Origin of the sequence: Tamlana carrageenivorans, assembly GCF_002893765.1 — a bacterium.
Taxonomy (GTDB): Bacteria; Bacteroidota; Bacteroidia; order Flavobacteriales; family Flavobacteriaceae; genus Pseudotamlana; species Pseudotamlana carrageenivorans.
This window is the reverse complement of sequence record NZ_CP025938.1, coordinates 2,898,871-3,360,243: the sequence shown is the minus strand read 5'-3', so window position 1 is coordinate 3,360,243 and position 461,373 is coordinate 2,898,871. Positions and strand designations below refer to the sequence as shown.

General features: G+C 35.2%; 384 protein-coding genes, 2 tRNA genes and 8 pseudogenes (1 of these 394 only partly in view). 148 read left to right on the top strand and 246 right to left on the bottom strand.

Translation table 11 applies throughout. From position 1 onward, the window contains the following. Positions 1–184 precede the first annotated feature (184 nt). Positions 185–850 (bottom strand): uracil-DNA glycosylase, encoded by a 666-nt coding sequence (locus C1A40_RS14755; protein WP_102996559.1) that lies wholly within the window; start codon positions 848–850, stop codon positions 185–187. A gap of 12 nt (positions 851–862) precedes the next feature. Beyond that, positions 863–1,867, bottom strand: a complete 1,005-nt coding sequence (gene holA, locus C1A40_RS14750; RefSeq protein ID WP_102996558.1) for a DNA polymerase III subunit delta — start codon at positions 1,865–1,867, stop codon at positions 863–865. Positions 1,868–1,971: 104 nt separating this feature from the next. Here holA and C1A40_RS14745 point away from each other — a divergent pair, with 104 nt between their 5' ends. From C1A40_RS14745 to C1A40_RS14735, 3 genes are all read left to right on the top strand, one after another. Beyond that, positions 1,972–2,415, top strand: a complete 444-nt coding sequence (locus tag C1A40_RS14745) for a type I restriction enzyme HsdR N-terminal domain-containing protein (RefSeq protein ID WP_102996557.1) — start codon at positions 1,972–1,974, stop codon at positions 2,413–2,415. Beyond that, positions 2,415–3,404: a glycosyltransferase family 2 protein gene (locus tag C1A40_RS14740; protein ID WP_102996556.1), complete on the top strand. Its 990-nt coding sequence runs from the start codon at positions 2,415–2,417 to the stop codon at positions 3,402–3,404. The genes C1A40_RS14745 and C1A40_RS14740 overlap by 1 nt, the downstream gene beginning before the upstream one ends. A gap of 93 nt (positions 3,405–3,497) precedes the next feature. Continuing rightward, positions 3,498–4,334 (top strand): OmpA/MotB family protein, encoded by an 837-nt coding sequence (locus tag C1A40_RS14735; protein ID WP_102996555.1) that lies wholly within the window; start codon positions 3,498–3,500, stop codon positions 4,332–4,334. 192 nt (positions 4,335–4,526) lie between these two features. Here the strand turns inward: C1A40_RS14735 and C1A40_RS14730 are convergent, their stop codons facing one another. From C1A40_RS14730 to C1A40_RS14720, 3 genes are all read right to left on the bottom strand, one after another. Continuing rightward, complete coding sequence (locus C1A40_RS14730; protein WP_102996554.1) at positions 4,527–5,147, bottom strand: L-threonylcarbamoyladenylate synthase; 621 nt, start codon at positions 5,145–5,147, stop codon at positions 4,527–4,529. Between the two features lie 292 nt (positions 5,148–5,439). Further along, complete coding sequence (locus C1A40_RS14725; RefSeq protein WP_102996553.1) at positions 5,440–7,782, bottom strand: ATP-dependent helicase; 2,343 nt, start codon at positions 7,780–7,782, stop codon at positions 5,440–5,442. Between the two features lie 240 nt (positions 7,783–8,022). Then, a complete protein-coding gene (locus tag C1A40_RS14720; RefSeq protein ID WP_102996552.1) occupies positions 8,023–9,555 on the bottom strand; it encodes a hypothetical protein in 1,533 nt (510 codons plus the stop codon). Between the two features lie 95 nt (positions 9,556–9,650). Here C1A40_RS14720 and C1A40_RS14715 point away from each other — a divergent pair, with 95 nt between their 5' ends. Both C1A40_RS14715 and C1A40_RS14710 read left to right on the top strand, forming a co-directional pair. Continuing rightward, the gene (locus C1A40_RS14715; protein ID WP_102996551.1) at positions 9,651–11,210 is read left to right on the top strand and encodes an FMN-binding glutamate synthase family protein; all 1,560 of its coding nucleotides are present in this window, start codon (positions 9,651–9,653) and stop codon (positions 11,208–11,210) included. A gap of 23 nt (positions 11,211–11,233) precedes the next feature. Beyond that, the gene (locus C1A40_RS14710; RefSeq protein ID WP_067148067.1) at positions 11,234–11,755 is read left to right on the top strand and encodes a DUF7935 family protein; all 522 of its coding nucleotides are present in this window, start codon (positions 11,234–11,236) and stop codon (positions 11,753–11,755) included. A gap of 45 nt (positions 11,756–11,800) precedes the next feature. Here C1A40_RS14710 and C1A40_RS14705 read toward each other — a convergent pair whose 3' ends face one another. The 5 genes from C1A40_RS14705 to C1A40_RS14685 all read right to left on the bottom strand — a co-directional run bounded on the left by C1A40_RS14705 (position 11,801) and on the right by C1A40_RS14685 (position 18,342). Next, a complete protein-coding gene (locus C1A40_RS14705; RefSeq protein ID WP_102996550.1) occupies positions 11,801–12,715 on the bottom strand; it encodes a patatin-like phospholipase family protein in 915 nt (304 codons plus the stop codon). A gap of 39 nt (positions 12,716–12,754) precedes the next feature. Further along, the gene (locus C1A40_RS14700) at positions 12,755–14,719 is read right to left on the bottom strand and encodes a M1 family metallopeptidase (RefSeq protein ID WP_102996549.1); all 1,965 of its coding nucleotides are present in this window, start codon (positions 14,717–14,719) and stop codon (positions 12,755–12,757) included. A gap of 236 nt (positions 14,720–14,955) precedes the next feature. Further along, a complete protein-coding gene (locus tag C1A40_RS14695) occupies positions 14,956–15,444 on the bottom strand; it encodes a hypothetical protein (protein ID WP_102996548.1) in 489 nt (162 codons plus the stop codon). A gap of 318 nt (positions 15,445–15,762) precedes the next feature. Beyond that, positions 15,763–16,248 carry an Hsp20/alpha crystallin family protein gene (locus C1A40_RS14690; protein ID WP_102997231.1) on the bottom strand — a complete coding sequence of 162 codons (486 nt, stop codon included), beginning with the start codon at positions 16,246–16,248 and terminating at the stop codon, positions 15,763–15,765. Positions 16,249–16,653: 405 nt separating this feature from the next. Further along, positions 16,654–18,342 carry a histidinol-phosphatase HisJ family protein gene (locus C1A40_RS14685; protein WP_102996547.1) on the bottom strand — a complete coding sequence of 563 codons (1,689 nt, stop codon included), beginning with the start codon at positions 18,340–18,342 and terminating at the stop codon, positions 16,654–16,656. Between the two features lie 202 nt (positions 18,343–18,544). Between C1A40_RS14685 and C1A40_RS14680 the strand changes: the two genes are divergently transcribed. The 4 genes from C1A40_RS14680 (at position 18,545) to C1A40_RS14665 (ending at position 24,706) form a co-directional block, all read left to right on the top strand. Beyond that, complete coding sequence (locus C1A40_RS14680; protein WP_102996546.1) at positions 18,545–21,091, top strand: DUF559 domain-containing protein; 2,547 nt, start codon at positions 18,545–18,547, stop codon at positions 21,089–21,091. Positions 21,092–21,205: 114 nt separating this feature from the next. After that, positions 21,206–21,787, top strand: a complete 582-nt coding sequence (locus C1A40_RS14675; protein ID WP_068604167.1) for a MiaE family protein — start codon at positions 21,206–21,208, stop codon at positions 21,785–21,787. Positions 21,788–22,127: 340 nt separating this feature from the next. Continuing rightward, positions 22,128–24,293, top strand: coding sequence for an endonuclease MutS2 (locus C1A40_RS14670; RefSeq protein WP_102996545.1), 2,166 nt, complete (start codon positions 22,128–22,130; stop codon positions 24,291–24,293). After that, positions 24,290–24,706, top strand: coding sequence for a thiol-disulfide oxidoreductase DCC family protein (locus C1A40_RS14665; RefSeq protein WP_102996544.1), 417 nt, complete (start codon positions 24,290–24,292; stop codon positions 24,704–24,706). Before C1A40_RS14670 ends, C1A40_RS14665 begins: the two co-directional genes overlap by 4 nt. A 1-nt stretch (position 24,707) precedes the next feature. Here C1A40_RS14665 and C1A40_RS14660 read toward each other — a convergent pair whose 3' ends face one another. The 4 genes from C1A40_RS14660 to aroC form a co-directional block, all read right to left on the bottom strand. Then, positions 24,708–25,532 carry a sulfurtransferase gene (locus C1A40_RS14660; RefSeq protein ID WP_102996543.1) on the bottom strand — a complete coding sequence of 275 codons (825 nt, stop codon included), beginning with the start codon at positions 25,530–25,532 and terminating at the stop codon, positions 24,708–24,710. Positions 25,533–25,670: 138 nt separating this feature from the next. Beyond that, the gene (locus C1A40_RS14655; protein WP_102996542.1) at positions 25,671–25,925 is read right to left on the bottom strand and encodes a hypothetical protein; all 255 of its coding nucleotides are present in this window, start codon (positions 25,923–25,925) and stop codon (positions 25,671–25,673) included. A gap of 192 nt (positions 25,926–26,117) precedes the next feature. Then, the gene (locus tag C1A40_RS14650) at positions 26,118–27,443 is read right to left on the bottom strand and encodes a dicarboxylate/amino acid:cation symporter (protein WP_102996541.1); all 1,326 of its coding nucleotides are present in this window, start codon (positions 27,441–27,443) and stop codon (positions 26,118–26,120) included. A 376-nt stretch (positions 27,444–27,819) separates the two neighbouring features. Continuing rightward, positions 27,820–28,881 carry a chorismate synthase gene (gene aroC / locus C1A40_RS14645; RefSeq protein ID WP_102996540.1) on the bottom strand — a complete coding sequence of 354 codons (1,062 nt, stop codon included), beginning with the start codon at positions 28,879–28,881 and terminating at the stop codon, positions 27,820–27,822. A 186-nt stretch (positions 28,882–29,067) separates the two neighbouring features. On the opposite strand from aroC, the gene C1A40_RS14640 reads away from it, so the two are divergent. Then, positions 29,068–29,898: a UDP-2,3-diacylglucosamine diphosphatase gene (locus C1A40_RS14640; protein WP_102997230.1), complete on the top strand. Its 831-nt coding sequence runs from the start codon at positions 29,068–29,070 to the stop codon at positions 29,896–29,898. Between the two features lie 27 nt (positions 29,899–29,925). Here C1A40_RS14640 and C1A40_RS14635 read toward each other — a convergent pair whose 3' ends face one another. Beyond that, a complete protein-coding gene (locus C1A40_RS14635) occupies positions 29,926–32,841 on the bottom strand; it encodes an FAD-binding and (Fe-S)-binding domain-containing protein (RefSeq protein ID WP_102996539.1) in 2,916 nt (971 codons plus the stop codon). A 114-nt stretch (positions 32,842–32,955) separates the two neighbouring features. Here C1A40_RS14635 and C1A40_RS14630 point away from each other — a divergent pair, with 114 nt between their 5' ends. Continuing rightward, positions 32,956–33,387 carry a hypothetical protein gene (locus C1A40_RS14630; RefSeq protein ID WP_102996538.1) on the top strand — a complete coding sequence of 144 codons (432 nt, stop codon included), beginning with the start codon at positions 32,956–32,958 and terminating at the stop codon, positions 33,385–33,387. Positions 33,388–33,521: 134 nt separating this feature from the next. After that, the gene (locus C1A40_RS14625) at positions 33,522–34,490 is read left to right on the top strand and encodes a hypothetical protein (protein ID WP_102996537.1); all 969 of its coding nucleotides are present in this window, start codon (positions 33,522–33,524) and stop codon (positions 34,488–34,490) included. 223 nt (positions 34,491–34,713) lie between these two features. Here C1A40_RS14625 and istB (C1A40_RS14620) read toward each other — a convergent pair whose 3' ends face one another. Together istB (C1A40_RS14620) and istA (C1A40_RS14615) are read right to left on the bottom strand one after the other, a co-directional pair. Beyond that, positions 34,714–35,454: an IS21-like element helper ATPase IstB gene (gene istB, locus C1A40_RS14620; protein WP_102995327.1), complete on the bottom strand. Its 741-nt coding sequence runs from the start codon at positions 35,452–35,454 to the stop codon at positions 34,714–34,716. 37 nt (positions 35,455–35,491) lie between these two features. Then, the gene (gene istA / locus C1A40_RS14615) at positions 35,492–37,045 is read right to left on the bottom strand and encodes an IS21 family transposase (RefSeq protein WP_102994848.1); all 1,554 of its coding nucleotides are present in this window, start codon (positions 37,043–37,045) and stop codon (positions 35,492–35,494) included. A 207-nt stretch (positions 37,046–37,252) separates the two neighbouring features. Between istA (C1A40_RS14615) and C1A40_RS14610 the strand changes: the two genes are divergently transcribed. After that, the gene (locus C1A40_RS14610; protein ID WP_102996536.1) at positions 37,253–37,624 is read left to right on the top strand and encodes a VOC family protein; all 372 of its coding nucleotides are present in this window, start codon (positions 37,253–37,255) and stop codon (positions 37,622–37,624) included. 63 nt (positions 37,625–37,687) lie between these two features. On the opposite strand, the gene bshA is transcribed toward C1A40_RS14610, so the two are convergent. The 7 genes from bshA to C1A40_RS14575 all read right to left on the bottom strand — a co-directional run bounded on the left by bshA (position 37,688) and on the right by C1A40_RS14575 (position 46,999). Beyond that, positions 37,688–38,827 (bottom strand): N-acetyl-alpha-D-glucosaminyl L-malate synthase BshA, encoded by a 1,140-nt coding sequence (bshA, locus tag C1A40_RS14605; protein WP_102996535.1) that lies wholly within the window; start codon positions 38,825–38,827, stop codon positions 37,688–37,690. A 50-nt stretch (positions 38,828–38,877) separates the two neighbouring features. Continuing rightward, positions 38,878–41,793 (bottom strand): serine hydrolase domain-containing protein, encoded by a 2,916-nt coding sequence (locus C1A40_RS14600; protein WP_102996534.1) that lies wholly within the window; start codon positions 41,791–41,793, stop codon positions 38,878–38,880. Positions 41,794–41,971: 178 nt separating this feature from the next. Beyond that, positions 41,972–42,457: an ABC transporter ATPase gene (locus C1A40_RS14595; RefSeq protein ID WP_102996533.1), complete on the bottom strand. Its 486-nt coding sequence runs from the start codon at positions 42,455–42,457 to the stop codon at positions 41,972–41,974. 141 nt (positions 42,458–42,598) lie between these two features. After that, entirely contained in the window at positions 42,599–43,390 is a 792-nt protein-coding gene (locus tag C1A40_RS14590) for a (Fe-S)-binding protein (RefSeq protein WP_102996532.1), read from the bottom strand. Between the two features lie 162 nt (positions 43,391–43,552). Continuing rightward, positions 43,553–44,860 carry a 4Fe-4S dicluster domain-containing protein gene (locus C1A40_RS14585; RefSeq protein ID WP_102996531.1) on the bottom strand — a complete coding sequence of 436 codons (1,308 nt, stop codon included), beginning with the start codon at positions 44,858–44,860 and terminating at the stop codon, positions 43,553–43,555. A gap of 6 nt (positions 44,861–44,866) precedes the next feature. Next, complete coding sequence (locus C1A40_RS14580) at positions 44,867–45,814, bottom strand: MlaD family protein (RefSeq protein WP_158651379.1); 948 nt, start codon at positions 45,812–45,814, stop codon at positions 44,867–44,869. A 51-nt stretch (positions 45,815–45,865) separates the two neighbouring features. Next, positions 45,866–46,999, bottom strand: coding sequence for an N-acetylmuramoyl-L-alanine amidase family protein (locus C1A40_RS14575; protein ID WP_102996529.1), 1,134 nt, complete (start codon positions 46,997–46,999; stop codon positions 45,866–45,868). Between the two features lie 248 nt (positions 47,000–47,247). Here C1A40_RS14575 and C1A40_RS14570 point away from each other — a divergent pair, with 248 nt between their 5' ends. After that, positions 47,248–49,968, top strand: coding sequence for a putative LPS assembly protein LptD (locus C1A40_RS14570; protein ID WP_199287716.1), 2,721 nt, complete (start codon positions 47,248–47,250; stop codon positions 49,966–49,968). Between the two features lie 89 nt (positions 49,969–50,057). Further along, on the top strand, positions 50,058–50,438 hold the full coding sequence (locus tag C1A40_RS14565) for a RidA family protein (protein WP_102996527.1): 381 nt from the start codon (positions 50,058–50,060) through the stop codon (positions 50,436–50,438). A gap of 32 nt (positions 50,439–50,470) precedes the next feature. On the opposite strand, the gene C1A40_RS14560 is transcribed toward C1A40_RS14565, so the two are convergent. Continuing rightward, a complete protein-coding gene (locus tag C1A40_RS14560; protein ID WP_102996526.1) occupies positions 50,471–51,310 on the bottom strand; it encodes a response regulator in 840 nt (279 codons plus the stop codon). Positions 51,311–51,387: 77 nt separating this feature from the next. Here C1A40_RS14560 and C1A40_RS14555 point away from each other — a divergent pair, with 77 nt between their 5' ends. Continuing rightward, positions 51,388–52,557 (top strand): IS4 family transposase, encoded by a 1,170-nt coding sequence (locus tag C1A40_RS14555; protein ID WP_102996525.1) that lies wholly within the window; start codon positions 51,388–51,390, stop codon positions 52,555–52,557. A 63-nt stretch (positions 52,558–52,620) separates the two neighbouring features. On the opposite strand, the gene C1A40_RS14550 is transcribed toward C1A40_RS14555, so the two are convergent. Beyond that, on the bottom strand, positions 52,621–53,106 hold the full coding sequence (locus C1A40_RS14550) for a histidine kinase dimerization/phospho-acceptor domain-containing protein (protein ID WP_102996524.1): 486 nt from the start codon (positions 53,104–53,106) through the stop codon (positions 52,621–52,623). 253 nt (positions 53,107–53,359) lie between these two features. Here C1A40_RS14550 and C1A40_RS14545 point away from each other — a divergent pair, with 253 nt between their 5' ends. After that, on the top strand, positions 53,360–54,400 hold the full coding sequence (locus C1A40_RS14545; protein WP_102996523.1) for a GMP reductase: 1,041 nt from the start codon (positions 53,360–53,362) through the stop codon (positions 54,398–54,400). Here C1A40_RS14545 and C1A40_RS14540 read toward each other — a convergent pair. From C1A40_RS14540 to C1A40_RS14520, 5 genes are all read right to left on the bottom strand, one after another. Then, positions 54,397–55,623: an ATP-binding cassette domain-containing protein gene (locus tag C1A40_RS14540; protein ID WP_102996522.1), complete on the bottom strand. Its 1,227-nt coding sequence runs from the start codon at positions 55,621–55,623 to the stop codon at positions 54,397–54,399. The two genes, C1A40_RS14545 and C1A40_RS14540, sit on opposite strands and share 4 nt — an antisense overlap. Positions 55,624–55,654: 31 nt before the next feature. Next, positions 55,655–56,515: a BadF/BadG/BcrA/BcrD ATPase family protein gene (locus C1A40_RS14535; protein ID WP_102996521.1), complete on the bottom strand. Its 861-nt coding sequence runs from the start codon at positions 56,513–56,515 to the stop codon at positions 55,655–55,657. 84 nt (positions 56,516–56,599) lie between these two features. Then, entirely contained in the window at positions 56,600–57,604 is a 1,005-nt protein-coding gene (gap, locus tag C1A40_RS14530) for a type I glyceraldehyde-3-phosphate dehydrogenase (protein WP_102996520.1), read from the bottom strand. Positions 57,605–57,621: 17 nt separating this feature from the next. Next, positions 57,622–58,608: a 6-phosphofructokinase gene (gene pfkA / locus C1A40_RS14525; protein ID WP_102996519.1), complete on the bottom strand. Its 987-nt coding sequence runs from the start codon at positions 58,606–58,608 to the stop codon at positions 57,622–57,624. 145 nt (positions 58,609–58,753) lie between these two features. Beyond that, the gene (locus tag C1A40_RS14520) at positions 58,754–63,031 is read right to left on the bottom strand and encodes a translocation/assembly module TamB domain-containing protein (RefSeq protein WP_241910430.1); all 4,278 of its coding nucleotides are present in this window, start codon (positions 63,029–63,031) and stop codon (positions 58,754–58,756) included. 365 nt (positions 63,032–63,396) lie between these two features. Here C1A40_RS14520 and tsaD point away from each other — a divergent pair, with 365 nt between their 5' ends. From tsaD to C1A40_RS14485, 7 genes are all read left to right on the top strand, one after another. Then, positions 63,397–64,419, top strand: a complete 1,023-nt coding sequence (tsaD, locus tag C1A40_RS14515; protein ID WP_102996517.1) for a tRNA (adenosine(37)-N6)-threonylcarbamoyltransferase complex transferase subunit TsaD — start codon at positions 63,397–63,399, stop codon at positions 64,417–64,419. A 50-nt stretch (positions 64,420–64,469) separates the two neighbouring features. Continuing rightward, complete coding sequence (locus C1A40_RS14510; RefSeq protein ID WP_102996516.1) at positions 64,470–65,105, top strand: peptidylprolyl isomerase; 636 nt, start codon at positions 64,470–64,472, stop codon at positions 65,103–65,105. A 1-nt stretch (position 65,106) separates the two neighbouring features. Continuing rightward, a complete protein-coding gene (locus C1A40_RS14505) occupies positions 65,107–65,811 on the top strand; it encodes a 16S rRNA (uracil(1498)-N(3))-methyltransferase (RefSeq protein ID WP_102996515.1) in 705 nt (234 codons plus the stop codon). Between the two features lie 6 nt (positions 65,812–65,817). Then, the gene (locus C1A40_RS14500) at positions 65,818–66,459 is read left to right on the top strand and encodes a DUF4159 domain-containing protein (protein WP_102996514.1); all 642 of its coding nucleotides are present in this window, start codon (positions 65,818–65,820) and stop codon (positions 66,457–66,459) included. A gap of 9 nt (positions 66,460–66,468) precedes the next feature. After that, positions 66,469–66,969, top strand: a complete 501-nt coding sequence (locus tag C1A40_RS14495) for a TrmH family RNA methyltransferase (RefSeq protein WP_102996513.1) — start codon at positions 66,469–66,471, stop codon at positions 66,967–66,969. 181 nt (positions 66,970–67,150) lie between these two features. Further along, positions 67,151–68,239, top strand: a complete 1,089-nt coding sequence (locus C1A40_RS14490) for an AI-2E family transporter (protein WP_102996512.1) — start codon at positions 67,151–67,153, stop codon at positions 68,237–68,239. An 8-nt stretch (positions 68,240–68,247) separates the two neighbouring features. Then, entirely contained in the window at positions 68,248–69,426 is a 1,179-nt protein-coding gene (locus C1A40_RS14485; RefSeq protein WP_102996511.1) for a class I SAM-dependent methyltransferase, read from the top strand. A gap of 643 nt (positions 69,427–70,069) precedes the next feature. Here C1A40_RS14485 and C1A40_RS14475 read toward each other — a convergent pair. After that, positions 70,070–70,600, bottom strand: a complete 531-nt coding sequence (locus C1A40_RS14475) for a GNAT family N-acetyltransferase (protein WP_102996509.1) — start codon at positions 70,598–70,600, stop codon at positions 70,070–70,072. 107 nt (positions 70,601–70,707) lie between these two features. On the opposite strand from C1A40_RS14475, the gene C1A40_RS14470 reads away from it, so the two are divergent. Further along, a protein-coding gene (locus C1A40_RS14470; protein ID WP_102996469.1) for an IS3 family transposase occupies positions 70,708–71,870 on the top strand; the annotation gives its coding sequence in 2 pieces (ribosomal slippage) (positions 70,708–70,945 and positions 70,945–71,870; 1,164 coding nt in all). A gap of 165 nt (positions 71,871–72,035) precedes the next feature. Here the strand turns inward: C1A40_RS14470 and C1A40_RS14465 are convergent. The 13 genes from C1A40_RS14465 to C1A40_RS14405 form a co-directional block, all read right to left on the bottom strand. After that, positions 72,036–72,326, bottom strand: a complete 291-nt coding sequence (locus C1A40_RS14465; RefSeq protein WP_102996508.1) for a helix-turn-helix domain-containing protein — start codon at positions 72,324–72,326, stop codon at positions 72,036–72,038. Next, entirely contained in the window at positions 72,316–72,672 is a 357-nt protein-coding gene (locus tag C1A40_RS14460; RefSeq protein ID WP_102996507.1) for a type II toxin-antitoxin system RelE/ParE family toxin, read from the bottom strand. The genes C1A40_RS14465 and C1A40_RS14460 overlap by 11 nt, the downstream gene beginning before the upstream one ends. Positions 72,673–72,788: 116 nt before the next feature. After that, entirely contained in the window at positions 72,789–73,751 is a 963-nt protein-coding gene (locus tag C1A40_RS14455; RefSeq protein ID WP_422395607.1) for an IS30 family transposase, read from the bottom strand. A gap of 297 nt (positions 73,752–74,048) precedes the next feature. Beyond that, on the bottom strand, positions 74,049–74,495 hold the full coding sequence (locus C1A40_RS14450; RefSeq protein ID WP_102996506.1) for a UPF0158 family protein: 447 nt from the start codon (positions 74,493–74,495) through the stop codon (positions 74,049–74,051). After that, on the bottom strand, positions 74,488–74,832 hold the full coding sequence (locus tag C1A40_RS14445) for a DUF3024 domain-containing protein (protein WP_068605345.1): 345 nt from the start codon (positions 74,830–74,832) through the stop codon (positions 74,488–74,490). The genes C1A40_RS14450 and C1A40_RS14445 overlap by 8 nt, the downstream gene beginning before the upstream one ends. Positions 74,833–75,132: 300 nt before the next feature. After that, on the bottom strand, positions 75,133–75,732 hold the full coding sequence (locus C1A40_RS14440; RefSeq protein ID WP_102996505.1) for an MCP four helix bundle domain-containing protein: 600 nt from the start codon (positions 75,730–75,732) through the stop codon (positions 75,133–75,135). A gap of 184 nt (positions 75,733–75,916) precedes the next feature. After that, on the bottom strand, positions 75,917–76,237 hold the full coding sequence (locus tag C1A40_RS14435) for a hypothetical protein (RefSeq protein ID WP_102996504.1): 321 nt from the start codon (positions 76,235–76,237) through the stop codon (positions 75,917–75,919). A gap of 318 nt (positions 76,238–76,555) precedes the next feature. Further along, positions 76,556–77,410, bottom strand: a complete 855-nt coding sequence (locus tag C1A40_RS14430; RefSeq protein WP_102996503.1) for an N-acetylglucosamine kinase — start codon at positions 77,408–77,410, stop codon at positions 76,556–76,558. Between the two features lie 3 nt (positions 77,411–77,413). Then, positions 77,414–79,456, bottom strand: a complete 2,043-nt coding sequence (locus tag C1A40_RS14425) for a beta-N-acetylhexosaminidase (RefSeq protein ID WP_102996502.1) — start codon at positions 79,454–79,456, stop codon at positions 77,414–77,416. Positions 79,457–79,578: 122 nt separating this feature from the next. Beyond that, positions 79,579–79,908: a hypothetical protein gene (locus C1A40_RS14420; RefSeq protein ID WP_102996501.1), complete on the bottom strand. Its 330-nt coding sequence runs from the start codon at positions 79,906–79,908 to the stop codon at positions 79,579–79,581. 28 nt (positions 79,909–79,936) lie between these two features. Beyond that, positions 79,937–81,814, bottom strand: a complete 1,878-nt coding sequence (nagB, locus tag C1A40_RS14415) for a glucosamine-6-phosphate deaminase (protein WP_241910543.1) — start codon at positions 81,812–81,814, stop codon at positions 79,937–79,939. Between the two features lie 153 nt (positions 81,815–81,967). After that, positions 81,968–83,560 carry a RagB/SusD family nutrient uptake outer membrane protein gene (locus tag C1A40_RS14410; protein WP_102996499.1) on the bottom strand — a complete coding sequence of 531 codons (1,593 nt, stop codon included), beginning with the start codon at positions 83,558–83,560 and terminating at the stop codon, positions 81,968–81,970. Positions 83,561–83,566: 6 nt separating this feature from the next. Then, a complete protein-coding gene (locus C1A40_RS14405) occupies positions 83,567–86,659 on the bottom strand; it encodes a SusC/RagA family TonB-linked outer membrane protein (RefSeq protein WP_102996498.1) in 3,093 nt (1,030 codons plus the stop codon). Positions 86,660–86,952: 293 nt separating this feature from the next. On the opposite strand from C1A40_RS14405, the gene C1A40_RS14400 reads away from it, so the two are divergent. The 12 genes from C1A40_RS14400 to C1A40_RS18820 all read left to right on the top strand — a co-directional run bounded on the left by C1A40_RS14400 (position 86,953) and on the right by C1A40_RS18820 (position 99,063). Continuing rightward, positions 86,953–87,933: a sensor histidine kinase gene (locus tag C1A40_RS14400; protein ID WP_102996497.1), complete on the top strand. Its 981-nt coding sequence runs from the start codon at positions 86,953–86,955 to the stop codon at positions 87,931–87,933. Further along, the gene (locus tag C1A40_RS14395; protein ID WP_102996496.1) at positions 87,933–88,655 is read left to right on the top strand and encodes a LytR/AlgR family response regulator transcription factor; all 723 of its coding nucleotides are present in this window, start codon (positions 87,933–87,935) and stop codon (positions 88,653–88,655) included. The genes C1A40_RS14400 and C1A40_RS14395 overlap by 1 nt, the downstream gene beginning before the upstream one ends. 27 nt (positions 88,656–88,682) lie before the next feature. After that, positions 88,683–90,014, top strand: a complete 1,332-nt coding sequence (locus tag C1A40_RS14390; protein WP_102996495.1) for a sugar MFS transporter — start codon at positions 88,683–88,685, stop codon at positions 90,012–90,014. 9 nt (positions 90,015–90,023) lie between these two features. Then, on the top strand, positions 90,024–91,115 hold the full coding sequence (locus C1A40_RS14385) for an acyltransferase family protein (RefSeq protein WP_102996494.1): 1,092 nt from the start codon (positions 90,024–90,026) through the stop codon (positions 91,113–91,115). 561 nt (positions 91,116–91,676) lie between these two features. After that, positions 91,677–94,106, top strand: a complete 2,430-nt coding sequence (gene pheT, locus C1A40_RS14380; protein WP_102996493.1) for a phenylalanine--tRNA ligase subunit beta — start codon at positions 91,677–91,679, stop codon at positions 94,104–94,106. Between the two features lie 255 nt (positions 94,107–94,361). Then, positions 94,362–95,633, top strand: coding sequence for an IS1380 family transposase (locus tag C1A40_RS14375; RefSeq protein WP_102996492.1), 1,272 nt, complete (start codon positions 94,362–94,364; stop codon positions 95,631–95,633). A 441-nt stretch (positions 95,634–96,074) separates the two neighbouring features. After that, positions 96,075–96,566, top strand: a complete 492-nt coding sequence (locus C1A40_RS14370; RefSeq protein WP_102996491.1) for a transposase — start codon at positions 96,075–96,077, stop codon at positions 96,564–96,566. 37 nt (positions 96,567–96,603) lie between these two features. After that, a complete protein-coding gene (locus C1A40_RS14365; RefSeq protein WP_158651378.1) occupies positions 96,604–96,882 on the top strand; it encodes a hypothetical protein in 279 nt (92 codons plus the stop codon). Positions 96,883–96,891: 9 nt separating this feature from the next. Beyond that, complete coding sequence (locus tag C1A40_RS14360; RefSeq protein WP_102996489.1) at positions 96,892–97,170, top strand: hypothetical protein; 279 nt, start codon at positions 96,892–96,894, stop codon at positions 97,168–97,170. A 61-nt stretch (positions 97,171–97,231) separates the two neighbouring features. Beyond that, complete coding sequence (locus C1A40_RS14355; RefSeq protein ID WP_102996488.1) at positions 97,232–98,224, top strand: PliI family lysozyme inhibitor of I-type lysozyme; 993 nt, start codon at positions 97,232–97,234, stop codon at positions 98,222–98,224. 304 nt (positions 98,225–98,528) lie between these two features. Next, positions 98,529–98,858 (top strand): DUF4372 domain-containing protein, encoded by a 330-nt coding sequence (locus C1A40_RS14350; RefSeq protein WP_102996487.1) that lies wholly within the window; start codon positions 98,529–98,531, stop codon positions 98,856–98,858. A gap of 7 nt (positions 98,859–98,865) precedes the next feature. Further along, on the top strand, positions 98,866–99,063 hold the full coding sequence (locus tag C1A40_RS18820) for a DUF4372 domain-containing protein (RefSeq protein ID WP_199287784.1): 198 nt from the start codon (positions 98,866–98,868) through the stop codon (positions 99,061–99,063). Between the two features lie 233 nt (positions 99,064–99,296). Here the strand turns inward: C1A40_RS18820 and C1A40_RS14340 are convergent, their stop codons facing one another. After that, a complete protein-coding gene (locus C1A40_RS14340; protein ID WP_102996486.1) occupies positions 99,297–100,538 on the bottom strand; it encodes a T9SS type A sorting domain-containing protein in 1,242 nt (413 codons plus the stop codon). Positions 100,539–101,076: 538 nt separating this feature from the next. On the opposite strand from C1A40_RS14340, the gene C1A40_RS14335 reads away from it, so the two are divergent. Then, the gene (locus tag C1A40_RS14335) at positions 101,077–101,769 is read left to right on the top strand and encodes a hypothetical protein (RefSeq protein ID WP_102996485.1); all 693 of its coding nucleotides are present in this window, start codon (positions 101,077–101,079) and stop codon (positions 101,767–101,769) included. Positions 101,770–102,159: 390 nt separating this feature from the next. On the opposite strand, the gene C1A40_RS14330 is transcribed toward C1A40_RS14335, so the two are convergent. Continuing rightward, on the bottom strand, positions 102,160–102,963 hold the full coding sequence (locus tag C1A40_RS14330; protein WP_102996484.1) for an SDR family oxidoreductase: 804 nt from the start codon (positions 102,961–102,963) through the stop codon (positions 102,160–102,162). Between the two features lie 152 nt (positions 102,964–103,115). Here C1A40_RS14330 and C1A40_RS14325 point away from each other — a divergent pair, with 152 nt between their 5' ends. The 4 genes from C1A40_RS14325 (at position 103,116) to C1A40_RS14310 (ending at position 107,343) form a co-directional block, all read left to right on the top strand. After that, the gene (locus C1A40_RS14325) at positions 103,116–103,889 is read left to right on the top strand and encodes an XRE family transcriptional regulator (protein WP_102996483.1); all 774 of its coding nucleotides are present in this window, start codon (positions 103,116–103,118) and stop codon (positions 103,887–103,889) included. Then, complete coding sequence (locus C1A40_RS14320) at positions 103,886–105,223, top strand: exonuclease domain-containing protein (protein ID WP_102996482.1); 1,338 nt, start codon at positions 103,886–103,888, stop codon at positions 105,221–105,223. The genes C1A40_RS14325 and C1A40_RS14320 overlap by 4 nt, the downstream gene beginning before the upstream one ends. A gap of 288 nt (positions 105,224–105,511) precedes the next feature. After that, the gene (locus C1A40_RS14315; protein WP_102996481.1) at positions 105,512–106,618 is read left to right on the top strand and encodes a Fic family protein; all 1,107 of its coding nucleotides are present in this window, start codon (positions 105,512–105,514) and stop codon (positions 106,616–106,618) included. A 188-nt stretch (positions 106,619–106,806) separates the two neighbouring features. After that, complete coding sequence (locus C1A40_RS14310; protein ID WP_102996480.1) at positions 106,807–107,343, top strand: lipid-binding SYLF domain-containing protein; 537 nt, start codon at positions 106,807–106,809, stop codon at positions 107,341–107,343. 296 nt (positions 107,344–107,639) lie between these two features. Here the strand turns inward: C1A40_RS14310 and C1A40_RS14305 are convergent, their stop codons facing one another. Genes C1A40_RS14305 through C1A40_RS18560 form a run of 4 tightly spaced genes read right to left on the bottom strand, consistent with a single transcriptional unit; the run spans position 107,640 to position 110,374 of the window. Next, a complete protein-coding gene (locus C1A40_RS14305; protein ID WP_241910429.1) occupies positions 107,640–108,008 on the bottom strand; it encodes a DUF1810 domain-containing protein in 369 nt (122 codons plus the stop codon). A gap of 33 nt (positions 108,009–108,041) precedes the next feature. Continuing rightward, the gene (gene istB, locus C1A40_RS14300) at positions 108,042–108,782 is read right to left on the bottom strand and encodes an IS21-like element helper ATPase IstB (protein ID WP_102995426.1); all 741 of its coding nucleotides are present in this window, start codon (positions 108,780–108,782) and stop codon (positions 108,042–108,044) included. Positions 108,783–108,819: 37 nt separating this feature from the next. Continuing rightward, positions 108,820–109,650 carry a Mu transposase domain-containing protein gene (locus C1A40_RS18565; protein WP_241910428.1) on the bottom strand — a complete coding sequence of 277 codons (831 nt, stop codon included), beginning with the start codon at positions 109,648–109,650 and terminating at the stop codon, positions 108,820–108,822. Between the two features lie 58 nt (positions 109,651–109,708). Beyond that, a complete protein-coding gene (locus C1A40_RS18560; RefSeq protein ID WP_241910427.1) occupies positions 109,709–110,374 on the bottom strand; it encodes a helix-turn-helix domain-containing protein in 666 nt (221 codons plus the stop codon). Positions 110,375–110,433: 59 nt separating this feature from the next. Here C1A40_RS18560 and C1A40_RS14290 point away from each other — a divergent pair, with 59 nt between their 5' ends. The 5 genes from C1A40_RS14290 (at position 110,434) to C1A40_RS14270 (ending at position 115,735) form a co-directional block, all read left to right on the top strand. Then, positions 110,434–111,363 carry an IS1595 family transposase gene (locus C1A40_RS14290; RefSeq protein ID WP_102995081.1) on the top strand — a complete coding sequence of 310 codons (930 nt, stop codon included), beginning with the start codon at positions 110,434–110,436 and terminating at the stop codon, positions 111,361–111,363. Between the two features lie 203 nt (positions 111,364–111,566). Further along, a complete protein-coding gene (locus tag C1A40_RS14285; protein WP_102996478.1) occupies positions 111,567–112,763 on the top strand; it encodes an IS256 family transposase in 1,197 nt (398 codons plus the stop codon). A gap of 44 nt (positions 112,764–112,807) precedes the next feature. After that, a complete protein-coding gene (locus C1A40_RS14280; RefSeq protein ID WP_102996477.1) occupies positions 112,808–113,092 on the top strand; it encodes a hypothetical protein in 285 nt (94 codons plus the stop codon). 2 nt (positions 113,093–113,094) lie between these two features. After that, on the top strand, positions 113,095–113,622 hold the full coding sequence (locus C1A40_RS14275) for a peroxiredoxin family protein (RefSeq protein ID WP_102996476.1): 528 nt from the start codon (positions 113,095–113,097) through the stop codon (positions 113,620–113,622). Beyond that, positions 113,615–115,735 carry a peptidase domain-containing ABC transporter gene (locus C1A40_RS14270; RefSeq protein WP_102996475.1) on the top strand — a complete coding sequence of 707 codons (2,121 nt, stop codon included), beginning with the start codon at positions 113,615–113,617 and terminating at the stop codon, positions 115,733–115,735. The genes C1A40_RS14275 and C1A40_RS14270 overlap by 8 nt, the downstream gene beginning before the upstream one ends. A 6-nt stretch (positions 115,736–115,741) precedes the next feature. Here the strand turns inward: C1A40_RS14270 and C1A40_RS14265 are convergent, their stop codons facing one another. Both C1A40_RS14265 and C1A40_RS14260 read right to left on the bottom strand, forming a co-directional pair. Then, entirely contained in the window at positions 115,742–116,935 is a 1,194-nt protein-coding gene (locus C1A40_RS14265; RefSeq protein WP_102994202.1) for an IS256 family transposase, read from the bottom strand. 422 nt (positions 116,936–117,357) lie between these two features. Beyond that, a complete protein-coding gene (locus C1A40_RS14260; RefSeq protein WP_102996474.1) occupies positions 117,358–118,236 on the bottom strand; it encodes an IS982 family transposase in 879 nt (292 codons plus the stop codon). A 106-nt stretch (positions 118,237–118,342) separates the two neighbouring features. Here C1A40_RS14260 and C1A40_RS14255 point away from each other — a divergent pair. After that, positions 118,343–118,519: pseudogene (locus C1A40_RS14255) on the top strand (helix-turn-helix domain-containing protein); the annotation flags it as partial. A 213-nt stretch (positions 118,520–118,732) separates the two neighbouring features. Continuing rightward, positions 118,733–119,929 carry an IS256 family transposase gene (locus C1A40_RS14250; RefSeq protein ID WP_102996472.1) on the top strand — a complete coding sequence of 399 codons (1,197 nt, stop codon included), beginning with the start codon at positions 118,733–118,735 and terminating at the stop codon, positions 119,927–119,929. A gap of 106 nt (positions 119,930–120,035) precedes the next feature. On the opposite strand, the gene dnaJ is transcribed toward C1A40_RS14250, so the two are convergent. Together dnaJ and C1A40_RS14240 are read right to left on the bottom strand one after the other, a co-directional pair. Next, complete coding sequence (dnaJ, locus tag C1A40_RS14245; RefSeq protein WP_102996471.1) at positions 120,036–121,157, bottom strand: molecular chaperone DnaJ; 1,122 nt, start codon at positions 121,155–121,157, stop codon at positions 120,036–120,038. 8 nt (positions 121,158–121,165) lie between these two features. Continuing rightward, complete coding sequence (locus C1A40_RS14240; protein WP_102997229.1) at positions 121,166–121,741, bottom strand: nucleotide exchange factor GrpE; 576 nt, start codon at positions 121,739–121,741, stop codon at positions 121,166–121,168. Between the two features lie 140 nt (positions 121,742–121,881). Here C1A40_RS14240 and C1A40_RS14235 point away from each other — a divergent pair, with 140 nt between their 5' ends. Next, positions 121,882–122,313 carry a YceI family protein gene (locus tag C1A40_RS14235; RefSeq protein WP_158651377.1) on the top strand — a complete coding sequence of 144 codons (432 nt, stop codon included), beginning with the start codon at positions 121,882–121,884 and terminating at the stop codon, positions 122,311–122,313. 62 nt (positions 122,314–122,375) lie between these two features. Here the strand turns inward: C1A40_RS14235 and C1A40_RS14230 are convergent. Then, a pseudogene (locus C1A40_RS14230) lies at positions 122,376–122,969 on the bottom strand (integrase core domain-containing protein); the annotation flags it as partial. 57 nt (positions 122,970–123,026) lie between these two features. Here C1A40_RS14230 and C1A40_RS14225 point away from each other — a divergent pair. Continuing rightward, positions 123,027–124,189, top strand: a protein-coding gene (locus C1A40_RS14225) for an IS3 family transposase (protein WP_102996469.1) whose coding sequence is annotated in 2 segments (ribosomal slippage) — positions 123,027–123,264 and positions 123,264–124,189 — 1,164 coding nt in all. Because the reading frame shifts where the segments join, the coding sequence is not laid out codon by codon here. Positions 124,190–124,263: 74 nt separating this feature from the next. Here the strand turns inward: C1A40_RS14225 and C1A40_RS14220 are convergent. After that, a pseudogene (locus C1A40_RS14220) lies at positions 124,264–125,403 on the bottom strand (IS256 family transposase); the annotation flags it as partial. A gap of 101 nt (positions 125,404–125,504) precedes the next feature. Here C1A40_RS14220 and C1A40_RS14215 point away from each other — a divergent pair. The 4 genes from C1A40_RS14215 to C1A40_RS14200 all read left to right on the top strand — a co-directional run bounded on the left by C1A40_RS14215 (position 125,505) and on the right by C1A40_RS14200 (position 129,775). Further along, complete coding sequence (locus C1A40_RS14215; RefSeq protein ID WP_102994202.1) at positions 125,505–126,698, top strand: IS256 family transposase; 1,194 nt, start codon at positions 125,505–125,507, stop codon at positions 126,696–126,698. 151 nt (positions 126,699–126,849) lie between these two features. Beyond that, positions 126,850–127,710 (top strand): carboxypeptidase-like regulatory domain-containing protein, encoded by an 861-nt coding sequence (locus tag C1A40_RS14210; RefSeq protein ID WP_102996468.1) that lies wholly within the window; start codon positions 126,850–126,852, stop codon positions 127,708–127,710. Positions 127,711–127,714: 4 nt separating this feature from the next. After that, positions 127,715–128,491 (top strand): hypothetical protein, encoded by a 777-nt coding sequence (locus C1A40_RS14205; protein WP_102996467.1) that lies wholly within the window; start codon positions 127,715–127,717, stop codon positions 128,489–128,491. 273 nt (positions 128,492–128,764) lie between these two features. Continuing rightward, a complete protein-coding gene (locus C1A40_RS14200) occupies positions 128,765–129,775 on the top strand; it encodes an IS30 family transposase (RefSeq protein ID WP_102996466.1) in 1,011 nt (336 codons plus the stop codon). A 53-nt stretch (positions 129,776–129,828) separates the two neighbouring features. Here C1A40_RS14200 and C1A40_RS14195 read toward each other — a convergent pair whose 3' ends face one another. Continuing rightward, the gene (locus C1A40_RS14195) at positions 129,829–130,998 is read right to left on the bottom strand and encodes an IS4 family transposase (protein WP_102995256.1); all 1,170 of its coding nucleotides are present in this window, start codon (positions 130,996–130,998) and stop codon (positions 129,829–129,831) included. A gap of 170 nt (positions 130,999–131,168) precedes the next feature. Between C1A40_RS14195 and C1A40_RS14190 the strand changes: the two genes are divergently transcribed. Both C1A40_RS14190 and C1A40_RS18340 read left to right on the top strand, forming a co-directional pair. Beyond that, positions 131,169–132,320 carry a serine hydrolase domain-containing protein gene (locus C1A40_RS14190; RefSeq protein ID WP_102996465.1) on the top strand — a complete coding sequence of 384 codons (1,152 nt, stop codon included), beginning with the start codon at positions 131,169–131,171 and terminating at the stop codon, positions 132,318–132,320. Between the two features lie 195 nt (positions 132,321–132,515). Next, positions 132,516–132,716 (top strand): hypothetical protein, encoded by a 201-nt coding sequence (locus C1A40_RS18340; protein WP_199287715.1) that lies wholly within the window; start codon positions 132,516–132,518, stop codon positions 132,714–132,716. Between the two features lie 52 nt (positions 132,717–132,768). Here C1A40_RS18340 and C1A40_RS14180 read toward each other — a convergent pair whose 3' ends face one another. The 5 genes from C1A40_RS14180 to C1A40_RS18220 form a co-directional block, all read right to left on the bottom strand. Further along, a complete protein-coding gene (locus C1A40_RS14180; RefSeq protein ID WP_102996464.1) occupies positions 132,769–135,723 on the bottom strand; it encodes a DNA polymerase III subunit alpha in 2,955 nt (984 codons plus the stop codon). Positions 135,724–135,834: 111 nt separating this feature from the next. After that, positions 135,835–137,049, bottom strand: a complete 1,215-nt coding sequence (gene dinB, locus C1A40_RS14175; protein WP_102996463.1) for a DNA polymerase IV — start codon at positions 137,047–137,049, stop codon at positions 135,835–135,837. A gap of 240 nt (positions 137,050–137,289) precedes the next feature. Beyond that, positions 137,290–138,021, bottom strand: coding sequence for an SOS response-associated peptidase (locus C1A40_RS14170; RefSeq protein ID WP_102996462.1), 732 nt, complete (start codon positions 138,019–138,021; stop codon positions 137,290–137,292). 878 nt (positions 138,022–138,899) lie between these two features. Further along, positions 138,900–139,067: a lmo0937 family membrane protein gene (locus C1A40_RS18225; protein WP_158651376.1), complete on the bottom strand. Its 168-nt coding sequence runs from the start codon at positions 139,065–139,067 to the stop codon at positions 138,900–138,902. A gap of 88 nt (positions 139,068–139,155) precedes the next feature. Next, on the bottom strand, positions 139,156–139,314 hold the full coding sequence (locus C1A40_RS18220) for a hypothetical protein (RefSeq protein ID WP_158651375.1): 159 nt from the start codon (positions 139,312–139,314) through the stop codon (positions 139,156–139,158). A gap of 386 nt (positions 139,315–139,700) precedes the next feature. Between C1A40_RS18220 and C1A40_RS14165 the strand changes: the two genes are divergently transcribed. Next, the gene (locus tag C1A40_RS14165; RefSeq protein ID WP_102997228.1) at positions 139,701–140,132 is read left to right on the top strand and encodes a hypothetical protein; all 432 of its coding nucleotides are present in this window, start codon (positions 139,701–139,703) and stop codon (positions 140,130–140,132) included. Positions 140,133–140,291: 159 nt separating this feature from the next. Here the strand turns inward: C1A40_RS14165 and C1A40_RS14160 are convergent, their stop codons facing one another. Further along, complete coding sequence (locus tag C1A40_RS14160) at positions 140,292–140,555, bottom strand: DUF4372 domain-containing protein (protein ID WP_102996461.1); 264 nt, start codon at positions 140,553–140,555, stop codon at positions 140,292–140,294. Between the two features lie 89 nt (positions 140,556–140,644). Here C1A40_RS14160 and C1A40_RS14155 point away from each other — a divergent pair, with 89 nt between their 5' ends. The 4 genes from C1A40_RS14155 to C1A40_RS14140 all read left to right on the top strand — a co-directional run bounded on the left by C1A40_RS14155 (position 140,645) and on the right by C1A40_RS14140 (position 143,045). After that, complete coding sequence (locus C1A40_RS14155) at positions 140,645–140,917, top strand: hypothetical protein (RefSeq protein ID WP_199287714.1); 273 nt, start codon at positions 140,645–140,647, stop codon at positions 140,915–140,917. 62 nt (positions 140,918–140,979) lie between these two features. After that, positions 140,980–141,195: a hypothetical protein gene (locus C1A40_RS14150; RefSeq protein ID WP_102996460.1), complete on the top strand. Its 216-nt coding sequence runs from the start codon at positions 140,980–140,982 to the stop codon at positions 141,193–141,195. A gap of 13 nt (positions 141,196–141,208) precedes the next feature. Continuing rightward, positions 141,209–142,213 (top strand): IS30 family transposase, encoded by a 1,005-nt coding sequence (locus C1A40_RS14145; protein ID WP_102994224.1) that lies wholly within the window; start codon positions 141,209–141,211, stop codon positions 142,211–142,213. A gap of 82 nt (positions 142,214–142,295) precedes the next feature. Beyond that, positions 142,296–143,045 carry an AAA family ATPase gene (locus tag C1A40_RS14140; protein WP_102996459.1) on the top strand — a complete coding sequence of 250 codons (750 nt, stop codon included), beginning with the start codon at positions 142,296–142,298 and terminating at the stop codon, positions 143,043–143,045. A gap of 352 nt (positions 143,046–143,397) precedes the next feature. On the opposite strand, the gene istB (C1A40_RS14135) is transcribed toward C1A40_RS14140, so the two are convergent. Further along, entirely contained in the window at positions 143,398–144,138 is a 741-nt protein-coding gene (istB, locus tag C1A40_RS14135; protein ID WP_102996458.1) for an IS21-like element helper ATPase IstB, read from the bottom strand. A gap of 64 nt (positions 144,139–144,202) precedes the next feature. On the opposite strand from istB (C1A40_RS14135), the gene C1A40_RS14130 reads away from it, so the two are divergent. After that, positions 144,203–145,207, top strand: a complete 1,005-nt coding sequence (locus C1A40_RS14130) for an IS30 family transposase (RefSeq protein ID WP_102994224.1) — start codon at positions 144,203–144,205, stop codon at positions 145,205–145,207. A 77-nt stretch (positions 145,208–145,284) separates the two neighbouring features. On the opposite strand, the gene istA (C1A40_RS14125) is transcribed toward C1A40_RS14130, so the two are convergent. Further along, positions 145,285–146,838: an IS21 family transposase gene (istA, locus tag C1A40_RS14125; RefSeq protein WP_102994848.1), complete on the bottom strand. Its 1,554-nt coding sequence runs from the start codon at positions 146,836–146,838 to the stop codon at positions 145,285–145,287. A 670-nt stretch (positions 146,839–147,508) separates the two neighbouring features. On the opposite strand from istA (C1A40_RS14125), the gene C1A40_RS14120 reads away from it, so the two are divergent. The 3 genes from C1A40_RS14120 to C1A40_RS14110 all read left to right on the top strand — a co-directional run bounded on the left by C1A40_RS14120 (position 147,509) and on the right by C1A40_RS14110 (position 151,906). Next, on the top strand, positions 147,509–148,708 hold the full coding sequence (locus C1A40_RS14120; protein ID WP_102996457.1) for an IS4 family transposase: 1,200 nt from the start codon (positions 147,509–147,511) through the stop codon (positions 148,706–148,708). A 327-nt stretch (positions 148,709–149,035) separates the two neighbouring features. After that, positions 149,036–151,273: a fibronectin type III domain-containing protein gene (locus C1A40_RS14115; RefSeq protein ID WP_102996456.1), complete on the top strand. Its 2,238-nt coding sequence runs from the start codon at positions 149,036–149,038 to the stop codon at positions 151,271–151,273. Between the two features lie 381 nt (positions 151,274–151,654). Further along, complete coding sequence (locus C1A40_RS14110; RefSeq protein ID WP_199287713.1) at positions 151,655–151,906, top strand: hypothetical protein; 252 nt, start codon at positions 151,655–151,657, stop codon at positions 151,904–151,906. 170 nt (positions 151,907–152,076) lie between these two features. Here the strand turns inward: C1A40_RS14110 and C1A40_RS14105 are convergent, their stop codons facing one another. Beyond that, complete coding sequence (locus C1A40_RS14105) at positions 152,077–153,372, bottom strand: IS1380 family transposase (protein WP_158651374.1); 1,296 nt, start codon at positions 153,370–153,372, stop codon at positions 152,077–152,079. A 234-nt stretch (positions 153,373–153,606) separates the two neighbouring features. Between C1A40_RS14105 and C1A40_RS14100 the strand changes: the two genes are divergently transcribed. Then, on the top strand, positions 153,607–153,849 hold the full coding sequence (locus C1A40_RS14100) for a putative signal transducing protein (RefSeq protein WP_102996454.1): 243 nt from the start codon (positions 153,607–153,609) through the stop codon (positions 153,847–153,849). 176 nt (positions 153,850–154,025) lie between these two features. Here the strand turns inward: C1A40_RS14100 and rocD are convergent, their stop codons facing one another. Next, positions 154,026–155,270, bottom strand: coding sequence for an ornithine--oxo-acid transaminase (rocD, locus tag C1A40_RS14095; protein WP_102997227.1), 1,245 nt, complete (start codon positions 155,268–155,270; stop codon positions 154,026–154,028). Between the two features lie 263 nt (positions 155,271–155,533). On the opposite strand from rocD, the gene rlmD reads away from it, so the two are divergent. From rlmD to C1A40_RS14080, 3 genes are all read left to right on the top strand, one after another. Further along, positions 155,534–156,946 carry a 23S rRNA (uracil(1939)-C(5))-methyltransferase RlmD gene (gene rlmD / locus C1A40_RS14090; RefSeq protein WP_102996453.1) on the top strand — a complete coding sequence of 471 codons (1,413 nt, stop codon included), beginning with the start codon at positions 155,534–155,536 and terminating at the stop codon, positions 156,944–156,946. 61 nt (positions 156,947–157,007) lie between these two features. Continuing rightward, positions 157,008–157,556 (top strand): DUF6452 family protein, encoded by a 549-nt coding sequence (locus tag C1A40_RS14085; RefSeq protein ID WP_102996452.1) that lies wholly within the window; start codon positions 157,008–157,010, stop codon positions 157,554–157,556. After that, positions 157,522–158,325: a DUF6048 family protein gene (locus C1A40_RS14080; RefSeq protein ID WP_199287712.1), complete on the top strand. Its 804-nt coding sequence runs from the start codon at positions 157,522–157,524 to the stop codon at positions 158,323–158,325. Before C1A40_RS14085 ends, C1A40_RS14080 begins: the two co-directional genes overlap by 35 nt. Positions 158,326–158,409: 84 nt before the next feature. Here C1A40_RS14080 and C1A40_RS14075 read toward each other — a convergent pair whose 3' ends face one another. Beyond that, the gene (locus tag C1A40_RS14075; protein ID WP_102996451.1) at positions 158,410–158,880 is read right to left on the bottom strand and encodes an OsmC family protein; all 471 of its coding nucleotides are present in this window, start codon (positions 158,878–158,880) and stop codon (positions 158,410–158,412) included. 87 nt (positions 158,881–158,967) lie between these two features. On the opposite strand from C1A40_RS14075, the pseudogene C1A40_RS14070 reads away from it, so the two are divergent. After that, a pseudogene (locus C1A40_RS14070) lies at positions 158,968–160,137 on the top strand (IS4 family transposase). Positions 160,138–160,375: 238 nt separating this feature from the next. Here the strand turns inward: C1A40_RS14070 and C1A40_RS14065 are convergent. Then, the gene (locus tag C1A40_RS14065; protein WP_102996450.1) at positions 160,376–161,533 is read right to left on the bottom strand and encodes a THUMP domain-containing class I SAM-dependent RNA methyltransferase; all 1,158 of its coding nucleotides are present in this window, start codon (positions 161,531–161,533) and stop codon (positions 160,376–160,378) included. A 173-nt stretch (positions 161,534–161,706) separates the two neighbouring features. Between C1A40_RS14065 and C1A40_RS14060 the strand changes: the two genes are divergently transcribed. The 3 genes from C1A40_RS14060 (at position 161,707) to C1A40_RS14050 (ending at position 163,695) form a co-directional block, all read left to right on the top strand. Continuing rightward, positions 161,707–162,438, top strand: coding sequence for a class I SAM-dependent methyltransferase (locus C1A40_RS14060; protein ID WP_102996449.1), 732 nt, complete (start codon positions 161,707–161,709; stop codon positions 162,436–162,438). A gap of 49 nt (positions 162,439–162,487) precedes the next feature. Next, positions 162,488–163,162 carry a ZIP family metal transporter gene (locus C1A40_RS14055; protein WP_102996448.1) on the top strand — a complete coding sequence of 225 codons (675 nt, stop codon included), beginning with the start codon at positions 162,488–162,490 and terminating at the stop codon, positions 163,160–163,162. A 299-nt stretch (positions 163,163–163,461) separates the two neighbouring features. Beyond that, positions 163,462–163,695, top strand: coding sequence for a hypothetical protein (locus C1A40_RS14050; RefSeq protein ID WP_102996447.1), 234 nt, complete (start codon positions 163,462–163,464; stop codon positions 163,693–163,695). On the opposite strand, the gene C1A40_RS14045 is transcribed toward C1A40_RS14050, so the two are convergent. Further along, entirely contained in the window at positions 163,688–164,566 is an 879-nt protein-coding gene (locus tag C1A40_RS14045) for an IS982 family transposase (RefSeq protein ID WP_102996446.1), read from the bottom strand. The two genes, C1A40_RS14050 and C1A40_RS14045, sit on opposite strands and share 8 nt — an antisense overlap. A 97-nt stretch (positions 164,567–164,663) precedes the next feature. On the opposite strand from C1A40_RS14045, the pseudogene C1A40_RS14040 reads away from it, so the two are divergent. Continuing rightward, positions 164,664–165,899 (top strand): annotated as a pseudogene (locus C1A40_RS14040) (DUF885 domain-containing protein); the annotation flags it as partial. Here C1A40_RS14040 and C1A40_RS14035 read toward each other — a convergent pair. From C1A40_RS14035 to C1A40_RS13925, 23 genes are all read right to left on the bottom strand, one after another. Next, positions 165,892–166,716 (bottom strand): DNA adenine methylase, encoded by an 825-nt coding sequence (locus tag C1A40_RS14035; RefSeq protein ID WP_102997225.1) that lies wholly within the window; start codon positions 166,714–166,716, stop codon positions 165,892–165,894. The pseudogene C1A40_RS14040 and the gene C1A40_RS14035 overlap by 8 nt on opposite strands. Before the next feature lie 22 nt (positions 166,717–166,738). Continuing rightward, the gene (locus tag C1A40_RS14030) at positions 166,739–167,374 is read right to left on the bottom strand and encodes a thymidylate synthase (RefSeq protein ID WP_102996445.1); all 636 of its coding nucleotides are present in this window, start codon (positions 167,372–167,374) and stop codon (positions 166,739–166,741) included. A 183-nt stretch (positions 167,375–167,557) separates the two neighbouring features. Beyond that, positions 167,558–167,971, bottom strand: a complete 414-nt coding sequence (locus C1A40_RS14025; protein ID WP_102996444.1) for a hypothetical protein — start codon at positions 167,969–167,971, stop codon at positions 167,558–167,560. Positions 167,972–167,974: 3 nt separating this feature from the next. Next, positions 167,975–168,421: a hypothetical protein gene (locus C1A40_RS14020; protein WP_102996443.1), complete on the bottom strand. Its 447-nt coding sequence runs from the start codon at positions 168,419–168,421 to the stop codon at positions 167,975–167,977. Further along, the gene (locus C1A40_RS14015; RefSeq protein ID WP_102996442.1) at positions 168,418–171,168 is read right to left on the bottom strand and encodes an autotransporter outer membrane beta-barrel domain-containing protein; all 2,751 of its coding nucleotides are present in this window, start codon (positions 171,166–171,168) and stop codon (positions 168,418–168,420) included. The genes C1A40_RS14020 and C1A40_RS14015 overlap by 4 nt, the downstream gene beginning before the upstream one ends. Before the next feature lie 2 nt (positions 171,169–171,170). Next, positions 171,171–171,995: a hypothetical protein gene (locus C1A40_RS14010; protein ID WP_102996441.1), complete on the bottom strand. Its 825-nt coding sequence runs from the start codon at positions 171,993–171,995 to the stop codon at positions 171,171–171,173. Next, positions 171,992–172,456 (bottom strand): hypothetical protein, encoded by a 465-nt coding sequence (locus C1A40_RS14005; protein ID WP_241910426.1) that lies wholly within the window; start codon positions 172,454–172,456, stop codon positions 171,992–171,994. Before C1A40_RS14005 ends, C1A40_RS14010 begins: the two co-directional genes overlap by 4 nt. Then, positions 172,446–173,279 carry a nucleotidyltransferase gene (locus tag C1A40_RS14000; RefSeq protein WP_102996440.1) on the bottom strand — a complete coding sequence of 278 codons (834 nt, stop codon included), beginning with the start codon at positions 173,277–173,279 and terminating at the stop codon, positions 172,446–172,448. Before C1A40_RS14000 ends, C1A40_RS14005 begins: the two co-directional genes overlap by 11 nt. 2 nt (positions 173,280–173,281) lie before the next feature. Continuing rightward, positions 173,282–173,584 carry a hypothetical protein gene (locus C1A40_RS13995; RefSeq protein WP_102996439.1) on the bottom strand — a complete coding sequence of 101 codons (303 nt, stop codon included), beginning with the start codon at positions 173,582–173,584 and terminating at the stop codon, positions 173,282–173,284. A 2-nt stretch (positions 173,585–173,586) separates the two neighbouring features. After that, entirely contained in the window at positions 173,587–173,886 is a 300-nt protein-coding gene (locus C1A40_RS13990; protein ID WP_158651373.1) for a hypothetical protein, read from the bottom strand. Beyond that, on the bottom strand, positions 173,883–174,089 hold the full coding sequence (locus tag C1A40_RS13985; RefSeq protein WP_102996437.1) for a hypothetical protein: 207 nt from the start codon (positions 174,087–174,089) through the stop codon (positions 173,883–173,885). The genes C1A40_RS13990 and C1A40_RS13985 overlap by 4 nt, the downstream gene beginning before the upstream one ends. A gap of 1 nt (position 174,090) precedes the next feature. Beyond that, positions 174,091–174,615 (bottom strand): hypothetical protein, encoded by a 525-nt coding sequence (locus tag C1A40_RS13980; protein WP_102996436.1) that lies wholly within the window; start codon positions 174,613–174,615, stop codon positions 174,091–174,093. Next, positions 174,612–175,580 (bottom strand): late control protein, encoded by a 969-nt coding sequence (locus C1A40_RS13975; RefSeq protein ID WP_102996435.1) that lies wholly within the window; start codon positions 175,578–175,580, stop codon positions 174,612–174,614. Before C1A40_RS13975 ends, C1A40_RS13980 begins: the two co-directional genes overlap by 4 nt. Then, positions 175,580–176,176, bottom strand: a complete 597-nt coding sequence (locus C1A40_RS13970) for a DUF6046 domain-containing protein (RefSeq protein ID WP_102996434.1) — start codon at positions 176,174–176,176, stop codon at positions 175,580–175,582. The genes C1A40_RS13975 and C1A40_RS13970 overlap by 1 nt, the downstream gene beginning before the upstream one ends. Next, a complete protein-coding gene (locus C1A40_RS13965; protein ID WP_102996433.1) occupies positions 176,176–177,918 on the bottom strand; it encodes a tape measure protein in 1,743 nt (580 codons plus the stop codon). The genes C1A40_RS13970 and C1A40_RS13965 overlap by 1 nt, the downstream gene beginning before the upstream one ends. A 184-nt stretch (positions 177,919–178,102) precedes the next feature. Then, positions 178,103–178,669, bottom strand: coding sequence for a hypothetical protein (locus C1A40_RS13960; RefSeq protein ID WP_158651372.1), 567 nt, complete (start codon positions 178,667–178,669; stop codon positions 178,103–178,105). 89 nt (positions 178,670–178,758) lie between these two features. Beyond that, on the bottom strand, positions 178,759–179,175 hold the full coding sequence (locus C1A40_RS13955) for a hypothetical protein (protein WP_102996431.1): 417 nt from the start codon (positions 179,173–179,175) through the stop codon (positions 178,759–178,761). Positions 179,176–179,177: 2 nt separating this feature from the next. Next, the gene (locus C1A40_RS13950) at positions 179,178–180,350 is read right to left on the bottom strand and encodes a DUF2586 family protein (RefSeq protein ID WP_102996430.1); all 1,173 of its coding nucleotides are present in this window, start codon (positions 180,348–180,350) and stop codon (positions 179,178–179,180) included. 3 nt (positions 180,351–180,353) lie between these two features. Then, complete coding sequence (locus C1A40_RS13945; RefSeq protein WP_102996429.1) at positions 180,354–180,842, bottom strand: hypothetical protein; 489 nt, start codon at positions 180,840–180,842, stop codon at positions 180,354–180,356. Next, on the bottom strand, positions 180,832–181,281 hold the full coding sequence (locus C1A40_RS13940; protein WP_102996428.1) for an N-acetylmuramoyl-L-alanine amidase: 450 nt from the start codon (positions 181,279–181,281) through the stop codon (positions 180,832–180,834). Before C1A40_RS13940 ends, C1A40_RS13945 begins: the two co-directional genes overlap by 11 nt. A 13-nt stretch (positions 181,282–181,294) precedes the next feature. Then, a complete protein-coding gene (locus C1A40_RS13935; RefSeq protein ID WP_102996427.1) occupies positions 181,295–181,648 on the bottom strand; it encodes a hypothetical protein in 354 nt (117 codons plus the stop codon). 4 nt (positions 181,649–181,652) lie between these two features. Then, positions 181,653–182,501: a hypothetical protein gene (locus tag C1A40_RS13930; protein ID WP_102996426.1), complete on the bottom strand. Its 849-nt coding sequence runs from the start codon at positions 182,499–182,501 to the stop codon at positions 181,653–181,655. Positions 182,502–182,527: 26 nt separating this feature from the next. Beyond that, a complete protein-coding gene (locus tag C1A40_RS13925; protein ID WP_102996425.1) occupies positions 182,528–183,508 on the bottom strand; it encodes an HK97 family phage prohead protease in 981 nt (326 codons plus the stop codon). A gap of 166 nt (positions 183,509–183,674) precedes the next feature. Here C1A40_RS13925 and C1A40_RS13920 point away from each other — a divergent pair, with 166 nt between their 5' ends. The 8 genes from C1A40_RS13920 to C1A40_RS13885 are packed head-to-tail and all read left to right on the top strand — an operon-like array spanning position 183,675 to position 189,944. Next, positions 183,675–183,959 (top strand): oxidase, encoded by a 285-nt coding sequence (locus C1A40_RS13920; protein WP_102996424.1) that lies wholly within the window; start codon positions 183,675–183,677, stop codon positions 183,957–183,959. A 5-nt stretch (positions 183,960–183,964) separates the two neighbouring features. Continuing rightward, a complete protein-coding gene (locus C1A40_RS13915; RefSeq protein WP_241910425.1) occupies positions 183,965–184,441 on the top strand; it encodes a terminase gpP N-terminus-related DNA-binding protein in 477 nt (158 codons plus the stop codon). Then, positions 184,434–185,987 carry a hypothetical protein gene (locus tag C1A40_RS13910; protein ID WP_102996423.1) on the top strand — a complete coding sequence of 518 codons (1,554 nt, stop codon included), beginning with the start codon at positions 184,434–184,436 and terminating at the stop codon, positions 185,985–185,987. The genes C1A40_RS13915 and C1A40_RS13910 overlap by 8 nt, the downstream gene beginning before the upstream one ends. After that, the gene (locus C1A40_RS13905; RefSeq protein ID WP_102996422.1) at positions 185,984–186,463 is read left to right on the top strand and encodes a hypothetical protein; all 480 of its coding nucleotides are present in this window, start codon (positions 185,984–185,986) and stop codon (positions 186,461–186,463) included. The genes C1A40_RS13910 and C1A40_RS13905 overlap by 4 nt, the downstream gene beginning before the upstream one ends. Before the next feature lie 3 nt (positions 186,464–186,466). After that, positions 186,467–186,901: a phage protein Gp36 family protein gene (locus tag C1A40_RS13900; protein WP_102996421.1), complete on the top strand. Its 435-nt coding sequence runs from the start codon at positions 186,467–186,469 to the stop codon at positions 186,899–186,901. Beyond that, complete coding sequence (locus tag C1A40_RS13895) at positions 186,901–187,398, top strand: phage morphogenesis protein (RefSeq protein ID WP_102996420.1); 498 nt, start codon at positions 186,901–186,903, stop codon at positions 187,396–187,398. Before C1A40_RS13900 ends, C1A40_RS13895 begins: the two co-directional genes overlap by 1 nt. Positions 187,399–187,401: 3 nt before the next feature. Beyond that, positions 187,402–188,622, top strand: coding sequence for a phage portal protein family protein (locus tag C1A40_RS13890; protein WP_102996419.1), 1,221 nt, complete (start codon positions 187,402–187,404; stop codon positions 188,620–188,622). 50 nt (positions 188,623–188,672) lie between these two features. Beyond that, the gene (locus C1A40_RS13885; RefSeq protein ID WP_102996418.1) at positions 188,673–189,944 is read left to right on the top strand and encodes a phage minor head protein; all 1,272 of its coding nucleotides are present in this window, start codon (positions 188,673–188,675) and stop codon (positions 189,942–189,944) included. 71 nt (positions 189,945–190,015) lie between these two features. Here C1A40_RS13885 and C1A40_RS13880 read toward each other — a convergent pair whose 3' ends face one another. The 21 genes from C1A40_RS13880 to C1A40_RS13795 form a co-directional block, all read right to left on the bottom strand. Beyond that, positions 190,016–190,234, bottom strand: coding sequence for a hypothetical protein (locus C1A40_RS13880; protein ID WP_102996417.1), 219 nt, complete (start codon positions 190,232–190,234; stop codon positions 190,016–190,018). Between the two features lie 75 nt (positions 190,235–190,309). Further along, positions 190,310–190,678, bottom strand: a complete 369-nt coding sequence (locus C1A40_RS13875) for a hypothetical protein (protein WP_102996416.1) — start codon at positions 190,676–190,678, stop codon at positions 190,310–190,312. A gap of 102 nt (positions 190,679–190,780) precedes the next feature. After that, positions 190,781–190,981, bottom strand: a complete 201-nt coding sequence (locus tag C1A40_RS13870) for a hypothetical protein (protein ID WP_102996415.1) — start codon at positions 190,979–190,981, stop codon at positions 190,781–190,783. Between the two features lie 28 nt (positions 190,982–191,009). Next, positions 191,010–191,348, bottom strand: a complete 339-nt coding sequence (locus C1A40_RS18335) for a DUF7220 family protein (protein WP_199287711.1) — start codon at positions 191,346–191,348, stop codon at positions 191,010–191,012. After that, entirely contained in the window at positions 191,335–191,532 is a 198-nt protein-coding gene (locus C1A40_RS13860) for a hypothetical protein (protein ID WP_102996414.1), read from the bottom strand. The genes C1A40_RS18335 and C1A40_RS13860 overlap by 14 nt, the downstream gene beginning before the upstream one ends. A 3-nt stretch (positions 191,533–191,535) precedes the next feature. Next, on the bottom strand, positions 191,536–191,889 hold the full coding sequence (locus C1A40_RS13855) for a hypothetical protein (RefSeq protein WP_102996413.1): 354 nt from the start codon (positions 191,887–191,889) through the stop codon (positions 191,536–191,538). Continuing rightward, entirely contained in the window at positions 191,882–192,142 is a 261-nt protein-coding gene (locus C1A40_RS13850) for a hypothetical protein (RefSeq protein ID WP_102996412.1), read from the bottom strand. Before C1A40_RS13850 ends, C1A40_RS13855 begins: the two co-directional genes overlap by 8 nt. A 123-nt stretch (positions 192,143–192,265) precedes the next feature. Then, complete coding sequence (locus C1A40_RS18215) at positions 192,266–192,442, bottom strand: hypothetical protein (protein WP_158651371.1); 177 nt, start codon at positions 192,440–192,442, stop codon at positions 192,266–192,268. Next, a complete protein-coding gene (locus C1A40_RS13845) occupies positions 192,439–192,888 on the bottom strand; it encodes a hypothetical protein (protein ID WP_102996411.1) in 450 nt (149 codons plus the stop codon). Before C1A40_RS13845 ends, C1A40_RS18215 begins: the two co-directional genes overlap by 4 nt. Further along, complete coding sequence (locus tag C1A40_RS13840) at positions 192,882–193,217, bottom strand: hypothetical protein (RefSeq protein WP_102996410.1); 336 nt, start codon at positions 193,215–193,217, stop codon at positions 192,882–192,884. Before C1A40_RS13840 ends, C1A40_RS13845 begins: the two co-directional genes overlap by 7 nt. Continuing rightward, the gene (locus tag C1A40_RS13835) at positions 193,214–193,396 is read right to left on the bottom strand and encodes a hypothetical protein (protein WP_102996409.1); all 183 of its coding nucleotides are present in this window, start codon (positions 193,394–193,396) and stop codon (positions 193,214–193,216) included. Before C1A40_RS13835 ends, C1A40_RS13840 begins: the two co-directional genes overlap by 4 nt. A 12-nt stretch (positions 193,397–193,408) precedes the next feature. Then, positions 193,409–193,537, bottom strand: coding sequence for a hypothetical protein (locus tag C1A40_RS18680; RefSeq protein WP_277871378.1), 129 nt, complete (start codon positions 193,535–193,537; stop codon positions 193,409–193,411). Between the two features lie 14 nt (positions 193,538–193,551). Beyond that, complete coding sequence (locus C1A40_RS13830; protein ID WP_102996408.1) at positions 193,552–193,974, bottom strand: hypothetical protein; 423 nt, start codon at positions 193,972–193,974, stop codon at positions 193,552–193,554. Between the two features lie 129 nt (positions 193,975–194,103). Next, entirely contained in the window at positions 194,104–194,763 is a 660-nt protein-coding gene (locus tag C1A40_RS13825) for a DUF3164 family protein (protein WP_102996407.1), read from the bottom strand. 2 nt (positions 194,764–194,765) lie between these two features. After that, positions 194,766–194,903 (bottom strand): hypothetical protein, encoded by a 138-nt coding sequence (locus tag C1A40_RS18210; protein WP_158651370.1) that lies wholly within the window; start codon positions 194,901–194,903, stop codon positions 194,766–194,768. Further along, entirely contained in the window at positions 194,878–195,207 is a 330-nt protein-coding gene (locus C1A40_RS13820; protein ID WP_102996406.1) for a hypothetical protein, read from the bottom strand. Before C1A40_RS13820 ends, C1A40_RS18210 begins: the two co-directional genes overlap by 26 nt. An 11-nt stretch (positions 195,208–195,218) precedes the next feature. Further along, the gene (locus C1A40_RS13815; protein ID WP_102996405.1) at positions 195,219–195,851 is read right to left on the bottom strand and encodes an ATP-binding protein; all 633 of its coding nucleotides are present in this window, start codon (positions 195,849–195,851) and stop codon (positions 195,219–195,221) included. Beyond that, positions 195,844–196,302, bottom strand: coding sequence for a helix-turn-helix domain-containing protein (locus C1A40_RS13810; RefSeq protein ID WP_102996404.1), 459 nt, complete (start codon positions 196,300–196,302; stop codon positions 195,844–195,846). Before C1A40_RS13810 ends, C1A40_RS13815 begins: the two co-directional genes overlap by 8 nt. Continuing rightward, entirely contained in the window at positions 196,302–197,153 is an 852-nt protein-coding gene (locus tag C1A40_RS13805; RefSeq protein WP_102996403.1) for an ATP-binding protein, read from the bottom strand. The genes C1A40_RS13810 and C1A40_RS13805 overlap by 1 nt, the downstream gene beginning before the upstream one ends. 14 nt (positions 197,154–197,167) lie before the next feature. Further along, the gene (locus C1A40_RS13800) at positions 197,168–199,198 is read right to left on the bottom strand and encodes a hypothetical protein (RefSeq protein WP_102996402.1); all 2,031 of its coding nucleotides are present in this window, start codon (positions 199,196–199,198) and stop codon (positions 197,168–197,170) included. Between the two features lie 83 nt (positions 199,199–199,281). Beyond that, positions 199,282–199,494, bottom strand: a complete 213-nt coding sequence (locus C1A40_RS13795) for a hypothetical protein (RefSeq protein ID WP_158651369.1) — start codon at positions 199,492–199,494, stop codon at positions 199,282–199,284. A gap of 64 nt (positions 199,495–199,558) precedes the next feature. On the opposite strand from C1A40_RS13795, the gene C1A40_RS13790 reads away from it, so the two are divergent. The 3 genes and pseudogenes from C1A40_RS13790 (at position 199,559) to C1A40_RS13780 (ending at position 202,076) form a co-directional block, all read left to right on the top strand. Next, positions 199,559–200,251, top strand: a complete 693-nt coding sequence (locus C1A40_RS13790; protein WP_102996400.1) for an XRE family transcriptional regulator — start codon at positions 199,559–199,561, stop codon at positions 200,249–200,251. Between the two features lie 569 nt (positions 200,252–200,820). Beyond that, positions 200,821–201,321 (top strand): annotated as a pseudogene (locus C1A40_RS13785) (DUF885 domain-containing protein); the annotation flags it as partial. Between the two features lie 326 nt (positions 201,322–201,647). Continuing rightward, complete coding sequence (locus tag C1A40_RS13780; RefSeq protein WP_102996398.1) at positions 201,648–202,076, top strand: DUF4268 domain-containing protein; 429 nt, start codon at positions 201,648–201,650, stop codon at positions 202,074–202,076. 62 nt (positions 202,077–202,138) lie between these two features. On the opposite strand, the gene C1A40_RS13775 is transcribed toward C1A40_RS13780, so the two are convergent. Genes C1A40_RS13775 through C1A40_RS13765 form a run of 3 tightly spaced genes read right to left on the bottom strand, consistent with a single transcriptional unit; the run spans position 202,139 to position 203,973 of the window. Continuing rightward, entirely contained in the window at positions 202,139–202,654 is a 516-nt protein-coding gene (locus C1A40_RS13775; RefSeq protein WP_102997222.1) for a GNAT family N-acetyltransferase, read from the bottom strand. Positions 202,655–202,668: 14 nt separating this feature from the next. After that, on the bottom strand, positions 202,669–203,295 hold the full coding sequence (gene trhA / locus C1A40_RS13770) for a PAQR family membrane homeostasis protein TrhA (RefSeq protein WP_102996397.1): 627 nt from the start codon (positions 203,293–203,295) through the stop codon (positions 202,669–202,671). Then, positions 203,296–203,973, bottom strand: a complete 678-nt coding sequence (locus C1A40_RS13765; protein ID WP_102996396.1) for a DUF4294 domain-containing protein — start codon at positions 203,971–203,973, stop codon at positions 203,296–203,298. Positions 203,974–204,152: 179 nt separating this feature from the next. On the opposite strand from C1A40_RS13765, the gene C1A40_RS13760 reads away from it, so the two are divergent. Together C1A40_RS13760 and C1A40_RS13755 are read left to right on the top strand one after the other, a co-directional pair. Then, on the top strand, positions 204,153–205,241 hold the full coding sequence (locus C1A40_RS13760; protein ID WP_102996395.1) for a M42 family metallopeptidase: 1,089 nt from the start codon (positions 204,153–204,155) through the stop codon (positions 205,239–205,241). Between the two features lie 68 nt (positions 205,242–205,309). Beyond that, positions 205,310–205,867 (top strand): NUDIX hydrolase, encoded by a 558-nt coding sequence (locus C1A40_RS13755; RefSeq protein WP_102996394.1) that lies wholly within the window; start codon positions 205,310–205,312, stop codon positions 205,865–205,867. Positions 205,868–205,941: 74 nt separating this feature from the next. On the opposite strand, the gene C1A40_RS13750 is transcribed toward C1A40_RS13755, so the two are convergent. The 3 genes from C1A40_RS13750 to C1A40_RS13740 form a co-directional block, all read right to left on the bottom strand. Then, entirely contained in the window at positions 205,942–206,526 is a 585-nt protein-coding gene (locus tag C1A40_RS13750; protein ID WP_102996393.1) for a YceI family protein, read from the bottom strand. A gap of 99 nt (positions 206,527–206,625) precedes the next feature. Next, complete coding sequence (locus C1A40_RS13745) at positions 206,626–207,906, bottom strand: hypothetical protein (protein ID WP_102996392.1); 1,281 nt, start codon at positions 207,904–207,906, stop codon at positions 206,626–206,628. A gap of 28 nt (positions 207,907–207,934) precedes the next feature. Next, entirely contained in the window at positions 207,935–208,519 is a 585-nt protein-coding gene (locus C1A40_RS13740) for a YceI family protein (RefSeq protein ID WP_102996391.1), read from the bottom strand. Positions 208,520–208,920: 401 nt separating this feature from the next. Here C1A40_RS13740 and C1A40_RS13735 point away from each other — a divergent pair, with 401 nt between their 5' ends. Genes C1A40_RS13735 through C1A40_RS13725 form a run of 3 tightly spaced genes read left to right on the top strand, consistent with a single transcriptional unit; the run spans position 208,921 to position 212,462 of the window. Further along, positions 208,921–209,406 (top strand): acyl-CoA carboxylase biotin carboxyl carrier protein subunit, encoded by a 486-nt coding sequence (locus tag C1A40_RS13735; RefSeq protein WP_102996390.1) that lies wholly within the window; start codon positions 208,921–208,923, stop codon positions 209,404–209,406. A 54-nt stretch (positions 209,407–209,460) separates the two neighbouring features. Continuing rightward, positions 209,461–210,909: an acetyl-CoA carboxylase biotin carboxylase subunit gene (accC, locus tag C1A40_RS13730; RefSeq protein WP_102996389.1), complete on the top strand. Its 1,449-nt coding sequence runs from the start codon at positions 209,461–209,463 to the stop codon at positions 210,907–210,909. 11 nt (positions 210,910–210,920) lie between these two features. Then, on the top strand, positions 210,921–212,462 hold the full coding sequence (locus C1A40_RS13725) for an acyl-CoA carboxylase subunit beta (protein WP_102996388.1): 1,542 nt from the start codon (positions 210,921–210,923) through the stop codon (positions 212,460–212,462). 751 nt (positions 212,463–213,213) lie between these two features. Here the strand turns inward: C1A40_RS13725 and C1A40_RS13715 are convergent. The 4 genes from C1A40_RS13715 to C1A40_RS13700 form a co-directional block, all read right to left on the bottom strand. Continuing rightward, the gene (locus tag C1A40_RS13715; RefSeq protein ID WP_102996386.1) at positions 213,214–213,834 is read right to left on the bottom strand and encodes a DEAD/DEAH box helicase; all 621 of its coding nucleotides are present in this window, start codon (positions 213,832–213,834) and stop codon (positions 213,214–213,216) included. Between the two features lie 126 nt (positions 213,835–213,960). Further along, the gene (locus tag C1A40_RS13710; RefSeq protein ID WP_102996385.1) at positions 213,961–214,542 is read right to left on the bottom strand and encodes a YceI family protein; all 582 of its coding nucleotides are present in this window, start codon (positions 214,540–214,542) and stop codon (positions 213,961–213,963) included. Between the two features lie 27 nt (positions 214,543–214,569). After that, a complete protein-coding gene (locus tag C1A40_RS13705) occupies positions 214,570–214,923 on the bottom strand; it encodes a SnoaL-like domain-containing protein (RefSeq protein WP_102996384.1) in 354 nt (117 codons plus the stop codon). 94 nt (positions 214,924–215,017) lie between these two features. Then, complete coding sequence (locus C1A40_RS13700; RefSeq protein ID WP_102996383.1) at positions 215,018–215,602, bottom strand: Crp/Fnr family transcriptional regulator; 585 nt, start codon at positions 215,600–215,602, stop codon at positions 215,018–215,020. A 105-nt stretch (positions 215,603–215,707) separates the two neighbouring features. On the opposite strand from C1A40_RS13700, the gene C1A40_RS13695 reads away from it, so the two are divergent. Next, complete coding sequence (locus tag C1A40_RS13695; protein WP_102996382.1) at positions 215,708–216,919, top strand: multidrug effflux MFS transporter; 1,212 nt, start codon at positions 215,708–215,710, stop codon at positions 216,917–216,919. 1 nt (position 216,920) lies between these two features. Here C1A40_RS13695 and C1A40_RS13690 read toward each other — a convergent pair whose 3' ends face one another. Continuing rightward, complete coding sequence (locus C1A40_RS13690) at positions 216,921–217,439, bottom strand: DinB family protein (protein WP_102996381.1); 519 nt, start codon at positions 217,437–217,439, stop codon at positions 216,921–216,923. 23 nt (positions 217,440–217,462) lie between these two features. After that, on the bottom strand, positions 217,463–219,235 hold the full coding sequence (locus tag C1A40_RS13685; RefSeq protein ID WP_102996380.1) for an ABC transporter ATP-binding protein: 1,773 nt from the start codon (positions 219,233–219,235) through the stop codon (positions 217,463–217,465). Between the two features lie 220 nt (positions 219,236–219,455). On the opposite strand from C1A40_RS13685, the gene C1A40_RS13680 reads away from it, so the two are divergent. From C1A40_RS13680 to C1A40_RS13670, 3 genes are read left to right on the top strand one after another with little or no spacing between them, the layout of a single operon-like run. Beyond that, complete coding sequence (locus C1A40_RS13680; RefSeq protein WP_102996379.1) at positions 219,456–220,070, top strand: fumarylacetoacetate hydrolase family protein; 615 nt, start codon at positions 219,456–219,458, stop codon at positions 220,068–220,070. Between the two features lie 17 nt (positions 220,071–220,087). Next, complete coding sequence (locus C1A40_RS13675) at positions 220,088–222,007, top strand: DUF294 nucleotidyltransferase-like domain-containing protein (RefSeq protein ID WP_102996378.1); 1,920 nt, start codon at positions 220,088–220,090, stop codon at positions 222,005–222,007. Next, positions 222,008–222,673: a 3'-5' exonuclease gene (locus C1A40_RS13670; RefSeq protein ID WP_102996377.1), complete on the top strand. Its 666-nt coding sequence runs from the start codon at positions 222,008–222,010 to the stop codon at positions 222,671–222,673. 8 nt (positions 222,674–222,681) lie between these two features. Here C1A40_RS13670 and acs read toward each other — a convergent pair whose 3' ends face one another. From acs to C1A40_RS13655, 3 genes are all read right to left on the bottom strand, one after another. Then, positions 222,682–224,589 carry an acetate--CoA ligase gene (gene acs / locus C1A40_RS13665; protein ID WP_102996376.1) on the bottom strand — a complete coding sequence of 636 codons (1,908 nt, stop codon included), beginning with the start codon at positions 224,587–224,589 and terminating at the stop codon, positions 222,682–222,684. A gap of 138 nt (positions 224,590–224,727) precedes the next feature. After that, positions 224,728–226,425: a sodium:solute symporter family protein gene (locus C1A40_RS13660; RefSeq protein ID WP_102997221.1), complete on the bottom strand. Its 1,698-nt coding sequence runs from the start codon at positions 226,423–226,425 to the stop codon at positions 224,728–224,730. Between the two features lie 19 nt (positions 226,426–226,444). Beyond that, a complete protein-coding gene (locus tag C1A40_RS13655; RefSeq protein ID WP_102996375.1) occupies positions 226,445–226,699 on the bottom strand; it encodes a DUF4212 domain-containing protein in 255 nt (84 codons plus the stop codon). Positions 226,700–226,980: 281 nt separating this feature from the next. Here C1A40_RS13655 and C1A40_RS13650 point away from each other — a divergent pair, with 281 nt between their 5' ends. After that, positions 226,981–228,075, top strand: coding sequence for a heparan-alpha-glucosaminide N-acetyltransferase domain-containing protein (locus C1A40_RS13650; RefSeq protein WP_102996374.1), 1,095 nt, complete (start codon positions 226,981–226,983; stop codon positions 228,073–228,075). Between the two features lie 136 nt (positions 228,076–228,211). Further along, positions 228,212–229,009 (top strand): carbonic anhydrase, encoded by a 798-nt coding sequence (locus tag C1A40_RS13645; RefSeq protein WP_102996373.1) that lies wholly within the window; start codon positions 228,212–228,214, stop codon positions 229,007–229,009. A gap of 167 nt (positions 229,010–229,176) precedes the next feature. Here C1A40_RS13645 and C1A40_RS13640 read toward each other — a convergent pair whose 3' ends face one another. The 5 genes from C1A40_RS13640 to C1A40_RS13615 form a co-directional block, all read right to left on the bottom strand. Continuing rightward, positions 229,177–230,130 carry a phosphoribosylaminoimidazolesuccinocarboxamide synthase gene (locus tag C1A40_RS13640; protein WP_102996372.1) on the bottom strand — a complete coding sequence of 318 codons (954 nt, stop codon included), beginning with the start codon at positions 230,128–230,130 and terminating at the stop codon, positions 229,177–229,179. 376 nt (positions 230,131–230,506) lie between these two features. Next, the gene (locus C1A40_RS13635; RefSeq protein ID WP_102996371.1) at positions 230,507–231,013 is read right to left on the bottom strand and encodes a hypothetical protein; all 507 of its coding nucleotides are present in this window, start codon (positions 231,011–231,013) and stop codon (positions 230,507–230,509) included. Between the two features lie 153 nt (positions 231,014–231,166). Further along, positions 231,167–232,342 (bottom strand): Fic family protein, encoded by a 1,176-nt coding sequence (locus C1A40_RS13625; protein WP_102996370.1) that lies wholly within the window; start codon positions 232,340–232,342, stop codon positions 231,167–231,169. Positions 232,343–232,600: 258 nt separating this feature from the next. Beyond that, on the bottom strand, positions 232,601–232,993 hold the full coding sequence (locus tag C1A40_RS13620; RefSeq protein ID WP_102996369.1) for a VanZ family protein: 393 nt from the start codon (positions 232,991–232,993) through the stop codon (positions 232,601–232,603). A 319-nt stretch (positions 232,994–233,312) separates the two neighbouring features. After that, on the bottom strand, positions 233,313–234,266 hold the full coding sequence (locus C1A40_RS13615; protein WP_067147670.1) for a PhoH family protein: 954 nt from the start codon (positions 234,264–234,266) through the stop codon (positions 233,313–233,315). A 220-nt stretch (positions 234,267–234,486) separates the two neighbouring features. Between C1A40_RS13615 and C1A40_RS13610 the strand changes: the two genes are divergently transcribed. The 7 genes from C1A40_RS13610 to C1A40_RS13580 all read left to right on the top strand — a co-directional run bounded on the left by C1A40_RS13610 (position 234,487) and on the right by C1A40_RS13580 (position 241,078). Continuing rightward, on the top strand, positions 234,487–235,383 hold the full coding sequence (locus C1A40_RS13610; RefSeq protein ID WP_102996368.1) for an SAM hydrolase/SAM-dependent halogenase family protein: 897 nt from the start codon (positions 234,487–234,489) through the stop codon (positions 235,381–235,383). 239 nt (positions 235,384–235,622) lie between these two features. Next, positions 235,623–236,336 (top strand): gliding motility-associated ABC transporter permease subunit GldF, encoded by a 714-nt coding sequence (gldF, locus tag C1A40_RS13605; protein WP_102996367.1) that lies wholly within the window; start codon positions 235,623–235,625, stop codon positions 236,334–236,336. Between the two features lie 2 nt (positions 236,337–236,338). Continuing rightward, on the top strand, positions 236,339–236,824 hold the full coding sequence (locus C1A40_RS13600; RefSeq protein ID WP_102996366.1) for a hypothetical protein: 486 nt from the start codon (positions 236,339–236,341) through the stop codon (positions 236,822–236,824). After that, positions 236,817–238,484, top strand: coding sequence for a gliding motility-associated ABC transporter substrate-binding protein GldG (gene gldG, locus C1A40_RS13595; protein ID WP_102996365.1), 1,668 nt, complete (start codon positions 236,817–236,819; stop codon positions 238,482–238,484). The genes C1A40_RS13600 and gldG overlap by 8 nt, the downstream gene beginning before the upstream one ends. A gap of 176 nt (positions 238,485–238,660) precedes the next feature. Continuing rightward, positions 238,661–239,779: a DNA polymerase III subunit beta gene (dnaN, locus tag C1A40_RS13590; RefSeq protein ID WP_102996364.1), complete on the top strand. Its 1,119-nt coding sequence runs from the start codon at positions 238,661–238,663 to the stop codon at positions 239,777–239,779. A 225-nt stretch (positions 239,780–240,004) separates the two neighbouring features. Beyond that, positions 240,005–240,367: a CidA/LrgA family protein gene (locus C1A40_RS13585; protein ID WP_102996363.1), complete on the top strand. Its 363-nt coding sequence runs from the start codon at positions 240,005–240,007 to the stop codon at positions 240,365–240,367. Positions 240,368–240,370: 3 nt separating this feature from the next. Beyond that, complete coding sequence (locus tag C1A40_RS13580; protein WP_102996362.1) at positions 240,371–241,078, top strand: LrgB family protein; 708 nt, start codon at positions 240,371–240,373, stop codon at positions 241,076–241,078. A 63-nt stretch (positions 241,079–241,141) separates the two neighbouring features. Here the strand turns inward: C1A40_RS13580 and C1A40_RS13575 are convergent, their stop codons facing one another. Then, positions 241,142–242,731 (bottom strand): aspartate:alanine exchanger family transporter, encoded by a 1,590-nt coding sequence (locus tag C1A40_RS13575; RefSeq protein ID WP_102996361.1) that lies wholly within the window; start codon positions 242,729–242,731, stop codon positions 241,142–241,144. 209 nt (positions 242,732–242,940) lie between these two features. Here C1A40_RS13575 and C1A40_RS13570 point away from each other — a divergent pair, with 209 nt between their 5' ends. Then, complete coding sequence (locus C1A40_RS13570) at positions 242,941–243,948, top strand: M28 family metallopeptidase (protein WP_102996360.1); 1,008 nt, start codon at positions 242,941–242,943, stop codon at positions 243,946–243,948. A 102-nt stretch (positions 243,949–244,050) separates the two neighbouring features. Here the strand turns inward: C1A40_RS13570 and C1A40_RS13565 are convergent, their stop codons facing one another. The 13 genes from C1A40_RS13565 to rlmF form a co-directional block, all read right to left on the bottom strand. Then, on the bottom strand, positions 244,051–245,343 hold the full coding sequence (locus C1A40_RS13565; RefSeq protein ID WP_102996359.1) for a cryptochrome/photolyase family protein: 1,293 nt from the start codon (positions 245,341–245,343) through the stop codon (positions 244,051–244,053). Continuing rightward, entirely contained in the window at positions 245,333–245,818 is a 486-nt protein-coding gene (locus C1A40_RS13560; RefSeq protein ID WP_102996358.1) for an SRPBCC family protein, read from the bottom strand. Before C1A40_RS13560 ends, C1A40_RS13565 begins: the two co-directional genes overlap by 11 nt. A 3-nt stretch (positions 245,819–245,821) precedes the next feature. After that, on the bottom strand, positions 245,822–246,295 hold the full coding sequence (locus C1A40_RS13555) for a TspO/MBR family protein (protein ID WP_102996357.1): 474 nt from the start codon (positions 246,293–246,295) through the stop codon (positions 245,822–245,824). A 173-nt stretch (positions 246,296–246,468) separates the two neighbouring features. Continuing rightward, positions 246,469–247,164, bottom strand: a complete 696-nt coding sequence (locus tag C1A40_RS13545) for a lycopene cyclase domain-containing protein (RefSeq protein ID WP_241910423.1) — start codon at positions 247,162–247,164, stop codon at positions 246,469–246,471. Further along, entirely contained in the window at positions 247,161–247,616 is a 456-nt protein-coding gene (locus C1A40_RS13540; protein ID WP_102996355.1) for a sterol desaturase family protein, read from the bottom strand. The genes C1A40_RS13545 and C1A40_RS13540 overlap by 4 nt, the downstream gene beginning before the upstream one ends. Continuing rightward, positions 247,613–248,050 carry a hypothetical protein gene (locus C1A40_RS13535; protein WP_158651368.1) on the bottom strand — a complete coding sequence of 146 codons (438 nt, stop codon included), beginning with the start codon at positions 248,048–248,050 and terminating at the stop codon, positions 247,613–247,615. The genes C1A40_RS13540 and C1A40_RS13535 overlap by 4 nt, the downstream gene beginning before the upstream one ends. After that, positions 248,050–248,892 (bottom strand): phytoene/squalene synthase family protein, encoded by an 843-nt coding sequence (locus tag C1A40_RS13530; protein WP_102996353.1) that lies wholly within the window; start codon positions 248,890–248,892, stop codon positions 248,050–248,052. Before C1A40_RS13530 ends, C1A40_RS13535 begins: the two co-directional genes overlap by 1 nt. Next, entirely contained in the window at positions 248,876–250,357 is a 1,482-nt protein-coding gene (locus tag C1A40_RS13525) for a phytoene desaturase family protein (protein WP_102996352.1), read from the bottom strand. Before C1A40_RS13525 ends, C1A40_RS13530 begins: the two co-directional genes overlap by 17 nt. A 48-nt stretch (positions 250,358–250,405) precedes the next feature. Then, positions 250,406–251,374 carry a fasciclin domain-containing protein gene (locus tag C1A40_RS13520; RefSeq protein ID WP_102997219.1) on the bottom strand — a complete coding sequence of 323 codons (969 nt, stop codon included), beginning with the start codon at positions 251,372–251,374 and terminating at the stop codon, positions 250,406–250,408. 201 nt (positions 251,375–251,575) lie between these two features. Then, complete coding sequence (locus tag C1A40_RS13515; RefSeq protein WP_102996351.1) at positions 251,576–252,469, bottom strand: MerR family transcriptional regulator; 894 nt, start codon at positions 252,467–252,469, stop codon at positions 251,576–251,578. A gap of 154 nt (positions 252,470–252,623) precedes the next feature. Continuing rightward, positions 252,624–252,699 (bottom strand) — tRNA-His (locus C1A40_RS13510). 114 nt (positions 252,700–252,813) lie between these two features. After that, positions 252,814–253,530 carry a bacillithiol biosynthesis deacetylase BshB1 gene (gene bshB1 / locus C1A40_RS13505; protein WP_102996350.1) on the bottom strand — a complete coding sequence of 239 codons (717 nt, stop codon included), beginning with the start codon at positions 253,528–253,530 and terminating at the stop codon, positions 252,814–252,816. 117 nt (positions 253,531–253,647) lie between these two features. Then, positions 253,648–254,508, bottom strand: a complete 861-nt coding sequence (gene rlmF / locus C1A40_RS13500) for a 23S rRNA (adenine(1618)-N(6))-methyltransferase RlmF (protein WP_102996349.1) — start codon at positions 254,506–254,508, stop codon at positions 253,648–253,650. Positions 254,509–254,750: 242 nt separating this feature from the next. On the opposite strand from rlmF, the gene C1A40_RS13495 reads away from it, so the two are divergent. Next, complete coding sequence (locus C1A40_RS13495; RefSeq protein ID WP_102996348.1) at positions 254,751–255,407, top strand: HAD family hydrolase; 657 nt, start codon at positions 254,751–254,753, stop codon at positions 255,405–255,407. Here C1A40_RS13495 and C1A40_RS18330 read toward each other — a convergent pair. After that, positions 255,404–255,568 carry a hypothetical protein gene (locus tag C1A40_RS18330; protein ID WP_199287710.1) on the bottom strand — a complete coding sequence of 55 codons (165 nt, stop codon included), beginning with the start codon at positions 255,566–255,568 and terminating at the stop codon, positions 255,404–255,406. The genes C1A40_RS13495 and C1A40_RS18330 overlap by 4 nt on opposite strands. A gap of 8 nt (positions 255,569–255,576) precedes the next feature. Further along, positions 255,577–256,020, bottom strand: a complete 444-nt coding sequence (gene mscL / locus C1A40_RS13490; protein WP_102996347.1) for a large conductance mechanosensitive channel protein MscL — start codon at positions 256,018–256,020, stop codon at positions 255,577–255,579. Positions 256,021–256,224: 204 nt separating this feature from the next. On the opposite strand from mscL, the gene C1A40_RS13485 reads away from it, so the two are divergent. The 4 genes and pseudogenes from C1A40_RS13485 to C1A40_RS13470 form a co-directional block, all read left to right on the top strand. Continuing rightward, the gene (locus C1A40_RS13485) at positions 256,225–256,827 is read left to right on the top strand and encodes a SatD family protein (RefSeq protein WP_102996346.1); all 603 of its coding nucleotides are present in this window, start codon (positions 256,225–256,227) and stop codon (positions 256,825–256,827) included. Continuing rightward, entirely contained in the window at positions 256,821–257,312 is a 492-nt protein-coding gene (locus C1A40_RS13480; protein WP_102996345.1) for a DUF3307 domain-containing protein, read from the top strand. The genes C1A40_RS13485 and C1A40_RS13480 overlap by 7 nt, the downstream gene beginning before the upstream one ends. Before the next feature lie 13 nt (positions 257,313–257,325). Continuing rightward, entirely contained in the window at positions 257,326–258,330 is a 1,005-nt protein-coding gene (locus tag C1A40_RS13475; protein ID WP_102994224.1) for an IS30 family transposase, read from the top strand. A 58-nt stretch (positions 258,331–258,388) separates the two neighbouring features. Beyond that, positions 258,389–258,646: pseudogene (locus C1A40_RS13470) on the top strand (DUF3307 domain-containing protein); the annotation flags it as partial. Here C1A40_RS13470 and C1A40_RS13465 read toward each other — a convergent pair. Together C1A40_RS13465 and C1A40_RS13460 are read right to left on the bottom strand one after the other, a co-directional pair. Beyond that, a complete protein-coding gene (locus tag C1A40_RS13465; RefSeq protein WP_102996344.1) occupies positions 258,643–259,050 on the bottom strand; it encodes a DM13 domain-containing protein in 408 nt (135 codons plus the stop codon). The pseudogene C1A40_RS13470 and the gene C1A40_RS13465 overlap by 4 nt on opposite strands. A 73-nt stretch (positions 259,051–259,123) precedes the next feature. Then, a complete protein-coding gene (locus C1A40_RS13460) occupies positions 259,124–262,327 on the bottom strand; it encodes a cytochrome c biogenesis protein (RefSeq protein ID WP_102996343.1) in 3,204 nt (1,067 codons plus the stop codon). A gap of 555 nt (positions 262,328–262,882) precedes the next feature. Between C1A40_RS13460 and C1A40_RS13450 the strand changes: the two genes are divergently transcribed. The 4 genes from C1A40_RS13450 (at position 262,883) to C1A40_RS13435 (ending at position 265,307) form a co-directional block, all read left to right on the top strand. After that, positions 262,883–263,869: a hypothetical protein gene (locus C1A40_RS13450; RefSeq protein ID WP_102996341.1), complete on the top strand. Its 987-nt coding sequence runs from the start codon at positions 262,883–262,885 to the stop codon at positions 263,867–263,869. 21 nt (positions 263,870–263,890) lie between these two features. After that, positions 263,891–264,223 carry a hypothetical protein gene (locus C1A40_RS13445; RefSeq protein WP_102996340.1) on the top strand — a complete coding sequence of 111 codons (333 nt, stop codon included), beginning with the start codon at positions 263,891–263,893 and terminating at the stop codon, positions 264,221–264,223. 1 nt (position 264,224) lies between these two features. Then, complete coding sequence (locus tag C1A40_RS13440) at positions 264,225–264,686, top strand: hypothetical protein (protein ID WP_102996339.1); 462 nt, start codon at positions 264,225–264,227, stop codon at positions 264,684–264,686. Between the two features lie 144 nt (positions 264,687–264,830). Next, positions 264,831–265,307 (top strand): hypothetical protein, encoded by a 477-nt coding sequence (locus C1A40_RS13435; RefSeq protein WP_158651367.1) that lies wholly within the window; start codon positions 264,831–264,833, stop codon positions 265,305–265,307. 73 nt (positions 265,308–265,380) lie between these two features. Here the strand turns inward: C1A40_RS13435 and C1A40_RS13430 are convergent, their stop codons facing one another. Continuing rightward, complete coding sequence (locus tag C1A40_RS13430; protein WP_102996337.1) at positions 265,381–265,776, bottom strand: group III truncated hemoglobin; 396 nt, start codon at positions 265,774–265,776, stop codon at positions 265,381–265,383. A gap of 57 nt (positions 265,777–265,833) precedes the next feature. Between C1A40_RS13430 and C1A40_RS13425 the strand changes: the two genes are divergently transcribed. The 13 genes from C1A40_RS13425 to C1A40_RS13365 all read left to right on the top strand — a co-directional run bounded on the left by C1A40_RS13425 (position 265,834) and on the right by C1A40_RS13365 (position 284,811). Continuing rightward, positions 265,834–266,601, top strand: a complete 768-nt coding sequence (locus tag C1A40_RS13425; protein ID WP_102996336.1) for a Rossmann-like and DUF2520 domain-containing protein — start codon at positions 265,834–265,836, stop codon at positions 266,599–266,601. Continuing rightward, positions 266,582–267,112 carry a KdsC family phosphatase gene (locus C1A40_RS13420; protein WP_102996335.1) on the top strand — a complete coding sequence of 177 codons (531 nt, stop codon included), beginning with the start codon at positions 266,582–266,584 and terminating at the stop codon, positions 267,110–267,112. The genes C1A40_RS13425 and C1A40_RS13420 overlap by 20 nt, the downstream gene beginning before the upstream one ends. 93 nt (positions 267,113–267,205) lie before the next feature. Then, positions 267,206–268,144, top strand: coding sequence for a geranylgeranylglycerol-phosphate geranylgeranyltransferase (locus C1A40_RS13415; protein WP_338418053.1), 939 nt, complete (start codon positions 267,206–267,208; stop codon positions 268,142–268,144). After that, positions 268,137–268,730, top strand: coding sequence for a Maf-like protein (locus C1A40_RS13410; protein WP_102996333.1), 594 nt, complete (start codon positions 268,137–268,139; stop codon positions 268,728–268,730). Before C1A40_RS13415 ends, C1A40_RS13410 begins: the two co-directional genes overlap by 8 nt. Positions 268,731–268,898: 168 nt before the next feature. Further along, on the top strand, positions 268,899–269,720 hold the full coding sequence (locus tag C1A40_RS13405; protein WP_241910422.1) for a septum formation inhibitor Maf: 822 nt from the start codon (positions 268,899–268,901) through the stop codon (positions 269,718–269,720). Between the two features lie 50 nt (positions 269,721–269,770). Further along, positions 269,771–270,322, top strand: coding sequence for a mechanosensitive ion channel domain-containing protein (locus C1A40_RS13400; protein ID WP_102996331.1), 552 nt, complete (start codon positions 269,771–269,773; stop codon positions 270,320–270,322). A 79-nt stretch (positions 270,323–270,401) separates the two neighbouring features. Beyond that, positions 270,402–271,478 (top strand): magnesium/cobalt transporter CorA, encoded by a 1,077-nt coding sequence (corA, locus tag C1A40_RS13395; protein ID WP_102996330.1) that lies wholly within the window; start codon positions 270,402–270,404, stop codon positions 271,476–271,478. 287 nt (positions 271,479–271,765) lie between these two features. Continuing rightward, positions 271,766–272,584 (top strand): hypothetical protein, encoded by an 819-nt coding sequence (locus tag C1A40_RS13390; protein WP_102996329.1) that lies wholly within the window; start codon positions 271,766–271,768, stop codon positions 272,582–272,584. 146 nt (positions 272,585–272,730) lie between these two features. Beyond that, positions 272,731–272,982: a hypothetical protein gene (locus tag C1A40_RS13385; RefSeq protein WP_102996328.1), complete on the top strand. Its 252-nt coding sequence runs from the start codon at positions 272,731–272,733 to the stop codon at positions 272,980–272,982. A gap of 510 nt (positions 272,983–273,492) precedes the next feature. Next, positions 273,493–279,018 (top strand): pectate lyase family protein, encoded by a 5,526-nt coding sequence (locus C1A40_RS13380; protein ID WP_102996327.1) that lies wholly within the window; start codon positions 273,493–273,495, stop codon positions 279,016–279,018. A 477-nt stretch (positions 279,019–279,495) separates the two neighbouring features. Further along, the gene (locus C1A40_RS13375) at positions 279,496–282,012 is read left to right on the top strand and encodes a PIG-L family deacetylase (RefSeq protein WP_102996326.1); all 2,517 of its coding nucleotides are present in this window, start codon (positions 279,496–279,498) and stop codon (positions 282,010–282,012) included. 122 nt (positions 282,013–282,134) lie between these two features. Next, entirely contained in the window at positions 282,135–283,856 is a 1,722-nt protein-coding gene (locus C1A40_RS13370) for a sodium:solute symporter family protein (RefSeq protein ID WP_102996325.1), read from the top strand. Next, a complete protein-coding gene (locus tag C1A40_RS13365) occupies positions 283,825–284,811 on the top strand; it encodes a Gfo/Idh/MocA family protein (protein WP_102996324.1) in 987 nt (328 codons plus the stop codon). The genes C1A40_RS13370 and C1A40_RS13365 overlap by 32 nt, the downstream gene beginning before the upstream one ends. 185 nt (positions 284,812–284,996) lie before the next feature. Here the strand turns inward: C1A40_RS13365 and C1A40_RS13360 are convergent, their stop codons facing one another. Beyond that, a complete protein-coding gene (locus C1A40_RS13360; protein WP_102996323.1) occupies positions 284,997–286,325 on the bottom strand; it encodes a type VI secretion system contractile sheath protein TssC in 1,329 nt (442 codons plus the stop codon). 6 nt (positions 286,326–286,331) lie between these two features. After that, entirely contained in the window at positions 286,332–286,769 is a 438-nt protein-coding gene (locus tag C1A40_RS13355; protein ID WP_102996322.1) for a hypothetical protein, read from the bottom strand. Between the two features lie 210 nt (positions 286,770–286,979). Between C1A40_RS13355 and C1A40_RS13350 the strand changes: the two are divergent. From C1A40_RS13350 to C1A40_RS13340, 3 genes and pseudogenes are all read left to right on the top strand, one after another. Further along, positions 286,980–288,400, top strand: a pseudogene (locus C1A40_RS13350) (L-serine ammonia-lyase). Positions 288,401–288,604: 204 nt separating this feature from the next. Continuing rightward, a complete protein-coding gene (gene panB / locus C1A40_RS13345) occupies positions 288,605–289,423 on the top strand; it encodes a 3-methyl-2-oxobutanoate hydroxymethyltransferase (RefSeq protein WP_102996321.1) in 819 nt (272 codons plus the stop codon). A 191-nt stretch (positions 289,424–289,614) separates the two neighbouring features. After that, positions 289,615–290,319, top strand: a complete 705-nt coding sequence (locus C1A40_RS13340; protein WP_102996320.1) for an RluA family pseudouridine synthase — start codon at positions 289,615–289,617, stop codon at positions 290,317–290,319. Positions 290,320–290,422: 103 nt separating this feature from the next. On the opposite strand, the gene C1A40_RS13335 is transcribed toward C1A40_RS13340, so the two are convergent. The 3 genes from C1A40_RS13335 to C1A40_RS13320 all read right to left on the bottom strand — a co-directional run bounded on the left by C1A40_RS13335 (position 290,423) and on the right by C1A40_RS13320 (position 293,938). Beyond that, on the bottom strand, positions 290,423–291,268 hold the full coding sequence (locus tag C1A40_RS13335; protein WP_102996319.1) for a sensor histidine kinase: 846 nt from the start codon (positions 291,266–291,268) through the stop codon (positions 290,423–290,425). 329 nt (positions 291,269–291,597) lie between these two features. Continuing rightward, complete coding sequence (locus tag C1A40_RS13330; RefSeq protein ID WP_102996318.1) at positions 291,598–292,449, bottom strand: DUF2911 domain-containing protein; 852 nt, start codon at positions 292,447–292,449, stop codon at positions 291,598–291,600. Positions 292,450–292,738: 289 nt separating this feature from the next. Further along, entirely contained in the window at positions 292,739–293,938 is a 1,200-nt protein-coding gene (locus tag C1A40_RS13320) for an IS4 family transposase (protein WP_102994434.1), read from the bottom strand. Between the two features lie 215 nt (positions 293,939–294,153). Here C1A40_RS13320 and C1A40_RS13315 point away from each other — a divergent pair, with 215 nt between their 5' ends. Next, on the top strand, positions 294,154–294,369 hold the full coding sequence (locus C1A40_RS13315) for a hypothetical protein (RefSeq protein ID WP_102996316.1): 216 nt from the start codon (positions 294,154–294,156) through the stop codon (positions 294,367–294,369). Between the two features lie 204 nt (positions 294,370–294,573). Here C1A40_RS13315 and murA read toward each other — a convergent pair whose 3' ends face one another. The 3 genes from murA to C1A40_RS13300 form a co-directional block, all read right to left on the bottom strand. Continuing rightward, the gene (gene murA, locus C1A40_RS13310) at positions 294,574–295,884 is read right to left on the bottom strand and encodes a UDP-N-acetylglucosamine 1-carboxyvinyltransferase (protein WP_102996315.1); all 1,311 of its coding nucleotides are present in this window, start codon (positions 295,882–295,884) and stop codon (positions 294,574–294,576) included. A gap of 5 nt (positions 295,885–295,889) precedes the next feature. Continuing rightward, positions 295,890–296,543, bottom strand: coding sequence for a DUF4290 domain-containing protein (locus tag C1A40_RS13305; protein WP_102996314.1), 654 nt, complete (start codon positions 296,541–296,543; stop codon positions 295,890–295,892). A 66-nt stretch (positions 296,544–296,609) separates the two neighbouring features. Beyond that, a complete protein-coding gene (locus tag C1A40_RS13300; RefSeq protein WP_102996313.1) occupies positions 296,610–296,903 on the bottom strand; it encodes a DUF493 family protein in 294 nt (97 codons plus the stop codon). A 179-nt stretch (positions 296,904–297,082) separates the two neighbouring features. On the opposite strand from C1A40_RS13300, the gene C1A40_RS13295 reads away from it, so the two are divergent. The 5 genes from C1A40_RS13295 to C1A40_RS13275 all read left to right on the top strand — a co-directional run bounded on the left by C1A40_RS13295 (position 297,083) and on the right by C1A40_RS13275 (position 301,654). Further along, positions 297,083–297,622: an AAA family ATPase gene (locus C1A40_RS13295; protein ID WP_102996312.1), complete on the top strand. Its 540-nt coding sequence runs from the start codon at positions 297,083–297,085 to the stop codon at positions 297,620–297,622. Position 297,623: 1 nt separating this feature from the next. After that, on the top strand, positions 297,624–299,531 hold the full coding sequence (locus C1A40_RS13290) for a RecQ family ATP-dependent DNA helicase (protein WP_102996311.1): 1,908 nt from the start codon (positions 297,624–297,626) through the stop codon (positions 299,529–299,531). Positions 299,532–299,561: 30 nt separating this feature from the next. Then, on the top strand, positions 299,562–300,509 hold the full coding sequence (gene fmt / locus C1A40_RS13285) for a methionyl-tRNA formyltransferase (protein ID WP_102996310.1): 948 nt from the start codon (positions 299,562–299,564) through the stop codon (positions 300,507–300,509). 191 nt (positions 300,510–300,700) lie between these two features. Then, positions 300,701–300,973: an HU family DNA-binding protein gene (locus C1A40_RS13280; RefSeq protein WP_067147527.1), complete on the top strand. Its 273-nt coding sequence runs from the start codon at positions 300,701–300,703 to the stop codon at positions 300,971–300,973. A 120-nt stretch (positions 300,974–301,093) separates the two neighbouring features. Further along, complete coding sequence (locus C1A40_RS13275) at positions 301,094–301,654, top strand: YqgE/AlgH family protein (protein WP_102996309.1); 561 nt, start codon at positions 301,094–301,096, stop codon at positions 301,652–301,654. On the opposite strand, the gene C1A40_RS13270 is transcribed toward C1A40_RS13275, so the two are convergent. Together C1A40_RS13270 and C1A40_RS13265 are read right to left on the bottom strand one after the other, a co-directional pair. Beyond that, complete coding sequence (locus tag C1A40_RS13270) at positions 301,651–302,493, bottom strand: aminotransferase class IV (protein WP_102996308.1); 843 nt, start codon at positions 302,491–302,493, stop codon at positions 301,651–301,653. The two genes, C1A40_RS13275 and C1A40_RS13270, sit on opposite strands and share 4 nt — an antisense overlap. Positions 302,494–302,562: 69 nt before the next feature. Further along, positions 302,563–302,955 carry an START-like domain-containing protein gene (locus C1A40_RS13265; protein ID WP_102996307.1) on the bottom strand — a complete coding sequence of 131 codons (393 nt, stop codon included), beginning with the start codon at positions 302,953–302,955 and terminating at the stop codon, positions 302,563–302,565. A gap of 131 nt (positions 302,956–303,086) precedes the next feature. Here C1A40_RS13265 and C1A40_RS13260 point away from each other — a divergent pair. The 3 genes from C1A40_RS13260 (at position 303,087) to C1A40_RS13250 (ending at position 304,404) form a co-directional block, all read left to right on the top strand. Beyond that, positions 303,087–303,160, top strand: a tRNA-Met gene (locus C1A40_RS13260). Positions 303,161–303,579: 419 nt separating this feature from the next. Beyond that, positions 303,580–303,954 (top strand): substrate-binding domain-containing protein, encoded by a 375-nt coding sequence (locus tag C1A40_RS13255; RefSeq protein ID WP_102996306.1) that lies wholly within the window; start codon positions 303,580–303,582, stop codon positions 303,952–303,954. A gap of 72 nt (positions 303,955–304,026) precedes the next feature. Then, entirely contained in the window at positions 304,027–304,404 is a 378-nt protein-coding gene (locus C1A40_RS13250; protein WP_102996305.1) for a substrate-binding domain-containing protein, read from the top strand. A gap of 515 nt (positions 304,405–304,919) precedes the next feature. On the opposite strand, the gene C1A40_RS13245 is transcribed toward C1A40_RS13250, so the two are convergent. The 15 genes from C1A40_RS13245 to C1A40_RS13175 form a co-directional block, all read right to left on the bottom strand. Next, complete coding sequence (locus C1A40_RS13245; protein ID WP_102996304.1) at positions 304,920–305,153, bottom strand: hypothetical protein; 234 nt, start codon at positions 305,151–305,153, stop codon at positions 304,920–304,922. A gap of 73 nt (positions 305,154–305,226) precedes the next feature. Beyond that, positions 305,227–305,421: a hypothetical protein gene (locus C1A40_RS13240; protein WP_102996303.1), complete on the bottom strand. Its 195-nt coding sequence runs from the start codon at positions 305,419–305,421 to the stop codon at positions 305,227–305,229. Between the two features lie 144 nt (positions 305,422–305,565). Then, positions 305,566–306,978 carry a purine-cytosine permease family protein gene (locus tag C1A40_RS13235; protein ID WP_102996302.1) on the bottom strand — a complete coding sequence of 471 codons (1,413 nt, stop codon included), beginning with the start codon at positions 306,976–306,978 and terminating at the stop codon, positions 305,566–305,568. Between the two features lie 239 nt (positions 306,979–307,217). Continuing rightward, positions 307,218–308,657, bottom strand: a complete 1,440-nt coding sequence (aldA, locus tag C1A40_RS13230) for an aldehyde dehydrogenase (protein ID WP_102996301.1) — start codon at positions 308,655–308,657, stop codon at positions 307,218–307,220. A gap of 32 nt (positions 308,658–308,689) precedes the next feature. Next, positions 308,690–309,838, bottom strand: a complete 1,149-nt coding sequence (locus C1A40_RS13225; RefSeq protein ID WP_102996300.1) for an alpha-hydroxy acid oxidase — start codon at positions 309,836–309,838, stop codon at positions 308,690–308,692. A gap of 12 nt (positions 309,839–309,850) precedes the next feature. Continuing rightward, positions 309,851–311,140 (bottom strand): class II aldolase/adducin family protein, encoded by a 1,290-nt coding sequence (locus C1A40_RS13220; RefSeq protein ID WP_102996299.1) that lies wholly within the window; start codon positions 311,138–311,140, stop codon positions 309,851–309,853. A 34-nt stretch (positions 311,141–311,174) separates the two neighbouring features. After that, positions 311,175–312,548 (bottom strand): FGGY-family carbohydrate kinase, encoded by a 1,374-nt coding sequence (locus C1A40_RS13215; protein WP_102996298.1) that lies wholly within the window; start codon positions 312,546–312,548, stop codon positions 311,175–311,177. Between the two features lie 15 nt (positions 312,549–312,563). Further along, positions 312,564–313,844 (bottom strand): sugar isomerase, encoded by a 1,281-nt coding sequence (locus C1A40_RS13210; protein WP_102997218.1) that lies wholly within the window; start codon positions 313,842–313,844, stop codon positions 312,564–312,566. Positions 313,845–313,967: 123 nt separating this feature from the next. Continuing rightward, positions 313,968–316,073, bottom strand: coding sequence for a bifunctional aldolase/short-chain dehydrogenase (locus C1A40_RS13205; protein WP_102996297.1), 2,106 nt, complete (start codon positions 316,071–316,073; stop codon positions 313,968–313,970). Between the two features lie 676 nt (positions 316,074–316,749). After that, positions 316,750–318,054 carry a TRAP transporter large permease gene (locus C1A40_RS13200; protein WP_199287709.1) on the bottom strand — a complete coding sequence of 435 codons (1,305 nt, stop codon included), beginning with the start codon at positions 318,052–318,054 and terminating at the stop codon, positions 316,750–316,752. Continuing rightward, positions 318,051–318,542, bottom strand: coding sequence for a TRAP transporter small permease (locus C1A40_RS13195; RefSeq protein WP_102996296.1), 492 nt, complete (start codon positions 318,540–318,542; stop codon positions 318,051–318,053). Before C1A40_RS13195 ends, C1A40_RS13200 begins: the two co-directional genes overlap by 4 nt. Positions 318,543–318,544: 2 nt before the next feature. Continuing rightward, the gene (locus C1A40_RS13190; protein WP_102996295.1) at positions 318,545–319,528 is read right to left on the bottom strand and encodes a TRAP transporter substrate-binding protein; all 984 of its coding nucleotides are present in this window, start codon (positions 319,526–319,528) and stop codon (positions 318,545–318,547) included. Next, positions 319,515–320,951: a glucuronate isomerase gene (gene uxaC, locus C1A40_RS13185; protein ID WP_102996294.1), complete on the bottom strand. Its 1,437-nt coding sequence runs from the start codon at positions 320,949–320,951 to the stop codon at positions 319,515–319,517. Before uxaC ends, C1A40_RS13190 begins: the two co-directional genes overlap by 14 nt. Before the next feature lies 1 nt (position 320,952). Then, positions 320,953–322,128: a mannonate dehydratase gene (gene uxuA, locus C1A40_RS13180; protein WP_102996293.1), complete on the bottom strand. Its 1,176-nt coding sequence runs from the start codon at positions 322,126–322,128 to the stop codon at positions 320,953–320,955. Between the two features lie 21 nt (positions 322,129–322,149). Beyond that, entirely contained in the window at positions 322,150–322,977 is an 828-nt protein-coding gene (locus C1A40_RS13175; RefSeq protein ID WP_102996292.1) for an SDR family oxidoreductase, read from the bottom strand. Between the two features lie 146 nt (positions 322,978–323,123). On the opposite strand from C1A40_RS13175, the gene C1A40_RS13170 reads away from it, so the two are divergent. Continuing rightward, positions 323,124–324,206 (top strand): LacI family DNA-binding transcriptional regulator, encoded by a 1,083-nt coding sequence (locus C1A40_RS13170; RefSeq protein ID WP_102996291.1) that lies wholly within the window; start codon positions 323,124–323,126, stop codon positions 324,204–324,206. 93 nt (positions 324,207–324,299) lie between these two features. Here C1A40_RS13170 and C1A40_RS13165 read toward each other — a convergent pair whose 3' ends face one another. The 4 genes from C1A40_RS13165 to C1A40_RS13150 all read right to left on the bottom strand — a co-directional run bounded on the left by C1A40_RS13165 (position 324,300) and on the right by C1A40_RS13150 (position 334,370). Beyond that, positions 324,300–325,400 (bottom strand): glycoside hydrolase family 88 protein, encoded by a 1,101-nt coding sequence (locus C1A40_RS13165; protein ID WP_241910421.1) that lies wholly within the window; start codon positions 325,398–325,400, stop codon positions 324,300–324,302. A gap of 104 nt (positions 325,401–325,504) precedes the next feature. Next, positions 325,505–327,022, bottom strand: coding sequence for a RagB/SusD family nutrient uptake outer membrane protein (locus C1A40_RS13160; protein WP_102996289.1), 1,518 nt, complete (start codon positions 327,020–327,022; stop codon positions 325,505–325,507). Positions 327,023–327,032: 10 nt separating this feature from the next. After that, positions 327,033–330,038: a SusC/RagA family TonB-linked outer membrane protein gene (locus tag C1A40_RS13155; RefSeq protein ID WP_102996288.1), complete on the bottom strand. Its 3,006-nt coding sequence runs from the start codon at positions 330,036–330,038 to the stop codon at positions 327,033–327,035. 219 nt (positions 330,039–330,257) lie between these two features. Beyond that, positions 330,258–334,370, bottom strand: coding sequence for a hybrid sensor histidine kinase/response regulator transcription factor (locus C1A40_RS13150; RefSeq protein WP_241910420.1), 4,113 nt, complete (start codon positions 334,368–334,370; stop codon positions 330,258–330,260). Between the two features lie 371 nt (positions 334,371–334,741). On the opposite strand from C1A40_RS13150, the gene C1A40_RS13145 reads away from it, so the two are divergent. The 5 genes from C1A40_RS13145 to C1A40_RS13125 all read left to right on the top strand — a co-directional run bounded on the left by C1A40_RS13145 (position 334,742) and on the right by C1A40_RS13125 (position 339,961). Next, positions 334,742–335,620: an IS982 family transposase gene (locus C1A40_RS13145; protein ID WP_102996082.1), complete on the top strand. Its 879-nt coding sequence runs from the start codon at positions 334,742–334,744 to the stop codon at positions 335,618–335,620. 12 nt (positions 335,621–335,632) lie between these two features. Further along, entirely contained in the window at positions 335,633–336,832 is a 1,200-nt protein-coding gene (locus C1A40_RS13140; protein ID WP_102994338.1) for an IS4 family transposase, read from the top strand. 301 nt (positions 336,833–337,133) lie between these two features. Further along, positions 337,134–337,976, top strand: a complete 843-nt coding sequence (gene kduI, locus C1A40_RS13135; protein WP_102996287.1) for a 5-dehydro-4-deoxy-D-glucuronate isomerase — start codon at positions 337,134–337,136, stop codon at positions 337,974–337,976. A gap of 4 nt (positions 337,977–337,980) precedes the next feature. Then, positions 337,981–338,775 carry a gluconate 5-dehydrogenase gene (locus C1A40_RS13130; RefSeq protein ID WP_102996286.1) on the top strand — a complete coding sequence of 265 codons (795 nt, stop codon included), beginning with the start codon at positions 337,981–337,983 and terminating at the stop codon, positions 338,773–338,775. A gap of 1 nt (position 338,776) precedes the next feature. After that, complete coding sequence (locus C1A40_RS13125) at positions 338,777–339,961, top strand: DUF4861 family protein (protein WP_102996285.1); 1,185 nt, start codon at positions 338,777–338,779, stop codon at positions 339,959–339,961. Positions 339,962–340,230: 269 nt separating this feature from the next. On the opposite strand, the gene C1A40_RS13120 is transcribed toward C1A40_RS13125, so the two are convergent. From C1A40_RS13120 to C1A40_RS12935, 38 genes are all read right to left on the bottom strand, one after another. Further along, positions 340,231–342,654 (bottom strand): glycoside hydrolase family 2 protein, encoded by a 2,424-nt coding sequence (locus tag C1A40_RS13120; protein WP_102996284.1) that lies wholly within the window; start codon positions 342,652–342,654, stop codon positions 340,231–340,233. Positions 342,655–342,696: 42 nt separating this feature from the next. Next, positions 342,697–344,361, bottom strand: a complete 1,665-nt coding sequence (locus C1A40_RS13115) for a hypothetical protein (protein WP_241910419.1) — start codon at positions 344,359–344,361, stop codon at positions 342,697–342,699. A 197-nt stretch (positions 344,362–344,558) separates the two neighbouring features. Beyond that, a complete protein-coding gene (locus C1A40_RS13110; protein WP_102996283.1) occupies positions 344,559–345,701 on the bottom strand; it encodes a lactonase family protein in 1,143 nt (380 codons plus the stop codon). Between the two features lie 36 nt (positions 345,702–345,737). After that, on the bottom strand, positions 345,738–348,185 hold the full coding sequence (locus C1A40_RS13105; protein WP_102996282.1) for an endo-acting ulvan lysase-like protein: 2,448 nt from the start codon (positions 348,183–348,185) through the stop codon (positions 345,738–345,740). Next, a complete protein-coding gene (locus C1A40_RS13100) occupies positions 348,186–349,625 on the bottom strand; it encodes a sulfatase (RefSeq protein WP_102996281.1) in 1,440 nt (479 codons plus the stop codon). Positions 349,626–349,637: 12 nt separating this feature from the next. Next, positions 349,638–351,128 carry a sulfatase family protein gene (locus C1A40_RS13095; protein ID WP_102996280.1) on the bottom strand — a complete coding sequence of 497 codons (1,491 nt, stop codon included), beginning with the start codon at positions 351,126–351,128 and terminating at the stop codon, positions 349,638–349,640. A 6-nt stretch (positions 351,129–351,134) separates the two neighbouring features. After that, on the bottom strand, positions 351,135–352,784 hold the full coding sequence (locus tag C1A40_RS13090) for a sulfatase (RefSeq protein WP_158651366.1): 1,650 nt from the start codon (positions 352,782–352,784) through the stop codon (positions 351,135–351,137). Positions 352,785–352,842: 58 nt separating this feature from the next. Further along, positions 352,843–354,366, bottom strand: a complete 1,524-nt coding sequence (locus C1A40_RS13085; RefSeq protein WP_102996278.1) for a sulfatase — start codon at positions 354,364–354,366, stop codon at positions 352,843–352,845. A gap of 12 nt (positions 354,367–354,378) precedes the next feature. After that, positions 354,379–355,713: a sulfatase-like hydrolase/transferase gene (locus tag C1A40_RS13080; RefSeq protein ID WP_102996277.1), complete on the bottom strand. Its 1,335-nt coding sequence runs from the start codon at positions 355,711–355,713 to the stop codon at positions 354,379–354,381. Between the two features lie 72 nt (positions 355,714–355,785). Further along, positions 355,786–357,240 carry a BNR-4 repeat-containing protein gene (locus tag C1A40_RS13075; RefSeq protein ID WP_102996276.1) on the bottom strand — a complete coding sequence of 485 codons (1,455 nt, stop codon included), beginning with the start codon at positions 357,238–357,240 and terminating at the stop codon, positions 355,786–355,788. A gap of 9 nt (positions 357,241–357,249) precedes the next feature. Further along, a complete protein-coding gene (locus tag C1A40_RS13070; protein WP_102996275.1) occupies positions 357,250–360,732 on the bottom strand; it encodes an endo-acting ulvan lysase-like protein in 3,483 nt (1,160 codons plus the stop codon). Between the two features lie 14 nt (positions 360,733–360,746). Further along, complete coding sequence (locus tag C1A40_RS13065; protein ID WP_199287708.1) at positions 360,747–364,241, bottom strand: glycosyl hydrolase; 3,495 nt, start codon at positions 364,239–364,241, stop codon at positions 360,747–360,749. 16 nt (positions 364,242–364,257) lie between these two features. Beyond that, a complete protein-coding gene (locus C1A40_RS13060; RefSeq protein WP_102996274.1) occupies positions 364,258–365,361 on the bottom strand; it encodes an alginate lyase family protein in 1,104 nt (367 codons plus the stop codon). 107 nt (positions 365,362–365,468) lie between these two features. Then, complete coding sequence (locus C1A40_RS13055) at positions 365,469–368,507, bottom strand: glycoside hydrolase family 2 TIM barrel-domain containing protein (RefSeq protein WP_102996273.1); 3,039 nt, start codon at positions 368,505–368,507, stop codon at positions 365,469–365,471. 10 nt (positions 368,508–368,517) lie between these two features. Continuing rightward, on the bottom strand, positions 368,518–371,481 hold the full coding sequence (locus tag C1A40_RS13050) for a glycoside hydrolase family 2 protein (protein ID WP_102996272.1): 2,964 nt from the start codon (positions 371,479–371,481) through the stop codon (positions 368,518–368,520). Positions 371,482–371,508: 27 nt separating this feature from the next. Further along, the gene (locus tag C1A40_RS13045; protein ID WP_241910418.1) at positions 371,509–372,939 is read right to left on the bottom strand and encodes a sulfatase; all 1,431 of its coding nucleotides are present in this window, start codon (positions 372,937–372,939) and stop codon (positions 371,509–371,511) included. 74 nt (positions 372,940–373,013) lie between these two features. After that, positions 373,014–374,504 (bottom strand): sulfatase family protein, encoded by a 1,491-nt coding sequence (locus C1A40_RS13040; RefSeq protein ID WP_158651365.1) that lies wholly within the window; start codon positions 374,502–374,504, stop codon positions 373,014–373,016. A gap of 15 nt (positions 374,505–374,519) precedes the next feature. After that, entirely contained in the window at positions 374,520–377,270 is a 2,751-nt protein-coding gene (locus C1A40_RS13035; protein ID WP_241910417.1) for an alpha-L-rhamnosidase, read from the bottom strand. 34 nt (positions 377,271–377,304) lie between these two features. Further along, a complete protein-coding gene (locus tag C1A40_RS13030; RefSeq protein WP_241910416.1) occupies positions 377,305–380,106 on the bottom strand; it encodes a family 78 glycoside hydrolase catalytic domain in 2,802 nt (933 codons plus the stop codon). A 307-nt stretch (positions 380,107–380,413) separates the two neighbouring features. Further along, on the bottom strand, positions 380,414–382,831 hold the full coding sequence (locus C1A40_RS18205; RefSeq protein WP_241910415.1) for a T9SS type A sorting domain-containing protein: 2,418 nt from the start codon (positions 382,829–382,831) through the stop codon (positions 380,414–380,416). 147 nt (positions 382,832–382,978) lie between these two features. Next, on the bottom strand, positions 382,979–383,293 hold the full coding sequence (gene rhaM, locus C1A40_RS13020) for an L-rhamnose mutarotase (RefSeq protein WP_102996267.1): 315 nt from the start codon (positions 383,291–383,293) through the stop codon (positions 382,979–382,981). A 100-nt stretch (positions 383,294–383,393) separates the two neighbouring features. Then, positions 383,394–384,215, bottom strand: a complete 822-nt coding sequence (locus C1A40_RS13015) for a T9SS type A sorting domain-containing protein (protein WP_102996266.1) — start codon at positions 384,213–384,215, stop codon at positions 383,394–383,396. 206 nt (positions 384,216–384,421) lie between these two features. Continuing rightward, positions 384,422–385,270 (bottom strand): hypothetical protein, encoded by an 849-nt coding sequence (locus tag C1A40_RS13010; protein ID WP_102996265.1) that lies wholly within the window; start codon positions 385,268–385,270, stop codon positions 384,422–384,424. A gap of 7 nt (positions 385,271–385,277) precedes the next feature. After that, complete coding sequence (locus C1A40_RS13005) at positions 385,278–386,528, bottom strand: hypothetical protein (RefSeq protein WP_102996264.1); 1,251 nt, start codon at positions 386,526–386,528, stop codon at positions 385,278–385,280. Then, entirely contained in the window at positions 386,528–388,705 is a 2,178-nt protein-coding gene (locus tag C1A40_RS13000; RefSeq protein WP_102996263.1) for a beta-xylosidase, read from the bottom strand. The genes C1A40_RS13005 and C1A40_RS13000 overlap by 1 nt, the downstream gene beginning before the upstream one ends. Positions 388,706–388,843: 138 nt before the next feature. After that, positions 388,844–390,427, bottom strand: a complete 1,584-nt coding sequence (locus tag C1A40_RS12995; protein ID WP_102996262.1) for a RagB/SusD family nutrient uptake outer membrane protein — start codon at positions 390,425–390,427, stop codon at positions 388,844–388,846. 12 nt (positions 390,428–390,439) lie between these two features. After that, entirely contained in the window at positions 390,440–393,475 is a 3,036-nt protein-coding gene (locus C1A40_RS12990) for a SusC/RagA family TonB-linked outer membrane protein (RefSeq protein WP_241910413.1), read from the bottom strand. 759 nt (positions 393,476–394,234) lie between these two features. Next, complete coding sequence (locus C1A40_RS12985) at positions 394,235–395,425, bottom strand: DUF1501 domain-containing protein (RefSeq protein ID WP_102996261.1); 1,191 nt, start codon at positions 395,423–395,425, stop codon at positions 394,235–394,237. A 9-nt stretch (positions 395,426–395,434) separates the two neighbouring features. Then, the gene (locus C1A40_RS12980) at positions 395,435–396,823 is read right to left on the bottom strand and encodes a DUF1800 domain-containing protein (RefSeq protein ID WP_102996260.1); all 1,389 of its coding nucleotides are present in this window, start codon (positions 396,821–396,823) and stop codon (positions 395,435–395,437) included. Between the two features lie 343 nt (positions 396,824–397,166). Then, on the bottom strand, positions 397,167–397,535 hold the full coding sequence (locus tag C1A40_RS12975) for a VOC family protein (protein ID WP_102996259.1): 369 nt from the start codon (positions 397,533–397,535) through the stop codon (positions 397,167–397,169). A 36-nt stretch (positions 397,536–397,571) separates the two neighbouring features. Further along, positions 397,572–399,092 (bottom strand): sulfatase, encoded by a 1,521-nt coding sequence (locus C1A40_RS12970; RefSeq protein WP_241910412.1) that lies wholly within the window; start codon positions 399,090–399,092, stop codon positions 397,572–397,574. Between the two features lie 80 nt (positions 399,093–399,172). After that, positions 399,173–400,957 (bottom strand): glycoside hydrolase family 43 protein, encoded by a 1,785-nt coding sequence (locus C1A40_RS12965; protein WP_102996257.1) that lies wholly within the window; start codon positions 400,955–400,957, stop codon positions 399,173–399,175. Between the two features lie 66 nt (positions 400,958–401,023). Continuing rightward, a complete protein-coding gene (locus C1A40_RS12960) occupies positions 401,024–401,980 on the bottom strand; it encodes a T9SS type A sorting domain-containing protein (protein WP_102996256.1) in 957 nt (318 codons plus the stop codon). Then, positions 401,970–404,837 carry an alpha-L-rhamnosidase gene (locus tag C1A40_RS12955; protein WP_102996255.1) on the bottom strand — a complete coding sequence of 956 codons (2,868 nt, stop codon included), beginning with the start codon at positions 404,835–404,837 and terminating at the stop codon, positions 401,970–401,972. Before C1A40_RS12955 ends, C1A40_RS12960 begins: the two co-directional genes overlap by 11 nt. Before the next feature lie 41 nt (positions 404,838–404,878). Next, complete coding sequence (locus C1A40_RS12950; RefSeq protein ID WP_102996254.1) at positions 404,879–406,642, bottom strand: T9SS type A sorting domain-containing protein; 1,764 nt, start codon at positions 406,640–406,642, stop codon at positions 404,879–404,881. A gap of 147 nt (positions 406,643–406,789) precedes the next feature. Beyond that, positions 406,790–407,872: a 6-bladed beta-propeller gene (locus tag C1A40_RS12945; RefSeq protein ID WP_102996253.1), complete on the bottom strand. Its 1,083-nt coding sequence runs from the start codon at positions 407,870–407,872 to the stop codon at positions 406,790–406,792. A 9-nt stretch (positions 407,873–407,881) separates the two neighbouring features. Continuing rightward, the gene (locus C1A40_RS12940; RefSeq protein ID WP_102996252.1) at positions 407,882–409,336 is read right to left on the bottom strand and encodes a DUF1501 domain-containing protein; all 1,455 of its coding nucleotides are present in this window, start codon (positions 409,334–409,336) and stop codon (positions 407,882–407,884) included. 14 nt (positions 409,337–409,350) lie between these two features. Next, positions 409,351–412,248, bottom strand: a complete 2,898-nt coding sequence (locus tag C1A40_RS12935; RefSeq protein ID WP_241910411.1) for a DUF1549 domain-containing protein — start codon at positions 412,246–412,248, stop codon at positions 409,351–409,353. Between the two features lie 270 nt (positions 412,249–412,518). On the opposite strand from C1A40_RS12935, the gene C1A40_RS12930 reads away from it, so the two are divergent. Both C1A40_RS12930 and C1A40_RS12925 read left to right on the top strand, forming a co-directional pair. Next, the gene (locus tag C1A40_RS12930) at positions 412,519–413,454 is read left to right on the top strand and encodes a hypothetical protein (RefSeq protein WP_102996250.1); all 936 of its coding nucleotides are present in this window, start codon (positions 412,519–412,521) and stop codon (positions 413,452–413,454) included. Positions 413,455–413,711: 257 nt separating this feature from the next. Then, positions 413,712–414,587, top strand: a complete 876-nt coding sequence (locus tag C1A40_RS12925; protein WP_102996249.1) for a hypothetical protein — start codon at positions 413,712–413,714, stop codon at positions 414,585–414,587. Between the two features lie 2 nt (positions 414,588–414,589). Here C1A40_RS12925 and C1A40_RS18740 read toward each other — a convergent pair whose 3' ends face one another. From C1A40_RS18740 to C1A40_RS12905, 5 genes are all read right to left on the bottom strand, one after another. Beyond that, positions 414,590–414,787 carry a hypothetical protein gene (locus C1A40_RS18740; protein ID WP_338418052.1) on the bottom strand — a complete coding sequence of 66 codons (198 nt, stop codon included), beginning with the start codon at positions 414,785–414,787 and terminating at the stop codon, positions 414,590–414,592. A 37-nt stretch (positions 414,788–414,824) separates the two neighbouring features. Continuing rightward, complete coding sequence (locus C1A40_RS12920; protein WP_338418051.1) at positions 414,825–415,640, bottom strand: L-rhamnose/proton symporter RhaT; 816 nt, start codon at positions 415,638–415,640, stop codon at positions 414,825–414,827. 55 nt (positions 415,641–415,695) lie between these two features. Then, positions 415,696–418,059 (bottom strand): alpha-L-rhamnosidase-related protein, encoded by a 2,364-nt coding sequence (locus tag C1A40_RS12915; protein WP_102996248.1) that lies wholly within the window; start codon positions 418,057–418,059, stop codon positions 415,696–415,698. Between the two features lie 22 nt (positions 418,060–418,081). Further along, the gene (locus C1A40_RS12910) at positions 418,082–421,405 is read right to left on the bottom strand and encodes a glycosyl hydrolase (protein WP_102996247.1); all 3,324 of its coding nucleotides are present in this window, start codon (positions 421,403–421,405) and stop codon (positions 418,082–418,084) included. Between the two features lie 248 nt (positions 421,406–421,653). Then, positions 421,654–423,126: an alpha-L-rhamnosidase-related protein gene (locus C1A40_RS12905; protein WP_102996246.1), complete on the bottom strand. Its 1,473-nt coding sequence runs from the start codon at positions 423,124–423,126 to the stop codon at positions 421,654–421,656. Positions 423,127–423,166: 40 nt separating this feature from the next. Here C1A40_RS12905 and C1A40_RS12900 point away from each other — a divergent pair, with 40 nt between their 5' ends. Then, a complete protein-coding gene (locus C1A40_RS12900; RefSeq protein ID WP_102994224.1) occupies positions 423,167–424,171 on the top strand; it encodes an IS30 family transposase in 1,005 nt (334 codons plus the stop codon). Positions 424,172–424,202: 31 nt separating this feature from the next. Here the strand turns inward: C1A40_RS12900 and C1A40_RS12895 are convergent, their stop codons facing one another. The 20 genes from C1A40_RS12895 to C1A40_RS12805 form a co-directional block, all read right to left on the bottom strand. Beyond that, positions 424,203–425,177 carry a sugar-binding domain-containing protein gene (locus tag C1A40_RS12895; protein WP_102996245.1) on the bottom strand — a complete coding sequence of 325 codons (975 nt, stop codon included), beginning with the start codon at positions 425,175–425,177 and terminating at the stop codon, positions 424,203–424,205. A gap of 350 nt (positions 425,178–425,527) precedes the next feature. After that, complete coding sequence (locus tag C1A40_RS18325; RefSeq protein WP_199287707.1) at positions 425,528–426,154, bottom strand: sulfatase-like hydrolase/transferase; 627 nt, start codon at positions 426,152–426,154, stop codon at positions 425,528–425,530. Beyond that, the gene (locus C1A40_RS18675; protein WP_199287706.1) at positions 426,102–426,506 is read right to left on the bottom strand and encodes an alkaline phosphatase family protein; all 405 of its coding nucleotides are present in this window, start codon (positions 426,504–426,506) and stop codon (positions 426,102–426,104) included. The genes C1A40_RS18325 and C1A40_RS18675 overlap by 53 nt, the downstream gene beginning before the upstream one ends. A 458-nt stretch (positions 426,507–426,964) precedes the next feature. After that, positions 426,965–428,881, bottom strand: a complete 1,917-nt coding sequence (locus tag C1A40_RS12885) for an ulvan lysase-like protein (RefSeq protein WP_102996244.1) — start codon at positions 428,879–428,881, stop codon at positions 426,965–426,967. 42 nt (positions 428,882–428,923) lie between these two features. Next, a complete protein-coding gene (locus C1A40_RS12880) occupies positions 428,924–430,483 on the bottom strand; it encodes a T9SS type A sorting domain-containing protein (protein ID WP_102996243.1) in 1,560 nt (519 codons plus the stop codon). A 146-nt stretch (positions 430,484–430,629) separates the two neighbouring features. Beyond that, complete coding sequence (locus tag C1A40_RS12875) at positions 430,630–433,086, bottom strand: BNR-4 repeat-containing protein (protein WP_102996242.1); 2,457 nt, start codon at positions 433,084–433,086, stop codon at positions 430,630–430,632. A 136-nt stretch (positions 433,087–433,222) separates the two neighbouring features. After that, the gene (locus C1A40_RS12870; protein WP_241910410.1) at positions 433,223–436,720 is read right to left on the bottom strand and encodes a glycosyl hydrolase; all 3,498 of its coding nucleotides are present in this window, start codon (positions 436,718–436,720) and stop codon (positions 433,223–433,225) included. A 53-nt stretch (positions 436,721–436,773) separates the two neighbouring features. After that, positions 436,774–439,521, bottom strand: a complete 2,748-nt coding sequence (locus tag C1A40_RS12865) for a family 78 glycoside hydrolase catalytic domain (RefSeq protein WP_102996240.1) — start codon at positions 439,519–439,521, stop codon at positions 436,774–436,776. A 6-nt stretch (positions 439,522–439,527) separates the two neighbouring features. Further along, positions 439,528–442,125 (bottom strand): glycoside hydrolase family 2 TIM barrel-domain containing protein, encoded by a 2,598-nt coding sequence (locus C1A40_RS12860; RefSeq protein WP_102996239.1) that lies wholly within the window; start codon positions 442,123–442,125, stop codon positions 439,528–439,530. 47 nt (positions 442,126–442,172) lie between these two features. Beyond that, positions 442,173–443,633, bottom strand: a complete 1,461-nt coding sequence (locus C1A40_RS12855; RefSeq protein WP_102996238.1) for an alpha-1,4-L-rhamnosidase — start codon at positions 443,631–443,633, stop codon at positions 442,173–442,175. Between the two features lie 125 nt (positions 443,634–443,758). Next, the gene (locus C1A40_RS12850; protein WP_241910409.1) at positions 443,759–445,498 is read right to left on the bottom strand and encodes a sulfatase family protein; all 1,740 of its coding nucleotides are present in this window, start codon (positions 445,496–445,498) and stop codon (positions 443,759–443,761) included. Between the two features lie 73 nt (positions 445,499–445,571). Beyond that, entirely contained in the window at positions 445,572–446,705 is a 1,134-nt protein-coding gene (locus C1A40_RS12845; RefSeq protein ID WP_102996236.1) for a glycoside hydrolase family 88/105 protein, read from the bottom strand. Between the two features lie 4 nt (positions 446,706–446,709). Continuing rightward, on the bottom strand, positions 446,710–448,980 hold the full coding sequence (locus C1A40_RS12840; RefSeq protein WP_102996235.1) for a glycoside hydrolase family 3 N-terminal domain-containing protein: 2,271 nt from the start codon (positions 448,978–448,980) through the stop codon (positions 446,710–446,712). Positions 448,981–449,001: 21 nt separating this feature from the next. Continuing rightward, positions 449,002–450,309, bottom strand: a complete 1,308-nt coding sequence (locus C1A40_RS12835; RefSeq protein WP_102996234.1) for a family 43 glycosylhydrolase — start codon at positions 450,307–450,309, stop codon at positions 449,002–449,004. Between the two features lie 41 nt (positions 450,310–450,350). Then, on the bottom strand, positions 450,351–451,337 hold the full coding sequence (locus tag C1A40_RS12830; RefSeq protein ID WP_102996233.1) for a Gfo/Idh/MocA family protein: 987 nt from the start codon (positions 451,335–451,337) through the stop codon (positions 450,351–450,353). A gap of 73 nt (positions 451,338–451,410) precedes the next feature. Further along, on the bottom strand, positions 451,411–454,935 hold the full coding sequence (locus tag C1A40_RS12825; RefSeq protein WP_102996232.1) for a sulfatase-like hydrolase/transferase: 3,525 nt from the start codon (positions 454,933–454,935) through the stop codon (positions 451,411–451,413). Positions 454,936–455,386: 451 nt separating this feature from the next. Continuing rightward, on the bottom strand, positions 455,387–456,445 hold the full coding sequence (locus tag C1A40_RS12820) for a fasciclin domain-containing protein (protein ID WP_102996231.1): 1,059 nt from the start codon (positions 456,443–456,445) through the stop codon (positions 455,387–455,389). Between the two features lie 51 nt (positions 456,446–456,496). Continuing rightward, positions 456,497–457,294 (bottom strand): hypothetical protein, encoded by a 798-nt coding sequence (locus C1A40_RS12815; protein ID WP_158651360.1) that lies wholly within the window; start codon positions 457,292–457,294, stop codon positions 456,497–456,499. A 14-nt stretch (positions 457,295–457,308) separates the two neighbouring features. Continuing rightward, a complete protein-coding gene (locus tag C1A40_RS12810) occupies positions 457,309–458,802 on the bottom strand; it encodes a RagB/SusD family nutrient uptake outer membrane protein (protein WP_158651359.1) in 1,494 nt (497 codons plus the stop codon). Between the two features lie 73 nt (positions 458,803–458,875). Continuing rightward, on the bottom strand, positions 458,876–461,373 hold the 3' portion of the coding sequence (locus C1A40_RS12805) for a SusC/RagA family TonB-linked outer membrane protein (RefSeq protein WP_102996228.1). 694 nt of this gene lie beyond the right edge of the window; 2,498 of the gene's 3,192 nt are visible here — the last part of the coding sequence; its start codon lies off the right edge, out of view; it ends in the stop codon at positions 458,876–458,878.

Here is a 461,373-nt window from a genome sequence, read left to right as displayed (position 1 = left end):
GTTAAAATTTAGTTGTAATAAAACCATTAAATCCACTAAAGTCAACGAAAAACCCATTGTATTAAAATCAGAATATATTGTTAAAACTTTAACTCCAAGATTGGCTCCAACCGGAAGTTAATATTTAAATGCGCTTAAATTTGGTAATTTTAAAGTTAACAACGTGTCCCGTTAAATCGCTTTATTACCATTGAATTTCTTTTTTTCCAATGTCATGTAAGTAGGTATTGGTAGTACTGAAACATTTATTACCAAACCAATAACCTCTATTGGCACTTAACGGAGAAGGATGCCCAGAAGTAATAATCTTGTGTTTTTTACCATCAATGAGTTTAACTTTTTTTTTCGCATAACCACCCCAAAGCAAAAACACCACATTTTCTTTTTTATCACTCACTGTTTTAATAACAGCATCAGTAAAGTGCTCCCAACCTTTTTTTTGATGACTGCCCGCTTCATGGGCTCTAACAGTTAACGTTGCATTTAAAAGTAATGCCCCTTGCTTGGCCCAACGTTCTAAATTACCTGTTATGGGATAAGCTTTGTCTAAATCTGTTTCAATTTCCTTAAAAATATTTACTAACGATGGTGGATGTTTTACACCATCATTTACCGAGAAACACAACCCATTGGCTTGTCCGAATGCGTGATAAGGATCTTGTCCTAAAATAACCACTTTTACATCTTCAAAAGGACAGGCATCAAATGCATTGAAAATTTCATTTTTAGGTGGATAACAAGCATGGTTTTTATATTCAGAAGCAACAAAATCTTCTAATGTTTGAAAGTAAGGCTTCTCAAATTCATTTACTAAATAAGGCTTCCAGCTGCTATGAATTTCATTATACATTATAGTAGTGTATTAATTTAAAATACGAACCATTAACTCCTTTAACAAATCGCCTTGAGGCACCGCATTAGAACCTACTCCTTTACTTTTCACGTCAAATTCTCTTAAAGTGGCCACTACAGAACTAACTTTTCGCATCGGATAGTTTTTTGCAGCTGTGAGGTATTCATTTACGTAATAAGGATTTACCTTTAAAGCTTGAGCTACATGTCTTGGTGACTTATCGCTTAAACCATGAAGGTGTAATAGTTGAGAAAAAAAGTTAAACAGCAAAGAAACGGTTACAACCATAGGGTTATCCTTGGGATTGTCGCCAAAGTACTTTATAATTTTATAAGTTTTCTGTGTATTACGTTCTCCAATCGCTTTTCGTAATTCAAAATTGTTATAATCTTTACTTATACCAATATTTTCTTCGATATGCTCAGGCGTAATTTGAGTTTCTTTAGGAAGAATAATTTGAAGCTTTTCAAGTTCGTTATTAATTTTACTTAAATCGGTGCCTAAAAATTCCACAAGCATTTGAGCGGCTTTTGGTGTAATGGTGTATTTTTTTGAAGCCAAAACACGTCTAATCCAATCGGAAACTTGATTTTCGTAAAGTTTTTTACTCTCGAAAACAACTCCAACCTTATTAATGGCCTTATAAAGCGCTTTACGTTTATCTAGCTTTTTATACTTATAGTCAACAACCAAAATGGTTGTGGGCTGCGGGTTGGCAGCATAACTAGCAAATTTCTCAATAGTACGTGATAAATCTTGAGCTTCCTTTACAATCACCACTTGATACTCTGCCATCATAGGAAATCGCTTGGCATGACCTACAACATCTTCAACCGTAACATCTCTACCATAAAGTACCATTTGATTAAAACCACGTTCTTCCTCAGAAAGTACTGAGTTTTCAATAAAATCGGAAATCTTATCTATATAATAAGGTTCCTCGCCCATTAAAAAATAAATGGGTTTTAAATTGCCGTTTTTTATATCGGTTACCAGTTGTTTGACTTCGTCCAAATTAAAAAGATTTCAGATTAAAAAATAACACTATCCAACAATTACCTTAGGATATTTGGTATTTATATATTGTAGCGTAACTTTGAAAACTAAATAAATGTACTGTGCAAGCACTTAATTTTCCAGAATATTCATTTCGATTCAAAAGTAGCGAAAATAAAGCATCTATTTTTGATCCTATTCGTAAAAAATTTGTGGTTTTACAACCGGAAGAATGGGTACGACAACATTGTATACAATATTTAATGGAAGTAAAGAAATTTCCAAAATTATTAATTAATGTTGAAAAAGAACTCATTATTAACAGCTTAAAAAAACGCTATGACATTGTCGTGTTTAACACAGATGGTTCCATACATTTAATTGTAGAATGCAAAGCACCCAAAATTACTATAAATCAAAACACTTTCGATCAAATTGCTCGTTATAATTTAGAGTTAAATGCTAGTTATTTAATGGTAACAAACGGACTAAATCACTATTATTGCCAAATGGATTTTAAAAATGAATGCTATCAATTTCTAGAAAACATTCCTAATTACCACTAATGAAAATCGCCGTAGTTATATTAAATTGGAATGGTAAGGCTCTGCTTCAGCAATTTTTACCTTCAGTTATAAAGTTTTCCGAAGAAGCCACCATTTATGTAGCCGATAATGCATCAACCGATGATTCGATTACTTTTTTAGAAAAAGCATTTCCTTCTGTAAAAATAATTAAGAACGAAAACAATGGCGGTTATGCCAAAGGGTATAATGATGCTTTAAAAAACATTTCGGCCGATGTATTTTGTTTACTAAACAGTGATATTGAAGTTACAAAAAATTGGTTAACACCTGTAATTCATGCTTTTAATACAGATAAAAACACAGCGATCGTACAACCTAAAATTTTAGATTTTAAGCAGAAAACACATTTTGAATATGCTGGTGCTGCTGGTGGATTTATTGACAAATACGGGTTTCCTTATTGCCGAGGACGCATTTTTAATACCGTTGAAAAAGATCAAGGTCAATATAACGATACGGCTAATATATTTTGGGCGTCGGGAGCTTGTTTGTTTATTAGACAACAAACTTTTAAACAGCTAAATGGCTTCGACAAACATTTTTTCGCTCATATGGAAGAAATTGATTTGTGTTGGCGAGCTAAAAACTTAGGATATAAAGTAAAGTATGTTGGTGATTCTACAGTGTTTCATGTTGGGGGAGCCACATTAAATGCTGTAAATCCTAAAAAAACTTTCCTAAATTATAGGAATAGCTTATTCACCCTTACAAAAAACGTAAATCGCTTTTTGTTTGGCATAATACTTGCTAGAGTATGCCTCGATGGAATTTCAGGAATTAAATTTCTAGTTGCGTTAAAACCGAAGCATACTTTTGCAATAATTAAGGCACATTTTAGTTATTACAGACATATAAACCGGCTTTTAAATCAGCGGAAACAAACAAAACACGACATAAAATATTACCATAGAACATCGATTGTTTTTGATTATTTTATACTTAAAAAAAAGACTTTTAAAAGTTTGTAGTATTAAGTAAAAGTTTTGTTAAATTACTATTTCCAGTAGAATTTTATATATTTTTGTTCAACCAATTAGTGAAAGTTAATCCTAAAATTTATTATGAAGAAAATCTTATTACTTAGTGCATCTGCAATGTTAGCCCTAAGCTCATGTGTATCAAAAAAACAATTTACAGATCTACAGGCAAAACAAAAGGAAACTCAAGATTTGCTTAATTCTGCAACCGTAAAACTTAATTCTTGTTTAGAAGACAGAGCAACAGCTACAGCGCGAGCGACTGCTTTAGAAGAGCAAGTAGCCGATTTACGTAAAAACAATGATAACTTAACCATGCTTTCATCGAAAGGTGCTAGCAATATTGAAAAAACATTAGAAAGCATTAAAGAAAAAGAGCTTAAAATTAGCCGATTACAAGATGCTTTAACCCAAAAAGATAGTGTTACTTTAGCCCTGGTAACTAGTTTAAAACGTGAAGTTGGAATTAACGATCCAGACATTGAAGTTAATGTAGAGAAAGGCGTAGTATTTATTTCTATCGCTGATAAATTATTATTCCAAAGCGGTAGTTACAACGTAACTTCAAGAGCAAAAGAAGTTCTTGCTAAAGTCGCTAAAGTTGTAAATAGCAAACCTAATTTTGAGTGTATGGTTGAAGGACATACAGATTCTGTACCATACAGTAAAGGTGTATTAATAGATAACTGGGATTTAAGTGTTAAACGTTCTACGTCTATTATTAGAGTATTAGAAAGTTTAGACGTTAACCCAGGACAACTTATTGCTGCCGGACGTAGTTCTTATGTGCCTTTAGTAGACAATGACACTGCCGAAAACAGAGCTAAAAACCGTCGTACACGTATTGTTGTATTACCAAAAATTGATCAGTTTTACGACATGATCGAAAAAGAAATGAAAAACCTTTCAGCAGGAAACTAAGCTGTAATTTTATAACATAAAAAAACTCAACTGAAAAGTTGAGTTTTTTTATGCTTTACATTTTCTTCAATTCCTTCCTATTACATAAAATAGTCCGCATAGCTTCATTGAAAAAGACGAAACCATTTTAACGACACGATTAAAGGAGTCTATTCACAAACTCAAAATTGTATACATTATAAAAATCATGTCCTAAAATATTTCCAACCCACCTTTACCTTCTCTAATCACTTTAGGTGTATCTTCAGATAAATCGATTACTGTTGAAGCTTCGTTATCGCCATAACCCCCATCGATAACTAAATCGACAAGGTTATCCCATTTCTCTAAAATAAGTTCTGGATCGGTAGTGTATTCTAAAACCTCATCTTCATCATGAATAGAAGTTGATATGATTGGGTTCCCCAAGCGTTTTACAATTTCTAAGGCTATATTATTGTTTGGCACTCTAATACCAACAGTTTTTCGTTTCTTAAACGGATTAGGCAGATTTTTAGACCCAGGTAAAATAAAGGTATATGGCCCAGGCAAAGCGCGTTTAAGTATTTTAAAAGTACTGGTGTCAATTTGTTTCACATAATCAGACAAATCGCTTAAGTCATGACATACAAATGAAAAATTAGACTTTTCCAGCTTTACACCTTTAATGCGAGCTACCCGTTCCAGTGCTTTCAAGTTAGTTATATCGCACCCTAAACCGTAAACGGTATCGGTGGGATAAATAATAAGGCCACCCTGTTTTAAAACTTTTACAGCTTTATCAATTTCTCTTTCATTAGGGTTTTCTTCGTAAATTCTTATAAAATCGGCCATAGGATATCTTGTTAAGCTTGGTTACACAAAGTAAACGCTAAAAATGTGAGTTACAAAGTTCAGGGTTAAAAAGTTACAAAGTTAAACGGTTAAACGGTTAAACTCAAAATAACATCTAAATTACACCAAATGAAAAAAAATCTGTGATATTCCGTGTAATCCGTGTCCAAAAACTTATAACAGACACTGATTTCACAGATTTACACAGATACTCATTAGCACGAAGATTATAATTGAAATACCGGTTAAACAGTTACACGATTAAACAAATACCCAATTCAACAACAAAAACCTACCCAATCACCTCCAACTTAGCAAAACGAAGCAACAACTTTTTAGTCCCTCCATGCTGAAAATTAATCTCTGCTTTTACATCGGCACCAGCACCTTCAATTTTTAACACCTCTCCGGTTCCAAATCTGATATGCTTGACTTTATTACCCACAGCCAACTTATTATCAAATAAATTTGAGCCACCACTACTTTCTGAAGATTTAGCTACAGGCTTCAAATTTCTGGTCGTAGGTGCTACATACTTTTCAGGTTCTTTTTTGGGGGTTTTATTTTTAGTGAATGTTGGTTGCTTAGCCGGTTTATAACGAATTTTATTAGGCTCGGTATCTCCAAAAATATCAGCAGAAAGCATCGGATTTATACGACGCTCTTCCATTGGTGTTAGCACTTCTAAATATTGCTCGTCTATTTCTTCAATAAATCGACTCGGATCAGAATCTACCAATTTTCCCCAACGGTATCGCGACAAAGCATAAGTTAAATACGCTTGCTTCTCAGCACGGGTAAGCGCTACGTAAAACAAACGTCGCTCCTCCTCTAGCTCACTTCTGGTATTCATGCTCATGGCACTTGGAAATAAATCTTCTTCCAACCCCACAATAAACACATTCGAAAACTCTAACCCCTTTGCTAAGTGAATGGTCATTAAAGCCACCTCATCATCATCTTCTGTTTCATTATCCAAATCACTAGATAAAGCCACATCTTCTAAAAATTCCGATAAAGAGCCCGTTGCATCAGCGATTTCAATCTGGCCTTCAACGAAATCTTTCATACCGTTAATAAGCTCTTCGATATTTTCGACACGTGTTACCCCTTCAGGAGTGGTATCTTTACCAAATTCTTTTAATAAACCACTGGTTCTGGTCACATGCTCTGCCAATTCAAAAACATCGGCAGTCTGATTTAAAACTTGATAACTTTCAATTAAAGTTACAAAGTCTTTTAGCTTGTTTTTAGTACCTGAATTAATTTTAAGATCGGTTTTATCGATGTTTTTCATCACTTCAAAAATGGTACGCTTGTAACCATTAGCGCCTACTATAAGCCTATCTACCGTGGTTTGACCAATGCCTCGGGGTGGAAAATTAATAACACGTTTTAAAGCTTCCTCATCGGCAGGATTTACAATTAAACGTAAGTATGATAAAACGTCTTTAATTTCTTTACGCTGGTAAAAGGACAAACCGCCATAAATACGATACGGAATACCACGCTTACGCAAGGCTTCCTCCATGGCACGAGACTGTGAATTGGTACGATATAAAATCGCAAAATCACTGTTGTTTAAGCCCTCCTTAGTTTTAGTCTCTAGGATGGTACTGGCCACATAACGCCCTTCATCACCATCGGTTAAGGAACGGTGTACTTTAATTTTACCGCCTTCGTCATTGGCTGTCCAAACAATTTTTTCAAGCTTCGTTTGGTTTTTATCGATGATGGAGTTTGCTGCGTTTACAATGTTTTTTGTAGAACGGTAATTTTGCTCCAATCGGAACATTTTCACATCATCATAATCCTTTTGGAAATTTAAAATATTACTAATGTTCGCACCACGGAAGGCATAGATACTTTGGGCATCATCACCTACTACACAAATATTTTGAAATTTATCGGCTAAGGCTCTAACAATTAAATATTGAGAATGGTTGGTATCTTGGTACTCATCAACCAAAATGTATTTAAAACGGTTTTGATATTTTGCTAATACTTCAGGAAATCGAGTTAAAAGCTCATTGGTTCTTAAAAGTAAATCGTCGAAATCCATAGCACCCGCTTTAAAGCAACGCTCGACATACTCTTTGTAAATATCACCCATGCGCGGACGTCTTGCCATCGCATCAGCTTCTTTTAATTCAGGATTTTGAAAATATGCACGAACCGTAATTAAACTATTTTTATATGATGAAATACGGGAACGTACTTGTTTAGCTTTATAAATATCTTTATCGAGTTGCATTTCTCGAATGATAGATCCAATAAGTTTATCGGAATCTTGAGAGTCGTAAATGGTAAAATTACTTGGAAACCCAAGTTTATCAGCCTCAATTCTAAGAATTTTAGCAAAAATGGAGTGAAAAGTTCCCATCCACAGGTTTTTTGCCTCACTAGCGCCTACAATAGTTGCAATACGCTCTTTCATCTCCTTAGCCGCCTTATTGGTAAAGGTGAGCGATAAGATATTAAAAGGATCGATGCCTTTGCTCATCATGTAAGCAATGCGGTAAGTTAGCACTCTTGTTTTTCCAGATCCAGCACCTGCAATAACAATCATGGGTCCGTCAACTTGTATTGTAGGCTCTAATTGAGCGTCATTTAACTGGCTTAAGTATTTTTCCAAATCATCATCATTTTTAGGCCGTGAAATTAACCAATGTTGGGCTTTTTATAGGATGAAATAATTAATAATTATGAACAAATTAAGGAATTACCAAGATTTTAATTGAATATACGAAGTCAATAATAAATTACGAGGTCAATCGGAACTTGTGTATTTTAAAAAAAACATCAATACTTATATTTGTCATGTGATGCTGAAACAAGTTCAGCATGACGCTCGCATATACTAAACAGTACTTTATTAGTTTTTAGCGTGAAGCAGCCCTTCCTTGACGTTAAGCCAAAGGAAATTGAAAACCGATTTAGTTTTATCGCGTTTAATATCATGCCTTTTAGCTTCAGCAAATACGTTATCCCCATTCTCGGTGGTTTTCTTAACAAATATATTAGCAATCGCCGATAAAAACTTATTTTTTTTACGTTCATGCTTCCTTAAAACATCAATACGAAGACCATCAAAATCTGTAATCAAATCAATGGAGGAATGGTTAGTAGTTCCATCAATTGTAAAATATGTTTTGTGTAAAACACCCTCAAATTTCACATTGAGGTTTGGCACCAAAAATTGATTCAATTTTTCCACATGAAAAGACCCTAATTCTGCTTTAAAAATAAACCGATCGTTTTTATTATTAATATCAAAATCGCTGTATGCTTTTAAAGGTGCCTCATCCATAAAATTAGTAGTAATGTTTACTACAGTTTTATCGCCTTCAGCATATGTATTATTAATATTAGACATTGTAGCGTTAAAATCTGTAAAGAAAATTTCGCCTGGTACCCCAGAAGAATGCACACGCTCTTCATAAGTGATCTTCCCGTTTAGCACCTGAAGCTCCTTTACATTAATATCAAAATTTAACTCTCTTAAGGTTTTACTATACAACGATTTTATTGTAGGATCATCTCCTACTAATTTATCTCTATAAATTTCAAAATCTAAATGATGTAATTCTGTTTTGTTAGTAGTAAAATAAAAAATAGTATCTTGTTTAAAACCAAAATCAACTTCATTTATTACAATAGAATCTACACCTAAATTAAAGTGATCCCTTTCAGTTTTAATGTGCTTAGAAAGTTCTTTTTTTGAATATTTAGTTTTTAGTTGAACCGCTTTTAAGACGGAAGTATGTTGTTTTAATTGAGCTTTAGCAATAAACAAACGATCCCAATCTCCTACATTTAGCTGAATGGAATCTGCAACAATATCGAAATCATGAAACGTTACAGGAATTCTATTTTTTTTATCGGCCTTATGGCTAACATCTTTTACATTTAGTTTAAACATTTTAATATCAAATAATAACGAATCGTTTTGCAAACTTAAAACTTGAGCAGCGCCATTGGTAATCTGTACATTTTTAATTGTAACTTCTGGCGACTCAGGAATTTCATAGGCTTTAGTTGGCTTTTTTTGCTTGCCTGCTTTGTAATATTTTATTTTTGGAGCATCTACGGCTAATTCTTCAATACGAACCTTGTTTTTGAAAACAAATTCTAGATAAGCAATATCTTCAATCAAAATCGATTTTAGATTTAATTTTAAAACTTTTTCTAGAGAGGATTCATCCGATACAGAAATAAGTACATCTTGAAATTCTAGGGTTCCTGAAACCACATCAACTAAAATACCTTTAGTACAAACATCAACATGTTTTGGCAAATTCTGTAAAGCCTTTTCTATTTTTAACTTTACGAAATAATTAGAAACAGGTACCGCAACAAGAGCCAGAATAACGATAAAGACTAGGAGTCCTAAATATTTAATTTTCATGTTATAAAGATATATATTCAATCTTTATGAAAAACAATAATTTTAAATACCTTTAAAAACCTAACAAAAAAGGAATAACACGTTAAATTATTACTATGAATACGATTTTAAATGAGGTATCTCAAATCAGTTGGTGGGGCTGGTTAATAATAGGTTTAGCCTTGGTAGCCATTCGCGATGTTTTTATTCAAAAAAAACATACAATAAGTCACAACTACCCTATAATTGGACATTTACGCTATTTACTAGAAAACATTGGTCCAGAAATGCGTCAATATTTCGTTGCTAACAACCGCGAAGAACTCCCCTTCAATCGTATTGAGCGCAGTTGGATTTACGCATCAGCTAAAAAGGAAAACAATTACGAAGGCTTTGGTACCGACCGCGATATTTATCAGCATCAGCATATTTTTATTAATAATGCGATGATGCCCTTTAAACTCCCTGAAAATCATCCAAATCTTGTAGACAATTGTTTTTTGCCCTGCGCCAAAGTGATGGGTGCGTTTCATAAAAGAAGAAGGCCTTTCAGACCAGCATCAGTCATTAATGTTTCGGCCATGAGTTTTGGCTCGCTTTCCGCGAAAGCGATAGAATCGTTAAACAAAGGTGTTAAAATTGCTGGTGCGTATCACAATACCGGTGAAGGTGGTTTATCGCCACATCACAGCCATGGAGGCGATGTTATTTTCCATTTCGGAACGGGGTATTTTGGTGTGCGCTCTGAAGAAGGCGGATTTTCCATGGAAAAAATGATAGAATTGGTTGAAAACAACCAATTTATACGAGCTATTGAAGTTAAACTTTCTCAAGGTGCTAAACCTGGAAAAGGTGGTGTGCTTCCTGGCGCTAAAATCACGAAAGAAATTTCAGAAATTAGAGGTGTTCCTATTGGTATTGATGTGCTTTCACCTCCAAACCATAAAGCTTTTTCTAATATTCCTGAAATGGTAGATTTTATTGAAAAAATAGCCGAGGCTACAGGCTTACCTGTTGGTATTAAAGCTGCTATAGGTAAGCTGGAACAATGGGAAGAATTGGCAGACTTTATGGTAGCCACCGGAAAAGGCCCTGACTTTATTACTGTAGATGGTGGCGAAGGTGGTACCGGAGCAGCTCCTCCTAGTTTTGCCGATCATGTCTCCCTTCCGTGGGTTTATGGCTTTAGGGATTTATATAAGCTTTTTAAAAACAAAGGACTTGCCGAGCGCATTGTGTTTATTGGTAGCGGAAAATTAGGTTTCCCTGCTAAAGCTGCTATGGCCTTTGCCATGGGAGCCGATTGCATTAATGTCGCCAGAGAGGCCATGATGAGTATTGGGTGTATTCAAGCCCAAGTATGCCATACAAACCGTTGTCCTAGTGGTGTGGCAACACAAAGCAAATGGTTACAGAGTGGTATAGATCCTACGTTAAAATCGGAGCGGCTAGCACAGTATTTTAAAACATTTAGAAAAGAATTGATTGAAATTACACATGCTGCTGGCTACGAACACCCTTGCCAGTTTACCATGAAGGATATTGAAATGAATATTGACGACCACAGTCTATCCAACGAATTACACACTACTTTTGCATACGAGAAAACAAGGGTTCCTTTTTTTGGGATGCAAAAATTAAAAGATTGTTTATATTTGGGTCATCATCCAAAATAATTACTAAAACCAGACCAAATCTTATGGAAGCCTCTAGAGTTATCGACCTTTTTTTATTTGCCATACCTTCATTAATAACAGGTTGTATTGCCTATTACTTTTTTAAAGAGCATACCAAAAATGAAGATGGGAGAAGACGTTATCTACTCAAAAAAGATTTACAGGTAAACACGATTCCATTACGCCTACAGGCTTATGAGCGTATGGCCTTATTTTTAGAGCGCATTGCCCCATCAAAACTTATGGTAAGAGTAACTCCAATCACATCAAACAAAGAAGATTACGAATCGTTACTTATAAAAAACATAGAACAAGAATTTGAGCATAACTTATCGCAACAAATTTATATTAGCGATAAATGTTGGAGCATTATTACCACGGCTAAAAACGCCACAATCCAACTCATTAGAAAGGCAAACATGTCTGAAAAAACAGATACGGCCAACAAATTAAGAGAAGTTGTTTTAACCGAAATGATGGAGCGTCCGTCTCCTAGCGATGCCGCTTTATCTTTTGTAAAAAGTGAGGTTTCGGATATGTGGTAAGCATCCTGCATTTCTTTGAACAACTAAAAGAACATCATCAACACCTTATTTATCCATTCGAAGTTCATTGGATTTTGCTGCTTTACACTTTTCTTTAGCATACTCATACCCCTTGTCCCACCAATCGGTCATGAGTTTCTTATTAAAAATTAAAGAGTTTTCTGTTAGTCGGGATGGCGTATAATAAAGATTTAACTTCACACCACGGTTTTTAGCCGCCAGTTTTCCTATTAAAATATCACTGCGTTCCACTTGATCTAAAAGGTGACCAAAAAGGTTTAACATTAAGGAATATGGGTTTTTTCCTAAAACCTTATTGTATTGCATGTTTTCGGACTCTAAAATAATCGCATCAATTTCTTTAGCTCCTCTTAAAATCGCCTCACGAATAGGCACCACACAACCAAAAGCACCATCGGCATATTCAAAACCATTTTTTTTTACCAAAGACATAAAAGGAATATAATTACAAGAAATCCAAACCCAATCGCAAAACTCGTCGTAACTAAAGTCTTTAATAGATTTATATTCAGCAATATTTTTAGACAAATTAGACACAGTTACTACAACGTCCTCCTTAGTCGCTTTAATTTGATCGTAATAGGCTTTCGTAAAATGCTTTCTAAAATAACGTCTTAAGGCCTTGCTTTCACCAAAGGTGCGTTTCATTTTTATAAATTGCCACAATGAGTTTAAAAAATCGATAGATACAAACTCGCGATCGCCTTTTTTTCTAACAATAAAGGGGTTAACACTAAAAATATTGTATTGATTCACATTAGTAAAAACTTCGTGAATTTCATCTAATTTTCCCGCCGCTAAATGCGGAATTAATATACTCCCTGTTGAAGTTCCCACATACAAATCGTATTCGCGCTTTTCTTCCTTAATTAAATACTCTGCCACACCACCTGCGTATGCGCCTTTACTACCGCCTCCAGAAATAACTAATGCTTTCAAATTTTTTAATTTTTGTGATTATAAAATGACCTTTAACACCTACTTATGCTCCTCCAACAATTGTTTAGCAAACTTTGAAAATTGCCAATTATGATGCTTTGTTGCTTGTTGCAAATTATCCAGGCATAATGTTCGGCAAGCTTGAATCTGATTTAAATAAGCAAAAGCATTCTGACGAATTTCAAAACTATACCTCGGATTGGTATAATTGGTGAGTTCGTCAAAATAACGTGATTTATTTAGGGGCTCAAAATCTTCTGTAATCAATGCTAAAGTTAACCAAAGAATACGCACGTTTTTATCGTTAAAACCAACGATATCCTTGGTTTGTTTTAAATATAAAGAATTATCATTAGGAAAACTACGCCATAAATTGAATAAAGTCGCTTCTATGGTAGCGTAAGACTTATCTTGAAGCAGGGTTTCATAATCTGCTTTTTCAGATGAAGTGATGGATGACATGGATAAAGCCACGGCTTGTCTCTCTTTAATAGAATTTAGATTAAAGACCGATTTTGTAATATTTCCTCTTAGCAAGCGGATTACTTCAGCGTTTTGATACTGGTTTCCCGAAGCTTGTATAAACTTCTGGCAATCTTTGGCCGATTTATCGCAATCCAAATCTAAAAACGCCTTATAGCCTTTAAAATTTTTCCTTAGATAACTTTCAATCTCATTATAATGGTACTTCGAAGATTTCAGCCATTTGTTTACAAACTCGGTTAAGTCTTTACCGCTAGTCTTTTCTATTTCAGAAATAAAATCTTGGGTTTCAACATTTTTAAACTGATACTTCCATAAATAATTTTTAATCCCTTTTTTAAAGTCCTTCTCGCCTACCTTATCTTTTAGTAAAACCAAGACCCAGGCGCCCTTTTTATAGAAAGTGGTGCTACTCGATTTCGGATCCAATAACGCAGTACTAGCTCCTGCCCTGTCTTGATCTAATAACTCCTGGGCATATTCATAAAGTTTGTACTGATAATATTCTTCTCCAAAAACCTCCCGCTCGGCTAACAAAGCATAGTAGGTCGCAAAGCCCTCTTGAAGCCAATGGTGTGTTCCAGATGATTCGGTTACTAAGTCGCCAAACCACTGATGCGCTAATTCGTGCGCATTAACATTCACATAGTTTTTATCGACAAAAGCGGTTTCATCAATTAAAAAGGCATCGGAAAATATAGTGGCACTGGTATTCTCCATGCCGGCATACAGAAAATCTTTAACAGGAACCTGCTTGTAATTTTGCCACGGATAAGGCACGCCTATTTCTTGTTGTAGAAATTCGAAAATCTGCAGAGTATGACGGTAGGTCGGTTCAAACTTTTCTTCATAAGCAGGGTAATAATACATTTCTAATGGAATACCGTTGTTTGAAAGCGTTGTTTTTTTGTCATATTTCCCAATAGCAAAGGCCAACAAATAACTCGACATGGGCTTAGTCATATCAAAATGCCAAGTAGCTAAAGGCCCCGAAATGGTTTTATCGGTAAGCTTGCCGTTAGCTATCACTTCGTAATTTTTATCGAAGGTAATGCTTAAATCAAATTCGATTTTTTCATTCATATCATCGATACTTGGCAACCAATTACTGGTGTATTTCCCCTGACCCTGAGTCCAAATTTGACGGTTACCATCAATATACTCCCAATCGATAAAATATAAAGCTTTTTTCGGACGTGCTTCCCAAGTTATCTTTAATGAATAAGAAGTATTTGCTTTTAATTGATGATTAATTTTAAACCTTACGCCATTGTAAGTTCCTACTTGAACCTCATCATTTAAAACAGCTGATATGCTTTTAAAACCTTTAGCATCTAGAAAAATGGAATCGGTGTCCTTTAGAATATCAAACTTATAAACCACAGTACCTTTAACTTCCTTAAGTATTAGATCACCAAAAGAAATTTCAGCTTTAGCTTGCTTAAAGTCCACAATTTCGGTTTGTTGCGCTTTACAAACTTGAGATACTAATAATAAAAAGATAAGCAGGATTTTATTCATCTAAACGTTGGGTAAAAGGCATTAATTTGTATGTGCTTATTATCTGGTAATAACACTTCAGAAATAAACATACGAAAAAAATACTTTAGTAAGATACCCTTAATTAAGATACGGTCTTAAAAAATGTATTCAGAAATATCCTCCTTTATCAACCATTCATGCAAGTATGATTGGCACGAATGGATCTTTGCGTTTTTGAATAGTAAGTAAAAATCATAAAAAAAGACGAAAACTAACTAGTCTTCGTCTTCAGGTTTGATCAATTCTGATTGATACTTCTCGAGAAATTTCTTTTGCTTTTCAAGCATGTCTTGTCTTAATTTTTCAGTATCTATAAAATCCTTACCAAAAGAACTTCCAAAGAAATCGTCATTAAAAAATTGCTTACTAAAAAGAGAATCTTGAGAAAACATATTTTTAAAACCCTCATTTTCAAATCTTGAGTAGTTTGAATAAAACTTCGATTTAAAATTTTGCATCAAACTATCTCTAGTAAAAGGCGACACATCTTTAAATGTATCATTTGAGGACCAGGAATAAATACTATCATAACGTATTAAATTCCCGTGTTCATCAAATTCCTTATCAACTTTCCAAGAGCCTTTAGGTGCCTCAACAGCATCCTTATTTTTTTCGCTAGGAGCCATTGTATTTCCTTCCTTATTTTGTCCATTGCAGCTTGCTACTAGTAAGCCAACTGCTATTAATATTAAAGATTTTTTCATCACTATTAATTTTAGGTTAAACTACATTTAAGTGATCTAATAAGCATGTTGAAAAAATCATCTATCTATTCGAGTGTTACCTACAGAGATAGACAAAACATCTCGAAATTCTGTTCAACACGCTAACTTGAAGTACATTCCAAAAAATTATTATAATTTACAGAATAAGCAATAACGTTCGATAATGACATTTACCTGAATACCTGTTTATTATAATCATGAACTCAGATTAAAATTTCTTGATAAAAACCATTAAAAGGATGCTGATTTTTTTTCAGCATCCTTCTTAATGTCTTACCCAGATACTAAGAGATTGTCTTATGAAATTTTAATGCTTCTTACAGGCTTTTGCTTTGCCTCTTCTTTTTTAGGCAATTCAATACTTAAAATACCGTTATCGTAGTTCGCATTAATTTTCTCATCGTTAACACTTTCTGGAAAATTAAAAGTTCTTTTGAAAGACGAATACCCAAACTCTCTTCGATTATAATTATAACCTTGATGCTCTTTTTCTTCCTTAACTTCTGAAGAAATAGAAAGGGTTTGGTTGTCTATATCAATTTTAAAATCTGATTTTTTTAGACCAGGAACAGCCATTTCAACCACAAAAGCATCTGCAGTTTCTTTAATGTTTACTTTGGGTAATGAAATTCCCGCATTAAAATTAGAAGTAAATACAGAGGGTAATTCTCTGTTAAAAACGTCATCCAACCAATTTGACCATCCAGACCAACTTGGTAAATTTGAATTTGAATTTGTGTTCGCTAAACTTCCATTTTTAGGAACACTTACTAAATTGCTCATAATTAAAAGTTTTAAATTAAACATTATTTCAAATAGAAATCCTTCAATAATTTCGTTAAGTGTTAGGCAAAAAAAATACCAAACCTAAAAAAACTGTGATTCTATTATGATTTTGACTTTAAAAACTAAAATTCAACACCAAAAACAAGACAAAACGTCATTATTCAATGTATTGAAAAGCGACATTTTGACATTATAATCCCAGAAAACACATCTTGTCATAGTTGTTTTTAAAGCTTAAATGACATCAAAAAATATAGCATGTAGAATTATTTCAAAAATAAACCCTTAATTCTCATCATAAAAAAAGACTGCTTAAAATACCATTTTAAACAGTCTTTTTTCTACAATATATCAAGTTCCTGTAATAGCTTATTCAGAAAAACATGACACTAAAGCCTCACTTTAAAAACTATGAAACTCTATTAAATTCGCTTCGTAATACTGATCTCCAAGCTTGGTTAACAAATTTCGTATTACATGACTATCACCTTTAACAGCAATAGCAGAATACCCCACATTATTTAAATGTCCTAGCCTTAAATCGGCAATATTAATGTTTTTAGACGCTAAGGCCGAAAGTAATATTAAAAGAACCCCAGGAGCGTTATTATGCTTTGTTAGGATCACCTTTTCGCTTAGTGCTAAATTTAAAGCCACGCCATCCATTTCTAACAAATAAACACCTTCTCGGTAGTAATTTGGCAGTTCGGCATTTTCTTTATATGTCAAATTACTAAAGGTTCCAGAATCGGTTCCCGTTATAAAATCGATAGCACTTTTAACATTGCCATTACCTTCACTTAGTGATAAAAAGGCCTCTGCCGTACCGTTTTTATTCGATTTTAAACGCGCAGTTTCCACATTAATACCTTCAGAAGCCAAAGTATTAAACAATGAAGAAATAACACCTGGCTGATCTAAATGCTCTGAAAACAAACCATTAACTTTCTTTCCAGACATTTTAGGAATTTCATCCGTAACCGTAATGGATTTACCCCATTTTCTAATACGGATGGCGTTGTAATCGCCCATCCCTGTTGAGTTCTTGTATAAATCTACAAACTCAGAGAAAGAGCCTCCAAATGAGAAATCTGGTATAATACGGCGTTCTGTGTCATCCAATCGCTGATTTAACAACTCAATTCCCTTATTTAAAACGGTATATTTTACCTTCAGTTCATGATCGTCGTAAATCGTACGGTTTTCCGGAATAAGTTTCGAGTAACTTACATAACTCTCGTAACCTGCTTCCTGTATATATTCTAAACTTTCCTTATAATTTAAGCCATAGTAACGTACATGATGCGTATCGGTACCCACACAAACAGGGATTTGTAATTCGCGAGCTCGACGTAAAATACTTTGTACAGGGTATACGCCAACACCTTTAAACTTTCCTGCCATATTCACATCTAAAGAGAGGTTTCTATCGGCAATAAGCTCTAAAAGGGCTCTAAATTTATTAGCTAAAGGATGCGAACTTGTTTCAAAATTTACGAGTGCTTCAGGCATATCCACATTCAGTTTTGGTAAATCGATATGTCCGATAATCTGAATCATATCACCAAAACATTCAATCATTTGGATTATTTCATTGAAATACCCATCCCAATATGCTTCCAAGCTTCCTCTAAGCTTCAGTAGTTCTTCAGCCTCTTCTTTCGAACCATCATAAGGCAGACCTTCAGGAGCAAAGTGTACCGAACCAATTACGTAATCGGCATCTTCCGCTTGAAAAATCTTAGAACGACTCCATTGTAAACCTAAGTCCGGCCCCATCCATTCCAACTCAACACCAAATTTTATATTGATTCTCCCGGCGTATTTCTTCCGCAAATTTGCTATACGTTTAGGGTAGTTTAAATAAGATCTGTTTCCACGAATAAACTTAACATTCGTATCTTTTTCAGCCGTATATCTAAAATTTGTTAAACGCGGTGAATGAATAATAAAAGTAATGCTTGGGTTTTTCGCTTCAATGGCTTTATCAATAATATCCTCTAGTTTATCGATACCATGCTTTACGTGATCTTGTTCGGTTCCTGCATGGATACCATGCGTTTCCCATATAAATTCGTTGAGTTTTCTCATCAATCTATCTAACTTTAAAATCGTCTTTTTTTAAGAACAACAAATTTAACCATTGCTATAGAATTAATAACAAACATTTAATGCTTTTAGTTAAAATTCAATAATCTTCTAAATTCTCAAAATAAAATTTCAAAAATCATCCAGATATTAAGAATTCAATAAGGGTTTTCATTTTATTTTTATTGATTAAATTCGCCTCGTTATGTCTGTAAACCTACAAACTCCCATAGATTATTTAAAAGGCGTAGGCTCGAGTCGAGCCGATTTATTACGCAAGGAGCTTGGTATACACACCTTTCAGGATTTAATTAATTTATTTCCAAACAGATACATAGATCGCACCCGATATTACAAAATAAACGAATTACAGCAAACCAATGCTGAAGTTCAAGTTATTGGCAAAATAACAGGTTTTAAAGAAGTCGCTCAAAAACGAGGCAAACGACTAGTTGCCACCTTTCAGGATGACACAGGTACGATGGAATTGGTTTGGTTTCGCGGACAAAAATGGATTCGTGAAAGCCTAAAAGCAAACAAACCTTATGTCGCTTTTGGGAAATGCAACGCCTTTGGAAATAAATTCAGTATGGCGCATCCAGACTTAGAGTTAATGGAAGCCCATGAAAAAAATATTCGTTCGGCTATGCAACCGGTATATCCATCTACCGAAAAATTATCAAATCGAGGGATAAGCAATCGGGTTTTGTGTAAAATCATGCAGCAATTATTTATCGATTCTGGCGGAAAATTTGCCGAAACTTTACCCGAAAATATGCGCTCGGAATTACACTTAATTAGCAAATCATCGGCGCTTTTTAATGTGCATTTCCCTAAGAGTTCGGAGCTACTTTCTAAGGCACAATTTCGACTAAAATTTGAAGAATTATTTTACATTCAACTGCAATTAATTATTAAAAATTTAGTGCATAAATCGAAAATAAAAGGGCTCCCATTTACGAAAGTAGGCGACTACTTTAACACCTTTTTTAGGGAGCAATTACCCTTCGATTTGACAGGTGCACAGAAGCGCGTTTTAAAAGAAATTCGTGCCGATTTAGGGAGCAATGCACAAATGAACCGCCTTTTGCAAGGTGATGTGGGTTCTGGGAAGACCATTGTAGCCTTCATGTCAATGCTCATGGCTCTTGACAACGGTTTTCAAGCTTGCTTAATGGCCCCAACTGAAATTTTGTCAGCCCAACACTTTAACGGACTACAAGAGTTGTGTAAACCACTAAATATCAGTATCTCACTACTCACTAGTTCAAGTAAAACTTCAGAAAGACGAAAAATTCACGAATCCCTAGAAAATGGTGAATTACAAATTTTAATTGGCACTCACGCCCTTCTTGAAGACAAGGTGAAATTTAAAAATTTAGGCCTTGCCATTGTCGACGAACAACACCGTTTTGGAGTTGCTCAAAGAAGCAAATTATGGCGGAAGGGACCGACAAGCCCTCCTCAATCCTCCCGAAGGGAGGAAGCCAAAAAAGTACTTCAAAAATACATGACGGCAAGACCTTCAACCTATAAATTATTAAAGGAACTTCAATCTGAAAACAAAAAAAAAAGCACTCAAGCAGAACAAATTTTATGGGAAAGTTTAAGAGGAAAAAAACTCGATTTAAAATTTAGAAGACAGCATATTATTGATGAATTTATTGTTGACTTTATCTGTATTGAAAAAAATCTAATTATTGAAGTTGATGGCGGTTATCATAACACCATAGAACAAAAAGAAGCCGATGATTTACGTACTAAAATTTTAAATGAAATAGGTTTTAAAGTTATTAGGTTTACCAATGAACAAATAACCGGCGACATTGACAATGTTTTAGATTATATTGAAAAGCAACTAAAAAGTCTCCCCTCTGGGGAGATTAGAGAGGCTTCCATCCCACCACACATTTTAGTGATGACCGCTACCCCTATTCCACGAACTTTAGCCATGTCGGTTTATGGGGATTTAGACATCTCTATAATCGATGAATTACCTCCAGGAAGAAAGGCTATAAAAACGGTGCACCGCTTCGATAAAAATCGCCTTAATGTATTCCGATTTATTAGAGATGAAATGGATAAGGGCAGACAAATTTATATTGTATATCCGCTTATTCAAGAGAGCGAGAAAATGGATTATAAGGATTTGATGGATGGTTATGATAGTATCGCGAGAGACTTCCCCATGCCAAAATATCAAATTTCCATTGTTCATGGCCAGATGAAACCCGCTGATAAAGAATTTGAAATGCAGCGCTTCATTAAAGGAGAAACACAAATTATGGTAGCCACGACAGTTATTGAGGTTGGTGTTAACGTTCCTAATGCCTCGGTTATGATTATCGAAAGTGCCGAGCGTTTTGGTTTATCACAATTACATCAATTACGCGGACGTGTGGGGCGTGGTGCCGAACAGAGTTACTGCATTTTAATGACGGGACACCAACTTAGTGCCGACAGCAAAACCCGCATGGAAACCATGGTACAAACCAATGACGGCTTTGAAATCGCCGAAGTTGACTTACGCTTAAGAGGTCCGGGGGATATTATGGGCACCCAACAAAGTGGCGTTTTAAACTTAAAAATTGCAGATATCATTAAGGATAACGACATTTTAAAACACGCTAGACATCAAGCAAAAAACTTATTGAAAACAGACCCTAAATTGGCGCTTCCAGAAAATCAAGTGGTATTAAACACCTACAAACAGCTTACTAGGTTTAAAAACATTTGGAATTACATCAGTTAAGGTTATGATGCTTTCGGATACAGAAATCTGTTTTAGAGTAATAACACCCTTGTAGATTCCCAACTTCACTAGAAAAACAAAAAATTAAAATACCTACTTTTACAAAAAAAAGATATGCTTGGTTTAAAATTAGCAACAGACCCACGCTGGGTTAATATTGTAGAATCTAACATAGAAGAAATTTTAACAGACCACGCCTGGTGCGAGCAAAAGGCAGCAACGAATGCCATAACTATTATCACCTTAAATTCTGAGCATACCGATTTGGTTACCGAACTCTTGGAACTGGCTAAAGAAGAATTAGAGCACTTCCAAATGGTGCATGATATCATAAAGAAAAGAGGCTACACTTTAGGGCGCGAGCGTAAAGACAGTTATGTTAATGAGCTTTATAAGTTTATGAATAAAGGCGGAAACCGTGTGCAGTCTATGGTAGACAGGCTTTTGTTTTCGGCCATGATTGAAGCCAGAAGCTGCGAACGTTTTAAGCTCCTCTCTAAAAGAATTAAAGACCCAGAACTTTCAAAGTTTTATCATGATTTAATGATTAGTGAAGCCGGACACTACACAACTTTTTTAAAATTTGCACGTCAATACGGTCAAGGGGTCGATGTTGAAAAACGCTGGAAAGAACTCATTGATTTTGAAGCTAAAGTGATTCAGAACTACGGAAAAAGTGAAACCATTCATGGCTAAACGCTTTTTGACAAAGTATTCCCAGAAATTTATTTAAAAAGGCCGTCTAAATGCCTTACAATTTAGTTTTGTCAAGTTAACCCTGTCGAAACCCTTATAAAAATAGGGATATTTCGACAAATTCAACACAACAGAGATATAACATTTTAGACAGCCTCAACTCACTGATTGAAGTTTGATTGATGACACTTTTGTCGACTTTCAAGGTATTTATATTTTAGACTCCAAGGTGTTAGTGTTTTGTTAATTAACAGTTTACAACGATTCAAATTCATTAAAATCTTCTCAAACAGATTGATTAACTTTGCAAACCTTAAAACAAGTGAGGCAAACAATACGCATGATTCATATTCATCAAAAAACATTACAAGATTTAGAATTTCAAACCGTTTTACAGCAAGTTAGCGAACATTGTGTTACGCCACTTGGACATGAAAAAGCTTTAGAAATTTCACCATATAAAATAAAGGAAGAACTCCTTTTTTCTTTGCAATTAACACATGAATATGTGGCCTCGTTTTATAACGATAACCGCATTCCAAATCACGGTTTTGATGCCATTACCAAAGAGCTTAAGCTTTTAAAAATAGAAAACACCTTTTTAGAAGTTCATGGGTTAAAAAAAATTGTAGCCATGTCGGTTACAGTTAACGATATCCTTATTTTTCTAAAAAAGTTTGAAGAATACTACCCCAATTTATATCAGTTTGCTTCACATATAGAAGTTACCAAACTGCTTATTGAAAAAATTAATAGCGTTGTCGATCGTTTTGAAGACATTAAAGACAATGCATCGCCTTTATTACAGGAATTACGACAGTCTATTAATAAAGTTAAAGGTAAAATTAATGCCAGTTTCAGTTCGGCCTTAAACACCTATCACGGATTAGAATACTTGGACGACATTAGAGAGTCGGTAGTAGACAACAAGCGTGTTTTGGCGGTAAAAGCCATGTATCGTCGTAAGGTTAGAGGCTCTATTATGGGCGGTAGTAAAACGGGGAGTATTGTTTACATCGAACCAGAAACCACGCTGCAGCACACCAGAGAGCTTAATAACTTGGAATACGAAGAACACGAAGAAATCATTCGTATTCTAAAGGAAGTTACCGATTATATTCGTCCGTTTTTACCTTTACTAAACGATTATCAGAACTTTTTAATTGATATCGATGTCATTTCCGCGAAAGCGAAATACGCCAGATCGTTAAATGCGATACTTCCAGAAATTTCAGATGAAAAAAGTATGTTTTTACGCGATGCCTACCATCCGATACTCTATTTAAACAATTTAGAGAAAGGCGAAAAAACATTTCCTCAAACCGTCGAACTCCAACAAGACAGTCGTATTATTGTGATTTCAGGACCGAATGCCGGCGGAAAAAGTATCACATTAAAAACAGTCGGTTTACTTCAAGTTATGCTTCAAAGCGGGATGTTAATTCCAGTTCACGAACGAAGTAAAGTATGTTTGTTCGATAGAATTTTAAGTGATATTGGTGATAATCAATCTATTGAAAATCATTTAAGTACTTACAGTTACCGCTTAAAACAAATGAATTATTTTTTAAGAAAGTGTAATAAAAACACACTTTTTCTTATTGATGAATTTGGAACAGGCTCTGACCCAGAACTTGGTGGTGCCCTTGCGGAAACCTTTTTAGAAGAATTTTACCATCGCGAGGCCTTTGGAATTATTACCACCCACTACTCCAATTTAAAGATTCTGGCTAATGAAATGCCACACATGCTTAACGCTAACATGCTTTTTGATGAACGCACTTTAGAACCCTTATTCAAATTGGTTATCGGTCAAGCCGGAAGTAGTTTTACGTTTGAAGTCGCGCAGAAAAATGGTATTCCATACGGATTAATAAACCGTGCTAAAAAGAAGATTGAGCGCAGTAAAGTACGTTTTGATGCCACGATAGCGAAACTTCAAAAAGAACGTTCAAAACTTGAAAAAACAGGTCAGTCGTTAAAGTTAAACGAAAAGAAAAAGCTAAAGGAAGCTGATAAGTTGGAAGAAATAAATGCTAAAATTCAAAAGAAACTAGAAAGTTACCAAGAATTATATGATAGTAACCAGCGCTTAATTTACTTAGGACAAAAAGTAAATGATATTGCCGAAAAATACTTTGAAAACAAGCAGAAACGCGAATTAATGTCTGAACTTTTTAAAGTGGTTCAAATAGAAAATTCGAAGCGTAAAAAAGTTTCAGCTAAGCAAAAGAAGGCTATAAAGGCCAAAGAGCAGAAAGTGAAGCAAGAAGCTGAAAAGAAGGTTGAAGTGATTCGACAAAAGAAAAAAGTCGCTAAGCAAAAAGCAATTGAAGCGACTAAACCTAAACCAACCTTAAAACTTGGCGATCGCGTACGCATGGAAGATGGCCGTTCCATTGGTACTATTGATAAAATTGAAAAAAATAAAGCCGTTGTGAATTATGGTATTTTTACGACTAATGTGAGTATAGACCAATTAGAGTTGGTGGAAGCAAAAAAATGATGGATTTACCAAAACATAAACAACTTATTCTTTTTGACGGTGTTTGCAACCTCTGTGATAGCAGCGTGAAATACGTTATAAAACACGATAAAAACAACCGTTTTTTGTTTGCGGCGTTACAAAGTGAGATTGGTAAAAAAATTATTAAAGCTTATAAGATAGACACCGAAAAAACGGACTCTATCCTACTCTACATCCCTGAAATAGGCATTAGCTACAAATCTACCGCAGCTTTAAAAGTGGCGTTAAAATTAGGGTTTCCACGGAATTTAATGGGGGTGTTTTTAATCGTCCCTGCCTTTATTAGAAACGCTGTTTACGACTATATTGCAAAAAATCGTTATACATGGTACGGCAAAAAAGACAACTGCATGATTCCCACGCCCGAGTTAAAAGCTAAGTTTTTAGATTAGCTTATTGTTCTGGCACTAAACTCCCCCATTCGGTCCAAGAGCCATCATAAACCGCTATGTTTTTATAATCTGACAACGTAGCACCCAAAGCTAAAACGCAGGCTGTAATTCCCGAACCACAAGAAAAAATGATAGGATCGTCTTTTTTGGCTAATTTTTGAAAAGCTTGATTGATTTCTGATTTAGATTTTAATTTTCCATCGGATAATAAATCTGTAAAAGGTAAATTAACAGAATTTGGAATGGTGCCCATACGTAAACCTTCACGAGGTTCTGGTGTCTCACATTGGTACCTGGCTGCTGAACGTGCATCAATAATGGTGTGTGATTTATTTTCAGAAGCCGCTTTAACATCGTTAAAAAACTTCATGAAATTGGGCTGTAATTTTGCGTGGAAATCACCTTTTTCCCCTTGGTATATTGTAGCAGGCTCTACTGGGTAATTATGCTTTGTCCATTCCGGAAAACCACCATCTAAAATTGCCACATTACTATAACCAAAAGCTTTAAACATCCACCACACACGGGCACTGGAATAGATACCTTTATCATCGTAAACCACAATGGCACTATCGGTATTAATACCTAAAAGCCGTGCTTCCTCTTGAAACTGAGCTTCAGAAGGAAAGGCACTGGGAAATTTATTTTGAGTGTCGCTAAACTTTAGTTTTATATCAAAAAAACGCGCTTTCGGAATTTGTTTTGAATCCGCAGTAAACACTTTGGCAATGGTGCCATCCAAAATCACCAAATTTGATGCATCTATTTGATTATTCAGCCATGATACAGAAACAACAGGCTCGGTTAATGTTATTTTATTGGACATGAGCGTTGAAATTGATTAATTATTATTGCCTATTTATTATTGAAGGGGTGCTGGATTTTGGTTACTGGTTATTTGTTGTTGGTTGTTAGTTGATGGCATATTGCCTTCTGCATAAAGCATAAAACTATTTATAATTTATTATTCAAATGGTTCCTTAGGTAGAGCTAATAAATTCTTAACATATCGCTTATTATTATAAGGTTTACCATATTTCATTACTTCAAATATTTCAACAGCTAAACACTGTCCAATCATTTGTCTTGATTGAAAATCATCAAATCCTTCCTTTATCAACCTATCAAATGTTTCTTTTGTTTCTGGAGGAGTATTATCTTTTAGTTGATTCTTTATTATATCAAAAATCTGCTCTCTTAATTTCTCATTTGTTTCCATATACTTTAAAATCATTAAGGTAATCGTGTTTTTGTTTTCCCTTTAAACAGTCTAGAAACACTACGTTTTATGAGTTATTCGTCACTAGTTTTCAACTTATAGCATACAGCATAAAACATAACGCTTATCGCTTACTCCCAACTTTCCACTTTCCACTTTTAACTTTTAACTTCTAACTTCTAACTTTCAAAATCACTTAACCGCCTCATAATTATCATCCCATTCTTTGGGTTTGGGGTCGTGCAGCTTTCCTAACGATTTTGCCACAAGCATAGCGACAGTTGCATCACCAGTAACGTTTACAACGGTTCTAAGCATGTCTAAAGGGCGATCTACCGCAAAAATTAAAGCGATTCCAATGGGTAATAATTCCGCTGGAAAGCCAATAGATTCTAATACAATAACCAACATCACTAGACCTGCGCTTGGAACGGCAGCACTTCCAATAGAAGCTAACAAAGCTGTAGCGATGATAACTAACTGATTTGAAAATGTTAAGCCTTCTGGCCATATAACCTGCATGATAAAAACCGCCGCAATTCCTTGATACAAACTGGTTCCGTCCATATTTACAGTCGCTCCAACAGGCAGTACAAAACCAGATACTTCTTTATCGACTCCCAAATGCTCTTCAACTCGCTCCATGGTTACAGGAAGTGTTGCAGCACTACTACTGGTAGAAAAGGCTAATAATTGCGCCGGACTTATTTGTTTTAAGAACCACATGGGTGATTTTTTAACATACACCCCTATTAAAAGTAGATAGAAACAAATCATTAATAAAAGACCGCCAATTACACAGAAAGCATAAAAAAGCAGTTTTATTAAAATCTCTACATCGTCGAAAGCAATAATAACGTTTGCTAATAAAGCGAAAACCGCATAAGGCGCAAAAAGCATGATAAGATCTACCATTTTCATGACCACATCGTTGAGGGAATCGAAAAAATCCACCAAAGGCTTGGCTTTCTTTTCGCCTATTAACAACAAACACACACCAACAAATAGTGCGAAAAATATGATTTGAAGCATGGAAGCTTCGGCAAAAGATTGAAAAATGTTACTCGGAAATATATCGACCAAAGCTTGTAAAGGCCCGGCATCTTTTTGAGCACTTGCTTTCATGAGTTTATCGGTAACTCCCGCATCGTTCTCGTATTTTTGTTTAATTTTTTCGATGGTGTCCTGAGGCATACCTTCTCCAGGTTTCACCACGTTAACAATACTTAAACCTATAACAATAGCCACTAAAGTGGTGGCTATATAAATCCCAATGGTACGTAGTCCCATGGATTTAATTTTAGAAATATCTTTTAAATCTGAAATTCCTTTAATTAAAGAAGCTAAAATTAAAGGCACTGCAATAAGCTTAAGAAGATTAATAAATATGGTTCCAAAAGGCGCTATCCAGTCTGATACAAACCCCTTTCCTCCATTAATAGAATTCATTATGAAGCCAAATATGACTCCTAAAACCATTCCTATAATAATCTTCCAATGTAATGCTAGTTTCTTCATTTGCTATGTTCTTTCTAAGTAGTGAGCAAGATAAGTATTTTTAATTTTTTTGGAATTCGAAATATTGGAAATCTAAATCCCGAATCGATTATGTGTTTTAAACAGTATGAAAAAACCTAAAGATTTCATATTAAAAGACAGCGTACCCTATTGAAATAGTATAAGTTAATAGAGTTACCTAAGTAAACCCAAACCAACCTTGATAATTTGCTATAATGACACAAACAAGCCTAGCCCCGATTGAAACGGCATCCTTTTTTGTGCTAAAGCTTATATTTCGATTAAAGCTTTAATTAAATTGTATGTACTCACACATAATAAGATACTGAAACAAATTCAGCAAAAAAAAGATATAGTGGAAAGCGGGAAACAGCTACTAATGATACATTTTATTAATGAGAAAGAAATCGGTTAAAACCAAAGCAGCCATAGCTTCTACAATAGGCACGGCACGAGGTACAACGCATGGATCGTGGCGCCCTTTACCTTGCATTTCTACAGTATTACCGGCTTTATCTATAGTTTCATATTTCTGAATAAGCGTAGCCACAGGCTTGAAAGCCACGTTGAAATAAATATCCATGCCGTTACTTATGCCGCCTTGAATACCTCCAGAATAGTTGGTTTTTGTTGAACCATCGTTGTTAAACTTATCGTTATGATCGCTACCATACATGGTGCTTCCGTGGAAACCACTACCATATTCAAAGCCTTTAACGGCGTTTATAGACAGCATCGCTTTACCTAGCTCGGCATGTAGCTTATCGAAAACAGGTTCGCCTAAACCTACAGGTACATTTTTTATCACACAGCTAACAATACCACCAACGGTATCTCCTTTTCCGCGAACTTCTTTAATGTAAGTTTCCATTTTGGCCGCCATTTCTTGATCTGGACAACGTACAATGTTAGATTCTATTTTTGTTAAATCTAGTTCGTTATAAGGCTTATTAAGTTGCATGGTTCCTACGCCAGACACATAAGCGGTAATTTCAACATCTTTTAAGACTTGCTTGGCAATAGCTCCCGCTACCACACGACATGCGGTTTCACGTGCTGAACTACGTCCGCCACCACGATAATCGCGAACACCATATTTTTTGTCGTAGGTATAATCGGCGTGACTCGGACGGTAACTGTCTTTAATATGTGAATAATCGTGAGATTTTTGGTTGGTATTTTCTATAACAAAACCTATAGAAGTTCCTGTTGTAACGCCTTCGAAAATCCCCGAGTGAAATTTTACGGTATCCGGTTCTTTACGTTGTGTTACAATAGCCGATTGCCCTGGTTTACGTCTATCCAATTCATTTTGTATAGCCTCTAAATCTAATTCGATTCCAGCAGGACAGCCATCAATAACACCCCCTAATGCAGGTCCGTGTGATTCACCATAAGTCGTTAAGTTAAATAGTTTTCCAAAGGAATTACCAGCCATAATACATATTTTTTGCTAATGTAAATCTATTCTTAGAAATACGAAAACTAAAAAACATAATGCGAATTAATAATTACAGGTAAGGCTTAACAGAGAATTAACAATATTCTGATAATTAGATAATTATACATTAATATCCAAATAACACTAAAACATGTTATTTACCCAAACAATTTAAAGCTGTTGATTATTAAAAGAAAAATAGAAATTGCCGTTATTTCCGATGTGCATCTGGGCACATACGGATGCCATGCCAAACACTTACTAACTTACCTTAATAGTATTGCCCCAAAAAAGCTCATCCTTAATGGTGATATTATTGATATTTGGCAGTTTAGTAAGCGTTACTTCCCGAAACCACACTTAAAAGTCATTAAAAAAATCATGTCTATGGCAGCCAATGGTGTAGAAGTGATTTATATTACAGGAAACCATGATGAGATGCTACGAAAATTTAGAGATACCACCATTGGAAATATTTCTATAGTAGATAAAGCCGTGTTAGACTTAGACGGTAAAAAAGCTTGGTTTTTTCACGGCGATGTATTCGATATTTCTATCCAAAATGCTAAATGGCTTGCGAAACTTGGCGGTTACGGTTACGACCTGTTAACGCTTCTTAACAAAATGGTAAACTGGTATTTAGAAAAACGAGGAAAAGAACGCTTTTCGCTCTCAAAAAAAGTAAAAAACGGGGTTAAAGGTGCTGTTAAATATATAAATGATTACGAAAAAGTTATTGCTGAAATTGCTATTGAAAAGGGTTATGACTATGTGATTTGCGGGCATATCCATCAGCCTAAAATGACCTACGTAGAAACCAAACAAGGTAGCACCACTTACCTTAATTCGGGAGACTGGGTTGAAAATTTCACTGCTTTAGAGTATCAATTTAAACGTTGGAAAATCTACAATTTTAACAACGATAAATTAGCACCATTCATTGTTCACGACGATTTTGCCGAAATGGAGGTTAAAGATTTAATTGCCGCTATAACGATTGTTGGTCAAGGATAATTTTATACAGAAAAAACCTCAAAAAAACTACAACACAGCCTCGCTTAAGATTGTTATAGGATGCTTCGCCTCGCGTTCTGCCCCATCTTTAATTTGATGTCTGCAACTTGTACCATTGGCTGCAATTATAGTATTAACTGGAGCCTTACGAACTGCTGGAAGCAAGGTTTGTTCGGCAACTTGCATACTTACTTCGTAATGCTCCTTTTCAAAACCAAAACTTCCCGCCATACCACAGCAACCACTTGGAATAATGGTCGCCTTATAATTTCTAGGAAGATTTAAGAGTTTGAAAGTTGACATTTGATTACTCAGTGCTTTTTGATGACAATGGGCATGGATTTTAATCGTTTTAGATTCTGAATTAAATTGTTCTGCTGAAATTTGCCCTTTTTCAAGCTCCTGCAGTAAAAAATCTTCAATAATATAAGTATGTTTCGCTATTTTTTTAGCTGAAGTTTTATCAGAAGCCAGCATCAAATATTCATCTTTAAAGGTATAAATTGCTGAAGGCTCAATACCCAGCAAAGGGGTTTCTTCTGATATTAAATCTTTAAAAACAGCCACATTTTGTACAGCACATTTTTTTGCCTGATCTAGAAAACCCTTTGAAATAAAAGCCCTCCCCGATTCGACGTGGTTTACAAATTCAACCTTATAATTTAAGGCCTGTAATAAGTTTATGGCATCTACACCAATAGACGATTCCAAGAAATTGGTAAACTCGTCGACAAACAAATAAACCGTTTTAATATATTTTTTTGGACTAGAGGATTGAGCTGGTAAAGCTTTAATATGGTTCTGTAAACTTTTAGAAGACAACAAAGGCATACTCCTTTCGGGAGCAATACCTAATATGTTTTTAATGACTTTTGAAGTAGCTTCATTTTCGAAGAAAAAATTAGTCAGCTTAGAAACTCCTGAAGTCCACGAATTCACTTTATTGTTGTAAGCAAAAAGTTTTGTTCGTAAATCTGTACCATGTTCCTTTTGGTACTGATACAGAAATTCGGCTTTCATCACCGAAATATCCACGGTACTTGGACATTCATTTAAACAGGCTTTACAGCTTAAACACAGGTCCAGAACCTCTTTCAATTCCTTATGATCAAAAGGATTTTCGCCAGTTTTGGTATGGGTTAAAAACTCACGCAAAGCGTTGGCACGCGCACGGGTAGAATCTTTTTCATTTCTTGTGGCGCGATAACTTGGACACATGGTTCCTCCCATTTCTGGAGATTTTCGGCAATCGCCACTACCATTACACTTTTCCGCCTGACGTAAAATGCCTTCTGAATGAGAAAAATCTAAAAGCGTTTCAATCTCAGGTTCCACACGATCAGCCTCATAACGTAGCGATTCATCCATCGGGAAAGCATCCACTACTTTGCCTTGATTGAATATATTTTCGGGATCAAAAACTGTTTTTATGCGTTTTACAATCTCATAATTAGCCTCACCTATAATTAACGGGATAAACTCGGCACGAACAATACCATCGCCGTGTTCCCCAGACATAGATCCGCCATATTTCTTTACCAGATGCGCCACATCGGTGGTTATTTGTCTAAAAAGCTTGACATCTTTACTAAGCTTCAAATTTAAAACCGGGCGCAAATGCAATTCTCCAGCTCCCGCATGTGCATAGTAAATGGCTTTTTGCTTGTAGCCATCCATAATGGCTGTAAATTCATTGATATAATTGGCAAAATCTGGTAAGGTTACCGCTGTATCTTCTATACAGGCGGCCGATTTATTATCGCCAATAATATTCCCCAATAATCCTAATCCCGCTTTACGCAGCTCGATGGCTTTATCGATATCGTCATCAAAAAGTACTACGTTGGCATAGCTCAACCCTTCAAGCGTTAGGGAATTTACCAATTGATTGGCAGCTTCCAAAACCGCTTCTCGGGAATCTGTTTTTAGTTCACACATTAAAATAGCCTCAGGATCACCAACAATAAACTGCCTGTTTTCCAGCTGCTTCAAATTGTTTTTTGTACAATCTAAAATCGTTTTATCCATCATTTCACACATGTATAAATGGTGTTTCATACAAGTGGTTACTGCGGTTAACGAATCTTCGATGGTTTTAAAATGCGCTGCCACCATAATGCGCTCACTTGGTGGTAATTCATCCAATTTTAATGTGATTTCGGTCGTAAAAGCCAAGGTGCCTTCACTTCCTGAAAGTAGTTTACAAAAGTTAAAAGACTTATTTGAATCATTAAACACCTCAGAATCGATTAACATGTCTAAGGCATAGCCTGTATTTCTACGGTGTATTTCTGGCTTTGGGAAATTCTCATGAATTTGCTTTTGAACCGCTTCGGGTTCTAATTCATCAAAAATGGATTTATAAATCTGCCCTTCTAAAGTGTTCAAACGGCATTTTTCATGAAATTGCTCACTAGTTAAGGCTCCAAAAACCGCCTCATCGCCATTACTTAATATGGTTTTTAATTCTAAAACTTTATCTCTAGTGACTCCAAATTGTATAGATGTGGTTCCGGAGGAGTTGTTACCAACCATACCACCTATCATACAACGATTAGATGTTGAGGTGTCTGGTGCAAAAAACAAACCATAAGGTTTAAGGTATAAATTAAGCTCATCTCTTACAACGCCTGGTTGCACCGTTACGGTTTTGGCAACTTCATTTATTTTTAAAATACTGGTAAAGTGTTTTGAAACATCGACAACAATACCATTTCCAACACATTGCCCTGCTAATGAAGTTCCTGCTGTTCTGGGGATTAATGTACTTTCTGTTTTTTTAGCAAACTGAATAAGCTTTTTAATATCATCGGTATTTTTGGGATATGCAACAGCTTGTGGTAATTTCCTATAAACCGAGGCATCGGTGGCATAAATCGCTCTTATTAAATCGTCATATAAAAGCTCCCCCGACAATTCCTTCTTTAAATCACTTAGCGTCATATTATTAAGTCTTAGTTTGGTCTATTAGAATTTACACCAGCTATTAAATTTTGCAAGTAAGAAATATAATAAAATTAATGTATATTTATAGTATAACTTAAAAACTTAAAACATATGAAAAAATTTACATTTTTATTTGTGCTTGCACTTCTGCTCAGTGTTTCTAGTGTATTTGCACAAGCAAGAAAAGAATTAAACTTTGGACTAATTGGTATTAATTATGAAATTCCTGTACATAAAGACATCACGATCGCTCCTGGTGTAGCTACAAATTTTGATTTAGACTGGATGACCGTTGGAGTGAAAGTCAATTATTATTTTGATCATATTTTCGGAATTACTGATGATGCTTGGGATGTTTACGGTGGTGCTAATGCAGGGTATGGTATTTATACCGGAGACAAAGATTCAGAAAGCAGTGATTTTGACATAGGTCTTCAAGTAGGTGGCCGATGGTTCTGGAATGAAAAATGGGGTGTTTATGCCGAAATTGCAGGAGGTACCGTTAATATTATTCCCTCTGTTGGTGTGACTATGAAATTGTAAAATAACATGTATAAAGAGGCTGTTTAAAGCGCTATTAGTTCAATTTATATTATAGCTTTTAAACCAATAACGCTTTAAGCAGTTTCATTTTTTTAAACAATTTAAATTATGAATGGCAATTAACTGTTAAGATTATGAAAACAAACAAATTTTTAATTTTGCTTTTAACTGTTATCACCCTAACAAGTTGTAAAGACAATAAAGGACAAAACCAGACTGTTGAAGAAACGAATAAGGTAGCAGAAGTAGAAAAACCCACAGCCGCTGCCACCGACAATGTTTCTGGAAACTATATTACAGAAGACTATATTCAGCGAAATGAAGGTTATGATTGGGGGGCTGTAATTGTAAACCAAATAGATGAAAATACGATTTATGTAAAGGTAAGATCTCGAGTGGATAAGAAAAAGGCAACCTGTACCTTTGACACTAAAGCCACTAAAAAAAGTGACGGGGTTTATGCTGCAAATGTTAGTGAAAAAACCGTCTTGTTTACTTTCAATGATGGTAACTTGAACATTGGTACTGAAAACGCAGAAGATGAAACTGCTCTTTATTTCTATTGTTCTGGCGGCGCTACTTTTGCTGGTGACTATTCAAAATTTGATGGTGAATTAGATCCTTCACAAATTGACAAAACCCTATACACGAAAATATTAAGATTACAAGACATCGGATTTAATGTCACTGCCATACATAAAGGAGGCGAAACGGAGTTAACTGTAAATGCCTTTGGATTAAACGAAAACCACGGAAACCCACAAGTTACAAGCTTTAAAGGTGATGTTGTTGATGCTCAAGTAGAAGATTTAGATTCTGATAGTTCGCCAGAGGTTGTGGTTTTCATAGAAAATCAAGGAAAAGGGAATGTTATTGCTTTTTCTACATTGAAAAAAAGCTCTATGATTCCTATTTATTTCCCTCCGGTTAGTGAAAACTCTAAAATTAATGAAGGGTATAATGGTGGTGATGAATTTTCATTAATAGAAACTACACTAGGACAACGTTTCCCTGTTGGTAGCAAAACAAGACAAGTAAGTTACAAGCTTAAAAATGGTGAAGCTGGAAAGTTGTTTGAAGTTACAAATATTTCCGAATATTAGAACTACCCTAACCCATTTGTGGTGATACTAGTTTAATAAATAAGTTGTTTAAAAACAGTAAATCTATACTTTTTTAGATTTACTGTTTTTAAGCAGCTTTTTTGTTTTATCAATAAAAATTTATTATTTGTAACTTTATAGTGGCTATTTCGGAGTGACCATGGCAAGTATTTCGGTCAAACCGTGCCACTTTAAGAGATCATACAATAATAGTTAAATTTAATTAATACTGTTCTTTCAACTTACCTTTTCTCAAGGATTCTCCAGTAAGGTTTATCCTATGCGATGAATTTACAATACGATCTAGTATCGCATCAGCGATAGTGCTTTCGCCGATAATATCGTACCAAGCGGATACAGGTATTTGTGAAGCTACAATCGTTGCTTTTTTATCATGTCTTTCATCGATTATGTCCATAAGCGCCTCTCTGTTCTGATTGTCGAAGCTCTGTAAACCAAAATCATCAAGGATAAGCAGATCTACTTTTAATAGTTTTGCAAGTTCTTTAAGGTAAGTGCCATCTACTTTACTTAGTTTTAATCGTTTCATCAGTCTAGCAGTATTTGTGTATAGGGTTCTTTTATTCATCATACAAGCTTGATGTCCCAATGCCTGAGCTATATAACTTTTACCCACTCCAGAGGATCCTGTGATAATCAAGTTTTCCTTTTTTTGTACAAAATCTAGAGTAGCCAAACGCTCGAACATATTTCTGTCCAAGCTTCTGTTGTGCAGGTAATTAATATCTGTAAGTGTAGCTCCCTGCTTAAAGGCTGCTTGCGTTGTAAGCCTTTTTATCTTTCTATTCTGAAGGTCTTCCCATTGGTGATCGGTAAGCAATGCTAGATATTGATCTGGCGTAAGACACTCTATTCGGTTATCACTAAGGTGGTTGTGATGGAGTTCAGCTATAGCTGTTAATCTCATTTTTCTGAGTTTTTCGATGGTGTGATTTGTATTCATATATGTATAAAATTTAAGTGATTTTTTCGTGTTGTTTTTACTTATAATTGGATGCCCCACGGATGTTCGCATGCTTGGGGATATGAGAACCTCGGTCTGTTTCTTCTTGTAGGAATAAGGAGCTTTGATCTAGATTATTCTTCAGTATGTTGGTTATCCTGTTGTAGCTTACAGCATCAGCCTGTATGGCTCTTTTGCAAGCATTATCTAACCTTTGGGAGCCATAAGACTTATGGAGTTGTATAACGCCCATAGCTCTTTTATACCCTGTTTCAGGATAATCCAACGCAGCAATAATCCGCTCGACACATGCTGCAACATAACTACCATGGACAGCTGCCTTGTTCTTAAAGTATTGCGGACTCCACTGGCTGTATTGTTTATGAGAACTACTAAGGTGATCCTTGTTGGTTATGTATGCGCCTTTGGAACCGCTACGTTGGTGTATAGCTATGCGCTGTTGATTATAATACACCTCTACCATGCCTTTGGTATAGTGTAGCGTGGTTTCCTTGCCAATGTAACGATATGGAACGCTGTAGTAAGTCTTATCTGGTGAAAAATAGATATAGCCTATTTTCTGAACCTTAGCTCTTCTATATTCTTTTATCTCGTAGCGTGTACTGCTTAAGGGTTTTAGATACTCTCGTTCGACGCTTTGGAAGAGCTCCAGACGACTAGCTTCTTTGCGTTGGAATAATAGGTTGTTGTAGCACTCTAGCAGAAGTTTTATCTCTTTGTTTAGATCTGCTAAAGAAAAAAAGGTCATTTCCCGAAGGGGATAATAAATCCGTTGATAAGCTAGATGCACCGCGTTTTCCACCAGCGCTTTATCTTGAGGGGAGTAACTACGCGTTGGATTGACCACGCAGTTGTAATGGCGGGCAAAGTCTTTAAAACTACGGTTAACCTGAGCTTCGTATCTACTAGATCTGGTAACGGCTGATTTTAGATTGTCTGATACGATGGCCTTGGGTACTCCCCCGTAGAAATGAAGGGCGTTTTCGCAACAACTTATAAAATCTTCACGCTTTTGGCTCATACAAGCCTCAACATAGGTATACTGACTGTTAGGGAGCATGGCAACAAAGACCTCTACTGGAAGTATCTCGCCTGTGATTTTGTCTACTATCTGAAGTTTTTTTCCAGCAAAGTCCACGAACATCTCTTTCCCTGCCTCGTGTTCAAGTTTCATAGATCCCTTGATCTTGGCATATTTACGATGGTAATGCTCCATGAATTGAGTGTAACTATAAGGGTCTTTAACCTTTTGACTATATTCTGTGTAGTGGTACAAAAAAGTAAATCCTGGGTGGTTCCGAGCCTTATTAATACTTTCAAAATAAAACATCAATTCATCATAGCGTTTGTTATTTATGGTTGTATGAGATGTAAAGAGCTTTTCTAGGGTGTGGTTGTCTAGCTTTAATAACTCCTTAAAACTATAACCACTACCTTTAAATAGGTGTATATAGCTATTTATAGTGTTGCGGGAAATGCCAAGTGTGGCTCCAATTTGACGGTTACTATAACCATCTTGTTTTAAGTTGATAATTTGTTTTAGGTCCATTGGATCAAGTGTGTTGGCCATATCGCTTTTTAGAGCAATAAGGTAATTACTTGATCTCTTAAAGTGGCACAAATCGAAACGGAAACATTGGCACAAATCAAACCGTTTTTAGCTAACTCAATTTCCGTGTGGCACAATTTAAACCGAAATCAACGGCACAGTAACTCCGAAATCACTGGCACAAATCGAACCGTGTTAGCCATATAGAAAACTAAAAGTCAACACAGTATGAAAATTGGAGCATTTTCTGTAAGTTTAAACGTAAAAGACCTTAAAACATCACAAAGTTTTTATGAAATCCTAGGTTTTTCCGTTTTTGCGGGAAGTTTAGAAATGAATTATCTCATCATGAAAAATGGCAATGCGTTAATAGGATTGTTTCAAGGCATGTTTGAAAACAACATATTAACTTTTAATCCAGGTTGGGATGAAAACGCTAACACATTAAAAGATTTTGATGATGTTAGAAGCATTCAACAAACTCTTAAAAGTAAAAATATCACATTAAATAGTGAAGCGGATGAAACCAAAACTGGCCCGGCCAGCATCGTATTAACAGATCCTGATGGAAACACCATTTTAATAGATCAGCATGTATAGATCTATAAACTCACAAGAGATTTATTATCCATTTAAATTATAAATCGAATTTTAAAATGCTAACTATAACGCAAAACATTTCGATAAGGTATCCATATATATGGCTTCGTACTTAGGAACTATATTGTGTAAATCGAATTTTAGAGCTTCTTTTCTGGCGTTATCTTTAAACGTTTTTAAAAGATTATCATCACGTAAAACTTCCAAAGCATTTTTAGTCATATCGACCACATCGCCTACATTGCTTAAAAAACCTGATACACCATGAATATTAACTTCAGGAATACCTCCCGAATTACTAGAAATAACAGGCACACCAGAAGCCATAGCTTCTAAAGCTGCTAAACCAAAGCTTTCGGTTTGCGATGGAAGCAAGAATAAATCACTAAAACATAAAATTTTATCAATTTCATTACTTTTCCCAAAGAAAACGACCTTATTAGCTATTCCCAAATCACGGCACTGCTGCTCAATTTTTTCTTTTTCAGGTCCTTCACCTATAAACATTAATCTGGCGGGCAGCTCCTTTTGGATGTTATAAAACACACTAATCACATCCTGAACCCGTTTAACAGGCCTTAAATTACTAATATGCGTAATAATTTTTTCATTTTCTTTCGCCATCATACCGCGCTGGCAATCGGGCATACCATGGGTTTTATATTTCTCTAAATCTATAAAATTAGGCACAACATGAATATCCTTTTTAATATCAAATAAGCGTAAAGTATCATCCTTTAAGCTTTGAGAAACGGCAGTTACGGCATCAGATTTATTAATACTAAAAGTCACGGCCGGTTTGTAAAACGGATGGCTCCCCACTAAAGTGATATCGGTACCATGAAGTGTGGTAACAATAGGCACATAAATCCCCTCCTCTTGGAGCATTTTCTTAGCCATATAAGCGGCATAAGCATGAGGAATGGCGTAGTGCACATGTAATATTTCAATTTTATGCAACTTTACCATATCAACCAATTTACTTGACAAGGCAAGTTCATAGGGTTGGTAATGAAATAACGGGTATTCAGGCACCGTAACTTCATGGTAATGTACATTATGACTTAATAAATCTAAACGAACAGGTTGATTGTATGTAATAAAATGAATTTCATGACCACGTTTAGACAATTCTAATCCTAATTCTGTGGCCACAACGCCACTTCCACCAAAAGTTGGGTAACAAACTATACCTATTTTCATGTTTTCAATTATGAGTCTTTACGTTAGAGTAAGCTCTTAAATTTTAAATATTAATTTTCAATTGCTTCGTAGATCAATTTTTGAATATCTGTTCTAATATTCTCTCGTAGTAGCAAATTCGATTTGGAACTCGGATAAGTTCTATTAGCCAAAAACACATAAACGAGTTCATTTTCTGGATCTGCCCATGCATAGGTTCCTGTAAACCCGGAGTGCCCAAAGCTACTCATAGGCACACACCCACAAGTTGGTCCGCTACCCGATAATTGAGGTTTATCAAACCCGATAGCACGCCTATTTTCTTTTTTTAAATAATAACGTGTGTTAAATTTATCGAAGGTTTTTTCCTTAAAATAGCGTTTATTACCATAATAGCCTTTTTGCAAATACATTTGCATTATTTTAGCCACATCGTTAGCATTACTAAACAGCCCTGCATGACCACCAATACCATTTTGCATGGCTGCTCCCATATCATGCACATAACCATGAATGGTTTGATATCTAAAATAATCATCCTCTTCTGTTGGAACAATTTTTTTACTGCTTATGGTATGATAAGGATTATAAGTGCTATAATTAGCCCCCAGTGGTTCATAAAAATGCGAATTCGCTAATTGATCTAATGTTCTGTCGTAATGTTGCTCAATAAATTTCTTTAAAATATAATACGGGAAGTCACTATATCGGTAAGTCAGCCTTTTTAGCAGCTCGGAATCTCGAATAATATCGGGAATAGAATCCTGATAATCAGTACGCATAAACAAGTTTTTAGCGACTTCAACATTAAAAGAGTCACTTTGTGTTTTTCTATAATATTTTTCGCTTGGATGTTTTGTTTTGTCTAGAGTATGGTAATAAAACGGCTCCCAAGGTTTTAAACGTGCGTAATGCGACAACATACTCTTAAAGGTTATATCCTTTTTGTTGGAGTTTTTATAATCGGGTAAAACTTCAGAAAGTTTGGTGTCTAAAGTAATAAGCCCCTTCTCTTCAAGCTCCATTACTAAAGGCAGGGTAGCTAATATTTTTGTAAGCGATGCGACATCATAGATATCGTCAAAACTCACTTCCTCTTTTCCTTTATAGGTATGCTTTCCAAAGTTTTTATTGTAAATGACTTTGCCTTTTCTAGCGACTAGAAGTTGTATACCCGGCGTCATTTTTTTTTTTACGGCATACTCGGCTACAGCGTCAATTTTAGCTAGCTTTTGAGAATTTACACCAACACGTTCTGGTATGGTATATCCTAATCGTTTAATATTTGGTGTTTGAAAACCAAAATCTACAGGGAAATAATTACCAATACTAACAGGTAGCTTCCCTTTAGAGCCAAACGCTCCAAAAATAAGTTGCGCCGATTTTTGCTGAGCAATAACACTATTTTGATAACTCACTACAATACTTTCAATATTGGTGATGCTTTTTAAATCGGCTAAAGCATAAGGCTTTACAAAAGCATCCAAAATCACTGTATGTCTTTTTGCAATTTCTTCAATCCAGATGCTTTCCACTTCGCTGAATTCATAAGATTTCCACGGACTTTCATTCGAACGATGAAAACCAATAATAACTGTATTATATGCTTGTAATTTCCCCAGTAAATCACCAATATTATCGGCCGAAATCGCATGAACTTTCATGTATTTTTTTAGTTCATCATAAAAAGCCGTTCCTGAGTCGTCCCCTAACTTCACATAGGCTACCGACTTAGTTTCCAGTTCCTGCAGAGGCAGTAAATTGTTATCATTTTTTACAATGGTGATGGCATTTTCCATAAGCTCTTCATAAAGCATGTCATCTTCCAAACGGTTTAAATCTTGAGCTAAATTAGTCAACGAAATTGGTGAATATTTATTCAAGCCCACCTTATACTTTGCTTGAAGTATTTTTTTCACCGAAAGCTCTAAACGCGCTTCGCTAATGTCGCCACTATGATAGGCTTCCATAATTTTACCAACACCAATACCAACATCCTCAGACATGAGCATTACATCATTTCCTGCTTGAAAGGCTGCTAAATCAATATCACCGGTTTCACTAAAATTAGCTGCTCCCTTCATGGTTAGCGCATCGGTAAAAATTAAACCTTTAAAACCTAACTCTTCTTTAAGAATACCTGTAACTATCTTTTTAGATAAAGACGATGGGTAGTTTTCTCGTGGCTCTAAACTCGGCACATTTAAGTGTGCGACCATGACACTTGAAAGCTTTTCTTTAATTAATTGTTTATAAGGAAACAACTCGACAGCTTCGATACGTTCTTTATCAAAATCTACTGTAGGTAGTGTTTTATGTGAATCTTGAGACGTGTCGCCATGCCCTGGGAAGTGTTTGGCATTTGCTAAAACCCCAGCACCTTGCATGCCTTTCATAAAAGCAGAAGCCTTATCGGTAACATTATAGCGGTCTTCACCAAAAGATCGATTTCCAATAATGGGATTTTTAGGGTTTGTATTGATATCGACATCTGGAGCAAAATTAAAATGAACGCCTAAACGTTTACAGTGCTCTCCAATATGTTTACCAACTTGCTCAACAAGTTTGTTGTCTTTAATCGCGCCTAGTGTCATATTCCAAGGAAATGCGTAGGTAGAATCTAATCGCATACTTAAGCCCCATTCGGCATCCATACCAATAAGTAAAGGCACTTTAGAAATGGCTTGTAACTCGTTATTTAATTTGGCTTGTCTGTATGGACCTCCTTTTGAATAAATAATACCACCGATATGATGTTTTTTAATATCTTCGATCACCTTTTTCTTGGAGGCATCACTTTCATTAGACATCACTTGAACCATATAAAGCTGTCCCACTTTTTCGGCTAAAGTCATGGTATTATAAATACTATCTACCCACTTTTTTTGAGACTTAACATCTTTGGATAACAATGGGTTTTTTGTGTTTTGTGCGAAACCTAAAACTGTAAATAAACAAATAAAACTAAATTTAAATAGCTGACGCATAAAAGTGAATTTATAAGGGATTTTGTAGTTTTAAAAACTATGACAAAATACCACTTTTAATAAGAAGATAAAAAGACTTTAAGATAGATTTATAAAGAAGTTCTTAAATATTTACCATTTAAAAACACGTTTATATGGGAAATGGACTTGTATTATAGTTTAAGCAGATACATTACAACTATTTAACAAAACGACTATGCCAGCTCTCGCTTGCAGGGACTTCCCAACTTTCGTTAAATTCGGCCACTGTGGTCACTAAATTATTAAATACAATGGTGTTTTTTGAAACCGCTTTATCTTTTGCCATTTTCCTAAAATCGGTAAGGGATTTATAAGCTACATACTCCCCTTGTTTATAAGACACATTCATTTTATCCATTAAATCGACGTTGTAATCTTTTTCCAATTGCTGAATAAAATGCACCGAACTATCTAGAGAACAACCCGTAGCCTTTGCCTGTGATGGATCCAAACCAATAATAATAAAGCGTTTGTATTTTATAGTATATCCTGCATGTAAATCGCTACCATGTGCCGTCCAATTTTCAATAAAAGTATTTAATTTGGCTTGAATTTCTTCTAATTCTTCTTCTGAAAACGAACGATTGGCTTGGTAAATCCAAACTCGAGATTCTTCTGGCAAGCTGCTAAAATCGACTAACATGGTATATGGAAATTTATGTTTATTATTATTTAATTGGTCTCTAAAGTTGGTTAAAACTTTCTTGAAAAAAGTGTTATACTATCATTTAAAAAACGGAACGTATGCGTTTTTTTAAATATAACGGATATTCTTAAAAAGGGATTAAAGGTTTAAGGTATTGGCAATAAGCTCTGCAACATCCAAAACTTCAACCTCGGCTTCTTTTTCTTTAGCCTTTACCCCATCGGTCATCATGGTATTACAATACGGACAGCCCGTAGCAATAATATCTGGTCGTGTTTCTAGAGCATCTTCAGTTCTAAGCACATTTACATCCTTATCGCCTTTTTCGGGTTCTTTAAACATTTGAGCACCTCCTGCTCCACAACATAAAGCGGTGCGTTTATGTCGTTTCATTTCGACAAGCTGGGCATTGGTTTGCTTTAAAACGTCGCGAGGCGCTTCGTATTCATTATTTGCTCTGCCCAAATAGCAAGGATCGTGAAACGTAATTTTCTTGCCTTTGTATAAATCGCCTTCAACTTTTAAACGACCAGAAGCGATAAGTTCATTGATATATTGGGTATGGTGAATAACGTCATAAACGCCACCCAGACCAGGATATTCATTTTTTAAACAATTAAAGGAATGCGGATCGCAGGTTACAATTTTTTTAATACCGTAAGCATCAAGCACTTCTATATTAGTTACGGCTTGCATTTGAAATAAAAACTCATTTCCAGCTCGTTTAGCGATATCACCAGTATTGCTTTCTTCGGTTCCTAATACGGCAAAATCTACATTAGCCTTGTTTAATATCTTAACAAATGCTCGAGATATTTTTTTAGCTCTATCGTCAAAACTACCTGCAGAACCAACCCAAAATAATATTTCTGGTTGTTTTCCTTGCGCCATAAATTCTTCCATGGTTGGCACTTTGAGTAAATCGCTCATCTTTTTGAGTTTAAAAGTTTAAAAGCCTACTTTTTTAAAACTTTGTAGGGGTTTTGTTTTATGTTGTGTGTGTGCGTTAGGGATTGAGCAATTGTTGGAGCTCCTATTTTCGAGAGCGACTTGCGAAAGCCCGACCCTTGTGGTAACGCCCTAATTATATAACTATTCGTCTTTCCAGTTTAAACGGTCCATTTGGTTATAAGCCCAAGGTGCGCCATTATTTTCGATATTGGTCATCATGGTATTAAGCTCTGTAGGTGCTGCAGATTGCTCCATAACCAAATAACGTCGCATTTCTAGGATGATTGACAATGGGTCGATGCTTACAGGGCACTCTTCTACACAAGCGTTACAAGTGGTACATGCCCAAAGTTCTTCGTGTGTGATATAATCACCTAATAATTGTTTACCATCGTCTTTAAATTCGCCGTTATTAGCGTCTATATTTTTACCGACTTCCTCTAAACGATCACGAGTATCCATCATTATTTTTCGAGGGGACAACTTTTTACCTGTTAAATTTGCTGGACAAGCCGAAGTGCATCGTCCGCATTCTGTACAGGTATAGGCGCTTAATAATTGCACCCAGTTTAAATCTTGTACATCACTAGCTCCAAACTTGGCAGGTACTTCGTCTTCGGCACCTTCTTCGGGAGCAGCAAAGGGATCGGCATTAGGATCCATCATTAATTTCACTTCTTTCGTGACTGCCTCTAAATTATTTAACTGTCCTTTAGGCTTCAATTTACCATAATAGGTATTTGGAAAAGCCAATAAAATATGAAGATGTTTAGAGAAATAAAGATAATTTAAAAACACTAAAATGCCCAAAATATGTAACCACCACGCGCCTCTTTCGATACTATCTAATGTCGTTTCTGATAAGCCGCTAAATAAAGGTGCTATATATTGACTAATAACGTTTCCTGAATTCATGGCTTGAAAATGCACATCGGTAGCATTCATAATAAGAAACAAGGACATTAATACCATTTCGAAATACAGAATGAAATTCCCATCGTTTTTTGGCCAACCTTTCATCTCACTTTTCCAGAAACGCTTTAATTTGATGATGTTTCTTCGTACCCAGAAAATGGTTACCGAAATGAAAACAAGGAAGGCTAGGACTTCAAAAGTTCCGATTAGGAAACCATAAGCGCTTCCTAAAAATGAAAATATACGGTGTGTACCGAAAAGGCCGTCAATTATAATTTCTAATAATTCGATGTTAATGATGATAAACCCCACATAAACAACAATGTGTAAAACACCTGAAACTGGGCGACGAACCATTTTACTTTGCCCTAATGCAATACGGGCCATGTTTTTGAAACGTTCGGATTTGTTATCGCTAACATCTACATCCTGTCCTAATTTTATATTTCGGATGATTTTTTTTACGTTCTTGGCAAAATACCCAAAGCCCAAAATAAGTGCTAAAGCGAATATTATATTTGGCAAATACTGCATATGCGATTAGTTAGATTCTTCTTCGTTTGGTTCGTAAGGAATTTCTCTTTTAGATAAGATTCTGGTATATCTGTTTGGATGCAACTTGATATCCCTAATAAGTTCTTCTAATTCACTAGAAGCTTCCTCAAGATTCTTGTACAATTGGTCATCTTTTAAAAGTTTACCTAAACTGCCTTTTCCGTTTTGAAGATTTGCCATTAAACCGTCGAAACTTTTTAGAGCTGAATTTAAGCTAGCTAAAGTTTGAGCTAAATTTGCATCGGCTAGTTTTTGACTCACATCGGCAAAATTGGCTGTTATTTTATCGGCATTAGCCATTACATGATCCAAATGCGCTTGATTTCCGGTAACCATTTGATTTAAAGAATGTGACGATTTCTTTAAATCGTTCATAGTTACACTTAAATCTGCTATGCTTTTTTTAAGGTTTTCTTTACCTTCTTTATCAAGAACCTCGTTTAAACCACCAATTAAAATATTAGCATTGGTTATCATATTTTTTGCTTGTTCTTGAATAGGTGCTAATTTTTCACCTACCAAATCCACCAAGCCTTCTTTTACACGGCTTTTTAAAACGTCGCCGCTTTTTGCATTTTCACCACCATCGGTAGCCGGGATAATAGCTATAGCTTTGCCGCCCAGTAGGCCTGTATCGTAAAGTTCGGCTGTACTATTTTTTGAAAATTTAAAATCATTATCAATTAAAAGCTCTACAACTAAATTTGCAGACCCATCATCTTTAAAAGTAATATTTGAAATTTTACCAACACTTAAACCACTAATGGTAACCGGTGTTGAGGGTACCAACCCTTCAACATTGCTAAATTCTGTATAATAGGTTTTAGATTCTTCGAGCAAGTTATGCCCTTTCAAAAAATTAAAACCAAAAACAAAAAGGATAATTCCTATAATTACGAGTACGGCTGTTTTTACTTCTCTGGATATTTGCAAAATGTATGGATTTAGAGCAACAAATTTAATATATATTTATGAAGAACCGCTCTAATTAGTAACTGATTTTAATGCTTCGCTTAAAGGTGTTTTAATTCCGTCTTTAAAAGCCACAATAAAACTAGAAGGGTATCCTTTAGATTTAGCCTCTTGTTCTAAGCGCTTAACTTCTTCATAGCTAGAAGTATTACCGTAGTAATATTTATATAAATTTCCTGCTTTTAATCCTGAAACACCCTGCAGCCCATTAAAATTATAGGGCTGACTTTCTATAAGTTTAGAACTGGCAGCTATTTGGACTTTAAAAACAACGTTTGAAGCCATAGTTTGGGGTTCGATAGTTTTAAGGGCTTCTGAAGTTTCCTTTACCGTAATGGCATTATCTAAAGGCATATACCCTTGCACACTGCTATCTAAAGTATTTTTATACTCTAAAATGGCATCATATATAGCCTGAGAGATTTGCTGTTGTCCTTTAGAAGAATTTAAATAAGCCCCTTCCTTTTTGTAACTTAAAAATCCAGTTTCAACCAATACACTTGGCATAACCGTTTGATGTAACACGATAAATCCAGCTTGCTTTACCCCACGATTTTTACGTTTCAAATTATTGGTGAAAGCATTTTGAATAAGACTCGCTAACATGATACTTTGGTCGAGATACTCTTCCTGGCTTAAAAGAATGCTCATTACCGATTCTGGCGAATTTGGATCGAAGCCTGCATAATTTTTTTGATAATCTTCCTCCATAAAAATCACGGAGTTTTCCCGTTTAGCCACTTCAAAATTCGTATTGTTTCTATGGGTCCCTAACACAAAAGTTTCGGTTCCGTGTGCAGTTGAACCGTGCGCGTTACAATGAACAGACACAAAAAGATCGGCATTAGCTTCATTGGCAATTTTACCTCGAACAAATAAATCGATAAACTTATCGCTCTTCCTTGTATAAATCACTTCAATACCCGGATTTTTTTCGAGCATTTTACCTACTCTTAAAACCACATTTAATGCGATTTCTTTTTCTTTAAAGCCATTACCCATATTACCAGGATCATGACCTCCATGCCCAGCATCTAAAACGACAACAAACTTCTTTTTAGGAAGGTCGTTAAAACCATTAACATTTATGGCACCTGTTAATACTACTATTGTTAATACGAAATGTAATATTTTATACGTTTTCATCCGATAAATTCTATATTTACTATTAGCAAGAACAAAAAATCATTTAAAATTTATAATTAATAAACTCGGCTACCGCGATAATCTGTCATGCTTAAACCATTAAAAATCACTATTTATTGCATCATCAAAATATCATGCATTTATAATTTTTAATTTTTAATTGATAATTAAATCAATCCCAAAAAAATATATGTAATTTTGGCTTTTCAAAAACTGAGCCATTCGTTACAAAAATACATTTAAAAGCGTTGCGTACAAACAACTTTAAAATACTTTTTACACTAAGTTTTACAGTGTTTATAAACACGTTTAGCTTCGCTCAAGACATTCCTAGACAGGGAAGAAAAATAGACCGAAAGGTCATTGAACCTGTCTTTCGTGATACGCTTGTTGTATCAAAAGACAGTCTGAACGCTAAAGAAATTTCTAAAAAAACTCAAGATTCCACAATAACCGATTCTATTAAACCAAAAAAAGATTTTTTAGAGCATAGGGTTAATTATCACGCCGAAGATTACTCCAAATTTAATCACAAAGAGCATAAGCTATATTTATATAATCAAGCTAAAATTGTTTACGGTGATATGAACATTACCGCTGGTGACATCACGATCGATTATGTTAAAAATACCGTTTACGCCAAAGGCATCACAGATTCCTTAGGAGATTACACACAAAAACCAGTGTTTACACAAGGCTCCAATGTGGTAGAGCCTGATTCTATTCTCTTTAATACAAAATCTAAAAAAGCTCTTATTTACAATTCCAAAACAGAGCAAGGAGAAGGCACGGTCATATCAAAAATCACTAAAAAAGAAAACGACTCGGTATATTTTGTAAAAGATGCTAAATACACTACGGCTCAAGACTTAGAAGACCCTGATTATTACATAAAATTAAGAAAAGCTAAAATTGTTCCAGGCAAAAAAATTGTAACTGGATTAGCGAACATATTTATATATGATGTTCCCACTCCTGTAGGTTTACCATTTGGATTTTTTCCACAAAGTGATAAACAAACTTCCGGGGTTATTATTCCTACTTTTGGAGAACAAAACGACCGTGGTTATTTTTTACAGAATGGTGGTTATTATTTTGCTATAAGTGATTATATCGATTTAACCGTACTGGGAGATTACTATACGAACGGAAGTTATGCCTTGAGGATGGAAAGCAGTTATGCTAAACGTTACCGTTACCGAGGTAATTTTGGTTTCCGATACGAGAACCTCATTATTAGTGAGCGTGGTTTTCCCGATTATGCGAATAGCACCATTTACAACTTAAGATGGTCTCACAGTCAGGATTCCAAGGCGAATCCGAGTTCGCGATTTTCTGCCTCGGTTAACTTAGGTAGTAGCCAGTACTATCAAATTTCGAACAACCAAGTTAATGTGAGTAACCGCTTAAACAATACCTTGTCCTCTTCGATTTCATACTCCAAAACTTTTCAAGGAGAACCTCAGGTTAATTATAGTGTAACGGCCACCCATACACAAAACTCACAAACTGAAAAAATTAACATGACCTTACCTACTTTTCAAGGAAGTATAGGTAGAATGTACCCATTTGCATCAAAATCGGGTTCCAAAAAAGGGATCATTCAAAATATCAATTTACAATATAACTTAAGAGCCGAAAATAGAATTGAAACAACCGACTCGCTATTCTTTAAAAAAGAAATGTTTGATGAAGCCAGAGCAGGGTTTCAACACACCGTTCCATTAACGACTAACTTCAAATTATTTAAACATTTTAGCTTCAGTGCAGGAACCAGTTATAACGAGGTTTGGACTTTTAAAACTATAAACAAATATTACGATCCTATTGAGGAAGAGGAAGTTGTTGAAACGGTAAATGGTTTTGATTCCTTTAGAACTTACAATTTTAGTACCAGTATGGGAACAACGGTTTATGGGATGTTTAACTTTGAAAAGGAAGGCCAAGACCGTAAAATAAAAGCCATTAGGCATGTTATGAGGCCTTCGGTTAGTTATAATATTAATCCGGACTTCGATCAATATTACGACACTTATGAAGTGGTTGATGCCGATGGAAATACTAGTGCTGATGTGGAATACAACCGTTTTGAAAACAGTATTTTTGGTCAGCCAAACAAAACGTTCTCCAGTGCCGTTGGGCTTTCGTTGTCGAACAATTTTGAAGCTAAAGTTCGCGATAAAGACAGTACGGCCACCGAGGCTAAAAAAGTAGTTTTATTAAATAACTTAAACTTTTCAACGTCCTATAATGTCGCGGGTGATTCCCTGAAATGGAGTCCTTTGCGTATGACAGGTGGTACACAGCTGTTTAAAAACCAACTTAGCATTAACTTTGGAGCCACTATGGATCCCTATGCTTTAGATAATAACAATAAACGAATTGAAAAGTTTAACATTGAAAATGGCGGGAGTTTATTTAGACTTACTAGCGGAAATTTAACTGCAAGTTGGTCACTTTCAAACAAGGGAAAAGGTGCTGCCGAAAAAGGATTAAACGACAAGAATCTTGAAGAAAACTTGCGTGGTGGCGGCCGTGACGATGATTTATTTGGGGTTTCTGAAGATTTTGCGACACAGCAAAAGGGGGAAGTTGATGATAATAAAGAGAAAGAACCCGAAGCATTCTATCATCATAAAATACCATGGAGTTTAAGACTGGCTTATGCGGTGAACTACTCGAATGCGCAAAGGCAAAATGAAATATCATCACATTCATTAATGTTTTCTGGAGATATTCAATTAACCGATAAATGGACTATTGGAGCCTCTTCTGGTTACGACTTTAAAAATCTTGGTTTCACCCCAACCCAGCTACGTTTTGAACGTGATTTATTAAGTTGGCGTATGAATTTTAGTTGGACACCTTTTGGTGATTACAAATCCTGGAATTTCTTTATCGGTATAAAATCTAGTATACTAAAAGATCTGAAATACGAAAAACGAAGACAGCAAGACCTAAGATTATAAATTGTTTTTATGGGTTGTAATTTTGTTTCTAGTAAGATTCTTTGCTATTTTTAAATTATAAATTTAATCACACGCGAAAAAAAATCCCTATGAAAACAATTATCACGACGCCTCATGCTCCGGCTCCTATAGGCCCTTATAACCAAGCTGTTTTAACAGGTAATACCCTATACACATCTGGCCAAATTGCGATTCATCCAACTTCTGGCAACCTTGTTTTAGACGATATTGAATCTGAAACCAAACAGGTTATGAGCAATATCAAGGCCATTTTAACTCAGGCAAACATGAGCTTTGATCATGTTATAAAGGCTACTATTTTTATAAGTAATATGGATGATTTTCAAAAAATAAACACCATTTACGGCAGCTATTTTGATGATGCCACGGCGCCTGCGCGAGAAACTGTTCAAGTGGCGCGTTTACCAAAAGACGTGAATGTTGAGATTAGCGTGATTGCTGTAAAGTAAAAACTTTATTAAATAAGGATATCAAGCAACCTTCACGATTTAGAATAGCTTACTAAAATTTCTTTGAGTTTAGCCACTTCAATAGGCTTAGCAAGAAAATCATCAATTTCAGCTTGTTTGGCTTTTAGGATATCTTCTTCAAAAGCACTTGCAGATACGGCTATTATAGGCGTAAGATTTTGTTTATACTTATCGGTTGCTTTGATGCGTCTTGTTGCTTCATAACCATCCATATCTGGCATATAGATATCCATAAAAATTAAATCAAAATCTAAAATTTTATAGAGTTCTACTGCTTCTAAACCATTTTTAACAAAAGTAAAATCGGCACCTTGGCGCTCTAATAGGGCTTTTATAACTTTTTGGTTGTTTCTATTATCTTCCGCAATTAAAACATTTAGCCTATTGATTATCTCGGGCGATTTCTCTTCTGTATCATTTTGGATATTTAGAGACTTTGTAAGTTGTAAACTGAAATAAAACGCAGAACCCTCATTTTCTTTGCTTTCAATTTTTAGTTCGCCACCCATTAACTCAACCAGATGGTGCGATGCTGCAAGGCCTATACCCCCACCTCTATAATCTCTTAATAAGTTAGACTGTGATAAATCATTTTTATTATTAAATAGATATTTAACCTCTTCAGGTCTCATGCCTGCACCGGTATCTTTAATGTAAAAAGTTAAAAACAAGCTTTCGTCTGTACCTTCTGTTTGATCGACCGTAACCGTGATAGTACCAGAATTTGTAAACTTAATAGCGTTATTGATTAAGTTTGTTAATACTTGTTGAATTTTTGCTGAATCTGCTAAAACTAGAAACTTACTATCTTTTTCGGCTAAAAATTTATATTTGAAACCAATAGCGTCCAAAACGCTTAAAAAGAGAAAGGGATTTTGTATCTCAAAATATTATTTTTGAGTTGCACAACAAAAAACAACCTTTCTCCATGACAAATATAACATTGTTCTCTCAGATAATCTCCAAATTAGACCGTTCTAGTTTTTCTAAACTTGTAAAAGCCAAGGGAACAGATAAACATCAAAAAGGATTTAATAGTTGGACACATTTAGTCTCCATGTTGTTTTGTCAATTTGCAAAAAGTCAATCCGTCCGAGATATAAGTAATGGACTTCGCTCTGCCACAGGAAACCTTAATCATTTAGGCATACAGAAAGCACCTTCTAAATCAACGATAAGCTATCAAAACAAACATCGAGACTGGACGCTTTATCGAGATTACTACTATGTTCTTTTAAAAAGTTTTGGACAGCACCCTCACTTAAAACGTGTTAAATTCAAAATTAAATCCAAGATATTTCTATTAGATTCTACAACGATAAGTCTATGTTTAAGTCTCTTTGATTGGGCAAAATACAAAACCCACAAAGGAGCTGTAAAAATGCACACCTTGCTTGATTATGATGGTAATTTACCGCACTATGTAAATATTAGCGATGGTAAAACAGCAGATAATAAAGGAGCTTACGATATTCCTTTGATTAGCCGTTCGGTTATTGTCGCAGATCGATTTTATAATGATTTTTCGTTACTTAACGTTTGGGACAGCAACCAAGTGTTTTTTGTAATTAGGCACAAAGAAAACATCCAATTTAAGAGTATTAAAGAAAAAGAATTGCCAGAAAATAGACATCATCATGTTTTAAAAGATGAAATCATTGAGCTAACAGGGGCTAAATCAAAAACAAAATACCCAAAGAAGCTACGTAGAATAGCTGTATGGGACGATAAAAATAAGCAGGAAATAGAACTTATTACCAACCAAATGTCTTGGACAGCAAACACAATTAGCCAACTCTACAAAGCTAGATGGGATATTGAGATATTCTTTAGAGACATCAAACAACAGCTACATATTAAATCGTTTATAGGAACTTCTGAAAATGCTGTAATGATACAAATATGGACGGCTCTTATTACTATACTCATCCTAAAAGCCTTAAAAGCAAATGCAAAATATAATTGGTACTTGTCCAATTTAGTAGCTTTTATAAGACTTAACCTTTTTGTCAAAGTGGATTTGCAAAAATGGATTGATAGCCCTTTTAACGAGCAGCCTCCCCCCAAACAAAATTATACACAAGGGGTTCTTTTTTGAAAAAGATAAAAAACATGGCTAATTACCAGTAAAATCGTTGACTTTTGATTAGATCAAAAATGTTTAGGACAGGATTGGTTTGAAACCTAAACTTTTCTCGAAGGCCTGAAACTCAAAAACTTTAAAAAGTTTTATCAAATCTGCTTTTAAATCAACGGCCTCAATATTCAATTTAATATTACCCCGCTCTACAACGGCATTATCTGCAATCATATTCACCAATTGCAAAATATGTAATGATGAATATTCGGCAATTTCTAATTGTGCGATTTGATCGGATTCTAAATACTTTTGTTTCAGCAGGTTTAACATACCCAGAACCGTTTTTAATGGGGTGCGAATTTCGTAACTCATGTTTGCCAAATAAATGGACTTTTGACCGGCAATTGTTTCTGCAGTGTCTAAATTTCGTTTTAACTCATTCACTCGAAGCTTTAAGTTTGAATTAATCACATCATTTTTAAGCTGATTTTTAAAAAAATATTGAAGTCCGAATACTTGAATAACAGCAAGAACAAATAAAATACCAGCAGCACTTTCAATATACATTTTTTTTCTAAGAAAAGAAAGCCTATCAGAAGTATGGTGACAATGCTTAGGGAAATCAGAAAAGATAATTTATACCTCTTTTTAATTGATTTCATAAATTTGGGGGGGGGGGGAGTAACCTGATATAATAGTTTTTTTAACAAACATATCTATAAATTTACGAATTATCAAAATGATTATTCGTTATTAAGTCAAATTTTATTTTGAAAATGACTAATTTTAGGTTTGCATTAAAACTACCAAAAAATATTAGATGAGAATTGAATATGACATTAAGTTAGGCTTTAAAGATGTGATGATAAGACCTAAACGATCTACTTTGAAGAGCCGATCTGAAGTGAGTTTAGAAAGGGAATTTAAATTTTTACACAGCCCTTTAACTTGGTCAGGAATTCCTATCATATCAGCCAACATGGATACTGTGGGGACCTTTGAAATGGCTAAGGCCTTATCTGAAAAAAAAGTATTTACGGCCATACATAAACACTATTCTATTGAAGACTGGAATAGTTTTTTAGAAAGCGCCCCGGAGTCCATAGAGGATTATATAGCTGTAAGCACAGGAACAAGTGAAAACGATACCGAAAAACTAACACGTATTTTTGAGTTACATCCCCATTTAAAATTTATTTGTATTGATGTGGCTAATGGTTATTCAGAGCACTTTACAGCCTTTGTGCGCAATACAAGGCATTTATTTCCAGATAAAGTCATTATTGCTGGAAATGTGGTTACAGGCGAAATGGTAGAAGAACTTTTAATTTCTGGAGCCGATATTATTAAAGTAGGTATTGGACCTGGTTCTGTGTGTACCACAAGAGTTAAAACAGGTGTTGGCTATCCACAACTTTCTGCCATTATAGAATGTGCTGATGCGGCTCATGGTTTAGGCGGACAAATTATTAGTGATGGTGGTTGTACAACGCCGGGCGATATTGCTAAAGCTTTTGGTGCTGGTGCCGATTTTGTAATGCTTGGAGGTATGCTGGCAGGACATGATGAAAGTGGTGGTAAAATCGTTAAAAAAAACGGCAAAGTATTTAAACAATTTTACGGTATGAGTTCGGCTACTGCCATGGAAAAACATGTAGGCGGCGTTGTTGAGTATAGAGCGAGTGAAGGAAAAACGGTTGAAGTACCCTACAAAGGACCGGTGGAAACCACACTTCAAGACATTTTAGGCGGTTTACGTAGTACCTGTACTTATGTGGGCGCTTCCAGGCTAAAAGAACTCACCAAACGCACTACTTTTATTCGAGTTAACGAACAGGAAAACCGTGTATATAACAGTTAAACGTGTACCACTTTTCCTTGAGATCCCAATGTGCTTGGGGTTAATTCATAAATAAAATCTGGACGTAGTATTGATGCTTCCTTTTGATGGGAAACATACAATATGGCTGTTTTACTTTCGGATGCAATTTTATTAACCAATTCTGAGAAGATTACAGCATCTGCATCATCTAAACCATTGGTAGGCTCGTCTAGAATTAATAGCGGAGGATGTTTAACCATGGCACGTGCTATTAAAACCAAGCGCTGATGACCTACCGACAAAGACAAAAAATCTTTATCTCTAAGCTCAAATAAGCCTAACATTTTAAGCCAATCATGAGCAATAAACTTTTGTCTTTCGGTTGGGAATTTATACAGTCCAATAGAATCATAAAACCCTGAAAGCATCATTTTCTCAACAGAGTCCAACCTACGGAATCCGCGTAAAATCTCTGCAGAATAATGACCAATATTATTTTTAATATCCCAGACGCTTTCTCCACTACCCTTCTGTCTACCAAACAAAACCAAATCTTGTCCGTAGGCTTTAGGGTTGTCTCCCGTAATTAAAGTAATTAGAGTGCTTTTCCCTGCACCATTAGGACCGATAAGTTGCCAAAAATCCCCTGGTTTAATTTCCCAAGTAATGTTTCTCACAATGGGGCGTTCACCATATTGAATACTCACCTTATTAAATTTGACAAGACTTTTAAAATCAGTGTCAAATTCATGCTCTGGCTGAGGTAATTTATCTAATAAGAACTTATAAGAAACCTGCGTTTCTAACCGCTCAACTTTTTTGAATGTATTGTTATGAAACTGATACAGATTTAAAATAAACGGCAAAAGCTGATGTTTACGCGTTAATACCTGAATGATTATCGTGTTATCACTTAAAGTCTCTAATTGTAAGGCTATTGCTTTTTGTGAAGCGCTATCTAAACTATCAAATACGTTATCTACAATAAGGCATTCTGGGTTTTGTGAAATGAGGTACTTAAGAAGCGCTTTTTTTCTTTCACCTCCAGATGCCTGAGATAATTTATTTTTATGAATGGTTTCTATATTAAATTGATCATATTGTAATTCCTCTTTAATAAACTTATCAAGAGTCAACTCAGAAAAAAGCAACGTTTTTAATCCTACTAAGTTTTCAAATAAAGTACCAGTTTGTATGCTTTCAACAATACGCTTTTTATCTTCATTGTTAGAGATGTAAAGCGCCACATGATTTTTAAACATAAAAAAAATTCCTGTTTGTAGAAATTATTAACTAAAGGTCTTTAGTATGGTACGGTATTAAGCCTTCAATAGGTCTACGTTGAAAATTACCAACCTTAAAGCCCATTTCTTCTGCTACTTCTTTAATTTCATTTTGTGCAAAAAAGGCAATTGATCCAGCAAAATGCACGGGAACGGTTTTAAGCTCTTCTTCATATTGCATGATCATATTTTTAGCAAAGAGGCGAATACCATCTTTTATTAAATTAATGATGTATTCTGAATCTTTATTTAAAAACATAAATTCAGCAAAATTTGCTAAATAGGCATTAGCATTCGGTTGCTTATATACATTGTATTTAATGTAATCGGACTCAAGATTAAATTTGGTTTCAAAAGCGTGTTTCACAGTAACAGGCATATGATTAAAGTAATAATCTCTAATCAATTGTTTACCGTAGTAGTTTCCTGAAGCGTCATCCATTAAAATGTAACCTAAAGAATTTACACGTTGGTGCAATTTTTCACCGTCGTAATAACTACAATTAGAACCAGTACCCATAATACAAACTACAGCAGCTTCAGTTGGCGTATTAATTGTAGAATATACCGCAGCTAGAGTGTCTTCATTTACATCAATTTGTGCATTCACAAAAATTTCTTGTAATACTCCTTTTAATAAACGTTTCGGATTTTCGGTTCCGCAACCTGCTCCATAAAAAAATATATGGGTTACTTGATCTTTGTTCTTTTTTAGCTCTTTACTGCTTTTAATAATTTTAAACAGCTTCTTTTCGGGTAGTATGGCAGGATTGAGCCCTTTAGTACGAATTTTTTCAAACAATTGGTTTCCATTATTATCTACGGCAATCCAATCCGATTTAGTAGAACCACTATCAACAATTAAAATCATAAGTTTAGAGATAAAAAAACTCCACAGAATACTGTGCTTTATACACAATAACTCTGTGGAGTTATTATTAATATTTTAAAAAAATTATTTTACAGATGCGATATGTTGCGCTAAGTCAACTAATTTAGTTGAATAACCAAACTCGTTATCGTACCAAGATACTAATTTAAAGAAATTATCATTTAAAGCAATACTTGCTTCTGCATCAAAAACTGAAGTTAAAGTTTCAGAAACGAAGTCTTGAGAAACTACTGCTTCTTCAGTATATCCTAATACACCGTTTAACTCATTTTCAGAAGCTTTTTTGATTACCGCTTTAACTTCATCCCATGAAGCTCCTTTTTCAGTTCTTACTGTTAAATCTACTACAGAAACATCAGGAGTTGGAACTCTAAAAGCCATACCTGTTAATTTACCGTTTAATTCTGGAATTACTTTTCCTACAGCTTTTGCAGCTCCTGTAGAAGAAGGAATGATATTAGCAAGTGCAGATCTACCACCTCTCCAGTCTTTTCTAGAAGGACCATCAACAGTCATTTGAGTTGCTGTTGTAGCGTGAACAGTAGTCATTAAACCTTCAATAATACCGAAATTATCGTTAATAACTTTTGCGATTGGCGCTAAACAGTTTGTAGTACATGATGCGTTAGAAACGATAGTATGCTCTGAAGTAATTTTATCGTGGTTAACACCCATTACGAACATAGGAGCATCTGCAGATGGTGCAGAAATCGCAACTTTTTTAGCACCAGCAGTAATGTGAGCTTGAGCTTTGTCTAAAGTTGTGAAAATACCAGTACAGTCTAATACAACCTCTGCGCCTACAGCATCCCATTTTAAATCTTCTGGGTTACGTTCTGCTGTAATTCTAATTTCATTACCGTTTACTACTAGGTTTCCGTTGTTAATATCAACAGTACCATTGAATCGACCGTGTACAGAATCATATTTCAATAAGTAAGCTAAATGCTCAACATCTAATAAGTCATTAATACCTACTATTTGAATATCAGGTCTAGAAGCTGCTACTCTAAAAGCAATTCTACCTATTCTACCAAATCCGTTAATTCCAATTTTTAATTTTGACATAATCTTGTTTATAAATGTTAAGTGCTCATGATATCTGAGACACGCAATAATTCTAAATTTATTTTTGTTTTACCTTTAATAGCGCTATCTAATGGTGTTAATTCCATTTTATTGTTTTTAAGTCCTACCATATAGTTACTTTCACCATCTAACATGGCTTCAACCGCTTTAACGCCCATTCTACTGGCTAGAACACGATCGAAACAAGAAGGTGCACCTCCACGTTGCATATGACCAAGAACTGAAACTCTTACATCGTACCCTTCCATATTTTCGTCTACATAATCTTTAAGTTCAAAAATATTTTTTCCTATTTTATCCCCTTCAGCGACAATCACGATACTAGAAGTTTTTCCAGACTTTTTACTTTTGTTTAGAGACTCGACCAAACGTTCTAATCCTAAATCTTCTTCAGGAATTAAAATCTCTTCAGCGCCACCAGCAATACCACAATTTAATGCAATATGACCAACATCACGTCCCATAACTTCAATAAAAAATAATCGGTTATGCGAACTGGCTGTATCTCTAATTTTATCAATGGCATCGACAACGGTATTAAGCGCTGTATCGAAGCCTAAAGTATGTGAGGTTCCAAAAATATCATTATCGATAGTTCCCGGAATACCCATTACTGGGAAATTAAATTCTTGATTGAAAACAAGAGCCCCTGTAAACGATCCATCACCTCCAATAACCACAAGGCCATCAACGCCTTTCTCTTTTAGTTTTTTATAAGCTTCTTGACGTCCTTCTGCAGTTCTAAACTCTTTGGAGCGGGCCGATTTTAACATGGTACCCCCCTTGTTAATAATCCCCTTCACACTTCGAGCATCCAATACTACAAAATCGCCTTCAATAAGGCCTTCATATCCACGATAAACGCCGAGGCATTCTACATTATGGTATGCACATGTTCTCACGACAGCGCGTATAGCAGCATTCATTCCTGGAGAATCTCCTCCCGATGTTAAAACAGCTACTTTCTTAATTGTTTTAGGCATTCATTTTCTTGTTTAGTCGTGTAAAATTAATAAACATATATCATATTTCTATAACATAAATCATATTTTACCCTACATTTAAAACTACAACGTTTTAGTTAACAATAAAATAAAGGAATTTACAAATATTTATAAAAAAAAGCAGCTAATTACCTGATTCTTCTTTAATTGAAATATAATTAGGCAGTGCTTTTTCATTGTTTTTATCGGTTTGCTCTTGCTCTAAATCGTAGCCTTCTATAGGTTTTGATTTTCGTAAAATCTCATGAATGAGTTCTTTAAAGGTATCAAAATCTACGCTATAGGCCACTCCAATTCCTTGCGTGTATCCTATTTTCTCTCCAAAATTTCTAATACTGTTTTCGCGATTAAAAACATTAGCGGTTAAATTGCCATCTTCGTTTAACAAAAAAGCAATTTCTACATCGCCTGCTACTACCGATTGCGTGGCTCCACTACCACCTACAGGCACACCTACTTTACCATTAATAATAACACGATCGCTAATTTGAGTTTGCAGGGTTACACCAAAACGATCATCGGATTGATAATCGGGTCTGTTTTGTCCGGATTCATAATTTAAACCAATATTGAGTTTACTATCACTTCCTGTAAACAGTCCGTTAATGATACCATTAAGCCTTTCGGCAATGGTTCCAGAAAAATTAAGATCACTTAAACCGCTTGAAAAAGACGCTGTAGAGAGTAGATATAAGGCCTGATTTTGTTTGTCTTCATTAGACTGAAGTCTATAATTCAACTCCGATTTAACCGTTGAACTTACGTTAGGAAAATCGAAACTAAACTCGGGTTTGGGCTGTTCCAAATCACCCACCAGCGCAATATTAAGTTCTACTGGAATGCTTCTATTTATAGGGGTATCCAATAAAGGAGAAGGGTTTGCACGTGTTTTATATGTGGCTAACATATCGATTTGAGCTTTTAAAGGATCGCCTTCCCAAGCAATGGTACCACCTGGTTGTACTATAAATTCTTTTTGAACCAAACCTCTGTAAGCGAAATTATAAACCCCTTCAAACACCGAAAAATCACCCCACATTTTAAATTTTCCATTGGTATTAATTTCTACCAATAAACCACCTCGCCCGCGACCTTTTAAAGAGTGGCCGGTACTTTTATCTATGATGAGTTGTACTTCGGCATCTTCGGTAACATCTAAATCGAAATCGAGTTCTAGGCCTTTAATGTCATCAAAAACGATCTCGCCCCCTTGTTCTTTGGCCATTTTTTCTTCCTTGGTAATAAAATGCATGTAGGAGTTATCACCAAAAGATTCGGAATCGTTTAAAGGAATATTAAATACGGTTCCTTTTTTAGTTTCTCCTTCAACCGAGATCACTAATTGATCGGTGGGCCCTTCAATACTTGCTCGGCCGCCTAAAAACCCCATACCATAATATAGGGACTCTTCAGCTTCTTTCGTGTCTAAAACCAATAAGTTATCGGTTGTAATATCTAAGCCTAGATTCCATTTTGAAAAGTTTGTATGGCTAATTGTTCCACGAAGTCTTCCCTTGGATTGGTATTTTGTGTCGGTTAAATTGATGTTGTTAAACTGAAAAGTTTGATCGTTTAAAGTGACTGAGGAGTTATCCGCGAAAGCGTAATCTACATTTAAATAAGGCACCGCTAAACCTGCATTATCAAGCACTAAATCGCCATTAATTTCTGGTTTTTTTAGATTTCCAACCACATGAATTCTACCCGTTGCTTCACCGCGAATATTAGATAAAATGCCTTGTAGCAAAGCATTTAAAGGATGTAATCGAAATTTATCAAAATCTAAATTAACATCTATAAAAGTTTGTTTATTCTTCACATCTAAACCGCCTTGAGCATGAAAAGATTTGTCTAAATCGTTTTTAATAGAAGCATCAACGAGGTAATGTGTTAAGGATTGATTCCCCGTAATGCTAGCATCGAAGGATCCTAACTCAAATTCATTAATTTTCAAATGGTTTATTACAATTTCGGAGGTTGGAACATAGCTCCCATTTTTTTGAATAATTTCCAGATTACCATTAACTCGACCTTCAAACTTTAAACTATCTAATTCTGGAAGGACTTTATCGAGGTCAATATGAGTAAAATCTAACTTGATATCTTTTTGGGTTGAATCTTGAATAAATCCAGAAAGGTTAATGACTTCGTTATCGTGGTTCACTTTAAACTGGTCTACATGTAAATGCGCTAGTTTTTTATCGAAGATAATTTTATGGAATTTATCGTTCGTTTCATTGATATTCCATTTGTGATTTTTGATAGTAAAATCAGATTTTTTAAAACCAACAACCGACTCATTTTCGGCGTTAATGGTATGGTAAAAATTGAGATTATAGGTGTCATTGTTGCGTTTACCTCCCACAATTTCGGCGCGCATAAAAAGGGTATCATTCAAGGTTACATTTATCAAATTAAACTTAGATAAATTGTAATATTTGGTGTTTAAGCTATCGGCTTCAATATAGGTATCAAATAATGGGCTACCATTATCCATTTGCAACTCCACATTATTAACAAAATAATCATCGTAGTTTATTTTTGGCGACTTAAACATGAGTTTAAACTTGCTTTCATCACTCTCTACATGTCCGCGAATAAAGGTGTTTTTGGCTAACTTCACCTCAGGATAAAGAACTTCTACAATTTTATTATAAATCTTAAAATTAAAGTTTATATGCTGATTACCTTTAACCTTGTCTCGAGTATAATTTGAAAAAGCCGATCCAATAGCGTTTTTAAACAATTTTTGCAGGTCTCTAATTACAAAATGCCCAATTAAATCGCCTTGAATGATGTCTGGCGAGTTAAAAGACAGGTAACGCTCTTCCCCTTCAAACCTAGAAGTTAATTCAAACTTATCAAAAGCATAGGTGTCGTTTTCATTTTGATACACGGTATTTCTAAAAGTAATTTTACCATAGGCATCATCAATACTTCCGGCATTCATATTCATATTGACTTTACTTTTAAGTATAGAAATAGAATCGCGCTTAATAAAGTTTAGTGTTTTTAAATTGGCGTAATCGACAACGGCTTCAAAATCGTATTTTTTTACATGATCGGAAAAATCGATAAGCCCTAAAAAGTTCATTTGCAGATTAGGATCGTTTACCACAAGATTTCCGTCGAAAATATTATTCATTACATTTCCGGCAACTTTAATAGCTTTATAATTATAGTGGTTATATTCCAAATGAAAAACCTCACCTTTTACTTGGGTATCTACTTTTTCGGCAGTAAAACCCTTACCGTTAACATCAAAATTTAAAGAGCCTTTACCAACCTTAGAGGTATTTAAAAAGGAACCAAAATCGAATTCATTTAATATGATGTTACCTTGGTAAGCACCATTATCGATATCATTAATTTTGTCAATTACCAAGTTAGAGTCTACAAACCCGATATCGGTATTAATTTTAACATCGGCAACCACCTTTTTAGTAGTAATTTGCGTATTACCTTTAATACTAAATTTCCCTACACGACTTAAAGATGATGGTATGGAGCGTCCTAATATATTAGGAAGGAGATGTTTTAAATCGTAATAGGTTGAAGAGAGGCTTCGAAAATTACCATCCATATAAAAACTTTCCTTTTCTTTCGTGAACAAATTTTTAAAATGAATATCCCCATAAACATGTGTTCTACCGCTAGTGGACAGTCTTAAATCGGTCATTTGTAAATCATTCAAAGTACCGGAAAGCTTCACATCAAAAAGCGCATGAATATCATGCCCAAATTCATTATAAAAAGTGTTTAGTTCATCAATAAGTACATTAGAGTCTTTAAAAGAAGCCTCAATATTAACTTTATCGGTAAAAAATTGTAAATCCTCTCGTTTATAAATAAATTTCAAATCGCCATTTAAAACCGAATTTTCTGTTTTAACCTGAAGATCCGAGAAGGTCATATCGTTAAGCGTATAAGCAAAATTGGTCATTAAATTTTTAACCACTACACCTCTACTATCTTTAAAGGACAAGGTATTTACTCGCATACTAACATCGCTACCATTAATCAATAAATTGGTAGCATTGATATTTAAATCGTTAAAATAAAGCATTTTAGATGTTTCACGATTTTCGTCGGTTAAACTGAAAACCGAGTTGTAAATAGACACATCGCTAGAGGAAAATAGGAAATCGCTTTTAACCCGTTCGGGGTTATCACTTTCAAATTTATGAACAAAAACATCAAGATTTGTTTCGGTTTCTCCTTGGTATGTTTTTACATTGAAGTCTAAATCCTCAATATCGATATCTCCAAAAACTAAGTTACCGTATAATAAATTTCTAAAACTTAAAATAGAAGTATTCAATTCGTTAACACTAATTAAAGTGTCTTTTTTATAATCTTCAATATAAATCTTTTTAAGCTCAATATCCCCATTCAGCTGCATGCTAACTTGGTTAATATAAACCCTTGTTTTATACTCTTTGTTTAGACGCTTAGTAGCGTATTTACCTATTCGTGTTTGTACGTAAGGAATGGATAAAATAAGCAACAAGATGACAAAAAGCATTAATAAAATGCCTGCTATTTTAGATACTATTTTTAGAAATTTCTTAATCTTAAATTGGATTATTATTTAATTAAAATCAAACTACGTTTACTCTTTAAAAACTCCAAACCCCTATTAAATATTAAGCTATGGATATAAACTTATTAACGTTTTTAATAAAAAAATAATTGAGTAGTTTTGTGCCTGTGAATAAAACGCTTATTCGCTGTAAAATTAGTAATTATTATGCCTAATATAAATTAATGTCTTCAGAAAATATATATATACTAGGAATTGAGTCGTCTTGCGATGATACGGCGGCTTCAGTATTGGTTAACGGTAAAATTTTAAGCAACGTTGTTTCTAGCCAAAAAATACATGAAGAGTACGGTGGTGTCGTGCCAGAATTGGCCTCACGTGCTCATCAACAAAATATAGTTCCTGTAATACATCAAGCTCTAAAGAAAGCCAACATTACTAAAGAACAGTTGCATGCCATTGCTTTTACAAAAGGCCCTGGACTGATGGGTAGTTTATTGGTAGGGACTTCTTTTGCTAAATCCCTGGCTTATGGCTTAAATATTCCGCTTATTGATGTGAATCATATGCAAGGTCATATTTTAGCGCATTTTATTGATGAAGAAGGCTTTTACAAACCACCATTTCCGTTTTTAGCCATGACCATTTCTGGAGGGCACACCCAAATTGTTAAGGTTGAAAATTATTTTGATATGACCGTTATTGGCGAGACTATTGATGATGCCGTTGGTGAAGCTTTTGATAAAAGTGGTAAAATTCTAGGACTAGGTTATCCTGCAGGTCCTGAAATTGACAAGCGTGCCAAATTGGGAAACCCCAAAGCTTTTAAATTCTCGAAACCAAAAGTAGACGGACTAAACTTTAGTTTTTCGGGGTTAAAAACAGCCATTCTGTATTTTATACAACGAGAAGTTAAGGCAAATCCTAATTTTATAGAAGAAAATCTTAATGACATATGCGCTTCCATCCAATACACCATTATTGGCATTTTAATTGACAAGTTGAAATTGGCCTCTAAAGAAACTGGCATAAAACACATTGCTATTGGTGGCGGTGTTTCGGCAAATTCTGGTATCCGACAAGCCTTAAAAGACGGCGAGAAAAAATTTGGGTGGACCACCTATATCCCCAAATTTGAATTCACTACAGACAATGGTGCTATGATTGCGATCGTTGGTTATTTAAAATATCTTGAAAAGGATTTTGCCAAGCAAGATGTTGTTGCCTCGGCGCGATTAAAAATTTAATAGATAAAGCCCTTACGAAATAAACTAACCTTGCTCCAAAACCTATCGACATGATTAAAAAACTACTTAGTACACTAATATTTGTTAGTGTAGTCGCCTTACATGCACAGCCTTCTGTTCAAAAAGAATTGAAAAACATTAATAACCCCGAGCAAGCCGATGCCTTTATAAAATCGAATAAATCCACTAAAAATAAATTAATTACTTTTAACGAAGAAAAACACCAAACGGTACTAGCCAAATCGCTTTTTAAGAAAAACGTAGGCAGCACCGAAGTTGTAGATCGTGAGTTTGAAAAAACCTATTACAAAGTGATAAGTAAAACTACAAACACCTACAACCGCGTTTCGTACATCTATTTAGATGGCAGCAAATATAATATGGCCGATTTGAATACGCTTAGATCTAGAATAATGGCAAACTATAAAGATGGTGCGCCTTTTGATTTTTTAGCTAAACGCTATTCGATGGATGCAGGAGCCGAAAAAGGCGGAGACACAGGTTGGTTTACAAAAGGAAAACTAGATACCGCCTTAGAAAATAGCTTAACCAATAATAGCTATGCTTTAAATGACGTGTATACAGTAAATTTACCTGAAACCAATCGCTATTATGTGGTTTTAAAAACCCATGAACCTAAGGAAATTTCAGAATTACAAGTTTTAAAAATTACTGAAAAAAAGTAACATGCAACTTTTCTATAATCCAGAAATAAACGACCAAACGGCCCAAATATCGTTTGATAAAACGGAAAGCAAACACATTGTAAAAGTGTTGCGTAAAACCACTGGCGACACCTTACACATTACTAATGGTAAAGGTTGGCTGTTTATTGCTGAGATTACTATGCCCAACATTAATAAATGCATGGCCAATATTATTTCTAAAACCCAACAAAAAAAGCGCGATTTTAATTTGCATTTGGCTGTAGCACCTACGAAAATGAACGATCGTTACGAATGGTTTCTAGAAAAGGCTACCGAAATAGGCATAGAACGTATTACACCCATTATTTGCGATCATAGCGAACGCAAAGTGGTTAAAAACGACCGCTTTGAACGCATTTTACAATCGGCTATGAAGCAGTCTTTAAGCTGTTTTATGCCTACATTAAGTCCTCCTATTCACTTTAAAGATTTTATAAATGAATCGTTTTCGGGAGACCGCTTTATTGCTCACTGCGAGGAAAGTGATAAAAAATCATTAAAACAAAAGCTAAAACCTAATCAAGATATTACTATATTAATAGGTCCTGAAGGCGATTTTTCATCTAAAGAAATTGCCTTAGCACTTAAAAACAATTTTATTCCAGTAACTTTGGGCGAAACACGGTTACGAACAGAAACAGCAGCTATTGCAGCTTGCCATTCTGTAGCTTTTATAAATGAATAAGTATACATGAGGGTTCTTTTTATTTTTAGTTTTTCATTATTTTCATTTGCACTTATAGCTCAGGATATAGCTGTTTTAAAATACAAAGGCGGTGGCGATTGGTACGGAAATCCTACTGCTTTACCAAACCTTATTGAGTATTGTAACCAACATATTCACACTAAAATAAACCCAAAACCACAAACTGTAGAAACCGGAAGTTTAGATATTTTTCAATACCCTTTTCTGCACATGACCGGTCATGGCAATGTATTTTTTGATGGAGCTGACGCCGAAAACCTAAAAAACTATCTGCTTTCTGGAGGTTTTTTACACATAGATGATAATTATGGCATGCAACCATACATCACTAAAGAATTAAAAAAAGTATTTCCAGATAAAGATTTGATTGAAATCCCATTGAATCACGAGATTTTTAAAGCGCCTTATAAATTCCCAAACGGCTTACCTAAAATTCATGAACACGATGGGCAGCGTCCGCAAGCCTTTGGCCTATTTCAAGACGACAGACTAATTTTACTGTTTACTTATGAAAGTGATTTAGGTGATGGTTGGGAAGATGAAGAGGTGCATAACGATCCTTTAGAGGTTCGTGAAAAGGCTCTTAAAATGGGTGCTAACATCATCAAGTATGTTTTTGATCACTAAACCCATGTCATGCAGTTAAATCATTATAATACCCATTTTAAAAAACGTCAATTTCCCATTACTTTGGTTTGCGATCATGTAACCAATGCCCCTAATATTGGAAGCTTATTTCGTATCGCCGATGCCTTTGGTGTTGAAAAAATAATTTTATGCGGACAAAATATTACTTTGGGAAGAAAAATGGCAAAAACCTCTAGAGCCACTGAAAAAGTGGTCCCTTATGAAATTTTAGAAGATACTGCAGCAGTGGTTGAAGGCTTAAAAAATGACAACTATCAAATAATTTCTATTGAAATTACCCAGAAAAGCCAGCCTATTCATCATTATAAATTTTCAGCAGAAAAACCTATAGCTTTTGTAATTGGTGATGAAAATTTTGGCGTTTCTGAAGCCGTTTTAAACGCTTCAAACGACGTTATTCATATCGATATGTTCGGGCAAAATAGTAGCATGAATGTTGTTCAGGCCACTAATATCGCCCTTTATGAAGCTACAAAACAATTACTCTAAGCCTGAGTTTCATTATTATTATACAATCAAAATTAAGTAAGTATTGAGTTTCAAGTTCGATATTTTTAAAAGATATCCAGCGATCTCGTAAAAACATGAGGCAGTAAATAAGTGTTTTATAAAGTTGTTTTTTATTCTTATTTTAATTGATTAGTTTTACTTACTTATCAAACTATTTAATTTGAATCAAAAAACCATTTCAAGCGGCATTGTAAGAGCAGTTCTAACCATCGCTAGTATTGCTTTAATCTTATTTTTTCTTTATAAAGTACGTTCTGTTATCGCTTATATTACAGTAGCGGCGGTAACTTCCTTAATTTGCAGACCATTTGTGCAGTTTTTAGAAAAAAAGTTAAAAATTGAAAAAAACATAGCCGTTATTATTACCATTTTCCTGGTATTAGGTATCATGATTGGTCTTGTTGGCTTGTTTGTTCCTTTGGTTTTAGAACAAGGTCATAACCTTTCGCTTCTAGATATTAATAAGCTTGAATCTAATATTAAACAAACATATTCCGATTTTATTTTAAATTTTAATTTGCATCAAAACGACCTAAGCGATTCTTTCAAGGGTATTAAATTTCTAGATAAACTAGATTTCTCCTTTATTCCACAAGTATTAAATTCTATAGTTAGTGGTTTAGGTAGCTTTAGTATAGCTGTGTTTTCGGTACTCTTTATCGCCTTTTTCTTCTTAAAAGACCGTGCTTTACTAGAAAATACCTTGCTCATTTTTGTACCAGAAAAAAGTGAGAATCAGTTTAAAAATTCTTTCTTAAAAATTAAAAATTTACTTTCTCGATATTTTGTCGGACTTATTTGTCAGATTTCCATTCTATTCATCATTTACATGACGGGGCTTTTAATCATTGGTATCCAAAATCCTTTTGTGATTGCATTTTTATGCGCTTTATTAAATTTAATACCTTATGTTGGTCCTTTTATTAGTGTAATTATTATGATGACACTAACCATGACCAGTAATATTGGACAGGAATTTATTTCATATATCTTACCAAAAACCTTTTGGGTATTTATTGTATTCATGATTGGGCAACTTATCGATAATTTTGTGAGTCAGCCTATTATATTTTCAAAAAGTGTGAAATCACATCCTCTTGAAATTTTTCTTATCATTTTAGTAACTGGTATTTTGTTTGGTGTTATTGGTTTAATTATTGCCATTCCTGCTTACACGGCCATTAAAGTTATCTTGAAAGAGTATTTATCGGAAAATAGAATCGTAAAAAAATTCACCGAAAACATTTAATTTTCAAATTGAATAGCACGATTTTAAATACTGAAATTCAGCATTTCATTGCTAAAAATTTAAACACGGATATCGCTTCCCTTTTACTTAAAGGACTACCATTTGAGCATATACCACCCCAAGAGGTAGTTGAGCAAATTGAAGCCAAAAACCGTTGTAAAAACAAACTTCCAACTTGGTTTAATACTGAAAACATTTACTATCCAAACAAATTAAACATCGAGCAAACCTCTTCGGAGATCACTGCCAAATATAAATCGGAGCTCATTACTGGAACACGTATTATTGATTTAACGGGTGGTTTTGGGGTAGATTGTTTCTACTTTTCTAAACGTTTTGAAGAAGTTATACACTGTGACATCAACCCAAAACTCTCCGACATTGTCGATCATAATTTTAAAGCCCTAGATGTAAAAAACAGCCAGACTTTTGCTGGTGATGGCTTGGAATATTTAAAAGAGACTGATAAAACATTTGACTGGATTTACATCGATCCGTCACGGCGTCACGACAGCAAGGGCAAAGTCTTTTTTTTAAACGATTGTTTACCAAATGTTCCAGAACATTTAAACCTGCTTTTTAAGCACAGTAAAAACATTCTCATTAAAACCTCGCCGTTATTAGATTTTTCGGTTGGAATAGGCGAATTAAAACAGGTTAAAAAAATTATTGTTGTATCGGTTAACAACGAGGTCAAAGAGCTACTATGGATATTAGAAGCCGATTTTAAAGAGGATATCGCCATTAAAACGGTTAATATAAAAAAGCATGAAACCGAAAGTTTTTCCTTTTATTTAAATGAAGAAAAAACGGCTAAGGCGACATTTAGTGATCCCCAAACTTATCTTTACGAACCTAATAGTTCCATATTAAAATCAGGCGCCTTTCAAAGTATTTCTGAAAAATTGCAATTAGACAAACTGCATCCTAACGCACATTTATACACGAGTACAACCTTAGTTGATTTTCCTGGAAGACGTTTTAAAATTGAAAGTTGTATCGCTTACAATAAAAAAGCGCTAAAGCAGTTGGCCAACACTAAAGCCAATATTACAACGCGTAACTTTCCTGAAAGCGTTCAGCAAATTCGTAAAAAGTTTAAAATTAAAGATGGTGGTGATAAGTATTTATTCTTCACCTCCAATTTTGATAATGAAAAGCTTGTTTTAGTTTGTTCTAGGGTATAAATGATGTAAGATTAAACGGTTTCGTTTATAATTTCATTGCCGAAACATCCACAGGATGCTTTATGCTGCAGCTGAAAGACAGCAAATTTACATGGAATTTCAGGTAGAAAATTCGGCAGCAATGCATTATAACCTTTATTGCCATATCGTTGTTTTTTCTGTTAAATTAAATTCCGTGGTATTTTCCTTTTTTTGATTTTGGGTAAGGTCATTGAGAGCTTTAGTCGGCAAAATTTCTCAATTCCGTTTGAGTGAGCGGTTCCGAAACCTGCTAAATCCCACATAAAGTTTAGTTTTTAATTTAATTCAGTTCATTTAAATAATTTTGTCAATTTTAGCCCATATTTAAACATTAAAAATATTGGAACTAAAATTAATGAGTAAAAAGCAATAATAAGAATTGACCAATTCAGTCCAGCTTTTCCAGTAATAAACTCTTTAAATTTCGACCAAGCAATTGGGTTAATTGCAAGTCTATGTACTATGCATATTGTCAATAAAAATGCAATTATTAAAAATACTGCTCCGATAACCTTTTTTGTCATAGTTATTATTTCAGTTTTACAAGCCTGAGTGAGTTTCTCAATATTGGTTGAAACAACCAATTAGCTATTAGTTATATGATTTTGTGGTGTCGTATTTTTTATTCATTAAACTCTTTTGGATATTCAACTATGCCATTTACTCCATCGAGGCCATTGTCAATCAATTCAATTACCATACAATTCTCTTTCGGAACTTCAAACGGTAATTCTATGCCATACTTATCAGCTTGTTCATAACCGAATCTTGGATAGTAATTTTCGTGTCCAAGTAGAACGATTGATTTATATCCTAATTCTTTAGCTTTTTTATGAACTTCGACTATCAATTTTCCACCAATTCCTTTTCCTTGAAATTCAGGTAAGACAGAGACAGGTGCTAAAGCCAATGAGTCAAATTCGTTCGATTTGTTTTTAATCTTAAGTTTTGTCAACAGAATATGTCCAACAATTTTGTTTTCGGTTTCGGCTACCATTGAAAGTTCGGGAACAAAAGCATCTGAATTTCTCAATCGTTCCACTAAAAATTGTTCCTTGTGGTCGCTCATTTGTTCATTTTCAAATGCCTTTTCTATAAGGTTAAAGACTGTTTTAAAGTCTTCTGGATTTTCTTTTCTTATCGTTAATCTCATTTACTTTTTAGGTTTCTTCTGCGTTCCTAATATATGCACCACAACGGTTTTGAAGTGTCTACCTTTGTTGTGACGGTTTTATATAGAGTATAAACTATATTTGAATTATGGGAAAAAAATATGACAACGAGTTTAAATCGATGATATTAGATTTATCAAAATCTGGTATACGAACAAAACAACTGAGTGAAGAATATGGAGTTCATACAAGTGTTATTAATAGATGGAAACAAGAGTATGATTTAAAAGGAGGAGATTTTTCTAAAAATGAACCTAAATCCAAAGAACATCAAGAACTTATAGCATTAAAAAAGGAATTAAGAGATGTTAAAATGGAACGTGACATCTTAAAAAAGGCGGTGAGCATCTTTTCCAAGAGCGACAGATAAGGTATAACTTCATTTTATCAAACAAAAATACTTATCCTGTCGAAAAGATGTGCAAATGCATGAAGGTTAGTAAAAATGCTTATTACCATTGGCTTAAAACCAAAGACACCTTAAAGGTTAATTCCTCTAAATCATTTTTAAAAGACAGAATCGAAGCTATATTTGACAATAGTAAACAGATTTATGGTAGCTATCGAATTCAAAAACAACTTGAACGAGAAAAGCTTTTTTATTCCCGTTCATATGTGGGGTTACTTATGAAAGAAATGGGACTAAGAAGTGTATTGAATAAAAAATTTGTGGTAACTACGGATTCAAATCATTCTCTAAAAACAGCTAAAAATGAATTAGACAGGGATTTTACCAGTTTTTCTTTAGGCTACAAATTAGTCTCTGACATTACGTATATAAGAGTTAATCAACAATGGAACTATTTAACCACGATAATGGATTTGGCTGATAGAAAAATAATAGGCTGGTCTTTAAGTGAAGATATGACTACTGAGAATACGGTTTTAAAGGCCTGGGTTGATGCTAGAAGAAACAGAGTGATAAACCAGCAGTGTATTTTTCATTCGGACAGGGGTGTGCAATATGCATCCAACAGAATCACAAATATGTTCTTTTTTAATCAAAAAGTGATACAAAGCATGAGTAGAAAGGGAAATTGCTGGGATAATGCTGTAGCTGAAAGTTTTTTTAAAACCATTAAATATGAGTGGATTAATAGATTTAAGTATACGTCTTATAATCAATTATACAAATCTATTGATCAATATTTAAACTGGTATAACACTCAAAGATTACATTCTAGTTTAGGATACATGACGCCTCTTGAAAAAGAATTACAATTAAAAGGATTTATTAACAAAGCTGCTTAGTATAAAATAGTACCAAATTTATTAGGTAGTCCAGTTTTGTATAAGATTAGTTGCGTGTTTGAGCAACTAATTTAGAAAATACAAACCGAATAGAATATTCCTCAGGATTTTCGTAAGCAAGTTCGACCTAGCCATTAATTATACATCTTGTTGTAAAACGTATTTTTATACTTCGATTGAAATATTGACTTTGCCACCAAGACCTTTCTCAACAATATCAAATAGAGTTTTTAAAGTCAAATTACTTCCATTATTTTCTACACGAGAAATATAAGTTCGTTTTTTATCAATCAGTAAACCAAGCTGTTCTTGAGTAAGATTTTTTTCTTCACGAGCGTTTCTTAAAAGTAAGCCAATTTTGAATGATTCAAAATCTCTTTCAAGTTCATCTCTACGTTCCGTTCCTTTTTTTCCGTAAACGTTATCTTTTATTTCTTTCCAACTTTTAGTTTCCATTTTCTTTGTTTTTTTCTTCGTAATACTCTTTCATTAATCGAACAGCTTTATCGATTTCTTTTTTAGGGGTTTTCTGCGTCTTTTTAGTAAATCCGTTTAGGAGTATGACTAATTTACCTTTATCGAAGAAGCAAAAAACTCGCCAAATATTCGAACCTAACTTAATTCGAGCTTCAAATAATCCCTTATGAGTTTTCATTGGTGCCAAATACGTTTTCGGCACGTGCTGATAAGTTTCGATTATTTCAATGACCTTAAATATTTTGTCTTGAATCTTTACTGGTTGAGCAAGTAGAAACTCCTCGAAATAATTTTTATACTGTATTACTTGCCTAACTTTTTCCATTACTACAAAAGTAACTTAAAAGTTACTATTTTCAAAAATTTTAAGTTGATTTTGAGTTCTAGAAGCGCTGCATTCAAGGTTCTAACGCAACAAACGTTGCTTTTTTTTGTATGAGTCTAAGCTACAATTTTTAGTTCTTTTATCATAACTTCATTAGGGGTTTTAAATCCAATAATTTTACGAGGTCTATTGTTTAATTTTTCTTGAATTTCGATGAATGTATTTAAGTCAATTTTGTTAAAATCTGTTCCTTTTGGGAGGTACCTTCTGATGAGTCCGTTAGTGTTTTCATTGGTACCTCTTTCCCAAGAAGAATAGGGGTGTGCAAAGTAAATTTTCATACCTGTTTTCTTGGTAATTGTTTCGTGTCTTGCCATTTCAATTCCATTATCGTAGGTCATAGATTTTTTGAATATGGGATCTAGTTTGTTAAGTTCTTTAGAAAACATTTTAGCAATTTCCTTAGAGTTCCTGGCTTTTAGTTTGATAATTAATGTATATCTAGATTTGCGTTCTACGATAGTTCCAATAGCCGATTTTTGATCCTTCCCAATCATTAAATCTCCTTTCCAGTGTCCGATTTCATTTCTTAGGTTAATATGCTCGGGCCTTAGGTCTATACTGACTTGGTTTAATATTTTAGATCCTGTTCTGCGTCTTTTTTTAGAGGGTCTACGTCTTGTTTTTTTGCGTACGAGGAGTTTAATTAGTTTTTTATTTAAACTAGCTTGAGGCTTTGCATATATGTACCTATAAATTGATTCGTGAGAAATAGACATTATAGGATCATTTGGGAATTCTTCTTTTAGTCTTCCAGCAATTTGTTCAGGAGTCCATTGTGATAATAAGCCCCTATAGACATAAATTCGAAGTCTAGGGTACTTAGATATTTTATCAATATTTCTTTTGTTTAGGTAATCATCTTTGGCGCACCAATGAGCTAGTTCTGCTGAGTATTTATCTCTATCTGTTTGCACCCATTTATTAACTTCTCTTGTAACCGTAGATCGAGCTCTGTTAATGGTTATAGCGATGTATGATTTATTCTTTTTTTCAGTTAAAAGAGTCTCAATCTGTATTCTTTATTCTTTCTTTAAGGGTAAGTCTACCTGTTTTTTTTCGTACCATAATTACAAATCTATTAATTTAGATTTGTTGCGTTAAGTTCTTGAATACGGAAGCATTTTTGGATATGTTTTACAACGGTCTCGGCTATGATTAGTACGGGAATAAAAAAGAAATTAACTTCCGATTAAACACTTAGCCAAAACTTTTTATTTTGTTTTATATTTTTTGTTCTAAAGCCAAATCAAAAGATTTGGCGGACATTACAAAAACATACTAAAATTTAGGTTAAGCATCTAACCCCGTATTAATTATAGCCATTGTTGTGAGCTGGCTTTATTTGTTTTTAATTCAGTTTCTACTTTTTTCTCAATTTCTTTTTGCTTGAAATCAAACCAATTTTGTCTAAAATTTGATTGGTCTACTTTACTTTTAAAATTCTGAAATGGCTTTTTGTTTTCCAATACTTTTCCCAATTCTGCCTTAAGATTTTGGTCAGTTAATTGTTGTGCAAATAATTCCATAATTTTAATTGACTCAAAGCTTTCCAAAACAGCGAATTTTATAAAATCTGTTGTGTTATTTTCTATGCTTTTAAAATCCTGTTCAAAAGATTTTTTAAAGTCATCTTGGTCTGATACATAAGAAATCCCTGGAATAGATATAATTTCACTTGTTTTCACATTAAAATAGCAGTCGAATCCACAATCCAATTCCTGCGCAATATTTTTGATGATATTTTGTTTCAGATTATCCAAAAAAACAACCGTGTTTATCTTCTTTAATTACGTTAACTATTTTTTCCAAGTGTGTTGATTTTGGAAAAGGGTCATAAATTTCCCATTTCCCACTTGCTCGCATCCAATATAAATTCCATTCCTTTCTGGACTTATAAAATCTGATTTTAGCAAATTCAATATTTTCTATTTCTTCTGGATTGTTCCAAAAAGGTCTAATTTCATAAAGAATTACAACTTTTCCATCATAAGAATACCCAAAATCCAACTTTTTGCGGATTTCATTATCTTCAGGCCGTAATGATTCTATATATTTTTTTATTGTAGATTCATTTATATCGATTGCAGTATTTTTCATTTATTTCGGTTCTTTTTTCAATTTCTGACTAATGTAAAAATATGATCCTGAAATTCAGTAGCTTATAAATGTTCGATTTTCTCATATTTATTAAAATTCTTAGAGGCAATTTACTCAATTTTTCGTTAGCCAACGTACCAAGGAATTTTTGGGTTTCTATGAGGGATTGCTCACAACTATTAAATATCAAACATAAAATATTTTTATCACGTTAGCCTATAAGTATTTAAGCAATTTCATTTTTAGAACTAAGATAGATCACACTTTTAAGTAAAATAGCGCTTCAAGCCCTTTAACCCCCTACGCTTTCTCCTTCGGATTATACATCACAATAACCTGAACAATAATGGCTAGAAAAACCAAGATATAAATTTCAATATCTGTAAATAATTCAACAGTATCAACGGCTTTTTTACTTATAGCCATTTGTCGACGCCCTTCTCGTAATTGGATTTTAGATAAGTCATTCAGGTTTGCCTTCACCTTTGAAAACTTATGAACTATATTTGATTTATAATTCAAATTTGACTGCAATGCCTTTAGGTCGTAATTATAAAGTACTTCAAAATTTGATTTTAAGTCTTCAAACACTATAGCTTCTTGGGGCGTTAGTTTTGTTTGCTCAAACCTTGAAATTAAAGCTTTTAAATCGGCGTTAAATGTTGAGCTTTCAGTATTCAAAAACGTCGAATCAGATAAAGCAACTGCTAATTCCTTTTCATGCAACAGCTTCTGCATATCAAATATTAAATCGTTGGCTATGATTCTGTCTTCATAAATCGTAGATACAGCATCTCTTACTCTAACAAAATTATTCCTATCAATTAAGTTTGTGGTAATTATGATTACAAACACCATCAATATGCCAAGCACCCATTTCAGTTTATCGAATAATGTCATTACCTATAATATTTAGTTGGTTAAGTATCAATTAGGGGTACAATGTTTTAACAGATACGTTATGCCCGCAAAATTCTAACAGCAACTAAAACACAAAAATCTAAACTATTTTAAACGAGCCTACCACGTGATGGTTTTAGCTTCCTAAATCATAACAGCCAACTGGCAACGAATAATTAATCATTTACATCGTTTTTTCAAACTTATAAATCTGATCCAATACCGACAAGGCTTGACGATGCATTTGGGTGCCAAGAAACTTATTTTTACTCTTTACATGAATTTCAAAATAAACATCAGCTCTTATCGATTGTATCAAGCGAACACTTAAGCAACCCGATGGAAAATATACTTTTAATCCGTTAGAATCATCTTGTAAATACAATTCAAACTCGCCACTCATCCAGTTTAAAAACCTGTGATACATGGAAACATTTGGAACTACGGCAATTTTTGAAGCCTCCAAATAGAGGGTTTCGTCTTTCAGTTTATTATGAGATAACATCGATTTTTATTCTAATTTAAATGAGATGTGCACTTTTTAGGGTACGACTTAAATTTTCCAGTTCTAACTGTGATTTTCGTGCGTAATGAAGAAAACACCTGGTTATAATACCACTTCTCGACTTTGCTCGAAGACCGTATTATTTAAACTGTTTTTGGCTTGTTTACAGCCACTAGCTACAAGCTAGCAGGAGCAAAAACAGGATACGCTTATCATACAAAAGGCTGTTATGCATCGTTTAAAAACAGGGTGTTCGAGCGGAGTCGAGAACCAAAAACCTTCATCGTTTTATATTTTACCAAGCCTAACTACGAAACCTTAAAGCGTACTCGCTTTCGCATGCTTTTCAATAATATTTTCGATAGGACTTTTTACAATCATCCCTACTTCTATCCCCCTTCCTCTCAAGCCCTCTTTAATATAATCCTGCGCATAGAAGGCAATAGAACCTACAAAGTGAATGGGGACCTGTTTTAGGGTTTCTCGGTATCGTAACACATGATTTTCTACAAATGCATCCATACCTTTTTTAAGTATATTTTGAATAAACGGATGGTTTTCATGTTTGAACAAAAAAGGTGCGAAAGCTGCTAAATATTTATTAGGACGTGCCGATTTGTACAAGCCTTTTATCACGTCTTTTTCTTTCAATTTATAATCTACCGAAAACGCCTGTCTCAAATCACTTGGCATGGTTTCGTAATAGTAAGCACGAAGTAATGCTTTACCAAAATAGTTTCCACTCGCTTCATCCATAAGTAAATACCCCATAGAAGGTGCTTTCATATGAATATTTTTACCATCAAAATAACAACAGTTTGAACCTGTACCTAAAATGCAAACTACCGCCGGTTCTGTTGTCGTGGCCATAATGGCTGCCATGGTATCTTCATTAGAATATGCTATGGCATTAGGGAAGAAATCGGATAAAATGGCATTCACTTTTTTCTGATTTCTTTTTGTACCACAACCAGCCCCAAAAAACTTAACATCGGTAACCGCATGCTTAATTTTATTAAGTTCTGTACTTTTAGAAATGATTTTTTGAAACTGTTTTTTCGTCAAAATCGCAGGGTTTAACCCTTTGGTTTTAATGCGAACTGGTTTTGTATCATCATCGGAACATAAAATCCAATCGCATTTTGTAGAACCGCTATCTGCAATTAACACCATAACTTATCTGTTTAAATAGTTTGTTTCACAATAGTTTACAAGCTCATTTAATGACGGTGTTATTACCAGCTCTACATCTACCACAGGTTCTCTCAGTAAAATCAATGTATTTTTAATGATTTGAACATTTTCTTTGGATATTTTTTTCTTTCGGATAGCATCCTGCAACAATTGAGACACTAAGGATAGATTTTTAGACAAAGGTTCTAAAGAACTTATTTTCGGATTTTGCTGAAGCTGACTAAAAGCATTATGATTTTCCGACCACTTTTTTAAATCGTTTAGCACCACTTCAGACGTTCCTGAAGCTATAAAGTTAGCAGTGGCTTTTTTGAAATACCAAGCGTCCAAAGCATCGGCCACACAAGCATCGGCAAATAAGTTAAATGGTGAAAAAGTTTTATACTCCATACCATCCTTATTTCTAGCATAAATTTCTAATGGCTCGCAAATATTAGATAAGACTAATAAAGAAGAAATCTCCTGATTATTGGTCATACCCCTCAAAATCACCGAACGGTTTTTTATGTGGCTTATACCCAATTCCTCTAATTGATGGGATACGACTGCTAAACGTTTTCTCATATTATCAAGGTTATTTATGTTTTTATCAGACCAAAAGCGTTCTGCAATAGCAGCTGTTCTTGGCCAAATTCTAGAATCGATAGTTATAGATGTTACTAATTCACTCCACATGGTGGCTTCACCTCCCAAAATGCGGTCGCGTTCTTTGTCTGTTAAAACCACATCGCCAATAGGTTCAATGCTATAATGGTAATCTACAGACTGCATTCTATCGATGTAAAATCCGTTAGACAATACCGTTTGATATCCTTTTTTGGCTGCTTCAATCAAAGTACCTCCTTTTGATAAGCCTTCATTTTCGCCACGCCATGAGTGAATCACAGCGGTTGTAGGCATATCGGGCGTCATAATTTCATCCCACCCCATAAGCTTTTTACCTTGTTTTTTCAATATATTTTCAAGCTTTACATTGAAAAAAGTTTGCAAATCATGGTTGGTTTTTAAGCCGTGTTTCTTTTTAAATTTTGCAATGTCTTTGTTTTCATCCCAATGTTTCCCTTCATTTTCATCGCCTCCAATATGGAAATATTCATCTGGAAATAACGGTGTGAGTTCTGCAAATAAATTTTCTAAAAAAGTATACGTGATATCTTTTGTAGGATTTAGTGTCGGATCGAACACCCCTGAAAAACGTTCAATACTATAATCGTAATCATCTTTACTTCCCAGTTCCGGATAGGCCGTTAAAAAAGCTGTAGCATGTCCAGGCACATCAATTTCTGGTATCACACGAATACCTAATCTATCCGCGTAAGCGACAACATCTTTAATTTGTTCATGGGTATAAAACAAGCCATCGGAAGCTAATTCATGTAATTTCGGATAGGTTTTCGATTCAAAACGAATGCCTTGATCGTCGGTTAAATGCCAATGGAAAACATTCAGTTTCATAGAGGCCATGGCATCCAAATGACGTTTTAACACATTTATAGGTTGAAAATGCCTTGAAACATCAATCATTAATCCGCGCCATACAAACCGAGGCGCATCGGAAATTGCTACGCCTGGAATAAAATATTCCGTGCTATTACAGTCTATTAATTGTAACAACGTTGCTAGTCCGCGTATCGCTCCAACATCTGTTTTTGCTGAAATTTTAATGCTTGAACTCTGAACATTAATCGTGTAAGATTCGTCGTTTTTTATATCGAGTTTAGAAACCTCATCAAAGTGAATTTGAATCATTCCTTTATTATTTTCTAATGGAAAGCCCTCCTCTAAAAAGGTGCCTGTTCTTAGGGTTAAACGTCTTAAAAACTGAGTAGCAGCATAGTGCACGCGATCAGACTTCTTTACACCCACCGAAATGGTTAAGCTGCTGTCTATTACAAATTTAGATTGAAGCTCTTTTATCGCCTTTGGCCAAGGCATTATATTGTACTTTTCAGCTAAAGGGTTTTGTGCAAAACCCATAGTGCTAGATAGTACAATAGCTAGTATAATTAGTAAGTATTTTTTCATTCTTGATTGCTTTAAGCCTGAAAACAAAAATTATTAGGAAGTTTTTAGTTTGATTTAACCTTAATATACTTCTCTGTAATCATCCTATTTATTCCTGCTTCTTTAATGTGTTCCAGCCCTGTTTAAATTAGGGTATCTCCTTTAAATTGAACTTTAAAAGAGAAACTGTGGTCTTTTAAATGTTTAGCCGATGTATAGCTTAACACTTCTTGGTAGTCATCGCCATTTAATAAATAAGTACCTCCGCCGCCATAGAAATTCTCGTCATTATTGAGGTCTTGATTGAAAAAAGCAAAATGCGAATCGTTAATTATTTTTATAAACTCGGTGTGACTTAAATCTTTCACCATGGTTGAATCATTCTCAATAATTTTAGCATAAACCATTTTCCATGTTCCTGAAATATCGTTAGCAGATCGGTTCTTTTTACAATTGAAAAAAGTAAATGCCAAAATTATAAAGATTGATCTCTTCAACTTCTTAAAAATGATATCGTTTAAAGGCTTCTATAGCCGCATACTCCGACAAGCCTAAATCGTTATACTTTTTGGCTGTTAGGTGGTTTCTATCTTCAGCTCTAACCCAAAACTCTCTAGAATCGCCTCCTTGAAACATCACGCCGTCCTTTTGTGATTGGTGATAAAATATCGCGTGACGTTTTCTTAAAACCTGATCTGGACTCATTGGCACAGCCATTTCAATTTGAAACGATTCCCACTCATGCCATGCACCACGGTATAACCATACCCAGCAATCCTTCATATAAGATTCTGTTTTTAATATTTTTAGTGATTCAAACAAAGCATCTAAACACACTTTATGTGTACCATGCGGATCGGCTAAATCGCCTGCAGCATAAATTTGATGTGGTTTTATGGTCGAAATGATATCGCACATAATATCGATATCCTCCTGAGAAATGTTATTTTTCTTTATGGTGCCTGTTTCGTAGAAAGGTAAATCAAGAAAATGCACATTAGCATCTTCTAAACCAAAATATCGCGTAGCTCCTAAAGATTCACTACGTCTTATTAAGCCTTTCAACTTACGAACTTCTACAGAATCGATATCATGGTCGGTTTTGTTTTTAAGAAAGCTAATAATGGCTTCGGTTTCTTCACATTCTGGACAAAGTGATTGGGTGATTTCGGCAAATTTCAAGGCTTCTTCATCGGAAACCGCAATATTACCAGAGGTTTGATAAGCGACGTGAACCTCATGCCCCTGTTCTACGAGCCTATCAAAAGTACCACCCATGGATATCACATCATCATCGGGATGCGGACTAAAAATAATTACACGCTTTTTGGGAATGGTAGCACGCTCTGGTCTATTGGTATCATCAGCATTTGGTTTACCTCCTGGCCAACCTGTAATAGTATGCTGTAGTTTATTAAACATTTTGATGTTTAAATCGTAGGCCGTACCTTCTTCGGTAAGTAAACCAGACATACCATTATTGTTATAATCTTTATCGGTTAACTTTAAAAATGGTTTTTCGGTTAGCTCGCTAAGCCAAACTACGGCTTTAAGTTTTAAATTGTCGTTCCATACACAGTTGGTTACTAACCAAGGGGTTTTAACTCTGGTTAATTCTGAGGCCGCAGCTTCATCAATAATGAAGGTTGTATTTTCATGATTTTGAAGATACGTTGCCGGCACTTCTGGGGTTATTTCACCTTCAATAGTTTCTTTCAGAATTTCAGCTTTATTCCCTCCCCAGCCTAATAATACAATACGTTTGGCACTTAAAACAGTACCAATACCCATAGTTATGGCTTTTCTTGGCACATTTTCAATGCCTAAAAAAGCAGGAGCGGCATCAACACGAGTAATATGATCTAACGTGATACTACGGGTGCTGGAATTGTAATGCGATCCTGGCTCATTAAAACCAATATGACCTGTCCTACCGATACCTAGCAACTGAAAATCTAAACCTCCAACAGCCTTGATTTTCATCTCATAATCGATACAGTATTGATATAAATCTTCCGAGCTCACAGAACCATCTGGAATGTTTATGTGTTCTTCTAAAATGTCAATATGATTAAACAGATGCTCATGCATGAAATAAAAGTAACTCTGGATGTTACCTTTATCCATTGGTAAATATTCATCGAGATTGAAGGTGATTACATTTGCAAAGCTTAAACCTTCCTCTCTATGCATACGTACAAGTTCTTCATAAACTTTTATTGGTGAAGACCCTGTCGCTAAACCTAACACACATGGTTTATTTTGATTTTCCTTATCTCTAATTAAAGCCGCTATTTCTTGAGCCACTAATATTGAAGCCACAGTAGAGTCTTGGAAAATAACATTGTGTATTTTCTCAAAGCGTGTTTCTTCAAACATACCAGCCTTGGTGTGGGCTATACTTTTTTGATTTGCAATTTTCACGATATACTTGTATTTCTATTAAATAACTTTTATTAAAACAAACGGAAAACCGAAATTCTCCGCTTGCTTATTATCAACAAACTAAACTAACTGTTTAATCAACCTAACTTAAAAATTTGGTGCTCCGGTATCCCACCAAAGTCTTGTTCCTCCATTATCTGGACCTTTTAACATCCCAACAGCTTCAGTTACATTATCACCGTTGGTGTTTTTCTCTACATCTACGAAGTTTATTCTACGAATCTGTATATCTGTATCAATAGCACCGCCGCTATTATTAACCACTACAGGAAACACTCTTGGATACCCTGTACGTCTAAACTCACTCCAGGCTTCCTGACCATCAGGGAACATAGCAATCCATTTTTGAGTAATAATTTGCTCTAACTGTTCTTCGTTAGTTCCTGCTGCGTTGTATGCAATTTTCACATCACTTGGGTATGAATAATTATTAGCTGGGTTACTAGCATCAACATAATCAGCTGGTGTACTAGTAGTATCTGCTAAATAAGTATCAACTCCACTGGCACCAAATTGCGCAAAAGAAGCACGAACACCAGCCTCATAATTGGCCTTTGCATCACCGGCTCCTGCCCAACCTCTTAAAGCTGCTTCCGCTTTTAAGAAATGAACTTCGGCTGCAGTCATCCAAGTTTTATGAGAGCCTTCAACAGCTGCTCCTATCGCAGAATGACTACCATATTCCGATTTCAAATCAATATCTACACCCATTCTAAGACCTTTGTAGTCTCCCAATGTTGGATCGGCAGGCCCATTAAAAAATTCTGAAATTCTATTGTCATTAAAACCTTTTAAAATAGATTCCATTTCTGCACTCATTAACACATCACCCCATACACGACTAATAGTAAAAATAGGATGAACGAATCCGCCCATATCTACCATCATATCTTCTGTTGTCATTAATCCGGCATTGCTCGCTAAGGCTTTTTCACCTTCAGTTTTTGCTAAAGCAGGATCTACTTTAGACACTCGAATGGCTAGTCGCAAACGCACTGAATTTGCAAAAGTTTGCCATTTAGCAAGATCACCTTCTAGTGTCGATTGGTCGAAGGGAGCAACTTGGGTATCATCAAGAAACGCTTCTAATCCAGTAATCGCTTCATCTAAATCAGCAAAAAAGGCTTTGTAAGCGGTTTCTTGAGAATCGTATTGACCGGTAGTATCGTAATCATCAAATTTTGAGTAACGAATTGGTCCGAATACATCCGAAATACGGTGCATGGCCATAACTTTTATAATGTTCGAAACGTAAACGAATTTCATACCATTAGGATCGCCAGAAAGTTCAACTTGCTCTTTAATTTCTCTAGCGTAAGGCATAATTCCGTTACCGTTGTTAGCATCATAGGCGTCACTCCATATAAAACCATTCCAGCCGTTTACTAAAGCGTAAGTTTGGTTGTTAATATTACCAGCAAAAGGCGTTGGCGCTGTCATATAACCTGAAAACACATCGGCATTTAGGTTTTGTTGTAATTGGTAGTTCCAAGCTGGTTCAACACGTATAATATTTGAAAATAAAGGCGAAAATCTAGAGCCAATATGATTGTTTTGCTGCGTTAAACTTTCCTGAGAGATTCCGTAGGGATTAGTGTTAATCTTTTCGAAATCACCCGTACAGTTGGTTAAACTTATGGCCACAACTGAAGCCATTGTATATTTAAGTATATTTTTCATATGTCTTTAGAAATTTACGTTAATGTTTAAACCTACACTTCTGGTTGAAGGCTGGTTATAAATATCGACTCCTTGTAATCCCATACCAGTACTGGCTGCAATATTCGGGTCGAATGGCGCATCTTTATAAATAAAGAATAGGTTGTTTGCAATGATGGAGAAGTTGATATTATCGATAAAATCGCTTTCACCTAATAATAATTTGTATCCTACCGAAACCTCTCTTAAACTAACGTTTGTTGCATCGTAAACATACTCACCTAACATACCATCTCTACCGCCTATAGCATTGTAGTATTCTTGAGCTGAAATTTGAGAAGCTGCACCACTTTCATCAACAACATTAACCATTCCTCCATTACCGTTTCTGGCATCAGCTGAAGCTTGTGATACACCATATTTATCGTTAACAGCCTCGGTAACACTCATCACATCGCCACCAAACTTACCATCGATAAGAAAGTTTACATTAAAGTCTCCAATTACGAAGTTGTTATTCCATCCTAAAGTAAAATCGGGTTGTGCATGCGCTACAGTTTCAAAATCGGTAGACATTAATGTACCTGATGTGTTTATTACAGGAGTACCATTTTCATCACGAATGAGTGATCTGGCTTTAATACTACCAAAATCTTCTCCTTCAATTAAAGCATACTCATAACCATTAACACCACGAGCCGTAATTACAGCTTCCCCATCTTGTAACGACGGGTGTACTGCCACTACTTTGTTATTGTTTTGTGCAAAGTTTATAGCGGTATCCCATTCAAATTTATCAGAAACTAAAGGTTTTCCGTTTAATACAATTTCGATACCATCACTAGAAATCTCACCGGCATTCACAATATTTTGAGAATATCCATTCGGGTTTGGAGCCGCTTGTATATAAAATATTTGATTTTCGGTTTTTGAATCATAGTATGTAAAATCTAAGCCCAAACGATTTCCGAAGAAACGCCACTCGGTACCCAGTTCAAACCCTTTTTGGCGTTCTGGCTCTAGGGTTTCACCTTCAATTGGAGCAAAAGGAGCCGTTCCAATTCCTGTGTTTGTATTATTAATAGCGTTTAATGGAATGGTAGCATACACTGGAATATCTTTACCTACTTCAGCATAAGACCCTCTTACTTTTGCAAAAGAAATACCATCCCCCATATCGAACATTTCGGTTAACACTGCTGTTAAACCTACCGATGGGTAGAAGAATGAATTAGAATCGGTGTTCACTAAAGTTGAAGACCAATCGGTACGTCCAGTAACATCAAGGAAAAGCATGTCCTTAAATCCGAAATTTGCTGATCCGAATATAGATTGCACTTCTCTGTTCCCTACCGTTTGTCTAATATTATTTGTGGTTGCAAAGTTTGCAATAGTGAACACATTAGGATAGTTTAAACCAGCACCATCACGACCAGAATCTAAATACACTTGATCGCCAATTCTGTACTTTGTTAAACTCGTTCCTAAAAGACCAGAAAATGTAAAATCTTCTGAAAAGTCCTTGTTGTATGATGCAATAAAGTCTATATATTGTTGCGTGTTCTCTGTTTTCTCCAACACATAACGTCCGTTATCACCAGAATTTACAGGATCTGTTCCAGCATACTGTCTTTTGTCGAATGTATAAAATGTTTTATCGTAACTTCCTCTAGACTGTAACGAAAAAGCCTCTGTAACTTGGTATTTAACCGATACGTTTGCTAAAACACGTTGTGCAATATCTTCACTTGGGTTACGGTTAATTAACCAATATGGATTTTGCTGAATGTTCTCATCAAAAGAAGATGCATATTGATCCATTTGATTGAGCTGTGTATTGAAATATTCAAATTTATTTTTATAGATATCTCTACTGATGCCTACAGGTTGTAAGTAAACGGCAGTTAATGGGTTTGAATATAAACCATTGGTTGGCCTGTTACTGATACGTTGGTCTGATAAATTCACGTTCGCAGAAACACTAATTTTATCATTTAAAAACTTAGCCGTTTCGCGTAATGTTAAATTGTTACGCTTTAAATTGTTTCCGGGCAAAACCCCTTCTCCTAGCGTATTTGCATAAGAAAAATACGTTTGCGCTTTTTGGTTTCCTGCGGTTAATGACAATGCGTTAATTGCAGTATACCCCATGGTGAAAAACTCACTAGCATCGTTACTTAAGCCATTAGCTTTAGCACCCCAAGATTTTGCATCGGCAACACGACCATTTTCTGCAATTGGCTGACCTACAGAATCACTTTGATAATCCGCTTGTAAATTTGGTAAAGACATAACATTATCAACCGTAAAACTTGAATTAAAGTTTACCGATAAAGCGCCTTCTTTTCCTTTTTTAGTAGTAATTAAAATTACACCATTAGCTCCTTGACTACCGTATAACGCCGAAGCCGATGCTCCTTTTAAAACCGTCATACTTTCAATATCGTCTGGGTTAATTAACGATAAGGCATCACCTCCATCACGGTTACCTGTTTGGCTACCAAAAATATCGGTTCCTGGCTCGTTTCCGTTAGATCCGTTACCACTGTTAAGCATAGGCACACCATCAATAACATAAAGCGGATCGTTATTAGTTGTCGAGGTATTACCCCTTAATACGACTTTAGTAGCCCCACCTAAACCAGAAGAACTTCTTGTAATGGTTAAACCAGCCGACTTACCTGATAAACTATTAATAGGATTGGTTTGTTTAACGCGAGTTAATTCGTCTCCCCCAACCTCTTGTGCAGAATAGGTAAGGGCTTTACGCTCCTTTTTAATACCTAAGGCTGTTACAACCACTTCGTTAAGCTGCTGTGCATCTTCTACTAACTGTGCATTAATAACTTCTTGCTGAGCAACGGTTTTAGAAACCGTAGTCATTCCTAAATAAGAGAAATTTAAAACATCACCCACATTAACGGTAAGTGAATAGTGTCCATCAAAATCTGTTTGTGTTCCATTAGTGGTTCCTTGAACCGTTACATTAACTCCTGGTAATGGAATACCATCGGCCTTTGAAGTTACGGTTCCCTTAATTTCTTTCTCTTGCCCAAACGAGAATTGGACAACAAAGACTAAGAAAGAAAACAAGAAAAGTTTTTGTAAGTTTTGTTTCATAATTTGATTATTTTGTTTTTTAAAGTGAAGCCAAACTATCCAATATTAAAATTGTTTTAAAAAAATTTATATAAACGACATCATTTAACATACAGACAACATTAAGTAAACGATAAGTGAATATTGACTTTTAAACTATTAGTCTTTTTATTGCTAATTAATAAATATATCACTAAAATTGTTAAATCTTAATAAGATTTTAATAACAAAATCGACATAAACGTATTATTATTTCAACACAAGCCAACAAACCGTCTGTTAACATTCCAATCAAATACCATATCGTATTCTGGTTGAGCTACTTCCTTTTCAACTTTGTACGTTGGGGAAGTTATTTTAATGATTATTGGTATTCGCTAAAATCTAATTTAGTTGAGTTTCCTATTCATATTATTATAGTATATATCAACATCTATTATTTAATTCCGCGTTTTATTCTTCGAAAAAAATACTGGACTTACATCTTATATTTAGTTATTGCCCTTTTTATGGTGTATTTGGTTAGAACCGGTTTAAACTATGTTTTAGTCACAAAAGACATTTGGCCAGAAGCAGAAACCCCAGCCGAGTTTATGTCTTTAAACCATATTATTGCGGTAATTTTAGGAGAACTGTATGTGATTGGGTTTACAACCGCCATTAAAATCGTTATCGATTGGTCTATTGAAAAACGTTTGAATGAAGATTTGGCTAAATTACAAATGAGTACCGAGCTGAAATATTTACGTACACAAATTCAGCCACATTTCTTTTTTAACACCTTAAACAATCTGTATGCCTTAACACTAAGTAAATCGGATAATGCCCCAAACTTAGTTTTAAAGTTATCCGACATGATGCAATACATACTTTATGAAGTAAATAGCTCGAAAGCAAGTTTGTTAAAAGAAATAAATCATATAAATAATTTCATTGAAATAGAACGTATCCGTTTTAACGATCGTGTACATGCAGAAATGGATATTACGGGCGATATCGAAGACATATGTGTACCACCATTATTACTACTTTCCTTTGTTGAAAATTGTTTTAAACATGGGATGAAACAAAACGATCAACTTAAAATTCATATGAGTTTTGAAGTATTAAACTCAGGCTATTTAGTAATCAATATCACTAATAATTTTAATCCGAATGTACTAAACACCGAAAACAGTGGCATTGGTAACCAAAATGCTAAACGACGACTCAATCTACTTTTTTCTAATAATTATATACTAGATTCGACGGTAGAAGATAACATGTATAAACTGTATTTAAAAATACCTACTTAATGAAAATTAAATGCATTATCATTGATGACGAACCACTTGCTATCACAGTAATTGAAAGTCATTTAAAAAACTTTGATCATATAGAAATTGTTGAAACTTTTAATAACCCGCTAAAGGCTTATCGTGTTTTAGAACAGCAAAAAATTGATGTCATTTTTCTAGACATTAATATGCCACAAATGACAGGTTTCAGCTTTATAGATAACCTAAGTTCTAAACCGCTAATCGTTATTACCACAGCGTATCGCGAGTATGCCATAAAAAGCTTTGAACTCAATATTCTAGACTACTTGGTAAAGCCGATTCCTTTTAATCGTTTTTTAAAAACCGTTAATAAAATTTACCAACAGGTTTATGTGAATAATATGGCTATAGATGCTAGTTTACAGCAAGAGCCACACATCTTTCTTAAGGTTAACAAAAAGCTTTTAAAAATAAACTTAAACGACATTTTATATATCGAAAGCCTTAAAGATTATATAAAAGTCATTACCAAACTGGGCGATTATGTGGTTCATAAATCGTTATCGGCTATTACCGAAGAACTGCCCCACTCTAATTTCATGCGTATTCACAGATCGTATACGGTTTCTATCAATAAAATAAGTGCTTTGGAAGGAAACACTATAGAAATTTCTAACCGAAAAATCCCAATTGGACGCAACTATATCAAACAAGCTAAAGAGCGGATTTTCAACATAAACGACGATAAAGAAAACTAACATTAATAAGAATTTTAAAATTTAAACATGACTAATAACCAAACAACGACCTCACCTGCGTCAAGAAACACTTTTGTGCCTATTTTAATCATAGCAGGACTCTTTTTTATATTCGGATTTGTAACTTGGATTAATGGAGCGCTCATTCCATTTATGAAAACCATTAATGAGCTTACCGACGCTCAATCTTATTTAGTGGCCTCTGCATCTTATATTTCCTTTGTAGTTATGGCTTTGCCTGCTTCCTATATCATCAATAAAATTGGCTATAAAAAAGGGATGTCCTTAGGATTAATAATCATGGCTGTTGGCGCCCTAGTATTTATTCCTGCCGCTGAAGCCAGAACCTATTGGATGTTTTTAAGCGCCATTTTTATTCAAGGAGCTGGAATGACCTTACTGCAAACGGCTTCAAACCCATACATTACCATTTTAGGGCCTATTGAAAGTGCTGCAAAACGCATCGCCATTATGGGGATTGCTAACAAAGTAGCAGGAGCTCTAGGCTCTGTAATTTTTGGTACTATTTTACTTTCTGGAATTGATGAGATTAAAGAAAAACTTACAACTGTTAGCGATTCTGAAAAGGCTAACCTTTTAAATACCATGGCCGATAGTGTCGTAACACCATACATCATAATGGCAGTCATTTTAGTGGTACTAGGTGTACTTATATTAAAAGCGCCGCTTCCAAACGTTGAGGCAGAACCTATAAAACCATCGAACACCGAAGAAGTTGCTAAAACGAGTATTTTTCAGTTTCCGCATTTATGGTTAGGGGTTTTAGCCTTATTTCTTTATGTTGGTGTAGAAGTGATTGCAGGCGACACCATCATCTCTTATGGTATTTCCTTAAATATTCCAGTTGAGCAATCTAAGTATTTTACGCTATATACCCTTTTTGCAATGGTAGGAACTTATGCTGTTGGCGTTTTTTTAATCCCTAAATATATCAGTCAGGTGACAGCCTTAAAAGCCAGTGCCGTTTTAGGACTCTTGTTTTCTCTTTGTATCATTTTCACAACAGGCATAACATCGGTATATTTTGTTGCGGCTCTAGGTATTGCAAATGCCCTAGTTTGGCCTGCTATTTGGCCTTTAGCGCTTAATGGTTTAGGGAAATTTACAGAAACAGCCTCTGCCCTTTTAATTATGGCTATTTCGGGAGGTGCGATCATTCCACCACTTTATGGGGCTTTGGTAGACTCTAAAAAAGAAGCCTTAATATCTCTTGGAAATGATACGGTTGCGGCTACTGCCGAAGCGGCTTCTTATGGCTACTGGATTTTATTACCATGTTATGCTTTCATACTGTATTATGCATTCATAGGTCACAAATCCGGACTAAAAAAATCTTAATCTCAAAAAATGGCAACTAGCAAACGTATAGCCTCTGTTGATATTTTAAGGGGTTTAACCATTGTGGCTATGATTTTGGTAAATACACCTGGCGATTGGGGGTATGTTTATGCCCCTTTGCTTCATGCAACATGGCACGGCCTTACCCCTACCGATCTCATTTTTCCATTTTTTTTATACATCGTTGGGATTTCAATCTACTACGCCTATAAAAACAAAGCCAACTCGAGGGACACCTATAAAAAAATAGGCATAAGAAGTTTAAAACTTATTGGACTAGGCCTATTTTTAAATGTATTCACTCCCTTATTTCCTTTTGTTGAACACATGGAGACCTTTAGAATACCAGGGGTGCTTCAACGTATTGGCATTGTATTTTTTATTGTATCGATTATATACCTTAACTGCAATTGGAAACAAATTTTAGCTATTTGCTTAACCATACTGTTAGGGTATTATTTATTTTTAGGTTTTGTTCCTTTACCAAACGGCGCCTTACCAACTTTTAATCGCGCTGAAAACAACTGGGCGAACTACATCGACTTACAGCTTTTAGGAAACCATATGTGGCAACCCGACTACGACCCAGAAGGTATTTTAAGCACCATTCCCAGCGTAGCATCTTGCCTAATAGGCGTTTTAATTGCTAAGGTTTTAGATGGTCTTGCTCCACTAAAACCATTGCTTATAACAGCCTTTGCTTTGCTAATTTCTGGTTATGGTTTTAGTTTGATATTCCCAATTAATAAAGCCATATGGAGCAGCAGCTTTGTATTGGTTACTAGTGGATGGGGCACGCTAATTCTTGCGGTCATTTACTATTTTAGAGACATAAAAGAGTATCAGTTTGGTAGTATTTTTAAATATGTTGGCACCAATGCCATTACCATATATTTTCTATCTAGCTTCATTTCAAAATGTATGTACAGCATTAAACTGGGCGAAAACCATAACATCCATTCATGGCTTTACCAATCCTTATTTTTCCCCGAGCTTATCAGTGCAAAACTCGCTTCGTTACTTTACGCCCTTGTTGTCGTTGCTTTTTATGTACTTCTAGGGTATATTATGTTTCAGAAAAAGATATTTATAAAGGTTTAAATAGGGAGCAGAAACTAGAATATAGAACAATGACTTATAGACACTTATCGACTCCGATCGAAGACCATTACCTTTTAAATTCAGAATAAAAGTTGAAATATTACGGTGTTCGAGCGGAGTCGAGAACCTTATGATTAGGGTGTTCGAGCGCAGTAGAGAACCTTTCTATTAGGCTGAAACAGTCTGTTATTTTTGCATCCATCTAGCTTGGATAGCTTGCTAATTGAAAAATCCAATTCAAATAAACTTCTCGACTCCCCTCGAAGACCATTTTCTTTTGAATTTCGAACAGGAAATTGAAATTAACGCTTCAACATAAGGGTGTTCGAGCGGAGTCGAGAACATATATCTTCATTCAAAAAAACACGCTTCTCGACTCCGCTCGAAGGCCGTTACCTTTTGATTTTAGGATAAAAGATAAAATAATTATGATTAGAGTATCCGAGCGGAAACGAGAACATTTACCACCAATTAAAAATAATCCTTCTAAATCGTAATCCTTTGTTTGAATGCTTGCTTCAATATTTTATCTTTGCAGCCTTTAATTTAGGATAGATATTTATGAAGATTTCATATAACTGGTTAAAACAATTCATAAAAACAGATTGGACACCAGAACAAACTAGCGAATTACTTACAGATTTAGGACTTGAAGTGGAAGGTTTAGATACTTTTCAATCGGTTAAAGGCGGACTAGAAGGCGTTGTTGTTGGCGAGGTACTAACTTGCGAAAAACACCCAAATGCCGATAAGCTAAAAGTGACTACGGTAAATGTTGGTGAAGATTCGCCGCTACAAATTGTTTGTGGCGCTCCTAATGTTGCAGCTGGACAAAAAGTTCCTGTAGCAACCATTGGAACCACGCTTTACACTGAAGAAGGTGAAGCTTGGACCATTAAAAAAGGAAAAATTAGAGGTGAAGCGAGTTTCGGGATGATTTGTGCTGAAGATGAACTCGGACTAGGAAAATCGCACGACGGGATTTTGGTTTTAGATGAATCGATTGCTGTAGGAACCCCTGTTGCTGAACTTTATGATGTTGAAAACGATCAGGTTTTTGAAATCGGATTAACACCTAACCGTGCTGATGCCATGAGTCACTACGGAACAGCAAGAGATTTGAAAGCGGGACTGGCTCAAAAAGACATTAATGTCGAATTAATTACACCTTCGGTTAGTGCCTTTCGTGTTGACAATCGCATCTTAAAAATTGATGTGGATGTAAAAAACAAAGATTTAGCGCCTCGCTATTGCGGATTAACCATTTCTGGGCTTAAAGTAAAAGAGTCTCCATCTTGGTTACAAAACCGTTTAAAAGCTATCGGACTTAGTCCAATTAATAACATTGTTGATGCTACAAATTATGTGTTGCATGATTTAGGTCAGCCCCTACACGCTTTTGATGCTAACAAAATTGCAGGTAATAAAATTGAGGTTAAAACTTTAGAAGCTGGAACAAAATTCGTTACCCTAGATGGTGTTGAACGCGAATTGCATGAAGACGATTTAATGATTTGTGATGCCGAAAAACCAATGTGTATCGCAGGTGTATTTGGTGGCACGTATTCTGGAGTAACCGAAAACACAACAAGCATCTTTTTAGAAAGTGCCTACTTTAACCCCGTAAGTGTTCGTAAAACAGCGAAGCGTCATGCTTTAAATACTGATGCTTCTTTCAGATTTGAACGCGGTATCGATCCTAACATTACAGAATATGCCCTTAAAAGATCGGCATTGTTAATCCAAGAGATTGCAGGCGGTGAAATTACAAGCGATATTGTAGATTTTTATCCGAATAAAATCAACGATTTTGAAGTGCGTTTAAGTTTTGAAAACGCTAAAAAATTAATTGGTGAAGAAATTCCGAAGGAAGTCATTAAACGTATTCTTTCGTCTTTAGAGATAAAAGTAAACAACGTTACCGAAACTGGCTTAGGTTTAACCGTTCCTGCTTACAGAAATGATGTGCAACGTGAAGCAGATATCATTGAGGAAATTCTTAGAGTTTACGGATATAACAACGTAAAAACAACTACGAAGTTAAACGCTTCTATTGCAACCACGTCTCGTTTTGAAGATTACAAAATGCAAAACATCATTGGGAGTCAGTTAGCCTCTCAAGGGTTTTATGAAATACTTTCAAATTCCTTAACCACACCTAATTACGTGAAGTTAAGCGAGCAGTTAAAGGACGAACATAACATTACTATGATAAATCCTTTAAGTGGTGATTTATCGGTTTTAAGACAATCGCTATTGTTTTCTGGACTAGAAGCTATTTCTTTTAATATCAACAGAAAACGCGCCGATTTAAAACTTTTTGAATTCGGAAAAACGTACCATGGTTACAGCGATGATAAACGTGAAGAATTTAAACATTTATCACTTTTCATTACAGGAAATCAATCGGCTGAAAAATGGCACGATCAAAATAAAAAGAGTGATTTCTTTTTAATGAAAGGACTCGTTTTAAGCACTTTAGAACGTTTAGGGATTTCAAGAATCCAAGAGACGCCAATTTCAAACGATTTATTTTCTGAAGGTTTAACAATAAGCTTAGGGAAAAACAAATTAGTAGACTTCGGAATCATTAAAAAACAAATCCTAAAACACTTCGATATTGCTCAAGAAGTGCTTTACGCCGACTTTAACTGGGACAATATTTTAGATTTGGTTAAACACAACAACATTAAGTTTAAAGCCATTCCTAAATTCCAACCTGTAAGACGTGATTTCGCTTTATTATTGGATGATAATGTCACTTTTGAAGCTATTTATAAGCTTGCAAAACAAAGTGAAAAGCAATTGCTTAAAGACGTTAATTTGTTTGATGTGTATCAAGGTAAAAACCTACCTTCTGGCAAAAAGAGTTACGCCGTTAGTTTCACCCTTCTAGATGAAAACAAAACGCTAAACGATAAGCAAATTGATAAAATCATGAAGAAGCTTCAATCTACTTTTGAAAGTCAATTGGGTGCTGAATTGAGGTAGATTTAAAAAATGTTATATGGTGATGAGGTTAGAATGTGATAAAGATATATAGTTATATAACTAATATCTCTATGGAAACTTTATAACTCTGCTACTCTGTTACTTAATACTTTGACACTTTGTAAACCAGATAGCTCGGACTTGTACCTTAAATCCGTAGGTACAGAGTAAAAAACAACCGCAAACTATTTGTTTACAAAGGTTTGCGGTTTTGTGTGTTTTCACCTAAATTGGTGTTGCTACAAAAAACACATTATGAAAATAATAAAATCTCAACGTATTAACCCTTTTGGGGGATTAAATTTTGTTATCAATGAGTTTGAACAGCTTGGTTTAGGCACATTGCTTGAAAACAATTTACCTCATATTGTTCAGCAAGCTTCTTATAGTTGGAAAGACTTATTATATTCCTTTTGGTCTATCTATTTTTGTGGAGGAGATTGCATTGAAGATATCTCGTTGAACTTAAAAGAGCATCTAAGAGACAATCCTTTTTTTAAAGTGCCAAGTCCTGATAGGATTCTTGATAGATTCAAAGAATTATCACAGACAAAAGACCTTTTTACATTACCAAGAGGTACTAGTTTACATCAATTTGGCTTGAACTTTACTTTAAATGAGTTGAATTTAACTACCACGAATGATCATATTTTAGATTATGACAATACGATTCTATACACCAATAAGAAAGACAGCATAAGAACTTACAAAAAGGGCTCTGGATACTGCCCAGGAGTGGAGATAATTAAGAATAATATTGTTTATGTTGAAAATCGAAATGGAAATAGTGCAGCCAAAGATTTACAGTTAGAAACATTTACTAGAATGTTTTATGAACTCGAAAATCAAGGAATACAAATTGATGCTTTTAGAGCCGATGCAGCTTCTTATCAAGTTAATGTGGTTGATTTTATTTCTACAAAAGTTAATCGATTCTTTATTAGAGCATGTATGAGCGACGCATTGGCTAAAAGGATATCTGAAATAACTAACTGGTCTGAAGAAAGGGTCGGCTCCGAAACAATTTTCAGAGGAGAAATAAAATTCACTCCCTTTATAAGATCATTAAAACGAAAAAAACTACTCCATAAAACTAAGGAATACAGGCTTGTTGTAAGTAAAATAGAGCGTAATGACAAACAGGTAAATTTATTTACTAAAGATGCTTATTTGTATTCAGCGATATTGACCAACGACTTTTCGATGTCCATCAATGAAGTTGTTGATTTTTATAATCAACGTGGAGCGATTGAAAAAGAATTTGATATTCTCAAGAATGACTTTGGATGGAACAACTTGCCGTTTTCAAAATTAGAGCAAAATACAGTTTTTCTGTTATTTACTGCTATGTGCAGGAATCTGTATCAGTATATTATAGAACGGTTTTCCAAACGATTTAAGGGATTAAAGGCAAACTATAGAATTAAAAAATTCATCTTTAGATTTATATCCATTCCTGCCAAATGGATAAAAACGGCTAGACAATATAAGTTAAGGGTGTATGGAATTATTCACTTTAAAACTTAACAAAGAAAAGTGTCAAGCCCCAACAGTTTAATGTAAAAAAAATTAAACCCCAACAAAGTTGGGGCTATCCTATATACAGTAGCTTCCTTGTGTAAGCAAACAGATCAAACACAAACACAAGAACCTTAAAAACTTCAAACAATTAACACCTGAAAAAATGAGAAATACTACTAAAAATCATTACAGCTAAGCAAAATACTACAACCTACGGATTTAAGGTACAAGTCCGCGCTAACGGATCAAGTGTGTTGGCCATATCGCTTTTTAGAGCAATAAGGTAATTACTTGATCTCTTAAAGTGGCACAAATCGAAACGGAAACTTTGGCACAAATCAAACCGTTTTTGGTTTAAATAATTTCCGTGTGGCATAAATCGAACCGCAATAAGTGGCACAATGATTCCGAAATCACTGGCACAAATTGAACCGTGTTAGCCACTTAATGGAAATTGAAGGTGTAAGTCACGCAACACTGCTAACTATAATTAGCGAGATTGGACCAGAAGACTTTTATAAATTTCCCTCGGCAAAACATTTCACCTCCTGGATGCGACTTGCTCCCAACAATAAAATATCTGGAGGAAAAGTCCTTAGTCATCGCACGCCAAAAGGAAGTAATCGAATAAAAACAGCACTTAGGCAAGCTGCAAATGCTATCGGAAATTTAAAAGATACTCATTTATCCAATTTCTTTAGAAAAATCGCTTTTAAAAAAGGTAGACAAGTAGCTATTAGCGCAACAGCAAGAAAACTAGCAGTTATTATTTGGAATATGGTCACAAAAAAACAACCTTATATCCCTCCTACTCAATATTTATTCCATGATCAAAAAAAAAAAAAAAAATGGGACTGGTTAAAAGAATTTAAAAAAAAATCAGTATATTTGATATTAAGCCTGAAAAATTTGATTTCACAAACTATTGATTTTCAATAACTAAATTTGACGTTAGTCGAGATTAAATATGATAAAAATGAAAGCATCCACTGCATTGATTTTAATCCTTTCTCTACTCATTTTTGACTCATGCAAAAATGAGCCTGAAAATAAAATAACAAAAGAAAAAGCAGCACCTACAGAATTGGAATCTGAACAGAATAAAACATCAGCAAGCATAGAATTTCCAATTATAGAAACCGATTTGACACCCTCCGAAAGAAAAATTAAAATTGAAGGCGTATTAGGAAAGATAAATGAGCGATTACCTGAATTTGAAAAAAAATATAAATCATTGACTTTAAATGAAGTTTAAAATACTCCCGTGGATATTTGGTGTCAAAATGGAATACCCATAAAAGTTGAGCACGGAGTTACGGATGATTCGGGAGAATTTAGTGGTAAATTTACCTATTATTTGAACCAAGGAAAAATATGGTATTCAGAACAAATATATGCTAGATACTTATTTGAAAATGATGCATTAAAATATTGGATGGATGAGGGATGGTATATAAATGAAATCTCATCTGATGATATGAAGACTAGAGAAGATGATTTAACCAGAATAATTGTATATTTGGTGGATGAGATGAAAAAATAACCAGAAGAAAAGCCTTATACTTAACTTCATATCAACTTATCATAAAGTAAAAATTTTAAATATGAGAAAATTAGTATTATTAATTTTATTGGCAATCTCTCTAGTTTCTTGTCAAGACAAGACTAAAACCAATGCAGAATCAAGTAGTGATATCCCTGTGAATTCTGAAATCAAAGGGAAGGCCGATATCGTTTTTAAGAGTAACCCAATAGCTGAAGGCTATAGAACTGTAATCACCGAAAAGTATAATGAACTTGAGGTGAATTTTGCTTCCTATTATGTAATTACAACTTGGGGTTGTGGATCTGGTTGTGTGACTGGGGTTATGGTTGACATTCGAGATGGCATTGTTTATTCTCTGCCTGAAGACAAGGAATGGGGAGGTAATGGAACTTATATTGATTCAAAAAAGGAAAGTCAAATTCTTGTAACAGTTGCAGTCGCTCAATCACCATCAGGAGAGATAGAAGATATTCGTAAATACTGGGAATGGAATGAGGATTTAAAAAAATTCAAGTTTATTAAAGAGGAAACTGTCAAAGAAGAACAAAAATTTGTTTTTCAAAAAACCTTGAGCTTACAGAACATAACATTTGAAATAAAAGCGAGTGGAGAAGGATCTATTCAACAGCTTTCCATTCAACCAGAAGGTTTGGAAATAGATAATCAAAAAAAAACTCTTGAAATAGAAGGACAAGTTACCAATGCAGAAATTGAAGATTTAAATTCGGATGGATCTCCAGAAATCTTGATTTACATCGTTTCAGCAGGAAGTGGTAGTTATGGAAACGTCATTGGTTATTCCGTGAATAATAGAAAATCAATGAGTAAAATTTACTTCCCTGACTTATTTGATAACAAAGAAGCTAGCAGTGGATATATGGGACACGATGAATTTGCCATTATAGAAACCACTTTAGCAAGAAGGTTTCCTATTTACAATGATGGAGATACTAATAATAACCCAACCGGAGGTACTCGCCAAATCGAATACAAACTTAAAGACGGTGAAGCATCTAGATTATTTGTAATAGATAAAATTAGTGAATATTAATAATAGTTATTGAATAAAAACTATTGCCAACACTGGCTATAAGTAATTGCTTGTTCTCGCCTACCCTGAAAATTCCTGCAGAGTTTTCAACTTGGTATGTACTTGCAAGGTTTAGTGCTAACTCACGCAAATACTCATAGCCGAGACCGTTGTGCGTCATACCAACAAACGTGAAAATATCACCTAAAACATAAGTTTTAACTATTCTTTTTCATTAGTGTCCAATGAAAGATTTTAAAAGCGGGATTTCCAAGATAGGATTTCCCGCTTATTTTGTATCTTGAAGTTATCACACATCCAAGATATGAATAAAAGTAAGAACTTTAGCGGACAACCCATAATCAAACAGGTATTAAATTTCATTTTGCCCAAAGATGTTCATCGTACAGCCAAAAAGCACAACAGCGATCGCTATACCAAAAAGTTTATCACCTATGAGCATTTGGCTACTATGGTATTTACCGTGATCAGTGACTGTAGCTCACTTCGTGAGGTTTCCAGTATTATGCTTGCCTGCAAGGGAAAGATCAACCATCTAGGACTCACGGACTTTCCAAAACGCAGTACCTTGTCAGAGCAAAAGCACCTATTTTTCCAGCAAATCTGTTTTCGGACAGCTGATTTCTTTAATTGATGATTCGATGATAAGAAAAGAAGTTAAAAAACGTGATTCAGACCGTTATACTAAGCGATTTACGACCAAAGATCATTTGATAAGTATGCTTTTTTGTTCGTTTTCAAAGTGTACTTCGCTTAGAGAAATATCAGGAGCAATGCTTGGTTTGTCAGGAAAAACGAGCAGTTTCCACACACTATCCCGTAAAGTGTGTAAGTTATAAATCGAGGGTTTAGCTTTTTTAAAGTAGAACCCTTTTTTCAAATATAGTTAAAAACTCGTTTAAAATAATGCCCCAGTTCCTAATAGGCATCGACCATTTTTTGGTAGCCTTTCTAAGGGCTAAAAAAGTGGACTTCAAAGACTAAAAACGTCTCGTTGCCATATGGTTAATTCCAAAAAAATAAGGCTGCATAAAATTATTATACAGCCTTTAAGTATAGATTTTTATATCTGTTAATTAAAACCAACTTTTCTCGAAGCTGTTCCTTCTTTTGCAGAAACTTTTACAATATAAAAGGTTCCTTCTTCAAAATTAAAATCTAAAGTTTCTTGAGCTCTTACTTGCTTTGACGCTAAGCGTCTTCCTAACAAATCAAATACCTGTACATTTCCTGATAGAGATTTTAAGCTAACGCCAGTTTTAGAAACTGTAAAATTGTTTTTAATAAAATCGTTAGAAGCTGTAATTAAACTGTTAGCTGGTGCTTTATTAAGTATGTAGTCATCAACATAAAAAACCGCTCTATCTGTTCCACTGTTATTACAGACTAACCTCAAATAAACACTACCTCCTCCAGTATCATCAGAGGTATAAGTGGGTGATTCTATTTCTACCCATCCCGATTCTGTAGCATAGTCAATTGTAGTTATGGCACCAGTAGCTACTTTAGCATTGTCTACCCATAATTCAGCAAAAAAATCTGCCGCAGGGGAAGCCGCATCTAATTGTACCCAAATAGAGCCTTTATAATCCATAGCTGCTTCTTCTCTTACATGTCGATAGGCTGGACCTTGATTAAATGTTGCAGTAGCTCCTACCGTATTACACATTAGGGCATGTCTTCCACTTCTAAAATTGGTAGTTACTTTAGAAATAGGATTGATTTGATTCTTTTGATATACCTGTGTGTAAGGCGTTGTTGCACTATTGGACAAAAACTGAATCTCCATATCGCCATTTACAGTTAATGGGTTTTGAACCAGTTGAACATCATCATAATTAATAATATCGTTTGCTATAGGATTATCAAGTCGAACTTTCACATCAATGTCTGATGCAGGCGTATACTGGATCATCATTATTTTATTCCATGTATCGATATATTCTGCATTATTCCACACTACAGCTTGTCCTCCAATTAAGTTGGTAGTCCCGTCGGATTGCATTAATCTTAAGGCAGATCTATCATTGTTAGCTGTAGGCTTAACCCAAGCCGTTAAATAAGTTGGTAACCCTACCGTTAAACTATAAGTCTCATCGTTTATAATATTGTTATTCGGACTACCCGAAGAACTGGTTAGCAAGGCCCCATTAGCACCAGCATAAGCATCGCCAACTGTTAAAGTTCCTAATCCCGCTGTCCAGCTATCAGGAACACCTCCCGTTGATGTTTCAAAATCCCCATTTGTTACTGGGTGGTTAACTTGACCTAATACACCTAAGGGAAGTAATAATAGTAGTAATGTTTTTTTCATAATGGTAAATAATTTAGTTAGTATTCTCTGTCCTAAATTTATAGTTAAACATTATTATTCGCATGAATATAAACTTGACTAAAACTGTACAGTGCATTTTTATTTCTAAAAGCAAATTTTAATACGCGATAAAAACTTGACACAAACTCATTATCTGTTTTGTCAAATCTTCAATAAAAAATCGAAAAATTAAATACTCACACCTCTTTAATAACGGTGGTTTCATCTTTTTTAAGTAAAAATTATCGATCACTACAGAAACACCGTATTCATTAAAAAAACAATGCATGAGCTAGACCGGGAATAAAAACCAAAATAAGGACGCTTGAAAGTTTGATTTAAAACTAAGTCAAAACACATTTGGTTTTTATAAATAGGAAACAAAAACCTTTTCATAAAAGTCACTTCAAAATATTAATTAATTAATTAATTAATTAATGAAAATCAATATTGTGCAGTTTAAGTCTAGTTGCTTATTATTTCTAAACCAGAACTAAGCAGTAGTTTTAAGAACTAATAATTCTAAACTTAAATTCTTATGAAAAAAATTACTTTATTACTTGTTGCTTTAGTTATTAACACAGTAACATTTGCTCAAACTATTAGCCTAAACAATTTAGGTACTATTGGAACAGAATTCTATCAAGGTCAAACTATTTCATTGGAAATAGCTTTAACTGGCATCGATGGCAATTTTGAAGTTGGTTTTACAGGTGGACCTGATTTAGCAGGTAGTGCCGTATCTATTGATGCAGCGAAAACTACTGCTGAATTAAATGCATTTGTAGGCGCTTTTGGAGATACTTCTAGTTCAACCAACACCTTTATTAACCTTGCTGGTCGTACGGTTCAATCGGGTACCGTTACTCTTAATGTAACTGTGCCTTCTGATTTTACTTTTACTGGTGGTAGCCAAACGGTTTCTGAATTTATAGTGTTGACATTAAATGGAGGTTCTGCTACTGGAAACGAAGCGGTAACTATCCATTTTGATCAGTCTACTTTATCTACCAACAACTTTAACAAAGACAAACTATCAGCTTACTACAATGCTAGTACTGATGCTTTAGTAGTTGATAGCAAAATAAGTGGAGACTATGCGATTTATAATTTAACCGGAAAATTAATTTCTAAAGGTATTATCTCTAATCAAATTAGTCTTAATACATTAAAAAGTGGTAGTATCTATATTTTTGCTACTAAAAGTGGTAGCTTAAAATTTGCCAAATAAAAAACACCAATTTATCAATTGGATTACCAACGGTTTAGTGTTTGCTAAACCGTTTTTTTATACTTAATTAATTCGGATTTCTTGTTTTGGAACACAAAAGCGAACACAGATTGGAAATAGTAACAATAGTTGTGGAGCTACGCAAAAATTGGGGTTAATCTAAATAGAAAGAAGTCTATATTTCTGGCATCCTCAATAACATCATTTTCTAAATCAATAGCTTCCCGCCTCTACTTTATCCTTATTTCTTGTAAAACGTGCCATGCTAATTTCTTAACATGAGAACAGCCTATAACTAAAATGGCGTTTGGGAATGATTTTCCAAAAATAAGCCGCCAAGTTTGCTGCTATATCAAGAGTTAGTTCTTGAATCAAAATTCAAACGCCCACTTAAAGCTTATAATGATTCATTAAAAGTTTTTCATAAACCGTATCTGGTAAAATACGCTTTAAAACAATAGAGAATTTCTGCATAAACGCCCCTACTTTATAGTGCACTTTAGGATTATTGGTTTCAATAATTTTACAAACCGCTTCGGCCATCATGTTAGGGTTACTCCCGTGATCAACATGTGTATTCATCAACTCTAAAGTATCCTTATAAGTTTTATAATAAGGCGAATCATCTAACAAGGGAGCATGATAACGTCCTGCAGCAATATTGGTAGCAAAATCGCCAGGAGCCACATTGGTCATTTTTATATTGAAGTTTTTCAGCTCCATACGATAAGCCTCGGTAATAAGCTCTAAAGCGCCTTTACTCGCGCTATAAACACCTCGGTACGGCAAACCCATATAACCAGCTATTGAGGTGATGTTAATAATTAATCCAGCGTTTTGCTTTCTCATTTGTGGCAACACCGCTTTAATCACTTTTAGGGGTCCGAAAAAATTCGTTTCAAAATTATTTTTAATTTCAGTGTCTGGAATTTCCTCTATAGGTCCTGTAATACCAGTACCAGCGTTGTTGATAACCACATCTAATCTGCCTTCCTTATTAATAACGTCTTGAACAGTTTTCATTATAGTTTCACCATCTTTAACATCAAGTGTAAGAATAGGAAACGGGCTATCTTTATAATGTTGCGGATTTCTACTGGTACCATAAACAATATAACCTTTAGTATTTAAAAACGTTCCTATAGATTTCCCTATTCCTGAAGATCCTCCAGTGATTAAAACAACTTTCGACATGAAATTTTAAAATTTAAGGTCGTAAAAGTACAATAATTATTTAAGGCGCCTCTTCGTTTGAATGGGTAGCATAAATTCAATTTAAAATATTTTTTATAGACACAAAAAAACAGCTACAAAATAAAGTAATAATTACTTATATTTGTAGCATCATGAAAATAATAGCTAAAAACATAAAACATTTACGTACCCTAAAAAAGTTATCTCAAGAAGTCCTTGCAGATGAACTGAAGGTTACACGATCGCGTATTGGGTCTTATGAGGAAGGCCGTTCGGCACCAAGCATTGATATGCTTATACTGCTGTCTGATTATTTTAAATTACCCATAGATATTTTATTACGTAATGATTTAACCAAGGCTACAGACGCTTCTTTTATCGAAGTAGGAAATCAGCGTGTATTATTTCCCATAACCATAGATAGCGACAACGAAAATTTAATTGAAGTCGTTCCTATTAAAGCTTCGGCGGGGTATTTAGCCGGTTATGATGACCCCGAATATATTGAGCAGTTACAAAAAATAAAATTGCCTTTTCTACCTACCGGTAAACACAGAGCCTTTCCTATAAAAGGAGATTCTATGTTGCCTATGAAAGATGGTTCTTTTGTTATTGGGCGTTTTATAGAAGATAGAAATGATATAAAAACAGGACGAACCTACGTTTTAGTTACATTAAATGATGGCATGGTGTATAAGCGTGTTATGAATAACATCGACTTTAACAACTCCCTTTTATTAATGTCCGACAACAAGAAATACAATGATTACAGCATTCCTATGGATGAAGTTTTAGAAATCTGGGAATACACCTGTAGCATTAACACCCAAGAATATAGTGAAGAAGAACTCAAGCTAAGTAGTATCATCAATATGTTTACCGAACTGGGCATTGAGCTCAAAGCTTTAGAACAATTAGTAAAATGATTTATACCGTAATTGACGTAGAAACTACGGGACCCAGTAATAAGGTTACTGAAATCTCCATTTTTAGATATGACGATGCTGTTTTAGTTGATAAATTTACAAGCCTTGTTAATCCAGAAACATTAATTCCAGATTATATTACAGATTTAACAGGAATCGATGATTATATGGTGTCTAAAGCGCCTAAATTTCATGAAATTGCTGAAAATATCTTAGCTATCACACAACAGGCGGTGTTTATAGCTCATAATGTGAGTTTTGACTACAACGTAATAAGAAACGAGTTTAAAGCCCTTGGTATCACTTTCAACCGAAAAAAACTATGTACAGTAAGACTGTCTCGAAAACTTATACCCGGCCATAAATCGTATAGTTTAGGTGAAATTTGTCAGGATTTAAATATCCCTATACACGGCAGACACCGAGCCAAAGGCGATGTAGAAGCTACCGTAATTCTTTTTCAAAAATTATTAGAGCAACCAGATGCTCAAGATGTCATTCAGTTGTTTCTTAAAAAAGACGCTAAAGAAAAAAAGTTACCTAAAAACCTGAAAGCAGAAACTTATAATCAATTACCAAAAGCCATCGGGGTTTATTATTTTAAAGACAAAAAAGGCACTGTTATTTATGTAGGTCATGCTACCGACATTCAAAAACAAGTTTTAAAGCATTTTAATAGCAAAGCAGAAAAAGAAGTGCTTTTAACACAAGAAACGGTTGATATAGATTTTGAACTTTCTGGAAGTGAAACCATTGCTTTGCTTATGGAAGATGCTGCCATAAAAGAATACAATCCTAAGTACAATCAAGTATTAAAACGGGCTCCAAAAGCCTACGGCATCTTTAGTTATCAAGACCGCAATGGCATTATACATTTAGCATTTAACGTCCTAAAAGCAGCCCCCTCTCCTTTTCAAATCCTGTATAGCGTAAAAACATGTCAGCAATATTTAGAAAAGCTGTGTAAACAGTTTAATTTATGTCCTAAATACTGTCATTTACAAGAAGGTCTTCAAGAATGTTCTAATTACCAAGTTCAATCCTGTAAAGGTGTTTGTAGACAAACAGAATCGGTAGCACTCTATAATATTCGTGTCAAACAAGCTATAGAATTCTCTAAAACCAACTCAAAAAATATGATCTTAAAACAACAAGGCAGACATGAAAATGAAAACGCTTTTATCATGATAAAAGATAGCTTGTATTGTGGTTATGGGTTTATAGATAAAGAAGAACAAATGATGACTACAGAAGATTTAGAGCCTTTTTTAATTCAGCAGAATGATAATGTTGATGTTCAAAGAATACTGCAACCTACATTGCTGAGTATTTAGTTAAAAGCATTAATAGTTTAAGTCGTTTATCTTTTCAAATCCCTCTTCAATAACATACTTTTCGATTTAATTATTGCCGGATTACAATATGAAAAGCCAAATTTATTTTACAACTTCAATTTATGGTTAAAAAGACAAACAAGCTCCTGGTTTTTGTTGATTTCACACTTGTTCTAGGTTAAATACTCGGTAAAAAAGGATTACTCATTATAGTTTTGAGCCGATTAAATAGGTTAATCGGCTCATTTTTTCCTTATATTTGAGCCAATAAAGATATTTTAATAGCTCATGCAGTATAATTGGCAACATAAAAACTGGCCTAATTTTATTTACGATACTTCTAGAATTGAAGAAATTGTTTTAAATTTTGCTTTAGAAACAGGAGAAGTAAAAGGGCTAATAGAAGGTTTAACAAAAGAAAACCAACAAGAAGCCATACTGCAATTCATGATTAATGAAGCCATAAAAACTTCTGAAATTGAAGGTGAATTTCATAGTCGTCAAGATGTAATGTCTTCTATTAAAAAACGCTTGGGAATTCACTCTATATCCGACAATATAAGAGATGTAAATGCTAAAGGTATTGCAGAATTAATGGTGGAAGTCCGTGAAAATTACGCCACTCCATTAAGTGAAAACCTTATTGAAAATTGGCATGACATCTTATTTGTTAATGATCGATTTATAAAAAATAGTGCATACAGAACAGGATCAGACCCTATGGTTATTGTTTCTGGAAGCTATGGAAAAGAAAGCGTTCATTATGAGGCTCCTCCTTCTTATAAAGTGCCTTCTGAAATGAAACAATTTGTTCAGTGGTATAATACATATACTATACATGAAAATAATGTAAAAGAAAGCTTAATTAAAACAGCTATTGCGCATCTGTATTTTGAGTCTATACATCCATTTGAAGATGGAAATGGACGTATAGGTCGTGCTATTGCCGAAAAATGTCTTTCAGAATCATTAGGAAGACCTTTAATTTTGAGTATTTCAACTTCAATAGAAAAAGATAAATCGGCATATTATAACGCGCTTAAAACGGCTCAAAAATCATTAGATGTTTCAGAATGGATCTATTATTTCTTGCAAATCATACTAAACGCTCAAAAACAAACCAAAACTACTATAGGCTTCACTTTAGAAAAGGTTAAATTTTTAGACCGAATAAATCCTAAATTAAATGAGCGTCAACAAAAGGTCATAACAAAAATGTTAGATAGTGGTATTGAAGGTTTTAAAGGAGGTATGACTGCTAAAAAATACATGTCGATTACCAAAACATCAAAAGCAACTGCTACTCGTGATTTACAGGATTTAATCGAAAAACAGGCTTTAATTGTTAGTGGCTCTGGACGTAATGTTCATTATGATTTAAACATATCTTATTAAACAATGTCCATATAGGGTTTGGATTTACAAAAACCTGTACAACCGATAACATTTTCGTAACCGATCGATTCTTTTAAAAATCTAGTTTAAATAATTACTTAGCCGTTAAAAAAGTCTTCTTATCGTTTTAATTTTCAGTTAATTAACATTTTTAATAACTTATTTGTTTAACTAAATTCAAATACATTATGAAAGCAATAAAACAAGTATGTTTATTTTTACTAATTTGTAGTATGCCTTTGGTAGCAAATACTCAAAGTAAAAAAGACCAAAAAGTAATTAAAGAAGCCGATCAAGCAGCAAAAACCTTATTGGAAGTTAATCCAGGTATACGCCATTATTTCAAAAATTCGGCTGGATATGTCGTTTTCCCCAACGTAGGTAAGGGCGGACTTATTGTTGGAGGTGCTTCAGGAAATGGCGTATTATATCAAGATAATAAAAGACAAGGTATGGCTGCTTTAAAAGAATTAAACATAGGGTTTCAAGCTGGAGGCCAAGCCTTGATAGAAGTGATTTTTTTCGAACATAAAGCCGATGTTGAAAAATTTAAAGAAGGATACTTTGAATTTGACGCCGGTGTTTCTGCTGTGGCTTTACATGAAGGCAAAAGCTTAGATCTGAAATACGAAAAAGGCGTAGCTGTTTTTACCCATTCCAAAGCTGGATTAATGGCAGAAGCCTCTGTAGGCGCTCAAAAATTTAAATTTCATCCGTTTAAATAATTACACTCCTTTTTAAAAAGCATGAGCCGTTTAAAAATTTTATTCGGCTCTTTTTTTAATTATTTAAGTCAAGAAAACCTGTGTAAATTGCTTTTGTGATTCTCATTACCAACAATAAAACCTTTTTGAAATCTGTTTTTCTAACACTTCGTAAAAGCCTTAAAGAAAGGGATCTTGCTAATCAGGAATTGGCGAGTTATACAAATCAATTTTTAGCTATTTATGAAAACAGAATGACGCAATAAATAACCTAACCCTGATACTTTTACTTGCAAAGATTTTAAGATCGTATCTTTCTATAACAACTGAAGCGTATTATTATCAAATTCACCATTGAAATACTTATCAATCACCTTTTTAAATAGCATTTCTTCTGAAGTATCAATAAATGAAAATAATGTCATGCTCGACTTTAGCTTTAAATCATCGGGACTGCCAAATATTTTTTTTGCATTATTTTCATTACTTAAATAGAGCTCTTTACTAATCTCTTTTAATCTTGAACCTAAAATAGGATGATTTAAATATGCTCTTGCTTCATCTAAATTTTGGATTGAATAAAATTTTGAAATATCGCTATAACCTAACCCCGTGTATTGAGGAAAAATATACCACATGGCTATTTCGGAGTGACCATGCCACGTATTTCGGTCAAACCGTGCCACTTTAAGAGATCATACAATAATAGTTAAATTTAATTAATACTGTTCTTTCAACTTACCTTTTCTCAAGGATTCTCCAGTAAGGTTTATCCTATGCGATGAATTTACAATACGATCTAGTATCGCATCAGCGATAGTGCTTTCGCCGATAATATCGTACCAAGCGGATACAGGTATTTGTGAAGCTACAATCGTTGCTTTTTTATCATGTCTTTCATCGATTATGTCCATAAGCGCCTCTCTGTTCTGATTGTCGAAGCTCTGTAAACCAAAATCATCAAGGATAAGCAGATCTACTTTTAATAGTTTTGCAAGTTCTTTAAGGTAAGTGCCATCTACTTTACTTAGTTTTAATCGTTTCATCAGTCTAGCAGTATTTGTGTATAGGGTTCTTTTATTCATCATACAAGCTTGATGTCCCAATGCCTGAGCTATATAACTTTTACCCACTCCAGAGGATCCTGTGATAATCAAGTTTTCCTTTTTTTGTACAAAATCTAGAGTAGCCAAACGCTCGAACATATTTCTGTCCAAGCTTCTGTTGTGCAGGTAATTAATATCTGTAAGTGTAGCTCCCTGCTTAAAGGCTGCTTGCGTTGTAAGCCTTTTTATCTTTCTATTCTGAAGGTCTTCCCATTGGTGATCGGTAAGCAATGCTAGATATTGATCTGGCGTAAGACACTCTATTCGGTTATCACTAAGGTGGTTGTGATGGAGTTCAGCCATAGCTGTTAATCTCATTTTTCTGAGTTTTTCGATGGTGTGATTTGTATTCATATATGTATAAAATTTAAGTGATTTTTTCGTGTTGTTTTTACTTATAATTGGATGCCCCACGGATGTTCGCATGCTTGGGGATATGAGAACCTCGGTCTGTTTCTTCTTGTAGGAATAAGGAGCTTTGATCTAGATTATTCTTCAGTATGTTGGTTATCCTGTTGTAGCTTACAGCATCAGCCTGTATGGCTCTTTTGCAAGCATTATCTAACCTTTGGGAGCCATAAGACTTATGGAGTTGTATAACGCCCATAGCTCTTTTATACCCTGTTTCAGGATAATCCAACGCAGCAATAATCCGCTCGACACATGCTGCAACATAACTACCATGGACAGCTGCCTTGTTCTTAAAGTATTGCGGACTCCACTGGCTGTATTGTTTATGAGAACTACTAAGGTGATCCTTGTTGGTTATGTATGCGCCTTTGGAACCGCTACGTTGGTGTATAGCTATGCGCTGTTGATTATAATACACCTCTACCATGCCTTTGGTATAGTGTAGCGTGGTTTCCTTGCCAATGTAACGATATGGAACGCTGTAGTAAGTCTTATCTGGTGAAAAATAGATATAGCCTATTTTCTGAACCTTAGCTCTTCTATATTCTTTTATCTCGTAGCGTGTACTGCTTAAGGGTTTTAGATACTCTCGTTCGACGCTTTGGAAGAGCTCCAGACGACTAGCTTCTTTGCGTTGGAATAATAGGTTGTTGTAGCACTCTAGCAGAAGTTTTATCTCTTTGTTTAGATCTGCTAAAGAAAAAAAGGTCATTTCCCGAAGGGGATAATAAATCCGTTGATAAGCTAGATGCACCGCGTTTTCCACCAGCGCTTTATCTTGAGGGGAGTAACTACGCGTTGGATTGACCACGCAGTTGTAATGGCGGGCAAAGTCTTTAAAACTACGGTTAACCTGAGCTTCGTATCTACTAGATCTGGTAACGACTGATTTTAGATTGTCTGATACGATGGCCTTGGGTACTCCCCCCGTAGAAATGAAGGGCGTTTTCGCAACAACTTATAAAATCTTCACGCTTTTGGCTCATACAAGCCTCAACATAGGTATACTGACTGTTAGGGAGCATGGCAACAAAGACCTCTACTGGAAGTATCTCGCCTGTGATTTTGTCTACTATCTGAAGTTTTTTTCCAGCAAAGTCCACGAACATCTCTTTCCCTGCCTCGTGTTCAAGTTTCATAGACCCCTTGATCTTGGCATATTTACGATGGTAATGCTCCATGAATTGAGTGTAACTATAAGGGTCTTTAACCTTTTGACTATATTCTGTGTAGTGGTACAAAAAAGTAAATCCTGGGTGGTTTCGAGCCTTATTAATACTTTCAAAATAAAGCATCAATTCATCATAGCGTTTGTTATTTATGGTTGTATGAGATGTAAAGAGCTTTTCTAGGGTGTGGTTGTCTAGCTTTAATAACTCCTTAAAACTATAACCACTACCTTTAAATAGGTGTATATAGCTATTTATAGTGTTGCGGCAAATGCCAAGTGTGGCTCCAATTTGACGGTTACTATAACCATCTTGTTTTAAGTTGATAATTTGTTTTAGGTCCATTGGATCAAGTGTGTTGGCCATATCGCTTTTTAGAGCAATAAGGTAATTACTTGATCTCTTAAAGGGCGATTTCCTAGAATATGGCAAAAAATATATATCTTAGAGAAATGGAACAAGAATCAATACTTTCAATCGTCTCACGTTTTGGTACTCAGAAAGCGTGTATAGAGCACCTTGAGTCTATTCGTTGGCCTAATGGGCCTGTTTGCACTCATTGTGGAAGCATGCATATTCATAATCGAAAAAATTCAAATAGACATTTGTGCAGGGACTGTAATAGTTCTTTTAGCGTTACGGTAGACACTATAATGCACGCTTCAAAATTACCATTACCCAAATGGTTTGCAGCAATATTTTTAATTGTTAATGCTAAAAAAAGGATTTCTTCACTACAACTTGCTCGTGATATTAATGTTAACAAAAATACAGCATGGTATATGCAAAAACGCATACGAGAAGCTATGTATTCTGATTCAGATGATCTATTAAAGGGTATTGTCGAGGTAGATGAGAGCTATGTTGGAGGAAGCATGACTAATATGCGTAAGTCTTATAAAAAGGAACTCGGTATTTATCCTGGAGGAATGGAACACAAAAAGCCCGTTCTTGGGATGATGCAGCGGGAAGGGTTAGTGAAAGTTATAGTGATTGATAAGGCTGATGCAAAAACCATTAGACCATTGCTAAACAAGCACATTGATACAGCAAGCGAGGTAGTTACAGATGGTTTTGGAGCTTATAGAATGCTTCATAAGACACATGCAAAACATGTTAAGCTCAATCATTCAAAAAACATAATGTCATTAGGAAAATATAATACTTCTAGATTGGATTCTTTCTGGACAACAATCAAAAGGGCTATTGTGGGTCAGTATCACCGAGTAAGCCCTGAACATTTACAGAGCTATTTAGATGAAATCGCCTTCAAGTTCAATAATAGAGAAGAGGATTTATTTAGTCTTCTAATAACTAGAATTATTCAACAAGAACCAAGAATTGCCGTTACCTAGGAAATCGCCTCTTAAAGTGGCACAAATCGAAACGGAAACATTGGCACAAATCAAACCGTTTTTAGCTAACTCAATTTCCGTGTGGCACAATTTAAACCGAAATCAACGGCACAGTAGGCAGTATCTCATAAAGTGTGTAAACAAAAAATATCGAGGGTTGCAACCCTCGATATTTTTTGTTTAATTTTAAAATTTACACACTTATGAAGAAAGAAGATTTTCTAAACGACGATTTTTTAAAACAGTTCAAAACAGGAGACGAACTAACCTCCTTTCTAAAATCCATCCAAAAGCGAGGTATTGAAAAGATGCTAGAAGGAGAACTTGACGCTCATTTAGACTATGAGAAACATCAGCAATCCAATAATAGCAATACCCGTAACGGCTATGGATCTAAAAGGATAAAAACAGCTTTAGGAGAGACTAATATTAAAGTTCCCAGAGACCGAGAAGCTTCTTTTAACCCTATGCTGGTTCCTAAACGCACAAACATGGTTGACGGCATAGAAAACGTCATTATCAGCCTTTATGCCAAGGGTATGAGTAATTCTGATATTGAAGAGCAAATCCGAGAAGTTTACGATTTTGATGTATCTACATCTACCATATCACGTATCACAGATAAAGTTACCAATGATATTATTGCTTGGCAAAACAGACCCCTGGAGCCCGTATATTTAATTACTTGGATGGATGGTATTGTATTTAAGGTTCGGGAGAACTCTAAAGTCATTAACAAAACCATGTACATCGCCGTAGGACTCCGTAGAGATGGTAAAAAGGAAGTCTTAGGACTTTGGCTGGGTAAGAATGAATCGGCAGCCTTTTGGATGAGTGTACTAACCGATATGAAAGCCAGAGGCGTTCAGGATTTGCTTATCACGGCCACAGATAATCTTAACGGTTTCACCGACACCATTAAAAATGTTTTTCCTGAATCTAAAACCCAAATTTGCGTGGTACATCAGATTCGTAACGCTTGTCGCTATGTTGTTTGGAAAGACAAGAAGGAATTTGCAAAAGACATGAAGAATATCTATGATGCACCCACCAAAAACGCAGCAAAAGCTGCTCTAGAGGACTTTGCTCAGAAATGGGAACACAAGTACTCTTATGCTATTAAAAGCTGGAGAGAAAACTGGGATGAGCTTACTGCTTTTTATGAATTTCCTGTTGAAATTAGAAAAATCATTTACACTACCAACCTTATTGAAAACCTTAATGGAAAAATCAGAAAGCACACTAAAAACAAGCTCTCATTCCCAACAGATGAGGCTGTTATGAAGTCCACTTTTTTAGCCCTTAGAGAGGCTACCAAAAAATGGTCGATGCCTATTAGGAACTGGGGCATTATTTTAAACCAGTTTTTAACTATATTTGAAAAAAGGGTTCAACTTTAAAAAAGCTAAACCCTCGATTTATAACTTACACACTTTTCGGGATAGTGTCGCACAGTAACTCCGAAATCACTGGCACAAATCGAACCGTGTTAGCCACATTATCAGCTTTAAATATTATAGGTTATGAGGGTTTACAAACTTGGTTTATCTATCCGTTTCAAGTGCTTAATCTTTTTGAATTAGCCTATTGGTTTATTTTAGCATTCCTAATTGGTAAAGAAATACATGAAAACACAGATAAAGGTATGGCCATTGTTGCGAGCAGTTACGGTATTGGTTTGTTGATTTGGGTTGTTGGTGTGATGTTCATCACCTTAAATATGAGTTAATTATGCGTAAAAAAACAATCTTAATTGTAGTTACAATTACTATTTTAGGTTTATTGTCTTATTTAGGCTACAATATCATTTCTAAAACCAAAGAAAAAAATCAAATTGCAAAGCAATTAGAAATAGTTCCAGAGTTTGAGTTTTTAACCTTAGAACAACAACCATTTAATAATGCTAACTTAAAGCCAAAGCTAAATGCCATTTTCATCTACTTTAACAGCGAGTGTGATTCCTGCCAACATGAAGCACAAAGTATTAATGATAATTTAGAAAATTTTAAAAACGTTAAATTCCTTTTTGTATCTAGAGAACCTATTGAAACCATTCAACAATTCTCAGAAAAGTACAAATTAAACAATCAGCAAAATATTACCTTTTTATATGATAACCTTGATATGTTTTCTAGTCGATTTGATGCTAACAGCATTCCTTATCTCTTAATCTACAACAAAAACCAAAAACTCATCAAAAAGCACAAAGGACAGTTCAACGCCAAAGGCATTTTAAGAGTATTACAACAAAATGATTAAAGCAATCAATCTTTCTCAAAAACACATACATCAAACATTTACGCAACAACACGACCAGTCGGATTGCGGTGTAGCTTCTTTATTATCGCTTATCCAATTTTATGGTGGTTCAAACAATTTAGAAAAGTTAAGAGAACTAAGCGGTACAACCAAACAAGGTACTACCCTTTTGGGTTTATATCAAGCTGCCATTAAAATAGGTTTTACTACCCAAGGTAACGAAGCAAATATACAAGCGGTAATAGACCACAAAGAACCGTTAATATTACACGTTCTTATTAAAGAACGTTTACAACATTACGTAGTCTGTTATGGCTATGAGAAAGGCAAATTTATCATTGGTGACCCTGCAAAAGGCATTACAACCTACACCAAAGACCAATTAGAGACCATATGGAAATCCAAAACTTGCTTAACCCTTACACCAAATGATAATTTTGTAAAAACCGAAGCCCAAAATAAAAACAAAAAGCAATGGTTTTTAAAATTGCTTAAAGAAGATTATCGTTTAATTTCATTTAGTGTATTGTTAGGTTTAGGTATTGCCATTCTCGGCATGGCAATGGCGATATTCTCACAAAAATTAATTGATGATATTTTACCTTCAAAAAACTTCACAAAGCTTATTACAGGTATTGCATTAGTTGCCTTTTTACTTTTAGTTAGGGTATTTTTTACTGCATTGCGTGATTATTTCCTTATTCGTCAAACCAAAAATTTTAATAATCGTATTGTTGATAGTTTTTATTCATCATTGCTCAATTTACCAAAACCCTTTTTCGATACTCGTAAAATTGGAGAACTCGTGGCGCGATTAAACGACACGCAACGTGTACAACGTGTTATAAGTCAAATTGTAGGCAATGTTGTTATCAATGCTTTAGTAACAGTAGTGACTTTGGGTTTTATATTTTACTATTCTTGGCAAACAGGACTAATTGCTTTTATGAGTTTACCCTTTTATTTTATCCTTATTTACAGTTTTAACAAACGGATTATTAATGCACAAAAAGAAGTGATGCAAGGTTATGCCTTTAGCGAGAGCAATTACATAACCTCAATGCAAGGTATAGCTACAATAAAAAACAATAACAGACAATCTATATTTCAAAAAATCAACCAACTTATTTATGGTAATTTTCAAGAAAGAGCATTTAATCTTGGTAAAATCAATGTACGTTTATCGGTTTTTTCTGGTGTGTTTAGTGTTTTGTTTTTAATGGGTATTTTGGTTTATACAACTATTCAAGTGTATAACGAAACAATGCTATTAGGAGAGCTAATGGCTGTTTTAGGTGTTGCAGGTAGTTTATTGCCATCTGTTGCAAGTTTGGCATTAATAACAATTCCAATCAATGAAGCCAAAGTAGCGTTTAACCGTATGTACGAGTTTGCATCAATGGATAAAGAACAAAAAGGAACAAAAGAAATTTTAAACTTTACTTCACTTGAAATTAAAAATTTGTCTTTTCGTTTTGCTGGAAGAAGTCAATTATTAAAAGACATAAACATCAGCATAAGTAAAAATAAGTGCATTGCAATAGTTGGAGAAAGTGGTAGTGAAAAAAGTACTTTAGGGCAAATCTTGCAAAAATTCTACCCTTTTGAAAATGGAACTATTACACTTAATAACCAACATAATCTTACAGAATTAAACACAGAAAACTGGCGAACTATTTTAGGCGTTGTACCACAAGATGTAACAATTTTTGTTGGTGATGTGATAACAAACATAATTTTAGGACGAGAAGACACTCCCGAAAATATTACAAAATTTTGTCAAGATTATGGTTTCGAAAATTTTATCAATTCGTTACCACAAGGCTATGCCACCATTCTTGGGGAAGAAGGTATTAACCTTTCAGGTGGACAAAAGCAAGTTATTGCATTAATGAGAGCTTTATATAAAAAGCCAAAAGTTTTATTATTAGACGAGTTTACTTCTGCAATGGACAGAAAAACAGAGAATTTCGTTTTGGAGTTACTAAACAAACTAAAATCTGAATTAACAATAATTTTCATTTCCCACAGATTACATTCCTTACCGAAAATTGAGTTTATCCAAAATTTTGTGTTTTTGAAAAATAATTTCAAAATTCATAGGTTAAAATAATATAGATTATAACCTGTTTGGAAAACAAATATACAATTGATTGTAAATTTGGCCCCATTTAAATCGTGTTTTCTTCCATTTTTTGCTGATGCTTTGAGCTGCTAAATATATGGATTTCAGTGCTGCATCATCATGAGGGAAGACTTTTTTGTTGCGTGTATATTTTCTTAAACTGGCATTAAAACTCTCAATGATATTGGTAGTATATATAAGTTTTCTAATCTCTTTTGGGTAGTTTAAAAACGCGGTCAAATTATCCCAATTGTTTTCCCAAGACTGTACGGCAGAGAGGTATTTATCTTCCCAATTTTGTTTAAAGACTTCGAAAGCCTCTAAAGCGAATTTCTCATTATCGGCTTGATAAATAGCTTTAATATCGACCATTATTGATTTACGGTCCTTATAGCTCACATATTTTAAAGAGTTTCTAATTTGATGTACGATACATATTTGACGTATACTACCTGGAAAAATAGCTTCTACAGCTTTATCTAATCCAGAGAGGTTATCCGAACACAGAAAGAAGATATCTTTTACGCCTCTAGAGCGCAGATCGTCTAAAATGGACATCCAAGCAGCTGCCTTTTCTGTCTCCACAATACTCATGCTCAAAATATCTTGTTGCCCTTCGGTATTCACCCCTAAAACTATCATACAGGCTTTAGATATTACCTTGCCTTCTTGACGTATTTTATAATGAATAGCATCTATCCAGACAATGGGATATACGTCTTCTAAAGGTCTATTCTGCCATTGTTTGATGTCTTCCAATAATTGATTGGTGATAATGGATACCTGTGATGTGGAATACTGCACTCCATAGGTACTTTCAATAAAATCAATAATATCGCTATTGCTCATACCTTTGGCGTAAAGCAGTTGAATACAATCTTCTAATTCTTGACTAATCGATTGATGTTTGGGGACAATAACAGGCTCAAAGCTCGCTTGACGATCTCTGGGGATTTTGATGCGTTGTTCGCCGTTATGAGTCTTGATAGTTTTCTCTGAGAAACCATTGCGCTGGTTGTTCTCAATTACAGAACCTCCTTTTTGAAACCCTAAGTGGGCAGTCATTTCTGCTTTTAAAAGTGATTCAATACCACGTTTAAGCAACTGTTCCTTGACCTGGTCAAAGTCCTCCTTGTTGCTGATTTTGCCGATCAAGGCGTCTAATTGTTTTTCTAAGTCTGAGTTCATAAAATAAAAATTTAAAAGTAAATTTTTTGCCTATGAATTTCAAAATCATTTTTAAACTAACTAACAGCAAAAACACAAAATAGTTTACAGTCCCCGAAAATTGCTGACCTAATTTATGTGTTAGAAAGCGGAATTATAACTGACTTTGGAAATCACCAAAAGTTAATGGAATCGAAAAATTTTTATAGTGAATTCTGGAATGAATTGATATAAAAAACTAAGCCCAACAACATATATAATTTATTGCTGATTCTAGCCTACTTACGAAAATCCTCGCGGATTTTCTAGTTGGTTTTTATTTACTAAATTCAGTGCTTGAAACACGCAACAAATCATATATAAAAACGTTAGCACCAATACGAGAATAACCATCCGTATTCAAGAACTTAACGCAACAAATCTAAATTAACCCGTTGTGCATTTTAAATAATGCTAATTTTAATATTATTAATGTTTCTCCCAAAAATAAACTTATTGATATACTGAATAGTTGTTAAAGCAGTTATCTTAGCTACGATTCTTGTTTTAAAACCTTCAAAAGTTTTAGCATAATTGTGTCTTATCATAAATTGGTCACAAAGTTGTGAAAATAATGTTTCTATCCTTTTCCTCTTTTTTCTAAATACATAAGGCTGTACTTTGTAATTTTTTTGATTGCTTCTCATAGGTGTATTTAGCGTTATATTACAGGTTTCAAACAAGTTAAGCTGTATTTCTGTTGATAAATAGCCTTTATCACCAATTAATGTACAATCGCTTATTTGCATCTTAATATCTTTAAGATAATTAATATCGTGTACAGATGCTGGACTCAAATCGATACTTTGAAAGACACCATTTACAGAACAAACAGCGTGCAGTTTATAACCGTAATAATTAGAACTTTGAGCTGCACAATAACCTTTATCTGGAAATGCATAAGTGTTTTCTTTACAAATCTTTGAACGAGAACTGCGTGATAATTTACAAACTTCTAAAGGCATACTATCTACTACAAAATAATCTTCAAATTCATTAAAATGGGAAGCTAAGCTTAACCTGATACTGTTGAGCTTATTAACTAGTTTTCGTCTTCTTCTATTGTAGACACTTCTCTCTATTTTTGATAATAGGGAATCTGGAAGTTTTCTAAAAAGGTCATTTTCACTATCTATTCCCATAAATTCGGCAGTAAGACTCAAACTGATAAGTTCTAAATCACTAAGCTTTGGTTGTCGTCTTTGATAACTTAAAAGTTGTTCTTTCGATATTTTTCTTAATACTTCCAATATTCTTTCGTAATTTGCACTCAAGTTGTTCATTATTAATGATTTGTAGTTAAATCAATTTACTGATTTTCAGTAAGATGAACAACTTTTTTCTTTTAAATCATAATGCACAACGGGTTAAATTAATAGATTTGTAATTATGGTACGAAAAAAAACAGGTAGACTTACCCTTAAAGAAAGAATACAGATTGAGACTCTTTTAACTGAAAAAAAGAATAAATCATACATCGCTATAACCATTAACAGAGCTCGATCTACGGTTACAAGAGAAGTTAATAAATGGGTGCAAACAGATAGAGATAAATACTCAGCAGAATGTAGGCTTCCCCTTTTTCGAACCGTTAGTTAATCCAAATATATAATTTTTTTACGTTTAAAATAGACTGACTTTTTATTCATTTAATTTTTTTAAAGTCAGTTTATTTTAAATGAGCCTAGCGGCGGCAGTATCTCATAAAGTGTGTAAACAAAAAATATCGAGGGTTGCAACCCTCGATATTTTTTGTTTAATTTTAAAATTTACACACTTATGAAGAAAGAAGATTTTCTAAACGACGATTTTTTAAAACAGTTCAAAACAGGAGACGAACTAACCTCCTTTCTAAAATCCATCCAAAAGCGAGGTATTGAAAAGATGCTAGAAGGAGAACTTGACGCTCATTTAGACTATGAGAAACATCAGCAATCCAATAATAGCAATACCCGTAACGGCTATGGATCTAAAAGGATAAAAACAGCTTTAGGAGAGACTAATATTAAAGTTCCCAGAGACCGAGAAGCTTCTTTTAACCCTATGCTGGTTCCTAAACGCACAAACATGGTTGACGGCATAGAAAACGTCATTATCAGCCTTTATGCCAAGGGTATGAGTAATTCTGATATTGAAGAGCAAATCCGAGAAGTTTACGATTTTGATGTATCTACATCTACCATATCACGTATCACAGATAAAGTTACCAATGATATTATTGCTTGGCAAAACAGACCCCTGGAGCCCGTATATTTAATTACTTGGATGGATGGTATTGTATTTAAGGTTCGGGAGAACTCTAAAGTCATTAACAAAACCATGTACATCGCCGTAGGACTCCGTAGAGATGGTAAAAAGGAAGTCTTAGGACTTTGGCTGGGTAAGAATGAATCGGCAGCCTTTTGGATGAGTGTACTAACCGATATGAAAGCCAGAGGCGTTCAGGATTTGCTTATCACGGCCACAGATAATCTTAACGGTTTCACCGACACCATTAAAAATGTTTTTCCTGAATCTAAAACCCAAATTTGCGTGGTACATCAGATTCGTAACGCTTGTCGCTATGTTGTTTGGAAAGACAAGAAGGAATTTGCAAAAGACATGAAGAATATCTATGATGCACCCACCAAAAACGCAGCAAAAGCTGCTCTAGAGGACTTTGCTCAGAAATGGGAACACAAGTACTCTTATGCTATTAAAAGCTGGAGAGAAAACTGGGATGAGCTTACTGCTTTTTATGAATTTCCTGTTGAAATTAGAAAAATCATTTACACTACCAACCTTATTGAAAACCTTAATGGAAAAATCAGAAAGTACACTAAAAACAAGCTCTCATTCCCAACAGATGAGGCTGTTATGAAGTCCACTTTTTTAGCCCTTAGAGAGGCTACCAAAAAATGGTCGATGCCTATTAGGAACTGGGGCATTATTTTAAACCAGTTTTTAACTATATTTGAAAAAAGGGTTCAACTTTAAAAAAGCTAAACCCTCGATTTATAACTTACACACTTTTCGGGATAGTGTCTTTTATTGACAAAAAAATCCGCCTTTTAAGCGGATTTCTCAATATTTTAAAGTTTTATTACGAAAACATATCTTTTACTTTTTCAAAGAAAGACTTATCTGAACTCTCTGGTTTAGGATCAAAATGTTCATCATCCTGCATAGCTTCAAAAAAGTCTTTTTGTTGTTTATTTAATGTTTTCGGTGTCCAAACATTAACATGTACCAACAAGTCACCTTTACCGTAACCGTTTATACTCGGAATTCCTTTTCCGCGTAAGCGTAAAATTTTTCCAGATTGCGTACCTGCTTCTATTTTTATACGCACTTTTCCTGTAACGGTATCTATTTCTTTAGAGGTTCCTAACACGGCGTCTGGGAAACTTACATACAAATCGTAGTGTAAATTATCACCTTCACGCTTTAATCGATCATGTTGTTCTTCTTCAATAACCACAATTAAATCGCCCGAAATGCCATTACCTGGTGCTTCGTTTCCTTTTCCTGAAACTTTAAGTTGCATACCGTCTACAACTCCAGCAGGAATTTTAATAGAAACTGTTTCTTCTGAAACTTTTAAACCTTGTGCATCGGCATCGCTAGGTTTTTTATCGATCGTTTGTCCTGCTCCACCACAAACATTACATGGTGCCGAAGTTTGCATACGCCCTAAAATGGTATTTGCAATTCTAGTTACTTGTCCGCTACCTTGACAAGTAGTACAAGTTTTATAGGTGGTACCTGGTGCTTGAATTTTACGTTTTACTTTAACTTTTTTCTCTACACCATTAGCTACTTCTTCTAAAGTTAGCTTCACACGAATACGCAGATTGCTACCTTTAGTACGACGTTGACCGCCACCTCCGAAGCCGCCACCAAAGCCGCCACCAAAACCTCCGCCTCCGAAAATATCTCCAAACTGACTGAATATGTCATCCATATTCATTCCGCCACCACCAAAGCCGCCACCGCCATTCTCAAAGGCTTGATGACCGTACTGGTCGTAACGTGCTTTTTTATTCTCGTCGCTTAAAATTTCGTATGCTTCGGCTGCTTCTTTAAATTTTGCTTCAGCTTCCTTATCATCAGGGTTTTTATCTGGGTGAAATTCAATCGCTTTTTTTCTATAAGCTTTTTTAATTTCAGCAGCAGACGCCCCTTTACTAACTCCTAATATTTCGTAAAAATCTCTTTTAGCCATATTTTATTTTATTGCCCAATAACTACTTTTGGAAAACGGATAATTTTCTCACCTAATAGGTATCCTTTTTCAACTATATCAATAATTTTTCCTTTTAAATCGTCGTTTGGTGCAGGTATTTGTGTAATTGCTTCATGCGTATCGGCATTAAACACATCGCCTTTTTCAACTTCCATAACCTTTAAGCCTTTTTGACCTAAAGTGTTCACTAATTTCTGATAAATTAACAATACACCTTTACGCAATTCTTCAGCCTCTTTATCGTCTTCAATATGACTTAAAGCACGCTCAAAATCATCTAAAACAGGCAGTAAAGTTTTCATAACACCTTCACTTGCTGTAGAAAACAACTCGATACGCTCCTTAGAAGTTCTTCGCTTATAGTTTTCAAATTCAGCAAATAAACGCAAAAACTTTTCTTTCTCTTGTTTTAATTCTGCTTCAAGCTTTTCTTCTACAGTTTCTTCTTCTGTATCTTCTACAGGCTGATCTTCAGAAACTTGATCTTCTACTTCAACGGTTTCGTTTTGAACCCCGTCTACTTGTTCACTTTCTATATCGTTGTTTTTATCCTTTTTACTCATCGTAAATTCACGTTTTGACATACTAAATTTTAAGTTGGCAAAAGTACTGCCAATATTGTAATAATGTCATAATGTCATTAAATTTTTTTGAAGTAAACTTTGATTACTTTTGTGACTTAAAACCCAAAAAACATTATATAATGAAGAAGAATTTATCTGCATTTGTTCTATTAATCGCTTTATCGGCGGCATTTACATCATGTAAAGACAAAGCTAAGGAAGCTGAAACAGCTCCTGAAACGGCTATTGAAGAAACCCATAACAATACCGAGGGTGTAACATTTAATGTTGATCCAGTAGCCTCTACTATGACATGGAAAGGCACCAAACCAACAGGTGAGCACTTTGGAACCATTTCTATTGCTCAAGGTACTTTAGTAAGCCAACAAGGCCATATTTCTGGTGGTAACATTTTTATCGACATGAACTCTATTGTAGTAGTTGACATCCCTGCGGAAGACGAAGGTAATGCGAAACTTTTAGGCCACTTAAAAAACGAAGATTTCTTTGACCTAGAAAACCATCCTGTAGGCTTCCCCTTTTTCGAACCGTTAGTTAATCCAAATATATAATTTTTTTACGTTTAAAATAGACTGACTTTTTATTCATTTGATTTTTTTAAAGTCAGTTTATTTTAAATGAGCCTAGCGGCAGCGACATCCTGTTTCTCTGCATATTTTATGGGCGCTATTTTTCCTAGAGCATCATGTGGCCTGTCGTTGTTATAGTCATCTATCCATATTTTTGTTTGTTCTCTTACTTGATCGAGATTCTCAAATATAAATTTATCAAGAACATCTCTTCGGTATGAACCATTGAAGCGTTCTATAAAAGCATTTTGAGTTGGTTTTCCGGGCTGGATATATTTAAACTCTATTTCCTTCATCTTGCTCCAATCACCAGTTATATGTGCAATAAATTCCGGACCGTTATCCATACGTATTTTTTTTGGTTTACCTTTCTTATTGATTAAATGATTAAGCACCCAAACGATGCGATTACTGGTCAAGGAATAGTCAATTTCTATATGTAGAGCTTCTCTATTGTAATCATCAATAATATTAAATGCTCGAAAACGTCTTTTATTATCTAGTACATCTGTCACAAAATCTATACTCCATGTATGATTACGTTCATTTGGAACATCTAATGGTTCTTTTACTCTTGAAGGTAAACGTTTCTTTACTTTGCGTCTTAAAGGAAGATCTAAAGCCACGTAAACTCTATGTGAAGTGTCTACCTTTGTTGTGACGGTTTTATATAGAGTATAAACTATATTTGAATTATGGGAAAAAAATATGACAACGAGTTTAAATCGATGATATTAGATTTATCAAAATCTGGTATACGAACAAAACAACTGAGTGAAGAATATGGAGTTCATACAAGTGTTATTAATAGATGGAAACAAGAGTATGATTTAAAAGGAGGAGATTTTTCTAAAAATGAACCTAAATCCAAAGAACATCAAGAACTTATAGCATTAAAAAAGGAATTAAGAGATGTTAAAATGGAACGTGACATCTTAAAAAAGGCGGTGAGCATCTTTTCCAAGAGCGACAGATAAGGTATAACTTCATTTTATCAAACAAAAATACTTATCCTGTCGAAAAGATGTGCAAATGCATGAAGGTTAGTAAAAATGCTTATTACCATTGGCTTAAAACCAAAGACACCTTAAAGGTTAATTCCTCTAAATCATTTTTAAAAGACAGAATCGAAGCTATATTTGACAATAGTAAACAGATTTATGGTAGCTATCGAATTCAAAAACAACTTGAACGAGAAAAGCTTTTTTATTCCCGTTCATATGTGGGGTTACTTATGAAAGAAATGGGACTAAGAAGTGTATTGAATAAAAAATTTGTGGTAACTACGGATTCAAATCATTCTCTAAAAACAGCTAAAAATGAATTAGACAGGGATTTTACCAGTTTTTCTTTAGGCTACAAATTAGTCTCTGACATTACGTATATAAGAGTTAATCAACAATGGAACTATTTAACCACGATAATGGATTTGGCTGATAGAAAAATAATAGGCTGGTCTTTAAGTGAAGATATGACTACTGAGAATACGGTTTTAAAGGCCTGGGTTGATGCTAGAAGAAACAGAGTGATAAACCAGCAGTGTATTTTTCATTCCGACAGGGGTGTGCAATATGCATCCAACAGAATCACAAATATGTTCTTTTTTAATCAAAAAGTGATACAAAGCATGAGTAGAAAGGGAAATTGCTGGGATAATGCTGTAGCTGAAAGTTTTTTTAAAACCATTAAATATGAGTGGATTAACAGATTTAAGTATACGTCTTATAATCAATTATACAAATCTATTGATCAATATTTAAACTGGTATAACACTCAAAGATTACATTCTAGTTTAGGATACATGACGCCTCTTGAAAAAGAATTACAATTAAAAGGATTTATTAACAAAGCTGCTTAGTATAAAATAGTACCAAATTTATTAGGACACTATCCCGTAAAGTGTGTAAGTTATAAATCGAGGGTTTAGCTTTTTTAAAGTTGAACCCTTTTTTCAAATATAGTTAAAAACTGGTTTAAAATAATGCCCCAGTTCCTAATAGGCATCGACCATTTTTTGGTAGCCTCTCTAAGGGCTAAAAAAGTGGACTTCATAACAGCCTCATCTGTTGGGAATGAGAGCTTGTTTTTAGTGTACTTTCTGATTTTTCCATTAAGGTTTTCAATAAGGTTGGTAGTGTAAATGATTTTTCTAATTTCAACAGGAAATTCATAAAAAGCAGTAAGCTCATCCCAGTTTTCTCTCCAGCTTTTAATAGCATAAGAGTACTTGTGTTCCCATTTCTAAGCAAAGTCCTCTAGAGCAGCTTTTGCTGCGTTTTTGGTGGGTGCATCATAGATATTTTTCATGTCTTTTGTAAATTCCTTCTTGTCTTTCCAAACAACATAGCGACAAGCGTTACGAATCTGATGTACCACGCAAATTTGGGTTTTAGATTCAGGAAAAACATTTTTAATGGTGTCGGTGAAACCGTTAAGATTATCTGTGGCCGTGATAAGCAAATCCTGAACGCCTCTGGCTTTCATATCGGTTAGTACACTCATCCAAAAGGCTGCCGATTCATTCTTACCCAGCCAAAGTCCTAAGACTTCCTTTTTACCATCTCTACGGAGTCCTACGGCGATGTACATGGTTTTGTTAATGACTTTAGAGTTCTCCCGAACCTTAAATACAATACCATCCATCCAAGTAATTAAATATACGGGCTCCAGGGGTCTGTTTTGCCAAGCAATAATATCATTGGTAACTTTATCTGTGATACGTGATATGGTAGATGTAGATACATCAAAATCGTAAACTTCTCGGATTTGCTCTTCAATATCAGAATTACTCATACCCTTGGCATAAAGGCTGATAATGACGTTTTCTATGCCGTCAACCATGTTTGTGCGTTTAGGAACCAGCATAGGGTTAAAAGAAGCTTCTCGGTCTCTGGGAACTTTAATATTAGTCTCTCCTAAAGCTGTTTTTATCCTTTTAGATCCATAGCCGTTACGGGTATTGCTATTATTGGATTGCTGATGTTTCTCATAGTCTAAATGAGCGTCAAGTTCTCCTTCTAGCATCTTTTCAATACCTCGCTTTTGGATGGATTTTAGAAAAGAGGTTAGTTCGCTCCTGGGGACTGTAAACTATTTTGTGTTTTTGCTGTTAGTTAGTTTAAAAATGATTTTGAAATTCATAGGCAAAAAATTTACTTTTAAATTTTTATTTTATGAACTCAGACTTAGAAAAACAATTAGACGCCTTGATCGGCAAAATCAGCAACAAGGAGGACTTTGACCAGGTCAAGGAACAGTTGCTTAAACGTGGTATTGAATCACTTTTAAAAGCAGAAATGACTGCCCACTTAGGGTTTCAAAAAGGAGGTTCTGTAATTGAGAACAACCAGCGCAATGGTTTCTCAGAGAAAACTATCAAGACTCATAACGGCGAACAACGCATCAAAATCCCCAGAGATCGTCAAGCGAGCTTTGAGCCTGTTATTGTCCCCAAACATCAATCGATTAGTCAAGAATTAGAAGATTGTATTCAACTGCTTTACGCCAAAGGTATGAGCAATAGCGATATTATTGATTTTATTGAAAGTACCTATGGAGTGCAGTATTCCACATCACAGGTATCCATTATCACCAATCAATTATTGGAAGACATCAAACAATGGCAGAATAGACCTTTAGAAGACGTATATCCCATTGTCTGGATAGATGCTATTCATTATAAAATACGTCAAGAAGGCAAGGTAATATCTAAAGCCTGTATGATAGTTTTAGGGGTGAATACCGAAGGGCAACAAGATATTTTGAGCATGAGTATTGTGGAGACAGAAAAGGCAGCTGCTTGGATGTCCATTTTAGACGATCTGCGCTCTAGAGGCGTAAAAGATATCTTCTTTCTGTGTTCGGATAACCTCTCTGGATTAGATAAAGCTGTAGAAGCTATTTTTCCAGGTAGTATACGTCAAATATGTATCGTACATCAAATTAGAAACTCTTTAAAATATGTGAGCTATAAGGACCGTAAATCAATAATGGTCGATATTAAAGCTATTTATCAAGCCGATAATGAGAAATTCGCTTTAGAGGCTTTCGAAGTCTTTAAACAAAATTGGGAAGATAAATACCTCTCTGCCGTACAGTCTTGGGAAAACAATTGGGATAATTTGACCGCGTTTTTAAACTACCCAAAAGAGATTAGAAAACTTATATATACTACCAATATCATTGAGAGTTTTAATGCCAGTTTAAGAAAATATACACGCAACAAAAAAGTCTTCCCTCATGATGATGCAGCACTGAAATCCATATATTTAGCAGCTCAAAGCATCAGCAAAAAATGGAAGAAAACACGATTTAAATGGGGCCAAATTTACAATCAATTGTATATTTGTTTTCCAAACAGGTTATAATCTATATTATTTTAACCTATGAATTTTGAAATTATTTTTCAAAAACACAAAATTTTGGATAAACTCTTCACAAATAAAACAGAATAGATTTTCTCAAATAGAATCTAATTTACTTATTGAACTTAAAAATAAAAATATACTAATATAAATTATGAAAAATAACATCCTTAAATTCAGATTAATTATTATATTAATTTGTAGTTTTAATTTTATTTATTCACAAAGTATTACTATTACAGGTAAGGTTACTGACAGTCTAAACATACCATTACAATATGTAAATATTGGTGTAATAAATAAATATGTAGGAACAGTAACAAACGGTAAAGGAATTTTTAAATTCAATATTGACAACTCAATGGCCAATGATACTTTAAGAATATCTTCTTTGGGTTATGAAACAAAGGATTTACTAATTAAAAACATAATATCAAACTCAAAAATAAATGTAGTTTTAAATAATTATACAGAAGAACTTGAAGAAATTATATTATCTTCTAATAAGAATAGTAAACTGTATATTAAAGGTAAGAAAAAATCAAGATCAAAAAATGAAGTCTTTTTTTCAATACCAAAAGCAAAAAATCAAAATTTAGGCGCAGAAATTGGGAGGAAGTTTTCACTTGGAAAAAAAAAGGCAAGTACACTCAATAAGTATAAATTTTTTATTAAAAACAACAATTTTGAAAAAATAATATTTAGGATTAAACTATACACAATAAAAGATAATCTTCCACATAAAAATATTAACAAAGAAAATATTTTTGTTGAAGTTAAAAACAAATCGTCAGGTTGGATTAATGTTGATTTAACAGATTATGATATTAACATAAAAGAAAATATTATTATAACAGTAGAATGGATTGAAGGTTCAGAGGATGGTAATAAATTAAGTTTACCAATGCTAATTCCTTCATTTAGTTCAGTGCATTACTACAAATATGGTTCTCAGTCTAAATGGAAAAAATATAAAATGATTTCTACACCTATGATTTTGGAGTTCAAACAATAATAGAATGAACATTAGAAAAAAAATTAGTTTTTTAATTTTTGTTTTAGCTTTTCAATTAAATAATTACGCTCAAAGTGAAACTTTTATTAAAGGACAAATTGTTGGTGAAATTGAAAACAAAGAAAATATTTATATTTATAATAAAAGAAGTAACAATTTTACTTTAAGCGATACTAAAGGGTCATTTACATCTCTGGTAAGATTAAATGATACATTAATTTTTTCTGGCATACAATTTGGCGAAAAAAAAATTATAATTGATAAATTAAAAATTAGCTCTAAAAAAATTATAGTAGAATTAATAGAAGTAATTTATGAATTAGATGAAATTTCATTAGAAAAAAATATGACAGGTTCGTTAATACTCGACCTAAAAAAAGTTAAAGATAATTCATCAAAAGTTAATGCTGTAAGTTTAAAATTACCGTACGCAAATACTCCTAAAAAAACACCTTTTGAATTTAAAATATACACTTTAAGTGATAATATGGGACCTATCAATAATTTCATTAACAAGGTTTCTGGAAGATCAAAAAAAAATAAAAAATTACAAACTATTTTTAAAAAAGATAATCAATCAAAAGAAGTTTTTTCTTCATATTCAAAATTTATTTATACAGATGTTTTAAATATCCCAAAAGATGAAATAGACACTTTTATTATCTATTGTGAAGATGATGATGAATTTTGGAAAGTTATTAAATTAAATGACAAAATTAAAATTTTGAACTTTATTATATCAAAAGCAAAAGCATATAAAAAACGAATAATTTCCAAATGAATAAAATTATAAAATATGGGAAAAATTATTGAATTAAAAAACAAAAAGTCTTAATGGAAAAGCAACTATTTGGCAACACCGTATAAACTTTATTGCTGGCTTTTTGCTTACTTTCGAAAGTCTTCGCGGAATTTATTGGTCAGTAATTATTTATTAACTTTACTACCAAACCAACGCAACAAAGCTTATACAACAACGTTGTAAAACATTTGACCAAAAAATCTCGTATTCAAGAACTTAACGCAACAAATCTAAATTAATAGATTTGTAATTATGGTACGAAAAAAAACAGGTAGACTTACCCTTAAAGAAAGAATACAGATTGAGACTCTTTTAACTGAAAAAAAGAATAAATCATACATCGCTATAACCATTAACAGAGCTCGATCTACGGTTACAAGAGAAGTTAATAAATGGGTGCAAACAGATAGAGATAAATACTCAGCAGAACTAGCTCATTGGTGCGCCAAAGATGATTACCTAAACAAAAGAAATATTGATAAAATATCTAAGTACCCTAGACTTCGAATTTATGTCTATAGGGGCTTATTATCACAATGGACTCCTGAACAAATTGCTGGAAGACTAAAAGAAGAATTCCCAAATGATCCTATAATGTCTATTTCTCACGAATCAATTTATAGGTACATATATGCAAAGCCTCAAGCTAGTTTAAATAAAAAACTAATTAAACTCCTCGTACGCAAAAAAACAAGACGTAGACCCTCTAAAAAAAGACGCAGAACAGGATCTAAAATATTAAACCAAGTCAGTATAGACCTAAGGCCCGAGCATATTAACCTAAGAAATGAAATCGGACACTGGGAAGGAGATTTAATGATTGGGAAGGATCAAAAATCGGCTATTGGAACTATCGTAGAACGCAAATCTAGATATACATTAATTATCAAACTAAAAGCCAGGAACTCTAAGGAAATTGCTAAAATGTTTTCTAAAGAACTTAACAAACTAGATCCCATATTCAAAAAATCTATGACCTACGATAATGGAATTGAAATGGCAAGACACGAAACAATTACCAAGAAAACAGGTATGAAAATTTACTTTGCACACCCCTATTCTTCTTGGGAAAGAGGTACCAATGAAAACACTAACGGACTCATCAGAAGGTACCTCCCAAAAGGAACAGATTTTAACAAAATTGACTTAAATACATTCATCGAAATTCAAGAAAAATTAAACAATAGACCTCGTAAAATTATTGGATTTAAAACCCCTAATGAAGTTATGATAAAAGAACAATCCTGTCCTAAACATTTTTGATCTAATCAAAAGTCAACGATTTTACTGGTAATTAGCCATGTTTTTTATCTTTTTCAAAAAAGAACCCCTTGTGTATAATTTTGTTTGGGGGGAGGCTGCTCGTTAAAAGGGCTATCAATCCATTTTTGCAAATCCACTTTGACAAAAAGGTTAAGTCTTATAAAAGCTACTAAATTGGACAAGTACCAATTATATTTTGCATTTGCTTTTAAGGCTTTTAGGATGAGTATAGTAATAAGAGCCGTCCATATTTGTATCATTACAGCATTTTCAGAAGTTCCTATAAACGATTTAATATGTAGCTGTTGTTTGATGTCTCTAAAGAATATCTCAATATCCCATCTAGCTTTGTAGAGTTGGCTAATTGTGTTTGCTGTCCAAGACATTTGGTTGGTAATAAGTTCTATTTCCTGGTTATTTTTATCGTCCCATACAGCTATTCTACGTAGCTTCTTTGGGTATTTTGTTTTTGATTTAGCCCCTGTTAGCTCAATGATTTCATCTTTTAAAACATGATGATGTCTATTTTCTGGCAATTCTTTTTCTTTAATACTCTTAAATTGGATGTTTTCTTTGTGCCTAATTACAAAAAACACTTGGTTGCTGTCCCAAACGTTAAGTAACGAAAAATCATTATAAAATCGATCTGCGACAATAACCGAACGGCTAATCAAAGGAATATCGTAAGCTCCTTTATTATCTGCTGTTTTACCATCGCTAATATTTACATAGTGCGGTAAATTACCATCATAATCAAGCAAGGTGTGCATTTTTACAGCTCCTTTGTGGGTTTTGTATTTTGCCCAATCAAAGAGACTTAAACATAGACTTATCGTTGTAGAATCTAATAGAAATATCTTGGATTTAATTTTGAATTTAACACGTTTTAAGTGAGGGTGCTGTCCAAAACTTTTTAAAAGAACATAGTAGTAATCTCGATAAAGCGTCCAGTCTCGATGTTTGTTTTGATAGCTTATCGTTGATTTAGAAGGTGCTTTCTGTATGCCTAAATGATTAAGGTTTCCTGTGGCAGAGCGAAGTCCATTACTTATATCTCGGACGGATTGACTTTTTGCAAATTGACAAAACAACATGGAGACTAAATGTGTCCAACTATTAAATCCTTTTTGATGTTTATCTGTTCCCTTGGCTTTTACAAGTTTAGAAAAACTAGAACGGTCTAATTTGGAGATTATCTGAGAGAACAATGTTATATTTGTCATGGAGAAAGGTTATTTTTTGTTGTGCAACTCAAAAATAATATTTTGAGATACAAAATCCCTTTCTCTTTTTAAGCGTTTTGGACGCTATTGATTTTTTATCTATTTATTTTCATGATATCCTTAAATTTAAGTTCTATAAATTGATTATATTCTCATTTTAAATCAAACTCATGAAAAAAATCACCCTTTTAATTGCTTTTCTTATTACCATAGTTTCTTGTAAAGAAAATACGGCAGCTACCAATATCTCGATTAAATCTAAGCTTGAAACGCCCCAAATACAGATTTCAGACTCTATAAAAGCACTATTGGACACGCTAGTTGTAAAGGTTGCCAAAACCAATGGCTGCACCATGAAGGCTATTATTAAAGGTCCGAACACATTCCCTTATTACAGCGGATTTGATGCTAGAAAAAACTCGAAAACAACTCAATTTGATGATTTGTTTGAAATTGGAAGTTGCACTAAAATTTTTACTGCCACATCCATTCTTCAGCTTGTAGAACAAAATAAATTAAACCTAGACGATTACCTCACCTCTATTTTACCTAATAACAAATGGTATCAAGATTTACTTGTAATTGATGGTGTAAATTATATCGATTCGGTAAAGGTGGTAAACCTATTAAACCATTCTTCTGGGCTACCTGATTATTTTTTAGATGACGAAGAAAAGGAATTAAGCATGCATAGTGACCCTTCTCAAAAATTTACGTCAGAAAACCTTATTGATATAGCAAAGGCCAATCCCAATAAAGACCTCTTTATCCCTGGAACAAAATTTAAATACAGCAATACCAATTATATTTTATTGGGATTACTTATTGAAAAACTTGCTCATAAAAGCTACCAAGATTATATCAAGGAGCACATTATAAACCCGCTAGAACTTAATCACACCTATTTTGGATCTTTATATCCAGAAAATAAAAGACCTCGGGGCTATTATAAAGATACTATTACACTTATGCCTTTCACTCTGGCAGGGCCTGCAGGAGAAATTTTGTCAAATTTAGAAGATATGCAAACACTTATAGCGGTCTGGAATAAAGGTTTGCTGTTTGAAGATCCCAATACGATAAAAAGTGTTAAAAACGATGATTTTAAAACCATGATACCAGGAGCCATTACTTATGGTAAAGGCATTATAAACATCATGGATCTTTCTTATGGTCATGGCGGGCAATCGTTTGGTTATCAATCTTATGTTGCTACCGTGATACCTAACCAATACACCTTCGCATTATCTATTGATGATGCCAACGTATCTGCTTGGTATCCCGCTATTGAAATATCTAGACTATTGGAAGGGGTTGAGTAAAATTATTTAGAATCTTATTGGCTCGACTTATCTGTTGGCTTGATACGAACAAAAAAAAACGAACTAAATTATATTTTTGTAGTTTTTATTAAAATGGATATTCGAACAGCAAAAATTGAACTGCTAGAAACAATTTTGGAGACTAAAAATACTGATTTCATCCAAAAGTTAGCTGACTTAGTGAATAAGTAAAAAGTGGGCTTTTGGGACGAATTAACTTTATCAGAGCAATCTGAATTAAAACAAAGTATTCAGGAACTTGATAAAGGAAAAGGGGCGGGACAGCGAGTCATTTCTAAAGAAAATTTCTTAGTGAAAGTATTCTTATCAGAACTTGCCGAATCAAAACTTTTAAACCCAATATTTACTGGAACGGTGGAACTTAAAAACTTGTAATCATTTTAATAGTTTACGATCCCTTAATGATTTAGTGAGACTGTATCCCATATCACCCCCTCGGATCTGTAAGTACTTCCAGTTTCCTACTCCAAATAATATCCAAACTACAAAAATCGAAATCGGCGGTTACCGTACCATAACAGGCATACACGCCAATACCGTGGATTGGATATTGGTTTACAACTTTGGTGAAATGCACCGTATCAAAATAATGCCCCTCCTGATCGGTAAAGGTGCAAAAACGGATGCGTTTACCCTGTGATGTTTTATGAAATCGGGTATTAACCAACAGCCCATATAACAATACGCGTGTATTGATGTGGTGTTTTAGATCTTTAGCTTTAATATGCGGTTGCAAGTTTTCATTAATGAGGTTGAAATATGAACACAGAGGAAAGCCCAGCAGTTCCATTTGGTCGTAAGCATCCTCAATAGCCGAAGCCTGTAAGCTAGGCAACACAAACGTCTTCTGTTGCGGTTTAAACAGTTTGCCCTGTGCTGTTTTTGATTTGTTGGCATTACACTTAAAAATGGCCTGCCAAAGCAGTTCGGTTTTGGGTTGGCCAGTAAACCTTAAGGCATCGATACGAATAAGAATGGTGAGTTGTTCGATACTGATGGTAACACGATCTATCACATCGGCTAAAGATGTGAATGGCCCATTAAAATTCCGTTCGGTAAGCAGACGTTTTACCACCAAGGTTTCCAAACTTTTCAGGTAGCCTAAACCTAAGTAAATGGTTTTCCCTTTAATGATGTTGTAATGTTCGCTGGTATTAATGCAAGGTGCTTGTACCTCGGCGCCCCACATTTTAGCTTCATGAATATAATGCTCGGCACTGTAAAATCCGCCACCGTTATTGAGTACTGCTACCATAAACTCTAAAGGATAGTAGCATTTTAAATACAGACTTTGGTAACTCTCTACCGCATAGGACGCCGAATGCCCTTTGGCAAAGGCATAGCCCGCAAAGCTTTTAATCTGGTTCCAAACCGTTATGGTGAGGTCGTTTGGATACCCTTTGGCTTTACAATTATTGATGAATTTTTCTTCTACAGCAACAAACTCGGCTAGGGAGCGAAACTTACCACTCATACCACGGCGAAGTACATCAGCTTCACCCAAAGTTAAATCGGCAAACTGGTTAGCAACTTTGAGCACATCTTCCTGATAGACCATAATGCCATAGGTTTCTGGCATAATTTCCAACAGTTTCGAATTGGCTTGTTTTCGGGTTTCGGGATAACGCTGGCGTTTAATGTATTCCTGTTTCATCCCCGAACTGGACACGCCTGGGCGGATGATGGAACTCGCTGCTACAAGTCCGATATAATCCTGCGTTTGCAGTTTTTGCATGAGGCCGCGCATGGCGGGCGATTCGACATAATACGCTCCAATGGCTCGTCCGCTTTTTAAAAGCGCATTGATATTGGGGTCTTTTTTAAATTGTTCTACTTGGGTAATATCAATAGCCGGTGCTTCAGGACGATTGTACTGAATAATTTCAATGGCTTCCTTGATTTTTGCAAGGCCACGTTGTCCGAGAATATCGAATTTAAAGATGCCGGTATCTTCAGCAATAATCATATCAAATTGTACCGTTGGGAAACCTTTTGGTGGTAAATCGGTTGCCGAATAATAATGAATGGGCTCTTGTAAAATAAGGATACCACAAGAATGTACACTTAAATGATTGGGAAATCCTTGAATGAGTTTGCTGTATTTTATCACCAAACTAGACATCTCGTCCAAAGCTTGTGTTTGGTGTTTATCGGCTGCCAGTTTATCAATTTCCTCTTTGGGTAGACCGAATACTTTACCCAATTCACGTACGACAGCCCGATATTTAAAAGTGTTGTAAGTGGCTAATAAAGCCACATTCTTGAAACGTTTGAAAATATACTGGGTAATATCTTCGCGATCTTTCCACGAAAAATCGATATCAAAATCTGGTGGCGATGCCCGATAGGGGTTGATAAAACGTTCGAAATACAAATCGAGTTCGATAGGATCGACATCGGTTATACCAATAATATACGCCACAATACTATTGGCGCCGCTCCCCCGCCCTACATGAATATAACCTTGGGATTTGGCATAGCTGATGATGTCGTAATTAATAAGAAAATACGATACAAAATCCATGGCACTTATGGTTTGAAGTTCGGTTTGTAATCGGGATTTCACTTTGGTGCTAGGCTGGCTGTAGCGTTTGGAAAGCTTCTCGTAACAGAGTTTTTCTAGATACTGGTAATCGGCAGCATTTGACTCTAAATAGGTTTGCTGATTTTGGGAAATACGATTTGCTCCAAAAGTAAAATGGATGTGGCATTGCTCCAGAAGTTGTTTGGTATTTTCGATTATGAAAGGAAACATTTCAAATGCTTGTTCCAATTCGGAAAGCGGCAACATGCTATCGTCTGGATGACATTCTTCAGTTTTCTGAAGCTTACTTAACAGGGTGTTATTATCGATAGCCCTGAGCAAACGATGCGCATTAAAATCACGTTTATTGCGGACGGTTACTTGCTGCTGAATGACTAATTTATGGGTGTACTTAATGTATTTAGAAAATGGGAGTTTCCGAAGTTCTGCCACCGAAACACCTATAAACTCATGGGCTTTAAAATCGGTTTTATCCTGTTCTAAAACGGCTTCAAAAGGATAAATAATATAAGCATTCTTTAACTCTGGGGCTTCGTTAGGAATCACTTGTTTGTTATGACTGAAGCTTGATAATACCTCATTCAATTCCTGAAACCCCAAATTATTTTTAGCAATTCCCACAAACTGTTGGGTGGCACCATTTCTAAAATCGATACCAACAATGGGTTTGATATTATAATCTGAAGCTTTTCTGATAAAATTCAAACAAGCTGAAGTATTATTGATATCGGTTAATACCAAAGATGGCACACCATGCGTTTGGGCAAGCTCTAAAAGTTCTATTTCAGAAAAGGTTCCGAAGCGAATCGAATAGTATGTGTGGCAATTGAGGTACATTGCTGCTGGGCTTTATTTTGAATTTTTAATTTAAGGATAACGAAAAACAGTAATTAAAGTGACCTGTCATTTCTATGAAAACAAATGCTATCAACTTTAAATATCACTGATTTACTGCCTACGATGCGCCAAAACAATTGGCGGTTCGCCATTAAACGGATTCTGAGTACCTCCAATAGTTTTTGCACCTAAGGCTGATGCTTTTTGGATGCTGTGCTCGCCATAACGATTTTTAATTTTATCCATGGCGTTGTAAAGACTAAGCATCTCTTCGGTATCGTCGAACAAATTAATTTGGTAGTTTCCGGTTACCAGGTTACTCAGTTTTACCCCCACCAAACGGATTAACAAGCGGCGTTGGTAGAGTTTTTCGAATAGTTCCAATACTCTAGGAATAATCACATGGTCGGCACTGGAATACGGGATTTGTATCTGTTTGGAATAGGTATTAAAATCGGAATAACGAATCTTCACGCTTACACAGGCCGCCAATTTATTACCCTTTCGGAGTTGATACGCCAAACTTTCTGCCATAGCAAAAATGGTGGTTCGGAGCTTATGCATATCAATCGTATCTTTCCAAAAAGTGCGTTCCATAGAAATGGATTTGCGTTCGTGAAACGGAATGAGCGGCGGATTATCAATACCCAAAGCGCGTTTCCAAATGGTGCGGCCGTTAACACCTAACACACTGGTAAGCATTTCAACAGGCATTTGCTGAATAACACTAATTTTATCGATACCCAGATTACGCAAGATCTGATACGTTTTATTACCCACAGACGGAATCTTTTTAATGGATAGCGGTGCTAAAAAGGCTTTCTCAAAGCCTTGATCAATACGCAGCTTGTTATTGGGTTTGGCTTCGCCAGTAGCTACTTTAGATACTATTTTATTAGCCGATAGTCCGAATGAAATGGGTAAACCTGTTTCCTTAATAATGCTGGTTCGTAATTCTGATGCGTATTTATAGGAACCAAAAAAATGGTCCATACCGGTTAAATCGGCATAAAACTCATCGATGCTAGCCTTTTCAAATACAGGTACTTTTTCTTTAATAATATCGGTTACCTGATGTGAGTATTTAGAATATACCGAAGCATTGCCACGAATCACTACCGCTTCGGGACAAAGGCGTCTAGCGACTTTCATGGACATGCCCGAATGAACTCCGAATTTTCTGGTCTCGTAACTACAGGCAGACACCACACCGCGATCGCCTGTACCACCAACAAGAATAGGGCGTTTTTGTAAACGGCTATCTATAAGGCGTTCGCAGGACACAAAAAAAGTATCGAGATCCATATGGAGTATATTTTTATTCATACTGCAAAATTAGCTACATTTACAATCTTTTATTGCTAACATTTGTAGTAATATAGTTTTTTAACATCCAAAACGTTTCATATTGAGATAAACGATTTGTTATGAGGAAGGACGCTCGTCACCTACCATCACGTTTTAATCACGGTATGAATTTGTTTTAAAGTGCTGATGAATATTATTTTTTTTTGCGGAACGTCTTCACCGAAGAACACGATGTGTAGATATGACTAAATTAACAGCTTAAATTTTCAGACCATCATATTCTACAGGATCTAAAATACGCGCTATGTTACTATCCGTCTTTGGAGAAAAAAGATCTCTACTTACCGTGTGCGTTTGTAAATGGCTTTCTGGATAAAAAAAGTTTGTGATATCAGTAATTTGTGGTGTGGTAAGATTTGGATCTAGCCAAGATTTTGCATGCTCTGCATCTAAAATTAAAGGCTGTCGCTTTTTAACATTATGCACTTTAGCTAAAAATGGCGAAGCATTTTTAGTAATAATCGAAAACGTAATATAACTTCCTATTACAGAATAAATACCTGCTAGAGCCAAAGGTTTCTGTTCTGTATTTTGAATAAAAAACGGGTATTTCTTTTTTTGATGTTCGTACGGTTCGTAAAAACCTGATACAGGAATGATACACCGCTGTTCGTGTATCGCTTTTTTGTATATGAAATGATTAAACAACTTTTCAGAGCGCGCATTGAGTCCGCCGCCATATTTTACCGCTTCTTTGTAGTAAGACAAAATATGTTCGGGGGTTTTACGATCTGGCACAATGCCCCAAATTCCTGGCGCTAAAACATTATTTTTTTGCTGCGGAATCACGAGCATGTTAGGATGTGAAAATCCGTTTAAGTGATATTGTGGTTTATCGAAAATGGTGCGAATGTCTTCGCTACTTAATGTAACTTTAAAATGCTGTTCTAGCTTTTTTGTTTTTGTAATGGTCGATGTATGAAAACACATGCTGAATTGTTTTCTTGTTTAAAATAACTTAGTACTTCTTTTGTAGCTGTTTTGTTAAACTTTTTATCAGCAACTGAAGAATTAATATATCGCCGTTAGTTATTATTAAGTTTTCTATATCAGAACTTGCTTTTACCTCCTGAAAACAATTATAACAAGAGTAAATATAATTGAAATTTACCCTTGTAAAACCTATAAGTGTAAAACTTACTCGTTTTTATAGTATTAATTTTCAAGAATAACACCACCTCTAATTCAATACAAAAACTTATCTACTAAATATTTAAACATAAACCTAGTAACCCTCAATTTCAAATATCATAACCTATTTTAATACCTCCATACCAATTTCTGGGTATTCTTGGGTAATAATAAGGTGGCTCGGAGTCACCAAATCCTACGGCATTAATGAGAATGGATGAGGCATAAACTTCATTAGTAAAATTATTAACACCAACTGTTTGCGCCTATAAAAAGTGATCGGTAATATGGTTTTTATAAGATAATTTGGCGTTAAAAACGGCATACAGATTGATATAAAGTGCATTGGCATCTTTCATAGGCATATCCCCTATATGTAGAAAATTAGTTATTAGAACTACTTGGTACCCTGTACTTTCCAAATCGTGTTACCAGAGTCGTCGTTTACTAATAAATCCCCTGATGGCGTAGCGGCAACACCATCGGGTTTTCCATAAACTTGGGTATCACTATCTTCGGCAAGATAATAATTTCAGCAAGTTCAATCTGATAAATCAAATTTGATTCACTTTTCAGACAGCCTATCCTTTTACTGCTATACCATGACCTAATACTAATAATCAGGTTTTTTATAATGCAATAGCGCATTTATATTTTGGGGTAGAATTTCACAGAAATTATAAAGGTTTTCTTCCAGTAATAATGTTGTATAAAATAGCGATTACAGCTAATACTAATAAGATGTGTATTAAACTTCCAGTACCTAATCCTGCCACAATACCAAAAAATCCTAACATCCAAACGACAATACAAATAACGGCTACTAGCCAAATAAGACTTCTCATAATATTTAATTTTTAGTGTTAAATTATTTATCCATCATAAATAGCTGTTAGGATGTATTATAAATTTACGGCAATTATATCTCCTTATTTAACTGTAAAGCAAACGTTTTTGCCCTAATCGGTTTTTAAACTCATGAGCGATTTTGTAAATCTCAAAAATATTAGCCATGTATTTTTGTTGCTTTAGAATAGCCGAGTTAGGAAAAAACAGCCCCTTAGGATGGGCAGTCAATGCTTTGAGTTCCACTTTGTGTTTTTAGCTTTTGAATATGCAGTATGAAAAAATCCTGATAGCCCGTATTATAATATCTCCTATCAGATTTCAATGTAAACTAAAGCCTTTACCTTGAAAGCCTTTACCCAAAGAATTTTTCTTTTAGCTGAAAATATTGAGAAGTACCAATACGCCAAAAAAACGATCCTTTTCAAACATTAGCCCATAAAATACACTAAAACCGAAGTCCTAATTGAAAAGTACCACCGCATAGAAACTATAAAATTAATTGCTGATATCGTCTATTTTCTAAAATCCTTTAATACTATCTATTTGTGATTATTTTACTAACTTTTATACTTAAAAAATACAACTTGGCTGATATTGCAAGTAGTAAAAAGGTAAAACCAAACTTCAATATGAAAATTAAATTCAAAAGAAAAAGACTCGTTGCTAATCTAATTATTAGCATCATATGGATCACCTTTGGAACTTACAATATAGTGGATGAAGACCATTTACGATGGACTGATTACGGATATTTGATTCTTGGAGTATTATACTTCGGGCAATATTTACATGATTTAACCTATCAATACCTCACTATTCAAGATGGCATAATCAAAAAAAATGGATTATATGGATATTGGAAAAAAATAAATATGAATGACATCACATGGATTAAAAAATTTGCTGGAGACTATACCCTAAAAACTGAACAAAAAGAAATTAAAATTAATACGGATTTAATTGACAAAAAGGCTTTGGCCGAATTAGATAAAATATTGGGAGCACTGAATTTGCCTTCCGAGAAAACACCTTTTACTAACCCGAATCCGGTACAGTCTTAAGCAATATCCTCTATCACAACAAAGGTAGACACTTCAATGCCGCTAGGCTCATTTAAAATAGACTGACTTTAAAAAAATTAAATGAATAAAAAGTCAGTCTATTTTAAACGTAAAAAAATTATATATTTGGATTAACTAACGGTTCGAAAAAGGGGAAGCTTACATGCGTTTTGGAAAGTCCGTGAGTCCTAGATGGTTGATCTTTCCCTCGCAGGCAAGCATAATACTGGAAACCTCACGAAGTGAGCTACAGCCACTGATCACGGTAAATACCATAGTGGCCAAATGCTCATAGGTGATAAACTTTTTGGTATAGCGATCGCTGTTGTGCTTTTTGGCTGTCCGAGGAACATCTTTGGGCAAAATGAAATTTAATACCTGTTTGATTATGGGGTGTCCGCTAAAGTTTTTACTTTTATTCATATCTTGGATGTGTGATAACTTCAAGATACAAAATAAGCGGGAAATCCTATCTTGGAAATCCCGCTTTTTAAATCTTTTATCGGACACTAATGATTGGTAATCTAAAAGACAGTACGCCTCTTAGAGATTTTTTTCATAGAATCAATTTTAGAAAAGGAAGAGTATCTGCTATTACTGCAACTGCAAGAAAATTAGCAGTAATTATTTGGAATATGATTGTAAAGGGGGTTGCATACCATAACCCAGAGGGTTATCTTTACCTTGACCAAAAAAGAAAACTCGGACTCGTAAAAAGAATGCGCAAGCAAATTGATAAATATGGACTCACAAATCAAGATTTACAAATACCTGAAATACAGTGATTTAATTTTACGTTAGTCAGAAGCTGAGAAACGTATTCAGAAATTTAAAAATTGATGAAATAATGAATAAAAAAGAAATCGCAAGGCAATATATTACTCACCTTGAAAATGGAAATATTGAACAAGTAATCTCTTTATTCAATCAGAATGGAATGGTTGACTCACCACTATACGGAATAAAAAAAGCAGATGAATTTTATCGTGAATTGAATAACGATACTTCAAATTCTGAACTTTATTTCCGTATTCAAGAACTTAACGCAACAAATCTAAATTAATAGATTTGTAATTATGGTACGAAAAAAAACAGGTAGACTTACCCTTAAAGAAAGAATACAGATTGAGACTCTTTTAACTGAAAAAAAGAATAAATCATACATCGCTATAACCATTAACAGAGCTCGATCTACGGTTACAAGAGAAGTTAATAAATGGGTGCAAACAGATAGAGATAAATACTCAGCAGAACTAGCTCATTGGTGCGCCAAAGATGATTACCTAAACAAAAGAAATATTGATAAAATATCTAAGTACCCTAGACTTCGAATTTATGTCTATAGGGGCTTATTATCACAATGGACTCCTGAACAAATTGCTGGAAGACTAAAAGAAGAATTCCCAAATGATCCTATAATGTCTATTTCTCACGAATCAATTTATAGGTACATATATGCAAAGCCTCAAGCTAGTTTAAATAAAAAACTAATTAAACTCCTCGTACGCAAAAAAACAAGACGTAGACCCTCTAAAAAAAGACGCAGAACAGGATCTAAAATATTAAACCAAGTCAGTATAGACCTAAGGCCCGAGCATATTAACCTAAGAAATGAAATCGGACACTGGGAAGGAGATTTAATGATTGGGAAGGATCAAAAATCGGCTATTGGAACTATCGTAGAACGCAAATCTAGATATACATTAATTATCAAACTAAAAGCCAGGAACTCTAAGGAAATTGCTAAAATGTTTTCTAAAGAACTTAACAAACTAGATCCCATATTCAAAAAATCTATGACCTACGATAATGGAATTGAAATGGCAAGACACGAAACAATTACCAAGAAAACAGGTATGAAAATTTACTTTGCACACCCCTATTCTTCTTGGGAAAGAGGTACCAATGAAAACACTAACGGACTCATCAGAAGGTACCTCCCAAAAGGAACAGATTTTAACAAAATTGACTTAAATACATTCATCGAAATTCAAGAAAAATTAAACAATAGACCTCGTAAAATTATTGGATTTAAAACCCCTAATGAAGTTATGATAAAAGAACTAAAAATTGTAGCTTAGACTCATACAAAAAAAAGCAACGTTTGTTGCGTTAGAACCTTGAATGCAGCCAAAATTTTACCGTTAGTCGAGATTAAAAAAAATGAAAGACTTACCATATATTATAGACTTGTCCTTAAAACGTGATAAAATTGAAAATATGGAAAGCTACCCTTTTTCAATTCCTGCAATACGTGAATTTACTTCTATAAAACTAGGCAAAGAAGTTACATTTTTTGTAGGTGAAAATGGTACTGGAAAATCAACATTAATAGAAGCAATAGCTGTTTTATTAGGTTTTAACGCTGAAGGAGGCACTAAAAATTTTAACTTTAGCACACGAAACTCCCATTCAAATCTTCATGAATATTTAAGACTTTCGAAATCATATAAAAAACCCAAAGATGGTTATTTTTTAAGAGCCGAAAGTTATTTTAACGTTGCTACAAATATTGAAGAGCTAGACAAAGAACCAAGTTTCGGTCCAAAAATTATTAACTCATACGGTTCTATACCTCTACATGAACAGTCTCACGGGGAATCATTTCTATCTCTAATTCTTCATAGATTTTCTGGAAAAGGGATTTATATACTTGATGAGCCTGAAGCAGCTCTTTCTCCAACTCGTCAACTTGCATTATTAAGAAGAATGAATCATCTAATATCAGATTCTTCTCAATTTATTATAGCAACTCATTCGCCAATTTTATTAGCATATCCTGAAGCCATTATATATGAATTTAATGACAAAGAAATATCAAGAATAAAATATGAGGATACTGAACATTATCAAATAACTAAAGCATTTCTTGAAAATCCTAAAAAAATGCTTAATGAGTTATTTAAGGAATAGTGAAACTAAAAACTACAGCTAACACCGTATATAATTTATTGCTAGTACTAGTCTACTTACGAAAGTCCTCGCAGACTTTCTATCCCGTTTTTATTTGCTAAATTAGATGCTTAAAACACGCCACTAATCATACACAAACACGTTAGCGTACATGGTTCACTCCAATTCTAAAAACAGTGGTTCAAATACTAAAAATCAAAGCACTCTCCTACTCTTTCCAAACTAAAAAAGTGTTTAAAATATAAATGGTTTTATAAGTTTTGTGGCAAATGGCTATTTCGGAGTGACCATGGCACGTATTTCGGTCAAACCGTGCCACTTTAAGAGATCATACAATAATAGTTAAATTTAATTAATACTGTTCTTTCAACTTACCTTTTCTCAAGGATTCTCCAGTAAGGTTTATCCTATGCGATGAATTTACAATACGATCTAGTATCGCATCAGCGATAGTGCTTTCGCCGATAATATCGTACCAAGCGGATACAGGTATTTGTGAAGCTACAATCGTTGCTTTTTTATCATGTCTTTCATCGATTATGTCCATAAGCGCCTCTCTGTTCTGATTGTCGAAGCTCTGTAAACCAAAATCATCAAGGATAAGCAGATCTACTTTTAATAGTTTTGCAAGTTCTTTAAGGTAAGTGCCATCTACTTTACTTAGTTTTAATCGTTTCATCAGTCTAGCAGTATTTGTGTATAGGGTTCTTTTATTCATCATACAAGCTTGATGTCCCAATGCCTGAGCTATATAACTTTTACCCACTCCAGAGGATCCTGTGATAATCAAGTTTTCCTTTTTTTGTACAAAATCTAGAGTAGCCAAACGCTCGAACATATTTCTGTCCAAGCTTCTGTTGTGCAGGTAATTAATATCTGTAAGTGTAGCTCCCTGCTTAAAGGCTGCTTGCGTTGTAAGCCTTTTTATCTTTCTATTCTGAAGGTCTTCCCATTGGTGATCGGTAAGCAATGCTAGATATTGATCTGGCGTAAGACCCTCTATTCGGTTATCACTAAGGTGGTTGTGATGGAGTTCAGCCATAGCTGTTAATCTCATTTTTCTGAGTTTTTCGATGGTGTGATTTGTATTCATATATGTATAAAATTCCGTATTCAAGAACTTAACGCAACAAATCTAAATTAATAGATTTGTAATTATGGTACGAAAAAAAACAGGTAGACTTACCCTTAAAGAAAGAATACAGATTGAGACTCTTTTAACTGAAAAAAAGAATAAATCATACATCGCTATAACCATTAACAGAGCTCGATCTACGGTTACAAGAGAAGTTAATAAATGGGTGCAAACAGATAGAGATAAATACTCAGCAGAACTAGCTCATTGGTGCGCCAAAGATGATTACCTAAACAAAAGAAATATTGATAAAATATCTAAGTACCCTAGACTTCGAATTTATGTCTATAGGGGCTTATTATCACAATGGACTCCTGAACAAATTGCTGGAAGACTAAAAGAAGAATTCCCAAATGATCCTATAATGTCTATTTCTCACGAATCAATTTATAGGTACATATATGCAAAGCCTCAAGCTAGTTTAAATAAAAAACTAATTAAACTCCTCGTACGCAAAAAAACAAGACGTAGACCCTCTAAAAAAAGACGCAGAACAGGATCTAAAATATTAAACCAAGTCAGTATAGACCTAAGGCCCGAGCATATTAACCTAAGAAATGAAATCGGACACTGGGAAGGAGATTTAATGATTGGGAAGGATCAAAAATCGGCTATTGGAACTATCGTAGAACGCAAATCTAGATATACATTAATTATCAAACTAAAAGCCAGGAACTCTAAGGAAATTGCTAAAATGTTTTCTAAAGAACTTAACAAACTAGATCCCATATTCAAAAAATCTATGACCTACGATAATGGAATTGAAATGGCAAGACACGAAACAATTACCAAGAAAACAGGTATGAAAATTTACTTTGCACACCCCTATTCTTCTTGGGAAAGAGGTACCAATGAAAACACTAACGGACTCATCAGAAGGTACCTCCCAAAAGGAACAGATTTTAACAAAATTGACTTAAATACATTCATCGAAATTCAAGAAAAATTAAACAATAGACCTCGTAAAATTATTGGATTTAAAACCCCTAATGAAGTTATGATAAAAGAACTAAAAATTGTAGCTTAGACTCATACAAAAAAAAGCAACGTTTGTTGCGTTAGAACCTTGAATGCAGCAATTTAAGTGATTTTTTCGTGTTGTTTTTACTTATAATTGGATGCCCCACGGATGTTCGCATGCTTGGGGATATGAGAACCTCGGTCTGTTTCTTCTTGTAGGAATAAGGAGCTTTGATCTAGATTATTCTTCAGTATGTTGGTTATCCTGTTGTAGCTTACAGCATCAGCCTGTATGGCTCTTTTGCAAGCATTATCTAACCTTTGGGAGCCATAAGACTTATGGAGTTGTATAACGCCCATAGCTCTTTTATACCCTGTTTCAGGATAATCCAACGCAGCAATAATCCGCTCGACACATGCTGCAACATAACTACCATGGACAGCTGCCTTGTTCTTAAAGTATTGCGGACTCCACTGGCTGTATTGTTTATGAGAACTACTAAGGTGATCCTTGTTGGTTATGTATGCGCCTTTGGAACCGCTACGTTGGTGTATAGCTATGCGCTGTTGATTATAATACACCTCTACCATGCCTTTGGTATAGTGTAGCGTGGTTTCCTTGCCAATGTAACGATATGGAACGCTGTAGTAAGTCTTATCTGGTGAAAAATAGATATAGCCTATTTTCTGAACCTTAGCTCTTCTATATTCTTTTATCTCGTAGCGTGTACTGCTTAAGGGTTTTAGATACTCTCGTTCGACGCTTTGGAAGAGCTCCAGACGACTAGCTTCTTTGCGTTGGAATAATAGGTTGTTGTAGCACTCTAGCAGAAGTTTTATCTCTTTGTTTAGATCTGCTAAAGAAAAAAAGGTCATTTCCCGAAGGGGATAATAAATCCGTTGATAAGCTAGATGCACCGCGTTTTCCACCAGCGCTTTATCTTGAGGGGAGTAACTACGCGTTGGATTGACCACGCAGTTGTAATGGCGGGCAAAGTCTTTAAAACTACGGTTAACCTGAGCTTCGTATCTACTAGATCTGGTAACGGCTGATTTTAGATTGTCTGATACGATGGCCTTGGGTACTCCCCCGTAGAAATGAAGGGCGTTTTCGCAACAACTTATAAAATCTTCACGCTTTTGGCTCATACAAGCCTCAACATAGGTATACTGACTGTTAGGGAGCATGGCAACAAAGACCTCTACTGGAAGTATCTCGCCTGTGATTTTGTCTACTATCTGAAGTTTTTTTCCAGCAAAGTCCACGAACATCTCTTTCCCTGCCTCGTGTTCAAGTTTCATAGATCCCTTGATCTTGGCATATTTACGATGGTAATGCTCCATGAATTGAGTGTAACTATAAGGGTCTTTAACCTTTTGACTATATTCTGTGTAGTGGTACAAAAAAGTAAATCCTGGGTGGTTCCGAGCCTTATTAATACTTTCAAAATAAAACATCAATTCATCATAGCGTTTGTTATTTATGGTTGTATGAGATGTAAAGAGCTTTTCTAGGGTGTGGTTGTCTAGCTTTAATAACTCCTTAAAACTATAACCACTACCTTTAAATAGGTGTATATAGCTATTTATAGTGTTGCGGGAAATGCCAAGTGTGGCTCCAATTTGACGGTTACTATAACCATCTTGTTTTAAGTTGATAATTTGTTTTAGGTCCATTGGATCAAGTGTGTTGGCCATATCGCTTTTTAGAGCAATAAGGTAATTACTTGATCTCTTAAAGTGGCACAAATCGAAACGGAAACATTGGCACAAATCAAACCGTTTTTAGCTAACTCAATTTCCGTGTGGCACAATTTAAACCGAAATCAACGGCACAGTAACTCCGAAATCACTGGCACAAATCGAACCGTGTTAGCCAGCAAAGCAAAACGTAACAAATCGGACTTTCTTACTCAGCCGATTTCGGACAATAACAATACGAAACTCGTACTGCAGACTAACAAACTTTGCAGCAAAACAAACCGGAATAATTTAGATTTCACTCACTCTTGCGATTTCGGATCATAGCAATACGCAATCTGGATGGCGGACTGATAAACTGCATGGCAAAGCAAAACGATATAATTCGGAATTTATTACTCAGACGATTTCGAACCAAAGTAATACGCAAATATTACGGCGGACTGAAAAACATTGCGTTTATCAAAACCAAATAAATCGGACTTCACTCACTCATGCGGCTACGGATTCCATGCAAACGCAATTTACACGGTAAATTAACACCTGAAAATCAGTTGTTTAATTATATTTTATATCATTAGTGTCCGATAAAAGATTTAAAAAGCGGGATTTCCAAGATAGGATTTCCCGCTTATTTTGTATCTTGAAGTTATCACACATCCAAGATATGAATAAAAGTAAAAACTTTAGCGGACAACCCATAATCAAACAGGTATTAAATTTCATTTTACCCAAAGATGTTCATCGGACAGCCAAAAAGCACAACAGCGATCGCTATACCAAAAAGTTTACCACCTATGAGCATTTGGCCACTATGGTATTTACCGTGATCAGTGGCTGTAGCTCACTTCGTGAGGTTTCCAGTATTATGCTTGCCTGCGAGGGAAAGATCAACCATCTAGGACTCACGGACTTTCCAAAACGCAGTACCTTGTCAGATGCTAACAGGAGAAGAAGCTCTGAAGTATTTGCCGATATTTATCATTTACTCTACAAACGTTACCATCGCTTTTTATCGGACAGCAGACCCTTAGAACCTGCAGTGAAGAACCTTAAAATCGTTGATTCCTCGACCATCCCCCTATTTAGTGACATTCTTAAAGGTGTAGGAAGGAACCCGCTCAACGGCAAAAAGAAAGGAGGTATCAAGATGCATACTATGATAAACGCCATGGAAGACGTTTCTTGTCTGATTAAGTTTTCAAGCGCGGCCACGCACGACCACACCTTTTTAAAAGACCTGGAACTCAAGAAGGGCTCTTATGTGGTTTTTGACAAAGGGTATGTGGATTATGAGCAATACCAAAAATGGACACTGGAAGATGTTTACTTTGTGACTCGGCAAAAGGACAATGCTCGCTATACAAGCCTTGAAGAGTTTGATATCTCCAATAAAGTGGACGATGCTGTCTTAAAGGACGAAAAAATAGGGCTTACGGACAAAAACGGCAATGCTTTTTCCCTGAGGAGAATCGCTTTTTGGCACGAAAAGCACCAAAAAGTTTATGAGTTCATCACTAATAATTATGATCTTGACGCAGACAAAATAGCCGACATCTATAAAAATAGGTGGCAGATTGAGACGATGTTCAAGCGGCTTAAACAGAACTTTCCGCTAAAGTATTTTTTGGGAGACAATCAAAATGCCATCGAAATACAAATCTGGGTCAGTTTGATAATCCAGCTCATTATGCTTGTGATCCAAAGAAAAGCCCAAAGAAACTGGGCTTATTCCAATATGATGTCCGTCATACGATACCATTTGATGACATATATCGATTTGTTCAAATTCCTGAAAAACCCAGAAGCTAATTGGGAAGAGATTACAACCAAAAACATTGGGCAATTAAGCCTTTTTGACCCATAAGGAGGTTCTGTTTTCAAAATAAAGAGTGCGATCAATAAAAAAGGCCAACACCAAAGCTTTTTTAGCTAATTCTGTTTTTTATCGGACAACAATAATTTTATATAGTATTCTAAAAATTTCACGTACGCTAACAACATGTATAATTAATTGCTTTGGTCTGTCATTACTTGGAAAATTCATGCAGAATTTTCTCGCTTTCGGTTTTATTTACTAAATTAGTACATAATGCGCAACTAAATCATAGATGTAGACGTTGTAGCCAATTTCAAAAAATAAATTTGAGTAATAACAATAATAATTATTAACTTTTTTTTAAAATGTAAGATTATGAAAAAAACACTCCTCTTCCAAAAGTTACTAGTAATCTTTGTGATATTTTTTTATACACAAACGAGTTATTCACAAACAACTTATACGGTAACATCAACTTCCAATACAGGCCCCGGTTCCTTTACAGAAGCCGTTACTAAGGCAAATGCTAATCCCGGAACTGACATCATTGAATTTACCCCAGGTCTGCAAGTAGATGCCAATGTTCCAAACGTAGGTCCTTCTAATGATATTATGGCAAAAATAACCGAGTCTGTAATTATTGACGGAAAAGGCGGAGCTCTTAATGGAAAACAATTTTGGATTAATTCATCAGGAATCGTAAATAGTTTAAGCTTTTGTCCTGGCGATGTCCCTACTACATTACAAACTGCATATATGCCAGGATTTATTGAAGTTGGAACTTTTGACCAAGACAACTCTGGCATCGATGTAATCATAAGAAATCTAAATATTAGTCAATTTAATCAGGTGGCAAAAATAAATAAAAATGCATCGTTAGTGCTTGAAAACTTTAAGGCTACTGATACATGGGCAACATACCTTTGTTCTGGTAACGAAATGATTGAAGCCTATGAAGGTGTTGATTTAACCATAAAAGATTCAGAATTTAACGAGGCTATAAACTGGGCAATTCCTGGTATTGCAGCCTCAATAGAAGGAGTTAGTAATGCAGGTAATTTAAAAATCGAGAGGACGGTATTTAAAGGTCTTTATAATAGTGAGCAACCTGCTGTTCTTTGGATTGGTAAAACGGGCTCTGTAGTAAATATCGTTAGCTCAAGATTTCAATATTCAGGCGGAATATCTATCTACGGGCATAGTGAAAGTAATATTGTGAACTCAATTTGGACCACTTATTACTTTGAAACTCCTAACAGAGGGGATATTATTGTAAATTCTTCAAGCGGGGATATGAACATCATTGCCTCATCATTTGTATGGAATACGAATCAATGTAATCTTTTGTGCCAAGGTGATGGTTTAAACAATCTTTTTGAAATTGTTAGTTCGGGAAACATCAACTTTATGCAATCTGCAGTTGGATTTAATTTTAATGCCGTACCAGGTGAAGCAGAGCTCAATACTCTTGGCATATTTGGCTCGGCAACAGGAGTATTTACGGCTGATGAATACACTTGGATGCAGCCCACCACACAGCAAAATGCTGCTCAATTAAAAACAATTACTAATCAACCAGCTTTATTAACGGATTCATTTGGATTCAACGGATCGGTTGTTGGTTTAACAGAGGATTATGATGTAGAAATGGCAACACCAGCCTTTCCTGGTGAACTAATTGATGTTATCCCTTTAAGCAGTACATTGACTAATCCAATTGATGGTTTACCCATAACATTGGATGTAGTTGGAAATCCCAGATTAGACGCTAACAATAAGCGTGATATCGGTGCACTGCAATTAGGTCTCACACCATTTCTTGCCGTAAATAGCAACGGTGATGCATTTGTGGAATTGAGCTGGAACGAGCCCCTTCACCATAATGGTTTAGCGATAATTAAATATGAGATTTTATATTCCGAAAGCGGTGGATCGGGAACAACCATAACCATAGATCCCCCAGCCCTTACTAAAACAATAAGCGGCCTGACAAACGGTACAGATTATGATTTTCAGGTGAGAGCCATATACACCGGTCCCGAAAATGGTCCATATAGTAATATCGTGACAGCAAGACCTATAGGTTCTTTAGGTGATTTTACGCTAACTGCTGTGCCGGGCAACACAGAGGTATCCCTTTCATGGACTCAACCGGATTTGGGTGGACGTGATTTTGAGGCATACACAATCCTTTGGCGTGTACAGGGTGCGACTGATTATATTGGGGCTCTTGCTACCTATAGTCCAAGTGAAACCAATATTACCGTAACTGGACTAACCAATGGAAATACTTACGAGTTTGTTGTAACAGTTAATGCATCAGGCGACATTAATCAGGCCTTTGCAATAGCCACTCCTAATACTGGACTTGGAATAGATGATTTAGACTTGATAAATGGTAAGTTTTCATATTATCCTAATCCAGTTCATGACTACCTTCATATTGATTTAGATGAAGAGTTTCAGGCTAAGCTTTTTTCAATTAATGGAGCTTTGTTAATGGAAATAAAAAATAAAAAAAATATTGATGTTTCTAAATTTAATACTGGAATATATATATTACAAATTCAAGTTAATGATAAATTATATTCTGGCAAGATTTTGAAAAAATAATTGAACTAACTTTAAATTCAATAACGTTAATTTTTAATTTAGCAATTTGAGTAGGTAAAGGGGGATCCCACCCCTAAACCTCTCACAAAACAGTAAGTGATAATCTCGCATCATACTTTAGCTTTCCCTTTTTTAGGACACCTTAAAGTTCGACAAATAATTTTTATTTAGGTCAGATTTGATGAAGAATTTAAATTCAATTTCATTTATTGGAGTTTAGTTTCATTTGGGTTTGTAATTATAATATTTAGGTTAAAAAAATAAATTCAGCCAATCACATAAAAAATTAATAAGTTGATTGTCACATATATTTAAATTTCCATTTTAAGCACATCCAAAATCCTCCCAAATTTAGTAGTATTGCACTTCTAAATTTTACACATGATCAAACGCACCAAAGCTTCTATTTCAAAATGTATCTTACATAAGGTTGGAAACAAATTCAACAGTACCAAAAATACTTTTTCTGAGCAACCTATAGATTTTGATGAAGCCAGTTATGACTTAATACTGCCTTACTTATTGCGTCCCTTTAGCAGTGTAGCAGAAAGCTACCGTTTTAATCCAGATAGCGCGGACTTGTACCTTAAATCCGTAGGTTGTAGTATTTTGCTTAGCTGTAATGATTTTTAGTAGTATTTCTCATTTTTTCAGGTGTTAATTGTTTGAAGTTTTTAAGGTTCTTGTGTTTGTGTTTGATCTGTTTGCTTACACAAGGAAGCTACTATATATAGGATAGCCCCAACTTTGTTGGGGTTTAATTTTTTTTACATTAAACTGTTGGGGCTTGACACTTTTCTTTGTTAAGTTTTAAAGTGAATAATTCCATACACCCTTAACTTATATTGTCTAGCCGTTTTTATCCATTTGGCAGGAATGGATATAAATCTAAAGATGAATTTTTTAATTCTATAGTTTGCCTTTAATCCCTTAAATCGTTTGGAAAACCGTTCTATAATATACTGATACAGATTCCTGCACATAGCAGTAAATAACAGAAAAACTGTATTTTGCTCTAATTTTGAAAACGGCAAGTTGTTCCATCCAAAGTCATTCTTGAGAATATCAAATTCTTTTTCAATCGCTCCACGTTGATTATAAAAATCAACAACTTCATTGATGGACATCGAAAAGTCGTTAGTCGAGATCGCTGAATACAAATAAGCATCTTTAGTAAATAAATTTACCTGTTTGTCATTACGCTCTATTTTACTTACAACAAGCCTGTATTCCTTAGTTTTATGGAGTTGTTTTTTTCGTTTTAATGATCTTATAAAGGGAGTGAATTTTATTTCTCCTCTGAAAATTGTTTCGGAGCCGACCCTTTCTTCAGACCAGTTAGTTATTTCAGATATCCTTTTAGCCAATGCGTCGCTCATACATGCTCTAATAAAGAATCGATTAACTTTTGTAGAAATAAAATCAACCACATTAACTTGATAAGAAGCTGCATCGGCTCTAAAAGCATCAATTTGTATTCCTTGATTTTCGAGTTCATAAAACATTCTAGTTAATGTTTCTAACTGTAAATCTTTGGCTGCACTATTTCCATTTCGATTTTCAACATAAACAATATTATTCTTAATTATCCCCACTCCTGGGCAGTATCCAGAGCCCTTTTTGTAAGTTCTTATGCTGTCCTTCTTATTGGTGTATAGAATCGTATTGTCATAATCTAAAATATGATCATTCGTGGTAGTTAAGTTCAACTTTTTCAATAATCTTAAATTCAACTCATTTAAAGTAAAGTTCAAGCCAAATTGATGTAAACTAGTGCCTCTGGGTAATGTAAAAAGGTCTTTTGTCTGTGATAATTCTTTGAATCTATCAAGAATCCTATCAGGACTTGGTACTTTAAAAAAAGGATTGTCTCTTAGGTGCTCTTTTAAGTTCAACGAGATATCTTCAATACAATCTCCTCCACAAAAATAGATAGACCAAAAGGAATATAATAAGTCTTTCCAATTATAAGAAGCTTGCTGTACTATATGTGGTAAATTGTTTTCAAGCAATGTGGCTAAACCAAGCTGTTCAAACTCATTGATAACAAAATTTAATCCTCCAAAAGGGTTAATACGTTGAGATTTTATTATTTTCATAATGTGTTTTTGTAGCAACACCAATTTAGGTGAAAACACACAAAACCGCAAACCTTTGTAAACAAATAGTTTGCGGTTGTTTTTTACTCTGTACCTACGGGTTTAAGGTACAAGTCCACGCTTACGGGCTAATATCTCTATGGAAACTTTATAACCTTATAGCTTTGTAACATTATAACTCCCTAAAATCATCAAAATTCCTTATCTTTAATAGATCACTAAAATTTAAACATTATGTCTGATTCAAATTTCACAAAAGTTTATACTGGCGATATCATTATCGTGCAACGTATCGTTTCCGAGTTGGAAAATGAAGGTATCAGTCCGATTGTAAAAGACCAAACAGAATCGGCTAGACTAGCTGGTTTTGGCGGTGGTAATTTCCCTGGTTTTCAAGAAATTTTCGTTAATAACGATGAGCTTACAAAAACCATCGAAATCGTAACTGATATTACGGCTAGTTTGGAGGAAGAATAACAAGATTAAACCTTTTTTCCTAAAGAGAAAGTTTAACGCATAAAAAGAAAAAAACCCATCAGTATTTTAAATCTGATGGGGTTTTTCTTTTAGGTTGTTTGCTGTAGGCTTTAGGCAATGTTAAAACATTAATCATGAAACGAAAGCCCTAACTTTTAACTTTCCACCTTTAACATTTAACTTTCAAACTGCATCAAGGTTGTTGTGATGATCTTAACGCAATCTAACAACTCATCCTGAGTCATCACTAAAGGCGGTGCAAATCGGATAATATTCCCGTGCGTTGGTTTGGCCAGTAAGCCATTTTCTTTAAGAGCCATACATATATTCCAAGCGGTTTCACTGTCTTCGTCATCATTAATCACAATGGCATTTAGCAAGCCTTTACCACGAACTAGGTTAACGATTCCACTTGTTTCAATATAGGCGTTTAATTCACTTCTAAACAAAGCGCCTAATTCTGAAGCATTTTGAGCTAAATTTTCTTCTTCAATAACCTCTAACGCTGCCATTGCAACAGCTGCAGCCACAGGATTCCCTCCAAAAGTACTGCCGTGGTTTCCAGGTTTTATAACGTTCATAATAGGGTCGTTGGCTAAAACTGCCGAAACCGGATAAACACCACCACTAATCGCTTTTCCTAAAATTAAAATATCTGGTTTTACATTTTCATGATCTACCGCTAATAGTTTTCCTGTACGAGCGATTCCTGTTTGCACTTCATCAGCAATAAAAAGCACATTATATTTCTCACATAAAGCCTTCGCTTTGGTTAAATAACCTGCGTCAGGCACATAAACTCCGGCTTCACCTTGTATCGGTTCAACCAAAAACCCTGCTACATTAGGGTTGTTTTTTAAATGCTCTTCTAAAGCATCAAGGTTATTGTATTCAATTTTTATAAACCCTTTGGTGTAAGGCCCAAAATTTTTACGAGCTACAGGGTCGTTAGAAAATGAAATAATTGTGGTCGTTCTACCGTGAAAATTGTTTTCACAAACTATTATTTCGGCTTCATTTTCATCAATAGATTTTACTTCATAAGCCCATTTTCTACATATTTTCAAAGCCGTTTCCACAGCTTCGGCTCCTGTATTCATTGGTAAAAGCTTATTGAATTTGAAATATTCACAAGCAAATTTTTCAAATTTCCCGAGCATATCATTATAAAAGGCACGCGATGTTAAGGTTAGGGTTTGCGCTTGATTTACCATCGCATCCACAATTTTTGGATGGCAATGCCCTTGATTTACTGCCGAGTATGCCGATAAGAAATCGTAATACTTTTTTCCTTCAACATCCCATACAAACACACCTTCTCCCCTATTTAATACCACAGGTAGTGGATGGTAATTGTGTGCACCATACTTGTTTTCTAATGTAATCGCTTCTTGCGAACTTAATTGGTTTAAAACAGCCATTTTAAATAAATTTAAACGTTTGTATCTAATCAAATAGATACTTAAAATAACCATTCCTTCTGTACCTTTATCCTTCCGAAAAGTCTCGAAAATTCAGCGTGGGAGAGAAATCATCCCTAGAGCCCGCAAATTACAAATAAAACAACACCTCAAAAAATGTTTTGGATCATCTTATAACTTCAAATTCTGAAATTTCTAAAAAAGAAAACAACTATTTTTAACTTCTCTCAATAAAGTTTAAAGGAGTTCATTATTTTTGCAGCATGGCAAGAAAAAAATCAAGAAAACAAATTTTTGAAAACGTAGAAGTAATTGATGCTGGCGCAAAAGGTAAAACTATTGCAAAAGCTCCAGATGGTAAGGTGATATTCCTTCCCAATGCTGTTCCTGGCGATATTGTTGATGTGCAAACATTTAAGAAACGTAAAGCCTACTACGAAGGAAAAGCAACGGCTTTTCATAAACTTTCAGATAAGCGTACTGAGCCTAAATGCGAGCATTTTGGAACTTGTGGTGGTTGCAAGTGGCAAGATATGGCCTACGAGCACCAACTTTTTTATAAACAAAAAGAGGTGACTAATAATTTAACGCGAATCGGACATATAGAACTTCCAGAGGTTACCCCTATTTTAGGTTCTGTTAATCAATATTTCTACAGAAATAAAATGGAATTTTCTTTTAGTGATAGCCGCTGGTTAACTCTTGAAGAAGTCCAATCAGACGAAGATTTAGGCGACAGAAATGCCCTTGGTTTTCATATTCCTGGTATGTGGGATAAAATTTTAGACCTTAATAAATGTCATCTTCAAGCAGACCCGTCTAATGCTATTAGAAATGCCGTTAAAGCTTTTGGTATCGAAAACAATCTTGAGTTTTTTAACACCAGAAACCAAACCGGCTTTTTACGTACCATGATGATTAGAACATCTTCTACTGGCGATATCATGGTCATGGTTCAATTCTTTAAAGAAGATAAGGAAAAACGTGAACTACTTTTAGACTTTATTGCTCAAAAATTCCCTGAAGTAACCTCATTACAATACGTTATTAACGGAAAAGCGAACGATACTATTTACGATCAAGAAGTGATTTGTTATAAAGGACAAGACCATATTTTTGAAGAAATGGAAGGCTTAAAATTTAAAATTAATGCCAAGTCCTTTTATCAAACCAATTCTGATCAGGCCTACGAGCTTTATAAAATCACCAGAGATTTTGCTGGATTATCAGGAAACGAATTGGTTTACGATTTATATACTGGAACAGGAACTATTGCTCAGTTTGTTGCTAAAAAAGCAAAAAAAGTAGTTGGTGTAGAAGCCGTTCCCGATGCTATAACTGCGGCAAAAGAAAATGCACAATTAAACGGTATTGACAACGTTGAATTTTTTGTAGGTGATATGAAAAATGTATTTAATAGCAACTTTATAAAAACCCATGGTGAGCCAGATGTGATTATAACCGATCCGCCTCGTGATGGTATGCATAAAGATGTTGTGCAACAAATACTAAATATAGCACCTAAAAAAGTGGTTTATGTAAGCTGTAATAGTGCTACACAAGCTCGTGATTTGGAACTTATGGATGCCCAATATAAAGTGGTAAAAACACAAGCGGTCGATATGTTTCCGCAAACTTTTCATGTTGAAAATGTTGTACTTTTAGAGCGTCGATAATTTAAAATTCTATGACAATAACCTCTTTTTAAAGGCTTATCATAGTTATTAAAAAACAATAATGAAATACATTAAACTTCTTATTGCCCCTCTATTATTATTAGTTGGTGTTTTTATTGCCATAGCATGCGAACCCGACGACATTTGTCCGGAGGGCATGGCAACAACACCACAACTTATCATCGATTTTCATGATGTTTTAAATCCAGACAACAAAAAAAATGTATTTACCATGGTGGTAAAAGGTGTGGATAATGATAATTTTTTACCTGGCTACTTTTTAACCACAACCGACCAACTTCTGTTGCCTTTAAAAACAGAAGTGAATCAAACAAAGTTTATCGTTATAAAAAACGGCAAAATAAACGATAATGGGACACCAGACGATGATACCGACGATTTTATTGAAGGAAATCCAGATGAGATCACCATCAATTACACTCGGGAAGAAATTTATGTATCTCGTGCTTGTGGTTATAAAACCATTTATACAAACGTCACCTTAACTATTGAACCTGATGCTGATAACTGGATGCTTTCTAGACAGCCTATGAACGACAACCAATCTGTAGAAAATGAAGATGAAACCCATTTTATTATATCGCATTAATCTTATTGCTTTCTTTTTGGTTGCCACGATGAGCCTTCAAGGGCAAAACGATACCATTCCAGAAATAACGGAAACCATAAAAACCTCAGAGGCTCCAAAAACTAAAAAGTCTAAATCTGAAGTAAAACCTTCTAGTACTCCAACAGATTCTGTTAAAATAAAATTGAAATACGGACTACGTCTTGGTGGCGATTTCGGGAAATTGATTCGATCGTCTTTAGATGAAGATTATAAAGGTTTCGAAGTTAATGGGGATTTTAGAATAACTAAACGCATTTACGCTGCCGCGGAATTAGGTACTGAAGAAAAAAACACCATCAACGATTATATGGATATTACTTCTAAAGGAAGTTACCTAAAAATTGGTGTGGATTATAACATGTACGATAACTGGTTAAACATGGATAACATGATTTATTTTGGTTTTCGAATTGGAGGAAGTACTTTTAGTCACGACCTTAATGAAGCTACAATTTATACCACCAATCAATATTGGGCACCGCAATTAACTCTTCCCAATAAGCTAGAGTTTAATGGCTTAACCGCTTTTTGGGCTGAACTTCAGCTTGGTTTAAAAGCCGAAATATTAACCAATCTGTACATGGGATTAAACGTTCAGGTTAGACTGCTAGCCACCGAAAAAGTCCCTGATAATTTTGAAAACGTTTATATTCCTGGATTTGGAAAAACTTACGACAGTAGCGCTATAGGTGCTGGTTATAGCTATACCTTATCGTATCGAATTCCTTTGTTTAGTAAGTATAAGTAGTAATTAGTTATTAGTTATTAGTAGTTAGTTGTTGGCAAAAAACTTCTAACCAGAGCATACGGCATATATCTTATAGCCTACCGCCTAAAAAACAACCTCCCCTTGATGCGAAATGGGAAAATTGCACGAATTAGCAATAAAACATAAAGCGTTTGCCTTTTCATGTAAACCGAGCGCTAAATCTTTTTGCGACTTATCTTTAATAGTAACAACGGGTTTTAAATGCACGCCTGTAAATTGGCCGCTTCCATCTGTATTTACCGCTAAAATACCCTCGGCATCGTCAGAATAGCTTAATACTTCTATTTTATGCTGAGCGCAGACATATAAATACGACATCATATGGCAAGAAGCTAAGGCCGATAAGAGCAAATCTTCGGGGTTAAAACAACGTTCATCACCTCTAAAAGCTTTGGCAGCCGAAATCTGTAGCTCCTCGGCTTTATTGGACACAGTCACACTATGTTTTCTGCTAAAGTTTCTCGGGTTAGTCGTCGAATCTCCTTCAGTTAATTCCCAGCGTACATGCGCCTTAAACTTATGATTCTGTAACAATAGCGTCCAAAACGCTTAAAAAGAGAAAGGGATTTTGTATCTCAAAATATTATTTTTGAGTTGCACAACAAAAAACAACCTTTCTCCATGACAAATATAACATTGTTCTCTCAGATAATCTCCAAATTAGACCGTTCTAGTTTTTCTAAACTTGTAAAAGCCAAGGGAACAGATAAACATCAAAAAGGATTTAATAGTTGGACACATTTAGTCTCCATGTTGTTTTGTCAATTTGCAAAAAGTCAATCCGTCCGAGATATAAGTAATGGACTTCGCTCTGCCACAGGAAACCTTAATCATTTAGGCATACAGAAAGCACCTTCTAAATCAACGATAAGCTATCAAAACAAACATCGAGACTGGACGCTTTATCGAGATTACTACTATGTTCTTTTAAAAAGTTTTGGACAGCACCCTCACTTAAAACGTGTTAAATTCAAAATTAAATCCAAGATATTTCTATTAGATTCTACAACGATAAGTCTATGTTTAAGTCTCTTTGATTGGGCAAAATACAAAACCCACAAAGGAGCTGTAAAAATGCACACCTTGCTTGGTTATGATGGTAATTTACCGCACTATGTAAATATTAGCGATGGTAAAACAGCAGATAATAAAGGAGCTTACGATATTCCTTTGATTAGCCGTTCGGTTATTGTCGCAGATCGATTTTATAATGATTTTTCGTTACTTAACGTTTGGGACAGCAACCAAGTGTTTTTTGTAATTAGGCACAAAGAAAACATCCAATTTAAGAGTATTAAAGAAAAAGAATTGCCAGAAAATAGACATCATCATGTTTTAAAAGATGAAATCATTGAGCTAACAGGGGCTAAATCAAAAACAAAATACCCAAAGAAGCTACGTAGAATAGCTGTATGGGACGATAAAAATAACTAGGAAATAGAACTTATTACCAACCAAATGTCTTGGACAGCAAACACAATTAGCCAACTCTACAAAGCTAGATGGGATATTGAGATATTCTTTAGAGACATCAAACAACAGCTACATATTAAATCGTTTATAGGAACTTCTGAAAATGCCGTAATGATACAAATATGGACGGCTCTTATTACTATACTCATCCTAAAAGCCTTAAAAGCAAATGCAAAATATAATTGGTACTTGTCCAATTTAGTAGCTTTTATAAGACTTAACCTTTTTGTCAAAGTGGATTTGCAAAAATGGATTGATAGCCCTTTTAACGAGCAGCCTCCCCCCAAACAAAATTATACACAAGGGGTTCTTTTTTGAAAAAGATAAAAAACATGGCTAATTACCAGTAAAATCGTTGACTTTTGATTAGATCAAAAATGTTTAGGACAGGATTGATTCTGTAACATAAATGATAGTGATTTGTTTTTCTTTGATTTAGAAGTCAAGCATAAAAGCTGCTTCAGTTTGAAAACTAAACATTCAAAAATTTAAAGCAAGCATACCTGTTCGACCTACATTCTAGAACTCTAAAGTTTAAACTCTGCCTTCCGAAGCACTAATTCATATATTTCCCCTTCTTGCTTCCTTCATACATCACGTATTTAACTAAACGTGATTCTAGTTTAGCATTGAATAATTGTATTTTTCGAGAAGGTCGTAATCCTACAAATTTAAGGGCATCCAAGTTTGATGTTATGAACCAAGCATCGGTACCAGGGTAGTTCTGTTTTAGAGTATCGCCAATGTTTTTATAAAAATCTTCCATATCTATATTTAAACGCTCACCATAAGGCGGGTTAAATACCATGTGTAATTTTTCATCGCCACCTTTTTGGGTTTTAAAGAAATCTTCATGTTTAATCTCTATAAAATCTTCTAACTGGGCATTTTTTACATTTTCCTTAGCCTTAACAACAGCACTAGGGGCTTTGTCGTAACCTATAATTTTATGATGAAAATCCCTTGTTTTACTAAGTAGCGATTCTTCAATTTTCTCAAATAAATCAACATCCCAATCTTCCCAGCGCTCAAAAGCAAACTCCTTTCGCATTAAATTTGGAGGAATATTACAAGCAATCATAGCAGCTTCAATAAGCATGGTTCCCGAACCACACATAGGGTCCATAAAATCGGTTTGTCCGTCCCATCCAGAAAGCAGAATCATACCAGCCGCTAACACTTCGTTTATAGGTGCTATATTGGTGGCTATTTTATACCCACGTTTGTGTAAGGAATCGCCCGAAGAATCTAACGAAATGGTGCAACGGTTTCTATCGATATGCACATTAATTTTTAAATCTGGAAATTTTAAATCCACGTTAGGACGCTGTCCATCGGTATCTCTAAATTTATCTACGATAGCATCTTTTGTTTTCTGAGCTATAAATAAAGAATGTGAAAACAAATCGGAGTGAATGGTAGCATCAACAGCCAAAGTCCCAGTCGGTTTCAAATACTGAGACCAATCCATCGCATAGATTTTATTGTATAAATCTTGCTCATTTTTCACATTAAAAGCGTGGATAGGTTTCAAAATTTTAATGGCCGTACGCAAGCCTAAATTCGCTTTATACATAAAGCCTTTATCGCCCGAAAAAGATACGTTACGCACACCTTTTTTAATATACTGTGCACCTAATTGTGTGAGTTCTTTCTCCAGTAAATCTTCAAAGCCAAATAGTGTTTTGGCCACCATATTAAAATTTTCTCCCATATTTTACGTCTGTTGACTTTTTTAAGCCTAATAGATTGCAAAAATAATGTAATTTTGTGGCAAACGTAAAGTTTATTGATAATTCGGGGGATTAAGAATTAATACCAACAAATTAACACGATATATGTTGCGCCCCACAAACAAAAAAATTTCTGTTTTCACAGAAAATATTTATGACAAATAATACAACAACTTGGTTTACCTCTTGGTTTGACACGCCTTTTTACCACATTTTATACAAAGACCGAAACGACAGAGAAGCACATGCTTTTATGGACACGCTTACCAACTACCTAAATCTTCCAGAAAACGGTAAAATTTTAGATTTAGCCTGCGGAAAGGGGCGCCATTCGCGCTATCTTAACAAAATTGGCTACGATGTAACTGGTGTTGATTTAAGTGAAAACAGTATCAAATTTGCTAAGCAATTTGAAAACCATAGATTAAAATTTGAAAAGCATGACATGTCCAAACCGTACCACAAACAGTTTGATGCGGTTTTTAATTTGTTTACAAGTTTTGGCTACTTTGAAGATGATGCCGATAACCTAAAAACGATTGAAGCCATTAAGCAAAATTTAAACGAATTTGGTTTTGGCGTTATCGATTTTATGAATAGTGAATACGTTATTAATAATTTGGTGCTAGAAGAAACTAAAGTGGTCGACGGTATTGAATTTCACCTCAAACGTTTTGTTGAAGACCAATATGTTGTAAAAGATATTACTTTTACTGTCGACGAAAAAGTGTATCATTTTCAAGAACGTGTTCGTGCTTTTACATTAGCCGAGTTCGAGGCCTTATTTGAACAAGCTGAAGTTTATTTACTTGATGTTTTTGGCGACTATAAACTCAATAAATTTAGTCCGAAATCATCAGAACGCTTAATCATGATTTTTAAATAGCGAATTTACCATATCTAATTTTGCTCGCTCAATGAGCCGTTTTTATCATATGAATAAATTTTTACTTCCCATACTTGCCGTTTTTTTAGGTTTTGGAATTGCTTTACTGTCTAAAAAACAAAATTCATGGAATACCAAACTCCTACTCTCTTTTAGTGGTGCCTTTTTATTAGCCTTAACGCTTTTTGAACTGCTTCCTGAAGTCTATCATCATTTAGACACCAAACTGGCGGGATTACTAATAATGGGTGGTATTTTACTACAAGTCACCTTGGAGCTCTTTTCTAAAGGTGCCGAACATGGGCATGTACACATTCATAAAGGGCATTCTACTTTTCCGTGGACCCTTTTTATCAGTTTGTGTATTCATAGTTTTCTTGAAGGGTTTTCAATTCATGACCATAACGATATGGTTTATGGCGTGTTGGTACATAAAGTTCCAATTGCAACAGTAATAACGCTGTTTTTAATGCAATCGAACTACACAAAACTTCAAATTGGCGCTTTTTTATTAGTCTTTGCTTTTATGACACCATTAGGGACCTATATTTCAAACAATGCCCATGTTGTTCACTCTTATACTGATATGATAAGCGCCATAGTCATTGGTATCTTTTTTCATATTTCAACTACCATACTGTTTGAGAGTGGCGACGGACATAAATTTAACTTATCAAAATTTATAGCCATCATTGTTGGTGTAGGTATAGCTTATATGATTTAAGGGCTTTTCCATGCCTTAAAACATTATAATTATACTTTTTTATTTTTTTTTACTTCAGAAGTAGGCTTCTCTCATTATTAAACCTCTAACATTACATTAGGGTGATACTGAATTCTTTTAGAAGTTTACAACAACCTGCCTTCTATTTATAACAAATTGAAATACAATTAACACTTTAAGTTTCACATTTTAACACAAAATACACTTACTGTATTAAAACCAAATAATATTTCGATCCTTTCATGGCATTTGTTAACTTTATAGATTCAAAAAAAATATTTATTGTAATACTTGCCTAAATGAAACAAAATTTCTTTAAAATTTGCTTGTCACTTTCTTTTATAGCCTTATCTATTTCTTGTAAAACAGAAAGCAATACCTCCTTAACGGAAGAAGACATTACTACAGAATCTAAAAAGGTAAATGATTTTTTTCAAACCAGCTTTGAAGCTTTTGTAGATCGTCATCCCGAGTTTCAAACACGTCTAGGTATAAAAAAAGACTATGATAAACCCGTTGTGCATTTTAAATAATGTTAATTTTAATATTATTAATGTTTCTCCCAAAAATAAACTTATTGATATACTGAATAGTTGTTAAAGCAGTTATCTTAGCTACGATTCTTGTTTTAAAACCTTCAAAAGTTTTAGCATAATTGCGTCTTATCATAAATTGGTCACAAAGTTGTGAAAATAATGTTTCTATCCTTTTCCTCTTTTTTCTAAATACATAAGGCTGTACTTTGTAATTTTTTTGATTGCTTCTCATAGGTGTATTTAGCGTTATATTACAGGTTTCAAACAAGTTAAGCTGTATTTCTGTTGATAAATAGCCTTTATCACCAATTAATGTACAATCGCTTATTTGCATCTTAATATCTTTAAGATAATTAATATCGTGTACAGATGCTGGACTCAAATCGATACTTTGAAAGACACCATTTACAGAACAAACAGCGTGCAGTTTATAACCGTAATAATTAGAACTTTGAGCTGCACAATAACCTTTATCTGGAAATGCATAAGTGTTTTCTTTACAAATCTTTGAACGAGAACTGTGTGATAATTTACAAACTTCTAAGGGCATACTATCTACTACAAAATAATCTTCAAATTCATTAAAATGGGAAGCTAAGCTTAATCTGATACTGTTGAGCTTATTAACTAGTTTTCGTCTTCTTCTATTGTAGACACTTCTCTCTATTTTTGATAATAGGGAATCTGGAAGTTTTCTAAAAAGGTCATTTTCACTATCTATTCCCATAAATTCGGCAGTAAGACTCAAACTGATAAGTTCTAAATCACTAAGCTTTGGTTGTCGTCTTTGATAACTTAAAAGTTGTTCTTTCGATATTTTTCTTAATACTTCCAATATTCTTTCGTAATTTGCACTCAAGTTGTTCATTATTAATGGTTTGTATTTAAGTCAATTTACTGATTTTCAGTAAAATGAACAACTTTTTTCTTTTAAATCATAATGCACAACGGGTTATGATAAATTAAATGATAATTCGCCTGCTGCGGCAGAAAAAGAATTAGAAATCAACAAACAGAGCCTAAAATGTTTAAATGATTCTGTTCAAGTTGAAGCGCTTTCCAAATCTACGTTACTTAGTTACAAACTTCTTAAACAAAAATTAGAAAACAACATTCAAAACTACAAATACAGATTGCATAATTACCCTGTAAACCAAATGTTTGGTGCACAATCTGGAAAGCCTGCTTTTTTAATAAACATGCATCGTATCGATGATTCGAAAGATGCTGAAGCTTATATTTTAAGGTTAAAAGCATTCAAACCTTACTTTACACAACTTGTAGAAAACTTAAAAGCCCGTGAAGCTATTGGTATTTTACCTCCAAAATTTGTGTATGATAAAGTGATACAGGATTCTGAAAATATTTTAGTAGGACAGCCTTTTGATGCGGCAACGACTCAAAGTACACTTTTGGAAGACTTCATGAATAAAGTAGACAAACTTGATAGCGACGAAGCAACCAAAAAGGCTCTAGAAACAAAAGCCAATGGTGCCTTGTTAAACTATGTAAAACCGGCTTACCATACTTTAATCACATTTATGAAAGCCCAAAAAGAAAGAGCTAACACCGATGCTGGTGTCTGGAAATTCCCTAATGGAGAGGCTTTTTACAAAAGTGCTTTATACAAGACTACTACAACGCATTTAACCGCCGATGAGATTCACAATATTGGCTTATCGGAAGTAGATCGCATTCATAAAGAAATGGACGCTATTAGAGTAAAAGTTGGTTTCCAAGGGGACTTAAAAGCCTTTTTTACTTTCATGCGAACCTATAAACAATTTTATTACGCTGATACTCCAGAAGGGAAAGCCGCATATTTAAACAAAGCTGTACATATTATAGACAGTATGAAAACGCGCTTAGACGAGATTTTTATCACCAAACCTAAAGCTGATATTATTGTGAAAGCTGTAGAACCATTTAGAGAGCAATCGGCTGGAAAAGCCTTTTATAATCGTCCTGCTGCCGATGGTTCTAGACCTGGAATATATTATGCTAACTTATACGACATGGCCTCTATGCCTACCTACCAAATGGAAGCCTTAGCCTATCATGAGGGGATTCCTGGTCACCATTATAATCGGCAATTCAAATTGTACAACTTTTTAATTCAAATAGTACATTTTTTCATCAAAAAAGTAAAAACCTCAACCCTCATTCAAACTGTATTTAAACGAGGGTTAACTACTATTTAAACATCATAATATCAGTATAACTTGCAGAGCGGTTTAAACTTGTCTCCGTAGTAGTAATAGTAGAGCCTTGAAAAGGATTACCAAAGGACGTTCTAGTTTCAATCCATTGACACAGCTCAACAATCTGACTTTTGTTACTAGTAAAGTAAAAGTACCTAGACTCATCTAAAACATTCAAAACATCTAAATAATCACGTAATCGCCAATAGTTATTGCTTCCATACGTGCTTGTGTCTGTACTTAAATAAGGTGGATCAACCAAAAACACTGTACGGTCTGATTTATACTTTTCAAACAATTTCTTATAATCACAACTTAAACGTTCCACGTCTTCAAGATACCCTGTACATTCGTAATCACTAATCTTAATCCGGTTATAAAAGGTTTCTTTAGCAAACTGTTCATAACTCACAGCATACTTTGCGCTAAACAATAGCGAAGCTGATAAAGTAATATAATCAACATAGTCATATTCAGTTTCGTGTAATTTAATCGCTTCTAAGACCTTTTTACGCGTTGTCTCTGGTATTCTTTCCTTTCTGGGTAAATCTTTAAGTATGGGGCGTAATTTTGTCAATAAAGCATTTGTTTGAGGTATAGCTTTCAAGCGTTTTGCGAAATTATCATAATCGTTCCAGATTACTTTAGCTTTTGGGTATTTCTGCTTCACAATGTGTGCTAATAGCCCAGAACCGCCAAATAAATCCACATACACGGCATCCTCAGGGAAGGCACTTAAAGCTTCTTTAAATTGTTTGGTAAATCGTCTTTTTTGCCCCTGAAACGGTAACGGGGCTGCATTAAATTTTTTGTTCATTGATTGATTGATTGATTGATGATTAAACATTAAGGTTAAATTTTACAGCTTTACCCTTTAATAGCTGTTTGGTAGGTTTGATGTTATTTTGATACACATGCACATTGCCCAGGAATAAAGTTATGCTCTTAAGTGGTAAGTTAATTTGACGACTAATGAGGTACAAGTGATAAATATCGGCAGGAAGCCCTAAACTAGCATCACTAGAACGCTGATATGCACTTAATACTAACTTACCATTATCAATTTGAAACTGAATAATTGACAAACAAGGCTGTTGATTAGTTTCAGCGTTATTTGCCCCCAAAAACAACACATAGTTTTTTGATGGTCGCTTTTCCGAATTAATTTTTTTAATTAATCCTGGTAACTGTTCAAAATAGGTAGGATAACTATTTACCAATATAGGACCACAATAATCCCACCAACTCACACCTATTTCACGATAAGCTTCAGTATTGCGTTCGCCTTGCATAAACAAATTAAGTTCGTTTTTAAGTTTATTTCTTGCAACAGCATGCCCCTCTAAAATTTCTAATAAATCAAGAGGTTTTAATTGTAGTTTTTCGTTTAGGAGATACTTAATGTTTCCTTTTTTGTTCTTTTGAATTTTCCCTTTAAAAATTATTCGTTCTAATTGTTGATGATACTTGTTCATTTTTTGATTGATGATTTTATATATTTGCAGCTCTCAAGGTAATTTTTAGAAATAGCAAAGCCCAATTAGAAGACTTATGTCCTCCAACTGGGCTTTGATGCTAAATTTAATTTTACCTTGAGAAGTATTTTAAATGTTGGAGGGCTTTTTTTTAAACCCGCACTCCATAGGTTTTTGCAATTTTTATTTTATAAAGTCAGCAATTGCTGCATCGCTTTGTATGGAAGCTTCACAATGAAACCCTTTACCCTTAAAGCCATTTACCCACTTAGTCACATCTACAGTATTAATCAGAAATAATACCATCCAGCCAAACCAAGTAAGTGACTTTTCTTTCTGTTTTTTACCAAAACAACTACTCATGGTTTCTCCAAAACGACCAAACTGATAACCGTTTTTAGAAAATAATACATTCCATAATTCGTTGTATTGGTAATTTCCAAATACATCTATATTTAAAGCCTTTTTAAAGCTTCTGCCATTCGTGGTTTTATACCATTTTTTGTTTTTAACCTTATAGAATAGCTGAAAAACACTATCGACAACCCCTACAAAGGCAAATAAAAACTGAGCTATAAAAGATAAAACTACATTCATTTATTATGCTTCAATTTCTGTAAACTCATTCACTAAAACGTGTGGTGTGTCTGGAACCCAATTCGCCATGGTTTGTCTTTGGTAAGATGTCGTTTCGGCTATTAAAACCGATGTTAAGTTGTCTTTTAAACCAGTAGAAAAACCAATTTCTTTAGTTATATCGCTACCAATGTTTTGATAAAAAGCATCGATTTCAGCTACACTAAATTGATAGGCTACGCCTTGGCGCTGCTCTACAATACGACGCTCCACAATGTTTACAGGTTGCTCTTCGCCGTCAATTTCCTGAATTTGCTCAATGGTTTGCTCCTGAAACAAAACATCGGTTACAATGGTTTTAACTACTTGTTTATCCAAATCAAATGTAAAGCTTGACAGGGTTCTTTGCACATCGCATAAACCATCGCTATTTGATGTTGCTAATTTTTCTGTTGATCTTATTTTTATCATATCGCTGTTGTTATTATTGCTCCTGTGTTATCTACTTCAACCTTCCAAACACTACCATCTGGAGATTTTAATTTTTCAAAACTTAAGGATGAGTTTTTACAACCAATATTATCCCTCCAATCACTTGCTGTATCTTCTTCATCTATGTTAGGAAAAAGCAAGGTATCTGTATCGTCTATAACACCCGCCCTGGTTATAATAGCGCCTTGAACTTGAAGCGTGTTTGGGTTTGTAAAATTTGCATCTTCAAAATCAGCTATACTCCAACCTGCAGGAATATCAATATTTCCATCGGTAGTAAACCTACTTGCAAAAGTTAATGCAGTTCCTTTTTTGAATAATATACCTGAAGTACCTGTTAGGTTTCTTGCTATAACTGTATTGGTTGTAAATCCACCTACCCATGAACCTTCAAAAGTAAGACCATCAGTTAAACCAAATAAACCTATATTAGTCCATAACCCTTGCCTGTAACCATTAAGTACACCTAAGTTCCCACTTCCTTCAAAGTTGACTTTAACACATTCTACGGCATTAAACCCTGTTTCATCTGTTAAATCAAAGCAAGATGTAGTTGGTGTTCCCATGACGAATTTAAGAGCATCTATTTGCATACCACCAGACCCCCCTACAGGGCTTTTAAAGATACTTTCTCCTACTACATTTTTGATGATTTTTGAAGCTTCTAAACCATAACCGTTCAAAGTTAAGTTTCCGCCTGCAGGAACTTCAATGTATTCTCCTGCAGCAAGCTCTATATCTCCATCAATAATATAAGTAGTATTAACATCTAATTGAGCGTAAACCAAATCTCTTTTCGATCTAATAACTCTTTCTTTGAGTTTTTCTTTAAGCGTTCCTGTAAGATTTTCGTAAGTAACTTTGTACCCGTAATCTTTAACGTTACTCGTTAAAAAACCTTTTATATCTATGTGCATATTGTTAGGGTATGCAAGGTTACCGTAACTATAAGTAAGACATAAATTTGCAGACAAATTGTTCTGTATAATAGAACAAACCCCCTCAATAGTTATGATGTTTGTAGTGTTTTCAGTTCCTGTGAATAAACTTCCGTTAGTAGTTATATTACTATTTCTTATTATAGGTCGACCATTAGTTAATCCTAAACCCATTAATTTACCTGTAAAATTATCAAGTATTAATGAATTAGCACCGCCTCCGTAAGAATCTAAATAATTATCGCTATAAACAATACCTCTCACTAATCCCGAAATACCCGCGTTTGAAGTAGCAGAAAAAACTGAACTATTAAAAAAAATCTCTTTAGCTGAAATGTTCAATATACCATTTATAGATATGTTCCCTATTTTATAAATACAGTCTCCATCATTATACCTAGACCTTAAAACATAAGTGCTTGAAGAACTTGAATCAGCTTCCGTTACGTTTTTAATGTCGAAAGTAGCTATAACACTGACCGCAAAACTTCTGTTATCAATAAAATGAAGTTCATTTATAGTAAAGATTATATCTTGCGGAGTTCCCTGTTGGTCTCCCGACAAATATTCTCCACTTCCTACTATGGTCATTTTTTGGATATTAATATCAGTACCTCCATCTATGAAAAACGCACCATTACCTAAACCTTGGGCTGCTCCCTGCCATTTTAATTCATTAACACTTCCTTTTAAAATCATCCTTTGACTCGAACCCCCAAATCTCATAGTTCCGTTAGTACTTATTAAGGATATGTTTCCTCCTTCAAAACTTAGGGTTCTATAAGTGCTAGCGCCTTTAAACGGTGTTGTCGGAACATTTCCTGTACCATCTAAGATGCCTGTAAAATTAATAACGCTGCTCCTCCAAGCTATAAAGTTTAAATTTCTTAAAGTTATTTGTCTAGTCAAATTGTAAGTACCACCAACTAAATATATATTATAAACCTCTCCTGTTGTAGAAGGTAAAGCCTCTAAAGCTGAATCAATAGTTTTAAAAGGCTTCCTAAAATTCTCTAACTCTCCTGATGTATCGCTACCATTATTTACATCAACTAGAACAGAATTAGCTAATAAAGGAGACACTGAAAATCTTTTATTTGCAGGATCAAACTCACCTCCTACAAACTCCACAAACTCATCTGCCTTAAACTGCTCAACTCCATTTGCATCTCTTATTGACAATCCATCTATAGCAGTGGGGTTTAACTCATCGTGTTCTACATACGTTGAAGTTCCTGATGCACCATCGTTAACTAACTCAGAAGTTCGAGAAATTGAACCCGAAATTGGCGCGCTCTCAGCTTCAGATAACACGCGGTAATCCGTATCATCACCGTTAGTAGTACCTAAATATTCAAAATAGGCACTGTCGCCACCTATTTGAGGATGAGCGCTGGCATCAACCACATGTTGTATGTTCTCTGAGGTTTGGTTAACTTGATCGGCATACATAGTAGCCATATCGGGATATTCATTTTCAACTGATTTGAAAACAGGCACATTATCTAAATCGTTGTAATCGTTAGACGTTGCCACCTTGCTCAAAGCATTTGTTTTCGTGTATTCTGAAAACAGGATTGCATGAGCATTAGCATCATTAGTATGATTGGTTAAAGCTTGTGTTGAAGCCTTATCGCTAAGTAATTGAGCTAATCCGTCAACATCAGAATTAGGGATTTTATCATCCTTATGCCTGAAGGAATCCCACGTGTCCCAAAACTGAGCTTGAGTTGGTTTTAACCCTGTTTTAAACCAGTTCTTAATTGTTGTTAAACTTACTTTTGCCATTTCTAAACGCCTTTAAATTGAATGAATCCTAATGCCACAAAGGGAGGTCTGTTTTCGTGAGGTTGACCACCGCCTTTAGCATCTATATTTAAACTATGATTGTGTGATCCTGCGCTACTGGTTGTTCCTGTCTCATCTGAACCGTGAACACGGTAGTATGCATCACTTTTTGATTCTCCTTTAGTTGCCACTTTTAACCTTTGGTGTGTGTGCGTATGCGCACCATTTGTACTGGTGGTACCGCTATGTGTATGCGAAGGCATTTGCGCTTCAGTAAGCGTAACTTCTTTCTCGCCTCCTGTTTTACCTATGGTATCATAATCAGCTGTATCAGGATTATAAGGCACAGGAAACCTATCTCGAACATCAAGTGTTCCATTTGTACCGTCCATTAAGTACCATCCCCAAGGGATTTCAGATACTAAACCCGAATACATGCGTACTTCGTCTATAAACAAAGCTGATGTTAAAGGAAATGCTCTTTTAAAATCACTCCAATCGGCTTCGCCTATACCTGTACCAAATTCGGCATGTCTTTTTATGTAAACATCTTTAATATTCCCGTCTTCAAATGGTAGCTGTATTTTAGTTTCAATAATTACAATTTTAGATTCTGCTAAACCGCCTTTAAATTCTAAAACTTCGCCATCCCAATATATTACGCCATCACTAACAGTGCTACCTGTAACGGTACAGCCTTTTATTATAGATTTAGCGCCTATTACATCACCAAAACATTGTAGTAGCTCGTATGCCGATTGCATATCGGATAATATTTCGGCTTCTAGTGGAAAACCTCCCACTTGATTAAAATTTATAGAATTCATATTTTTTCAATTTTATAGCGTTTCACACCTTCCTTATAGCTGTCAATCCAAGCTTCTAATTCATATAATCGCGTATCTACGATATTTGTTGGTACGTAAACAATAAAGTCTAAGCCTGTATCTGCATAATCGGTTCTACTTCGTAAATACACCTTGCCTAGAAACTTTGGTTTTTGTTCGGCTCTGGTATAGATATACTGTCGGGTGTATTTGTTTCCGTTTCCTATGTAAATGCGCCTTAATGTGGTATCGAATTCATCATTAAGACTTTTACGTAGGTAGCATACTTGACCGTTGTGTTTTAGCTTATAAATATTATCACTACGGTTATTTGCCCATAAATCATAAAGGTCGTTAACAGGGAGTAACAGGGCTTTTATATATGCAAAAAGCTTTTGCTTACGTAAATTAACAGGCAACAATAACAAGCCTAAGCGATATACATCTAATTTATACCACATACGTTATATTGCTAAAGTTTACAATTTCAAAATAGCCACTCTCTGGTATGCGTTTTACTGTGATAAGACTAGGTGTGCCATAGCTACCATTTTCTATCCAGCTGGATTTTACTTCTAGCAGATTCACTATTTTAACACCTTCAATAACTTGAAGTTTATCGACTAAGCTTTGCAAGATTAATTCACCATCAAACGGCAACTCTTTCATGAACTCATTAATCGCCGTTTCAACAGGTCGACCACCATTTAATATGCTATTTCCATTAGAATCTAACACTAATGGGTCTCTAAATATTTGAATAGTTAGATATAATTGATCTGGTAAAAAGTTTATAATGTTTATTCTAGAGCCTGCATACTTAATTTCTTCAAAGTAAGCTTCAACACTGGTTTGTTCTTGAGCAGTTATAGGTGCTAGTACGCCATTACTTTCACCTGCTATTTTAACTACAATTACACCTTGCTGATCGCCTTCGTTTACAGCTGCATATTTTATTATTTTTGAGCTTTCAATTTCTGTAGTGGTAGCTCCAGTATTATCAAACTCATCACTATCAGGCAACAAATCAAAGCCATACTGAAACTTTAGAGCCATATACCTGTACCAAGGCAGTCTACCTGATTTTTGATTGTACAACAGCTCGGACACTTCGCTTTTATGCTGGTAAAACATAAGCTCTAACATGTGAATAGACACTGCCACGATATAAGCAATTAACCGAAAAATAGCTACAGCACTAGTACTATTTAAATCTGTTAAAAAAGCATTGTTAGCAATATCTGCTAAAATTTTATCATGTATTTCGTTTATCGATCTAGGCATGCTTATGCGACTTTAAATGTTGATTCTATAATCATGTAACCTATGCCATCTGGACTACTAATATCTCCAAGGGTTGCATCGCTTACCGATGTGGCAGGGGTTAGTTGTTTGTCTTTGTAATATTTTTGGATGTCGGTATTTTGATTAACACTTTCAGGTAACACCAAAACCGTTCCTGGTGTCAATATATCGGTAATAGATATACCATTTGCTATTGCCAAATCCATAAGTGGCACTAGGTTACCATAACCTTGAATACAAAGGTCTAGTAGAGATTGGTTATGTAAAACAATTACCTGATTCACGTTTATTGATGTGCTTTTTTATAATTATCAAATTCAGCTTTTAAGGTTCTGTATTTACCTTTCCAGAGGTTTAAGTTGTCTTTCAAAGACTTTATTTCTACCTCTAAATCGCTAAATTTTTCATCGTAACGTTTTTTTAAATCGTCTAGAGCTTCTTGGTATAAATCAATAACAGATTGGTTATTTTCAAGTTCTGTACGTTTTAATTCCTGTTTGCGTTTATTGTGTTCAAACCCCCATGCTCCAATGCCTGCAATAGCTGTTATAATTTCACCTAAATGGTTTTTTAAAAGTTCCATCATTCAATAGTTAAGTTATGGGTATCTCCACGGCTATCTACACCTATGGCGCTCCCTGTTTTTACAAAATCATTTACTTTATTTGATATTAAATCGGCTAACTGTTCTGCTACTTCTTCAACATTGTTTTCGGTTTTAGGATCACTAAAAATGTTAATAAAACCCTGTTGTAATTCACTTTTTAAAGCTGTTTTATTTAATGCCATATTATGCTTTTAAAATGGTGTTTAAACGTTGTTTAATACTGGTGCTAACCTCGTTTTTAATTTTCATTATTTCAATCACATTTGGTGTTACACCAATAGACACATAAATTTTAGCTACTTCATCACAAAGCTTTCCAAATTGTTCCTGCCAATCATTAAGTACTTGTTTTAAATTTTCATTTTCGCGTGCTATTTTAAAGCCATTCTCATCCATTAAAAATTGAGTGGTTTCAATTAACCAGGACACACTTTCTACTTCAGAATATTTTGATACATATAGTTGTTTCAAATCTTCATTTATAGGCTCAACTAAAACGGTACTTCCTACTTTAGGGAATACAAAACACTTTTTGTTTTTACCATCAATTACTGCAGACAATCGCACATCGGTAAACTCTAATTCCCCATCATGCACTTTGCAAACCCCATTGGTTTTATCTACCTCTGTAACTTGAGCAACAAAGCAAAACACCTCACGTTTTTTTAATTTCTCTAGGGCCCTTTGTAATTCTAATTCCCAACTCATAATCTAGTGCCTAGTGTTATGGTTCTACGAGCACCATGTAAACCAAAAGTTGTTACCACTTTTTTTATAAAGTAGTTTCCTGCTCGATTAGGGTGCTCTTTATCAATTATTATTGCCGTCATGCCTCTTGTGGCAAATGGCATTAAAAAACTTTTTACATTACCATCAAATCCATCATATTTTAACCTGTCTATTTCTGCAGTAGCTATTTCTTTTAATTTTGTTTCATCTGAAATGACAGATGTATGAAAAGTTCTTAGCTCACCATCAGCATCGCCAACTTCAACTTCTTTACGCTCGTTATTTTTGCCTATATAAGTGTAGCGTACTTTTATACGACGTTCGTCTTTGGTTGTATATTCCAAATTGTTCTCAACTAAGTTGTAATTCAAATCATAAACAACCGCGTTACCAGGATTATCTAATTGCTGGAGACCAACATAAAGTTTGTTATTGTCATTAATAAAAACCGTTAACGACATGTCTTTCTTTAAAGCTTGTAAAACTTGTGCGCCATTAGCATTTCTTATGATATACTTGTCCAGCGGAATATCTGGCAAGTTATCACTCAATACAACTTCTGTGTTTTTAACCACTTCCTGCAACACCCCTTTTACAGATGTGCCAGCGTTCCAAGCTTTAGTAATATTTTTACGTCGTAGTAACCAAATACTATCTTCACATTCAATTTGCAGAGGAATAGTTGGTTTTATTTTTCTAACAAAGCCTTTAAATTCAATACCGCTATATTTACCAGAATAACCTAAAACCACTTCAACGGCATCGCCTATTTTTATAGCCTCCTCGGTATATTGTTCCTGGTTATTTTGTTTAACTTTAAAGCGTGTAGGTAATTGAATAACACAAGTATCGCCAAGTTCATCAACCGACTTAGTAATTTCTACATCATGAATGGATGTAAAAACGTAATTCCCTATTTTTATATGTGCGTCAAGTACAAACACTAGCTTAATACATTGATTATTTTTTGTTCACTTAAATCGGCATAAAAATCCTGATCACTTACCGCTGTAATCACATAGCGTTGCATGCCTAATTGCCCTGCCATTTCATCAAATTGAATGTCTTTTAAAACAATACTTCTAATTCCAAACAGCTCGAAAAAAGGATTATCAATAACCTCAATAGCTTCATTAATTTCAAAAAGTCTATTTAGGTTTTTCACTTCGATTGCGGGATAAGCCTCCATATTATCTTCATCAAAACACACCCCTCGAAAACTTATTTGATAATCTTCGGTTGTAATGTATTCTTTAACCGTGCCTTTACGGTGTTTACCTACTGTGGCTGTTTCTACTATTGTTTTAGCTAATGACAACCCCACAAGAGGTTCATTTGGCAGTGTAAACGTTTGCCCATTATACAACAACTTAACAGGCATAAAGTATGGTGTATGGCCATTTAAATAAGCTGCAGAAACGTTTTCTAAATTTGGTATTACAAATGCGGTTTTGTTTTTCCCCCACCACTGAGGAAATGCAGGCCCCACATAATCAAAGTGCGCTTTAGCAACCAGTTCTTTTATGTCAAATTCTGCCATTACCCTGTTTGCATTTGGTTAACACTATTTACACTTCTCAATAATATCTCTTGAACCTTTTCGCCTAACTTATCTAAGCCCTTTTCAACTTGGGCAACATGTATTTCGGTTTTGTCCTGGAGCTTACCAATAGTTATGTTGATATGCGTCATTTTTGAACCACCGGACACAATGCTATCGCCTTTGTAATTAGATTTCTTTTTGTTTTTATTTTTCTCTTTCTCAGCATCCAATAAGCTGCTAAATATGGATGAAGGTTCCTGCTTTTTAAAAGCTTGTGCTTTGGCATTTTCTCCTAGAACTGAAGCTTCATCTTTTGGAGAACCTAACTTCAAGCCGTTATTATAACCAGTGCTAAATGATTTAGCGGCATTCAAACCATCTTCAAGAAGTTTTTTCTTGGAATTAACCCCCATTAAATCGCCTGCAGCTTTCTTTCCAGTTTCCCAGGCAGCTTTAAAATCACCTTTAAAAAATTGCATTAAAGCTTTTCCCATTCCAGAAAGCCCTGAAATAAGTTCATGCATTCGTGTAATGACATAGTCCTTTATAGCTTTTCCGAAACCTTTCATGACTTCCCAAATCCCCATAATACCACCACGTAACCAGTCCACTTTATTCCATAGCGCCCAAATAATGGCAATTAACGCACCTATGCCTAAAATGACTAATGAAATAGGGTTCATTGCCATAACGAAGTTTAACGCTGCTTGTGCTGCACTTAATGCGCCTGCAGCTGTAACTGCAAGCCAAGCCACTACATTGTAAGCTCCTAAAGCTATTGATGAGGCAATCAAGCTAGCATTAGCAATTAAAAAATTTACCCCAACTGCTAAGGCTACTGCAGCTAATGTAATAAGTAAAGGAGTGCATTGAATAACCCATTGCATGATTTGAAACACAGCTTTTCCAAAAGGTAAAATATGCTCTACAACAGCAATACCGACATCAATTAAAGGCGAAATCCATAATGCAAATTTTTCACCAATTATAGCAACTGTATGAGAAAGTTTACCCATGAATGTACTCCATTTTCCGCCTGCCGATTCTGCCATCTTTTCGGTCATACCATGATAACGCCCACCCTCAGAAGTTGCCAGCCTAAAAGCTTCCTCAACCATTGCAGCGCTAATTGCTCCTTTTTCCATCTGATCCTTTAGAACCCCCATGGAAATACCAGTATTTTGTGATATAATTTGTAACGGATTAAAACCCTGGTTAATCATTTGAAGCAAATCTTGCCCCATAAGTCTACCAGTAGCCATAACTTGAGAATACACCAAAGATAAACTCCCTAGCTTTTGTTCGTTACCCATTGCTACATCACCAAGCATTTCAAGATTGCCCATAATTTTTTCCTGGACAATTCCGAAACCTAACATGGTTTCTGAAGCTTTTATAATGTTATTATTTGAAAAAGGGGTGAAATTGGCGTATTCATTAAGCTCCTTTAACATAGCAGTGCCTTTTTCAACACTACCTAACAGAACCTCAAATTTGACTTTTGTTTGTTCGAGTTCGACTCCTTTAAAGAATAAGGCCGATGCGGCATTTAAAGTTCCATAAGCTAGAGCTAAACCGCCTGCTAACCCTATTATTTTTCGTAAACCGCCTGAATAAGTAGCATTAGCCGAATTCGCCTTATTTACCGCACTGGTAGTTTGCCCAACAGATTGAGCAATCTTTTTTAAGCCAGAACTGGCGTAATCTTTCATTTTTATGATAAAGGCGTAGGCGTTCATTATTCGGGGTTTGAAGCTTCTTTTTCTTTGGTTCGTATGTAATGTAAATTTTGAATTTCCTCAGCCCAATCGGCATCACTCAATTTATGAGGATGCCGAATGTGCATGTAATATTTAAGGTAGGCATCAAAAAGCCTAATGTTGTACCCTTTAACTAATTCATGTGCCGATGCATCATCAGGGTCTATGATGGCATCGGTAAGCGCTTTTTTAGGATCGCTACCTTTTGGTTTTGTAGCTCCTCAATAGCTTGAAATAACGGAAAGCGTATTTTCGCATCACCCCTATTATTAAAAGCCTGGTCTTTTTCTACACAAACAATTTCAAATAGTTTTTCTTGTGTAACAAAAGGTTTCCCACTAGGGTTCTTTTTTTCGGCCAGTTTTAAATCGTCCCGCGTTATTTTTCTAACCACGCAACTGTGTTCGCCTATGTCAATTTTATATTTACCATCTTTTAATGGAGTTACCTCGGCATCGTCATAATTAAAAAAGTCTATTAGGATTTTTCGAGCAGGCATGAAATAATCATCTACTTTTTTGATGTCTTCATCTCCAGCTACAAAAAGAGCGTCTAACATGGCTTCACCAAAATCAATATCGGTTCCACGTTGCATTGCAGAAAATGCCCGTTTATAATCGACCATATTTGGCTCGCGTAAATAGGCTATTTTATCACCTACAGGCAACTCATACATGTCGCCATATTGATTTTCTAATGTTTCTAATTGTTCGTTCGTTACTTTACTCATTGCTTCTGTTTTTGCAAATGCCACTATAGTTAATAACAGCATCATTAGGGTTAAAAATTTAGTTTTCATTTATATAATTTAGGTTAAGATTATTGCTGACGTTTTACGTCTAAAAAAATGATTGGCAATTCTACCAACATATTTTTATCGCCTTGTTTCATGCCTTTTTTAACTTCGGTAAGTTCTACACTTTTACAAATGTCGGTTACCATTTGCCCGCCATCCTCAGGAGCATAAGACACTACAATTTCAAAATTGAGTTTTAAAACGTCTTTATCTGGAGCGTCTCTGGTCATGGCCTCCAGTTCACTTTGCCAAAGGATTATTTTACCTTCATAATCGTAATTACCTCTAAGCACTTTATGAGGTTTACAGCCACGGCCGTAAAGCTTATCTTTTTCACGTTTCTCGGTATATTCAATTTCAGTAATACCTTCAATGATTCTACCACCAAATACTACTGATATATCGCACCAGCCATATTCTGAACTGTTAAATGTTGCCATAATTAATTATTAATTTGAGTTGTGAAGCCTATATTAACTTCAATAAATTTTGCATAACCTACTGGCTGTAATTGAATACCAACTACCAGTTTATCATTTTCTAGCACGTTTTGATTTTCATCGATAAACACAGCTACATTTGATAATTTCCCTTCAGCTACCATAAGTCCTTCTAATTGTGCCGACACTTTATTTTGCCAAGCTTTAATAATTGCTGGATGTATAGCACCTGCAGCTGTTATTGGCACTTCGTCAGAGAGTTCATCAACTAAAGCATCATAGGCAATTAATAGCGCTTCATCCATTACAAAACCACGAGCTAAAGCACTAAAATCATCAGATACATCAGTAAGGGTTCTGTCATCCGTAAGGTAATATCCCGAACGGCCTGCAAAGGTTCTCATAAAGGTGTAACCTTTGTCATGAATGGTGTCCCACGCATCAGCTAAAGATTCAACCGCTTCGCCATTAGTAAAATAGGCTGCTAAAGGTTCTATTGGACCATCCTTTACACGTGCGCCACTGCGTTGGGTAGGTATTGAGGCGTATCGACCTAATTCTAATCCTACAGAAGCTTCAGCACTAGCATCGGTATTAGCAATAAGTATATGCCCTTTATTGTGGGATACGGTTTGGTAGTCGAACAAATTAGCTGGTACACCATCAAATTTATTTCCTGATAGAATAAAACGAAATGGCATGTATTTAGCTTCAAAGTATTCGGCTAAAGCCTGACCTTTTACCGCTGCTAGTTTTACATCATCATCCAAACCTTCTGTAACGGTTTCTGATCCTGTAGATTTTCTAATAATGCCTAGTACTCGAATAGCTCCTTTGGCATCATTAATTAGTTTTTTAGCTAAATCTTCATTAACATCGGCCATTTCTTCCATGGTTGTTGCATCAGAGACTAACATGATCCATAGCGGCGTACCCGTTGCAGCTTCATTGTAAAAGGCTGCAATATGCTTGTGTGCAAAATCATTTACTCCAGTAGCTTCAATGCCTAAAGTTTCAGCATCCTTTAAACTAAAAATTTGATATGATTCGCCAATAGTTACTTTGGTAGCTACAGTATTACCAGTTATAACTAAACCTGGTATTTTTTCAACGGCATCCGCTAGCCTATTTAGACCTTCGGAAGCTATATTGAATGTAATTTTTGGTAAGCCCATTTCTTATATGAGTTTTAAAGTTTTTAGTAATACGCCAACACCTAAGCCTATAGCAAAGGCACTTAAAGCGTAAAGTATTGTTTGAAATATGGAGACACCTTTTGTACGCACCTCCAAATTGTTTAAATCGTTTTCTATACGATTAAGTTCTTTTAAGTAATACTGTTTAATTTTTGCTGCAATGGCTAACGAATCGCATTTGGCGGTTACTACAATAGTGTCTGTATTAACCTTTAGTTTTACAGTAGCATTTCCGTTTTTTTGCGTAAAAACTTGTGGCTTTTTAAAACCCTTTAAACAGTCTTTAAAAGGTAGTTTTAAGCTGGTTTGCGATGCTGGCGCAAAAAATACTGTATCTCTAAAAGTGATTTCACTTTTTAAAATACGCTCCTTTTGTATCGTATTCTTTTCAACAACCTGCCGAGTGTTACGGCAGGAAGTTGCAAAAGAAAAAGCAAGCAAGAGAATGAAAAACAATTTACTACAAGTCATGGTATTCGGTTTTCGCATCAAAACAAGGACAGGCTTTCATAAATTCTGAAGGCTCGATAACACCATTGCCATTTAAATCTTTTGAAAAATCTCTGTGGCCTGAAATGATTGCTTTTGGATATTTTTTCTTTAACCTGGTTAATAGTTTAATTAAAGCTATTTTTTGGGCGGTGGTTCTAGTATCATCAGGTTTAGCATTTTCATCTAAACCACCAACGTAAACCACGCCAATACTATCATGGTTATGCCCTTTTACATGAGCGCCTCTTATTCCTTCTGGACGGCCATTTTCAATGCTGCCATTTAGCTTAACCACATAGTGATACCCTATACCAGACCAACCATTATGTTTATGCCAGCGATTAATATCGGTAGCCGATACGTCTTGAGACGCCTTAGTCGCGGTAGCGTGTATAACTATGTGGTTTATAGCTCTCATTTGATTGGGGTTTTTATTCTGGGTTACTTAATGTTTCAATACGATCCTCAAATGCTTTTACAGCAGTTGAACGTGGTTCATCCTTAGCTTGTTCCTCTTCGAGGTAAGCTTCTAAAACAGTAACATCGGTAATGTCTTTAATAGCTTCGGTTAAGTCTTTTACACTTAACTTTAATAGGTCACTACCTTCGCTTTTTTCAGAACGTTTGTAAGGTGTAATGCCTTTTTTCTCTAGTGTGGTGCTGTGGTTTAAGGCGTCTTTTGAACGTTCAAACAAATAACCATCTGAGGTGCCAAACAATTCGTTTACTTTAGTGTTGCGCTCAAAGTAATTTTGAGCGCGTTCTTTTTGTGTTAACTTTTTCATAGTCTTAGATAATTGCTCCTAAGTATTTAGGGTTGTTAGCTCTAATTTTTCCTACTAAAGCACGCTGAGCAAACGATAAGGTATCGGCTTGCAAACCAGAGTCTCTTAAGTTCTCATACATTTCAAGGTCTCCAAAACATCTAAAAGCCTCTTCGGTTACCCATGTAAATGAACAACGAACATCTCCAGCTTCTACCGTTGCTCCGAATGGTTTCTTTGTTCCTGTCGAATCAAATAGTGGGTTTTGGCTGTAGCTATAAATTTTAAACCCAAACAAATCAGCTCCTTTTTCCGATTTTATTTCCTTGTAAAGCTTATAATCTTCTTTACGAATTTTTGCCATGTGTTTTGGGTCTAAACAAATATTTAAAACCCCATCAATGTCATGTTCTCCATAAAAAGCTTCTAGATCAATAACCGCATCAATAAAACTATCTTGAGCACCAAGCTGAATAATTTTATTGTTAGCGTCATCGGTACTTGGTGTCCATGCATACGAGGCACGCTTACCAATGTTTTTTGCTAACGAGTTTTTGTGACGTTTCATCACAGACATACGCTTGTTATATTGCAGTTCAATTTCTTGCAAATCTCTATGACGTGTTTGATCTGTTGAGTAGGTTTTTAACACCACTTCATTAGGTATATCGTCAATGCTTGCCACTGGTAGTGGGTTTTCGTTGCCCGAGAAATAATCCTCATGCACATCTGGTTCAATACCCGCTTCAGCTAAGTGAAGTTTGTTGTTTTCAACATATTCACTCATATCTACACTTGCGTAAACAAATGAGTGATCTGGAATTGGGTTTTCTTGAATACCAGCAACCCATACTTCTTTTTGTAATCCGGCCATTATAATTGGTTTTTAAAATTCAATAATTAGTTTGCTACATAGCGTTTACCATTAGCGTATTCCTTTGCTAATTGGGCATATTTTTCTGGCGATTCCTCACGTATTTTTGCCAGTTTAACTACATCATGTTTTTGTAAATAGTCAAAACACTCAGTGTTGTCTAGCTCAGGTTTTTTACCTGATCCACTAGCCAAGGACACTTCTTTAATTTTTTGCTGCGTACCGTCTTGAACAGTTTCAGCTTCTTTATCAGAAATGATTTTGGTCAAAACCGCCTTTTGCCCATCAAAATCACTTTCAAAAGCTGATATTTGTGAAGCCTTTAAAGCTTCAGGAAGCAACCCTAATGCAACCGCTTTATCTACTAAATCTTTAGCATCTTTGCTTCTTAAATCTTTAAGAGCTTGTTCGTGCTCAAGCGCTTTGTTTTCGGCCTTTTCTTTAGCCAGTTTTAAAGCGTTAACTTCCTGTAACACTTCAACATCTGTAGCACTATCCTTTAAAGACAAAGCCAGTGCAATGGTTTTTAAACTCATATCATTTATTTTAGATTCGATTTTTTTCAATACAATGGGAGCGCCATTTCTGGAAAGTTTTAAAGCCCCGTCATTTCCGCCTATATCTACAATAGATATTTCCACTAATTTGCACTTAATAACAGTTTCATGAGTTTGCCCTGGTAAGGCTAAAGCAGCATCGGTTGAGGCTTCAATAACATCGGCATATAAAGACGCCATACGTATAAAACCACCTTCCACTTTTTTAGCTACTTTTTTTGCAAATTCTTCGCTTTCATCAAACTCTATTTCAGCAATAAGCTTTTTATCTTCTACATAAAGCTTTACTACTTTACCTATTACAGCCTGAGGATTACTATGTAAAGCACGCTCATGACCAAACAACACAATAGGATTACGCATATATTGCGCTGTATCAATACCACTAGTTAAAATGCGATAACCGTACTCATTAACTTCTTCTGTATTTACAATAAACTTGTGTGTCATTTAAGGGGTAATTTGTTCCTGATTTGAGAGCAAATTTGAAGCAAAAAAAAGCCTTAAAAAAATGTTTTATCTACCGTTGAAACACTTTAAACAAACATTGTAAAAACCTGTACAACAACCGATTAAATAATTTAAAAGCGTATTTACTTAAACTAATTTTGTCCGTATGACGGACATACTTATAGACACAAATAATGAGCTTATTATTGAAAATGGCGACTTTGTTATAGGCCTTTCCGATGAGCAACACCAGAAACACATAATCATTGCAAATAAGGGGGAATATAAAGAGTCTCCAGAGGTGGGTGTAGGCATTCAACAAATGCTAAATAATGATGAATTTACCGCTTCATTAATTGAAATTAAAAAGCAACTGGAGTATGATGGTATGACTGTAAACAATGTAAGTTATAACCCAGATGGTAAATTATTTATAGACGGACAATACTAATTAAAATGGCAAAACGAGGTAGAATGACCGCTGTTGAGCGCGATTATAAAATGAGTCAAGGCAGACAGCTTTATGTAAAAGGATTTTCATTACCCAATATTTCTGAAATTATTGGTGTTGGCGAAAAAACATTACGCGACTGGCGCGATAGCGATAATTGGGAGGAAGAAAAAGAACTGGCTGCCTTGAAACCTTCAAACATTAGAAGGCTTACTCTAAAGTGCGCTCTCGCCATTGAAAAAGGCGAAGCATTACCTTATAAAGCCGACGATATTTCAAAAATTGTAGCAGCATTTGACCGTATTACAGATAGCCGAAAAAAAGCGGTGTACACTATGGAAAGCTTAGATGGGTTCTGTGAATTTCAAACCGAACTGGCCGCCAAAAGTAAAGGTGCTAAACGTGATGATATCTTAGATAGCTTAAAAGCTGTACGCGTGCAATTTGATAAATACATAACGCAATTGTTACAACATGACTAAAACCGAACTCAAAGAAGCTAAGGAGCGTTATTTTAGGTTATCAAAACACATACAAACCTTAACTGCGTCCAACCTTATTAAAGAAACCACAGAGGAACAAGAACAGCGTATTAAACACCTTTTAAAACCTGAAAACTATGTGGAATTCTTTGATTTCTATTTTGGTATTAACTCAGGACAAGACTTTGCCGATGCGCCTAGTTCTTGGTTTCATCAAAAGAGTTATGAGTCTGTTTTTGCCAACCCTTTAATTAATCAACAACGGCGGTTTTACCGTGGTGCAGCTAAATCTATTCACACCAACGTAGGCAACACATCACACCTTAAGGAAAATAAAGAATTAAATTTTGGGGTGCTGCTTGGACGTACTGAAGATATGGCCAAAAAGCTACTTTCTAATTTACAGGTGCAGCTAGCCAATAATGAAAAATACATTAAAGATTTTGGTCCACAAATAAGCTATGGAAATTGGTCTGACGGTGTTTTTGAATGTGCAGACGGCACCTATTTCAAGGCCCTTGGTTTAAACCAACCTATTCGTGGTTTGAACCACAATGGTAGGAGGCCAGACTTTGTTTCTTTGGATGATTTGGAAGATAGAAAAGCCGCTAAAAACATAGAGCTTACCAAAGAGAATGTAAGGAAGCTTACAGGCGATTTAGGCAAGGCAGGACAACGCGGACGCTTTAGACGTGTAATGCCTAACAACCTTATTGTTAAAAATGGTATTGTTGAAGGCTACGCCCAAAAATACGCCAAGTCTGATAATTTTGAAATTATCACAATAAACCTGTGTGACGATGATTTTAACCCTTCGTGGCATGAGCGTTACACCAAAGAAGAATGTATTGAAATTGTTAATAATGATGATTGGCACACAAGCCAGCGTGAAGACTTTAATAACCCTGTTGAAGAAGGTAAACGCATAAAAGAAGAATGGATTAAGTTTAAAAGTACCCACGGCAATAAAATACACAATGGTCTTATTGAATTTTGGGATTTAAGTTACACCGACGATGGCGATTTTAAAGCTGGAGGCCTTCTATCTATTGAAAAAGGACGCGCCCATGTACTTGAAATTTTTAATCGCCAATGTACAAGACCAGAGGCCATGAATATGCATTACGAATGGCAAAAAAAGTACAACGCCAAAGGCATGAGTATCATTTCTTATTATGATGCTACGGCAGCACAAAAAGCAGTATATGAACCCGATTGGCTTATTGCTTGCGAAGAAAACAATGCTATGGATATACCGTTTCCCGATCATGCTTCGGGCGATAAACACGACCGTATTGATGCTACACTTACGGGTGCATTTTCAAGAGGCTTAATAACTTTTGATGATCGCTTACGAGATACTAAAGATATGGACGATGCTCTTAACCACATTTTAGCTTTTGAAAAAGGTTGCAAAACCCCTGACGATATACTTGATGTACTTGAAAATTGTGTGCGTAAGGGACGCTTACTTTTTGGCTATTCGCAAGTAGAGGAAAAACCAAGTGCGCTTATTGGTAAACGCACTAAAAAACGACGCTTATGACACCTAGAAAAGAAATTTTCATAAAAGTAAAGGAGGCTTTAAACAGCATTCCGCAAATTGAATTGGTCGATTTCTTTCGTGGACAATTTAGTAATGGTAAAGAACATTACCCCAATTGTTACACCGCAGCACTTATACGCATTAATAATATTGCCTATGACACGATGACCCAAAGTAACCAGGAAGGCGAAACCTCTATTGATGTGATTCTATATTGCAAAGATGGCTGGATGGACCAACATAACCAAACAGCCGATCCCGATCATGGTTTTATGGAAATTGATTTGCAAGATGCCATTGTTGAAGCCTTACAGTTTTTAAAAGGCGAGCAGTTTAAACCCTTACAACAAACCGAAGACGATACTGAAGATATTAATCATGAAGGTATTATGAGTTTTAAAAGTTCATTTACCACACGAGTGTATCGAAAAATAAAACCCAAATACACAAAAAGAAGTATAAGCTTAACCTCTTAACCTATGGCATTTTTAATAAAAGACGAACTAAAAACAGTAGCTACCATCGAGCTCATTAACCTCATTACCCAAAGTGATGAAACTATTGTTACCGAAATAATTGAGGAAAGTATTGAAATTTTTAAATCCTATTTGTTTAAATATTTTGATACCGAGGCCATTTTTACAGCTTCTGGAACAGACCGTTCTAAAGTAGTGTTAAAATACCTAAAAGATGTTGTAATACACGAGTTATACATAAGGCGCAGCAAGCAAATGAATGATGTAGCTAAAATGCGTTTTGACGAAGCTATGTTATGGTTAGAAAAAGTTTCAAAAGGCAACATTTCACCCGATTTACCAGAAAAACAGGTGGACACCGATGGAGACGGGCAACCCGACAGTAGCGTACCATTTATGAAAGTAGGAAGCCGAAAAACATATAAGAATCATTTCTAATGGATAAAAGTTTAAAAGAACTTCAAAAGCTTTTAAATAAAGCCATGCGCGACATTCCTGATAAAGTACCTAAAATTATTGAGGTAGAAGGTTTGGCCTTTATAAAAAAGAATTTTAGGGACCAGGGGTTTAATACCGGTAGTAGAGTTGTTAAATGGGAAGCACGAAAAACTGTTGATAGTAACCGACGTGATATAACCCGCTACAGAACCAACAGACGCGGACGTAGAGGATCACTAAATAAATATGGAAGACAAATTGAAGGGCGTGCCCTTTTGGTAGGTCATAAAACAGGGGGCAATAAGTTAATTAATTCCTTCCGTGCACGGCGAACCAAGCATATCGTAAGGTTTTACACTTATAAATCTTATGCCGAGTTTCATAACGAAGGTGCTGGCCATTTACCAGCAAGACCATTTATGAAGCCTTCACGCTACCTAAACAATAAAATAGCAAACAAATTAACCAGAACCCTGGATAACCGATTTAACCGATAAACTATGAAGCAAAACATTACCGATAGCGTTACGCACATTTCAGGAAATGCCGTTAAAAAAGTAAGCCTTAGTAATAAAGACAGCAAGAATATAAAAAAAGTAACCAACTTAATGGTTGATGTAATTAGGCGTCAACGTAGGCTATGGCGTAAAGAAATTAACGATTGGCAACAAGGACGTTTTGCGCGTTACAATGCCGATATACCGCGCACTTGGTATTTACAAGAAGTGTTTGATGATGTAATGCTTGACGGACACCTAACTGGTATTACAGAAAACCGAACCTTGAGAACTACTAATAAAAAATACATCTTTTCAATAGACGGTAAAAAAGACGATAAACTGAGTGATTTTATCGAAGATAAAGAATGGTTTGAATTGTTACTTACCGAAGCACATAACTCTGTCTATTACGAATATTCCTTAATCTGGATTAAAGAATATATAAAAGGCGAAATACAAGAAGTAGAATTGATTCCACGAGGGTTAGTAGTTCCAGAACATAAGGTATTGCTTTATGATTTATCGGCCACTAAAGGCATTGATTTTAGTGAAATAAAAGACCTGTTATTATACGCCAAATTTTACCCTGGACTAGGGCTTTTAGAAAAGGCAGCACCTTACGCCATTTTAAAACGACATTCCTGGGGAAGTTGGGACGAGTTTGAAGAATTGTTTGGTGTGCCTATTAGAATTGCCAAAATAGCCTCGCAATCTGAAACAGTTAAAAATGAAGTAGCGGGCTGGCTTGAAGAAATGGGTTCGGCGCCCTACGGTGTGTTTCCTATTGGTACAGAAATAGACATTAAAGAAAACAGCAAAGGCGACGCATTTAACGTCTTTTACAAGAAAATTGAAGCCTTAGATAAAGAGCTTTCTAAAATGGTTTTACACCAAACCATGACTACCGAAAACGGAAGTAGCCAAGCTCAAGGCAATGTGCACGAAGCCACTTTAAAAGAAGTAGTATATGCCGATGAAAAGAAAATGCTGTCCTTCTTAAATACTCGGTTGGTTCCTGCCATGCGCTTACTAGGTTACAACATTCCTGAAAATGCTAAAATTACGATTGAACAAACAAAAAATCCATCCGAACAAATTACCATCGATGGCGAATTTATGCGTAATGGTTATGTGCTGAAACAGCAATATATTGAAGAAGTATATGGCATAGAAATAGAACGCATGCCCTCTGAAAACACACCTGCAGAGGGAAAGGCCTAAGCCTACTTAAACTACATTATAAAACACATTGTTGCACACCTCAAAAACAAGTGCTGCAACTAAATAAAGATAAACGTTTAAGTAGGCTTATTGAAAACTACATACAAGAGCTGTTTAATGAGCGTCAAGTATCCGAAGCCATGCAACAAAAGCTTTGGCAGTTTTATTACAACAAGCTAGCCAAAGGCATTGATAAAGGCTATGGCCAGAACCTGGAAACCTTCAACCCACAGCTAGCCCTTAAACTAAAATATAATGTAGCCGAGTTTTCTGCGTTTAAAGCCACCAGTTTTAAAAAGGAACTGGAAAGTCGATTAACTAAAAACGGACGCATTGTGCCCTGGAGCAGCTTTAAAAAAGAAGCAGCTCGGGTTTCAGGCTTGTACAATGTAAATTACTTACAAACCGAGTATCATCAAACCATTGCTACAGCTAATATGGCAGGCAAATGGGAAGATTTTCAAAAAAATAAAGACCTATACCCTAACCTTCGATATGAGGCCGTAGATGATGAGCGTACGCGTACTAAACATAGAGCTTTAGATGGTTTTGTAGCACCTATAGATCATCCGATATGGAAAACCTTATATCCACCAATCGATTGGGGTTGCCGTTGCGACGTAGTACAAACTGATGAACCAGTTAGTAAGGATTTACCCGAAATAAACATTAAGGAAACCTTTAAAAACAATGCTGCCCAAAGTGGTGAAATTTTTAGTGATATTCCTTATCAAAAAGGTTTAGATAAAGCAAGTGCAGATAAAGCAAGTATTATGGCACTTAGGTATATGATTGAGTATGGAGATGAAGCTTCAAAAAGACATGCAGAACAGCTTATACTAAGCTTACCCAGAAAAAAACAATATACTGAAATTTACAACCATAAGAAAGGCCTTGTATTAGAACATCTATTGGTTAACAAAAAAGCTGATGATTATACCGAAATTTTAGAAAGTGCCAAATTATTAGCGCATAGTAATAAGGTGGTAGAAATGTTGCCTGAAGTAAAAGGTAAATCGGTTTTAAAATACAGAAATACTGTTTTCCATAAGTATGATTTATCTACTAATCCTGATTTAAGAGTTGCCGGTGTTTATATGGATGTTAAACGCCCACAAGCCATAAAGAACATTTTACGAAATGCCAATAAAGCTAGTGATAACCAAAACTGTGTGGCCATTATTTATTTAGCCGATAGCATAAATATTAACACAAAGATTTTAAACAATAGGGTTAACGATATTTTTGAAAGCCCTAATTATAAGTATGACGTGGTGTATTTTGTTATTAAAGGCAAGCTTTTTAAATTCAATAGGCCTTAACTGCGTGAACAATTAAGGCCTAAGGGTCACCACCACGGATGGTGGAATTTGATACAAATATATTAAAAATTTTACAATTGTAATTTTTGTTGCTGTGACGGTTCTGGAGATAAACCATAAATGCCCTCACCTCGTAAAATTCCTTCTATTGTTCTAGGGGATAAAAAAACACGTTTCACAATCTCCTCAATAATAGCATCGGTACGCCATTGTGGGTGTTTTTTACAATACTGATTAAAAAGTGCTCTTACTTTTTCGTTACGTAAATGTAGGCGTTCTTGGCGGGTCATGTAGCAAATATAATAATTTATTAAATAAAAAAACACACTCGATTAGGAGTGTGTTTTTTATCAGTAAATTAAAGTTTATTTAGAAGCTTGTTCCATTAGCCACACGGCATCGTCATAAATGTTAGAGTCGTTTGGCATTTTATAAAAACCGTATTTTGGAGGTGTACTAGCTATAATACTAGAAAACTTCAAAAAGCTTAAATCTTTAGATTTAAAATTAGATAAATCGTAATTTTTGGGGTAAGCAAAAAAATAGCTTGTTTGATTTATGTTTGCCCATGTTTCAACGAATTCCTTTACGTCTGCTTCAGTAGCATCGGCCTCAAATTGTAGCACCCAATACCACGCTCCATTTACTTCATAAGAAGCATAATCTTTAACTTTTGGAGTTGAGCAGCTAAATAGAAAACTACTAAATAAAATGAGTAAAAATAATTTTTTCATAAGATTTTGGTTTAATTAAAAAGTTAATAATTGCTTGCTAAAATAGTTAAAAGGGTTTGTTTTTAATAAATGTTATATTTCTAAATTAGATAAAAATCAAAACTATAAATTCTTTAAATCACGACTTAATCTATCCAACTCGAAACCTACAGAGTTAATAGCTATAGCGAATAGTTTTTCTAATTGCTCAGGTTTCAAATCTTCTTTTTTTGAATATAGTTTGTGTATTATAGATTTTTTTGCTTTTGCATTTTCAATCTGCTCATTTATAGCTATACCTTTATTTAAAACTTCTAATTCCATTCTTTTTTTTATTTGATATGTTATTTATTTAATGTTTAAGCCCACAATTGGAGCAGTAAATCGCGTCTTTATCTTCCACTACGGGCATCGCGTTTTCACACGCAAAGCAATGCAACCAATACAGTTTTCCGTCTGGGTATCTTAATTTATTAGCCTTGATACTATCCTGATTAAACCACCTACGTATTACATAGCCACATACTATACTAATGGCAGTAAAAAACAAGGTTATTAACAGGTTTTTACTAGGCGTGGTTGCAATACCTAATAAAGGAAATATCACAAAGGTTGTTGCTAAGGAAATGCCAAAATCAACTACGGTATTGGTAATGGCTTCTATTAAGGATTGGGTTTTAGTTTGGGTCATGTTTTAATTTAATTGATTCGAATTTAGCTCTAGGGAAATATTTAGAGAAATAGGCTTTAGCTGTAGATTCATCTACGGCATCTACATCGGTTCTAAAAAACACACCAAAACCAGAATAAGAAATTACGTAACGTTTATCTCCCTTCTTTAAGGGATTTGTGTTCTGATAATAGTTTATATCCATAATTTAGTTTTTATTATAGTTTTTAATTTCTAAAATATCGCCAAGAAATATCTCGTAACAAGAACCTTGTAAATGCAGTTTTACACCATTGGGGTATGTTATAAGCTTGGGCGGTGTTGTATCGGTTTTAATATGCTTTACGCGCATAAATGGGCTATCTGTACGGTAGCCGTTTCTAAAGTGTATTTCATCAAACTTTAAAAACCTGTCGGGATGATCTACTGGAACATCTATATTACTAAGACGTTTATACCAATACGTAGTAATTAGTCTAAACTCCCTTTTTTTTACCCCTGAAGCAACGAGGTCGAACCACTCACGTTTAAGGGTTAGGTATAGTATTTTTTTATTAGTCATGTTTAGTATAAATTTTAGATTGGTTATCTGGCTTACAATTTAAATCGTTCCGTACACGTTCAGCGTCTTTTATCAAAGGAAAGTCGTACACCTCTTTAAACGGGATGTAACGGCCTTCTATAGCACTCCAAAAGCACAAGCGCTCTTCAGTTACGCGTTTGTTAAAGCCTGTTGGTTCCACACTGTCTTCGTGAGTAAAGATTACGGCATCACCATCTTTAATGTCTCTGTTGTTTTTGTCTCTAAAGGTCATAACAAAATATTTTAATAATACATTAAAACGGCTATTACAGCCACTATGGTTACGGTTATGGCAGCTCCTAGTATAATTCCAGAATTAAAGCCGTCTTTAAATCCTATGCGGTATAAATTCATGTTAATCTTCTATATAATTATTATACATTTCGCCTGCAGCTAGAATTACTGCTTTTATGGCGTTACTTTGTTCCATAACATCTACAATGGCTGACACTAATAACTTTATATCACCATGCATTTTAGCGTCTATGGTTCCGTCTTTTTTTAATTCAATTGTAATTTTAGGCTGTTTCATATTTTCCAATCGTTTTTATATGCTTCTTGGTTTAAGTAAGTAGATGGGTATTGTTTTTGTTGTTTTGGGTAATGCTTTAAATAATTGTTATACTTCGGTATGCTAGATAACACTTGTAGTTTTTCTGCTTTGCTTAAGCGGGTCCATTTGTTTTCGGTTTCCTTACGTTTTCCTACTTTATTGCCGTAGCTGTTCCAAAAAGCTTCAAAGCTTAAATCGGGTTCACCTATAGTTATCTCGAAATTTTGTTTAAGGTTTGGAATCCAAATAGTTTTTATTACGCTTTCTAGAACTGGGAAATTACCCTTTCTAAAAAACCAAATCATTTGTTGGTTACTCAACACACCACTAAGCACTTTAAAAGCTTTTAAATTACCGTTTAAGTCATATTTAAATTCCCAAACATTATCGCTGTTTTTCGATTTTACAGTATAGCTTGTTAGCATAGTTTCTGATCTAATTTATTGATTACATTTTGCACATGGTTCGCTAGAAACTTGTTATCACACAAAGGCATTAAATCAATTAAAATGCGGTGTAATGCCCAAACCTCGTGAAACTTCAACGTGAATTTTACTAGCTTTTTTTGGTCGAATAAATCGGCTTTTTTAATTTTTGTCTTTACCTTTTTATCAAATGTATCGGCTAAATCAAAACCTATTGATTTATACACGTTTTCCACCTTATTAACCGATACTGGCAACTCATAGGTGCGCTGCAGTAGTTTGTTTACAGCCATAAGGGCATCGTTATTAAGTTTGAGTTCTATTTTCATTTACCGTAATAGCGTTTTTTGTTAAACCATTTAGAAAATAGTTCTAGGTTATTATCGAAAAACAAGCATTCTTCGCAATAGTCTGCACATTGTGATGCTTCGTCGCAATGCACTTTTTGTATTTCAGCAAGGTTTTCATTTAGAGGTGGGATTTCTAATCCTTTGTATGTATTTGACATCTGTTTTAGGTTTTAGGTTTCAATTCTTTTTTTTAGTACCAAGGAACAATCATCACAAACTGTCCATATCTCTTCAACAGTAACAACAGCATCTATAACAATGTCTGTTTTGTTTTTATGCTTGCAAGATTGATTGTTCATAAAGAAATTTGTTATTACGAGTGTTGTTTAACATTCATTCGTTCGAGTGCCGATATAGTTTTACTTACTTCGGTAGTACTCATTTTTAGCACTGATTTTTTTACTGGAGCTTTGTGTTTTAACCACTCGCTTAAACGAACTAAATCGCATATTTCGCCATATTTATCGTTAGGTATGGTCATGCCAAATTGCATGGCTAAACTGATAAGATATTTATGGCTGCGGTTGTACTTATTAAAAAACGCCCAGTTATCGTATAAAATGGGTTTACCGCCTAATTGTTCAATAATGTTATTGGCCTGAGCGTGGGTAAGATCATTAGTGCTGTTTTTAGTTGCATCGTTAGTGTATTGCATCACTAAAGCAGCCTTAAACTCTTTGTCATTTTTGGTAAGTATAGCGATGCGCTGTTTTTGTTGTTTACTTGCAGGAATCATTATTTAAATAGGTTTTAAAGGCTACATAAAAGGCAATTAAATAGCCTACAATTAAGGTTAAAGTAGGTATCATGGTAAAATGGGTTTTAAGCAGCTACATGTTGGTAAAATGCAGCTGCTTGTTTTTTGTTAAACTGTAAATCGGAACTGCATTTTTTTAGGTAACCCCTCTACCTCAATGTATTTCCAACCGCTTACATACATGCTGTTTTGCGTACGTATTTGGGCGTTAAATATGATGTTTAACCCTTCATTAAAAGTTTCGTCGTTAAACTCTTCGGCTAACTTGCTAAGCTCGATAATCTTGTTTGGGTTTAGCATACCAGTTTTAGGGTTTAGCTTTAAAAAGGTATCTACCATTTTTACAAGTTTTTTGGTATTTTCATCATCATCGGAAAGTGAAGCAATGAAGTTTTTAATTTTTTCAACGCCCGAACTCTCGGTGCCGTCAAACTTGATGGTAACATTATACCCAATGGTAATACTTGCAGAGCCATCTGGTAAGGTAGATGTATGGCTATCTTGTGCAGCTTCGCCATATACCTGCGTTTTTAAATCCTTAATAGGATTATAGTCATTAAACAATTGCTTAATTACGTTTTCGGTAGCCGAATTGTGAGCCAACAAACCGTCTATATTACGGTTTACAAACTCATGGGTAAGTTGCTTGTAAGCCTTTCTGTTTTCGGCACGTTGGTTTTTTTCGGCACGCATATCTGCTTCCAGTTGTGCTCGTAAATTGCGCTTTTCTTCAGAAGAAAGTTGGGCGGTGTTAAAGGTAGTATTCATACTTAATAATCTGTATTTAAAAGTTGTTCTAATAATGTGTTTCTTTCGTTAAATTTTAAGGTGTAATGCTCATGATCGGGGTTGTTTTCTAACCAAAAATCGAGCTCGTCTATCTTATTGTTTAATTGATTTGGACTCATTGGCGTATTTTAAAAGGGGTTTAGAAAAACGGTTATTGATTTTATCGGTGTAGCTTAGATATAATTTTAAAGCTTCGTAAGCACTCATTGCAGTATTGTACTCACTTACATCTTTAAGAAACTGAAGCTCGTACTTTTCCAGCTCCTTTAACCACCAGTTGAATAATGGCTGACAGGTTATTAATTTTTGAAGTCCTGAAGGATGTTTTACACGTTTTGCACACCAACCAACATAATGAGTAATTATCATGTTTTCATAGGTGTGCAGGGGCATTTTAAGGGTTTGTATAACTTGCTTTTTCATTGTACTTTATTTTAAATGGTTTCTAATTCTCCGTGATAAATGGCTGCGCGCTCTGCATTAACAATAAACGGTTTACCACCTCCGTTTAATCGCTTTTTTGGCGTAGCTACAAAGCCTTCCACTGGTACTTGTATATCTACATCATACCAGATGTCTTTTGCTAATGCTCCTTTAGCTTCTTTACCTTCGATATGACTGATATAAATGATGCCTTTTTTAGGGTAAAACTCCTGTTTGAATTGGAAGTATTCCTTTTTATTAGCGTTTAGGTATTGAATGGAATCAATCACTATAAAGTCGGCTGCTCGTTGTTTTCTTAAGCGTTTCGATAGTTGTGGTAATTGCTCTTTGTCTAATATTAAAAACTTATCAGCCACATGCTCCATGTGGTTACGTTGCATGGCCATTTGCAGGGTATGGCTAAACCCTTGCTCTATACTGTTGTAGGCTACTTTACCAAAATTGGTGAGGTATTTACTTAGCTGTATAGCAAACTCGGTTTTTCCTGAGCCTGAAGGCCCTGTAATCATCATACTGAATTGTTTGCATGGTTGGCCTATAGAGGCTTCCCAGTTTCCAGTAAATGGGAGAATTTCAAATTTTTTATTTAATAAATCTTTTACGTTAAATGCGCGTTTAGTCACGTTGTAATCTCTTTTTAATGCGTGATATAGTCATATCACTGGTTCCATAATCATTTGCTATTGCCTTAAAGGTATGTCCTGCTGTTAAGCGCTCTTGAATGTCTTTAACATCTTGGCTAGAGAGTTTGCTTAATTTGCTGCGTTTCACCTTTTGGGTTCCCATTTCGGGGTTGGTTCCTCTAGGCGCCCAATACAAGTTTTCAAAATGAAAACCGTTTGCTTTAACTTTTCTGGTAGCACACCAGCGTGGGTTGTCTGGCATACCGTGCCAACACTCGCAAACTAATTTGGCTACACTTTGAATGTTGCCTTTTAAATACACGTATTTTAAATCTGATGGGCGGGTTTTTCGGTCAAGTTCTTTAATGGTTAAAGGTTCGCCTAAGTAAATTACTTCTGTGCCATTTTCATTTACTTTTAAACCTTCGATTTCGGGGTGATATCTATACATTAAATTGCGTTTTCAAGTTTAAAAATTCGAATTAGTTCTGAGGCACTACGTAAATCTTCTCTAGACTTCTTTTGAATGGTTTTTATAGCAGCTCTATCGGTTACGCCTTGGCCTTCACATAATAAAGCAACATCGGCTGCGCTGGTTTGCTCAAAATCTACAAACACACCGTAACGACTTAACAATTCTTCATAGCCTTTTTTACGGTTACGTAAGCCATCTTCGAGACGTTTTTTGAAGTAATAAGTTGACAGGAGTGCAATACTGCATTTCCAACGTAGTTCATTATAAAAAGTGATAAGGAAATACAAGAGTCTGTCTCCTAGTTTGTCTACTTCATCAATAATTAAAATAGGAGGCGTATCGTAGCCTTTTAACCTTGTAATAATTTCGTGCATCATTTGCGGGACACGGTTATGCGGATTACGTACCCCCATTTGCATTAAAATTTCTTGTAAAAAGTGTTTTTCGTCCCAATAACCAGCACACTCTACACGAATAGCGTCTGGAGTCTCGGATGCATATTTTTTAGTGATTTCGGATTTGCCCGAACCTGCATTACCTAAAAAGGTTAATACCGATTGCTGCTGTTTGGCTTTTTGCAAATCTTCAAGTAATTGCTTTGCATTGGTGGTTTCAACAAATTGCCAATGGTTGGAACTATAGCCAATTTGGTTACCAATATTGCGAAACATATCTACACTATAAGGCTCCCAGTTGCCGTTTAATAAGTGAGAGACAACGGCAGGCGATACGCCTTTTAAAGATGCTGCAGCTTTATTTTGGGAGCCCTTTTGTTTGATATAAACTTGCAGTAAGTCAACAATTTTTTGCTTGTCTTTTGGTGTCATGGGTATGGGTTTATTTAGCGCGTAGCGCGGTTAAAAAATGAATTATTATCGGATATTAAGTTTTCTTCTTTGGTTGCGTATGCAGCACGTTTGGCATTAAACTCGCTGTTTTCTATCATGGCATTTTGCTCATCAATAAGTTTTTCTGGACTGATGCCTGTACGCTCAACTAAAGCATTGTAAGCCTCCCAATCTCTCGATTTTTCTTTTTCACGTACTTCAATATCTTTTAAAGCACGTTGTTTTTCTCCTGGTTCTTGAAGTATTGGAACCTCTACATGAAGGCGTTTCTTTTGGGCGTAAGCCACAAACACTTTTTCGTTTTTATCGTTTAAACGATATAAGGCAATGTAATCGTCGAGGTATTCTGGATCATAACTTACTATTAGTTTTTGCTGCACGTACTTTAATCTAAAATCCATATCAATATCACCATCAGCATCATAAACCTCATACAAATAATCTTGCCCTGCTACAGTTAAAGGCATTCCAAACGCGTAATATCTTTTAGGGGTAGTTTCATTTAACCAAAACATACTAGCTCGCTCTAACACCCCTATATCGGTTCTGTGTTCTGAAGTTTCGTTGTAAAATTCCTCTCGTGATTTGGTGCTTTTTTTGCTTCTTGGGTTATTGTTCCATTCTTGCACCATAAGTTCCCAGTGCATTTGTAATTCGTCATAAGTTGGCAAAGCGCCCTTGTTTTTTTCAATAAAATCCATATTGGCTTTAGAGCGCGACTGATGCGCTTTAATACTTTGACCATCACTAAACCAACGTTTCATTATAACCTGCTGTTGAAGACGGTTAAAAAGCTGCTCTATGGGGTTAGATTTTCTACCTACTTTGTGATGATAATGATTACCGCCCTTTGCTATGAGCTTATCATAAAGCTCTTGCATTTTTTTAGAGCGGTGTGCTGCTTGAGCATCATAAGTGAAGTGATAAGGTTTGGCTCCAGCTTCATTTACCGCCATTCTAACCGCAATAAAATGATCTATATGATTTTCGGTAAGACTAAAAGAATAACCTAATATTTTTTCGCTGTAAACATCAATCAGGACATTAATTTTACAAACCGAAGCCATTTTCGATTTGGTATCCCAAAAATGAACAACATCAAACTTGGTACCATCTATAGCCCAATGTGCATTGGGGAACAAGCGGTTTTTGTCCTTACTTAATGTATGGGCATACTTCTTATTGTACTCCTCTTCTCCTTTACCCGCTAGCATCCATAAACGCATACGCTCAGGTTCCTTTAAGTAATTAGCAATAGCACTCTCGGCTAAATATGGCCAACCATGATCACAACGTACTTCAAGGTACTTTTGCTGTAATTCATAAAATGAAAAATTAATAGGCAAACATTTCATAGCTAAAAGCCAGTCGCCAACAGCATCGTTAATTTTAAGGCGGTAATTGTTACAGTAATTATCATGGATTAAGCCTTCTAAACCTGTGCGAGGATAGCGCTTATTTGGTTTTTCCAGTATGCAGCTTTCGTACTTGGCACGTAGCGCCCTAGGATTGGTTGGTAAGTCAAACGGATAACGTTTTTTAATCTCTTTACTTAGGTTGTGAATAGATTTTGTAAAACGCTCCCATAGTTCACCTTTATTAATTTTAGGATTTGCCGTGGTTATTTTGTTGTGTAGAAGCCTAATGGTATAAAACACCTCGGCATTGGCGGTGTAGGTCTTTACAGCCTCCATATTAGCTTCGGAAAGGTAACGCCCATCTTCAAGCTCATAATTGCTGAAAAATGCCGATGCGTTTTCATCAAACTTGAGGTATTTAGCAAACTTTATGGTTTTGCTTTCCTTGTAAGGATCTATTTGTAAATCGTGCTCAATTATGTTGCGAAACCGCTGTGGTAAACTCTCATATACGTACAATGCGTAATTGCCTAAACCACGACCTGAACGAGCTTTCTTTACTTTGCCTCGGTATAATAACACCTTTAAAGCATTTTGGGTAATTATTCCAGCTTCATCAAGCCATCCGCCTTGTACACAAAGCGTATTATTGTAGTATTCAAACATATTAAATATGGTTTAAATGGGACTTAAATAGTTCCCGCCAAGGACTCGAACCTTGGTGTGTGCCTTTCGGGAGATTGGTAGATTTATTCGTTTAAGTCTTTAGTTTTATTTTGAATGGCATCTTTTGATGCAGAGTCTAATTTGTTATACTCTTTTATAAGTATGTCAGGCATTATGCCTGTACGATCACCTCTTAATGACTTCCTAATGTAGTCTATTGAATAGCCATAGCGTTTAATTAAAATGTCTATAGCTATCTCATTAAATTTGATTCTTTTTTTACTAGATTTGTTCATTGCATTAATTGTATTTTTTAAAAGACAAATATAGTACAATGTTGCAAAAATCTGCAATTTAATATTGCAAAATTTTACCATTTATCACCAAAAAGAATACACATTGCTGAAAATAAAAGAGATAAGAACGAAAAAAAAACTAACACAAGATGATATTGTGTCTATTACAGGGATAAAAAAACGCTCTTATGTTGACTACGAGAACCAAAAAGCGGATATAACCCTTTCTAAGTTGCAAATTATTGCAAACGCATTAAACGTATCGGTTTCTGACCTAATAGAAGAAGACAAAGAAGAAAATGTAACAGTACACGCTTTACGCACAGATAGCATACAAATGCAGCAGCGTGTCCCGTACTATAATTTAACGGCAACAGCTAGTGTCCTGGAAGCATTTGTTAGCAACGCACCAGAAGTACCACTTAACCATATAAGCATACCCAACTTACCTAAATGCGATGGAGCACTAAACATAACAGGAGACAGCATGTATCCACTATTAAAAAGTGGTGATATTGTAATGTACCGTAATGTTCATGATAAATCCAATATAATTTGGGGAGAAATGTACCTCTTGTACATTAATTGTGATGGAGATGAATTCTTTTTCTGCAAATACATACATAAATCTGACAAGCAAGGCTATGTAAAATTGGTTTCTCAAAACAAACATCACGAGCCTAAGGATTTTCACGTTGATTGTATTAAGCAATTGGCAATAGTAAAGGCTTCAATACGCATGAATAGTGTGGTGTAAGATCAAAACGTACATGCTTTTTAAGGTAAATTTTAGCATAAAACAACTGTTTTTATCTAACACGCTAACAATGTGTTTTTTAACTTAAAAACTAATATATTTTACACAATCATACCCCCCTAAACTGAACCACTATTTAAGGTATTTATACGCTTATTTATATAAAATACACCTAAACCGCACCGCAAAACCACCCTAATTTGTAACTCCTAATGTAACCCCTAATGTAACCGCAAACGCCATTATTAACCTTTTTGTTAAGGCCAACAAAAAGGTTAATTTTAGGGTGTAAAAAGGGAGTTAAATAGTTGTTTAAAAGGTGCTAAATATGCGTTTAAGCCTTATAAATGGTAGTTTTAAGGCTATTTTAAAGCAAAAGGGTAAATACTTATTAAATAAAGGTATTTAAGCGGTAAAAAAAAGGTAATTAGGAGGTAGTTAAAAGGCTATTTTTGTACCATTTAATTAAGCAAACATAAAACGGCAAAATACACTAAAACCCTTATTACTATTGAGGTTTTCGGCTAAATATAACTATTATACTATTGTACTATTTGATGTGTTGCCTATACCATATGCAATTAGCCATTCAGCAAGAATTAGAAGATGTCCCGATGTTTAGAAAATTTGGTGGCTATACAGCATATACAGAAGGTTGGGGATTATATTCTGAATTTATTCCTAAAGAAATGGGCTTTTATGCCGATCCGTATTCCGATTTTGGAAGATTAGCTATGGAACTATGGCGCGCTTGCCGATTGGTTATTGACACCGGAATTCACGCTAAAAAATGGACGCGTGAAGAAGGTATTAAATACTATACCGATAACACACCTAACGCCGAGTTAGACGCTGTTAAAATGGTTGAAAGACATATTGTAATGCCTAGTCAAGCGACAGCATACAAAATAGGGATGCTAAAAATTTTAGAATTGAGAGAAAAAGCCAAAACCGCTTTAAAAGCCAAATTTGATATTCGCGAATTTCATGAAGTAGTGATTTCCCATGGTGCTATTCCTTTAAATGTTCTAGAAGAATTTGTAGATGCATATATCGATTCAAAATCGTAAGTACAGCACTATCATAAACGCTTAAAAGCGATTGTGTGTAGCGTATATTTTATGTCCAATAGAGCCTGTCGAAATATTTTTAATTGACTATTAATTTTTATCGGTTTCGACAAGCTCTACCTGATAACTCAAAATTTATATTGACTTTTCAAGTCCTAAATCATTATAAATTAACAGGGTTTTAAAAACCTTTCATTAGAATACTTTCAAAAACTAAATATCATAGTAACTTTGTAATCTAAATAAAAGTTATTGGTTTATACGTTTTAAACGTCATCCTGGAGTGATAAAACAATTTTATAAAGCCATTTTCAAAAACAAACAACGTGTTTTCAAAAGAAGAATCTAGACGATTAAAACAAGAATTTTGGACCAGCTTCGGGAAATCTTTTCCTCGAAAATGGATCTTATACAACACGAAATTAAAAGGGTTTAGCTTTAAATTTCACTTCGATAATAAAACAGCTTTAGTCGCTTTAGATGTGGAAGACGACTTGGAACACCGCATTAAATATTGGGAAAAACTCCTGGCTCTACAATCTATTTTGAAAGACGAGTTTTTACCTGAAGCGATTTACGAAGAAGAATATATTCTTGAAAACTACAAAGAGATCTCTAGAATTTACGTGCCTCTAGAACAAAAAGTATCGATACATAACAAAGATTCTTGGCGTGATGTCATGACGTTTTTCAATGAAAAAATGAATCTGTTTGAAGCTTTTTTTGAGGAATACAAGGATATTATTGAGGGATGATTTTTAGATTTGGTTATTGGTTATTGGTTATTGGTTACTGGTTATTTGTTTTTGAATAATGCTTACTGCATAAAGCCTTTCCCCCTATCAACACGCTTAATCATCTCGTAATCATCCATGACAAAACCTTGTCCGATGTCGGCTACCAAAGGGCGCAAAATTTTAAAGCCCATTTTTTCATAAGCTTTTATAGCCTTACTATTATTGATATTTACAGTTAAACGAATTTTATCACGATCAAATTTATGTGCCATAACTTCAACAAAATGTATGGCTTGTTTTCCAATACTTTGTCCTCGAAAGGATTTCTGTATATAAATTTTACTTAAAAACAAAGCGTCTTGTTCTTCTCGAATCGCCAAATATCCTACGGCCTGTGTTTTCCATACCATGGTATAATAATGAAAACCGTTTTCAACCTGTTGTGCAATCGCTTCAGCCGATTGAAACTTATCTAACATATAGTCAATTTGGGCCTTTCCAACTATGGGAATATAATGTTCTCGCCAAATGGTATCAGCTAAAGCTTCAATCAATAAATAATCAGTGGCATTTTCAGCTTTACAAAACTCAACCATAAACAACGTTTTATTCAAATGATATAAAGAAAAATCATTAAAAAATGGCAAATAGCACCTGCTAATACAAAAAGGTGCCAAATTACATGATTATAAGGTATTTTTTCCAGGGCATAAAAAATGATGCCAAAACTATAGGCGGCACCACCAGCAGCTAAATACCACATGCCTTGATATCCAATAACTTCTGATAAATTTGAAACATCCAAAACAATAAGCCAGCCGGCAATAAGGTATAACAGGGTTGAAAAGACTTCAAACCTTCCTGTAAAGAACAACTTTAATACAGCGCCTAAAAGCGCAATACCCCAAACTGTGCACAATAAAAATAGACCTAGGCTATCTTTTAAAGCTATTAAACAAACAGGTGTGTACGTTCCTGCTATAAGCAGGTATATACTAATATGATCTATTATCCTAAAATAATGCTTGCGTTTCTCGCTTGTAGAAGCATGGTAAACCGTTGATGCACAAAACAAAATTATTATGGTTAGCGCATAAACGACCACACTCACTAAACTCCAGGCTGTCTTCTCAGAATTATAATGCACCAAAAGATACAGGGCCATTAATCCGAAAAAAGCTCCTAAACCATGCGAAAAAGCATTCAGTTTTTCTTCTAATGGAGTTTGAACACGCATTTACTCCGGTGTTTTTTGATAAATCCATTTATCGGTTAACTCGTAAAAATTAAATTGAATGGCAGGTGGCTGTGGTTCTAACAAGCCATTTTGAAAAGCACGAAGTAAAATATCTTCAATAAGATAATCTTCCTTAACATGGGTAGGGTCAAACTCGCGTTTTAGGGATATATCGAACATACTGGCCGTGGTATTGTACCAAAAAGCACGCCATCCACTACGAAGTTCTTTTACCAAATCAAAGGCCGTGGTTCCTGTTTGTCGGTGAATTAATTTTACTAAAATTTGTCCCTCTGTTCGTGTTAATTTTTTAAGCTCATCGGAAAACTCACCTTCAATATATTTTTGAATTTTTTTTGTGTAGCGTTTCTTCTGACGATTTCTTTTTAAAGCAGCCAATCTGGTATTCATGGAATCTAATCGTTCGGCAGCCATTTTAGCATAAGGGTACACTTTTAAGGTCTTTCGTCTTAAGATTAAATAACGAACGCGCTCCTTTTTGCTCTCAAACTTTAATCGATGTAATAACACCACCTCATCTAAATTTATAGACTGCCGTGGTATGGAATCTCCTTCTATAATTAGGTATTCAATAGAAGTAGTATCCTGTTCGATGTTGTTAATTTGCGAAAAAACTAAAAACGGACAAAAAACCAATAAATATTTTAAACAGTTCATTTATTTAAAAGTGGGGGCATTTAACAGGTAAAAATAAAGAAATTATAATCACTATTACCTATAGGCTTTTAATATCTCACTTTTCTTTTAATATTTTTAACAATTTACCCTTTACAATATTCATTTTAAAGCTTTTCATCTCTATTAATATTGTTATTTTAGTGCAAAACTTTTTTTAAATGGCAAACAAGAGCATTCTTAACAAAAAGTCGATTGACTTTTTAGAAAAATATTTAAATAATGCAGCCCCTACGGGCTACGAGTGGACGGGTCAGAAGATCTGGATGGACTACCTAAAACCTTACGTAGACACTTTTATAACCGACACTTACGGCACAGCTGTTGGCGTTATCAATCCTGATGCGAAATATAAAGTCGTTATTGAAGGGCATGCCGATGAAATTTCGTGGTATGTTAACTATATTTCAGATAATGGTTTAATTTATGTAATAAGAAACGGAGGTAGCGATCATCAAATTGCCCCGAGTAAAGTGGTAAACATTCACACCAAAAACGGTATCGTAAAAGGTGTTTTTGGTTGGCCGGCTATTCATACCAGAGATAAATCGAAGGAACAAGCTCCAAAACCAGATAACATCACGATTGATGTGGGTGCAAAAGACAAAGAAGAAGTAGAAAAATTAGGAATTCATGTAGGTTGTGTCATTACATATCCAGACGAATTTCATGTGCTAAACGGCAATAAATTTGTTTGTCGTGCTTTAGATAACCGCATGGGAGGATTTATGATTGCCGAAGTGGCTAGGTTGCTTAAGGAAAATAATAAAACTTTACCTTTTGGATTATACATTACCAACTCGGTTCAGGAAGAAATAGGTTTACGCGGTGCAGAAATGATCACCCAAACCATTAAACCTAATGTGGCCATTGTAACCGATGTCACCCACGATACCACCACCCCTATGATTGAAAAAACCAAGGAAGGTGATTTAGAAATTGGTAAAGGGCCTGTTGTTGCTTATGCTCCAGCGGTACAGCAAAAATTACGAGATTTGATTACAGATACTGCCGAAGCGAAAAAAATTCCGTTTCAACGTTCTGCCCTATCAAGAGCTACAGGAACAGACACCGATGCTTTTGCTTATAGCAATGGTGGTGTAGCTTCTGCCTTAATCTCACTGCCATTACGCTACATGCATACCACGGTTGAAATGGTACACCGCGATGATGTTGAAAATGTGATTAAATTAATTTATGAAACTTTACTCAACATAAAAGACGGCGAAACATTTAGCTATTTTGAATAATATTTAAATTTAATGACGCATGACAATATTTGATTTTTCATTTTTTGTTATGCGTCTTTTTTATACCCATGGACGAATTAATAGATATAACCGATAAAAACGGAAAGCTTTTAGGGGTTTCTGAATTAAAATCGGTAATCCACCAAAAAGGATTGTATCACCACACGGCACATATTTGGTTTTATACCGAAAATGGTGAGGTTTTACTATCGCAGCGTTCGGCGCAAAAAGCCATTTGTCCGCTTATGTGGGATGTATCGGTTGCCGGGCATATTGATGCGGGCGAAACCATAAAACAAGGTGCTATTAGAGAAACTTTTGAAGAAATTAAGGTATCTATTACTGAAAATGATCTTATCGAAATAGGTGTTTTTGAGTGTTTTCAATCGTATAAAAATGGCATCACCGATAACGAGTTTCACAATACATTTATCGCCAAATTAAAAGTACCTTTAATTGATTTAATACCTCAGGAAGACGAAGTTGAAGCTTTAAAGTTAGTTAGTATAAAAGAATTTGATGCGCTTATTGAAAATATAAACGATGCAAATAATCATTTTGTGGCTTCAAATAAAGCTTATTATGCATTTGTTTCTGAAAAAATTAAAGACCACTTAAAGACATAAAGCTTCAAAATTAAGTGTCATTTTAAACCTTAGGCTGCAGGCTTTCGATAGCGTAAAACAAATAGCACAAAATTCTAGATTTCCTTTAAAAACAACTGAAAATCAATTTTAACCTCATTTCCAAGCTGAATTAGTCCAAATAATTTTGTTGGCGCTTGAATATTAAAATCATTCAAAGCCAAATCTAAATGTCCACTTATTCGCAATTTGCCGTCTACAACATTATAACACACTGGGATGCCGTATTGATTGCTAACGCCAGCTATTGAGATGCCAACTAAAACCTCGACGTGATTTGTAGTCTTATAATCAAGAATCTCCTTAAGGGTTAATTTTATTTCTGGATATAAATCGGTTTTTAAAACCTCCTTAAAATCACGATTTATCCCTCTTCCTCCACAATCAAAATTTACGTTTTCCAAAACCAAATCTGACTTTGAAAATACTATTTTATTACCTGCAATAGTATAGTGTACTGGAAGCGTTTTATCAAATTTGGTGATATCATATTTGCATGTAAAACCTTTAACATTGCTAGTCCCGATAACAGACATGTGACTACCAGAAACAATTTTATACACTCTATTTTCCAGAAACACATCTCGCTTGGCAAAACCAAGAGTAGCCAGTATTAAAATTAAAAATAGAATTTTTTTCATGCCCAAATTTTAATAATTAAAGTTATAAAAAAAGTCTCAGAATCTGGCGAAATTATCGCCACACCCTGAGACTTTGTAATCATAATCGAACTCAGGTTACTAGAAACTAATAGCAGCCTCTAACATAAATCCGTTAAATTTACCATCTTCTAATGCACCAGCAAACCCTTTATAGTTTTGGTTCACATATTCTGCTTTCATTAAGATGTTTTTTGTCATAAACCAACCAGCACCAATTTGAGCTCTATTAATAGTCACATCTTGAGCTTTGTCATCATACTCAGAGTCTACAATATTGTAACGGCCACCAACATAAAAGTTTTCTGTTTTACCAAAACGGTATAATAACTCTCCGGCATATTGATTTGTAACACCTTCAATATCATCGGCAGAATCAACATGTGTAGCACCACTAGCTCTTTCTACAGTTCCGAAAAGTTCAAAACCTTTATAACGTACAAATGGGTTAATCATCACAGAAGTAATACTGTTTTGAAAGCTTGGAGAGAAACGACCCGATCTAAAATTATCTGATTTTGAACCCTCTTCTTCCATAACGTGGTAATATCTTGATCCTGCTCTATCAGCACTGTATAAATATAATCTAGATGCGTATCCTGTGTTGTATAATGATCCTGTTAATCTTACTCTTAAATCATCATTCAGTTGCTTGTCATAGCCTAACTTTGCTAAAAAAGCAGCACCACCTGTTTTACCGTTAGATCCAGCTACAACAGATTGATTTAATTTACCATTAGAAAAACCAACCATTCCTAAAAATCCTTCTCTTCTATAGTAAACCTCTGCTCCTACTTCTGTAGTAAATGAATCCATGATAAGGTTTCCAATAAAAGGGTTGTAAATAGTTTGTGCATTATCACTTCTTCTAAAGTGCGCATCACCATAGTTGTTCTCCATATGACCAATTTTAATGGTCGTATACTGCATCAAATCAGATAAAAGTCCTTCGCTAATAAAATCTAATTTATCAATTTGAAAATACCCACCTTTCACATATGGTTCTGGATGGTGACGCGAAGAAAGATATGTTCTTAAGTGCATTCTAACACCATCAGCAAGTGCTACGTCTAAATCTAAGTTAGCAGTAGCTAAGTTAAAGTTAGAACCTATTTTTCCTAAAGGTACTGCACCAGAATTTTCATGTCTTAGATCTTGAAACTGTAAGGTTGACGCTCCACCAACTCTAACTTTTACTCCATCGAATGTAGTTTCGGTATCTTTTGGAGCTTCAAAGGTATTAATACCTCTTTGATCTGGTTGTCTGAAATTATCTAAATTTCTGCGATTGTTTTGAGCATAAATATTTAAGCCTGTTAAAACTAATACTGCTAAAATTAAATTTTTAATTTTTGACTTCATAATTATAGTTATTTATAGTTGTTGTTACTTATTTAAATGTTGTTTTAAATTTTATAGTTAAATCATCTCCTGTAGTTATGGCTCCCAACATAGCTGTAGGTGGTTCTACATTAAATTGAGTCATTTTAATTTTCTTCTCGCCTTCAATGGTAGCCTTCCCACCATTTCCAACTAGCTTAAAATTAAGGGCTATACTTTTTTTAGTTCCAGCAATGGTTAAATCTCCAACAATTTTCACATCAAAAACACCATTTCCTTTAGCGCTTACACTTTCCACTTTAGTTAATTGAAAAGTAATTTGTTTGTGTTTTTTAGAGTTTAGAGCCTTGTAAGTATTCTTATCCATACCACTCTTACCACTTTTCAAACTTTCGGTTTCAATGGCAACAGATAAGGCCTCTATTTTCCCATTTTCTAGGTCGCTAAAAACTAATTTTCCGGACTGACTTTCGGCTTCCTCATGCCAATCATGAATGCTAGAGGTTCCGTAAATCTTTAATATCGATTCACTATTTACTAACTTTAACTCTTGTGCTTGTATTAAATTAATAGACACAAATAAAAGAGCTAAGAAGCTTAAAAGTCCTTTTGTTTTTCTTTTTTGCTTTTCCATATCATTCCTCATTTTTTGCAAATTTCGTGACGTTATAGATGTTACAATATGACTTTAATCATATTCTATCAACAAATATTTAACACATTAACTATTAAGCACTTAATCAATAAAACACATCAAAGAGTAGCTCAAATTGTTGTATAATCTGAACTTTTCTTGTTCTCCTTTAAAAAAACATATGTTAAAAAAAATCTCATTAACAAAATCAAATGTTAAAACATAAAAAAACTTTGAGACTTTACCTTTTAGGCGTTTAAAAAATTATTCTAAATAAAGTGAATGCTTCCATTTGGATAATACCAACAACAATCGCATCTACGTTGCCAGTCTTTTTTCCATTATTAATAAGTAAACCCCATAATAAAAATGCTTATATTTAATAGCAATTATTTTCTATTATGGGCAAAACATACAAAGTGCATATTAATGATAATCAGGATTTTGATATAGATTACGGTGATGTTACAAATCTAGACCTCATTAAAACTTCTAATAAAAACTACCATGTGCTCCAAGAAAACAAATCCTTTAAGGCCGAAGTATTAGCAGGCGATTTAAACACCAAAAAATATCTAATAAAAATTAATGGGAGCACGTACCAAGTCAATATATTAGATGATTTAGACCTTCTTATTAAAAATATGGGGTTTAGTAATGGGATTTCTCATCAATCCAATACCATAAAGGCACCTATGCCTGGCTTAATTTTAGACATTTTTGTAAAAGTGGGACAACATGTTGAAGAAAACAGTTCTCTTTTAATTCTTGAGGCCATGAAAATGGAAAATAACATCCTTTCCCCCAGGGATGGTACAATTAAATCTATACAAGTTAAAAAAGGTGAAGCCGTAGAAAAAGGACACCTTTTAATCGAGTTTGAATAAAGTTACTGTCATTTTAAAATCACTTCTTAAAAGCACCAACTAAAAAACACTTTTATGAAAAAAATATTAGTTGCCAATCGCGGTGAAATTGCGCTTAGGGTTATGCGAACGGCTAAAAAAATGGGTATTAAAACGGTTGCAATTTTTTCTGAAATAGACAGAAACGCTCTCCATGTAAAATTTGCTGATGAGGCGATTTGCATCGGAAAAGCACCTTCTAATCAATCGTATTTAAAAGCTGATAAAATTATTGAAGTTGCCAAGTTACTGCAGGTCGACGCCATTCACCCTGGATATGGGTTTTTAAGTGAAAATGCGCAGTTTGCCGAATGCTGTGAAGCTAATCATATTATTTTTATTGGCCCGAAATCCAAAGCCATCAAAATAATGGGTAGCAAATTGGCCGCCAAAGAAGCTGTTAAAGCTTATAATATTCCTATGGTTCCAGGAATTGATGAAGCCATTACCGATGTTAAAAAAGCGAAATCTTTGGCCGCTGAAATTGGTTACCCCATCCTCATTAAAGCCTCGGCAGGTGGTGGTGGCAGAGGCATGCGTATTGTTGAAAATGAAACCGAATTAGAATCACAAATGAAACGTGCTATAAGTGAAGCCACTTCAGCTTTTGGTGACGGATCGGTATTTATCGAAAAGTACATACGTTCACCCAGACATATTGAAATCCAGATTATAGCCGATACACACGGACAAACGCTACACCTCTTTGAAAGGGAATGCAGCATCCAACGCCGACATCAAAAAGTAATTGAAGAGGCACCTTCATCGGTTTTAAGTGATGCTATGCGTACCGAAATGGGAAAAGCTGCGGTAAAAGTGGCTCAATCATGTGAATATATTGGCGCTGGTACCGTTGAATTTCTATTGGATGCCCAGCACAATTTTTATTTCCTAGAAATGAATACCAGGTTACAGGTAGAGCATCCAGTAACCGAATGCATTACGGGATTAGATTTGGTCGAACTTCAAATTCAAATAGCACGTGGTGAAGCGCTACCCCTAAAACAAGCAGATTTAAAAATTAAAGGCCACGCCTTGGAGCTACGTGTTTATGCCGAAGACCCTTTAAATGATTTTCTTCCTAGCGTAGGTCTATTAGAAACTTATAAACTCCCTAAAGGTAAAGGCATTCGCGTAGATAATGGTTATGAAGAAGGCATGGAAGTCCCCATTTTTTACGACCCTATGCTGTCTAAACTCATAACTTACGGTAAAACAAGAGATGAAGCCATACAGCTTATGAAAAAGGCTATCGATGATTACAAAATGGAAGGCATTAAAACCACACTGCCTTTTGGAAAATTCGTTTGTGAACATGAAGCTTTTAAATCTGGACAATTCGACACGCACTTCGTTAAAACATATTACACAGAAGCGTCTAGAAAGATCTACTTATTAGAAGAAGCTAAAATGGCGGCGCTTATAGCGGTTAAGCAGTTTATTCACGATAGACACACACTACATCTTCCTCGTTCCAAATCATAAAAAAAGATCCTATGAGTTCTAAAATAGAAAAACTAAAGCACCTATATACCCTCGCTCAATTAGGAGGTGGCCAAAAGCGTATTAACAAACAACATGAAAATAATAAACTTACCGCTAGAGAGCGTATTCAGTATTTGTTGGATGAAGCCTCCTTTGAAGAAATAGGCGCTTTGGTAACCCACAGAACCACCGATTTTAATATGGCAGATCAGGTGTTTTACGGCGATGGTGTTATTACAGGGTACGGCACGATTCATAACCGTTTGGTATATGTGTACGCCCAAGATTTTACGGTGTTTGGTGGTTCGCTATCTGAAACACATGCCGAAAAGATTTGCAAACTCCTTGATATGGCCATTAAAGTTGGAGCCCCTGTTATTGGATTAAACGATTCGGGAGGGGCCAGAATTCAAGAAGGTGTACGCTCTTTAGGTGGTTACGCCGATATATTTTACCGAAATGTACAAGCTTCGGGTGTCATACCTCAAATATCGGCCATTATGGGCCCCTGTGCTGGTGGCGCCGTTTATTCACCTGCCATAACCGATTTTACCATCATGGTCGAGAATTCGAGTTATATGTTTGTAACGGGCCCCAGTGTGGTTAAAACCGTAACCAATGAGGATGTTTCTAGCGAAGAACTTGGTGGCGCCCATACACACGCCTCTAAATCTGGTGTCGCTCATAAAAAGTCTATAAACGATGTACATTGCCTAGACGATATAAAAAAACTATTAAGTTACCTCCCTCAAAATAATAAGGAAACGGCTATAAAATTAGACTACACTTTAAATGATGAGGTACGTGAGGTGTTATCAGACTGCGTTCCAGAAAACCCAAACAAGCCCTACGACATGCATATAGTTATTGAGGGCATTATTGACACCGATTCCTTTTACGAAATCCATAAAGAATACGCCGAAAGTATTATAGTTGGTTTTGCTCGCTTAGGCGGAAGAAGTATCGGAATTGTAGCCAATCAACCCATGTCTTTTGCAGGTGTTCTTGGGGTAAAAAGTTCTAGAAAGGCAGCACGTTTCACACGTTTTTGCGATTGTTTTAATATCCCTTTACTGGTTTTGGTGGATGTTCCGGGCTTTCTTCCTGGTACCAATCAGGAATGGAATGCCATTATCACTCATGGTGCAAAATTACTTTACGCCTTAAGTGAAGCTACGGTGCCCAGAATAACTGTAATTACCAGAAAAGCCTATGGCGGTGCTTATGATGTAATGAACTCCAAGCACATTGGTGCCGATTTAAATTTTGCTTGGCCAGGTGCCGAAATTGCCGTTATGGGGGCTAAGGGTGCGAGTGAAATTATTTTCAAAAAAGACATTTCTCAAGCTGACAATCCAGAAAAAAAACTCAAAGAGAAAGAACAAGAATATGCCGAAAAATTTGCTAATCCTTATGAAGCAGCCAAACGCGGATTTATAGATGAAGTGATCCTTCCCAAAAACACGAGAAGAAAACTCCTTAAAGGCTTTGCCATGTTAGAAAATAAGGTTGTTAAAGGCCCAAAACGTAAACATGGGAATATTCCTTTATGATGTTTTTGGATTTCTATCGAATGGAGGATGGAATAAAAGTCTACGGTTTTGTTAAGTTGAACATAAACATCAAGCCTTGTCATACTGAGCTTGTCGTGGTGCTCTTGCTTAGTTAAAGTTCTAAAGCTACAAAGTTCATCAGTTGCTTTTGAATGATATAACACGAATTTACTAGGTTTAATACGTGAATTAAAAAGCTTTTAATTTACGAGTAAGCACTTAGTCAAAATCCATATTTATTAAAGCCATTACTGTGTGTCCCCTTTCTATCCTTACGTAGAATTATCCAAATTAGAAGTGCAGAAATAAACGTTACTAGGGTGAAAAATTTCTCAAAATTGGTTTCTGCTAAAAGGTTTCCAACCGAATTCAGTCCAAATAATATTAAAAATACCCATAAAATAATGTTGACTATTTTCATTGATAAAAATGCTCTTATATATTTCCCTTTTATAAAAAGGATGACACATAAAAATAGATTTATTAATATCGAGATTATTTCAAAAACATACATCTCAGAGTCATTTTTCAACCTCCCACCCCAAGTTAATTCATAAGGAACTATTTTTAGAATAATGCTTAAATGAAAAAGAATTACTGCTAAAAGTATCCATAACATTATTTTAATAGCCGTTATCGGGTTCATTTTTTATGTTTTCACAGTAGTTTTATCAAAAGTATTTAAACTTTGGAAACGCGTTTTGGGTTTTATATGTTACAAGTTCAATATAACAAAGCCTATGAATTTCCTTTAATCCTTTTGATAGGTCACTACCTCAGAGTTAAACATAAAACTGTCTTGCCAACGCTCAAAACGTTTATCAAAATGCTCGGCAAAAACCAAATATTGGCATCTCCCGATACTTTCTGGAGTTCTAGTAACCTCAGCAAAATTATTATTTCGGAACAAGAAATCGGCATCCTCCACAATACACATTTGGAGCTTATTTAGGTTGATTCCATTCAGGTAAAATATTCGGTTTAAACGCTTCGGCGTAGCGATAACCACATCTACGCCATCATAAATATCATCGCGTTGTTGATCGATGTTTTTTTGATCATAGGCCGTATAAATGCGTAAATCTGTACCGCGTAAAAACGCATTAAATTCCAATTCTAAATCTAAGGCAGCCTGTTTATCTTTTACAAAAATTAAAACTCTAGGGGCATCTTCAAAAGCTTTGCCTTTAAGTTTCTGAATCACACTAAGTACAATACTTGTTGTTTTTCCGGAATCTTTAGGAGCAATACAAAATAGGTTGGCGCCACCTTTTATTTTAGATAATATTAATTTTTGAACCCCTATAGGCTCGTTAAAACCTTTATTTTTTAAGGAATCTTTTAAGGGCTGGATTAATTTTTTGAATGACATGCTTTATGGCTTTAAGAACAACAAATATAGGGCAACAAGCAACAAAAACTCATAAAAATAATAAGGCACCCTAAATTGGGTGCCCTAAAACGCTAATAATCCTCTTTTTCAATAGATGTTTTAATACTAAAATTCCAAATCGACAACAATATCAAATTCATCGTAAATGGCCTTGTCTTTTAGATTATCGAAGAAATTGGGTGAACCATATTGAATATCAAACTTCGTTCTATCAATTTTTAATGCCGCATTGGCTTTACTACCGTAAATCGACATAGTAAAGGTAACTGCATGTGTTTTACCCTTAATCGTAAGATCGCCGGTAACATCGTAGGCATTTTTACCTGAAGCTTTAACTTTAGTAAACACTAAAGATGATGTTGGGTATTTTTCAACACCAAAGAAATCATCCGATTTTAAATGTCCTTCTAATTTTGCTTTACTATCCGATCCTTCTAAGTCGGTACTCACTAAGCTTGTCATATCGATAACAAACTCTCCTCCAGTTAATTTTTCTTTATCGAATTCTAAAATTCCAGATTTAAGTTGTACCGTACCTTCATGAGATCCAAGTACTTTATAGCCTTTCCAAACCACTTTACTATGGTCTACTTTTACTTGCTTTTTTTCACCTTTATAGTTTGTAAATGCTGAAGTTACAACAACAGCTAATACTAAGATGGCTAAATTTTTAATGGTCTTTTTCATGTGTAATTTATTTAATTGTTTAACTTGTTATGATCCGTAATATATCCGTTCTTTAATCACTTTTCCGTTTTCCCACTCCTGAACGACTACTTTATTGTAATTAATAAGTCCGAGGTCTTTATGTGTTAAATCGAATGCCCACTCCACCATGGTAATTTTTTCACCTATAGTAACGTGTAAAGGTTTCGCCGAACGAAAGGCTGTTATACCTTGAAAAAAGGCAGCAACTCTTTTTCTATTTAGTTTTTTTCCCAGATATTCCATCTGATTATTTTCTTGCATAATCACATCATCGTCATAATACAAATCAAACGCTTTCAGACCTTGTCCTTGAATAATAAGATCGTTAAGATTGCTAACCTGTTCAATTAATTTGTTCATAATACATGATGAATTATTATGGTACAAAGTTCTGAAACTTACCTATGATATAAAATGAAGTAGTTTATCAAATAAAGTTAATCTAGATTAACATTTACTGTTCGAGAATGAGTTGGCTTTTAATTTTACTTAAGAATTCCTTAGTAATACCAAGGTATGAAGCAATCATATACTGAGGGATACGCTGCTCTATTTTAGGATATTGATTTCTAAAATAAAGAAACCTGTCTTTGGCAGAAAGACTAAAACTTCTAATAATTCTTTTCTGTGAAGCCACCAAAGCCTTTTCGATGATACGTCTAAAAAAACGTTCTAGTTTTGGAATTTCGGCATATAGAGTTTCAATCTCATCGTAAGAAAACATGATAAGCTCTGTATTTTCCAAACATTGAATATTAAAATCAGCCGGTGTTTGCGTAATGAAACTTCCTATATCGGAAGTCCACCAATCTTCAACCGAAAACATCACGATGTGTTCTTGGCCCTCATCATCAACATAATACGTTTTTGTACAGCCAGAAACGACAAAACATTCGTATTTGCAAACATCACCTTGCTGAACCACAAATTGCCCTTTTAAATACTTTCTATAACTAACCTTTGATTCTAAAATCGCTTCTTCCTCCTTGGTTAGTGTAACATGTTGCCCGATGTAATTTAAAAGTGGCTGAATTTTCATAAGTGAGATTACGGTTAACTTAATATCAAATTTAGCAATAATATCATTGTTTTAATATATTGTTAAGTTACTTAATAAGGATTTTAATTGATTTACTTTTGCCTGATGCAAAAAACTCAAAATTTTAAAATTGAATTTGTGGCCTTAATGGCATCACTCATGTCAATTGTTGCCCTTTCCATTGATGCATTATTACCGGCTTTACCAGAAATAGGAAAGCATCTTGGAGTTATAGACGCTTCCGACAATCAGTTATTAATTACCATGATTTTTTTGGGTATTGGTTGCGGACAGCTTATTTTCGGACCCTTATCCGATAGTTTTGGCAGGAAACCCATTGTTTTTATAGGTTTTTCGGTTTTTATTATGGCTAGTATTATTTGTGTTACCACTACAAGTTTTGAAGTGATGATTCTAGGACGCATACTTCAAGGTATAGGACTAGCATCCCCGAGAAGTTTATCGCTTTCCATGATTCGCGACTCCTATGAGGGCGATTATATGGCGAAAATCGTATCGATTGTCGTGATGTTTTTTATTCTTGTTCCTGTAGTCGCTCCTACCCTTGGGCATCTCCTTATGGCCTATTTTAGCTGGAAATCCATTTTCTATTTCAACCTAATATTTGGAGTGGTTATCATGTTTTGGTTTTGGCAAAGACAACCTGAAACCTTACCAAAAGAAAAACGTATTAAGTTCTCGGCGAATTTATTTTTCGACGGTACTAAAAAATTCTTAAAAGAACGTGAATCTGTTGCTTTTACACTTGTTTCGGGATTTATTACGGGATCATTTATGGTCTACCTCAGTACGGCACAGCAAATCTTCCAGGTACAATATCAAATGGCCGAAATGTTTCCATACATTTTTGCGAGTTTAGCCATTTCAATAGGTTTAGCTACTTTTATGAATAGCCGATTGGTGGAGAAATATGGGATGTGGCGCATTGCTCATACCGCTACTGTAGGTTACGCCATCATTTCTGTGCTTTACGTGATTTTATTTTGGTCTGGAAACAATCCTAGTATATACATTTTACTCATGTTTTTTGCAGCTCAATTTTTTGCTGTTGGTTTTCTCTTCGGAAATCTAAGAGCTTTAGCCATGCAGCCCCTAGGGCATATTGCGGGCATTGGCGCAGCAATAAACGGCTTTGCTTCAACCATTATGGCGGTGCCTATCGCGAATTATATCGGAGGCTACATCAAACATTCGGTACTCCCTATTTTTATAGGATTTACGGTATTTGGCGTTTTATCGTTATTGGTTTTCACTTTATTGAAACGCAAAAGGAAGATGCTTACTACAAAGGCCTAAATTAAAGGTATTTCTGTTGTAAGACTTGCAAGTGATGTATTTCATGGCCCACAATAACAAAGGCAGCGGCTCGGGCAGACATGGGGTTTCCGCTAACCAAACCTAGATGCTTAAATTCGGTTTCCGACATTTCTTTTAGTAAAACCATAGTGTTTCGACGTACGGCTTCGTAGGCTTCTATAAGATCGTCTAGAGATTTTTCATTAGCGTTTGAAGTGGCCACAAAATCGTCTTGCTCAAACCCAGGAAGATTCGTTTTATCGCGTCTGGAGATTCTAAAACAACGGTAACTAAAAACGCGTTCTGTATCAATAATATGCTGAAACACTTCTTTTATAGTCCATTTTCCAGAGGCATAACGCCAGCTTAATTTAGCTTCTGGAATGCTTTTAAAAGCATCTAAAACAGTTGTTCTCCCTTTTTCAAGAGCCTCTAACAAATCTAAATCTGTAGGAACTTTATCAATATAGGTTTTATAAAACTCAGGATATTCTGAAGGGCTTAAACTAGTTACTTTCATCTGGATTAAAATTAGGTTAACAGCTATATTTTGGCTTGATAGGTGTATAAATCGTAATACCTTCCTCCAATTGCAATTAACTCGTCGTGGGTGCCGCGTTCTACGATATTACCGGCTTCAATTACTAAAATTTGATCGGCTTTTCTAATGGTACTTAATCGATGCGCAATAACGATGGTGGTTCGATCTTTCACCAATTCATTTAAACTCTTCTGAATTAAGGCTTCACTTTCGGTATCTAAGTTTGAAGTGGCTTCATCTAAAATAATAAGTTTAGGGTCGGCAAGAATGGCACGTGCAATAGCCAATCTTTGACGTTGCCCTCCAGAAAGCTTCACGCCTCGTTCTCCTATTAAAGTTTCTAAGCCTTTGTCAAACCTATCGGTAAATTCATCTACATAAGCGGCTTTAACAGCATTCTGAAGTTCGGCTTCGGTAGCGTTTGGCCTAGGAAAAAGGATGTTCTCTCTAATCGTCCCTTCAAACAAAAACTCATCCTGTAAAACCACACCCAAATTTTTTCTAAAACTGTTTAATTTTACTTTAGATAAATCTTGTTGGTCGACTAAAACGGTACCTGATTTCGGATTTAAAAAAGTAGCCGACAATCCCGCAATAGTTGATTTTCCTGAACCTGAGCTTCCTACTAAAGCCGTAACAGTACCAGAAGGTGCCTTAAAATTTATTTTGTGAAGCACGTCTTTGTCTTCTTCATAAGCAAAAGACACATCTTTAAATTCAATATCACCTTTAAAATTTTGCAGTTCTATGGTACGCTGTGCGTTGTCTTCTTCAGCGGTCATATTCATCAGCTCCTCGGTTCTGTCTAATCCTGCTAAAGCTTCAGTTAATTGACTCCCAATGTTACTCATTTGCACTATAGGCGCAATCATAAATCCGAGTACCAAAGTAAAAAACAAGAAATCACCAGTTGTCATGGCATTTTGCATCATATAATACCCTCCAATACCCATAATTCCTGTGGTGGCCACACCAATTAAAAAGGTTGAAGAGCTTGTCATGATGGACGTTGCTGTTAAACTTTTCTTCACATTTTGAAACAAGCGCTCCACCCCCTTTTCGAAAACAAGATTTTCTTGTTCTTCTGCATTAAAAGCCTTTATAACCCTTACCCCAGCTAAGGTTTCGGTAAGTCTACCTTTAACTTCTTGATTAATTTTCCCTCGGGTTCTAAACACGGGACGAATGTATTTAAAGGCACGCAAGGCGATATATCCGAAAATGGAAATGGGTACAAATACAAAAAGCGTCATCCAAGCATTCAACTTTATTAAAATTATTAAAGAAACAATGGCTGTAAACGTCCCTCCTACCAATTGTACCAAACCTGTGCCTATTAGGTTTCTTACCCCTTCCACATCACTCATGATTCGAGACACTAAACCACCAGTTTTGTTATTATCAAAAAAACTAATGGGTAAAGACAGCACTTTTTTCTGCACTTGGGCACGTAATTCACTAATTAAAAATTGCGCCTGAACGCTTAATATTTGCGTTAAAGCATATGAGGTTAATGCCTGTACTAAAATAGCCGATAACACGATGGCTATTAAGGTGTAAAGCTGCGACGGATCATTGCTTGGCACAACGTCATCTAGAAGTACTTTACTTTGCCATGGCAAAATAAGTCCGGCTAAACTTCTTATTACAATTAACAGTAACCCTAAAAAAACCAGATTTCGCCTTGGCCAAATAATGGTTTTAAACGCTTGTGTCATGGTCACTTTAGACTTTCTTTTATCTTTTTTTGTGGTTGTTGAACTGAGGTGCTTCATAGAATTCTTTTGTACGCAGAGTAAGTGATGTTAATGAAACTTTATATTAAGCAAAAATAGACCTAAATTCCTTTATAACGATGCCTTACCCCTTTTTTGAATAAGCCCTATTACTCGATACGCTAATGGTATAAAATTTATATAATTTCTTAGGACGAAAAATAGCTTAATTCATTACTTTTATAGTCTAAAAATTAACAATTAAAATTATATAAAAATCATGAAAATTATAGGCATTGGTAAAAACTACGTAAATGATAAAAGTGAAGTTGCAGCGCTTAAAACAGGGGCACAAACCATCTTTTTAAAAGCTGAAAGTACTTTAGTTGAAAACAACGCAGACATTGTTTTTCCATCCATAACAGAGCAATTAATTTACGAAGTTGAATTAGTCGCTAAAATTGGGAAGCAAGGTAAAGACATTTCTGAAGCTGATGCAGCTTCTTACATTAGCGAAATAGGTATTGGTATTGATTATACGGCTAAAGATGTCCTTTCAGCAAGCCGAGAAAACAAAGGACCATGGGCATTAGCGAAAGGTTTTGATGGTGCTTCTCCAGTGGCTGGGTTCAAATCGATTTCTAATTTCCCAGATTTAAACGATATCAACTTTAACTTATTAATAAATGGAGAAGAAAAGCAAGTTGGAAATACGAGTGATATGATTTACAACTTCGTTGAAATTATTGCTTATGTGTCTAAATTTATGACTTTAGAACCTGGTGATTTAATTTTCACGGGAACCCCTGCAACAGGTGCTGGTCAAAATGTAAAAGGGGATCATTTACAAGCTTCTGTTGAAGGTGAATTGTTATTAGATTTTAAACTTATTTAATAAGTTAAGCTTACCTCATGAAAAATTCTATTGCAGAACGTGTTCTTGATTTTCTAATTAAATATCCTCCTTTTAATTTTTTAAACACCAAAGATTTGTTTGAAATCTCTAAAGAAGTTTCAATCATTTACATGGAAAAGGGCGATACGCTATTTGAAAGAGGCGATGCTGCAAAATCAGATTTTTACGTGGTAAGAAATGGTGGTGTAAAATTGTTGCACACCATGGGTGACAATACCCAAGATATTATTAATATTAGTGATGCTGGCGATGTTTTTGGAATACGCCCACTCATAGCGAAAGAAAACTATAAACTTACGGCTACTGCCAATGAAGAATCTATAGTTTACGCCATTCCTATTAGTGTTTTTACGGCTGTTACCAAAGACAACGCTGGCATTAATAAATTCCTTGTTACCGCCTTTGCTACCAATGCATACGACCCCTACACGGCAGAGGAAGCAGGCAAAATATTTGTAGACTACTTACCCAATAGCACTCAAGATATCGTTAATTTTCAAACGGCCAACTACACCAAAAACCCAGTTACATGTGCCGTAGATTCTACCTTAAAAGAGGCGGCTATTAAAATGCGGGATCACAAAATTGGATGTATTATTGTGGTAAACAATTTAAAAAATCCTTTAGGCATTATTACCAATAGCGACATTAAAAATAAGATTGCTACCGGCCTTTTTCCTATTGACACGCCTGTAACTAATATCATGGTGACACCCGTAATTACGTGTAAAAAGGGTTTAACGGTTGCCGACGGACAGCTTCAAATGATAAAGCATCACATTGGTCATGTGTGTATTACTAAAGACGGTACAGTAAACACGAAATTGGTGGGCGTATTAACACATCATGATTTGCTTGTGTCTCTAGGTAATAGTCCCACTGTGATTTTCAAAGAAATTAAACGTGCCAATAGAACAAAAAAATTACGATCGGCAAGATTAAAAGCCAATAGTTTACTAAAAAGTTATTTAGAGCAAAACATTCCTGTTGGACATATTGTAAAAGTAATCGCCCAAATTAACGATGCCGTAACGATACGTGCTATTGAAATCGCCCTAAAAAAAATGCCTACAAATCCTCCTGTAAAATTTTGTTGGATTGGTTTGGGGAGTCAGGGACGAAAGGAACAGATGCTCTTTACCGATCAGGATAATGCCATTATTTTTGAAAATGTTCCAGTCGAAAAGTATGAGGAAACCCAAAACTACTTTTTAGAATTGGCGAAACTAGTAACAAAATCTTTAAATAAAATAGGTTTTGAATATTGCGAAGCCGATATGATGGCTAGTAATCCCAAATGGTGTCTTTCATTAGAGCAATGGAAGCAACAATTTGATGATTGGATTTCTAAACCAGACGAAAAAGCTATTTTACTGGCTTCCATCTTTTTTGATTTTAGCCCAATATATGGAGAAGAAAGCCTATCGGAAGCACTTTCAGATTCCATTTATGAAGCTTTAGAACAAAGCAGTTTATTTTTTAAATTTTTAGCTCGTGATGCTATTAAAAATCCGTCACCACTAGGGTTCTTTAAACAATTTGCTGTTGAAAAAAGCAGAGAACAAAAAGACCTATTCAATATAAAAAACCGTTGTATCATGCCTTTGGTTGATGCCGCACGTTTACTTACCTTAAAAAACAACACGCAAGGTATTAATAATACAAGCGAACGCTTTGAAAAATTAGCGCTTTTAGATCCTAACAACAAAGAATTATACCATTCTTGCTCCTACGCCTTTAAAGCGCTTTCTAAATTTAAAACCAAACAAGGTATTCTTCATAACGATTCTGGGAAATTTATAGATATTGAAAGCTTGACCAAAGAAGAACAGCTTAAGTTAAGACGCTGTTTAAAGCCCGTTCACGAAATTCAAGAAGTTCTTAAAATACGATTCGACCTGAAAAACTTTATATAAATGGGCTTTTTAAATTGGTTTTCGGTAAAAAAAAAGAACTATCCAGAATTTTGGTTAGCTTATCTCGATACTTTTAAAGACCAGGTGAACACTGATATTAGCAATACCAGATTCATTGCTTTTGATACGGAAACTACGGGATTTGATTATACTGAAGACCGCGTTTTATCCATTGGAGCGGTATCTTTCATAAATAAAAAAATTGATATCAATCAATCGCTAGAACTGTATATCAAACAAGATGTTTTTAAGGCTGAATCTGTAAAAATTCACGGTATTTTAAAAAACAGTAAGGTTAATAAACTCACGGAACTGGAAGCCATAAAAGCCTTTTTGGCCTATATCAAATCGGATATACTTATTGCGCATCATGCTAATTTTGATCGTAATATGATTAATGAAATGCTGCTAAGACATGGTTTAGGTCGGTTAAAAAATAAATTTATTGATACCGGAGCACTTTATAATAAATCGGTCCATGTCATTTATAGAGATGAACAAAGACCGCACACCTTAGATGAATTGGCCAAAGAGCTCAATGCCCCTTTAGTAGACAGGCACACCGCCACAGGCGATGCGCTTATTACTGCCCTGGTATTTTTAAAAACATTAGCTCGTTTAGACAAACGTAAACATCTAAACTGGGGCTATTTAATGCCTAAATAACGCCTTTATTACAAGGCGTTATCTATAATTTCTTGAACCACTTCTGGATTTAATAACGTACTGGTATCTCCTAAGTTACTAATATCTTTACAAGCTATTTTTCGTAAAATACGACGCATAATTTTTCCAGATCGCGTTTTAGGTAATCCTACCGTAAACTGAATTTTATCCAGCTTGGCAATCGGACCAATATGTTCGGTGATCATTTGGTTAATTTCATTACGTACGTTATTTTGATCTCTACTCTCGCCGGTATCCTTTAAAATAATATAACCGTATAAGGCATTTCCTTTGATATCATGAGGAAAACCAACAACTGCCGATTCTGAAACTGCTGGGTGCTCATTAATAGCATCTTCAATAGGTGCGGTACCTAAATTATGCCCTGAAACGATAATGACATCATCAACACGACCAGTAATTCTGTAGTAGCCCACTTCATCTCTTAAGGCGCCATCACCTGTAAAATATTTGTTTTCATAAGCAGAAAAATAGGTATCCTTATAACGTTCGTGGTTATTCCATATGGTACGCGCAATACTTGGCCAAGGGAATTTTACACACAAACGCCCCTCTACTTGATTACCTTTTAATTCTTTCCCCGATTCATCCATTAAAGCGGGCTGAATGCCTATAAATGGGAGTGTCGCGTAAGTTGGTTTTGTTGGTGTAACAAACGGAATTGGAGAAATCATAATACCTCCTGTTTCGGTTTGCCACCAGGTATCTACAATCGGACTGTGTTTTTTACCAACATTATCGTTATACCAGTGCCAAGCCTCTTCATTGATTGGCTCTCCTACCGACCCCAGTACTTTTAAGGAAGACAAGTTGTACTTTTCTACCAAATCTACGCCTTCCTTAGCCAAAGCACGAATGGCTGTTGGGGCGGTATAAAACTGTGTCACCTGATGTTTTTCTACTATTTGCCAAAAACGCCCAAAATCAGGATAACTCGGCACACCTTCAAACATCACCGTTGTAGCACCATTAGCTAAAGGACCGTACACAATATAACTGTGTCCCGTAATCCAGCCAATATCTGCAGTACACCAATAGATGTCGTTTTCTCTATATTGAAATACATTTTTAAAGGTATAAGCCGTATATACCATATAACCTCCTGTGGTATGTACCATCCCTTTAGGTTTTCCGGTAGATCCGGAAGTGTATAATATGAATAATGGATCTTCAGAATTCATAATTTCAGCTGGGCAATCCTCTGAAGCATCGTCTAAAAGCGGTTTCAACCACTCATCACGTCCCTCTTTCATAGGTATTTCCGATTGAATGCGTTTAGCTACTAAAACGGAATTTACACCAAGACAGTCTTCTAACGCATCATCAACAATGCCTTTTAAATCGATGGTTTTAGCACCACGGTAGGAACCATCGCTAGTAATTACCATTTTACAATCGCTATCATTAATTCTTGTAGATAAGGCTGTAGATGAAAACCCAGCAAAAACCACAGAATGAATGGCGCCTATTCTAGCACAAGCCAAAACAGAAATGGCCAATTCGGGAATCATAGGCAAATAGATGCAAACACGATCACCTTTTTTTATGCCTTTAGATTTTAATACATTGGCAAACTTGTTAACTCGGGTATACAGCTGATTGTATGAAATATGCTCGGCTGGTTCATCTGGATTATTAGGTTCAAATAAAATGGCTGTTTTTTCTCCCCGTGTTGATAAATGGCGGTCGATACAATTTTCAGTAATATTAAGCTGAGCCCCTTCAAACCATTTAATTTCAGGTTTACTAAAATCCCAACTTAATACATTATCCCATTTTTTACGCCACATAAAATGCTCTTCGGCCACCTCTTCCCAAAAATTTTCAGGTTCTCTAATGGATTTTCGATAGACTTGATAATATTCTTCTAGGTGTTTTATGTGATAATTACTCATAAATTAGTTTGTTTTTTAGTTTAGTAGCTTAAAATTAAGAACTTTTAAGCGTTTTCTAAATTATAAATTTATTGTGGTTTCTCTAAGCTTTTTCTACGGATTACGCGCATTTGTAGATGAACTCAATCAATTCTTCTATTAATGGGTAGCTGCTCCTGCTCCACTAGGAATTCTAATATTCTCAACAATTTCTTGAACGTCTTGGGGTGGAGCGGGCGTAAATTTCATCACTACAATAGAAACTATAAAGTTTAAAATCATGGCTACTGTACCAAACCCTTCTGGAGAAATTCCAAACCACCATTCACTTTTGTTCGGAACAAGCTCGTCAAACCAGCCTAACCTATATTTAATCATATATAGTAACATAACCGAAATCCCCACAACCATTCCAGCTATGGCGCCCTCTTTATTCATACGCTTATAAAAAATCCCTAAAATAATTGCAGGAAAGAAAGAAGCTGCAGCCAGACCGAAGGCCAAGGCCACCGTTGCTGCAACAAAACCTGGCGGATTGATACCAAAATAACCAGCAACACAAACCGCTATAACAGCCGACAAACGTGCCGCGATAAGCTCACTTTTTTCCGAAATATTAGGGTTAATCATTTTTTTAATCAAATCGTGAGAAACCGAAGATGAGATGACTAACAGTAATCCTGCGGCCGTTGATAGCGCTGCAGCTAAAGACCCTGCGGCAACTAAAGCAATAACCCAATTGGGTAACTGGGCTATTTCTGGATTAGCCAAAACCATAATATCGTTATCTACAACCAATTCGTTGTTGGTTTTATCTGCTACATACTGAATTTGTCCGTCGTTGTTTTTATCGGTAAAACTTATTAACCCTGTAGCTTCCCATTTTTTAAACCATTCTGGCATGCTTCCATAAGGCTGATTTGATACGGTTTCGATTAAATTGGTTCTAGCAAAAACAGCAACTGCTGGCGCTGTAGTGTATAAAATTGCGATAAGTAACAATGCTAAACCTGCCGATTTACGCGCATCCTTAACACGTTTAACCGTAAAAAACCTAACAATAACATGAGGTAATCCTGCAGTTCCTGCCATAAGAGCTAAAGTAATTGCAAAAACATCAATTAGCGATTTTGAACCTTCGGTATATTCAGAAAAACCCAATTCCGCACTTAAACCATCTAATTTATCTAAAAGATACATTCCCGAACCATCGTTTAGCTTACTTCCAAAACCCAATTGCGGTAAAGGATTTCCTGTCATTTGAATCGAAATAAAAATAGCAGGAACCATAAAAGCAAAAATCAACACACAATACTGAGCCACTTGCGTATAAGTGATGCCTTTCATGCCGCCTAATACGGCATAAAAAAGCACGATAATCATTCCAATAATCACACCCTTGTTAATATCTACCTCTAAAAATCTGGAAAACACTAAACCTACACCACGCATCTGACCTGCAACATAGGTAAACGAGACTAATAGTGCACAAATAACACCAACCAACCGGGCAGTATTCGAATAGTAGCGATCTCCAATAAAATCGGGTACCGTAAACTTGCCAAATTTTCTTAAATATGGCGCCAATAACAAGGCTAATAACACATAACCACCTGTCCACCCCATCAAATATACAGCCCCATCATAACCCGCAAAAGAAATGATTCCTGCCATAGAAATAAACGAAGCGGCACTCATCCAATCTGCCGCTGTAGCCATACCATTGGCTAAGGGCGAAACCCCGCCTCCTGCAACATAAAACTCCTTTGTCGATCCAGCTCTGGACCAAATGGCAATACCGATATATAAAGCAAAGGTAAGTCCGACTAAAATGTAAGTCCAGGTTTGTACATCCATCCCCGATTCTAAAATGACACTATTCGTCATAACCATATTTTTTATCGAGTTTATTCATTAAGCGTACATAAACAAATATGAGAACAACAAACACATAAATAGCACCTTGTTGAGCAAACCAGAACCCTAGTTTAAAGCCTCCTATTTTTATATTGTTAAGTGCATCTTTGAAAATAATCCCTAAGCCGTAAGAGGCTACAAACCATATACTCAAAAGAATGAGTACATACCTAATGTTTTCTTTCCAATAGGCTTTTGCGTTTTTTTTTGACATGTTTGGTTTTGTTTAGTTGGCTCTTATAATGTAAATCCGATTATGTTTTTTGCTATATCACATTTTTAATGATTGGTAAATTCATTAAAAATAAAGCGTTTTTAAAACAAATACACGTATTTAACTTAGAAGAAATGCTAATATAACATATACATTGTTAATTCCTAAAAAATTTAGCATTTATAAGGACCTGAGTTTTGTTTGGCAGCTTTCGTCCTTTGTTATGGGTAAATCTAATATAAATTTTAAAGTATCTTTGTGCGCAACCAAATCAAAAAACATTGCAAACTAATCGTCTTTATTTTATTGATGCCGTAAGAGCTTTTGCCATTTTAATGATGCTTCAAGGGCACTTTATAGATACGTTACTTGATCCTGTTTATAAGGACCCAAATAATACCATTTTCAATATATGGAATTATTTTAGAGGTGTAACCGCCCCCATGTTTTTTACCATTTCCGGATTGGTTTTTAATTATTTATTACTTCGAGCCTATGCTAAAGGCGACGATAAACCCCGTATAAAAAAAGGAATTTTTCGCGGACTCCTACTCATTCTTATAGGCTATAGTTTACGCGTGAATTTGCTAAGTTGGTTTTCTGGATATTTTAACCCCTATGTTTTAGTTATTGATGTCTTGCAGTGTATTGGTTTATCGCTCATATTATTGGTTGGATTCTATGTTTTATTAAAAAAACACAGTTATTTATTTTCGGTTGTCTTATTTACGGTAGGCTGCCTGTGTTTTGTAACCGAACCGCTTTATAGAAATCTAACCTTAGAACACATACCTCGATTTTTCGCTAACTACCTTTCAAAAAGTAATGGCTCGATTTTTACCATACTACCTTGGTTTGGTTATTCGGCATTTGGGGCTTTTTTATCAACCATATTTTTCAGACACGCACACCGCGAGCGATTTCAATTGCTAACCATTATTTCATTTTTTATGGCTGGAGCGTTTTTAATATACGGCTCATCGCCTTTTCTATTAACCCTAAGCCATATTTCAGGTATTGAATTGTTTGAACGTAGTGCTAACTATAATTATTTGTTTAGGCGACTTGGGGATGTACTCATCATTTTTAGTATTTTTTATAGTTTAGAACGCTTTTTAAAACGGTCGTTCATTTCTAAAATTGGAGAAAAAACCCTGTCCATTTATGTCATTCATTTTATTTTACTTTACGGAAGCTTTACAGGCTATGGTCTCAAACGATTTTTAAACAAATCCTTAACGCCCAATGAAGCCGTTTTTGGAGCCCTTTTATTTATCGTAGTCGTTTGTTTTATTGCTTTTCATTATGCAAAAACCAATGCGTTTCTATATAAATTAAATAGGAAAGTGATGGATAAAATCAAACCTAACCACTAATTCTTCATAACACACCCCTTAGGAACAGGTGAAAATTTATAAATTTTACATTTTTATTAGTGAACTAACAAAAGTCAGTTTTATCATGGTGTTTTAGACTTAATTTTGAGATTAGAAACTAAGTAAAAAAATCATAATGAACTCTAAATTATTCACCGTACTACTTTTATTTATTGCATTAATAACATTTCCTTTTCATCAATATGCCAACCAACATGGTTCGCATGGAGCTGAAAACTACAACAGTAAAAAGCATTGGAGTTATTCTGGTGAAACAGCTCCAGAACGTTGGTCTGAGATTGAAAAGCAATCTGATTGCAACGGTAAACAGCAATCTCCTATAAACATCATTCATATCAACTCTGATTCGACCCATGTTAAAGACGAATTACAGTTTGAATACGCCCCTACCACACTCATTAATGATGTTGAAAATAACGGGCATTCCATTCAGTTTGATTTTGAAAAGGGCGATTATATCAACTACAAAAACGAACGTTATTGCTTAAAACAAATTCATTTCCATGAGCCCTCAGAGCATAAGATTGACGGAGTAACATATCCGATTGAAATTCATTTTGTACACACCAGTAGTACAGGGAAAATTACCGTTTTAGCTTTATTAGGTAAAGAAGGACAAGAAAGTGAATTGTTCGAATTCCTTGAAAGTTTTCTGCCGTTAGAAGCAGGTGCCAAAAAAGAAATTCATCAAGAAGTAGATTTATCTAGCTTATTGCTTGAAAACAGACATTACTACTCGTATGGAGGATCATTAACCACACCGCCATGCTCGGAAAGTGTAAATTGGATTGTTTTTAAAGAACCTATTATTTTATCTGTAGATGAAGTTTTAAAACTTAAAAACAACATGCCTTTAAATAATTACAGAAACGAACAACCTCTAAATAATAGAGTTGTGCATTACCATATTTAATTTAGAAGTGGTAAAAATGTGTAACTGTTTAATTATTACATCAAAACTTCTTCACATAAAAAAACCTGTCGACGTCTTATATAACAAAGGCACTCCGACAGGTTTTTTAAATTATATTCTTATAAAAACAAGATGGATTATTCAACTAAGATAGGTGCTTAATCGCTTTATTTATTCTTTAAATAATTAAGAACATTAGCTTCAATACGCTCCTGAATATCACTTACATCGGCTTTCACAAAGGTTTCACCCGTAATATTTTCATAAAGTTCGATGTATCGATCGCTAACGGTTTGGATATATTCATCGCTCATAACCGGCACAGTTTGTCCTTCTAAACCTTGAAATCCGTTAGAAATTAACCACTGACGCACAAACTCTTTACTTAATTGCTTTTGAGCTTCGCCCTTATCTTGTCGCTCTTGATAGCCTTCAGCATAAAAGTAACGTGAAGAATCAGGCGTATGAATCTCATCGATTAAAACAATTTTTCCATCTTTAGTTTTTCCAAATTCATATTTCGTATCCACTAAAATCAAACCTCTCGATGCAGCGATTTCAGAACCACGTTGAAATAATTTACGGGTATAATCTTCAAGAATTATATAATCTTCTTCTGAAACAATACCACGTTTTAAGATGTCTTCACGAGAAATATCCTCATCATGATCGCCCATTTCAGCTTTAGTTGCCGGGGTAATGATTGGTTCTGGAAAAGCATCATTCTCTTTCATACCTTCAGGCATAGGCACACCGCAAAGCATACGTTTTCCTGCTTTGTATTCGCGTGCTGCATGTCCCGACATGTAACCACGAATAACCATTTCAACTTTAAAAGGGTCGCATAAGTGCCCCACCGCTACATTAGGATCGGGGGTTGCCGTTAGCCAGTTAGGCACCAAATCTTCTGTAGCTGCCATCATTTTAGTGGCAATTTGATTTAGTATTTGTCCTTTATAAGGAATCCCTTTAGGCATCACAACATCAAAAGCAGAAAGCCTATCGGTTGCAATCATAACCAATTCTTCATCATTAATGTTATAAACGGCTCTTACTTTTCCTTTGTAAAGGTTCTTTTGTCCCGGAAAATTGAAATTGGTATCAATTATAGTGTTACTCATTTTTAATGGATTTATTGTCTTGTGCTAGATATTCCTAAATGACGTTTGTCATCCTCAGCTTGTTAAATTTCAACAGAAAATCGACAAGCTTAGAGTGACTATCGTATTACCTTTAGTTATACATAGCGTTTACCTTTTTTTAATACATTTTCGTTCAACCTTATTTTTCAAACGCTTCTTTTTTTAAACGTTAGAAAAGCTTATAAGCCAATTGAAAATATGTCGCAAAATAAAGTAAAATATATTAATTCTATCATTTGAATTTAGACTATTACATTTTTACTAAACGAGCTATTCAACGAAGGGCCTTAAAAGTCGTAAATTTTATTGGGTTTATAAAATGCTAGCCTTTAATTGTATGGGCTTAAAGGCCATATTACATATTAGACATATGAGGCATATTTTTTTTATAAGGATTGTTTAAAACGGGTGTTAAAGTAAGGCTCAATCCAAATTTATCACCCCAAATTTTTCTTGACATAATGTAGTATCTTGGAGTTAAACCTATTCTGAATAAACTATTCCCGATATGAGTCGTTTTAAATACACCAAAACCAATGGGCATGCTAACTTTGTTTTTATTGGGCATATTCCAATTAAAAATCCAGCTAGGGTTGTCTCCTAATTGCCAGCCATTCCCAATCTGGAAAAAATATAGTATTTGCAACATACTGGTGTTAACGTCTTGCCTATGAGCATTTCCTGCAAAAGACCATGTTTGCATGAATACAAGGCCTATGGTGGTCTTTTTAGTAAACCCAATTAACATTCCTGACGGACCTGCTGAAAATTTACCCGAACCCGTATATTTGCTTGTTGCGGTAGGTATGGTTAATGCGCCACCAATTCCCCACATATACATACCCCATTTTGTTTTTTCCATACTTCCAATAGCGGTTGGCCAGGTAAAATCGCCTAGGCCGCCATGGCTTTCATTATAACGAATTAATCCAATTGTTGTTTAAATTTCAAAATTTCAGACCTATAGATTTCATTAAGAAACTCATTGTAAACATCATCTCTTTTGTAATGGATACTATTTTCTGCTTTTAAAATATTCTCTTTTGCTTGTGTGATTTGACCAAGTTTCTGATATATTGTTACCAGCTGGCATTCCTATCAGTTCGTAATTTGTACTTCGTCCTCCTGCTGGTTCTTTTTGCAAAATTGCTTTCTCAATCAAGTCATTAATATCCCTAACTGCTGAATCTTTGGAACACTTTGCAATCTTTGCCCATTTGGATGAAGTTAATTTTCCGTCAAATCCATCCAATAGAAAATTCAATAATTTTCTTTGTCGGTCATTTATTGGAGTATCTATGTGCTTTTGCCAAAAGTCAGCTTTGAATAATACTTTTTTAAGTATTGAATCAGTAGATTTTAAAGCGTTAATCAAACAATTTAAAAACCAAACAATCCAGGCTGTTATATCTAAATTCCCCTTTTGTGTGTTCTCCAATATCTCATAATATTGTTTTCTTTCCAACCGAATCTGGGCAGACATACTGTAAAATCGTTGATTGCTTTTGTCTGCTTGTGCAAGAAGCATGTCTGTCAATGCTCTTGTTATTCTTCCGTTTCCATCTTCGAAAGGGTGAATTGTTACGAACCATAAATCTGCAATAGCTGCTTTAATTACCAAATCAGTTTTATAGTTATTAAACCAATTAATAAATCGAGTCATTTCATTTTCCACCAAATCAGAATTAGGTGCTTGAAAATGTACTTTTTCCTTTCCCATTGCGCCAGATACAACCTGCATAGGCCCTGTCGTGTCTTTTCTCCAGTCTGCAACAGTAATTTTGTACATTCCACTCCTTCCTGTTGGAAGTAATGCCGCATGCCAATCAAAAAGTCTGTCGGCAGTCAAAGGCTCAAAGCATTTTTGAGTTGCGTCTAGGATCATTTCAACTATTCCTTCTACACTTCTATCGGAATCTACTGCTCCCGCTATTTCCATTCCTAATCTGCGTGCAATTGACGAGCGCACTTGGTCGGGGTTAAAAAATTCGCCCTCAATTTCCGATGATTTTAACACATCAAGAGTCAATGTATCAAGTAGAGCCTCATTTCTCAAATCAAAACCTAATGTTTCCATTTTTCCAATAAGCCTACCCTGTAAATTTCTTGCCTCACTCAACAAATCCAAGAAATCATTACTATTCCATGTAAATTCTGGCCAATTGTCTTTTTGATGTATAAAAGCTTTCATTCAATGCATTATTTGCAACGAAAACAACCTTTATTTGTCGCAAATCAAAATTAATCGTTGCTTATTTTGCGTCAAATAACTTCTTGTTCGTTGCACGGCCGTCACTATTGCATGCTGGTAACGTGTTTGTGTATGATTAGTGGCGTGTTTCAACAACTAATTTAGTAAACAAAAACGAACGCGATAAAATTCCGAAGGAATTTTCTAAATAACCACTTGCCAAAGCAATTAATTATACACGTTGTTGGCTGTAGTTTTTTATTCTATTTCAAGAAAATCATCTTTTAATTCTGTTAAATCATTCGTTCTTAATCTAACTATTAAATATGTAATTCCAGCTCCGATTAATAAAGCAAAAATATCTTTAAAGTCAAATGTTCCAATTCCATTTATAAATAAAGACAGTACCTCAAAAAATATTAAGAAGGAAGTGTGAATAAAAATATCTTTATAAATTCCTTTAATTGGTTTTTTTGAAATTAAACTTAACAAAAAATAGACACCTGGAACGAATACAATATTATTTCCCATATCTGCTATTCCAAAATCATTAATTTCATTCGAATAAACATAAGGTCTATAAATACTATTTAAAAAAAATCCTATCGAGTAGAAAATAATTGCATAAATTATTCTTTCGGTTTTATTCATTTAGGGTCTCAAATTACAGCCAACAGAAGCATATCAAACATATACTCCTATAAAATTTTTAAATCAACTCAAAAATCAAAATCTATACAATTTTAGAGGCTAAACTTAAAAAAAGATGATGGCATGTGATTCACAACCATCATCTTTCATGTTTTTTAATTATTTAATGTTATCAACCAAGTATCATGGTTTTTCCGGTCTTTAACTTTATGCTCCTGCCCCTAGCCCTGATTGCAGTGGCATCCTTTTTTGCCCCTTAAAGGGCGAAAAAGATAAAACGGAAAGCAGGTCTCTGCTCTTGAAAAAAATTATGATATCTTTAATCGGCGTTTTCAATGCTTTTATAGGCTTCAATGACTTTTTTAACGAGTTTGTGACGAATAACATCTTTATCGTCTAAGAAAATCATGCCTACACCTTCTACATTTTTTAAGATGAGTAAGGCTTCTTTAAGTCCGGAAATGGTACGGCGCGGCAAATCGATTTGCCCAGGATCGCCCGTTAACAGAAACTTGGCGTTTTTTCCCATACGGGTTAAAAACATTTTCATTTGGGCGTGAGTGGTGTTTTGCCCTTCATCTAAAATCACGAAGGCGTTATCCAAGGTACGCCCGCGCATAAAGGCCAATGGCGCGATTTGAATGGTACCGTTTTCGATATAATGCGCGAGTTTTTCGGGAGCAATCATATCCCTTAAGGCATCATATAAAGGCTGCATGTAAGGGTCCAATTTCTCTTTTAAATCGCCCGGAAGGAATCCTAAATTCTCTCCTGCCTCTACGGCTGGACGGGTTAAAATGATACGCTTAACTTCCTTGTTTTTTAAGGCTTGAACCGCCAAGGCCACACCGGTATAGGTTTTTCCTGTTCCTGCTGGCCCAATAGCAAAAACCATATCGTTTTTACGCATAAGCTCTACCATTTTACGCTGATTTGGCGTTTGGGCTTTTATGAGTCGGCCGCTAACCCCATGCACGATGACTTCGCCACTTTTTTCGGAGGTGGTATAATCATCGCTACTTTGGCTGGTTAAAACACGCTCGATAGCATTTTCGTCGAGCTTATTATATTTTGCAAAATGCTTTAGGAGCATGGTGAGGCGTCTATCAAATTCTTCCAGCAATTCTTCATCGCCAAAAGCTTTAATTTTATTTCCGCGGGCTACAATTTTTAATTTAGGAAAGTACTTTTTTAGAAGTTCAATATTCGTGTTTTGGGCTCCAAAAAAATCTTTTGGAGAAATCTCTTCAAGTTCGATGATAATTTCGTTCAAAGGCGTGGTTTTAGGTTAAAATTTTATGAATAGCTGTTCTGTTGTTTTCTATTTTTTTCTATGCTTCTAATTTAATGAATAAGTTTTTATGGCCTTATATTTTTCATTTAAATTATAAAAACGAAAATGAAAATTTGTAGGTTTGTATCTTATTCAGGACTCTCTCAAATTTAAGTAAAATTGGGGGACTTAACCTTAAAAACATATCAACAATTTGCCCATGGCAATTATAACACTAACAACCGATTTTGGGGAGAAAGACTACTTTGCTGGCGCTACACGAGGTGCTATTTACAGCGAACTTTCTGATGTTAAGATTGTTGATATCTCACATGCTGTATCGCCTTTTAACATTCCTGAGGCGGCTTACATCATACAAAATGCATACAAAAGTTTTCCTAAAGGCACCATACATATTATTGGTATTGATTCGGAGTTAAATCCGGAAAACAAACACATCGCGGTTAAACTAGATGGGCATTATTTTGTTTGTGCTAACAATGGTATTATGAGCATGATTTGCTCGGAAATTGCTCCCGAACAGATTGTGGAAATTAATATTCACGATAAAATAAGAAGCAGTTTTACCGTATTAGATGTATTTGTGCAAGTGGCCTGCCATATTGCTCGTGGCGGTACGCTAGACGTTATAGGCAAAAACATTTCGAGTATTAAGCCTATTAAAAACATTACGCCCTACGTTAATGACGATAAAACCCAAATTATTGGCTCGGTGATTTATATTGATAACTACGGAAATGTGGTAACCAATATTAAGCGTCATTTTTTTGAAAGGATACAAAAAGGAAGGCGTTTTGAGATTACGGCACGCCATTACACGTTTAAAAAGATATATCATAAATACAGTGATATTGTTAATTTTGACATTCCTGAAAACAAACGCCATGATGAAGGTAGACGGTTAGTGGTTTTTAATTCTGGGAATTTTTTAGAAATTGCGGTTTATAAAAGTAATAGCGCCACCGTGGGTAGTGCTTCTACCTTACTTGGACTAGGTCTCATGGACTCAATAAGCATTAAGTTTATTCCGGATCCTATTAATTTGGAAGATGTGGATTACCCGCAACAGGTACATAAAATTTCTGATTTCGAATAATAATAAAAAGGGTATGTTTGTTAGGGTAGTGAAAAATAACGGGAGACGGATGACAGGAGACGGGAGAAAAGTGGCAGATGAACAATGACGGAAGACAGGTGAAGAATGACGGATGCCAGATGACTGGTGAAGGAAGCCAACAACCAGTAACTAGTAACTAGTAACTAGTAGAAACTTTTAACTTTTAACTTTTAACTTTTAACTTTTAACTTTTAACTTTTAACTTTTAACAAAACTAAATGTTCGCCATATTAAGAAAAGAAATAAATTCATTTTTTGCCTCGCCAATTGGATATTTGGTTATTGCTATTTTTTTAACGCTTAACGGTTTATTTCTGTGGTTGTTTAAGGGGGAATTTAACATACTAGATTATGGTTTTGCCGATTTGTCTTCTTTTTTCCTATTAACACCATGGATTTTAATTTTCTTAATTCCGGCCGTGACGATGCGTAGTTTTTCGGATGAAAAAAAACAAGGCACTTTGGAGCTATTACTTACCAAGCCTATTTCATTATTCCATATTGTTTTAGGGAAATATTTTGGTGCTTTTGTGCTTATTCTTATAGCGCTTATACCTAGCTTACTATACGTTTATACGGTTTACCAACTTGGGAATTCTGTTGGAAATTTAGATATGGGCAGCACTATTGGATCGTATTTCGGACTCCTATTTCTCATCGCGGCTTATACCGCTATTGGCGTATTTTCATCGACTTTATCCGACAATCAAATTGTAGCTTTTATTACGGCGGTTTTTATATGCTTTATTTTTTATATCGGTTTTGAAGGTGTTGCCGACTTCCTTTCTAATGATTTTATTAATCAATTAGGCATGAGCGCGCATTTTAAAAGCATGAGCCGTGGTGTAATTGACACGAGAGATTTGGTCTATTTTATAAGCTTAATGCTTTTCTTTTTAATGCTCACTAAAATAAATTTGAACAAAGCATAACCATGGTTTTAACTCCACTTTTTATTATCTCATTACTTATTGTATTCGTTCTGGTTTGGTTGTTTGTTAACACTATAGACAAACGCAAATGGCTTACTTTAATAGTTAGTTTGGCTTTAACACCCTTGGTGTACTTTTATGTTTTTTATCCTATTATCAATATTTTTAGCAACTACCATCATGAAAAGTATTTTAATGCTGAAGCTTGGGAGGAAGATCCTGAGTTGCGTTTTGAAATGCTCCATAATATTCTAGAAGACAGTTTACTTATTGGGAAATCTAAAATTGAGGTGAAACAGCTACTTGGTGAAAGCGAATGGTATGGCTGGAATGACAGCATCAAAGCCAATTCTGAAGACCAATGGAATTATAATTTAGGATTTAAACCTGGCGCTTTTAATAAAGATCAAGAATGTATTGAATTACTGTTTACTAACAATAAAGTAACAGCCCTAAGAACCTACAAATTAGAGAAAACCTTTGAATAACACAATCAAAAATATAGCCCTTCTTGTAATTGCCTTAATTGGGATTAACCTCATAAGCAGTTTTGTTTTTGAACGTTTTGATTTAACAGCCGATAAACGTTATACCTTAAGCTCTTCAGCCATTGAAATTATAAAAGATGTAGATGCGCCACTTATTATTGATGTATTCTTGGAGGGTGATGATTTTCCTTCGGAATTTAGACGCTTAAAGAATGAAACCCAGCAACTTCTTGAAGAGTTTTCGGCTGAAAACAAAAACATTATTTTCAACTTTATCAACCCTGTTGAAGATGAAGCCACCCGCGAGCGTAACATACAACAACTCACTCAACGTGGTTTAACCCCTATGCAATTAAGTGTTACCGAAAGTGGTAAATCGTCAAAGGCCATAATTTTTCCTTGGGCCCTTGCCAGCTATAACGACCAAACGGTTATTATTCCGTTAGTAAAAAATAAAATTGGAGCCACCCAGCAGGAATTGGTAAGCAATTCGGTGCAGCATCTGGAATATGCTTTTGCCGATGGTTTTAGCAAACTAACCACCCCTAAAAAGAGTAAAATTGCCATATTAAAAGGTAACAAACAACTTGAAGATCGATACATCGCCGATTTTGTAAAAAAAATAGGTAGCTACTATTTTATTGCGCCCTTTACCTTGGATAGCATTGCTAGTAATCCGCAAAAAATACTTCAAGACTTAGAGGCCTACGATTTGATTATCTCGGCGAAACCCACCGAAGCTTTTTCCGAAGAAGAGAAATACGTTTTAGATCAATATACCATGAACGGCGGCAAAAGCTTATGGCTTATCGATGCCATTGCCATGGAAAAAGACAGTTTATACAACGCTAACGGCAGTAACGTGGCTATCCCTAGAGACTTGAATTTAACCGATTTTTTCTTCAAATATGGTGCTCGAGTGAATCCAGAAATGGTAAGCACTCTATATTCGGCACCCATTACTTTAGCCATTGGCGAAGGGAGCCAATCGCAGTTTCAGCATTTGCAATGGCCCTACTCCCCGCTTGCAGGTAGCCAGAGCAACCACCCGATAGTAAACAATTTAAACTTAGTAAAGTTTGATTTTGCTAATCCTATCGACACCCTAAAAAATAATATCAAAAAAACCATTCTATTACAATCGGCACCCCTAACAAAATTAGAAGGCACCCCAAGAAAAATTAGTTTAGAACTGGTTACTAAGGAACAAAATCCGCAACTTTTTAATGCTGGAAACCAAAATTTAGCCGTGTTACTCGAAGGCACATTCAACTCGGTTTATAGCAACCGCATCAAGCCTTTTGAGCTTTCAAATTCAAAAGATAAAGGTGTACCAACAAAAATGATTCTTATCGCCGATGGTGACCTTATAAAAAACGATGTCATACGACATGTGCCTCAAGAATTAGGTTTCGACCGCTGGACCGGGCAAACCTATGGAAATAAAGAATTTTTACTCAATGCCGTAAATTATTTACTGGATGACAACGGACTTATAAACATTCGGTCTAAAGAAATTGCCGTTGCCTTTTTAGATCAGCAAAAAATAGCTACCGAAAAAACCAAGTGGCGCCTTATAAACCTGCTATTACCACTGGTTTTACTGGCTATTTTTGGAATAACTTTCAACTATATTAGAAAGAAAAAATACGCGGCTTAAATGTTAATAAGTTTGTTTCCAAATATAAGCCGTTTAGAATATATTTGTATGAAGCATAAAGTCAATAAAAGCTAGGTTTATTTATTATTAATGATTTTAGTGGTCATAATTCTTTATTTTAAAGCAAACAACTAGGAACACACTGAAAATCAGCTTAGCAAACACAATATTCTCAGATGAAATTTATAGTATCAAGTACTTATTTATTAAAACAATTACAGGTTTTAGGAGGTGTGATTAACAGTTCGAACACCTTACCTATTTTAGATAATTTTTTGTTTGAACTAGACCAAAACGAACTTACAGTTTCTGCTAGTGATTTAGAAACCACTATGGCCTCTAAATTAGACGTTGAAAGCGATAGCCAAGGTAGCATTGCTATTCCTGCGCGTTTGCTCTTAGATACTTTAAAAACCTTCCCTGAACAACCTTTAACTTTTGTGGTTGAAGACAACAACACCATCGAAATTAGTTCTAACCATGGTAAATATGCTTTGGCTTACGCCGATGGCAAAGAATTCCCTAAGGCCGTGGCCTTAGAAGACCCAAGTAAAACCATAGTAACTGGCGATGTTTTAGCGACTGCTATTAGCAAAACTATTTTTGCTGCCGGTAACGACGATTTACGTCCTGTGATGAGCGGTGTCTTTTTTCAGTTTTCTACAGAAGGCTTAACTTTTGTTGCTACCGATGCGCATAAGTTAGTAAAATACACTCGTGAAGACATTAAAGCTAATCAGGTTGCCGAATTTATAATGCCTAAAAAACCTTTAAATCTTTTAAAAAGTATTTTAGCCGCTAGCGAAGACGAAGTAGCCATTGAATACAACGAGTCTAATGCCAAGTTTACCTTTGAGAATTCAGAGTTAATTTGCCGACTAATTGATGGAAAATACCCAAATTACGAAGCGGTTATTCCAAAAGAGAATCCGAATAAACTGGTCATTAGTAGAAATCAATTTTTAAACTCGGTACGTCGTGTTAGTATTTTCTCTAACAAAACCACACACCAAATTCGTTTAAAAATTGCGGGCGCCGAGCTTAATATTTCTGCAGAAGATATTGATTACAGCAACAAAGCCGAAGAGCGTTTAACTTGCGATTACCAAGGTGATGATATGCAAATCGGATTTAACTCACGTTTTTTAACTGAAATGTTGAATAACCTAAATTCGGATGATGTACAACTAGAAATGAGTATGCCAAACCGCGCCGGAATTTTAACACCTGTTGATGGTTTAGATGAAGGCGAACAAGTTACCATGCTAGTTATGCCTGTTATGTTAAACGGTTAATTTTTATAATCAGTCTAAAGAAATTTTAGCTCAAAATATAGAAAAGCAGCATCATTTTTTTGATGCTGCTTTTTAGTTTGTTTTCACACATTAAAATAAACGCACTTTCCATGAGACAATTATTAGCCACCTCAGGTTAAATTACAATTATTAGCATATTATACAGATGCATCGTATTTTCGGAAATAATATTCGCAAGTAGTAACACAAAATCAGTTTAAAAGCATGAGGCAAGTCGTAATTATACTAGGCTGTTTACTTTTTGGAGAGGTTGTAGTCCATCTAACTGGCATAAAAATGCCTTCTAGTATTATTGGCATGATCCTATTAACTATTTTGTTAGAATTGGGTTGGATTAAGTTAGTATGGGTAAGCGGATTGAGTCATTTTTTAACTAAAAACATGGCCTTCTTTTTTGTACCGCCAGGCGTAGCGATTATGTTGTATTTAGATTTGATAGAGGCCTCCTTCTGGCCTATCATTGTGGCTTCTAGTCTAGGCACCGTCATTGTTTTTGCCTGTACAGGCTGGACACATCAGTTGTTTATGAGACATAAAAACACTTTTAAAAAAGGTAAAAAATCTTAAGCCATGGATGCTATTCTAAATACCGAAATATTTATTCTCACCTTAACGTTTGTAGCCTATTTTCTAGCTCAAAATCTTCAGAGAAAAACCAAGTTAATTTTCTTAAACCCTGTATTAATTGCCATTATTCTGATTATTGGCTTTTTATCGGTTTTCAAAATCGATTTTGAAGTATACCATGAGGGCAGTCGTATGATTGAATTTTTATTAAAACCTGCCATCGTTGCTCTAGGTGTTCCCCTATATCAGCAATTAGGAAAAATTAAAAAACAAGCCATACCTATAATTATTTCTCAATTGGTAGGATGTATTGTGGGTGTTATTTCTGTGGTTTTAATCGCCAAATTTATGGGTGCCCCCAAGGAGATTATTTTTTCTATAGCGCCCAAATCGGTTACCACACCCATTGCCATGGAAGTCTCTAAAACCTTAGGAGGGATTCCACCGTTAACCGCTTCATTAGTGATTTTATTTGGAATTATTGGCTCTATATTTGGTTATGAAATCATGAAAATAACACGTATTAAAAGCTCTATTTCTCAAGGTATTTCTATGGGTACTGCTGCTCATGTTTTGGGCGCGTCCAAATCCATGCAAATAAGTGGGAATTTTGGAGCATTATCAAGTATAGGCCTTATAATTAACGGCGTATTTACAGCCATATTAGCCCCTTATATCATTTCATTTTTAAGCATCTGGATTACTTTTTAGAAAGCAATAAGCATCCCGTAAAATAGCTTTAATAAGTATGATGACAACCGTCTAGGTAACCACCTAGAACAACAACCCTAGTATTTGGCAGCAAATAATTAAAAGTACCATGGCAATAGGGTAAACCGTGGCATAAGCTACCGAAGGCGCATCCGTTTTTGTCATAGTATCTACAGCAGCTAAGCCAGGCGTACTGGTCATTGATCCTGTTAAAGTTCCTAAAAGGGTTAAAATATTGATTTTAAAAAACATACGAGCTACTATAGCTGCTAAAACCATGGGTATAAAAGTTATTAGTCCGCCAATTAAAAATAATTTCACCCCATATTGCATATATGTTTCTACCAAAGTTGCCCCTGCTTTTGTACCCACTACAGCTAAGAAAAGCATCAGTCCAAATTGTCTTAATAGGTGATTAGAATTTCCACTCATTACCCAAAGCATATTGCCTGTTTTACCAATTCTTCCTAAAATCATAGCGACTATAAGTACGCCCCCTGTTAATCCTAAATTAAATTTAAACGCATCGCCAAAAGATAAAGACACCCCGCCAACGAGAATACCAATAACAATACCTAAGGCTAATGGGAAAAAATCGGTATCGGAAAGTTTGCTTTTGTTATCCCCTATGAGTTTCGAAATTTGCTTGGCACTACTCTTCTGACTAGAAATCATTAGTTTATCACCAATTTGTAATTTAAGGCTAGGATTAGGCGATAAATCAATACCACTACGTCGCACTCTGGTTACCGTGGCATTAAAATTATCTTTAAGATTTAATTGCCCTAAGGTTTTATTTACCAATTCGGTTTTTGTAACCAAATATGATTGCACAATAAAAGCCTCACCCAATGATATGTCTACATCCACTCTAGGACCAATTAACAGTTCCACTCGGTTCAATGCTTCTTGAGTACCTACCACTCTAATATAATCGCCTTTATGTAAAATCGTATGTTTTTTAGGTACGAATGCTTCATTTTTATGCTTTATTCGGGAAATCACACCTTCGGTCATCGAACCTACTTGTAAATCTTCAATCGTTCTATCGATAACACCTTCGTTTTCTACAATAAAATTAGCCCTAGTAATGGCTTCAAAATGGCCATGCGCCTTTTCTTCATATTCAACCTCTTCTTTGGCTAAATTTATTTTAAAAAGTCTAGGGTATAGTTTCACAAACAATATCACACCAATAACTCCAAATGGGTAAGCAATACCATAACCTATAGAGGCTAAAGGCGAATGCGTAACATCAATAGCAGTAGCTAAACCAGGGGTACTAGTAAGTGCTCCCGCCATTAAACCTATGGCAATAGACTTATCGATACCTAAAAATTGAATGGAAAGGAAAGTAATAATGGCCGCCGAAAACACCACCAAAGTAGCGAGCATAACTAGGTTTTTACCATTTTCTTTAAAAGAATCGAAGAAACCTGGACCAGCCTGCAAACCGATGGTATATATAAACAAAATGAGTCCGATTTTTTGTAAAATATCTGGTAATTCAACACCATAATGACCAAATAATAAGGCTACAAAAATAATAGCAGAAACATCTAACGAGATTCCTTTAATTTTAATGTTTCCGATAATAAATCCGATACAAATAATTAAAAATAAAGCGAGATACGTTGCGTTTAAAAACTCCATCGATTAATATTTTAAAATCAAGTTACAAATGTAATTTATAAAAAAGATAGGTATACTGACTTTTATCATGCTATGTTTTTTAGGGAAATAATAATAATTTAAAAAATCAAGCTAAATAATAGACTGTAGAACTGTTAAAATGAAATAAAACAGATTTTCAATAAATTCATTTTTGTATTATAGCTTCAAAATTATAAATATCATTTAATTTGAAACATTTTATCACCCTTTTATGTGCTGCAATTTTATTAAACTCTTGTAACAGTAGCTCACAAAATAAAACCGTTAGTAAAACCTCTCCTGAGCCTTATGCTAAAACAATAAGCGCCGAAAGCCTAAAGAAAAATCTTTACACCTATGCTTCAGATGAATTTGAAGGTCGTGGTACCGGTGAACCTGGACAAAAAAAAGCTGTTGAGTTTTTGAAAAATTTCTACATCGCTCATGAAATTCCTTCACCTATTGCAGAAGGCAACTATTTTCAAAAAGTACCTTCCTCTTTTCTTCCAACAGGTACAAAAGATTCTGAAAATGTTTTAGCTTATATTAAAGGTTCTGAAAAACCAGATGAAATATTAGTTATTTCAGCACATTTAGATCACATCGGCGTATCTTCAAATGGAGCCATTAATAATGGTGCCGATGACGATGGTTCTGGAACCGTAGCCATTTTAGAAATAGCTAAAGCTTTTAAAGCTGCGGAAAAGGCTGGTCACGAACCAAAACGAACCATTTTATTTCTACATGTTACCGCTGAAGAAATTGGTTTACAAGGGTCTAAATATTATACCGATGTAGAGCCTATTTTCCCTCTAGAGCATACCGTTACCGATTTAAACATCGATATGATTGGTCGCGTAGATGACAAACATAAAGACGGAAAAAATTATTTGTATTTAATAGGATCAGATAAATTAAGTAAGGAACTGCATGAGGTATCTGAAGCTGTAAATAAAAAATATGTAAACTTAGAATTGGATTACACCTATAATGATGAAAACGATCCTAACCGTTTTTATTACCGTTCTGACCACTATAATTTTGCAAAAAACAACATTCCTGTGATTTTCTATTTTAACGGAACCCACGAGGATTACCACAGGCCAAGTGATACGCCCGATAAAATTAATTATCCGTTTTTAGAAACCCGTACGCGTTTGGTTTTTTACACCGCTTGGGAACTGGCTAATCGTGAAAACCGTGTAAAATTGGATTAAATTTCTGATTTTACTAGCTTAATAGTTTAGTATAAAATATTACAAAACCCCATAATGAAACTTAGGTTTCATTATGGGGTTTTTAATTCAATCACTAGGTCTCTAACTTAAAGCGTGACGATAAACTTGTAAACAGCGCTCTCTGGCAGCTTTGTGTTCAACCATGGGTTGCGGATAATTTAACTCCTGAAACTCGGGTACCCATCGTTTTATATATTCGAAATCTTTATCAAACTTTTTAATTTGGGTTGTGGGATTAAATATTCGAAAATATGGCGCGGCATCGCAGCCTGTGCCCGCTGCCCATTGCCAATTCCCATTATTAGAAGCCAGCTCGAAGTCTAATAATTTTTCAGCAAAATAGGCTTCACCCCAACGCCAATCTATTAACAAGTGCTTGCATAAAAACCCTGCCGTAATCATACGTACACGGTTATGCATATACCCCGTTTTATTAAGCTCTCGCATGCCAGCATCTACCAAAGGGTACCCCGTTTGACCAGTACACCATTTTTTAAAATCAGATTCATCATGCCTCCAAATAACATTATCGTATTTAGATTTAAAATTTTGTGTCACCACTTTCGGGAAATGAAATAATATCTGCATAAAAAATTCACGCCAAATAAGTTCACTTAAAAAAACAGCATTGGTTTGATGCGCATGAGCTACCATTTTACGAATACTAACCAGACCAAAACGCAAATATGGAGACAAATTTGAGGTTTTATCTAAGGCCGGATAGTCTCTATACGCTTCATAAGCTTTCAAATCATTTAATTGATAGGGTTTGACTTGGATGTCGCTTTCCATAAAACCAAGATTTTCAAGGCTTGGAAAAGTGCTCTGAAACTCTAAAAACTGTGATTTATTACTTACACAATCATATAAAGCCGTATGCACTTTTAAATCGAAATGTTTCAACCACTGATTTTTATAAGGCGTATAAACGGTATACGGACTTTGGTCTGCCTTTAAAACCTCATGTTCTTCAAAAATAACCTGATCTTTATAAGCATGAGTCGTTATATTTTGAGTCTTAAGCAATGCAGATACCTGATGATCTCTTTTTATCGCATAAGGCTCGTAATCCTTATTAAAATATACCTTTTCAATACGATATTTAGCACATAGCTTCTTCCAAACGTTTAATGGTTTTCCTTTTAAAACTAGTAGTGAACTTCCGAAGGATTTAAGCAATAAATCAATCTCTTTTAAGCTGTTATAAATAAACGTAATTCTAGGATCAGTTTCGGGGAGTGCCTCAATAATATCTTCATCAAAAATAAATATGGGTAAAACCTTATTTCCTGAATTTAGCGCAAAATGAAGGGCGGTATTATCCTCCAAACGCAAATCGCGACGAAACCAAAAAACCGTAATGTTATTTTCCATTGAATCGTTTTTCTAAGACCTCATACCTATATTCAAAAATAGCTTTAAGCTCATTTTTCACGTAAAAACGATGCGCTAAATCGCCTAAAAACCCCATGGGTAATTTATACGATATTTTATCTTTCATTAAAGTTTTACCTTCAGACATGGCTTCAAAAAAATGTTCATGATGCCATAAGCTGTAAGGGCCAAATCGTTGTTCATCAATAAAAAATTCCTGAGGCTTAACTTGAGTAATTTCTGTTACCCAATTTTGTGTTATTCCTGAAATAACACCCACTTTATAGGTGATTATTTGTCCGGGGTAAGCTCCTTTATCTACTTTAGACGTGATTTCAAAACCCATTTTAGGAGGCGTTATTTCTTTAAGGTTTTCTGGCGCACTAAAAAACAACCAAGCTTCCTCTAATGGTATATTTAGAATTTGCTCGGTATACAGTGTGTAGATCCCAGAATGTTTTTCTAACTTCATCATGCTTTAATTATTAAAATAGATATAGGCGTTTAAACTTGTTGCAATAGTCATCCAAATTAAATAGGGACCTATCAAAAGCGTGTAAAACTTAAGCTTCTTAAGAAAACCTAAAGTAAAAAACCCGACGAGAAGCCAGAGCAGCACAATTGTAATGAGCCCTATCAAAACCTCATGTTTATTAAAGAAAATATAATTCCAGCTCACGTTTAACACCCATTGTAAACCATAAAGTACAATAAGGTATTTACTAAATGGCTCAAATTGAAAACTAAGCTTGGCCATGTAAAACGCAAAAAGAAACATGATTGAAAACCAAGCAACCCCAAAAACCCAGCCTGGTGGGGTCCAAGGTGCCTGATTTAATGAGGTGTACCATTCAGATTGCGGCCCATTATTCATTAACACCGCTCCAATCACTAAAACCAGTATATTAGTAATTAGAAAAATGCCAAATCGGATGTATTTATTATTTAACATAGGCGTTTTTTATTTGAAAAAGATTGTTTTTAATAAACTTAATCCATCTGATCACAGGAATCCTGTCATTAACAAGATGCATTAAGTAGCATTTGGTTACCATGAAATTTCTCGTTAGTCGTTCCTCCTTCTGCCGAAATGACAAAACAGCGAAAAACAAAATCATACATAAATTAAGCATGGTATTTTCTTTTAAAAAAATTAAACAGTAATTGTACAGAAAACAGTAGGTTAAAAGCGTAAAAAGCATCTTCAAAAGGGATAGTAAACAAACGAAAACCCATGTTTTCAGAATCGTCATAAAACACAACTGGCGCTTCAGTAAATCCACCTGTAAGCACTCCGTTTACTATAAAAAAAGGCACCAATATGATAGAAAACACAGGTAAATACCGTCTTAAAGTCTCCAGGTGATATCGCAATCCATAACCCATTAATAGTATAAAAAACATAAAATTGATGGTCGTATACCATTTCCCAAAATGATATAAAAGCAAACTACTGGTTAAAATTATTAACACCCCACTCACCCAAGCCGTCCATAAGCGTGATATTTTAAAATTTGGAAAGTAATATCCAATTACTTCATAGGTAAACAAACAAGCGTAAGGAATGCATAAGAAAAATAGCCATTCTTCTATAGGCATTTTAAAAATTAAAAATGACAAATGGTAATCTGAATTAAATCCCCAAACCCCTATTGAGGTAAACCAAGCATCCCATATTAAGAATGGGAAGGCTACTAATAAAATACTATATGAAGCGGATTTAAAATATTGTATAAAGTGAAATTTTTTTTCAAAAATACTATACAGTAAAGGAATGCTTAGACTTCCCAGATTTAGTATTAAATATAAATAGTGATTCACTGTGATTTTTTAAAATATTTGAAAGGCACCAATAACATCCCAAAACATTCACCGTCGGGTTTATCTAGGTGTTTGTGATGTATACGATGAGCTTTACGTAAGCCCTTTAAATACCAATTTTTGGTATTCTTAAACCAATTAAAACGCTTATGTATTAAAACATCATGAATTAAAAAATAAGAAACACCGTAGCAAAAAATCCCTAGACCTATAAAGAAAAGCACGTTTAACTCTGGGCTAACACCAAAATAAAATAACAAAATGCTGGGAATTGCAAAAATCACGAAAAAAGCATCATTTTTTTCAAATACATGTGGATACCCAGGTTGATGATGGTCGGCGTGCAAAAACCAGCCAAAACCATGCATGATGTATTTATGGGTACACCAAGTAACACCTTCCATAATAATGAAGGTTAACAGCGTCGTTCCTATATAAATCAAAACATTCATATCGAGGTATTTTTTACAATGTAGGCATCCATATAATCGACTTTATCTTTATGATTCATCATTTTTATTAAAAATGCCTTATCCTTTTCAATATCCGAATTATAATTTAAAAAACTCGGAACATTTTCTTGAATAACGAGTCGCACATATCTTAAATGGATATTATTACCATATATAGCAATGAGTTTATCTAAGCGGTTTTTATATCTATTAAACACTTTAACTTTGTTCCACGGCAGGAGTTCATACTTGGCCTGCTTCATTTTAAAAGAAATAACATAAGCTTGAATATCAACATCTGAATCATTTTCATATTTTTCAATAAATTGCAATTCTTTTTCTTTGGTCAAGGCCTCATGATATTCCAAAACAAAATCTGGCGGATTAGTACTTAAAAGCATCATATTTATGAGATATAAAAGTACAAATTTCATTAAATGATATTTAATTTATATTTAACATAACTTCTAGCTAACAAACTCATCTTCATAATATTAGAAACCCTAATTCTAGTTTTCATTATATCAGAAAAAGATACTTTTTTTAATTTTTTCAATAATCTTAAATAGTATCGATAGGCCATATAAACTCCAAATTTTGCTTCAACCGGTAATTTCAATACGCCATGATGAAAGGCATATTCAAAATCGGCTTCAATTTCCTCAATAATAGAGGCTTTTAATTGATCGTCTAACGAAGCTAAATTAACATTAGGAAAATAAGAACGGTTTAAAACTTCGTAATCATCTTTTAAATCCCTTAAGAAATTCACCTTTTGAAATGCAGAGCCTAATCGCATAGCCGCATCTTTAAGATCGTCGTACTTTTGTTGATCACCATTTACAAAAACTTTTAAGCACATAAGTCCGACCACATCTGCCGAACCATAAATATACGCCTTATATTCATCTACATTGGTATAAGATGTTTTATATAAATCGGCTTTCATGCTATTTAAAAAAGCCTGCACTAAGTGCTCTTGAATTTCATATTTATTTACGGTATGAATAAAAGCATTAATTATAGGATTTAAGCAAATGCCTCTGTTTTTAGATTCGTAATATTGATTTTCGAACTCTAAAAACAAATCTTCTTTATTGTAATCGTGAAAGGAATCTACAATTTCATCGGCAAGGCGAACAAAACCATAAATATTATAGATATCTGCACGTATTTTTGGCGACAACATCCTGGTAGCCAAGGAAAAGGATGTACTGTATTTTTGGGTAACAAGCTTACTGCAAGAGTAAGAAACATCATCAAATAACTGCTTCATTTTTGTAAGTTTTTAAAATTGAATCTGATGCGATTTTTCCGGAGATTAAAGATGGTGGCACTCCGGGACCTGGCACTGTTAATTGTCCTGTAAAAAATAATCCCTTCACTTTTTTACTTTTTATTTTTGGTCTTAAAAAAGCGGTTTGTGTTAAAATATTTGCCAGACCATAGGCATTCCCTTTATAAGAGTTATAATCCTTTATAAAATCATTGACACAAAAACTCTCTTTTAAAATAATGTGCTCTCGAACTTTTTGATTTGTTAAACGTTCTAACCGTTCTATAATTAGATTAAAGTATTCGTCTCGAATTTGAGGCGTATCTTTTATGCCTGGAGCTAAGGGAATTAAAAAAGTCCCAGCTTCATTTCCCTCTGGTGCAAAACTAGCATCGGTAATAGATGGAAAGCTTGCATAAAACAAGGGTTTTTCTGGCCATTCGGGGGTATCGTAAATACTTTTAGCATGCGTATCAAAATCGGTGTCAAAAAATAAAGTATGATGACAAACACGTTCTAATTTTTTATCGAATCCCACATAAAAAAGCAAGGAAGACGGTGCAAATACTTTTGACTCCCAATACGTTTCAGAATATTGCCGGTACTTTTTAGGTAACAAAGTTTCGGTATGATGGTAATCGGCGCCACTTAAAACCAATTTTGTTTCTAGGTTTTCTCCATTTACAATCAATGCCTCTACTTCGCCTTGAGCATTTACCTTTATTTCCTCAACATTGGCATTTGTTTTAAAAACTACACCTAATGATTTTGCTAAGGTAGTCATGGCCTCAATAACCATATACATACCACCTTTAGGATGCCATGTCCCTAATACAAAATCGGCATAATTCATAAAATTATAAAACGCAGGCGTATTACTTGGCTTAGCCCCTAAGAACAACACCGGAAACTCTAAAATTTGAATCAGTTTTTTACTCTTAATATGCTTTCTAACCTGAGATCTTAAGGTTGAAAAAAACTGAGTAATTTTAGCAATAGTCTCCGGTGTTACTAATTCTAATGCCGAGGCTCCTGGCTTATAAACCAGATTATTAATAGATACATCATAATTATAGGCTGCAGATTTAAGAAAGGCTTTAAGGTGTTTAGAGCTTCCTGGCTCTTCATTTTCAAAAACCTTATAAATGGCCTCTAAATGCCCTGGAATGGTAATCGCATCAGCTTCATCAAAATAGACTTGATAAGCTGGGTCTAACTTTTCCAGTTCGTAAAAATCGGAAGGCTTCTTATTAAAATCGGAGAAAAATTTCTCAAACACATCCGGCATCCAGTACCATGTGGGTCCGATATCAAATGTAAATCCGTCTCTAAGAAGCTGTCTAGCACGACCTCCTACGGTTTTATTTTTTTCAAGAATCGTTACTTGGTACCCCGCCTGAGCTAGATAACAAGACGCCGATAATGCCGAAAACCCAGAACCTATTATGTATATATTTTTTTTCAAATGTCAGGTAGTTAGTAGCCTTAGCTGGTTAAAACAAATCTGTTCTGTTTAAGGTAAAAGCACTGCATCAATAGCATGAATAACGCCATTAGTCCCTTGTACATCTGTTGTTTGTGGACTAACAATAATATTAACTGTTTGATTGCTACTGGTCATTATTTGAGCTCCATCAGATAAATCTATGGTAATTTTACCACCGCTTAACATGGTAACATCGCCGTTACTTAACTGATCTGACTGAACATTGGCAGGTGTAATCACATGATATTTCAAAACAGCGTCTAAAGTTGTAATAGGAATATCTGCCAAAGAGTTCCAAGCACTATTAGAGTCTAACAGATTTTGAAATGCTTGATTTGTAGGAGCAAAAACAGTAAAAGGACCATCACCTGAAAGCACTGAAACAAAATCTGTAGTATGTCTGCTGTCGATTAATGCGGCCACTAATGATGTAAAGCCACTATTATTTAACGCCAAAGTTACTATATTATTTGGTAACATCACTTCGTCTATAATATGTACCACACCATTTGTTGCATCATAATCGACGCTTATAGGCTGGGCGCTACCGTTAAACACGACACCACCAGTGGTTTCCACCTGTAGCGACAAAGGCTCACTATTTGGTCCGGTAGACAAGGTATTTACATAGGTGTTAGATAAGTCGGTAGAATTAATTTCAACACCAACAACATGAAATAATAACACAGCTTGAAGGGTTTCTACTGGAACATCAGCTAAGGAATTCCATGATGCATTGGAATCTAATAATACTTGAAAGGCTGTATTATTAGGGGCAAACAATGTAAAACTTCCCGAACCGTCTAAATCGTCATCTAATCCAGCCACCTCTAAGGCAGCAGCTAAACTAGATAGTTCTGGTTTATCCATTACAATATCTGTTATAGTTGAAGGTTTTTCTCCACTATTAGAATCATCATCACTGCTACAAGAGCATAATGAAACTAGTAACAAAAAGCTTAAAGTAAGTCTGATTAATTTTCTTTGAAATAACATAAAATTTAGTTTTTTAATTAATATTCGTTTAAATAAATAGGCCTTTAAGATTTTTTTGTTTAACATTTATCATATTTAACTAAACAAAAACAAGGTAGGCCAAAAAAAATAGTGCCTTGTAACATTAAAACACTTTCAAAGATAGTAAATTTTGTTTAACAAATACAAAATAAAGTTAAACAAAATAATTTTAGGATAGTATTAGAGACTTTGCAAGAGATCGAGAAGTGAAGGATATGTAGTGATATTCGCCGTAAAATCAACATCATTTACTAATGATGTTTTTTGACCAGTTGCTATAAGCTGATGATTGGTACCTTTTAAAATCTCATTAATTTCCTGAAAATATCCGATAACTTTATCATCGTAGGGCATGACCGTTAAACAGGTTACAAAACAGATATCGTCTTCACTTTCAAAAAAGTAATTTAAGTTACTAAGCGGTAAGCTTTGACCAAGATAAATAGTGCGATAACCACGAAGCGTTAATTCGTAGTTTAAAAACATGAGTCCTAATTCGTGAATCTCATTTTCAGGTAAAAACAAAACATAAATCGTACTCGAATCTATAGGATTTCCCACCAACTGCTCAATATTTATCTGAATCTTCTGAACAATCATATTAGATATAAAGTGCTCATGAGCTGGCAGCACGGTATCGGTTTGCCATAATAACCCAATATGATTTAAAAAAGGGATAAACACTTCCTTAAAAACCTCCCTAAAACTCTTTTTTTGGAGCAGTTTATTATAAGTATTATCAAATAAAATTTTATCAAACTGAAACATCGATATCTTAAGCGCATTAATAGCTTCATCGTTTATCGCATTGTGAATGGCCAATTCTTTTGTTTTGATACGAATGGTTTCATCAGACATCTCAGCAATCTTAGATATCTTATAATTGTTATTATTCAGCAAAACAACATTTAATAATTTTTGCAAGCTTTTGGCCGAATAGCTCCTAATATTGGTATCGGTTCTGTCAGGCGAAAGCAAACCATATCTTTTTTCCCAAATACGAATGGTATGGGCTTTTATACCTGAGAGATTCTCAAGATCTTTTATTGTAAAGTCTTTTTTAATATTGTTCAACTTATAATAAATTTTATTAAACAAATTTAAAATATAAAATATATTTATTAGCTTTTAAATGAAATAAATTTTAAAAATTAATTAATACTTGAACTTTTCTTTTAGAATTTAAGCACAAAAAAAGCCTTTCAACTTCTTGAAAGGCTCTTGTTTTGGGTGGAAGATGGGATTCGAACCCACGACCCTCGGTACCACAAACCGATGCTCTAACCAACTGAGCTACAACCACCGTGTAACTGCATTTTGTAATGCGTGTGCAAATGTAAACGTTTTAAGTCTTTCCAACAAAGACTTTTTTAAAAATTTTACAGAAATTTTTAATTTTTTTTCCGCTTCAAAGCTAACTACTTTAAATCGAACAAACTACTAACGGCAGGATATCGCTCTACAGTAAAGCCTTCGGCGTGCTCGGTTCCTATCAATCTCCCTAGGTCTCTGGCTCTATAAATAACACTATCGGTAAAATTTTTGCTAGATATCGGTGTTTCAGGCGCTTTACTTTTAGGATCGAAAAATTGGGTTTTATAGGCTAAAACCGCATCCATTTTTTTATCGATAAAACCAGACACATCAACAACTACATCGGGTTCTATATTTTTCCATTGAATGTAGTGATAAACAAACTTTGGTCGCCATGCCTCTTGTAAAAATCCGTCTAAGGTGGTTTCTATTTTGGTTAATCCGCTTAAAAAACAGGCATCACTAACCAATTTACTGGCTTTGCCGTGGTCTATATGTCTGTCATCAATGGCATTACAAAGCACCATTTCTGGCTTATATTTTCTTATCATTTTTACAACTTCCAACTGATGTGCTTTATCGTTCACAAAAAAAGCATCAGCAAAGCCTAAATTTTCTCGAACCGAAATACCTAAAATTTTAGCGGCATTTGCAGCTTCCTCTTTTCTAGTTTCGGCGGTGCCTCTAGTGCCTAACTCGCCTTGCGTTAAATCGACAACACCTACCTTTTTGCCTTGAGCAACTTCTTTGGCTATCGTGGCGCCACAGCCTAATTCGACATCGTCCGGGTGTGCCCCTATAGCTAAAATATCTAACTTCATATCTATTTCTTAATCTTAAAAACTAAAAATAATGTACTTACAAAATAAGACCTTTAATCGTAATTGACTTTAAAAGCTTACTAAAAACTGGCTAATATTACTTTTATTACTATCCCTCTACTGAAACGTCCAAGCTACAATTCGAGACAATTTATTGCCTTGTCCCATTTCTATTACTTTCACCTCGGTAGCGCCTAATTTTTTAAGTGAGGTTTTTAAGCCTTTTATCAAGTCTTTTTTAGACACTAAGCTCGTAAACCAGAGGCACTGTTCTTTATAAAAAGTACTTTCAAAAATATAATTATGCAAAAAAGCCTTCTCGCCTCCCTTGTACCACAATTCGTTTTGGGTACCAGAAAAGTTCCGAATCACCTGCCCTGCTTCATTTTTTAAGCCTTTTAACTTTTTTATGGTCGCTTCTAAAGCTTCGGCTTCCGATTTAAAAAATGGCGGATTACAAAGCGATACCGAAAAACTATCAGTTTCATTTACCACACCTTTTAAAATATGAGAAGCATCTTGTTGTTTCCTTAGCGTTATCGCAGTATTCAGCTCATTTTTATCTATGATTTTCTGAGCACAAGCTAAGGATTTATCATCTATATCGGTGCCCACAAAGGTCCAACCATACTCAGCTTGTCCCAAAATAGGATAAATACAACTTGCCCCGGTACCAATGTCTAAAACCTTAATATTTTCATTAATTCCTGAAGCTTCTAAAAAACTTGCTATGTGATGGATATAGTCTACGCGGCCAGGAATTGGCGGACATAAATTAGTATCGGGAAAGTCCCAAAACTTTAAGTTATAATATTGAAAAAGTAAAGCCGTATTTAAAGCCTTAACCGCCTTAGGGTTTGCAAAATCTATGGTTTGGGTGTTGTATTTGTTTTCAAAAACATAGGAATCCAATTCGGGGTACACACGTTTTAATACCTCAATATCGTAGCCCGTTTTATGCTTGTTTTTGGGATGCATCTTTAAATGTGTTTTTATAATAATTTAATTTATTTGGTAAAATACAAGCTTTAAACGCCTATAGGTTACAAAGTTTAAAATAATTTCGTTCTAAAGGGAATCTTATTTTCAATTTATCAAGATACTAATAAAAAATAGTGTTTTTATAAGTTCGCTTTCGCGGAATTGGTCTCACTTCAAATTTCGAGATCCTAGGCCTTTTAAACTCTTTTATCTTATTATATTTGCACAAAAAATTTGAGATGTTAAAAGCGGTTATTTTTGATATGGATGGGGTAATTATTGACAGCGAACCCATGCACAACAAAGCTTATCACGATATGTTTGATGAAGTTGGTATTGATGTTTCAAAGGAACTTTACGAATCGTTTACCGGGCAATCTACCATTAATATTTGTAAGCGCTTGTGTGATCATTTTAATTTGGACCAGGCTCCCGAAACCTTAGTTCAGCGTAAGCGTCATTATTTTAAACATTTTTTTGAACACAACTCTTCTTTGGGGTTAATAGATGGGGTTTTAGATTTAATTAAGGATTACCATAGTAATGGCTTAACCCTGGTTTTAGGATCTTCTGCTGCGATGACCAGCATCAATCAAATTTTTGATAGATTCGATTTAGACCAATATTTTACAGCGAAATTTAGTGGTGGTGATTTAAAAGAATCTAAGCCACATCCAGAAATTTTTATTAAGTCTGCTGAAGCTACGAGGTTCAAAAAAGAAGAATGTATGGTTATTGAAGACTCTACCAATGGAATGAAAGCGGCTAAAAATGCTGACATTTTTTGTGTGGGTTACGACAGCTTTCACTCTAAAAATCAAGATTACTCCATTGCCGATATGGTTATTACCGATTTCAAAGAGATTTCATACGATAAAATAACAAAGGTTTTTTAAGCCTCACTATCACCTTTTTGCGCATTAGCTTTTTGAATTATGGTCTTTAAACGCTCTTTTCTTAAAGCAGCTTCTGCTCGTTTTTTGTTTTCCTTTCTAGCCATGAGCTTAGAATGTTTGGCTTTGTTTTTTGTGTTTTTTTCTCTTCCTGTTTTTGCCATAGCCTTATCTATTTTTTAGATTTTAATAACGCATTTTGCTCTTCCATTAGCGTATTAAGCTTGGATAACAACTCGATATCTTTAGGAGGCGCCACAGCCTTATCTTTATTATCGAGAGCTCTTTTGCGCAATCGGTTCATAAATTTAACTACTACAAAAACGGTAAAACCTACAACTAAAAAATCGAAAAGCACCTCTCCTAAAGCACCGTACCCTAAAGCAACCTCTTCTTTTAACGTTGCTCCCGATGCATCTAATACAGCGTCTCTAAGAACAAGTTTCCTGTCTTCATAATTTACCCCGTCTGTAAGTAGCGATAAGGGCGGTAAAAACACCTTTTTTACTAAAACATCAATAACTTTATTGAATGAGGCACCAATAATTATCCCCACAGCCATATCAATCATATTACCTTTTACAGCAAATTCTTTAAACTCTTTTAGTAACTTCATAGGTTATTAATCGTGGTTTCACATAGCAAAGATATTCTATTTCAGAAAAAATAATCAATATTCCATCGAATGATTTTATTAACCAAAAGACTAATAATTAAAAATATTACCCAATAAACTAATAATTTAATTTATTAGTTTTTAAACTAATAATTTGCCACTTTAAATAAAATGAAATACATTTGAGAAACCAATAGTTTTAAAATGACAAGCATCATTACAGGCGATATAATAAACTCTAAGGAAAGCTCACCAAAAAATTGGTTAGAAGCCCTTAAGTCTATTTTAAACCATTTTGGTAAAACGCCTAGCCAATGGGAGATTTACAGAGGTGATAGTTTTCAATTGGAGGTTACTCCTAGCGAAGCCTTACACGCTTGTATTTTAATAAAAGCGACTATAAAACAGTTTAAAAACATTGATGTACGCCTCGCTATTGGCCTTGGAACAAAGTCGTTCACCTCAAAAAACATCACAGAATCTAACGGAGAAGCCTTTATAAATTCTGGAGAATGTTTTGAAAATTTAAAGAAAACCACTCTAGCCATAAAATCGCCGTTTACTGAGTTTGACACCACCATAAACATCATGTTAGAATTGGCGCAACTTACCATAAATCACTGGACGAGCACTTCGTCAACCTTAATAAAAACCACTTTAGAGCACCCTAACTACAATCAAAATGAATTGGCAAAACTCCTTGATAAAACCCAAGGAAACATCAGTCAGGGCTTAAAACGTGCCGGCTTAGACGAGCTCAACAAACTTCTAAACTACTACAAAACACAAATACAAAACCTATGTTAGTTCTGGCCCTTAAATTACTTTTAGCACACTTTATTGGCGATTTTGTATGTCAGCCAAACGCATGGGTTCGTCATAAAGAAAAACACAAACACCAATCTAAATACCTTTATTGGCATGTTTTTCTACATTTTTTAATCCTTATTATTCTGTTGCAATTCGATTTTAGTTATTGGATTAGCATTAGCCTTATTACGGTTTCGCATTTCCTTATAGATCTGGCTAAACTTCACTTAAACGATCGCACTAACCACAGGATGCTATTTATATTAGACCAACTGGCACACTTTATTATTATTGGGCTTGTTCTGTCTATTTATTACCCTTTTAATATTGACCTCCATTTTATTTTTAAGGCCAAAACCTTACTATTTCTAACAAGCTTTGTATGCTTAACCCAGGTGACTTCGGTGGTTATGAAAACCGTTATTTCTAAATGGGATTTGAAAGTCCGTATTCAAGAACTTAACGCAACAAATCTAAATTAATAGATTTGTAATTATGGTACGAAAAAAAACAGGTAGACTTACCCTTAAAGAAAGAATACAGATTGAGACTCTTTTAACTGAAAAAAAGAATAAATCATACATCGCTATAACCATTAACAGAGCTCGATCTACGGTTACAAGAGAAGTTAATAAATGGGTGCAAACAGATAGAGATAAATACTCAGCAGAACTAGCTCATTGGTGCGCCAAAGATGATTACCTAAACAAAAGAAATATTGATAAAATATCTAAGTACCCTAGACTTCGAATTTATGTCTATAGGGGCTTATTATCACAATGGACTCCTGAACAAATTGCTGGAAGACTAAAAGAAGAATTCCCAAATGATCCTATAATGTCTATTTCTCACGAATCAATTTATAGGTACATATATGCAAAGCCTCAAGCTAGTTTAAATAAAAAACTAATTAAACTCCTCGTACGCAAAAAAACAAGACGTAGACCCTCTAAAAAAAGACGCAGAACAGGATCTAAAATATTAAACCAAGTCAGTATAGACCTAAGGCCCGAGCATATTAACCTAAGAAATGAAATCGGACACTGGGAAGGAGATTTAATGATTGGGAAGGATCAAAAATCGGCTATTGGAACTATCGTAGAACGCAAATCTAGATATACATTAATTATCAAACTAAAAGCCAGGAACTCTAAGGAAATTGCTAAAATGTTTTCTAAAGAACTTAACAAACTAGATCCCATATTCAAAAAATCTATGACCTACGATAATGGAATTGAAATGGCAAGACACGAAACAATTACCAAGAAAACAGGTATGAAAATTTACTTTGCACACCCCTATTCTTCTTGGGAAAGAGGTACCAATGAAAACACTAACGGACTCATCAGAAGGTACCTCCCAAAAGGAACAGATTTTAACAAAATTGACTTAAATACATTCATCGAAATTCAAGAAAAATTAAACAATAGACCTCGTAAAATTATTGGATTTAAAACCCCTAATGAAGTTATGATAAAAGAACTAAAAATTGTAGCTTAGACTCATACAAAAAAAAGCAACGTTTGTTGCGTTAGAACCTTGAATGCAGCAAGATTTTGATAACGAATCTTCACTAAAAGATGCTGGTGCTTATATAGGTATTTTAGAACGCTTGTTTGTTTTTATGTTTATTATAACCAACCATTGGGAAGGTGTTGGCTTTTTAATTACGGCTAAATCGGTATTTCGTTTTGGAGACTTATCAAAAGCAAAAGACCGAAAATTAACAGAATACGTTTTAATTGGTACCCTATTAAGTTTCGGTCTTGCTATTTTAATAGCCTTAGGCTATAATTATATTTCAGATTTGATTTAATTCATTTCTAGAACGGCCTGCCCAAAATTAACTCCAAAAGGCACACACCATACGATAACATAGTCATATTCTGAAAAATCTATATCTTCAGGAAGGGCATATTCGTAATTCCCGTCCAAGCCCTTTAAAGCCCCTAAACTAATGTATTTGGTGGCGTTTTCATCAGTAGCTAAATACAGTTCCAATGAAGGGCCGTCATCAGATTTAAAGTTAGTGAGTTTTAAAATGGTCTGCTCTTCATTTATATCGGCAATCCCCGATGTTGGGTGAGCCTTAGATTCAAATTCCCCTCGGTACGAAGCCATCTCTGGCATCATATCATCAGAGTCATCGTTGTTATCGTCGTCAGAAGAGCAAGCAGCTAAAGTAAAAACGCTTAAAAAAAGTAATAAATAAGTTTTCATATGATTAATATAAAGTTAGTATGACTTTTTCAGTCGGAAAAAACGTCAAACTTTACATTAAGCTTATAAAAAATTACTTTTTATAGAATTTCGCATATCCGCGGTACGAGAAAAATCCTAAAATAGCAATTAGAACGCACGCCATTGCAATAAATTTTACACTCACTATTTGATCACCACTAGCATAACTGTGTAGACCAGCCAAGTAGAAATTCACCCCAAAATAGGTCATTAAAATACTTGCAAAAGCTACAATAGAAAGTAGATTATAAACCCAACGTCCACGTAAACCTGGCACCAAACGCATGTGAATTACAAAGGCGTAAATCATAATACTAATAAGCGCCCAAGTTTCTTTAGGATCCCAACCCCAATAGCGACCCCAGCTTTCGTTAGCCCACATACCTCCTAAAAAGTTTCCAATAGTAAGCATCACTAAACCAACAGTAAGTGCCATTTCGTTAATTACGGTAAGCTCCTTAATGTTTAAATCCATTTTAGTTTTATTGGTCTTATTCGTGAAAATCATTAAAAACAGCGATACAATACCTAAAATCATCCCTAAAGTAAAAGGGCCGTAACTCGCCACGATAACCGCCACATGAATCATTAACCAGTAACTATTTAATACAGGTTGTAGGTTCGCTATGGCAGGATCCATCCAGTTCCAATGTGCTATCATTAAAATCATGGACGTCACAAATGCCGTAGAAGCCAATGTTAAATCACTTTTTCTTCCAAAAATTAATCCGAATAACATCGTCGCCCAAGCCACATAAATCATCGATTCGTAAGCGTCACTCCAAGGTGCATGCCCCGAAATGTACCACCTTGTAATTAATCCTGCGGTATGTAAAACAAACAGTACTACAATGATATACTTAAATATAGTTACACCGGTGTTTACCCATTTGCGTTTATCGTTAAAAATCTGAACAATAAGTAACACAAACATGAAGGTTCCCGCATACATATACCAGCTAAATAGCTTTTTAAAGATATCGTATTTGTTATATAGAATTTCTGTTTTAATTTTTTTATCGCTTAGCATCACCTTGGCTCCATATCGCTCTTGCGTTTTCTTAAAGACCGTTAGCAGTTTATTCGCGTCATCAAAATTTCCTGTTTGCTTAGCTTCGTTAAGCTTAAACAAATAGGTTCTAAAGCCATTTTTTACAAAATTGCCATACAGAGAATCTTTAATCACCGAAATATCCTGAGCATAATCGTAAGTAGAAATCCATTTATTGTTTGAATCTTCAGGAATTGGGAAAATTTTTAAAGACATCCCTTCAATAGCATTATAGAGCAAACTAACACGTTGGTCGGTTTCTTTGAATTCCTTTTGAAATCCGTTAGGCACTTGTGCTTTATAGGCTTCTTCTAAAAACGGTGCTAACCTATACTCGCCTCTTTCGGTAAAGAAATCGGCTAAAGCCACGTACTTCGCATCTTTTGGCGCATTAATTAAATGTCTAATAGAATCGCCCTTTTTAGGCTTTAAGTAGATGATAGGCACATTATACCATAACATCGGACTCTCTTGAATGGATAAGAAAACTTGATTAGCATCAAAATTTTCATAAGTATCATGCTTACTCAACTTACGTAATAACTCTGATGCATAAGTATTTACAGGCATCATACGTCCGCTTAAATCCTGAATCACCAAGTGTCCAAATTTATCGGCGTGTTCTTTTGGGGTTATGTTTTTCTGAAGAATAGAATCGATTTGTTCCTTTGTAGGTTTTGAGTGATTATGACCGTCGTCTGGGCTATGCGCGCCATGATCATGGTTTTGAGCGATTCCCGACAAACTGAAGCCAAGCGCCAATACCGTTAACAGTTTAGCCTTTTTAGATTTTATTTTAACCAACTGTCTTCTCAAGTCTCCAAATCGAGAATGTTTGGTAAAAATGATGGCAAGCAAACCAAAATACAGCATGAAATAACCAATATAGGTTATTAAAGTTCCCCAATAATCATGGTTTACAGATAGAATAGTACCTTTTTCATCGGGATCAAAACTCGATTGGAAAAAGCGAAATCCGCGGTGATCTAAGATATTATTCATATAAATTTTATAATCAAAATCATCTTGAGTTTCATCAATAACGGTTACCTCACTAGAGAAGGCAGCGTATCCATTTTCTGTTCCTGGGTAGCGTTCGGCTTCAAAATCGTTTAATTTGATAGCAAAAGGCAATTCTAAAACCTTAGAACCATATTTCAAGGCAATATCTAAACCTCCAACTGAAATTTGTTTAAAGGTTCCGCTACTTCCTTTATTTCCAAGAACAGCAACGGTTTTTGACTCGCCATTAGAGGTTACACGTAGTTTAACACCATCGGTAGAACTATTTTTTAATAAGGCAGACCCTTCAACAACATCAAACACTCCTTTTACAACCGGTTTTGGAAATACCATTTGCATGTTTCCTATAACATAACGAGAACGTAAAATTAAAGACTGTAAGCTGTCTTTAACCAATTTACCTTGAGCCATAGTCGCCATGGTCATGTATTCCCCTTCAAATGGCGATTTAATAGTAAGCTCGTCATTTTCATAGGTGATATTAATCGCACCTTCGGTAGGTTTGTTTAAAGCCACTAAAACACCATGAACACTTTGAACCTCACCTACTTTAAGAAAATGATTATGAGGCCCATTGCTTCCTGCCTCTACCAATTTTAAGTATTCTTCACCGTTTTCATTCGGAATGATATCTTCTTCAGCACCAACAATAAATTTCTCTAAAGTGATATTTACAGGCTGCTGATTGTATTTGGTATCTATTTCAAAATGATTTTCCAAACGACCTGAAAAATCAACCTCACGCTCGATTGGCAGACGCTGTGGGATCCCATCAATTTCATAATCGCCATCAATAAAAGCTGTAATGTATGTTTTTTGAGATAGGAATGTGTTTTCGGTAGCACCCTCACGAATAGCCATCATCCCTTCATAACTAATATATCTGGTAATAAAAGCACCTAAAAGAATAAAAATAAAAGCCAAGTGCAGCATAAAAGTTGCCCATTTTTCCTTTTTGTACAAACGAAAACGAAATACATTTCCTAAAAAGTTAACAATAAAAAAGCCCATAATGGCTTCAAACCACCAAGCGTTATAAATTAGGTTTCTAGTGTAAGGCGTAGGTGATGTTTCTTGTCCGGCATCTAAAAAAGTCCCTACCGCCATGGAAGCTGCAAATACTATAAATAAAACGGCTGTAACTTTGGTAGAAAATAAAATGTTGGCGAGTTTTTTTTGCATAATGAATGGCCTATTTTGAGGTCGCGCAAATTTAAGAATTTAAGTTTGTTAGCCTTGTTAAAGTATGCAAAAAAAAGCTAAAATGTACCGCTATAACAATTTGCAACTTAACACACAAGCCTTTTCCCGTATGAAGGCACTGCATTTTATAATAATAAAACAAGCTTAAAAATTATTTTAGAAGCAAACAACATTTAATAAAGTAAGATAAAACAACAAAATATCTGTAATATTAACTTACATTTGAAGGAAATTAACAACAAACTACTATTTTAATGAATTATTACAAACTAACAACACTAGTTTTACTTGGTTTATTTGTATTTTCTTGCCAAAACCAAGATGACGAATTTAGCCAATCATCCGAAAAGTTTAATACCGACGGTATGTTGCAATTAGGAGCACAACTCCAAAACCCTTATGCTGTATCTATCATGAAAAAAGCATACGAAAACCTTAAAAAAAACGAATTTAGATGCAAAGTCCACTTTTAATGATATAGAAATCACACCAACACATTTATACATTAAATTTAAACCTAAAAACGAGGTCGAATTGGATATATTAAAAGTAGATTCTACATTAGTTTTATACGATTACCCGCTAGATTACAGTATTGCAGAAAACGGCAGTTATTACAAAGATCCTGAAACTGCTCCAGAGCAACCTACTTATCAATATTGTGCGGTTACCATAGATAAAAAACTTCCTAATGGAGTTGAATACGAAGTACTTGAAGAACTATTTATTCCTGACGAAGACAAGGATACAATTACCAAAACTGCCAAAGCGAATACTAAATTTATTTCGGAAGAAATTATAAATACTTTAGTAGATGAAGCGCTAAGAATTACCAATAACTTAAACAATAAAACCTCTAAATCAACTAATTTAGCAAAATCTAGTGCGAGTAAATGGCGCCCAGCAGGAACTATAAAGGTTTGGGATAATGTTGTTGGGGATTTTGTGCCTGTTGAAGGTGTTAAAGTACGCGCGCGTCGCTGGTTTACAACACATACCGGTATTGCAAGTGCATCGGGCAGATACTCATGCAATGGTAGGTTTAGGCGAGATGCAAATTACAGTATTGATTGGGAACGCTATGAATTTGCGCTCCAAGACGGTTGGCTTAATGGAGCAACCTATAACGGACCTAAAAAGCGAGGCGATTGGAATTTAAATTTAAATAGTGGCAAGCAAGAATATTATGCAACCATATTTAGTGCAGCTCATTTTTACTATTATGGTTCTAGAATGGGACTTAAATCGCCACCCACAAATGCTACTTTTAAAACAAAAATGAAAATAGCAGCAAGGTTGGAAAGGGATGAGTCTTCACACATACACCAACGCAGGTTTATATTGTCGGCGCCTATTTACATAAAAACTTACGGAAGAGAGAGTCAAGCTGTTTTTGGCACTACAATTCACGAGTTGGCACATGCAGCGCACTGGAATTTTGATAGAGACGCATACAACAACTTAGGTGCTGGAGGGTATGTTTTACAAAAAGATGGCGATAAAAGAACCCTAGAAACTTAGGCTACAACGGTAGAAATTGTATTGACAAACGACTGGTATAATCGAAAGTTAGGGCTATCGAAGTTTGAACACAACTTTAAAAACAGACAAGATTATCCTATAGCTTGGCAACCTTTCTATACCTCCTTAGGCTATGACTTAATAGATGATATTAATCAAAATACCGATATTTTTCATACATATGCAGACTACGGAGCTTATCCTCAAGATAGAGTAAGTGGCTACACCATAAAACAAATAGAAAATAGTATGAAAAATACAATTATCTGGGATATTTGGAAGGAAAATTTAAAAAAGCAAAACCCCAATAACCCAACAAATAAATATCTTGACGAACTTTTTAATAATTGGTAAAATGGAAAATTTAAAAATAAATATAACGTGGTGGAAAGTTTGTTTATTCCTGATAATAACAGTTTTTTCATGCACACCTGAAGCAGGAAAACCAACAACTTATACATATACACTGTTTAATGAAAGTGACGCTAACATAAAAATAATTGGTTTTTCAAAAGCTACTTCTACAAACGTAATTATATTAGAAAAGGGTAAGCAAATAACTCAAACTTATAAAGATGGTTTACCTCCAAGAGGCTATACATGGGAATATTTTTATGGTTCTAAAGACGGACAAGTAAATGCCGATTCAATAAAAGTAATTTTTAACGAGCGTAAATTTAAAGTTTGGAGCCGAAAAAATTACGACGACGAGAGAAATCCACTTTTTAAATTTAATGAAGATATAACCCAAGGCACTTTCACCTTCACGCAAGAAGATTACAACAACGCCCAAGATTGTAATGGAACTTGTAACTAAAAAGGACATAACTTCTACAGTAAACAACAATAATCCGTTTATCAACAAACAAAATTGGTAAACGGATTATTTAATACAGACCTAATATTAACCCGCCAACCAACATCAGCTAGCTTAACAAGCATATTAACAACTGAGAACTGTATGAGAAACATCAAATCAATAATGTTAAACACTTTATTTTCTTGCTCTTTACTTTTTTCTTGTACTACAGAATTAGCCCCTATAGATGTAACATATACAGTAGAGAATACAACAGATTTAGAAATTAACATCAGGTTTTACAATAAGCTAAACAAAAGCTTAGTATCCGAAACCTCAACTAATCTTGAATATAAAGGAGCACAACTATCTGAAACCATTTATGATATTCGCATAAAAGACAAGTCAAACGGGTTACCTACTTCTGCTTTTAAAGCAGATTCTGTGGTAATTATTTTTAACAAACAAAGGTTTTATACCTGTATTTATAATACTTCATTAAAAGAATTTCATCCCTCTACTAGTCGTAATATTTTCAATCATGATAATTATGATCATCTAGAAGGAGACCATTACTTTTTTAAAATTATTCAAGAAGATTACAACAAGGCCCAAGATTGTAATGGAAATTGTAAATAGCCTTAAGCCAGCAACAATCCAACAAGAAAATACGTGAACGAATTATTAACCAAACATCTTCTCTCTAACACAACTATACATTTTTTTGTCGTGCCTCAAATATTTTCATATACAAAAAAGTGCCCATTTTTCTAGCGCGGTGCTTGGCATTTTGGGCGTAATCGCCTTCAAAAAGCTCGTCAATAGTTTTAAACCATAGGTTAAGCCACAGTCCGAAATGACGCTCGTTTATAATATGATTATTTTCTTGATCTACTTTTATATGCGCCTCTAAAGGATTACCCAAATACTTGGTTTTTAGAAACAAACTGGCTTCCCAGAAATTGGTTAAATTTTCGATATGCGCAGGCCAATCTTTAATTAAATTATTAAAAAACGGACCTAATTCTGCATCGCTACGGATTTTATCATAGAAAGAGGAGACTAACAAAAACACGTCGTCTCTCGTTTTAATATCTTTTTTATCCATTACACAAAGATAGCACAATAGGTTTTTAAATAGGCTAATATTACCTATTTTAGCGGCATGATTTCAGTAGTAATTCTTGGCGCGGGAAACGTGGCCACACACTTATTTAAAGCGTTTAATAAAACGAACGAAGTTTCTGTAATACAATGGTATAACCGGACTCTAGACAAGCTAAAACCGTACAGTAAACAGGTTAATACCTGTGATAATCTAGATGATTTAGTTGATGCCGACCTATATATTCTAACGGTTAGCGATGATAGCATTGCCGAACTTTCTTCAAAATTACCTTTTGAGGACAAGTTGGTCGTGCATACTTCGGGAAGTGTTGGGGTTTACGATTTGGATAAAAAACACAAGCGTGGCGTGCTCTATCCTTTACAAACCTTTAGTAAGGATGCCGATGTCGATTTTGCCAATGTACCTATTTGCATTGAAACGATTGATAAAAAAAGTTATCCTTTGCTTAAAAAAGTAGCTGTAAGTTTAGGGTCTCCAACCAAACGGGTGAATAGCGATCAACGTCGCACCCTGCATTTAGCTGCCGTTTATGTAAATAATTTTACCAACCAGCTTTATCGCATTGCTCATGAAATTACGGAAAGTGAAGGCGCCGAATTCGACATGCTAAAACCTTTAATTCTGGAAACAGCTAAAAAAGTTCAAGACATGTCGCCTTATATGGCACAAACAGGCCCTGCCAAGCGCAACGATAAAAAAACGATTAATGCGCATTTAAAATTATTGGAAAAACAAGAGCACAAAGACATCTATAAGTTACTAACAAAATCAATTCAGAATACCCATGGAAGAAAAAAGCTATAAAGAATACCTAGAACATATTACCACATTTATTTTTGATGTTGATGGCGTTTTAACCGACGGATCGGTAACCGTAACCACAACTGGAGAAATGTTAAGAACTATGAATACGAAAGACGGCTACGCTTTGAGTACTGCCGCAGCGCAAGGTTTTAATATCTGTATTATTTCTGGTGGTAAAAATGAAGGTGTTAGAGTTCGATTAGAAAACCTAGGCATTAAAGACATTTACTTAGGTGCTAAAAATAAAATAGAACAGTTAGAGGATTATTTTAAAAAGAATAACATCAACGCTGAAAACGTCCTATACATGGGCGATGATATTCCGGATTATCCTGTGATGCAAATTATAGGCCTTCCTTGTTGTCCGCAAGACGCCGTACCTGAAATTAAAAACATTTCAAAATACATTTCACATAAAAAAGGTGGCGAAGGCGCTGTAAGAGATGTTATTGAACAAGTTCTGAAAATCCAGAGTAAATGGAGTGGGAATTTTTCAGCGCATCATCATTAATTTGGTGGTACGCGATTAACTTTATGCAGTATGCTATATGCCGTAAGCCGTACAAATAATCAATAATCAATAGTAAATAGTAAATCCACTCCCTTGCCCCCGATCAAAGCCTTTTTAAACCTCATTCGTTGGAAAAATCTGATTATGATTGTCTTAGTACAATTCCTAATCAAGTACGCGCTTTTAGAGCCTTTTGGTGTGGATACGGCATTGGATTTTGTAGGGATTTCAGTTTTGTCACTGGCTACCATTTGTATTGCTGCAGCTGGAAATATTATCAACGACATTAACGATATTGAAACCGATTTCGTTAATAAACCCGATAAGATTATTGTTGGTTCTGGCATTTCAGAAAAAGCAGCGTATAATCTTTTCATCACATTCAATATTATTGGTGTTGCTTCAGGGTTTTACTTGTCACACGCCGTAAACAAAGCGCCATTTTTCACCATTTTCGTGTTAATATCAGCCTTGCTTTATGTGTACTCTACAACCTTAAAACAAATGCCTTTAATTGGTAATTTGGTTATTTCAGTATTGGTTGGGTTAAGCTTAATTATTGTCGGTTTATTTGATTTATTACCTGTGATGACGCCACAAAATCGGGAGATACAACTCACCCTTTTTGAAGTCATATGGCATTATGCCTTATTTGCCTTCATGATCAATCTGCTTCGAGAAATCGCAAAAGACCTAGAAGATATTAACGGCGACTACAAAGCTGGCATGAACACATTACCCATTGCTATAGGAAGAGCCCGAACCCGAACCATTTTAATAATTTTGAGTATCATTCCGCTCCTTGCCGTTATTTATTATGTTATCAATACCTTATATAACATTCAAGTGGCAGTTCTTTATTTTTTAGCTGTGGTAGTCGCACCACTTATTTTCACCTTCATTAAAACCTGTTACGCCAAATCGAAGCAAGATTACCATCAACTTAGTAATCTCAATAAATTAGTCATGCTATTCGGGATGCTTTCCTTACTTTTATACAAGTTCGCAATTCTTAATTCAATTCATGATTAACGACGCTTTAAAAAACTTTCATATCATCTTGGCTTCTGGATCGCCACGCCGACAAGAATTCTTTAAGAATTTGGATTTAGATTTTGAAATTCGTTTAAAACCAATAAAAGAGGAATATCCGTCTAGGCTCACCCATTTTGAAATCAGTAATTATTTAGCCCAGCTAAAAGCCTTGCCGTTTAAAGATGAGCTGCAAGCCAAGGACATCCTTATTACCAGCGACACCATTGTTTGGCACAGCAACAAAGCCTTAGGTAAACCAGAAAATGCTGAAGAAGCCTTCCGTATTTTAAAATCCCTTAGCGATACGACACATGAAGTGATTACATCGGTGTGTTTTACAACCCCCACCTTCGAAAAAACCTTGCATAATATCACAAAAGTTACTTTTAAACCTTTAAGTGATGATGAAATTTCATACTACATTGAAAAATACCATCCTTTCGACAAAGCAGGTGCCTATGGCATTCAGGATTGGATCGGACAAATTGGTGTAACCAAAATAGAAGGCTCCTATTTTAATGTCATGGGACTACCTGTACATCTGGTTTATAAAACTTTAAACGCCATTGCAGAAGAAAAATAAGATTGTAACTTTAGGGGTAAAATCCTTGTTATGAAACTATTTACTTCTAAACCCTTTATAAAACAGAGTATCTTTGGGTTATGCGTTTTGATGCTATCCTGCAACCAAAACCCTTCCGCAGAACATAAATCTTCTAGTTCGAAAGTTAATGTAACTGAAACGAAATCCGTGAAAACGTCATCACCAAAAACCCCATTATCATCAGATTTTAAAAGCTATTGGTATGCCGGTGAAGCTGAAATATCTTCATATAAACTAGAACAAGCCCGTTACGGAGAAATTCGCCAAGGCACAGCCGTTTTAATTTATGTTACTGAAGATTTTCTACCCGACATACAAGTTAAAGCCGATCGTCGAAATGCTGAAACCATTCCTGTTTTAAAACTAAACGCTACAAAAAACTTCAACACAGGCATTTACCCATATAGCATCATGCAGAGTGTTTTCTATCCGGTTTCGAACAATCAACATGCTTTAAAACTCTCTACTTCGGTGCAAGAGTGGTGCGGACACATATACACACAATTAAATAACAAAACGGCGTTTGAAATCGCTTCCCACTCCTATTTTCAGGGCGAAGCCGATAAACATTTCAGTCTCAATAAATCTATTTTAGAAAACGAACTCTGGACACAGCTGCGTATCAATCCGAAATCCCTACCAACGGGCAACTTACAAATCATTCCAGCTTTTGAATTTATCAGACTAAAACACAAACCATTACAAGCATATGCTGCAACTGCAACTTTGGAAACCGATAGCTATACTGTACATTACCCAGAATTACAGCGCACTTTAAAAATTATGTTTAACCCTAAATTTCCATATGATATTTTAAGCTGGGAAGAAACCTTTAGCAGCGGATTTGGTAAACAAGCAAAAACCCTTACCACCAAGGCAAGCAAACTCAAAACCATCAAATCGCCCTATTGGAATTTAAATCATAATAAAGACGAAAAATTAAGAGAATCGTTGCATTTAGATTCTTAATTCATTTTTTTAGACTGTATCTTTGATTAACTAAAAACCACGAATTTTATATGTTTGTAAATTTCCATGAAACTTATCAAAACGAACTTATTGTATCGGCAATAGTCATTTTTTCATTACTAATTTTGAGGTACATCATCAACTTCACCATTACTAAAGTGGCTCGAAAAAATGGCATTAACGATGCTCGAATTCGCTTAATGAAACGTTATGTTACGGTCAATTTTTTATTGGTAGGTCTTTTAATCGAATCGCTAATTTTCGGAACGGAATTTAAAGAACTGGCGGTTGTATTTTCATCTATTTTTGCGGTTATAGGTATTGGTCTTTTTGCCATTTGGTCTATTCTTAGTAATATCACTTCGGGTATCATTATGTTTTTTAATTTTCCTTATAAAGTGGGTGACAAAATAGAAATTCATGATAAAGATTTCCCGATAACTGGTATTATTGAAGATATTAGAGCCTTTCAATTGCATTTACGACTGGATAACGGAAGCTTGGTAACTTACCCTAACAACCTTATGCTTCAAAAGGCAGTGTCACTAATTCAAAAAGACGCTATTGTTGACATTCATGAAGATGATAGTGATGCTGTTTAATTCATAGAGATTCATTAACTTGGTCGGGCAACGCAATCAACGCTAATTATATTTTTTAAAACAGGCTACCTTCTTTTCCATGGCAAAAAAAACGAGAACAAAGCATTCTAAAAAAAAATTAGGTCAAGCGCCTGGAAGTGCTATATACACAGGAGAACGAACCAAAGAAAAACTCTTTATTGAAGCCTTCGATTACAATACAACCCACTGTACTGTAAAAGAACTAAAATCGGTTGAAGAGAGTTACAACTTCAAAAACTCCGATTCGGTGACATGGGTGAACCTCAACGGATTAAACCACGTGAATGCGATTGAATCTCTAGGTAATCATTTTAATTTACACCCTTTAGTGGTTGAAGATATTGTTAGTATTTCCCAACGCCCTAAACTCGACGACTATGGCGAATACCTTTTTGTGGTGTTGAAAATGCTGTATTATAAAGATGATGATGAAGAAAACATCATTTCGGAACAAGTGAGTTTTGTTTTAGGCAAAAACTACGTACTCACTTTCCAAGAATCGGAAGGCGATGTTTTTGATGCCGTTAGAGCACGTATCATTGCTGGGCGCGGAAGAGCCAGATCACTAGGATCTGATTATTTATTATACATTTTAATTGATGCTATTGTAGACCATTACTTTAGCGTTATAGAACTCTTAGGAGATAAAGTTGAAGACTTTGAAAATGCTATTTTTTCAGGAAATGTTGATGATCAAACCAGTAAAAAAATTCGAGATTTAAAACACGAAATCCTTCGTATGCGCCGCTCTATTTTTCCGCTTCGAGAAATCCTTATCAAAATTGATAAAAATGAAAATCCGCTTATCGAGGAAAAAACGGTTACTTTTTTTAGAGATATCTACGACCATTTAATTCAAGTTTCCGAAAGTATAGACATCTATAGAGAAATGGCTTCCAGTTTAATGGATATGTATATGACCGCTATTAGTAACAAAATGAACGAAGTCATGAAAGTACTAACCATCATGGCCTCCATTTTTATTCCACTAACCTTTATTGCCGGTATTTACGGGATGAATTTCGAATATATGCCAGAATTAAAATATAAATATGGCTATGTTGTTGTTTGGGGTGTTATGATTGTCATGTTTTTAGGCATGCTGTATTACTTTAAGCGTAAAAAGTGGCTTTAATGTTGATTATTGATTATTGATTATTAATCTCTGCGGATTTCTAACAACGAGCTTGATGAATGGGCTATGAATATTGAAAGTTAGAAAGTAATAATTAATAGTGAAGAATGAAGAATTTAATTTGGAGGTAGAAGTAAATTATAAGACACTCTGTTAGCTATTTTATATAGCATAGTTGTACCAAAAAAATCAACCCAAAACTATCCGAATAATCCCATTAGCTAACGGCTGAATTTCAAAGACATATTTAGATCAAAATTTATCGTTAGTCAAGAAAAACACAGAAAATGACAAATCCGTTAAAAAAGGAAATTGATGACTTTTTGAATAAAATAGCTTTGTATGAATCCTTACATTATCAGACCAAAGTCCATTTGTCCAATACGATAAAACAAATTGAGAAAAAGAATGAATCAAATTCAGGTATTGAGCCTTTCATAGGAACTAAGTTGATTATTGGTGATTTAACAGGAAAAAGTGCTAACGGCTGGAAATTAAACTATCCTACTGAGTTTCAAATAGAAATTAAAGGTCAAGAAGAGATGATAAAAAGCATAGATACTTTAATTTCTCAAAATGGAATGACTTTTTTAGCAAATTGTTACGAAATATTGGAAAGTTTTTTATTCAATATAATTGGAGAATTCCTTAACGTATACCCTACATACCAAAAACATTTAAAAGTTAAAAAAGAACTCTTAACTGATCAAAAAGAATTTCTACGAAAATATTACAGATCAAAGAATAATACAGCGTTATTAAAACTATTACGCGAAATTAGTCCTAACTATAAAGAATCTGAGAATCTAAATAATACTGATATAAATTTGAATGATTGGTATTATGTAATTACAAATGTTAGACATTCAATTGTACATTCACTTCACTTATTAGATACAAAAAAGCTAAATTTTAGTAAAAATCAAATGTTCATTTATAAGACATTCTTTTCACACGAGGAAATTCAGGGTTCTTGGAAATTAATAATGACATATGAAGAAACAAAAAAACAAATAAATTTAATCGCAGAATTTGGGTTTATGATTTTCAAATCTTTATCTAATGAACAAAACGAAGACAGGAAAATCTTACACAATTTAAAATAAAAACCTTGGACAACACGGATATAATTTATTACTAGTTCTAGTCTACTCACAAAAATCCTTTCGGATTTTTTAATCGGTTTTTATTTAGTAAATTAGCTCATTAAATACGTTAGTCTTTATTAAGCATAACCCTTAAAAAAAAACATATGAGTAGTTTAAAAGATATAAAATCTGAAATTGAAAAATATGCAAAGGAGTCAAATCTCACTGAATTACAAATTATTGAGAAACTAAAAAAACACTACTTTAATAAAAAATTGAACGATAATTTAAAATTGTATAAAAAAGGGCAGAAAAAAGTAAGTGACATCACCAAAGACCTAAAAATATCGCCTCGAAAATTTTATGGCATTTTGAAAACTAAAAACATTGAATTTAAGAAATATAATAAAGAGTGAATTAAAAAATTAATTATTGACTATTTATTATTGATTATTAACCCTCGAGTTTAACTATACTCTAAGCTTGTCATACCGAGCTTGTCGAGGTGCCTTGGTAACTTTATAACCTTATAACTATATAATCTTATAACGCTTTAACTTTGACACTCTGATACATTGCTTCACTAGACGTTTTCCATAACTTCAGCTAAATGAACAGTCTAAAACGATTTCCTATTTAATATTGTTTACTAATCCAATACAACAAATCGACACACAATTATCCTACAAAAATGTTAATGACATAATTTTTCATACACTTTATCGATAAATTAACATGATTTAGTAACATATTTTAAGAAGTTATTAACATTATTTCGCAATTATTTGGAAAACAGAGGTGTAACATATACTTTAGGCAATGGATTACACGATTTACCAATGTAATCGATTACATTTTATAAATACATGAACGTGATGTCTTTAGAATTGTAAAACAACTAAACAATAACTATTAATTTAAGCAAAATGAAAAAAACAGTTTTCTCGTTAGCATTCCTCCTAGCATCCTTTCTAGCGATTGCTCAGTCGGTAACGATTAACGAAGCAAGCGGTTGGTTCGAAACAGCCACCGTAAAATGGACCCCAGTCTCTGGAGCCGATTCCTATAATGTGTATTATAGCGGACAAGGTATTAGTAACAAAAAAATTGACACACAACTCATTCGTGGGTACGGAAGCTACTACCGTGCCGACGTATTAGGTTTGAAAGCAGGACAGTACACTATTAAAGTTGCCCCTGTATTTAACGGATCTGAAGGATCTGGAGCAACAACAAGTAATATTACCGTAAAAGCCCACGACCGTACAGGATTTTCTTTTAGTAATGGCCGAGTTCCTGGAGCTTACAAAGCAGATGGAACACCAAAAGATAACGCGGTTATCTTATACTTAACTGAAAACACTAAAAATACTGTTAGCCTAGATGTTACAGGAGCTAGTTCTAACCCTTGTGTTGGTATACAAACTATTCTTGAAGGCTTTAAAAAAGGCAAAGACACACGCCCTTTAATTATTCGTCTTATCGGACAGGTAACTGATATGTCGTATATGCAAAATGGTGATATTGTTATTGAAAACAGTAATAATGCCTCGAGCTACATTACCCTAGAAGGCGTAGGCGATGATGCTACCGCTGACGGTTGGGGTATTCGTATTAAAAATGCAACAAACATTGAAGTAAGAAATATTGGTACCATGAACTGCGATAGCGGTGAAGGTGATAATATTGGTTTACAACAGAATAACCAATATGTTTGGGTACACAACTGTGATTTCTTCTATGGCGATGCTGGAGGAGACTCAGATCAAGCAAAAGGAGATGGCGCTTTAGATTGTAAAAAATCAACTTATGTTACTTTTTCTTATAACCACTTTTGGGATGCAGGAAAATCTAACCTTTTAGGTTTAAGCGAAAACACGACTGAAGGTTTGTACATTACTTACCACCACAACTGGTACGACCATTCTGATTCTCGTCATCCGCGTGTACGCTTTTATTCGGCACACGTTTACAACAACTACTACGATGGTGTTGCTAAATATGGTGTGGGTTCAACCAAGGGATCATCGGTTTTTGTAGAAGGAAACTATTTCCGTAACTGTAAATACCCTATGCTGACTTCTATGCAAGGGTCTGATGTTTATGATGAAAGTGAAGGTTCCAACGATTACTCGGATATGCCAACATTTTCTAAAGAAGATGGTGGTACCATTAAGGCTTACAACAATTACATGACTGGGCAAAAACGTTTTGTTGCCTATGGAGACTCTAATTATTCGGGATCTACAACCGATTTTGATGCTTATGTGGTTACAAGTAAAAGTCAAACCATTAGCAGCAGTGTAAAATCATCTTATGGTTCTAACACTTACAACAATTTCGACAATTCTTCTGCAATGTATAGTTATACTGCAGATTCGCCTCAAAACGCTAAAACTAACGTGACGACATATAGTGGCAGACAAGAAGGTGGTGATTTCAATTTCACTTTTAATAATTCTGTGGACGACACGTCTTACGATGTAAATAGTGCGCTTAAATCAGCATTAATAAACTACAATACAAAATTACAATATATTCAAGGTGAAGGTTCTGCACCAGTAATTCCTACCGATCCTACTATTTCACTAACAGCAACTTCGGGAGACGGATCTGTAACATTAAACTGGTCTACAGCTAACCTAACAGCTTCTGGTTTCACCGTGTATAGAAACACAAGCTCCAGCACAAGCGGAAGAACGAAATTAACCGATTTATCATCTAGCGCTACAAGCTACACCGATAATTCTGTAGATAACGGAACGACTTACTACTATTGGGTTCAAGCCAATGGTAATGTTGAATCAAATTCTCAATCGGCAACACCAAACGGTGACGACGAAATAATAACGCCACCGCCAGCTGGAGGTACTACCCACAATTTCACAACTTCTGGAACAAGTAGTAATGTATTTAGTATTTCTGGAAACCTTTCCGATTCTAAAGGAACGGTTAACTACGCCGGTTTAACCTTAACACAATGCTTAAAAATTGAGTCTAGTACAAGCATTTCTTTTAATACAGCTTCAAGTGGTTCTATAACCCTTGTTTTTAACGAAGGTTGGTCTGGAAGCATTAAAATTGATGGCAATAATGTTAATGTTTCAGGCGGCGAGTTAACGCAACAACTAAGTGCTGGTTCGCACACCATCACAAAAGGTGACACCGCAAATCTTTACTACATGATACTTAGCACGGGGGATGTTGTCAATCCGCCTCCAGGAGATCCTAGCGTATCTTTAAGTGCTTCTGTTTCTGGCACCAATGTGAACTTAAGTTGGACAGCTAGTAATATCACCGTTGACGCTCTTGAAATCTATAGAGATATCGACTCTAATCCTGCTGGTAGAACAAAAATTGTAACTTTAGCACCAGATGCTAGATTCTACAGCGATAATTCGGCTGCTGCCGAAACAACTTATTATTATTGGGTAAAAGTTAGTAACGATTATTCATCGAATGCTGCGCAAGTGACTACTCCAAAAGCAGACGAAGACCCTGATCCTGAAAACCCACCCACAGACCCTTCAGCCATTTACGTAGCCAATAACGGTTCTGCAAGTAACTCTGGAACTATAAACTCACCAAAAACGTTTGAATCTGCGCTTTCTAGCGTGTCTTCCGGAGGTACCATTTATGTAAAAGGAGGTAAATACAACTTCTCTTCTACCATTGTAATCACTAAAAACGGGTCTTCGAGCTCTAAAATTAAAGTATTCGGATACGACGGTATGCCTGTTCTTAGCTTTGCCGCTCAGTCGGAGTTATCTTCAAACCGTGGTATTGTTTTAGATGGTAACTACTGGCACTTTAAAGGTATTACTATTGAAGAAGCAGGTGACAACGGCATGCTACTTTCTGGAAACTACAACACGATTGAAAGTTGTATTTTTAGATCAAATCACGATACTGGTTTACAGTTAAGTAGATACAATACAAGTGCTACTTCTATTAGCGATTGGCCTTCACACAACTTAATTTTAAATTGTGAAGCTTACAACAACCGCGATTCTGATAATGAAGATGCCGATGGTTTTGCTGCTAAATTAACTTGTGGAGTTGGTAACACCTTCCGTGGATGTGTGGCCCACCACAATATTGACGATGGTTGGGATTTATACACTAAAAGTGATACCGGCCCTATTGGTGTGGTGACATTTGAAGATTGTATCGCCCACAGTAACGGTACGTTAACTACTGGTGGATCTTCCGGTGGTGGTGATAAAAACGGATTCAAACTAGGATCTAGTGCTCATAAAATAAATCATATTGTACGCCGCTGTATTGCCTTTAATAACGGTAAACACGGATTTACAGACAATGGAAATATTGGTACTATAGAATTTACAAACAATACATCCTATAATAACGGAGAATATAACATTCATACAAGAGATGGTGCAAGCCATGTTTGGAAAAACAACGTGTCATTTGGAAACTCACAAAACGATCGTATTCGTGGAAACTACTCGGCTCCTAACGCATTTATTAATGTAGATGGAAGCCTTTCGGTTAGTTCAAATGACTTTGTAACCACGAGCCCAGGTCCAAATGCCTATCCAACTTCTAACGGTTTCTTAAACCTAAAATCAAGCAGTAATTTAATTGATGCAGGTGTAACTACTTCAGGAATTGATTACAGCGGATCTCGACCAGATTTAGGTGCTGTAGAATACGGTTTAGTGATCGAACAACCTGAGGATCCCGTTGTTTCACTTAACGCTGTCGCTACTGAAACTGAAATTAACCTTAACTGGACTTTAGTTGAAGGAACCGCAATAAGCTACGAACTATACAGAGACACCGATGCCGACCCTGCTGGTAGAACTAAATTAGCAAATATCGCTTCTGTTGATATTACGAGTTACACCGACAATACAGCTACTGTAGGAACAACCTACTACTACTGGATAAAATCAAATGGCGCATTTAACTCTAATGCGGCATCTGCAACAATTTTTGCGCCAGATGCAGACCCTGTAGTTTCACTTAACGCCGTTGCTACTGAAACTGAAATTAACCTTAACTGGACTTTAGTTGAAGGAACCGCAACAAGCTACGAACTATACAGAGACACCGATGCCGATCCTGCTGGTAGAACTAAATTAGCAAATATCGCTTCTGTTGATATTACGAGTTACACCGACAATACAGCTACTGTAGGAACAACCTACTACTACTGGATAAAATCAAATGGTGCATTTAACTCTAATGCGGCATCAGCAACAATTTTTGCGCCAGATGCAGACCCTGTAGTTTCACTTAACGCCGTTGCTACTGAAACTGAAATTAACCTTAACTGGACTTTAGTTGAAGGAACCGCAACAAGCTACGAACTATACAGAGACACCGATGCCGATCCTGCTGGTAGAACTAAATTAGCAAATATCGCTTCTGTTGATATTACGAGTTACACCGACAATACAGCTACTGTAGGAACAACCTACTACTACTGGATAAAATCAAATGGCGCATTTAACTCTAATGCGGCTTCAGCAACGATTGCTGCTCCAAGCAACGCAATAAGCTTAACGGCTACTCCAGGAGAAACATCTATAAGTTTAAATTGGACCGCCAATTTTGCGCCAACAAGCATTGAACTATACAGAGATTTAGATTCCAATCCAAGTGGCAGAGTACGTATAGCAACTCTAGCTGTATCTGCTACAAGTTATGTAGATGCCACGGCAGATGCGAATACAGAATATTTCTATTGGATTAAAGCCAATGGCTCAATCAATTCCAACTATGCTTCTGCAACAATTGAAGGTTCAATTATAGAACCAACAGAGCCTACACGTATTGAAGTGACCGATGCTGGAACTATCGCTTACGACGGATCTATCAAATATTATGATGCAGCCGATTTTGATAATACCATAAACCTTTCAAACAGTGCTGGAAAACAAATTATCTGGAACTTTAACGCGCCTGTTTCTGGAAACTATACGGTAACACTTAGATATACCAGAAAGGCTACAATGAATCCTTCTGTAAATATCAGTTTTAATGGGAATTCACAAACATTATCACTTCCTGCTACTCAAAGTTCATCTTTTGCTAGAGCTAGCTTAGTCACTGCTTTAAACGCAGGTAACAACGAAATCGTGTTAACCTCTAACGCTGATGGAGAAAGTGCTGATATCGATTGGATTGAATTCGAATTAATTGCTGGTTCAGCTAAAGAAGCCGCTGATAAAGTTACCGATGAAGATAGCGCCTTTGCTGTATCGGTATTCCCGAATCCAGCTTCAGATTTTATCATGGTTAAACTATCTGGAAGTCAAACGTCAAAAATTGAAATCTATAACACTTTAGGCCAATTTGTGTATTCAAATACACAAGCTTTTGGAGTTGAAAAAATTGATTTAAGAGGTTTACAATCTGGAATGTACTTACTTAAAGTATCTAACGGAAGTACCGAAACTTTAAAACGTTTCATTAAAAGGTAATAAGTCTTTTTAAATTAAGTTTTATTCATATTATAATCACGGTTAGTCCTTTTACTAGCCGTGATTTTTTTTTGAATACTATCTTAAAAACTTAAAGCAATTGATTATTTATAATTGTTTATTGATTAATAATCTTCTAATTCAACCATACTTTTAACTTGTCACACCGAGCTTGTCGAGGTGCTTTTGAAGCTTTGTAGCTTTTTTTTACTTACAAACTATACCCCACCTATTGGCTTCGCCATGTATCTTCGATAAAAACAATGTTTCCATCTCGATAGTCCTCAAGGGGATAAGAGCTCAGTTTCAAGTTCAACTTTTAGAAGTTGCTTCTCTGTAACTTTATTACTTTATAACAATATAACTTTGGAACTTTGGAACTTTGGAACTCCCCCAAACCAAACCGTTAAAGAAACACTAAAACCTTTTAACGCAGCATCAACTTTGGTATATTTGATTTTTTAGCTTATAACCAAAATGAATAAAAAACGCCTTTCTTTAGCCATAGCTTTACTAACGCTATTGATTACCTACGCACAAAAACCGATAAAAAGCTCATCTTCTGAAATTTACGAATCCATACAAAAACTCAACTTTTTAGGTTCTGTTTTATACGTTGCGGCACATCCAGACGACGAAAACACGCGTCTTATCGCCTACATGTCCAATCATATTAAAGCCAGAACAGCATACCTTTCTATAACGCGTGGTGATGGCGGTCAGAATTTAATAGGTTCGGATATTAGAGAATTACTTGGTGTTTTAAGAACTCAGGAATTGCTTGCTGCAAGACGTGTTGATGGCGGCGAACAACTATTTACAAGAGCCAACGATTTTGGCTACTCCAAACACCCTGATGAAACTTTTGAAATATGGGACAAAGACATGGTTTTAAGCGATGTCGTTTTAGCCATTAGAACATTTCAACCCGATATCATTATAAACCGTTTTGACCATAGAAGCCCTGGTACGACCCATGGGCACCATACAGGATCGGCCATGCTAAGTGTTGAAGCCTTTGAGATAGCTAACGATAAAACGGCTTTCCCAGAACAATTAGATAGAACCACCGCTTGGCAACCAAAACGCTTGTTTTTTAATACGAGCCATTGGTTTTATGGCGGACAAGACAAATTTGATGCCGCCGACAAAAGTGATATGATTAGTTTCGATATAGGTACTTTTTACCCACTTAAAGGCATGTCTAACAACGAAGTGGCTGCCATTGCTAGGAGTCAGCATTTATGTCAAGGGTTTGGTAATTTAACCCAGCGCGGCACTCAAAAAGAGTATGTTGAATTCCTGAAAGGTGATCCCTTAAAAGATAGTGACAACATTTTTGAAGGTATTGATACCACATGGAACCGTATTAAAGGCGGACAAGCCATTGGTGACATTTTATATGCTGTAGAAAACAACTTCAATTTTAAAAACCCTTCAGAGCATATTCCGCAATTGGTTAAAGCCTATCAACTGCTTCAAAAAGCAGATAATGAACATTGGAAAATTCAAAAATCTAAAGAGCTCATTCATATTATAGAAATGTGTGCCGGTTTGTATTTAGAAGCCTCGGCAGAAACCAATTGGGCGACACCTAGCGAAGCTGTAAAAATTAACATCGAAGTGCTTAACCGAAGTGACATACCGATGCTTTTACTCAGTTATGAAACTTCAGAAAAACTTAGTGTTTCAAAAAATATCGACTTAAAGAATAACATAAAATACAACTTCGAAGAGGTTTTAAATATTAAAGAAAATCAGCAACCCACAACACCCTACTGGCTCAACAAAAAAGGAAGCCTTGGCATGTATCACGTGGATAACAAAGATTTAATTGGCCTTCCAGAAACCCCTAGAGCCTATAACGTCAAGTTTAACTTACTCATCAATAATGTGCCTTTTAGTATTTCAAAAGACGTGATTCAGCGTTACTCCGAACCCGATAAAGGTGAATTGTATCGTCCGTTTGAAATCATCCCAGAAGCTTCAGCTAGTATTACCGAAAAAGTCATCATTTTTAATTCCAATGAGAAAAGAAATATCCAAGTCATTGTTAGAGCGGGACATGACAATTTAAAAGGTGCTGTAGAAATTGAACACCCAGAAGGTTGGCAAGTATTTCCTAAATCACAACCCGTATCTATTGTTCATAAAGGCGAAGAACAAAACTTTAATTTCACGATAACGCCGCCTAAAAATGGTAATGAAGGGTATATTAGCCCTATGGTTTTCGTTGGAAATCAAGCCTACAATAAAGAGCTTATAGAAATTGATTATAGCCACATTCCTAAACAAACCGTTTTACTACCTAATGAAACAAAAGTTGTGCGCTTGGATATTCAGAAAAAAGGAAAACATATCGCTTACATTCAAGGTGCCGGTGATGTGGTTCCTGAAAGTCTCGAACAAATTGGATACGAGGTTCAGTTTTTAACACCTGCTGAAATTTCTGCAGAAAGCTTAAGTCATTTTGATGCTGTAGTTGTTGGAATTCGAGCTTACAACACTTTAGATGACTTACAGTTTAAACAGCAAACACTTTTTGATTTTGTAGCTCAAGGCGGAAATATGATTGTACAATACAATACGAGTCACCGCTTAAAGGTAGACCACATCGCACCTTATAAACTGACTTTATCCAGAGACCGTGTTACCGATGAAAACGCTCAGGTTCGCTTTTTAAGTCCGAAACATCCCGTTTTAAATTACCCGAATAAAATCACTCAAAAAGATTTTGAAGGCTGGACGCAAGAACGCGGATTATATTTTCCCAATGGCTGGGCCAAAGAATTTACCCCTATTTTAGAAATCCACGATAAAAAGGAATCGGATAAAAAAGGAAGCTTACTGGTCGCTAAATATGGTAAAGGCTACTATATTTACACAGGACTCAGCTTTTTCAGAGAATTTCCATCAGGTGTTTCTGGAGCCTACCGTTTGTTCGCAAATATGATTTCATTAGGCAAAGAAGACCTTAATCAAACCGAAAAATAAACCAACTTATGAATAACGAAGAACCACCAAAACAAACTTGGCTAACCTTATATTCGGTTGTTTTAATAGTCAATGTGCTATATTTCATTGCGTTTTACTTCATCACAAAATCCTTTTAAAATATGCAAACTTTAAGTTGGATTGACTGGGCCGTACTATGCTCAACCCTAATTGCTATTGTAGCTTATGGAACTTGGCAAACAAGAGGCAGTAAAAACGTGACGGATTATCTTCGTGGCGGGAATACCTCTAAATGGTGGACCATTGGTTTATCGGTTATGGCAACTCAAGCCAGTGCGATTACTTTTTTATCAACACCAGGACAAGCCTTTAACGACGGCATGGGGTTCGTACAATTCTATTTTGGCTTACCTATTGCCATGGTGGTTATTTGTATGGTGTTTATTCCGCTTTATCATCGATTAAAAGTCTATACAGCTTATGAGTTTTTAGAAAATCGATTTGATTTAAAAACCAGAACCCTAGCTGCTATACTATTTTTAATACAACGAGGCTTGGCAGCCGGCATCACCATTTTTGCTCCTGCTATAATTTTATCGGTTGTTTTAGGATGGGATTTACTCACCCTAAACATCATCATTGGCTTATTGGTTATCGTTTATACCGTTTCTGGTGGAACGAGAGCAGTTAACGTTACTCAAAAACACCAAATGGTCGTTATTTTTATTGGTATGTTAGTGGCTTTTTTCTTGATCGTTGATAAACTACCACAAGACATCACTTTTACAAAAGCTTTAGAAATCGCTGGAGCTAGTGGTAAAATGGAAGTACTTGATTTTTCATTCGATCTGAATAACCGGTATACCTTTTGGAGCGGTATTATTGGTGGTACTTTTTTAATGCTCTCGTATTTTGGAACCGACCAAAGTCAGGTGCAACGCTACCTCTCAGGGAAATCGGTAAAAGAAATGCAATTGGGACTCATTTTTAACGGTATTTTAAAAATACCGATGCAGTTTTTTATCCTTCTTGTTGGCGTTATGGTTTTTGTGTTTTATCAATTTAACAGCTCCCCTATAAACTTCAACCCTACGGCAACCGCATTGGTTTTAAATTCGGAATATGCCGAAGACTTTAAAACACTGCAAAAAGAACAAGCACAAGTGTTTGATGAAAAACAAAAAATTATACAATCGTTTATCGCGACTCCAGATGATACGTCATCAAATTACATTACTATAGCCAATGAAGCTGAAGAAACCATTAGAAACGAAGCTAAAGTTTTAATCGATAAAGCTTCCCAAAGTCAAGGTGTAAAAGTTGAAAGCAACGATAAAGATTATGTGTTTATACATTTTATTTTGAACAACTTACCACGTGGATTAATTGGTTTGTTATTAGCCGTAATTTTAAGTGCAGCCATGAGTAGTACGGCCAGTGAATTAAACGCCTTAGGATCAACAACAACCATGGATTTATACAAACGTAATACAAGCGAAAAATCTGAAGAAGCTATGGTTAAAGCCTCAAAATGGTTCACCTTTGGTTGGGGATTAATCGCCATTGGTATTGCTTGTGTCGCGAACTTAGCTGAAAACCTTATTCAACTGGTAAACATTATTGGTTCTATATTTTATGGTAATGTATTGGGTATATTCTTACTAGCCTTTTTCTTCAAGTTTGTTAAAGGAAATGCGGTTTTTATAGGGGCCTTAATCACCCAAATAATTGTAATCGCTTTGTTTTTACTTAATCAATATGAATACATTAACCTTCCTTTTTTATGGTTAAATTTTGTAGGCTGCCTAATCGTTATTACCTTGGCATGTATCCTTCAATCCGTATTACCAAATGACAAAGCAACCAGAACAGAAAACCATTAACTGGGGCATTATTGGCCTTGGAAAAATCGCTAATAAATTTGCTACAGACCTACAAACTGTGTCTGGGGCAAAATTGTATGCTGTAGCCTCTAGAAGTTTAAAAAAGGCTAAAGATTTCGCCAAAAAGTACGATGCAACTAAAACCTACGATAGCTATGAGCAATTAGCAAAAGACGACAATATCGATGCGGTTTATATCGCAACACCACATGCTTTACACAAAGAAAACACCTTACTGTGTTTGGAATATGGTATGGCTGTACTCTGTGAAAAGCCATTCGCCATGAATGCCGAGGAAGTCGAAACCATGATTGCTGTAGCCCAATCTAAAAACGGGCTTTTAATGGAAGCACTTTGGACCTACTTCTTACCGCACTACCAGTTTGTTTTAGATGCCGTAAAAAACAACACTTATGGCAAGTTGCTTAAACTGGAAGCCGATTTCGGGTTTTATAGAGATTTTGATAACAGTTCGAGACTCTTCAACAAATCCTTAGGTGGTGGTAGTTTATTAGATATAGGCATCTACCCTATTTTCGCCGCTTTATCGACTTTAGGCCTTCCCGATAAAATTGAGGCTGATGCTACATATTTTAAAAACGGCGCAGACGCTTCTTGTGATATGACTTTTAAATATGAAGACGGTGCTATTGCAAAATTAAAAAGTTCGCTAATTGAAGATTTAAAAACAGAAGCTATTTTTAGCTTTGAAAAGGCCACAGTGAAGATAAACACCATGTTTCATCAACCTTCAACAATTACATTATACACAGAAAACAAAGAAAAGACCTTAGATTTTGATTACAAAACCATAGGCTACAATTACGAAACCATCCATTTTAACAATTTACTGCGGCAAGGAAAAACGGAAAGTGATATTATGACGTTCGCATTTAGCAAACAACTAATAAGCACTTTGGATGAAGTAAGAGCGCTTATAAATTTGAAGTACTAATACAATTTTTGCTTCCTAGCAAAATATTATTTTAATGAAACAAAAAGCAGAGTCTGAAATTAAATTTTAACTTTTGGTTGCTGGTTATTCCCTAAAGCTTAAAACATACGCCCTATAGCCAGGCATGTCACCTTGAGTATATTATAAGTGATTCAGACATAATTTATCAAAGCTATTAAGTCATCTCAGCCTTTCTGCTCGTAATGCGCCTCCCAAGAATTAGCCTTGCCCGAATCGCCAATTTTACCATTTAAATGAATTAAAAAGTTTTTGGCTGGAAAATATGGTTCCATATAAAGTTCCAAATGCACACGATCTTTATGTTCCATATCTTGTTCTAATCGTTTAATGCTAAAACTTTCAATCAATTTTTGAGCTCCTGTATTTTTATCTAAAAAGCTCACAATATCATGAATAAACTCTTTTCGGGTACGTACGTTAAAATTCTCGAAGGTTTTTCGGTTAAAATAATCTATAAGCACTTTGCTTACATAATCAAAAACGCGCACTACCGAATAAGTTTGTAGCCCCAAATTATTTCCATTAAAAAGTGTTTTTGCCGAGTAGGCTATAATTTGGCCATTTTCAAAATACATGGGTATCAAGCCCAAGCCTTCTAAAATAGCTAAATCATGCTTTTTAAGCTTAAAACAAACACCTCCTACCCCTTTTAATGCACCGTATTTTCTTCCGGCACTTGCCTGAGACAAGCTGTTACTATAAAGTTTCCCTGCCACAGCCAACGATGGTGGTACATACAAATCGTCTTCCTCGGCAATAAAATCATATTTTCCTCGTCCAACGAACCAATTACAGGTCATAACCACATTAGACAAATAGGTTTCATTACGCACGTGATTGGTCGTTTTAAAATGGGCCACTACATCATCGGGTGCATCCAAATGTGCAAAATCTGTTACCATAAATACTTTATGTTCAAAAGCCAGTTTTGCCCAACGGTCCAATACCTTATTAGCCCCCAAATAACCCGGAATAACAAGCAGAGAATAGTGTGAACTTAAATCCAAGCGATCAAAAGCCGAATTAATTTCATCTCTTACCGCATCAATAAAAACAGGATTATCTAAATCTTTGAGTTGCTCAATATCTGCATTCATTACGGTTAACCGCGAAATACTTGCTTCATTGGCATTATTAAAAAATAAACCAACCGAATGATAAGCAACCTCCAATGGTTTGGCTTTTTCAATCGATGCTTTTAAAAAGCGCTCGTAGTCAGATTTTAATTGTTCCAAATTCTTAATCAAAATAGACCGCATATCTAAAAAACCTTCACCGTCTTCAAGCAAAGTTTCCCAAAGCCCTAAAGTATAACATAACGCTTCCTTTTCTTCCTTAGAAAGTTTCAAATCATCAATACCGTCTTCAGCAGAAATAAAATGTAATGGCGGTATCAGCTTTTGTAAGACGTCTCTACCAAAAGCTTCCCAAGCTTGGATTTCCACAGCATTATTCAACTTGTTTTCTAAATTTTGACTTTGTTTGCTACGCATGAATCTTTATGTTTTTCTAAGTTCTTCTTTCAAGGCTTTTATTTTTTGTAAAAGGGCGGTTTTGGCGGTGTCATCTCGAATAATGACTTGGATATCTTCATCGGTATTTAGCGTTTTTAAAACCTCAAAACAACATGTTTTTTCACGTTCCAAACGGTTTAAAAAGTCACTTTTAGAGAGCATACTTTCTGGAGCAAAATAGGTTATATTCCTAAATTCAACAGTTTCATGTATAAGTTTACCCTTCGAATCATGAAACTTAACACTTACCTGCGGTTTAAAGTGATTAAAAAAGTCATTAACTGTTTGTAAATCTGTCACCACTTCCGGAACCAAATCTGGTAAATCTGTAAATTTTTGAACTATAAACGTTCTGTTATGCGACAGTGACTCCACACCATCGTTATGCTTTAACCCCCAGTCCAATCCTTTCTCTATAGTCATATTCTATTATATTTAAAAAATGTTAAATATAACAAGGTTTTTATTAAATCAAAATTTTCCTACATTTTAAATGTTTGTTAGGTATTATTTAATACTGGCTATTAATGCTTTAACAGCTTATAAAACCTAGCAACCCATGCCAAAATCAGTTACTATAAATTCATTAAAATTCATCATAAAAATATATACCTTTACGCAAACTCAGCCCCTATGGAATGTATCTCTGTTTTCGACATGCTTAAAATTGGTGTAGGTCCATCTAGTTCTCACACTCTGGGACCTTGGCGCGCGGCCGAACAATGGATAGCCGAACTAAAAAAGCGAACACCTTTGGCCAGGTAGAAAACATACAAATCGATTTATATGGGTCGTTGTCATTAACCGGTAAAGGGCATGCTACCGATTTAGCAATCATGCTAGGTCTTACAGGTGCCGATCCAGAAACCATGCCCACAGAGGATATAAACCGCATTATTTCAGAAATAAAGACAAGTAAAACCCTATGCTTCAATAACGAAAACCGCATCCCATTCGACCCGAATACCGCTATTGTTTTCAATAAAAAATTTCTGCCTTTTCATGCTAACGGACTTCGTTTTTCAACGCTTATAAAGGGTAAAAAACAAAGTTCAACTTTCTATTCTATTGGAGGTGGTTTTGTGGTTAAAGAAACCAAAAACAACGCAAAAAAGAATTTCGAGATAAAATGCAGCTTCCCCTATCCTATCGATAAAGGCACCGAGTTGCTTCAATTTTGTAAAACCTGGGACAAATCGGTTTCAGAAATCGTTCTTGAAAACGAAAAATCCATTCGTACAGAAGCCGAAATTGACGCCGAATTAAAACGCATTTGGGATACCATGCTAGATAGCATGTACTTGGGCTGCCATACCGAAGGGACACTTCCAGGTGGCTTAAAAGTACGCCGCCGCGCCTTCGATATTCATCAAAATATAAAAGGCACAGCACCTTATAGTAACGCTGTCGAGTGGATTTATTCCATCAGGCAAACCGAAGTTAAATTCCGTCAAATCCTTAAATGGGTAAGCTGTTTTGCACTTGCTGTTAATGAGGTTAATGCTGCTTTAGGACGTGTAGTTACAGCACCTACCAACGGAAGCGCTGGCGTAATTCCTGCCGTGCTCATGTATTATTTGGTTATCGAAAATCACGACGGAAACTTCGAAGACATCAAACGTTTTCTATTGGTCGCTGGCGAAATAGGAAGCATCTTTAAAAAAGGCGCAACCATAAGTGCGGCAATGGGCGGTTGTCAGGCCGAAATTGGCGTGTCTTCAGCCATGGCTGCTGGCGCTTTATGCGAACTGCTTGGTGGCACCCCAGAACAGGTTTTGGTCGCTTCCGAAATTGCTATGGAACATCACCTGGGGCTTACCTGCGACCCTATTGGCGGACTCGTGCAAGTGCCCTGTATTGAGCGCAATGCCATGGGCGCTATAAAGGCAATAAACGCTGCCGAATTGGCGCTAGACACCAGTCCAGAGAACGTAAAAGTACCTCTAGACAAAGTCGTTTCAACCATGTGGGAAACCGCTAAAGATATGAATACCAAATACAAAGAAACCAGCAAAGGCGGCCTTGCCGTAGGCGTTCACCTCACCGATTGTTAATAGTTTTTGGGCGCAACCCTAAGGGGTCGGGCTATCCGTTGCAAGTCCGCGGTCGTACCTCCCTGTGGGCTTTTCACTTCTATCCCTTGCGCAGCGCACGTCAAATATTAAACCCATCATAAAACCAGAAGCTAAAGCCATAAAAATTTAGCCATATCTGCTTTATTTAGTATTTTTGCATCTCATAAAATTTATACAGAAAAAATGTCTACAGCAAAAAAAGAATACAAACGAGTAACCGTAAAAACCTTAGTCGATATGAAAGCTCGTGGCGAAAAAATATCGATGCTTACCGCATACGATTATACCATGGCTAAAATCGTAGATGGCGCTGGTGTCGATGTCATGCTCGTTGGCGATTCGGCAAGTAATGTAATGGCAGGTTACGAAACTACGCTGCCTATTACGTTAGACCACATGATTTATCATGCCTCATCGGTGGTACGTGCTGCAAATCGCGCTTTAATTGTTGTCGACTTACCTTTTGGAAGCTACCAAAGTGATCCTAAAGAAGCCCTACGTTCGGCCATTAGAATTATGAAAGAAAGTCGAGCCCATTCTGTAAAATTAGAAGGTGGTAAAGAAATTAAAGAGTCTATTAAGCGTATTTTAAATGCTGGAATTCCTGTAATGGGCCATTTGGGTTTAACACCACAATCCATTTATAAATTCGGAACCTATACGGTTCGTGCTAAAGAAGAACAAGAAGCAAAGCGCCTCATCGCCGATGCTAAAATGTTAGAACGCATTGGTTGTTATGCCATCGTTTTGGAAAAAATTCCTGCCCAATTAGCTAAAGAAGTTGCCGAAAGTGTTAGTATTCCTATCATTGGTATTGGTGCTGGTCCCGATGTAGACGGACAAGTTTTAGTTCTACACGATATGTTAGGGATGACCCACGAATTTCACCCTAGATTTTTACGCCGCTATTTAAATCTTTACGAAGACATGACCACAGCCATCGGACAATATGTTGATGATGTAAAAACAGCAGATTTCCCAAATGAGGAGGAAAAGTATTAGATTTTAGGCTTTAGGCTTTAGGCTTTAGGCTTTAGGCAAAAAAATAAATTACAGTAGGCTATTTGCTTTTGGCAATAATAAATAATCATTAATAAATATTAAATTGTTATGGGCTATAAACTGTAAACAATAATTACGCATCCCCATAACTAATAACTAGTAACCATCAACCAACAATAACCAACAAAAAATTGACCGCCTCCAAGATCCTTTCCAACAAAACTAATCTCCAAGTACTTTATGAAGACAATCACATTATTGTTGTAAATAAACGTGCTGGCGATATTGTGCAAGGAGACAAAACAGGCGACAAACCTTTAAGCGATGTGGTTAAGGCGTATATTAAAGACAAATACAATAAACCTGGAAATGTGTATTTGGGTACGGTTCATCGTTTAGATCGTCCCACAACAGGCTTAGTAATTTTTGCAAAAACCAGTAAGGTCCTACCGCGATTAAACAAACTGTTTATATCTAAAGACATTCAAAAAACCTATTGGGCTGTGGTAAAAAATCAACCACCAAAAACGGCCGATACCCTAACACATTGGCTGGTTAAGAACCCTAAAAACAACAAATCTAAAGCCCACAATAAAGACGTTACAGCAAGCAAAAAAGCCGTACTTCATTATAAAGTTATAAAAAATTTAGACCGTTATTTTTTACTTGAAATCAATTTAGAGACTGGTAGGCATCATCAAATAAGGTCTCAACTTGCTACTATAGGCTGCGCTATAAAAGGCGATTTAAAATATGGTTTTGACCGCAGTAATAAAGATGCTAGCATTCATTTACACGCCAAACACATTGAATTTATTCATCCTGTAAAAAAAGAACCCATAACCATTAACGCCCCACTTCCCGATGATGTCATTTGGAAGGCCTGTGAGTCATAATCATATGACTTCCACTCTTTATCTACCCCATTTAAAATAATTGGATGAATTCGAAGGCAAGATTTAAGCCCTTCATAATTTTTTTAGACGTCAAAATCTTATTTTAAACCAAAGCGTCTTCATGCTTAGCTTTGCTTAGCGGATAACGAATAATTAACTCCACCCCTTCTCCAGGCGCACTATTCAACGTTAATTCGGCATTAATCAATTTTGCACGGCTATTTATATTAATAAGTCCAGAGCCCTTTTCTACGGTGTCCATATCAAAACCTTGTCCATCATCTTTAGCTATAACGATTAAAAAATCGGATTGGTAATCCATAGAGATATTGATTGTTTTGGCTAGGGAATATTTTACAGAATTCGATAAAAACTCTTGAATTATCCTAAAAAGCATCACTTCATCTTTACTACGTATAAATTGTTGTTGATTACCAATAACCTGAAGAGTTGCTTTATCAAAGCGCATACGCTCTAGGCGCAACAGTTCGTTAGAAATCGATTTTTCAAAACCCAAATCTAAAACCACATCTCCATTAAGGGTTTTAGATAAAGCCCTAACTTCGGTTAAACTCGATTTTAAGGTTTCATGAATTTCTAATACTTTATTTTCTAAAGTCTCAGGACACAAACGTAGAAGTCCGCCGGCCTGCATATTTCCAAAAATTAATAATTGCCCTACGCTATCGTGTAACTCCCAGGCAATATCTTTTAAAATCTGTTCTTGAGTTTCGGCTTTAGCAATAGCTATCTGGGTTTCAAATTCTTGTTCGCGCTTAATTTTATCTTGCAGGAGTTTATTTTTACGAATATTAAACATCACGAAAAACGCAATAAACAACACGACAATAATAGCTAAAACATTAATCATGTATATAAGCATGTAACGCTCTGCCATTGATGTACCGCCCAAACCTTCACCTGCTTCAATAACGCTTAAAACAATCATAAAAATAGTGGGTTAGATGTTTCAATCACTAGAATACTCAAAACGCCTATCCAGGTTTCAAGCTTTCTAAATGAGGCTAAAGATATTGAATAAATCACGAATAATCGTGTAGGAACAACACAGAATGTGTTATGGTGATAAAAGAAAGAAAATGAATTACGAGGCTAAGTTTACAGACTAGAGTAATAAAAATGTCAACTTGAACTTGTCGAAATATCACAACGCATGTTGCTCATATAGGTTTCGACAGGCACAAGCTGACACTTCTTTATTAAAAGCCATTTTAGACTGGCTTCGCTTCTATGATCTGTTTTAAAGAATAAAGCGCATTATTTGCCCAACCATTCTTTCAAGAAATCTTCATTCATTTTAACATAATCATCATTGCCTGCAATTTTTGCTAACTCTAATGATTTTCTTGCCGCAGCTATAGCGCCTTTAGTATCACCAGCTTTTGCATGAATTAAAGACTGTTTTCTAATATAGTAAAAAAGAGGTTTCTCTTTAGTCATGTCTACTGCTTTATCAATCCACTCCATAGCTTGATTAGGATTTTTTCCTTCCTGTAAATAGTATGAAGCAGCCGCATAATAGTCACTTGCTTTAGGAGTACCACTCATTACATCATTAATACTAGCTAAAACGGCATCATCTGTTGGCACCGTAAAAGGAATAGCAATGTATGTTTTTTCCCAAATAAGTTCAATGTTTGCACCTCCATTTGTAATACTATTGATATCTAATGTAAAGGTTTCTACGTTAAAAGGCACTTCGTGAGCTTTTACAGAAGTTACTGCCACCACTTTAGATTCATCCCATTTTTTAGGTGTTCCCCAATTTTCGGTATCAGCATAAAAATATACTTTCCAAAGACTTTCGCCTGGCTCTGTAAAAACGGCATAAGACCCTGCTTTTACCTTATGATTTGCAATGGTAGCATCGGTACTGAATGTAATGATGGTATTTTTATTAGCACCAGTACGCCAAACTTTACCAAATGGCACTAAATCACCAAAAATTTTACGGTCTTTTACGCCTGGTCGTGAATATTCAATAGTCACATCTGTTAAACCAACTTTTTGTTCAAGTTTTGATGCTGGACTTGGTTGCGGTGTGTTTACCTGAGCATTGACAGCATATACTGTAGCACAAGTCATAAATAGTAATAGTAATTTTTTCATTTAAATTGTTTTTTTGAAATTTTAAGTAGCTCTAAAATTAAGTATCGAAAAATCGATTTTTGTTAACAAAAGCATAAAAATAAATTATTTACCGCTTTGCCCCTTCAATTTAAAAATATGCTCAAGGTTTAGTCCTAATACTTTAATAAGTAAAAAAGAAAGCAGGTACTTTTCATTAAAGAGTATTAAAATTTCTATTGTTGTCCGATAAAAAACAGAATTAGCTAAAAAAGCTTTGGTGTTGGCCTTTTTTATTGATCGCACTCTTTATTTTGAAAACAGAACCTCCTTATGGGTCAAAAAGGCTTAATTGCCCAATGTTTTTGGTTGTAATCTCTTCCCAATTAGCTTCTGGGTTTTTCAGGAATTTGAACAAATCGATATATGTCATCAAATGGTATCGTATGACGGACATCATATTGGAATAAGCCCAGTTTCTTTGGGCTTTTCTTTGGATCACAAGCATAATGAGCTGGATTATCAAACTGACCCAGATTTGTATTTCGATGGCATTTTGATTGTCTCCCAAAAAATACTTTAGCGGAAAGTTCTGTTTAAGCCGCTTGAACATCGTCTCAATCTGCCACCTATTTTTATAGATGTCGGCTATTTTGTCTGCGTCAAGATCATAATTATTAGTGATGAACTCATAAACTTTTTGGTGCTTTTCGTGCCAAAAAGCGATTCTCCTCAGGGAAAAAGCATTGCCGTTTTTGTCCGTAAGCCCTATTTTTTCGTCCTTTAAGACAGCATCGTCCACTTTATTGGAGATATCAAACTCTTCAAGGCTTGTATAGCGAGCATTGTCCTTTTGCCGAGTCACAAAGTAAACATCTTCCAGTGTCCATTTTTGGTATTGCTCATAATCCACATACCCTTTGTCAAAAACCACATAAGAGCCCTTCTTGAGTTCCAGGTCTTTTAAAAAGGTGTGGTCGTGCGTGGCCGCGCTTGAAAACTTAATCAGACAAGGAACGTCTTCCATGGCGTTTATCATAGTATGCATCTTGATACCTCCTTTCTTTTTGCCGTTGAGCGGGTTCCTTCCTACACCTTTAAGAATGTCGCTAAATAGGGGGATGGTCGAGGAATCAACGATTTTAAGGTTCTTCACTGCAGGTTCTAAGGGTCTGCTGTCCGATAAAAAGCGATGGTAACGTTTGTAGAGTAAATGATAAATATCGGCAAATACTTCAGAGCTTCTTCTCCTGTTAGCATCTGACAAGGTACTGCGTTTTGGAAAGTCCGTGAGTCCTAGATGGTTGATCTTTCCCTCGCAGGCAAGCATAATACTGGAAACCTCACGAAGTGAGCTACAGCCACTGATCACGGTAAATACCATAGTGGCCAAATGCTCATAGGTGGTAAACTTTTTGGTATAGCGATCGCTGTTGTGCTTTTTGGCTGTCCGATGAACATCTTTGGGCAAAATGAAATTTAATACCTGTTTGATTATGGGGTGTCCGCTAAAGTTTTTACTTTTATTCATATCTTGGATGTGTGATAACTTCAAGATACAAAATAAGCGGGAAATCCTATCTTGGAAATCCCGCTTTTAAAATCTTTTATCGGACACTAATGTAAAATTTCTATAAATATTTAAGATAAAAATTGAAAATTTCATAAATTTCATTATATTGGCAAATTGTGATGAAAAACTACTCGTCACTTCCCTTAAAATTATATAAAGATTAAACACACCGTATGGAGATAATTGACCGAGCTTTAGAATTCGAGCAACGTAAACACACGTTTAAAACGACTAGTGAGCGCATTGAATCCTCAAGAGAAGTAAAAGACCTAATATTAAGTTTAAACACCATTTATAAAGAACAAAAAGATCCTGAAATCATGGATCTTATGAAACGATTGACGGCGATTAAACAAAAAATTGAAAAAAGGTTAAAAGGCAGACCTTAATAGGAATAACACCCTTGCTAATTCTTTATTTGCAAGGGTTTTTTATGACCTGTTTAAACATTGTTATTCTTCAAGTTCCACAAGCCACTTTGCATTTACATTTATTGTTCCAATGAAATACCTTGTAAAAAGAACAAAAAAAGACTTGGTTTAAAATATTAAAACAAGTCTAAATTCGGTATAAATATTTTAGGCCGTTTTTATTTAATCCACACGTTCTATTTTTGCTCCAATAGCACGTAAACGTTCGTCGATATTTTCATACCCACGATCTATTTGTTCTATATTTTGAATGGAAGATGTTCCTTTTGCTGAAAGTGCCGCGATTAACAATGAAACCCCCGCACGAATATCTGGAGAGGTCATTGTTGTGGCCTTTAAAGTCGATTTAAAATCATGACCAATAACGGTAGCCCTATGCGGGTCACAAAGTATAATTTTCGCCCCCATGTCTATCAGTTTGTCTACGAAAAACAAACGGCTTTCAAACATTTTTTGGTGAATTAAAACACTACCTCGAGCCTGTGTAGCAACAACTAATATGATGCTTAATAAATCTGGAGTAAACCCTGGCCATGGTGCATCAGAAATATTTAAAATGGAACCATCAATAAAACTTTGTATTTCATACCCATTGGTATGAGCAGGGATATAAATGTCATCACCGCTCTTTTCCACGGTAATTCCTAACTTTCTAAACGTTTCAGGAATTAATCCCAAATCATGCCATGATACATTGGTAATGGTAAGTTCACTTTTAGTCATTGCAGCTAAACCAATCCAACTTCCAATTTCAATCATATCGGGCAGCATGGTATGCTCGGTTCCGCCAAGGCTATCCACACCTTCAATTTCTAATAAATTAGAACCTACACCGCTAATTTTAGCGCCCATTCTATTTAGCATCTTACAAAGTTGCTGTAAATAGGGCTCGCAAGCAGCATTATAGATGGTTGTTTTACCTTCAGCTAAAACCGCTGCCATCAATATATTGGCTGTTCCAGTTACCGAAGCTTCTTCAAGCAACATATAAGTACCTTTTAGTTTTTTAGCTTCAACGCCATAAAACTGCTCTTCTTTACTGTATCGAAACTTAGCGCCTAAATTGATTAGACCTTCGAAATGTGTATCCAAACGACGACGTCCAATTTTATCACCTCCAGGTTTAGGAATAAACCCTTTTCCAAAACGTGCCAGTAGCGGCCCAACAATCATAATGGAGCCTCGCAAGCCGCGACCATCAATTTTAAATTGATCGGATTCTAAATAGCTTAGATTAACCGCATCGGCTTGAAAAGTGTAAGACCCTTTCCCTAGCTTATTAATTTTAACACCTAAGTGTTCTAACAATGCCATTAATTTATTGACATCAATAATATTTGGAATATTATGAATTGTAACCACTTCGGGCGTTAATAAAACAGCACATAAAATTTGTAATGCTTCATTTTTAGCACCCTGAGGCTGAATGCTTCCTTTTAATTGGTGACCGCCTTCAATTTTAAATGTTCCCATGGAATTTAATAGCGTTTTCTTTGTCGGTTATTGGAATTATTCTTTTTATGATGGGTTTTCTTGGTATTACTAGTTGAAAATTTCGTTTTAGAACGCATCAAGCTGTTTGCATCTGATAAATCTTCTTCCGAGTTTTTCAAATTAATTTTTCCACCAGAAAGTTCATATAAATGATCGTAAATTACAGCATCTTCTACGGTGTCCTTGTTCCAATTTAAAAAGCACTTTTTCATATGATTTGCAATCGTATAAATTAAAGCCTCTTTTAACTCACCATCTTCCCAAGTATTAGCCACGTCTATCATGGTTTTAATATTATTCCCATAAAAACGGTATTTAGGGAAATTTTGCGGGTATCGTAGTGGTTCTGGACGTTCTTCGTAGATTTCCTTTGTTGGAATCGGGTAAGGCGAATCGGCATCTAATTCAAAATTAGACATAATAAACATTTGGTCCCAAAGTTTATGCTGAAAATCGGGAACATCTCTTAAATGCGGTTGCATATTTCCCATGACCGCAATAATGCCTTTTGCGACTTTATTACGTTCTTCTTTGAATTCTAGGGATTTGGCGTAATTAATCATTTTCTGCATGTGCCTTCCGTACTCCGGAATGATTAAATGTTCACGCTCTGTGTTATATTCTAAATTATCAATCAAAATAAATGTGTAGAGTTTTATTGTATTGCATGAAGTGTTTCTGCATGCGCAAAGTACAAAAAAAAACTAAAGACTTATAACGCCTTCAACATTTTCTGCAACTTCTTTATACTTGGCAATGATGGCTTCAGGGTCTTTCATGGTAACATTAATCGAAATGCTAGTGTATTTCCCGTTTTTAGATGCTTTCGTGTCGATAACCGCTCCTAAATTATCAAAAATATTTTCTACTTGAAGTATTTTTTCAGGGGTAGAAAGGACTATAAATTTATATAGATATTCCGATGGCCATTGCGCTGTATCGTATAATTGTTCTTTTAATTTTTTATAAAATTCTTCCGAATTAGGAGCTGCGTTCATAGTCTTATTTTCTTATGCAAATATACAACTTCATCCATTCTTATCGGTATGATTTTCTTGATGAATACTTCAATTAAACAAAAAAGATAACAATAAGTAGGCTAACAAAACAAGCTTAGATGAATTTCAATTTTTTTTATCGCGGCTAAATTCCGATTTTTACAGCAAATATAGCCGATTTGAACACGAAAAAAATTATAATAACAGGAGGTCCAGGTACAGGAAAGTCTACATTAATTAACGAATTAATAAAAAGAGGATTTCCTTGTATGGAAGAAATTTCTCGTGAAGTTATTATTGAAGCTCAAAATAAGGGCATCGATCAGCTATTTCTAACCGACCCACTCATGTTTAGTGACCTGCTTCTTAAAGGAAGACTCCAACAATATAAAGATGCTGAAAACCAAAAAAATAAAACCATATTTTTCGATCGCGGTGTTCATGATGTCTTAGCTTACATGGATTTTATAGGAGACGTTTATCCTTCTGAGTTTAAAAATGCTTGCAAAAATATCAAATACGACCTGGTATTTATTTTAAAACCTTGGGCTTCCATATACACCAGCGACAGCGAACGCTACGAAACTTTTGAGCAAGCTGAAAGCATACATAAACACATCATAAACACCTATAAATCTTACCACTATAACCTAATTGACGTACCTTTCGACACCGTAGAAAACCGCACAAATTTCATCTTAAAATCCATAAACCTCTAACTTGGTACACCCTATAAACATATTAGAACGCTATTGGAATTTTACCAGTTTTAGACCAGAGCAGGAGGCTATAATCAATGCGGTTATTGAGGGGGGAGATACTTTCGTGCTATTACCAACAGGAGGCGGCAAATCTATATGTTTCCAAATTCCAGCCTTAGCAAAAGAAGGTATTTGTATCGTGATTTCGCCATTAATTGCCTTAATGAAAGACCAAGTACAGGCATTAAATGAAAAAGGAATTAAAGCCATGGCACTTACTAGCGGTATAAGTTACAGCCAGTTAGACACGATGCTGGACAATTGTATATATGGTAACTATAAGTTTCTCTATTTATCGCCAGAACGCTTGCAACAAGAGTTGGTTCAAGATCGTATTCGACTCATGAATGTAAATTTAATTGCTGTTGACGAAGCACATTGTATTTCTCAATGGGGCAGTGATTTTAGGCCCGCCTATAAGAACATAGCTTTACTTAGACGAATACGTCCCTCGGCAAACGTTGTAGCATTAACGGCTTCGGCGCGACCAGAAGTGGTTTCTGATATCATAAAAGAACTGGATTTTATTCAGCCTAAAATTTTTAAAAATTCCTTTTCAAGACCAAATTTGGCCTATATGGTTTTTCATGAAAATGATAAACATTACCGCCTAGAAACCATTTTAAAAAAGAACCCTGCGCCTTCCATTGTTTATGTTAGAAATAGGAAAGCTACTATTGAAATATCGGCATTTTTAAAATCTAAAAACATAAGTGCCACTTTTTATCATGGCGGATTAAATAATGATGAAAAGGAAAAGCATATGACAGCTTGGCTGCAAAACCAGTCGCAGGTCATGGTAGCCACAAATGCCTTTGGTATGGGAATCGATAAACCCGATGTTAAAACCGTTATTCATCTTAATTTACCAGAAAGTATTGAAAGCTATTTCCAAGAAGCTGGGCGTGCAGGCAGAAATGGCCATAAGGCTTTTGCTGTAATCCTAAAAAACAACAGCGATGAAACCATGGTTAAAAATCAATTTTTAAGCACACTTCCTCCAGTTGATTTCATAAAACAAGTTTACAGAAAACTGTGTAGTTATTTTCAAATCTCTTATGGTGAAGGTGAATACGAAACCTTCGACTTCGATTTTAATCGTTTCTGTAAAACTTATCAATTTCCATCAATTTTATGCTATAATGCATTGCTTTTCTTGGATAGAAACAGCGTTATTACCCTATCTAAACAATTTAAAAATAAAGTCACCTTACAATTTATTATTTCTAACAATGCTCTTTTTAATTATTTAGATACCCATGAAAATTTCGGAATTATTGTAAAATCTATTTTAAGAATGTATGGCGGCATTTTCGACAACTTAACAAAAATAGATTTAAAAAAGGTCGCTAAAAAAGCATCGATTCCTGAATCCCTAGTAATAAGTACCTTGGAACAGTTAGAAGACGATGAAATTATCACTTTAAACTTAGCTAAAACCGATGCTCAGGTAACATTTATTGAACCCCGAGAAGATGAAAAAACAATAAATAGAATTGCCCCTATAATTAAACAACAAAACAAACTGAAACAAAATCAAGTAAAGGCCATGCTCGATTATATTGAAAACGATTCGATATGCAAAAGCGTGCAACTGCTCTCCTACTTTGGCGAAACAGAAATTGAAGATTGCAACATTTGTTCGGTATGTATTCAAAAGAAAAATAAAAAAACTTCGACAACAGATCTTCAGGCACTCAAAAAACGGGTTATTGGTGTTTTAGAATCTGGCGATTATTCTTCTAGAGCCCTTTTAGAAACCATTAATTGTTCGGAAAACGATTTAAAAGCGGTATTAAAATTACTTTTGGAGCATCAAATTATTAGTATTACACAAAAAAATACATATAAATTAAGTCATTTGTAAAATGACGATACAATAACAAAGACATCAGAAATGAAAGATTTAAGAATCGTATTTATGGGCACCCCAGATTTTGCTGTAGATACCTTAAAAACCTTAGTTGAACACCATAAAAATATAGTTGGTGTTATTACGGCGCCAGACAAACCTGCAGGCCGCGGGAGAAAACTTAATGAAAGTGCCGTGAAAAAATATGCCCTTTCTAAAAATTTAAAAATTTTGCAACCAACCAATTTAAAGAGCGAAAATTTTTTAGAAGCATTAAAAGCTTTAAATGCAAATTTACAAATTGTGGTTGCCTTTAGAATGCTTCCAAAAGTGGTTTGGCAAATGCCGGAATACGGTACTTTTAACTTACACGCCTCACTGCTTCCTAACTACCGAGGTGCAGCACCTATAAACTGGGCCATTATAAATGGAGAAATAGAAACTGGAGTTTCGACCTTTTTTATTGATGAAGAAATTGACACTGGCGATATGATTTTGCAAGAAAAAGTGGCTATCGATCCCAATGAAAACGCGGGGAGTCTTCATGACAAACTTATGGTTACCGGAAGCCAATTGGTTATAAAGACCGTTAACGCCATAGAAAAAAATGAGGTTACAACTGTGCCACAGATAATTTCAGAAGACATAAAAACAGCCTATAAACTCAACAAGGACAATTGTAAAATTAACTGGAATGCTCCTATTGACGCCATTTTTAATCATATTCGAGGGCTAAGCCCCTACCCTGCCGCGTGGTGTACTTTAGTTAATGGAGAAGAGCAACCAGATGTTAAAATTTATGCTACTGAAAAAGAAATAGAAGACCACAACTTAAGTAACGGAACCATTGTTGCCACCAAAAAAACGTTAAAAATAGCAGTAACAGAAGGTTACCTTATTTTGAAAGAAATTAAGCTTCCTGGGAAACGCGCCATGGACATTCCGTCCCTTTTAAATGGATATACCTTTGAAGAAAACGCTAAAATGCTGTAAACCCTTATTAACACTGATATTATCAATATATCCGACAAACGACATCATCTTTATTAACAAATGCGTTAAGTTATTAACAAATCTAGGTATTTCCCTTGCTATTACTTGCATGATTTGATAATCCGTATAAATTTGTAAAGGATTTAAACAAAAATGTTATCCAACTTTTATTAATAATTAAATTATACATTATGAACAAAACAGATTTAATCGACGCAATGGCAGAACACGCTGGAATCACTAAAGCTGCTGCAAAGAAAGCTTTAGAATGTGCGTTAACTGAAATTGAAGGAGCTTTAAAAAAAGGAAATAGAGTTTCTTTAGTAGGATTTGGTTCTTGGTCAGTTTCTAACAGAGCTGCTAGAGACGGAAGAAACCCTCAAACAGGAGAAACTATCAAAATTGCAGCTAAAAACATTGTAAAGTTTAAAGCTGGTTCTGATTTATCAAATGCAGTAAACTAATAATTTACTTCTTTATATTATACAAAAGCCTCCATTTGGAGGCTTTTTCTTTATATATCCTTAAAATTGTTGCATTATTAATAAATTAATATTAGTTTTAGTTACTAAATCCCTCAACATATGGTGACAATAAAACCCAAAAAAGGAAATTTATTGATTGCAGAACCTGCAATTATTGGAGATGTTTCTTTTAACCGTTCTATAGTCTTATTAGCTGATCATTCTGAAGAAGGCTCTATAGGCTTTATTCTCAACAAACCCCTCGATTACACTATTAATGAATTAATTCCAGAAATTGAAGCTACATTTAAAGTGTACAATGGAGGCCCTGTTGAACAAGATAATTTATATTTTATCCATAAAATTCCACAACTGATACCTAACAGTATTGAAATTTCTTTAGGAATTTATTGGGGAGGCGATTTTAATCGTGTTGCAGAACTTATAAAGGAAAATACCATTAATGAAAATGATATACGTTTCTTTTTAGGTTATTCTGGTTGGGATACCAATCAATTAGACTCGGAGTTAAAATCACATTCTTGGGTAGTTTCTGAAAATATTTACGAAAAAGATATCATAGAAAAAGACTACGAATCTTTTTGGAAAGAAAAAATGTTAGAATTCGGTGGTGAATATAGCATTTGGTCTAACGCCCCTGAAAACCCGAGTTACAACTAATTCAATCGAATTTTTACATTTAGTTTTTGAAGCAAACTTTTTGCTACGCCATTAGCAAAGGTTTTCTTCCTGTATTTACTTACAGACTGTATACCAACCATAACGTTGGTAATAAACATTTCATCTGCTTTTTGAAGTTCGAAAGGTGAGATTGAATCTTCCACAAATTCATACTCTGGAAGCGCTTTAATAATATCAACAAGTTGCGTTCTCATAACGCCTTTTAAACAACCATCGGTTAATGGTGGTGTTTTTATAGTATTCCCTTTAACAAGAAAAACATTCCCATTTAACGCCTCAACAACTTGTTTATTGGTATTTAGTAAAAGACAATTATCCAAATCGTTCTCTTTAGCATAAATACTACCCACCACATTTAAAGCCTTATTATTAGTTTTAAGGGTAGATAATAAACTTGGCGACACATAATAGTCTTTAAACAAATCGACTTGATATAGCGCCTCTGAAACGGTATAAAAACTTTCTGCAAGCTCATCGGTGGCAATCACAAAACTCACCTGGTTGGTTTTTGGCGTATAAAGGCCGCCTTCATTTCTATGCACACTTAATTTTACACGGGCAGATTGCTTTTGAAAACCATTAGCTTCAAGAGTTTTCTGAATTTCACTTTCTAAAAACTCCATGGTAAACGTCATCGGAATTTCCATACGCATGATGCGCATAGAAGCCATCAAGCGAAAATAATGATCTTCCCAAAACAAAATTTTTCCGCTACTCGATTTTATGGTTTCAAAAAGGGCATCGCCATAAGCGTATCCCCTATTTTTAATTGATAAAAAAGCATTGCCGTCTAAAAGTGTTCCGTTAAAATTTGTCATAAAAAATCCCGCTTACGGCGTTTTTTTGCGTAAGCGGGACAAATATAATTTAAAATATGTTATTTGTAATTAAGCAGAACCTAATACTTGCTTTAAACTTGAAATTTGATTGGTCCAAAGCATTTTAGACTCATCGACTTCATCATCTTCAGCAAAATCGGTAATAATTAAAGACACATCTTTAGTGATTTCATCAACTTGGATTCGAATTTCAAAATAACAAGACAGTCCATCTTCTTCATCAGCGATCCATCTAAACTTAACACGTTCACCACTTTTTTTATTTAAGAGTTTTGCCTTTTCTTCACTACCATCCCAAATGAAAGTAAAGAGTTCACCTCGCGAATTTACGTTATCCGAAAACCACTCCGATAAACCCGAAGGTGTAGAAATATATTGATATAAAAGTTGAGGGGAAGCGTGTATTTGAAATTCAATATCAAATCTAATTTTGTCGTCCATAAGTAATTAAGAAATTTATATTGCCAATATATACATTAATTGAGAAGTAAGACTAAAAAATTTAATATTATTTTTTTTCAGTTCTGTTTGGTAACTGTAATAATGTTTATATATTTGCAGCCTCAAATTATGGCGAGGTAGCTCAGCTGGTTAGAGCGTCGGATTCATAACCCGGAGGTCGCGGGATCGTGCCCCGCTCTCGCTACAAGTACTAAAAGGGTTTCAAGAAATTGAAGCCCTTTTTTTATTCTAAAAAAAGTATGGGTACAACATAGGTACAACATTTATATTTTTTATAGCAACTCATACTAATTGTCTTTAATTGACTATTTTTGATGTTAAAAAATATTATGTACTTGATTTCTCAGTAGCAAATTAAGTTTTTACTGGTTTAAACAGGTAAACTAAAAAATTGTTAGTCAATTAAATTCATCCACTTTTAAATTCTTTCTCTAAGTATTTATTTGGATTTTTCATTGTTAACTACTCTACTTCTACTCAATAACCATCTTTTTTAGGTCATTTATTTTATTATTAAACATTATCTATTTACATCAATTAAAATCCTTTTTAGATTAACCACAATTTTTGCATAAACACAAAAATTAGGATTGATCCCATACTATTGCGATTTTAATCCCTGAACACAATGACACCGATGCCTTTTGGAAATCGCCTTATTTAGGAATTTTAAAAGCTATTGACGATGTAAAAAGTTTAGGCATTCATGTGCAGTGCTTTACGTTTAACCAGTATCAGCCCAGCTCCTATTTTGAAAGTTTTCAAGTTTTATTAGAATCGCAACCCACAGCGGTCATTTTTGCTCCTATGTTTTTGGAAGAACCCCAAAAGGTTGTGCAGCAACTAGATACCCTTCAAATCCCTTATATTTTTTTAAACATCGATATTGAAGGATTCAATAACGTAGCTTATATCGGTCAGGATTCTTATACTTCTGGTTATATTGCTGGTAAGTTAATGCTATTGCTAAACGTATAAAAGGGTTTCATGATTATTTTAAACAGCATCATATCAATGCTGGAATTACGCCTTTAAAAATTGAAAGTTTAAATGATAGTAACCAAAGCTCCGTTAAACCAAATTTTTAATACGATTCCTGCACTGGCAGGTATATTTATTCCCTCGAGTAGAACCTCAGCAGTAATAGACTGTTTTCAGGAAAGTGGATATAAAAATTTTAAAATTATTGGATTCGATAATACGCCGCAAAACATGACCTACCTAAAACAGGGTGCGGTTTCATTTTTAATATCCCAAAAACCCTTTGAACAAGGTTATGAAGCTATACGGATTATGACCGATTTTTTAATAAAAGGTAAAACGCCTAATGAAAAGATTTACCTACCAATAGATATTCTCATTAAAGAAAATGTCATGTATAATGACATGAACCAAGCCATGTACGAAGGTACTTTAACAAATAAATAGTGCATAGCTTATAGCTTCACCTATTAAAAAATATAAACCACTTACAAAAAATGCATGCGGTTTATATTTTTACAAAGCAATTGGCTGAAGCTATTACATTTTAATACCATAGTTGTTTCCTAAGTAAGGCTTCTAAGAAATAATAATCGGCATAGCTTGCCATTAACTGTTATTCGAACATAAATAGAAAGTTCATGTGAATTTTTCCTTGATTTCCTAGTGAAGAAAATAACCGTAAAGGTATTTTTTGATTTCATTTTAAATGACTTTAATTAAACAATATCTGTTAAATCAAAAGTCAAATCAATCTCGAAAGTTCCTTAAAGATAATACATTTCGTGTAAACTACTACACACCTAATTGCACATCTAATATTTAGTTTTAAACGAATTCAAACAAACACATAAAAACAAAAAAAACACTGAAAATCAAAAGATTAACAGTGTTTTAGTTTAACTTATTACTAAGTTCGTCGGGGTGGCAGGATTTTGAAACAAAATCCAACACACTGTATTTCAATCGATTAAAAATAATATTTTCAAATAATTTACAGATGGTACATTCTTTAAAAGATCCACACCACTGCCACTCAAGGCATTTTGAAAATTCTTCGTTGAAAAAACTTGTCGGTCAACTTTATTAACCACCGAACTCCTTTTACCTTGAACCACCACTTCATTTAAACGTTCCGAACTAGGTTCTAGATACAAAGTTCCAAGGTCTATGAAAGATTGAGATTTATCTACCAAAAACGTTTTAGTTTTTTAGTGGTATACCCTATAAACGAGGCCGCTATGTAGTAATTTCCTTTCTTTAAGTTATCTAAAGAAAAAACCCCTGTTCATTTGTTATAACGCCATTAACCAAAGTACTATCCGCCACTTTATATAATGCTACAGTAGCATAATCTACAGGTATTTGACTTTCTGAATCTAAAATGATTCCTGTTACTTGAGCTTGTATTTTAAAGTATGTAAGTAAGAAAAGTACTCCTATTGTAAATAATTTTAATTTCATCAACCTTATTTAAGTTTTAGGCTTCGTTACTTCAATAACTAAGACTAATTTATATTTAGATAAATATTAAATCGGCTAGTATCATAATATAAGTTTAGCCCTAAAAAAGGGCTAAACTATATGAAAAATTTTTAATAAAAAAGTTTAAAATTTCTTCTGATACATTTTACTAAATATTAAAAATAACACACCACATAATAACCACGCAGGCAGTGTTACAAAGGATAAAAACACATCAAACTGAATAGAAATAAAATAAAAAATACCAAAACTAATAGCCCATGCCAAAAACACAGATTTATTAAACGATAGTTGCGCTAATTCTGCATAATTTTTAACAATACCCGCTTGTTTATGGAAAAAATGTTCAAAGACAATAACGGCTCCAAAAGGTGCAAGAATAAAACCATAGAGCGCTACAAAGCCTAACAATTTCATCGCAAAGGCGGGGAATAACCCTGCTACGGTTGCTACTGTACCTGCTAATATTGTTACTTTAGCTGTAGATAGTTTAGGTAAAATTGCCTGAAATGCTAATCCCGCTCTGTATATGGTAGGGTTAGCTGTAGTCCATCCCGCTAAAACAACGGCAATAATTCCTAGGATTCCAATAGCATTATTAGCTAAAGGTCCTGGTGCTACAGGAGGTGCTTCGCCGTTACTTAAAAAGGCCTGAGCTTCTGGCGATTTTAAATAAACCGCATATAATAGGGCCGCAGCAATCCAAGCCATATAATGCCCTACATACATCCCTGCTGCTGTTGCCCAGCCTGCTTTTGCTTCCTTAGCGAATCTAAACACAGACAAATCAGACATACCAATATGCATCGCTCCATTGGCAAACCATGACCAAATAACAACATGCCAAAAGGTAAATTTTGTTTGTCCTGGAAAAGGCTCTCCGCCTTCTCCCCAGATATTCCAAAAATCTGAAAAACTACGAACACCTAATTGATTAAGAGCAACAATTCCACAAGCCACAAACGCAATAACAATAACAGGAGACATCCAATTGGCTGCTTTGGTAACTGTGTCATAACCTCTAGCTGCAATTATTGAAATAACAGCCCCGATAAGGATTACAATAACAATCCAAGTTAAACCATTAGGCATGGTATCTGTTAGTTTTGGCATGGGCATATCGAAAGGTATACCAACTGCTGTTGCCGAAACCGTTATCATAGAACCTGCCAGAAAACAAAATAATATACCATTGGCTAAATTATAGCCCGTGACTAATTTTTTACCACAAATTTTCTCTAATTGAAAATATAAAGTAAGTCTGTTTTTTACTGCAATTTCTGCTGTTAAAAAACGCCAGCTTAAAACCGCTAATATATTACCTATAAGTAAACCAATTATTAAATCGAAGGCACTTACGCCAGCAGTTAAAAATAAAGGGCCTATCATAAATTCTGTTCCAGCAGCATGCTCGCCGGCATACATTCCTATAAAACTTTTCCAACCTTTAAGTTTAGACTGCGGTACAGGGGTTCTTTCAAATTCACCTCCTGCGAGCTGTTCAATGGCATCTTGTTCTTGACTATATTCTGACATATTTAGTTGCTAGTTTGTATTTATTAAAGTTCTCTTTTTTTCATTTATTAGCCAAAAATTAGCATGTGAGGGTTAAACACAGCCTATCAAATTAAGCACCTTAATTATAAAGCTTTGACTATTAGTGTTACGAAAATAAATGCGAACTATTTGTTTTCTGTCCTGTATTGTGATGTAATCATGTATTTTAACAAAAAACTCAGCTACATAAGTAACTGATTTTATTTATAATCCCTTAATTAGTAATACTTTGCATAAACCACTCGTGTATGCAAATATTCTTCCATACCATGCTTTCCATCTGCGCCGCCAATTCCAGATTTTTTCCATCCTGCATGGAAGCCTTGAATGGCTTCAAAATGTTCTCTATTTACATAAGTTTCACCAAATTGCAAGCTATTAGTAGCATGCATGATGTTGTTATAATTTTCTGAAAATATTGATGATGTTAAACCATATTGACAATCGTTAGCCAGCGCTATGGCTTCATCTAATGTGTTGAATTTCAATACTGGTAAAACAGGTCCAAAAACTTCTTCTTGAATAACTTGCATGTCCTGAGTACAATTTGTTAAAAGTGTAGGCTCATAGAAATACCCTTTACTAAATTCTTCCGGACGCTTACCTCCTACTAAAACTTCGGCACCTTCCTTTTTGGCAAATTCAACCATCTCTGAAATTTTATCTACTTGAGATTTAGAAACTAAACTACTCATATCGGCATTCACTCCAGTTAACGCATCTTCAACGGTAACCTCGCTCATTTTCTTCGTTAGTTTTTCCACAAATTCATCGTAGATACTGTCTTCTACATAAACACGTTCTGCACAATTACAAACTTGTCCGCTAAAAATCACTTTTGAAGCCACAACAGCATTTACTGCTAATTCTAAATTCGCATCAGCACAAACAATAGCAGGCGCCTTTCCGCCTAATTCTAAAGAAACTTTCGTGATATTTTCGGCTGCAGCTGCAATAATTTGTTGACCTGCAGAAACACTTCCTGTTAAACTAATAATACCTGTTATAGGGCTTTTTGAAAGCGCGTTCCCTACGGTTCGTCCTGCCCCACAAACAAAATTTAAAACTCCTGCAGGCAATTCAATTTTCTGAATTAACTCAGCAAATTCCATAATAGTATTTGGTGCTTCAGAACTTGGTTTTATAACACATGTATTTCCTGTTACAAGTGAAGCGGCCACTTTTCTAGCCATTACGAAAAACGGAAAATTCCATGGGCAAATACCAACAGCAACTCCAATTGGCACTTTATGAAGGTAAATATGTTCTTTAGCGCGATCGCTTTGAATAATTTCTCCCTCAATGCGTCTGGCCCATCCTGCGTTATAATCGAAATAATCGGCCGTAACATCAATTTCTACTTGTGCTAAGCCAATGACCTTAGCTTGTTCCTTCGACAAAGTTTCAGCTAAAAACACTCTATTTTCTCTAATAACATCGGCCATTTTATGTAAAAAAGCTGCTCTTTGAATCGCTGGTAAAGCTTCCCAGGCTGGTTGTGCTGCTTGGGCGGCTTCTAAGGCATGATTAGCATCTTCAATAGTTCCTGTAGAAATAGTACTTATGATTTCTTCGGTACAGGGGTTTAAAATTTCGATCACACCAGTGGCTTTTGAATCTACGAACTGTCCGTTTATATATTGTTTATAATGTTTCATTTGAAAAATTTGATAAGCTTTATTGAATTCTATTATTTAACTAAGTGGTTTGGAAAATCGCGTGTCGTTTCACAACAAAGCTGATCCATAACTTGTTGTAATTCTGTTTTCAATAAAGAAATTGTATGATTTCCACCTGCATTTCCAAGGGCTGAAACGCCATACATAAATGAACGTCCCATAAAAGTGAATTTAGCACCACTAGCCATGGCACGTGCAACATCGGGTCCTGAACGAATACCACTATCCATCATCACTTCAATTTGATCGCCATATTTTTCGGCAATTGTAGATAATGGCTTTATTGTAGATTCTCCTGCATCTAATTGACGCCCACCATGATTGGACACAATAATACCATCTAAGCCTAAACGAATAGCCTCTTCGGCATCTTCATGACTCGCAACACCCTTAATCACTAACTTCCCTTTCCACATATCGCGAATAGGTTTAATTTTTTCTTCATTTAATCGGCCACTAAAAGTGTCATCCATAAACTTCCCCAACTGGGTTAAATCTAATCCTTTAGGCATATAAGGCTTTAAAACCTCAAAATTTGGAATTCCATGTTTTAGGGTTTGCAAACTCCAATCTGGTCGCCCAAATGCTTGTAAAATATTTGTTAGATTCATTTTTGGCGGCATAGCCAAACCGTTTCTTATATCTCTTGGTCTAAAACCGAATGTAGGCACGTCGCAAAGGATTACCAACACAGGACATTCTGCTGCTTCAGCGCGTTTAATTATATCGTCTCTCAACTTATCTTCGGTTGGATGATACAATTGAAACCAAGCTTTCCCTTCGGTTAATTCGCTTGCACGCTCAATACTTGTAGTTGTTACAGTACTTAATATAAAAGGAATATTATGCTCGAATGCGGCTTTGGCTAAAATCTCTGGAGAATTTGGCCATATTAGTCCTTGTAAACCAACTGGAGCAATCCCGAAAGGGGCATCATATTCTATCCCGAATAAATTTGTTTTTAATGACGACCCTTTATGTGCCCTTAAATAATTTGGCTTAAGTTGTACATCTCTTAACTCAGACGTATTTCGTATTAGATTAACATCTTCATTACATCCTCCATCTAAATATTCAAAAGCAAATTTTGGTATTTTTTTTTGTGCCCTAGCCCTTAAATCATCAATTGAAGGGTAACGGGTATCGAACTTCATGGCCATAATTTTCTTTTTTTATGATAAAAACTTTTTTCGTAAATCTTCAACCTGATCATCGTTAATAGGAACCATTTCGCCAAGCGAATTTCCTAAAACTATAGATTTTGCACTAAATTCGGCAACCTCCAAATAATCGAAAGTTTGAAGCAATTTGTCACCTGTAATAATCACAGAATCGTTTTCAATAATAACTGCAGTAGCGCAATTATCAACGATTTCAGTATTGTTATTTTCCCTAAAATGATCGCCATATTTCACCATGCTTATATCTTGTAAAAAGATCCAACTTTCAGGTATGGTACGCACATTTAAAAAGCTTTTTGTTACTCCAAAGGCCATTAAATACGGAGATTGTGTCATTATAATAGAGTTTACATCGGGGTTACGGTTGTAAATCTCCTGATGAATCCAAGCAGCTCTACTCGGTTTTTTACTAGCTTCACGCTTACCATCTTTTATTTGTACAATATCATCTAAATCTAAATCCCATCGATTTATTCCTGTTGGTGTTATAAGAAAATCGTTATCATTCCATCGCATGGAAACCGTTCCGTAAGAACTTATCATTAATCCCTGCTGACAAGAACGTTGTACGATTTGACAAATTTCTAGGCGTTTCTCAACTTCATCTGCAGGATACTCGGTGATCTCCATTTCTGGTAAAACGCCTGTAGCTTGAGCTTCAAATTCATCAATTTGCCCATCAGTTAAATAATGCGGTTTTCCAATTTGAGAACCATACAAAATAGTGCGTGCACAAAATTCTAAAGCTTCAAAACGTTCAAAGGCATCCGTTAAATCACTTCCTCCTAAAACGGTACCATGATTTTCCATAATGATGGCCTTAAATCCTTTTTTAAATTCTTCGGCAATCACATCTCCTAAATCTTCACTCCCAGGTAATCGATATTCTGCATAGCCTATAGGACCACATATATGTTTAGCTTGAGAAATGATATTCGTATTTGGTATTTGACGCACAATACTGAACGACACTAAGGCAGGAGGATGGGCATGAATAACAGATTTTATATCTGGACGCGCTTCATAAATGGCTTTATGAAATGGAAATTCTGAAGATGGTTTATGTTTACCTATTATAGTACCATCTTTTTTAACACAAATAATATCCGATGCTCTTAATGAGCCTTTATCAATCGCTGAAGGGGTTACCCAAATATCACCATTTTCATCAATTATAGAAATATTACCACCAGAAGTTGTGGTCATTCCGCGTTTGTAAATTCTACTTATAATGGTAGTAATTTGATCTCTTGGATGAATTAATTTAGTTTTTCTAGTCATTTTTTTAAGTTGAATATTAAATATATCCTAATAATTAACTCACTATAAAAGGCACATGCTTTTTAAGAGCGTAATTCTTTTTTAGAAATTTTGAATTTAATTTAGCATCAGAAATAGCAATAGCAGCCCCCAATGCAGAGCCTAAAGAGGAATCGGTGGTACGCAACTTCATATGTCTAAATTCATGCGCTAGCAATTTTATATACACGTCGTTATCACTAAATCCGCCATCCACATAAATTCTTGAAATCGCATCGGTACCGATGGCTTTCTGAATACTTTTTATTTGAAGTAATACCAGCTCGGTCATTAATTGATGATACGCATGTTCGTAATTTTCAAATTCCATATTGGTTTTTTCAGCCATGGTTTCATCATCAATACTTTCCCATTTAAAACAATGTTTAAAATTGTCTGTAATTTTTGAATACAACTCGTAATCAAACTTAACATGGCGGTGATAATCATCGGCAACGCCAAAAGCGTCATCTAATTTCTTTACTTGTAATTTATATTCATTACCTAAAAATAATCGTGTAGCTTTTACAGGCTTTCCATTAATTCGCATGTAATTAATGGCTTCATTACCTTCTACTTCCGAAGCAATAGCTTGCTCTGTAAACGGATTAAAAACAATGCTCCACGTTCCTGTAGATACTAATACAAATTTCTTTTTAATACTTCTTACATAAGGTAGAAGTGCTGCAGAACTATCGTGAATACCAACGCCAATCTTAATACGCTTGCCGTTGTAATTCATATTAACACTAGTTTCTGTTGATACGATTGGTGGTAATATTTTATTAAACCCTTCGCTGTACACCCAACTGTGATAATCCTTTTGCGCATAGTCCCAAAGTGCTGTGTGGCAACCAATACTGGTGTATTCACTTAAAGGAATTCCTGTAAAAATATAACTTAGATATTGTGGTAAATGCAGGGTGTATTTTATTTTTTTATAAACCTCAGGCTGTTCTTTTTTCAGCCAATACAGCTGTAAACCTGAGTTTAACATACTTAAGTCTGAACAACCTGTCGTTTTAAGAAAGGCTTCTCTAGGCCCATAAGTATCAAAAAAAGAAGTAACAATATGTTCTGGAAGCGGTTTTGTATAATTGTAAAGTGGTGTTAAAGGATTGCCATTTTCGTCGATATGAACCAAACTCGCTCCATAGGTAGAAAAATTAATAGCTTTCACCTCGAATTCCTTCGCTTTAAGAATACGATTAAAAACCCCTTTTAACCAATCATGCAATGCCGGAAGGTTTTCTGTAGGGTGCCCATCTTCATCTGTAATTTCATCAAAAGATATGTATTCCTTGTGTACCTCTTTAAAATCTTTGTCGAACAGGAAGAATTTCTTGTTCGTTTTACCAATATCAAATACTGCTGTTACTTTTTTTTTCATCAATCTAAGCGTTAATTATAATCCGGAAGCCATGCTGTGTTTTCCGCGTTCTTGAATTAAAGTCGCTCTAATTTGAAGTTCGCGATAAAGCGCTAACGGATTTAAAGCGCCTCCCGATTGCAGTCTTGCTTGTGCTAATAACGGACGTACATCGGTACGGTATGCCTTTTGTAAAATTTCTTGACATGCTACAACATCGTTTGCCGATTGCGCTTCTTTTAATAAGTTTTGATCTACCAATAAGGCTTTTGCATAGGCTTCTTGAATGGCTTCTAAAGATTGTATTAAATCTTCTAAAGGATCTTTAATGTTATGACTCGCATCAATCATCCAAGATAAATCTGGGTTCTGTGGATTGTTTTGCATGCCATAAACCAATTCGTTAAAAATTAAGAATAAGGCATATGGTTTTATACTTCCAACAGTAACATCATCATCACCATACTTACTATCGTTAAAATGGAATCCGCCTAATTTACCTTTTAGCATTAAGGTTGATACAATCTGTTCGATGTTTGTATTTGGTAAGTGATGCCCTAAATCTACCAGCGTATACGCTTTATCACCACAAGCATTGGCTAACATAAAAGAAGTACCCCAATCTTGAATGACGGTGCTGTAAAAGTTAGGCTCGTAAGGTTTATACTCAATAAACAGTTTCCAGTCGTCTGGAAGTGTTTTATAAATTGCTTTTAAACTGTTCTCAGTATTTGAAAGTGCCGTTTGAAAATTATTTTGACCAGGGAAATTTGAACCATCGGCTAACCAAACGGTTAAACTTTTTGAACCTAATTTTTCGCCTATTTTTATAACCTCTTGGTTATGGGCAATGGCTTGCTCGCGAACTGCTTGACTGGTGTTGCTTAAAGAGCCATACTTATAACTTTCCTTAGCATTTTTTTGATCTTGAAAAGTGTTAGAATTTACAGCATCGAACTTTAAATTTAAGCTATTTGCTTGTTCTTTAATCGCATTATAATCTTCAGGAATATCCCAAGGAATATGTAACGACACCGCTCCTGCTGTTTGTGTTAAACTGTGTAAAAGTCCAACATCATCTAACTTCTGAGTTAAATTCGAAGGTTCGCCATAAAATGAAAAGCGTCCGAAACGCGTTCCACCAGCACCCAAAGCCCAACTAGGAATAGCCACTTGAAACTTTGCCAGTGCATTAATAACATTTTTAGTATTTACACCAGATTTATCTAAGGTATTCGCTAAAAAATCAAATTGATTTTGATGTTCTTCGCTTCCTTTTTTATTAAAATCTGATATTTGAGATTCTTGTAATTTCATAATTCCTAATATTTTTAATAACACCTTCCATTGGGTTCCCAATGGAAGGCATTTATAACAATCTAATTCCTATTTAATTAACTTTTAAAAACCATAATTAATTAAATACATACTATAAAGAGTCTAACGCACAAACGCATTAGCCATACCGCCATCTACATTAATAATGTTTCCGGTTGATTTATCTAAAACCCCAACAAGAGCAAATACGCCATTGGCAATATCGTCTGGAGTAATAATTTCGTTTAATAAATTTCTTTTGGCGTAAAATGCTGGCAATTCTTCAACAGTAATACCGTTTGCTTTTGCGCGTCCTTCTGCCCAAGCACCTTCCCAAATTTTACTTCCTACAATAACACCATCTGGGTTTACGGTGTTTACTCTAATTTTATCTTTGGCTAATTCGGCAGCTAATAAACGTACCATGTGTTGTTGCGCTGCTTTTGCAGTACCGTAAGCCACATTGTTTGGTCCCGCAACCAATCCGTTTTTACTAGCTATTGAAATATAATCGCCACCTAAGTTTTGTTTTCTCATGATTTCGGTTGAAAACTTCGCTAGGTTAAATTGTCCTTTTACTAAGATGTTTTGTAAAATATCCCAATCTTTATCCGTTGTTTCTTCTAAAGGCTTAGAAATAGCTAATCCTGCACTGTGCACCACAATATCTACACCTCCAAATTCAATACATGCTTTTTTGTAAGCTGAAGCAATAGAATCGGTGTTGGTAACATCGCAAACTGCCGTTGCAGCAACATCGCGTTTATAGGTTGCTAGTGCTTCTGCAAGACTATCTTCATTAATATCGGTAAGAACGACATTCGCACCTTCAGCAGCTAATTTATCGGCAATGGCTTTTCCAATGCCACCTCCTGCACCAGTAACAAAGGCTACTTTGCGAGATAAGGGTTGCTCTTTTGGCATACGCTGTAATTTAGCTTCTTCTAATAACCAATACTCGATATCAAACGCTTCTTGTCTTGGTAAAGACGTGTATGATGAAATGGCTTCTGCCCCACGCATTACGTTAATGGCATTGATATAAAACTCGCTAGCTACACGGGTGGTTTGCTTGTTTTTTGCAAAACTGAACATCCCAACACCTGGATAAATAATAATTACCGGATTGGCATCACGAATGGCTGGACTGTTGTCCTTTTTACATGTGTTGTAGTAATCGGCGTATTCTTGTCGGTAAGTTTCAAAAGCAGGTTCTAATTTTTTAAGAACAGCTTCAGAGTCTGATAAATCTTCATTTTTATCTAAGGTCAACACTAAAGGTTGAATTTTTGTTCTTAAGAAATGATCTGGACATGAAGTTCCCATAGGAGCCAAACGTTCTAAATCATTACTGTTTATGTATTCTAAAACAACATCGGTATCAGAAAAATGACCAATCATTCTGTTTTCCGAAGAACATAAACCTCTTAACAAAGGCATTAATTGTGCTCCTTTTTCTAAACGCTCTTCTTGTGGTAAAGATTCTATTTTTTGTCCGCCAAATACAGATCCTTTTTCAGCGATCTTTTTTTCGATGTACTCGGAAGCCATTTCAATAACTTCCAAGCTATTGATGTAACAGTCGTAAGAGGTATCTCCCCAAGTAAATAATCCATGAGATCCTAAAACGATACCACGAATACCAGGATTATCGGCTAAACATTTTTCTAATTGTAAACCAAGGTCGAAACCTGGACGTTGCCAAGGTACCCACCCCATAGTATCACCCCAAATTTCTTTGGTTACTTTTTCACTATCCTCTGCTGCCGCAACGGCTATTAAAGCATCGGGATGTAAGTGATCGATATGTGCAAATGGTAATAAACCATGTAAAGGCGTATCAATAGATGGTGCTTTACTGTCTAAATCGTAAATACAATGGTTAAAAAGTCCAACCATACGGTCTTCATCCTCTAAACCGCCATAAACATTTTTTAAATCACGTAAACGATCGGTATACAAACCTGCAATGCCTGCACGTGTTAAAGTTCCAATGTCCCCTCCAGAACCTTTCACCCACATTACTTCTACATTATCTCCTGTTAAGGGATCTTTTTCTATAGTTTTACAACTGGTGTTTCCTCCACCATAATTGGTGATTCTTAAATCGGCTCCTAAGATGTTAGAGCGGTATAAAAACAGTGCTACTTGGTCATCGCCTAATTCGGCTGCTTTTTCATTATCCCAAAGGTAATCTACGTGGTTATAAGTGGTAACAAGACTATCCATATTCTTATTTTAAAATTAATAGTGTTGTAAAACTAAAACGAAACAAAGTGTCATCTATCCTGCATTACACTGTATTCGTTAAAAAAAACAGCTTTCTTTTGGTTATTTTAACTGTTTTTACGCCTTTTTTTTAAATAAAAGAGAGGTATATTTATAAATAAATAAATAAATAAGCTTTATTTATAACAGCCTGAAAAAACAAAACACTTATAAATTTAATGATTTTTGTTTACTTTTCTAAAGCTACACAAACAGATTAAACACTTTAAAACCAATTCACTATGTAGTAGTTGTTTTTTTGTTTATGTTAAATTCTACTCTATTAGATATTATATTTTCAAGAATAGTCCTTCTCTAGTTCTGAAATACATATAGATGTCAAATTAATTTCTACATTAAAAGGTTATCGAATAAATATCAATCCCCCTACTTTACTAATACCATTTAAAAAAGAAACTTATCTACATCCTGTAAAAATTATGTTTCAATTTATCATTCTTTATGCTCTGATGGACATGACAACCTATTTAAATTACAAAGAAGACTACTGTTACCAATAGTCTTCTTTATGCTAATAATCGTATTTAATGAATTTTGGATATTAATATATGTTTCATTGTATCGTAAGGCATTCATGTTGTGACAAATAAAACTAACACACCTTAATTTGAGTTATTTACAACCCAAATAATCTAGGTAGAAACAGAGATATTTCAGGGATATAAGATATTAGCATTAAAACGGCAACCATTATTGCTAAAAATGGCAACAAAGGCTTAATCACCTGTGTTACAGAAATTTTGGCTACACTACTGCCCACAAAAAGCAATGTGCCTACTGGTGGCGTACAAATACCAATACATAAATTTAATACGATTACAATACCAAAATGCACAGGATCCATTCCTAAAGTAGTAACTACTGGCAAAAAAATAGGCGTAAAAATTAGTACGGCAGGCGTCATATCCATAAACGTACCAATAATGAGTAAAATAATGTTAATGGCTAAAAAGATGGCAAATTTATTACTTAGCTGGTCTAGTAAAAACGAACTAATCATATCTGGAATACTTTCAAAAGAAAACAACCAAGACATCGCCATTGATGTACAAATTAGAAACATAACCACAGCTGTAGTTTTTGCGCTAGACAGCAGTATTTTAGGGAAATCTTTAGTTTTCATATCGCCATAAACTAAAGCCAAAATGGCTGCGTATAAAACTGCGATTACAGAGGCTTCGGTTGCTGTAAAAACACCAGCTACAATACCACCTACCACGATAACCAATAGTAACAAACTAAAAAAAGCTTTTCTAAAATAAGTCCAAACTTCCTTTAAGGTAGCCCGTTTACCTTTGGCATAACCTCTTGTAATGGCTATAAATGCCACATAACCCATAATGGCAAAACCTAATAAAATTCCTGGTAAATAACCCGCAATAAATAAAGCCGCTACAGAAGCGGTACCTCCACTTGCCAAGGCATAAACAATTAAAATGTTACTTGGCGGAATTAATAATCCAGTTGTCGATGCTGTAATATTTACAGACGCACTCAGGGTTCTAGGATACCCTTCATCTTCCATTCTATCAGTCATGATACTTCCTATTGCAGAAGCAGCTGCCAAAGCTGAACCTGAAATGGCGCCAAAAAGCATGGAAGCCAAAACATTTACATAGGCTAGGCCACCTGGTAAACTCGCTACTAAAGATTTGGCAAAATTTATAAGCCTATTGGCAATGCCTCCCTGTTTCATAATTTCACCTGCCAAAATAAAAAATGGTATGGCTAATAAGGCAAAACTATCAATACCAGTCGTCATACGTTGGGCTATGGTTGTTAACCCTGGCAACCTATCAATATTTAGCAAAAGGCTTAAAGTAGTTGAAATTCCAATACTATAAGCCACAGGAACTTTTAACAATAAAAGAATAAAAAAACTACCAAACAAAACAATAATACTTAAAACTTCAATACTCATAATGCGTTTTTGTTTTTATAAATTTTTATAATATGATATACCGAAAAGCACATAATTAACAACCCGCTAAAAGGTAGAATAGCGTAAACGTATCCAAGAGGTACACGTAAAGTTCCCGAAAGTTGCTCTAAACGTAAGGTGATATATACCAAATTACCACCGCCAATGCCCATCACGATTGCCGCAAAAAGAAAGATGCATACCTCTATAAAAATGGATGCTTTTCGTTTATTTCTTAGCGAAAATTTACCGTATAAAAAATCCATAGACAGGTGTTCTCTTTTTGCATTTAAATAAGCCGCTCCTAAGATGGTCATCCAAATGAGAGAAAATCGGGCAAATTCTTCAGTCCATGTAAAAGAAGTCCCTAAAATATACCTGGAAAATACTTGGAAAAGCACATCTAATACCAAAAGGGCAAATACGCCTATTAAAAACCATTCCAGAAGTTTATTCACCTTATTAAAAACAAGCTCTGCTTTATCCATAATTACTTATTTTGTATTTTATTTACTGTAGTTTCCATCTCTGGAAATTCTTTTACAAATGCTTCAATAACCGATTTCGATTTTTCGGCAAACAAGGATTTATCCGGAATAATTACCTCTACCCCTGCTTCTTTTGCTATTTTCATAGATTCTTCAACAGAGTCGTTCCAGAATTTCTTTTGTGCTTGTGAAGATTCATCTGCTGCTGCTTGTACCCAAACTTTTTCTTCATCTGAAAGCGTATTCCAAAATTTGGTTCCTATTAAGAGAACATCTGGTACTGCTGAATGCTGATCTAATGTATAATATTTACTAATTTCATAATGGTTTGAAGATACGAATGAAGGCGGGTTATTCTCTGCGCCATCTACAACACCTTGCTGAATGGCTGTATAAAGTTCACCGTATGACAACGGCGTTGCAGAACCTCCCATAGCATTTACCATATTAATAGCCATTTGATTATTCATCACTCTAATTTTGAGCCCTTTTAAATCTTCTGGCGTTCTAATGGCTTTTTTACTAGTATAAAAGCTTCGGCTTCCAGCATCATAATAACACAAGCCGCGTAACCAAAACTTAGAGCCTTTCTCTAAAATCGATTTACCAATAGGCCCTTCTAAAACATCAAATTGATGTTGTTTGTCTCTAAACAAATATGGTATTCCTAAAATATGATATTCTGAAACAAAATTAGAAAGCGTTGCAGCACTTACTTTGGTGATGGCCACACTTCCTATTTGCAATAATTCTAAAACTTCACGCTCGGACCCCAATTGGCCATCAGGGAAAATTTTAATTCTAAGTGTACCATTCGATTTTTTTTCTAAGGCCTTTTTAAACTCTAAAATCCCTTTGTGTACAGGATGTGTTTGTGGCAATGTATGCCCTAAATAAAGAGTTTTTACAGTGTCTTCTTTTTTGCAGGATAAAAGGCAAAGGCTTACTAGCAATAGCAACGCAATTTTGTTTTTAATTTGCATCATTTGAATGGAGGTTATTAAAATTAAAATAGTTTACGGCATTATGATAACATATATCCTGAATCATTTTTCCTAAAAAAGTGATATCATTTGGTACTAAACCCTGTTTTAAATCCTCGGCAATAACATTACACAATAGCCTTCTAAAATATTCGTGCCTTGGGAATGATAAAAAACTTCTACTATCGGTTAACATGCCCACAAAACGACTTAACAAGCCCATGTTAGACAAGGTATTTAATTGCTTTTCCATACCATCTTTTTGGTCTAAAAACCACCAACCCGACCCCCATTGCATTTTACCTGGCGTGCCTCCTGTTTGGAAATTTCCCATCATGGTTGCGAACACTTCGTTTTGCGATGGATTTAAATTATAAGTGATTGTTTTCGCTAATTGGTTTGTTGAATTTAAGGAATTAAATAATGCCGACATAAATTCTGCCATAGGAAAATCGCCAATCGAATCGCAACCTGCATCTAAGCCCACTTGTTCAACTAACCGTGTGTTATTATTTCTGATGGGCCCTAAGTGGTATTGTTGAACCCAATTTAATTTATGATAGTATCTACCTAGATAAATGAATAGAAACGACCTGTATTTATTGATTTCTAAAGCTGAAAGAGGTTTAGAATCCAATCGTTTTTTGAAAATAACTGAAGCTTCCTCTAAAGTACAATCTTCCATCACCAAAGCTTCACCAACACCAAAATCTGATAATCGGCAGCCGTTTTCATTGAAGAAATTGAGTCTAGAATCAATCGCAGCAATAAATTCTGAAAAATTAGTTATTGAAACTTTTGAAGCAGCTTCCAGCTTTTTCAAATATCCTAAAAACGCATCTTCAGCAATAAAAAACAAAGCATCAGCTCTAAATGTAGGATAGACTTTCGTGAAAAAATCGGCTTTAGCAATTTGTTTATGATATGCTAAATCGTCTGTAGGATCGTCTGTTGTGCAAACCACTTCAACTTTCATTTGCTCTAAAAGTTGCGCAGGGGTTTTATGTTCTAAAATTTTATTGGCTTGCTGGTAAATCGTTTCTGCTGTACTGGATTGCAATACCAAATCGATATCGAAATAGCGTTTTAATTCTAAGTGTGTCCAATGAAACAACGGGTTTCTCAAAGTATAAGGTACTGTTTCTGCCCATTTTTTAAACTTATCTAATTTTGAAGCTGAACCTGTAATAAAATCCTCATCAACACCATTTGCTCGCATACCGCGCCATTTGTAATGATCGCCTTGTAACCAAGCATCAGTAAGGTTTTTAATGGGATTATCTTCAGCAATTTGCTTTGCCGATAAATGATTATGGTAATCAATAATAGGCATATCTTTTGCATACTCGTGGTACAAAACCTCGGCAGCTTTAGAATTCAACAAAAAGTTATCTGTTATAAATCCTTCCGAATCGATATGTTTCATTTTAAATGCATTTAGAGATACCTAATTCCAAACCACGTAATTCAGCAAGACCTCTTAAACGTCCAATTCCTGAATAGCCCGGATTTGTTTTCTTTTTCAAATCATCTAACATTTGGTGACCGTGATCTGGACGCATAGGGATGTTCCAATCATTTTTACCTTTTATTTTACGGTTACGTTCTTCTAAAATAATGGATTTTACCACATCCACCATCGGCACATCGCCTTCTAAATGATTGGCTTCATGAAAGTTTCCTGCTGCATCACGCTGAGTACTTCTTAAATGAATAAAATGAACGCGGTCTGCAAAACGCTTAAAAATTTGAACCAAATCATTGGAAGCAATAACGCCTAAAGACCCTGTACAAAATGTAATACCGTTAGATCTGTCTGGAACTTGCTCGAACAAATACGCATAATCTGCCTCGGTGCTTACCACACGTGGAAGTCCTAAAATTGGAAACGGCGGATCGTCTGGGTGGATACACATAAGCACCTCGTTTTGTGAAGCTACAGGAATAATCTCCTTTAAAAAAGCTACTAAATTCGCCTTTAACACCTTGGCATCAATATGGGCATAAGTATCTAAAACGGTTTGAAATTGTTCTAAGGTATACCCCTCTTCGGCACCAGGAAGCCCTGCAATAATATTGTTTACCAACTGGGTTTTGTCGGCATCAGTCATGCCTTCAAAATATTTTTTCGCAGCCGCTTGTTGCGCTTCGGTATAAGTTGCTTCTGCCCCTGGACGTTGCAATAAAAACAATTCGAAAGCAGCAAAAGCGGTCGCATTAAAACGTAGAGCGCGAGAACCATCGGGAACTTCGTAGTTTAAATCGGTACGCGTCCAATCTAAAACAGGCATAAAGTTATAACACACAATACCAATCCCACAAGCTGCTAAATTCTTTATGCTTTGTTTGTAGTTATCTATATATGTTTGAAAATTGCCAGATCTTGTTTTTATACTTTCATGCACTGGAATACTTTCTACTACACTCCACGTTAAACCAGCCTGTTCTATAACCGCTTTTCGTTCTAAAATATCTGTTGTATTCCAAACTGCACCATTAGGAATATGATGTAATGCCGATACAATTCCTGTTGCACCAGCTTGCTTAATATCTAATAAGGTTACCGGATCTTTAGGTCCGTACCATCTCCATGTTTGTTCCATAACTTCTAAATTATTATTTTTTTATACACCGCTATAAGCGCTAAATCCGCCATCGATTGGAATAACTACTCCCGTTACAAACGACGATGCATCGTCGCACAAATACAGCGTTGTGCTTATTAAGTCTTCTGGTTCGCCATAACGTCCCATGGGTGTCTGGTCTATAATTTGTTGTCCGCGTTGTGTTAAACTTCCATCGGTATTTGTAAGTAATGTTCGGTTTTGATCGGTTAAGAAAAACCCTGGCGCAAGCGCATTTACACGAATGCCAACTTTAGAAAAATGTACTGAAAGCCATTCTGTAAAATTTGAAACCGCTGCTTTCGCACCACTGTAAGCAGGTATTTTTGTTAACGGCGTAAAAGCATTCATAGACGAAATGTTTAAAATGCTACAACCTTTTTTACCCACCATATCTTTAGCGAAAACCTGCGTTGGTAGTAAGGTGCCAATAAAGTTTAAATTGAAAACAAACTCAATGCCCTTTGGGTCTAAATCGAAAAAGGTTTTAAAACCTTCTGTGGTATTTTGCAAATCGGCTTCTTCTAAAAACGGATTGGAAGTCGTTCCTAATGGATGGTTACCTCCTGCTCCATTTACTAAAATATCGCAAGCTCCTAAAGCCGTATTAATTTCGGTTTTAGCAGCCTCTAAAGAATCACGTTCTAATACATTGGCTACAACGCCTATGGCTGTTCCGCCCGCTGCTATAATGTCGCTAGCAACTTGCTCTGCCGTTTCTTTTTTTAAATCTAATACGGCTATTTTATGCCCTTGCTTTGCCAATGCTTTAGCTAGCGTACTACAAAGTACACCTCCAGCTCCTGTTAAAACAACTACTTTACTCATGATATGTTTTGTTAAATATTATTGATTTTTTCGTGTGCGCCCACGCAAATATAATAAAAAATAGTGTGCGCCCACGAAAAGTGTGGGTTATTTATAATATTTGTGTTAATTTGTAACTTCTAATAAAATTCAACACCCATATAGGCATGATTAGAATAAAGGATATTGCACAAGAAGCTCAAGTTTCTGAAGGGACGGTAGATCGTGTACTGCACAACCGTGGTGGTGTTTCCAAAAAAACAGAAGCCAAAGTTAAAAAGATTCTAGAGCGTCATAATTACAGTATAAACCCTGTAGCCAGTGCCTTAGCCTTAAAAAACAAACATACTATTGCGGTTTTAATTCCTGAACACAATGATACCGATGCCTTTTGGAAATCGCCTTATCTAGGAATTTTAAAAGCCATCGAGGATGTTAAAAGTTTAGGCATTCATGTGCAATGCTTTACGTTTAACCAGTATCAGCCTAGCTCCTATTTTGAAAGTTTTCAAGTTTTATTAGAATCACAACCCACAGCGGTCATTTTTGCTCCTATGTTTTTAGAAGAAACCCAAAAAATTGTGCAGCAACTAGATACCGTACAAATCCCTTATATTTTTTTAAACATTGATATTGAAGGATTCAATAACCTAGCTTATATCGGTCAGGATTCTTATACTTCCGGTTATATTGCTGGTAAGTTAATGCATATGGGCTTAGCCCCTAAATCGGATATATTAATTATTCAAGCTCGTGATTATATTGGTGACAATAATGCTATTGCTAAACGTATACAAGGCTTTCATGATTATTTTAAACAGCATCATATCAATACTGGAATTACGGCTTTAAAAATTGAAAGTTTAAATGATAGTAACCAAACTAAAGCACAGTTAAACCAAATTTTGAAGACGATACCTGCATTGGCAGGCATATTTATTCCCTCGAGTAGAACCTCAGCGGTAATAGACTGTTTTCAGGAAAGTGGATATGAAAATTTTAAAATTATTGGATTCGATAATACGCCACAAAACATGACCTACCTAAAACAGGATGCGGTTTCATTTTTAATATCACAAAAACCCTTTGAACAAGGTTATGAAGCTATACGGATTATGACCGATTTTTTAATAAAAGGTAAAACGCCTAATGAAAAGATTTACCTACCAATAGATATTCTCATTAAAGAAAATGTCATGTATAACGATATGAATCAAGCCATGTACGAAGGGACTTTAACAAATGAATAATACCTACCAGCACTTATTAAAACAAATAAACCGCTTACATTTGATGTAAGCGGTTTATATTTTACAAATTAATTAGCCCGAAGCCATTATCTTTTAATCCAATTCTTGTTTCCTAAGTAAGGCTTCTAAGAAATAATAATCGGCATATACTATAGGTTCATTTATTTCATCATTTTTAGGCCAATTTCCGGTACTATGATCTAAAATAAAAGGTCCTTTAACGGTGCTATCCAAAATATAATCTTTAGAATTTAAATGACTTAATACTTTGTTTGCAAACTCTAGATATCCTGTATCGTTTGTAAAAGTAAACAACTCAAATAATGCTGAAGTCACTACGGCTGCTGCCGAGGCATCTCTAGGTGCATTCGGGATTTTTGGATCGTTAAAATCCCAATACGGCACACCATCTTTGGGTAGATTTTTATGCTGCATATAGAATGCTGTTGTAGCTTTAGCCTGATTTAAATAAGCTGGATCTTTAGTGTAACGATAGCACATGGTATACCCATAAATAGCCCAAGCTTGTCCGCGTGCCCATGACGAATTTCTATTAAATCCTTGGTGGGTATCTTTGGTTTTTACAGCTCCAGAAATAGTATCATAATTAACCACATGAAAAACACTCTGATCTGCTCTAAACTGATTTTTTAAAGTCGTATTCGCATGCTTGACTGCTATTTGATGATAAATACTATCTCCAGACAGTTTTGTCGCTTCAAACAATAACTCTAAGTTCATCATATTATCGATAATCACTGGAAAATCCCATACGTCCTTATTAAAATCCCAAGACCTTATAGATTGTACGGTATCATGATATCGCGTAGTTAAAGTTTTAGCACTTTCTAAAATAACATCTTTGTAATACGAATTATTAGGATTTTGCTTTAAACCTTCACCAAAACTGCAATAGACCTTAAAACCCATATCGTGGGTTCTATCATTCTCCTTTTGATTTTCGACTAATTTTGTCCATGTTTTAGCCTTTTCTTGATATAATGTGTTTCCTGTTAATTTATATAATTGCCATAAATTACCTGGAAAAAAACCACTTGTCCAATCGTTAGAATTTACCGTTTGTATGGTTACAGGGTTTATACTCATACTTCTTGGAAAATTGTTAGCCCCTACTGGGTAATCCAATAATTTCTGGAATCGACTCTCTAAAGCAGACTTTAATTCTATCTGCATATTTTCTTTGTCAGTTTTAGCCTCAGACTTACACCCTATATTTAAGAATGTAAGCCCTAGAACTAAAACAAAAAAACTAACTTTCAACATAAATAAACTATAAATTAATAACCTGTATTGTTCGGCAATAAATTAGGATTTCTCACCAATTCTGGACCAGGTAAAGGCAGTAAATAATCTCTACTAGCATCAAAATTTGATTGAGGCTCTAAACCATTTGGCCCAAAAGCTTCGTTTCCTAATTTCAATCTTTTAATATCGTACCAACGTTTAAATTCAAAAGCCAACTCAATCGCTCTTTCATTTATAATTGTTTCCCTCAAGGCATCTTGTGATAAACCATCTTGAACATCCATTGGGTATAGAGATCCTGAGCCCATTCTTGCTCTTTCACGAAGTTTATTAACATAAGCAACTGCTTCCGATGAACCACCATTTACTTCATTTAAAGCTTCGGCAGCAATTAAGAAAACCTCAGCATAACGCATGGTAATGTAATTATGGCTTGATTCCCTTCCATTGTTTCCTGCAAGTCCTGCATAGCGGTAATACTTTGCAATGTGTGGACGATTTACTGCAGCATCTGAATAGTCTTCAAACTGCGTATACGGATAAACAACCCCACCTTTAGTTGTTGCAGTAGTATCTAAACTTACAGCCTTTCTATAGTCTTTACCATCCCAATTTTGATACACTTTTAAGCTTGGTACAGCAACACTCCAACCTTCACCGTATTCATGAGTAGCATCGCCTCTAATTCCTGTAACTGGCGCCACATAATCTTGACCATAACTATTCACTCTGGTTTGACCAACATAATCAATTGTAAATAATGGTTCTCTTAACCCTTCAGTTTTGTCGGCGTTAAAGAGGTCTTGAAAATCTGATTCTAAGGCCAAATCAAAACGCGATTCATTGTTTATTACAAACTGTGCCTCGGCTGCAGCCTTAGGATAATCAGCAATTGTTAAATATACAGAAGCTAAATAAGCTGCTGCCGTAGCTTTAGATGGTAAAGCACGTGACCCTTGTGTATCTGGCAGCCATTGTTTCGCAAATTCTAAATCTGAAATAATGCCTTCATAAACTTCATTTTCTGGTGTTTTAGAAATTTCTGCAATATCCGCAGCATCAGAAACAGCAAAATCAATATAAGGAATATCTCCAAATAAACGTACTAAATGATAGTAAGTAAAAGCTCTTGCAAAATATGCCTGTGCCACTACTGCATTTACTTTAGCTTCATCATCGTTTATTAAACCTGCGTTAGAAATAGCTTGGTTTGCGGTACCTATAATGGCATAAGATTGTGGCCAGAAAGCACTTACCATACCGTTATCATCACCCATAGTAAAACCATTTACTTCTTTTCTTCTTCCTGAAGTACCTTGATCGCCAATATCGGCCAAATCGCCTCTTAACAATAAGGTTAAAGTTAACTTTCTACCCCAATACGATTCTGTAGACATGCCTGCAAAACTTCCGTTTACAGCAGCTTGCAAATCAGCTGTCGTCTTAAAAAAGGACTCTGGAGCTAATATTCCTACTGGATTTTCTTCTAAATCTGAGCACCCTACAAAAGCTAGTAGTGCTAAAAAAAATGTTATTTTATATTTTTTCATAGTCTTCATATTAAAATTTTAAGTTTAATCCCATAGTAAACGTTTTAACATTAGGGTAGCTACCATAATCTAAACCTACATTGGTATTACTTCTCTGGTTATTATCGTTTCTGTAATTCGCCTCTGGATCTGCCCCAGGATAATCGGTAAACGTTAATAAGTTCTGTCCACTTATATAAATACGAGCTTTTTCAAGACTTAACTTACTTAATACAGTTCCCGGAATATTATAACCGAAAGACAAGTTTTTCAATCTTACATAACTACCGTCATACACATAACGAGATGTAATTCTTTTTTCGCGAACTTCGGGTCTAGGTATATTTGTATCTGTATTCGTTGTAGACCAAGCATTAACCATATCTGCAGAAGCGTTTGACACTCCAGAACCTAATTCTAACAAGGTGTAGTTTAATATTTCACCACCAACAGATGCTTGAAAGAACAAATTCATATCGAAATTTTTGTATCTAAAATCATTATTTAACCCCATCGTAAAATCTGGTGTAGGGTCGCCAATAATTTTTCTATCGGCTGTAGTGATTTCTCCATCATTGTTTAAATCGGCGAACAATTCACCTCCTGGTGCTGAATCACTAGATAATGTTGCGGTTCCATCAGGCAGCGTTCCTCCTTGATAAACACCTTTATATTCATATCCATAAAAAGAACCAACCGACTCCCCTTCACGCAAAACCTGTGTTTGTCTTTGTAAGAAATGACCAGGAGCAGAATCAATAAATAAATCGTCGCCATCTGGCAATGTTACCATTTCGTTTTTATTGGTTGAAAAATTGAACGCTGTAGACCATGTAAAATCTTCGTTTGCAATATTTCTAGAGTTTAAAGAGAACTCATAACCTTCATTTTTCAACTCTCCAATATTTTGAATTTGAGAGGATACACCTGAATATTCAGGAAGCGGACGAGGAAACAGTAAATCTTCTGTTTGAATATTGTAATAATCAAACGTAAGTTCTAATCTATTATTAAATAAAGCCACGTCTACACCAAGATCTAATTGCTTCGAGGTTTCCCATTTTAGGTTATCATTAGCAAAATCGGTTAAAACCACCGAATTAACTTGCTGATCTCCTACAACCCCATATACTGAAGAAAATTTAGCTAAAGTCTCGTATGGTGAAATTGACGGATTTCCTGTTGCTCCATAACTGGCACGCCATTTCCAATTGCTAATAACATTGCTATCTTTTAAGAAATTTTCATTACCCATATTCCAAGCAATAGCTCCAGAAGGGAAGAACGCATATTTATTATTTTTACTGAAATTTGAAGATCCATCGCGTCTTGCTGTAAACGTAAAAATGTATTTGCTTGCGTATTCATAATTAACACGTCCAAAGACAGAAATTAATTCGGTTTCGTCTAAAAATGAACTAGGTTGCATAGTTACTGCACCGCCTTCAAGGTTTCTATAAGATACCTCATTAGTCACAAAACTTCTTGCTCCTGCAAGGGAACCTTCATTTTTATTCTTTTGATAAGAGTAACCTCCTAACAAAGTGAAATTATGATTCCCTACAGTTTTTTTATAGGTTAAATAGTTTTCCGAAAGCACATTGGTAGATCTTCTATTTTCTAGAGTAGCCTCACCTCCAACACCTGCTCCAGCAAGAAGTGTCGTTGGTTTAAATTTTCCTATTTGAGTGTTTACTGAGCTAAAACCAAAAGTTGTTTTAAGTTCTAAGCCTTCAATAATTTCGTATGCTGCATAAAAGTTAGTTCTATAAGTATCTACAGAACGCTCGTCGATACTTTCTTTTGCTAAAGCATATGGGTTGTCGATATCATCACCCAAAGAGTTAATCGTATAAGTACCGTCTGCATTATAAATGTCTAAATCTGGAGCAAAGCGATAGGCTGAAGAAATAACATCTCCTCCACCAGTTCCACCGGTTTGAGCTTGGGTACTAACACCATCTTTAGCAGAACGACCACCAAAAACGTTTAAGCCTACTTTAAAATTATCGGTAACATCTATATCAATATTACTCAATACCGTAAAACGTTCTAAATTACTGTTCATTACAACACCATCTTGTGTGTAGTAATTTCCAGAAATGTAATATTTAGAAGTTTCGGAACCACCTGAAAATGCTAACTGTGTGTTTGAAATACTTCCCGTAGCATAAATAAGGTCTTGCCAATCTGTATTTGCTGGTCCTTGGTTATAATTTGCTGAATACGCCTTTCTATAGGTTGCAAATTCGTTAGCGTCTAATAAATCAATAGTATTATTAACATTTTGTACTGAATAGGATGTATTTAACTCCAAAGTTGGCTTAGTTGACGTCCCTTTTTTAGTAGTTACCATAATAACTCCATTCGATCCTCTTGAACCATAAATGGCTGTTGCCGATGCGTCTTTTAATACTTCCATAGATGCAATATCCTCTGGAGCTGGCATGCTTGCACCAACAAATCCGTCTACAACAATTAGCGCATCGCTACTTGCATTAATAGACGTACCACCACGAATACGTACTTTTATAGGTGCCCCTGGCTCTCCTCCATTATTGGATTGAACCGAAACCCCTGCCGCTCTACCTTGTAATGCTTGTTCGGCACTTAAAGTTGGATACGCAGTAAGTTCTGCTGCTTTTACTGAAGAAACTGAGCCTGACACATCGCTTTTCTTAACGGTGCCATAACCAATAACAACAATTTCTTCGAGCTCATTCTCGTCAACTTGAAGTACAACAGACAAGTTTGAGTTATCTCCAACCACTACTTCTTTAGTAACATAGCCCAAATAGCTAAATTGAAGAACGGCATCTTTTCCAGGAACTTGAATATTAAAAACACCATCAAAATCTGTAGATGTTCCTGTGGTAGTTCCTTTTAGTAAAATATTAACCCCTGGTATACTTATACCGTCCTCACTAGAGGTAACGGTACCAGAAACATTTTTTTCTTGTGCTTGCAGATACGTTCCTAACAACATTAGAAACATAAGCGCAAAACGCTTAAGTAGTTTGTTTTTTTTTGTAGTCATAAAAATTTAGTTTTGTTAGTTAACTAAAATAAATAGCTATTAAACTAATCAGAATAATCACGGTTATTAGGATTATTTCCACAGCATCTATTTTAGATTTATTGAATTTCATGCAACAAATATAGACGTGAAAATCGTTGTTTAAATTCAAAAAAAGGGGTTCAAAAGTTCAAAAAAACCTTTATAACCCCTTATATTTCAATAAAATCACATTTTCACCTAAAATTGATTGGCAAATTTATTTTGGTATTGAGAAGGTGTTTCATTAAATTTTTTCTGAAAGCACTTACTGAAGTATTTTGGATTTTTAAATCCAACTTGGTAGCTAATTTGAGAGATGTTTATTTTATTAGTTTCTAAAAGTTGCGCAGCACGTTTAAGCCTAATTTCTTGTATAAATTCGTTAGGCGTAAAATTGGTCCAGGCTTTTATTTTACTAAATAAAGTTGTTCTACTAACACCCAATTCCTGACTAAAAAGAATGACATCGAATTGATCGTTTGCTATATGTTCCTCTACAACCTTGAAGGCTTTTTTTAGAAGCTTCTCATCTATAGAAGTAATCGTGATTTCGCTAGGCGTTATATCATTAATTTTAGAAAATTTATGTTTTAATCGCAGCCTGTTTTCCAAAATATTTTTAATACGCAATTGAAACTCCTTAACATTAAAGGGCTTGCTAATGTATTCATCGGCTCCACTTTCTAGCCCTTCAAACTTATAAATCAAGGAACTTCTAGAGGTTAATAAAACTACTGGAATATGACTCGTTTTAATGTCTTCTTTAATTTTAGAGCACAACTCTGTCCCCACCATTTCAGGCATTATAACATCACTTACAATAAGATTAGGTAGATTTTGTTGCGCTAATTTTAATGCTACTTTACCATTTTCAGCCTCTAGCACATTATAATCGTGTTTAAATAGATTTTTAATAAAAACACGCAGTGGTTTGTGGTCTTCTACAATTAAAATTGTTGGTTTATCTGTTTCAGAAATTAAATCTTCTATATTTTCTTCATCGAGAGTTGGAGTTTCTTTTAATTGATTTTCGTACTGACTTACATCATCACTTAATTTAAAATCGTTAAGAATTTCGCTTTCCTGCAAATGCTCCCGTCCTAAAGGTAAACTTACTCTAAAAATGGTACCGGGCTCATTTTTTGGTTTTAAAGCAATGGTACCTTTATGTAATTCGGCTATATTTTTTGCTATGGACAAACCAATTCCCGAACCGCTGTTATAACTTTTTTGCGGTTGATTATGAATAGGCACTTCAAAAAAACGATCAAAAATTTTATTTTCAAACTCCTTAGACACCCCTACTCCAGAATCATCAATATCTATGTATAAAAAATTAAAATCTTTACTAATTTTTATAGCAATACTTCCGCCTTCAGGCGTATAACGAAAAGCATTAGAAATGAGGTTATAAAAAACCCGTTCTAATTTATACCTATCGTAGTATACATTAATAACATCTTCATCAGATTCAAAGGTGTATTTATAGTGTCCATTTTTGGCATACTCACTGAATGAAAAGTAAATTTCTTTTAAAAACTTCACAATATTACCTTCTGCTGCCTGTAAGTTAAACTGATTATTTTCAAGCTTCCTAAAGTCCATTAACCTATTAATAAGTTGTAATAAGTGGTTAGCGCTATTCTCAATAACCAATAACTTTTTATAAACTTTATTACTACCCTTATAATCGAGCAACACCTGTTGTAAAGGCCCTAAAATTAGAGTTAATGGGGTTCTAAATTCATGAGATATATTAGTAAAAAATTGCAGTTTTGCCTGATTAATATCTTCATTCCTTTTCTTCTCTATAGTCTCTAAGGCTAGTTCATGTTTTAATTTTGCTTTCGATTTTAAAAAAGTAATTAAAGCAAATAATGCCACGCCTATAAACAATCCATAAAAAATAAATGCCCACCAACTACGCCATGGAGCAGGCTGTACTTTTATTTTTAATACCGTGGGACTATCATTCCAAACCCCATCATTATTAGCGCCTTTAACTTCAAATTTATAAGTCCCTCCTTGTTGAATAATGTAATTTACCTCGGTTTTACTAGTTACATTCCAAGTGTCTTCTAACCCAATCATTCTGTAGGCATATTGATTATTAGACGCATTTATGAAATTGGGTATAGCAAAACGAATGGCGAAATTCGCATTATCAAAATCTAGGTCTATTGTTTTTGTAAATGCAATATCCTTGTTTAAAATGGCACGATCTCCACCAATAGGAACCGATTCATTTTTAATTCTAAAATCGGTTAAAATTACTTGCGGATTATAATCATTAACACTAATATTTTCTGGCTGAAATGAAACTACACCTGCAGGACCTCCAAAATAGAATGTATTATTTTCAAAATTTAAACTCGAGTTGTCATTATATTCATTACTTATTAAGCCATCTGTTTGATCGTAAATAGTAATTTCCTCACTATTTAAATTATATGTTACTAAACCTTGGTTTGAACTAAACCATAGATTCTGATTGGCATCTTCTAATAGGGAATGTACAGAGTTTATGGTCACTCCATTTTGCTGTATTTCAACTTTATTAAAAGTTTCGCCATTAAACTTATATAAGCCACTGGCTTTTGTTCCAATCCATATATTCTGAGAACTATCTTCAAAAATTGTTAATATATCCACCCCTGATATAAGTTCAGAATCAAAGAAAAAATGTTTAATGGGTATATTTTCCTTATTCATACTAGACAGTGTAACCACATTTAGTCCACTTTGAGTTCCCATCCAAACCCGCTGTTTAGAATCAATAAGTAAAGAACGTACCCTATTGTTTGTAAGGGAATAAGGAGATTCATTATTGGTAGTTAGTTGTTGGTATATTTTAGTTTCGGTATTGTACCTAATCGCTCCAGAGCCAAAAGTACCAAGCCATATAATGGAATCGCTTTCTTTTGCAGAAACATATACACTCGATTCTTCTAATATTTTGGTAAGTGATTCTGGAAAATCATTTTTTATAACCGTTTTGGTTTTGTAATCGTATATAAATGGCAAAGTATTAAAGCACCCTACCCATAATTCATTATTAAAAACGGTTAACGACTTTATATTATCACTTAAAACCCCTTTAGTATTTGTCGCATTAATATAACTAACTTCATCTGTTTTAAAATCCCATTGGGTTATTCCACCCCCTTCCGCTCCAAAAAAAACGACACTATCTTTACTTGCTGCAATAGACCCAATGACATTATAACTTAACCTCTTAGGCTTTGTATCTTGGTTATAATTAATAAAATTAAAATTAGATTCATCCCATAGATGTAAACCTCCATAATAACTACCCGACCAAATTGAACCATGTTTATCTGTAAAAATGGTCTTGATTTTATTTAAGCCACTATAATCTGAAGATTTTTTACCAATATGCTGAAGTTTTCCGTTAGATTTTAAAATAGAAATACCGCTATAAGTCCCTAGCCATAGGTTATTATGTTTATCGAAATTAATCGCCCTGACATCTAGATCTAAACCTTTAAATTCTGAATGATTTTTATAAGAAATTAAAGTGGCTGTATGCGCTTTAATTTGATACAAACCACTATCCTGAGTGGCTATCCACAAGTTATTATCACTATCCTCTGCTATATCTTTAACATGTAATTTATGTGGTTTAGAAACAGCCTTGACTTTATAATCTATAAGTTGAAATGTAATTTCTTCTGCTTTACGCGATTTCACCTTACAAAGGCCGTTATCTGTCCCTATCCAAATATCTCCGTTTTTAGATTCGTAAATACTCGTAACAAACTTACCCGGAAGACTGTAGTTGTTTTTTTCATTTGGCAAAACCGAAATAAATTTTCCCGTTTTTTTATTATATATGGCTAAACCATTTAAGGTACCAATCCAAATTTCATCCTTTATTTCCTTTATTTCCCAAATGGTATTGGATGGTAAAGACATGGGATCGTTGGTATGAAAAAAATGCTGAAAAGTATTTGTAGACGGGTTATACTTATTTAAACCATTATAAGTTCCCACCCATAACATTCCCGAGCTATCTTCCTCGATAGTTAAAATATCACTATTACTTATTGAAGTGGAATCCTGCGGATTATTTCTATAAACTTTAAAATTATGTCCGTCAAATTTATTTAGTCCGTCACGTGTACCAATCCATAACTGGCCAAAAACATCTTGTTCTATATCAATTACAGAACTTTGAGAAAGTCCATCTGTAGGTGTAAAAGATTTAAAAACGAAGTTATTGTTCTGAGCTGTTAAAGCAGCAGCACAAAACCATAAGACAATGACACTAAAAATATTGTTACTACGCATGTATAAAATATAAATCTTCTATTAATAATTAAAGACTTGAAAAAATTAATTGTAACACTACTAAATACATCCTTTTCAATAATGGTATACAACTAAAATCAACCGATATAAATCCCACCATAAAATCAATTTTAAATGTCCTAAAAGAGTAAAAAAACAAATGGATTTTATTAATATTTAATATCATTAGTGTCCGATAAAAGATTTTAAAAGCGGGATTTCCAAGATAGGATTTCCCGCTTATTTTGTATCTTGAAGTTATCACACATCCAAGATATGAATAAAAACCCGTTGTGCATTATGATTTAAAAGAAAAAAGTTGTTCATCTTACTGAAAATCAGTAAATTGATTTAATCACAAATCATTAATAATGAACAACTTGAGTGCAAATTACGAAAGAATATTGGAAGTATTAAGAAAAATATCGAAAGAACAACTTTTAAGTTATCAAAGACGACAACCAAAGCTTAGTGATTTAGAACTTATCAGCTTGAGTCTTACTGCCGAATTTATGGGAATAGATAGTGAAAATGACCTTTTTAGAAAACTTCCAGATTCCCTATTATCAAAAATAGAGAGAAGTGTCTACAATAGAAGAAGACGAAAACTAGTTAATAAGCTCAACAGTATCAGGTTAAGCTTAGCTTCCCATTTTAATGAATTTGAAGATTATTTTGTAGTAGATAGTATGCCTTTAGAAGTTTGTAAATTATCACGCAGTTCTCGTTCAAAGATTTGTAAAGAAAACACTTATGCATTTCCAGATAAAGGTTATTGTGCAGCTCAAAGTTCTAATTATTACGGTTATAAACTGCACGCTGTTTGTTCTGTAAATGGTGTCTTTCAAAGTATCGATTTGAGTCCAGCATCTGTACACGATATTAATTATCTTAAAGATATTAAGATGCAAATAAGCGATTGTACATTAATTGGTGATAAAGGCTATTTATCAACAGAAATACAGCTTAACTTGTTTGAAACCTGTAATATAACGCTAAATACACCTATGAGAAGCAATCAAAAAAATTACAAAGTACAGCCTTATGTATTTAGAAAAAAGAGGAAAAGGATAGAAACATTATTTTCACAACTTTGTGACCAATTTATGATAAGACGCAATTATGCTAAAACTTTTGAAGGTTTTAAAACAAGAATCGTAGCTAAGATAACTGCTTTAACAACTATTCAGTATATCAATAAGTTTATTTTTGGGAGAAACATTAATAATATTAAAATTAACATTATTTAAAATGCACAACGGGTGAATAAAAGTAAAAACTTTAGCGGACAACCCATAATCAAACAGGTATTAAATTTCATTTTGCCCAAAGATGTTCATCGGACAGCCAAAAAGCACAACAGCGATCGCTATACCAAAAAGTTTACCACCTATGAGCATTTGGCCACTATGGTATTTACCGTGATCAGTGGCTGTAGCTCACTTCGTGAGGTTTCCAGTATTATGCTTGCCTGCGAGGGAAAGATCAACCATCTAGGACTCACGGACTTTCCAAAACGCAGTACCTTGTCAGATGCTAACAGGAGAAGAAGCTCTGAAGTATTTGCCGATATTTATCATTTACTCTACAAACGTTACCATCGCTTTTTATCGGACAGCAGACCCTTAGAACCTGCAGTGAAGAACCTTAAAATCGTTGATTCCTCGACCATCCCCCTATTTAGCGACATTCTTAAAGGTGTAGGAAGGAACCCGCTCAACGGCAAAAAGAAAGGAGGTATCAAGATGCATACTATGATAAACGCCATGGAAGACGTTCCTTGTCTGATTAAGTTTTCAAGCGCGGCCACGCACGACCACACCTTTTTAAAAGACCTGGAACTCAAGAAGGGCTCTTATGTGGTTTTTGACAAAGGGTATGTGGATTATGAGCAATACCAAAAATGGACACTGGAAGATGTTTACTTTGTGACTCGGCAAAAGGACAATGCTCGCTATACAAGCCTTGAAGAGTTTGATATCTCCAATAAAGTGGACGATGCTGTCCTAAAGGACGAAAAAATAGGGCTTACGGACAAAAACGGCAATGCTTTTTCCCTGAGGAGAATCGCTTTTTGGCACGAAAAGCACCAAAAAGTTTATGAGTTCATCACTAATAATTATGATCTTGATGCAGACAAAATAGCCGACATCTATAAAAATAGGTGGCAGATTGAGACGATGTTCAAGCGGCTTAAACAGAACTTTCCGCTAAAGTATTTTTTGGGAGACAATCAAAATGCCATCGAAATACAAATCTGGGTCAGTTTGATAATCCAGCTCATTATGCTTGTGATCCAAAGAAAAGCCCAAAGAAACTGGGCTTATTCCAATATGATGTCCGTCATACGATACCATTTGATGACATATATCGATTTGTTCAAATTCCTGAAAAACCCAGAAGCTAATTGGGAAGAGATTACAACCAAAAACATTGGGCAATTAAGCCTTTTTGACCCATAAGGAGGTTCTGTTTTCAAAATAAAGAGTGCGATCAATAAAAAAGGCCAACACCAAAGCTTTTTTAGCTAATTCTGTTTTTTATCGGACAACAATAATTTAATATCTAAAAAATAATAGTTTAAAATTACTTCTTTTACCTAGTTTATAGTGCTTTTTCGTACCAAAATAGGGTGTCTATCGTACATATTTACTGTAAAACACTAATAACAGTCATGGTTCTCATGGATTTCTACTAAGTTTATATTTTAAATGATATCATGAACTTAAACAGAAAATCAACAAACAATAAAACATACTAAAAATGAGCACAATTTATGAAAGCCGTTATGCTTCAAATCCAGAAACGGTCAAAAAATACGACACACAAGCATTACGCAACGAGTTTTTAATTGACAACTTGATGCAAGCCGATAAAATTAATTTAACCTATACTCATTACGATCGCTATATCGCTGGTTCAGCTGTACCTGCTTCTGCTCCACTAACTCTAGAATCCATCGATCCTCTTAAAGCGCCATATTTTTTAGAGCGTCGTGAATTAGGAATTATTAACGTTGGCGGAAATGGAACAGTAACGGTTGATGGAACGGTATACGAATTAGGCCTAAAAGATGCCTTATATGTTGGTATGGGAAATAAAGACGTGGTATTTGCTAGTAAAGACGCAAACAATCCTGCTAAATTTTATTTAAACTCCGCACCAGCACATACCAATTATCCAACAAAAAAAGTAAGCAAATCCGAAGCGAATAAATTAGAATTGGGTTCTTTAGAAACAGCAAACCATCGTACGGTAAACCAAATGATCATTGGAGGTATTGTAACCACCTGCCAACTACAAATGGGAATGACCGAACTTAAAACAGGTAGTGTTTGGAACACTATGCCTGCTCACGTTCACGATCGTAGAATGGAGATTTACTATTATTTAGATATCCCACAAGATCAAGCCGTATGTCACTTTATGGGGCAACCTCAAGAAACACGTCATATTTGGATGCAAAACGATCAAGCAGTTATCTCACCACCATGGTCTATACACTCTGGATCTGGAACTTCCAACTATACATTTATTTGGGGTATGGCTGGAGAGAACTTAGATTATAATGATATGGATGTCGCAAAAATAACCGAATTAAGATAAGACCATGAGTATAGATTTATTTAATGTAAAAGGAAAAATAGCACTAGTAACAGGCAGTACACACGGACTGGGTATGGCTATGGCTAGAGGCTTAGGTTTAGCAGGTGCAACTATTGTTGTTAATGGAAACTCCTCGCAAGATAAAATTGACACCGCTATTGCTGAATATGAAAAAGAAGGTATCAAAGCTGTAGGTTACAAATTTAACGTTGCCAAGGAAGAAGAAGTTATTGATGCAGTAGCCAAAATTGAAAAAGAAGTCGGTGCCATAGATATCCTTATCAATAACGCTGGAATCATCAAGCGTACGCCACTTTTGGACATGGAAGTTGCCGATTTTAAAGAGGTGGTAGATATCGATTTGGTTAGTCCGTTTATTGTATCAAAACATGTGGTTAAAAACATGGTAGCACGAAAAGCAGGAAAAGTGATAAACATTTGCTCGATGATGAGTGAGTTAGGCAGAAATAGCGTTGGTGCCTATGCCGCAGCCAAAGGCGGGCTAAAAATGTTAACACAAAATATGGCTACCGAATGGGCTAAGTATAACATTCAAGTGAATGGTATTGGACCTGGGTATTTTGCAACTTCGCAAACCGCACCTATTCGTGTAGACGGCCATCCATTTAATGATTTTATCATTAACAGAACACCTGCTGCCAAATGGGGAGATCCTAACGATTTAGCAGGAGCAGCGATCTTTTTAAGCTCTAAAGCTAGTGATTTTGTAAACGGCCATGTGGTGTATGTGGATGGTGGTATATTAGCGACCATCGGGAAACCATCAAACGAAGCTTAATATGAAATCCATAGCATTGTATTCTTGGATCGCAGCCGTATCGTTAATGATGGGCTGCGATTCACAGAAAAAAGAAGCGCCTGTTATTACTGTAAAGAATAGTTTAGAGCTTCCAAGACAATTTGAAACGGTAGAAATTTCAAAATCGGCCATTCATTTAAATGAAGGTGAACGCTTTGAAAATTTGGTAATCCGTGATAAAGCAACACAGGCGATTGTAACTTCCCAATTCGTAGATGAAGATCAAGACGGTACAGCTGATGTGTTGTTGTTTCAACCTGAAGTAGCCGCCAAATCAGAAAAGCAATATGAACTGGTTACATCTAACCTCACCAATACCGACACCGTAGCTTATTGTTATTCACGTTTTGTGCCTGAACGCACTGATGATTATACCTGGGAAAACAACAAAGTGGCCTTTAGAACTTATGGGCCAGTTGCCCAAAAGATGGTAGAAGATTCTGTAAAAGGCGGTACCCTATCGAGCGGAATTGATGCTTGGTTAAAAAAAGTAGAATACCCAATTATCAATAAATGGTATGCTGGCAATGATAAAGAAAAAGGCTACTATCATAAAGATCATGGTGAAGGCTTAGATAATTTTCATGTAGGTTCTAGTCGTGGTGTAGGTGGTACTGCTGTAAAAGTGGATACCAGTTATTATATCTCTAAAAACTTTACCGATTATAAAACCATCACTACAGGGCCTATAAGAACCAGTTTTGTTTTAAAATATGCCGATTGGGATGCCAATGGAAAAACCATAACTGAAACCAAACATATTTCTTTAGATTATGGAAATAACCTAACTAGATATGAAATAGAGGTAACAGGAACCGATGTTTTATCGGTTGGACTAACCTTACATGATAAGAAAGGAGAAATCACAGAACAAGTAGATAACGGCTGGATTTCATACTGGGAGTCTGAGTACTTCAATTCTGAATTAGGCACCGCAATCGTCGCTCCTAAAGATGTTATGACCACTTCCGATTATTATGTTACCTCAATAAAAGATCGTAGCAATTTATACGCTCAACTAAAGGTTAACGATAACAAAGTCGTGTTTTACGCAGGTTTTTCTTGGAAAGAATCTGGACAATTCCCTACTAAAGCTGCTTGGGAAAATTATCTTAATGCCTTTTGTAAAAAAATTAATACACTTTTAGAAGTTAGTATTCAATAACTTCAGGATTAATAGCACCCTAGTACATAACTTGAGGCTGTCTAAAGGTTAATTACACGTCAATATGAATTTATTTCAGATTCTCATACTCATGGAGTTTCAATATTATGAGATTCTGTGTCGAGCACAGAATGACGAATGATTAACCTTTAAGACAGCCTTTTATTTTCACACAGTATACAAAGTACTCTTAATAAAAAATCGAGTCTATACCCCTGTATAAACCCGATTTACAATCAAAAACTAATGAATAAAAACTAACTTTACTTCTAATCTATGGTTAGATAGGTCCCCTTAAAACTTTGATTCAAGACCATCATTACTAAAGGCATTCCATTACCATTTCTTTTTACCTCAACGGCCGCCTTCCCATTGGCCATAGCAATTGATTCACTTCCCGTTGGTGTTCCTTGACTCTTATAAGTTTCACCTCCAGAAACACATTGAAAATACACGCGATCTTCATAATCTAAACAACGTAACCCCTTACTATCGTAGGCAGTTGCTGTTACTAAATAGTTTCCATTTTCGAGAATTTCAGATTCTAATTTTAATCCTACGGCTTTACCATTTTTGTTAAACCTATAATTAATAGTCAATTCATCTTTAACGGTTTTATTTTCACTAGTATTCCCTACAGCCACAAGTGTATTCTTTCCTTCCTTAAAATTCAAATTCCAATTTAAACCAGCCGCAGGAAACGCTTTAAGATCACGCATTTTAACTCCTAAACTTTTACCATTTAAAAACAGTTCTACTTCCGGACAGTTACTATAAACACTAATATCACGTGCTAAATCTTCTGGTCCTTGTCGCTCTGTCCAAGTATGCGATTCTATATAGGTAAACGGCTCGTTACTCCAATAGCTTTTAAATACATAAAAGGCATCTTTTGGATTTCCTGCACGATCTACCAAACCCTTTTGATTCATATAAGGAATTGCATTTTCGGGACGTAATGGGGTACCAAAATCTTTAAAAGCCCACTGCACATTTCCAACGAAATCTTTATCATTTTCACTAATACGAAGGTGCCAATCAAACAAATCGACGATATAGTTTTCGCTCCAATCCCCTATCTGAGCTATATTAGCCACATCGGTTTGCACAATTTCTTCTTCCCATCCATCCGATTGAATTTTACCTTCTCCCGTTATTGGATTTTCGGTATGACGCCCCACATGACTAGAACCACCATACTCAGCATGTAAAAAATGCGGATATTCTTTTTTATAAGTATCGATGGCCTTTTGGTAGCTTTTATAACTTCCCGAATACCAACCAGACCAGATAGAAGGCGAAAACACATCCACAATATGGGACCCTTCATAATATTTTCGAATCGCTGTTTTCCTTGACGGATCTAGTTGGTGCGATAAATCGTTTAATTCCGATAAAAAAGAATTCATTTTGTCGGTATCCCCGCCGTTTTCAAAATCTGGTAACCAATACATTTCATTGCCTAAAGACCAAATAATGATACTCGGATGGTTATAATTCTGATTGATAATCTCTGTGAGCATGTGCTTGGTATTGGTTTTCCAAGCTTCATTTCCTACGCCACCTCGGCACCAAGGCAATTCGTCCCAAACCAATAATCCTAATTCGTCGCAGGCCTTGTACACTTCTGGATCTTGCGGATAATGCGCCAAACGCACAAAGTTTGCTCCCATCTCCTTAATAAGTTCCATATCCTTTCTATGCTGCGCATTAGTCATGGCTGCACCTACTCCGGCATGTTCTTCATGTCGATGAGTTCCTCTAAGCAAAACTCGTTTTCCGTTTAGGTAAAAAGCTCCGTGGTCTTTAAATTCAAACCATCTGAAACCTACCTTATTTTCCATGATATCTATAACGTCACCCTTTTCTAACAAGGCTACTTTTAAGGTATATAGATTAGGATGTTCGGTGTCCCACAACTTCGGGTTTTTAATATTCCTGAAATGAATTTTGGCTGTATTATTTTTGATTTTGAACACCGATGAAGCTACCAATTTTCCTTGAGCATCTAATAAATCGGCCTGTACTTTTAAATTGGAATTATTTGAATTATTAATTCCTACTGAAGCTAAAAGCTCAGCTTCATTTTTAGAAACTTTTGGAGTCGTAATTTTTAATTCTGAAAGGTGTTGTTTTGGTATGGATTCTAACCAAACATCTCTTGTAATACCACCGAATATAAAAAAATCACTCTTTTGAGACGGGATAACTTCGGGGTCATAACTATTATCCACACGTATAACAACATCGTTTTTACCTGATTTTATAAACTTGGTGATATCAATGGTAAAGCCAATATAACCTCCTATATGCCCACCTGCTTTTTGTCCGTTTACGTACACTTCACTATTTATATTCACGCCTTCAAAATAAAGCTGATATAAGGTATTGCTATCAATATTCGAGATATTCAATGTCTTTTTGTACCAACTCCCCGTACGTCTGTAACCCGGATTTAAATCGGTAGCATCTAAAGCATTCCAGGTGTGTGGTAGATCTATAGTTTGCCAATCGACTTCCTGTAAAGCTTCATTAATATTTTTGATATTTTTTTCTAAGTAACTCCAGTTGTTGTTGATATTTACTTTAGTTCGGTTGGGAGTTGTTTCTTTTAAGTTAGAATTCCAAGCCCCAAAGGTTAAACATATTATGAAAACACCTACTAATTGGGAAATGTTGCTTTTATTATTCATAGTCGTATACTAATTATAAGGATGTGATATTTTTTTGAGAGGTTAATTCTTTTTCAGTCGTTTATTTAGTTGATATTCGTACAAAGACGGTATGGCTTTTAAAGCCTTATTTGTTAATTCTACATGAGCATTGGGGCCATAACTAAGTTTTAAAGCATGATTGCCATGTACCCCGATAACGCGTGCATAAGGACCATCTTCCATACCATTTAAAAGTATGGCTGAAGCACCTAAGCTGTCTTCAATATGTACATTTATATTCCAAAATGTACTATAAGCACCATGCGAAGGCTTCCAATAACCTGCACCTCCTCCTGCAAATAAGGGATAACTATTGTCTGTATTTGGTGTGATATGAACTTTAATATTATCGAATAGGTTTTGATGATTTGCACCAGAATGCTGATCTAAAATAGGTTCAGTGAACACCTCGCAATTGGTGTATACACTTTTAGTTGCAAAAGTGTTAAAACTTAAAGGGTGAACGACCTTATTATAAACCTTTATGTTTTGAGCCAAGACATTGTATGTGCCTTGCATCATTACAGTGTAATGGGCTAGATGATCGCCCGTTGTAGTTACATTTTTTATCGTGACGTTAGCAATTTCTTCTGTTAATACACCACTATCGGCATTTTCAATAGTAACATCGTTTATCCAACTGTTATAAACACGAGTTAAATAAATAGCATTAAAACCTTGCTCTACGTGATGAGCTACTGGTGGGGCATATGGAAACGTTATTTTTAAGTGTTCAATACCAATATCTTCAAGGTGTTTCCAACTAACTAATTGCGCTTTATAGGTAGAAAGAATATCTATAGTAAGCGGACAATTAACAGTAACCGTTTTACCTGAAATTTTAACAATCTTAAATTGCTGTTTTACCAATGGTAACTCTGGAAAATTCCAATGATGGGATCCTACTTTAACCTTTTCATTTTTATATAATTCGGAAATAATGGCCCCGTGTTCACCATCTTTATTGAATAGTTGTAATTCGACAACATCTCCAACCTTAAGTAATTGTACATCAGAAACCTCGAAACTGAAGCTTCCTCTTTTACCATTAGAAACTTGAGCTAAAACATCAACTGGCTGATCGTATTTATCAAGGTAAGCTTTAACACGAACATCTGGTACTCGTGTCCAGATAAAACCACCAGCCCAAGCATATTGAGAGAAAGCTAAATCGATGTTATGTTCCTTTTCGCGTTGGCGCTTGTCAAATTTCACCAAATATTCACGAAGTTCTTTTAATGATTCTGAATCTTTAGAATACATGAGTGGTCTAGGAAAATATAATTCGGTTCCACCAGTTCCTGAACCAGACCCTCTTAGTATGAATTGACTACGTTCTAAATAAAGAATTTCACTTAAAATAAGCCGCCCTTTTGGAAGTTGTAAAATAACATGACCTTCCATTTTTGAAACAGACTCAATGGCTTGAAGCAATGCTTTAGAGTCGTCCAATGCATCATTTGCAACCACGCCATAATCTGAGGCTTTTATAATAGTCCCTTTCGATTTTGAGATATCTCCTTCACCATTATAATAACCTGCGAAACTAAAATCTGGCAAATAATTTAAATCATTTACAGAGTTATTCTGAAGAATCTTCGGAATGTTTTGGGCAAATACCATGGTATTACAAATGGTAATCACCATAAATATGGCAATGTAAATTTGAAGTTTACTAAAATTCATCTGGCTAATGGTACATTAAAACGATATAAATTAACTAACCATAAAATTAGCGTTTACAAGTCGGTTTTAAGTCCGAAAACAGTACCAAAATCGTTCAAAATACAAGCAAAACCCCTTTGAACTAACTAAAATTAACTCTAAAATTTTAAAAAGGCCTTTTTTTAAAAGTCCTTAACTAATTTATAACATTACTCTTTTTAATGATTATCATATGAAAACATCTGCAAACTAGATGCACCATCAACAGTTAGCTCTTGAGGTAATTTTTGAAGTTTACCAGTTTCAACATCTCTTCTAAAAATGACGATATTATTTGAAAATTGATTAGCCACCAATAAAAATTTACCGGAAGGATCTATGGCAAAATTTCGTGGATGTTCGCCATAAGTTGGCTCATGCCCAATTAGCTTTAAAGCTCCATTATTTTTATTAATCGAAAAAATAACTATACTATCTTCACTCGGACCTCGATTGGAGGCGTACAAGAATTTCCCATCTGGCGATATATGAATATCAGCAGATCTATAAATTTCCTGTTTTTTACTATACGCGTTATAATCGGCTAAAAACTTTAAATTCCCGTTCACTAATGCATATGCCGAGACTTTACCACTTAACTCATTTATACCATAACCATATTTCCCATTTTGATGAAACACAAAATGTCTTGGTCCACTACCCGGCTTTACTTTTATAGCTCCTGCTTTTTGAAGGGACATGTTTTGATTGGCATCTAAGTTTACTTTAAACTTATGTATGCAATCTGAACCTAAATCCTGTAAAAACAGATAATCATTTTTAGGCGAAAAATTTGAAGAATGAATGTGAGCTGTGTCTTGATTACCTTTTATGATACTACTTCCGGTAAACGTAAAAAATTCATCAAACTTATTAATCCCACCTGTTTCATTTACTTCAAAAAAACTTAAGCTCGGATCGGTATAATTGGACACTGCTAGAGCCTTTCCCGTTTTATCTATTTCTATATGCGCTGGATTTCTACCGCCACAATCTTGCTTATTTATCAGATTTAAAGTGCCTGCTTTGGGGTCGATTTTAAAAGCCGCTATTTTGCCATGCGTTTGCAACTGACTTTCAATTACCGAATATAAATACTTTCCGTTTGGGGAAAGTTTTAAAAACGAAGAATTAATAATACTGTCAACTTGCGAAATCAATTTTGCTTCACCTGATTTTGTATTAAAATCGAATACATGTATGCCTGTACCATGTTTCTTACTAGTAAAACTGCCTACAAACAAAAGTGTTCTATCCTGCCCCTGTATCACTTGAAAGTTGCACAGGAATATCAGGCAAATAATAAGACTTCTTTTAATCATTTTAACTGGTTATAATTCATTATCCTTTTAACACATTTAATACGCTCTAAATGCTGTGGTTGATGTCCCTGAATCTAAAGAAAATTTACCATACCTTAATGTTTTTCCTTCTCCGATATAAAGACTCACCGACTGATTTTTACCTTCCACTCTAATTATTCCAAAACGACCTTCAAACTTTACTTTCAGAGCCTTATTCTCATACACGCCATCTTTGCTGTCTAAAGAAATAATATAATCTGTAATTAATTCTCCCTTAACTTTAGATTCTACTTTAACGCCAACAACTTTATCGCCATCCATTAACGGCATAACAGCTTGAACACTTGATTTCTTTTCTGTTGAAGGTTCAAAAACGGCAATAAAAGGCTTTTCCCAAGCTTCTCCATCCTGTCTTATAGCCAATACTTGAGTTGGTTTTTCTTCGTAACCATTTCTAGCTTCTCGTGTAGGTGGCGCCAGTGCGGTTGTATAGGATCGATTCACGCCTTGCGGCACAAACATATGCATAAAACGTTGATCATAATCTATTTGAAATGTTGCACGCACCCCTTTTTGAGTTGATTTCGTTGATTTGGTGTCTTCAAAATAACGCCAACCGGGAGATTGTACCGGATCTCCAATATCTGTTTGATATCGTGTACTTGGTTTTGTAGTTAACGTTTCACCTTTTGTAGTTTTAAGCGAAATAGCATCACCTATATTGTGATAAATGTAATCTTGAAACTTATTTTCAGTTAATGATTTTGAACGAAATACATCCAAATAATACCCCGTTTTTTCACTGGTACGAATAGTGCTTAATGTGCGTTCCTGATCACAATTATTAATAGTGTCTTTTAAAAATTGTGTAGCAAAATTAAAGTGTTTACTAACAGGATCTTCCAAATGTTTGGGCTCTGCGGCAATATTAACTACCGTATTTTGCCACACATAGGCACCATCTTTCCAAGACCCTGGTTGGATACCGTGTGAAGTACCGTTAACAATTACGGTATTATTACCTGCATACAATCGAAAATAATTTTCATGCAAAGGAATTCTTCGTTCTTTAACAGTTGGTGGTAAGCCCGCATTGGGAGCCATTACATAACCTGCACCGTACAGTTCCATAGCAATTCCTGTTACATGAGAATGCACATAATGTGCGCCTCCTATTATGCCACATAAGCCATACAATTCATTATCTTTTTCAACATAGTTACGTTGTAAAGCAATACCAGCATGTTCTACAATTACAGTTGGTTTTTTAAAATCTATAGGGTTTTTAATATTTTCGGGAATAGGAGTTCCCCAAAACAATTTAAGCGGCTGATAATTATTAAAGGTTGAAACACCTATTTTTTGTCTACGTTTCTCCCTATTATAAGCTTGTCTAAGCGCAACCTCTGCTTGACCTTCTAAGTGTTTATAACCACGACGTTTTGCTAAGTTAAGTGTATATCTATACAATTGTTCGGTGCCATCATGTTCTCTTTTGGAATCGCCATATCTTACAAAACGACCATCGGGCATTCTTAAATTATCAAATAAAAAATTTCCTTTAAAGATATTTTTGTAATCTTTAGTTACATCCATCTCAGGATACACGCGATCTATAATATTAAGTACTAAACTCACAGGAGACATGAAACTATAGCTAGTAGATTCTGGCCAAACCCCTTGCTTACCAAACATTGGTAAAATAGTGTTTTTAAAAGAATTTTGATGTGCGGTTCCTTTCTCCCAAAAAACGTCGAACAAGCGCTCCCGTTCTTTATCATCTTCAATACAAAGAATACCATAAAGCACCCCTGGAGCGGTTAAAATAGGATGATTTGAAATAAATTTACCATGCGTATCCGGGCGACCATATTCCTGTAAACTACTACCAACCATATTTAAAAGGACTTTTTGAAACAGCGCTTTATCAAAAGTTTGTTGCTTACTTACAGAAGCCTTATAAACTTTGGTTTTCGGTTTATTTAAAAAATTATAAATAAAATCATATGCTAATGCAAATTGGGCGTAAGACGTACGCGGATCGTAAAAATGATTCCCGCAAATGGTAGTGTTTTCAGGGCTTCTATCTGATAAAACAGAGACGTAATGCCATAATATATCTGCCGAAAATTGAGCGTACTTTTCGTCATCAGTCAAAAAATACAACATAGCTGCATAAGAGGCATCTGTAAGTACTGCTGCATGATCTCCTACCCTTTCCGCTTCAAATTCGGTTAACGAATTATCGGCAGGTATTTCTGGAATATGGGACAATATTGCTGATGGCTTTTTTTGATGGGCTTCCACTTTTTTATCTACTACAGCATGTAAATCCTGTTCCAATTTTTTAGCCCAATCATACTTTTCAATAAGATTTAAAATATCTTGTTTTTCATCTTGGGTTACCCAGATAACAGGATGCTGCATGGATTGAGACCAACAAAAATTTGTCCCAAACAACATCATTAACACAACACTTATTCTTCTTACACTAGTTCCCATCTATTTTGTATTTTGAGTTAAAAAATCCTTCCCCCATTTTTGTCTTAATTCTACTGCTAATTGCTTCACTAGTTCTTGATAATCTGGTTTTTCAGCTAAATTATCTAATTCAAGCGGATCTGTTTTATGGTCGAACAACATGCGTTCGTAAGCCACCCCATCATCATCGGTCCATTCCGTATAAAATAAATCGTCTTTAACGAGTGTAACCCCATCTTTAAACTTACTAACCGCCCAGTTTTTAATCTGCTTTTCACCATTAATAAGCGGCAGAAAACTAAGCCCTTCAGCCGTATCTGGCACTTCTAAGCTTGTTAATTCGCATAATGTTGGATAAATATCTATAAATTCGGTGATGGCATTACTGTGTTCTCCATTCGTTTTTCCTGGTACTTTTACTACTAAAGGCGCACTAAGGGCCGTTTCAAAATTCACATGTTTACACCATAATTTGTGATCTCCTAAATTCCATCCGTGGTCCCCCCATAACACCACAATTGTATTGTCTGCTAAGCCTGTTTTTTCTAATTCGTCTAGAACCAGACCAATTTGCGCATCAACATAACTCACACAGGCATAATAGCCATGTATTAATTCTTTAGCTAAATCTTCTGGTAAATCTCCTTTTTTAGGAATATTTCCATAATTGCGTAACTCGCCGTAATTAGGAAAGGCTTTTTTAGGTGTAGATTCTGGTTGCATATAGGTTTCTGGTAACGTTATTTGTTCTCTATCATATAATTCCCAATACTTTTTTGGTGCATTAAATGGTAAATGCGGTTTCATAAAGCCCATAGCGAGAAAAAAAGGTTGCTTAGACTTTTTAAGTTGTTGCAAATCTGCTACGCCTTTTCTTGCAATTTCACCATCGAAGTAAGCTTCGTCATTTACATCTGCATTTTCAAAAGCACTAGCGCCTCCCATGGCTAAATTGGCATCAGCATTTTTTAGAATATTTTTCTCTAATTGGTAATTGCGTATATTCCCTTTTGGAAACCATATTTTATCCCAAGCCAGGCTATCATCATCGATATTATGGTATATTTTTCCGTTTGAAATGGTTGTATATCCGTTTTGTTTAAAAGTCATAGGTAAAGAAACCGCCTCTGGAGCATCTGTATCGGCTCGAGCTTTATAATCGAAAAAACGATGCCGAGTAGGTCGGGTTCCCGTTAATAAACTTGCTCTAGATGCCCCACAAACAGGAACATTACAATATGAGCGATCAAACACCAAACTCTGACTTGCTAACTTATCTAAGTTAGGTGATTTTATATGAGAAGCACCATAAAAATTAAGTTCTGGACGTAAATCATCTACAGCAATAAACAAAACATTCATTGGTTTTTGCTCTTGAGTAACGGTTGTTTTTTGTTGTTCTTCTTTACAGGCAGATACCGTTAAAACTAAACCCAGCGTGTATATAAATAATCTTTTCATAGTATGTATTTTTTACCAATGTTCAATTACGATATAATCGTCTTTTGTAAGGGTGTTTTTTCTAGCCTCTGGAATTTTTCGTCGTGGTGTGTCTTGGTCTAACTTAAACCCCCTGTTTCCTTTTGGCGTGATAATCGGTATGCCAATCATATTTTCACTTAAAATATCTCCTTGATCTTTCATCCAGTTAAACATGTCGTTGGTTAACTTTTTTTTAATCGATTTATAGTCTGGATGACTCGCTAAATTATGCTGTTCGAAAGGATCGTTTTGTAGATCATATAACTCTTCAAAAGGTTCATTTTTATAAGCCTTTGCGCCTCTTTTTATAAAATAATCTACATGGGGTTTTCCTGTTAAGTTTTGCTCAACAACTTCTATTGAATTAAAGTTTCTAATGTATTTATAGCGCTTATCGCGAATCATACGGGACGGAAATATTTCAGAATTTAATATATTCTGATTGGTTCTAACCCCGTACACATAGTTGTTTACCTCAACATCCTTACCTTGTAATAATGGTAAAAAACTATTTCCATCCACATCTTCAGGAGACTTACCGCCTGCTATTTCCATAAACGTTGGCAACACATCGGTATAGTGAATCAATTGGTTGGTTGTAGTACCTGGCTTAATGACTTTTGGCCAACGGGCTACAAAAGGTACTTTTAACCCAATGTCTTTTACGGTAAATTTCCCTGAAACCCCATGGTCTGCACTATAAATAAAAAGGGTGTTATCTGTTAAATAAGTATCTACCAATTTTAAAACTTCTTCAAGTTGTCTATTATCTTCTTCAATACTTCTATAATACCCTGCTTTTGTTTTTATAAAAGCCTTATCCGTTTTTTTATTTTCATTGAAGGGATAAAATTTGATATCCTCGGCTTTTGGATTTTCAACATCAAAATACTTACTATGCGGGTATTTTGATGTAATGAACATACAAAACGGTTTTTTAGCATTTTTTAAATAAGCCGCCATACTATCTAAGGGAATATAATCTCTAGGCACGCCTTGTTTAGGCACAGGCTCCCATTCCCTATCCCATTGATACACACTTTCTGGTTTTACATGACTTTTTCCTGCCAATACAACCTCGTAACCTAATTTTTTCATGTGAGCGGTTACGCTTTCTATATCGGGTTTCGTTGCTGTATGATTAGCAAAACAGCCATTCTTTAACGGATATTTCCCCGTAAAAAGCTGTGATCTACTTGGGGCGCAAATAGCCTGTGCTGTAAACGCATTATTAAATATGATACCTTCATTTGCTAGAGCATCTACAGCGGGTGTATGAACTTTTTCATTACCATAACATCCGTAATCATACACGTCTTGATCGTCGGCGAGATAGAAAATAATATTGGGGTTCTTGTTTATTGTTGATAGCTTCTCGATCTTAGTGCCTGATACTTCTTGTGCTTTTTTATTTCCTGAACAATTTAAATGTATTAAAGCAATACACCCAAAAATAATAACACCTATTTTTTTGCTAAACATGATCTACTATTTTTTATATTTTTTAACGTCATCTTTTTTAGGGTATGGTACTTTTTCGCCGTTTTTCGCCCATGTTCCCGTAGGGGCATTATTTTTTATCAGCCATGCTCGTAGTTTATTATTCATTTTTAAAGCTAAATCCAGTGTTTGTTGACTTGGATTTTCTGCCAAAAGATTGGTCGTTTCTCCCAGATCCTTAGTTAGGTTATATAGCTCGAAAGACTCATCTTCATAGCGATAGAATAATTTATAATGCTGATTATCGGAATGTCTATAATGAATAACCGATTGCGGCATGTTACGCACATCCATATAGCCAGGGAAATGCCAAAACAATTCATTTTTATCATCACGCACTTGAAATTCTTCTCGTAAAACCGACGCTATCGATTTACCATCCATTTCTTGTACTTTAGTATTTGGCAATTTAGCCCCTGCAATTTCCGCTAGTGTCGGATAAAAATCAATGGTGTGAACTTCTTGAGTCGTATTCACCGAATTAGGCGTAATAACACCAGGATATTTAAAAATTAAGGGCACACGAACACCTCCTTCATAATAGGTGCCTTTTCTTAAACGTAATGGTGAATTATCGGTAGGCCCCATAAAACCACCATTATCCGAATAGAAAATAACCATAGTATTTTCAGTGATGCCATCTGCTTTGTTTCCATCTCCATTAGGATCTTTTAGCGCATTTAAAATACGACCTACGGTCTGGTCGAGAAGCTCTACAAAAGCAGCATAATTAGCTTGGGTGTGGCGCGGATCTTGAGACTTCTTCGCTTTATATTTCGCTTCCAGGTCAAGACGTGGAAGTATGCTAACATGAACAGCATGAAATGGAATATAAGCAAAAAACGGGCGGTCGACTTTAGATCTATCTTTTATATAATCGACAACGGCATCCCCTAATGCATCGGTAAGGTGTTTTGGTGTTCCTTCCAAAAGCCAAGGATTATTTCCGTTTTTTATAGGTTCTAAAACCTTTTGGATATAAGTAGCATCGTAAGGCTGTGCATAGGGTTTTAAATTATCGATTTCAAACATCCAACCTTTGATATCATCGTTTTGCGCAAAAAACTCATTTTTCACTTTTACGCCATTTACGGTAGCACTAGTTTCTTTATGTAAAGCCACATTATAATCTACACCCATATAGCTTTCCGCTTGCTTTCCTAGCTTGATAGCATGAAACTTCCCAAACCAAGCCGTATGGTAGCCCGCTGTTTTTAAGGTTTCGAACATAGAAACACAGTCTTCCTGTAAATAATTATTTTGATTATGTGGCGTGATGGGTGTCACAACACCTTTTGAAGCTCTTTTGAGACTTCCCACATTATACACGCCATTTTGAGCCCCTGTAGCATATTGGCCGCTAAGCAGTGCTGCTCGAGTAGGTTGACAGTTTTGCTGCGTATAGGCATAGGCAAAAGACTTCCCTTGCTGAGCTAATCGGTCTATATTCGGACTTTCGTAATACTTAGACCCATGTCCTAAACTGGTGTTAGGCGAACTTAAATCTGTCCAACCTAAATCGTCGGCCATAATAAAAATGATATTGGGTTTTTGGTTTGCGTCTTTTTTGGTCTGAGAGCAAGCTAAAAAAGGGCTTATTAGCAAACCAAATATTATGATTTTTGAAAGTTTCTTCATTTCTGATTTCATTTAAATTTCATACACACAGCTTCTAAGAAATAATTTTATTGCTATGTCATCTTTCTGCGCCAAAAACTTTAATGGCCTTAACAGCATCTACATTTCCACGTGCTTTTTGTTCTACAAAATAAGGTTGAAAAGTATAGTTGGACTCCGCATCCCATCTCGCATTTGTTTTCGGCAACAAGGCTTTTAAAGCTTCTATTTTACTTTTGAATTTAAGATTATCGGCTTCATTAAACCATTCATTCGGATCTGAAGCATGGTCGTAAAATTCTTCCGTCCCATCTTCATATTGAATGTATCGGTAACCATCAACTTTAACGGCATGGTTGTTCTTCCCATAGGTAGTGATGGCATAGTCGTCTTTTAAACCTTTATTCATTTGCATCATGCCCACCAAACTCTTAGCTTCATTTCTTGCATATGCTTGCAAGCCACTTAACTCTAAAAGTGTTGGATAAATCGATAACATTTCTACTGGGGTATCTATCTTTTTCCCTTTTGGTAAATTTGGCCCAGCAAAAAACAATGGTGCTTTTGTAGCGGTTTCCCATAAAGCATGTTTTGCAAAAGTTCCTTTTTCACCTAAACGGTATCCATGATCGGACCATAAAACTATGATGGTATTTTTTGCATATGGGCTACTTTCTAAGGCATCTAAAACACGCCCCAATTCGTAATCCACAAAACTGACACAAGCCAAATACGCTTGTATTATTTTTTTCCATTCCCCGCTATTTATAGCCCATTCTGTTGAAGGCATCATAGGTAAATCGTTAATTTTTAGTCCTACGAGGGGAATATCATTTAAGTCATCTGATTGATATGGTGGCGTTTGAATATTCTCAAGCGGATACAAATCGAACCATTTTTGAGGCACATATAATGGCACATGTGGTCTTTGAAACCCCAAGGCCAAAAAGAAAGGCTGTTTGTAATTTTTATTGAAGCGTTCTAAAACCCAATTCACCGCTTGATGGTCTGGCATTAGCGTATCGCTTTCGGGAAATGCGCCCCAATCTGTATTGGTTCTGCCATACTTCCCTTTTCTTGATTTAGAAGTTCCAAAACCATCCCAAACAAATCGTTTTTCAGGAAATGGGCCAAAACCTTTTACACGACCACCTGCTTCATCAAACATACCATCAGGTGCATAATTATGAAACAGTTTGCCTATTCCCATGGTATGGTAACCGTTCTTCTTAAAATATTCAGGAAGGAAAATAATATCTTTAGTAGCCTCATTACCATCTCTACGGATTTTATTATCGGGTGTCATGCCATAAATCCCGGTTGTTGAAGGTCGCAAACCCGTCATTATAGCCGCTCTTGAAGGTCCGCATAAAGGCGCTGGACAATGGGCATCTGTAAAAGTAACGCCCATAGCCGCTAACCTATCAAAATTTGGTGTTTTAATATTAGAAAAATTAGCAATAGGGCTAATCATATTGTTTAAATCGTCTATGGCAATAAACAATACATTTGGCTTAGAACCGCCTTCATCTAACACCATCTTATTTTCATTTTTACATGATAAAACAAGTAGTACCAATACTATGAGAAGGGTGTTTTTCATAATTCTATTTAATTACTCCGTTCTAAACACTTTGATTTTTTCTTTCAAATCTTTAACAATATCAGGATTTGCTTCTGCAATATTATTTTTCTCAAATGGGTCTTCTTCTATATTAAATAATTGCACTACCTCATCTTTCTTTCTTATGGGGTCTGGAACTATAATTTTATATGGTGGAAAAATGGCCATATTATAAAACATGCTATTTTCTATAGTATCAAAATCATGTGCGTACACTTCGCCAAAAATACCTTTACGGTTTTTTAAAGCCTTTTCATCTAAAACACTAACTCCTGGTAAATTTTTAGGTTTGTCTATACCTAGAATATCTAAAACGGTGGGTACCATATCTATACTACTTGTAATTGTTTCATTATCCATTTTAGGTGTTATTTTCCCTTTCCACTTATACATAATTGGTGTTCTAATCCCTAAATCGTAAGGTGCTCTTTTTGATGTTTCCACATAAGTATTTTTATTGGGTTCTTGTACCCAACCATTGTCACATACGTAAACAAATAAAGTATTTTCCATTTGCCCCTTTTCTTCAATCATATCAAATAACTGTCCGCAAGTTTCATCAAACCACTCACACATGGCCCAATATTTAGCTACGTATTCTGAATCGGTTTTCTTTAAATACTTATCCAATAAGCGTTGTGGAGGTGTATGCGGTTGATGTGGTAAAAATGGCGCATACCATAAAAAGAATGGTTTTTTCTCTTTAGCTGCTAAATTTAAACAGCTATTAATCGTGTCTAAACCTTTACGTCCTATTTGCAAACCAAAATCGCCATGACGACCACCATTATTGGGATTACCATGGGTCATACCATAATCAAAACCGCCAATTTTGTGGTTGCCATGCCACCATTTACCAGTTTGAAATGACAAATAACCTTTATCTTTTAGCAAGTCCGGAAGAGTTGTTTGCTTTTCAAAAGCAGAAATTACAGGTTTGTACGCTTCAGCTCTGTTCTTTTTTCTATTTCCAGAACGATCATACACCTTATCATTGCCTAAAACACCATGATCTTTAGGGTATAAACCTGTAATAATAGTCGCCAAGGATGGTGAACATAGAGGTGTTGGAACATAACTTTTTTGAAAAGTTAAACTCTCAGCCGCAAACTGATCTAAGCGTGGTGTTTCTATATTTTCATCACCCATAAAACCATAATCTGTCCAAGATTGGTCGTCGGACAAAATAAAGACAATATTAGGTTGTTGCTGTTCTGGCTCAGGTTCTGCAGGGGTATTCTGTTTTTTTTCACCAGACTTATTAGCACAAGAGTAGTATAAACCGAGTATTAGGACTACAAAACATATTTTTTTTAATCGACACATTATAATTAATTTATTAGTATTTATCAATTTTACACTTAAACTCAAATCTATAAAGAAGTTAAACCAATTCTATCATGGCTTACCCTGCTGTATATTATTGTTTAAAAAAGGAAAAAATACTTTCGCGTCATTTTTAAGACGCTTTATTGGCCCCTGCTCTCCTAAAACATACATTTTCCTGAAATCTGTACCTTTTTTTCTTTCAGCTACAATTATTTGGGCATCGGGATGTGCATTTTCAATAAGTGCCGAAATGGCAAAACTTGCTTTGGGTTTTCTTAAAAAAGTTTTAGATTTTGTGAAGGTTTCCCCGGCATTGTTGCTATCCCACCTGGATATTTCTCCAAAGCCCTGATTATCTTTTTCATCTAAATACATCTGAACATCTTGGTTATTCAATACTTTGATATCGCCGTTACCAATTGGTAAACCTGAATTTTCAGAATGTCTCCAACTGGTACCATCCCATCGATAATGATGCATGTGCTTAGGCACACTCTTGTTACCTTGCTCATTTTCGGCTCCAATGGTCATTCCAATATGTGGGTTTCCGTTAGTATCTAAATCTACAACACCTTGAAAAGTCCAATTACCAGGTGTGGTTGTAACCCTCATTTTTTCATCGGCTACTTCTCTTGTAATTGGAATTTCAACAGATTCACCATTGATATTTTTCCACTTACCTGTAACTGTATTAAAGATTGTATAATACACGTTATAGCGTTTTGCAATATGACCTAGCTCAGTACCCGTTTTGTTTGCATCACTACACAAATGATAATCAAAAACCACAATTAATTCATCGCCATTACCACGAGTTATCCAAGGATACCAAGAGTCTACAGCTGCCATATCGGTTCTACGTTTATGTTTTAAAAAGGAAACAGGATCGCTAAATGTACGACCGTTATCTGTGGATTTTTGATACACCCAATTACTACGATGAGCACCATGGCGATAAAACAAATAGATATCGCCATTGTCCATTTTTATAAATTGGTTGTAGGTACCAAAAGGCGAAATATTTTCTAATTCATCCCAACTAGAAATGTCTAATGGTTTTTTAGAAACCACATGTTTGTTTTTTCCATAATGATGATTTCCAAGCTTGTTTTCTCCAATTTCTTTCGTTCCACCATGACCGCCAAACATTATATGAATATAACCGTCATTATCAATAATCATGGATGGTTTGCCATGGTTGTCAATTTTCTTCTTGCGATTAGGGTCTTTCCCCATGGCACTTATTCCCGCTTTATAAGGGCCTTTCCACTCCTTTGTCTTATGGTTATACGAAGCTATATAAGGATCTTCAAGCGGTCCTTGATAGCACACATAAGTGACACCTTTATAATAAATTCCTGCAGGGTGTTGTACCACCGCAACGGCATTTCCAAATCCGTTGTCGGCGAAATAATCTACCGTCTGTACTTCCGAATCAATACTTTTTAAGTCCTTTTTATTGGACTTACAGCCAAATATGATTAAACAAAGGAAAATCTTGAATAAGCATTGCTTTTTTGTCATTTACACAAATTATTTTAAGATTAGCTTTTGTGTATGTTGATTTCCTTTTTGGTCTCGAATTACTATAAAATACAATCCACTGGTCATTTTTTGTTCTTGTGTATTTATAATTAACTTGTTTTGAACGCTGTTATTGGTATAAACCTTTTTACCTAGAACACTATAAATACTAATGTTCTCCCAATTAGATTTATCCACTTTTACCGTAAATGAATGACTCGCTGGATTGGGAAATACATCTATTTTGAGTTTACTTTCATTTTGGATATCTGATACCGAAAGACTGTTTAGTTTTAATTCAAAGGAGTCTAAGTCAAAACCATAATTAAATAAACTAAATCTTAATACATGCTCTCCCGCTTCCAAATCAAAATCCCCAACAGATTCTATTAAATATGCACCAGAACCTGTATTGGTTAATATGACATCACTTAAAAAGGTCATATTTTCATCTGGAAAAGAAACCGTAAATTGTCTAAATGCTGGACTTCGTCTTGTTTGATGGGTTACTTCTAATTCATAATTTCCTGTTTGGGCAACGTCAATTGTATATTCTAACCACTCTAGATTTTTTATATCTCTCACAACTTGCCCATTACTACTAATATCTACCATTTCATCTGGTCTAAAGGATGAACTATTTTGATTTGCTTTATCCCAGTACGCAATATCGATTCCACCGTTATCATAATGTTCAAATTCTATTTTTCCAGGTACTGGATGTGGTTTATTATCCGATGTATAAGGCCATTGATTAGGTGTTACAATGGTTAATGATCTTTCTTCAAGATTACCTTGAACATCCTTGGCCTCAATTTTTAGTACATAACTAAGTTCTGTTAAGTTTGTTAATTCAGATATTGATGACCAAACAAATGGAGCAGCGGTTTTTTTACCAACATTGATATTATTAACATATAATGTCGCTTCAGTAAAATCTGAACCAACCAATGCCTCTACAGTCACATCTGAACCTTTCATAAATTCTTGATTATTCACTAAATCCTTAAAACCAAGAGTTCTGCTATCATCAACTGCCACTTCAATAATTTTTTGGCCTTTATCATTAGCTCCTACCTGTAATGAATGTTCGCCAAAAGAAAGGCTTTTTCCTTCGCCAATATATAAAGTAACAAAAGCCTTTTCCAAATCTTGCTCACGTCGAATAATTGCAAAATGTCCTGTAAATTCAACTCCTATACTTGGAAGACTCAATACTTTGGAAGCATCTTCTTGACAAATAACATAATCTTTAATAACCTTATCTCCAATCTGACTTTTTACTATGGCTCCTACAATAACTCCTCCTCTATACAAATGCTCTACGGATTTAACACTTGTGTTTGCAGATTTAGAAGGTTCGAAAATATGTACATACGGTTTATCCCAAGCTTCCCCTTGTTGTCTAATGGCTACAATTTGTGTTTTCTTGTTAATATAACCTCCTTTTGCCTCCCTAGTGGCTGGCCCAAGTGCTTTGGTATACTCTCTATTAACACCTGATGGTGCAAACATGTTCATATATGTATTAGTTTCCTCTAAATCAAATCGAACTTTTACAGCATCATTTGTAGCTTGTGTAACATTAGTGTTTTCAAAGAAACGCCACCCTGGTGATTTTTGTAAATCCCCTATATCATTTTGATACCTTGTTGTTGGAGAAACCGCTAATTCTGTTCCATCCATCGTCGTAATATTTGTTACATCTCCTATATTATGATATATGTAGTCATGAAAATTGTTCGTACCTAAAGATTTAGAACGGAACATATCAAAATAATAACCTGTAGTTTCACTTGTTCTAATAGTACTTAGTGTTCTTTTCTGTTGGTCATTATTTACAGTATCATCCAAAAATTGAGTTGCAAAACTAAAATTAGGATTAATAGGATCTTCTAAATGTTTTGGTTCTGCAGCTTCATTAACAGTTGTGTTCATCCATAAATAAGAATCTGAGTTCCAAGAACCAGGTTGAATACCATGTGTAGTACCATTTACAATCATAGTATTATTCCCTGCGTGTCTCCAAAAATAATTTGTATGCTCTGGTAATTTTCTTTCTGCAACTGTTTGTGGTAATCCAGCTCCAGGAGCCATAATATGGTTGGCTCCATACAATTCCATAGTTATTCCTGTAACATGAGAATGTACATAATGTGCCCCACCTATAATACCACAAAGTCCATAATCTTCATTATTCTGTTCTACATAATTGCGTTGTAGAGCTACACCTGCATGTTTAATAATTACTGTTGGCTTTTGAAAATCTATTTCGCCATCAATAGTATTTGGTATGTCTGCAGCCCAAAACAATTGTTCAAAAGCATCTACGTTTTCATAAGTACTTATTCCGATGTTTGGAGTGTAACCGCCAACAGCATCATAACCCTGTCTTAATGCTATTTCTGCTTTTTTCACATAATCAGTTAATCCCTTTCTAGATGCCAAATTATGCGTATATCTATAAATTTTTCTTGTTTGATCACTGTATCTCTTAGAATCGCCAAAACGCACAAAACTTCTATTAGGGTGCCTTAAATTATCAAATAGAAAGTTTCCATCTAATATATTCGTGTAATTATCCATTACATTTAATTCTGGTTTAAGACGATCCACTATATTAAGTACCATAGTTACATTGGGCATAAAACTATAGCTCACAGGCTCAGGCCAAATACCTTGTTCTCCAAATATGGGTAAGATGGTTCTGGTAAAAGAGTTTTGTCGCCTCGTTCCAATGTTCCAGAAAACATTAAACATTCTTTCCCTTTCTGCATCATCTTCTACACAAAGTATAGTAAATAAAGAACCTGGAGCTGTTAAAATAGGATGGTTACTTACTGTTCTTCCATATCTATTATCTACACCCGTAAATTCTCCTAATGCGTTCATTGCTATATTGTGCACTGCTTCTTGCGCCTTAACATTATCGAAAGGAATTTTATTTCCTGAAGATTTTTGATACACCCTAGTTTCAGGTTCTTTTAAATAGTTTACCATAAAATCATAAGCGATAGCAAATTGTAAATACCCAGTACGAGGGTCTGCAAAATAATTGCCGCTCATTGCAGTCTTATCTGGCGTTCTAGGAGCAAGTTCTTCTATATAATACCACAAAACATCTGCAGCGAATTGCGCATACTTTTCTTCTCCAGAAATATAATACATCATCGCAGCATACGAAGCGTGTTGTAAAGTTGAGGAGTGTGCTGAAATAGCTGAACCAGCTTGCGCTTCTGATACATTATCATCTGTAGCTAATGCCGAAATAGTATTTAAAAAAGCTGCCGGATTGGTAACATGTGCATTTACTTTGGAATCTACATGCCCCTTTACTTGAGACACAATAGTACTTGCCCAAGTGTAATTGTTAATTTTTGACAAAACCTCCGATTTTTCTGCAGGTGTTGTCCAAATGACAGGGTGCTGTAAAGATTGTGCTGACAAAAACACCACCTTTAAAAGGAATAATCCTAATATTATTTTTTTCATTTTTTTAGTCTTAATTAGTTATTTAACTTTAGTTTTCTTATTTCTGATATATTGATCTTTACGGGCCCCAACAATCCAGAGCTTAATAATTCGTCCTCCTTATCCCAATGTTTCCAAGCTGGGAATGTGGTTCTTTCACTCGGACGATTGGTATTATTTAGCAACCAATCTGGTACGCTTTTTATTTTAGGACCTTTACGTTCAAAATCCAACGGTAACTTTTCATCACCAATTAATCGGTTTGGCCATAGGTTGGTAACCTTAACTTCAAGTGTGTTTTTACCAGATTTCACGTAATTAGTGATATCCAATCTAAAAGGTGCTTTCCAAAGTGTCCTTACTGGTTTTCCATTTATAATCACTTCTGCGATTACAGCAACGCTTCCTAAATCGAGTTCTAATTTGTGACCAGACTTCAATAGTTTTTTGGATAGCTGAAAGGTTTTATGATAACTCGCTGTTCCTGAAAAATGTTGAATACCTTCATTTTCAACAGCTGACCACGATTTAAATTTATCAAACCTTACTTTATTTTGTGCAACTAAATCTTTCGGAAATTCAATATCCCAAGTTCCCGCAAGCATGATAGGTTGCGGTACTGATTTGACTATTTTAGTCATCACTTTTCCAGATGCATTTTTATAAGTAAGCTCTCCAGGATATGGGGTTATCCACTGTGCTTCACCATCGTTTAAAACAATTTCTGGTTTGCTCCTATCTTTTGAAAGATTTAATGGTCTCCCTTTGGGAACAAAAAGTGTTTGCACTACACCATTGGTGGTAAATGTTATTTTTATCGTAGTGTTATCACCTTCAGGAGTCTTTCCTCCTATCAATTGATTGTTTACAGGAATTACCAAATTACCTAATGCTATTTCTTGCTTGATTTTTTTGGTAACATCATGAACTGGATAATGTTTGGGTACTCCTTTGGTTTCTGGTTTAAATTTTCCGAAAACCGCTTTTAACACGGTTAACTTTTTGTCGCCCGCATTAATATTTACAAACTCTTTTTCTTGTGCAGATATCGTTTTAATGTCTTCACCAATTTGGTATTCCATTCTAAACTCCTTTATATACCCCATGGCTGGATCGCAATCGCAAAAATGTCGACTGGCTTGAATATGCAATTGATTATCTTTTACCTCGGCTGCAACTTTATCTGTAATATCTACCAAACCTTCTTGAAGAAACGTGCCATACTCTGCTTTAATAATATTTAAATTTGAAAGTAGTTCTGGGTTTGGGTTTTCTACGGTAATCTGAGCTGAAACCAACTGCGTTTGTTCTTTTGAAGCCTTTTTAAAAACTACAAACACGGCCTCTTCCATACCCAATTGCAGTGGTAAACTCGTGGTGCCATCTGCATGATTTTGCCAAACAGCAGGCTTTTTAATGGTGCCGGATTCTGCCTGCCATATTTCAGGTTGCTTATCGGATACTCTAAAACGGACTTTAATTTCCCGACTTTCCTTTCGGGCATTGGCGATGAAATAAATATCGGCTTCATCTGTTTTTCGGTGGATAAAACTGATATCGGAGGCGTCATCACTTTCAATCTTAAAATCAGCCAATATATTATTACCCTTTAAGAAATCGACTATCGTCATGTCCATAACCAAACCCTTCCCCCAAAGAAAATCACTCCGTCTTTTTACCTCCGCATCACAAGTTGAAAAATGCTCTAAACTTGGCGATTTTTTGGGTTTACTGCCAATTACTTTGGCACCATCTTTTACTAAATCTTCAATTTTATGAAGCGTTTCTGGTTTGATCCAATCTGATTCTGGTAACATTAACACTTGGTATTGTCCACCCACAGGGGTGCAAATTTTTCCGTTTTTAACAAATAAATCTGACAATTTATTCGACCCAATTAAATCGTAATCATATCCTAAATGCTTTATTTCTGGTAATAAAAAAGCTGTATTTGGTGAAGATTCCCCTGTAAACACAAGCACATCGGCAACATTTTTACCTTGTTGAAGCATGAACTGCGAACGAGCGATGTAATCCATAAATGCTTTACCTTGACGCCACCAGGTATTGAGGCGATTAAAATCGGTACCGTGATAACTTAAAGCTAAACCTGGAGCCACATCCCAAGGTTGGTGTACATAGGTGTGAAAAATAAATCGGGTAATACCTTCGGCCCATGCTCTATCACCAATAGATTTGAGTTGCGCAGGATGCTCGTCCCAGCCGCCAATACCCGTAAAGGATTCGGCGCCTACAATAGAACTTCCGTTTAAATGTGCAATGGAAGACACAAATTTAGGCGAATCGAAAAACGGATAACCACCACTCCAAAACTCACACATGACAATATCGCCGGTGGCTCCCACTTGCATATTATCAAAAGGTCCCCAATAGGGTTCTACCGAAAATTTCAAGCCGTTTTTATGGCATAAATCCCGAAAATGAGCATAATAATTTTTTGCCATTAAATCCCCAATGGTTCTACGGAAATCCCAAAGAAAACGCTCGGTAACTTCGCCACTTTCCACATAATAGCCTGCTAAAGTTGGTAAATAAGAGACCAAACTGTAGCCTCTTAATGTTTCAAATTCAGCATCAAATTCAGCAGTCCAATTAGCGGTTCCAACCTCATAACTATCTATTAAACAATTATTAACTGTTGTACCTACTAAATCGCCCAACTTATTGAGAATTGGTTGAATGCCTCCTTCCCAATACACATCTACCGCCTTTGTACTCATTTTATCAACCTCCAATCCATGGCCGCCCTTTGGTGCAGGATGATTTTTTTTACCTGTAGGCGTATGTCCTAATCTTAGAATCACCCATTCGCCTTTAGGGGCTTTCCATTCTAAAATACCTGCTTCATTGAGATGTGCTGTGAGGTCAATAATGTCTTGTTTTTGAATGACAGCTTCAGAAGGTATATATTTTGTATCTGGCAACAAATGATTGCGAATTCGTCCCGATAAACTTTTAAAATCTAAATCGTCAATTTTTACTGTTTGCTTAGGTTTAGGAAAGGCCAGAACAGCAATATCTTTATAAAAATTTAATTTGGTTTCAGGTTGTGGTAACTGCTTTTTAATGGCTTTACCGCCTTCAACTATAATTTCGCTAAATACCACGGTTTGCATGGCATATTCCGGACTTATCCATGGCCCACCAGAAGAGGACCAGCCGGCGGTGTTATGAAAAGTGAGTTCTAAATCTAATCGTTTTGCTTCAAGAGCCGAAAAATGAAATAAATCCAACCAGTCTTCACTTAAATAATCTACAGGACCAGCAGGAAAACCTAAATCTACATTAAACAATTGGGCTTCTTGAATCCCTACTGCTTTCATAGCCTCCAAATCTTTGATAATTCCAGATTTTGATACGTTACCGCTAATCCAATGCCACCATGTACGGGCTTTGGCTTGGTTTGGCGGATTTTTAAAGCCACCCTTTAAAGCTTCGTCCATAGCTTCTTGAGATTGACAAACCCCAAAAACTAGTAATAATATGATTAATGAAACTAACTTTTGCATGATCTAAAATCCAAGTTTATTTTTTATTTAAGGTATTAAGTGCTTTATCAAAAGTGTTATCATTAAACACTTCTTTAGCCAACTTCAAATCCGATAACAGTTTCGATTCGGAATGTTTTTTATCTGTAATTTGTTGATACTCCCAATCCTTTTCAGCAGTTAAATATGGTAGTAAATATTGGTAGCCTACTTTTATACTCCTTCCATCTTCAGAAACTGTATCCCAAAGATTCACCCCCACTTGCTCCCCCATTATGGCCAATTCTAAAAACCCATGTAAATTCATTACCGAATAGGAAAATGATTTAGTTCGTGCTAATTCTAATGGCTGACTCCCATCAGGTTCTATTTGGCTAAATATGCGATCTTTTGTTATTGTGGAGAGGTACTTTTTAACTGCTTCTTTTTTATTTAGATACAGTAGAATATTTAACAATTGTACATCATAGTGTGTTCCGTGGTTATTTGTTCTAGTAGATTCTTGTTTCCCTAATTTACTATGTATTAACCAATCGCTATATTCCTTAAACCATTTAAGCATACCGCTCTCGGTTTTTTTATCCAATGTGTTTCTATCTTTAGCGAGTTCTAAAAATTCGATTACTTCTGTAATCCCGCTAAACTCAATGATACCAAAACACCTTCCTTCTGACTCTCCCGGAACATACTGTCCATAATTAACATTAGGATTCATTTTAGTAGTTTCATCTAAAAACCAAGTATTTATCAACTCCAAACACTTATTGGCGTATTTCTCTTCCTTGGTTAAGTAGTATGCCCTGTGCAGTGTTTTAACAGCAGAAATAAAGTTATCTAGTGTAGAAAAATCTGTGTAATTGTTTCGAGATTCCGGATTTACTTTTCCATCTTTTCTAATATATGGCAAGCCATTTTCGGTTTCAGGATTTGGCCACCAATACGGACCAATACTCATATAGTCATGTTTATTACCACTTGGAGGCACTCCAACTTTATGCACTACAGAATATACTTTAGTCGTTAATAAGTTTTTTGCTTTATTTATTAATTCATTAGACCTATCATTTAGATTTTGACTGAATGTACTTCCCCAAAAAAAGAAACATAATCCCAAAAAAAACAATACTTGTTTATTTCTCATGTTTTTTTATTTCTATTTATTGTCTCTATTTCTACTAAATTTTAATAACAAAGCATTAACTAATAATAAGCCACTTATTATATATACTATAATCATCTTTTAAAGTATTAATCAATAAACAACTCGTCTATATAAGGCCCACTCTCACCTGTGGTTTCTAATTTGATATTATTAGCTCCAGATTGCAGTACAATAATGGTAGGCACAAACTTCCATTCTTTTTCCCAACCTCCTGTTGGTTTAAATTCAATGGTTCTTACATATTCATCATTTACATACAGCTTCATTGGGTGTAACTTCCCCTCGTTGTTATGCATATACCTAAAGCGTATACTATAATCGCCAGGTTCACCATCGTTTTCTTGATACCAAGTGATAGAGCCTTCGCCACCTTTAAAATCGACAAAACCAGAACCTTTAAATCGATGCACTTCTCTACTCGGTTTGGCGGCTCCTGTTAAAATACCTTCTTCGGCAGAAATATTTACACCTCTACCAATCCACATATCGGCAGAATGTTCATCGCCCCAAAACAGACCTTCATTTTTACCGAAAGTTTCTTCCATAGATAAAACCGTTTTACCATTTTGTTTTACAATGGCTTTCACTGTCGTGCCATCTTCAACCTTAAAAGGATCTTTATAAAGCTTGCCATGCGTTTCCGGATTTTCGCCATCGGTGGTGTAACGGATTTCTAAATCTGAAGTTTTCGATTTTCCAAAAAGTTGAATTTGCTGCGCATCAATTGTAATTAAATCAGAGGTATATAATGCCTTATCACCTAAGATTAATGCGGTTACCACCGAGGCCTGTTTAGCCTTAGGCAAGGCTCTTAAAAACAGTCTCGTTTTCCCAAAAAACAAGGCTCTAAAATCAGATTTAGTTCTGCTTGTAGGGTCTATTGGATTTCCATTTTCCATGGAAATTTTCTTGACATCACCCTGAATATGGTAAAACACTTTGTTTTCTCCGTAAGGGTATAAATGGCCATCAGTATCTAAACTTTCTGAAGTAACTATAAAACTGTCTGTAAAACTTGCTTCGGCGTCTAATTTTAGAATACTAGTTTTTAATTTTGATGGTTGCTGCGCCGTTGAAAATGACGTTCTATTAACTTCCTTTCCATCAATATATCCAACTGCTTCAAGCCTTCCCGCTTCGTATGGCACTAGCCACTCGCATTGCATTTCGTTCCAAACGGTTCCTGGTTTATCTTTTCCTAAAGATTTTCCGTTAAGAAACAATTCTACTTCATCTGTATTAGCGTAAACCCAAACCGGAATCACCGTACCATTTTTCATTCTTGGATGCGTCCAATGTGGCAACATATGAATCATTGGTTTTTCTGTCCATTGACTCTGGTAGAAATAATACAAGTCTTTTTTGAACCCTGCAACATCCAAAGCGCCTCCCATAAACAAGTTAAAAGGCAAGCCCCCGTGTACTAAACCAGCTTCTCCATAATAATCGAAACCTGTCCAGCGGAAATGCCCACTATGCCATGGTGTATCACGCATCACTTCCCAATATTTTCTTGCCGAAACGCGTACCGTAGCATTATCATAAGAAGAGTTAAAACGCTGTTTTCTATTTTTCCAATCTTTTGGATTAATGCCTTCGTAAAAGAAAATCTCCTTTTCGGTTAAATTAGGAAGCTCATAAGTCCCTGGTAATTCATTATCGCGCCACCAAGTTTGGGTTCTGTAATACCCTCTTGTTTGCCAAGTGTGTGGTGCTTCGGTAGAAATAAAAGGTTTTGTTAATTTGTTATTCTCTATAAAAGACTTTGTTTCAGACCCGCCATTAACACCCTGAATGTCCATATCTTCTGGATTTCCTGCCCCAGATGTAAACAATCGGGTTGAGTCTAGATTTTTACCAAATGCTACCATTTCTGGGGCTACATCGCTATGGGTTTCATTACCCAAACTCCACACAAAAATACTAGGATGGTTGCGGTCTCTAGTAATCCACTCTTTTACGTCGGCTTGCCACCATTCATCAAAGGCTTGTTTGCCATAATCTTCGGGTGCCTTTTTATGCCAGCCATCAAAAATTTCATCCATTACCAACAAGCCAATTTCATCACAAATATCGTAAAACATTGGCGGTGTAGGATTGTGCGACGGTCTAATAGCATTGATACCCATATCCTTTAAAGATTGTAATTTCCAGCGCAACATGGGCTTTGTCCAAGCCCCTCCAACTGGACCACCTTCCCAATGTTCGCAAACACCTTTAAATTTTATATTTTCATCATTCAACCAAAACCCGGTTTCGGTTTTCCATGCAACAGTTCTAAATCCGAAGGTGGTTGTTTTCTCATCAATAACCTTTTTACCATCCAGAATTTGCGTTATGGCTTTATAAAGATTTGGCGTTTCTGGACTCCAGAGTTTAGGTGTTTTTACTTTCAATTGAACACTTGGTTGTGCTGAGTCTAAATTTTCACTATATGTTGCTATTACTTTGCCGTTTGCAGTCAATAACTCCACTTTGTATTTTAAACCTTTAGTAGCGCCTTTAATTTCTGCGTCGATAGAAACAACGCCTTGTTGTTTTTCTATAGAAGGCGTTTTTATAAAAATGGTGTTAGGCTTAAAATGTGTTGGATTGACCTCAATCAGCTTTACAGGAGCATAAATACCACATGGGTGGTACCACCTTGCCGAAGGCTCTAAACTATTATCTACACGTACAGCAATCGTATTTTTTCCTGCTTTTAAATATTTTGAAATATCATATCTAAAACTGATATAGCCGTAAGGTCTTTTACCCAACCTGTTTCCATTTATCCAAATTTCGCTGTTCATATAAACGCCATCAAAATTGATATAGGTAGTTTTAGACAGACTCACTTTGTTAACCGAAAATGTTTTTCGATACCAACCAATTCCGCCATCATGGTACCCGCCACCTTGGCCTTGGTCGCCACCTTTTCGAACACCTTTTTCGAAAGACCAATCGTGTGGAACATTAAGCAACTTCCATGAGGAATCATCAACATTTTCCTTAGAAAAGTCAGGGCTATCTTTTAATATAAAATGCCAATTATTATTGAAATTGGTTTCTATACGTTGTGCCTCTGTTTTATATATTATTAAACACAGTATAATTAACAAACAAACTACGCCTTTACTTCTCATTTTCTTTAAATTACTTTTTAAATTCCTTGACCATAACGGTATACATTCTACAGTTTTCTGGCGCATCACCATTGCTATTTCCAGCCATAATAATACTTTCACCCTCCTCGGCTACACGATGAAACACAGACATACTTGCCCCAACCACATTTACATTATCTCCTGTGTCCTCATAATCTCTCAATAAAAATTCTGGGCGTGGTACGGTATCGTCATGCAATACATAAATGTGCATTTTTTTACCAGCAATAAATTGTAACTGATCACGCGCCCAATAACGATTATCGGAATTAGGCGTTCTAACATATTCCGATTCATTCAAGTACCTAGGTAATACGGTATAATTATATTCTAAATCGGTATATGCTTTTTTACCCCAATGCATGTTAGTTCTTAACTTGGCCTTACCATCGCCGGTATAGCTGAATTTTTTAAACAATTCACTTCTATTCTTTACTCCCGGAACATATTCTGGCATTTCTGGCGTGTGCGTTGGTAAAGGCTCTTTGGCTAATACATTGGTATAAACTTGTGAAAGCGTTGTTGTTAATCCATTTTTAAAATCGATTGGTAAGCTTTTAAGCGTGATACTAGCATCCTTAAATCCAGGTTTTTTAGCAGTAATAGTTACCGTTCCAGACTCTAAAACAGAACGCACAGCCACACGATTAATACCCGCCTCAATATCTAAATATAGATTGTTGGTACTATTTGGTTTTCCGCTATTGTATCCACCGCGCCAGGTTGCTGGACCACTTATAGTAAAGTCTACACGTCCTTTTGCTAATGGGCATCGTCTGCCTTGGGCGTCTACAACTTCAACATCAATTAAAGCAACATCCGAACCATCTGCCAACCAACCTTCTGGTCCCGTAATAGATGTTAATTTTAAAGCCGCAGGTTCTCCTGTCGTTTCTTTTGTTTGAGTGGTTTTTAAGGCGTCATCTATAAAGCCTTCTGCTTTTATTTTACCAGATTCCCAAGCGACATTATCGAATTTAAAGACATAGCCATTTTCAGGATTTGAATTCGTGCCTACCAATTTATCATTCACATATAACTTAACCGAAGCACAGTTAGACATGACATACATTGTTTTTTTAGTGTCTACTTCATAATTCCAATGCCCTACAAGATGCACTTGCGGCTCTGGGCGCCACATAGCCTTTAAAGCGTAAAAAGCTTCTTTTGGTAACCGTACGGCATCCACTTCGCCACTAGCACGAGTGACTTCCGTAGGACAGCGGCCACCATGTGGACCATCTGAAAAAACCCAATTTGCACCTCCCGAATGGTAGGCTTTTTTACCCATTTTATTCCACCAATGGTCGGCTTGGCGCACCGCAAATTCTTCCGAACTTAATTTATAGGTATTTTTACTGATGTTAGGATGGTTATAAAAATTATCGTCTGGCGAATTTTTATCCCAAATACGTCTTGGAGATTCCTCACGATTATACTCACTTTCGATTAGCGGTAAATCTGGATATTCTCGTTCCCAACCCTCTGTACCAATTTCGATAGACACATAACCTTCTGAATCGTTTTTAACATCTGCACGACGGTTTCCCATCAAGCGTTTTCCTTTAGGGTCGAAGGTGTTAATAGCCTCTAGAATTTCTTTGTAATGGGCTTCAGATTCTGCCCAGTTTCCACCTTCCCAAATAAATATAGATGGGTGGTTACGGTAGTACACTATTAAATCTTTAAAAGCTTTATAGCGGATGTCCCAGGTTTCACCTTCATCTTCCGATTCGCCGCTCACACCTGGCATAAGGGTAACAAATCCGTATTTATCGCCCATATCTACTTCGGCGGGCGAAGCAGCACAATGTCCCCAACGAATAAAATTTCCGCCAGCTTCATCCATTAACTTAAAAGTAAAGTCGCGTAACCAATCTGGTAAAGCAGCTCCTAATCCAGCCCAAGTATTGGTTGGTTTTTGCCCCCAACCGTGTAACTTAATTTGTTCACCATTAATCCAAAAACCTGAATCTTTATTAAAATCAAAATTGCGAATACCTAAAGGCGACTCGTAAGTATCAATCACCTTATTACTTTCTTTAATAGCCGATACCACTTTGTACATATAAGGGTAACGCGTATACCAAAGTTGCGGATTTTGAATATTGGTTACCGATGTAACCTTCATTTTTTGTCCGCTTGGAATTGCCACATCTTTAACAGACTTGGCTACCACAGCACCATCATTATCGATAATCTGTGTTACCAATGTGATGTTCTTTTTTTTGGAGTACTCGTTTTGAATTTCGGTTTCAACAGTGATATCAGCACTTTTTTCGCTAATATTTTCGGCATAAACATAGGTTCCAACCGTTTCTAGATTATCGTAAAGCGGTAATGTAATATGAAGCGGATCCATGGTATGCAGAAAAACATTTCGGTAGATACCACCGTGGGTTGGATGCCAGTGTTCGTGATTCCATACTAACGGGAAATTTTCTCGAAAATGATCACCACGATCATTATTTACTTTTACAGCGATGATATTATCTTCTCCAAATTTAAGATGTGGGGTTAAGTCGAAACCAAAAGGAATAAACCCTGTTTGGTTTTGCCCCAAATGAACGCCATTGATGTATACATCGGCTATTTGACGCACCGATTCAAATTCAATGAATACCTTTTTACCATTGTCTTCTTTAGGTAATTTAAAATGCTTTCTATACCAAACCGTACCACGCCATTGGTTGTCTTCGCCATCATGATGACCGTGACTTAAATCGTCGAAAGTATCGATATCATTAAAGGTATGCGGGCAACTTATCGTTTCCCAAGTTGCATCATCATAATTTATATCTTGTGCTTGCTCTGGATTAGATTTTATAAATTTCCAATCGACATTGAAGTTGTATTTTGTTCGATTACTATTTGTAAGGGCTTCTGCAACCTGTTGGTTTTCTGCACAAGAACATAAAATAGCAATAAAACATAGTGTGATAAACTTTTTCATTTAGTAATAATAGTTTTAATTTTGGTTTTAATTTCTAGGTGTATCGTTTTGTAAAAAAGGACCTTGATTTCTAGGAAATTGGGTTTCTAATAAACCTTTCATCCGTACTTCTACCTTTTTATATTTCGAGTTTCCTGATAGATTTTTAAAGGATAACAGACTATTTTTATGCTCATATAATTCTGCCCCCAAAATGTCTTGCGTTTTAGCATCTCGCCATTCGGTATAGCGCCATTCGCCATCTGTAGCAGTGCATCCCATAATGTTTTTACCGCGAGCATAAACTGCAGTAGCCACTTGATCCCATGGTGTATTGGGACGGTCTATAACTTGCAAAATACTTTTACCGTCGGTTTTTGGACCTTCAAGACCACACAATTCAACTAAGGTTGGGAAGATATCGACATTCTCTACTAAAGCATCAGATGTTTTACCTGCTACTCTACCTTTATAACTAGTTTCTCTACTTACAATAAGCGGAACTCTAACATCTATTTCTTCATTAGAATGTTTACACCACGCACCATACTCTCCAATTTTATAACCATGATCACTCATAAAAATAACAGTGGTATTTTTTCTTAAATCTAAAGCTTCCAGCGCCTCCATAACTTTTCCAACTTGAGCATCGACATAGCTAATACTGGCGTGATAACCATGTATTAAATCTCTAGTTAGATTGTCATCTAAATATTCTACATCATTCGGAATACCATGATATCCTTTAAGTTCTCCCCAATTGGTAAGTGCCAAACGGTACATGTTTTCAGGCTTTTTACGTTCTGGAATTTCAAACTTATTTTTATCGTATAAATCCCAATACTTTTTAGGGGCATTAAAAGGCAAATGGGGTTTGCTAAACCCAACAAACATGATGAATTTATCATCCTTCAATTTCTGCAAAGATTCCACGGCGTATTTGGCTGCACGACCATCTTTATAAGCTTCATCGGCTACATCGGCATTTTCAAATGCAGGACCATTAGATTTTTTACCCTCCCTTTTAAATTGTTCTAAAAGCGCAATATTTTCTGGTTTATTATAGGTATTTGGTTCTTTTGAAAAATAGTTGGTCCATTGTTTTTTATCATCGGTTCCGTGGTGATACACCTTTCCTATACTTACCGTTTTATAACCGTTTTCTTTAAACAATTGTGGTACCGAAACTACATCTTTATGAACCGACCGCAGTGGCGTAAAAATGCTATAAATTCCCAATGTTTCTGGTCGTAAACCTGTTAAAGTACTCATTCGAGAAGGCGCACAAATAGCTTGTTGCACATAAGCTTTATTAAACTGAACCCCCTCACTAGCCAACTTATCGATATTTGGAGTCATGGCGGTTTTACTACCATAACAACCTAACTCTGCTCTTAAGTCGTCTACATAAAACACCAGTACATTAGGCTGTGATTGCTGTGCTATAATCTTACTAGAACAGAAGGCTAGCAATATCATTATAAAAATTTTATGTTTTACATTCATATTAGTCATTTAGAAATAAATTTGTTTTGCTAAACATGTTGTTTTATTTATTGAATAACAGGGATTGGCGACTGCACTACGCCTTTACCTTTGTTGAATTCCCAAAACGGAATGGCAGGTTTATTTTTACCAAATACATAATTGTATTTCTTTAAATAATAGTCTCTAGATTTAAACTCATCTCCCAATTGAGCCAATTTCTTATTAAGCTTGGCGTCTAATTCATTCTGAAGAGGTTCAAACTCAGGGTTACCCAATAAATTATTCTGTTGATATGGATCGGCTACATTATCAAAAAACATACTTGGCCCTTCTGTGGTTCTCGCATAAGTATATTGTTTCGTCCTTATCGCTCTGTATGGCAAATTTGGATATCCGCCAGCAAAAGGCGCCACATTCATTACCAAAGCTTCACGGTCTGCTTCAGGGTCTGGATTTTTAATTAATTCAGATAAATCTTCACCTTCTATACCGTCTGGAATTTTGATATCAGATAAACCTAAAAGAGACGGTAATATATCAGGTGTATTTATAGGAGCATTTACTGTAATGCCCTTTAGTTTATCTATTCCGGGATATTTTATTAAAAACGGAACGCGTATAGATTCATCCCAAGCGACTTGTTTTTGAAAGGGTCTAACATCATGTGCGCCCATCATTTCACCATGATCTGAAGAAAATACTACTATCGTATTTTCATTTAAACCTAAAGCATCCATCTGTTTTAACAATAAGCCTATGGCCTCGTCTGTTGCCGTGGCATGAGCATAATACCCTTGTAACTCTTCTCGACTACGTGATTCAAATTTCGGACTTACATTAGGATTAAGAATCAGTGATTCTGGGGGATACATATCTTTATACTTCTGTGGCGCAGAGACATGTGGAAAATGCGGTGTTGCTATGGACACAACAGCCAAAAATGGAGCATCACCTTTTGCATGTTTTTCTAAATATGAATTCGCATCCTCTACAATAGCGAAAGGCGAATACTTATCCCAATATTTAATTTCAGGATTATCATTATCATAATAAGGCATTTTATTATAATCGTGAGAACACTCTAAAGCTTTCCAATAGTCGAATCCTTGGCGTCTTTCTTTTGGTGTAAAGGCAGAACGTCCGTGTCCGTCAAGATGCCATTTCCCCCAATAAGCTGTATTATATCCTTCGGCTTTAAAAATCTCAGCCATACATAATTCTTCTGACGGCAAATACAAATCGTTTAAAAACATGCCCGTAGTTGTTGGAAACCTACCTGTAAGCAAAGCTGCGCGATGTGGTGTACAAACAGGGGTTACCGAAACCGCATTAGTAAAATTAACGGCTTCTTTTGCCAAAGCATCCAAGTGTGGCGTTTTCACATTAGGGTCTCCCGCATAACCTAGAGCAGAACCGCGCCATTGGTCTGTAAGGATATAAACTATATTTGGTTTTGTTGGTTCTTCTTGCTGTTCAACCGTTTTCACTTTATCCTTGCAGCTAACCAGCGTAAAACTTGTTATCAATGCTATTTGAAGTATCGCTGTTATTTTCATAGAAATGGCCATTTTTTATAAACTATATTTTGTTTGAAATTTATAGGTACCCGGTTGGGCTAAAACCTTAATTATATTTTTTTCTTTTGATGATATGAGCAACACACTCTTAGTCTCTTTAAAAACCTCATTATGCATTTTTAATGACTCTGAATCATCTGCTGGAATTTCAATCTCGGCAGTCGTGTTTGGAGGCACAACAACTTCTAAAAACAAGGTTTCATTTTTTATTTCCCAAGAAGATGCTACTTCTCCATAAGGCGTATTTAAAGTTGCTGATGCCGATGTTAACGGTGCTTTTGGTATTGGTGCGATTCTAATGATTTTATAACCCGCTTGTAAAGGTGCAATTCCTGCAATGCGCTCGTACATCCACTCGCCTATTGCTCCATAAGCATAATGATTTAAACTATTCATACTCATCGGGTTATAACCTTCTGTTTTGCTATAGCTATTCCAACGCTCCCAAATGGTTGTTGCTCCTTGGTTTATTGAATAAAACCAAGACGGATAGGTTTCATTAAATAAGAGTTTGTACATTAAGTCTATTTCTCCCGTTTCATCTAATACCTCCGACAGTAATGGGGTTCCTAAAAAGCCAGTACGCAAATGATTATCGGCTTCGCTAATTTTTTCTAATAACTGTACTTTTGCGTTTTCTTTATTTTCTTCAGAAATTAAATCGAAAGCTAAGGCTAACAAATAAGAGGTTTGGGTTGCAGTAACATCTTTTACTTTACCATTTTTAAAAAACGCTTTTTCGAAGGCTTTTGCTACCGATTTGTATAAAGCTTCATATTTAGCTTGTTCCTCTTTCTTTCCAAGAACCTCGGCAGTTTTTGCTGTTAATTTTGCCGAATGCGCAAAGAAAGCGGTACCGATTAAACTATGTGAAGTATCCCCTTTGTTATTTCCATTTTCAGGATATGGCTGTAACCAATCGGCAAAAGAATTCATATGCGAGATGAAATCTGTTGAAGACGCTTGATGATGCGCTACCCATTTTTTCATCATATCGTAATTTTCTTTTAAAATGCTAACATCGCCCGTTCGGTAATATATTTTCCATGGAATTATAGTACAGACATCGCCCCAGCCAGAACTTACTTTTCCATTGTGTAACACATCTGGTACAACAAATGGAATACCTCCGTTATCATATTGCGATTCGCGTACACTTTGCATCCAACTGGCCCAAAACTTATAAACATCGGCATTAAACATCGATGTTGGTCCAAAAACTTGCGCATCGCCCGTCCAGCCCATACGTTCGTCGCGTTGCGGACAATCAGTAGGGATATCGAAAAAGTTGCCTCTTAAGCCCCAAACGATGTTGTTTTGCAACTGATTTAGCTTCTCGTGAGACGTTGTGAACGTGCCATTTTCATCAGAATTAGAATACTGCACTGCACCCTTAACCCAATCTTTAGAAGGTGTTTTTGAAGCATCAAACCCACTTAACTCTACATACCTAAATCCGTGGAATGTAAACTTTGGCATCCATTCTATGGTACCTTCTTTTGCGGCTATATAGTAATCTGTAGATTGCGCACTTCTGTAATTGTCTGTATAAAAAGTCCCGTCTGGCGATAACATTTCAGAAAAACGAATTTTTAAAGTATCCCCCTTTTTCATAGGAACTTTTAACACAGGTACCCCAACCATATTCTGTTTCAAATCGAAAATAGCTGCATCTTCTTTTAATATAATCTCTTTAGATTCTAATACCATTTTAGATTTAACGGTAGTATGACGTTTTGGTTCTAATTTAATGGCTGATGTTACTGGGAACGCTTGTACTGCTTTCCAGTTTTTATCATTAAAATTATTTGTAGTCCATTGTGGCATTTCTAAATGAGCATCATAGGTTTCACCATCATAAATTTCTGAGATTCGTATTGGGCCTTGGAATGTGGCTTTCCAAGTATCATCTGAAATGATGGATGCTTTGGAACCATCTTTCATGGTTACTTCTAGCTGACATAATATTTTAGGTGATTCGGTATCGCTCCAGTAGGATTTCATCCAACCTAAACGGCCAGAATGCCATCCTGCAGCAACTTCAACACCAATAGTATTTTGTCCAGATACTATTAAATCGGTAACATCATAAGTGATGGTTTCAATTCGCTTTTTATAAGGCGTATACCCTGGAGGCATCACGTCATCGCTCACATCTTCTCCATTGATAGCCACATCAAACACACCTTTTGCCGTAATATATAATCTGGCTGTAGCCACATCGTTAGACAACTCGAAGCCTTTTCTTAAATATTGTGGTCTATGAATAATGTTATCCTGACTTCCTAAAACGCCTTCTTCTTTGGTAGGCAACCCAATCCATTGAGCTTTCCAATCGCTGTTATTTAATAAGCCTAATTCAAAATTCTGAACCGGACTCCAATTTGAAGCCTTATCATCCTGATTCCAATATTTTACTTGCCAAAATACTTTTTGACGTGACTCAAGCGGTTTACCCTCGTAGTTTATCCATACAGATTGCGAAGAAAATTGCTTATTAGAATCCCATAAATCGGGATTGCTTGGCAATAGTTCTGGACTACTAGCTACCACAATCTGGTAAGCCGACTGACTAATTACTCCTTCCACAACGGGTAATTCCCACGAAAATGTAGGTTTAGCATCGTAAAAACCTAGCGGATTTTTAAAGCCTTCGGAAATGGTTAAATTATCTACAGTCTTTAGTGATGTTTTATCTGCACAAGAAAGTTGAAGTAGTAGAATAAAACAGACTAATAACTGCAAGAGAGGTTTTATTGTGAATTTATTTAGCATGTCATTAAAGTTTAGTTTGAATTTTATAAGTACCTGGTTCGGCTAAAATGTTAATTAATCCTTGATCTGAATCTATGAGTTTTATATTTGATTTTTCGTTAATTATATGACCATTTACTGTTACACTTTCTATAGATGCATTTGGCACGGTAATTTCTGCAGTTGTATTTGGCGGAATAACAACATCCAGTATAAAAGTTTCTTTATCTTTTTTCCACGAAGTTGATGCTAGCCCATAAGGGGTATTAATACTTGCTGCTGCCGATGTTAATCTGTCGTTTGGTAGTGGTGCTATTTTAATTTTCTTGTATCCAGGAGCTAATGGAGCAATCCCAGCAATGCGTTCGTACATCCATTGCCCAATGGCTCCGTAAGCATAATGATTAAGGCTATTCATGCTCTGCGGATTATACCCTTCAGCTTGGCTATAACTGTTCCAACGTTCCCACATTGTTGTCGCTCCTTGATTGATAGAGTAAAACCAAGAAGGATAGGTTTCTTTAAATAAGATTTTATACATCAAATCTATCTCTCCCATATCATCCAAGACTTTCGGTAAAATGGGCGTCCCAATAAAACCTGTTCCTAAATGGTAATCGGCTTTTTTAATTTCTTCAAGTAAGTGCTTTTGTGCTTTTATTTTGGTTTCAGGTTTTAACAAATCAAAATAAATTGCCAATAAATAACTGGTTTGGGTTTCTTTAACATTCTTTACTTTTCCGTTTTTATCAAAAAAAGTATCTCTAAAAACTCCAGCTATGTTTTTATGTAAATCGTAATATTCTTTTTCATCTTTACTATGTCCTAAGATTCCTGCCATTTTAGAAACTAAAAGAGACGAGTGGGCAAAATATGCGGTAATGATTAGCTCTTTCGAGGTATCTCCACTATTTCCACCTTTTCCTGTTTTGGTTGGATAGGGTTGTAACCAATCTCCAAAAGAACGCATTTTGGGGATAAATTCTTTGTCTTCTATTTTCGATTTATAAAAACCAATCCATTTTTTTGCAGCTTCAAAATTTTCTTTTAAAACCCTTTTATCACCTGTAATGTTATAAATATTCCAAGGAATAAGCACTACAGCATCTCCCCAACCAGGACTTGCTCTGTTAATTTGAAGGACGTCTGGCACAATCCAAGGGACTAATCCGCTTTCGTGTTCTGACTGATTTTCTCTAAGGCTTTGCAGCCAAGCTGTCCAAAACGCATGGGTATCATAGTTAAATAGTGATGTAGGCGCAATAACCTGAGCATCACCTGTCCACCCCAATCGCTCATCTCGTTGCGGACAATCGGTTGGAATATCGAAAAAATTATCACGTAAACCCCAAGTAATATTACTTTGCAGCTGATTTAGTTTGTCATGAGAGGATGTAAAGGTTCCGTTTTTCTCAAAATCTGAATGTTGTACTATACCTTGTACCCAAGAAGATTCTGGTTTCGCATTTTTATCATAACCACTTAGTTCTACAAATTGAAATCCGTGAAATGTAAATTTCGCAACATACTCTACAACACCATCTTTAGCAGCTATATAATAATCGGTTGACTTTGCAGAACGATAGTTTTTAGTATAAAAAGTATGGTCTTTTAGCAACATTTCCGAAAAACGGATTTTTAAAGTATCACCTTTTTTCATCGGTACTTTTACTTTTGGTACGCCTACCATATTTTGTTTTAGATTAAAAACTGCCGAATTTTCATCAACCGAAACAATTTCTGCATCTTTTAAAACCTGTTGATTCTTAACGGTATGATGTCTTTTTGGTGCTAATTTAACATCCCTAGAAATAGTCTCAACTTCAACCAATTCCCAACTACGGTCATCAAAAGTAGCAGTGTTCCAATCTGGTATTTCGAAATTGGCATCGTAAATTTCGCCATCGTAAATCCCCGCTAAACGTATGGGGCCATTTGTAGTACCTTTCCAAGATTCGTCGGAAATAATGGTATGTTTTGAACCATCTTTCATGACAACTTCTAATTGACATAGAATTTTAGGTGATGCAAAATTTTCATACAACGCTCTACCTCTACTAATTCTTCCTGAATGCCACCCAGATGCTAGCTCAACAGCTAGGGCGTTTACACCAGTTTGTAACAGGCTAGTAACATCGTAAGTAAGTGTTTCTATGCGATGATTGTATGGTGTCCAACCAGGCGTCATGACGTCATCACTCACATCTTTCCCATTTAAGTGCACATCAAAAACACCTTTTGCCGTAATGTATAGTCTAGCAGAAGTGACATCCGAAGATAACTCAAAACCCTTTCTTAAATATTGAGGCTTGTGCATTAAAAAATTCCGAACACCTTTTATGCTATCTTTTGCCGTGTTTAATCCTATCCATTTCGCTTTCCAATCGGCATTTTTTAACAAGCCTAATTCAAAAGAATTAATCGCACTCCATTCTGAAACTTTTCCATCTTGATTCCAATAGCGTACTTGCCAAAATACGTTTTGTCTTGATTTTAATTGTTCTCCTTGATATTTAACAAAAGTAGATTGTGGACTTTCTTGTTTTTTAGAATCCCATAAATTTGGGTTATTCGGTAAAAATTCTTTTGAAGTCGCCGCAATAACTTGATAGGCCGATTGCAATTTCACAGCTTCTGAAACGGGTAGTTTCCAAGAGAATGAAGGCGTATCATTGTAAAACCCTATAGGATTTTTAAAACCTTCTGAAACCGTTAAATGTTCTGGTCCTTTAACTAAAAACTTTTCTGTACAAGCCAGCAAAACACCTAAAAAGGTGAAACTTACCATTAAAAAGAAACAAAGCTTATAGGCTAAAAATTTATACACGAATCAAAATTTAAATTGAACTTTTATGAGACTAATATTATGATACTGTGAATAGAACTGTTTTATATGGATTGAATATTGTTAAAAAGCATGGTTACACTTTTGTTCCTTTAGCCGTGACTTACAGCATAGCGCTTTTTACTTATTTCGGTAAAGAGGCTGCCTAAAAAGTTGTTTTTACCTCAATCTGAATTTATTTCAGATCCTTAAAATTATTGAATTTCAATATAATGAGATTCAGTGTCAAGCACAGAATGACAATTGTTTTAACTTTTTAGACAGCTTCTTCCATTGAAGACAAACTTTTCTAATTCACAACTAGCTTTTTATATACCGTAGTGTTATTTCCATTAGAAATTTTAATCATGTAAAGACCTGATTTAAATTTCATTTGGCTATCAATCTTTAGTTTATCTGAAGTCATTTTAGTTTTAAAAACAGATTTACCAAGCATATCATATATGTCTACATAAGCCAAGCCCTCAAAATTATTCAAACTAATGGTAAATTGATTATTCGCTGGATTCGGATAAATTTTCACTCCAAAAGCATTGGAGTCTATATCTGGTGTACTAAGCGTATTAGATTCTACAATCCATTTAGATCTCGCATCCGAATTCCCAACATGTTCTATGATACCATTAGGATTATGGTAAATGTAATGTGAGTTATTTCTAGTTACAAATTGGTAGGTTTGGTCTGCACTGTTATAAACCACAGAAAACTGTTTATCGCTATCTTCTCTTGGAGCACCAAAACCCGTATTTATTAAATCATTTGCAGGATTTCCAGCTGCTCTCAAAATACCTTTATCCGTTCTTTTGCTTTCTATATTGTAATAATTACCCGCTTTTACAAACTCCCATTCCTTATCACCAGGAACTACATTTGTACCGGTATCACTTTCGACAACATCAGATCCTACGGAATGGATATATTTTCCAGTAACATAGTTTTTTAATCTGTATATGTCTCCAGTTAAATCATTTGGATCGAAAATCTTAAAATTTACAGTAATTTCAGAAGAGTTCACCGTTTGACTTGAAGCATTGTAAGCCACAGCTTGTACGGTATAAGTACCGTCTGTGCTTGGCGTCCAGTCAACCGTATAAGGAGCGGTATTATCTTCGCTAAAATAAGTACCATTAACCAAAAATTCTACTTTAGAAATACTACCATTTTCATCGGTAGCTTCTGCAGCTATTTGTACTGTCTCGCCAACATCATAAGTAGTACCATCCATAGGGGAAGTTAGCGATACCCTAAACGGTTCTTTTATAATATCTAGATCTATTATTTGTAAATATAATGGCTGGGCATTACCCGATTTATTTTCCATCAAGTAATAATAAACTTTACCTTCATTAATATGCACCACCCCATGATCAAAAGTTCTACCAGAAGTAGCCTCATAAATTCTTGTGAAATTATTGGTCCCTCCTTGAGTACTTTCTATAAAAACACGCCCATTACTAAGACCAATTAAAAAAACACTATCACCGGATGTATATAATTCTGAACCTCCTCCAGAAAAATTATCAGATGTCGTAAAACTTGTTGCTCCAGAAGGTTTATACGTATGCAAATATTTAGTAACATTAAACTGATTATCTTTTACTTTACTTATAATATGCACATCACCATTTTCTGTTACGGTCCAATCGAAACCATCTACAATACGAAGCGCGTTTTTATCGGTTCCTTGCACATAATCCCCTGGTTCCATTACTTTAATCAAATCAGCATCATATAAAGGCACAGAAAAAGGTTCTCCTTTATAATTTTTCCAACCTGTTGCGCCACTTTGGTCATCGGAATATGCATAATACACCCCATTTTGGTATTCGTATTTATCATTATTATTAGCAGATCTTCTTTGAAAACCAATACGTAACTTTCCGTTAAGGTATTTCATTTCTCCATAAAGACCCCAATTATAAGTTATACCAGGTTGATTTTTTGCATTTAAGGCATTAAAATCTATAAAATTACCCCAGTTACCAGTACTAGCATCGTATTTTATAAATTTATACATCCCGTTATTGTTGCCGCCTTCACGCATTAGCATAAATAGTTCGCCACCATCATTTAAAAAGAATTTAGGATAGGTTAATGCAACAAATTCAGATTGCGGTGCAGCTCCAGGCATTCTTAAATGCTTATAGTTTCCACTACTACTTTGAACAAATTTATCTAAAGTAAAATCGGCATCTGGTAAGGAAGCAACGTTTGCTAAGGAATACGAATACCTAAAATAATCATTAGCCAAACTACCATTAGATGGTTTAGTTGCACTATAGGCATGCATATCGTAAAGCAAATGAATCGATCCATTTAAAGGACTTATTCCTACAGCAATCGTGTTGTGGGATTCACCAATCCAATATTGATTTTGAAAGCCAGTATGTCTGTGCGGAAACTCAATCGTTGCCTTAGTTCCCGTTTTGGTATTGTACCGCGTAAGCATGACATGGCGCTCTGCCTTTCCACCTTTATACCAAGTCATAAACACATAATCGCCGTAGGTTTTTATACAATCGCCGTGTGCAGAAATATTTTTTCCAAAATAATAATCGTAAGGCGCATTATCTCCTGTATTTGCAGTACCGCTTGGAACTTGATTACCATCAAAGTGTAAACCTAAATCGGTTATATTAATCTCATTTTCCAATACAACCTGAGCATGCAAAAAGCAAGAAAACATTAAAAACCCTAATAACCACATGGTTTTAAACCTCTTACATCTCTTTAATTTTCTATTTATCATATTTTTAGCTGTTTAGTTTGTTTAACAGCTAAAGTTATAATCTTTCGTAATAATGGCTGTACTGCTTTACAGGGGTAGAAATGTAGCACATTTGTAATCAACTTTTTAGTCCAAGTAAAACAACTCTTCCAAAGGCATGGTAACTGGCGAATTATCGGGATTTACTTCCATAATATCAGCCATAAAATCCCACCATTTTTTAACAATGTCGTTATTAGCCAAATCTTGAGAGTTATTATTCCCTGAAACTTTTTGAAAGGCAAAAAGCGTGTCGGTATATTCATCTAAAAATATCGAGTATTCGCTAACCCCTGCTTCTTTAAGTAACTGTTTTAGCTCTGGCCACAACTTATCATGACGTGCTTTATAGGCTTGCTTTTGACCTTTATTTAATTTCATCTTAAAAGCTATTCTTTGCATATTCTTTATTATTTTCTTTAGTTTTTATGATATAAAAAATCATTCTACTAAAAAATAGAATGATTTTTAAAATTTTAATTACAGATGATTTCGTCTACGACTACTGCTTAACAATCTTTTTTGAGAAGCCCACACCTTTACCTTGAAATTCTACAATGTAGATTCCAGCAACCAGTGCATTAACATCTAATTCCATTGACGTATTGCCATTTAATTTTCTTGTTATCACCTCTTTACCTAGTAAAGAATAAACTGAAACTTGCTCAAAATTAGAGGTTAAACCACCAATAGAAAGTACTTCTTTGACTGGGTTTGAAACAAACACTGAGCTTGTATCAAACTTCGAATTACTTAAAGTAGTGGCTTCCCAAGAAAACGTAACACCTGCTCCACCGTTTAATTTTACTTCAAGACCATCACCAGCTGTTTGAATTCTTCGCTTAGCTTTTCCAGCCCAACTACAAGTTGCACATGTATTCTCACTAAATATTTGAGTTCCAGAATTTCTCGTTGGATTCCACACATCTAAACCATCAGGACTAGGAGCTGCAGCCGTATTTCCTTTAACACCTATTACAGGTGAATCGACATCAGATTGTAAAATTTCAACCAACCCTCTTCCTGCAATAACAGATTCGATATAATAAAACCCTGATCCTATTGCACCATCTGGAACTTTAACCGTCTTAAACTGTTGCAATTCTGGTTTAGCGGTATTTAGAGGTTGATATGTCAGTTTTTGTTCCCAAGTTCCAAATATTGGTGGGGTTTGGTCTGGTAAAGTTAAATACAAATCTTCACCATCTACTTTAATCATATAGGTTGCTTCCATATGATCAAAAGCATTACCTTGAGCTTGCACCTGTAAAGCAAATGCACAAAAGAATAATGCAGCAATAAATTTTAAAGTAATTTTTTTCATAATAAATAGTTTTAATTGGTTATTAATAAAATTTAGTTCTAAACACCTAAGTGTCCGACTCTAAAGTTAATATGGTTTAAAACTATTCTTATCCTGCTTTACCCTGCTCGACCCTAAAAAACTTATTTTTTCTTTATTTTTTTCAATAAAATGCATTTTATTACATAGAATAAAACACTATATACAAATTATAATCTGAGTAGATTTTACTTTGAATTATTAACAATAAAATTTTCTAATAAAGATCTTACGTGCTCTACTGTCCCTAATTTTATTCCGTTATTGGTCGCACCTGTTATCCAGTATAAAACCATTCCTGCGTCGGAGCAGTCCCATTTACCTTTTTGAAACTTCACCACATCATCAACTTCAGCTAACTTTCCCATAAGCCAAACAAATTTTACGCTATCATCTTTATGGTTTTTTGCCCAATCCCAATGTGATTCATCTACTTTTAAATTCATATTTTGATCAGGAATACGCACTTCTTCTACTCCAAAATCTAGAATACTTTGCCAAGTATAAAAATCGCCAGCATCGTCGTTAGCGGGGTGATGTGTTACCACCTTAACAAATGAATGTTTCTCTTTTTTTGAAGCTGCTAAAGCAAAGCCAATAATATCAGGCTCTCCGGCTTCTATAATCCAAAGTGGGTCGGCTTCAGACGAGTTATTTATAGCTTTACTCAAATCTTTTATAGTTTCATCTAGCTGCCATTTGGCATCAAAAAAGGTTAGATTTCCAAAACCACCCCAGCGCCTTGCTGTTCCATCGCAAGCGGTTTGCATCATGGCATGCCTTTCGTATTCAGCCGCTACCGAAATACGATCTACGCGAACCAAATCACAGCTATGGGAATAATGCACTAATTTATTTTCTAAACCTGTAGCACGTAATAATGCCAATGAAACTGCTGTACCACCTAAATCGTCTGGGTCTGGAGAATTACCATCTGCCACTATGGCGATTCGGCCCTTTGGAGGTTTTATTGTTGGCTGAGCTGTTAAACTGGTAGAAATTAAAATGGCTAACAGTAATAAAGCTAATTTATTCATATGATTTCTATTTATTCTTTTTATAAAACGTGTAAGTTGATGGTGACTCTTGCACAATCTCTCCTTGTCCTACCGGCGTAAAAACAAGACCTGCCCAACGTGCGCGAGTCCATTCCGTTCCATCTGTAGCTACTTGGGCTTCAATGGTTATTTTATCTCCTTTTTTAAGTTTAACATTCTTCCAAAATCCATTAAACCGTTTTCCTTCTTCCCAAAGCACTGGTGTTATTGGGGGTTGGTATACGCCTAGTTCTGTCTCATTAAGTTTTATACGGAATGTTGAACGGCCATCATTTTCGCCTACTCCTACAAAAATAACATCGTAGCGACCACTCTCAAAATTAAAGGTTTTTGATGTTTGTGCTTTTTTATGTTTTTTAGGATTTATAGCCATCCAATTTTTACCATTTTTATAAAAATGTGTTCCTTCAACAGGAAATTCTTGAGCGGCGATATACTTATTGCCAGGAAGACTTCTTGAAATAGTTTGATAATAGGACAATTCGGGTTTAGAATTATCAAACTTAGGCAAATTACCTGTTGCTAATAACACAGTAGGACCTATATCGATGGGCACATAATTAATATCGTTAGATAGCACAAACTTATCAAACTCAAACCCATCTTCACGCATACTAAATTGAACGTCATGAATTCCAGCATTAGGCACTTCTAAATATATCTTATGTGGTACACCACAGTGTTCCTCTTTAGTGCGTTGCTTACTTTCCCACATCCAATATGTTCTTCCTGCACACCACTGCATACGTTGTCCATGTTCAGGCCAATTACCATTTAATCCCACATGAAGGCCATTGTCTTCACTACCGGTACTCATGGCGCGCACCCATACATAATAACGGCCTGGGGAACTAAATTTAATTTTATAGCTCACTACAGCCAATTGCCCTGGCTTATTAGAAAAATTTTCTCCTCTAACAATGACATCATCATGGGTTACTCTGGTATCTGGTAACACTTCGATATAACTATAATTACTAGCGTTTAAATAATGATTAGCGTCTTCATCGCGCCCAACAATAGCAGCGCTGTCTTTTGTTGTACGGTACCATTGTCTAATTTCTGAATGCGTTTGATTGTTAAAATATTCGGCTTCTACAGCAACCAATCCTCCTTTTTCTTTAAAAACCACATCCTGATTCACTAAAGGCTGTTGCAAATTAAAGGTTTGCGCAATACAAGTATAGTTCGTTATTAAGGTTAGAAAAACAACAAAAATTTTAGTTTGAATTCGCATTAATTATTCACCTTTAAAATAACTGTTTTTAGATCTTTTTCTTGAGAAGATGCCCCAACTGAAATAGTAAAAGTACCTGGTTCTACAACCTTTTTCATATCTTGATTTAAGATGTTCAATTCATCAAAACCCAATTTAAAACTAACGGTTTTGGTCTCACCGGGCTTTAATGTAATACGCTCAAAGCCTTTTAATAGTTTGAGATAGCGCCCTACAAAAGCAAAGTCGTCACGTACGTACATTTGCACAATCTCATCACCTTTTACTTTTCCTGTATTGGTCACTTCAATTGAAACCGTTGTTGTTCCATCAGCATTTATAACCGCATTTTTAAGCTTTGGTTCGCCGTATTGAAAAGTGGTGTAGCTTAGGCCATAACCAAATGGAAACAGAGGTGATTTATCACTAAATCGATACTTTCCTTTTCCAGACCCTATAAAGTCTGGACGCTCTAAATATGTTACAGGAGTTTGTCCTACCGATCGAGGAAAAGACATGGTAAGTTTCCCTCCTGGGTTTACATCTCCAAAAATGACATTGGCTACAGCATCACCAGCACGCATACCCCCATACCACGTTTCTAGCACAGACGGTATATTTTTTGCTATATAATTTATACTCAATGGACGGCCATTAATGAGCACCACAATCACTGGCTTTCCTGTTTTATGAATGGCTTCTACTAATTCTTTTTGCACACCATACAAATCAAGATCGGCGCGATCGCCACCTTCACCACAGGTTTTATGAGAGCTCCCTACAACTAATACAACAGCATCCGATTTTTTTGCAGCAGCAATAGCTTCAGGAAATCCCTCCTTAGAAAAACTATCAATATCGCAACCCTCTGCGTAGTTTATTTTTACATTTTTCCCCACTTTTTTCTTTAAACCATCTAAAACCGAAACATAATAAGGGGGTAACCCAGAATAACCACCCAAAAGTTTATAAGTTCCTTTTTTAGGACGTTCTTCGTGAGCATTAGGACCAATAACAGCTAAGGATTTAATTTTTGAAACATCTAGTGGTAAGAGATTATTATCATTTTTAAGCATGATAATAGATTTTTCTGCAATTTCCAATGCAAACTCGCGATGTTCATCGGTGCCTGCTTCTACTGTTTCTGTGTCAATCGCTTTTGGTTCTGCATCAAACAAACCTAATTTATGTTTTGCGGTTAAAATACGTGATGTGGCTTGGTTTATATATTTCTCCAATGAAGGATTCTTAATTACGGTATCCTTCAAAATATTGCTATGATAGGTTGCCAATTCAACGTTCTTCCCTATGACCAAATCCATATCAACGCCTGCTTTTAATCCTAAGATAGCCGCTTCCGTTCTGGTTTCAGCAATAAAATGCATGGTTTCCAATCTTCCTACATCATTATTATCAGACACAATAAAACCATCAAAACCTAATTCATCTCTTAAAATATCCTTTAACAACCACGTATTCATATGACATGGTACACCATTAAAATCTTGATGCCCTGGCATAACAGAGCCTACCCCTGCCTCTTTTACTGCCGCCTCGAACGACGGAAGATAAACCTCACGCAAACGACGTTCAGACATGTCGCTAAAACCACCATTTATACCACGTCTGTTTTCTGGGTATCCCACAAAATGTTTTGCCGTTGCAATAACATGGTTTTCATCAAATTGTTCGTCACCTGTACCTTGTAAACCTTCAATAAACGCAACTCCCATTCGTGAAACCAAATATGGATCTTCACCATAAGATTCTTCAACACGACCATAGCGCGCATCTCCTGCATAAACATCTAAGTTTGGAGAGTAACAATGAGTAACCCCTAAAGCACGAGCCTCTTTCGCTGTTTGCGATGCCATTTTCTTAATAAGTTCTGGCTCCCAAGTTGAGGCACACGCTACGGCTTGTGGGTAAACTGTTGTGTTACCGTAATAATCGAGAACGAGCCATAATCCATGTAATGCTTCTCCGTATTTCATAACAGGAATACCTAGTCTATCATTTGCAGGTGCGTCTTGCGTCATCTCTGCAATTTTCTCTTCTAAGGTCATTTTATTCAGTAAAGCAGTTACTTTCTTTTCTATTTCTAATTCCAACTTAGAATTTAATGATTCTTTTCCTGGTTGCGCTATGGCTGAAAACAACATAAAAAATAAGGCTGCTGCTAAAAATATTTTTTTCATAGGATTTTTGTCTTTCTATACATAAATATCGCAATATATCGAGGCAAATTATATTTTCTATACTGCTCTGTCTGTTTATTATCATAAAAAAACCGAAACACAAGTGCTTCGGTTTTTTTTAAAATTATAAAATCGTTTCTACCTATACCCATTATTTGATGGGTCGGATTCGAGTAATGCAGGATTTACTTGTAACTCCTGTAAAGGAATTGGTAATTTTACGTGATACGGTCTTATATTAGTATTAGGAGTCCAGAAACGGTATTCTAAATTTTCGACTACATCGAATAAAATACCCCATCTTATTAAATCGTAACGTCTATTACATTCACCTGCCAATTCCCATTTTCTTTCATCATAAATGACTTCTCTAAATTCTTGCTGACTAAGTCCTACAAGCTCCCATTCTGCTTGCGTATTAAAAGCACGTTGTCTTATTGGGTGTATGTATTGATAAGCATTAGCGGGTCCATTTAATTCGTTTTCGCACTCGGCAGCCATTAAATACACATCGGCTAAACGGAATACGAGTCTGTTATCGCTATGATTAAAACGTGGCGAATCATCCACATCCAAATTCCATACTTTTGCCATGTATGGGAAATTTAAATCGAAACCTAAATAGTTATCCACGATGTTAATAGAACGTCTTAAGTCATTTAAAGGAAATTTTTCAGCGAAATCTTTTGCTGCAACTTGTAAACCTGTTCCATTAAAAGCCTCTCCTCTAGCCTCTAAAGCATCTGCTAGAGCATTTCTTTCACTAGAGTTTTTAGGTTCGTCTCGTAAACGCGGTGAAAACATACTTGGCCTCCAGTTACCGTTTCCAAAAACACTAGGAAAACTACCATCAGCTCGAACGGTTCCTTCTTCAAATTGACCACGGATATCTTTAGCAAAATCTAAGGACCAAATTATTTCGTCGTTATACTCATTTTTAGGATCGAATACATCTGCATAATTTGATAATAAACGGTGTGGAGACTGGTTAATAATTTCTAAGGATTTATTTAAACCTGCCTGCCAATTTTTTTGTTGCATATGCAATTTAGCCTCTATAATAGCTGCCGTCCATTTGGAAGCACGACCACGTTGTTCTTCTGGATAGTCTGATGCTAAATGCAGCTGAGCAAATTGTAAATCGGCTAATACACTATCTAAGATCGTCGCTTCATCTGCTCTCCCTAATACGCGAATTTGATCTAAAGTTAGAGCTTCAGTATAAAATGGTGCATCGCCCCAAAGGTTGGCAATATGCCAGTAACATAACCCTCGTATAAATCGTACTTCGGCTATTATATCGGTTTGGGCCGCTAAAGAAATAGCACTATTTCCTGTTGTTTTATCGATTATAATATTAGCATTATAAATAACCCTGTATAAATCTTTCCAAGTATCTGAAACACTCATTTTTTGGGTAGACGCATCGGCAATAGCTTCATTTAAAGAATAATTACCCATAGGTTCTACAATGTTAGCAGAACGATTAGGTTCTAAAATATCGGCACCGTTATCATAAAATAAATCTAAACCTAATTGGCCATAAATAGAATTGTTTTTAAGAATAGCATAAATGCCAACAACAGCTTGCCTAACATCGGACTCTGATCGATAAAAGGTTTCGGGAGCTACAAGAGCTCTTGGATCTTCCTCCAAAAAGTCTTCGCATGCAAAGCATGAGAACAATAATAATGTATATATAATTATATTTTTAGTTTTCATCTGATTTGATTTTTAGAATGTTACATTTAAACCTAAAGTTAGTGTTCTTGGGTTAGGATACGACCCGTCGTTATAACCTTGGGCTATATTCCCTAAACCATTTCTACCAAATCTACTGCCTTCAGGATCTATAAGTCTAAAGTCTGACCAAAGTAACAAGTTAGTCCCTGTTAAATAAATAGACGCATTTTTTATACCTGGCATCCCCATTTTTTCTACAGGCATATTAAAAGCTAATCTCACATTTTTAAGTCGGATGTGAGACCCATCTTCTACATATTCTGAGTTTGGTGGAATACCAGTAACCGAATCACTACCAGCTCTAAGAATATCTGAACCTTGATTAGTTGGAGTCCAACGGTTAGCGATATCTTCAAATTTTGTAAACTCACCTCTTGTAAAATAGTGGTTACGCATTCTTAAATTATAAACTTCGTTACCTTTTGTTCCTTGAAAATAGAATGAGAAATCAAAATTTTTATAACTAAACTTATTTTCGAAACCAAAAATTATATCTGGCAACGGACTTCCAAGCACCACAGCATCGTCATTAGAAATTATACCATCGCCATTTTCATCATGAAATTTAGGTCCACCAACAACTTGAGGATCTCTTAAACCAGACGCATCGATTTCATCCTGACTTTTCCAAGTTCCCAAATATTTAACACCTGTAAAAACAGGTACAGATTCGCCAACAATTAATCTCGTATTACCAGAACCTAAAATTTCATCCACGACAACATCTATATAATCAACACCACCAAGATCTAGAATTTTATTTTTATTTGAGGATAACATTAGAGTTGTTGACCAGTTAAAATTAGCGGTACTAATATTATTTGTATTCAAGCTTAATTCCCAACCTTTATTTTCTAAAGCTCCTACGTTTTGCAACTGACTGGTAAATCCTGTCTGTTTAGGAATAGTAACATCTAATAATAAATCGTTTGTTTTTTTGTAGTAATAATTAAACTCGGTAAAAATACGACCTTTAAACAGTGATGCCTCTAAAGCTATATCTAAAGATGTGGTTGTTTCCCATGTTAAATTAGGGTTAGACGGCCTACCCAAGGTTAATCCTGTTTGCTGTATTCCGTTAATTGTAGTATTTGCTTCAACCAATAGTCCTTTAGTTCTATAAGGATCTATGGCTTGATTACCAGACTTTCCGTAACTCGCTCTTAATTTAAGTTCGTTAAATGTTTCTTGATTCTGCATAAAAGGCTCTTCAGATACTTTCCAAGCAGCTGCTACAGATGGATAAAATTCATATTTATTATCGTCTGCGAAAACAGAACTCCCATCGGTACGGCCTACTAAGGTTAACAAATATCTATCCTTATAACTATAGTTTAGCCTCCCGAAAAATGAAGCAATTTGAAAACCACTATAATCACTCGTAATAATATTTCGGTTTGGATCTGCATTTTCTAGGTTATTAAACCCTGTTGCATCATTGGTAATACCGAAAGCTTCAGATTCTACAATTTCTGTAGTCACTTTTTGAAACGAGGCCCCAGCCAATGCTGTTATTTTGTGATTTTCATTTATATCAGATTGATATTGAACGGTGTTTTCATTATTCCATCCTTTTGTTAAAACCGTTCTTACGCTCGCATTCCCCCCTTCACCTAAGTAAAGTAAATTTGGACTTTGACTTGAAGTAAATCGGTTTTGTTTAGAATTATCAAAATCTGGACTAAATGTAGAACGAATAATCCATTTAGAAGAAGGACTATAGTCGATATAAAATGAACCTAAAAGGTTATTTCTAAAGGTTTCATTTGTATTTAAGTTCATATTAGCTATAGGGTTAGACCATGGCGATCCTGTTACTTCATCAAAACCATTATAAGTCCCATCATCGTTATAGATAGGCTGGGTTGGTAAAGAAGCTATGGCATTTCCATAACCAACCAAACCATTTTTCTGGTCGATATACGAATAATTTACACGAAACCCAGTTTTTACTTTATCGCTAAGTCTTACATCTATATTAGATCTAAAAATATACTTTTCGATACCACTAGTTTTTACAATTCCTTCTTGATTAAAATAGTTTAAAGATGTATAGTAACTCACATTTTCACCAGATCCAACAACAGATACATCGGCATTGAATATTGGAGCTGGGCCAAGTAATAAATCAAACCAATCGTTATTAGGGTAATCGGAAGGATCACCAGGAAAGGGAATGGCAGCACCTCTAAAATCGGCACTTTCGTTGGTAAAAGCAATTTGTTCTTCTTGAGATAACATTTTAGGCAACTCGGGTACCATTTGCATACTCGTATAAACATTAGCATTTACTTCTGGTTTACCTAAGTGTGCTCCAGTACCCGTTTTTGTAGTGACTAAAATGACGCCATTGGCTCCTCGTGATCCATAAATAGCGATAGATGAGGCATCTTTTAAAATTTCAATTGACTTAATATCGTTACTATTAATATTATTTAAGTTGAAATTTATCCCTACTACAATACCATCAATAACCCATAAAGGTTCGTTACTCCCTGTAATGGAGTTACCTCCCCTAACACGGATAACTGATGCCGCACCAGGCGCACCACTGGTTTGTGTAACCTGAACCCCGGCAGCCCGTCCTTGAAGCGCCTGATCTACACGCGAAACAGGATTGACATTTACGTCCTCTGAACTGACACTAGAAACAGATCCTGTTAAATCGGATTTTCTTTGAGTTCCGTAACCAATAACAACAACTTCATCTAAGCTATTATCAGCTTCTAAAGTAACATCTATTTCTGTTTGTGTTCCTACAACGACTTCTTTGGAAGCATATCCAACGTACGAAAACATTAGGACGTCATTTGCCCCCGCTTCAATCGTATAAAACCCATCAAAATCGGTAACTGTTCCTTTAGAAGAACCTTTAATAATTATAGCTGCTCCTGGTAGCGGTTGGCCATCGGCCGAAACAGTACCTTTAACAACCTGAGCTTGTACTGAAGTGTAACTCATAAAGAGTAAAAGCATCCAAAAAAATGGCTTATTAAGCCACAATAAGGTGATCATTTTTAATTTCATATTAATTCAACATTTAGTTAGTAATTTTTAAATTTACAAGAGGGTAAAAGTATTATTGTCCTGTTTTATCCTGTTCAACTCGAATACTAACTGGTATATAATGTGTGATTTACCAAATTAATTGTAAAATAAAACTTACTACAAAAGTAGCGTCAAACCTTGATTAAGCTTACGCTCATACGCTAGAAAAAAAATTAAAATTACTACAAAACCACCTCAATTTTCGGCTATATTTATAAGCCATTTATTATTATAAAATAATGACACAAAAGCTTAGTCTTCCATAATATTTACCTAAAAATAACAGGTATAAATTAAAAGATATATGAGTTAAATCGCATAAAAACCATTTTACCAACACGACAACCTAAAAATGATTGAGTATACTGTAAAACGAAGTGGATTATTGGGATTGATCAACTTGCACTCTGCTATATTGTCATTTTATAGACATGAAAAATTATAGCACTTAGAAGTATTGAATAAGACTCTCCCTTAACTTTTCTAACACCTGTTGCTATACATGCTAAAAGATTTAAGAAAAATACTTATGGTTCACGTAGATAAATTTTATGACTTACTGCTTAGTTATGCTCTATAAAAGTTGATTTTTTTTTTGGTACCTGAAGTTTTCAAGCATACTTTAAGCCTATTTAATTTTTAAAGCTGATTAAATAGTTGGAGTGCGTAATATTAAAAAGGTATTATAAATTTAAAAACGATAGAATTCAGCTTTCTATATTATTAAAAAAACCACAATTACAGTATGCCCAATTTACCTACAGGAGCTTTTAAAACTGCAGAAGCATCTGCCTTAAGCCAAGAATCTAGTATGGATGCATAAATAGATCTAAAATCTACCGTATAGGTAATATCACCATTTTTATCTAATCGCATCAAATTAGGAGCTTCGTTATAAAATCCTGGGGTTTTTAAATTTTTCCCTATGAGAAACACATTATTTGCGGCACCATGATCTGTTCCTAAAGCGGCATTCTCCTTAACACGTCTTCCAAATTCAGAAAAAGTTAAAATTAAAGTATCTTTAAAAGTGTCATTCTGCTCTAAATCTTTCACAAAAACTTCCATAGATTCACTATACATTTTAAGCAACTTATTTTGTTTGTTCACTTGACCAGCATGCGTGTCATACCCTCCCATTGAAGCATAATAAACACTTGTGTCTAAATTAGAATTTATAAACTGTGCTGTCATTTTTAGCTGTTTACCAAAGGGATTATCTGGATACTCTAGTTTAGATGTATACGTTTTAGAATTCTGATAGATATATTTAGCTGAAGATTTAGCTTCTATCATGGTTTTATACAAATACCCCAAATTATGCTCATTTAAATGCGCATCGTTCTGCTGCTCTATTATTTTTTTAAAATAGGGCGATTGCATATTCTTAAATAAAATATTTGGGTTCTTCGTTGCAATACCTTTAAAATGTTCTCCTTTTAAAATTAAAGACAAACTATCGTCTATCTCAATTCCTGAATAGGATTTATTTCCATAATGATCCATATATCGCCCTAACCAGCCCGAACTTAAGTATTCTGAGCTATCGCTTGCCGTATGCCAAATATCGGTAGAACGAAAATGAGATCGGTTAGGGTTTGGGTACCCAACATTATTAATAATAGAAAGATAGCCTTTATCGTATAAATTTTTAAGAGAGGCCAAATTAGAATTAAATCCCAAATCATCTGTAGCTTTTATTAGCTTACTCTTTGGAATTGATAAAGTTGGTCGGTTTTTATAATAGATATCATTAGTATATGGAATTATGGTATTTAAACCATCATTACCGCCAGATAACTGAATAACAACCAACTTTTTAAAACCTAAAGAATTGGAAGTTACAGACTCAAACGCTTTTATAAAATTAGGAACAAAAAACATACCGCTAGCTAGGGTACTTTGCTTTAAAAATTGTCGTCTTTTCATCTTTTTAGGTTAACAAAGTTGATATTCTGGTATAGACATGAGTTGAATACAGTAATCCCTCATGGAAGTTAATTTCAATTGCGATAAAAAGGCATCAGTTTCCTTGGTTAGGTGAGATATTACAATCATTTTCTTCAATTCTTCTGAAGATAACTTTCCATATTCCCTTTCAAAATCAGTCCAAGATACCGTAGTTTTAATTTGATTACCTTTTTTTCTTCTTTTGTAATAATCTTCAAACGAATCTTCAAAATCACCCTTTTCCTCCAAACTAATTATAGCGTTATTTAACAACACCGATGGTAAATTTAACCGCAACATTAAGGAGTTAGCATCAATCCACGAAGTATCGCCTTTCCAACCTGCTACATTTGGGGGAAATAACAAAACCTGTCCCATTAATTTTTGCAGATTAAACAATTGCTTCTCCTTTTCAAAAGTATAAGGCACTATGCTATTCATGGTAAGTAAAAGCTCTATGGGCGATTTAATTTTAACGCCAATATTAGCAGGATCATAAAACCAATCGGCATTAAATATATAGCGCATTAGGGTATTAATATTATAATCTTTATAAAATAAGGTTGCTAGTTCTTCAACATGATCATTATTTAATTTAGGATTAACAAAGTACTTATATACCTTAGCACATATAAACTTAGCCGTTTGTTTTTGATTTAAAATAATATCAATAATATCATCGCCATCAAAGTTTCCTGTTTCTCCCATAAATTGCTTTTGGCCATAATCGTGTTTTTTGGTTCGTAGATAAAAATCACCATTAAATTTATAAGACCAACCGGTAAAGGCTCTAGCAGCTTCTTTAACATCAGTTTCCGTAAAATGCTCTACGCCTAGCGTAAAAAGCTCCATTAATTCACGAGCAAAATTTTCGTTCGGGTTTTCTTTTACGTTTTGTTTATTATTCAAATAATTACTCATCGAAGCTTCACGAGCAATAGCTTTTACGAAGGCTCTAAAATCGCCTAAAGCATGTTTTCTTAATGTATTATTATACTGCTGTATATGCATGACGTTATTGTCTCTGCACACAAATACATTAGCCCAAAACAAGGTCATTTTTTCCCTTAGAACATCTGGTGAGGTTTGTAAATGGCGAAACCAAGCATAATTCAATTCCTTTACTTTTTCCCTACTTAGTTTTTGAATGGCTACTTTAGATTTTTTATCCAATTTTTTATAATTGATCCCCTTTTTCTCATTTGTGAGAGCAATTAATTCGGATAAATCGATATCTAAAGGCGCAGGCCTATTAGTATTTATAAACAAGGAATCAATAATACGCTGCTTAGATTTAGACTCGAAATCCTTTACGTTTTGGTAACCTATACCAAACCCTGCTCTTAAATACAGATGCTGAATGTGTAAACTATTCATTAGATAGGCAATTATTTATAAATGTTTAGACTTTCAAAATTTATAAAGGTTTAATTTAAAATAACATAAATAAAATTAAGTACTATTGAAGTCCTTTAAATAGCGCTTAATTATACAAGTTGGTAAATGGTAAACAGTTGTCCATTAATAATCAATTAAAGACTGACTTCTCCTCTATGTTTCCTTAGGAGTAAACTCCCCTCTTCTGAATTAAGGCTACATAATGCTAAACATTTGACATAAGAAGGACAAACACACCCACCACCAGTATTCTAAACCTTTTAAAATGTAAATTTTAGATGAACATACAAACGGAAAACGCAGGATGACTCACCCTTATTATTTAAAATAATTTTTCAATTAACTCAATACGGTTATCCCAGAAATCATAAAACGAAAACCTGCTAATTCCTGGTATTTCCGCATCCTCTTTAACTTTAACACCTTTACTAATAAGATATGACTTCACTTCGTTTATATTTTCAACTTCAAATGCGGGGTGTCTTTTAGATTTCCCCTCCATTTTTTCAGTACCTATGTGCAAGTTAATATTGGCCATTTCCAACCAGAATCCTCCTATATGTTTTATAGATTCAGGTCTTTTTATTTCTTTTAAACCTAAAATATCACAATAAAATGCACGGCCTTTTTCTTCTTCCCCAATTGGAATACATATTTGTACGTGGTCAATTTTTTGAAAATTTATTTTCATATTACCTTGTTGATAAAATTAATTATATAAGCCTCGTTAATCAACTGTTAGCTGACTTCCCCACCAATCTTCATTTGGTTTAAAATTTGGAGACAATACTTCCAATCGCTGTTTTTCTAAATTCGGGAGTTTTTGGTTTTTAATATTTTGCAAATATTTTTCTCGCTTAGCCACATCGAATTCCGTATCTGTAACTGGTATAAGCGCATTTACTTCTTCTAGCCACATCATTAGTTCCTTTCTTAATTTTTTGGCAATTTCTGTATGTTGCGCAATTAGATTTTGGCTATCACTTTCTTCCGAGGGGAGTTTAAAAAGTTCCTCTCTTCCATCTTCCCAATAATGAATTAGTTTCCACCCTTCTTTTTGAATAATAGATGAAGGCTCGCCACCTTGATTTCCATAATGCGGGTAGTGCCAATACAAGGACCTTTTCTCATCTATTTTTTTACCTTCCAGCAATGGTTTTAAGCTTATGCCATCCATATGTTGTTCAGGAATTAAAAGCAAATTTGAAAGATCCAATAGTGTAGGATACAAATCGGTACTTACCACTGGTACTTCGGAAGTTTTTATACTATTTTTTAGCCAGGGCACTTTAATAAAGAACGGCTCTTTAATACCACCTTCCCATTGGTAACCCTTACCCCCTCTTAGTGGTAAGTTACTGGTAGCGTAATTATCGCCAGAAGCCACACCGCCGTTGTCGGAAGTAAAAACAACTATGGTATGATCTTCTAAGCCGTTATCCTTTAAAGCTTTTAAAACAACGCCCACAGCATCGTCCATGGTTTCTACCAAACCAGCGTAAACGGGGTTATCTTGAACGGTTCGAATTGGTAAGATACGTTCCATGGTATAGCCCGTTTTAGCGAGTCCTATACTATCTGCCTTTGTTCTATACTTAGCCCATTTTGCTTGGGTGGTTTGAATAGGAGCATGTACGGCATAAAAGGACAGAAAAGCGAAAAACGATGAATCCTTATGCTGGGTTATAAAATCGGCTGTTTCATTTGCCAAACGCATGGTAAGATTTTCTCCCTTTTGTTTATTCTTTAATTTAGGATTGCCAAATGGTGCAAAAAAACCACCCGATGGCCCTCCACGATGAAAGCCTCCTTTGTTAATATCGAAACCATGATCTTCTGGATAAGAGCCCTTATCGCCTAAATGCCATTTCCCTGCAAAGAAGGTTTTATACCCTTCATTTTTAAAAGCTTCAGCTATGGTAATATCTTCTTGTGGCAGCTGCATCACATAATTGGCAGGCAGCAACTTATCATGTCTATTTCTTAAACGCCAATCGGTTCCTGCTTTGGCACCAATCCAATCGGTTATGCCATGTCTCGCCGTAAATTTCCCTGTCATAATACTTGCTCGAGAAGGACTACACACCCTGCTAGCAGCATATCCATTGGTAAACATAACGCCTTCAACAGCAAGTTTATCTACATGAGGTGTTTCGTAAAAATTACTTCCAGTGATACCCAAATCATGATATCCTAAATCGTCAACCAAAATGAATAAAACATTCGGCTTTTTTTTTGGAGTATCCACTATGGTTTCTTTGCTTTTACAACTAAAAAAAGCAAAAACTAAAAAAACTAAAAAAAACTTCTTAATCATATTTCTTAAATTTACTTAGCCCCTTTAGGACCATCATAATCGTAGGTAAACCAATCCACATCAATATAGCCTGCATCTTCTTTTTCGTTCCATGAAAAGAATCCTAAGCGGTCACCTGTCCATTTTCCAAAAGCAATGGTGCATGTAGGTCCGAAACGCTTAAAATTTTCGCCATCAAAGCTATATTCATAGGTGGCTTGGTTGCTATTGTTTGATGTACGCACATACAATTCGTTTCCTGTAATTTCAGGACCTAACGTTTTTTTAGCCATAGGATCCATGTAAAACAGATGTTTTTTGCCTTGTCCATCAACCTCAACACCCAATAAATTAAATACCCCACCATAACGAACAAAACCAGCTAATTGGTGTGGTTTCATTCCAGACACATCAAACTTAGCCACGGCAGTTCCTGTTGTGATGCCCATGATACGCTGACTTACCGTATTATTAGCTCTCCAAAAGTCGGAATCGGAGCCATCGTTATTAGTCCACTCATTAATGTTTGGTCCGTAGCCTTTCTCGTTTGGCAATACTTTACTTGCTTTTAATCGTAACCATCCTGGACGTTCGGTAAGTGACCAATGTGAATTTCTAGGGTTGTGATTCCACTCCCATTGAAAGCCCAATTTAGTTGAAGAAAAATCGTCGTCTGAACTTGGTGCTGCAACAGGGTAACCATCAATTGGTTTTTTATATTGTTTTACAGGTTCGCCAATACCATCGTTATCTTCGTCTACACCAATTATAGGCCAACCGTCTACCCAAGTCACCGGTTCTAAACATTGTGGGCGACCTTGAAAAGGGATATCATCATTTTGAATGAGTTGATGCATATACCACCATGATTTATCTTGAGCTTGCATTAAACCGCCTTGACTCGCACTGCGGTTATTAAAAACGGTACCTTTTTCTAATACGGTTTTTACCTCATAAGGCCCATAAATACTTTCTTTTGATCGCAGTACAATTTGTTTTCTATCATTTTTAGGATTTTTAACCCCTGGTTTGGTCGACATATCACCCATAGTCCATTGCGCTAAAAAGATATACCAGGTGCCATCAATTTTATAAATTTTAGCGGCTTCGGCTCCCATGCCTGTATATACCAATTTACCTTCATCGAGAATTTTGGTACCGTCCCAGCTCATTTCGTAAATTCTATTTTCGTTCCCTTCAATAGTGTTACTGGATTCCTTTTGTTTCCCTGCGGTGTTAATAATTACATAGGCCTTATGGGTTTCTTCATCCCAAAACACTGCTGGATCGTCTAACACTTCGGACTTTGGAAGCATCATAATAGGTTTACTCCATGGCCCTTTAATATCTTTAGCTGTAGCCACCATTAAACCATGCTGATAATCTATTTGGTAACAGTACCATGTACCTTCATGATAAGCCAAATCACCTGCCCAAGTACCAAAGGAATAGCCGTTCATTCGATCCCAATTGTATTCTGGTGCCCAAGACAAGCTTTCAAATACATGCCCAACATTTGTCCAGTTTACCATGTCTTTAGACTCTAAAATGGGCATCCCTGGCGACATGTGTTGTTTGGATGTAATCATATAATAGGTATCGCCCACTTGCTCGATATCTGAATCTGGATAATCGGCATTTAAAATGGGGTTTACATAAGTACCATCACCCTGATCTCCCCAACTTCCTGTGTGCGCTTTAGCTATTTCTTTTGAAGGTGCTGCTTGCTTTTTTTCTGGTTTTGAATTGCAGGCTAAAACCATAAGAGTAAAAGTACAACCAAATATTTTGATGAATTTTGAATGATATATTTTCATTAGATTTCTGGATATAATTGTTTTGAATAAAGCAAAAAGGCACTTTAATTTATTATTAATTGTATTTTATAATTTGACTATTTTTCTAACAAAACCACTTTGATTATCAGTACTTGATATAAAATAAATACCACCAGACAAATCACTTATATCCAGATATTCACTAGAAGTGGTCACCTCAATTTCGCGAATGGTAGCACCTTGATTATTGGATAGCCTAAGCTTAGAATTAATAGGCATATTTTTAATACTTACTAGTCCTTTTGTGGGATTAGGATACAACTTAATCCTATCAAAACGATTTTCATTATCTAAGGATAACACATTATAACACGACGATTCGCTGTTTGCCAAATCAAAAGCCACGCTATCTGAAACATCACTTCTTCTAAGAACCATTCTATCTATAAATAAATAAGTCGATCTTGCATCCACTGTAATGGTATATTCCTTGGCTTCATTAAAGGTTACAAATACGCGATGTGCAACATGGACGTTGGTATTTGTTACAAAGCCCCAATCTAATCTGTTACCAAAGGCCTTTATAAAATTTTGGGTAGACGAACCTGCCGCACAAGTTAACGAAGCGTCCGAGTTACAATATGGTTTAGGGTACACTTTGGCTCCGTTTTTTATACCGTAAAAGTCTTCGCCATCTATTTTTAACCATGCATCATTATGCTCTCCTTTACTTGTCCCCATGCCTACGCGCATTCGCCATGCAAACCTGTAGGTTCCAGGATTATTAATTTTTATTTTATAAACAATTGGCGCGTTAGAAAGGTTACTGAAAGATTCTGCCCCCGTCCAATACAAGTACTTAGTAACTCTAGGCTGCCCATTTATCGTTTCATTTTCTGTTCCAATCTTCCATCTGCTATCATTAATTACTCCAGATTCCATCTCTATGGTCAAAATACCATTTTGTTCTTCAAAAGGCAATGTACCATCACAAGTTTGAGAAAAAGAATTTATAATTAATCCTATCGAAAGTAGGCCTGTCATTAGTATTTTATTTTTCATCTTTTGTATATAGAATTTTATACTTACCAGAACCTAAAATGACGTTTGTACCTTTTAAGGTTCCGTAATTATTATCTTTTTGAAAATCTTTAAACGCCGTACCATTGATTATTAAAGATTCTAGTTCCGGTTGATTTAAAACCAAATTAGCTTTAGTATTAAAAGGTATTTCTAAGGTCATTGATAATTTACCTTCTTCAAAGGCCCAATCGTTTTTAACGTCCCCATAAGGTGTTGGCACACTAACTTTGGTTTGGGTTATTTGACTTGGAAATTCTGGATTCACAATAAACTGCTTGTACCCCGCTTCCTTTGTACTTGATTTAATGCCTCCTAAAGATTCGAAAAAGTAAGCCGAAAACCCACTGTGCATGGGATGGTTTAAAGAATTGGTTGGACCTTCCATGGTTTCCCATTCAAATTGGCGTTCTGGCCATGTGGTAAACCCTGAATTCATCACATAAGTTTGACTAGGAAATTCTGGTGTCGTTAAAATATCATAAGCTAAATCTGCTTTTCCATATTTAGACAACACGGTATAAATGTAACGGTTACCATGAATTCCTGTGGAATGGTGACCGCCTTTAACTTCAACAATATCATAAGCCAACCCATCAACCACATTTTCGATATCTTCCTCTGGAACCATACCGAATTGTAAGGCTTGAACCGTGGCCGTTTGACTTTGGTACCACTTGTATTTTGTTCCTTGAATTTCAACTAAAAAGGCTTTATTAAATACTGCTTTTAAGGCTTCTTTTTCTAATGTCATTTTTGATTGATACGCCGAATCGTTATTCATTTTTGCGAAGGTTTCCATAATGCCTAAAACATCATAGAAGTAAGCGTTCGCTGAAATAATAGGATCGCATTCCATAGCGCTTGGGTTCTTTCTTCTATCCCAACGTGGTGGACACCAATCGCCCATACCATCTTGCATGATGCCATTTTCACCTTTAAAATTGAGGTAAAAGTTGGTTAAATCTTTCATTTCGGGGTAGTACTCCTTTACAATCGCATCATCGCCGTAATATAAATAGTTGTACCAAGGTAAATACATGGTGGCTACTCCCCAATCAATTTTAGCATAGGTGGAAGTACGTTTTCCTGGCGCAATCATGGTAGGTACTTGAAATTTTAGCTCTGGATTATTATGCCCCTTGGTAGGACGCATTTGTGTACGGATATCTTCCATATATTTTTTATAGAAATCGTACATATCGTAATTATATAAAGCGTACTCACAAAAAGCGTGGGCATCGCCTAACCAGCCACATTTTTCGCGATGAGGGCAATCTTCTGGAATACCATGAACATTATCAACAATAGTCCATTTACTAATACTATGCATCTTGTTGAATAAATCATCAGAACACTCAAAGCTACCCGTTTCCTGAATATCGGTAGCGACCAAAACCGCCTTAATCATATCGGCATCTGGTTTTGTAGAAATGCCTTTGATCTTAGCATACCTAAATCCGTGATAACTAAATTTTGGTTCCCAAAATTCAAGACCATCTCCTTTGCAGATGTACTGATAAATTTGTGCCATTCCATTGGCACCACCTCCTGTAGAACCTTGAAAAATATCTTTGCCGTTGGTTAGTAATGCTTCAGTAGTAATGACTTCAATAAGTTGACCTTCTTGTTCTTTAACATTTAATTTTACCCAACCGGCTATATTTTGTCCGAAATCGACAATCCACTCATCATCGACACCTTTAAATACATTTTGAGGTTCAAATTCCTTTAACTTTTTGATAGCAGGAATTTGTTGTGCACTAATTTTATTGACATTTGGAGTAGCTTCTTTGGCTTGCCCCCAAGAACTATCATTATAATCAACACTAGTCCAATTACCTAATTCAAATCGAGCATCATAAGTATCCCCGCCATAAATATTATTAAAAACAATAGGTCCTGTTGATTCTTTCCATGTTTCATCAGTATAGAAATCTGACGACGAACCATCTTTATAGTTTAATTTTACCAAACAACGTACGGTTGGTGGGCCGTAAGACACACCTGATTTATTAGATTCTGGATCTCGATTCCAAGAAATATTTTGTCCGTAAAATCCGTTTCCTAATAAAATTCCGAAGGCGTTTTCACCAGAATTCAACTGTTCTGTAATGTCGTAATTTACATAATACGCTTGCTTATCATAATTTGATGGTGCAGGGTCTAATACATGGTCGCCTACTTTTTCACCGTTTAAAAACAATTCGTAATACCCTAAACCACAAATATAAACTTGGGCATTATCGATTTCCTTATTAAGGTTGATTTTATTTCTAAAATAACTAGCAGCAAAACCTGTTACCGGCTTCCCTTGTTTCATATTTCCGGTTTTGTAATCTCTAAAACGATACGGAGAAGTTCGATTATCCGTTTGAAGTGTAATCCATTTTGATGCTCCCCACTTAGATTCATCCATCAGTCCCATTTGAAACTTTTGAACATCAGACCACCCAGAGGCATTGCCACTTTCATCCCAAATTTTAACCTGCCAATAATAGGTTTTTAAAGCTTCTAAGGATTTACCTTCAAACTTTACAAAAGTGGATTTGTTACTTTCAATTTTTTGTGAATTCCAAATATCGGCACCCGATTCGTTTAGTTTATCGGAAGAAGACGCTACTAAAATGTGATATGCCGACTGCGATTTATTAAACCCTTCGGTATCTACAGTCCACGAAAAAAGTGGTGTTTCACTTTCAATAGCCGTTGGGTTGCTTTTGGCATTAAGTAAAACCTGACCAAAATCTAATGATGCCTGTAAGATTTGTTCCTCCTTACAAGTGAAACAAAAAACAGCTACTAGTAAAAGGGAAAATAAAAGTTTATATTTTTTCATTTTATAATGTGTTTTCAAGAATTGTTCTTAAAAATAAGTGTTTAATGAATTACTATTTTATGCGTTGTAGTACCATGACTTCCTTCTACTTGCAATAAATACATACCAGCTTGCTTTTTCGCTAATTGAATCTCTTTATTCGAGACGATATTCCCGCTTTGTATTTCTACACCATTCAAGGAAAAAATTCTGTATTGGGCTACTTCTCCCGAATTTAGTTTAATATTAAAAGTACCCTGATTAGGGTTTGGATATACCCTAACCTCTGCTTGTTTTATAATTTCTGAAGTAGATAAAGAAGCTTCTGATAATTCAATAATGTTTATGGAGAATTTAGGTAAAGTAATACTTCCAATTCCTTGACTAACTAAAGTTAACGGATCTACATCAACGCCTATGGCGCGTTCTTCGTTCATACTATTAAACGACATAGCTTTATGAACTGTGGAACCTGAATAAGCAACACCGTCTATATTTACTTTAAAAGGCACCTCTTGATTACTAAGGTTAACCACAAAAACAGAGGTTTTACCTTCTTTAGTAACCACCCTAGCATTAACAGCTTTTACACCTTCTACTAGATTTGGCACCTGAATATTACTTTCAATCAATGTGGTGTTTTCAAGGGCTAATCGTATAATTTCATAAGCTGATCCAAATACTGTTTTTTCTAGAGGATATTTAATTCTAGGGCGCTCAACACCGCTAGGAGAAATATAGGTTTCCCAAACGTAGTGCGAATTTAACACCCCATTAACACTAAACCAGTTTGCACGCTCAAAAACATCTTGGTTTTCACTCATAAAAATATAGCAATCTACCATACCTAAAGCAGAAACCGCATTAGGACCACCCGATTTCACCCCCCATTCTGTTAACCAGATAGGTTTATTAGGTGCCACTTGATGTGCATAATCGAAAATAGAATTCCCCAAGTGTTTACGAGCTGTTAGTGCCGTTCCGTAGGCGTCATCACTATTAGAAGCATCGTCTGGATCTGAGCCCACGTAAGTATGCACGGTAACAGCATCAAAATAGCTTAGGTCTTGAGTTAAATCGGTATTCCAATTCGGGTTAGCCCAATTATCTCTTCGCAACAATGGCACAGACACTTTAATATTAGGGTCTTTGGCTTTAAGTGCCGCCGACATGGCTTTTGCCCTAGCAATATAATCTTCGGCATTTGGAATAATAGAACTTCTTTGCCCAGGATAAAAACACTCGTTACCCATTTCAACAGCTTTAACTTCAAAGCCTCTAGCAATCAAATCATCATACCTTGCTATGGTTTCTGGACATCCATTATTAAAATCGGTTCCATCGGCACTCATGTTAAACGTCCACATCATATCAAATCCCTTACCCGTATTTGATTTTCTAGTAGCGTTTAAACTTGTAAGACCTTCTATGCCAACCTTAATGTTATGGCTATCAAATATTTTTATATTAGCTAACTTATCAACTGTTTTTGTTCTAATGGTTTTATCTTCACCTTGTTCATACTCAAAACTTTCTGTTCCAAAAAGTCTAGTAACATCTCGACGCCAATCGTACCAATTAGCCCATAAACCATGAGGAAACCTTATAGTTATAGGTTTTAATTTATTTATTAAATTTTTCTCTGTTGTGGTAGAAAAATGATGCGTATTTGTACCGAGTAATAAATTGTTATAAACTTCTTTTGAAGAAGAAGTTATATTTATAGTAGCATCCATATTTGATGGCAAACTAAAAGGATAATCTTGCGCAATTACTATGGTTGAAATGAGTAATGCTAATATAGAAAAAGGTATTTTTTTGGCCATTTTAAATTAAATTTTAAATTTTTTAAATTTAAAATTATCCCTTTCTATTCCTATCCTGTTTTACCATGGTTAGACTGCAAAGCCATTTTAAATATGTCCATTGACAAAAAAGAAGCAGTAAAAACAAGCGTCCCAAAAGTAACTAAATCAAACCCGCTCTAACTTAATAGGATACGCTTTGTTAGCGTTCCATTGGCATACATACAGATTTTCGTCATCATCCACACAAACATCGTGGCAATGATTAAAAATAGGTTGCTCTTGAACCATGCGTTGCAATTTCCCATTTCTATATTTTGGTTGGGTACCTCCAGGGTTTGAGATGACTTTTCCTTTTTCATCTAAAATAGTGACAAAACCAGATTTTGGGTTTATATTATACGGATGTGTATTCTTATCACCTTCAACATAATCTATTTCTGAAGACCAACACACCCCAGAATACAAGTTTTTATTATGAATCACTGGGCGACAAACAAACGCCCCTGGTAAATTAATTTGCTCAATAAATTTACCATCTAAAGTGAAGCGTTTAAAACAATTGGCAGCTCTAGAGGTAATTAATAATGTTGGATCGCCTTTACCCCTGTAATCAATACAAACCCCATGTGCGGTTTGAAATTGATTTTCTCCAGTGCCTCTGCCTTCACCAATCTTCCTTATAAACTCGCCATCTTTTGTAAATTGCAATATATAGTTTGAGCCATAACCATCTGCAATATAAATATCGCCATTAGGTCCTACAGCAGATTCTGTAGGCTTAAAAACGGCATCCTTTTCATAGGCGCCATATTCTGACGGATGACCAATTAACATCAACTCCCTACCGTCTGTAGTTGTTTTTATCACACTTCCCTTGGTATCACAAATAAATAGAAAATCATCGGAGCCATCGTTCCAAAGCGAAAGACCGTGTCCTCCTTTATAACGAATACCCCAAGAATCCAATAACTTTCCCGATTTATCATAAATCAAAACATTGTTATGAACATCATCCCCAACCATGATAAGTCGTCCTTTTGAATCCATAACCATTTCATGACAGTTTTTTACGGGGGTTACGGTTCTATCTAGATCGCCCCACGATTTATGTACTTTATACTTAAAATCGCCATGTCCAATAATCGTATTATACATTTTAGGTTTCGACTTTAGAATATTAAAATGAGGTACAGCTACCACACCTAATGAGGCTTTTGATATGTTGTTTATGAATGTTCTTCGCTTCATGATATTAAATTATACTTTTTTTGATGTCATGGGATTTCCAAACAAATCCAATATGGGCTTCCCTTTGCCATCTGGAGTTGTATAAAAAGGTCTACTTTCTATTTCATAATGGGTTTCTGGAGGAATACCCAAAGCGTGATAAATAGACTGATGGACTTGATCTATAACTACAGGGTTTTCAATGGAGGAACAAGGACGTTCATCGGCCGTTTTGCCATAAACCAATCCTTTCTTTACGCCACCACCCCACATGAGGATAGAGCTACCATCGGTAAAATGACGATGCATACCATAATGCTTTTCATGTTCGATAACATCGGGCTGGTTCACTTGGTTTTTCACTTTTTTACCAGGCCTTCCTTCCATGATGGCATCACGACTAAACTCACTGGCTAGAATGATCAATGTTCTATCTAGGTGTCCACTTTCATCTAAATCTTTAATTAATTGCGCCACAGGCCTATCAATAAGCGCTTTCATTTTTTTAAGTCTGGTGTGTCCGTTTTCATGAGTATCCCAACCTAAAAATGGTTCATATTCGGTAGAAACACTAATAAAGCGTCCGCCATTCATAGCCAATCGTTTTGCCAATAAACACCCTAAACCGAAACGGCCTGTATTGTAAGTATCGTAAACTTCTTTTGGTTCTTCAGAAAGGTCGAAAACTTTAGCTTCTGGCGAATTCAACAAACGGTATGATTGCTCCATAGAACGCATTAAAGACTCACGTTGATAATCACTAGCCTGCTGCATCACCTCACTTTTATTAGCAAGCTCTTTGTACAATTTATAGCGTGCCTCAAAACGTTTTAAAGACATTCCTTTTGGAGGTCGTACACTTTCAAGACCGCTAGATGGATCTGGAATTAAAAACGGACCAAATTCAGTACCTAAGAAACCAGCAGAATGAAAAGCTTTTAATTCTTCCGACTCTCCCATAGTAAAACGTTGTCCCATGGCAATAAATGGTGGAATTACCGGATTTGCAGGCCCCAATTCTTTAGCTATCCAAGCACCAATATGAGGTGCTTGTACAGATTGTGGTGGTTCGTAGCAGGTGTGCCAATGGTATTGATGGCGGGTGTGTAATATATGGCCTAAATCTGCCGATTTATAAGAACGAATTATGGCACCTTTATCCATAACACTACCTATAGATTCTAAACCTTCAGAAAAGTATAAATCATCAACAATGGTTGGTTTTTTAGGAAAGGTACTTAATACACGCTTGCTTTCTACGCCCTTTTCAAACGGTACATAAGCTTTGGGGTCGAAGGTTTCGGTATGTGCCATACCACCAGCCATCCACAGTAATATCACGGTGTCTGCGGATGATACCCTTTTTTGAACTTCGGGCGAACAAGAACTTAAAAAGCTAAAACCAGGAATGGTGGTTGCGGCTGCTGATAAACTTGCAGCGCTCATTTTTTTTAGAAAATCTCTACGTGAACTATATTTATCCATGTTTTATAAGCTTTTTAATTAATGAACTGAAATTCTGGCGACATCAAAACTGCCCAAAATGCATCTTGGAGTTCTTCTTTTTTGGGTTCAGAACCTAAAACTTCCAGCATTGCCATTTTTTCTAGTTTAGAAGGTTGCCTACCAAGTGCTTTATTATACAAGTTATGCACGATTACATTTGAGTCGTCCTTATATTTTTTTAGCCATGCCTGAGCACCTTCATCTAAAATCTCATTAAAAAAGACGCCATTTGTAAGTTCCAAGGCTTGAAGTAATGTGGCTTGATCTTCTCTCGAAGTGGTAACAATTTCTCTACTAGGTCGCCCCAGAGCTTTCATAAACGGGTGTTGTTTTACTAAACTAGCACGAGCATATTTTTCGCTGTGAGGCTTAAATGTAAAATCAAGGAGCTGTCCCCAATTCTTAAAATTTCCCGTACTATAATTTCTTACCTTTTTCCATGAGCTATCATCATAATTAACAGCAACCCAATTTCCCTGTGGTAGTTCTCGTGAGCTTAACCACGATGTATCCGATTTTATCAATTCAGATTTACCCGATTTATAATCTAATTTTAAAGCAAATAATATTCCTGCGGGATTAGCAATTTCACCAGTATTGCCGCCAATAATGGCAATAGTATTTTTTCCTGGTTTTAAATTTTCTGTTATGTCAATTTTATCTACCGTTTTCCAATTTTCATCTTCCTTTAATTTTTTACCGTTAAAGTAAAGCACAAATGAGTTATCTACCGATATTAAAATTTCTCCTTTATCTTTAGCTTCATTAGTCACATGAAACGATTTTCTGAAATAGCGCTTTCCAGGTTCAGGAAGTACAACGCGCCCTAATTCTTCTTCTAAATGCCAAATTCGAATCGCTTTAATATCATCACCATTAGGATTAAATGCAACTTGCGGATAAAGTGGTGCTATAATTTGGCTTACAGCATCCGAAAATTGTTCAGCACTTAATCGGCGAGTTACAGGACCTTTAAAAACATACTTTGTTTTTAAATCCTCTGCTTTTTTATAATTAACCATTGGCAACTGGTAGACTTTAGAAGTCATAATACGCCTAATTAAATGTTTTAAGTCGGAACCCGAATCCACAAAATCTGCAGCTAACCAATCCAATACTTGGGCGTCCCAAGGCGCGTTATCCATTTCATCTAAAGGCTCAACAATACCACGTCCCATTAATCGGTCCCAAAATCTATTGCTTATGGTGCGATATAACCTTCCGTTATCGCGTTGAACCATAACCTCAGCAAGTTTTAGTAACCTATCACTAACCGTTTTTCCCTCTACACTCCCGAGTTCTGGATATAAAAAACTGGGCTTCGCCATTTTCCCTATGGGTTTATCACATCTATTTAATTCAAGTATAGTATCTGAAAAAACAGTTGCAAAACCATAGGCCTGTTCTAAGGTTAAGTTACTCACAAAACTATTGTGACACGACGCACATTTAACATTAACCCCCATAAGCGACTGTCCAATATTTTGAGCCGCTTGCATTTCAGTCCTTTGACTGGCATTAACCACACCACGCCATTTAACCCCTTTAATAAAACCTTCTGAACCTTTTACGGGGTTTACTAACTCTGTTACAATTTGATCATATGATTTATTATTCATTAATGAAGAATACAACCAATGTGTAATGGGCGCTTTACCTCCTACACTGTAGTAATCGTTACGTAACAAATCATTCCAAAAACTTAGCCAATGCTGCGTGTAGTTTGTATGATCACTTAATAAGGTATCTATTAATGCTTCCCTTTTATTAGGATTTGTATCTTCTTTAAATTTCTGAATAGATTTTGGTTCAGGAAGTAAGCCTATAACATCCATATAAGCTCGTTTAATAAAAGTTCTGTCATCTACAACCTCTGGCCAGTTTAAATTATGTTCTTTAAAATAGTTGTCTATTAATTTATCTAAAGGGTGTTCTATATGGTCAGTCTGAGGCAATTCTGGTTTATGAAGAGCCAATTCGGCCTCCGGAAACACTTTTACAGCTTGGTCGGACCAATGCGCTCCTTCCTGTATCCACATTTTAACCAGTGTAATTTCGCTCTCGGTTAATAACTTTCCTTTGGTAGGCATGACCTCTTTATGTCCGGTAGGCAGAGTAATTCTTCTATATAATTCGCTTTCCTGGGGTTTTCCTGGCACTATAGATGCTCCCGATTCACCTCCTTTAAAAACGCCAGCTTTCGTTTCTAAAATTAATGCGCCTTTTTGCTTATTCTCGCTATGGCACTGGTAACATTTATGGGCAAATATGGCTCTAACTTCTAAGTTTAATCGGTCTTGCTGTGATTCTGTAATGGTTTTCGATTTTTGTAATTCAGAAAGCAGTAAATCTGATTTCACATCTTGGTAAGGCTCCTTATTCCAAGGTAAAACAGCGATTAGATAATCTTCTCCGTGCGTTAGATTCGCTCCTAAATGTCCTGCAATAGTTAATACGACTACTGTTATCGTTAGCATCCCTCTGTAAAGCCGCAAGTCTATCTGTTGTTTATTCAAGGTATTTCGCAACATCAAGGCGGTACCAATCGCCAAAACCGCAGTAGCGATTCCTGTATATTGATGATAATCGACCAAATCGCCACTATAATCCTCTTGAGTACGTAATAACCAACCGAATAATGCCGAGAACCCTGCAAATAGCGCACCTAAGTACACCATCCATTTAATGCCGTCTCGTAAACCTTGTTTTTTTCCTCTAATGGTTAAAATTTCAAGAAATAGTGCTACGACCAATAGGCCAATAGGAAAATGCACTAATAAAGGGTGTAAGCGCCCCAATAATTGGAGTATCCAGTTTGTATTCTCCATGGTATAAAATAAAATTGAATGGTTTAGTTTAAGTTGATTTGTTGCATCATATACTGAAAACAAACCTTCGAATTTATTTTTTTTCGTATAAAGTCTTATCCTGCTCTGCCCTGCAATAAGCGAGATAAAACTAATATTACCGCCTAAAATAACAGTTTACAATATGATTTTTAGCTCCTGTTTTCCCTAGTATATTTTTTATTATTAAAAAAATCAATAAAAAGATATACAGGATAGAACAGGATAGAAAAAACAGCTTCAAATAAGAAATTCACAAAAATTTATATCTTTTATTACCAACTACATATTTTTTACCAATAAACCTTAACTAAAATGAAAAACAAACTATTAAAAGGAAGCTTAGCTAAACTAAGTTTAATTTGCTTTGTAGGTGCCACAATTTCTTGCTCTACACCACAAGATGATTCTATGGATTTTGAGACGTCCACAACAACTACTCCTGAAGATGCTATTAATTTATCTGCTAAAGTCACGAATACCTCCAAATGTGATGACCAATATAAAAACCCTACAAGGGAATATGAATATAGTGATGGCTATGATGTAAACCAGACTGTTAGCTCAAAAATTGATGACAGAACTTGCTTTGCAGATTATTCCCAAACAACGTATAATAATAAAACTTTTGGTGTTTATAAAATTGCAGCCGGCACCAACCATATTGATGATTTACAACCACGAATGGAACGTACCACACCGGCAATTAATTCAGGAGATTTAGGAAATGGTAGTTACGTGCGGTTTTCCGGTTATGTAACTATAAATAGAGCTGGACATTTAAGTGATTCCTATGACCGTGATGATATTAGAGATAAATCGGGTACCTATATAGCTCAAGCTAAAGGAAAGCATACTGGTGGTGGAGGTTCTGCCGACCCTGCTATCTGCCTGATAGTAGCTAAACCGAGATTTTCGGGGAGTACTCAAGTATCTTATGATTTATACCGTGAAGAAATTACGGAGAGAGGTGGATCTGGTGTTAATGGCAGACAATTGGTTTTCCTTACCAATATCCCTGCTAATACTAGGAAATTTTTTAGAATGCATACAGGGTTTACAGGCTCTGGATCTAATAGAACACATTATGTGAATGTACGTATTGGAGGTACCGATTATAACTGGAATGTTCCAAGCCCAGAGCGTGGCATTCAAGCTAAAATTCGCTTTGGCGCCTATCGTTGTCATGGTGGCGAAGCTGAAATTTTATGGGACGGCGTTAATAAGGTCGTAAATAAAGTTCCGGAATAAATTTGAAATGGATAATGGGCTTCTACGCCTGGCACCATATTGAAAGATGATTTTCCCTTACATAGCTTTCATTTTTATTGATGTATTGGCTTTAATGGTAGCCAAACCTTCACCAGGTTTCTGAATTGTTATTTCCAAATCTCCTAGCCTTGTAACTTCATCATTATTTTGGGAAACAATTAATAAAACACCAGACAGAACCGGACAGGTAAAACTATAATTTCCAATAAATTAACAAAAAATAATACGTTTTTATAATGCAAAACCTACTTCAAATAATAGCTAAAAGTAGACTCATTTTATACTTAGCGCTTTTCTTTTCATGCTCTACTCATTCGGAAAACGAAACTGATAAAGAAAAGACTATGGTAGAAGAACAAAAACTGGAAAACTCAAATTCTACTACAATTCAGGATTGTGATGAGGTTTCAGATTTCCCAAACTTAGGTCCTTCAGCTTCACAATCACAAACTTGTGATGATATTGCTAACCCAAACAATAAAGGCACACTAGATTGTAGAACTGATAATGCCTTTGGAGGCTACCAAAATTTGGATAATATCTGGGGTAGCTACAAAATAACTGGTAGCGAAATACGATATGAAGGTACTAGAACTAGAGTAGAACGTTTTTTTAAAACGATTTTACATGACACCAATAAAAAAACAATTCTAACTGGAACCCTTAAAATTATAGATTTAAGTGATGGAAATACTTGTATTATTCAGTCCCATGCAGGAGGCGATATTATTAAAGGAGAAGAAGCAGGCAGAGCAAACAGAAGTGCTCAATTTTTACTTTACGCCAAAAAATCTAGCAATAACAAAATACAATTAGAAACTCATGTAACCATTAATCCATATACCACAGATACAGGTGGCAGCAGAGATGTTAAAAACTTTAAAACCCTAAATTACAACCAAGAATATACTTTTATTTATGAAACTGGATACGATGCTACAGGCACGGCATTTTCAAAAATAAAAATAGGAGATACTGAAACCTATTTTACACATAATCATACTACCGAACGCGTTTATACAAGATATGGAGCTTATGGCACAGGGGATTCAGGGGATGTCACTGCCCATGTTGCATTTAAAGACGTTAATTTATGTAGAACACAAGAATAGTATTAGACCGAATTACCAATACCTACCAAAACCACCGATAATAAAATGATGGCTATTCCTGCTCCAATAGTATATTTTGTTTTTTTAGCAACACCCTGCCATTCTTTTCTATACATACCCCAAAGGTTGGCTGTTAAAATTATGGTTGACATATGAAGTATCCAGTAACTAGCACTATTACCCAATTTACTTTCTCCCATGCCGTAAAAAAAAATTGTAAAAACCATATGGTTCCAGCTAAAGCAGAAACAGTATGTTTTTAGAAATCGGAGTTTCTTTATTGGTAAAATCTTTATAGGCTTTATTTTTTAAACTCAAATAGGTAATCCAAATAAAATTAGTGGCTAAACCACCCCATAGGATTACCACAAACGTCACATTATTTGCAAACAAATGATCATAACCTGCGGCTACTGCAGCATCAGTCAATGGCTTTCCAGCTTCAATTCCAAAACTAAAAAAGGAACTTAAAATACCTGAAAGCACAGCTACTATTACCCCTTTTACAAGATTGAATTCTGCAACACTTTTCTTTTTCTCCTCATCAGATAGTTCGCTCTCTTTAAGCATACCAGCTCTTCCACAAACCGCAATACCTATTAGACATGCCAAAACGCCTAACAACACAACTTGTCCTCCTTTAGAAAATATCATTTCTGTAAAAGATATTTTACCTACTAGGGGATTGAAATTGTAGTAAATTGAAGGCACCATAGCTCCAAATGCAGCACAAAACCCTAGAACTACTGAATTACCTAAAGACATCCCTAAATATCGAACACCTAAACCGTAAGACAAACCACCAACACCCCAGAGTAACCCCATTAAAAAGGTAACACCCAAAATGGTAGATGAACTAGTCGAAATAATATCTACAAAACCGGGCACCGTTAAATATGCTGCTATGAGCGGTACAATTAACCACGACATAACGCCACCAACCATCCAGTAGCTTTCCCATGCCCAACCTTTTACTTTATTATAAGGCATGTAAAAACTGCCTGCGGCTACACCTCCTATTGAATGAAATAATACTCCTAATATTGCTTGCATATTTTTCTTTTTTTAACTTTAATCTTCTCACAACAACCCATACAATGTACTATTGTTATTTATAAGTAGCCGTAATTTGCCAATTTTTCGATTTAAGCCTAAATTTTAAAAAGTTTTCATTTTCAACTACAGAACTTTCAACTAACTTTTTCCCGTTTTTCCAAAACACAACACCATTAAAAGCCACTGTACTAATTTCCTTTCCTGCTTTCGGTATGCCTACAACTACCGTAGTACCATTATCTGGAGATTCCAATTTTAGAGAATAGGTGTTTTCGGTCTTTTTCATATCAACATTTATTTCTCCCATTACTGTTGGAATAGTTTTCTTCAAATGCTTAAAGTGCAAAAGTGTGGGCATGATTTGATACTCACTCCATGCTACTTTAGTAGGCGCTACACCAGCCACGTATTTAGACAATATCTTATTCGAACCATTCCATGCATGGTTATAACTTCCTCCATTTGGAAACATTTCATATAAAGTCGTCATGCCTTCCTTTTCTACCTGACTTTGATATTGTTCCTTCATGCGCTTAAGTGAAGCTTCAGGACGTCCTGCTATAAATAGCGCCTCTTCAGCCATCCACTCGAAGTGCGGACTGGAATAGTGGTTTGGAATTAACACATTATCTACAATTTGATTGTAATATTCTGGATTTGCTATTCCTGAAATTATAGCAATAGCATTCGCTCTATCGTCTTTAAACTTTTTTGGGTCACTACTATAAAAACCATCTTTCCAATACAATTTATTAAAAGCAGGTTTCATTGTTTTCATTCTATCATCGTACCATTTTACGTCTTCTTTTTTACCCAATACTTCTGCCATTTTTTTCGCTTCCTTAATGGCTAAATAGTAAAATGCCATTTGAATTGGTTTTTTATCGGCTGTATTTTTAACGCCCCAATCTACCCAATCCCAAGAATCTGGACTTTTTCTTATACGGTATTCTGGCAAACCGTTTTCTTGCATTGGAAACAAAGCCAAATAATCATATACAAAGGGATATGCTTTTTCTAAAGTTTCTTGATCTCCTGTATTCAAATAATAAGGCCAAATACCTTGTGCGATAAACTGTAAACTCTGTGCAACCAACTCCCTAACTCTTAAGGGGCCGAGAGCACCTATAACCCCATTTTCGCTAAATGCTGTAGTTTGCAAAATGGCTTTTTTTAGTAACTGACGTCCCGCATGATCCATTGAATAAAATAAATACCCTACTTGGTCGGCTACATCACCAATCCACAAGGCTCTTTCTCGATCTGGGCAATCCATAAAATTATCTCGGGCACAAACAAAAAGCGTATGGTTTCCCATCCACCACAAACGCTCGTAAAAAGGGTCGTCTACCTCAAATCTTCCAGCCATTTCACCAACACTCATCCATCGGTATTTTAAAGCGTTTACTTTTATATCTTTAGGAATGGTGTATAGAATTTCATGCCCATTCATCCAAGAAAAGCCTTCGAAGGCTTGTTTTCCTTTTTTGGTAATATAGGTTGCTGTTATTTTATTTAAGCGATTGTCTGTAGTTATAAAAATAGTATCGCCTGCACGTTCTGTTTCAATTTCCAAATAAGGTGTTATCTGCTTATTGAATGGTAATTTACACGAAATAGTTTGCCCCTTACTTGTAAATGGCAACTCCAGGGTATCGTAATTGGCATAATTTTTCAAACCATGATTTAATAATTTCGGAACAAAGTTTTCCTTTAAGTCATACCATGGTGCTACTCCTGCTTTTCCTTTTTCTAAAGCTGAAGGCCATTCTTCATCATTGAATTTTGTGGTATACCAAGCGTTTTCTGACCAATCATTTAAAGGGTTTTGTGCGTTATACTTTATAGGATATTGCACTAAAGCCTTACTTGCAGGTTCAATAGTGTTATCATATCCAGGATGTTGAATGGCTTTCCAAGAGTTATCTGAAACCACATGGTGTTCTCCTATTTCAGCTGAAAACAACAGGCCACCTTTACCACTGTCTATATGGGTTCCTTTATGGGTTTCGCGCCCCCAATACCATGCTAAAATAGCAATAGTATTTTCTCCAGTTTTTAAATAAGGCTGAATATCTACTGTTTCGTACCAAGAGTTAGTAGGTGTAATGTTTTCTTTTCTATTCCATTCTCCTGCTTGACTAGGCCCCCTTGATAAACCACCTTCAAAAAGTACTATTTGACCATTTATCCATAGCCAAAATTTACTATCAACAGCAATATTTGCTTGAACAATTTCTGGAATTTCATTAATTGTGATGGTTTTTCTGAAGCTCATCCATGTGTTAGATGGTCCGTCTTCTTCTTGCCAAATCCATTGGGCTTTATCCCAATTAGGCGTTTGAGAAAAACACAGTGATGTTAAAAGTGTTATTACAAGTAAAAAACTTTGTTGCTTGTTAATTTTTGTTTTCATAATTCTGATTATATATATAAAATTACTTAGTGGTTTCAATGATTACAGGACCTAACAAACCTGAGGGTTGTGTTTTGCTTTCAGACGTAATTTTATCGATTACTATCCAAGTATATTTTTCCTCTTCAGGACGTTCCTTATCTTTTATCAGTTGATTTCTCCATAGATTTACTACTTCAATTTCGAGTTCATTTTTACCTTTCTTAAGTTCTTCAGAAATATTTAGACGATAAGGCGCCATCCAAACGCCACCAACATATTTTCCGTTTAATTTTACTTTTGCCATTACCGAAACTTCCCCCAAATTAAGATAAATACCCTTATTTTCAGGAAGCTCATCCATTTTGAAATTAGTTTTATAAATGGCGGTTCCTGAATAATATTGTATTTGCTCATCATCAGAATTTCGCCAGTCAATTAATTCATTAAATATTACAGGTCTTTTTGCGGCAATATCTTTATTTTCAAAATCGACTTCGTATGGTGTGTCAATGGTTTTTAACTTTTTATATTCAGGAAAATTTTTAGAGTACGTAGGTTTAACATCAGCTTTAATATCATCATTCGTAAATACGACAAACCAGCTTTGAGCGGCCTGCATTTTTAATGGCACTTTTATGCCTGTGTCTGTAACTTCGTAATCTGGCAAAGCCCTTATTTCACCGCTCACAGCATCCCATAACTGTGGTTTCATCTTTTTATTCACACGAAAAACAGGTGATACTTTTAGTGTGTCATCACTTTGGTTAGAGATGAAATAAATATCCATGTCTTCAGTTTTTCGGTGTATCCATAATACCGGAGCATCTTCTGAAACGTCAACATCTTTTGCTAAATTCATATCTGAAAACACTTCCGATAGCTCGTAACCATCCCAAATTTTACCTTCACCATAATTCACATTCATTCTACCATTAGCGTAATCGCCATGCCACATTTTATCGACTAATTCCTTTACTTGAGTATCAGCCATTGGATAATTTTCTAAGCTTGGCGATTTTTCTGGTTTTGGTCCCAAAATAGTTCCACCTTGTTGCACTAACTGTTCAATTTTTGCTAACAATTCTGGACACATGGTTTTAAAAGGTGGCAATACCATCACTTTATAAGACATGCCATCTGGCAATACAAATCGTCCGTCTTTTACAGACAATCTATTTAAAATAACTTCTGCATTGATATAATCATAAGAGTAGCCTTTTGGAATTTCTGGATTACGAACACCTGTCATTACTGGTGCATCCTCTCCTATATAATAACACACATCGGCAACATATTTACCTTGCTGTAAAAGATGTTGACAACGACGCAAATAGTCAAAATAACTATCTGCTTGAATAAACCACGTATTATGACGATTGAATTCTGTACCAAACCAAGCGTTCATTCCCGGTTTACGATTATCATCTGGTTGTTGAATGTATAAATGCAACACAAAATGATTTATACCTTCTGTTAATGCCCAGTCTCCTCGCTTTTTCAGCATAGCTGGATGTCTTAAATACGCCCTTCTAGAAGATGTAAATGCTTCTGCCGAAGTTACTGGTTTCCCATAAGTATGTGCTGTTGAAGAGGACGCTTTACATTCAATATTCCCCAATGTACCTTCATTCCAAAATTCTCCAGAAATTAAATCTGATTGTCCTCCATACATCATAAACTCACCTGGAAACCCCCAGTGTCCATAATTTTCTAACCAAGTTTTTAGATTGTGCTTATTACTTGCTTTTCTTAATCCACCAACATATTCATAAGCCACATCATCAGCAATAGAACGACGTAAATCCCACAAAAAGCGTTCGGATTGTTCTACACTACCAACAATTCTTCCTGAAAGCACAGGTAAAAATGGCACAGGGTCGTACCCGTATTTTTCTTTAAATTTCACTTCATAGCCATCCGTCCAATTTTGAGAACCTTGTTCGTAACTATCCGCCACCACATATTTGAACGCTGACTTGCTTTCTTCTGGAATTCGCTTTAAAAGTTCCCCCACAAATTTATCAAAGTGGTACTGTACCAATTCACTGTTCATTTTATCTATTTCATAACCAACACCTTGTGGTGCGGCTGGTGCATTTTTTGTACCTGTTGGCGTCATTCCCATACGCATGATGACCCATTCACCTACAGGTGCATCCCAGCTTAGCATTCCATTTTTATCAAGCTTATTACTAATATCAATCAACTCATCAGGATTAACACATAAACTTTTATCTTTCAGTGCCTCTTGTTGTCCATAGATGTACGAATCCCATTGAATACCAGGTGTAGAATTCATTTTACCCAGTTGTTTCTCAATGAATTTATCTAATACAGGTGCTTCAGAGATATTAATTTCAGCAAAACCATATCCACCTCTCTTATCTCTAAAATTGGTACATTTTAGAATAAATTTACGGGCTTTAGTTTCTGGCAAAACCGTTGCGAAATCACCTGTTTCAATAGATGCCACATTTGGCGTAATACGAAAACGGTCAAAATGAAATTCTTTTACAATTTTTTCTTCACCATCTACCACGGCCATTAAAGTCATATTACATTTAAAAGCCCTGCTTGGAATTATGGTGATAGAACGCGCTGTAATGGGTTCTGAAAGTTGAAAACTTATTTCTAAAACTTCTCCTTTTTTAGGTTCAAAACTGGTATTATCTTCTTTATTACCATCATTTAAAATAGCAACATTTACATCCTCCCAATTGGCACTTATTTTCGTAGGAATAAATTGTGTACTGTTTTCTTCAATTGCTGAAGATTTAAAAGCAAAAGTATGCGTGTCTTGAAATTCTTTTTTAGGTTGTGGCAACGCTATGTTAAGTAATTTTCCTCCTGAAACTTTCGTTTCACTATACGCTAGGTAACGCATAGCTTTTGTATAATCTACCCAAGGCCCTCCACTTTGGCTCCATCCCGGGCAATTAAACACCCCAATATCTACACCAATGCGTTTTCCTTCTTCTACCGCATGTACCATGTGAGACCACCATACTTCACTAAGCATAGGTACTTTTCCATCTTTGTGTGCTGGATTGATATTCCCTATTAATGCACCACCAATACCTGCCTCTTTCATGGCCTCTAAATCTTTGGTTATACCAACTTTAGAGATATCATCATTAATCCAGTACCAATAGCACCAAATTGTATTATCGTCTGTAGGTTCGATAAATCCAGATTTAATGATATCATAATTTTGTTTGGTTATTTTTTGACTCCTTGAAAGGTTACAAGAGCATACAGACACAAAAAGTGAGAGTAACACTAATTTTGTTTGATAGTAATAAGTTTTTCTAACGAAAGAAACTTGTTTTTTATTAACTAATTTTAAAAATTTAGTTGAGATCATTCAATAATATTTTTTTGAGTTGTTTTCATATATGAGAACTAATAAACCTGCTGGCAGCAGGCTTTTATCTCGTCCATAGAAATTGGTAATTGCAAAAGCAGAATACTACTAAGTATCTCAGGTTCATTACTATTAACACAAGAACCCATTAAAAGTAGGACTATATAAATTTTAAAAAATGTGTTAGTTTTATTTTTATCATTTCTTTATGCATTTCATTTATACTAGTGAAGCTCTTAGAAAAATATTCATTTACCCGCAGATTTTATTTGGTGTTTCATTTGATTAGTTGAAAAGGCTTTTATATTCCAGTTTCCTGAATCGACTTTAAATATTATATATTCTAAATTCTCTGCTTCCAGGGTTATGCCTTTAATTGTTTTTTTTAGTTCTCTATTAGTCCAGATTTTCTGCCCATTGATTAAAATATATTTTACTCCTTTTTCTTCTTTCGGTATATATATGGTCCCTACTGTTTTTTCTGGTGACATTAATTTCAATTGATAAGTGCTTTCTGTTTTTTTCACTTCAACCGTAATATCTCCTTTTACCGATGGCACGATTTGTTTTACGGAAGTCATATGAGCTAAATTTGGCTTCACTTCAAAGCTTGACCACGCCACATCTGTAGCCTTTATACCTGCAATGTATCTTGATAACACATAGTTGGGAGCATTCCATGCATGGTTGTATGTGCCACGTAATTTTGGCAGGTACTTTTCATAAAGTGTTGTTAACCATTTACGATTTACCTGTTCTTTATAACGCTGCTTCATGCGCTTCAAACCTTTGTCGTATTGTCCTGTGAGCATTATGGCTTCTTCTGCAATCCATTCCATATGCGGACTTGACTTCTGAACTGGTAGCAAGACGCTATCAACCAAAATATCGTAGTGTTCCTTTTTGGCTAAACCGCTAAGAACAGCTAAGGCACTTACACGCTCCTCGACTGGTTTATTTTTAGACCCGTAGCGTCCTCCTTGCCAATACTCTTTTTCAAAATTTTGCTCAATACTATTTATACGGTTACCGTACCAAGCCATATGTTTGGTTTCATTCAAGGCTATAGCCATTTTTTTTGCAGCTTTTAAAGCCATATAGTACAATACCACATTGGTAGGTACAGGATCGGGATCTATACCCCAGTCCACCCAATTGGCATACCCCTGGCGATGTGTTGGTAAGCCATTGGGTTTCATATCCCATAATTGCAAATATTTTAAAACAGCTGGATAGGCATTTTGTAATGTGGCTTTATCTCCTGTATTGAAATAATATTGCCAAATGCCCTGATCGATATATTGTAAACTTTGACCTGTTAGCTCACTACTTTTACCGCGATACGCACCAAAACCCGGTGCCAAACCTTGAATGGTATCGCCAGCCCGATACGCAATGGTATTATCAATTCCCTTTTTTAACAACAATCGACCTGGTTCATCTAATGTATAAAAAACGGCTCCTGTTTGGTCTGCTACATCACCGACCCACAAACCACGCTCACGGTCCGGACAGTCCATATAACCATCCCTAGCGCAAACGTATAAGGTATTACGAGCCATCCACCATAGGCGTGTAAAAAAAGGATCGCTACTTTCAAAGTTACCAGTCATTTCCCCTACACCAGTCCAGCGGTATTTTAGCTCTAATACTTCTACACCTGGCGGAATTGTATATTCTACGTTGTGACCATTAATCCACGAATAACTTTCCGTATTCAAGAACTTAACGCAACAAATCTAAATTAATAGATTTGTAATTATGGTACGAAAAAAAACAGGTAGACTTACCCTTAAAGAAAGAATACAGATTGAGACTCTTTTAACTGAAAAAAAGAATAAATCATACATCGCTATAACCATTAACAGAGCTCGATCTACGGTTACAAGAGAAGTTAATAAATGGGTGCAAACAGATAGAGATAAATACTCAGCAGAACTAGCTCATTGGTGCGCCAAAGATGATTACCTAAACAAAAGAAATATTGATAAAATATCTAAGTACCCTAGACTTCGAATTTATGTCTATAGGGGCTTATTATCACAATGGACTCCTGAACAAATTGCTGGAAGACTAAAAGAAGAATTCCCAAATGATCCTATAATGTCTATTTCTCACGAATCAATTTATAGGTACATATATGCAAAGCCTCAAGCTAGTTTAAATAAAAAACTAATTAAACTCCTCGTACGCAAAAAAACAAGACGTAGACCCTCTAAAAAAAGACGCAGAACAGGATCTAAAATATTAAACCAAGTCAGTATAGACCTAAGGCCCGAGCATATTAACCTAAGAAATGAAATCGGACACTGGGAAGGAGATTTAATGATTGGGAAGGATCAAAAATCGGCTATTGGAACTATCGTAGAACGCAAATCTAGATATACATTAATTATCAAACTAAAAGCCAGGAACTCTAAGGAAATTGCTAAAATGTTTTCTAAAGAACTTAACAAACTAGATCCCATATTCAAAAAATCTATGACCTACGATAATGGAATTGAAATGGCAAGACACGAAACAATTACCAAGAAAACAGGTATGAAAATTTACTTTGCACACCCCTATTCTTCTTGGGAAAGAGGTACCAATGAAAACACTAACGGACTCATCAGAAGGTACCTCCCAAAAGGAACAGATTTTAACAAAATTGACTTAAATACATTCATCGAAATTCAAGAAAAATTAAACAATAGACCTCGTAAAATTATTGGATTTAAAACCCCTAATGAAGTTATGATAAAAGAACTAAAAATTGTAGCTTAGACTCATACAAAAAAAAGCAACGTTTGTTGCGTTAGAACCTTGAATGCAGCCTTTCAAATGACTGAATTCCACCTTTAGTAATATATGTTCCCGTTAGCATATTAAAAGGGTTATCCATATCGGCAACAACTGTTTTTCCAGCATCACTCTTCAATTTAATGTAAGGCGTAATTTGCTGGTTAAAAGGCAACTTTGCACTAATTACAATTAAAGAGTCCGATGAATTTTTAAACGGTAGATTAATCTTCTTATTGGACGCTAAACTGAGTGATGTATAATCTGCCAAGCCTCTATCGTTCCATTGTGGAATGGCTCTTTTTACTAAAGCACCCCAAGGATTACTGTTGGCCATTCCTTTTTCAATGGCCTTATCCCATTCAGCATCATCAAATGAATTAGAATACCAAGCGCCTTCAGACCAATCTCCCATGGCTTTTCTAGCATCAAACTTTACGTTATACGCATTTACCCTGTTCGGGTTTTTGCCTCCTCCTCCACTTTTGGAATCATAAGCTGGGTGCTGTTTCATTTTCCAACTGGCGTTAGAAACCAATAGCTGATTTCCTAAGTTGGCATGAAAGAGCAACCCTCCTTTACTACTATCGTCATGAACTTTACGTGTTCTCCCCCAATACCAAACCAAAATAGCAATCGTGTTTTTTCCTTTTTTTAAAAACGGTGTTACATCAACCTCATCATAATAGTTTGTGCTTGGTGCTGCTCCTCTAGCCAAGCCACCTTCAAACAACACCATTTTTCCGTTAACCCAAAGCCAGTATTTGGTATCTACTGCTATTTTTGCTAGGGCATTTTTTGGTATGTTTGTTAAATCAATAGTTTTTCTGAAGGCCACCCACGTATTGGCTGGCCCATCTTGTTCTTGCCAAATCCATTGAGCGTCTGCCCAGTTTGTAGAACGATTAGCATGACCTAATGTACTTATCAAAACAAAGGTTATTACTAAAAGTAAGCGTAATTTGTTTTGATTTATAAAAGCACTTTTCATCTATTGTTTAACTTCAAAAAGGATATTAGTTTTAAATTTACTTATAGTGGCTTTTTTTATTGTCCTGCCCTATAGGGTAACGCAACCTTTTTAACAATTTTTCACAAGATATTGCGAGTAACACCTAATACCTTTTCTACTTTAAACTTTCACATTAAAAATTGCTCTTATTCGCTGATACTTGAAAACAAAACCCTAGCTCAGGCCGTGCTTGTGTTTTCTATTTTGTCTAAAAAAATAGTCGCTTTATATATGAGTAATTTCAAAGTAAAAAAGGTATAAGCGCACTAAGAACTTTGACATTTATCATATCTGGTGCCTTTACCTTCACCAAGTGTTATTTGGCATTGTTATTTCTGTAATTTAGTATTTAAGGCATTCTTTAACTCCTCAACTAATTCTGGATGTTCTTTAGCTATATTCTTGGTTTCCTTTCCTTTGGTGGTGTGGTCATATAATTCTACATACCCATCTTTATGAAGTGTCATCCTATGTGTTGCCGTTCTAATGGTTGATGCTTTTTTTGTGTATGCTATAGCTGTATGACCATCAGTATTCGGATTAACCAAGATATCTTTAAGCGATTCTCCTTGGATATAATTAGGCTTTTCAATCCCTGTTAAATCACACAAAGTTGGAAAGATATCGAGTGTCTCTACGATGGCATCTGTATTTTCGCCTTTATGCTTCATTCCAGGATAGTGGATGATTAACGGTGCATGCAGCGACTCTTCGAACAAACTGTGTTTTCCCCAAATGGCGTGCTCTCCCAAGTGCCAACCGTGGTCACCCCAAAGCACAACAATTGTATTCTTATCCGCTCCTGTGCTTTTCAATTCTGCTAGCACTTTACCTACTTGTGCATCTGCATAACTAACACATGCGGCGTAATGAAAGCGTACTTCTTCCGCAAAAGCTGCATCCTTAATTTGGGTTTTTACCCCAACGGTTGTATCCCATAAACTCACCAGAGCCATGCCATGTGGTTTTTCCTTCCAGTATTTTAGGGTTCTTTATTTCTGGCAATTTAATGCCCTCATACCTGTCATGGTAAGTTTTAGGCGCACCGAAGGGTAAGTGTGGTTTAATAATTCCAACGGCAAGTAAAAATGGTTTTTCTTTATTGCTGGCCAGTTCACGCAATTGCTTTAAAGCTTCATCGGCAATTGCTCCATCTGGATAAATGTAATCACCCCCTTCTACCATTTGAAAAACGTCCATGCCGCCTCTTGTAACCCGAATCTCTCCATTGGCTAATCCGTGCATCATGCCTCGAGGATGTTGCCATTCTGCAACTGGCATAAGATGTCTATCCCATGCATTTGGCATTTCAATTTTTGTGCTATCATTCCAATCCTTGCCACCTCTCCCCCCGGGATGATATCTGGCGTTAGTTTTTGTTTTATTTTTAATTCCATTTGTTTAGTTTATGATTAGCTTTGTGTAAATAAAACCCACTTAACACTTAAATCTATCCTGTATCGCATGGTTATACCTGATTTTTTTGCTATTTAAAGGTTAAAATACCATCGAAATGACAAAAAACACAACAAGAAGAACACAAAGGAAAAAGCCTATAAAAAATAGAAATCTAGACTGACATATCAATTCTGAGAGTTAAACACCAAACGAACTTGCATTCTCCAAATACAAAACTGTGAATGAAGGCAACTAAAAAAGAGCATTACCGATAAAACCAATTATATCCTAAACTTATATTTATCCAAATAAAAAAGGGTTCAACTTAAAAAAGCTGAACCCTCAAATTCCTAGAATTATAGGATACACTAACTTACTGAAAGACTTAGTTCTAGGCTTGAACTATTAGGTACAAAATAAACCTCTAGAGGCAAGGCCTCTACACCTGGAACCATATTAAAAGTCCTTTTTCCTTCAATAGCTTTTATTTTTATTGATGTACTGGCTTTTATAGTAACTAAACCTTCAGGTTTTTGAACTGTAATTTCAGTATCGCTTAGCCTTGTAACGACTTCATTATTTTTAGAAACAATGGGTAATACAAATGCTGTTGGAGAGGTAATTTTTTGATTGGTTTTTACTGAAATAGCTAATTCATTGTTATTACATCTGTAGGTAATGTCAAAATCGTTTGCTGTACCCTCAATTGTTTTTCGCTTTCCATTTTTCAATTTCACATGCGCAACTATATCTATAACGCCTTCAACATCTTTTGAAGTAACTGTTGCTGGCAAATCGTACAGATTAGTGTACCAAACTTCATCTTTAAAAGTTTCAATTCTTGGTGTTAAACAGATGTCTTGGCCTGGTTGTTCTTGTTGATTATTCTTTTCAACCAATTGATACTCTGCCATACTTGCGGTACAAATTAACCCCACTTTATTATGATACAACATCCCCAAAGCACCTCCCGAAGCTTGTCTGAAATCTTCTTTATAATGATATTCAGCATCATAAGCGCTAACTGTTCCTCGCCAATGGCCTCTAGCAAATAAAAACACATCTAAATCTTTAAAATGCTTAATACCATCTGCCGTTTCTCTTGGCAATATCGCATTTTTGCTTATTTGAGGTAGATGTTTCCAATGATCTAAAAGCGCTGTTAAAGGTTTAGCATGCGTAAATGTATGATGAATGCAAGGCGGGATTCCTGCTGAAACATAATGTGGTCCGCCATGAATTAATCCATCTGAAGTACAACTTTGTAACAATTCGGTGTTTTTAATGGCTGCAGTTCCAAATGCAGGATTGATATTTGCCATCATTCCAAAAGCTGGTTGACTCCCATCGCAGGTTCTACTACCCCAATAAGTCCATTTATACATTCTGTTTCCCCAGCTATTATCCCAACCTCCGTCAGGCATCATAAATTCCAAATGGCTATTTAAAGATTTAGTTAAAATTTGCAATAAGGCTTGGTCATCATTTTTAAGTGCATACATGACCAAACTATTTAAAGTCTCTTCAACATTATATCCTAAATCAACACCATGAAGACCTTTTTCACTTAACTTACTCGAACTCTTTTTACACTCACCAAACAACAAATTTTCATGAGGCGTAAAATAATTTTTAACTTCTTCTGCTAATATTTCACTCTTGGCTTTAAAATCACTTCTATTAACAACATCTCCAATTAAATCTAAGCCATAAATTGCGGTTCCTGGATAATTAATATTGGTAAAATCTATAGTAAACGTATCATAAATGTACTGCCCCGCATTTTCTAAACGCATGGTCCATGCTTCTTTCGTTTCTTCATCTAAAACATGTCCGTGATAATGTAAACCTTCAGCTAAAGCAATGGCTCCAAATACGGTAATTCCCTTCCAAGACTTTGGATTCCTAATTACTGTCCAGCTACCATCTTGTTGGGACACGTTATTTTCAGCCCAAAGCATAACCAATTTAGCCCCTTCTACATACTTTTTTTCTCCTGTAACATCGGCCATGTATAAAAATGGATAAACGGCATCCATACAACGTCCGTGAATATGTTCACATGAAGGACAATTTAGTGCCCCATGTTCTTCTAGGTTAGATGGATTGTGAATTTGTTGCTTTAACATACCATCGCACCAATCCTTTAAAAGTCCTGAGATTAAATTTTTAAATTCTAAGGATTGTTCAGGTTGCGTTGAACACGAGTGAAGTCCTCCAAAAAAAGGAAGTGACCATCCTAAGCCTGCTAAAGTTGATAGTTGTATAAAGTTGCGTCTTTTCATTATAAATTCATCCGTTTTGAAACGTACTATAGTTTGATTGTATTATTTTACAACCAGTTTTGTATGATGAGCAGTATTGGTACTATCAATTATTTTAACCAGATAAATTCCTGTCGTAAATTGTCCGTTATTATTTATTTGAAGGCTATCGTTCGAGGTTTCAGTTTCAAAAACAATTTTACCTAAAATATCAAATATTTTAACTTTTACATGATTTAGATTTTTTATTGAAATCGTAAATCTATCTTTCGCAGGGTTCGGGAAAACTCGAATTTTAGAAGTCGAAAGCTTGTTTTCATCTACACTAAGCACTACACTTGTTGGAATAGCTTCCCATACACTTCTATCATCAGTTGCTAGTGCCGAAATATGAGTAACGTTTCCATTTACTTCATGATACAGATATCTGCCACTGTTACCAGATTCAAATCTATAGGTATCCTCTGCTTGGTTATAATGTATCGTCCATACTTTATCGCTATCTGTTGCTGGCGCCGCTTTTGTAGTGCTTACAACAACATAAGCTCCACCAGGACCATTAGCTGCAGGGGCGCGTAAAATTCCAAAAGTTTCGCTATCAATATTAAAATAATTCCCACTGGCTACAAAACTCCAATTTTTATTTGATTCATTACCAGAAGCACTCATAGTAACTGGCGAAGCACTCACTCCCGAATCTGCAAGAAACTGACCGGTAGCAACATTTCTTAAGCGATAAACATCTCCAACTGGACCTGGATCTACAACACCTACTTTTTCTTCCTTTTGGTATGTGGTATTTGCCCATCTAATTTGAGCTCTGCCTCCTTTAACTCTATAGGCACCATATCTAATACCAGATTCCCTTCCTTTTTCTGGCTCTGGAATATTCCAATTAAAAGCTTCACCGCCAATTACGGCATCACAATAATGGACTTTTTTAGTCGCATCACTAGGGTCTTCTCTAAAACCTACCTCTAATTCAAAATCAATTTCGGCATTTTTATTGACATTTTTTAGGAATACAATTTCCCTACCGCTTCCTTCTCCTCCACGGTATAAAATACGCTCGGCATAAATATCGAACGACACTTGTTTATTGGCATCGGCACCTGTACCATACACAGGTTTAGCTAAATACAAACAAATGGCTGGATCTGGAGATCCTCCACCACCAGTATGCTTTCCTTTGGCCTGTGCTATATAAGTTCCATCCTGATTGACCCCAGAAGTATCCCCTACCTCAAGAATTCTAAACACGCCTGTAAACTTCGCATAACTTCCTACTCCAGTTTCACTAGACCTGCTTAAAGAGCGTTCCATTCTAGGCTGTAAGGTCGTTTCAAATTGATTTGAATTATGTGTTATATTGTATACTCCCCAAGTTTTACCATACACATCACTTTCACTGTAATTTGCATAGCACGTACGGTCATCAATAGTTCCTACATTAACAGGGTTTGGTAAATCATCTGAAGTTCTAGTAGCATTTTGCCCATTTGTGTTACAAGTGGTATAAGCCCCAGTATCTTCGTCGGGTGCAGCTGTTTGTGCTGTCACAATAAGTGAAAACAAAAGCATTGTTGTTAAAACAATATGTTTTAGTGTAACTTGTTTTATCATATTAAAAAAGTTTAGTTTAGGTAATTGGGGTTAAATATTAAAAATAAAACAGAGAAACCTATCCTGTATTATAGGGCTCAAACCTTAAATAAAATAGTGCACATTTTTTTTAAGTAATATTATATTTAAGGCTTTTTTTACATTTCTTATTTTACAATTAATTTAGAAGTAAAGGTTTGATTATCTTCTGAAAAAGCTTTCACTAAATAAACACCCGTTTTAAATCCTTTGTTTTTTACTTGTAAAACATTACTTTTTGGCACCTTTTGATAAACTAGATTTCCAATAATATTATAAATTTCAACATTTTTAATACGACTAGTATTTTTAAATGCTATGGTAAATCTATCCTCTGTAGGATTAGGATATATTTTTATTGATGGTAATAAAGATTCATTATTAGTAGTACCTAGTGTAACACTTGTAGTTATTGCCTGCCATACACTTCTTAGATCCGTTACAGGCGCACTAATATTTGTTACATTACCATTAGCATCATGATATAAAAATCGACCATTGTCTTTAGATTCAAACCTAAAAGTATCATCTATCTCATTATAATGAATGGTCCAAACTTTATCTGTATCACCAGCTGGCGCAGACTTTCCGGTGCTTACTACAGCATTTGCTCCATCAGAAAAAGTAGGTCCAGTGGCTCGAAGTATCCCGAAAGTTTCACTGTCAATATTGTAGTATGCTCCGCTTTTTACGAAAGTCCAATGTTTATCTTGTTCTTCTCCAGAATCATACATAGAAACGGGAATAGCACTTGCTCCAGAATCACCTAAAAACTTGCCCGTAGCTACGTTACGCAACCTAAAAACATCACCTGTTAAATCACTTTTATCAACCTCGGTAACCTCAATAGTTATTTCTGAAGATGTTATACTCTCCCCTCCTGTTTTATAGGCTACCGCCTTTATTTTGTATGAACCAATTACACTGGGTGTCCAATCAAATAAATAGGGTTTTGTACTATCTGCATTTACTAGGAAATCATCCACCAAAAACTCTACTTTAGTAATTTCCCCGGTATCTGCCGTTGCTGAAGCATAAATTTGCACATTTTCTCCTTCTTTGAAAGTTTGATTATTGGTAGGAGTTACTAAATTCACCTCGAAAGGTTTTGGCCCTTGAGTGACATTTAAATTAATTATTTGCAAATAGGTCGGTTGTGTTTCATCATTATCTGAAGTATTATTTTCTAAAAGATAATAGTATAGCTTACCATCAGAAATATGCACTTGTCCTTTTCTAAAGCGTTTTCCAGAGGTTTGTTCGTAAACTCTAGTAAAAAGATTTGTACCTCCTTCAGTTCTATCAACAAATGGTCTACCTGAAGAATTCAAACCAATAACAAATACGTTATCACCTGATGCGTATAATTCTTGTGCTCCTGTAAAATCGGTAGAAATTATAAAATCACTTACTCCATTAGGCTTATAGCTGTGTATGTTCTTGGTAACATTGTTTTCGTTGTCTTTAACTCTACTTATAATATGCACATCTCCGTTATCTGTTACTGTCCAATCAAATCCACTAACAATATGCACCTTATTTTGTGCTGTTGTCGCTACATAATCACCAGGCTCAAATACCAAAACTTCTTCGGCTTTAACCAAAGGAAGTGTCATGGCCTCTCCTTTATGGTTTTTCCATTGGGAGGCTCCTGTTGGATCATCTGAATAAGCATAGTAAACCCCATTTTGATACTGATATTTATCTGAGCCATTATTCAATCTTCGTTGAAAACCAGCTCTTACTTTTCCATCTACATACTTGATGCTACCATAAATACTCCAATTATTTGTTTCTCCTTTACTACCTGCCCCTAAAGCATTGAAATGTATAAACCTCCCCCATTTTAAGGCATTGGCATCATATTTAATAAAAGCTTGTGCACCATCATGTGACGTCCCGTCTCTTGCGGTTAAAAATAATTCTCCATCATCGTTTAAAAAGAATTGCGGATAAGTAAATCTATCATAATGAGCCGCATCTCTAACACCATCCATTGTACAGTGTTTGTAATCATCATCTAAAGGATCTTTTACAAATTTGTCTAAAGTAAACTCTGCATCCGAAAGTTCTGCAGTATTAGGCATAGAGTAAGTATACCTAAAATAGTCGTTTGTAAAAACACCGCTGTTTGTGTAGGCGTGCATATCGTAAACCATGTGTATGGTTCCATTTAAAGGACTAATACCAATAGCGATGGTATTGTGGGTCTCACCTATCCACCACTTCCCTTTGAATCCTGTGTGCTGATGAGGAAATTCAATTGTTTTCATAGCACCTGTTAGGGTATTATAGCGTGTTAGCATCACGTGTCTATCTAGTTTTCCTCCGCGATACCAGGTCATAAACACATAGTGTTTATAGGTTTTTATACAATCTCCATGTGGTGATAAAGCTGAACCATAAGCATAATCATAAGGCTCTGTTTCGGCTTGCCTTGTACTATTTTGATTTTGAACACCAGTAAAGTACATGGCCAAATCTGTGATTTTTACTTCTGATTCTAAGGTTACCTGTGCCTTCGTGCTCATAGAAAATAACAGAAAGGTTATAAAAAAAAGGTTCAAGTGTAGTTTTTTTGTCATATCCAAAAAAGTTTAGTTAGTATATTGGGATTAAATATCCAATAAGCACCAAACAACTCTATCCTGATTTATAAGGGTTTACATTTTTAAAACAAAAAACTCATACAATCAATTCTATTGACTTAAATGTGAAGTCTTATTTGATAACTTCTAAAACTACTGGCCCTATTAAACCAGAACCCTCCAGTTCTGTTTCGTTTGTTATGGGCCCAGCCGTAGTCCACGTTTTCTTTTGGTCTTTGGGTCGTGAATTATCAAAAATAAGTTGGTTGCGCCAAGTGTTGGTAACTTTAATTTCAAGTATATTTTCTCCTTTTTTCACAAAATCGCTAATATCAAACTGGAACGGTGGCGCCCATTTTACCCCCACTTTTTGACTATTACACCAGAGTTCGGCGATATTGGCCACTTCCCCAAGGTCTATTATAGTGTGTTGATCAAGTTCATTTAATTGAAAAGTTTTTGAATAGATGGCTGTACCCGAATAATGCTTTATGGCATCATTTTCGAGTTTTGTTAATGATTTCAATTCTGAAATCTCTATAGTTTCTGGAGTATCCCATCCTTGCTCGAAGTTTAATTTCCAATTGGTTTGAAGCGGAACCTCTTCAACATCCATAAACGCAATGACCTCTTTACCCTTTTGATGAAAGATATATTCGCCCGATTTTGAAGCGATACATGTATCTCCTTTCCAAGTTAATTTTGGAAAATCATTTGATTTATGACTTTTGAACCAACCTGTTTCTGAATGTAAAACAACCTCGTTATTCCTTGTTATTTTTGATGCCCCAGACTTTTTATCTCCTTTTGTAAATACCACCACGGCACTTCCTCTTGAAGGTAATGATATGGCGACATTGGTGCGGTTCTTTGAAGTGCTCCATATTTTGGCATTATGCTGTTCTCCTGTAAATGCATTCCATATTTGAGGATTTAAATGAGTAACCCTGAAACTTAATGCCACATCAACCGGATTTTCATGTTTTGAAGCTATAAAATAAATGTGAGCATCGTTGGTTTCGCGGTGAATCCAATTAATATCCAAGCCTTCGGGCACCATAACATCCTGAGCAATTTTTTCTGCTTTTAAAACCTCATCAAGCGTTTTTCCCCAATACACACGTCCTTTTCCTACCTGTTTAACACCGCTTTTAATGCTATCCCATAATTCATTTGAGATTTGAGCCAATTCTTTTAATTCATCTTCACCATCCATTAAACTTGGAGAATCTAGTGGTTTATCTCCTAGAATTACAGCTCCATCCAAAACTAGTTCCTTTATTTTTTTAGCTGTAGACAATAACATTTCTTTAGAATCTCTTAATCTGATAATACGGTAATCCCCTCCATTTTGAACATGAATTTTACCATTTTGAACACTAAGATTTTTATCTAATATGTCAGCATTTAAATAATCGAAACGGTAGCCTTTAGGAAACGCATCTAAATCGAAAGGTGGGCGTTCAAAATGATCGCCATAATACCAAAGCACATCGGCCACATATTCGCCTTGTTGTAAAACATATTGATTTCTTGCTAAATAATCGGTCCAATTCTTCATGTATGGCCACCACGTTTGTTCTCTAACCAAAGGAAACCCTATATTACCACCAAAGCTTGAACCTGGATACACATTCGTTTGCGGGGTATGAGAAAACGTATGAAACACCAAATGATTTACCCCCTTAGCAAAATTATAATCAATTAAAGATTTTACTGAAAACGGATGCTCATTCCACTTAACCCCTAACTGGGTGCACGCTTCAGCAGCCAACACAGGTTTATTGTATAGATGCGTAGCCGAAGCCGCATTATAAATGGGTTTAGCATATTCATTTTGTGCTGATGGTGCACTGGGGTACCAAAACTCGGTCATGGGAATATCGCTCACACCATAATAACGCATGGGGTCTATAGGCAGTACTTCGCCTCCTGCTCCTTCGGTGTAAACCTCGGCTCCCATTTCGTGTGCTACGGTTGCAAAATGTTCAAAGAAATTCTCGATAAACACATCGTCCATGGTATGACGTAAATCCCTTAAAAATTTAGTAGTAATTTCTGGACTTTCCACAATATAACCCATGGTTGCAGGCAAATACGTTTTCATACTGTAACCTCGGCGTTGCTCAAACTCCTTAAACATATCTTCAGAGTTCATCGTCCACGTGGGTACATGGCTTTCCCAACTATCAATTAACAATCCGTGTAGTTTACCATCTCCTATGGGACCGCCATCTTTAATTAAATTACCAATCATACCATTACGCAAATGATTTTCTATGGCTACCTTATCTAATTTACTCGACTCCCAACCTGTTGCTTCTGGTACTGCGGGTTTATTGGTTAAGCGCATATTAATATGCCCAAAACGAACAATGGTCCAATCGCCTTCTGGCACATTCCATGTTAATTTTCCATTAGACGTCATTTTATCGGTAAGGTTGATAATTGCATTGGACTTAATAAACGTATTTTCATTATAATTATACTGCACCTCTTTTTCAAGTCCTCTCAATACTTTGGCTGCTTTTGCTTCATGATTATGAAGTTTTGGACTAGCGCTTAAACGAATAAATTCTGGAGCGATAGTATGCTTACCCTTAAACGTAAATCTAAACAGTTTGGAAGTCGTTTCAGGGATAGCCAGTGTTACATGCTTACGTCTGTCGTTCCAGTTTGCATCAGGCAGGTTAACAGTTGTTATTTCTACAAGTTTATCATTAATTAGCGCTTCTACCTTAATAGCAACATCCATCTTAGGGTATTCTGTCCCCATAATCATATGTCGAGATTGAGGAAAAGTGATATTGCGCAATGTCACCGCTTCATTGAAAATAGTTTCAACCCATGCTGCTTTATCATTTACTTTCGAAATGCCTTCATTCCTATAGTCCTCTAAAGGTTTATTTAAACGTGTGGTTGTTCGTGTAACGATAATTTTTGAATTGGGATTAAAAATATCCTGCCAAGGCACTAAAGGATTATTGGTTTCAATTTTTGAAGGGTTTAAGGGTTCCAAACCATCCCCTTCTGGTGTAGGAAAGGCTAAAACTTGAATATCTTTATAATTATAATCTGAGGTTTTGTACAATGAATCTAATTTTAGAAGCTTATCATATTTTTGTCCCCCAGACACATGATAAACAGTTTCTACAACTTCGCGCTGCGCTTCTTCTACAGGCACCCAAGGCCCACCTGTCATAGACCAACCTGGGCAGTTTTGCATGGTAAATTTCAAACCCAAACGTTTGCATTCATCGGCAGCGTGCCGAATCATATCTTCCCATTCTGGCGATAAAATTTCTATAGGTTTTACATTTGGAAATGGTCTGCCGGCTTTATTAAATAAGTGGATACCCTGCAAGCCTGCTTCTTTTATTGCCTCTAAATCGAGGGTTAAACCTTCTTTGGAAATATTATTTCCGTTAAGGTGAAACCAGGTTTCGGGACGATATTGTATCTCGGGATTTTTAAAACCATTTTTTAAATCTGCAATACTTATTGATGGATTTTCAAGATTTTTATCATCGGTTTTACTGGAATCACATGCAAAAAAAGTAACTTGCATGATAAAAAGAAATAGAAAAACATTTATAGATCGCATTGTACTAGTTATTAATTTATTACTCATTATTTTTTTGTAGGTAAAACCGAAAACTATGGTAAATTATAGCCTTCTTTGCCTTAGATATGTACCACATATTTAAAAGTTCCCGATTTTATAGTTTCAGTTTTAGAAGGCAAAACTACCTTAGCCTCGCAGTTTGATGGAACTTCCCCATAGTACTCATAAGTATTTTTATCTATTTTTTTCCACTCTGCTTTTATTTCGCCATGTATAGAGTTGTAGCTTGCTTTTGCAAACTCCATCGACTTAATAAAATTAGGTTCCAAAATGATGTTCTGAAAACCTGGATGAGATTGGTCTACATTAATTCCTACTATATGCCGATAGCAAAAATTATCTACTGCGCCCATAAAATGATGCATATCTGAAGAGGTAAACTTATACCCCTCTGGTAGTGTAGTAGCTCCTTCTTTAATCATCCAACCAAATGAAGGCCAATCATCGTTAATCACTACCTTATGCATCATATCGGCATAACCTTTTTTGGGTAAATATTCAAAGGCAGAATGTATAGAAAATATACCTCCCCATAGATGATAGTCTTTTTCTTCTACAATATTTTCTACAACTCTTTTTTCTAGTTGTGCCTTATATTTTTCTGGAACAATACCATAATCTAGCGCCAGAATATTAACTACAGGTAGAAATTCTGGGAATGGCTTTAAACCTGAGTACTCTACTTTTTCAGCATCAAATGCATACTTTTGAATGCCTTGATGTATGCGTTTGCGTTGGTTTTCTAAACGTTTTTTGTCTTTGTTTTTCCCTAATTTATCTGCCATATAAGCCAAACGCTCTAATACCAAATAAAAGTTCATAGAAGCGATAACTTCATTACCCCCTGGTTTTCCTCCACCTCTATAGGTAGCATCATAAGGCGGCACCCAATCGTTATATATTTCGGTAAACATGCCATCTTTTTCTTTAGAATTGTTGTTTTCCCATGAATAATCAACCCAACGCATCATGTTGTCCCAATAATTCTCAAACAATCTCGTATCGCCGTAATATTGATACATATACCAAGGAATGTGCACCCCTGCAGACGACCATAGTGTAGATTTTCCTTTTCTGTAGTTATTTGAAGGCGCAATAGGACTTAATCCGCCTTCTGGAGATTGGGTATCAAAAATATCGCGAGTAAATTTGGTCATTAATGCTGCCAAATCGTAATTGGCCATCCCAAACTCTACACCAGTTACAGCATCACCTAACCAACCATTTTTTTCACGATTAGGGCAATCTGTAAGAATACTATGTAAATTGAATATTAATGATTTACGACAAATATCATGAACAGCATCTACCGTTTTATCTGAAGATTCAAATGTACCCACCTGTGGCACGTCTGAATGTACAAACTTTACCTCCACATCGTCTTTAGAAATCTTTGTTTTATATCCTTTTACTTGTACATAACGATAACCTTTGTAAGAAAAACGACATTCGGCAAACTCTTCTTTTTCTCCTTTACCTATATAGGCCATTTGCTGTAACCTTCCTGGTTGTCCACTAGAAGTAGGATCTAAATGTTCGCCATAATAAATGGTAACTTGTTGCCCTCTTTTAAGATTTTTTAATCGTAACCGTATCCAACCAGCACTGTTGGTTCCTGTATCAATCCACTGTCCATAACTTCCTTTGTTTTTAATATTTACAGGTTGAAATGTTTTGGTTACACGAATGGGTTGACACATTTGCGCTACAAGTTCTCCTCCAGGATGTAGAGAAGGGTTTACATTTTGCCATGATGAATCGTCCAATTCAGGCATATTCCAATCTTTTATTTCTTTGGTTGCATCATAAATTTCTCCCATATGTGGTCCATCATAAATAATGGGTCCACCTGTAATTTTCCAACTTAAATCACTTACCACAATATCTTCGGTACCATCTTCATATTGTACTTTAATTAAGCATAACAATTTTGGCTGACCGACATAACCATCTTTTTTATAAAATCCCCAATGGTCGTAAGCCAATTGCCCATAATTACCTCTACCCAACATCACTCCTGCTAAATTCTCTCCGTTTTGAATTTGCTCAGTAATATCATGAGTGGCGTATAAAATTGTTTTTCTATAGTCTGTCCATCCTGGATCTAAAACCTGATTTCCAATACGCTCTCCATTGATAAACAACTCATAGTACCCAAGTCCACTGATATAAGCTTTAGCTCGTTTTACTTTTTTATTGACATTAAATGATTTTCTTAACAATGGTGAAGCATCGTATGGATTTTGATAATGAAAATAATAACGTTCAAACATGCTCATACTAGCCCCAAAAAGGCTAGGTAATTGAAATTGTAACGCTTTAGATTCTATATCTTTTCTTTCCCACCATTCTTTTTCCCACGCACTTTGTGGCTTCCATGCAATCCATTGGGCGTTTTTCCAATCTTCTTCTTGAAATAAACCTGTAGAAAATGTTGCTATTTTACTCCAACTTGGTATATTATTTTTATCCCAAACCTTTACTTTCCAATAATACTGTGTTGCTGGTTGTAAAGGCTTTCCTTTATATATTATTTGGGTGGTTTGAGAACTTTTTACTTTTTTAGAATTGTATACATCTCCAACACCATTTTCAATATTTTCTTTGGAAGTAGCTACAACTAATTGGTAACTTTTTTGATACTGACCAGCTTCCTCAGATTTTACTTTCCAGAAAAAACGTGGATTTTTAACATCAACACCTTCTGGGTTTTCCCTATATTCTAATTTTAAATCATATGGTTGAATTTGTGTAAAACCAGAAAAACTGGCTAAAAGAAACAAAAAAAATAAAACGTCCTTATTCATCTGGATTTAATTTACTTTTCTAAGTTTGATGCCACTTAACCTTGTTATTCCTTTTTTAGCCTTAAAATCTACCGTTATACCATGGTCATTTTCAACTGTAATTAAAAAGCGTTTAGTAACACCACGATCCGTTCCGTATGCTTCCTTCAAGTTTAAATTAGTCCAAATAGGCCTGCTATTTACTGAAATATCCATGATATTATCATCCTTTGTTTTTAATTCGGCTAGAAGTAATGATAATTCATAAGTACCATTGGGCACATCGAACTTGTAGGCTTCGATGCCTAGGCGTTGTGTTTGATAAATAGGGTCGTTTTCTGTCCCTTTTACACTAACATCTGTTCCAATAGCATTTCTTCTTTCACTTGGATGTTTTAAGAATTCTCCACCAACATAACCAAAGCCGCCTTTTTCATACGCTTTATCTGGCATCCACAAATAGTCCATATTATCTGTTTCAATAAAATAGCAGTATGATCCAACATTAATAGCGATTTCCTCAAATTTATTGGTAACGCTTTTAAGATCTTTAGGTATAAGGTTAAAATCTATAAATGCGACATCTTTTAAAAGTTTGCCATCCTTTTCACTAATGGCTTCAATTAAATTGTGTCCTTGTACAAAAGGGATATCAAAAGTTGCTGTTGAAAACTCAAATGCTTTTTTTCCTAACGACGTTCCGTTTAAAAAAACTTCAACGTCTTTACCATTACCAACTATTGTCACAGGCTGTGTGGCAAACGTATCCTCTTTACTATCTGCAACACCTGATCGTTTGGTCCATGACTTAGATGTGATGGCCAAAAAAGGTGTTTTATTGAGTACAGCTTGGTATAAATAGTATGCATCTTTCTTTTTTCTTTCTGCTGAGACGAGCCCCTTATTATTAATATGTGGTACGGCATCTTTTCGGTGTTCTACTTGAAAATCGGAATAATTCCAAACATTAGCACCCACTATTTCAGGCATATCCAAAATGGTTTTAAGGTAAGCTTTATGTAAAAGAAATTGATATTCTACACTAAAATCAAAACGTGTAGGATTGTATGAACGTAGTCTAGGATCTGCACCTCCTCCATATTCACTTAAAATAAATGGCTTATCAGGATCGAGTTCTAAAGAACGCTTTACTAAACTTCGTAAATTCTTATCGATATCTTCTAGTTCTTCTATATACCACCCATAATATTTGTTGTAGCCTACTAGATCGGTAACTCGTATGCCTAAATTGTCCTGATAGGCTGGTTCTCTAAAAAACACCGAATAGGAATAGCGTGTTTCATCTTCCTCTTTTATGGTTTTTGCCAAGGCTTTATGTGTCTCTACAAAATGATTAACATAGTCTTCCCCTAGCTTTACAGGGTCCTTCATAGTTGTTTCATTGCCTAGATTCCAGGCTCCGATTGCAGGATTATTATAGTTAAATCGAATAGCCTCTTTGAGCATGTTAACCGTATTCTGTTTGCCCTTCTCGTTAGCTGCAGCTTTGTTTACAAAGGGTATTTCTAGAGTTGACACAAATCCATATTTGTTACACATTTCTAAAATAGCAGGATCTTGAGGGTAATGGGATATTCTTAAAAAATTTATTCCCATGTCCTTTAACATCCTCATATCGTTTCGGTGAATTTCATCACTAACAGCATTGGCTTTTCCTAAAAAATCTTGGTGTCTGTTGGTTCCTATTAACTTTGTTGGTTTGCCATTAATAAAAAATCCTTTCTGGGGATCAAAATTAAACCAGCGAAAACCTACTGGGTTTTCTATACGATCGTAAACACGATCATTTTTATCTACAATTTCAGAAACTAGTTTGTATAAATACGGATGCTCAGGCGACCACAATTTTGGGGCTACAATTGAAAAATCAAGATCAACATCTTTACCATAAGGTACTTTGGCTTTTTCTACTTTAATTACATTGTTTTTAGCATCGTACAAAGACTGTTTTATAAAATAATCACCCTTTTTAGGTCTTACAACTTTTGATTTTACACTAACGGTTGCTTTTTGTTTAGAGACTTTTGGAGTACTAACAAAAATGGCATTTGCTCCTAAATTAGCTACTTCAAAATGTACTGATTTAGTAATTATCAGTTGAATATCTCTGTAAATACCACCGTAGAACGAAAAATCTGCCGATTGCGGTACAATTTCATCATTATGAGAATTATTAACTTTTATAGCAATTTCATTTTCGCCCGTTTTAAGTGCTGAAGTCACATCTTTAGCAAAGGACGTATAACCTCCTATATGATCTTCTCCTATTTTTTTATTGTTGACATACAATGAAGCAACTTGATTAGCAGCTTCAAACAATAAAAACACTTGTTGGTCTTCAAAAACCTGAGGAATTATCATTGTTTTTTTGTACCACCCATCTCCACGATAATAGCCATCTTCATCATCTAAAATATCCTTAGTATTCCATGAATGCGGCAGTGTTACCTGTTCCCATTTTGTAGCATTATTAGTAGTAAAGGGGAAATCTAAAGTGCCTTTATAAAAAGACCAAGACTCATTAATGGTTTCTATATGTCTTACCTGCTGCGCATGTATATTATAAATAAAACTAAAAAAAAGTAATAGCGTAATTTGCTTCATTATTTAATTAATTTAAGGTGTTAGTGATATTTTTAATAAGCCAGTTACTAAAGTTTAACTTCATATTTCAAAAAAGAAAACACGGGTAGCTGTGTATTAAGAGAAATTACTGATTTTGATTTTTCGTTGCCTTGAGTAGTTTCCTCTTTCCATTTGGACCAAGACATCGTATCTTTTTCCTTATTATAAACTGCGAAACGGACTTTAACTTTTGTTCTAGGTGGCACGTCTAGTTTGGCCATTATATTTAAATGTTCATATATTGTTGCATCAGGTTTGGCATTATAATTATACGCCATGATACTATAGGAATTATTAGAAACATCTTTAGTGAAAACAGCATCCACATCGTTGGTTTCTAATGTTGGATTTCCGTTCTTGGTAGAAGTATAATACGTCTGTCCTTGAATTGTAAAAAGTGCTTTTTGAGCCGCCTCAAAATTGGTGCCTTGCCCCCACTGAAAAACATTTTGCATATCATGCTCATAAAACATTTTCATGAGCCCAACTATAAATGAATTTTGTTGCGCTTTTGGAGCATTTTCAAAAGCGTTCCCTGCTTTATTTAAACTTTTTATCAACGCATATTCATGCATTTCTAGTTTAGCATTTTTATGCCATTCGGGTATATCTTTTATCACAGCAAAATCTTTGGCATAGACTTCCTTAAATTTAGTACGATTGGATTTGTTGTAAAAAGGATAAAATGATACTCCTATAAAATCATAATTTACATTATTAGCCTTGCTCCATTTTACAAAATCGGTGCCCCAGGCATTTTTAGAAGACCCCCAAAGCATATGGGTTCCTACTTTGGCTGTAGGAAGCACTTCTCTAATGGCACTACTAGATATTTTATAAAACTCAAAAAATGCTTCTTTGGTTCCCGACCAATGTGATGGGGTACCGATTTCCCTACCAATATTAAACTGAATTTTTAGCATGGATTGCTCGCCATAGGTATTCACTAAAAATTTCATAACATCCTTTAAATAATTACTCCATGCGTTGTAATCTTTTGGTGGCTCTGCATTTCCGTAAGTAGACACTTTTAAAGAATCTGCAGCCAACTCGCCATTTTTATTTCGTTGAAATGCCCAAGAAGGATTATCTAATACGATTTGGTGTATGGCATACCCGGAGTTAATAACGCCATCAATCTGTTTTTTTAATACCGCAAAATCGGTATAAAAGGTTTTAGAATTTTTATCCCATTTATAAGAATCTTTGGACATATCGGGTTTTCCATTCTTAACAATTCCACCTAGAGGTCTAACGATACATACTCGGGGTTTACCAAGTGGCGTTTTTATTTTTACACCATTTAATGGTGTTATTCTGTTAAATACATTGAAATTATAATCAATATTTTGCCTCGCATTTTCAGAATCTGTAAAATCGGTTTGCAGAACTATTTGCGCTTGAATAGGATTTATTAAGATTACCCCAAATAATAAACAAGTTATTATATATTTTAAAATATGAGGTAACACCATGTCATGTTTCATAATAAACCTATTTTATTGCTTTAACTATTTATAATTTTATAAAAGTGAAAGTTCCTCAATCGTGAATTTCACTTAGAATTTGTTTGTTTAAATACCATATCAATAAGCTCTTCAACAAACAGTTTTCACCAATCTGAAGCTGATACCTGTATAGCTTTACTAGGTTTAAAACCAATACGGTGTGCTTTGATTTCTAATGTAGCATCTGAAGGTATTTCAAAAGGACCATTATAAATGTGCCATGTTTTCGACGTTTTATTTCCCGCATTTACGATTTTGTATCCTACGGAAGCACCTTCTGTGTCACAACTTATAGTAATGTTTCCGTTATTCAAGGAGACTTTTGGATCTGAAGTAATAGGTTGCGTGTTACTACCGTTCCATAACTTATTGATTAATTCCGATTCTGGTAAATTAGGGTCGTCTCCAATAGCCCTTAGCCATCTATCCATTTCTTTTCGTAATTCAACTAATTTATCTTGGTACTCAGGATTAGTTGCTAAGTTTTTCAGCTCGAAGGGATCTGTTTCACAATCGAACAATTCTTCTTCTGGTTTAACCTCTCTAAACCATTGCATCTGATCTTCATTAAGTTTTCCTTCCGATTTAAGCCTTAACAACTCCTGCATGGCTGGTATACGCTCTCTATATTCAATTGGCAAATAATACCCTTGTTCTGGTCTGTAGTTTCTAATGTACTTGTAACGTTTATCTCTTACGGCCCTAATAACATCAGTTTCGGCATCAAAGCGATCTGCTGCAGCGTGTATATAACTGCGTTCTTTACTTTTGTACTTGCCTAAAAATGCCTGACCTTGCATATACTCCTTTGGTGCCTCACCTATAAGAGACAATAAGGTGGGTGCAAAATCTACAAAACTTATTAACTGAGGATCGGATGTGCCTGCTTCAAGTTTATTCGGAAAACGGATAATCATTGGTGTGTTTAAGCCAGAGTCATAAATTAATCGTTTATCTCTAGGTAATGGTCCGCCATGATCGCCATAGAAGAAAATTATGGTATTTTCTAATAGGCCATCGTCTTCTAATTGCTGAAGCACGGCTCCTACTTGATTATCCATTTCGCCTATATTATTGTATAATTTCCACATATCGCGTTTAACGAGATCTGTTTCTGGTAAATAGGGAGGAATATTAAATTTGGTATCCTTAGATAGATATTGCTGTGTTTCAGCTTCCGACATACGGTTATTAGCATGCGAAGCACCATAGTTTTTCCATTGATAAGAAGTATCGCCTGCGTGGTATAGTCGCGTTTCTATTTCTCGAAATCCGTAAGGTTCAAAAAGACCAGATTCGTGGGTATCGGTAAAATTAAAAACAGCGAAGAACGGTTGATCATCATTTCTATTTCTCCAATGCGCATAAGGACTACTTTCATCCCAAGCCGTTACTGGGGCTTTAAATTGATAATCGGTTTTATAATTATTTGTACAATAGTACCCAGCTTTTCGTAACCACTCACTAATCATTCTAACATTAGACGGAGGCACAGCCTCATAAGCTGGAAGTCCTCTTTCATTGGTATAACTATTTGTCCGCATATGATTAGCACCAATACTCGAAGGATACATACCTGTGGCTAACGCGGCTCGACTTGGTGCACATACACCCGATGTAGAATATAAATTTGGATAAATAACGCCTTCCTTTGCTAACTTACTTAAATGTGGCGTTACTACAGTCGAATCCCCAAAAGGAGGAATATAAGCCCCCATATCTTCAGTTACTAACCATAAGATATTAGGGCGTTTGGGTAACTCTAAGCCTACTGCTTTTTCCTTTTTTATTATAACTTCTTTGTTTTCACTTTTGCAACTTGTGTACACTACAGAAAGTATCACAAGTATTAAGAGTAACGTGTTATTAAAAAATTTTAATCTTGAAAAAAGCATCTTCTTTAGGCGTTATATGGTGTTACTTTTTCAGTTTTAAAACTTCACTTCCTGCCATTAAAAAGGCTCCCGTACCAAAATTCTGCCAACTATCTGCCGATGCAGGTTCTGGAGAAGCGCCAATATTTTGCACCCAACCTACACGACCATCTTTATGTTGGCAATCGGCTAATGCTTTCCATGCTTTTATAACTGCATGTTCGTATTTATTTCTGTCTAGCAAACCATTATTTACACCCCAAGCTAAGGCAAATGTGTAAAAACCGCTACCACTTACTTCGCCATGGTCGTAGGTTTCTGGACTTAATAAACTGGTTCGCCACAACCCATCTTTAGGTTGCAGTTCTAAAATTCTTGAAGCTATTTCCTTAAATAAATTTTCATAAAATGCACGATGCTTATAATCTTTAGGCATATCATCTAACAAAAGCGCTAAACCTCCTAAAACCCAACCATTTCCTCTGGACCAAAATATTTTTTTTCCGTTAGGTTCTTTTAAATCCTTATCTGTACCCTTCCAAACGAAACGCATATCTCTTGCAAACAAACGCTCTTCTTTGTCGTATAATTGATTATAGGTTTCCATGTAATACTTATGCATTTCATCTCGATACTTAGGCTGATTGGTATGCTTGGCATATAAATTTAATACTGGAGGCGCCATAAATAACGCATCGCACCACCACCATAAAATATTTTTTCCTGAAGTACTTTTGTCTGTTCCTGCCTTCCAAACATCATCCTCGTATAAATGAGCATCTAAAAACTTTTTAGTTGGGTCTAGGTTCACAAAACCTGGACGCTTGTCGTTCATTCCAATATAGATATAGCTATACGATATAGCCACATCATCGGCATGATGTAATCTGGAGTAGGTTTGCCAGTTATTCCAATAGGCTTGGTTTTTTAAAGCTGCCATATACATCATGTCTTTGGTCGTCTTATGGGCTCTAGCTACCCCTGTATAATAAGCTCCTTCTGTCCAATCGGTTGGCGCTATAGCGAAAATAGGATGTGCCTCCTGCCACTCCAAAGCTTTAATCATTTTAGCTTCAATTTCTGAATGATTTAGCCCTTTTTGAGCATATGTTTTCAAGGACATGGCGCTACCAAATAACACACATAAAGTCAGTAATTTTAATGCTTGGTTTTTCATAAGTTTATTTTTTTAATTGAAAAGACGTTTGTTTATAATCTGTAGAAGAGGTTCCAATCATCACGGTATAATCTCCAGGTTCCAAAACCTTTTCCATTTTAAGTCCTGTAAACTTTAACATGTCTGGCGTAATTTTAAAGGACACGGTTTTGCTCTCACCAGGATTAAGCTCAATTTTCTCGAATCCTTTAAGTTCTTTGTCTGGTCTTGTAACAGATCCTTTTACATCTTTTATATACATTTGAACCACTTCTTTAGCCTTTACCTTTCCAGTATTTTTAATAGTAACACTAACTTCTATTTCTGAACCTGAAGTCATTTCTGAATTAGAAATTTTAATATCAGAATATTCAAAATTGCTATAACTTAATCCATAGCCAAACGGATAAAGCGGACCATCTTCTAAAAACAAATACCCTTTTTTATAATTGATTTCTTTCATGCTATAATGAAAAGGCATTTGCCCGATAGAACGAGGCACTGTAACAGGTAACTTTCCTGATGGCGATACCTCACCAAAAATGATTTTAGCTGTTGATTCGTCTCCAAACTCACTTAAATCCCAAGTATCTAATATGGCATCAGCTTTATCTGAAATAGTATTAATAGCTAAGGTTCTGCGGTGCTTTAAAACGACAATCACAGGTTTACCCAAGGCTTTAATTTTTTCAATAAGCTCATCTTGAGCGCCAACTGGCTCAATAGTGGCACGATCTCCTAAGGCACTAGTGAAAAAGGCTTCTTTAGAAGTAAACTCATCTCCACCTAAAAACAATATGGATACATCTGACTTTTTAGCCATATTCACCATTTTAGAAATGGCATTTTCGTCACGTTCAAGAAGTTTTGGCGCACCGCCTTTTTCATCAGTTAAATGAAATCCTTTTTCAGCCACAAATTTTACTTGTTCTCCGGCAACAGACTCAAACATAGTTTGAGTATTTTCAGTTACTAACGGACCTAAAAGCGCAATTTTTATGGTTTTATTTTTATCTATTGGTAAGGTTTTATTATCATTTTTAAGAAGAATAATAGATTCTAAATCGGATTCTTTCGCCAATTCTAATGATGAATTAGCTCGAACACCTTTTTTAACGTCTTCTATATTAATGTAAGGATTGTCAAAAAGTCCTAAAATGAATTTTGTTCTAAGCACACGTCTTACCGAGCGGTCAATTAACTTTTCTACCTCTGGGTTTTTCTTAACCATTTCTGGCAAATAGGCATATGAATCTTCGGCATATAAATCGATATCTATTCCAGCTTCTAGACCCATTTGTGCAGCATCTTCTGGAGATTCGGCCACATTCATAAAATAGAACAAGCGCGCAATATCATTAGAATCAGAAACCACATAACCTTCAAATCCCCATTGGTCTCTCAATACACCAGTTAATAATTCTGGATTTCCATGACTGGCAATGCCATTGATATCGCCGTGGGACGCCATAATACCAAGTGTTTTAGCCTCTTTTACAGCCGCTTCAAACGGTGGATAAATTTCATCTATTAAAGTTCTCGGAGAAATTTCAATAGCAGCAAAATTAGATCCGCCTAAAACTTGTCCGTAACCCGCAAAATGTTTAGCTACTGCTCCAATGTGTGTACCTTTTCCTAATCCCTCATAATTTCCTTGAACACCTTTTATAGCGTTAACAACCATTTGGGTTGTTAAATAAGTGTCTTCACCAAAGGCCTCACTCATTCTACCAAAACGTGGATCGCGTACCAAATCTGCTTCAGGAGAATGACACATATGCATCCCTCTTAATCTCGCCTCATTTCCAACCACATCCCAAATACGGTTTACAAGTTCTGGATTAAAGGACGCTGCCGATGTTAAAGGACGTCCAAAACGAGTACTCCCCGCAGCATCTACGCCATTGTAAGATTCTGTAACAAATAATGCCGGAATGCCCCAACGGTTATTTTCTATGATGTGTTTTTGAAGCCCGTTATTGAATTTTGCCGCAGAAACAGGGTCCATGTGCTCTCCCGGATTTTTAATACCCGCAATACCTAATTTTAGTTTTTCAATAACTTTTTCAGATAATTTTAGACTCCCATTGGCATCTGCTTCCACACCAATATTGGCATGAAAAATTCGCATTTGAGCTACTTTTTCTTCTAAAGATAGTTTAGGAAGAAGTGCTTCCACACGTTCTTCAATCGTTAAACTTGCATCTTTATAATCGTTATTGCTAACCTTTTCATTCTGGCATGAACTAAATACAATACCTGCTGAAAGTATAAATAATAAAAGTGATTTTTTCATTAATGTTGGTTTAATTATCTATTATTTGAAGGAAAAATTATCAATCATTAATTTTTTCCCTGGTGTTTGTTCTATCATAAAAAAGAGGTTTTCTTCACTTGCCATTTCCTTAAATTGTAATGTTATAGTTTGAAATCCTACTTTTGGTTTTAATGCTATTGTTTTACTTGCTAGAACAAGACCTGAATCCGAGTTCTTTCTTACTACTATGTTTAGTGTTCCTCCTTGGAGATATTGAAAATTGAATTGTATTTCTGTTTTGTTTTTCAACCCCTTTACATGGGGAAAGTATAGATAAGCCTGGGCTTCATTAGTTTGAACTACAAAGTTTTCTCCGCCTTCTTTTTTTATAAAACCGTGGCTTTTAAAGTAATCTTCAGCCTCTATGGGAGTTTTACTGGCTTTATAATTTGCAACACCCACTCCATCGACACGAATGGTTGCCATTTCGCCATTTTCTTTATAATGCACGTAACTAATAAAGCTATCTCTAAAATATCGATTACCTGTTTGACTGATATCGCAATACACGTAATACCATTGGTTATGCCACTCGAAAAAGGAACCATGTCTGCCTTGTAAAAAACCTGTTGGCCAAGTAGGTTTTTCGTAACCTTTGGCGAAACTCTCCTTTTTAATTACCGAATCTTTATAATCATAAGGTCCATAAAGCTGATCTGCCATAGCATAAAAACAGCCCCAAGACAAATAATACTTATCGTTATGTTTATGAAGAAAAGGCTTATCGTCTGTTGGTTTTTCAAGGTTTCTTCCGTCCAAATTATACGGACCTTTAGGATTATTTACCTTTATTTTTCTAGGTTTTTCAGCTAGACTAATCATGTCTGCATTTAATTTAGCGATGTAATAATCCCAAACACCAAAAATGATATAATGATTTCCATCTTCTTCAAAAACGCAAATATCATATTCATGTGTAGGCGTTAAATTGCTTTGTAGTAAAGGTTTTCCTAAAGGGGCGCTCCATGGCCCAACTGGTGAATCTCCAACGACCACACCAGTTTGCTCATTAGCTTCTGAAAAATACCAGTAGTATTTTCCGTTCTTAAATGCCACATCGGTAGCCCAACAGCTAGAAAACTGTTTACCTATATAGGTTTCCGTTGGCTTTAACACACTACGCTGGGTCCAATTAACCAAATCTGGCGAAGACCACACCCACCAATCTTCCATTACGAAATCTTTATTATCGATGGATTTGTCATGAGAGGCGTACACATAGGCGGTATCATTAAAAATATGAATATGCGGATCGTTTAACCCTTTATTAGGTACAATCGGGTTTTGTGCTTGTAGAAAAATCGACATGCAAAACGACACTATTACACTTATTTTTAACACTTTACTACTCACTTGTTTTTATATTTATAGCTTTTCCCACAAAACACATCCATAATATGAGTTACAATGACTGCTTCTTTCACGGAACAAGGATTTGGGTTGTTCCCTAAAAAATAACCAACCGTTTTTTCTATCATGGGTTGTTGTACATGCTCAGGGTTTTCATAGTGATAACTTTCACTTTCTCCATCCTTTACTAAGATTACTGTATTACCATAAAATGAAAATGAAATACTGCCTCGTTCACCTTGAATTTTACATTCGTCTTTATCTTCTAAAGCATTGAAATCCCAATTGCCTGAGAAGTTCACTCCATTTTTAAACAATAACTCACCACTTACATCTTGATTTGATATCCCCTTTTCTTTACGGCTTGCTTTTGTTATATGCTCTACTACACCAAAATAGTAACACATCAAATCGATTTGATGAGGCGCTATATCATGAAAATATCCTCCTCCTGAAATTTCAGGATTTGTTCTCCAGTTCTCGTCTGTTTTAGCTATCAAACTGGTATTTGAAGTTTGCTGTATATTTATTTCTGCTGATATTATTTTCCCAATAGTATTAGAATCCAATAGGTCTTTAACTTTTAAAAATACCGGTAACTCTCGTCTATAATGGGCTATAGTAGCTTTTACTTTACTACCGTTAACAGCATCTAATAGTATTTGAGCTTCTTGACTATTAAGTACCATCGGCTTTTCTACATACACATTCTTTCCTGCATTTATAGCTTGAAGTGCATATTCAAGGTGTGATGATGGAGGTGTCGCTATATAGACACTGTTTACCAATTCGTTCTCAATTAACTTAGTAGCACTTGTAGTCCAATGTGCTACACCGTGACGCTTAGCAAAATCTATTACTTTGTCTTCATTTCTTCGCATTACAGTAATTAAAGAGGAACGCTCTATCTTATAAAAAGCCGGTCCGCTTTTAACTTCTGCGACCTCACCACAACCTATAATCCCCCAATTTATCCTGCTTTCCATTATTTTCTAAAAGATTAATGCTGTATTCTCATCATTCAACAATGATATTGTAGACTACTTTATATTGACTTTATTAAAATGAATTAATTTTTAGTTCGATGGTATGCTTTCCTGGTGACAATTGTACGGCGCCAAAAGCAGCTGGTACTTTTTGTCCATTATGAATTAAATCCTTCCCTTCTATATCATCTAAAGAAAACTCTGCTACCATATTTCCTGGGATTTCAATTTCATAGGTCTGTAATCTAGATCCATTATGCGTGTACTTTGCATGTATGGCTCCACGAACAGTTGGCACTGTAATTTCACTAGATTTAAGTTTGCCCATTTGTGGTTTAATACTAGCAATACCAAATCCTGCCGTTTTTGGTTTAATACCCCATAACCCTCTAGGAATAGCATTTGCTGGCACTGCACCCCAAGCATGATTCCAATCGAGATTGTTTTTATACTTATTATCCCAAGCTTCAAGAGTAATGGTCGATCCAATACGAATCATATTATACCAACTTCTTTCTGCAGTACTCGCCAATAAGTCAAGGGCATAATCTGCTTCTCCTACGTTATATAAGCCATCCATTAAAAATTGTGCACCATATACACTACAAGCCATACCACGAGATTTCACATATTCTACCACCGAATCGACATGTTCATCAGGAACCAAGCCAAATGCTAAAGGCATCATATTGGCATGTAGCGATGCATGGTCAGTACCAATGCCATCAACATAAATTCCGCGCTTTTTATCGAACATTTTCTCGTTTACTGCCTTTTTAGCTTTCGATGCTCTAAGTTCGAAGTCTAAAACCTCATCGGTTTTACCCAATATTTTGGCAAATTGAGCCATGATTATCATATTCTCATAGAAGAAAGAGTTAATTACTGTATTATAAGGTTGAAAAACAAAACCATCTCGTTCCCCTTTTGTTTTACTACCATTAAAATTAGCCGATGGCCAGTCAACAATATCTGTTAAGGGTTTTTTATAACCTTCGGGGAAACCTAATTTTTTCATGAACTCGGCATTCACTTTGGTTGAAGTAATCAAACCTTCTTCATTTGAAAGTTCGTAAAGCGATTTGTGTTTTAAATCTTCATAATAACGCTCGATAAGCTCTTTGTTACCAGTATACATGTAGTCTGCGTAAAGTAATAGGGGTACATGCTGTTGCCACTCTGTTGGCCATGTAGGGTGCTTCATAAAATACTCTATGGTACGTCTTGCCATAGCGTATTCCCTATCGGTTGTATAATGGCTTAATTGATTTAAATAAGCATCGGCTTCATAAGGAATGCGTTCGCGATCGCCATCAACGTATAATCCGTTAAAGGTTGTGGCTTTTATAGAATACTTACATAAATCCCATACTTGGTTTAGAATCTCATTATTACTTTTAAAATGGCTGGCTTTTTCGTCCCAAAAAGTGTGAAATGCTAGTTGTTTTACTAGATTCATTTTAATTTCCGACTGAGCTCCTTCAATTTCTGCATATCGAAATGGTACCAATGGCGGAAAACCATCTGGTAATGGAATGGCTTTGTTTGCCCTAGTGTTTCTTTCATCAGTTTGTACAGGAATTCTATATTCCGATTTGCCTGGTTTTACAGCAACCTTCAACTCCTGGTATCTAATGTTACTTTTAGCCGGTGGAGTTCTATTTACATTTCCGTTAGCATCAAGCATTTCACCCACTCTTACGATTAACGTATGTGGCGTTTTTGCATGGTAGGTAAAATCCATTGTAGCAAATGCGGCTTTACCAAAATCTATAAAATAAACGCCATTTCTATTTTCAAATTTGGCTGGTTCTATCTTATCTATTTCAAATTTATTTTCTGTAGATATGATATAGCTATCACTCTTTCCTGTAGTAAACTTTTGCGCTTTAGAGTAATCAACTAAACGATTTTCTTCGTCCCAAATTCTAACTTTCCAATAATAAGTCTTTCCTACTTCTAAAGCTTTACCTTGATGTTCTATATTAGTAGATTTTGAAGATCGAACTTGACCACTATCCCAAACATCGCCGTTATTGGCATCGATAATATCTTGGCGAGAAGCCACTAAAATTTGATAAGCCGATTGGAATTTTGCTCCCAATGGGACCGTCCATCCGAATTCAGGTTTTAAATCGAAAATAGTGACGTCTGTTTCTGGCTCTCTAATTAACTCAACCGTTAAATCGGTTGGAGCAGCTCTAAATTCGTTACTATTTTTCTTAATTAACTCATCGAGTTTCGTTTTAAGTTTGTCAGCTACTTCTCTATATTTTTTCTTTCCTATTAAGTTTTTAGTTTCTAAAGGATCCTTTTTTATATTATAGAGTTCTTCAATAGTGTGATCGTTTACATAACGAAAATATTTCCACTCTTCGGTACGCACACCTTCACTTGGTGGTATGTTTTCAAAATCCCACAGATGTTCAATTAAAATGGTATCTCTATTAATAGTGTTTGTTTCTTGTTTTACAAGTGGCAGTAAACTTTTACCCTGCCAAGACGCTGGGGCTTGCACTCCAGCTAAGTCTGCAATAGTTTGCGTAACATCGATATTTAACACCATCTCGGATATGTCTTGGTGTTTTTCAACGCGTGGATCATAAACTATTAGAGGAACACGAATAGAATTATCGTACATTAACCATTTCCCTGCTAACTGACGTTCACCAAGGAAATAACCATTATCCCCCATTACAATGATAACCGTGTTTTTGTCTAAGTTTTTCTCTTTTAATTTTTCTCTAATTTTTGTGATCTCTAAATCTACTCCAGCAATCATACGGTAATAGCCTTTTAAACTATGCTGATATTTTTCAGGAGTATCATAACGCCAAGTCCAACGTAGTCTATTAAAGCCTTCCCTAACAGCTTTTGGCTGGGCATCAAAATATTTTTTATCTGCTAAAGCTGGTTCTGGAATGGTTGTATTTTGCAACAAACCATCGGTAGTGTTTTGCCAAAAGTATTGTTCTGGAGCGCCATCATGGGCATGTGGTGCACTAAAACTTAAAGACAACATAAATGGTTTTTTATTAGTTGCATTTTTATCGATAAAATCGATGGCCTGCTGACCTGTATATCGTGTGAGGTGCACGGTATCGTTATCGATAGTTTTATAATAATATCCTCTTTTATCTTTATATCTATTATTTCTATCGTAGGATTCGTATTCGTCAAACTGACTTTCTAAGTTATCGTACCTTACGCCATATTTACCATAGAACCCTGTATAATAACCATTTTCTTTTAATAGCTTAGGATAGGCGTTCCCCATGTACTCTTCCCTTACATTTCCTGTTTGAAAGTTAAAATTATGGGCACGCTCGTGAAGCCCTGTCCATAAAGAGGCACGACTGGCTGCACAAATGGGTGTAGAAACTATACCATGATTAAAATAAGTACCACTTGAAGCTAACTTATCCATCTCTGGCGTACTCACGTATTTATTTCCTGCATAACCAATAGCATCAAAACGCTGATCGTCTGTGAGGATGAAAATAATGTTAGGCTTCTCATCACGATCATTTTGAGCATTAGCGATTTTTAACCCCGTAAATGATGTTATTAATGCTATTAAAAAAATGTTCTTATACATATCTAAAATTTAGTTTATCTCTTTTTATTATCCTTTTTAAGACCTCTTTACCTGTAAACAGTACCGATATAAAACTGTTTTTTTGCCTTAACTGATAACCCAATTGGCTTTATCCATATTTTTCCAACTACCAATTTGCTACGACTTTGGAATCAAGAATTTTTATTAGAATTTATTATTTTTTACTAGTAAAAAGCAGGAGTTACTTTAATAGTTAGTCATGCTTACTCGAAGGCAATACACCTTATAATTGCATTTAGATGCCTATTGAATAACCGAATACACGAATTAAGTTAGAAAGAAAGCCCTCCATATTTTATTAAACAGAGGGCTTCACAACTAAACTAACCTTAATTAACCACTACTCCTATGCATTTATCCAATACATATCATCAATAAAGTTCTTTATAATAAATATGAACTACATAAAACTTTAATGAATCATTAATATTTATGGTGTAGGCATAGGTAATAATACTTTATCAATGGTATGAACAAATCCATTTACGGCAGTAATATCAATTAAGCCGGGAATGAAATTTGCTGTTCTACTATTGGGATCTGAAACTGTTAAATTAATTGGATCTATCTGCAACAATTCATTATTAGAGGCAGGAAGAGCAAAAGGCCCTCCGATATCTATCATCTCTTGAGAAGAAATTGCGGCTATGTTAATTAATTGTGTTGAAATAACATCTGCAACGAACCATGGGTCTAAATCTGTTAAATTAGAGACACCTTGTTCCACTAACAAATCTGTAAAGGCATCATTGTTAGGCATTAATAAAGTTAAGGCTGCCTCTGAATCTATTAATTTAGCCATTAAATTAGGGCCATTACCATCTGCATCACGAGCTGTATCGGCATATTGCACGGCATCGTAAAACGTAGTTAAAGAGGGCACCATAACCGAAAAGTCAAGTAAAACAGGAAGCTCAATAACATTGTTTACTACATGGATTACACCATTATTAGCTTCAACATCTGCTGTAATGACACTTGCCTCTGCGTTTACTGTAACTCCTCCATTTGATACATCAATATACATTGACACATTCTTTTCACTACCTCTCTCTCCAACTAGAGCTCTAGAATGCGTTAAACCTGACACAAGGTTTGAAGAGTTAAACTCACCTTCAAGAATATGATTTAAAATTACTCTTTCAATAAGCGCTACATCAAGTAAAGCCAAGTCATCAATACCATTCATATCCAACCAAGCTTGAAAAACTTCATCGTTTGGGACAAAAACCGTACTGCTTCCTGGTACATTTAATTCTGAAATTATTTTTACACTTCCACTTTCCTCAATTAGCCTCATCGCAGATTCCATAATACTGAAATCTTCTCGTGCTATAATAATTTGAGAAATTGTTTCTGGGTTTTCTACCTCTGAAGGAACAAATGGTTCGTAAAATTCTGGATCTTCAGGAATGTTACAAGAAAACACTAATAGAAACGACATGAAGGCAATACATGTATATTTTAAAATTTTTAGTTTACTGTTCATGTTAATATTTTTTATATTAAATTATATTTTATTTAATCACTGTATTTTATTTTAATTTACAGTGAAATTATCATAAAAAGGATAAGGGTAATACCTAACCGTATCATTAAGATAATGACCTACGCCATTATTAAACACATAATTATGAGACCTGATTTTTTCGTTAAATCCAGGTTGTATGGCAGTGTCTATAAGCGGTGCACTTAAATTATTCGCTTCCATTTCCCATTCTATGTCACGTCTCAAAGCCATAGGTGCCAATTCTGAAGACAATCCTGAAGGTTGTCCAGTTGCAGCATCTATATTAACTTGAGGTAATAGCGTATTAAAAATAAAATCTTTATCAAAAATGGTGATTTTAGGAACCTGTTGCACCTCTTCTTCTACGATATGATACTTCAATATAGCTTTTAACCTGTTTATTTGATAAGGCTCAGTTATGGTAGCCATTAAAGAATCAGCATTTACCCTTGCCGTTGGTGCTTGCGTGGTTCCGGTAACTGCTCTAATAATATCTCTATCCGCATTTCCACCTGTAAAAGCATTGTTATTTAACAAGAAGTAAGTTCTTCTTGTTGCTGTTTGGCTATACAGGTCTTCAAAACCAACATGTTTTATCGCTGCAATCATAAAATCTAACTCTTCTTGATTTAAAACTTTCCTGTTTAAATCATCTGCAATATCTGTAGTCGTTCTAGATTGAATATACTCCCAAGCTGTTAAATTCTCGAAAGGATCTGCATAAGTGTTTTCTGGTTTAAAGTTAAACTGTTCTTGTACGTCTAAAGTGCATGAACTTAGCACAAATAACAACCCGACAATGACTAAACTTTTTATATAAATTTTCATAATTTCTTCTTTTTTTAATCCCATCCTGGATTTTGATTTAACAATTCATTTTCCAATAAATGTTCTCTGAAAATCGGCCAAACAATACGGTCTTCACCGAAAGGAATTACTTCTCTATTGTTCAAAATTGGAGTCATTACTTCAACCGCCTTGTCATTTCGAACCAAATCCCACCATCTTTTGGCTTCACCAAACAATTCTAATTTTCTTTCTATCAATAAGAAGTCTAGCTGCGCTTCAAATGAATTTCCAAAATCAGTTTGTGATGCTAATGGTAATTGCCTTGCCGTTCTTACTTGATTAATCAAGTCTAAACATACATTAGGGTTACCCAGCTTTAGTTCGGCCTCTGCGAGCAACAAAATCATATCAGCAAAACGAAAAACAGGAATGTCTGTATTATCATCATTTGGATCTAGACCAACCCTATTCTTAATAAATTTGGTGCATCTGGCTTCCCCAAATGCAGCAGATCCTAATCCATCTTCCATGGTAGCATTTTCGTTTCTACAAGCAAAATGTCTCCAATCGCCATATAACGGAACTGTGTATGTTGTATCTACTTCTTCTACTACCTGTGAGAAAACTGGATCTGTATTAGGATACTTTGTTGCCCAACCTAATGAATCGATAGGAAACCTTCTAATCCATTCTAATTCAGTTTCTTCAGAAATGGTAGTTACAGCTGCCCCAGCATTATAAGCTCTTGCAACTCCTGAAGAAGTCTCTTCAAAATTATATTGAATTGAAAAAATTAACTCAGGTCCCATCTGAACTTTACCTGGACCGTCTGGGAATTGATCGGTAGCTGGTTGATTCAAGAATAGATTTTGCCAATCTTCTGGAGTTTGCACCAAACTGTGCGAACCTAGTGTAATTAACTTCTCTATAGCCTCTTTTGCCAATTGTTCTTGTTTCTCCCACATATAAACTTCAGCTTGATGAGCTAAAACACTAGACTTAGAAAATCTATAGTTTGATTGTACTGTTGATAGGTATTCTTCAGCTTTCAACATATCAGGAATAACCAAATTAGACATAACCTCGGCATATGGGGTTTGAGGTTGTTTAGCTTCACTTACTGTATTAATGGGTTTGGTAAAAACAGGTACATCATTAAACATTCGTGCTAAATCAAAATACACTTTAGACCTAATAGCATAAGCTTGCCCTATAAGATTTGGATCTGCTCCAACAAAATTATTTTCTGCTTCAATAATTCTATTTACCCTATCAATAACCACATAATGATTTCTCCATCTTAAGTATCCTTCTCCTGGATCTAATGTGCTATTATGTAATGAATTTCTAGAAGCATTGGCTCCATTTGGTTGAAAATCATCCGACCTAAATTCGCCTGTATTTATATAAAAATCACTGTATGCAACTTGAACACCATCATAAGCACCAATTAATGCCGCTTCTAATTGTGCATTATCTTTGTAAAATTGCTCTGGAGAAATTTCACTTATAGGTAACTCATCAACAAAATCATCACAAGAATACAATACACCTAATAAAACTAGACTGCATATTGTATATTTTAATTTATTTAATATCATATTTTTCATAACTTTAATTTTAAAATTGTGCCCTAAGAGTTAATAAAATCTCTCTATCATTTGGATATCTTAATGAATCCTCACTTGGCGTCAACGGGTTACCTCTAGAACCAAATTCTGGGTTATATCCAGGATAGTTCGTCCAAGTGAGCAAGTTATTTACCGAAAAATTAAGCTTAAGTCCAGTCATACCAATATTAAGATTTTCCAGAACTTCTTGAGGAAAGCTATAACCAAACCTAACATATCTCCATTTAATATAACTTCCGTCCGATACATAAGTGCTATTTGCTGTTGCTCCTGTAAAATCAAATCTATTTTGAACTCTAGTATTACCGCCTTCTAAAGCTGGATAGGTAGCTATATCGCCTTGATTTTGCCAAGCATTATCAAGTCTACCTGGAGAGACAGATAATACTGCTGCTCTTAAACTGTTCCTATCATGATCATACCTTCTATAAATATCGTTACCAAAACTATAATCGAACAAAGTTTCGAAAGACCAGTTTTTATAGGTGATATCGTGTGAAAACCCACCAAAAACAGTTGGTAGACCGTTACCCAAAATCTGCTCATCATCACTATCTATTACAAAATCTCCATTTACATCATCCCAATAATAGTCTCCACCTCTTAAGGTATTTCCAGATGATCCGTGAGTAAGCTGCTTAATATCTGCCCCTAGAGGATATTGATCTCCATTGGCTCTATTATAAGTACCTTCAAAAAATCCGTTAGCATCATAATTTGGATACAACTGCTCACCTTCTGGTGTAAATGCATTTGATTCGTCGTATTGAAAAACACCATGATTTTTATATCCCCAAATATTACCTATGGGTTTTCCTTCGGTTGTTACAAATCGTCCTTGATATATATCATCTTCTAATTCTAACACCTTATTTTCCAGCAACCCTAGATTAAAACTAGATCTCCAAGAAAAATCCTTATTCTGAACTATTGTACCACTAAGAGTAAAATCCAAACCTCTGTTTTTTACAACAGCTTTATTTTCTCTAACAACACTAAATCCCGATTCTTCAGGCAACTCAGTATTTACTAATAAGCCATCTGTAAGTTTCTCCCATAAATCTAAAGAAAGGTTTAACCTTCTACCCTTAAATAAGCTTAAATCAAAACCTAAATTTATTGATTCGGTTTCTTCCCATCTTAAATCTTCATTACCTAGAGAAAACGGAGCAAAGCCAGTTTGTCCTTCATAGTTATAACCAGGAGCAAGTGTCGTTAGGAAATCATAAGGTCCAATTCTATCGTTACCTACAATACCATAAGATGCTCTTACCAAAAGATTAGAAATTATAGAACTATTTTTAAGGAAACCTTCTTTACTAATTCTCCATCCTAAAGTAGCCGATGGGAAATAACCATATTTGTTATTCCCTCCGAAACTTGAAGATCCATCTCTACGAAAGGTAGCTCCTACCAAGTATTTGTTATTATAATCATAATTAAAACCTGTAAATAAAGAAAATAATCCTGTTTGGGTATTTTGAGTTCTATCTCCTCCGGTTCTATCTACGATATCAAGTGGATTTCCATCAACATCTGCAAAAAGAGAATTATTAAACGTTTCTATTAAATCGTTTGCGAAATTCGCACTTAAGTTTAAATTCTCGTAAGTGTCCCTTTGAATTTGCATCCCTAAAAAGGCACTAACATCATGCTTACCCCAACTTTGATTAAAGTTAAGTGTATTATCCTGCTGGATACCATATCTCAATAGGTGTCTCTCACTACCTGAATTAATACCATTTGCATAGTTTCTTGCATCCAGGATGGCTGGAGTAAACCCTTCAAACTTCTCATATGAGAAATCTACACCAAACTGAGACCTAATTGATAAGGAAGGTAGAATCTGGAATTGCGCATAGCTAAATGAATTCGCTCTATAGCGTCTTCTATCATTTTTTCTTAATAAAGCATTTTGAATTGGATTCAAACTTTGCTTATTAGGAGAGCCTGGAGTAAAACTCCCATCTGGCTCATAAATAGGTAAATATGCTACCCTATTTAAAAGGTGACCTAAAACAGGTCCAGGATTCGTACTATTTGTAAATTCATAGGACATATTAATTAATGTTCCAAACTTAAATTTATCGTTAGGAGTAGCATCAATCTTTAATCTGGTATTAATTCGTTTGTGGTCACTATTTAAAATAATACCTTCTTCATTAAAAAATCCATTATTCCAATAGAAAGACATTTTATCACTACCGCCACTTAAAGCTACATTGGTTTGATGTCTTATCCCTACTCTAGTAACCAATTTTTGTAAATCTGGAGAATTACGTGTCACTAAACTCAAGGAATCTCTAGCTATTGGCCCCCATGTAATGCCTTGTCGTCTTTCCTGCTCTAAACGTTGAGCTGCATTTGGAGCTGGTAAATCACCAACCAGTTGATTCATACCGGTTATGGTTGTAACATCTAGTTTAATTTTACCTTCAACACCTCTTTTTGTGGTGATAATAACTACACCATTACCTGCTTGAGCTC

Excerpts from the sequence above, each read along its gene's own strand:
- C1A40_RS14755 (WP_102996559.1), bottom strand. The coding sequence starts at position 850 with ATGTATAATGAAATTCATAGCAGCTGGAAGCCTTATTTAGTAAATGAA.
- C1A40_RS14740 (WP_102996556.1), top strand. The coding sequence starts at position 2,415 with ATGAAAATCGCCGTAGTTATATTAAATTGGAATGGTAAGGCTCTGCTT.
- C1A40_RS14735 (WP_102996555.1), top strand. The coding sequence starts at position 3,498 with ATGAAGAAAATCTTATTACTTAGTGCATCTGCAATGTTAGCCCTAAGC.
- C1A40_RS14730 (WP_102996554.1), bottom strand. The coding sequence starts at position 5,147 with ATGGCCGATTTTATAAGAATTTACGAAGAAAACCCTAATGAAAGAGAA.
- C1A40_RS14720 (WP_102996552.1), bottom strand. The coding sequence starts at position 9,555 with ATGAAAATTAAATATTTAGGACTCCTAGTCTTTATCGTTATTCTGGCT.
- C1A40_RS14715 (WP_102996551.1), top strand. The coding sequence starts at position 9,651 with ATGAATACGATTTTAAATGAGGTATCTCAAATCAGTTGGTGGGGCTGG.
- C1A40_RS14710 (WP_067148067.1), top strand. The coding sequence starts at position 11,234 with ATGGAAGCCTCTAGAGTTATCGACCTTTTTTTATTTGCCATACCTTCA.
- C1A40_RS14700 (WP_102996549.1), bottom strand. The coding sequence starts at position 14,719 with ATGAATAAAATCCTGCTTATCTTTTTATTATTAGTATCTCAAGTTTGT.
- C1A40_RS14695 (WP_102996548.1), bottom strand. The coding sequence starts at position 15,444 with ATGAAAAAATCTTTAATATTAATAGCAGTTGGCTTACTAGTAGCAAGC.
- C1A40_RS14690 (WP_102997231.1), bottom strand. The coding sequence starts at position 16,248 with ATGAGCAATTTAGTAAGTGTTCCTAAAAATGGAAGTTTAGCGAACACA.
- C1A40_RS14685 (WP_102996547.1), bottom strand. The coding sequence starts at position 18,342 with ATGAGAAAACTCAACGAATTTATATGGGAAACGCATGGTATCCATGCA.
- C1A40_RS14680 (WP_102996546.1), top strand. The coding sequence starts at position 18,545 with ATGTCTGTAAACCTACAAACTCCCATAGATTATTTAAAAGGCGTAGGC.
- C1A40_RS14675 (WP_068604167.1), top strand. The coding sequence starts at position 21,206 with ATGCTTGGTTTAAAATTAGCAACAGACCCACGCTGGGTTAATATTGTA.
- C1A40_RS14670 (WP_102996545.1), top strand. The coding sequence starts at position 22,128 with ATGATTCATATTCATCAAAAAACATTACAAGATTTAGAATTTCAAACC.
- C1A40_RS14665 (WP_102996544.1), top strand. The coding sequence starts at position 24,290 with ATGATGGATTTACCAAAACATAAACAACTTATTCTTTTTGACGGTGTT.
- C1A40_RS14660 (WP_102996543.1), bottom strand. The coding sequence starts at position 25,532 with ATGTCCAATAAAATAACATTAACCGAGCCTGTTGTTTCTGTATCATGG.
- C1A40_RS14655 (WP_102996542.1), bottom strand. The coding sequence starts at position 25,925 with ATGGAAACAAATGAGAAATTAAGAGAGCAGATTTTTGATATAATAAAG.
- C1A40_RS14650 (WP_102996541.1), bottom strand. The coding sequence starts at position 27,443 with ATGAAGAAACTAGCATTACATTGGAAGATTATTATAGGAATGGTTTTA.
- aroC (WP_102996540.1), bottom strand. The coding sequence starts at position 28,881 with ATGGCTGGTAATTCCTTTGGAAAACTATTTAACTTAACGACTTATGGT.
- C1A40_RS14635 (WP_102996539.1), bottom strand. The coding sequence starts at position 32,841 with ATGACGCTAAGTGATTTAAAGAAGGAATTGTCGGGGGAGCTTTTATAT.
- C1A40_RS14630 (WP_102996538.1), top strand. The coding sequence starts at position 32,956 with ATGAAAAAATTTACATTTTTATTTGTGCTTGCACTTCTGCTCAGTGTT.
- C1A40_RS14625 (WP_102996537.1), top strand. The coding sequence starts at position 33,522 with ATGAAAACAAACAAATTTTTAATTTTGCTTTTAACTGTTATCACCCTA.
- istB (WP_102995327.1), bottom strand. The coding sequence starts at position 35,454 with ATGAATACAAATCACACCATCGAAAAACTCAGAAAAATGAGATTAACA.
- istA (WP_102994848.1), bottom strand. The coding sequence starts at position 37,045 with ATGGCCAACACACTTGATCCAATGGACCTAAAACAAATTATCAACTTA.
- C1A40_RS14610 (WP_102996536.1), top strand. The coding sequence starts at position 37,253 with ATGAAAATTGGAGCATTTTCTGTAAGTTTAAACGTAAAAGACCTTAAA.
- bshA (WP_102996535.1), bottom strand. The coding sequence starts at position 38,827 with ATGAAAATAGGTATAGTTTGTTACCCAACTTTTGGTGGAAGTGGCGTT.
- C1A40_RS14600 (WP_102996534.1), bottom strand. The coding sequence starts at position 41,793 with ATGCGTCAGCTATTTAAATTTAGTTTTATTTGTTTATTTACAGTTTTA.
- C1A40_RS14595 (WP_102996533.1), bottom strand. The coding sequence starts at position 42,457 with ATGTTAGTCGATTTTAGCAGCTTGCCAGAAGAATCTCGAGTTTGGATT.
- C1A40_RS14590 (WP_102996532.1), bottom strand. The coding sequence starts at position 43,390 with ATGAGCGATTTACTCAAAGTGCCAACCATGGAAGAATTTATGGCGCAA.
- C1A40_RS14585 (WP_102996531.1), bottom strand. The coding sequence starts at position 44,860 with ATGCAGTATTTGCCAAATATAATATTCGCTTTAGCACTTATTTTGGGC.
- C1A40_RS14575 (WP_102996529.1), bottom strand. The coding sequence starts at position 46,999 with ATGAAAACGTATAAAATATTACATTTCGTATTAACAATAGTAGTATTA.
- C1A40_RS14565 (WP_102996527.1), top strand. The coding sequence starts at position 50,058 with ATGAAAACAATTATCACGACGCCTCATGCTCCGGCTCCTATAGGCCCT.
- C1A40_RS14555 (WP_102996525.1), top strand. The coding sequence starts at position 51,388 with ATGACAAATATAACATTGTTCTCTCAGATAATCTCCAAATTAGACCGT.
- C1A40_RS14550 (WP_102996524.1), bottom strand. The coding sequence starts at position 53,106 with ATGTATATTGAAAGTGCTGCTGGTATTTTATTTGTTCTTGCTGTTATT.
- C1A40_RS14545 (WP_102996523.1), top strand. The coding sequence starts at position 53,360 with ATGAGAATTGAATATGACATTAAGTTAGGCTTTAAAGATGTGATGATA.
- C1A40_RS14540 (WP_102996522.1), bottom strand. The coding sequence starts at position 55,623 with ATGTTTAAAAATCATGTGGCGCTTTACATCTCTAACAATGAAGATAAA.
- C1A40_RS14535 (WP_102996521.1), bottom strand. The coding sequence starts at position 56,515 with ATGATTTTAATTGTTGATAGTGGTTCTACTAAATCGGATTGGATTGCC.
- gap (WP_102996520.1), bottom strand. The coding sequence starts at position 57,604 with ATGTCAAAATTAAAAATTGGAATTAACGGATTTGGTAGAATAGGTAGA.
- pfkA (WP_102996519.1), bottom strand. The coding sequence starts at position 58,608 with ATGCCTAAAACAATTAAGAAAGTAGCTGTTTTAACATCGGGAGGAGAT.
- C1A40_RS14520 (WP_241910430.1), bottom strand. The coding sequence starts at position 63,031 with ATGCAGCTGAATGGGGATATTGAGCTTAAAAAGATTTATATTGAAGAT.
- tsaD (WP_102996517.1), top strand. The coding sequence starts at position 63,397 with ATGTCTTCAGAAAATATATATATACTAGGAATTGAGTCGTCTTGCGAT.
- C1A40_RS14510 (WP_102996516.1), top strand. The coding sequence starts at position 64,470 with ATGATTAAAAAACTACTTAGTACACTAATATTTGTTAGTGTAGTCGCC.
- C1A40_RS14505 (WP_102996515.1), top strand. The coding sequence starts at position 65,107 with ATGCAACTTTTCTATAATCCAGAAATAAACGACCAAACGGCCCAAATA.
- C1A40_RS14500 (WP_102996514.1), top strand. The coding sequence starts at position 65,818 with ATGAGGGTTCTTTTTATTTTTAGTTTTTCATTATTTTCATTTGCACTT.
- C1A40_RS14495 (WP_102996513.1), top strand. The coding sequence starts at position 66,469 with ATGCAGTTAAATCATTATAATACCCATTTTAAAAAACGTCAATTTCCC.
- C1A40_RS14475 (WP_102996509.1), bottom strand. The coding sequence starts at position 70,600 with ATGAGATTAACGATAAGAAAAGAAAATCCAGAAGACTTTAAAACAGTC.
- C1A40_RS14465 (WP_102996508.1), bottom strand. The coding sequence starts at position 72,326 with ATGGAAACTAAAAGTTGGAAAGAAATAAAAGATAACGTTTACGGAAAA.
- C1A40_RS14460 (WP_102996507.1), bottom strand. The coding sequence starts at position 72,672 with ATGGAAAAAGTTAGGCAAGTAATACAGTATAAAAATTATTTCGAGGAG.
- C1A40_RS14445 (WP_068605345.1), bottom strand. The coding sequence starts at position 74,832 with ATGAAAAATACTGCAATCGATATAAATGAATCTACAATAAAAAAATAT.
- C1A40_RS14440 (WP_102996505.1), bottom strand. The coding sequence starts at position 75,732 with ATGACATTATTCGATAAACTGAAATGGGTGCTTGGCATATTGATGGTG.
- C1A40_RS14435 (WP_102996504.1), bottom strand. The coding sequence starts at position 76,237 with ATGTTATCTCATAATAAACTGAAAGACGAAACCCTCTATTTGGAGGCT.
- C1A40_RS14430 (WP_102996503.1), bottom strand. The coding sequence starts at position 77,410 with ATGGTGTTAATTGCAGATAGCGGTTCTACAAAATGCGATTGGATTTTA.
- C1A40_RS14425 (WP_102996502.1), bottom strand. The coding sequence starts at position 79,456 with ATGAAAAAATACTTACTAATTATACTAGCTATTGTACTATCTAGCACT.
- nagB (WP_241910543.1), bottom strand. The coding sequence starts at position 81,814 with ATGTTTGAAGAAACACGCTTTGAGAAAATACACAATGTTATTTTCCAA.
- C1A40_RS14410 (WP_102996499.1), bottom strand. The coding sequence starts at position 83,560 with ATGAAAAATATACTTAAATATACAATGGCTTCAGTTGTGGCCATAAGT.
- C1A40_RS14405 (WP_102996498.1), bottom strand. The coding sequence starts at position 86,659 with ATGAAACAAAACTTACAAAAACTTTTCTTGTTTTCTTTCTTAGTCTTT.
- C1A40_RS14395 (WP_102996496.1), top strand. The coding sequence starts at position 87,933 with ATGAAAATTAAATGCATTATCATTGATGACGAACCACTTGCTATCACA.
- C1A40_RS14390 (WP_102996495.1), top strand. The coding sequence starts at position 88,683 with ATGACTAATAACCAAACAACGACCTCACCTGCGTCAAGAAACACTTTT.
- C1A40_RS14385 (WP_102996494.1), top strand. The coding sequence starts at position 90,024 with ATGGCAACTAGCAAACGTATAGCCTCTGTTGATATTTTAAGGGGTTTA.
- pheT (WP_102996493.1), top strand. The coding sequence starts at position 91,677 with ATGAAGATTTCATATAACTGGTTAAAACAATTCATAAAAACAGATTGG.
- C1A40_RS14375 (WP_102996492.1), top strand. The coding sequence starts at position 94,362 with ATGAAAATAATAAAATCTCAACGTATTAACCCTTTTGGGGGATTAAAT.
- C1A40_RS14370 (WP_102996491.1), top strand. The coding sequence starts at position 96,075 with ATGGAAATTGAAGGTGTAAGTCACGCAACACTGCTAACTATAATTAGC.
- C1A40_RS14365 (WP_158651378.1), top strand. The coding sequence starts at position 96,604 with ATGAAAGCATCCACTGCATTGATTTTAATCCTTTCTCTACTCATTTTT.
- C1A40_RS14355 (WP_102996488.1), top strand. The coding sequence starts at position 97,232 with ATGAGAAAATTAGTATTATTAATTTTATTGGCAATCTCTCTAGTTTCT.
- C1A40_RS14350 (WP_102996487.1), top strand. The coding sequence starts at position 98,529 with ATGAATAAAAGTAAGAACTTTAGCGGACAACCCATAATCAAACAGGTA.
- C1A40_RS18820 (WP_199287784.1), top strand. The coding sequence starts at position 98,866 with ATGATAAGAAAAGAAGTTAAAAAACGTGATTCAGACCGTTATACTAAG.
- C1A40_RS14340 (WP_102996486.1), bottom strand. The coding sequence starts at position 100,538 with ATGAAAAAAACATTACTACTATTATTACTTCCCTTAGGTGTATTAGGT.
- C1A40_RS14335 (WP_102996485.1), top strand. The coding sequence starts at position 101,077 with ATGAAAAAAATTACTTTATTACTTGTTGCTTTAGTTATTAACACAGTA.
- C1A40_RS14330 (WP_102996484.1), bottom strand. The coding sequence starts at position 102,963 with ATGTCGAAAGTTGTTTTAATCACTGGAGGATCTTCAGGAATAGGGAAA.
- C1A40_RS14325 (WP_102996483.1), top strand. The coding sequence starts at position 103,116 with ATGAAAATAATAGCTAAAAACATAAAACATTTACGTACCCTAAAAAAG.
- C1A40_RS14320 (WP_102996482.1), top strand. The coding sequence starts at position 103,886 with ATGATTTATACCGTAATTGACGTAGAAACTACGGGACCCAGTAATAAG.
- C1A40_RS14315 (WP_102996481.1), top strand. The coding sequence starts at position 105,512 with ATGCAGTATAATTGGCAACATAAAAACTGGCCTAATTTTATTTACGAT.
- C1A40_RS14310 (WP_102996480.1), top strand. The coding sequence starts at position 106,807 with ATGAAAGCAATAAAACAAGTATGTTTATTTTTACTAATTTGTAGTATG.
- istB (WP_102995426.1), bottom strand. The coding sequence starts at position 108,782 with ATGAATACAAATCACACCATCGAAAAACTCAGAAAAATGAGATTAACA.
- C1A40_RS18560 (WP_241910427.1), bottom strand. The coding sequence starts at position 110,374 with ATGGCCAACACACTTGATCCAATGGACCTAAAACAAATTATCAACTTA.
- C1A40_RS14290 (WP_102995081.1), top strand. The coding sequence starts at position 110,434 with ATGGCAAAAAATATATATCTTAGAGAAATGGAACAAGAATCAATACTT.
- C1A40_RS14285 (WP_102996478.1), top strand. The coding sequence starts at position 111,567 with ATGAAGAAAGAAGATTTTCTAAACGACGATTTTTTAAAACAGTTCAAA.
- C1A40_RS14275 (WP_102996476.1), top strand. The coding sequence starts at position 113,095 with ATGCGTAAAAAAACAATCTTAATTGTAGTTACAATTACTATTTTAGGT.
- C1A40_RS14270 (WP_102996475.1), top strand. The coding sequence starts at position 113,615 with ATGATTAAAGCAATCAATCTTTCTCAAAAACACATACATCAAACATTT.
- C1A40_RS14265 (WP_102994202.1), bottom strand. The coding sequence starts at position 116,935 with ATGAACTCAGACTTAGAAAAACAATTAGACGCCTTGATCGGCAAAATC.
- C1A40_RS14260 (WP_102996474.1), bottom strand. The coding sequence starts at position 118,236 with ATGAACAACTTGAGTGCAAATTACGAAAGAATATTGGAAGTATTAAGA.
- C1A40_RS14250 (WP_102996472.1), top strand. The coding sequence starts at position 118,733 with ATGAAGAAAGAAGATTTTCTAAACGACGATTTTTTAAAACAGTTCAAA.
- dnaJ (WP_102996471.1), bottom strand. The coding sequence starts at position 121,157 with ATGGCTAAAAGAGATTTTTACGAAATATTAGGAGTTAGTAAAGGGGCG.
- C1A40_RS14240 (WP_102997229.1), bottom strand. The coding sequence starts at position 121,741 with ATGAGTAAAAAGGATAAAAACAACGATATAGAAAGTGAACAAGTAGAC.
- C1A40_RS14235 (WP_158651377.1), top strand. The coding sequence starts at position 121,882 with ATGAAGAAGAATTTATCTGCATTTGTTCTATTAATCGCTTTATCGGCG.
- C1A40_RS14215 (WP_102994202.1), top strand. The coding sequence starts at position 125,505 with ATGAACTCAGACTTAGAAAAACAATTAGACGCCTTGATCGGCAAAATC.
- C1A40_RS14210 (WP_102996468.1), top strand. The coding sequence starts at position 126,850 with ATGAAAAATAACATCCTTAAATTCAGATTAATTATTATATTAATTTGT.
- C1A40_RS14205 (WP_102996467.1), top strand. The coding sequence starts at position 127,715 with ATGAACATTAGAAAAAAAATTAGTTTTTTAATTTTTGTTTTAGCTTTT.
- C1A40_RS14200 (WP_102996466.1), top strand. The coding sequence starts at position 128,765 with ATGGTACGAAAAAAAACAGGTAGACTTACCCTTAAAGAAAGAATACAG.
- C1A40_RS14195 (WP_102995256.1), bottom strand. The coding sequence starts at position 130,998 with ATGACAAATATAACATTGTTCTCTCAGATAATCTCCAAATTAGACCGT.
- C1A40_RS14190 (WP_102996465.1), top strand. The coding sequence starts at position 131,169 with ATGAAAAAAATCACCCTTTTAATTGCTTTTCTTATTACCATAGTTTCT.
- C1A40_RS14180 (WP_102996464.1), bottom strand. The coding sequence starts at position 135,723 with ATGTACCTCAATTGCCACACATACTATTCGATTCGCTTCGGAACCTTT.
- dinB (WP_102996463.1), bottom strand. The coding sequence starts at position 137,049 with ATGAATAAAAATATACTCCATATGGATCTCGATACTTTTTTTGTGTCC.
- C1A40_RS14170 (WP_102996462.1), bottom strand. The coding sequence starts at position 138,021 with ATGTGTTTTCATACATCGACCATTACAAAAACAAAAAAGCTAGAACAG.
- C1A40_RS18225 (WP_158651376.1), bottom strand. The coding sequence starts at position 139,067 with ATGAGAAGTCTTATTTGGCTAGTAGCCGTTATTTGTATTGTCGTTTGG.
- C1A40_RS14165 (WP_102997228.1), top strand. The coding sequence starts at position 139,701 with ATGAAAATTAAATTCAAAAGAAAAAGACTCGTTGCTAATCTAATTATT.
- C1A40_RS14160 (WP_102996461.1), bottom strand. The coding sequence starts at position 140,555 with ATGAATAAAAGTAAAAACTTTAGCGGACACCCCATAATCAAACAGGTA.
- C1A40_RS14155 (WP_199287714.1), top strand. The coding sequence starts at position 140,645 with ATGATTGGTAATCTAAAAGACAGTACGCCTCTTAGAGATTTTTTTCAT.
- C1A40_RS14150 (WP_102996460.1), top strand. The coding sequence starts at position 140,980 with ATGAATAAAAAAGAAATCGCAAGGCAATATATTACTCACCTTGAAAAT.
- C1A40_RS14145 (WP_102994224.1), top strand. The coding sequence starts at position 141,209 with ATGGTACGAAAAAAAACAGGTAGACTTACCCTTAAAGAAAGAATACAG.
- C1A40_RS14140 (WP_102996459.1), top strand. The coding sequence starts at position 142,296 with ATGAAAGACTTACCATATATTATAGACTTGTCCTTAAAACGTGATAAA.
- istB (WP_102996458.1), bottom strand. The coding sequence starts at position 144,138 with ATGAATACAAATCACACCATCGAAAAACTCAGAAAAATGAGATTAACA.
- C1A40_RS14130 (WP_102994224.1), top strand. The coding sequence starts at position 144,203 with ATGGTACGAAAAAAAACAGGTAGACTTACCCTTAAAGAAAGAATACAG.
- istA (WP_102994848.1), bottom strand. The coding sequence starts at position 146,838 with ATGGCCAACACACTTGATCCAATGGACCTAAAACAAATTATCAACTTA.
- C1A40_RS14120 (WP_102996457.1), top strand. The coding sequence starts at position 147,509 with ATGAATAAAAGTAAAAACTTTAGCGGACAACCCATAATCAAACAGGTA.
- C1A40_RS14115 (WP_102996456.1), top strand. The coding sequence starts at position 149,036 with ATGAAAAAAACACTCCTCTTCCAAAAGTTACTAGTAATCTTTGTGATA.
- C1A40_RS14110 (WP_199287713.1), top strand. The coding sequence starts at position 151,655 with ATGATCAAACGCACCAAAGCTTCTATTTCAAAATGTATCTTACATAAG.
- C1A40_RS14105 (WP_158651374.1), bottom strand. The coding sequence starts at position 153,372 with ATGAAAATAATAAAATCTCAACGTATTAACCCTTTTGGAGGATTAAAT.
- C1A40_RS14100 (WP_102996454.1), top strand. The coding sequence starts at position 153,607 with ATGTCTGATTCAAATTTCACAAAAGTTTATACTGGCGATATCATTATC.
- rocD (WP_102997227.1), bottom strand. The coding sequence starts at position 155,270 with ATGGCTGTTTTAAACCAATTAAGTTCGCAAGAAGCGATTACATTAGAA.
- rlmD (WP_102996453.1), top strand. The coding sequence starts at position 155,534 with ATGGCAAGAAAAAAATCAAGAAAACAAATTTTTGAAAACGTAGAAGTA.
- C1A40_RS14085 (WP_102996452.1), top strand. The coding sequence starts at position 157,008 with ATGAAATACATTAAACTTCTTATTGCCCCTCTATTATTATTAGTTGGT.
- C1A40_RS14080 (WP_199287712.1), top strand. The coding sequence starts at position 157,522 with ATGAAGATGAAACCCATTTTATTATATCGCATTAATCTTATTGCTTTC.
- C1A40_RS14065 (WP_102996450.1), bottom strand. The coding sequence starts at position 161,533 with ATGGGAGAAAATTTTAATATGGTGGCCAAAACACTATTTGGCTTTGAA.
- C1A40_RS14060 (WP_102996449.1), top strand. The coding sequence starts at position 161,707 with ATGACAAATAATACAACAACTTGGTTTACCTCTTGGTTTGACACGCCT.
- C1A40_RS14055 (WP_102996448.1), top strand. The coding sequence starts at position 162,488 with ATGAATAAATTTTTACTTCCCATACTTGCCGTTTTTTTAGGTTTTGGA.
- C1A40_RS14050 (WP_102996447.1), top strand. The coding sequence starts at position 163,462 with ATGAAACAAAATTTCTTTAAAATTTGCTTGTCACTTTCTTTTATAGCC.
- C1A40_RS14045 (WP_102996446.1), bottom strand. The coding sequence starts at position 164,566 with ATGAACAACTTGAGTGCAAATTACGAAAGAATATTGGAAGTATTAAGA.
- C1A40_RS14035 (WP_102997225.1), bottom strand. The coding sequence starts at position 166,716 with ATGAACAAAAAATTTAATGCAGCCCCGTTACCGTTTCAGGGGCAAAAA.
- C1A40_RS14030 (WP_102996445.1), bottom strand. The coding sequence starts at position 167,374 with ATGAACAAGTATCATCAACAATTAGAACGAATAATTTTTAAAGGGAAA.
- C1A40_RS14025 (WP_102996444.1), bottom strand. The coding sequence starts at position 167,971 with ATGAATGTAGTTTTATCTTTTATAGCTCAGTTTTTATTTGCCTTTGTA.
- C1A40_RS14020 (WP_102996443.1), bottom strand. The coding sequence starts at position 168,421 with ATGATAAAAATAAGATCAACAGAAAAATTAGCAACATCAAATAGCGAT.
- C1A40_RS14015 (WP_102996442.1), bottom strand. The coding sequence starts at position 171,168 with ATGGCAAAAGTAAGTTTAACAACAATTAAGAACTGGTTTAAAACAGGG.
- C1A40_RS14010 (WP_102996441.1), bottom strand. The coding sequence starts at position 171,995 with ATGAATTCTATAAATTTTAATCAAGTGGGAGGTTTTCCACTAGAAGCC.
- C1A40_RS14005 (WP_241910426.1), bottom strand. The coding sequence starts at position 172,456 with ATGTGGTATAAATTAGATGTATATCGCTTAGGCTTGTTATTGTTGCCT.
- C1A40_RS14000 (WP_102996440.1), bottom strand. The coding sequence starts at position 173,279 with ATGCCTAGATCGATAAACGAAATACATGATAAAATTTTAGCAGATATT.
- C1A40_RS13990 (WP_158651373.1), bottom strand. The coding sequence starts at position 173,886 with ATGATGGAACTTTTAAAAAACCATTTAGGTGAAATTATAACAGCTATT.
- C1A40_RS13985 (WP_102996437.1), bottom strand. The coding sequence starts at position 174,089 with ATGGCATTAAATAAAACAGCTTTAAAAAGTGAATTACAACAGGGTTTT.
- C1A40_RS13980 (WP_102996436.1), bottom strand. The coding sequence starts at position 174,615 with ATGAGTTGGGAATTAGAATTACAAAGGGCCCTAGAGAAATTAAAAAAA.
- C1A40_RS13970 (WP_102996434.1), bottom strand. The coding sequence starts at position 176,176 with ATGGCAGAATTTGACATAAAAGAACTGGTTGCTAAAGCGCACTTTGAT.
- C1A40_RS13965 (WP_102996433.1), bottom strand. The coding sequence starts at position 177,918 with ATGAACGCCTACGCCTTTATCATAAAAATGAAAGATTACGCCAGTTCT.
- C1A40_RS13960 (WP_158651372.1), bottom strand. The coding sequence starts at position 178,669 with ATGAGTAAAGTAACGAACGAACAATTAGAAACATTAGAAAATCAATAT.
- C1A40_RS13955 (WP_102996431.1), bottom strand. The coding sequence starts at position 179,175 with ATGGCAACATTTAACAGTTCAGAATATGGCTGGTGCGATATATCAGTA.
- C1A40_RS13950 (WP_102996430.1), bottom strand. The coding sequence starts at position 180,350 with ATGGGCTTACCAAAAATTACATTCAATATAGCTTCCGAAGGTCTAAAT.
- C1A40_RS13945 (WP_102996429.1), bottom strand. The coding sequence starts at position 180,842 with ATGACTTGTAGTAAATTGTTTTTCATTCTCTTGCTTGCTTTTTCTTTT.
- C1A40_RS13940 (WP_102996428.1), bottom strand. The coding sequence starts at position 181,281 with ATGAGAGCTATAAACCACATAGTTATACACGCTACCGCGACTAAGGCG.
- C1A40_RS13935 (WP_102996427.1), bottom strand. The coding sequence starts at position 181,648 with ATGAAAAAGTTAACACAAAAAGAACGCGCTCAAAATTACTTTGAGCGC.
- C1A40_RS13930 (WP_102996426.1), bottom strand. The coding sequence starts at position 182,501 with ATGGCCGGATTACAAAAAGAAGTATGGGTTGCTGGTATTCAAGAAAAC.
- C1A40_RS13925 (WP_102996425.1), bottom strand. The coding sequence starts at position 183,508 with ATGACACACAAGTTTATTGTAAATACAGAAGAAGTTAATGAGTACGGT.
- C1A40_RS13920 (WP_102996424.1), top strand. The coding sequence starts at position 183,675 with ATGACGGACATACTTATAGACACAAATAATGAGCTTATTATTGAAAAT.
- C1A40_RS13915 (WP_241910425.1), top strand. The coding sequence starts at position 183,965 with ATGGCAAAACGAGGTAGAATGACCGCTGTTGAGCGCGATTATAAAATG.
- C1A40_RS13910 (WP_102996423.1), top strand. The coding sequence starts at position 184,434 with ATGACTAAAACCGAACTCAAAGAAGCTAAGGAGCGTTATTTTAGGTTA.
- C1A40_RS13905 (WP_102996422.1), top strand. The coding sequence starts at position 185,984 with ATGACACCTAGAAAAGAAATTTTCATAAAAGTAAAGGAGGCTTTAAAC.
- C1A40_RS13900 (WP_102996421.1), top strand. The coding sequence starts at position 186,467 with ATGGCATTTTTAATAAAAGACGAACTAAAAACAGTAGCTACCATCGAG.
- C1A40_RS13895 (WP_102996420.1), top strand. The coding sequence starts at position 186,901 with ATGGATAAAAGTTTAAAAGAACTTCAAAAGCTTTTAAATAAAGCCATG.
- C1A40_RS13890 (WP_102996419.1), top strand. The coding sequence starts at position 187,402 with ATGAAGCAAAACATTACCGATAGCGTTACGCACATTTCAGGAAATGCC.
- C1A40_RS13880 (WP_102996417.1), bottom strand. The coding sequence starts at position 190,234 with ATGACCCGCCAAGAACGCCTACATTTACGTAACGAAAAAGTAAGAGCA.
- C1A40_RS13875 (WP_102996416.1), bottom strand. The coding sequence starts at position 190,678 with ATGAAAAAATTATTTTTACTCATTTTATTTAGTAGTTTTCTATTTAGC.
- C1A40_RS13870 (WP_102996415.1), bottom strand. The coding sequence starts at position 190,981 with ATGGAATTAGAAGTTTTAAATAAAGGTATAGCTATAAATGAGCAGATT.
- C1A40_RS18335 (WP_199287711.1), bottom strand. The coding sequence starts at position 191,348 with ATGACCCAAACTAAAACCCAATCCTTAATAGAAGCCATTACCAATACC.
- C1A40_RS13860 (WP_102996414.1), bottom strand. The coding sequence starts at position 191,532 with ATGGATATAAACTATTATCAGAACACAAATCCCTTAAAGAAGGGAGAT.
- C1A40_RS13855 (WP_102996413.1), bottom strand. The coding sequence starts at position 191,889 with ATGACTAATAAAAAAATACTATACCTAACCCTTAAACGTGAGTGGTTC.
- C1A40_RS13850 (WP_102996412.1), bottom strand. The coding sequence starts at position 192,142 with ATGACCTTTAGAGACAAAAACAACAGAGACATTAAAGATGGTGATGCC.
- C1A40_RS18215 (WP_158651371.1), bottom strand. The coding sequence starts at position 192,442 with ATGAAACAGCCTAAAATTACAATTGAATTAAAAAAAGACGGAACCATA.
- C1A40_RS13845 (WP_102996411.1), bottom strand. The coding sequence starts at position 192,888 with ATGCTAACAAGCTATACTGTAAAATCGAAAAACAGCGATAATGTTTGG.
- C1A40_RS13840 (WP_102996410.1), bottom strand. The coding sequence starts at position 193,217 with ATGAAAATAGAACTCAAACTTAATAACGATGCCCTTATGGCTGTAAAC.
- C1A40_RS13835 (WP_102996409.1), bottom strand. The coding sequence starts at position 193,396 with ATGTCAAATACATACAAAGGATTAGAAATCCCACCTCTAAATGAAAAC.
- C1A40_RS18680 (WP_277871378.1), bottom strand. The coding sequence starts at position 193,537 with ATGAACAATCAATCTTGCAAGCATAAAAACAAAACAGACATTGTTATA.
- C1A40_RS13830 (WP_102996408.1), bottom strand. The coding sequence starts at position 193,974 with ATGATTCCTGCAAGTAAACAACAAAAACAGCGCATCGCTATACTTACC.
- C1A40_RS13825 (WP_102996407.1), bottom strand. The coding sequence starts at position 194,763 with ATGAATACTACCTTTAACACCGCCCAACTTTCTTCTGAAGAAAAGCGC.
- C1A40_RS18210 (WP_158651370.1), bottom strand. The coding sequence starts at position 194,903 with ATGAGTCCAAATCAATTAAACAATAAGATAGACGAGCTCGATTTTTGG.
- C1A40_RS13820 (WP_102996406.1), bottom strand. The coding sequence starts at position 195,207 with ATGAAAAAGCAAGTTATACAAACCCTTAAAATGCCCCTGCACACCTAT.
- C1A40_RS13810 (WP_102996404.1), bottom strand. The coding sequence starts at position 196,302 with ATGTATAGATATCACCCCGAAATCGAAGGTTTAAAAGTAAATGAAAAT.
- C1A40_RS13805 (WP_102996403.1), bottom strand. The coding sequence starts at position 197,153 with ATGACACCAAAAGACAAGCAAAAAATTGTTGACTTACTGCAAGTTTAT.
- C1A40_RS13800 (WP_102996402.1), bottom strand. The coding sequence starts at position 199,198 with ATGTTTGAATACTACAATAATACGCTTTGTGTACAAGGCGGATGGCTT.
- C1A40_RS13795 (WP_158651369.1), bottom strand. The coding sequence starts at position 199,494 with ATGAACAAATCTAGTAAAAAAAGAATCAAATTTAATGAGATAGCTATA.
- C1A40_RS13775 (WP_102997222.1), bottom strand. The coding sequence starts at position 202,654 with ATGGTTGAGTTTTGTAAAGCTGAAAATGCCACTGATTATTTATTGATT.
- trhA (WP_102996397.1), bottom strand. The coding sequence starts at position 203,295 with ATGCGTGTTCAAACTCCATTAGAAGAAAAACTGAATGCTTTTTCGCAT.
- C1A40_RS13765 (WP_102996396.1), bottom strand. The coding sequence starts at position 203,973 with ATGAACTGTTTAAAATATTTATTGGTTTTTTGTCCGTTTTTAGTTTTT.
- C1A40_RS13760 (WP_102996395.1), top strand. The coding sequence starts at position 204,153 with ATGGCAAACAAGAGCATTCTTAACAAAAAGTCGATTGACTTTTTAGAA.
- C1A40_RS13755 (WP_102996394.1), top strand. The coding sequence starts at position 205,310 with ATGGACGAATTAATAGATATAACCGATAAAAACGGAAAGCTTTTAGGG.
- C1A40_RS13750 (WP_102996393.1), bottom strand. The coding sequence starts at position 206,526 with ATGAAAAAAATTCTATTTTTAATTTTAATACTGGCTACTCTTGGTTTT.
- C1A40_RS13745 (WP_102996392.1), bottom strand. The coding sequence starts at position 207,906 with ATGAAGTCAAAAATTAAAAATTTAATTTTAGCAGTATTAGTTTTAACA.
- C1A40_RS13740 (WP_102996391.1), bottom strand. The coding sequence starts at position 208,519 with ATGGAAAAGCAAAAAAGAAAAACAAAAGGACTTTTAAGCTTCTTAGCT.
- C1A40_RS13735 (WP_102996390.1), top strand. The coding sequence starts at position 208,921 with ATGGGCAAAACATACAAAGTGCATATTAATGATAATCAGGATTTTGAT.
- accC (WP_102996389.1), top strand. The coding sequence starts at position 209,461 with ATGAAAAAAATATTAGTTGCCAATCGCGGTGAAATTGCGCTTAGGGTT.
- C1A40_RS13725 (WP_102996388.1), top strand. The coding sequence starts at position 210,921 with ATGAGTTCTAAAATAGAAAAACTAAAGCACCTATATACCCTCGCTCAA.
- C1A40_RS13715 (WP_102996386.1), bottom strand. The coding sequence starts at position 213,834 with ATGTCATTCAAAAAATTAATCCAGCCCTTAAAAGATTCCTTAAAAAAT.
- C1A40_RS13710 (WP_102996385.1), bottom strand. The coding sequence starts at position 214,542 with ATGAAAAAGACCATTAAAAATTTAGCCATCTTAGTATTAGCTGTTGTT.
- C1A40_RS13705 (WP_102996384.1), bottom strand. The coding sequence starts at position 214,923 with ATGAACAAATTAATTGAACAGGTTAGCAATCTTAACGATCTTATTATT.
- C1A40_RS13700 (WP_102996383.1), bottom strand. The coding sequence starts at position 215,602 with ATGAAAATTCAGCCACTTTTAAATTACATCGGGCAACATGTTACACTA.
- C1A40_RS13695 (WP_102996382.1), top strand. The coding sequence starts at position 215,708 with ATGCAAAAAACTCAAAATTTTAAAATTGAATTTGTGGCCTTAATGGCA.
- C1A40_RS13690 (WP_102996381.1), bottom strand. The coding sequence starts at position 217,439 with ATGAAAGTAACTAGTTTAAGCCCTTCAGAATATCCTGAGTTTTATAAA.
- C1A40_RS13685 (WP_102996380.1), bottom strand. The coding sequence starts at position 219,235 with ATGAAGCACCTCAGTTCAACAACCACAAAAAAAGATAAAAGAAAGTCT.
- C1A40_RS13680 (WP_102996379.1), top strand. The coding sequence starts at position 219,456 with ATGAAAATTATAGGCATTGGTAAAAACTACGTAAATGATAAAAGTGAA.
- C1A40_RS13675 (WP_102996378.1), top strand. The coding sequence starts at position 220,088 with ATGAAAAATTCTATTGCAGAACGTGTTCTTGATTTTCTAATTAAATAT.
- C1A40_RS13670 (WP_102996377.1), top strand. The coding sequence starts at position 222,008 with ATGGGCTTTTTAAATTGGTTTTCGGTAAAAAAAAAGAACTATCCAGAA.
- acs (WP_102996376.1), bottom strand. The coding sequence starts at position 224,589 with ATGAGTAATTATCACATAAAACACCTAGAAGAATATTATCAAGTCTAT.
- C1A40_RS13660 (WP_102997221.1), bottom strand. The coding sequence starts at position 226,425 with ATGGATGTACAAACCTGGACTTACATTTTAGTCGGACTTACCTTTGCT.
- C1A40_RS13655 (WP_102996375.1), bottom strand. The coding sequence starts at position 226,699 with ATGTCAAAAAAAAACGCAAAAGCCTATTGGAAAGAAAACATTAGGTAT.
- C1A40_RS13645 (WP_102996373.1), top strand. The coding sequence starts at position 228,212 with ATGAACTCTAAATTATTCACCGTACTACTTTTATTTATTGCATTAATA.
- C1A40_RS13640 (WP_102996372.1), bottom strand. The coding sequence starts at position 230,130 with ATGAGTAACACTATAATTGATACCAATTTCAATTTTCCGGGACAAAAG.
- C1A40_RS13635 (WP_102996371.1), bottom strand. The coding sequence starts at position 231,013 with ATGGAAAAAACAAAATGGGGTATGTATATGTGGGGAATTGGTGGCGCA.
- C1A40_RS13625 (WP_102996370.1), bottom strand. The coding sequence starts at position 232,342 with ATGAAAGCTTTTATACATCAAAAAGACAATTGGCCAGAATTTACATGG.
- C1A40_RS13620 (WP_102996369.1), bottom strand. The coding sequence starts at position 232,993 with ATGAATAAAACCGAAAGAATAATTTATGCAATTATTTTCTACTCGATA.
- C1A40_RS13610 (WP_102996368.1), top strand. The coding sequence starts at position 234,487 with ATGGCAATTATAACACTAACAACCGATTTTGGGGAGAAAGACTACTTT.
- gldF (WP_102996367.1), top strand. The coding sequence starts at position 235,623 with ATGTTCGCCATATTAAGAAAAGAAATAAATTCATTTTTTGCCTCGCCA.
- C1A40_RS13600 (WP_102996366.1), top strand. The coding sequence starts at position 236,339 with ATGGTTTTAACTCCACTTTTTATTATCTCATTACTTATTGTATTCGTT.
- dnaN (WP_102996364.1), top strand. The coding sequence starts at position 238,661 with ATGAAATTTATAGTATCAAGTACTTATTTATTAAAACAATTACAGGTT.
- C1A40_RS13585 (WP_102996363.1), top strand. The coding sequence starts at position 240,005 with ATGAGGCAAGTCGTAATTATACTAGGCTGTTTACTTTTTGGAGAGGTT.
- C1A40_RS13580 (WP_102996362.1), top strand. The coding sequence starts at position 240,371 with ATGGATGCTATTCTAAATACCGAAATATTTATTCTCACCTTAACGTTT.
- C1A40_RS13575 (WP_102996361.1), bottom strand. The coding sequence starts at position 242,731 with ATGGAGTTTTTAAACGCAACGTATCTCGCTTTATTTTTAATTATTTGT.
- C1A40_RS13565 (WP_102996359.1), bottom strand. The coding sequence starts at position 245,343 with ATGGAAAATAACATTACGGTTTTTTGGTTTCGTCGCGATTTGCGTTTG.
- C1A40_RS13560 (WP_102996358.1), bottom strand. The coding sequence starts at position 245,818 with ATGATGAAGTTAGAAAAACATTCTGGGATCTACACACTGTATACCGAG.
- C1A40_RS13555 (WP_102996357.1), bottom strand. The coding sequence starts at position 246,295 with ATGTTAAATAATAAATACATCCGATTTGGCATTTTTCTAATTACTAAT.
- C1A40_RS13540 (WP_102996355.1), bottom strand. The coding sequence starts at position 247,616 with ATGAATGTTTTGATTTATATAGGAACGACGCTGTTAACCTTCATTATT.
- C1A40_RS13535 (WP_158651368.1), bottom strand. The coding sequence starts at position 248,050 with ATGAAATTTGTACTTTTATATCTCATAAATATGATGCTTTTAAGTACT.
- C1A40_RS13530 (WP_102996353.1), bottom strand. The coding sequence starts at position 248,892 with ATGAAGCAGTTATTTGATGATGTTTCTTACTCTTGCAGTAAGCTTGTT.
- C1A40_RS13520 (WP_102997219.1), bottom strand. The coding sequence starts at position 251,374 with ATGTTATTTCAAAGAAAATTAATCAGACTTACTTTAAGCTTTTTGTTA.
- bshB1 (WP_102996350.1), bottom strand. The coding sequence starts at position 253,530 with ATGAAGTTAGATATTTTAGCTATAGGGGCACACCCGGACGATGTCGAA.
- rlmF (WP_102996349.1), bottom strand. The coding sequence starts at position 254,508 with ATGCATCCCAAAAACAAGCATAAAACGGGCTACGATATTGAGGTATTA.
- C1A40_RS13495 (WP_102996348.1), top strand. The coding sequence starts at position 254,751 with ATGTTAAAAGCGGTTATTTTTGATATGGATGGGGTAATTATTGACAGC.
- C1A40_RS18330 (WP_199287710.1), bottom strand. The coding sequence starts at position 255,568 with ATGGCAAAAACAGGAAGAGAAAAAAACACAAAAAACAAAGCCAAACAT.
- mscL (WP_102996347.1), bottom strand. The coding sequence starts at position 256,020 with ATGAAGTTACTAAAAGAGTTTAAAGAATTTGCTGTAAAAGGTAATATG.
- C1A40_RS13485 (WP_102996346.1), top strand. The coding sequence starts at position 256,225 with ATGACAAGCATCATTACAGGCGATATAATAAACTCTAAGGAAAGCTCA.
- C1A40_RS13480 (WP_102996345.1), top strand. The coding sequence starts at position 256,821 with ATGTTAGTTCTGGCCCTTAAATTACTTTTAGCACACTTTATTGGCGAT.
- C1A40_RS13475 (WP_102994224.1), top strand. The coding sequence starts at position 257,326 with ATGGTACGAAAAAAAACAGGTAGACTTACCCTTAAAGAAAGAATACAG.
- C1A40_RS13465 (WP_102996344.1), bottom strand. The coding sequence starts at position 259,050 with ATGAAAACTTATTTATTACTTTTTTTAAGCGTTTTTACTTTAGCTGCT.
- C1A40_RS13460 (WP_102996343.1), bottom strand. The coding sequence starts at position 262,327 with ATGCAAAAAAAACTCGCCAACATTTTATTTTCTACCAAAGTTACAGCC.
- C1A40_RS13440 (WP_102996339.1), top strand. The coding sequence starts at position 264,225 with ATGGAAAATTTAAAAATAAATATAACGTGGTGGAAAGTTTGTTTATTC.
- C1A40_RS13435 (WP_158651367.1), top strand. The coding sequence starts at position 264,831 with ATGAGAAACATCAAATCAATAATGTTAAACACTTTATTTTCTTGCTCT.
- C1A40_RS13430 (WP_102996337.1), bottom strand. The coding sequence starts at position 265,776 with ATGGATAAAAAAGATATTAAAACGAGAGACGACGTGTTTTTGTTAGTC.
- C1A40_RS13425 (WP_102996336.1), top strand. The coding sequence starts at position 265,834 with ATGATTTCAGTAGTAATTCTTGGCGCGGGAAACGTGGCCACACACTTA.
- C1A40_RS13420 (WP_102996335.1), top strand. The coding sequence starts at position 266,582 with ATGGAAGAAAAAAGCTATAAAGAATACCTAGAACATATTACCACATTT.
- C1A40_RS13410 (WP_102996333.1), top strand. The coding sequence starts at position 268,137 with ATGATTAACGACGCTTTAAAAAACTTTCATATCATCTTGGCTTCTGGA.
- C1A40_RS13400 (WP_102996331.1), top strand. The coding sequence starts at position 269,771 with ATGTTTGTAAATTTCCATGAAACTTATCAAAACGAACTTATTGTATCG.
- corA (WP_102996330.1), top strand. The coding sequence starts at position 270,402 with ATGGCAAAAAAAACGAGAACAAAGCATTCTAAAAAAAAATTAGGTCAA.
- C1A40_RS13390 (WP_102996329.1), top strand. The coding sequence starts at position 271,766 with ATGACAAATCCGTTAAAAAAGGAAATTGATGACTTTTTGAATAAAATA.
- C1A40_RS13385 (WP_102996328.1), top strand. The coding sequence starts at position 272,731 with ATGAGTAGTTTAAAAGATATAAAATCTGAAATTGAAAAATATGCAAAG.
- C1A40_RS13380 (WP_102996327.1), top strand. The coding sequence starts at position 273,493 with ATGAAAAAAACAGTTTTCTCGTTAGCATTCCTCCTAGCATCCTTTCTA.
- C1A40_RS13375 (WP_102996326.1), top strand. The coding sequence starts at position 279,496 with ATGAATAAAAAACGCCTTTCTTTAGCCATAGCTTTACTAACGCTATTG.
- C1A40_RS13370 (WP_102996325.1), top strand. The coding sequence starts at position 282,135 with ATGCAAACTTTAAGTTGGATTGACTGGGCCGTACTATGCTCAACCCTA.
- C1A40_RS13365 (WP_102996324.1), top strand. The coding sequence starts at position 283,825 with ATGACAAAGCAACCAGAACAGAAAACCATTAACTGGGGCATTATTGGC.
- C1A40_RS13360 (WP_102996323.1), bottom strand. The coding sequence starts at position 286,325 with ATGCGTAGCAAACAAAGTCAAAATTTAGAAAACAAGTTGAATAATGCT.
- C1A40_RS13355 (WP_102996322.1), bottom strand. The coding sequence starts at position 286,769 with ATGACTATAGAGAAAGGATTGGACTGGGGGTTAAAGCATAACGATGGT.
- panB (WP_102996321.1), top strand. The coding sequence starts at position 288,605 with ATGTCTACAGCAAAAAAAGAATACAAACGAGTAACCGTAAAAACCTTA.
- C1A40_RS13335 (WP_102996319.1), bottom strand. The coding sequence starts at position 291,268 with ATGATTGTTTTAAGCGTTATTGAAGCAGGTGAAGGTTTGGGCGGTACA.
- C1A40_RS13330 (WP_102996318.1), bottom strand. The coding sequence starts at position 292,449 with ATGAAAAAATTACTATTACTATTTATGACTTGTGCTACAGTATATGCT.
- C1A40_RS13320 (WP_102994434.1), bottom strand. The coding sequence starts at position 293,938 with ATGAATAAAAGTAAAAACTTTAGCGGACACCCCATAATCAAACAGGTA.
- C1A40_RS13315 (WP_102996316.1), top strand. The coding sequence starts at position 294,154 with ATGGAGATAATTGACCGAGCTTTAGAATTCGAGCAACGTAAACACACG.
- murA (WP_102996315.1), bottom strand. The coding sequence starts at position 295,884 with ATGGGAACATTTAAAATTGAAGGCGGTCACCAATTAAAAGGAAGCATT.
- C1A40_RS13300 (WP_102996313.1), bottom strand. The coding sequence starts at position 296,903 with ATGAACGCAGCTCCTAATTCGGAAGAATTTTATAAAAAATTAAAAGAA.
- fmt (WP_102996310.1), top strand. The coding sequence starts at position 299,562 with ATGAAAGATTTAAGAATCGTATTTATGGGCACCCCAGATTTTGCTGTA.
- C1A40_RS13280 (WP_067147527.1), top strand. The coding sequence starts at position 300,701 with ATGAACAAAACAGATTTAATCGACGCAATGGCAGAACACGCTGGAATC.
- C1A40_RS13275 (WP_102996309.1), top strand. The coding sequence starts at position 301,094 with ATGGTGACAATAAAACCCAAAAAAGGAAATTTATTGATTGCAGAACCT.
- C1A40_RS13270 (WP_102996308.1), bottom strand. The coding sequence starts at position 302,493 with ATGACAAATTTTAACGGAACACTTTTAGACGGCAATGCTTTTTTATCA.
- C1A40_RS13265 (WP_102996307.1), bottom strand. The coding sequence starts at position 302,955 with ATGGACGACAAAATTAGATTTGATATTGAATTTCAAATACACGCTTCC.
- C1A40_RS13250 (WP_102996305.1), top strand. The coding sequence starts at position 304,027 with ATGATAGTAACCAAAGCTCCGTTAAACCAAATTTTTAATACGATTCCT.
- C1A40_RS13240 (WP_102996303.1), bottom strand. The coding sequence starts at position 305,421 with ATGAAATTAAAATTATTTACAATAGGAGTACTTTTCTTACTTACATAC.
- C1A40_RS13235 (WP_102996302.1), bottom strand. The coding sequence starts at position 306,978 with ATGTCAGAATATAGTCAAGAACAAGATGCCATTGAACAGCTCGCAGGA.
- aldA (WP_102996301.1), bottom strand. The coding sequence starts at position 308,657 with ATGAAACATTATAAACAATATATAAACGGACAGTTCGTAGATTCAAAA.
- C1A40_RS13225 (WP_102996300.1), bottom strand. The coding sequence starts at position 309,838 with ATGGCCATGAAGTTCGATACCCGTTACCCTTCAATTGATGATTTAAGG.
- C1A40_RS13220 (WP_102996299.1), bottom strand. The coding sequence starts at position 311,140 with ATGACTAGAAAAACTAAATTAATTCATCCAAGAGATCAAATTACTACC.
- C1A40_RS13215 (WP_102996298.1), bottom strand. The coding sequence starts at position 312,548 with ATGAAAAAAAAAGTAACAGCAGTATTTGATATTGGTAAAACGAACAAG.
- C1A40_RS13210 (WP_102997218.1), bottom strand. The coding sequence starts at position 313,844 with ATGAAATTACAAGAATCTCAAATATCAGATTTTAATAAAAAAGGAAGC.
- C1A40_RS13205 (WP_102996297.1), bottom strand. The coding sequence starts at position 316,073 with ATGGATAGTCTTGTTACCACTTATAACCACGTAGATTACCTTTGGGAT.
- C1A40_RS13200 (WP_199287709.1), bottom strand. The coding sequence starts at position 318,054 with ATGAGTATTGAAGTTTTAAGTATTATTGTTTTGTTTGGTAGTTTTTTT.
- C1A40_RS13195 (WP_102996296.1), bottom strand. The coding sequence starts at position 318,542 with ATGGATAAAGCAGAGCTTGTTTTTAATAAGGTGAATAAACTTCTGGAA.
- C1A40_RS13190 (WP_102996295.1), bottom strand. The coding sequence starts at position 319,528 with ATGATGCAAATTAAAAACAAAATTGCGTTGCTATTGCTAGTAAGCCTT.
- uxaC (WP_102996294.1), bottom strand. The coding sequence starts at position 320,951 with ATGAAACATATCGATTCGGAAGGATTTATAACAGATAACTTTTTGTTG.
- uxuA (WP_102996293.1), bottom strand. The coding sequence starts at position 322,128 with ATGGAACAAACATGGAGATGGTACGGACCTAAAGATCCGGTAACCTTA.
- C1A40_RS13175 (WP_102996292.1), bottom strand. The coding sequence starts at position 322,977 with ATGAGTAAAGTAGTTGTTTTAACAGGAGCTGGAGGTGTACTTTGTAGT.
- C1A40_RS13170 (WP_102996291.1), top strand. The coding sequence starts at position 323,124 with ATGATTAGAATAAAGGATATTGCACAAGAAGCTCAAGTTTCTGAAGGG.
- C1A40_RS13165 (WP_241910421.1), bottom strand. The coding sequence starts at position 325,400 with ATGCAGATAGAATTAAAGTCTGCTTTAGAGAGTCGATTCCAGAAATTA.
- C1A40_RS13160 (WP_102996289.1), bottom strand. The coding sequence starts at position 327,022 with ATGAAAAAATATAAAATAACATTTTTTTTAGCACTACTAGCTTTTGTA.
- C1A40_RS13155 (WP_102996288.1), bottom strand. The coding sequence starts at position 330,038 with ATGACTACAAAAAAAAACAAACTACTTAAGCGTTTTGCGCTTATGTTT.
- C1A40_RS13150 (WP_241910420.1), bottom strand. The coding sequence starts at position 334,370 with ATGCGTAGTAACAATATTTTTAGTGTCATTGTCTTATGGTTTTGTGCT.
- C1A40_RS13145 (WP_102996082.1), top strand. The coding sequence starts at position 334,742 with ATGAACAACTTGAGTGCAAATTACGAAAGAATATTGGAAGTATTAAGA.
- kduI (WP_102996287.1), top strand. The coding sequence starts at position 337,134 with ATGAGCACAATTTATGAAAGCCGTTATGCTTCAAATCCAGAAACGGTC.
- C1A40_RS13130 (WP_102996286.1), top strand. The coding sequence starts at position 337,981 with ATGAGTATAGATTTATTTAATGTAAAAGGAAAAATAGCACTAGTAACA.
- C1A40_RS13125 (WP_102996285.1), top strand. The coding sequence starts at position 338,777 with ATGAAATCCATAGCATTGTATTCTTGGATCGCAGCCGTATCGTTAATG.
- C1A40_RS13120 (WP_102996284.1), bottom strand. The coding sequence starts at position 342,654 with ATGAATAATAAAAGCAACATTTCCCAATTAGTAGGTGTTTTCATAATA.
- C1A40_RS13115 (WP_241910419.1), bottom strand. The coding sequence starts at position 344,361 with ATGAATTTTAGTAAACTTCAAATTTACATTGCCATATTTATGGTGATT.
- C1A40_RS13110 (WP_102996283.1), bottom strand. The coding sequence starts at position 345,701 with ATGATTAAAAGAAGTCTTATTATTTGCCTGATATTCCTGTGCAACTTT.
- C1A40_RS13105 (WP_102996282.1), bottom strand. The coding sequence starts at position 348,185 with ATGGGAACTAGTGTAAGAAGAATAAGTGTTGTGTTAATGATGTTGTTT.
- C1A40_RS13100 (WP_102996281.1), bottom strand. The coding sequence starts at position 349,625 with ATGAAAAGATTATTTATATACACGCTGGGTTTAGTTTTAACGGTATCT.
- C1A40_RS13095 (WP_102996280.1), bottom strand. The coding sequence starts at position 351,128 with ATGTTTAGCAAAAAAATAGGTGTTATTATTTTTGGGTGTATTGCTTTA.
- C1A40_RS13090 (WP_158651366.1), bottom strand. The coding sequence starts at position 352,784 with ATGAAGAAACTTTCAAAAATCATAATATTTGGTTTGCTAATAAGCCCT.
- C1A40_RS13085 (WP_102996278.1), bottom strand. The coding sequence starts at position 354,366 with ATGAAAAACACCCTTCTCATAGTATTGGTACTACTTGTTTTATCATGT.
- C1A40_RS13080 (WP_102996277.1), bottom strand. The coding sequence starts at position 355,713 with ATGTGTCGATTAAAAAAAATATGTTTTGTAGTCCTAATACTCGGTTTA.
- C1A40_RS13075 (WP_102996276.1), bottom strand. The coding sequence starts at position 357,240 with ATGACAAAAAAGCAATGCTTATTCAAGATTTTCCTTTGTTTAATCATA.
- C1A40_RS13070 (WP_102996275.1), bottom strand. The coding sequence starts at position 360,732 with ATGAAAAAAATAATATTAGGATTATTCCTTTTAAAGGTGGTGTTTTTG.
- C1A40_RS13065 (WP_199287708.1), bottom strand. The coding sequence starts at position 364,241 with ATGCAAAAGTTAGTTTCATTAATCATATTATTACTAGTTTTTGGGGTT.
- C1A40_RS13060 (WP_102996274.1), bottom strand. The coding sequence starts at position 365,361 with ATGAGAAATAAACAAGTATTGTTTTTTTTGGGATTATGTTTCTTTTTT.
- C1A40_RS13055 (WP_102996273.1), bottom strand. The coding sequence starts at position 368,507 with ATGAGAAGTAAAGGCGTAGTTTGTTTGTTAATTATACTGTGTTTAATA.
- C1A40_RS13050 (WP_102996272.1), bottom strand. The coding sequence starts at position 371,481 with ATGAAAAAGTTTATCACACTATGTTTTATTGCTATTTTATGTTCTTGT.
- C1A40_RS13045 (WP_241910418.1), bottom strand. The coding sequence starts at position 372,939 with ATGATATTGCTAGCCTTCTGTTCTAGTAAGATTATAGCACAGCAATCA.
- C1A40_RS13040 (WP_158651365.1), bottom strand. The coding sequence starts at position 374,504 with ATGAAAATAACAGCGATACTTCAAATAGCATTGATAACAAGTTTTACG.
- C1A40_RS18205 (WP_241910415.1), bottom strand. The coding sequence starts at position 382,831 with ATGTGGTTATTAGGGTTTTTAATGTTTTCTTGCTTTTTGCATGCTCAG.
- rhaM (WP_102996267.1), bottom strand. The coding sequence starts at position 383,293 with ATGCAAAGAATAGCTTTTAAGATGAAATTAAATAAAGGTCAAAAGCAA.
- C1A40_RS13015 (WP_102996266.1), bottom strand. The coding sequence starts at position 384,215 with ATGAAAAAAATTACTTTAAAATTTATTGCTGCATTATTCTTTTGTGCA.
- C1A40_RS13010 (WP_102996265.1), bottom strand. The coding sequence starts at position 385,270 with ATGAATAAATTAGCTTTATTACTGTTAGCCATTTTAATTTCTACCAGT.
- C1A40_RS13005 (WP_102996264.1), bottom strand. The coding sequence starts at position 386,528 with ATGCGAATTCAAACTAAAATTTTTGTTGTTTTTCTAACCTTAATAACG.
- C1A40_RS13000 (WP_102996263.1), bottom strand. The coding sequence starts at position 388,705 with ATGAAAAAAATATTTTTAGCAGCAGCCTTATTTTTTATGTTGTTTTCA.
- C1A40_RS12995 (WP_102996262.1), bottom strand. The coding sequence starts at position 390,427 with ATGAAAACTAAAAATATAATTATATATACATTATTATTGTTCTCATGC.
- C1A40_RS12990 (WP_241910413.1), bottom strand. The coding sequence starts at position 393,475 with ATGAAATTAAAAATGATCACCTTATTGTGGCTTAATAAGCCATTTTTT.
- C1A40_RS12985 (WP_102996261.1), bottom strand. The coding sequence starts at position 395,425 with ATGAAAAGACGACAATTTTTAAAGCAAAGTACCCTAGCTAGCGGTATG.
- C1A40_RS12980 (WP_102996260.1), bottom strand. The coding sequence starts at position 396,823 with ATGAATAGTTTACACATTCAGCATCTGTATTTAAGAGCAGGGTTTGGT.
- C1A40_RS12975 (WP_102996259.1), bottom strand. The coding sequence starts at position 397,535 with ATGAAAATAAATTTTCAAAAAATTGACCACGTACAAATATGTATTCCA.
- C1A40_RS12965 (WP_102996257.1), bottom strand. The coding sequence starts at position 400,957 with ATGAAAATATATCATTCAAAATTCATCAAAATATTTGGTTGTACTTTT.
- C1A40_RS12960 (WP_102996256.1), bottom strand. The coding sequence starts at position 401,980 with ATGAAAAATAAAATACTAATGACAGGCCTACTTTCGATAGGATTAATT.
- C1A40_RS12955 (WP_102996255.1), bottom strand. The coding sequence starts at position 404,837 with ATGAAAAAATATAAACTTTTATTTTCCCTTTTACTAGTAGCTGTTTTT.
- C1A40_RS12950 (WP_102996254.1), bottom strand. The coding sequence starts at position 406,642 with ATGGCCAAAAAAATACCTTTTTCTATATTAGCATTACTCATTTCAACC.
- C1A40_RS12945 (WP_102996253.1), bottom strand. The coding sequence starts at position 407,872 with ATGAAGCGAAGAACATTCATAAACAACATATCAAAAGCCTCATTAGGT.
- C1A40_RS12940 (WP_102996252.1), bottom strand. The coding sequence starts at position 409,336 with ATGGATAAATATAGTTCACGTAGAGATTTTCTAAAAAAAATGAGCGCT.
- C1A40_RS12930 (WP_102996250.1), top strand. The coding sequence starts at position 412,519 with ATGAAAAACAAACTATTAAAAGGAAGCTTAGCTAAACTAAGTTTAATT.
- C1A40_RS12925 (WP_102996249.1), top strand. The coding sequence starts at position 413,712 with ATGCAAAACCTACTTCAAATAATAGCTAAAAGTAGACTCATTTTATAC.
- C1A40_RS18740 (WP_338418052.1), bottom strand. The coding sequence starts at position 414,787 with ATGGGAGAAAGTAAATTGGGTAATAGTGCTAGTTACTGGATACTTCAT.
- C1A40_RS12920 (WP_338418051.1), bottom strand. The coding sequence starts at position 415,640 with ATGCAAGCAATATTAGGAGTATTATTTCATTCAATAGGAGGTGTAGCC.
- C1A40_RS12915 (WP_102996248.1), bottom strand. The coding sequence starts at position 418,059 with ATGAAAACAAAAATTAACAAGCAACAAAGTTTTTTACTTGTAATAACA.
- C1A40_RS12910 (WP_102996247.1), bottom strand. The coding sequence starts at position 421,405 with ATGATCTCAACTAAATTTTTAAAATTAGTTAATAAAAAACAAGTTTCT.
- C1A40_RS12900 (WP_102994224.1), top strand. The coding sequence starts at position 423,167 with ATGGTACGAAAAAAAACAGGTAGACTTACCCTTAAAGAAAGAATACAG.
- C1A40_RS12895 (WP_102996245.1), bottom strand. The coding sequence starts at position 425,177 with ATGAAAAGTGCTTTTATAAATCAAAACAAATTACGCTTACTTTTAGTA.
- C1A40_RS18325 (WP_199287707.1), bottom strand. The coding sequence starts at position 426,154 with ATGGCTCTGGTGAGTTTATGGGATACAACCGTTGGGGTAAAAACCCAA.
- C1A40_RS18675 (WP_199287706.1), bottom strand. The coding sequence starts at position 426,506 with ATGCCAAATGCATGGGATAGACATCTTATGCCAGTTGCAGAATGGCAA.
- C1A40_RS12885 (WP_102996244.1), bottom strand. The coding sequence starts at position 428,881 with ATGAAAAGACGCAACTTTATACAACTATCAACTTTAGCAGGCTTAGGA.
- C1A40_RS12880 (WP_102996243.1), bottom strand. The coding sequence starts at position 430,483 with ATGATAAAACAAGTTACACTAAAACATATTGTTTTAACAACAATGCTT.
- C1A40_RS12875 (WP_102996242.1), bottom strand. The coding sequence starts at position 433,086 with ATGACAAAAAAACTACACTTGAACCTTTTTTTTATAACCTTTCTGTTA.
- C1A40_RS12870 (WP_241910410.1), bottom strand. The coding sequence starts at position 436,720 with ATGAGTAATAAATTAATAACTAGTACAATGCGATCTATAAATGTTTTT.
- C1A40_RS12865 (WP_102996240.1), bottom strand. The coding sequence starts at position 439,521 with ATGAATAAGGACGTTTTATTTTTTTTGTTTCTTTTAGCCAGTTTTTCT.
- C1A40_RS12860 (WP_102996239.1), bottom strand. The coding sequence starts at position 442,125 with ATGAAGCAAATTACGCTATTACTTTTTTTTAGTTTTATTTATAATATA.
- C1A40_RS12855 (WP_102996238.1), bottom strand. The coding sequence starts at position 443,633 with ATGAAACATGACATGGTGTTACCTCATATTTTAAAATATATAATAACT.
- C1A40_RS12845 (WP_102996236.1), bottom strand. The coding sequence starts at position 446,705 with ATGAAAAACCAAGCATTAAAATTACTGACTTTATGTGTGTTATTTGGT.
- C1A40_RS12840 (WP_102996235.1), bottom strand. The coding sequence starts at position 448,980 with ATGAAAAAATCACTTTTATTATTTATACTTTCAGCAGGTATTGTATTT.
- C1A40_RS12835 (WP_102996234.1), bottom strand. The coding sequence starts at position 450,309 with ATGTCGATTTTTCTACAAGCACAAAACCCGATTGTACCTAATAAAGGG.
- C1A40_RS12830 (WP_102996233.1), bottom strand. The coding sequence starts at position 451,337 with ATGGAAAGCAGGATAAATTGGGGGATTATAGGTTGTGGTGAGGTCGCA.
- C1A40_RS12825 (WP_102996232.1), bottom strand. The coding sequence starts at position 454,935 with ATGTATAAGAACATTTTTTTAATAGCATTAATAACATCATTTACGGGG.
- C1A40_RS12820 (WP_102996231.1), bottom strand. The coding sequence starts at position 456,445 with ATGAACAGTAAACTAAAAATTTTAAAATATACATGTATTGCCTTCATG.
- C1A40_RS12815 (WP_158651360.1), bottom strand. The coding sequence starts at position 457,294 with ATGAAAATTTATATAAAAAGTTTAGTCATTGTCGGGTTGTTATTTGTG.